This is a genomic window from Bradyrhizobium sp. CCGB12, assembly GCF_024199845.1.
Lineage (GTDB): Bacteria > Pseudomonadota > Alphaproteobacteria > Rhizobiales > Xanthobacteraceae > Bradyrhizobium.
In genome coordinates this window covers 4,651,185-5,107,438 of record NZ_JANADO010000001.1, presented here as the reverse complement: position 1 = coordinate 5,107,438, position 456,254 = coordinate 4,651,185, and the positions used below count along the sequence as shown (strand labels likewise).

Sequence of the window (456,254 nt, the reverse complement as noted above, 5' to 3'; positions counted from 1 at the left end):
CGTTCAAGTCGGCGCAAAGCCCGATCCAAGGCAGTGCTACGCTCACCGACGCGCAGGCGGCGGATCTGCTGGCCGGAAAGTGGTATGCGAACATCCACACGGCCGGGAACCCGGGCGGTGAGCTGCGTGGCCAGATGATGAAGTAAAGACCGGTTGGGCGTCTCACCGGTCATCTCGCTTGAGGGATGCCGCTCTCTTTAGGATGGCGGTCGGGGCAAGAACGCCAAGATCATCTGGGCGAGCATGACGCCCACGGTGCCTCCTGCCGCCTTCTGCAACACATCGAGGAAGCCCGGATCCCGATCGGGTATGAACGCCTGTATGAGCTCCAGCCCCATGGCGACCGCTATGACGAGAGAGCAAGCCAGAGCGAACCGTCCAGGCAGCAGGAAGGACAGAAGGAAGCCGAGCAGACCATAGGCACTGAAGCGCTCGATCACGACGATCCAATAGGCCTCGTGATGCCCCATGAGCGCGGGTCTTCCCGACAGCCTCGCCAGGGTGGCATAGACAATCAGTGCAAGACAGATGCTCGCGGCCGCAATGAGGTGGTTCTTGCGCATGGCGCCAACATACAAGGTTGATCGCCGGTCTGGTTCGAAAGCCGAAAACATCGTTAAAGGCCCCTGCCGCCATTAAAGGTCGGGCGGGCACAGGTTTGGTTTCAAGGTGGGACGTTTGGGCGGCTCGGCCCTGTAAGAAAGCTCGGACGTCTTCGCGCCAGTCAGGCCACCAAGGCCGTGCCGCTGGAGGCCGCCGCGCCTGGCGGTGCCACGCGGCGCGATTCAACGAGCTCATTGAACCTGGCGAGGGGCACGGGCGGCGCAACGAGATAACCTTGGCCTTCCTCGACGCCGGACGCGACCAGTGCGCGGAGCTGCTCTTCCGTCTCGATTCCTTCCGCGACCACGGTCATGTGGAGATCCCTCGCGAGCGCCACCAGCATTTCCACGATCGTCGTCGTCGACGCGTCCACGGTGATCGTGTCCACGAAGAACTTGTCGATCTTGATCATGTCGGCGCCGAGGCCCTTCAGTCGGGACAGTCCGCTATGGCCGACGCCGACGTCGTCGATGGCGACGCGGAAGCCATGGTCCCGCAGCTCGGCTACAACCGCCGCGGCGCGCGCGAGATCGTCGAGCTCGTCGCGCTCGGTTATCTCGACCACGATCTGGCGCGCGGAGACCCTTGCCGTCAGAACCTTGCGACGCAGCGTTTCAACGAAGCCCGCACTCAGGAGATGGTTGGGAACGACATTCAAGGACATCTTGAAATTCTTGTTCGCCTTCAGCAGGGGCTTCAGGTCGGCGAGCGCCGATCCCAGGAGATGCCAGGTCATCGCCTGGATGCGCCCACTGGATTCGGCGAGCGGAATGAAGTTCATCGGCGGGACCACAGAGCCGTCTCGGCGCAGCCAGCGCGCCAGAATCTCGCAGCCCTTGATCTGACCTGTCCTGAGGTCGAAGATTGGTTGGTAGTATGGCTTGAATTCGCCGGCCGCCAGCGCCCGATCGAGATCGGCGACAGGCCCCTCCATTCGACGGCTGCGTGCCAGCAGAATGCCAAAGATTGCGCCAAGTCCGAGGGCTACTGCGAGCGCGGGCCAATAAGCCTCGTTGTTCCAGCTTGAAAGGACTGCGTGCTCGAGTTGGATCGTGGCATGAAGCGGGAAGCGAGTGGAATTCCTGTCGAAACTGATCGGCTCCAGCAGGGACTTGTCGGCGTCGGTCTGGAATTCGCCGAGCTTCTCGCCTCTGCTCAAGGCGAGGATCACCTTGCTGTGCGCGCGCAGTTCGGCGGGCATGATGTCGAGCAGGCTGGCATTGATGCCGACAATGGCGACAAGGGCGGAGCTGCTGTTGATGTCCCTGAGCACGCCCAAGGCGTCGCCGCCGAACTGCTCCACGCGGAACAGCGAAAGCGCCTTGTCGCGCGACGGCAGCATGTCGCGGCGATCCACCCATCCCTTGTCGAATTCGAGCGTTTCGGAATAAGCTGAGCAGATCACCGAGCCATCCGGTTTGACGAGGCGGACGTCCTTGATCGCCGAGCGCTGGTAGACGTGGAGGCGGATCGCTTGCAACGCCCCGGGCTCGCAGCTGGCGAGATTGCGCCTCGCGAGCTCGTCCAGGCTGGCCGCGGCAAAATCGACCGCAAATTCAGAGCGGCGCAGAACGACCTCGATCAACTCGTTGAGCTGATGCGCCTGCTGATTGCGAATGACGGCCTTTGCGGCGAAATGGCCCGCCAGCCCGAACGCCATCGTGCTCGCAAGCACGAGCGCCGCAAACGAAAGGTTCGGTCGCTGTAGTCTCATCCGGTTCAGGCGAAATCAGGCGATGCTTGGAGCTTGATCCTAGCCGGCGGGCGCTAAGATTGGGTTTAACGGGCAGCCTGGCTCCGAGGCCTGATCCGAGCGGTTGCCGCGCCAATGGTCGCGCGACCCAGGCGAGCAGCATGATCAGGACGTTAAGCGTCCTTCTCCCGGCGTTGGCTGTGGGGAGCTCGGGGACGCCCGGCTCCGCAACCCGCCCCGGGATGGGTTCCCAGGATAAGACGCAGAACTGGGGTGAGGGGGCCGGAGGGACCGCTGCAGGCGGGAGCTTGATCGACGTTCACCGCCCCAGGCGATGACGGACGGAAAAGACCTCGGGATAAGGTTGGCCGGGCCTATCGTGGGGCGCGATGGGATGGCGGGTGGCCCACAGCCGAAGCACCACGAATGCGATGTTGATCGCCAGCCAAACCAATATTGCGGAAATGGCAAAGTGGACCATTGCCAGACCTCGCTGTGAAGTCCGAGTTAACGCCCAATCGCTGCTGAGGTTCCATTCTGCCAGGACGAAAGCTGCGGCTGCGTCGAAGGGGAGCGTTGCCGCGATGCGGACGAGGACGGCCTGCTGTCCTCGCTACTCGGTTTCCGAGGCTAGCCTTTCTTGCCCGTCTTCGACTTCAACGAAAGACCAAGCCGCAACGCCATGCGCTTGATCGCATCAGGCGAGCGCCCGAGCTGTTTCGCCGCCTCTTCCAGCGAAGCCGAAGACTTGGCCAGCTCCATGAGCCGACGGTCTTCCTTGAACGACCAGGGCTTGCGCGCCATAACCGAAATGATCCTCTCGTCGACACTAAGGACAAAGCCGCCAAGCGACCCATGTTCGCTCGACGGCTTTGCTTGGGTGGGGCCGGGCTTGGGGGAGCCCGGTGCGAAGATGGATAAGCGAAACGCGACAGTTCGCAACAAACAACGCAGGTTAAGCTAACCGCTCAACCTTACCGCGATGAAATAGCCGCATAGTGCTCCGTATAACCACGGAGCTTTCGTCAATGTCGTCTGCAATCGCCAGCAGCCGCGCTCGAGAATGCGTCGGCGAAGTCTTCATCACGCGAGGCGCGTCGACGTGCTCGATCATGGCGCGCTTGCGACTTGAGGCTGCTTGGCGGGGTGAACGCGGGTTAACATCCCCGGCAGGATTTGACTCTCGAGCAATGAGAGATTTCGTCGTTCCCTCGGCCCCTCGCTTCTCGCGCGACGACCAATCTTCAAGCACCACGTTGCACAAACTTCATCTTCGTCTGACAAAAGTTTCAGCGGTGGCTGTCTTGAAGTCGTGACAACGACAAGATGAAATAGCATGGGAGGAACGTTCCAAAAAAATCGGAACATTCCAGATGTTGGCAATTTTGGTTTTGGCGTCGATCTTCGTAGCGGGCTTTTGTTGCGGCTATGGCGTGCGGGCGTGGCGCTCGCGCAAGCGATCGGCACGATATCGTCTCTATGCCCCCTATACGCCCGCCGCGATGGGAGCTGGTCGAAGTCAGCCCCCATCGTCATGATCGACAATGCGTGGCGCACCAGCTGCCGAATGGTCGTGATGGCGAGGCCGGATAACCATATGCGGTTAGGTTAATCTGCCGCCGTCCTTGAGGCTTTCGGAGGGGCAGCCTAAAACGTATCAGTTCATTGCGACAGTTTAGCCGCCTCGATTTTTCCGGGGCTCGCGTAGGTAGGCGTGGATGGCGTATGTGATTGCGTTGCTGGGCGCGGCGACTTGCGGCCTCATTTTGAGTGTATTTGTTTGTGCCTATGATCGCCGGCTGAAAGATCTTCCGGGGCCTTGGATCATGAACGAGGGCCTCTCCAATGATTGATCAAAGGCACAACGCGCCCCGCAGGTATTTCGTCGACCCCCAAGGGTATCGCGTCCTGATCGGCCTTTCGCTCGAGGAAACGGCGGAGTTCGAGGCGCTCGATCCTTCATCGAAGCAGACGGTTCAAATCGTGGCTGAAATCCGCGAGGATGAAGGGGCCGCCGCCGCGGGCGAAGTTCGATGGCTCGAGCTCTATTCCAAGCACGAAGAAGCCTGGCGGGCGTGGATCGCACAAAGCCAGGCGGGGCGGACGCCACATTTAAGCTTTGTTAACTATGTCTGACCGATGGTTAGCCGCCTAAATCTCGAATGTGGGATGGCCCAAATGTTTCAGCTGTTCCTGAGAGCGCGCGCACACAATCTTCTCGGCTCCCGCCGCGAGGACAAAGGATTTAAAGCCCGCTCCGCCGAGCGTGATGCCGAGACCGACCGCGTTCGGATCGGTGCCGTGCTGGCGGCGATCGAAACGGCATTGCAGGAAGCGGAGAAGGAACAGGCCGGCCTCAACCGGCGTGTTGACGATGCCCTTGCACGTGCATCCGTCACCTTCGGAAATGGCACCGATGAATATCTCGAGCGGGAGCCGCTCGACAATTATCATCAGGATCTCTTTGCGGCCGACATCTCGAATGGCCAGCGGCGGCTGAAGGAATTGGCAAGCACGATTGCTCACCTGAAGTTCGTCAAGACCGCAATGCTCACGCGCTTTCCGGATTTCAAGCCGCCCCAGCTCAACAGCTAGTACCGGGGATTTGCTCCCACACCCCGCCGCCTTCCGGATACGTGACGACGCCGAGGCGACGAGCGGATTTCACGGCTCTGTCACGTGCAATGCCTCCGGCAGGCAAGGTCGACCGCGTGACACTTCGGCGCCGCTTTGCGGTTTGGCGCTTCGATCCTTTTTGCTATGGTTCCGGCAACCATCACGGATCGAAGGAGCGAAAGAGGTGCCGGTCAAGAATTTGCGGACGTTGGTTGGATTGGCAGGTGTTTTGACACTGGCCGCGCCGGCGACGGCTTCGGCCATCACGGCCGAAGTGGCGCGCGCATGCGATGCGGCGGTGGCCAAGGCCTTTCCGCCCAGACAAATCGGCAACCCTGCGGCTGGGAGCGCCAAGGGAACGAGCAAGGATCAGCGCGTGTACTATCAAAAGTGCGTCGCGAACAACGGCAAGGTCGACGACATGTCGTCGGACGCACCAAAGGACACCAAGCCGACCAAATAGAGGAAGGCTGCGGCCAAAGCGCGATGCGATGAATCGTCATCGCGCTTTAGCTCATTGCTTGAGCATGATTCCTTCGGAAATCCGCTGCACGCTATTCCGGATCATGCGCTAGCGTCGGGGCGGCGGACAGGGCGAATAGAACGCGCCATTCGCCGCATTGATGCGCTCGACGCATTGATTGGGATCGGTGACCGTTCCGGCCACCGTGAAGTCGTAGCCCATGCCCTTGACCACCACGATGTAACGGCCGGGAGCGAGCGTAAAGCCGTCTTGCTCTGGTTGAAGCAGTAGCATTCTCGACTGGTCGTCGATCGGACCTACCTTGTAGGGGTAGGACATGCTGCGAATGACCCAGGAATCGCCAGCGCTGACCATTGAGGCTTTCCCGGCGGCATCGACGCCCATCGACCGGGAGACTTTCGCCACCACCCGAACGTCGGTCCCGTTTGCATCAACGCCCCCGTCGGGCCTGAACACGATGAATTTGACGTCGCCGTCCGTCAATGTGGTTGCGCTCGGCGTGTTGATAGCTGCCGAGATCGCGACGCGCCGGTCCGGAATCTTTCCAGGCACCGACTTGAGCTCATGGAGCTGGCCTTCGCTCAAGGCGTAGACGCCGAAGGTTGTCGGCACGGGCATTGAGGGTTCTGCAGCTTGCGCCGGCTCGTTTGAGCTATCAGCGGTTCCGCCCAACGAGGGAGCGATCGACTGCGGTTCCGGGTTTGTGGGTGCGCGCTCTGGCGGCTGCGCCACCTGCGACAATGCGGTCGGTTGCGTCCTTACCCGTGTCCAATAGATAGCCGCGGCCCCGGCACCCGCAACGAGCAGGAGGATGGCGGCTAATCGAGCGAGAGAATTGAAGGCGCCGCGCCGTTTGGCTTGGTCGTGCGATGTTGTCGGTGCGGCAGCACGGCTAGGCGTCTCCGCAGCCGTCGGACCGGTCGATGACGCCAAAGCAGGCGACGTCGGAAAGGGCGGAGGAACAGGGATGTCGACCGGCGGAGAATTCGGCACGAGGATCGTGGCAGCCTTGGCCGGCGAGGATGTCTCGCTTCGCTCAAAGGACCGCTCGACCTCCCGAATGGCGCGTTCGAGGACTTGCTGGAGCTCTCGTGCTTCCCGCGCGTCGGCGTGGGTGAATTGTTCCAGGAGCTTGACGCGGGCCAACTCGTAAACGACGTCCCGCATCTGCCGGGGATCGTCGGAGATGTCGCGGATCCGCCCTGATAACAGGCGGACAAGTCCGGCCTTGATCTCTTGCGCCTTCAGGGCGTTGGCTGCAGTGTCGCCGGGATCGGTCATCAAGGCCGATCAACTAACCCGGATACAGCGGTTTCGCTAGGCTTTTTCACCCGGGATTCCTGGCTGCGGTGAATCGCTCTCATGGTTCCGGCCCGAAAAGGCCCCGCGCGATCGTCTCGAAGAGCTTGCTTTTGGGCAAAAACCTGTGACATTTCGCCGAGCTCCTCTTTCCGGTGTTTGACCATGCGCGGCGTTTTGACGGCAATCATGTTTCTGGCCTTCCTGGCTCAGTCCGCTTCTGCGCAGGGGGTTAAGGATCAGGCCAATACGACCAGCAACAGCATCATCACGACACCCACGAAGAAGGCGAAGACCACCGAAGCCGCGTCTCGGCCGACGGCCGTCCGAAATGTGACGGCGGGAAGCCTTCCTGCCGGAAGAGCAGCACAAGGCGTCTGGAGGGATGGCAAGCTGATTGCCGTGCCTCGATGAGCTTACGCAACGAACCGTGAAGGAACGGTGTTCGCCTCCCTGACGTTCTTGCTCGGGAGATATCGCATGAACCGATTAGTCTTGATCATACTCGCACTTGTCGCGCCGGCCGGCGCCTGGGCTCAGGGCGTCAATGATCCCTCGACGCCCAATCGCAATGTGATCATCGTCAACCCGTCGCAGCCGTCGCCCTCCACAGCGACGCGGAATATTCCAAGCCAGATCCAGCAGCCGCTCACCAGCGGCGGTCGTGCCCGGCCCTATTACGGGAACAGAACCCGGGGCAGCGGGTCGAGCCGTCGTTATTAGTCGCCCTGGCCGCCGCTTCTGTGGACGTTGTGAGACAAGCTATTGCGGGTTTACCTCGACCTCCAGGGTCGATGTCCCGGCCTCACGACCGTTCTTGCCCGAAATCAGCAGCGTGAACTTGTCGGGGCCACGCGCTTGATTGTCTGCCAAATAGCGGAAGCCGGACCCGACCACCTTTAATTGTCCCCGTGATGGTCCGCTCACGACTGACACGCTGAAGATCTGCATATACGACAAACGCAGTCCCTGGATGCAATCCGCCCCAGGCGCGATCGACATGGTCCACGTCACCGTATCTCCCGACAAGGCAAATGGCGTCCGCTCCTTGACGCAGGACGGGCTCGCGTGGGCCGCCGGGCCGGACATGGCGAAGACCGCGACGCAGATGACTGGCAGCAATATCGGTCTTGCACGCACCCTCGGCGGCTCCAGGAGCGGAAGCCGAAAGCTAGCAGCAATGAGCTCATGAGGTCTTAGACCATTTGACGCACGGGACGGGCTGGACCGCATCCCCGGAGCACAACGCCAGAGCCACCAAGCAATGCTACGAGCCACGTGCCGAATTCCTCACGAGCCAAAGCGGAAAGTTTGCCCGTGAATCGGCTTTCTTGCAATCGGCAAGGGTATAGACTGAAGAGCTGGAGATAAGGATATGGGCAATGGTCGTCCTTGTCGTTCTGCCTGGAGTCATCGGTGTGCGAACGGGTCGGCGTGACCATTATGGAAAGCGGTTTGGAGCGCCGTCTCGGGCGGTCATGATTGTTGCCGGCGCGCTCGGCCTTGGTCTTGTCCACCCTTCATTGTGCCTCGCCCAGACCGAACCGGAGCCCTCGCTCAACGACTATTTTCCGCCGAGCGAGCCGGAAATATCACGCGACGAATGGCGTCGGCGGATCGAGGACGCACGGCGACGGGCCAGGGAGGTCTCGCGTGAGCGGCGGGAGCATCCAGAGCTCTATAGGCCAATTCCGGAAGACCCGGACCTCGTCGCGACCGAACGTCTGCTTAACGACGAAAGCCTGCAGCGCGGCGACATCGTCGCGACAAAGAAAGGCATGTTCGTCTATCAGGGGCGACCCGATCAGCCGCGCCGCGATCAGGACTTTGTCCCGGTCAATCCGAAATCCGTGCGCTGAGACATTCGCGGCGGCCTCCGAAGCGACAGCGACGAAGCTCGCACGGGTTCAGTACCGTCGCAAAATCTCGTTGAATTTGGGATCGGTCACTTTCGTAGTCTCCAACAGCAGCGACTTGCCTTGCGGAGTTGCCTGCACATAGGCCGCGATCAGCAATGGCTCGTAACGAGAGCGATTGGCCAGCGCGGACCGGATGTCGGATTGCGCCAGGAGCTTGATCTCTTCATCGGTCGCAGCCGCGCTCGAGATCACGGTCCAGACGCGAGAGAAGGCGACATCGATCGGCACCGCCCCGGTCAAGTAAGACATTTTCACCGTCGGCGTTACCGCCTCACCGGCCTGAGCCTGCAGCGTGCCGAGCGTGAGCCAGAGTGCGGGCCTGATCGGCGATACCTTCAAGGCGGCCACGACGGCACTTTGAGCTGACTTGTTCTCGCTGGCCCTGCCACCCGCCTCAGCTGAAGGGCGGTGAAGAACGTCGGCAGCCATTGCTGCCGCGTAATTCGCAAGCAGGTCGCCATCCCATGAAAGGGATGCCAAACCACCCGCGGCCGCCAGCTTGGCCTTGTCGGGCGGAATCTCGCCCGAGAACAAGTCGCTCGCGCGAAAGCTCGGTCGTATGAGATCGCCATAGAAGGCCATGCCTGCGTGTAGCGCCAGCAGGATTGCGATGCAGATGCCGATGACGCGAAGCAGGATGATGCGGTTCATGGTGGGGATCGGCGAGGCGGTGAGGGCGAGCCAACGACGGGACAGAGGTTCGGCCAGTGCTCTAAATTGCGAGCAGACTATCGCCTTGGATCGTCAACAGCGTCAAGTTTCCGGTCGCGTATGCACCGGTATCGATGTTGATGCGGTTTGAACGAATATCGGGTGCGCTGACCGGCGTATGACCGTGAACGATATATTTGCCGAAGCGCTCCTCGGAGGCCAGGAATTCCTCGCGGATCCAAAGCAGGTCCTCATCCTTTTGGCGATCGAGCGCAATGCCCGGCTTGACGCCGGCGTGGACGAAAAAGAAGTCGCCGCAAGTGAAGGAGGAGGGCAATTGCTGGAGGAAGGCGAGGTGCTCGGGTGGAAGCGCGCGCGTCAATTCATCGATCAGTTCGACCTGCTGCTCTGCGGACGGGTTCATGGTCGGCTTGATGCCATAGGACACCAGCGTCAGCAGGCCGCCATAGTGGCGCCACTCCTGCAGGCGGGCGGGGTCCTTGAGAACCTCGAGCAGGAAGACCTCGTGGTTACCCTTGAGGCAGACCGTCTCGTGCGACTTCGAGCGCTCAATCAGGAGATCAAGAACGGCACGCGAGTCTGGGCCCCGGTCGACATAGTCGCCGAGAAAGACCTGAATGGCTCGCCCCGGGGACGAGCGGGCAAGATCGGCATCGATCACGGTTAACAATGATTGAAGCAGATCGGCGCGGCCATGGACGTCGCCGATCGCATAGACGCGAACGCCGTCGGGAAGCCGAGGCTTGGTCTTCTTTCGAAAGCGGCTGGAAAGGCCCATCAGGTCGGTCGAATCGCTTCTAGCGTCACGAGCAGAACGTCGTGATCGCTCTTAGCAGAACAAGTCACACGTCGGTATTCTTAATTGTTTCCGACCGATTAGCCCGCATTTTGATTAAAGGATCGCGCGACCTTTGAGCCGTATTTCAAGACGTCTCGCGTAGCGTTTCCCCAACAAGAACGGGGAGCGCGACATGCGCAAAGTTGTAAAGTTCCTGGCGGCCGTGGCCGCTGTCGTCGCTGTTGCCGGGGGGCAGCAGCGAGCGGAGGCTGCCTTCGTCGGCGCGCCCTTGGGGCTGCGCGGTGCCATCCAATACATCAAGTTCGACCAGCCGACGCTGGCGCCGATGGCATTCACGATCTTTTGCCTGAAGTACAAGGACGAGTGCAAGCCGCGGCCGCAGCAGATCGTGTTCAGAGGCGGTCGTCTGAAGCTCACCGCGGAGCGGTTGGCGCAGATGCAAGAGGTCAATCAGCAGGTCAACACTGCCATCCGTTCCGAAGCCAATCTGGAAGGGCTGCGCGGCGAGAAATGGCTGCTGCATCCCACGAGTGGCGACTGCAACGACTACGCTGTGACAAAACGCCACGATTTGATTGCCAAGGGTTTCCCGGCGCGCTCGGTGCTGCTCAGCGAGGTCGTGACCAGCTGGGGCGAGCATCATCTCGTGGTCGTTGTGCGCACCTTCTCAGGCGATCTCGTGCTGGACAATCTCTCCGGCCACATCCTGCCGTGGTCGAAGAAGCCCTATCGCTGGGTCCGTATCCAGTCGCCCAAGAACCCGAACTACTGGGCGTCGCTCGGCGATCGTGCGGTCTGAGAAACCGACTTCATCGTGAGGATTGGCTGACGCTCTGCGACAGTCCCAATCCCACGATCGCCGAAAGGCACAGGATTGCTGCCGGCCACAATAGTCCCGGGCCGGAGAAGCTCTGGACGAGTGCGAACAAGACACAGGCGGCGGCCGCCGCGGGGAAGAACGAGTCGCGTCCGCGCTGGAGCGCGCCGAAGAACAGGCGGACCAGGGCCAATAGGCTCACCGCCATCATGGCAACCAAACCGATCCATCCCATATCCGCAAAGATTGCCATTGCGGCCGAGGGCGCGGTCAACGTCGCGCCAGACTCGCTCTGATAAATCCTCGCGACGGCCGAAAAGGTCCCTGCGCCCGCGCCGAACCAGCGTGTGTCGGCCAACATGCGCTCGAGGGCTGCCTTCGTCTCACCTCCCGCGTCCGGGACGAGTCGCATGAGGATCGGTCCAGAGCTCTTCTCGAAGAGGAAGGTCAGGACGATGGTCGCGCCAATCAATGCAGCCAACGACAATGCGCCCGCTGCCAATGGTGAGAGATCGAGCCTGCGAATGACGAGGATCAGCAGGATCAGCACAACGCCAAAGGCCGCTGCGATCGCGCTGTTCGTTCCGGAAAACCCAAATATCGCTGCTGCGCTGACCAGAGCCCCGACAAGACCGCAAAGGCCGATCGCGATCGAGCGAAGAACCGAGTGACGCGTTTCGGCCCGTTCAGCAGCGAGCTGCATGATCGCCAAATTAAGCATGAGACCGAGGCCGGCCAAGGTCGTCGCGAGGTCAGAGGGCGCGGCTGCAGCAACTGCCGGCGACAGCCGATGCAAGTCCAAAATCAAGGCGGAGACCGCGGTTACTCCACTCAGCACGAAGAGGACCAATTCGGCGCGGCCGCGGTCGCGGACCACCAGGATGGTGACGCCGAGCAACGAGATTACCGCAAGCGCGAGCAGCAGCGCGCTCGCCGTCAAGCCGATATCGGCTGTGATGGGCCCGAGCGACAGGCCTCCAAGGACGTCGTGAGCGCTGGCCCAGATCGGATGCGCCCAGCTCAGCGGAAGCGGAGCGAGCTGCGCCGCGATACACAGCGGAATGGCGATCAGGATCCAGCGGCCCGAGGAGGTCGCGCGGACATAATGATCGTAGTCGGCCTTTCGCGTGCTCGAGGCGGCCGCCAGCAAGCTCAGCGCTGCGGCCATCGTCCCCAGCTGTGCACCGACCTTGGCGCCGGCGATTTCGAGAGCGGAAGCGGAGACGATGGAAACGATGAGGGCAAAATAAGCGAGGGACAAACGGCGCGCTCGAAGGGAATCCTGAAACGGTCAGGTCACCATACAAGCGGGCGGATGGTTTTCAAACAGAGGCCTGCTTCGGACCCGCGGTTCGACCTTGGGTCGTTCGTGCGCGGGCTCGTCGCCGCGTCGATCGGCGCGATCAGCGGGTGGCCTTGATCGGGCGAGGGAAGACACGGGCGGCTCGCGTGGCGGCAAGTCCAAAGCGCGCCGCTGACCCGAAGAGATAGCCACCCTGGAGGGCGATGGCCGCGAGCGCCACGCCTTTCAGGCTATCGAGCACCGTGAGATCGACCATCAAGCCGACCGGGATGGCGGCGAGCACCATGGCGAAGGTCAACGGCAGGAGCACCAGGACGCGAAAGCGTTGGCCCAGCACGGCACCTACGAGAAAGCTGAAAATTAAAAGCGCGGTCATTCGAAACACTCTCCGTGTTTCGGACCCTAGATTTCCCCCCTAAAAAGACCCTTAAGTTGTATGGCTAAATTTGGCCTATTGGCCACAATTTGCCTGCAACGCGTGATAGGCCTCCCGCAGCCCGGCCAACGCCACCACACCCTTGATCTCGCTGTCACCTTCCCTGACCACCACGGACAACGAAGGCGTCGTCTGCCACTTGCCGGCGGCAAAGGCGGAGACCTCGTCGGGCAGGAGCACTGCAGCCCCCGCGGCGGCCATGCTGGCATCGAAGGTCAATGTGCCGCCGCCGGTCGCGGTGATCGTGACCTTGGGGCGGCTGCGCGGCGGGAAGGGCCGGATCAGGGCCACCAGCACGTCGATCTTGCCCCTCGGTGCGCAGCGAACGATCAGGCCGGCAAAGTCCGGGTCCGACTGGGTCGTGTCCGCCGTCTTCATGATGGCGGCGAAGCTCTCGCCGTCCTTGGTCCCCTGGGTCCGGGTGAATTTCCAGATGGAGGAGGGGGTGGGGGCGGCCACCTCAACGATGGGCGCGGCCTGGCACGGGGATCGCGCGCTGCCGGCGCAGGGGGTGGCGGGGTCCAATGGGCGATCCGCGGCACCAAGGAGGGAACCTGCCAACAGCGTGATCAGAAGGAGGCCAGACACGGGGAGTCCTATCTTAACGGAACCCAGCCTTAGCAGACGGTGGTGAGGTCAAGAAGCCTTGCTCTCGCCATGCTGAGCCCTCGACTTGGGCGGTTTGCTCGTCAACCGGGCACACGAAATACAACAAACGGTCACAAAGGGTTAAACTAAGCTCCAAAGAGTGGCCCACACGCAACAGTGGCCAACCGATACACCGTTAACCACTCCGGAACCCTTGTCGCACCCGCCGCTCCGCCGTACCAATCGAAGGCTAATTGGGGTCTCCTGGGGCGCGATTCATGCATTCCTTTGCCAAGTCTTATTTATTCAAGCCAGCGTTTCTGGCAGCCGCTTTGGCGCTGGGGGCCTGTTCGACCAATCCCGGCTCGGGTCCGTTGACGGACGACGTTAACAACAAGATCCAGACTGAAAATGCGCCGGCCTATGAGCTAGTGCCACTCAATCCGGCCACGGTGAAGATCCTGCACACTCACGAGCCCAAGGGGCTTGCGGGCGCTTTCACCGACAAGCGGCCCCCGGCCAGCATCGTGTTCGGCATCGGCGACGTCGTCAGCGTCACCATCTTCGAAGCGGCGGCAGGCGGTCTGTTCATCCCGGCGGAAGCCGGCGTCCGTCCGGGCAACTTCGTGACCATCCCGGACCAAGCGGTCGATAATGATGGCTTCATCACGGTGCCCTATGCCGGCCAGATCAAGGCTGCGGGCCTGACGGCGGTTCAGATCCAGCGCTCGATTATCGACAAGATCGGCAACCGCGCCATCGAGCCGCAGGCGGTCGTTGCGATGTCCTCGCAGCGAACCCAGCTCATCAGCGTGCTCGGCGAAGTCAATTCGCCGGCGCGTTATCCGGCGAGCGCGGCGGGCGCAAAGGATAAGGTTCTCGACGCCATCACCCGCGCCGGCGGCATCAAGGGCCAGGGCTTCGAGACCTGGGTCATGCTCGAGCGCGGCGGACGGCGGGCGACCGTGCCATTCGAAAATCTCGTGATGGCGCCCGAAAACAACGTCTATGTTCGCCCCGACGACAGCATCTACGTCTACCGCGAGCAGCAGAAGTTCCTGGCGTTCGGCGCCAGCGGCCAGAGCGGCGAGTTCAACTTCGATGCCTGGCGCATCAACCTTGGCGAAGCGGTCGGCAAGTCCGGTGGTCTCCTGGATGGCCAGGCCGATCCGGCTGCCGTGTTTCTCTATCGCCGCGAGCCGCGCGAGGTCGCTGCCCAGCTCGGCATCGACGTGAGCAAGTACACCTCGGAGACGGTCCCGGTCATTTTCAACGTGAACTTCCGCGATCCCGGCGGCTTCTTCCTGGCCACCAAGGTCATGATGAAGAACGGCGACATCATCTACGTCTCGAACTCGCGCAACGTCGAAGTTGCCAAGTTCCTGTCCTACCTGCGTGTGATCATGGCGACCGGCAGCGATGCCGTGAACCTCTCCAACGACGCGCTGATCTTCCGCAACAACATCAAGCTGGCGCCGTAAGGCGGGGCCAGTCTGATCCACCACAATCGATGGCACCGGGGCTCGTCCCGGTGCCATTTTTGTTGAGCGATCCAAGCGGTGCTGCCGGCTCTTTGGATCAAGGTCCCACTGAGCAGGTCGCCGGTGATCGGTCATCCCACAGTGTCGCGAGGCCTCATGCGCTTTGGACTGCAAGCATTCTGGTGGTGTCTGGTCCTTGTCGTTGCTGGCCCTGGTCTGCTTGGGGAAGCGTCCGGCGCCGCTGGAGAGCCCGGCGTCCGGCACCGGATCGACGTGCTGGTCTCCGCCGAACCCGATGCGCCGATCTTTCAACGCTTGAAGGGGGCCAGGGGCGAGCTCTCCTTCACGGTTCACTTGTCAGCCAACTCCAGGGAGAGCCGGTTCTTCGGGATGCTGCACCCGTCCTTCCCGGACATCGTTGTCCCCGATGCCGCCAACAGGCCGCTCACCCAGCAGACCAAGCTGTGGGTGGAGGAGGTTTGTCACCAGCGGCGCGGATTGCCTAAGGTGACGGTGACGCAGCTCGGTGGGCATTTCGGCGAGGGGGAGGGGCGGATGGAGATCTTCGCCATCAACCGGCACATCGGCCTTCTGGTGCCGCCCGACGAATTAACCCCTGGAATAAAACTCGATCCGGGAAGCGATAGCTTTGGGGTATTCTATGCGTTCCGGGCGCAGACCCGGAGCAGCCGCCTCAACGTTGATCTGAAGATCTATTCGATCGATTGCTTCCTCAGCTAGAGCAGGGCTCGCCCCAAGACGACGATGCGCTTTTGGCCTCCCAACATAAGCTGGTCCAGGATTGGTTGGTCATGGAGCGTGCCCGCGACCTTCATCCTGTTCTTCGTGGCCGCCACTGCGCCATTTCCGTTCGGCTCGACCAATGATCTGTCGATCGCGTTCTGGTGCCTGTGTCTTGGGATTGCGGTGATCTTCGCGCCGACGCGCGATCTGCGCCGGCCGCATCTGTGGCTCCTGGCCGGCATCGGCCTGATCGTCGTGGGTTATGCGTTCGTGCTGCATGAGCAGCTCTCCGATCATCCCTGGGTCGCGCCATTCCAGCCGATCTGGAAGCAGGCGTCGGATCTCCTGGGCGTGCCGATCGCCCCGTCCGCCTCGATCGTGAAGAACGAGGCGTTCTTCGCGCTCGGTGCGCCGCTTGCCAACATTCTCGCGATCGTCCTCGGCATCACCGTCGGCGCCGATCGCGAGCGCGCGCGCCGCTTGCTGTGGGTGATCGCGAGCTCGGGGGCGCTGTACGCGCTGTACGGCGTGCTCTCGTTCCTGATCGAGCCCACCATGATCCTGTGGCGGGAGAAGAAGGCTTACCTTCCCAACGTGACCGGTACTTTCATCAACCGAAACACCGCTGCTGCCTATTTTGGTTCCTGCGTGGTCATCTGGATGATATTGATCGTCGAGCAAATTCGCCCCGACCTTCCAAAGCGCAGCTTCTTCTGGAGGGGATTGATTCAAGCGCTTGCTCGCGCGCTTCGAGAGCAACCAGGTCTTGCGATCGTGGCGGGGTTTTTATGCCTATTGGCGATGTTCATGACTGCGTCGAGAGCGGGCGTCATCCTCTCGCTCCTGACTTTGATTGTCGCGTTCACGCTCCAGGTGAGAAAGGATCTGCGGCCGAGGACAGGTCTGCTGATTTCGCTCGGCGCAGGATTGATCATCGTGCTCGGGTTGTTGCAGCTCCTGGGAGGTCAGGTTGGCAGTCGATTTGAGACGCAGAATCTTGTGGATGAGGGGCGGGTTGAAGCCTGGAAGTCCGCGGTCCGCATAATTGCCGAGAATCCGTGGTTTGGGACCGGCTTGGGGACGTTCGAGCGCGCCTTTCCCCCGTATCGCAGTTCAGTTATTTCGATCAGCGGCGTTTGGGATGCGGCGCACTCAACTCCGCTGGAGCTTGCATCCGAAGTCGGTCTGCCTCTTGCCCTTCTAATCGCGCTCGCTTGGGCTATCATGTTGATTTTCTTGACGAAAGGAGTGTTCGTACGTCGGCGCGACGTCATCATTCCGCTCGCGGCCCTGAGCACAGCCGCCCTCTCGTCGCTCCACTCGATGTTGGACTTCACGCTTCAAGTGCCGGGCTACACAATTCCATTCTTTGCTCTCTTTGGTGCTGGTCTGGCCCAGTCTTTCCGCTCCCGCGATGTTTCAGCCAAGGGTTGATGTGATCTGCGGCGAAGGCTGCAAGATGCGCGGGAAATTGGCGCCCGGTAGCGTATCGGGATTGACAAAAACGTCTAGTTTTGAAGCAGTTGCACTGTTTACGAACTTTTTAGAATATATGGACAGGCGTACTGTCATGCGTTACCTTCTGCGCTGCACGGCCATTTGCCCAGGCAGGGGGCAGCTTATATTTGGAGGTATGTTATGAGCCTTATTAAGGTTGCGGTTCGGATGGCTGCGGCCACGGCCCTCGTGGCGACGATCACGACGGCCGCCAGCGCCGCCGTCTACCCGCCGCAGCGCCAGCTGCCGGCCACTGTCATTTCCGAGTTCAAGGCCTCCCCCAACAGCCTGTTGCAGCAATATCCGACCGGCGGCCCGCAGCTGATCTCGCGCGTGCGCGACCTCGGCGCCTCCGATCCGACCACGCTCCCCGGCCTGATCGCGCTCCTGAAGGATCCCGCGACCACCAAGGACCAGATACGCGCGATCGTCGGCGGTCTCGCCCAGGTCGCCCGCATGGCCGCGACGTCCGACGCTCCCTTTGCCAATGAGATCCAGACCGCGATCGCCAACACCGGCAACGCCGACGTGATCGCCGCCTACCAGGCTGCAACCGGCGACGTCGCGATCGCCGCGACCGGCGGTGGCGGTGGCGGTAGCAGCGGTTCGGGTGGTCCGGTCAACGGAAACGGCAACACCGGCGGTGCCAACAACGGTGCGCCCTCCTTCGGTGGCCTTCACTATGCGACTTCAGTGTCCCCAAACGCCTCTGCTGGTGTGACGGGGACGTCCGTTGCGAGCAGCAGAGTGAGTTCGCGTTGAGCGGCTAACTAGGTGGGGCGAGTGGCTCCGACTATAAGCTCTTAGTAAGAGTCCGCGCCGCATCCTTGGGTGCGGCGCGCTTTATTTCGACAATATTTCCGCCTCTGGCGCGCGACGTCCTTGGGGATAAGACTTAGATGTTGCAGATAACGAAACGGCCGACGTCCGTGGACCCGGCGGGCGACGTGCCTGGATCGCCTGCATCGGACACAATTTCCAATTACCTCAGAATTATTCGTCGCCAGTTTCCCACCATGCTGGCCATTCTGGCAGCCTGCCTGATCGTCGGTGGGCTGTATCTATTCACTGCTGCCTCTCGATACACCGCGACAGCCTCGCTGGTCATCGACACGCGGAAGGTCCAGCTCTTCCAGCAACCCTCTTTGCTCGGTGACGTCACAGTCGATTCGTCAACCGTTGAAACTCAGGTCGAGATCCTGAAGTCGGAGAATATCAGTCTGGCAGTTATCAGGGACTTGCGCCTGATCGATGACCCCGAATTCGTCAATCCGGGCGGCGGCGTCATCGGAGCCGTTGTCGGCTTCATCGGGCAGCTGTTTGCGAATCAAGGCGGAGCTTCGGAGTTCGAGCAGACGCGCCGGGCTCTCGCGGTTTTCGATCGGTCCCGCACGATCAAGCGCATCGGTCTCACCTATGTGATGGAGATCAGCTTTACCTCCACCAATCCGGAGAAGGCGGCGCGTATCGCGAACGCCATCGCCGATGCCTATGTCGTCGACCAGCTCGAGGCGAAGTATCAAGCGACGCGTCGCGCCAGCGTGTGGCTCCAGGACCGCATCAAGGAGCTTCGCACGCAGGCCTCGGCGGCTCAAAAGGCCGTGGTCGATTTCAAGACCGCCAACAATATCGTGGACACGGGCGGCCGGCTGATGAACGAGCAGCAGCTCGCCGAGGTCAACAGCCAGCTGATCATGGCGCACGCGGCGACCGCCGAAGCAAAGGCACGGCTGGACCGCATGAACGACATGCTCAAGCAGGAAATTCCGGACGCCAACGTTGCCGACGCGCTGAAGAACGACACCATCGTGAAGCTGCGCGGGCAATATGTCGACATGGCTTCGAAGGAATCGATCTGGGCCGCCAAGTACGGCGCGGACCACCTCGCCGCGGTCAACCTTCGCCGGCAGATGGCTGAGATCAAGAAGAACATCCAGGATGAGCTGAGGCGCATCCAGGAGTCCTACAAGAGCGATTACGACATCGCCGTCACGCGCGAGGAGAGCATCAAGTCAAGCCTGAACAATGTGGTCTCCGAATCGCAGCTCACGAATCAGGCCCAGGTGCAGCTGCGCGAGCTGGAAAGCAATGCGCAGTCCTACCAAGCCATGTACGACAATTTCCTTCAGCGCTATATGGAGTCGGTCCAACAGCAGTCCTTCCCGATCACCGAAGCGCGCCTTATCAGCATGGCGTCCCGTCCGCTGATTCGAAGCTATCCCAAGTCGGTTATCGTTCTGGGGGCCGCGCTGTTTGCCGGCTTGGCGCTCGCTTTCGGTATCGCTTTTCTGCGTGAGTTCCTCGACCAGGTGTTCCGGACAACCGATCAGGTTGAGGAAGTCCTGCAAACGAATTGCCTTGCGATCCTACCGAAGATCGTTGCTGGAGAGAGCACCAAGCCGTCGTGGCTTGGCAAAACCGGAAGCGCCGAGATTGGAACCCGCAAATCGGATCCGCAGTCTGGCCTGTTGAAATACGTGCTCCACAATCCGATTTCCCGCTTCAGCGAAGCGATTCGAACAGTGAAGGTGGCGGTCGATCTCAATTCAGTCGTCCGTGAGAACAGGGTCATTGCCATGACCTCGACCTTGCCAAATGAGGGCAAGAGCACCGTGTCGACCAACTTCGCCCAATTGATTGCCCACTCCGGCGCGCGCGTCATCCTGCTCGACACCGATCTTCGAAATCCGTCTCTTTCCAGGGCGATGGCGCCGGCGGCCACCGCTGGACTTATTGACGTCGTGTCGGGCAAGAAGAAGCTCGAAGAGGCGCTCATCGTGGATGAAGCGACCGGCCTGGCGTTCCTTCCCGCTGGCTCGACCTCCAAGCTAGTCCACACCAACGACGTGCTCGCGTCACAATCGATGGCCGAGTTCGTGGCCTCGCTGCGCAAGGCTTACGACTACGTTGTCCTCGACCTGCCGCCAATGGCGCCGGTGGTGGACGTGCGCGTGACGGCCTCTATCGTCGATTCCTACGTTTTCGTCGTCGAGTGGGGGAAAACGAAGATGGACGTGGTGCGGCACAACCTGGCCAATGCGCCGGAGGTGCACGATCGGCTGCTCGGCGTCGTGCTCAACAAGGCCGATACCGCGCTACTGGCTCGGTACGAATCCTATCACGGGAAGTACTACTATCAGAAATACTACGCACGCTATGGCTACACCGACTAGCTTTACGGCTCGGACCTGCGCACGAGTTTGCCTGGCCGTACTCGGGGCGGGCGCGATCGTATGGTGCGCGACGGTCTATTCGGTGTTCTGGAATACTTCCATCGTCGAGCCGCTCGGCCGCCACGTCATCGACGGAGACCGGGTCAAGACGTCCGTTCTGGACCGGATCATCGAGCAGCGCCCGCGGCACCTGGAGGCATCTGTCGAGCGCGCATCCTATTGGCGCGCCATGGCGGCGATTGATCTGGGGCGGTTCGAGGGCGCGATCGATCGAGCCGATGCGCGGCTGGACGAGTTGATGGACCTCCTCGATGCCTCCACGAAGGAACTGCTGTCGGCCTCGCCCGCAGAACCCTACTTCTGGTTTGTCCGCTATTGGCTCCTCAATATGAGGGAGGGATTCTCGGAAAAGGCGGCGGCGGCCCTCGCGATGTCATATCGCGCCGGTCCGTATGAGGGTTGGATCTCGCTCTCGAGAAACCGCTTTGCTTTGGCGATCTTCAATCAATTACCCGAAGCGCTCCAGCGGGAGGTCGCTGCCGAATTCGCCGGCATGGTCCGGTCATGGATGATCGGCCCGGCCGCGACCAACATGGAAACGGTTGGCTGGTCGAACCGCGACGCGCTGATCCGACAATTGGACGCGGTCCCGATTGCTCAGAAGACGACACTGGTGACCACCCTCGAAAAGGATGGATTCGTGATAAAGGTGCCCGGTGTTGGAGAGCGCGATCCTCGCCCCTGGCGCTGACAGGTGAAAGCAATGAAACTGCCATTTGCGCTATGTATCTTCGTGACAGCCTTGTTCGCGGTCGAGGGCGCGTTGGCGCAGACGTCTACGCCGGGCCTTCAGAGCCGGCTGACCTTTCAGGACAATACGCAAGACCCCACCAAAAAGGTTCATAAGGACTACGGCGGCCAGCCGTGCCTTAGGTACGAAGGCGTGGCGCGCAGCCATACGCTTAACCCGGACCTCTACGACCACGTGGTCAGCACGCTGAACAAATGCCCGACCAGGATTAAGGTAAAGCTGTGCTATCCCGGCTCGGATAATTGCGTTGACGCCGACATTCCCGCATATGGACGGAAGGACCTCGTTCTCGGTGCGCAGCCGAAGATGAAGTTCTTCCGATACATTGCGACTGAGAAGTTCTAGGCGGAGCGAGGCGTGGCGCTGGCAAAATCGACCGGGCTGGTGACGCGACCGTTGTCTCATGTCACCAGGTTCCCATCAATAGCAAGACCGGACGTCGCCTCTTGGCCGTTCTTGCGGTTCTGGGCTTTTTATGCCCTAGTGACCTATGCGGACTACTTCAATCTGCTGGGGTATTCAACCGCAGGAATTGGTGCGATAGGCAAATATGCCTTTTTTCTTTTGCTTTTCTTTGCGTTTGCGATTGGGTGGCTAAGGAGTTCTCGATCGAGGCTCGGATCTAACGCTCCGACAATCTTCTTGTTCTTCACTATTGTTTCGCTGATTCCATTCCTGACGCAGCTGGTAGGCGAAGGCGATACAAATAGCTACGCGTCGGCCTTTGTGCCTAGTCTAATTTACAGTATGAGCCTTGCGTTTGATCCAAGTAAATACGGGCGAGACCTGCGGCAACTGAATAGTCGAGTTCAACAGTTGCTATTGGTCTTATGCATTCTGTACGATGGCGAGCTCATTCTTCGCAACTACAGCGGTCTGGCATATTTTGCGAATGTGGCCAACCAGACGAACCATCTTAAATCGATGGTGTTTGTGGCAGCGCTTGGGTTAGCCTACCTCTCGCACAGAAGCTTCTCTTATTTGCTCCTGTTGTTCTTCTTGACGGGGCTGTCCGAGTTTTTGCGTCCTTCCAGCAGTCTTCTACTTGCGACTGCTGCGTGCGCTCCGCTTTGTATGCTTATTCGGTCGAGAAGCATCAGGCCAGCAGCTTTGATCACTTATGGAATCATAGGTTTGGCTGCACTAGTGCCCTTTCTGCTCCACTATTTTCCGGAGGTCGCGCAGCTAGTCACGTCGCTTGAGGAAACGGCCAAATCCGATGCTCTGGGCGGGATATCGAATTCCACTGTCCGTTTGGCAATCATGGATTTGGCTTTCCAGCGCATTGAGTCCTCCTCTTGGCTCGTAGGTGAGCTGTTCTCAGGTGGAACGTCCGTCCAAGTGGCCAGTCTCCTATCGTTCTGGACGGCAAATTATGCTTCTGGTCTTGCTCAAATCCATTCTGATTACGTCTGCGTGCTGCTTGAAGGAGGTTTGATTGGATATGCAGCCTTTAATGTCGGTATTGCGTTGGCTGCAAAAAGATCTCTAGTATCTATCGGAGGTCTCGCCGGGAATGAGTTTGCGCTCGCCAGCAGCGGAGTCGTGTTCTGTCTTATCTTTGTTATATATTGTTCGGCAAATCCGATGTTGCAGGTTTATCAAGCTTCAGCCCTCATCTGGGGGTTGTTTCTGATATCGGATATCGCTTCACGAGTGATTGATCAGGACCGTGATCAGTCTAGGCGGCCTGTGAGCCGTGGAAACTCGAGCGACTGATGTCCACAACGGAAACTCCGCCCGGAGAGATCACGGGAATACAGTATCTGCGAGGCATTGCTGCATCTTTGGTAGTCCTCGATCATGCGGCGTCTATCATGGAGTTGCCTGAGTTTCTAGGACCGGGTCGATTTGCGGCCCACCTTCAATACGGTTGGATTGGCGTAGATATCTTTTTTGTCATTAGCGGTTTCATTATCGCGGTGACATCGCTCCAACGAGCGTCCTTAGAGAGTCGTTTGAGTGTTTATGTTTTTGCGCTGAAGCGATTTGTCAGGATAGTGCCCTTCCTGTGGTTTGCGGTTGGCCTATACGCGAGCGCGAGATTTCTTGGGCGCGGTGCTTTTGAGGCGGGGCCATATCTGAACGCAATGTTTCTCTGGCCATTTGGGGAAGTGCGCCCCAATGTCGTTTGGACGCTGCGTCACGAAGCGCTGTTTTATTTGGTTTTTGCATTGTCTTTCTTGATCGTTCGGTTGCCGGTTCTAATAGGACTTTGGTGCGTAGCTCCCATCTTCTGGCTCTTTGCACGTGAGTCGTTAGGGCCGCTTGGCGATGATTACAGGGTTCTTAATTTCTTGTTGAACCCGGTGAATGTTGAGTTTGGAATCGGCCTCCTCATTGGAGTTCTTTCGCTACAAAAGGGTAACTTGAATCCCTTGCAATCACTGCCCTTGCCTGCGCTTCTTTCTTTGATATTGGTCGAATTTACAGTGGCCGATTTGTTTGGTCTTAGCGCTGGGGGTGGGGCGGGAGCGCTGATTCTTGGGCCGCTATCCGGACTAGTTCTCATTGTTGCCCTTAACATGAAGCGTCCTACTAGTATTATTGAGCGTGCATTCGATCTTCTCGGATCGGCGTCCTATTCCATTTATCTGATGAGCAATATTGCGATTCTCGGGTTTTATTCGGTCGTGCTGCGGTATCTTTCATGGCTGCCGCCGCTACTGTCTCTACTTCTCGCGTTCGCGTTCGCGATCGCATTCGGATTGCTCGTTCACTTGTTTGTCGAGAGACGACTATTGCTATTCTTCGGCGCGATACTGAGGGTGCGTGGCAAAGCCCCGGCAGTCAAAGTAGAGATGGCTGAAAGCAAGTAGGGCAATGAGGTACTTCTTCGAAGCGCTCATTTGTTTCGTTTGCCTCTTGGTTGTCGGTGGCACCACATTTGCTGGTGGGCGCGTTCCCTCAGAATATTTTGGTATGACCCACATCAATACGTCGTCTGTCAACGTCGACAACACGGGATCGCTCGCCAAAGGGACTTTCATAAACTGGCCGTATATCCAGGCGAAGCCGCAATCATACTCCTGGTCAAATCTTGACGCGTGGGTTTCCACCGCCGAACGGCTCGGCTTCGACTTCTATTATAGCTTCAAAGCCGTTCCGGCGTGGGCGGCCCGAGATCAGAGTGCATGTGAGCCAAGCAGCTTGCCGGCGATCATGCGATGCGCCTCGATGCCACGGGATATCGCTTTGTTCGACGAGTTCGTGACCCGTCTGGTGACGCGATACAAGGGGCGCATCAAATTCTACGAGCTCTGGAACGAGCCGGAATACGATCTGAAGATTGCCGTGCAGGATATGGTCGAGCTGACCAATCGCGCCCATGACATCATCCGCCGGATCGATCCCGCTGCAAAGATCATCACCCCCTCACTCAACGGGCGCCATGCCGACTATGCCGACCGGTACTTCGCCGCCGGCGGCACTCGTGACGTGGATGTCGTGAGCCTGCATACCTACACGGGGACGCAGACCAACTATCCGGAGACGATTGATCCTGGCTATCGCGGGCCTGGTGCACTGGTCGCGCCGATCCTTCCGGTCCTGCGCAAATATGGACTGGACCAGAAGCCTCTCTGGAGCACGGAAGGTGCCTGGAGCGATCGCCCGAACAGCTTGCCAGACCCGCAGGATCAAGCGGCCTTCGTCGCCCGCGCCCTGTTGCTCCATTGGTCCTCAGGATTCTCGCGCTTCTACTGGTATGCATACGACCATTCCTCGATCGGGACCCTGCGCAATACCCCGGCCGGACGTGCCTATTCCGTGACCAAGCGTTGGATGCTCGGCGCCACGATGGTGCAGCCCTGTCGACGAGATTCTTCGGAGATATGGCGCTGTGAACTAAGGTCTGCCACCGGCACGCGCGTAGTCGCCGCGTGGTCGTTGAAGGACGGATTACGGCTGAATATTGGATCGGCGAAAACGATCAGCAATATCTTCGGTGGCGAAGTGGCAACCGTTGGTCGGGTGGTCGAGCTGAGCAAGGCCCCCGTTTTCTTGAAGTTTGACCAGTAAGGACGTTTACATCGTCTGCTGGACAGGCCGGTGCACCTGGGGCAAATAGTTTGTGCATCGCAGCGACAGCGTGGGTGAGCATGGCCGCGGGAGCCAAGAAATATCAGGGTCTGCTTGGAGGATTAAGACCTGGGGATGTCTCGACCGCCCAGGGCAGGGCCCATGAGCGTCAGCGGCGATTGCTGTTGACCGCCGCAGCCTCCATGGCGAGCAAGGTGATCTCTGTCGGCACCTCGCTGATCTCGATTCCGCTCACCTTCCACTATCTTGGGCCCGAGCGGTTCGGTATGTGGATGACGATCAACTCTTTCGTCGCTCTGCTGTCCTTTACCGATCTGGGAATGGGCAACGGAGTGCTCAGCCTTATCGCCCGCGCTCATGGCAAGGACAACAAGGCGGAAATCGTTGAATGCATTTCCAGCGCGCTTGTCGCGCTGATCGGCTTGTCGGCGGCTCTGGCCGTCCTTTTTGCGCTACTCTATCCGGCCTACGACTGGGCGCGGCTTTTTAACGTTCGCTCGCCCGTCGCTGCCGCCGAAGCCGGCCCATCGATTGTGGTGCTGATTTGCTGTTTGCTTGCTGCGGGGCCCGTGTCCGTTGTCCAGCGCGTACAGATGGGCTTGCAGCAAGGCTTCGCCGCCAGCGTTTGGCAGTGTATCGGCAGCTTCTTCTCGCTGCTTGGCGTCCTGCTGGTCGTCTATGGCCAGGGCGGCCTGCCCTGGCTGGTGGCCGCCTTCGCGGGCGCTCCCGTGATTGCCGGCATTCTGAACAACGTGGTGTTCTTCACCATCTCTGAGCCGGGGCTGCAACCGAACCGCTCGGCCGTGAGCAGCCGCTTCGCACGTGAGATCGTGAAGAAGGGGTTTTACTTCTTTCTCATCCAGCTGCTGATGGCACTGTCCTATTCGACGACCAATCTCGTGATTGCCCAAGTCTTGGGACCTGAAGCGGTTGCGGAATACGCCGTTCCCGACAAGCTCTTCGCGATCGTGTCAATGTCGGTCGCGATGGTGACTGCTCCGCTGTGGCCCGCTTACTCCGAAGCGGTCTCTCGCGGCGATCGCGAATGGGTTGCCGCCACTGTCCGGCGCGCGGCATCCGGAAGTATCTTCTTCTCTGCGGCAGGTTCGCTTTTGCTCGTTGTTCTCGGCCCGTGGATCATCCGACATTGGGTCGGGTCCGCAGCGGTGCCGACCGTCGCTCTGTTGGCAAGCTTTGCCCTTTGGAAGGTCGTGGAGGCCGGCGGAAACGTGCTCTCGAGCTTCCTGAACGGTTTGCACATCTTCCATATCCAGCTTTATGTCGCAATCCCCACAGCGATCGCCACGTTGCTTCTGAAGATCTACTTCGTGGGCGCGATCGGTCTCCCCGGAGCGCTGGCTGCTTCGATCATCAGCTATTGTCTGTTCACAGCAGTTCCCCTAACCGTGCTTGTGCACCGCATTCTCAGCCGCTGGGAAGTTGCCGCGTATTCAAAATGAACATGACCCGGCACCGATCGAAAGCACCGCGTTGGAGCTCAAAGCCGTTGGCACCGATCGGCCTCGGGCTGAGCAAACTGGGCTCGTTCAGTCACGCTCAACCGAAGGCGTCCGACGCACTTATTGCCGGCGCGCTTGATCTCGGCGTCAACCTCTTCGATACGGCCGACATCTACGGCCAAGGTCAAAGCGAGAAGCTTCTCGGGCTGGCTCTGCGTCATCGTCGCGAACAGGCGATCATCTGCACTAAGGTCGGATACAAGCTGTCGAAGCGACTGAAATGGGCTGCTAAGATCAAGCCGATCCTGCGCCCGGTCATCCGAGGCTTCATTGGTTCATCCAGCCGCGCGGGTTCGGCCCTGTCCGAGATCCGGCAGTCCGCGATCAGCCAGGAGTTCGGCAAGGCCTATCTTTCAGGCGCGGTAGACGGCTCGTTGAGGCGGCTTCAAACCGACTATGTCGATCTCTTGTTTCTGCACAGTCCGCCGCCAGGCGCGCCTCTCGACGAAGCTTGGGACACGCTGCTTCGTCTCAAGCAGGCCGGCAAGATCCTCGCCCTTGGCGTTTCGGCGCGGACTCTCGAGGATGCAATGCTGTTCGCAGTGTCGCCTCACCCGAATGTGCTGCAGGTACCCTGTACCCAGACGGGAGATCAATTTTCCGCGCTCTGCGCGTTGGCGACGCGGAATAACAAGGGGCTGATCGTACGCGAGTTGTTCACCGGGGTTCGGCCAGTGGATCCGCATTCTCGTTCGCAAGCCTTGAGGCAACCCTTTCAATATTCCAACGTGGACGCGGCGATCGTGGGGACTGGAAATTTGGACCACCTGCGCGAGAATGCAGCGGCTCTATCGGAATCGACAAATTGATTCTCGATGGTCGACAAATCTCGGCGGGTTCGGCGCGAGACTACGATGTATGCATCGTTGGTGCAGGCCCCGCTGGTATCACCGCCGCCAAAATATTGGGCGATGCCGGAGCAAAGGTCGCGCTGCTCGAAGCCGGTGGAGAGTGGTACTCGCGCAGCGAGCAGGAGGAACTGACCGGCGAGGTGTCGAACCCTCGGGCCGAACCTCCCCTGGACCGTCATCGGATCAGAAGATTTGGCGGCACGTCGACTGTCTGGGGCGGGCGTTGTGCGCCGTTCGACGAAGAGGACTTTGCAGGCAGGCCTCACGCAGGTCTGCCCTCTTGGCCGGTCAGCTTTTCGGTCATGAGGCGGCACTATGAGGTTGCGCATTCCTTTCTCGACCTGGGACGCTACGAGTACGACACCTCGATTGCGCTATCGCCTGGCAGTCGAGAGCTATTTCCCGGCATGCGCTGGCAGGATGTCGATGCAACCAATCTTTGGCGGTTCAGTCTGCCGACCGACTTCCGTCAGAAGTATCGCGCTGAAATCAGCCGCTCCGCCAACATTCACTTGTACTTGAACGCACCCTGTCTCGAACTGATCCCGGGCCCCGATCCAGGGGATATCCTTGCCGCAGAATTTCCATTGCCTCACGGGGATATGGCTCGGATTTCGGCGCGGACATTCGTGATTGCGGCGGGCGGTCTTGAAACGGCGCGACTCCTGCTTCTGTCCAGGTCCCGTCATCCGAACGGCGTCGGAAACGACTACGACCAGGTGGGTCGATATTACATGACCCACCTGTACGGGACGCTGGCCACGTTACAGTATCTTGGAGATCCGCGGCTCGTGCGACATGGCTTCGAAACGAGCGTCGACGGGGTCTACGTACGCCACATGCTGCGTGTTGGGAGGTCGGCGGAGACCAAGCACGGGCTGATGCACTTCAACGCTATCCTTGCGCCGCCGTCGTTTGAAGATCCCTCTCACAAGAGCGGTATCCTGTCAGCAATGTATTTCGCCAAGTGGGTTCTCGCTCGCCGAATTCCAATTGAGCTGATGGACAAAACGCACCAAGAGGTGGCGTTTGATGGATTCAAGCACCTCGGCAACGTTGTCGTTGACTCTCCGGCCACGTTGAAGTTCGCAATAGATTGGCTTCGTCGGCGCCTGTTGAGCACGCGGAAATTGCCTGGCGTCGCGCTCTACAGTTCGGTCGGAAAATATCAGCTCCTGTACAGTGCCGAGCAGAGCCCGAACCCCGAAAGCAGGGTAGTTCTGAGTACATTGCGGGACGTCTACGGCAAGCCGAAGCTTCGCTCCGAGTGGCGTTGTACTGAGAAGGACGTCGACACGATCGAACGTAGCCTTCAGATATTGTCCGATGACATCAGAAATTCGTCTTCAAACAAGTTGGCGTTTTCCCTCGATTGGAAAAGGTTGCGACAGCGCATAACAGAAAACGCTAGCGTCGGAAGTCACCAAATTGGAACAGCGCGAATGTCCGCGCACGAAAAATCGGGGGTTGTTGATCCATCTTGTAGGGTTCATGGGGTGTCGAACCTGTTCATCGCAAGTTCAGCGGTCTTTCCAACTTCGGGTAGCGTCAGCCCCACGCTATCTATCGTGGCGATAGCCTCGTACGTCGCGCAACAGGCGCTGGCGCAACTCAGGCTTTAAACATAGCGGGCGCGGCGTATACTCTTCCCACGGCAGCCGCCCATGAAGAATCCAGCGCCCGCTGGCGTGCTGCTTCCGATAATACGTCCAGGAGCTGGTGGTCCGAGGCGAGCCGGTTGATTGCTGCAGCAAGCTCGCTGATCACCTCCGAAGCGGATTTGGCCGACGTCGACACGACGATGCCAACTTCTGCATCGACGAGCGTAGCTGGGCCGCCCAGCTCCAAGCATATCACGGGCAGCCCATGGCCAAACGCCTCCAAAACAACATTGCCGCTGGAGTCGTGCATGCTCGGAAAGAGCATGACATCATGCGATGATAGCATCGCGAAGACTTCCTTTTGCGCTTTTGCACCAACTAGGCTGATAAACGTCTCAGCGCCAAGACTGGCGACGAGCCGCTCGCAGTGACTCCGCAGCTTGCCTTCGCCAACGATTACCAGTGTGACTTCCGTGCCTGCTGCTCGCGCCTGCGCCACTGCACGTATCGCCAAGAGTACGCCTTTCCAACCCAAAAGGCGGCCGACGAAGATCAGTCGGAGTGGCCCCGTTCGATCGCGGCCACCGATGGGGACCATCGCAGCGGTATCGACACCGATCTCAAGGGATACTTCGGAAGTCACACCGATTTGAGCCAGCCATCGTTGTGTGTCTCTGGTCTTTGAAATTACCCTCGCGCCACGCAGTGCCCAACGCAGCATTGGATTGAGGAGCCCGAACAAATTGATGAAGTAGCGGATCCCTTCCGAGATCTGAGCGCTCAATGGCAGGCTGCGGACGAGAGGTAGGGTGGCCATTTCGGCGCCGCCGATCGGGCCAACCAGCAGTGGAATGCCAAGCTTATGGAGATGTGTGGTCTGTCGCCAAGATCCGAAGGTGATGTGATGTGCGCAGTCGAACTGCTCAACCAAGTGCTGCCGGCGCGCGGACTTAAGAGCTGTACGTTGCCATATCGAATAATACAAATGCGTGCCGGCGATCTTCTTGAGCGGCATGAGCCAATCCGGAAGATCGTGATAAATGAAAGAGAGGTTCTGAGGTGCGGATAGCGTCAACGTTGCTTCAATGGCAGCCCGATTATTACGCCGTGTGAGCACGCAGACTTTGTGGCCCATCTTTGCCAGTTCGTTGGCCCAATGCCAACCAACACCTGGCTCCGAGCCTTTTTGGGGCTCGCACGCGTAGGCTGACAGAAGTATTTTGAGCTTTCCGCCCGTGCCTTCTTGCAATGCCATGAGAGTCTAAGCGGTGGTCCTTCGCCGCAGTTCCTGCAATCCGGAGCGAAGGACAAATAGTGGCGCCAATATCAAATAGCGACGCCATAGCCTCTTCGGCTCGGAGCAGAGCCGATGCAACCATTCCAGGCCGAAGTTCTGCATCCAGATGGGCGCGCGGCGCACATCTCCCGAAAAGAAATCGAATGCTGCGCCGACACCGAACAGAACGGCCCCATCGATTGCGCCGACGTGCTTTTTCATCCAATATTCCTGCTTGGGCGTGCTCAGGCCAACCCAGACTATTTTCGCTCCGGAGTCTCTGATTTTCTGCACGAAAGCGCGGTCCTCTTCGGCGGTCAGCGGGCGGAAGGGCGGGGTGACGTGACCGGCGATCTTCAGTCCGGGAAAGCGGACCGAAAGCTCTCGCGACATCCGTTCGGCAACGCCGGGCTTTCCGCCGTAGAAGAAATGGCTCGCTCCAATTTTCAGAGAGAGGTCGCATACGTTCAACACGAGATCCGCTCCGCAGACCCGCGAAACGGCATGGCCCCGCTGGCGCAGGATCCAGACCAGCGGCATTCCGTCAGGGGTTACCATCCCGGCGTCTTCGTGGATTCGAAGCAGCTCCTCGTTCCTGTGACTCAACATCACGCCATGAACGTCCCGCAGGCATACGAACCGGGATACGCCGTGCTCGATCCAGTGTTTGATCGTTTCCAGCGCATCGGCCATTGTCACGAGGCTGATTGGTACGTTCAGGATCCGGTCACGCGGCGGCGACCGTTCCAACGTCTGTGAAAAATCCGCTTTGTAAGTCACTTCGATGCCCCCTGCCCAAGTCATCGTTTCAGCGTTGGATCCGCAGCTGAGTTGCCGCAGATAGCTGTCGCTGGTAATTGAGATCATAGCAGCCGCTCAGGAGCCTCGCCGACACTCGCATAGCGTAGGCGAGCACTCTTTTCGGCGAAAGAAAACGCGGTCTGTCAGACTTCCAGTATCTCATGCGTATGCGCCTGTCTTCCTCGGTGCTGGCAGCCCTAAGCGCAACGTTCTTCTGCTCGGGATAATAGCGCATATATGACCAACTGCGCCGCACATGATGAAGCCTAGAAACCTGTGCGAACCGGGCCCACAAGTCGGCATCCATCGCGAGGTTAAATGACGGGTCGAGCCCGCCAACTCTCTGGTACAGCCGCCGCCGCCAATAAGCGGACATGCCTGGAATGTAATTGTACGTATACATCCAGACGAAGAAGTTGAAGCCGATCTCCCTGTGTTCTCTTAAGACGTTGCCCTCCTTGTCAATCCAGGTGGTGTCGCCATAGACGAAATCAGCAGTGGGCTTGTCCCGGAAGAACTGGTCGACTTCGGCAAGGCAGCCGGGCTTCATCAGATCATCGCTGTTGATCCAGCATTGGACGTCTCCAGTTGACTGTGCGAACCCCGCAACGAGAGCTGGGGTCTGGCCGCCGTCAGGCCCGCTCACCCAATAAGCGATGTGCCTCTCGTATTCCTTGATGATCGATACGGAATCATCGGTTGAGCCTCCGTCCATGACGATCAGCTCAAGATTCGGATAGTTCTGGCCAATAATGCTGTCGAGCGTCTTGCGAAGATAGCGTCCCTGATTGAACGAGGGAACGACGACCGAAATCTTCAGAGAGTTCACTTCATTGTCTCCAACAACTGATCGATCATACCGGCATAGCGTTCGACCACTCGGTCCTCCTTCCACTGCTCCCAGGAGCCGATGTACAATCCGCACACATCCAGCAGATAGGCGAGCAATTGCAGGTGCAGCGCCTCTCGTGCGATCTCCGCGAGGCCAAACTTGTTCATGAACTTGCTTGTTGCCTTGAGAACCTCGTTCGGACCTCTGAGAGACGCCCGCTGCAGCACTCTGGGCAACAGAATGTAATGAAAAACGTCGTGCGCCGGCGGGTAGTCTTGAGTGGCGTACTCCCAATCGAACACGCAGAGTTCGGTGTCTACCAGCTTGGTGTTCCAGGGCACAAAATCGCGGTGAGCAGGAACTGCTTCGAACGGCCGACGTAGTTCACGGCGCAGAGCGTCCGTTACCTTGCTGTAACGGTCGACCCATGTCCGCGGCAGTATTCTGGAGCAGCTTTCGAACGCCTGATCGATGTTGGTGCAGGCGCGGGTCTCGCACCAAGGCATGGTCCGCCGGCCCAGGTCGTGCAAACCCTTGAGGAACGCTGCATGCGGCAAGTCCGGTTGTCCCCGCGGCCTCTTGCCGGAAAGGGACGACTGGACCAAGATAAGCCCCCCGTCGAATTCGGAGAGCGCGACCAGGCGCGGTACACGCAGGTCTCTGCTGCCGGCGACCGCAAGTTTTTCTAACCAGTGGGCCTCGTTCTCCAGCAAACGTCGCGTGGTTTCGCGATCGGCAAGCTTGGCGAAGGCGATGCCGTGGTCGGAGCTGTCCAACAGCAACAACGTCTTCTTATTGTGCGGGCCGGGCGTGCCGAAAGAGACAGCGATGGCGCCAAACTCCAAGGAGTTCGATAAAGCAGAAGCCAATCCCGTATCGATACGAAGCGTCGGGCGATCGGTCCGGCCGATGGCGTGTCGAAGCGCAAACAGCGTTCGTTGCGATGGCGACAAAAACGAGCGCAATGAACTCTTCAGGGCGCCAGCTGACGAGGGAAGAACAAAACGAGGAGAACCGCTAGGATACCAAAAATGGGTAGCAGTTGCTGGCGGCGACGAGACAACCAAGCCCATCATGTGCTCAAAACAGAAGTGCCGGAAAAAAGGATAATTCAGAGTGAGGAATGGCTATACCACATCCTTAAATGATTGTAATAGCCCACCTTTTGAAGAGTTTGCCTTTATAAACAACGGAGCCCTGCGTGCGCATTCTCCAGGTGCATAATAGCTACCAGCGTCGGGGCGGCGAGGATACCGTGGTTGCGGCAGAGGCGGCCCTGCTAAGGCAAAACGGGCACCACGTTGAGCAACTCATCGTCTCGAATGATCAAATCATCGGATTTCGGCAGAAGCTTTCCGCCGCGCTTTCAGTTACCTACTCCACTAGCTCGCGAGACTGGCTCAAGGCGAAGGTCGGTTCCGCACGCCCAGAGATTGTGCATTTTCACAACCTTTTCCCGCTTCTCACACCTTCTGTTTACGATGCCTGCTGGGATGCGGGAGTTCCGGTTGTGCAGACGCTGCACAATTACCGCTTGGGCTGCATAAACGGGATGCTGGCACGCAACGGCGCCATTTGCGAGAAGTGCTGGATAGGATCCCCGCTTTGGGGCGTCCTTTATCGCTGTTATCGGAGTTCAGCCCTGGGCTCTGCTGCGGCCGCTCTTGCGTTGGCTCACCAGCATGCAAAGAAGACCTATCAGACCAAAGTCACTCGGTTTATTGCGCTGACCGAGTTTGCCAAGCGAAAGTTCGTTGATTTGGGGCTGCCCGAGCACCGCATCGTGGTAAAGCCCAATTTTGTCGCGGATTCTGAGGAGGATTTGCCCAAGGCCGAAGCGAGGCATGGCGCGCTGTTCGTTGGCAGGCTGAGCGAGGAGAAGGGTGTTTCGGAACTGGTCGAAGCTTGGCGCGAGATCGACTATCCGCTCACTATCGTCGGCGAAGGGCCATTGAAGTGCAACATGCAGGCAATATCGCCGCAGCACATTCGATACACCGGTTTTCTGTCATCGGACGAAGTCCGACGAATGATGAGGAAATCGGCCTTCTTGGTTTTTCCGTCGCGTTGGTATGAAGGTCTGCCGATGGTCATCGTAGAAGCATTTGCTTGCGGCCTTCCCGTGCTGGGTAGTGCACTTGGCGGAGTGGCCGAATTGCTCGCGACCGGTGAAGGAGGTTGGTTGGTCCGTCCGGGCTCAACCTCGGAGTTGCGGAGGCTCGTTCAGGACATCCTTGCCAGCCCCGATGATATGAACGGGAAGCGACTTTCCGCCCACCGGTTGTTTGAACGAGAGTTGTCTTCGACAGTCAACTATCATCAGCTTATCTCGATCTATGCCGATGCGAGAGCTGAGTTCGAGAATGCGAGGAACTAGAGTGCTGACCACACCGACGGTTGAGACCACGAGTGATCAATGCGAAACGACCGGACTATTAGAGAGGTTTTTTTCTGCGCTTAACACGTCGCCCTATCCGTATTGTGTGGTCGGCGACACGTCTGAGTTGCCGCGCATACCCGAGAACGACGTTGACCTCATCGTTCAAGATCATGACCTCCTTTCCGTGCGCAGATTCATCGTTGACTGCATGGGACATTTGGGGGGCGTTCTGGTGCAGTGCCTGCAGCATGAGCTGAATGCGTACTATCATGTGTTCTGGTTCAAGGGGCGACCCGCTGGCAGCCGCTTCGTGAAGATCGACGTTTGCAGCGATTACCGCAGGGCAAGACAGCTGATCCTGACGGCAACCTGGCTTTTGGAGGGGCGGCGACTCGCCTGCGGCTCAGGATCTAATCCTGTCTTCTACGTTCCTGCAGCCGATCGGCAATTCGTCTATTATCTTGCTAAGCGTATTCACAAACTAAGCGCGAGCGATAAGGTGCTTCAGCATCTCGCGGACCTGCAGGGAGGATATCGCGAAGAATGCGAAATGGCGCTCAAGCTGTTCTGGTCGAAGACGACGCGTTCGCAACTTCAGGCTGCGATCCAGGCTTTGGACGTGTCTCGCTTCGATCAAGTCATGCGGCAGGCGCGCGGCGAGCTCGTTGCCAAATTGTCCTCTCCCTCGCTTGCTGAGCGATTTGCGGAATGGAAGCGACGTTGGGACAGGGTATGGGCACCCACGGGGTTGGTGCTGTGCATATTGGGACCGGACGGAGCGGGAAAGTCGACGATTATCAATCTCTTGAGCAAGCGGTTGAAGGCCGTAGGACGGAACGTGAGGACGTACCATCTTTACCCGCCGCTGAGACTTGGTGCGCGGAAATCTGACGTGCAGGTCGTCGTCGATCCCCACGCCAAGCCTGCGCGAGGCGCGCTCGCCTCGACGCTCAAGCTCCTTTACATGGTGGCCCTATACAATATCGGGTGGTGTCGATCAGTCTGGTGGCCGCGCAGACGATCGACCCTTATTTTCTTTGACCGATACTACTACGATGTGTTGGCCGATCCCGCGAGGTATCGCAGTGCAGCTCCACGCTGGACGGTCCGGTTGCTTGGCAAATTCGTTCCTACGCCCGATCTGACAATTGTGCTCAACGTTGAGCCCGACACTGTTCGTGCTCGCAAAGTCGAGGTCTCATACGAAGAGAATGTCAGGCAGCAAAGGGCCTATATCGAGCTGGCGAGTGCTCTGCACAACTCGCATCTCGTTGATGCTGGTCGCGCACCCGGAGAGGTCGCCGACGAAATTGAGGCGCTGGCCACGGGCCGACTGGGACAGCGAGCCGGTAAACAATTCCGACGCTCGCTCGCTGCATCTAGCGTGTAGCCGAACGCCTGTCTCAGTATGCTCTTGGTTGCGCAACTGTAGTGACTGCAGTTCGCAGCAGGATCGCAAAATCGAGCCAGAGACCCCAGTTGTTGATGTACCAAAGATCATACTCCACGCGCTTCTGCATCAGCTCGAGCGTGCGGGTTTCTCCGCGATAACCATTAACCTGGGCCCAGCCGGTGATGCCGGGCTTGACGTGGTGGCGGAAGGCATAGTTGCCGATGATCTGCTCATATTCGGTGTTGTGGGCGGCCGCGTGCGGGCGGGGGCCGACCAGCGACATGTCGCCCTTGAGCACGTTGAGGAGCTGGGGCAGCTCGTCGATCGAGGTCTTGCGCAGCCATTTGCCGATCGGCGTGACGCGTGGGTCGTTCTGCTGCGCCTGCCGGATCGTCGGGCCGTCCTCGAGCACGCGCATGGTGCGGAACTTGAAGATCCTGAACGCGCGCCCGCCAAAGCCGTGGCGGGTCTGGCGGAAGAACACCGGGCCCTTCGAGCTCAGCTTGATCAGGATCGCGGTCACCAGCATGACCGGCGCGAACACCAGAAGCGCAAAGCTCGCGCCGACTAGGTCCAGCGCGCGCTTGAGCGCGCGTTCGCGAAGGGTGAGCGGGGCGCGGCGCAGCTCGGCGGTGAAGGTGTTGCCGGTGCCGGAAAGCGGATAGCGCAGGAAGCGCGCCGTGTTGGCGTCCGGCACCAGATGCACCGGGACGGGCAGGATCTTCAGCACGTCCAGAATGCTGTCGATCGCATGCTGCCGGCTCCAGTTGATCAGCAGGAAGACGTGCTCGATCCGGTGCTCGCGCGCATAGGCGATCAGCTCGTCGAAGCGCGGCGCCAGCGAGGAGAGCAGCAGCGGCGAGGCGAGCTCCTTGGCCGGGATCTCCATCACCCGCATCAGGCGGTAGCCGTGCTGGCCGAGGTCGTCGACCGCGTTGGAGGAGGTCGCAAGCCCGAACTCGGCGATCATGATCGCGCGGCCGTTGGCGAAGGCACCGGTGCGCAAGGCATGCGCGGTCCAGCGCGCCGCCGCGATCTTCCAGGCGAGGAGGACGGCGAGGCCGACCAGATAGAACGAGATCGTGGTGCCGCGGGAGAACTCCTCGCTGACCTTCATCGTGAAGGCGATCGCCAGCAGCGCGCTGAACAGGCCGGTCCACGTCGTCAGCGTCATCCGGAACGTGCGGGCGAGATTCGTGACGGTCTTCAGGTGGTAGCCCTGCTGCACGATGGTCAGAAGGGCGAAGTTGACGGCAACCAGCACGCTGGCCGCGAGATAGACGTTCGCCTTGCCGAGCATGCCGGCGGTGGCGACGTGATAGCCGACCGCGCAGCCGATCCCGCTGACCACGATCAGCGCCGCATCGCCCACGGCGATCAGCCTTTCCACAACCACAGGGCGCAACCAGCTCGGTACAAAGCCTTTAGCTGTTGCGGCGGCTGGCTCGACCACACGAACTTCCGCCGGGGAATCAGGGACGGGCACCGGTCGATTGGGAAGAATTGTCATCCTGCCAAACCCATTGACGCAAAATTCATTGCCCGAACAAGCCGTGCTATCGGTCAATATCGCTGTTAGAACAAGGCGAAGGAAAAATTAACCTTACCCCACAAGCTTGCATTGTAGCCGATCTCGCGTCGCCTGATATGTTAAATTTCACAACTTGTTAGGAAGTTCTCGTTGCCTCGAACCCAGTCCCGGCGGCGAACTCGGTCGCGAGGGAAGCGCTACCTCGCCATTGGCCTTGCTGCCGTGGCTCTGGTGGGGTCTGTGCTTCTCCTCCTTCGTCCCGGATCGACCCCCATACGAGCTCCGACAGTATCCTCGGCTCCCACGGTCAAGCTCCTTCTGGATGGCCCCCTTGGCGCGCGGTTTGCCGGCGAGCTCGCCGCGTCGAGACAGGGATACTTCTCCTCCCGCATCGAGGTGTCGGCCCAGCCTGCAGACCCTGACTTCGTCCAGACGATTGCACGCCAACATGCCATCGGCGTGACGAGCGGCCAGAAGTTCCTGCTGGCGAGCTGGCGCGGCGTGCCCGTGACCGCCTTTGCCGCGAGCTTCCTCGATACCTCGGTCGCGATCTTCACGCTCGAGACCTCGGGATTGCGGCGGCCGGCCGAGCTGGTCGGAAAGCGGATCGGGTATCGCAGGGGCAGTGAGGGCGACGTCGTTTTTGATGCCATTATGGCGCAGCTCGGGCTTCCCCGAAGCCAGATCACCAAGGTCCCGGACCGCGACAGTTTCGAAGCCTTGAGGGCAGGGGAGGTGGATGCGATCGTCGCCGCGATCGACCAGCAACCGGATCCTTCGAGCCCGGCCTTCGCCAAGGTGAACGTCATCAAACCGCAAGATTACGGCATCCATGTTCCTGGCCTAGTCTACTTCGCGAGCAATGACCTCGTCCATGAACAGCCATCCATGATTGCCGATGTTCTTCAGGGCGTCATTCGAGGGTGGCAATTTGCCTATGCGGATTATGCACGGAGCGTGCCCGTTCTTGCCGGCGCCGGCCCGGCCGGGCTGAATTCCGAGCGGCTTAAATTCGAGCTCCAGCAGCAGCGGCCGCTGGTGCTGCCGACGGGTGGTCGCATCGGCGACTATGACGAAAGCCGCTGGCGGACGCTTCGAGATATTCTCATCTTCGCCAAGCTCGGCGAGGAAGACGTGCCGCTGGCGCAGACAGTCAACTACCAGTTCCTTCGGGATGTGTATCGTCGTTCACCCGACCTCGCGGCCCCCGGCGCCTGGAGCGAGGAAAAATAGGACCAAGAAGCCACACTTGCGCGCCATATCGACCCAAAAGGCCTTCGGCCGCCCCGGCATCGGTTGCTTTTCTGCCGGTGGCCTTGGTAAAGTTCGGTTCACTATTTGGGCTAGTCGCGAAAGTGGCCTACGGATCCGTGACGTCGGTTGGCTGGGATCTGACGAGCGCCAGTCGAGGTCAAATCTGCGGGGCGAGGAGCTTTTTGGGATGTTTAAGACGTTGATGCGAGCGGGTCTTTTGGCTGCAGCCGTTTCCCTTTGCGCGGCGAGCGGAGCGAGCGCCGCGATGCAGATGCCGGCACCGGCGGCCCTGCTCACGGGTGAGAGCCAGGTGACGCCTGTTACGTTCTGGGCGCAGCCGTACCCATATCGCTATGTGCCGTGGCGCCGTTGCCCCCTGGTGCGGGTCGAGACGCCCTATGGCTGGTACATGGACCGCGTTTGCGCGCCGGTCGGTCCTGTCCTGCGTCGGGCATACTGAGGTCGGGCTAACCGAGCGGGCTGCCGTTTTTTCAAGGATCTTTCAAGGCAGCCGCACAGCTGATGCGGCTGCCTTGCTTGTTTTTGTTTCATTGTGTGCTGACCTTTTGTGCGCGCAGCGCAGGTTCACCATGAATATCTTTGTCGGGCCGGGATAGGCTACCGCATGGTGAAGATTGTGTTACCAGTTCGGCGGGGCTGCATCGGCAGCGGCATTGTGTAAGGCGGCGGTGGATGGATCTCCCGGCAGTGGTGATCCGGTCAAACGGACGCTGATAGAGGATACGATGACAGGGGCTTCAACCTACGATCTCACGGGCAAACGTGTCTTTGTCGCGGGCCACCGCGGCATGGTCGGATCAGCTGTCGTCCGCAGGCTTGCGTCAGAGAATTGCACCGTGCTGGTTGCCGATCGACGTGAGCTGGACCTCACAAAGGAAGAGCCCACGCTGAGATGGCTTGAGGCCAATCGTCCCGAGGTCGTGGTTCACGCCGCTGCGAAGGTCGGCGGTATCGCAGCCAACAACAATTTCCCGGTCGACTTTCTTTGCGACAATCTTGCGTTGGAATTGAACGTGATCCGCGCAAGTCACACGGTTGGCGTGCAGCGCCTGCTGTTTCTGGGCTCGTCCTGTATCTATCCCAAGCACGCCAGGCAGCCGATCGCCGAAAGCGAATTGCTGACGGGGCCGCTCGAGCCGACCAACGAGTGGTACGCGATCGCCAAGATTGCAGGCCTCAAGATGTGCCAGGCCTTTCGCCGGCAGTATGGCGATGATTTCATCTCGATAATGCCGACCAATCTCTACGGCCGTGGCGACAACTACCATCCGGATCATAGTCACGTCCCCGCAGCGTTGATCCGGCGCTTCCACGAAGCCAAGATCGTCAATGCGCCCAGCGTTTCCGTGTGGGGCACCGGCACACCGCTTCGCGAGTTTCTCAACGTCGAGGATTTTGCGGACGCCTGCGTTTTCTTGATGAAGAATTATTCGAACGATCTCCCGATCAATGTCGGCAGTGGCGATGAGTTCTCGATCGCGGACTTCGCGGCGACTGTGGCGGAGGTCGTGGGTTACGAAGGCGAGCTGGTCTTCGATACGTCCAAGCCTGATGGTACCCCGCGCAAGCTTCTGGATAGTTCACGGCTTCGGGCGCTCGGTTGGCGTGCAAATACGCCGCTACGGTCGGGGCTTGCCGCAGCGTATCAAGATTTTCAGAAGGGTTACGGTCGTCATCTAGAGGTCCGTGCAGCTACTTAAGTTTCCGAGCTTCATGACTGGGGGGCAACAATGTGCTTCGAGTTGACCTCAGAAATCCCGTGTTGAAGTGGGAGAGTTAGCTGGCCACTTTACTTGGTAGCAATTGTGAAGCGGTCGTCTGCATTGCCTTCAGAGCTTGATCTGGGCGACATCTCTGCCGCACCAGATCCCAGATTTGTTCGCCGTCACTCGTGGCGTGGGAAATATCTAAAGCCGTGCTGCTTAATTAGTTCATCTCGTTTCGCAGACTCTAGATCTTCCTTCATCATCTCGCGTACGAGGGTCTCGAAAGAAGTTTGCGGTTGCCAACCGAGCTTTTCTTTCGCCTTGGAAGGATCGCCAAGCAAGGTGGCTACCTCTGTTGGCCGGAAATAGCGTGGATCGACTGACACCACACATTTTCCGTTCGCAATATTGTAGCCCTTCTCGTCGACGCCGGAACCTTGCCACCGGATCTTCATGCCGACTTCGCTCGCCGCCACGTTAACGAAGTCCCGTACTGAATGTTGAATTCCGGTTGCGATAACGAAATCTTCCGGTTCTTCTTGTTGCAGCATCAGCCACTGCATCTCAACGTAGTCGCGCGCGTGTCCCCAATCGCGCAGCGCATCGAGATTGCCCAGATATAGCCGCTCCTGTAGGCCTAAGTGGATCCGTGCCAGAGCTCGCGTGATCTTTCGGGTTACGAAGGTTTCGCCGCGGACGGGAGATTCGTGGTTGAAGAGGATGCCGTTGCAAGCGTACATCCCGTAAGCCTCGCGGTAATTGACCGTAATCCAATAAGCGTAGAGCTTGGCGACGGCGTACGGCGAGCGCGGATAAAACGGAGTAGTCTCCTTTTGAGGGATCTCCTGAACGAGGCCGTAGAGTTCCGATGTCGATGCCTGGTAGAATCGAGTCGACTTTTCTAGTCCGACGATGCGCATTGCCTCAAGAATTCGAAGGGTGCCGAGGCCGTCGGAGTTCGCTGTATACTCGGGTTCCTCGAATGAAACCGCCACGTGACTTTGTGCGGCGAGATTATAGATTTCGTCGGGCTGCACCTGACCAACGATACGTATGAGGCTCGAAGAGTCGGTTAGATCGCCATAGTGTAGGCGAAAAAGTGGGTTGGGCTCGTGAGGATCGAGATATAGATGATCGATGCGGTCTGTGTTGAAAAGGGAGGTTCGTCGCTTGATCCCGTGGACCTCATACCCCTTAGCCAGAAGTAGTTCCGCCAAATATGCGCCGTCTTGACCAGTCACACCGGTTATTAATGCTCTTCTTTTCGTCATAAGGTTCGCCCAAAAGCTTCGATCCCTGTGTCTACCCGAAATTCAAATTCTTGCGAGTGCAAAATGGCCGGGCGCTCCTTTATTGGCGCCTAAGAGTTAATCAGCTGCGGGGTCTAGGAGCTTGTCCTAGCAAGTAACTGCAGAGGACGTGGGTCGCCACTACGTCGGGCTGCATTGTGCCAGCCGTTTCCTGGTGAGAAGCGCTTCCCGATAAGAGGCTAAGTCGTTAGGGAAGATGCGACGTCGCGAAAACGTCTTCAAACGAGGCTATCCCTTTGCGTAGGCGGACCGTTTTGCGAGGTTTGTATGGCGATTGTTTGGATCCTTGGAGGGGCAGCGCTCAGCGCTCCGCTTCTGCTAGTCTTTTTCAGCAATATCTACCTCGAATTGGCATCTAGGCATGCCCGAAAGCGGCGTCTGCGCGCAACATTGAAGGATCGGACATTGGGTCGCCAAGAGGAGGCCATTGTCCTCGAATCGCGTGAGGCCGAGGCATGTTCTTAACCATTTCTCTTCTGATCCTCTGGTTGGTATTCAATATCGCCTTCGTCGCACTTCGACTGCGCGTGATCGAACGCCGTGCGACGCCGCTAAGCGTCACTAAAGATCGTCATTGGCGCACAGACACCTACGCTTCGAAACTGGCGGTCGTGCCCCGAGGTGTTGGGTAACTAGGTGGGAGTGGCAAGCCGGCTCGACCTGCAGGGGACGGAACGACCGGCATCTCCAAGATGCCAAGTGTAGCGAGATCACAAGGTGAAGGCGCCGGTGGCATTCTAACACAATGGCGGTCCGCGCCTTATCGGCCATGCGGCGCTGATCCAATTCTTGAAATCGTGGGTTTATGAGTGTGAATTGCAAGGCTGGCTTGAAATGCGCGTCGCGATGGTCGGCACACGTGTCAGAGCCGGTCTTCGTCGCGACGTCAGTGGCATCGACAAGATGGGAAGATCGCTCGACAAGATCCCGATATGCCTATCCACCGTGCGACCAGTTGAACAGGTCAGACCGCAAAGTGCTCCCGCTGTCTGCGATCTGCATCTTTCGTTGGATCAAGCTTAGATGTGTTGTGGTTCGACCGATCAGCTTCTTCTCGCCTCAATCTGGCTTGCTGTCGTCTCTTTCGCATGCGCCTTGATGTCAGCTCGAGATACACGTTGCTGAAGACCACGAATAGAACGATTGATCCAAACAGTACACCTCCTAGGATCACGAGAATTGTCATGCTTCCTCCTGAAGTAATGCCGCTGAAATGCATTTAATGGTGAAATATTTAAATAATCAATTTAAATAATGCATTAATACTGAAGATGTTGTTCAAGTTTTGATTGTGACTAGAATACACTTCTCTTTTTGGTAGAAATTCTCCAACCAGGAGAGCGCGTGGCATGAACAAGCGGACTATTGCACGCCGTGGCCACCAACAAGGTGAGCTCATCCGGTTCGATCGGAAAAATGAGGGCCGGAGCGGCACCTGGGTTAGCGTCCCTGTCGCATTTACGGGAGGGGATGCGCATGTTGGTACGTCTGCAGGCTCTTGTGAATCCGCAGGACCCCTCACCGTTGCTAGGCATTCGCTCAGCTATGCGGAGGGCGCACGATCCAGCATGCGGATGTCCTGGATGTTGTGAACCGGGCGTGATGGTAAGGGCTTTGCTCTTTGCTCAGCTTGCCCAAATTCGCATCTTGCGAATAGAAGCTCGACGATCAACGCCTCATCTGCACGAGCTACTCCAGGCACTTTGATGCCTTGGGACCACGATGCGCAAGACGAGCCATATTTGGTCGTCGAAGATTCTGAACCTCCTTCAGCAACATTAGGCGTCGAAGCTGTGCTCCGTTCAGGAGTGATTCAAAAAGTATGAGGATCTCGCGCGCCTGAACGTACACCTCCATGCTGATAGCATGTTGATCGAAGCCGAACGATCGAAGTCGGGCTTCGATATCGAGCGCAGCAGAAGCGTCAAGTTGCCAATCCAGGGCGTTATTGAACGTGTAGACTTCGGCTATGTCCCGGAAGTCCGGGGCGATGCCCGCCACGTCGACGCGACGAAGCGTCATCTCGATGGCCTTTTGGCGGTAGGTGTTCAAGACTCTATGTCTTAACACCCGATAGCGTTGCATCTCCCAAGAGAGTTCGGCGATGTCGATGGCGAGCAGCCATTCGACCGCTGATTGAGGCTCGAGGTCGCTGAAGATTGCGCCCTGAAGCGCGTGATAGTGGTTGATGTTTTCTCCGGGCAGAAGCTGCGGAGGGGGACACAGTGCCTCGAACTGAGACGGCAAGACGCTCGCCGGCTGAGGTTGAGCTAGGCTGACAGGACCATTCATTGACCTGGCGCCTCCGATAGTGAGCGTGACGTCGGTCTAGCGGCGTTTGCTACGTTGGCCAGATGGATAGGGCTGGCGTCCCAAAGCTCCTTTGCGATCGGCAAGGGCGCAATTTGCAGATTGGTCCACCAGGCTCTTTCATTGCCGTGTCGGTGCAGGGACTGGTGATGGGATCGGCACAGGGGGACGGTGAATTCGTCGCTGACTTTGCGTCCCAAGGTCCGTGGTTGGGCGAACTTCAGGTGATGTGCATCGGCGGGAGTCTTCTGGCAGACCAGACAACCTTGGCTGCGGATAAAGGCGAGGTGATCCTTGCTGCGTCTTCGAGGCGCCTCTTTTGGGAAGGCGAGACCGACGTGCTCTTCGGGAGAAGCGTTGGCAGATGCGTGAACGTCGTTGATTATCTCCAGAGGATATTCGTCAGCTAGAGTCGGTTCGACCGCTGACACGGGCCGCTGGTCTGCTAAATAGATGTCGGGAAGGGCGGCTTCCTCGAACCTCTTCTGGTAAGCGGCCTCGAGAACACGGGCGTCCGCCGCTAGAAGAGTGTTCTTGAGGGGCAGGGTGATCTTGGCCCAGGCAAGCAGCCTGTCGCCCACCTGGAGAGTAAGCTCGCCCAACAGCCGGTCCAGAAGCTCGGCAGAGCGTTCGGGTGGCAGGACTGGTGGCCGCTTTAGGACGGCCTTAGGTGGCTTTTCCCTGGTTCCCGGCGCGGGTTGCGGATCAGGGGCCGCAGGAGGCTCGATCGCGACGTCGGGCGCGTCCAAATCGTCCTCACCGGCGATTCCGACCAGGGCAAAGAGCGCATACCGGCGCGCGTAGGTGAGCGCTGCTCCCATCCGGTGCGGTGCCTCAACGTCCTTGCTGGGGCAGACCGGAAGGTCCGATGAGATCCACTCTCCTGATGCGTGGGCAAGCAGAGTGGTGAGGTGGATTTGGCCAGTTGCCTGCTCGGTCCGAGTCGTCTGGATGGTGGCGATCTCCTGCTGACTGAGCGTCTTGCGGACGATGTCCAGGCCCGAGGCCAGCGAGGCGTAGCGGAAGGTTCGGTCATCCTCCCGGGGGAAGGGAGACCGGATGACGGCGGTCAGGGTCTTCTCCGGATTCGTCAGTTCGGCCTGGGCCCGGGCGAGGGCAGCTGCGATGGTTCCGATGCGCTCACTGGACTGATGCATGGGAATCCTCCACCGCTTGGGCTTCGAAGCTGATCGCCCCGGATTTGGACCGCTTGGCCTTGATCCCGTGCCCGGCGGCCTCCTTGGCATCCTCCGGCACGAGCTTCTTCAGGTCCGCCTTAGCGGTCTCATGCTCTCCGTGTGCGTCCCGAGTTCGCAAATAGGTGCCCGCCAGCTCTGCCCATTGGTTGGAAGTCGACATGTCGACGACCTTCACCGCCTCAAGCCTTGGCCGAGGCGTCTCAATGTTGAAGAGCATGGGCGGCTCGCCGCTCTGGACGCAGCGCCAAAACTTCTTTTCGGCTGTCAGAAGAAGATGTTGGTAGAGCGGGTCAGCGTACACTTTGATCTCGACCCACTTGCCGCCCCCTGTGATGATGGAGAGCACGGAATTACGGGTGGCTGTCACCCACATGTTGTGCTGCAATTGGGCCATGTGTTTCTCGGCCGCGGCTTCCTCGGTGAACGCCCATGGCAGCATGAACTTGGCCTCAAAGACTGCGCCGGTTTGTTCGACGATCCCGTCCAACGTTGCCGCCATCCATTTATGGACCGGGTGACGAACACGCTTTTGGATGTCCTTGATGGTTTGTCCTGAGGACTTTTGATACCAAGCGCGGTTCAGAACTTCGGTCACGGTGCCGAGCTGAACAATCAGGTTGTCGGAGAGCTCTTCCGGCTCGACCTCGCCACGCTTCTCTCGCCACAGCCGCGTGAGGGCACCCTGGTCATCTCCCATGATGATGCGGGCATCCGAGCCGCCAATGAAATGCCGCCGGTCATTCGGATTGAATCTGATGATCTGATGCTGTGGTTCGGCAACGCCGTCACTCTGTACGCTACGCACGGGTATCTCCTACTCCAAGAACAGCGGCGCTTGTCGCCGCACTGCCTGAAGCCCCGCATCCGCGAGGTGAGATACCGGTACCGCCATCGCGCCCGGCCGACTCAGTAACGCTCCAATCGCAGGGGAACGCCAGTCCTTTCTGCAGCAATCTTGTTGCTCATCGCCGCAAAATCTGCGCCGCGAGCGCCGGTCCGGCACCCCAATGCAAAGTAACAATCAAAGCCAAATCGTGGGGGACCGAAGGCGACGAGCTGCAGGACGGCCTCTCGGCTTTGCTACTCCCCGGTTCAACCCAGCGATGAGGCCGGCTTCCTCCGCCAGAGCCCTCAACGTTGGTCGGTTTGCGAGGCTCCTCGGCCGAGATCAAAGACACTCCGGTCCAGACCGTCTGCAGCGCGCTGGCCGAAGACTTGAACTGGCGTCCCGCCTGCGCTTCAATCAAATCGTTCGGAACTTCATTTGACCCTTTGATTATTTATTCTCCCGGGATTTTTCATGCGGGTCTATTTGATCGTTGGCAGCTGGCTTCTGCTGAACCTGCTCTTTGTGCTGATTGTGATTCCGCCGCGCAAGTCGTCGCCGACAACACCGGTGGTCTGGGCGATCAGCGTCATCAAGAGCCTTTTTAGAAGGCCGAAGAAATAGCAAATCCTCAGCCGGCCGAATCTTTGGCTGAAAGCGCCGGGTAGTTGCCCGACAGTTTTTATCGACCATCCGCTCAGCATCGAGACAGTGTAAGAACCAAAACTTGGATGGTTGCCTTCACCAACGATACGATACCTCGCAATGGAACAGTTGAACTTTTGGACGGATCGAGCGAAACCTGACTGGAGAAGCACGCATAAGCGAGCGCGGCGCATGACGTCAGAACGAAAGATCGAAGCGAACCGGCGGAACGCCAAGCAAAGCACGGGGCCGAAGACAGGCGACGGCAAGGCGAGGTCGAGCCGTAACGCCCGTCAACACGGGCTTTCCCGTCTTAAATTGGAGGACGATGTCAGCTCAAGCGCATCACTTGGCGCGATCACGGCAGGCTTCGCGTTGCAACTGAGCCCAGTCGACACCGATGATCTTGTCCGTGCCCAGTTGTGGCTGGCTCGCATCCGGCAGGCTCGCCACGACATGCTTGCTGCGTTGTCGGAATGCCCGAACCCGAAATTAGCGAAGCGTCTTGTCGGATTGGCGCGCTATGAGAGGCCGGCCCGGGCCGCCCAACGGCGTGTCCTGAAGCGCTGGCTGAAACAGGGATGACAAAAGCGACGGGCGGACCGCTCTATCCATTTAGAGAGCCTGCGATCCCTATGCCCTGCCCATCGCGCCAAGGGCGAGGATCTCAGTCCTGCTTAATCGCGCTCCATTCGAGCAGGGAGGGGGGCGGCATCGTGAAGCCGACCAGCTTCGTAGACAAGCTGCTCGATATCCATTGAGACTCGGACTGCTTCGGTCACACCACCTGCCTCCGCGCAGGCATGTGCCGCCTTGGCGACCTGTTCGGCCGCCTTCAGCTTGGCGTGGATTTCCGCAAGGCACGCTTTGATAGTTGGTTCGACGATTTCCGATTTCATTGGCGGTCGGACTCCGTTGAGAGACTTGAGCCGCCGCATGCACGCTCCGGTCGGCGCAGAAGTCCAGCTATTTCGAGCAATCATTGTGGGCCTATTGGAGCACATCGTGAACTGGGACGAAGTGAGGGTGCCGAGGCGCTAATCCGCGATCTCATTCGGCCTGCAACAATTGCAAGCCGATTGACAGCTCGAGATTTCGCCTTGCTCTCTGATTGAGACTCAGATTCTGTTACTCATTATGTGACCCATTTGCGCTTTGGAAAATTATCGTGAACGGCGAAGCCGGATGCATGATTTGTAGCCAAGCCCGAACGCTCAAGGCGCTCTTTCCGATTGCGCGCGACTACGAGCTGAAGCTTTACGAATGCGCCATTTGCGGAAACGATCTGTGGCTGGTTGCCCGCGCCTCCAAATCATCGGTAGCCCAAGTGCAGCGTGGGATGTCTCGCGACCTGCCGTCCAAGAAAATTGAGCGGGCGCCGAAGCGCTCTCCTGGGCCGGTTGCTCCAAATCTCAAAGGTCCGCCATCGTAAACCGACGGCCACTCAGCGCTCTCAGGCTGGAGCATATCTCCCTCGGCCTTTTCTCGCGTCCCCCCGCTTGCCCCATCAACCGCCGATCGGTCCAGAAAGCGTCTGCAGCCCCGCCTCAATGGCAGCGATGTCCTGCTCGATTTGGACGATAGATGATCGGCAATCGAAACCAGTTCTGGCCTTTAGATCAGCGGCCAACCGCCGGCGATGCATCCTGAGAGCTTCGAGCGACTGTTGGTCTTTCAGCCGAGTGAAGCCGTCAACAATCAACTCAATCGCACTCGACATAACGCTGCCCCATGATTAAAATTTCAAATTTCAATATGAGAAGAGTATGAGAAATTCGAATTCGCGCAAACCCAAAAAGATCCGGCTCAATGCAATGAACACAGAGCGCCTCTTGATTCACGCGAAGTATTCTGCCATTTTAAATATGCTATTCTAAATTCAATTTTTTTTAATCGGCGCCTTCGAGAGCTGTTTTCGAAATTGTATTCCACCTCGCCGGATAGAAGATGATCGACATAGAGATTGTCCGTTTCCAGACCCATCGGAAGAACATCGAGCGGTACATTCGACTGCTCCAAACATCGCTGACCGAGGTTGAGCGGCAGTACATTGAGAGGCGCTTGACCGAAGAACGATCGGCCATGGAGCGGCTACAGGTTCTATTGGTCGGGGAGGCTGATGCTGCCGATCAGGCACGTAACCCCCAGCCCAGTGTCAACCCGGCAACAACTGCCAACGGCGGTCAACCTGAGGTCCCTTCGCAATTGCCCGCTGACCGAGATGCGCAAGGATACGCTTGGCGAGCGAAAGAATCCGCGCAAGCACCCGCTCCAATGTGATGGCTGAGCGCCGGGGCCGTAAGGATCTGTGACACCGGACGTTGGTCTACTAATCCTTGGATGTACCTCGGAGCACAAATTGAACAGCTTTTCGGATTCGCTGACCTTGCTTGGGGTCAATCGCATCCAAGTGATAGATTCGGCATAGCAGGCCGTTGATACGCCTTACAATGTCTCTGTTGTTGGAATGCCGATTCCGGGCGCGCACCAGCTGACGGCGCACCTCGAACAGGTCCACGCGACGAAACGCTCTTGATTGTACCATGCGAGTTGGGCCCAGCGCGTGTCGGCTGAATCGTAATGTCAGCCGCAGACCAGCGTGACTCTTACGAGGTCGGCGTGATTATCGCGGGTCAACCGCTGCAGGCTTCAGGGTTGCAGCGCAGATCAAAAAAGCTCTTTTAATTAAATTTCTGTGGTGTTATTAGCATTTAATTATTTAAATTGCAAATTTACGGGTGGGGCGCTGGTTTGAATACCCCATTGAGCCAAAAGGATGTTGCCGGATCTGAGGTGGCTTGGGGGTCCTTTAGATTCCCTGAGCCTGCCAAAGCCCACGCACTCATCGTTCCCGACGCGCATCTCCTTTTCTCAGGGGAATATGCACGTTCGGGCCATGACCTCATCATTTCCGATCCTAACCATCGGATCACGATCCCCAATTACTTTCTAGGTGACAAGCGTTCGCCGCTCAGCTCGGCGGACGGCGCGCTGCTCGATGCGAGAGTTGTTGAAGCCCTCACCGGCTATCAAACCTTTGCGCAAGCCGGAGGAAATGCCGCCGCCGGAAAGGTGATTGGCCGTGTCGCGACTGTAACGGGAAGCGCCAGCATCGTTCGCAACGGCGTTACGATCGAGGCAAATAATGGAGACGTCGTTTATCAGAACGATGTCGTGCAGACTGGAAGTAGCTCCACCCTCGGTCTCGTTCTGATCGACGGCACCACGTTCAACCTCAGCGCCAATGCTCGCTTCATGTTGAACGAATTGGGATATGAGGGGCAGAGTAGCGCGAGCGGTACCTTAGTTAGTCTGACGAGTGGCACGAACCATTCGATGTTCACTCTCATCCAAGGTGCCGCCAGTTTCGTCGCTGGCCAGGTTGCCAAAACGGGTGACATGCAGGTCGCGACACCTACAGCCGTGATTGGAATTCGCGGTACTGCCGTCCTTCTCAGCGTCGATGCTGTGGATGGAAAAGTCTCGGTTTCCGTCGCTGATCAGCAAGATGGCCGCGTTCATTCCGTGCAGGTGTACAAATGCGATCCGACGAGTTTGCTTCAAGGTGTTTATGTCGCGGGAGAACCAATCGGGATAGTTACCAGCGACGGTCCATCGCTAACGATCACGCCGACCGCCAATTTCGAGGTGGTCACCCAAACTGTCAGCAAGACCCCAGGCCAGGTTGCGCAGGAATTCAACGTTTTTCAGCAGGTATTAACGACCTACGATATCGGGAAGCAGATCGCTCCAGACACTCCGGCCCCTAGCGACGGCAAGCGAGGAGATGTCGATACAAAGTCGCTGCAGAAGTTCGCTGGGAGTCCCCCACCATCACCCACTGAAGCTCCGACCACTGTTATCGCGGACGACATAAAAGGCCAAGCTGGTGCGGGATCGATCACTCCGGTTGCTGTGACTCTCGCCTCCATCACGGGAGGTTCTACGTCCGCATCAAAACCGCTCGTCCCCACTTTGGATACATCGCAAGCCGTTCTCGTGGCTTCGTTCGGCCCCGTCATTATCAGCAGTGCAGGCGGCCCAATCAACCAAGGAAATCAAACGATCAGCGGAACAGTTGATCCGTCCTTCGTTGGAAGCACAGTGACGCTGTATGACACCTATAACGGTGCCACCACGCAAATTGGAACGGTCACTGTTGGCTCAGGCGGCGTTTGGAGCATAGCGGTTACGTTGGCAGGAGACGGCGACCACAGCATCGTGGCTTTGGATCCTAGCGCCAACGTTACCACGAGCGTCCCCGTTGTTTTCAACCTCGACACGACGGCACCGACGGTCGAGATCACCAGCACGAGCGGGCCAGTCAGCCAGGCCAGTCAAACCATCACCGGTACGGTGGGCGTCGCCGATGCAGGCGCCACCGTCACCATCCTGGACGGCGCCACTGCTATTGGCACCGCCATCGTCCAGAGCAACGGGACCTGGAGCACCACGGTCACGCTCGTCAATGGCCCGAACTCGCTGACCGCTCGGGTGAGCGATGCGGCGGGTAACACAGCCACCAGCAGCGCGGTGGTCTACACGCTCAGCACCACCGGCCCGACCGTGACCGAGGCCCTGGTCGCCGACACCGGCACGTCGGCCACCGACCACGTCACCGCCAACCCGGCGCTGAGCGGCACCGGCCTCGCCAACACCCTGGTGCACTTCACCATCGACGGCAGCCCGATCGCGACGACGGTGACTACCGATGCGCAAGGCGCCTGGTCGTTCACACCGAGCGGGCTAGCCGACGGACCGCACACCATCGTGGCGAGCCAGACCGACACTTTCGGGAATACCGGGTCGGCGTCGCTGAGCTTCACACTCGACACGACGGCACCGACGATTGCGATCGCCAGCGCGGGCGGGCCGGTCAATCAGGCCAGCCAGACCATCACCGGCACGGTGGGCGTCACCGATGCAGGCGCCACCGTCACCATTCTTGATGGTGCCGCCACGATCGGCACCGCCATCGTGCAGGCCAACGGCAGCTGGAGCAGTACGGTCACGCTGAACCAGGGCAGCAACTCGCTGACCGCTCGGGTGAGCGATGCCGCCGGCAACACTGCGACCAGCGGCGCGGTGGTCTACACGCTCAGCACCACCGGCCCGACCGTGACTGAGGCCCTGGTTGCCGACACTGGCACCTCGGCTACCGACCACGTGACCGCTAATCCGGCGCTGAACGGCACCGGACTTGCGAACACCGCGGTCCATCTGACGATCGACGGTGTTCTCAGCACCACCACGACGACCACTGATGCGCAAGGCGCCTGGTCGTTCACGCCGAGCGGGCTGGTTGACGGATTGCATTCTGTCGTGGCGAGCCAGACCGATCCCTTTGGCAACACCGGCTCGGCCTCGCTGAGCTTCACCCTGGACACGACCGCACCGAACGTTGCCATCACGAGCGCAGGCGGTTCGACCAACCAGGCCAGCCAGACCATCACCGGCACGGTCGGAGCAGCCGATGTCGGCGCCACCGTCACCATCCTGGACGGCACCACCGCGATCGGCACCGCCATCGTCCAGGGCAACGGCAACTGGAGCACCACCGTCACGTTGAACCAGGGCAGCAACTCGCTGACTGCACGGGTGAGCGATGCCGCCGGCAACACCGCAGCCAGCAGCGCCGTAGTCTATACGCTCAGCACCGTCGGCCCGACCGTCACCGAGGCCCTGATCGCCGATACCGGCACGTCGGCAACCGACCACGTCACCGCTAATCCTGCCCTTAGTGGCACCGGCCTTGCCAACACCGCGGTGCACTTCACCATCAACGGCAACCCGATCGCGGCAACAGTGACCACCGATGCGCAAGGCGCCTGGTCGTTCACGCCGAGCGGGCTGGCCGACGGATTGCACACCATCGTGGCCAGCCAGACCGACACCTTCGGCAACACCGGTTCGGCCTCGCTGAGCTTCACCCTGGACACCGCCGCACCGACAGTTGCCATCACCAGCGCGGGCGGACCGGTCAACCAGGCCAGTCAAACCATCACCGGTACGGTGGGCGTCGCCGATGTCGGCGCCACCGTCACCATCCTGGACGGCACCACCGCGATCGGCACCGCCATCGTCCAGGGCAACGGGATCTGGAGCACCACCGTCACGCTCAACAACGGCCCGAACTCGCTGACCGCTCGGGTGAGCGATGCGGCCGGTAACACAGCCACCAGCAGCGCGGTGGTCTATACGCTCAGCACCACCGGCCCGACCGTGACCGAGACCCTGGTCGCCGACACCGGTACGTCGGCCACCGACCAGGTCACCGCCAACCCGGCGCTGAGCGGCACCGGCCTTGCCAACACCGTGGTGCAATTCATCATCGACGGCAGCCCGATCGCGACGACGGTGACTACCGATGCGCAAGGCGCCTGGTCGTTCACACCGAGCGGGCTGGCCGACGGACCGCACACCATCGTGGTGAGCCAGACCGATCCGTTCGGCAACACCGGCTCGGCATCGCTGAGCTTCACCCTGGACACCGCCGCACCGACAGTTGCCATCACCAGCGCGGGCGGGCCGGTCAACCAGGCCAGCCAGACCATCACCGGTACGGTCGGCGTCGCCGATGCCGGCGTCACCGTCACCATCCTGGACGGCGCCACCGCAATCGGCACCGCCATCGTCCAGGGCAACGGCAGCTGGAGCACCACCGTCACGTTGAACCAGGGCAGCAACTCGCTGACTGCACGGGTGAGCGATGCCGCCGGCAACACCGCAGCCAGCAGCGCGGTAGTCTATACGCTCAGCACCGTCGGCCCGACCGTCACAGAGGCCCTGGTCGCCGACACCGGCACTTCAATCACCGACCGCGTCACCGCAAACCCGGCGCTGAACGGCACCGGCCTTGCCAACACCGTGGTGAATTTGACAATCGATGGTGTCCTCAGCACCACCACGGTGACTGCCGATGCGCAAGGCGCCTGGTCGTTTGCACCGAGCGGGCTGACTGATGGACCGCACACCGTCGTAGCCAGCCAGACCGACACCTTCGGCAATACAGGGTCGGCCTCGCTGAGCTTCACGCTCGACACGACGGCACCGACGGTTGCGATCACCAGCGCCGGCGGGCAGGTCAACCAAGCCAGCCAGACCATCACCGGTACGGTCGGCGTCGCCGATGCCGGCGCCACCGTCACCATTCTGGACGGCGCCACCACGATCGGCACCGCCATCGTGCAGGCAAACGGCAGCTGGAGCGGCACGGTCACGCTCAACAACGGCAGCAACTCGCTGACCGCTCGGGTGAGCGATGCCGCCGGCAACACTGCGACCAGCGGCGCGGTGGTCTATGCGCTCAGCACCACCGGCCCGACCGTGACCGAGACCCTGGTCACCGATACCGGCACGTCGGCGACCGACCACGTCACTGCCAACCCGGCGCTGAGCGGCGCCGGCCTTGCCAACACCGTGGTGCGTTTCACCATCGATGGCAGCCCGATCGCGGCGACGACGACCACCGACGCACAAGGCGCCTGGTCGTTCACACCGAGCGGGCTGACTGATGGACCGCACACCGTCGTGGCAAGCCAGACCGACACCTTCGGCAACACCGGGTCGTCCTCGCTGAGCTTCATACTCGACACCACGGCGCCCACCGTTGCGATCACCAGCCCAGGCGGGCCGGTCAACCAGGCCAGCCAGACCATCACTGGCACGGTGGGTGTCGCCGACGCAGGCGCCACCGTCACCATCCTGGACGGCACCACCGCGATCGGCACCGCCATCGTCCAGGGCAACGGCGGCTGGAGCACCAGCGTCACGCTCAACAACGGGCCGAACTCCCTGACCGCACGGGTGAGCGATGCCGCCGGCAACACCACGACCAGCGCTGCGGTGGTCTACACGCTGAGCACCATCGGTCCGACCGTGACCGAGATCTTAGCCGCCGACACCGGCACGTCGGCAACCGACCACGTCACCGCCAACCCGGCGCTGAGCGGCATCGGCCTCGCCAACACCGTGGTGCACTTCACCATTGATGGCAGCCCGATCGCAGCAACGACGACCACCGATGCACAAGGCGCCTGGTCGTTTGCGCCGAATGGGTTGTCCGATGGACCGCACACCATCGTGGCCAGCCAGACCGACACCTTCGGCAACGCTGGGTCGGCATCGCTGAGCTTCACCCTGGACACGTCGGCGCCGACCGTCTCTATCACCAGCGCAGGCGGACCGGTTAACCAGGCCAGCCAGACCATCACCGGAGCGGTGGGCGTCGCCGATGCCGGCACCACCGTGACCATTCTTGATGGTGCCGCCACGATCGGCACCGCGATAGTGCAAGCCAACGGCAGCTGGAGCAGTACGGTCACGCTGAACCAGGGCAGCAACTCACTGACCGCTCGGGTGAGCGATGCCGCCGGCAACACTGCGACCAGCGGCGCGGTGGTCTACACGCTCAGCACCGTCGGCCCGACCGTGACCGAGGTCTTAGCCGCCGACACCGGCAGTTCAGTCACCGACCACGTCACCGCTAACCCGGGGCTGAACGGCACCGGCCTCGCCAACACCGTGGTGCACTTCACCATCGACGGCAGCCCGATCGCGGCGACGACGACCACCGATGCACAAGGGGCCTGGTCGTTCACACCGAGCGGGCTGACCGATGGACCGCACACCATCGTGGCGAGCCAGACCGATCCCTTCGGCAACACCGGCTCGGCCTCGCTGAGCTTCACCCTCGACACGACGTCACCGGCCGGCGGTGCACCGGACCTAACGGCGGGCTCGGACAGCGGCAGTTCGAGCACGGACAATATTACGTCGGCGACCTCACCCAGCTTCACGGTGTCGCTGAATCCGACCGATGCCATCGGCGATACGGTGCAGCTGTTGCTGGGCGGCTCGCCGCTGGCGCATCCGATCACGCATGTGATCACGGCCGCCGACGTGACGGCCGGTAATGTCAGCCTGACGGTGACTGCCGGCGATCTCGGCGCCGATGGCGCCAAACAGATCTCTGCGCAGTTCAGCGATGCCGCCGGCAACAGTTCGACGACTGCGTCACTGAGCTTCACCCTGGACGCGACCGCACCGAACGTTGCCATCACCAGCACAGGCGGGCCGGTCAACCAGGCCAGCCAGACCATCACCGGCACGGTGGGCATCGCCGATGCCGGCGCCACCGTCACCATTCTTGATGGTGCCACCGCGATCGGTACCGCGATCGTGCAAGCCAACGGTAGCTGGAGCAGTACGGTCACGCTGAACAACGGAGCGAACTCGCTCACGGCACGGGTGAGCGATGCGGCCGGCAACACCGCAACCAGCAGCGCGGTGGTCTACACGCTCAGCATCACCGGTCCGACCGTGACCGAGGTCCTGGTTGCCGATACCGGCACATCGGCAACCGACCACGTCACGGCCGACCCGGCGCTGAGCGGCACCGGCATCGCCAACACCCTGGTGCACTTTACCATCGACGGCAGCCCGATCGCGGCGACGGTGACCACCGATGCGCAAGGGGCCTGGTCGTTCACACCGAGCGGGCTGACTGATGGACCGCACACCATCGTCGCCAGCCAGACCGACACCTTCGGCAATACCGGGTCGGCTTCGCTGAGCTTCACGCTCGACACGACGGCACCGACGGTTGCGATCACCAGCTCAGGCGGACCGGTCAACCAGGCCAGCCAGGCCATCAGCGGCACGGTCGGCGTCGCCGATGCCGGCGCCACGGTCACCATCCTGGACGGCACCACTGCAATCGGCACCGCCATCGTCCAGGGCAATGGCAGCTGGAGCACCAACGTCACGCTCGCCAACGGCCCGAACTCGCTGACCGCTCGGGTGAGCGATGCCGCCGGTAACACCACGACCAGCAGCGCGGTGGTCTATACGCTCAGCACCGTCGGCCCGACCGTGACCGAGGTCTTAGCCGCCGACACCGGCAGTTCAGTCACCGACCACGTCACCGCTAACCCGGGGCTGAACGGCACCGGCCTCGCCAATACCGTGGTGCATTTCACCATCGACGGCAGCCCGATCGCGACGACGGTGACTACCGATGCGCAAGGGGCCTGGTCGTTCACACCGAGCGGGTTGTCCGATGGACCGCACACCATCGTCGCCAGCCAGACCGATCCCTTCGGCAACACCGGCTCGGCCTCGCTGAGCTTCACCCTCGACACGACGGCACCGGCCGGCGGTGCACCGGACCTGACGGCGGGCTCGGACAGCGGCAGTTCGAGCACGGACAATATTACGTCGGCGACCTCACCCAGCTTCACGGTGTCGCTGAATCCGACCGATGCCATCGGCGATACGGTGCAGCTGTTGCTGGGCGGCTCGCCGCTGGCGCATCCGGTCACGCATGTGATCACGGCCGCTGACGTAACAGCCGGCAGTGTCACCCTGACGGTGACTGGCGGCGATCTCGGGGCCGATGGCGCCAAACAGATCTCTGCGCAATTCAACGATGTTGCCGGCAACAGTTCGACGACCGCAGCGCTGAGCTTCACGCTGGACACCACGGCGCCGACCGTCGCCATCACCAGCGCCGGCGGGCCGGTCAACCAGGCCAGCCAGACCATCACGGGCACCGTCGGTGTCACCGATGCCGGCGCCACCGTCACTATCCTGGACGGCGCCACCGCAATCGGCACCGCGATCGTGCAGGGCAACGGGGCCTGGAGCAGCACGGTCACATTGAACCAGGGCGGCAACTCCCTGGCGGCACGGGTGAGCGATGCCGCCGGCAACACCACGACCAGCGGCGCGGTGGTCTATACGCTCAGCACCGTCGGCCCGACCGTGACCGAGGTATTAGCCGCCGACACCGGCACTTCAGTCACCGACCACGTCACCGCCAATCCTACGGTGAGCGGCACCGGCCTTGCCAACACCGTGGTGCATCTGACGATCGATGGCGTTCTCAGCACCTCGACGGTGACCACCGACGCGCAAGGGGCCTGGTCGTTTACGCCGAGCGGGTTGTCCGATGGACCGCACACCGTCGTCGCGAGCCAGACCGACACCTTCGGCAACACCGGGTCGGCGTCGCTGAGCTTCACCTTGGACACGACGGCGCCGAGCGGCGGCACGCCGGATCTGACGACCGGTTCGGACAGCGGGATCTCGGGCACGGATAACATCACCTCGGCGATCTCGCCGAGCTTCACGGTGGCGTTGAACCCGGCGGCCGCCATCGGCGATACAGTGCAGCTATTGTTGGGCGGCTCGCCGCTGGCGCATCCGGTCACGCATGTGATCACGGCAGCCGACGTGACGGCCGGGAGTGTCAGCGTGACGGTGGCTGCCGGCGATCTCGGCGCCGATGGCGCCAAACAGATCTCTGCGCAGTTCAGCGATGCCGCCGGCAACAGTTCGACGACTGCGTCACTGAGCTTCACCCTGGACACGACGGCGCCCACCGTTGCGATCACCAGCCCAGGCGGGCCGGTCAACCAGGCCAGCCAGACCATCACTGGCACGGTGGGTGTCGCCGACGCAGGCGCCACCGTCACCATCCTGGACGGCGCCACCACGATCGGCACCGCCATCGTGCAGGGCAACGGCAGCTGGAGCAGCACGGTCACGCTCAACAACGGAGCGAACTCGCTCACGGCACGGGTAAGCGATGCCGCCGGCAACACCACGACCAACAGCGCGGTGGTCTATTTTGTGGGTGTGCCCGGCGCCATTCTCGGCGACGCTGGCGACAACAGCCTGACCGGGACTGCCGGGAACGATGCATTCCAGGGCTTCGGCGGTAATGACACATTCAACGGTTTGTTGGGCGTTGATCGGGCGGTTTACGTCGACGCGACCGGGGCTATCACCGCCGATCTGACCGCAGGGACCGTAACGGGTCCAAGTGTCGGCACCGACACTTTGGTCGGCATCGAAGCTATCCAGGGCAGCAACTTTGCCGACCATTACTCGGCGGTCGGCTTCAGCGGCAATTCCGGAGTCCCTGGTACGCCGGTAGGCTTCAATAGTTTTGAAGGCATGGGCGGAGATGACATCATCGTTGGCACGGTCAATCCTTCTGGAGAGATTCTGACCCGCATTTCTTATGTCAGTGCGACAGCGGCAGTCGTCGTTGATTTCGCCGCGGGAACGACGAACGGCGATGCGTCAGTCGGCAATGACTCCTTCACCAATGTCAATATGGTCATTGGGTCGGCGTTTGGAGACACGCTGCGGGGCAGCGACAATCCGAACGGCACTTTCGAGCAATATGACGCTCGTGCCGGCAACGATCTGATCGATGGCCGCGGCGGCTATGATTTCGCCGTCTATAGCAACGATGTCACCACAACCACCGGTATAACCGTCAATTTTGCGGCCGGAACGGTCACTGGCGATGCGACGATCGGGGCCGATACGCTGCGTTCAGTCGAAGCCGTCCGCGGCACCAACTTCGCTGATACTTACAATGCCACTGGTTTTAGCGGCACCAGCATCAATGCCGGATCGAGCGGCACCTTCAACAATTTCGAAGGCATGGGCGGCAACGACAACATCCTCGGCAACGGCAACACCCGACTTCAATATACACAATCAACTGCCGGCGTGACGGTCGATCTTCTCGCGGGCACTGCGATCGGCGATGGCTCGGTGGGTAACGACACATTTGCCGGCGTCAACTCCGTCATGGGCTCGATCTTTGCCGACACGTTTTCGGGCAGCGGCGCCAACGAGAACTTCATGGGCCTTGCCGGCGATGATTTTATCGATGGAAAGGGCGGATTCGACACAGCGCAATATGCCAACCTCTCCTTCACGACAGGTGGGATCAGCGTTCATCTCGCCGCTGGAACGGTGACCGGCGATGCCTCGAGCGGCACCGACACCTTGCGTTCAATCGAAGGCATTCAAGGCACGAATTTTGCCGACACCTATGACGCGACTAATTTTGGCGTAACCGGCGCGATCGACCCCGCTACCGGCCTTCCCTATGCCAACAGCGGCAACAACGGCACCTTCAATCAATTCGAGGGGATGGGCGGTAACGACGTCATCACCGGCAACGGCAATACCCGTCTGACCTACGCCAATGCGACCGGTCCGGTGACGATCACATTCAGTCTCAATGGCTGGACCAGCAGCACCAGCGGCGCGTCGGGCACCGTGACCGGTGATGGATCCGTAGGAACCGACATCTTCTCAGGCGTCAGTTCGGTATCGGGCTCGTCATTTGCCGACACCATCACCGGCTCTAACAATCCTAACAACACATCGGAAGAATTTGCCGGCCGCGGCGGCAATGACTTCATCGACGGCAAAACTGGTTTCGACCGAGCTTTCTACAACAACGACGGTTCTGCGTCAGGTATTCAAGTCAATATGGCTTCGGGCGTGGTGACCGGCGACGCTTCGATCGGAGCAGACACCCTCCGATCAATTGAGGCGATCCGCGGGACCGCTTTCGCCGACACGTATGTCGCGACCAATTTCGGCGTCTCCGGGCCAAATCTCGGCGACTTCGGAACTCTCAACGAGTTTGAGGGAATGGCCGGCAATGACTCAATCACCGGCAATGGCAGTACCCGCATCGCATTCTACAATGCCCAGAATGGGGTGACCGTTGATCTCATCGCCGGCAACTCCCACGGGACGGTCGCTGGTGACCTCGCAGATGTCGGGACAGACACGTTCGCCGACGTGAACGCCGTCCGTGGCTCGACTTTCGGCGACGTCATTCTCGGCGACGCCAACGCCAATGCACTCGACGGCAGGGACGGCAACGACCGGATCGATGGCCGCGCCGGGGCCGATACCCTGACCGGCGGCAACGGCTCTGACACTTTCGTCTATGCCGATGGCGGCGGAGCAGACACCATCACTGACTTTGACCGTACCCAGGGCGACACCATCGACCTGACAGGGATGTCCGGCATCTTCACGCTCGCAGACGTCCAAGCGAAATCGACGGTGAGTGCCGGCAATACCATCATCAATTTCGGCGGCGGAAATACTCTGACGCTGATAGGTGTAACAAGTCTCCAGCAAAGCGACTTCGTCTTTCCTAACGGCACTAACGGGACCTCAGGCTCGGATGTGCTGCTCGGAACGAGTCAAGCGGATGCAATTTCCGGTCTTGCAGGAAATGATCGGCTTCAGGGGTTCGGCGGCAACGATCTGCTCGATGGCGGGGCCGATTTCGACCGCGCTGTCTACACCGATGCCACCGGTGGGATCTCCGTGAGCCTTACGGCAGGAACGGCATCCGGTCCGGGCGTGGGGACCGACACGCTAGTGGCTATCGAAGGCGCGGTTGGCAGCGATTTTGCGGACACATTCAATGCGTCCGGCTTCGTAGGGATCACCGGTACTCCTGGTACACCCATCGGATTCAACGAGTTCGAGGGCCGCGGCGGCAACGATACCATTTTAAGCGCCGTGAACGTTTTGGGCGCGGCCCTGACGCGGGTTTCCTATGTGAGCGCCACCGCCGGCGTGACCGTCGATATCGCCGCCGGAACCGCGGATGGAAATGGAACCGTCGGTCACGACACCTTTGTTGGCTCGGGGATTCTTGCAGTCTGGGGCTCTTCGCTCGCTGATACCCTTTTCGGAAGCAACAACGGATTCGCCACGCTCGAGGTATTTGCCGGGTTTGCTGATAACGACGTGATCGACGGCCGCGGCGGCTTCGACCGCGTCGACTACAATAACGATCCGGCCACCACGTCAGGGATCACGGTCAATCTCGCGGCTGGCACCCTGACAGGAGATTCCAGTGTTGGTACCGACACACTTGTGTCGATCGAAGCCGTCCGCGGCACCAATTTCGCCGATACCTACAACGCCTCCGGGTTTAGCAGCACCAGCACGAACTCTGGATCATTGGGCACCTTCAACGAGTTCACCGGCGAGGGCGGCAACGACATCATCACGGGCAACGGCAACACACGCATCGGATTCAACAATGCGACCGCGGGCGTTGTTGTGGACATAGCAACCGGCACTGCTGCCGGAAATTCCACGGTCGGAAGCGATACGTTCACAGGCGTCAATGCCGTCATGGGCACGATGTTCACTGATTCCTTGTCCGGTAGCGGCATCAACGAGACATTCACCGGGCTTGGCGGCAACGACACGATTGACGGTCGCGGCGGCTTTGACACTGCCAGCTACAACAACATCTACCTTTCGACCGGCGGTGTCACCATTGACATGGCGACTGGCACCGCCACCGGTGACTCCTCGATCGGCACGGACACGCTGCGTTCGATCGAAGCGATCCAGGGAACCGCCCTTGCCGATACCTATGTGGCCACGGGCTACGGCCTCGCAGGCGCTCTCAACGTCGGCAACAACGGCAGCTTCAATCAGTTCGAGGGGCTTGGTGGTGACGATGTCATCACCGGCAATGGCAACACGCGTCTGACCTACGCCAATGCGACCGGTCCGGTGACGATCATTTTCGGTCTCAACAGCTGGACCAGCACCACCAGCGGCGCGTCGGGCTCCGTAACCGGCGATGGCTCCGTCGGCACCGATACTTTCTCCGGCGTTGGCGCGGTGTCGGGGTCATCATTTGCCGACACCATCACCGGCTCCAACAATCCCAACGGTACAGCGGAGGATTTCGCCGGTCGCGGCGGCAATGACCTCATCGACGGTAAAGCTGGTTTCGACAGGGCCTTCTATAACAACGACGGTTCTACGTCAGGTATCCAAGTTGATATGGCTTCCGGCGTGGTGACCGGCGACGCTTCGATCGGAACAGACACTCTCCGATCAATCGAGGCGATCCGCGGCACAAACTTCGACGATATTCTCACCGCAACCAACTTTGGCACCTCAGGTGCAAATGCCGGCGATTTCGGCACCCTCAACGAGTTCGAGGGAATGGACGGCAATGATGCCATTACCGGCAATGGTAATACCCGCATTGCGTTCTACAATGCGCTGGATGGGGTGACGGTCGACCTCGCCGCCGGTAACTCCCACGGGACGGCCTCCGGGGATCTCGCAGGCACCGGAACAGATTCATTTGTCGGCGTGAATGCCGTCAGGGGCTCGGCTTTCACAGATTTCATTTTCGGCGACGCCGGCAGCAACACATTAGATGGGCAGGCAGGAAACGACGTGATCCAGGGACGAGGAGGCGCCGATACCTTGATAGGAGGAGCGGGAAGCGACCAATTCGTCTTCGCTGCGGTTTCCGATTCTACGATTGCAAACCACGATACAATCAGTGATTTCGTTCATGCTGCAGACACCATCGATACTACGGCGATCGCGGGAGTGACGAGCGTCCAGGGCTTGCTAAGCGGGAGTGCCCAAATCGATGCGCATAGTATCGGATGGATTCAGAGCGGCGCGAATACGATCGTCTACGTCAACAGTTCGACCGTAGCGCAGAATCAGGGGGCGGCGGATATGGAAATTGTTTTGAGCAATGTAACTGCGAATACACTGACCAGTCAGGACTTTCTCCTCCACATCTAACGGTGCAACATTCGTGAATACGCGTCGAAATTCGCTTGCCGCTCAAGGTTGAGCTTGTGTTCGTGTTGTCTCAATCCGGTTCTGGGAATTGAGATGCATCGCTCTTGCCGAGTTCTTTTTGCTGCTTTGTATGGGCGGCCAAGCCGGCAGATGCACAGGAATGCGCGGCCTTTTACGGCCGAATGCGATTGGCCTGCGCGGTAGCAAAGTATCCCGCGTTCGGCGCTCAAGTCGAGCGCTGAAGGATGAGGCGCGCGCAATAGGCTTATGGGTTGTCAGAGGTGATCCCGGGTTTTAATGGCTACGTGGCCGGTTGTGTACGCCGCCTTCCTGCGGTAGCTCGACTTCAGCGGAGTACAATCACGCGCCGCCATTGACGGGATATGGCGCAGCTTAGCGAGCTGTCAACGAGCCTGTGCGCTACCTCAGGGGCAACTCGGTGGTCTGAGGTCCGCTAAGGGCTACCGGGGGACGCTGGCGGAGCCAGCCGATCTGGTCGGTTCAGGGCGGGATCTGCCACGACTTTCGGTCAGAATCGTATGTGCAAAAAATAGATAGCAATTCTCTAAACATCTTTAAGAATCTATTTAATGTTTATCATAATACTCGACGCATATTTGAATTTTTTGAGGACAATGAGTCCGACATCATGAATTTCCCGCGCCCCGCGCCGCATGTCGCTGTCGTTCGGCTAAATGGACTCACAAATGTATTGTCGGAGTTGGACGGAGAGAACCTGCGCACCCGAGATGACATGCGTCGCGCTCTATGGATTCTCGATCTTGCCAATCAGTGCGTTCGGAACATTCTCCGCGATTTCGCAGATGATCCGAATATCCGTCAGCTTGCTCGCCACGCGGAAGACCTGGCCACTTCTGTAGAGGAAGCCCGTTACCTGGTTCAGCACCGGAGCGACAAATACCTAACGCTGCGCCGTTCCCGGCGATGACGCCGATCTGTTTGGAAGATGACCTGGTTGAAAGGGTCCGGGACATGAGGCTAGTCGCAACGCATCAGTATTCCTTTCTCGATGTCCAGACCTTGACTGAGTGTCAGGCGCGCGACACGCTATTTCGATACGACGAGAATTCATTTCTGTTGCACATGACTCTTGGTGAAGGGGAGGACGACCAGCTTCTCTGGTTGGATAGCCGTGCGGCACTGCTTTGGATAAATCAAAGCGCGAGGAATACGGATCATTTTAGGGGCTGAATTGGACCCTGGAGCCAATGGTAGAGACCCGGCGTGCACCACGCTTCCGAGTGGCAATGCCAGTGCAGATCGAGTATAGGCGCGATAAAATCCCTTGCATGATCCGCAATATCTCGACGTCGGGTGCAGCGCTGCAACTTCAGGAATCGACTGGCCGAATACCTGTCGCCTTCGCATTGATCATATTGGGCTCTGCTCTCAAATTGCCCTGTCGCGTGGTCTGGCGAGCCCCCTTCAGAATCGGCGTGACGTTCGTTTGAAGGTTGTCCGGACTTTGACGGCAGGTAATTTAGCACTCAATTGCCACTAAAGGTCGTGTCAATCGGCAAAGATTGGACGCCGAATGACAGCCTGTCTCCGTCTTTAGGAAACCGCGTCTCCTTTGGGTCCACAAGCCGCCGACGCCGAAGCGATGTCCGCTCTACCTCTATGAACCGACATTCCGATGAACAGAGACACCTTCGGCAAGGGGGCCACATCCGCACATGCATGGATTGATAGTTATGGCCACATAGCGGACGTTGGCGAAAAGTCCGGCGTGGCTGATGGCCCATGGAGCCGTCCAAAGCATCACTATCGGAGACATAGCAAACATTGGAAGATAAGGGGTTGCCTTGGTGGCGGCCTCAATTCGCGAAAAACCTGTGGTTATTTTTTGATCCTGCCGGCTGAGGTAGCTTGGTCCCTCATGTGCCGCTCGTATCGCGGCTGAATAGACCTTAACTTTTCCGACGCCGCCGTCGTCGCCGCCAATTTTGTTCGCAGTCGAAGGGCCTACTCCAAAGGAAAGCTCCTCAACATAGGATACGTGCTGTCTTAAGCTATCGTTCGAAAATAGCTCCGACCTTCTCCGGCGGGGGCCTTGCGAACGGCGATCGCCGGTTCTCAGCGTGTCGGACTTGGAGCCTAACCAGTGCTAAAGCGCTGAAGGCGTCCCGTATTTTCCCGGATGGACCGTTTTGGGTGCGACTCGATAGGCTCTAAAGCCGACCGAGGGAGGGTTCCATGCGCCTTGCTCAGGTATTTGCGCTAATCTGCTGCGTGATGATGGCCAATCCGATTGGGTCGCACGCGGCCGATCTCAAGAGCGATGTTGCCGCGGCTTACGAGGCATTCAACGCAGCCTTCAACAAGGGGGACGCTAAGGCCGTTGCTTCCGCGTACCTCCCGAGCGCCAAGATTCTGCCGCCGACCCACGCGGTCGTGTCTGGGCCCGCTGAAATCGAGAAGTTCTTCGCCGGTTTCTTTGCAAACGGTGTTACCAACCACACACTGGATATTATCGACGCTGGTGGGGATGATAAGATCGTTTATGCAACAGCGAACTGGAGTGCCAAGGGTAAGGGAGCGGACGGCGCGCCGCAGGCTCTCGGCGGCATTGCTACACACGTCTTCGAGCGCCAGGCTGATGGCTCGCTCAAGCTGAGGTTGCATACCTTTAACTGAAAGTTTCGCGTCGTAAGCAGCGGGGCGGCGCCCGGCACGCGGGTATTTGCGGGCAAGAGAGCTGGGGCGCCGGCGTGGAGCCGACTTGCCGCGCAGTTGAATCAGATTTGGCGGCCGCCTTGCAGGAGTTCCCCGATCGGAGCGCTCTGTCAGTGCCGCCCTCTCAGGCTCGCGACCGGCCAAATCTGAATTAGGTGTCGTATGGAGTGTTCGACCTGCAAAGCGGTCGTTCCGGACGGCTGTAAGTTCTGCATTGAGTGCGGTGCCTCTTTGCCCGTTGCATGTCCGTCTTGCAACCACTCGAATCCTCCACACGCGAAGTTCTGCGGAAAATGCGGCAACCAGCTGAAGGCCGGTATATCCATCGCATCGGTAGAGATACCCGCAACGCCGCCGCCGCAAGCAATCGTGCCGTTAACATCCTCGGCGGAGCGCCGGCAAGTCACAGTGATGTTCAGCGATCTTGTCGGCTCTACTATCCTCGCGACCCAGCTCGACCCTGAAGACCTCCATGACGTGATCAACGCGTATCATAGGTGTGTTGCAGAAGCAGTCAGCGGTTTGGGCGGCTATGTCGCGAAGTACATGGGCGATGGCGTCTTGATTTACTTTGGTTACCCGCAGGCGCACGAGGATGATGCGGAACGAGCCGTGCGGAGTGGCCTAGCCTTGGTCGAGGCGGTCGGCCAGCTCCAATCACCTCGCCGGCTTCAAGTGCGGATCGGCATCGCAACTGGACTCGTGGTCATCGGAGATCTGATCGGGGCCGGTGAGGTGCAAGAGCGCGGGATTGTTGGCGAAACGCCAAATCTGGCCGCTCGACTGCAAGCCTTGGCAGAGCCTGACGCTGTCGTGATTGGCCTTCAGACACGCCTGCTTCTCGGAAATTTGTTCGAATACCGCGACCTGGGAAAAGTGCAGGTCAAAGGATTTGCCCAACCTGTCCATGCATACCGAGTCGATGGATTGAGCGCCGTTGACAGTCGATTCGAGGCCCTTCACGCGACGGACCTTACGCCGCTCGTCGGTCGCGATGAGGAGATGGAACTACTGCTTCGTCGATGGGAGAGGGCGAAGGGCGGCAGCGGCCAAGTTGTGCTGATATCTGGCGAAGCAGGAATCGGCAAATCGCGCGTAGCAGCCGCGCTTCTCGGACGGATTGGCAAGGAACCACACACCCGATTGCGCTATTTTTGTTCGCCTCATCACACGGATAGCGCATTCTTTCCGCTCATCCATCAGCTCGAACGAGCCGCCGCATTCCAGCGTGACGATGACGCGCGGACACGAGCAGAAAAGCTCGATGCTCTGCTCTCGCGTGCAACGACTGCGGCAGAAGACAACCGACTCATTGCCGACTTGCTGTTGTTACCCGATATCGGAGGGTATCCGGAGCTCCGCCTTAGCCCACCACAGCGTAAGCAGAAGACGATTGACGCGCTTCTGCGACAGCTCAACGGTCTGTCTAAGCAGCAGCCTGTGTTGCAAATCTTCGAGGATATGCATTGGAGCGATCCGACGAGCCTCGAGGTGATGGATCGGACAGTTGAGCTTGTCCGCCGATTACCGGCGCTGCTGCTCATGACCTTCCGGCCCGAGTTCGACCCACCCTGGGTCGGCCAGCCGCACGTCACTATGATGGCATTGGGGCGGCTCGATCAGAACAATGTCTCTGCGCTGATCGAAACGATCGCGGGCAACAGGGAAATGCCGCCGGAAATAGTCAATGAAATTGCGGAACGCACGGATGGCGTGCCGCTCTTTGTCGAGGAGTTAACGAAGGCCGTGGTCGAAGCCGGCGTCCACGGACCCGAAGCGGCAAGTACACTGTCCACGACGCCCTCGCACACTATTCCCGCTACCCTGCACGCATCGCTCATGGCTCGCCTCGACCGGCTCGGCCCGGCAAAGGAGCTTGCCCAGATCGGTGCGACTATTGGGCGAGAGTTCTCCTATGAACTGCTGGCTGCGGTGTCGTCGCTAAAGGAGCCGGATTTGCGCGCCGGTGTAAGCCAACTCACCGCAACGGGGCTGGTCTTCAGCCGCGGTACGGCGCCCGAGGCATCCTACCTGTTCAAGCATGCACTCGTGCAAGATGCTGCTTATGGGACCATGTTGCGCCGAACGCGACAGCAATTTCACGCGCGGATCGCGAAGGTGCTCGAAGAGCGCTTTGCGGATCGGGTGGCTCGCGAACCGGAGGTGTTGGGACACCACTTTTCCGAAGCGGAGAAACCGAACCATGCCGCCGGCTATTGGCTCAAGGCGGGAAGACAAAGCGCCGAGCGCTCCGCCAATCTGGAGGCGATTAGGCATCTATCTCGCGCGCTCGAGTCGCTGAAAATGCTTCCGGAGAGTCCTGAGCGTGATCGGCAGGAGCTCAACGTACAGAGCACGATCGGCACGCCGCTGATCGCCGTCTACGGCTACGCGGCTCCGGAAACAGGTGTAGCCTTTAGCCGCGCACGCCTTTTAGGAGAACGACTCAGGGACGCGGGCGCCCTGTTCGCAACTCTCAGCGGTCAGTGGGCCTTTCACGGCGTGCGGGGCGATCACTACTTGATGCGGCAACTAGCCGACGAGGCACGACGCACATCCAAGCAAATGGCCGATGAAGCGCTTGAGCTGGTGAGTCACCGATTAGCCGGGCTGAACGCCATGCACTTCGGGGCGTTCGACGAGGCCCGATCCGCGTTCGAGACGATCCTCCGGATCTATGATTCGAGCCGGCATCGCCCGCCGCCAGTGCATTACATCCATGATCCGAAATTTTATGCGATCGCATATCTGCCCGTCATTTGCTGGATTCTAGGGTATCCGGAGCAGGCGCGAACGTGGCAAGGAAAAGCGTTCGAATACGCGTCCGACTTAAACCAGGCCACTCTCAACACCCACGTGAAGATTTATAGCGGAGCTGGACTTGACGAACTACTTTTCGACTCAGGCGCCGTGCGCGCTCATGCCGACGCGATTATCGAACTCGCCGATCAGCACAACCTGCGCTACTTCCGGTTCAGCGGACTGATCCTGAGGGGCTGGGCGATAGCTGAAGCAGGAGCCGGCGCGGAGGGTCTCGCGCTGATGCAACAGAATTCAAAGGAACGCCTGGCCATCGGTGTCAGTTGGTGGCAGAATCGATACCTGTGCATGCTGGCCGCGACCTCCCTGAAGCAGGGGCGCACCGAAGAAGGCTTGGCCGCACTCGCGGAAGCCAAGGATTTGGTAGCGCGTATCGACGAACACACTTGGGAGGCGGAGCTCAGGCGAATAGAGGGCGAGCTCCGGCGCATGCAGGGCGCCTCGCCGGCCGAGGTGGAGGGCCACTTCCAGGCGGCGCTTGCAATCGCCCGTGACCAGAATGCCAAGTCTTTCGAATTGCGGGCTGCCATCAGTCTCGCGCGATTGTGGCATGAAGAGGGACGCTTCACCGACACTCGTCGAAATCTTCTCGCAGGAATTTATAGCTGGTTCACTGAAGGGTTCGATACGCCCGATCTCAAGGAAGCCAAGGGACTGCTCACCGAATTGTCATGCGACCGCCCGTGCTAACCAGATGGGACGATCGCAATCAGCACTTAGATCGATGATCCGGAGATGCCCGCTGAGCTCGCCTCTAAGGTTGCGTCCAGAGCAAAGCGCAATTATTTATGACTACCGATTAGCTCCCGCAACTTCCATCGGTCCAAGGTAACGAATAAGATCTGTAAATCTGTGACGCCTAAGGAGTAGCGCTGTCCACTCTCTGCACCCAAGAGGGTAAGCACTTCGGTCGTCAATTCGAATGTCCGCTATTGGGCGCGTACTTAACGTACTTTTAGATGGCGAGGTCCGAGTTGGGTCAATCGCGTCGAGCCGCGTTCTCGGCCCGTCCGGTCTGGCTTCAACTGCTGACATCCCGCGTGTTCGCGATCTTCGTCTTAGGATCACAAGCAGACGTCCGCAGAAGCCTAGCTGTTGCGGTTGAGGCATCGCGAACCGGCGGATTCTATTCGACCCGATGAGGCGAAATTCCGAGTTTCGCCACGCCTCGCGCTCAGCGGAGCGCGAGATCTTGGGATTGCAACCGTCGCCAACGGAGGCATAGCGGCCGTGTCACCGAGCGGATTTGACGGCATTCCATTAAGATCGACATCCCAATAATACGATACGCAAACCTGCTCATCGGACGCCACCACAGTACAAGTGCTTGGGGGCCCCGGCTTGCACTGCATCCGGTTCTGATAGAAGGAAATGGGCACGCCTTCGCAGCGTACATGCCATCTCCAGCAAGACCTCTCAATCGAGCAGGTGTCGGGATGAAGCGGCGAATGCCGTCGCGAGCTCTAAAAGATTAAGTTCCTTGAGCGATCTGCGCATGGCTTCCTGAGTGGATGGTGCACGGACGACATCAAAGATTACAGATGCGACGCACAGCAGAGCAACCGCGCCGAACATATGAGACCCGCGAGGGCGCATCCTATTCTCACCGCCCATGCAAGCCACCTCTCGCCGCACACTCCACGCGCGGCGCACCTTATAGCACGTCTGCGGACCATCGGTGATCAACGTCCGCTGCGGGTCAAAAATCGGCGGCGAACGCTGCGACCGAACGGTTTCCGGTCTACGCGATCGGAGGGGCGCTCGGTCCGGCCGCTATTGCTTTCTTTCGCGCGCAAAGAGTCGGAGCAGCTTCAAGGGATCGGTCCCCAGCGCCTCTGCAATGGTGATGAACTCAACGACGTCGAGCCGGCGTTCGCCGCCCTCGTATTTGGCGACGAAGGATTGCGGCTTGCGGAGCTTCTTGGCGAGGGCCTGTTGGCGGATGCCGGCCTTATGTCGCGTCGCGACAAGAAGGGCGATAAGGCGGGCATATTCGGCGGATTTGAGGGACTTTTCCATTAGTCGCCGTGCGTATTGATTCGGCGACGGTCAAATTGATCCCGAAACGGGATTATCCCAAAACTGGATACTTGTCCGAAGCTGAGCTATCAGACCTTGCTAAAAGGCTCATGGCGGGCGAGGAGGCTGACTTGGTCGTTGTAGAATGTCGGGGTTGCGGCGAAGAAGTTGCCGATCGGGCTTCATATTGTCCGAATTGCGGTGTGCGACGGCCCGGGATCGCCAACCCGTTGGCAGACTTTGCTGAGGGGGCAAGGCAGCAACCGCACAGGCGGCTCGCAAGGCGCGGCGAAAACCAGGGGGCGATTCTCGGCGTTATCGGTTGCTGCTTTGGCCTTCTAGGCGTTTTCACCATTGGGTTTGTGTTTGTGCCCCTATCGACGTTGTTCGGGTTAATTGGTCTGTTAAGAGCGCTACGCTATCGAAGTTCTGGCGGTGCCTGCCTTTCGCTAATAGGACTGACGTTTTCTACTTTGGGTCTCTTTCTATCGCCAGTCCTGCTGGTGACGATTGGAGGTTTATTCGCTACTTCTCTGGCTGAGATCAGTCCGCCCAAGGACGTCTCACAATCGTCCGCACCTGGGGACGGTCACCGGTTGCCGAATCAGGAGCAGAAATTCTGTGAACTTACGACCGCCGCGTCGCTTGAATACTTCAGACTGGCAAGAGATGCTCGAAAAGCGCGAGATGATAAGAACAACATCATGGAAAGGAGGATTAAGGATGCGATGACAGAAGTAGCCCGTACGCGCAATGCGGATGCTGTGAAACTTCTGCAGGCCGAAGGCTTCTCTTTCGAAAAATGGGGCGTCTCGCTGCTGGAGGTGCAAACACCCGATGATAATCAAGTGTCTTTCTCGGTCCGGCCACTATGCTCCGACATCATCACGATTCATCTGCTAGCCCCCGCTCAGGTCTCGATCATCGAAACGCTCGCGGCGAGAGAGACGGGCGATGCGCTCGTTGTGTCGGGGACATTTATCGCCTCGCGAACGATGCCGGGCGAGCCACCGCGGCCGCCTGATGCCGATCATTTCGAGAAGAGTGTAACCGAACGCGGTTCAATGGAAGAGCCGGAATTCCGAGCTAAGCTGCGATAGTGCCGGTGTGTCTTGTGCGAACCGAGCCATGCCTTCCCAAGTGGATGGGCGCGTCAATATCCGCTGGAGTTTCCGAGGGCGACTGCGACGCCATAGCAAAAGGTATCGAGAAGGTCATCTTCATAGTCCTCTTTTGCGCCGACCCTAAACCGCTCTACTTGATCGAGGAGATGATTCCTTGATCTCTGCTTATATACGGCGGTCTTGCTGAATGCGGGCTCCGTGTACTTGACCTTACCTTGATATACGTAGCCTGAGATCGAAATCGCTCGCTCATCTTTGCCAAGGGCAGTGAGTTTGCTCTCGATGGCGTGTGCCGCCCAGCCCCGACGTAGTGCCTGCTGCAGTAAGATTGTCCCGGAGTTCTTGTCCTCAATAAAGGCCCCGATCGCGCCCGCTCTCGCTCGGCAGCTCTTGGCGAAAGCCTCGAGACGCTTGAACACATCCGGCAGCCAAGTTTCCAGCAGCGCTCCTTCGATTTGAGTGATATCCCAGTCCAGAATCGTGAGCGGAAACTTCGCCGTGGTGTTAAGAGCGAAGTAGGTGACCGCAGTTGCATCGTGTTCGGACCCCGTTTTTGAGGCGGTGTCAATCACTGCAAAGACACTGTCGCAGTGAGATGGAAGCGGAACGGGATGGCCGTTATCCAGGAGACGGTCTCGTGAAAAGAAAGCGACCCCGGACCAATCGACAAATTCGGCTAGATACTCCTGCTGATAAACCAGGGGATCGTTTTCAGTTTGAAGAGTCTCAATCAGCTGATCCCGACGAGCCTGCCAGGCGACCTGACTCTCCGCAGGGAGCACCACGGGGAGCATTGGATTATCCATCGTCGTTGCGCGAAACTCTGCGAAGCCATATCGGGGCTCGGTGCAGACGTTGTAAAAAAAGTTCTCCGGATCCCTGCCGGAGGAATTGGAGCAGACCAGCGCTTCTCCTTGATAGTCGTAGAGCGTTGGCTTTATGGCTTTCTCCCACAGCTCCATCACAGAACCGGCTACCGTGTTGCTTCCGTTCTTGGCGAAAGCGGCTTCATCAATCACAATGCGACGGTAACGACGTCCACGCCCCGCGATCCCGTTCTCCAACGTCCAGAAATCGAGTCGTCCTCCGGTGTTCATTCGGATGACACCGGCTGCCTTTGATCCCGTGTCGATAATGGGATGAAGTTCGTCGGAAAGCTCGTTGTAGACCTCTGACCAGGTGCGGTGTTGAGGTGCAAACCAAGCGCATTCCCAACCCTGAACCAAGCCTTGGCTGATCCATGTCTTGGCGAGAGCCGTCTTTCCAAAGCGCCGGCCACATCTTAACGCCTTGAACCGGCTGCCCTGCAAAGCCCAATAGGCCTTGGCTTGACCGTCGTGAAGACGTTGCAATTTTACTTCGAGGTGGTCGGAGGCGAAAGAGCGCGCCATGTCTATTCCGTATCATTTGGATCAATCGGGCGCAGCAAGGACGAACTCGTGGACGACTTCGTAACAGAGCGGCGCACGCGTGCCCGTTGCTCTGCGGCGAACTCGCTGGTCTTTTGTGCGCCTGTTTGCCCCTCGTAATCGGGAAGCCAATCCACCACGAAGATCTTGCGGCTCCTCAGCTCCCCATACCTTTCCGCATGCGTAAGGAGTGTCAGGAGCGCGGCTGCGCTGCGAACGTCGCCGGATAACGCCAAACGGACGTGGTTATGCGCACTCAGTTCTCTCCGGCTGACGGTCTTGGCTTTTCCGTTCTCGCGGTACGTGGCCGCAGCATCAAGGACGCCGCTGATGGCATCGGCGATGGAAAAGGGTTTGCGCTTGGGCCGTCCCTTGGGATTGCCGGAGACACCTTTCTTGAACTGAGAGCGTTTAGGTGGCCTGCGATAGCCGACCTTGTCCTCATTCATGGTTGATTGCTGCTCCATTCCATCTCTTCGTCGCGACAGTCCTGGTCAACGAAGACGAGCTCGAGCGAGGGTGTCGACATTCGATGAGCCAGCCGCTCGTATTTTAAACGGACCGCAAGCGCGGTATGATCTCCAGACAGCTCCTTCTGATAAAGTTTCAAGAGGATAATCTCGAGCGTCGTCATCGATGCGCGGCGGCCATCCAGCTCGATCGCGAGACGGTTGCCGAGTAAACCGTAGATGTAGCCGGTTATACTCATCGATGGCGCGCTAGCACCTCGTTGCCGGTGGCGCCGGTGGGAACGGGACGAGCCGTTTGGAACGTTGAGCTGTTCGGTTGAAGACGTCACTGCGCTGCTCCACACCGAGCGGCGCGACTTGCGTAAGTGTCACCGTTCCTATCACGGGCCTCACGGCCCGTGAGCTTCTGCCAGCGCTGGATAGCTACGTCGACATAGCGGGGGTCTATCTCGACGCCGGAGCAACGGCGTCGCGTTCGCTCCGCCGCCAGAATGGTTGTGCCGCTTCCCAGAAAGAGATCCAGCACAAGTTCGTCCGGCTTGGTACAGTCCAAAATTGCGTCTGCAACCAGGCGAACAGGTTTTACAGTTGGATGGAGATTAAGCAGCTTCTTTGCATTCTTCCTCGGAAATGAGTTCGCCCCGGCATAGTGCCATACATTGGTGCGATTGCGCCCGAAACGGCCGAGCTCAACGTTGTTCTGGTGCGCGGCGTCCCCATTCTTGAATACCGCGATCAACTCGTGCTGCGAGCGGTAAAATGAGCCAAGACCCGCGTTGCTCTTGGACCACACGCAGACATTGATAAGTTCGAGCTGTTTGGCCCGACCAGCTGCCAGCAGATCTTCGATATGGCGCCAATCCATGCAAATGTAGATGACGGCGCCGGGCTCGCTTCGCACGCGAATCGCGTCCAGCAATTTCAAGAGAAAGTCGCCATATTCTGCACGAGACATTTCGCCGGTGGCCATCGCGAATTCGCGATGCGTAATTTGGCCGTTGCCGCAAACCATTCCATCGATTTTGAGATTGTATGGCGGATCCGTGAAGACCGCCGCCGCACGCTGATCTCCGAGCAGGGCGTCATGGACGTCTTGATTGAAAGCGTCGCCGCAATAAAGGCGATGGCTTCCGAGTTGCCAAAGGTCGCCCTCTACCGTTACCGTTGGTCCCAGAGCCGGCCAATTCTCATCGGCTAGGTCGGTTGTGTCAGGCTGGTCGAGCGATTGAATTCGAATGTCGATCTCAGGAAGTTCGAATCCCGTAGTGGTGATGTCGAAGTCTTGCGCGATCTCCGAAAGCTCTTTTAATTGAACGGCGAGTAGGTGATCATCCCAGGACGAGCGATCGGATAGCTTGTTGTCAGCCAGCATGTAAGCCTTAGCTTGCGCTTCGGTGAGGTGCTCAAGCAATAAGACAGGAACGTCTGCAAGGCCGAGAAGGCGCGCCGCCTCATAGCGCCCGTGGCCAGCAAGAATTGTTTTGTTGCGATCAACGAGAAGCGGCGCATTGAACCCAAAAGCCTCGATGCTCTTGGCGATAGCGCGGATTTGCGCACGGCTATGCTTGCGCGCGTTCGTGGAGGATGGGCGGAGCGTATCAAGAGAGAGATAGTGAAGAGCTCTTGTTTCCCTGTCACGTTTCAGTGCGTCATATGATTGTGCCGCCACTTCCATAGTTCACTCCAGCTGTTTCGGTCGACCGAAACATTCTGCGCTGGCTGCAGCTCAACTGCTACTGAATGAAATCCTCTAGTTGTCCGAGGACTTTCATGCAGTGGCAAAGCGCGTCAAGCGACGCATCCCTTCAGTTCTGCTCGAATATCGTCGCGTGGTCGTTCCTTGGCCTCTACAAAGTAGGGACGCCACGCGCGATGGGGCTGATTGCCCCAGCTCTTAATTTCTCCACCGGAGCATTCCCACAGCTTAAGAGCGCACCTCCCCAGGTAAGCATTTGAGGGGGCGAAATATTCACCCCGAGTAAATACGGCCGAGACTTCATATATGATTGCCGCACACAAAACCTGAGCCGAAAGGACGTCCTCTGGTACGGCTTTGCTTGCTCCGTTTTTGATCTTACCACCGGCGTGAACTAAACGAGGGGACGACTTGGCTCGTTCGATCATGCCCTCAAGTTTGACCAGCGCGAGATCAAGCCCTCCAAAATGCTCAAAGAAATAGTTCGGCGGCACTACGAATGCCATTAGCTGGGGCTCGTTAAGCACGTCACGCGCCGCCTTGAGTTCTTTGCCGGCCTTTACCAATCGGTCCAGTACCTTCTTTCGTGTGAGGCGTCGCCCATCCTGGGCGATAGCGACGCGTACACACCGCGACCAGTAGACCAAAAATCTTCGAAGCCACCAAGGCGGCTCACCACCTGCGATAAGACGAGCAAGCTCGCTGAACCAATCCTCGTCGTCCCAGGGATCGGCCGGAAGCGTTCTCACAGTTAGCGTGACCCCCATAGACACCACTCCTTCACGATGACTTAAATGTGTCTCGTTATTTCACGATGCTGGATTTCAGAAGGGAAGTGGCGTCTCGGATCGAAGCTAGTTCCGGCAGACGTTGTCCCCGGCTATTTTGTGGGCGCTCGCGAAGTGCGTTTGACGTGAGCTGTTCGTTAGTGTCGTCGGACGAGCGTCGCTTATGTCGGCGGAGGCGCAGCGGCCGAATTCCGTGTTCGTTTACTGTGTTTGACGGTTTGTGAGACCAGCTCCGCGTGCCTGGAATGGCAAATCCCTGTTGTAGGTTCAGGACTTCCCTGTTTTGCCAATGCCGATGTCGCTGTTTTACATTCGCTATTCCCTGCTAGCCTTTCGCCCAATCACGGCTGCAAGGGATTGAACAGACAGGGATATTGAGTTTCGTGGGGCGTCGATGCTCTTATGCGCCGGCCACAAAAATTGCTCGAGGCGCAGTTACCCTTGATGCGGCGCAGTAGTGTCCCGCGGGCCTCATGTCCAATCCGGTTGACCTCGCGATCCAGGCGCCTCTGCTCGCCGACGATGTTGGCGCGGCTGTCGCGTTCGAGGCGAAACAAAAATCGCCGCCATCCGGTTGCCCGGTGTGGCGGCGATCGTTAGTCGGGCCGAGCGCTGCTCGGCCAAGCGTTCGAACTACCGAACGTACCAATATCCCCACCAGAGCTGGGACACAGGCCGTGCCTGCGCCTTCACCGCTGCAACTTCCTCGACCGCGCGAAGCTGGGGGCCATAGATCGCGGGCGGGTAAACGGGATCCCAGTAGACGTATCCACCTTGGACCGAGGCCGCTCGATGATGTGCCGGAGCAAGCGCAAGTTCGGCGGCCGGTGCCACGGATACGGTCAAGGTGAGGCCAAGGACGGACAGGGCAATGGATGGAATAAGGGCGCGGAAGTTCATTGGATTGAATCCCTCTGAAATGCGACGCGAAATAATGCGACGGCTCCCGGATGGTTGCAAGGGCATCGGTCGGCCAATTCGCCCCGAAAATCCCTTGTCGCGGGGCGCGTGCGGTGTGCCCGTCGCGCATCTGCCCGATCACTTGGATGCGTTCAGGCTGCGAGGCGTGGCTGTCTCATATGGAGTGGTCGTCAATAGAGTGTTCGGTGACCGTCGCCGATCGAGGCGGCATGCGACAGAGGCCGGCAGGCTTGGAGCGAGCGCTGCATGCAGGATCGGACGTTGAGCAATCTTTCGGCGCCGATGATTCACTGAGAACCATGATGTCGACACACTGCTCGCTCTTGATGGGAGCCGGACTATTCAGGGCGAATCCTATGACTTCTGCGTTTGTCTCCGCTTCCGTTTTCGGCGCTGGTCTCATCCTGGGATACGCGCTGCGCGCTTGGCGCGTTCAGCGAAGAGACGCGAATTCGTCCTACGGCACCTCGCGCCGGACTCCCCAACCCACCTCAACGTTCGGCCACGCCCGACGAGCCTTTTAGATATCGTCTAATTCGCTGTCGGCACCCAGCTTCACACTGAAACGACGGGACATGATGACATGAGTGAGCCCAAGAAGGACGCTCCACGACGCTACATCGTGGATGGCGCCGGACAGCGCGTGCTCGTTGGGCTGACGATCTCGGAAACCATCGAGTTCGAAGCGTTGGATAAGCCGGACACCCGCCCAGGCGCTGACTTGATCGGAGAGGCGGCGCGCGTCCGTCAGGCCATGCATGGCGAACGTTGGGTGGAACTCTACATCAAGCACGAGCGAGCCTGGAGCGACTGGATGGCGCAGACGCGCGCGCAGCCGGAGAAGGCGCCTCTGCTCAACTAGGGCATGATCCGGAAAAACGCGGACGTTCATTCCATCCTTGCGAGGCCGTCTCGCGCGTCGGTGGCAAGCGGTTGCGGCCCTGTCATACCGCGAGCATGCGGCTTCCCTGGATGCTCATCAGGGTGAGATTGCCGGTCGCATAGGCGCCGGTATCGATGTTGACGCGGTTCGCCAGGAATTCGGCGCTTCGGACCGGCGTATGGCCGTGCACGACGTATTTGCCGAACTGCACTTCGCTCTGCAGGAACTCTTCGCGAATCCAGAGCAGATCGCGCTCCGTCTGATCGGCCAATGGAACGCCCGGGCGAACGCCGGCGTGGACGAAGAAGAAGTCCCCGCACGTGAAGCTCAGCCGCAGATTGTCCAGGAATTCGAGATGTTCGGTCGGCATTGCGCGAATCAAATCGCGCAATATCGATGCCGGCTCGTCGCGCTTCAGGTCCGGCGGGGCGAGCCCGTAGGACATCAATGTCTGGGCCCCGCCGACGGCGAGCCAATCCGCGAAAATTGACGGGTCTTCGAACACCCTCACCAGAAATGCCTCGTGGTTGCCCTTGAGGAAAACCGCATTTCCCCGGCGACTCCGCTCGACCAGGATGTCGAGAGTGGCACGTGTATCCGGACCGCGATCGATGTAGTCGCCCATGAAGACCTCGATCGCATAGCGTGGGCGGCTGCGAGCCACGTCGACGTCGATCACCCGAAGCATGGGCTGGAGCAGATGCGCGCAGCCGTGAATATCCGAGATCGCATAGATGCGGACGCCTTCCGGCAAATGCGGCTTTTGTATCGGCGGTCGTGGTCGGGCGAGAGGTTTCATGGCGCACAATCGATCGGGTGGTCGAGAAAATTTCCCCAAGTCGCCGGCACCGGAGGGCTCCCCATCTGAAGTCGGTGGGGTCGCGTCATCGTTGTCCGGCGTGATCACGCCAAAAGAAGGGCGGTAGTTTTTGCCTACCTTGTTTTGCAACGGATCGCATTGATAGTACGAATTGCATCGCTGAAACGCAGAGCGCGGCAAAGATGCATGCCTCATGCAAATTGCAGCGATACATCCGCAGATAGAAATCCATTGAAGTTCCCGCAAATGATTCCTGCGCACTTCGCGAAAGCAAGAAGCGCCTCAAAGATGAGCGAAGACGCGCTCGCGCGATCACTGCGACATCGTGGTAGATGCGGAACTTGATTCAAAATAGGGCAGCGCGCCGCTGATATGTCAGCACTGTGACGAGATTTTCAGCGCGTTGAATGTCGATGCGTATTTCGACATGGCGCATCATCCGTGCATCGCAAAAGTTTTGCGTGCGGCGCCACAATGTCGCTGCGATCACTCAACACTTTCCGCGCGGGGAATTGACGAGTCTTCAGCATCACGATGAGCGTCAGACACTCTCTCGATAAGGCAGAGGTTCGAATGGCTGTTGCAACTTATGGTTCTGAGAATGCCCATGCGCTGTCATCCATGCGCGGTGGCGCCCTTCAGAGGCCATTTCAGATCGTCGTCATCGCTGCTGACTTTCTGCTGATCCTGTTGAGTTATGCCGCCGGGGCTTCACTGTATGGCGCGGCCGTCGCTTCGCCTGCCGACGGCGCGTCGGTGGGGGCCGGATTGTTCGTCGGCGTCGTATTCGTCGCGGTTGCTTATTTCCGGGACGTCTATGCCACGCACCGCTTGCTCAATCTCGTCTGGCAACTTCGAAAAGCAGTCTTCATCTGGCTGACGTCGCTGACGATCCTGGCCGTGGCGGCGTTCCTGCTGAAATCGACGGACAATCTGTCGCGCGGCACCGTCATCGTCTTCGCCGTGATCGGCGGACTTGGCCTGGTCAGCCTCCGCTTTGTCTGGCAGGCAGTGTTCGGCACCAGCTTTGCGAGAAGTCGGTTGGTCGATCGCAAGGTGATTCTGCTCAGCCTGAAGCCGCTCGATTTCACCTCGAGTCGCTTCAAGGATCTGCGCAGGAATGGCTTCGACGTCACGCGCCATTTCGTGCTCGGAGCCGATCGGGATGACGGGCATTGGGAGCGACAGATTCGAGATGTCATCCGTCAGTCGCGCTCGGCCGATGTCGACGAATATCTGCTTGCGATCGACTGGAACGAATTGCCGATGCTCCGAAAGCTGGGCCCCTACTTGCGCGCCGTCCCGCAGCCGATACGCCTCCTGCCGGACGACCCGCTCGCCGATCTGGTAGCCCGTCCGTTCCTGCCGGTCAGTGGAACCGTCGCGGTTGAAATCCAGCGACCACCGCTCAGTATTCTCGAGCGGTTGCAAAAGCGCTGCCTGGATGTCGGGATCGCCCTGTTCGCGCTGGTGCTCCTGACGCCGCTGCTGCTGACCGTCGCCGTTCTGATCAAGCTGGATTCACCGGGAACCGTCATTTTCCGGCAGTCCCGCCGCGGGTTCAACGGCAAGCCGTTCCAGATCTGGAAATTTCGCACGATGACCGTCTCCGAGAATGGTGAGACGGTTACGCAGGCGACCAAGAAGGATGCCCGGGTTACAAAGATTGGGCGTTTCCTCCGCATGACGAGCATCGATGAGTTGCCGCAGCTCTGGAACGTGTTGCGCGGAGACATGTCACTGGTCGGGCCGCGCCCGCACGCACTCGCCCACGACAATTACTATGACGAGCTCATCAGCAAGTACGTGTATCGCCATCACATGAAGCCGGGCCTGACCGGCTGGGCCCAAGTCAACGGGTTCAGAGGGGAAACGCCGACCATCGATCTGATGGAGAAGCGGGTCGAGTACGATGTCTGGTATGTCAGCAACTGGAGCATCTGGCTCGACCTGAAGATCATGGCGCGCACCGCCTCTGCCGTGATGTTCCAGGAAGCCTATTAACTGAGGGCCGCAAATCCTGGCCGCCGGCTGGATCCTCAAATCGTAGGGAAACGCGAGATTCAGGTTCCGTCGCGTGAGGATCTGCCGAAGAAGCGAACAATAGCATCGCGCAGGGCAAGGAGCGGCGGCACGAGCACGAAGAAGGCCCCCATCGCAACGGAGGCTATGACTTGACGGACCGAGAACGGTTCGTCCTGCTCGATTTCTCTTCTGCTGGGGTCGATGGGGGCGGGTGACAGCGTCGTCGCCATCGACTGCCGACGCGGCTTGCGAGGGGGAACCACGATCAACACGAACAGGATGTTGAGCAGGACCCAAATTGTCAAAATCGTAAGGATGATCAGCATCCAAGCCACCGAAAACGGACTGCCAATATGAGCCGAGGTTAGCCCCACGGAACCAAGAAGGAAAGGTGCCTAAAGATTTGGCATCTCGAGGCATCAAGGACCGGGTCTGTCGCCGCTTTGCGATGGGTGGCTTGGCAGCCGGCGCAGTTTCCTAGCCAATCAGTAGTTGTCGTCAATCCTTGCTTTTGGGCTAGAGCAATGGTCGCAACTTGTGGATTCCGGACGAATACGGAGATCGGAGCGGTCCGGGCGCGCCTGGAGCGATCGCCACCGGGCGGGGGGCTCTAGCCGTCCCCATGCGCACCGGCGCGCTTGATGGCCCCGACCCCGACAATGCCTCCAGGCACGAATAAGGCCCGCTGCCAAAGGCAGCGGGCCTGAGGTCGTTCCAGCTCGGCTAGCGCGTTGCGCCAGCGGCGCTCGGCCGCGGCCTAAGCGTGCTCGTGCTCGACGTAGTAGCTGTTGTGGTGCTTGCCCTTATAGGCCTCGATGCGCTTGAGCATCTTCGGGTTCGCGCGGTTGAGCACGGCGCCGATCAGCTTCTTCTGGAGGACTTCCGACCCCGAAACCGACTCCTGAAGAGCGGTTCGCGTGGTCTGTCCCCATTCGATCACGTAGACCATGGCGTCGATCAGGAAGCTGACGGCCTTCGAGTCCGCCACCGGCATCACCGGGGCAAGATCGATGACGATGTACTCGTAGTGCTCCTTCAGCACCTTGAGCAACTCGGCCATTGCCTTGGACCCAATGACGTCGGCCGAATTGACCATGCGCGAAGCCACGACGGAGGGCAGGAAATCCAGTCCCGTTTCCTTGCTTCGCTGCACATGATAGCCGAGGCTCGCCGGGTCGTTGAGAGCCTCCACCAGTCCGCTCTTGGCGTTGGGCGCGAGCTCCCGCGTCAGCGAGCGCGTGTGCAGATCGCCGTCGATCAGGACCGTGCGATGTCCGGTCAGGGCGATCAACTGCGCGAAGTTGGCGGCCACCGTCGTCTTGCCTTCCTTTGGAAGCGAGGAGACGATGCCGATCACCTTGATCTCGCGGGTCAGGCGCGCGACGTCGATCGATACCTTGATGTTGCGCAAGGTCTCGGCAAACCGCGAGAACGGATGATCGACGACGTAGCGGGACAGATCGGGTGGGCCTGTCTTCGCGGACGTCGAAAGCAACGCGCCGGTCTTCGTCGGCGGGCGAATGTCCGGCAGGACGCCGAGGCATTTCACGCCGAGCTCATCCTCGACCTCGCCCGGGGTCCGCAACACGTCGCTCAGCAATTCACGCGCGAATGCTGCGCCGAAGCCGAGGCAGAGGCCGCCCACCAGGCCGCCCACCAGAGCGAGGACCGTACGCGGGGAGCTCTTGCGGTCCGGCTTGGCGGCGGTGCTGATGAGGCGCGCCTCGCTGAGCGGAAAGCTCTGGTTCTGCGTCGCGCTCTGTAGCTTCTCGAGGAAGTTGTTGTAGAGATTGCGGTAGGTGTCGGCGGCGCTTTCGAGATCGCGCAGCTTGACCTCGGCCTGGCCCTTGTTGCCGGCCTGGGCGACGAGCTCCTTCACGTTCTTTTCGAGCGAGGCCTCCCGGCTCTTTGCGATCTCGTAGTCGCTGCGATAGGCGTCTGCGATCCGGCGCAGCTCGTCGGCGATGTTCTTGCGCAGCTCGTCCATCTTGTTGGCCAGGTTGACCGCCGCAAGGTGGGTCTTGCCGTAGCGCCTGGACCAGTCGGCATACTGCGCCTGGAGGTCGAGATATTGAGCGCGCAGACGGGTGATCACCGAGTTGTTAAGGGCGTCCGTCACAGTCGATTGCGCAACATCCTGATCGGAAATCGTATCGATCCGGTCAAGCCGGGCCTTGGCTTCGGCGGTCGCAGCCCGTGCCTGAACGAGCTGCGTGTTAAGGTCCGACAATTGCTGCTCGGACATCAAGCCGCGGCTGGTTCCGACGATGTTGTTCTCGGCCTTGAAGGTCTGGACGGCGCGATCGCTGGCCGATGCCTGCTCGCTCAGCTCGAGGCTGCGCTGCTGCAGCCATTCGGTGGCCCGCTTGGTGGACTGATATTTGGCCTCCAGGGCGCCGACGAGATAGGCGTTGGCGATGGCGTTGGCGATCTTGGCGGCCTTGTCGGGGCTCCGCGCGCGATAGTTGAGCGACAGAACATATGTTGTCAGGACACGTTCCGTCCTCAGGTTCTTCTGAACCTGCTCGACCACCGCATGTTCGATTTGTTCCTGAGATGCCGGTTCGCGGGAGCCGAACAGCGACGTCGCCTTGCCGATGATGATGGAGAGAAGGCCCGGATTGGAGCCATTGAACTCCGGGTCCTCCGTCAGCTTCAGGCGACGGACGACGGACAGAATCAGGTCGTCCGAGTTGATGACTTCGACTTGGCTGTCGACGTAGCCGGTATCGATGAGGGCGCTGTTGGCGTTGCTGTCCTTATCCAGAACCTGCGCCTGACGCGTATCCATCATGATGCGGGCATTTGCCGTATACATGGGTTGCGCCGTGATCAGGTAGACGAGCACCAGCGCCAGCGACGCGCCGGCGCATGCCGCGACGACCGGCCACTGGCGGCGCAGCACGTCGGCCACGCGCTCGAAGCTGAGGACCGCCCCGCCGAATTCGATGCCGAATCGGTGTCCCGACTGGAAATGTTCTCTAGGCTGATACATTTGCTAATTCGCTGCCTTTGACGGTCATGATCATTGCGGAATGGGAACGGGCTTGAATGGATTGGCCAACTTGGTCTTCCATTCGCCGTCGAGCAGGCCAGTGCCCCGGGGTGGTTGCGCCGCTCCCTTGTCCTGCGATTGTGCCTGGACGCCGGGATCGTCCTCTCCCGCGGCGGAATAACCGGCTTGCACGTTGAGATCGCCGATTCGCTGCACGAAATCCCTGATCTTGCGCGCAGCGTCCGGCTTCTTAGACGTGCATCGTCCTTCGGCAATGCGCAGCGCGGCGCCGATGGACGAGCGATCGGTCGAAGCCGAGGCCGAGATGAGCGTCTGGACGGACGGCAGCACCGACGGATTCGTCGCGATATAGGTCGCGAGCCGATACCGCAGCTTCTCCTTGTCATTGCGCAGTCGCTCCAGAAGCGAGGAGGGCGATTTCACGAAGGTGTCGAGTTCGAGTTGCGAGGCGCGGTCCGCAAATTCGACGCACTGAGCGCGGCAAGCATCGACGCTCGACACGATCAGCGCAGAACTTATCAAGAGAATCGGTAGCCAACGCGGCTGTGCATGACGACGTGTTAGTCCGCGGCCCATCCGTGTTCCTTGCTTCTGTTGCAATAGGAGAACACCCGAAACTTGGCAGGTAACTGTGTCAATTTTTGTGCGGCGCAAAAGTTAGTGCGGAACTGCCGACAACGGATGCGTCGTCTGCATTTCGCTCGGTTGCAAAAACATGAAATGCAATGCCTGCGAGATCGGCATGTCGCGCTCATGAATGTTGCAATCTGAAAACATAAGAGGCACTCGCATATCCGCGCGTCGCAAAAACCGACACAAGTCACGATGTGCCGCATTGTTCCGTTCGAGCGAGAGAATATTCCGTGCGACATCTGCACGCAGACAGATCAATCGTGCTGCGAAGACCACTATCGCAACAGCGCCGAATTTCGCGCACACTTTGCACGCAAATACTCGCAATCATCACATCCTGATCGACCTGCGCGCCGACGCACGCGCGCGCCAGATGAAAAGTGGCATGAACTTGGCGTTCGCATGTCCGAATGATCTGCAAGGGTTGAAATTATCGTCGATCGTCATGCGTCGAATGCGAGTCCGCGATCGCAGACATTGAACATGTGCGAGACCCTGATACACACTGCTGCGGTGCAATAGCCTGGGAATGTTGATGTGACGGAGTTGGTTCATCGTGAGAAGGCGCATGTCCTGCCGCTCGACAGCATCCGAGGGATCGCCGCGACCTCGGTGGTGATTCACCATCTCCTGCTGATGCCGACCTTCCTCGCGGCATTTCCGCATAACGCTTGGATCAACTGCTCCTTCTTCAGGAGTGCGTGGCTGCTGGTTGATCTGTTCTTTGTTCTCAGCGGGATCGTCATGTCGCTCAGCTATGTCGAGAGCGATTTTGGACGCTTCTCGCTGCGCGAGTTCATGGTGCGGCGTCTGGCGCGGGTCTACCCGCTGCATATCGTCATGCTGCTGGCAAATCTCGTGTTCCGCCTGCTGCGTATCGGTCTGGTCATGGCAGGCGTCGTGGTGGCCGCGCCCGCGGCCTTCGAGGTGAACAATGCCTATTCTTTCGGCCTCAACGTCCTGCTGCTGCATTCGATGGGGTTCATCGACTATCTCAGCTGGAACGCGCCGAGCTGGAGCATCAGCGTCGAGTTCTACACCTATCTGGTGTTTGGTCTGATCGTCCTGCTGGCCCAACGCATGCGTTCCCTGTTGTGGTTCTACGTCCTCTGCGGGGCGCTTGCGGTCGGAAGTCTGGTCTTCATCATCTTCGTGCTCGACAAGAGGAGCCTCGGGCTTCAGACCGATTTCGGCATTCTGCGCTGCTTCGTGAGCTTCTTTCTGGGCGTGCTGACGGTCAGGATCGTTGATCGCCTGCCGGCCAAGCCGGGCCCTGCTGTGCAGGGCGCGCTGCAATTCGTCGCGATGATCGCCAGCATCGCCCTCGTGTCCTTGGCGGAGACCAATCCTGCGGCAACTTTCCTCGCGCCGGTGACGTTCGCGATCTTCCTCGGCAGCTTGCTGGCCTTTCCGGACGCGCTGCTGGTGCCGCGGATGCTGGTGGCCAGGCCGCTGGTCTGGCTGGGGCGCCGCTCCTACTCCATCTATATGGTGCACGCGCTCGTGGTGCTGCTGGCCGAATATTTCGTGCGGGCGGTGGGGGCAGGGCGGATCGCTGCGCTGGATTCGATCTGGGCGGGCCTGCCGGCGACGCTGAACCTCGTCGTCTCACTGGCCGCCGTGCTGGTGGTTTCGCACTTCACCTATCTCTACATCGAAATTCCCGGCGGCAAGTTCATGCGAAATGCGCTCGGAAGCCGTCCGGATTTCGCGCCATCTGCCGCGCGATCGGCGCGGCTGACCAATTGAGCCTGATATGAGCATCCTCGCGCTGCATCGGCCGCGAATCACGCTGATCAGCCTCAATATCGAGGCGATCGCGCTCGGGGTCTACCTGATCCGCGACGCCTTTGGCGGCGTGATGCGCTACTACACCAGCATCTATCACGTGGATACGCTGTGGTATCTGCCCGATGGCGTCGCGCTTCTGTGTCTGGCCCAGTTCTTCGTGCATTGCATCCTGCGCAATCGCAGCACGCTGGCCCTGGTCGTGCTCGTGCAGATCATGTTGTCGCTCGTGCTCGGCTACTTCATGATGGGTACGATGAACGCGGCGATCTCGTCCTTCAAGATGATGCTGCCGGTATTCGTCGGATTCTGCTTTTGCGATTCGAGCCTCGGCTCGTATCGAAAGCTGCTGTCGGTCATCGCAGCGACCTTCTATCTCTCCATCATCGGCGTCTTCCTGACGAAATTCTACCTGATGCCTTGGGTGGGGTACAAATACGAGTCCTTCGGCGCCGTACGCGAGGCCGGCCGGCTGTGGTGGGCTTATGGCGGCGACGACCAGCGCCTCATGGGCTTTGCGGCCGACAACACCATGGCGGCCTTCTTCATCCTCGTGTCGTTCGCGATCACGTCCATTCGCATGAGCACGACGTGGTGCCTCTTGTTCGGTTCCATCGCGATCTATGCCATTAAACTGACCACCAGCAAGACGACCATGATCGTCCTCGTGCTCTACCTGATCTTGTTGGTGTTCGTGCGGATGCTGCCGGAGAAATCGCGCTTCCCCGCAATCCGAAGAATCGCACAGTGGTCCTTTGCTGCGATCTTTGTGCCGTTCTTCATGATCGTGGTCGCTTCCGGCACCGCGGCGGTGCCGCACTCGACCCTGTTCAGTATCGTCGATCGCATCAACAACAGCTGGCAGCTGCCCTTCGTCTATATGAGCCAGCTCATGCCGATTGGTCTCATCACCGGCTGCGGGGCCGGCTGCTTCAACTATCCGCAGAAGCTGTTCTCGCCGCTTGCGCACTTCTGGGTGCCCGTCGACAATTTCTACATCGGCACTTACCTGATGTTCGGACTCCCGTTCGCAGCGTTCATGGTGATGGTGTTCCGGGCGACGTTCGGCGCCACCGACGTCTACAAGCTCACGCTGATCTTCGTCGTCAATTTGTTCACGATTACGGTCCTGAACTACGGTCCGGCATCCGGCCTGCTGATCATCGCGTTGAGCTTCAGCGAGGTGTTCTCGCGGCGTGCGACCTCCGCACGGGCGGGCGACGCCGTGCCAATTGTCATGCGGCAGCCGGTGCCGTCATTGGAAGGCTTCCGCCCGGATATGCCGGCGGCGAGCGGAAGCAGGTGAGAACGAATGACGCATAAACGGCTCGCATTCATCGACACGCTGCGCGGCATTGCCGTGTTGTCGGTCCTGGTCCAGCATGTATTCGAGATCATCGTCGAAAAGCACCCGACGGGTGCCTATTATTGGCCCATTCATGACGTGTTCGGCTACTACATGAACTTCGGCCGGTTCGGCGTCGTGTTGTTCTTCTTCGTCAGCGGATTCGTCATTCCGTTCAGCTTTCCGGACAGCGCCACGCCCGTGCGCGATTTTGCGATCAGCCGCTTCTTTCGGCTCTATCCGGCCTACTGGACCTCGCTTCTGGTCGGGCTCGTGACGATGCAGTTGCTGGAGTCGAAGATCTATCCGCTGGGGCAGATCGCCGCGAACGTGACGATGCTGCAGACCTTCGTGAATGTCCCGAACCTCTGGGTGTTCTACTGGACGCTGGCGATCGAGCTGCTGTTCTATGTCGGATGCACCATTCTCTTTGCGATGGGGTTGCTGAACCGGCGCTTCACGGCGGTGACGATCGTCGTTGCCGCCGCGTTGATCGGAACCAGCGCTGCGCTCCTGGTCGAGAACAGGACCGTTTCCTCGGTGATGGAGGTCGGGCTGAACCTGTCGGCGATGTTCCTGGGCAAGATCATCCGCGACACCGTCATTGGCGGAAAGCTGCGATGGACCCATGTGGCCGTCTGCACGCTCATGTATGCGATCTTCGCCATCACCCTGTCCGACCGGCGGTTCGGAGGCGTCTATCACGAGAATTTCTTCCACAGCTATTCGATCGGATCGGCCTATGTCTGCGCGGCGCTGGTCTTCATCGCCTTTGCCGTGTTCGGCGAGAAGATGGCGTGGCGCCCAATGGCGTTCGTCGGCGTGATCAGCTATTCGGTCTACCTGATGTCGCCGTTCGTGATCGTCTTCATCCATCGCCTGGCCTGGGTCGGCGATGGGCCGCTGGCATGGTCGATCTTCCTCGTCATGATCCTGGCGTTGTCGATCTTCGTCAGCTGGATGACATTCACCTACGTCGAGAAACCCAGCATTGCCTTCGGGCATAGGTTCCGTTCGGCGCGAAGAAAGCCGATTGTTCTCGAGCCTGCCCTCAGCACCCAGGGTGCCGCAGAGTGATCAAGGCACCTCACCAGCCCGGCGTCGCCTATGATGGATCATTCGTTCCTTCGATCCAGGGCCTTCGCGGCATCGCGGCGCTGAGCGTGCTGATGGACCATTTCTACGACATGCCGAAGGCAGGCATGTACGACATCCCGAACCCCGGCTTCCTGCCGCCGCTCTGGCTCTGGCTGCAATCGGTGATCAATGTCGGCGGGCACGGTGTCGAGCTGTTCTTCATGATCAGCGGCTTTCTGATTCCCGCGAGTTTGATTCGGCACGGTTCGCTGCCGCGGTTCTTCTTCGACCGCGTCCTGCGCATCATGCCGGTGTTCGTCGTGCTGCATCTTGCGCTGTTCGCGATCGGGCCGATCGTGGCCTACAAGTTCTTCCGCGGCATCGATCTGACCAGCTATCTCTCGATCTTCGCCGCCAATCTGTTCTTCGTGCAAGACGCGCTCGGCTTGCCCATTGCCCAGCAGAATGCCTGGACGTTGACCTATGAGTGGGCGTTCTACATCTGGTTCGCATTGACGTTCTCGATGCTGCGTTTCGGGGGGAGGATGGTGGCCGCCCCCTTGATCCTGCTCGGCATCGCTTGCCTCCTGCACTGGCCGATCACCGCGTTCTTCTGCATCGGGATGCTGTTCAGTGCGACCGGTTTTCGCATCTCCATTCCCGGGCCCGTCGGTCTGTTCGCGGGCCTGGCTTGCGGAGCCGCTATGTATGCGAGCCTCGTGCTGTTTCACCCGTTCGTGGGGCTCCTTCCCGGATTTCTGCTGTTCGGCATGGCGCTTGCCCCGGAATCGGGCCTCGGGAAAGTTCTAAGTACGCCGGCGCTCCAATATGTCGGCAAGATCAGCTACAGCCTCTATCTCGTGCATCCCTTCGTGCTCTTTCCCTTGCAGATGATCGGCCTGAAGCTGGTCGCGCTCGGTGTTGACCGCTGGCTGCTGTGGGCCGCCTTCATCGTGCTCGGGCTGGTGATGTCGTTGGTCGCAAGTGCGATCAGCTATGAATTGATCGAGGTGAGGCTGAGGCGTCTGCTGGATGGCACGATCCGCGGCATGTTCTTCCGACCCCAGATCGAGCAATCGGTTTGAGAGACCGCCCGTCGCGGTCAGCTCACGGTACGACCGGCGAGCCTGTGATAGGACCCCAGCAGCTGCTCGGCGATGCGGTCCCAGTTCAGGATGCCGGCTGCCGTCTGCCGTGCGCCCTCGGTCAAGGTCGCGGCAAGAGGCTTCGAGGTCAGGACGCGTTCGAGCGCATCGGCCAACGCAGTCGCATCGCCAGGAGGAACCAGCAGCCCGTTGACGCCGTCAGTCACGACGTCGGGAATGCCACCGGTGGCGCTGGCAACGACCGGACGCGCATTCCCATAGGCTGATGCAAGGACGCCGCTCTGTGTTGCATCCTTATAGGGCAAGGCGACCACGGTCGCCGATTGAAACAGCCGCCCGGTATCCGCGGGCGAAATATAGGCGTTGATCGCCTTGACGGTCGGCATCGCCTCCATCCGCGCGCCGAGCCGCGTCATCTCGGGGCCGCGGCCGGCGACGATCGCTTCATGCGCCACTCCGCGCTGGACCAATATGTCGATCGCATCGATGAACACGTCCAGGCCCTTGTATGCCCACATCCGTCCAAAAAACAGGATCCGCGCAGACTCCGGCTCGGTGACCGCGCCTTTGGCTGGCGGAACCATAAGCACGCCGTGCATGCTGGAGACCGTCTCGCCCTTGAAATCAGGCGAGGCGCGGCGGAAATCGGCAATGCAGCTCTCGCCATGCGTGGTGACGACCGATGCGGCTGCGCGCATGCGTCCGCGCCAGGCATCTTCACGTGGCGAGGTGCCGGAGCCGCCTTCCGAATGCGGAATCGCATCGTGAACCGTCAGCGCGAGGGGGATGCCGAACGGACGAAGCAGCTGGATCAGCTTGGATGTGTAGATCTCTGGAACTTCGTGACAATGAATCACGTCCGGACGAAACGAAATTATGTCCATGAAGGAGGCGGGGATGCCGATCGCGCCGCCGCGGCGCAGGCTCAGGTCGCGAATTCGTGTTTCGAAGGGCGCGGCCACGGCGATATCGGCCAGTTCCCACTGCTGGTTCGCGTCCTTGGCGTTGAGCACGAGGCGGACGTCGCAATGATGCGCCAATCCCGCTGCGAGCCGATAGGAATATTCCGCAAAATGCGGTGCGTAGATGGCCACACGCAAGCGCCTGGAGTTACGGAAAGAACGCTCGGCGGGCGAATTCATCAAGGCATCCATTTTGCATCACTTCGCAAAGGTTGATTGGAGTGTAGTCCACGATTTGAACTCACTTCCACACTAAATCGGGATCGTGACGGCTCTCATCTGATTGCCATCACTCCGTCGTAATGTAGCGAGCAATGAGTTCTCCTCCGTGATCGGAGATGGTGACGTCGCGGCAGCATCGTGTGCCAAGTCGTCTAGTCTGCGATTGTGGTTGGATCTGTCGGAATTGGGTCGAATTGTTGATGAATGTCACGCAGGGCAAACAACATCAGGTCGTGGTTGCCTTGTTCTGGTCGCTTGCCCAGAACTGGGGCGGCCGGGCGCTGTCGTTCGTCCTGTTTCTGGTTCTGGCCCGGCTGCTCAATCCCGCGGATTTCGGTCTTGCTGCGCTCGTCGCCTTCATCCTGCTGCTGTTGAGCTCGATCGCCGAGTTCGGCTTCGGCGACGCGTTGATCCAGCGGCGCACGCTCGAGTCCGCCGATGTGACGCTGCCCTTCTTCTGCTCCTTTGCAGCTTCGACGGTTCTGGCGGTCCTGATTGCGTTCCTTGCAACGGATATCGAGCATTGGCTCGACGTGAAAGGGCTCGCACCGCTGTTGACGGCCGCCAGCCTCTCGCTTCCGATCGGCACCGCGACCCTGTTCCAGGAGGCGCTCTACAAGCGCCAGATGGATTTTCGCGTGCTCGCGGTCAGGACCATGGTGGCGACGGCCATCTCCGGCATCGTGGGAATCGCCTGCGCCTATGCCGGATTCGGCGCTCTCAGCCTCGTGATCCAGGTGGTCGTTCAGAGCGCGATCAGCGGCTTGTGGCTCTGGAGCCAGCCGCGGTGGCTGCCGATGCGCGGCTACGACACTGGAAGCTTTCGCGAGCTCTCCGGCTACAGCGTCCACGTCGTGCTGAACAGGCTGCTGGACTTCGCCATCGTTCGGACGATCGACATGATCATCCTGTCGCTCTATGGCGTCGCTGCCCTCGGCATCTACACGGTTGGTGCGCGGGTCTACATCATCCTGATGCAACTCCTCACCCAGGCGGTCATGGACGTCGCGTTGAGCGCGCTGTCCAAAATCGCTCACGAGCGCGACCGTATTGCCGGCGCCTATCTGCGCAGTGTCAGTCTCGGCGCGCTGGTCGGCTCCCCCATCTTTGTGCTGCTTGCTGCGATCGCACCGGAGTTTTCCCTGCTGCTGTTCGGCGCGAAGTGGAGCGGTAGCGAAGCGGTGATGAGGCCGCTGATGCTCATTGGCGCGATTCAGACGGTGCAATTCGTCAACAGCGCCTATTTCGGCGCGCTGGGGAAGCCGAACTACGTCTTTGCGCTGAACATCCTCAAATTCTGCGCCGCCGTGCCCGCGATGTTCCTGCTGCCTTCACGCGACATTGGTCAGCTGGCGACGATCTTCGCGTTCGCGCAGCTCGTGGTGACCCCCGTGACATTCGCGCTGGCGCTCCGGCTGCTGGGCCTGAGCTGGAGCCAGTTCCTGCGTCCGATCGCGGGCTGCCTGTGTGCCATCGTTCTGGCCTATGGCGCGGTCGTGCTGTGCCGCGAGGCGACCCCCGGCCTGAACCCCTATTTGCGGATGGGGCTGCTGTCGTCGTGTTTCGGCGCGACGTATCTGATGTGCATCCTGCTGTTTTGGCGGAAGCAGCTCTTCTCGCTGATCGATTTCGTCGTGAAGCGCGGTGCGACCGCCTGAGGAAGACGAGGAGAACGACGTGAAACAATTGATCCCGGTGCCCGTTCGCAGGCAACTCAGAGGCTGGCTCAACAGCGCTAAGAATACGCCCTTCGCGGTCGATCTTCTTGAGCTGCGCAGGTGGCAGATCGCCCGGAAGGACATCGGCGTCAACGCGGCGCCGCGCAACGATCCGCGCCGGCTCGTCCTGCTGCCGTCGGACCCCTGGAGCATTCATCAGTCGCGCGGCGACGAGGCGATGATCGAAGCCGCCGTCGGCGAGATGAAGCGGGTCTATCCCGATATGGAGATCTACATCGTCACCGCCACCGTTGCCGCGAGCGCGGATGTGCGCGCCATGGGTTTCAAGCCGCTCGAGATCTGGAGACAGCCGTTTTCCTACGAGAGGGTCGCACAGGAGCTCTCGATCATCCGACCGGATTTCGGGATGGTTCTGGGAGCCGACGTGCTCGATGGATACTATTCGCCGGTGGATGCGGCGCGCATGCTGCTGGTTGCCGACCTGATGGCGGCGTTCGGCGCCAAGGTCAGCGTGCTCGGCTTCAGTTTCAACTCCCGTCCCGCGAAGGCGTTGCGCGAAGTGTTCCGACTGCTCGATCCGGGCGTGGTCTTGAATCTACGCGATACGATATCCCTTCAGCGTTTCGACGATTTTGCCCGAAAGCGCGCGCGTCTCGTCGCCGACGCAGCGTTCATGCTGACGCCGCGCGTCGACACCGTGGCGGTGAAGCAGATCGCGTCCACGATCGCACGGCAGCGCGAACAGGGCCGCAAGGTCTTCGTCTTCAACATCCACCCGATGTTATTCAAGAAGCCGGAACCGGCCAAGCTGGAGCGGATGATAGAGCTTGCCGCGGGCGCCATGGAGCGCCTGTCGCGGCAGCACAATGCAAGCTGGTTGCTGCTGGCGCATGACTACCGCCCCGAAATTGCCGACGACAATTGCCTGCAGCCGCTGGCCGCTCGGCTTCAGCCCGCGCTCGGGGAGCACGTGCATCATGTCGATCAGGTTCTGTCGGCCGGCGAGATCAAGGCCGTTGTCGGTCTGGTCGACGGCGTGATCACCGGCCGCATGCATCTGGCAATTGCTGCGCTCGGGCAGGGAACGCCCGTTGCGGCGATCACCTACCAGGACAAGTTCCAGGGCCTGTTCGCGCACTTTGCGGTGAGCGAGCAGCTGTTGCTCTCGCCGGCCCAGTTCCTCGTCGGGGACAGCTTCGAGAAGTTTTTGCTGCACTTCCTCGGCGCCTATCAGGCTGCCGGCGAGCAGGTCCGTCAGATGCTGCCTGGCGTCATGGACTTGTCCCGCGCCAACGTCGCTCCCCTGCTGGACGAAGGCGCGATGCGGATGGTGCGGGAAGCCGACGGCAAGGTCGCCTGAGCGCTCTGACGCCCTTTGGACGGCGTCAATTGACCGCCCGCTCGGTGTTCTCGAAGCGTATGGACGTCTCGGCCGTCGCCGGCCGGGCCTTGCGCGAGGACACGAGCCCGGTGTCGGCCAGGCGATTGACGAGGCGTCGCGCGGGATTCTCGAAATAGGCGTAGGTGCGATCGGCGACGATCGTCAGCACCACGCAGCAGGCGAGGGCGAACAGGCCGAACTGATCCGGGCGCAGTCCGAGCCAGGTCCACAGCGGCTTGAACGCGGCAATGAGAACGGCATCGTGCAGCATGTAGATCGCGTATGAGGTGTTGCCGAGCCGTCCAAGGAGGCGGGCGCCGGGGAATTCGGTGAAGGCGCTTTCGCCGACAGCGGTGAGTAGGATGGCGCAGGAGAACAGCAGAATGGCGAGGTCCGGCTTGGCGAAGACGTTGAGGACGAGCACGGAGATGCCGAACATGGCGATGCCGACGAACACCACCCGCTTCTGCCGATAAGGCTGCGACATCCGGAACAGGATCGCGAGCAGGATGCCGTTCAGGAAGCTCGGCAATGCGCGGAGCATGCCGTAGTCGTAATTGGCCCCATACATCTGTGACCGTTCCTGCCAGATCGGCAGATGGCCGTGCGCCAGGATGAGATAGAGCCCCGCAACGACGGCGGCCAGCGCCAGGGGATGCAGCTTGCGCGCAAACAGCATCAGCAGCGGAAAGATCAGGTAGCAGAAGAATTCCGCGCTGATCGACCAGGACGGCGAGTTGAAGCTGAGGTGATTGGTGACGCCCCAGGCCTGGAGCAGCAGGAGGTTGTACAGGAAGTCCAGCGGGGTCGAGCGGGCCGTGCGCTCCAGGCCGACGCCGATCAGCACCACGAAGACGAGCAAGCTCAGCAGGTGCAGCGGATAGATCCGCGCGATGCGACGGATCATGAAGCGGGAATAGGCGCGGACGCCGCGCGCGTCTGATGGATAGGAATAGGAGATCACGAAGCCGGACAGGATGAAGAACATGTCCACGAACAGGCCGTAGGAACCGTTCCAGGCCGGCGAAATGCCCGTGTCGATCAGCTTCAGGTGGAAGATGAAGACCCCGAGCGCGGCGACGAAGCGGTAGAAGTCGAGAACGACAAAACGTCTTGCTTCACTGGCTTCCATCGGGCCTCGGAGTCCTTGCGCGGTTCGTCTCCCTTCTAGAGACGAATTGTGACGCAAGTTCGCAAGCGCGCTGGCCGATACGGCGCAATCGCGGCAGTGCGTCTGAATGCATGGGCCCCATCCAATTGCGGATGGCAGTCAGTTCCTGCTCATCGATGAGGCAGCCGCCCAACAAGCGAACGGGGCCGGGACCCTGCATGGTCCCGGCCCCGGCTATGCTGGCGCCCGTCTGAGTAGCAATTCGCTCAGACGAACAGGAAGTCGTGGCTCGTCAGGCTCGAGACATAGACGTTCTTCAGGAGGATCGTGTCGTTGGCCGAGAACGTGATGAGCGCGTTCGTGCCGGACTGCGTCATTTGCAGGTGACTGTAGTCCGTGGCCAGCAGCTTCGAGATCGCGATCGTGTCGTGGGTCGTGGAGTCGCCGGCCTGGAAGTTGAGGATCTGGTCGTGGCCATGATCGTAAGCCACGGTGGTCGAGCCCGGCGCCGCCGAGAACACGTCGTTGCCGGCCCCGCCGTCGATCGTCACACCGCTGGCGACCGCCGTGACGTTGTGCGTACCGTCGGCCTTGGTCTGATCGAAGAACTGCAGCGCATTGGCGGCATTGTAGTTCTCGTGCTGGGTGGTGCCAGCCTGTCCGTTGAAGTTGAACAGGAAGACGTCCTTCGAGCCGTCCGCGTTGTTGGCGGTCTCCTGGGTCTTGGTACCGGCGGCATTGTAGATGTCGGTCACCTTGCTGCCGTCGTTGTGGATGACCTGGCTGTAGTCAAGCGTGCCGTCGGCGTGGGTCCGGGTGAGCTCGACCAGCTTGCCCGAGGCATCGAGGTGTTGATGCTGGGTGGTGTAGGACTGACCGGTGACGTGATAGTTCCAGTTGTCCGACGTGCCATCGGCATTCTTGATATAGGCAGCGGTCTTGACGCCGCCAGTGTAGACGGTCGTGGAGTTGTAACCGTCGCTCTTGGTCGTCACCTCGCTGGTGATGACGCCCTTGGCATCGTACCAGTCGGAGGTCTTGGTGCCGTCGGCGCTCTGCTCCAGCGTAAAGGCCAGGCTGTTGTCCGCGTGAGTGCGAACGATATGGGTGAGGAAACCGGTCGAATCGTAGCTGTCGTGCTCGTTCGCATAGGTCTGGCCGACGATGTTGAACTGGAAGACGTCCTTCGAACCGTTGGCATGGTAGTCGGTTTCCGTCTTTTTGACGCCGTCCGCATCGTAGTTGGTCACCACGCTGCTGCCGTCGCTGTTGACGATTTGGGTATAGTCGAGCGTGCCGTCGGCGTGCGAGCGGATCACCTCGGTCGTCTTGCCGGTCGGATCGAGGTGCTGATACTGCGTGGTATAGCTCTGACCGGTGATGTTGTAGCTATAGTTGTCGTGGCTCATGTCAGAGTTGGTGATGTAGGTCGCGGTCTTCACGCCGTTGGTATAGACCGTCGTCGAGTTGTAGCCGCTCGGCTTCTCGAGCACCTCGCTGGTGAGAACGCCGCTGGCGTTGTACCATTCCGTGGCCTTGGTCCCGTCGCTGCTCTGCACCAGCTTGAACGCCATGCTGCCGTCGGCATGCTTGCGGATCAGCGTGGTGAGGAAGCCGGTCGCATCGTAGACGTCGTGCTCGACCGTATAGTTCTGGCCGGTGATGTTGAAGAGATAGACGTCCTTGCTGCCGTCGGCGTGGGAGTCGGTCACCTTCGTCCGCGTTCCCGCGGCATCGTAATTGGTGACGACGCTGCTGCCATCGGCGTTGATGACCTGGGTATAGTCGAGCGTGCCATCGGCATGCTTGCGGGTCACGTCCGTGACCTTGCCGGACGGGTCGACGTGCTGGATCAGCGTGGTGAAGCTCTTGCCGGTGATGCCATAGGCGTAATTGTCCTGGCTGCCGTCGGCATTCTTGACATAGGCGTTGGTCTTGACACCGTTGTTGTAGAGCGTCGTCGAAGTGAAGCCGTCCGCCTTCTGCACGACCTCGCTGGTGAGGCTGCCGGCGGCATTGTACCAATCGGTCGTCTTGGTGCCGTCGGTCGTCTGGACCAGCTTGAAGGCAGGACTGCCGTCGGCGTGCAGGCGCGTCAGGCTGGTGAGGAAGCCAGTTGCGTTGTAGACGTCGTGCTCGGTCGTGTAGTTCTGGCCCGTAATGTTGTAGGTCCAGACGTCCTTGCTGTGATCGGCATGATAGGCGGTCTCGACCAGCTTGACCCCCGTGGCACTGTACGTGGTGATCACGCTGCTGCCGTCGCTATTGTAGACCTGGGTCGAATCCAGCGAGCCGTCGGCATGGCTGCGGGTCACCGAGGTGACCTTTCCCGAGGCGTCGAGATGCTGAACTTGAGTCGTGAAGCTCTTGCCCTTGATGCCGTAGGTATAGTTGTCCTGCGAACCGTCTGCATTCTTGATGTAGGCGGCGGTTTTGACGCCGCTCGTATAGAGCGTGGTGGAGTAATAGCCGTCGGACTTCTGGACGACTTCGCTCAGCAGCGTTCCGGCCGTGTTGTAGGTGTCGGTGGTCCTGGTTGCGTCGGTGCCGACATGAACGAAGTTTGTCTTCACACCATTGGTGTAGCCGATCATGTCCTTGGAACCGTCGGTGTATGCGACGATGGTCGAGATCGGCTGCCCGCTCGCGTTCAGACCGGTGTCCGACTTCGACAGGAGATTTCCGCTGGAGTCGTAAGTCTTCGTGTTGGTCCAGGTCGCCGCCGCATTCGTCACCGAGAACGAGTATCCGCCCTGGATCTTGGAGAGGGCGCTGCCGTAGTGGGCGATCATGTAGTCCATCGTCGCCTTCGAAGCGACCGGCAGGACGTGCGAGTCGGTCAGCGTAATGGTCTGCAGCGCCGTCGAGTCGCTGAGGTCGGACAGCTGCGGCACGATGTCGGCGGCCGTGCCGCTGACGGTGGTCCGGGTGTCCGGCGGGGTCGGAGTGGTCGCAGGCGCGTCGATCTCGATGATCAGGGGGTGATCGCTGACCGGAATGGTGATCGTGCTGACGTCGGTGTAGCTGGCGATCGCCGTCGTTCCCGTCAGCGTGTCGTACACCTTCACCGAATGATGCACGCTGCCGAGGTTCACCGTGACGGTCTTGGTCGGATTGGAAATCTCGGTGTCGTTGGCGTCCTTCCAGAGCTTCGGCTCCGCCCACACGACGAGCTCGTAGGCACCGTTGCTCTTGCCGAGCACCATGCTGTTGCCCGAGGCCGGCATGTTGCTCAGGGTGTAGTTCAACGGATCAGTCGGCTGCTGGCCGCCCTTGCCGTCGTCGGCCAGAATGGTCGTCAGGTTGTGAATCGCCGTCGCGGCGAGTTTGGGCGTCCCGTCAGAGTTGAACAGTCCGAAATTGGCCTCAGGATTGGTATTGCTCGCGGACGAGTCGCGGTCGAACAGCTCGTAGAGATAAGTCGCGCTCACGCCGCCCTTGTAGGCATCAACCAGCGTGTTCAGGATCGACTTGGCCTGCACCGTCTCGTTGACGCCGAGATATTGGGTGTTGGCTTGCGTGGTATAGCCGGTCTCCGTGATGACGACAGGCTTTCCCGGTGCCGCGGCCGAGACGGCGCTCAGCGTTGCCGCAAGTGAGCTGCCGGGTGTCAGGCTGGTGCTGACATAGGCGTGGGCATTGGCGAAGTCGACGGAGCCCGACATGTCGCCGAGCTTGTTGTAGCCTTGGGGATCGTTGTAGGCCAGTGACAGATTGTAGACGGGGATGCTGGCGAGCGCGGCATTGCCATTGACGGCCTGATAGAGCGCACTCTGGAACTGGGCCGCGGCACTGAGGCTCGAACTGCCATTGTAGCTGAAGGGTTGGTGGTTGGCCTCGTTGAGCCCTTCGATGGCGCTGATGCTGCCCGGATGGCTCGCTGCGAACTTCTCGAGCGATACGATGTAGTTCTGCAGCCCGGTCGCGCCGGTCTGGGGCAGGGCCGACGATACCAGGAAGTCGAATTTGTAACCGGCTGCGGCCAGCCCCTCGACGACGGGTTGCGCTGCCGGGCTGGTCCCCATCGCGTCGCGGAGACGGGTGACGCCGAGATACTCGAGGTCATCGGCCATCAGCGCGAGATTATTGTAGCCGGTCCACCCGAATCCGGCGTGCGTGTTGACGCCGATGGAGTTGATGAAGCCGCTGGCGGACAGGATAGTTTGGTCGGACATTGCACACTCGATTTTTCAGCGCGAGCAAAATTGCTCGCAGGGATTGCGTTCAAGCTTCTCTGTCGAGTGTGAATTTCAGATAAAAATCGACGCTACAAATCGCGAGTGAAATGCGGTTCCTTGAGGAGGAACAGGTTTGCTCACGATGCAGTTATAATAGTGATGCGATGCCGGTGCACGATGGCGTGAGGAAGGCGCTTTCAAGATTTTCCACGGCCCGTCCTGCTGAATTGATGCGCATGTTGCACAAATCGCTCAATGCGCGCGCGCGAAACCGCAATGTCCGCGCGGCGGTGGACGCTCACACCGCAAAATCATCTGCTTCCTCTCAACGATCGATTTACGCATTGGCGCGCGATACGTTTGCAGATGCCTCCTTCGTGGGCGAGTGATCCGATACAATTTATCGTAAAGGTTGTGCGTGCAAATCAGATGGGCTGGCGGGTGCGACGAATTAGCCGCGGCGGGCCAACATCAGAAAGTCACCGCGCCATCCGATGATTGCCGTCGCGATCGCGGCGACCACGATCTTGCCGGCGAGCCATGCCGCGGGCTCGGTCGGCATTGCGCCAAGTGATCCGATCAGGATTGCGGCCACCAGCGCCTGCGTGACCAATGACCAGCGCGGGAACGCCTCGAACCGCAGGGTCGGCCCGAGCGCGACCAGGATGGTCGCGAGCGTGGCGAGCGACGCGCAGCCGACCGCCTGTCGCGGCGACAGGCCCGCCCAGACCGCGGCCAGCGCGACGACCGCGACGACCGCCAGCTGGCCGGCCGCGACGACCACGAGCCTGGTCGCGAGCTTCTCCAGGTGCGGAACCACCGCAATGGTCGCCTGTAAATGCGTGTGCAGGAAATAGAAGGCGGCCACCGCGGGCGCCGTCGCCAGGAAGCCATCGAGGCTCTCCTGCGGCACCAGAATACGGGCTGCATCCGGAATGAAACCGACCAGTCCGCCGAGCAGCACGAGCGTCGTGCAGATCATGAATTCGAACATCCGTCGCGCCGATTGAACCGACTTCATGACGGTTCCGTGTTCGAAGTCCTTGACCACGTCGGGATAGCTCACAGTGTGGATCGCTGCATTCAGGACCCAGAACGGACGTTGCAGCAGGTCGAGCGCAATCGAAAATCCGGCACCAGCCCCCGTCGCACCCAACCGGCCAATGACGATGACACGGAGCAGCACCGGCACAGACAAATGGATGACGGAGGCGCCCGCCGCGAGCATGCCGTAGCGGGCGAAAGTCTTCCAGTCGGCGAGCATCGTCTGCAACGAGGCGCGTTCCAGCGGCGTGCGATATGTGGCGAGGCCGGCGACGAGCCCCAGCGCGTGACCCGACGCAATACCGAGCAGCGCTGCTTCGGTCGTCCCTGAAATCGCGCCTCCCATAGCGGCGCCGGCCAAAAGCGCGGTGGCACGTAGCGCAAGTAGAGAGGACGCGACGCCGAGCCGGTCGGACAGGCGGACGGACAGGAAATACAGATCCGTCAAACCCTGAAGCACGGCTATGCCAAGGCCGAGCGCGATGATTCCTGCCGGGAGCGTGCTGGCCAGGGATGCGCAGCTCCCGACCACCACCAGCGCGCCGGCGCTCGACAGGCCTGCGGCAAAGAGCGACCACCTCAGCCGAGCCGCCTCGTTCCCCTCCGCTGCTGCCAGAAAACGCAGTCCGGCGAGTTGCAGCCACTCGAACATCAAGACGCAGAGCAGCTGGCTTGAGGCCAGCGCGAGGGAAAAGCTGGTGTAGTCGGCAGCGGGCAGCAAATGGCTGATCGCGAAGATCAGGACGATCGCCGCGGCGCTCTGATAGACGTAACCCGCCATCGCGAAGAGGCGTGTCATCTTGGAATGAGGCGCTCCTTGCCGACGGCGCGTCCCTGTGGCGCATCGGCCGTTGCTGCATGCACGCGCGACATCCGCCGCTGGCGCAGTTGTTCATACAGGTTCTTGTATGAAGACAGCACGTCGGCAAATATCCACTTGTTGGTATCCGCGATGAGGCGCCGGCTAATCTCGTCGATCTTGTGCGGATCCGCCGCGACTGCAAGCATGCTCTTGGCCAGGGATTGCGGATCGGCTTCGGTCAGCCAGCCGGTCACGCCGTGCTGGATGACCTCGGGCATGCCGCCGAAGCGCGTTCCGAGCAGCGGCCTGCCGGCCGCCTTGGCATCGGCGACGACGAGCGGACCAGGGTCGTGCCAGATCGACGGGGCGACCACCACGTCGACCTGCTTGTAGAAATCGTCCGGCGACACGAAGCCCATGAACTCGATTCGCGCATCCGGCGCGAGCGCCCTGAGGCGTTGCTGCTCCTCGTCGCTGACACGACCGGCGATCATCATCCGAATGCGATCACGGGGCAGCATGGCAAGTGCCCGCATCAGGTTGTCGATGCCCTTTTCCTCCGTGAGGCGGCCGATGAACCCGAACGTCACTTCCGTGGTGCAGACCGGACGGGGATAGGGCGCACGTGGCGGCTCGGTGGAGGCATTGCGGATCACGGTCCGGATCGGCGTCTCCGCGAACATGCCCATGTCGGTATGAATGGACAGGACGCGCTCGCTCACGCCGACCACGGCGCTGAGCCAATGCGTGGCGCGCTTGCGATGAAAGGTCAGGATGCCGCAGCTCGTGCAGGTGTGTTCGCAAGACCGTCCCTTGTCGAACCGCGAGCAGCGCGGACAGGTCAGATAATAGTCGTGAAGCGTATGGAGGACGGGCACGCCGAGCTGGGCGGCAACGCGCCAGATCGCGGTGGTGAGGCCCGACAGGTTGTTGGAGTGCAGTACGTCCGGCTTGAAGGCCCGGATGCGCTCCGCGATCAGGGGCGCCTGCATCTGCCAATCGTCGACGGCGTGCCAGATGCTGCGCACGGCGACGTTCTTCTGCTCGGTGAAGGGCAGATAGACGTTCTGCACGGGCGCGGAATGGACGTTGATGCCGTTGCAGCTTTCCGGTGCCTGCTCAGGCGAGGACGCGGCCCGGATCACTTCGACCTCGTCACCGCGCTGCATCAGGCCTTCGGCGAACCTCCGCGCGAAGATCTCTGCGCCGCCGACGATCTTTGGGGCCTGAGGCGTCGGATAAAGCGTGGACGTCAAAAGAACTTTCATCGCATCAACCTCTTGTCTGCAAAAAATCGCGTCTACCGCGCCGGCCTGATCTCCAGGGCGGGAACGGCACTGTCATTGGCTGCAATCAGCACCGGCGTGCTCGAGACGGGAATCCAGACCCCGGAGGCGGACTTTGCCGTCGGGTCGCACGGCATTGCAAAGCTTGTGCCTTGCTGATCGCCCTTGAGCCGGATCTCGTAACGTCGGTCCGGAGCCTCGGACCAGACCGCTATTCTGCCGCCGGCAGTCGTTGATGCATTGATCGACACGACACCGCTGGCGAGCTCTCGCCGCTCGGCACTCAGGCTGGAGCGAATGAAAGCCCAGGCGCCCTGAGCCGCACAGGCAACCGGCTTTGGCGAATTGTCGAAACGATAGAGTCCGAAATTGTCCTCCAGCTCCGATGGGTTCTTTCCACTGTCCTTGAGTTCGTAGAGCCACATTCCCTTGAGCCAGCGCGCGGTCGACGCCCACAGGATGAGCTGCGCCGTATTGTCGGCCTGGGCCTGTTCGCTGACGCCGCATTTGTTGGTGGCCGTGGTCCAGCCCGTCTCGGTGACGTAGATCGGAAAGTCGGGGTTTCCGCTCGCTTGGCCGACGAGGCGGTGAAACGCCGTCAGCCGGTCGATGATTTCGGCCGAGGTGCGTTTGCTCGGGCCCATGCAGAAATTGTAAAGATGGATCGAAGCGCCGTCCGCATATTGAAGGATGCCGGTCCGCAGCATCTTTTCCGTCCACGTCCAGCCCGGATCGTCGCCGAGCGCTCCGACCAGGAAAGGCGCATTCGGCGCAACGCGCTTGACCGCCGGTCGCGCGACGTGCGCGAGCGCCAGATAGTTTTCCGGCGAGAACGCGGCATCTTTCTTCGCCGCCAGATTCCATTCGTTCCAGAGCTCGAAGATCGGATGCTGCGGCAGGACCGATTGCGCGGCGGCCGCAGCATAATCGGCAAACCGTTGCCGCGCCTCATCGGTCGTCGGTGGCGAGGAATTCGGAACGAGATGATGGCCGAAGGCGAGGATCAGGAGAGGGCGCGCGACGCCGGATTTGACTTGTGCTTCGAGCCTGCCGAGCCTGGGCGTGAATCCCATCCGGCGTCCCCCCACCTCGAAATCGGACCAGGGGAAATCATCGCGGAAGGCGTTGAAGCCAAGTTGCTTGATCTGGGCGACGTTCTCCGTAGGCACGTATCCGCGTGCGCTCACCGGGCCGCCCAGTCCCTGATGCGTGCCGACCCCGAGCAGGAATCGGGCTTCGAGCGGTTGTGCCTGCTGCGCAGAGGCGGCGACCGGCAAGAGAATCGATGCGATGAGCCCCGCGAGGCGGAAGCTGCCGCGAACCAAGGTGCGTGGGAATGTCATTGGCTAGATCATGTTCGCGAGTGATGCATTCGCGGTGACACCAATTCCGGTCCGTGACATCGCCATCGCGATCTCCTGCATCTGCGAGGGCAAGCGTTTACGTTGAGCCGTCGAGCCATCAGAAATTCTTGGAGAGGTCCGACTCCAGCCCGGCCTTCGCCTCGACCGGCGCCCGGTCGTCCTGGAGCAGCTCGGCATAGACCTGCTGCAATTGCCCATGCGTCTTCTGAACGTCATAAAACTGCTTGAACCGGTCGTAGCCGCGCTGTCCCAGCACCTTGAGATCAAGATCGAGCGCTCGCCGGAAACCGTCGACGAGCGGCTGGACCGCGACGGGCTCGCAAAGCACGCCGGTCACGCCATCGACGACGATTTCGGGCAATGCTCCGCTGCGGAATGCCAGGATGGGCTTGGCCGCGCGCATCGCTTCCAGGGCGACGAGACCGAAGGCTTCCCATCGTGACGGGATGACGACGAGATCGGCCGCCTCGAGCTGGGTTTCGATGGTTGGGCGGTCGAGCCAGCCCAGCAGGGACACATTGGACGGGACGGTCGGGCCTTCGTACTTGTTGACGACGGAGGCGCCGACCAAGCGGATGTCCAAGACATCCTCGAGCGAGCGAGCCGCTTCGATCAGGAGATCGAAGCCCTTCTGACGGTCAAGGCGTCCGATGAACAGGACCTTGACCTTCGTGGACGTCCAATCTGCCGCGACGGGCTGCGGCGTGCGGCTCTTCGAGATGCCATTGTGGACGAGAGTGAGGCGCTCGGCGGGAATTCCGGCGCGCACCGCTTCGTTGAACTCGTCGCCGGAGATGCAGATGATTCGGTCCGACGTGCGCGCAAGGAGGTTTTCCGCCGCCTTCGTCACGAGATGGCTCAGCCGGCCGGTCTCGCGCGAAAACGCCCAGCCGTGTGGACAATAGACGACGCGCGGACCGTTCGAACGGGCCGCCAGCGCGGGGCGGAGCACGAGGCCTGCAAACGAGGAATGCAGATGCACCACGTCCGGCCGGAAAGCGTCCAGGGCCTGCATGCTTGCGCGCAGCATCTGGAAGAGCCCGGAGACGCTGCGGCCGGATCGTCCGAACGTCGTGATCTGATTGTCATCGATCGCGCCGAGGTCGCGACGATGGTCCGAAGGCACGACATAATGCACGTTCTCGGCGCCGAAGCTCGCCTGTTGCTGTGGGTGCAACTCGTTCAGGTAGCTCGCAATCCCGCCACGAATCGTCTCGGCGATGTGCAGCACTTTCATCGTTTGCCTTCCGTAGGGCCTCGTTGGAGAGCCGGACATCGTGGATCCTTAGTCTGATTTCGCGAGTGCGAAACACAGTTCCTCGAATACGTAGCGATAATGGGGCAGGGATGTGGTGATGTTGCGCCAAGTTTTTTTGTGCTTGCGATCGTCGCAAGAACGAAAAAAAAGTTTCATGGAACCATGCAACAGGCAGCGAGTTGCAAAACGTTTGTGCAATTACCATTGCGCGCGATAGGCGAGTTGCGGCGAATTTCAAGCAGCACTGGCGACCTCTGCCGGCCCTGCGAGATGATCGAGCAGAGCCTTCGCTGATTTCTTCCACGAGTAGAAGGCAACGCGATCCTGCTGCCTCCTGCGCTCCTGATCAGAGATGGCGCCGGCTGCCAGTCTTTCGAGCATGAGTTGCCTCAGCGCCTCGGCGTCGCTGGCGCGAAAATACGCAGCCGCATCACCGCACGTCTCCACCACGGCATCGGCCGTCGAGGCGATGACCGGACAACCGAAGATCATGGCTTCGAGCGGCGGCACACCAAAACCTTCGTAAAGCGATGGAAACACGAATGCCGATGCATGTGCGTAGAGAGCCGCGATCTCGCTGTCCGTCAGGCGCCCGGCCAGCAGCAGGCCGGCGGCGCCTTCGCCCGAATTGTCCTGAAATACCTTGCTGTTGTCGCCGCCGACGATGACCAGGGGAACGTCAGCCCGCTCGAGCAGCTGGATGGCACGAATCGCGACGGACAGATTCTTGTTTTTGGTCCTCGAGCCCACGTAGAGAAAGAATTTCCGCGCCTGAAGCCCGAGCCTGGCAATAATGTCGGGATCCGGTTTCGTCTTTGCGAAGTGTTCTGCGCTGTTGGGAAAGACCGGGATCTTCGTTGCCGATAGGTTCAGCACCTCGGCAAGTTCCTTGCGCGAAAAGGCCGATACGGTTGCGATGCTTGCGTGCCGGGCGAGCATCTGGCCCATCGTTCGGTGAACTGCCAGATAGCGCCAGTTGAAGAAATCGGGCCTGCGAAAGACCTGTGCGTCGTGGATCACGACAATGTGGTCGCGATGGAACACCGGGCCGGCATTGGCCAGACTGATCAAGCGGCCTCCCGCAGCGGCGCGCGCCAGTTCGATTTGATCCCAGGCATGCCCGCGCAACCGGCCGACGGTGCGAATCTTGATTCGCTCAAGCTGCAGGTCCTCGCTTGCATCCACGGGCGTCAGCAACTGCCAATCTGCGTTCCGCAGCGAGGCAGGAGTCTGCTCCGACGCCAGCTGCGCGTCGATCGCCTTGACGATTTCGGCGGCATAACGCTGAACGCCGGTGAGCTTTTGCGACAGAAAGCGGCCGTTGATGAAGAATTTCAATTGGCTACCACGATGGTTGATCGGAGTCCGGGCCGGGCTGCAGGAAACAGGTGGTGGACGAACCGCAAAGAGCAACCGTTAGGTACAGAAATATGACGCGGCTCTGCACGGTGCTGACGCTCTGCATGCATGGCTGGCGCCGCCTTGCTGGGTGCGAGGTCGCGGTGTAGATGTCGCGCATGAGCGATGACACCTGCGATGACACCTGCACCCTTCGAAGCGGACGGCTCCGCGCGACCGTCAAGGCGCAGGGCGCTGAGCTGTGCTCGCTCGAGGACGGGGGCGGCATCGAATTCGTCTGGCAGGCGGGGCCGGAATGGCCGCGCCACGCGCCGCTGCTGTTTCCGATCGTCGGGCGTCTTGCCAATGACGAATTACGGCACCGGGGCAAGACGTATCGGATGACCCAGCACGGCTTTGCGCGCGACAGTCGCTTTGCATGGGCAGAGCGCGGCGAGAGCCGCTGCACCTTGGTGCTCGAAGACAGAGAGGCGACGCGTGCGCTCTATCCGTTCGCGTTCCGGCTCACGGCCACCTATGCGATCGATGATTCCGGGCTCGACCTGACGCTGACGATCGCCAACACCGGCAAGGAGACATTGCCGGCTTCGCTCGGCGGCCATCCCGCCTTCAACTGGCCGCTCCAGCCCGAACTCGCGAAGGAGAGCTACGCGCTGACCTTTGCGAAGGCGGAGTCGTCTCCCATCCGCCGTCTTGATGGTGGACTGCTGCGCGCGGCCGCGGAGCCTGGTCCTGTCAAGGGCACGGTGCTTCCCTTGTCCGAAGCTCTGTTCGTCGATGATGCCGTCATCTTCGACCAGATCGAGAGCGGTTCGGTCCGCTATGCCGCGCAGCAAGGCGCATCGACCGGGCCTTGGCTGAAGATGTCCTGGCGCGGCTTTCGCGAACTCGGCGTCTGGTCAAAACCGTCGGGGGCGCCGTTCCTCTGTATCGAGCCCTGGCGCGGCTATGCCAGTCCCGCCGGCTTCGATGGCGAGTTCACCGACAAGCCGGGCCTGATGCATATCGCGCCGGACGCGCAGGAGCAGTTGTCGTTCCGGATCGAAGTCGGATCGTCTTGAGCTGATCGATGGGCTTCAGACCTCGATGCGCGTGAGGTCCTCGCCGAGCACGACCGGCCCCGCATAGTCCTGACGGACATCGTCGAGTAGCGCGTTCAGCATGGAATCGTCGGTGCGCGGACGGTGATGGGTCAATGCGAGCTTCTTGACTCCGGCCTTGGCCGCGACCTTGCCGACCGTATCGCCGCAGGCGATGGTGAATTTCGCAAGGCGGCGGAGGTGCTCGTTGTTGATCTCCGGCGTTGCGAGGAAGCAGCACTGAACGAGCAGGTCGGCTCCCTCAGCCAGTCGCTCGAGTCCGGGGCAGGGGACCGTGTCGCCGGAAATCGCAATGATCTTGCCCTCCGCCTCTAAGCGGTAGCCGAGGCACATCCAGCGCTGCAGGAAGGCCGGCGGCATGTCGAGGCCGTCGCCATGTGAGACGAGCTCGGCGCTGATCTTCCAGCGCCCGGTATTGAGAACGGGGCCCGGTACGACGTCCGTTGCGACGACCGGCTTCCAGCCGCCGAAGGTCGGCTCGCCCCGATCCCGCCAGGTGATGTCCTTGTCGTAGACCTGCGTGATCAGCGTATTGACCAGCCGTTCGGTATCTGGAGGTCCATAGATGCGCAGCTCGTCCTTGCGTCCATGCATCCATGAATTCAGCATCACATCGTAGAGGTCGCCGATGTGGTCGAAATGGTGATGGGTGAGAAAGACCGTCTTGATGGCGCCAAGCGGCACGCCGGCCTTGCTGAGCTGCACCATGACGCCGCGGCCGGCGTCGAACAGGATGTTCTCGTCGCCAAGCCTGATCAGCGTGGTCGTCGCCATCCGGCGCGGGTCCGGGCGTGGACCGCCGGTGCCGAGCAGTATGACCTCCATGACGCCACCTCCAGGTGCAGATCCCTGCGACGCACAGTAGATGCGAAGCTTCCGGCGGAGCAAGCCGCAGCGGGCTGTCGAGGTAGTATCGTATTTTCCGAATTATGGAGCTTGCTGGCGCGACGATGCGCGGGATGAGAATTGTGGGGCAATTCATACTTAATGTGTCAAGATCATGAGCAATATTGTTTGGGCATCGCAACACGCATAGTATCGCGGCAGGCAATTTCGGGGGCTCGAACAGGTCGTGAATGGGCGTTCACAAGACAGCGCGTTGCGCCACGATCTGAATTTTCAGGCCGGCTCGCAGGCACACAGGACATCGAATATCGTGGCTAATTCCGCTCGTCAGGAATCGCGTCCTATTGGCCGCGAGCGCCTGATCGTTGTCGAAGATGATCCGGTGACGCGGACGATGCTGGTCGGATATTTCAACGAGAACAATTTCGACGTGGTCGGCGCCGGCTCCTGCGCGGAATGCCGCCAGGCACTGCGCGCGCGTACTGATCTCGTCTTCCTCGACGTGCAGCTGCCTGACGGTGACGGCTTCGAGCTCGCCAAGGAGATCCAGGCGACCAGCAACGCCGGCATCATCTTCGTGACCCGTCGCGATACCGACGTCGATCGCATCCTCGGCCTCGAGATCGCCGGCGACCACTACGTCACCAAGCCGATCAATCTGCGTGACCTGCTCGCGCGTGCGCGCAGCGTGCTGCGACGGCGCTCGATCGACCGCAAGGCGGCGCGCAACCACAATTCGATCGCGTTCGGCGACTGGATCATCGACCTGACCCGGCGCGAGCTGCTCGGCAGTGACGGCAAGCCGGTGGCGTTGACCCGCGCCGAATTCGACCTGCTCGCCGCGCTGGTCGGCGCCGATGGCCGTCCGCTCAGCCGCGACTATCTGATCGAGGTGGTCAGCAACCGCCAGGCCGAGGTCGACATCCGCACGGTCGATGCGCTGGTGGCGCGGCTGCGCCGCAAGCTGGTCGGTAGCGGCACGCCCGTGATCGCGACCGTCACCGGTGTCGGCTACAAGCTCGCGCTCAGCGAGCGGCTCTAGAGCATGATCCGGAAAAGCGTGAAGCGGTTTTCCGACAAGATCATGCTCAAACAATAGCATCGCGCGCGACATCTCCGTCAGCGCGATGCGACGCGCTTCCATCTTGCTTCGATGCGCGCCTTGATCTGGCTGATGCGGGCCTCATGCGCGGCCCAATAGGCGCGGCTCGCGGCGGCGGTGCCTTGGCGATAGCGGGCATAGACGGCTTTGGGCGGCGTCGACGCCTTCGGGGCGCTCGCCGCTCTTGCCGGCGCCGCGGCAATTGCCGGAGGTGCCGGATCCGGAACGGCCGCGGTTTCTGCTCCCAGCGACGTCGAATTCATCGCGAGCAGACGATTACGCGCCCGGTTGCAATAGACTTGCGACCGCGGCGTCATCGTCTCCTCGCCATGACCCGCCCGATATTTCATCAGGGCGCGGCAGAGATCCCCGCTCGTGAGACGCCAGGCACGGCTGAGATAGAGCACCCCGTAGTGGATGTTGATATCAGGCTCCGCCAGTTGGGCATTGCTGCCGCGGAATCCCAGCATCGCCGCAGTCTCGGGCCGCACCTGCATCAGCCCGATTTCGCCGACGCTGCCGATCACGGCCGGGTTGTAGCCGCTTTCGACGAAGACGACCGCTTCGGCGATATCGGCAGGCAATCGGGTGTTTGCCGTTTCCCGTTCGATGATTTTCCGGATCGCGGCGCGGGAGGCCGGCGTTTCTCCGGCGCCGAGCTCGATCCTGCCGTCGGAGAGCGTCGTCGTGGGCGGCTCGTCCAGGCCGCCGTCCCCGGCGTGCGCGCAGATCGGGGCCGACAAGAGCACGGCGACCGCTGCGCGCCTCCACGTCGCGTTAAGATTGAAGCGTGTCCGATCCCGAGGCATGGCTTCCTGATAGAGCTTTGGAGTTAACAAACCGGCCTTGCGGCACGGCTAGCGCGCGCGGGCGCTCTGATCCGTCACGGGTCCTGGCGCGGGTCCCGCCAGCTGGTCGTCGACCGCATAGAGCGTGCAGCTGGACGACCATTTCATGCAGGCGGCGAGTGAATCGCGCCGGGCATCATCGGCGGTCACGCGTCCCGAGCGCCAACCGTAACCGCCGTTCGGCGACACCGCAAACGCCTTGTGCGGTATCATGCTGGCGAGATAGCGCGCGAACTCGGCGCGCACGGCCTCGTTGAGCTGGCGCGGCGGCGGCAGGGAATCGGGCGGGCCCAGGATGTCGCGGCCGACGAGGCCGCGCTCGCGCAGGAAGGCATCGACATAGGGCGTCCATTGCGGACGGCCCACGACCGAATAGAGGTAATGGCCGTCCTCGCCGTAAGGCTGCGCCGCGATGAATGTCGCGTTGCCGCCACTGCCGCGAAACCCATCGACGAAGCGGCGCGCGAGATCGGGACCGAAGTACGAATCGTTGCTCGCATAGACCCACAGCATCGGCACGCGCGAGGTCCTGCCGAACGTGGCGAAGGCCTGCACCAGCCCATCCGGATTGCAGACGTCGTCGTCGTCGCGCGAGCCGCGGCCGCCGGCAAAGCTGATCGCGGCGACGAGGCCGGGCGGCGCCTGCGCGGTGAGCGCGACGGTGGCGAGTCCGCCGGCGGAATGGCCGGCTGCGATCATGCCTGATGTCGTGACGTCGGTCCGGTGCGCCATCGCATCGATCGCGGCACGCAAATCGGCGACCGCGACGGCAGTCGCGGGCAGATAGGCGGCCTTCGCGCAGCCGCCGACGCTGTCGACGCGCCCGCCGGGCGAGCTGCCATAGCCGCGCCGCATCACGATTAGCGCGGCGAAGCCGCGCCGGGCATATTCGAGTGCGACGCCGTAATATTTGTGCGCCGACATCGTCGCGCGGTCGTCGAAGCTGCGCGGCGAGCCGTGGCTGAGCAGGGCGAGCGGATAGCGCTTCGCTCCCGCCGGGCGCACCAGGAACGCCTCCAGACCCTGCGGCCCGGCCTCCGCCATCGGGATGCGCAAGTCCTCGGTGTAGAACTCAGCGGCCATGGCATGGAACGGCGCGCTCGCCAGGGCAAGCCAGATGGTCAGCAGAGGCAGCAGCTTGCGCGGAGGCACCATGAGACGATTCGAGGGCCGGGACGCCTCGACCTTAGCATGATCCTGCAAAAGGCATGATCCGGCAAAAGCATCGCGGGGACGGCAGGCCTGTCTCCCGCCGGCTTCACTTCGGGACCGGCGCCCCGGAGCTGTCTGCCGTGTCGCCGCGGAGCTCGCGTTCGAACCGGCGCTTCACCTTGGCGAGGTCGTGATCCACGGCTGCGTTACGCAGCGTCGGGTTGAGTTCGATGTCGGTCTGCTCGACGTGTCCCGGGGACGAGAGAGTCAAGGAACTGGCGAGCAGCAGGGCCGTTGCGAAAATGGTCATGTCTCTATCCATGCGCCCAAATGCGGCCATTTGTTGCCGGCGTGGGTTGGCGGGTGCAAGCCCGATGCTATGGTGTAGCCGGACCTCATTTGACAACGACGAGGATAGTCCAGTGGCTGATGTTCATCCCGCGGCGGGCAAGCAGGCCTCGCCGGACACGCTCACCAATATTCCGCGGCTGGTGACGACCTATTTCGCCGGCAAGCCTGATGTGGCCGATCCCGGGCAGCGGGTGGCGTTCGGCACGTCGGGCCATCGCGGCACCTCGTTCAAGAACACCTTCAACGAAGGCCACATCCTCGCGACCACGCAAGCGATTTGTGATTACCGGCGAGAAAAGGGGCTGACCGGCCCGCTGTTCATCGGCATCGACACCCATGCGCTGGCCGAGCCCGCGCTGGTCAGCGCCGTCGAGGTGTTCGCGGCCAACGGCGTCGAGATCATGATCGACAAGGACGGCGGCTACACGCCGACGCCGGTGATCTCGCACGCCATCCTGACCCACAACAAGGGGCGTACCAGCGGCCTCGCCGACGGCGTCGTGATCACGCCCTCGCACAATCCCCCCGAAGACGGCGGTTACAAATACAATCCGCCGCATGGCGGCCCGGCCGACACCGACGCGACGTCCGTGATCGAGAAGCGCGCCAATGCTTATCTCGCCGACGCGCTCAAGGGCGTGAAGCGCATCGACTACGCCAGGGCGAAGAAATCCGCGAACGTCCACACCTATGACTTCATCACGCCCTACGTCGCCGATCTCGGCAATGTCGTCGACCTCGACCTCGTCAAATCCGCCGGCGTCAACATCGGCATCGATCCGCTCGGCGGCGCCGCGGTGCACTATTGGCATCCGATCATCGAGCGCTACGGCCTGAAGGCCACCGTGGTGAACGAGGCGATCGACCCGACCTTCCGCTTCATGACGGTCGATTGGGACGGCAAGATACGCATGGACTGCTCCTCGCCTTACGCGATGGCGAGCCTGATCGCGATGCGCGACCGCTTCGACGTCGCGTTTGCCAACGACACCGATGCCGATCGCCACGGCATCGTGACGCGCACCGGCGGCCTGATGAATCCGAACCACTATCTTGCGACCGCGATCTCTTACCTGTTCGCGCATCGTCCGAACTGGGGCAGGGACGCTGCGATCGGCAAGACCGTGGTGTCGAGCTCCATCATCGACCGTGTCGCAAAGAAGCTTGGCCGCAAGCTGGTCGAGACGCCGGTCGGCTTTAAATGGTTCGTCGACGGCCTCGTTGGCGGCTCCTTCGGCTTCGGCGGCGAGGAGAGCGCGGGCGCCTCGTTTCTGCGCCGCGACGGCACAGTGTGGACCACGGACAAGGACGGCGTCATCCTCGGCCTGCTCGCCGCCGAGATCATGGCGAAGACCGGCCGCGATCCTAGCCAGCTGTTCAATGACCTCACCGCCGAGCTCGGCGTGCCGCATTACGCACGCATCGATGTCGCCGCGACCGGGCCGCAGAAGAACATCTTGAAGTCCGTCACCCCCGAACAGCTCGGCCTGAAGGACCTCGCCGGCGATCCCGTCCGCGCCACGCTGAGCAAGGCGCCCGGCAACGGCCAGTCCTTCGGCGGCATCAAAGTCGAGACCGATTTCGGCTGGTTCGCTGCACGTCCGTCCGGAACGGAGGATGTGTACAAGATCTACGCGGAAAGCTTCCGCAGCACCGAGCACCTGAAGCGGATTCAGGAGGAAGCCAAGGCGGGGTTGGCGAGGGTGTTCGCGGCGTAAGACGTTCTGGAGCGCGGCTCCTCTTCTTACTCTCCCCTGGAGGGGGAGGGGTCGATGCGTATGCAGCGAAGCGAAATGCGCAGCGTAGTGGGGTGACAGTCCCTCGGCGATGAACAGTGCCCGTGTGGAGAGATCACCCCACCCCGTCGCTTCGCGCCGACCCTCCCCCTCCAGGGGAGGGTAAGTCGCATCCTCCGCCGTCCTCATCGGCCTTCGTGGGAACGATCCTCAGTTATATGTATACAGAATCTCCAACATAGGTAATTAGATACGTTAATTGTGCCTCTTGAACAATTCTAGATATCTATTTATGTATACACAACGCATACAATAACCCCAGGGAGATCGCCAGTGACAAAACCCTTCCCCATGAATGCCTGGTACGCCGCCGCCTGGGATGCCGAGGTGAAGCCGGCGCTGCTGCCGCGGACGATCTGCGGCAAGCACATCGTGATGTACCGCAAGGCCGATGGCTCGGTGGCTGCGCTGGAGGATGCCTGCTGGCACCGCCTGGTGCCGCTGTCCAAGGGCCGGCTCGAGGGCGACACCGTCGTCTGCGGCTATCACGGCCTGAAATACAACGCGCAGGGCCGCTGCACCTTCATGCCCTCGCAGGAGACCATCAATCCGTCCGCCTGCGTGCGCTCTTATCCCGTGGTCCAACGTCACCGCTACATCTGGCTCTGGATGGGCGATCCTGCGCTGGCCGATCCCGCGCTGGTGCCGGACATGCACTGGAATCACGATCCGGCCTGGGCCGGCGACGGCAAGACCATCCACGTCAAATGCGACTATCGCCTGGTGCTCGACAACCTCATGGATCTCACCCACGAGACCTTTGTGCACGGCTCCTCCATCGGCAATGACGCGGTCGCCGAGGCGCCGTTCGACGTCACCCATGGCGAGAAGACGGTGACTGTGACGCGCTGGATGCGCGGCATCGAGCCGCCGCCGTTCTGGGCCAAGCAGCTCGGCAAGTCCGGGCTTGTCGACCGCTGGCAGATCATCCGCTTCGAAGCGCCGTGCACCATCGCCATCGACGTCGGCGTCGCGCCAACCGGCACCGGCGCGCCGGAAGGCGACCGCTCGCAGGGCGTCAACGGCTTCGTGCTCAACACCATCACGCCCGAGACCGAGAAGACCTGTCATTATTTCTGGGCGTTCGTGCGCAACTATCAGCTTGGCGAGCAGTGCATCACCACCGAGATCCGCGAGGGCGTCTCCGGCATCTTCCACGAGGACGAACTGATCCTCGAAGCGCAGCAGCGCGCGATGGACGAGAACCCGGATCGCATCTTCTACAACCTCAACATCGATGCCGGCGCGATGTGGACGCGCAAGCTGATCGACCGCATGGTGGCGAAGGAAAGCCCGCCGCCGCACCTCCAGGCCGCGGAATAGCCGATATGGCCGAACGTGAGGTCGACCGTTCCGTCTCGCAGACCGTGAAGGCGCAGCTCGCGTTGCGCGACCAGATCCTGTCGGGCTCGTTGCGCCCGGGCGAGCGCATCTCAGAGCTCCAGGCGGTGGAGACCACGGGCGCCTCGCGCACGCCGGTGCGCATGGCGCTGGTGCGGCTGGAGGAGGAGGGGCTGCTGGAAGCGATCCCCTCCGGCGGCTTCATGGTGAAGGCGTTTTCAGAGCGCGACATCTCCGATTCCATCGAGCTGCGCGGCACGCTCGAAGGCCTGGCCGCGCGCTTCGCCGCCGAGCGCGGCGTCTCCGCGCGCGAGCTCGAGCCGCTGAAGGAATGCCTGGCCGCAATCGAAGAATTGCTGCGCCAGGTGCCGATTTCGGTCGATGCCTTCTCGTCCTATGTCACGCTGAACGCGCGCTTCCACGCGCTGCTGACGGAACTGTCGCGCAGTCCACCCTTGATCCGGCAGATCGACCGCGCTTCTGCGTTGCCGTTCGCCTCGCCCAGCGGCTTCGTGATGGCGCAGTCGGCGCTGCCCGAGGCGCAGCAGATCCTGATCATCGGGCAGGAGCACCATCGCGTCGTCATCGATGCGATCGAGAACCGCGAAGGCGCGCGCGCCGAAGCGATTATGCGCGAGCATGCGCGGCTCGCCGTGCGAAACCTTCGGCTCGCGCTGCGCAACCGGACCCATCTTGACCTCTTGCCGGCGCTCGCGCTGATCAAGACCGCAACCGATTGAGGGCAGTCACCATGCGCTTCATCGAAACCTGGATTCCGGCAACGCTCGTGTCGACGCGCGATCTCGCCCCCGGCATCCGCGAATTCCTGATCCGGCCGGATCATTTCGACGGCGCCGCCTATCCGGTCGGCAGCCACATCAATGTCAGCGTCACCATCGACGGTCTGCCGGAGACGCGATCCTATTCGCTGGTCGGCGAGGCCGCACCTCCCGGCTTCAAGATCGCGGTGCGCCGCACTGATGATTCCCGCGGCGGCTCGCGCTACATGTGGCAGCTCCAGCCGGGCGCGCGGCTCGACATCACCCAGCCCGCCTCGCTGCTCGCGGTGGATTGGGCGCGCGAGAATTATTGCCTGATCGCCGGCGGCATCGGCATCACGCCGATCCTCGGTGCCGCGCAGGCGCTGGCCCGCCGCGGGGCTGATGTCACGCTGCACTACGCCGTGCGCTCGCGCACTGAGGCCGCCTATCTCGACGATCTCGCCACGCTGCTCGGCGACCGCCTCGTCGTCCATGCGAGCGACGAAGGCAAGCGGCTCGATCTGGATGCGCTGTTCGCCTCGGTACCCGAGGGCGCGCTCGCGCTGTTCTGCGGCCCGATGCGCATGCTGGATGCCGCGCGCCACGCCTGGATCGGAGCCGGCCATTCGCTTCCCGACCTCCGCTACGAGACCTTCGGCTCCAGCGGCACGCTGCCGACCGAGACGTTTCGCGTGCGCCTGAAGGGCTCTGACGTCGAGCTCGAAATCCCGCGCGAGCGCTCGATGCTGGATGTGCTCAATGCCAGCGGCCACGACGTGATGTATGATTGCAAGCGCGGCGAATGCGGCCTGTGCGCCATCGACGTGGTCGCGGTCGACGGCGAGATCGACCATCGCGACGTCTTTTTCAGCGACCATCAGAAAAGAAGCAACCAGAAGATCTGCGCCTGCGTCTCCCGCGCGCGGGGCACCATCACGGTGGATACGCTGCTGCGCGCGGATGCGGTTTAGGTTGGACAGCCGCTATTGAACACGGTCGTCATGCCCGGGCTTGTCCCGGGCATCCACGTTCTTGGGTGCCGCTAAGGAAGAGCGTGGATGGCCGGGACAAGCCCGGCCATGACGACGTAGAAGCTTTCGTGCAGCCTACGCCGCGTAGATCGCCCGATACTTCTTCGTATCCAGCAGCGCCAACACACCGTCTGCCGCCACCGGACGGCTGATCAAATAGCCCTGCACTTCGTCGCAAGCGATCTGGCGCAGATATTCGAGCTGGTCGGCGGTCTCGACGCCTTCAGCGACGACGCCGATGCGCAGGTCGCGCGCAAGCGAGATCACCGACTTCACGATCGCGGCACAGTCCGGCTGCACCAGCATGTCGCGGATGAAGGACTGGTCGATCTTGATGCGGCTGAACGGCAGCTTGCGCAGATAGGTGAGCGAGGAGAACCCGGTCCCGAAATCGTCCAGCGCCACCGTGACGCCGAGCTCCAACAGCGCGTTCAGGATCGGGACGGCGGAACCGTATTTCGACAGCAGCATCGATTCCGTGATCTCGATCTCGAGCCGGCTGGGAGAGATCTTCGCATCGGCCAGCGCCTGCACGATGGTCTGGAGGATGGATGTGTTGTGAAACTGCGCCGCGGAGAAGTTCACGGCGACCCTGATCTCTTCCGGCCATTGCGCCACCGTCGCGCAGGCGCGGCGGATGACCCATTCGCCGATCTCGTGGATCAGCCCGGTCTCCTCCGCGATCGGGATGAATTCGCTCGGCGGCACCAGTCCGCGCGTGGGGTGCTGCCAGCGTAACAGGGCCTCGAAGCCGGTGATGCGGTTGTCGCCGAGACCGAGGAACGGTTGGAACACCAGGAACAGCTCGTCCCTTGCGATCGCACCCTCGAGGTCCGATTGCAGCGCCTTGCGGTCGCGCGACACCCTGTCGTCGGCTTCCTCGAAGAAGCAGACCGTGCCGGCTCCGGCCTTCTTGGCGCGATAGAGCGCCGTGTCGGCATTCTTCATGATATCGAGCGCGGTGGTGCCGTCGCGCGGCGCCAGCACGATGCCGACACTGGTCGCGCCGGCGATCTGGCGGCCCTCGATCTGGAAAGGGTCAGTGAAGGCCGCGACGAAGCGCTCGGCGATCTCGAGCGCATCTTCCGGCCGCGCCAAATTATTCATCACCAGTGCGAACTCGTCGCCGCCGATGCGCGCGACGTGCTCGGCCGCGCGCGTGCAGCGCTGCAGGCGGCTCGCGACCTGGACCAGGAATTCGTCGCCGGCGGGATGGCCGAACTGGTCGTTGACCTCCTTGAAGCGGTCGAGGTCGAGCAGCAACACCGCGAATTCCTCGCCTGACAGGGCCAGTCGTTTCAATGCGGCTTCGAGCGTCTCGTTGAAGGCGACGCGGTTGGGCAAATGGGTGAGGGGATCCTGGCGCACTGTGCGCTCCGCCTCGATCTGCCGCATCACGCGCCGCGCGAACGCGAACGAATTCACGAACACGCCGCGGATCAGCACGCTTCCGTAGACCACGACGAGGAAGGCGATCAGCAGGAAGGCGAGATCGCCGTTCCTGCCGAGGCAGACGGCGATGCCGAGGAAGATGGGCGCCGTGAAGGCGATGGCTGCGATCGGGATCGTGGCGAAGGCGAGCGCGCCGCCGGCCAGCATGCCCGAGCAGAGGCAGGTGATGACGAGCTGGCCGCCGGTCGAGGCATCGGCGAAGAAGGCGACCGGGACGATCCCCCAGGCCGCGCCAAGGATGAAGGCGTTGCGCACCAGCCGATGCATGGCGCGGCGCGAGACGAATTGCGGCTTGGTGATGCGGCGCGCGGCGTACGATTGCACGCCGAATCCGATCGCGGCGGCGGCGACGGCGACCGCCCAGATCAGGCCGGGCATCCTGTCCGGCGACTGCCACAGCGCGATGGCCAGCACGATGGCGTTGCAGGCATTGGCGAGCATGATGCCGACCGAATAGCCGAGCACCAGCGACATCTGTTCGGCGCGGATATGGCCGCCCACGGCTTCGTCGGTAGCAGGACCGCCAAAGGCCGACAGATCGCCGGCGAACAGCCGCGCGAAATAGCTGGTCGTTTGAGTCCGCATTCAAGAGCCTAGCAGCTTGAGCCGTTTGTCCGGCTCGACCTGGAGAATTCGCTGCAAACCTTTGAGGAACTATGAATTATCCCCGTTTGCCAGGCTCGCTATGCCACTTCTCCGTGTTCAAACGAGGGTATCGATAACAAATCGATACAAATGCGGCGCCCCGCGTTACGGCTGTAGCGGAAAGCTGGCGCCACTGGCTCTGATGTCATGCTCCGGCGATGACACCGGCATCCGGGAACCCCTGTTCGCCCAGAAACCGCGTCAGCGCATCCGTCTGCTGCGAATTCACGAAGGCGCCGATGTAACCGTCAGGACGCACCAGCACCCAGTCTCCTGGTGACAGGGTGTAGGCGGTACGGAAGTGCGCGCCTTCGTCGATGAGCTCTTCACCCAGGCCGATGCAGTGTATGTGCAGTCCAGCGCGCGCCGTCACGGCCTCCCGCTTCACCTCATAGCCAAGCAGGGTCCAATGGGGTCCCTTCAGCAGTTCGAACAATCGCGTCGCATGTCCGGCGGCACCGCGGAGCGGCGCATCCGGCGCACGGTCTCCCGCGAACGGGCCCTCCGAACGCTTCGGCTTTTCCAGTGCCAGCGACGACCCGGGATAGCCGATATCCAGTTGCTGCACCTCGCGGCCGCGCCTCATGTCGCCGCGCTTGGCGGCTTCCAGCAAATTCGTGGCAAGGCCGAGCATGCCTGCGGCAACGGGACGCCGCTCGCTTTCATAGGAGAGAAGCAGAGCTTCGGACGTGCCGCCGATCACCGCGGCGAGCTTCCAGCCGAGATTGTAGGCGTCCTGCACGCTGGTATTGAGCCCTTGCCCGCCTGTCGGCGGGTGAATGTGAGCCGCATCTCCGATCAGGAAGGCGCGGCCATCCCTGTAACGATCGGCGAGGCGCGCGTTCATCTGATAGGCCGACGCCCAATGCACGGCGTGAACGCGGATGTCGTCGCGCCCCGTGCGCTCCGCGATCATCGACGAAAGCCCTTCGGCCGTAAGATCGACCTCGCCCTCAAGCGAAATCGGAGCCTGCAGCTGAAACAGCTCCGTTCCGGCCAATGGACACAGCGCCATCTGGCGGTCCATCGCGCCGTCGTTGAAGCGGTGCCATGCGGTGCGGTCCAGCCCCGTCAGGACGACATCGGCCACCACGGCGCGCACGCCAAGGGTCTTGCCCTGAAAACCGATATTGAGCGTGTGACGCACGAAGCTGCGCCCGCCATCGGCCCCGACGAGATAACGCACCCGCATCGTCTCCATGCCGGCCTTGCCTGAAAGACGCGCGGTCACACCGTCCTGGTCCTGCTCCAGGCCGATCAGTTCGCAGCCATATTCGACCCGCTGTCCAAGTTCGAGCAGCCGCTCGCGCATCACGGCCTCGGTCTTAAATTGCGGAATCATCAGCGCCATATGGTAGGGCTCGGCGGGCGTCCGCTCGATGAGCGCCACGACGTCGGAGTCGCTGAAGCTGCCGTCGTCGCGGTATTCACGCTGTGGCGGGTAGTGACCGCCGGCCGCGACAATGCGGTCGAGAACGCCGAGATCCTCGAATATCTCCTGGGTTCGCGGCTGGATTCCCTTGCCGCGCGACCCGTGGAACGGGCGGTCCATTTTCTCGATCAGCCGAAAGGAGATGCCCCGCCGCGCGAGGTCGATGGCGAGCGTGAGGCCGGCCGCGCCTGCGCCGCAGATCAGGACATCCGCCGTGAATTGCTTTGTCATGGGATCCTCAATATGTGTAATATGCATATATTAAATGGAGGGCCGCCGGGGTGTCAAGAAGGGTGCAAAATACACATATTAAAAAACAGGTCCGTTCGCTTCACGAGGCGTTGATCGACATCATCAGCGTGATGAACCGCCGGCAGGGCGACGAGATGATGATCCGCGAAGCCGGGATATCGCTCGATCGCGCGCTGTTTCCGTTGCTGGTCGGTATCGAGCGGCGCGGCCCGATCGGCGTCGTCGATCTCGCCGATCGCATGGGGCGCGATTACACCACGGTCAGCCGACAGGTCGCGAAGCTGGAGACTCTGGGCTTGGTCAAGCGCCACGCCAGCGAAGCCGATCGCCGCGTCAGCGAGGCCACCATTACGCCCAGCGGCAAGGCGATGACGGACGCGGTCGACAGGGCGCGTGAGCGGATCGTCGGCGGGATGTTCGCATCCTGGCACGATCAGGAGATCGAGGATCTCGTGCGCCTGATGCGCAAGCTCGCCGACGCGATGATCGCGCCGGGCGAGCGAGCTTGAAATCGCTCACGAAGCGCGGCTCGTTACCGCTCCATCTGCTTCGGATCGTAATAGAACCGCTCCTCGATCAGCTTGTCGCCCCGCCAGGTCTGCCAGGCGATCTCGTCTAGTGTCCGTGTGGCCCCTTCAGCGTTGGTGAAGCTGAAGATCCAGCGGGTCGCTACGTGGTCGCCCTCGATCAGGCTCGGCCCGATGCGCACGGCCTTGACCTCCCTGGAGGCCGCCAGCACGGCGCGCTCCTTGGCGACGAGCTTGTCGCGGCCGACCGTCGGGGCGGTGTTGTTCTCGTAAGTGGCGGCGTCTGACGTGCAGAATTGCTCGATGGCGCCGATGAAATCTCCGGCTTCCAGCCGCTGGGCAAAGGCTTCAACGATCTCGCGGCTCGGCATGGCATACCTCTCGAATAAAACCGACTACTAGTCGGTAAATACCGACCGATGGTCGAAAAGTCAACTGGCCGCCTGTGCGCAATTGGACTAGACGTGAGACATGGCGAAGCAGGCGGAACGGCGCGCGGCGACGACGGAAGCGATCCTGACGACGGCGCGCCGCCTGTTCGGGACGCAAGGATTCACCGCCACCACCATGGACGAGATCGCGGAGGTTGCCGGCATCGCCAAAGGCGCGGTCTATCATCATTTCAAGACCAAGGAGGCGGTGTTCGAGGCCGTGTTCGATCTCGTCTCGCGCGACCTCGTCGTCGAGATCGATGGTGCGGCGCGCGCCGAGAAGGACGTGCTCGCCGCCATGGTCGCGGGCACCCAGCACTACTTCGCCGCGACAGCGAAGGGTCCGACCGGCCAGATCATCCTGCGTGACGGGCCGGCCGTGCTCGGCTGGGAACGCTGGCGCGAGATCGACGCCAAGCATTTCGGCGGCAAGCTGCCGCGCGCGATTGCGGCGGCGATGGAGGCCGGCCTGATCGCGCGTCAGCCGGTCGAGCCGCTGGCGCGGCTGTTGCTGGGCGCGGTCACGGAAGCCGCAGTCGCCTGCGCCGGACGCGCCGATATCGCAAGGGCGGGTGCGGAATATGCCCGTGCGTTCAGGTCGCTGGTCGAAGCGCTGCGCGTCGCGGCATGATCGTGCTAATTGACGTCAACGGAAACGCCAACACCAACAAGAAGAACAGTAGCGCATGAACGCAATGTCCTCCCTGACGCCGTCAGATCCCGAGTTCGACTACATCATCGTCGGTGCCGGCTCGGCCGGCTGCGTGCTCGCCAACAGGCTCTCCGCGAACGGCAAGCACAGCGTGCTGCTGCTCGAGGCTGGCCCGAAGGATTCCAACATCTGGATCCATGTGCCGCTCGGCTACGGAAAACTGTTCAAGGAGAAGACCGTCAACTGGATGTACCAGACTGAACCGGAGCCCGAGCTGAAAGGGCGGCAGGTGTTCCAGCCGCGCGGCAAGACGCTGGGCGGATCGAGCTCGATCAACGGTCTGCTCTATGTCCGTGGCCAGCACGAGGACTATGATCGCTGGCGCCAACTCGGCAATGCCGGCTGGGGCTATGACGACGTGCTGCCCTATTTCAAGAAGGCCGAGAACCAGACGCGCGGCGCCGATCAATATCACGGCACCGGCGGTCCGCTGCCGGTTTCCAACATGGTCGTGACCGATCCGCTGTCGAAAGCCTTCATCGACGCTGCCGTCGAGACCGGTCTGCCCTACAACCCTGATTTCAACGGCGCGACACAGGAAGGCGTCGGCCTGTTCCAGACCACGACGCGCAATGGCCGTCGCGCTTCGACGGCGGTGGCCTATCTCGGCCCTGCGAAGACACGCGGCAATCTCAAGATCGAGACCGAGGCGCTCGGTCAGCGCGTGCTGTTCGAGGGCCGCCGCGCCGTCGGTGTCGAATACCGGCAGGGCGCAAATGTACGCCGCGCGCGGGCGCGGAAGGAGGTCGTGCTGTCGAGCGGCGCCTACAATTCGCCGCAGCTCTTACAGCTCTCCGGTGTCGGCCCTGCCGATCTCCTCCGCAAGCATGGCATTGACGTCGTGCTCGACGCGCAGGGCGTCGGCCACGATCTCCAGGACCATATGCAGGTCCGCATCGTGATGCGCTGCTCGCAGAAAATCACGCTGAACGACACCGTCAATCATCCGCTTCGCCGCACCATGGCCGGCGCGCGTTATGCGCTGTTCCGCAAGGGCTGGCTGACGATCGCGGCGGGCACGGCGGGTGCGTTCTTCAAGACCAGCCCGCGGCTGGCTTCGCCCGACATCCAGGTGCACTTCCTGCCGTTCTCGACCGACAAGATGGGCGAAAAGCTGCACGATTTCTCCGGCTTCACGGCATCGGTGTGCCAGCTCCGGCCCGAGAGCCGCGGGACCTTGCGCATCAAAAGCGCCGACCCGACGGTGCCTCCGGAAATCCGCATCAACTACATGTCGACCGAGACCGACCGCACCACCAACGTCGAAGGCCTGAAGATCCTGCGCAAGATCCTGAATGCGCCGGCGCTGAAGCCGTTCGTGATCAACGAGTACGATCCCGGGGCGAAGGTATCCACGGATGCCGAGCTGCTGGAGTATTGCCGCGAGCGCGGCAGCACCATCTACCATCCGACCTCGACCTGTCGTATGGGCAATGACGCGCTCGCGGTGGTCGACCAGCGGCTGAAGGTGAAGGGACTCGAAGGTCTTCGGGTCGTCGACGGCTCGATCATGCCGGACCTCGTGTCCGGGAACACCAACGCGCCGATCATCATGATCGCCGAAAAGGCCTCCGACATGATATTGGAGGATGCGCGGTAAACACCGCGCGTCGAAAGGATTAGGACTTGGCTACGCGATTCAAGATCGGCACCCGCAAGAGCGCGATGGCGCTGGCACAGACGGAAGAGATTGCGCGCCGCCTGACCGCGGCCGTGCCCGATCTCGACGTCGAGATCGTCAAGTTCGACACCACGGGCGATCTCGACCAGACCAGCAAGCTCTTGCCCCATGGCGGCAAGGGCGGCGCCTTCGTCGCGCAGATCCGCGCCGCTGTACTCTCGGGCGAATTGCAGGCCGCGATGCACTCGCTGAAGGACATGCCGGGCAATGAGGATACGCCCGGCCTGGTCATCGGCGCCACACTGTCACGCGATCCTCCCAGCGATGCGCTGGTCCTTCGCGATGGCGTGACGCTGGCGGCGCTGCGCCAGTCCCGCGGCAAGGGTTTCAAGATTGGTACCAACGCCGTGCGCAGAGCCGCTTATGCGCGGCGCCTGTTTCCGGATGTGGAGGTCATCCACTTCCGCGGCGCGGCCGATACGCGCGTGCGAAAGCTCGACAATGGCGAGAAGCAGCGTCTGCCGGACGGCGGTGCGGTGGGACCGGCCGACGCGCTGATCATGGCGCGTTCGGGTCTCGACCGCGTCGGTCTTTCCAGCCGCATCGCCCACGAATTCACCGCGGCCGAGATGCTGCCCGCGGTAGGGCAGGGCATCGTCGCGGTCGAATGCGCCGCGCAGGACTGGCAGACGCGGCAGATCCTTGCATCGATCGACGATCCCGCCGCGCACGCCAGCGCTGATGCCGAGCGCGAGGTGCTATGGGTGCTCAACGGTCACTGCAATTCGCCGGTGGCGGGCTTTTCGACCATCGCTGGCGATCAGATATCGCTGACGGCGTCGGTGCTCGACCTCTCCGGCAACACCATCATCGAAGCCTCGCGCGCAGGCCCCGCCAATCGTCCGCGTGAGCTTGGCCGTGCCGTTGGGTTGGATCTGCTGGCGAAGGGGGCGTCGGAGATCATCGAGCGCAGCCGGCCGCGCTAGACCTTGCTGCGAGATCACAACCGGCCATTCTACGATTCTGCACCTGTTTTGCCCGACGTGTCAAACGCGCTCGGGCGGCGAGCCATGCCAGTCCAAATCTTTCAATGACTTGTCTACTGTGCATGGGGTTGTTTTCGCGTTTTTTGTTTTTCCGCGCCCCAGGCACGGAAATAGATCACCCCCGTACGCGCTTGACCATCTGCTCGACATGGGCGATCGGCGTTTCCGGCTGGATGCCGTGGCCGAGATTGAAGATGAAGCGCCCTTGCCCAAAATTCGCCAGCACGTTGTCGACCGCGCGGTCGAGCGCGGCGCCGCCCGTGATCAGCACCAGCGGATCGAGATTGCCCTGCACGGCGACCTTGCTCTGCACGCGCTCGCGGATGAAGGAGGGCTCCGCGGTCCAGTCGATGCTGACCGCGTTCACACCGGTCGCCTCGACATAGCCGGGCAGCTGCGCGCCGGCCCCGCGGGGAAAACCGATGATCTTCGCATCCGGCACAATGGCGCGCACGCCTTCGACGATGCGCCGTGTCGGCTCGACCGACCAGCGCGCGAATTCGGCCGGCGGCAGCACGCCGGCCCAGGTGTCGAAGATCTGCAAGGCATTGGCGCCGGCTGCGAGCTGTAGCAGGAGATACTGAATCGAATTCTCGACCAGCACGTCGATGATTTTCGAAAACGCCTCCGGATGCCGGTAGGCCATCATGCGGGCCGGTGCCTGGTCCGGCGTGCCCTGGCCTGCGACCATGTAGGTCGCCACCGTCCACGGCGCGCCGCAGAATCCGATCAGCGCGATTTTGGGATCGAGCGTGCCGCGCACGATCTTCAGCGCTTCGAACACAGGCTTGAGCTTACCGAAGTCGGCGCGCGGCGCCAGCGTCGCGACCTTCGCCGGATCATCCAGGGGATCCAACCGCGGACCCTCGCCAACCTCGAAGCGCACGGAGCGGTAGAGCGCGTAGGGGATCACCAGAATGTCCGAGAAGATGACCGCCGCATCGAAGCCGAATCTGCGGATCGGTTGCAGCGTCACCTCGGCGGCGAGCTCCGGGTTGAAGCAGAGATCGAGGAAGCCGCCCGCCTTGGCGCGCACCTCGCGATATTCCGGCAGGTAGCGGCCGGCCTGCCGCATCATCCAGATGGGCGGGTTGGCCTGACGCTGGCCGGAGAGCACGTCGATGAAAGGCTTTGTCGCAGACTGGGGCACGAGCTGTCCTGATGCAGATTTGAAGTTCCTGATACACCGTGAGCGGTCCGAGCGGAACAGGGGAACCAGCGCAAATGCGCCGCGTTGACCAGCCAATCGAGGAGGATTTTCATGGCTGAGACATTCAACCCTGCGCCGCACGACAAGCATGCCGACGATTTGCGCGAAGCGATCGCCGCCGATCGTCACGCCAAGCTCGATGCCGGTCTGGAAGACACGTTCCCGGCTTCCGATCCCGTCAGCGCCGCCCAGCCGACGCCCTCGAAGGCGGATGCGGACGCCGAGCATCCCTCGCTCTGGGACAAGGTTAAGGCCATCTTCAGCTAGCGGAAGGCCGGATTCCGATAGGGTCGCTAATGTTCTATTAGCGATGCGCTGATGCTTGCGTCCGTACGACTACGGAAAGCAGGCAAATTGCCGCGCATTGCTGCGGCAGTTTCAGAGTTCGATAACAGAAGCGGCAGAGTTTCCGAACGATCGGAGAATTCTGCCGCATGAGTGTTGCTGCCCAAAGAGCCGGATGGAGTCCTCTGCCGCTGCGCGCGGCGGCGTTCGTCGTGCTCACCTGCGCGACCATTCTTGGCGTCAGCGCCTGGCGTGAATGGGCAGCGCGCGACGCGGTGCTCAGAGGTGCCGAGACCGAGATGGCGAACGTTGCCCGTTCGCTGACACAGCATGCAGAGGACAGCCTCGATCTCCTGGATTCCGGCGTCGTCGGCGTCGTCAGCCGATTGGAGATGGACGGCGCGGGACCTACCACCATCGCCAAGCTCGGCAACGTTCTGGAGGCGCGCAAGAAGGCAGTTACCCGCATCCACGGCGTCGCCATCATCGACGACCATGGCAACTTGCTGACCTCGCCCGGCACGATCGGCTCGACCCTGAGTGACGACGGGTTCTTCCGCTATCACCAGCTCTCGCCGAAGCGCGGGGCCCATGTCGGGCGTCCCGTGAAGAGCCTCCTCGACGGTGAATGGATCGTCACCCTGTCGCGCCGCTTCAACAAGCAGGACGGCAGCTTCGGTGGCGTCGTGCTTGCGACCATCAGCGCCAATTATCTCTCGCATTTCTACGAGGAGTTCGAGCTCGGCCGGAACAGCTCCGTGACACTCGTGCATGGCGATGGCATGATCATCGCGCGCAACCCGAGCAATGACAAATTCGTCGGCCGCAGCGTTGCCGAGACGCCGCTGTTCCGCAATGCCAGCCTGCAGCGGCCGGGGGGGGCCTATCATTTCAGGTCGCCGCTGGACGGCGCCGAGCGCGTCAGCTTCTTCAAGCGCAGCAGCCGCTATCCGCTGGTCCTGCTCGCCACCGTCGACAAGGTCGAACTGCTGGCCCCCTGGCGCGCGGCCGCAGCCTCCCGCATGCTCTACGTGGTCGCGCTGGTGATACTGATCGCGATCATCGGTGCCGTGCTGGTGCGGCAGTTGCAGCGGGGCCAGCACATGGCCGCGGCCCTGATCGAGAAGGAGGCTCACTTCCGTCTGCTCGCGGAAGGCTCCAGCGACATGGTGACCCGCATCGGGCTCGACGAACGGCTGCGCTATGTTTCGCCCTCGTCGGTGCGCGTCGTCGGCTGGCGCGCCAATCAACTGATCGGCACGCCCGCGCTGGCCGGCATCAATCCGGAGGACCTGCCGCAGGTTCAGGCGATCGTCGATGCCATGAAGCGTGGCGAGAAGGAGGAGGCGCGCCTCGTCTATCGCAACTCGCACCAGGAGAACGGCGAGGTCTGGCTCGAATCGACCATGCGGGTGACGCGCAAGGACAATGGCCGCGTCGACGGCGTGGTGGCGATCTCGCGCGACATCACCGAACACAAGAGGCTGGAAACCAGGCTCGAGACGCTCGCGATCGAGGACAGCCTCACGGGCCTTGCCAACCGTCGCGGCTTCGACGAACGGCTGAAGGAGGAGTGGGCGCGCGCCTATCGCGACCGCTCCAGCCTCGCCTTGCTGATGATCGACGTCGACCATTTCAAGGCCTACAACGACGAATACGGCCATCCCGCCGGCGACGCCTGCCTCCGCCTCGTGGCGCAGGTCATCGCGGCCGAGACGCAGCGCCCCGGCGATCTGGCGGCGCGCTATGGCGGCGAGGAGTTCGCCATGCTGTTGCCGAACACCGATGCCGCAGGCTGTGCCAGGATCGGTGACCGGGTCCGACGCGCGATCCGCGAGGCGGGCCTCGTCCACACCACCAACCATGCGACCGGTTGTGTCACCGCCTCGCTCGGAGGCGCGGCCTGCCGGCCGGTGCTGGAGCGCACGGCGGGCGTGGTCTCGCTCGTCGAGGCGGCCGACCAGGCGCTCTACGCCGCCAAGGAAGCCGGGCGCAACCGGCTGATGATGTCGGGCGAGGTGGCCAGCCTGATGCCCAGGGCGTCGGGTCAGTAGCTCATCGTCTCAATAGTGCGGCGGGCGCTCGTTGGCAGCGCCCGGCGCATTTGCTTCCGCCTCCTGGAGCCGTTCGTTGAGCTGTGCGATCTGCCGCGTCAGCACGTCGATCTGCTTCCACTGCGCCGTGATGGTCTGATTCAGCGTCTCGATCGTGTCGTCCTGGTAGGTCAGGCGCGTCTCCAACGCGTCGATGCGCTCGCTCAGCGTCTTGATCTCATTCGTCACGGCCGAGCCCCAATTCTTTGTCGCGCAAGTCCCGTTCGCGCGAGCCAAGTTCTTGCAATCCATGGCCGAGCGCGACGCGCTCGTCGAACACGAAGCATTCGCCGCGCCAGCGGCTCTGCGTCTCCGGCACCTCTTCCAGATATCTCAGGATGCCGCCCTTGAGGTGATAGACCTCGGCAAAGCCGCGCGCGAGCAGGTGCGCGCTCGCCTTCTCGCAGCGGATGCCGCCGGTGCAGAACATCGCGATCCTGCGGTGCTTGGCCGGATCGAGCCGTTGTGCCGCAAAATCCTTGAACTGGCCGAAGCTCTTGATGCCGGGATCGACCGCGCCCTCGAACGTGCCCATCGCCACCTCGAAGGCGTTGCGGGTGTCGAGCAGCAGCGTATCGGGCGCCGCGATCAGCGCATTCCATTCGGCCGCGTCGACATAGGTGCCGACCTGCCTTGTCGGATCGGCGGCCGCATCGTCGAGCGTGACGATCTCCTTCTTCAGCCGCACCTTGAGCCGGCCGAACGGCATCGCCGCGGCGGTCGAGAGTTTGAGTTCGAGATTGTCGAGCCTGCCGCCGAACATGTTGCCGTGCGCGAGCTCGTGAACGAGGGCGTCGATCGCCTCCGGCGCGCCCGCGACCGTGCCGTTGATGCCCTCCTGGGCCAGCAGCACGCTGCCCTTCAACTCCAGGCCGGCGCAGAACGCGCGCAGCGGCTCGCGCAGCTCGCGATAATCCGGGAGCGCAGCAAATTGGTAGAAGGCGGCAACCTTGGTGATCGAATTCTCGTCAGACATGGCGGCTCGTTTAGCAGGCGGCCGGCGTCCGGAAAACCCGTCCTGGCCGAACGCCGCGATCGGTCCATACGTCCAGCGGATGGCAGCTATTTCGCTGGTATGCCAGCATTGCCCCGGGCGGCGGGAATGTGTCATGTAGGCCCGGTTTTTCCGAGATGGCGTGCCGTCCGCGGCCACGGCCCAAGAGGCCTAACGAGAGCAAGAATTCGCATGAGAAACTTCCATTTCCCCGGCAGGTCCACGGTCCACGCCACCAACGCGATGGTGGCGACCTCGCATCCGCAGGCCTCGCTGGCCGCGATCGAGGTGCTGCGCGAGGGTGGCACGGCAGTGGACGCGGCCGTTGCTGGCTCGGCCCTGCTCGGCGTGATCGAACCGCAATCGACCGGCATCGGCGGCGACTGTTTCGCGCTGATCCAGCCGCGGGGCGAGGGCAAGATCTTCGCCTATAACGGCTCCGGCCGCGCGCCGAAGGCGGCGAACGCCGACTGGTATCTCGAGCGCAAGATCAATTCCGTGCCGCTGACCTCGGCGCATGCGGTGTCGATCCCCGGCGTGGTCGACGCCTTCGCGACCGTGCTGCGCGATCACGGCAAGTTCGGTTTCGACCGGCTGCTCCAGCCCGCAATCAAGGCGGCCGAAGAGGGCTATGTCGTCGCGCCCCGCATCGCCTTCGACTGGAAGAACCAGTTCGAGAAGCTGAAGGGCGGCACCAACACCGTGCGTTACCTGTTGCCGGGCGGCAAGCCGCCGGTGGCCGGCGACGTCATTCGCCAGGCGGAGCTCGGCAAGACCCTGCGTGCCATCGCCAAGGACGGCCGCGATGCCTTCTACAAGGGCCCGATCGCGGAAGACATGGTCGAGACGCTCAGGGGAATCGGCGGCCTGCACACGCTCGACGATTTCGCCGCGCACACCACCGAGGTGACGACGCCGATCGGCACCAATTACAAGGGCTATGACGTCTGGCAGTGTCCGCCGAACGGTCCGGGCCTCACCATGCTGCTGATGCTCAACATCCTGTCGCGGTTCGACCTGACGAAATACGCGCCGCTCAGCATCGAGCGCTTCCATCTCGAGGCGGAAGCCGCGCGCCTCGCCTACATGCACCGCGAGCTGCATGTCGCCGATCCCGACCACATGCAGATCGAGGTCGCCAAGATCCTCGCCAAGGAATTCTGCGACGAGCACATCGCCAAGATCCGCATGGACGGCATGCTCGATCTCCCGAATGTCGCACCGCCGATGAACCCCTCGACCATCTACATCACGGTCGTGGACAAGGACCGCAACGTCTGCTCGTTCATCAACTCGATCGCGCACTCCTTCGGCTCCGCGATCGTCTCCAACAAGACCGGCATTCTGCTCCAGAATCGCGCCGGCGGCTTCCGCATCCAGCCCGGCCATCCCAACTGCATCGCCGGCGGCAAGCGGCCGCTGCACACGATCATGCCGAGCCTGCTCACCAGGGGCGGTCGTTCCGTGATGCCGTTCGCGGTGATGGGCGGCCAGTATCAGCCGGTCGGCCAGACCCACGTCGTGACCAACATCCTCGACTATGGCTGCGACGTGCAGGAGGCGATCGACATGCCGCGCGGCCTGCACTACGAGGGCCAGTATCAGCTCGAGGACAGTGTGCCCCCCGCGATCGTCGAAGGCCTGAAGAAGCTCGGCCACAAGACCACCAGCGTGGTCGGCCCGCTCGGCGGTGCCCAGGCGATCTGGATTGACTGGGAGAAGGGCACGCTCACGGGCGGTTCCGATCCGCGCAAGGACGGCTGCGCGCTGGGCTATTGATCACAAGCGCGCGGGGCGAAGTTCCTCGCATCAGGATCAGGAAGATTTGACAAAGGGTGACGCGGCAATTGCTGCGTCGCCCTTTCTCGTTCGGAACTGCGCTCATCGCTCCCAGTTAAGGGGCGATGAGCGGTGCAGGCGTGCGCTGCTGTTCTTGCCAGCGGCGGAGGCCGTCCATGTCCGACAAATCAAGTTCCAACGCATCCGGATTCGATCGGCGCGCCTTCATCGCCGGCGCCGCCGGGAGCGCGCTCGTCCCGATGACGGCGCGTGCCGCCACGCAGGATGCGAATGCGCCGGTCGCCCGGGATCCGGCGCTTCCCGTCGACGTCACGCTTCGCGTCAACGGCAAGGACAAGCGCCTGAGCATCGATGCGCGCACCACGCTGCTCGACGCGTTGCGCGAGCATCTGAAGCTCACCGGCAGCAAGAAGGGCTGCGATCACGGCCAATGCGGCGCCTGCACGGTGCTGATCGACGACCGGCGCGTGGTGTCGTGCCTGACCCTTGCGCTTGCCGCCGAAGGGCAGGAGGTCACGACGATCGAAGGCCTCGCCACCGACGACCGTCTGCATCCGATGCAGCAGGCCTTCATCGACAACGACGCGTTCCAGTGCGGCTATTGCACGCCCGGCCAGATCATGTCGGCCGTCGCCTGCGTCAAGGAGGGCCACGCAAACAACGAGGCCGACATCCGCGAATATATGAGCGGCAACATCTGCCGCTGTGCCGCCTATCCCAACATCGTCGCCGCGGTGAAGCAGGCCGCGCCCGAGATCATGAAAGGCTAGGCGCATGCGACCGTTTTCGTATCAGAGGGCAACAGACCCTGACATGGCCGTGCAGGCGCTCGGCGCCGCCGCGGCCGCGAACAATCCGCTGACCCAGGCCCCCGCGCAGCCGCTCGCGGGCGGCACCACGCTGCTCGATCTGATGAAGCTGGACGTGATGCGGCCGGCCGCGATCGTCGATATCAATCCGCTGGCGCAGGCCTGGTCGGCGATCGAGCCCAAGGGCGACAGCTTGCGGCTCGGTGCGCTCGCGAAGATGTCCGATGTGGCCGCGCATGACGAGATCGAGCGCAACTACCCGGTGATTGCCAATTCCCTGAAGCTCGCGGCGAGCGCCCAGCTGCGCAACATGGCAACGCTCGGCGGCAACGTGATGCAGCGAACGCGTTGCAGCTATTTCCGCGATGTTTCTTATGAGCATTGCAACAAGCGCAATCCAGGCTCCGGCTGCGCGGCCATGGACGGCGTCAACCGCATGCATGCTGTGCTCGGCGTCTCCGATCAATGCATCGCGACCTATCCCGGCGATTTCGCGCAGGCGTTGATTGCACTCGATGCCATGGTCGAGATCACGGGCAAGGCCGGCACGCGCAGCATGCCGTTCGCGCAGCTCCACAAGGCACCGGGCAGTACGCCCGACATCGAGACCACGCTTCAGCCCGGCGAGTTGATCTCGGCCTTTGCTATGCCCGGGCGCTGGCCGCGCTCGGTGTATCTCAAGGCGCGCGACCGGCAATCCTACGAGTTCGCGCTGTCCTCGGCTGCGGTCGCGCTCGACGTGCAGGACGGCACGATTCGTGACGCGCGCGTCGCGCTCGGGGGTGTCGCCACCGTACCCTGGCGAGCGCGCGAGGCGGAGGCGCTCTTGAAGGGACAGAAATTCGACGAGGCCCTGGCGCAGCGCGTCGCCGATGCCGCTTTCGCAGACGCCAGGGGGCGGCGGCACAACAGTTTCAAGATCGCGCTCGGCAAGCGCGTGGTGGCACGCGCGCTCCAGCAAGCCGTAACGATGGAGATCTGATCATGACCGCTGCTGCTCCCGAGCCGAAGGCGAACATGGGCAAGCCTGTGCCGCGTTATGACGCGGTCGTAAAGGTCACGGGACGCGCGACCTATGCGTCCGACATGCCGCTCGCCGACCCCGCCTATGCGTTCCTCGTCACCAGCGCGATTGCCAAGGGACGGATCGACAGCTTCGATCTCGATGATGCCAGGCGCGTCCGCGGCGTGATCGACATCGTCACCCACGAGAACGCGCCGAAGCTGAAGGAGTCGAAGCTGTTCAGCAATGGCGGCCATGCGGGCACGACGATCCAGCCGCTGAAGTCGGCCGATATCGCCCATGACGGCCAGATCATCGCGGTGGTCATTGCCGAAAGCTACGAGGCGGCGCGCGAGGCCGCCAACCGCGTCAAGGTCAGTTACACGGCCACCGCGCCCAGCGCGACCTTCGACTCGCCCGGGACGACCACGGCGGCCGCGAAGGGGCAGAATGCACAGTTCAAGGAAGACCCGAAGGTGGGTGATTTCGCGAAGGCGTTCGACGAGGCCGAGGTCAAGCTGACCGCCTCCTACGAAACGCCGACGCAGCATCACAATCCGATGGAGTTGTTCTCGACGAGCTGCGCCTGGATGGGCGACAACCTCGTCATCTACGAGCCAAGCCAGTTCGTCTACGGCCTGAAGAACGGCGTCGCCGAACAGCTCGGCATCGACGCCGACAAGGTGCGCGTGGTCAATCCCTATGTCGGCGGTGGCTTCGGCTCGCGCGGCTCGATGACACCGCGCACCGCCATCATCGCCGCTATCGCCAAGCGCCTGAACCGGCCGATCAAGCTGGTCCCGACCCGCGACCAGGGCTTTACCATCACCACCCATCGCGCCGAGACCCGCCACGAGATCAAGCTTGGTGCGCGCCGCGACGGCAAGCTGGTCGCGCTCAGGCACGAGGGCGCCGAGGTCTCTTCGCGCCCCGACGCCTATTGCGTCGGCGGCACCAAGACGACGACCCGGCTCTATGCCTGTCCGAATGTCGACAGCCTCGTCTCGATCGTGCGCGCCGACCGCAACACGCCAGGCTTCATGCGCTCGCCACCGGAGGTGCCGTATCTGTTCGCCCTGGAGAGCGCGATGGACGAGCTGGCGGTGAAACTGAACATGGATCCGGTCGAGCTTCGCCGCATCAACGACACCACCAACGAGCCGATCACCGGCAAGCCCTATACGTCGCGCTCGCTGATGGCCTGTTTCGACGAGGCCGCCAAGGCGTTCGGCTGGGCGCAGCGCTCGCCGCAACCAAAATCGATGTCGGACGGCGACTGGCTGATCGGCTATGGCTGTGCCTCAACCTGCTATCCGACGCAGATGGGGCCGGCCGCTGCGCGGGTGCGGCTCCAGCGCGACGGCCGTACCCGCGTCGAGATCGCCGGCCACGAGATCGGGACCGGCGCCTACACCGTCATCGCCCAGATCGCGTCAGAGCGGCTCGGCGTGCCGCTCGAGAAGGTCGCGGTCTTCATCGGCGACAGCGATCTGCCGCCGGCGCCCGTTGCCGGAGGCTCGAACTCCACGGCCAGCACCTGCTCCGCGGTGATGATGGTGTGCGACCAGATCCGGCAGCGCCTGTTCAGGGCGGTGATGCCGAGCCAGAGCCTGACGGACAAGGCCAAGGAGACCGTGGGCATCGGCCAGACACCGGCCACGCAGGCGGCGAAGGGCGACCGCCCGCTCGACCTGGAGAAGGCCTTCGACGCGCTCGGTGTCGGCGTCGTCGAGGAATATGGCGAGTGGAAGCCGGACGGCGCGCCGCTGGATTCCTTCCGCGCCATGCATAGCGGGCAGGTGCGGCTCGTGGGCGGTCACTCGATGAAAGACCAGATCGCCTATGCGTTCGGTGCGGAGTTCGTCGAGGTCCGCATCAACCGCTTCACGCACGAGATCCGCTGCCCCCGTCTGGTCGGCGCTTTCACCGGAGGCCGCATCATGAACCCGCGCACGGCGCGCAGCCAGCTGATGGGCGGACTCATCTGGGGCATGTCGTCGGCGCTGCTGGAGGCCACCGAGATCGACGAGCGCACCGCGCGCTACGTCAACGACAATCTTGCCGACTACCTGGTGCCCGTGAATGCGGACGTCTCCGGCGTCGAGGTCATTTTGCTCTCCGAGCAGGATGATCACATCAACCCCGCCGGCGTGAAAGGACTCGGCGAGCTCGGCAATGTCGGCACCAATGCGGCGATCTGCAATGCGATCCATCATGCGACGGGCCAGCGCATCCGCAAGCTTCCGGTCCGGCTGGAAAATATCGAGGTGTGAGGGGTGGAAACCTCATCCGCGTTGCGCTAGACACCTCCCGCCTCAAACGGAAGGTGCCTTATGCAGCGTTTCCAGCGCGCGCTCCTCGCCCTGATGTCGGCACTCGCGATCACCGTGATCGCCAGCGTGTCGCATTTCGTTTCCACCCCGGCCTCGGCCCAGACCGCAGGAAAGACCATGACCACAGCTTCAGGCTTGCAGATCATCGACGGCGTCGTCGGCACTGGCGCTTCGCCAAAGCCGGGCCAGATCTGCGTGATGCACTACACCGGCTGGCTCTACGAGAACGGCCAGAAGGGCAAGAAATTCGACTCATCGGTCGACCGCAACGAGCCGTTCGAATTCCCGATCGGCAAGGGCCGCGTCATCGCCGGCTGGGACGAGGGCGTCGCCTCGATGAAGGTCGGCGGCAAGCGCACGCTGATCATCCCGCCGCAGCTCGGCTACGGCGCCCGCGGTGCCGGCGGCGTGATCCCGCCGAACGCGACGCTGATGTTCGACGTGGAATTGCTCGCGGTGAAGTGAGCGAAGGTCCCCACGTCGTCATGGCCGGGGCAAGCCCGGCCATGACGGAGAAAATAGCGTGAAACAAAAAGACCGGCCTCTCGGCCGGTCTTTTCGCTTCTCAGCTCTAGGGGCGTCACTCTGTTGCGCGACGTGCCGCAGCCGCGGCGCGATCCATCGCGTCCTTCGCGGCGTCCTTGGCATCGCCCATGGCCTGCTGGCCCTTGCCCTTCACCTCCTGGACCGCGCCTTCGCCCTTCATGCGGTCGGAGCCGGTGGCTTCACCGATGCCCTGCTTGGCCTTGCCGATTGCCTCGTTGGCGGTGCCCTTGATCTTGTCGCTCGTGCTACCCATGAAACTCTCCTTTCAGATTGCTCGCAACGACAACATCTTACGGCTATGGGGGTTCCGAATTTGGTATGGCTAGCAGGCGCAGCTTTGGGTTAGTTTGCCGCGGACGGAACCAACAGAAAGCAAGTCCCATGACCGGCCATGATCATTCGCATTCCCACCATGACCACGATCACGACGATCGCTGGAAACATGACGGCGTGCGTGTCATTCCCGGCAACCAGCTCGACACCAATGTGCCGTCGACGGCCGGCATGGACCGCGCGGCCGCCATCAACTTCGCACGGGTCGGTGCGCAGAAATTGTGGGCAGGCACGGTCAGCATCAAGCCCGACGCCAAGACCGGTGCGCATCACCACGGTCATCTCGAAAGCGTCATTTATGTCGTGAAGGGCAAGGCGCGGATGCGCTGGGGCGAGAGACTGCAATTCACCGCAGAGGCGGGTCCCGGCGATTTCATCTTCGTCCCGCCCTACGTCCCGCATCAGGAGATCAACGCCAGCCCCGACGAGGTGCTGGAATGCGTGCTGGTGCGCAGCGACGGCGAGGCGGTGGCGATCAATCTCGACATCGAGCCGATCGAGAAGCCCGAGACCGTGCTGTGGATCGATCCGGTGCACCGCGATCCGAACGAGAAGAAGTAAGGCTGCCGAGGGGAGCGGGGTTCGGTGCGACAGAACCCCGCATGCGCGGCCTTAAAAAAATATCCGGAAGCTATGTCGGGTGGCCGTCGGCGCATCCGTCCTTGGGCAGAACCCCGCCAAGGAGCTTCCGATGCCCAAGATGATCTTCGTCAACCTGCCGGTGACCGACCTCAAGCGCGCCACCGCCTTCTATGAGGCGGTCGGCGCGGTCAAGAACCCGCAATTTTGCGACGACACCGCAAGCTGCATGGTCTTTTCCGAGACCATTTTCGCCATGCTGCTGACCCACGACAAGTTCCGCAAGTTCACGCCGAAGCCAATCGCGGATGCCAAGACCTCGAACCAGGTCCTGTTCTGCCTGTCCGCGGACAGCCGCAGCGAGGTCGACGATATCGTCGCCAGGGCTGAGGCTGCGGGTGGGGTGGCCGATCCCAGCCCGAAGGACGAATATAGCTTCATGTATGGCCGCAGCTTCGAGGATCCCGATGGCCATATGTGGGGTGTGAACTGGATGGATCTCGCGGCCGCGCCTCTGCAGCCCGGGATGGCGAACGCCTGATTGCAGCTCAGAACAGGAGCATTCGAATGTCCAAGGTCACGCCCTGCCTGTGGTTCAACGGCGATGCCGAAGAAGCCGCGAACTTCTACGTCTCCCTGCTGCCCAATTCCAAGATCGTGCACGTCCAGCGCAACGTCTCCGATGGCCCGTCCGGCAAGCAGGGCTCGGTGCTCGTCGTCGAGTTCACGCTCGGCGGGCAGCGCCTGGTCGCGCTCAACGGCGGCATGAAGATGGAATACACCCATGCGCTGTCGCTGATGATCGATTGCGATGACCAGGCCCAGGTCGACAGCGTCTGGAGCGCGTTCCTGGCGCATGGTGGCAAGGAAGAGCAGTGCGGCTGGCTCAGGGATCGCTGGGGCGTGGCCTGGCAGGTGGTGCCGAAGGCCATATTCGAATTCTTGTCGAGCCCGGACAAGGCGGCGGCTGCGCGCGCCATGCAGGCCATGATGAAGATGGTGAAGCTCGACGTCGACGTTCTGCGTCAGGCGTTCGAGGGCAAGTCGGCGGCGCCACGTACTAAGTGCCGTTGGGTGGGCAAAGGCGCGCGCGTAGCGCCGTGCCCACGATCCGCCCGCGATTAAGAGAAGTGGTGGGCACGCTTTCGCTTTGCCCACCCTACGAGACCGTGCCCGCCCGCTAATAATTGATCCGCAGTCCCACGCCGCCGTGGATGGTGTTGCCGACCGGCTGCGGACCCAGCGTGCCGTTGGCGAAGAGATCTACGATCCAGCCTTTTTGCACGCGGAAGCCGAGCCGGCCGCCATATTCGAACCAGCCCTGGTTGCCCATGGTCGGCACCACCACGCCGGTGCCGGTCACGGTCGCCACGATGCCGCTGTGACTGGCAAAGGACTGCACCCAGCCGCCGTTGATGTTGGTCTCGATGTTGCTGCCGTAGAGATGCGTCCACTGGCCGCCGATCTTGACCAGGCTGGTGCGGTCGGTACCGGTCGCAATCGTCGCGTCGAACGGATTGAAGGCGACTGCGCTGTCGGTGTAGCCCGACACGCGCTGCCAGAGCTGCCAGACCTCAACGGAGGCCGCGACCTCGTCGCGCGGCGATAGCCGGCTGATCCATCCGGCGCGGCCATAGACGGCGTAATTCGAGGCGTTGGTCGAGCTGGTCACGTTCACGGGGCCGAGGTTGGTGTCGTAGCTGCGCGTGTAGCGCGCCTTCTCCCACGGCGTCAGGATCGTGCCGACGTCGAAGAACGGGCGCGAGGAGCCCCAGTCGGTGAAATCGTAACGCAGCGCGAAGGCCCCGATCGGCGCGCTCGTGATCTTGTAGCCGCCCTCGTCGTAATGCGTGTAGGCGATGCCGGCGAGCAGCGACAGATTGTTGGTCAGCTCCTTGCGGCCGTGGATGCCGGCTGAGAACGAGCCGGCCGAGCCGAACGCGCTGATGCAGTCACCGCAATTGACCTGCTCGTTGACGCCAAGCAGCACCGTGCCAAGCACGCGGTTGGTGATCATTTGGTTGAAGCGCTGATTGGCGAGGCCGCCGATCGAATTGCCGCTGGAATCCGCGCCGGTCGGCGTCGGGCTCGGCGACGGAATTGGATTTGGCGTGGGCGAGGGAGAAGGCGACGGCGAGGGGCTCGGCGAGGGCGAGGGCGACTGAGCCGCGGCCGAACCGATGCCGAACGCGGCCGAGCAGAATGCAACGGCGACAACGAGCGCCGCCCGCATCGCGAACTGTCTTGCCCGGTTCGACATCGTCAACGCCCGCACAGCATGCCGTCGTCCTGGACGGCAGGCGTGATGGTCGGCGATGCCGCGGCATATTGGTTGACGGCGCAAAGCCCGGCACTCGCCGCGCAGTTGGCGGCAAACGTCCAGGGCGGCGTGTTGGTCTTGGTGATGCTGACCTTGCCACCGGTCGAGGTGATGATCGCGGTGTCGCCCGGCTGGGTGAGCTGCACGCATTGAGAGTTCGTCGTGCAGACGCTGGCCGCGCCGTCCTGGAGCACCACGACCGAGCGGCCGCGCTGCGAGAGGATGTCGAGCGTGGTGCCGCGCACACCGATGGTCGCGAGCGGGGTCGTGATCTTGTAGGCGCTCTTTGCGGAGTGCCCGGTGACGAAGCGGAATGCGCCGGTGGTCATGCGGATCGCGACATCGCGATAGCTGAGCTCGTCGTTGAAGACGGTGCGGTCGAGCTTCAGCGTCGCGCTGGGGCCCAGCGACAGATTGGTGCTGTCGGCCATGACGAAGCGCGCCGCGCTGTCGGCGCCGGTGCGCACGGTCTCGTCGCGCAGCATGCTGTCGCCGACATTGATCGGCGTGCTGGTCGCGGCTACGCGCACCACTTCGTTCTGGATCACCACGGCTTCGCCGACGCGTGTCTGCGCCTGCGCGCAAGGGCCTGCGCACAATGCGGCCGACAACAGAGAGGAGAAAAGCCAGAAACGCAAATTCATTTCGTAACCGATCGATATGTCCCTGATCGTACCGGATCGCGCGCACTTCCGATGTGGCGGAATTATCACAAGCGGCGCGGGACGTGCGTTATGCTTAGTGACAGCAGCGGCAGAATGCGTTCAATGAAAATCGCGATCTCTTTTTTGTCCGCGGTGACGCAGATTTGCCACGCAAAACATCCCCACAGCAGGCGCTCGAATTGTCCGCGGTCCCAAAAGTGTCGCGGAGCGCAGTGATTGCTGTCGCGATTTTCCTGGTTGCTCATCTCGCGCTGCTGATCGGTCTCGCAACGCCGGAGAAGTTCGTCTTCGACGAGGTGCATTATGTGCCGGCAGCACGGCAGATGCTGGCGCCTGTGATGTCGCAGCCGATGCTCAATCCGATGCATCCGCCGTTAGCGAAGGAGCTGATCGCGGCATCGATCGCAACCTTCGGCGACAACGCGTTTGGCTGGCGCTATCCCGCGACATTGTTCGGCGCACTCGCGGTCGTCGCGATCTATCTGTGCGGCCTTGCGCTGTTCTCCGCGCAAGGGCCCGCTATCGCCGCCGCGCTGATCGCCGGTTGCAACCAGATGCTCTACGTGCAGGCGCGCATCGCCATGCTCGACATCTTTGCGCTCGGCTTCGGCCTGCTCGCGACCGCCGCCTTCATGCATGGTTTTCGAAGAGAGCGGCCGCACGCGCTGTTCGCGCTCGCGGGCAGCCTGTTCGGTTGTGCGGCCGCCTGCAAATGGAGCGGCCTGTTTCCGCTCGGCGTCTGCATCGTCATTGTCGCGGTGATCCGCCTGATGCAGGGCTGGCACACGCTGTTTGCGGACGCCAGGCCGAGCGATTGGTATCGGCCCGATCTCTGGGCCGGCTTTCGCGTGCAGCATGCCGCGCTCTGCTTCGCCGTCTTGCCGGCGATGACGTATCTTGCCGCCTTCGTCCCGCTCTACGGATTGTCGCTGCCGGATCTGATCGAGGCGCAGCGGCGGATCTTCGCCGACAACACCACGACTGCGATCGCCGGCCACACGTATATGAGCGCATGGCCATCCTGGCCGTTGCTGGCACGTCCGGTCTGGTTCCTGTTCGACAAGACGGCGGAGGACAACATCGCCGCGATCGTCTTCCTCGGCAATCCGCTGGTGGCCTGGCCGGCGCTGCTCGCGCTCGCTGTCGTGCTGCGTGATTTCATCGTCGCGCGGCGCTGGGATGCATTCCTGATCGCGGCGTTCTATTTCGGCCCCTGGCTCGCCTGGGCGTTGCTGCCGCGTACGCTGGGTTTCCTCTACTATTACCTGCCGGCCGCGACCACAGCGTCGCTTGCACTGGTCTATGTGCTGCGCCTGGAGGGGCTGCCGCGTTGGCTGCTGTGGGCCTATGTCGGCGTCGCCGCAATCGGCTTTGCGATCATGCTGCCGATCTCCGCGGCCTTCATCGGCACTTCCATGCGAACCTTCGGCAAGCTGATGCTGTTCCAGAGCTGGATATGACAGCGCCGCCTGCCGGGGGCGGCAGGCGGCGTGCTTCGTGGAGCAAAGACCTGGAGATCACTTCGACGCGGTCTTGGTGTCCATGTTCACGACCTGGACGCGGCGGTTGATCGGGTCGGCGCCGTTGGCAGTATCCTTCAGCTTGGTCTCGCCGTAGCCGACGGTGACGAGATCGGTGCCGTTGAGACCGTAGTTCTGCACCAGGTACTTCTTGATGGTGTCGGCGCGCCGCTCGGAGAGCCCTTGATTGTACTCTTCGCCGCCTGTGGCGTCGGTGTGGCCGGCGACCACGAAGGTCGAGCCCTTCAGCGCCGGATCGGACAGGGCCTTGCCGAGGGCCTGCACCGATGCCACCGACGTCTTGGCGATGTCGGCCGAGTTGTAGTCGAACTGGATCTCCAGATCGATCTTCGGCTTGGTCGCCGCAAGCTCGGCGATCTGCTCGCGCTCGCCGATCGAGAGCGACCGGGTCGAGCGGTTGCGCACGGTGTTCAGGAAGGTCGATTCCTTGGCCTGCGCGGCGGTATCGGCCTGCGGCCCGACGGACAAGCCGCGGGTCACTGGCTTCGGCTTCAGTGCATCCAGGATCTGGCCCGCGGAGACGTTGCCGTCGCCGGCCAGGGCCAGGCCTGCCGTCATCGATAGCGCGGCGGAGAGAGTGATCGCCTTCAGTCCAAAGTACTTATTGAAATGGGTCATTGTCGTATCCTCGCTGTAACGCCTGATGGCGATTTGATGCTGCGAGCCTAGGGGAGGTTCAAATACCCCGATGTGATGCGGGTCACATTCCTTTCCTGTATCTCAGGGCCGGAGCCAATCGGCATCCGGGGCAGGTCGAGTTTAGTGGCAACGCCCTACCACCGGGAAGAAGCCTGCCTCATTCGGCACCGAGAGCAGAATGCTCATTTATCTCGTCTTCTCGGACGAGCTCCAATACTTGCTGGACTCGCGGCCCCGGCGGGTACAATCTTTCCGTTATTGCTCGTCACCAGCCGATATTGCCCGCTGCGTCAGCAGCCCGAAAAGTGTGGTCGCAGCGTCTCTCAGCTCGGTTCGAGCAACAGAAATCCCCGGGTGATCCAGATCACAGTGCGTTCTCGTGAACTGGATCAGATTGCTCTCATCGGATCGGCTCAGGCCGATGCGATGGCAGCGAAGAAGTTTGGATCAGGGGAGAATGATCATGCGCTTCTTGATCGCAGCAATTTCAATCGCAGCATTCATTGTCAGCGGCAACGCGGCCTTCGCGGACAAGCGCGTCGCCTTCGTGGTCGGCAATGCCGCCTACAAGAACGTCCCGCAGCTTCCCAACCCCGCGATCGATTCCAAGGCGATGGCCAGGGTGCTGCGCAATGTCGGCTTCGATGTCGTCGAGGGAGCCAACCTCACCCGCGACGCGATGACTGCAAAGCTTCTGGAGTTCGGCAAGAAGAGCGAGGGCGCCGATGTCGCGGTGTTCTTCTATGCCGGCCACGGGATTGCCGTGAACGGCGTCAACTATTTGTTGCCGGTCGATGCTGACCTGAAATCCGAGATGGACGTCAAGCTGGGCGCGGCGATCAATGTCGACCTCACGCTCGATCAGACCATGTCGGACGCGAAGGTGAAGCTCGTGTTCCTGGACGCCTGCCGTGACAATCCGTTCGCGGCAAAGATCCGCTCGGCCAAGGCCACCCGCTCGGTCAACGTCCAGACCGGTCTTGCCGAGATGAAGTCGGGGGAGGGCACGCTGATTGCCTTTGCCACGGGCCCCGGTCAGACCGCGCTCGATGGCGAGGCGGGCACCAACAGCCCGTTCACCCGTGCGCTCGTCGCCAACATTGCCCAGCCCGGGATCGAGATCCAGCAGGCGATGACCAAGGTCCGCGCCCAGGTCAGTGACGAGACCAGCAAGGGCCAATTGCCCTGGGGTCACACCAACCTTACGGGCAACGTCTATCTCAATCCGGTTGGCGTGCCGGCTGTGGCCACGACCGATACGGCACCGGTGTTGGCCGCGGGCAAGCAGGGCTCCGACGTCGAGCTCGAGTTCTGGCGTTCGATCAAGGACTCCAACAAGATCGAGGAGCTCAACGCCTATCTCACCAGCTATCCCAACGGCACGTTCAAATCGATCGCGCTCGCCCGCATCGCGGCGTTGCAGGATGGTCCATCCAACACCACCCGCAACCTGTCGGCCGGGATCGATCCCGCGACCTTTACGGAAGAAGCCAGCCAGGTGTCTGAAGACCAGATCGGCCTGGACAAGGGCCAGCGCCGCGACGTGCAGCGCCGCCTCACCGGGCTCGGCTTCGACGTCAAGGCAACGGGCAAGTTCGACGAGGAGACCCGTTCCGTGATGAGGCGGTGGCAGGCTGCGCGCGGCTATCCCGCTACCGGTTATCTCAACAAGCTCCAGCACAAGGCTCTGCTGTCGGAGATTGTCTCGACCAGCGCGGCCTCCTCCGAACAGGCAGACGACGGGCCGGCGCGTCGCCGTTCCCAAGGCGGCAGCGGCCGGCGCCATTATAGCGGTGGCGGTGGTGGTGGTCCGATGGGCGGCCCCGGTGGTTTGCTCGGCGGTATGATGGGCGGGTTGTTCGGCCGTCGCTGAGCGCAAGCAAGAAGGCGGCCCGGTTCGGGCCGCCAATCTGTTCCGGAAACCTGTGCACATCGATTATCGCAACGCCGTCGCGGCATGGCCCGCTGGCGAACAAGAAATCGGCCAGATGACCGCCTAGCAGACCTTTGATCGCCATTCGCGAGCGAGGGGAGCCGAGTTCCATCCAGTGCCGAGGCCAAGCGACTACCAGCGTGACTACCAGTATCGCAGCGGCCCGCCGGATCGGACAGTGTCCCTGAGTTCCATGTCCATCTATATCGGCGCGGCGATGATCGCGGTCGCGATCCTGCTGTCGACGCTGATTACGGGGCTGACCTCCCGCTATGTCGGCCTGGAAGGGCCGACCGAGGAGAACATGTGGCTCGTCGATCGTCTCACCGGCAGCGTCTATCGCTGCCAGTCGGAGGGGCGTGGCAGGGCGTCGTGTGAACCCGATATGGCGACCGGCAGCGTCGGGGAGCGCCCAAAAGCCGCACGCTAGCGCGCGCGAAATACTCTTCTCTGCGGAGCGCGATCCCGGAAAGATGGATCCCGCGTAGGCCGGCACGGCGCCGGTTTCGTTTTCCGGAGGAGAAAACTGGATGAAGACCCTGTTGCTCGCAGCAGCATTCGTTGCACTTGCTCTATCTCCCGCATCCGCCGCCAAGATGGCGTGCACCAGTGCGAACATGGCGAAGCTACTTACCGGACTAGGCGGCGAAGACACGCCGAGCAAGGTCGCTGCGAGGAAGTCGATGGCCTCGGCCAATTCGGAGATGAGCAAAGGCAACATGCCGGGCGCCTGCAAGCACTACATGAGCGCTGAGAAGGCGATGGCGATGAAGTAAGGGCTTCCCGCCGAACTGCACGTTCCGGCCGCGCTGTCAGCAGCTGGCAGCGCGGCTTTTTCGTGAGCCCGCCGCTTTGCCTCGGCGCGAATCCCGCTACATTGCTTCCGCAATGTCCGGCGCCCCGAAACCTCTCCCCCTCTCGACGACACAGGCACGGCAGATCTGGCTGCGCGCCCAGCGGCTGCACGAGCGCGCGCCGTTCGGCGATGGCGCGCAGGCCGTCGCGGACGCGGTCGCTCATCTCGGCTATGTGCAGATCGACACCATCAATGTGATCGAGCGCTGCCACCACCACATCCTGTTCAGCCGTATCCCGTCCTACCGGCGCGCCGACCTGCGCCATGCCCAGAGCGTCGACCGAAGCGTGTTCGAATACTGGACGCATGCACTTTCTTACGTGCCGGCGAACGACTTCCGCTTCTTCCTGCCGGCGATGCGCGAGCACCGGCGCGAAGGGCACAAATGGTTCGCCTCGGTGAAGTCGGCCGACACGCGTAAGGTCATGCGCCTGGTGCGCGCCGGGCCGCTGACGATCCGCGACATCGAGGACGACGTGCTCACGGAGAAGGAGCATCTGTGGCAGAGCCGAAAACCCTCGAAGCGGGCCCTGCAGCTCGCCTTCTATACCGGCGCCGTGACCATCAGCGCACGCCAGGGCATGCTCAAGACCTATGAGTTGATGACGCGCCATTTCGGCTGGGACACACTGCCGAAGCCCGCGACGGCGAAGGAGATCACGGCCTATCTGCTCGACCGCGCGCTGCGCTCGCAAGGTGTGGTGAGCCTGGATTCGATCTGCCATCTCGATGCGCCGCGCAAGAAGGCGGTCACCGGCCTGATCGCCTCGCGCGTCCGCCGCGGCGAGCTCGTGCCGATCGCGCTCGAGCGCGCCGGCAAGCAGGAGCATTGGGCATCGCCCGCGTTGCTGGAGGCGAACGGCGAGGTGCCGCCCGATCTCGTCCACATCCTCTCGCCGTTCGATCCCCTGATCATCCAGCGCAAGCGCACCAATCTCATCTTCGGCTACAACCATCTGTTCGAGGCCTATGTGCCGAAGGCCAAGCGCAAGCTCGGCTATTTCGCGCTGCCGGTCCTGGTCGGCGACGAGATCGTCGCCGCGCTCGACCTGAAGACGGATCGGCAGACGAAGAAGCTGTTGATGCAGAAATGGACCTGGGTCGGGCAGGGAAAGAAGACGGCAGGGCGCAAGGAGCTCAAGCGCGTGATCGAGGATGAGCTCGATCGCTTCGAGCGGTTTCAACTGGCGGAGTGAAGGCTGATCGCTCGACGGTCTCGTAGGGTGGGCAAAGCGAAGCGTGCCCACCATCGCCGCGCGTAAAGGGGAAATGGTGGGCACGGCGCTAGGGCGCCTTTGCCCACCCTACGAGACCACGCTTCTCGGCGAGCCGATCGATCCAAAGGCCAAACGCAATCCCCACCGCATAAGCCACTAGATTCCACAGCGAAAAAATCCGCCCCAGCAGCAGTGCGCCGGCCGTCGTCAGCCGGAATGCATCGAGCCATGGCGTATGCACCAGCCGGGAGAACTCTACGGCGAGCGCGATCGTCAGCGCGATCGCCGCGAGTTGGCTTCGGGTCAGCCGCGGCAGCAACACCCCGACCAGCAGAAACACCATGGTCGCCCACAGCAGCGAGCCGCCGTACTTCACAACGAAGGCGGGCAGGCCGAGTGGAAAGCCGTACCAGCGCAGGGAGAGCCCGCAGATGATCACCGCAAACGCGACGGCGGCGCGGATCAGCGATGTCCGTGGCCGCGCAATGGGTTTATCCGGCTGCGTCCCATGCATTACTCGCTCCATTGACTCTTTGCCCGCGATGCTCAAAACCGCCACCCAGCCCTAGAAAAGCAACAACCCGGGGGAAGCCATGAGCCAGACCACCACCTATGCCGGTGCCGCCGGCGGCGCCAACGCCAGCAAGAGCGAAATCGAGACCTCGACCATCCGCGCCATCTCCTGGCGCCTGATTCCGTTCCTGGTGCTGGCCTACTTCTTCTCCTATCTCGACCGCGTCAATCTCGGCTTCGCCGCGCTGACCATGAATGCCGAGCTGAAATTCACGCCGCTGATCTTCTCCTGGGGCGCCGGCATCTTCTTCATCGGCTACTTCATCTTCGAGGTGCCGAGCAACCTCGCGCTGGAAAAATTCGGCGCGAGCCGCTGGATCGCCCGCATCATGGTGACCTGGGGCATCATCTCGGCGCTGATGGCGCTCACGAGCGGCGTCACGAGCTTCTATGTGCTGCGGTTCCTGCTCGGCGTCGCCGAGGCCGGTTTCTTCCCCGGCATCATCCTCTATCTCACCTATTGGTATCCGGCCGAATATCGCGCCCGCTTCCTCGCGGCCTTCGCCATCGCCGTGCCGGTCTCGACCGTGATCGGCGCACCGATCTCAGGCCTGCTGCTCGGCCTCGATGGCATCATGGGGCTGAAGGGCTGGCAGTGGCTGTTCATCATCGAGGGCATTCCCTCCGTGCTGCTCGGCATCGTCACCTGGTTCTACCTCACCGACAAGCCGGAGAAGGCGGACTGGCTCTCGGCCGAGCAGAAGGCCTGGCTGAAGGGCAAGCTCGATTCCGAAATCGCGGCCAAGCAGGCGGTGAAGCATCTGTCGCTCGGCGAAGCGCTGTCCTCGCCGAAGGTGATCGCGCTCAGCCTGATCTATTTCGGTTTCGTCGGTGCGCTCTACGGCATGCAGTTCTGGCTGCCGCAGATCGTCAAGGCGTTCGGCCTCACCAACGCGCAGACCGGCTTCGTCACCGCGATCCCGTACCTGTTCGGCACCATCGCGATGATCCTGTGGGCGCGGCATTCGGATGCGACGCGCGAGCGCGTCATGCATGTCGGTGCGCCGCTGCTGCTCACCGCCGTCGCGCTCGCCATCTCCTCCTATCTCACCGACCCCACCATGACGATGGTGGTGCTGACGGTGGCCGCGATCGGCGTGTTCTGCTGCTTCGGCGTGTTCTGGACCCTGCCGACCGCCTGGCTCTCCGGCACGGCGGCCGCCGGCGCCATCGCCCTGATCAACTCGATCGGCAATCTCGCAGGCTTTGGCGGGCCTTACCTGATCGGCTGGGTCAAGGAAGCGACCGGCCAGACCTCGACCGGCCTGCTCGTGCTCGCCGTGCTGCCGCTGATCGCCGGCATTCTGGTCTTCGTCGGCCGCCACGACAGCAAGCACGAGTTCGCGGAGCAGGGGCGGTAGAGCCGCCCGACTCCGTAGCCTTGTAGGGTGGCGCGCCCTGTGCGCGCCGTGCCCACCATCTTTCCTTATTGTGACCTGTCTGGTGGGCACCCTTCCGCCTTCGCCCTCTGGGCTTCGGCGGACAAGTCGCTTTGCCCACCCTATGGCAACACCTTCCTGATAGCGGCCCTCCCAATCCTTACCACCTCTTAACGATCACGCATTCCTGATGACTGACGATTATTGACTTTTATCAGTGATTAGTCGACATTCCTCTCATTGCAGCCGCAGGAGTGTCCCTCGATGTTCGTCAGGTCGATTTTATCGAGCTATTCCAGGCTCTTGGCAGGAGCGTCACTGGCTCTGATGGCGGTTTCGCTGGCCGGGTGCAATGACACCGTCGCTGAGAAGGCCGAGCCGCCGCGGCCGGTTCTGGTCGCAACCGCCCATTACGACGCCGAGACGCCCGAGCGCAGCTTCGTCGGCACCGTCAGGCCGCGGATCGAGAGTGACCTCGGCTTCCGCGTCGCAGGCAAGGTCGCAAAGCGTCTGGTTGAAGTCGGCCAGACCGTCGAAATCGGCCAGCCGCTGGCGACCCTTGATGAGGTCGACCTGAAGCTCCAGGCCGAGCAGGCCATCGCCGAGCAGACCGCCGCGACCGGCGTGCTGGCCCAGGCCGCCGCGGCCGAGCAGCGCGCCAAGGATCTGAAGGCCAAGGGCTGGACCACGGATGCGCAGATGGATTCGAGCCGCGCCGCCGCCGATGAGGCCCGCGCGCGTCTCGACCGCGCCGTCCGCTCGGTCGAGCTGACCAAGAATTCCCTTTCCTACGCGACGCTCAACGCCGACGCCCGTGGCGTCGTCACCGCAACGCTGATCGAGCCCGGCCAGGTGGTCGCCGCGGGCCAGGCTTCGATCCGCGTCGCCCGCTTTGCCGAAAAGGAAGCGGTCGTCGCGATCCCTGAGACGCTGGTCGGACGCGCCAAGTCGGGCGCCGCCAGCGTCACTCTTTGGTCGGAGCCGGACAAGAAGTACGCGGCGAAGCTCCGCGAGATCGCGCCGGCCGCCGATCCGGCCACGCGTACCTATCTTGCGAAGTTCTCGCTGCCCGAAGCCGACGACAAGGTTGCGCTCGGCATGACTGCGACGCTGACGCTGTCGGATGCCGCGACCGAGCGTGTGGCACGGCTGCCGTTGTCGGCGCTGTTCAACGAAGGCGGCAAGCCGTCCTTCTACGTCGTCGACGACAACGGTGCGGTCACGCTGAAGCCGGTCGTGGTGAAGTCCTACGAGAGCAACGACGTCGTCATCACCAGTGGTGTCGAAGAGGGCGCCAAGATCGTCGCCCTCGGCGTGCAGAAGCTCGATCCGGGCCAGAGGGTGCGGATCGTGTCGTCACTGTCCTTTTAACTTCTGTCATTCCGGGGCGCCCCGAGGGGCGAACCCGGAATCTCGAGGTTCCGGGTCTGGTCCTTCGGACCATCCCGGAACGACGTGGGAAGTGAGTTACGTCGTTGCGAGGAGAGTTTCGGCCCAAGCGCAAATGCTGGGGCTGAAGCGGCGAAGCGATCCAGAACTTGCCCAGCCCCCTGGGTTGCTTCGCTGCCTCGCGATGACGGTTTGAAAAGAGTGGCTGTCGTTTTCAATTGGATCGTCTTTCGGAGAGTGCGATGAAGCGCTTCAACCTTTCGGCCTGGGCCGTCAGCCATCCGACGCTGGTTCTGTTCCTGATGATCATACTCGGTGTCGCCGGGTTCTTCTCCTATGAGAAGCTCGGCCGCGCCGAGGATCCGTTCTTCACGGTGAAGGTGGTCAACGTCTCCGTGATGTGGCCGGGCGCGACCGCGCAGGAAATGCAGACCCAGGTCGCCGATCCCATCGAGAAGAAGATCCAGGAGCTGCCCTATTTCGAGAAGGTGCAGACCTATTCGAAGCCTGGCTTCACCGCGCTTCAGGTCACCTTCCGCGACTCGACGCCGCCGAAGGACGTGCCCTATCTCTTCTACCTGCTGCGCAAGAAGCTGGTCGACGTGCAGGGCCAGCTGCCGTCCGGCATCCTCGGGCCCGTCGTCAACGACGAGTTCTCCGACGTAGACTCCATCCTCTACATGATGACCGGCGACGGCGCCGATTACGCCCAGCTCAAGAAGGTCTCCGAGGGCTTCCGCCAGCGCCTGCTGAAGGTGTCCGGCGTGACCAAGGTCGACGTCTACGGCAACCAGGATGAGCGCATCTTCGTCGAGTTCAGCCATGCCAAGCTCGCCACCCTCGGCATCACGCCGCAGGCGCTGTTCGATTCGCTCGCCAAGCAGAACAACGTGACGCCGGCCGGCACGGTCGAGACATCGTCGCAGCGCGTGCCGCTGCGCGTTACCGGCGCGCTCGACGGCGCCAAGGCCGTGGCCGAGACGCCGGTCGAGAGCAACGGACGCGTCTTCCGCCTCGGCGACATCGCCACCGTCACCCATGGCTATGTCGATCCGCCGAGCTTCATCGTTCGCCAGGAAGGCAAGCCCGCCATCGGCATCGGCGTCGTCACCGCCAAGGGCGCCAACATCCTCGATCTCGGCAAGGAGGTCGAGAAGGCGACGAGCGAATTCATGAAGGCGGTGCCGCAGGGCGTCGACGTCAAGCTCATCGCCGACCAACCCAAGGTGGTCGAGCACGCCGTGGGCGAGTTCGTGCATTCCTTCATGGAAGCGCTCGTCATCGTGCTGTTCGTCTCGTTCCTGGCGCTCGGCTGGCGCACCGGCATCGTGGTCGCGTTGTCGGTGCCGTTGGTGCTCGGCATCGTCTTCGTTGTCATGAACATGATGTCGCTCGACCTGCACCGCATCACGCTGGGGGCGCTGATCATCGCGCTCGGCCTGCTCGTCGACGATGCCATCATCGCGGTCGAGATGATGGTGGTGAAGATGGAGCAGGGCTGGGATCGCATGCGTGCGGCGTCCTTTGCCTGGGAATCAACTGCGTTTCCGATGCTCACGGGAACGCTGGTCACGGCCGCTGGCTTCCTCCCCATCGGCTTTGCCAATTCCGCGGTCGGCGAATATGCCGGCAGCATCTTCTGGATCGTGGCGATCGCGCTGGTCGCCTCCTGGTTCGTGGCGGTGATCTTCACGCCCTATATCGGCGTCAAGCTGCTGCCCGAGATGAAGGCGCACCACAACCACGATCCGCATGCAGTCTACGAGACCCGCATGTACCGGGGCCTGCGCGCCATCGTGCAGTGGTGCGTCAACCACCGCATCACGGTGGTGGTCGCGACCGTCGGCGTCTTCGTCGCCTCGATCGTCGGCTTCGGTCACGTCCAGCAGCAGTTCTTCCCGCTCTCGGAGCGGCCCGAGCTGTTCCTTCAGTTGCGCCTGCCCGAGGGGACCGCCTTCAACGTCACTGAAAAGGCGGTGAAGAAGGCCGAGACCCTGCTGAAGGACGACAAGGACATCGAGACCTATACGTCCTATGTCGGCCAGGGTTCGCCGCGCTTCTGGCTCGGCCTCAATCCGCAGCTTCCGAACGAGGCCTTTGCCGAAATCGTCATCGTCGCCAAGGGCGTTGAGGCGCGCGAGCGCGTCAAGGCCAAGATCGAGAACGCAGCCGCGGAAGGCATGCTGACCGAGGCCCGTGTGCGCGTCGACCGCTTCAATTTCGGCCCCCCCGTCGGCTTCCCCGTGCAGTTCCGCGTGATCGGCCCGGACGCCAACAAGGTGCGCGAGATCGCCTACCAGGTCCGCGACGTCATGCGGCAGAACAAGAGCGTCAAGGACGTCCAGCTCGACTGGAACGAGCAGTCGCCTTACCTCAAGCTGGTCGTCGACCAGGACCGTGCCCGCGCCATGGGTCTGACCCCGCAGGACGTCTCGCAGGCGCTGGCGATGCTGATCTCGGGCGCACAGGTCACGACCGTGCGCGACGGCATCGAGAAGGTCGGCGTGGTCGCCCGCGCGATCCCGTCCGAACGCCTCGACCTCGGCGGCGTCGGCGACCTCACCGTCACCTCGCGCAACGGCGTCGCCGTGCCGCTGCAGCAGATCGCCAAGATCGAATATGCCCATGAGGAGCCGATCATGTGGCGGCGCAACCGCGACATGGCGATCACCGTGCGCTCCGACGTCGTCGACGGCGTGCAGGCGCCTGACGTCACGGGCCAGATCACGCCGAAGCTGAAGGCGATCAAGGACAACCTCGAGCCGGCCTACCGGATCGAGCCGGGTGGCGCGTTCGAGGAATCCGCCAAGGGCAACGCCTCGATCTTCATCCTCTTCCCGGTGATGGTCATGGTGATGCTGACCCTGCTGATGATCCAGCTGCAGAGCTTCTCGCGCCTGATCCTGGTGTTCCTGACCGCGCCGCTCGGCATCGTCGGCGCCTCGCTCGGCCTCAACGTCGCCAACGCCCCGTTCGGTTTCGTGGCGCTGCTCGGCCTGATCGCGCTCGCCGGCATGATCATGCGCAACACCGTCATCCTGGTCGACCAGATCGAGACCGACGTCTCCCACGGACTGACCCGGCGCGAGGCGATCGTGGAGGCCACCGTCCGCCGCGCCCGTCCCGTGGTGCTGACGGCGCTGGCCGCCATCCTCGCCATGATCCCGCTATCGCGGTCGGCCTTCTGGGGCCCGATGGCGATCACCATCATGGGCGGCCTGTTTGTCGCGACCTTCCTGACGCTGCTGTACCTGCCGGGCCTCTATGCCCTCTGGTTCCGCAAGAGCCTGGATGAGGCGGGCACGCCCGAGCAGCCTGCCGCGCCGCAGCATGGGAGCGATGACCAGCACGCAATTCCGCTTGCCGAAGCGGCTGAATAGATGAGAAGACTGCTGACCAACGAGTCCTGACTGATGGCCCTTATTTCGGAACATATCGAAGTCGACACCCGGGATCGTATCCTCGAGGTGGCCGAGCGGCTGTTCCGCGTGATCGGCTACCAGAAGACCACGGTCGGGGACATCGCCAAGGAGCTCAGGATGAGCCCCGCCAACGTGTATCGCTTCTTCGAATCGAAGAAAGCGATCCATCAGGCGGTGGCGCGGGGCCTGATGGGCGAGGTGGAGCTCGAGGCGCAGCGGATCGTGGCCCGGCCCGGCCCGGTACTCCCACGCTTCCGCGAGCTCCTCACCACCATCCACCGCATGAATACCGAACGCTATGTCGGCGATAACAAGCTGCATGAGATGGTCGCGATCGCGATGGAGGAGGACTGGGACGTCTGCGTCGCCCATATGGAGTGCATTGCGGGCGTGATCGGCCAAATGATCGCGCAAGGGGTGGCCTCGGGCGAGTTCGAGGCGCCCGACCTGCAACTGGCCTCGCTGTGCGCCTGCACCGCGATGATACGCTTCTTCCATCCCCAGATGATCGCCCAGTGCGCCACCAAGCCGGGCCCGACCATCGACCAGATGATCGATTTCGTCATCGCGGGTCTGTCTCCGCGCCACTGACGGGCGGGGAGTTTCCTCCTATAATTAGGCCTTGTCGCCCCGCATTGATCGGCTGGTGGCGGCGCAGGACGGATCAACAAAACTCCGTCATTGCGAGCGCAGCGAAGCAATCCAGACCGTCTCCGCGAGGGATTCTGGATTGCTTCGCTGCGCTCGCAATGACGATCAGGGAAAACCAGCGTGACCGACAAAGACCTGTATTTCTACGAGCCCTCCAAGGGCCACGGCCTCAAGCACGATCCCTTCAACGCCATCATCGCGCCGCGGCCGATCGGCTGGATCTCCTCGCGCGATGCGAGGGGCCACGTCAACCTCGCGCCCTACAGCTTCTTCAACGCGTTCTGTTACGTGCCGCCGATCATCGGCTTCTCCTCCACCAACTGGAAGGACACGGTCGAGAACATCCAGCAGACCGGCGAGTTCGTCTGGAATCTCGCCACGATGGATCTGGCAAAGCACATGAACGCAACCGCGGCGCATGTCGCCCCCGAGGTCGACGAGTTCGAGGTCGCGGGCCTCACCGCCGCGCCCGGCAAGCTCGTCAACGTGCCGCGCGTGGCTGAGAGCCCGGTCGCCTTCGAGTGCAAGGTGTCCGATATCGTCCGCCTCAAGGGCGCCGACGGCAAGGAGGCCGACGCCTGGCTGACGCTGGGCGAGGTGGTCGCCGTCCATATCGACAAGGCCATGATCAAGGACGGCGTCTATCAGACCGCCGCCGCCCGCCCCATCGTCCGCGCCGGCCGCCGCGGCGACTATTTCGAGATCAAGCCGGAAAACATGTTCGAGATGGTGCGGCCGGATTAGGCCAACGCCTCTCTCTCCACACGTCATTCCGGGGCGCGCCGTCAGGCGCGAGCTATGATGCGCAATTGCGCATCTGAGAATCCATACTCCCGATCGTGGTTATGGATTCCGGGCTCGACGCTTGCGCCTCGCCCCGATGACGGCGCGGCATCCAGCCCTTTCTCCTCCCGGAACTGCCCGCATGCCCCGGCCGTTATGGTCCCCGGGGCGGTCGCCCGGTCGCGTCAATTCGCTTCGTTTTTGCTCGCGAAGTGTTCACCTCCGCCAGCCACTTTCCGCTAAAATACCCGACACCCGCGCCGATGCATGAGGTCAGCCATGAGCTTCCGCCGCGACAGAATTACAAAGCCGATCTTCTCCTGGGCGCGCGGCGTGCTGCCGGCGATGTCCGGCACCGAGCGCGAGGCGCTGGAGGCCGGTGACGTCTGGTGGGATGCCGATCTCTTCACCGGCAATCCTGATTGGTCGAAGCTGCTGAAGGTGCCGCAGGCGAGGCTGACCGACGAGGAGCAGGCCTTCCTCAGCGGCCCCGTCGACGAGCTCTGTGCCATGCTCGACGAGTGGAAGATCTTTTGGGAATGGCGCGACCTGCCGCCGGACGTCTGGCACTTCGTCAAGCGCGAGAAGTTCTTCGGCATGATCATTCCGAAGGAGTTTGGCGGCCTCGGCTTCTCGCCCTATGCGCATTCGGAAGTCGTGCGCAAGATCTCGACCCGTTCGATCGCGGCGGCGGTCACGGTGATGGTGCCGAACTCGCTCGGACCTGGCGAGCTCCTGATGCGCTTCGGCACGGAAGAGCAGCAGGCGCGCTGGCTGCCGCGGCTTGCCGACGGCCGCGACGTTCCCTGCTTCGGCCTCACCAGCCTCGAGGCCGGCTCCGACGCCGCCTCGATGGTCGACACCGGCATCATCTGCAGGGGCGAGTTCGAGGGCCGCGAGGTCGTGGGCCTCAGGCTCAACTGGCACAAGCGTTACATCACGCTCGGCCCCGTCGCGACGCTGCTCGGTCTCGCCTTCAAGGCCTATGATCCGGACCATCTCGTCGGCAGCGCGGAAGAGCTCGGCATCACCGTGGCGCTGATCCCGACCAATCTACCCGGCGTCGAGATCGGGCATCGCCACTTGCCATCGATGCAGGTGTTCCAGAACGGCCCGAACCGGGGCCGCGATGTCTTCATCCCGCTCGATTATGTCATCGGCGGCAAGGAGCGGCTGGGGCAGGGCTGGAAGATGCTGATGACGGCGCTCGCTGCGGGCCGCGGCATCTCGCTGCCGTCGCTCTCTGCCGCAGGCGCCGCCTATGCCGCGCGCACCACCGGCGCCTATGCCCGCATCCGCGAGCAGTTCGGCATCTCCATCTCCAAGTTTGAAGGCGTCGAGGAGCCGCTCGCGCGCATCGTCGCGACCGCCTATCAGTTAGATGCGGCGCGGCGGCTGACCTGTGCGGCGCTGAATGCCGGCGTCCATCCCGCCGTCATCTCCGGCATCATGAAGCTGCACGCGACCGAGCGGATGCGCGTTGCGATCGACGACGCCATGGACATCCATGGCGGCAAGGCCGTGATCGACGGTCCGCAAAACTATCTCGGCAATCTCCACCGCGCCGTGCCGGTCGGCATCACCGTCGAAGGCGCCAACATCCTCACGCGCAATCTCATCGTGTTCGGGCAGGGCGCGATCCGTGCCCATCCCTATCTGCTCGACGAGATGAACGCGCTCGCGGACACCGATCGCGAGCGCGGGCTCACCGCGTTCGACAAGGCATTCTGGAAGCACGTCGGCCATAGTTTCGAGACGCTGCTCCGTGCGTTCGGCCGGAGCTGGACGTTTGGCGCCTTCGCGCTGGCGCCTGATGCGGGCGATGCCACGCCGTTCTATCGCCAGCTCTCGCGCTACTCCGCGGCGTTTGCGCTCTGCGCCGACATGGCGCTGCTCACGCTCGGCGGTGCGCTCAAGCGCAAGGAGATGCTGTCGGCGCGCTTTGGCGACATCCTGTCCGAGCTCTATCTGCTCTCGGCTGCACTGAAGCGCTGGCAGGATGAGGGCCGGCAAAAGGAGGATTTTGCCGCGCTGGAATGGTGCATGGCGACGGGCTTCAAGACCATCGAGAACCGGCTTGCCGAAATCCTCGCCAATCTGCCCAATCGCTTTGTCGCGGTCTTCCTCAAGCTCGTGGTTCAGCCGTTCGGCGCCCGTGTGCTCGGCCCCTCCGACCGCGTCGTGCACCAATGCGCAAGCCTGGTGCTGGAGCCGTCCGCGGCGCGCGAGCGCCTCACACCTGACCTGGCCCATGTCGATGACGACGGCGGCTTCGCCCGCCTGGAGCGTGCGTTCAAGCTGGTTGCAGCCACCGACGCCATCGCCAAGCGCATGCGCGCGGCGCATGTCCGCGACTGGGAGGACGCGGTCACCAAGGGCGTGATCACGCAGGCCGAGGGCGAGCAACTTGCGGCGGCACACGAAGCTGTCACAAAAGTCATCGAGGTCGACGATTTCGCGCCGGACGCGCTGTCGCCGATTTACAAGAAAGCCGGCGACGTGCATCAGTTCTTCCAGGAACTCGGTGAGCAGAGGGCGGCGAGCTGATGGCACGACCGGTTTTCATCGTCGACGGCAGCAGGACGCCGTTCCTGAAGGCACGTTCGGGGCCGGGGCCGTTCACGCCGGTCGATCTCGCCGTGCAATGCGGCCGGCCGCTGCTGGCGCGCCAACCATTTTCGCCTGATGACTTCGACCAGGTCATTCTCGGCTGCGTCAACGTCATCGCCGACGAGATGAATCCGGCCCGCGTCGCCGCGCTTCGGCTCGGCATGGGCGAGGACATGGTCGCCTTCACCGTGCAGATCAATTGCGGCTCCGGCATGCAGTCGATCGACACCGCCTATCGCTACATCCGCGAAGGCCATGCCGACATGATCCTCGCCGGCGGCACCGAGGCGCTGAGCCACGCGCCGCTGGTCTGGCCCAATTCGGGTGTGCGCTGGTTCGCCGGCCTCGCCACCGCCAAGGGCGTGGCCGCGAAACTCGCCGCTGCCTTCAAACTGCGCCCACGCGATCTCAAGCCGATCATCGGTCTGGAACGCGGACTGACCGATCCCGTCACCGACCTGAACATGGGCCAGACCGCCGAGGTCGTCGGCCATCTCTTCGGCATTACGCGCGCGCAGTCGGATGCCTATGCCGCCGAGAGCCATCGTCGGCTCGCGCATGCGCAAGGTGCAGGGTTTCTCAAGGGCGAGGTCGAGACCGCGTTCACCCGCGACGGCAAATTTTTCGACCACGACGACGGCGTGCGTCCGGATTCGACAGCGGAGACGCTGGCAAAACTGAGGCCGGTGTTCGAGCGTCCCTGGGGCCAGGTGACCGCCGGCAATTCCTCGCAGATCACCGACGGTGCCTCCTGGGTGATCCTGGCCTCCGACGCCGCGGTCGCAAAGCATAAGCTGACCCCGAAGGCGGCCATCGTCGACAGCCACTGGGCCGCGCTCGATCCTGGCATCATGGGCCTCGGTCCCGTGATGTCGGCAACGCCGCTGCTCCAGCGCAACGACCTCACCATCCAGGACGTCGAGACCTGGGAGCTGAATGAGGCCTTTGCGACGCAAGTGCTCGGCTGCCTTGCAGCCTGGAACGACGACAAGTTCTGCCGCGGGATCCTCGGTCTCGACGGCGCGGCCGGTGAGATCGACCGTGAGAGGCTGAACGTCGACGGCGGCGCCATTTCGCTCGGCCATCCCGTCGGCACCTCCGGCAACCGCATCGTGCTGCATCTCGTCAATGCGATGAAGCGGCTTGGCACGCGGCGCGGCGTCGCCACCGAATGCATCGGCGGCGGGCTCGGTGGCGCCATGCTGATCGAGGCGGTGTGACCATGGATTCCAGGATCATGACCGCACTCGCTGATCGCGTGCTCACGCTCGGGCCCCCGCCCGTGCCCGACAGTCCCTACAAGCACTTCAAGCTGACGCGCGATGCCGATGGCGTCGCCTGGCTCTTGTTCGATCGCGCCGATTCCAGTGCCAACACGCTCTCTTCGGACGTGATGGAGGAGTTCGACGCCGTGCTCGCGGCGATCGAGACTGAGCGCCCGGCTGGGCTCGTGATCCGCTCGGCAAAGCCGTCCGGCTTTATTGCCGGCGCCGACGTCAACGAATTCCGTGGTGCCAGCGACCCTGAAATGGTGGAGACGCGGATCCGCGCCGCGCATGCTGTGGTCGATCATCTGGAAGCGCTAAAACTGCCGACGGTTGCCGTCATCCACGGCTTCTGCCTCGGCGGCGGGCTCGAGGTTGCGCTGGCCTGCCAGTCGCGCATCGCCATCGAGGGCGCGCGCTTCGGCTTCCCGGAGGTGATGCTTGGCCTGCATCCCGGCCTCGGCGGCACCGCGCGCTTCACCGCGCTGGTCAATCCGACCCAGTCGATGGCGCTGATGCTGACCGGCCGCACCATCGATGCACGCCGTGCCAAGTCGCTCGGGCTCGTCGACACCGTGACGCAGGAACGCCATGTTCGTAACGCGGTGAAGGATGCGCTGTTCGGGCGCCTGAAGCGGGCGCGGCCGGGCTTTCTCACTCGCGCTGCCAATTTCGGCCTCGTGCGCGGGCTACTCGCAAAACGCATGCGCGCGGAGGCGGCGAAGGCCGCATCGCGCGAGCATTATCCAGCGCCTTACGCGCTGATCGATCTCTGGGAGACACATGGCGGCAGCAAGGCTGCGATGCTGAAGGCCGAGCAGGCCTCGTTCGCCAAACTGATGGTGACGCCGACCGCGCAGAACCTGATCCGCGTCTTCTTCCTGCGTGAGCAGATGAAGAAGGCGGCCGGCGAGGGCAATGCCGTCAAGCATGTCCACGTCGTCGGCGCCGGCGCCATGGGCGGCGACATTGCCGCGTGGTGCGCGGGGCAGGGACTGCGCGTTTCGCTCGCAGACATGAAGGCCGAGCCGATCGCGGGCGCGGTGAAGCGTGCTGCCGATCTCTACGGCAAGATCATCCGCAAGCCGACCGATGTGCGTGACGCGCTCGATCGTCTCATCCCTGACATGGACGGGGAGGGCGTGCGCAACGCCGATCTCATCATCGAGGCCGTGCCGGAGAAGCTGGAGCTGAAGCAGAAGGTCTACGTCGGGCTCGAGCCGCGGATGAAGCCGGGCGCGATTCTCGCGACCAACACGTCGAGCATTCCGCTCCAGGATTTGCGAACGACGCTGGCGCGGCCGGAGCGTCTGGTCGGCCTGCACTTCTTCAATCCCGTATCGCGGCTGCAACTGGTCGAGGTCGTCAACCATGACGGCAACGACCCGCAGGTGCTGAAGGATGCGCTCGCCTTCGTCGGCGCGATTGACCGCCTGCCGCTCGCCGTGAAGAGCTCGCCCGGCTTCCTCGTCAACCGCGCGCTGACGCCGTACATGCTGGAAGCGATGGTGATGCTGGACGAGAAGAGCGAAAAGCGGCTGATCGACGCTGCGGCCGAGCAGTTCGGCATGCCGATGGGACCGATCGAGCTTGCAGATCAGGTCGGGCTCGACATCTGCCTCGACGTCGGCGACATGCTGCGCACCAAGTTCGGCGATCTCTTGCCGCCGACGCCGGCCTGGCTGCGTGAGAAGGTCGCCAAGGGCGAGCTCGGCCGCAAGACCGGCAAGGGCTTTTACGTCTGGAAGGACGGCAAGGCGGAGAAGGCGCCGCTCGCGGAAACCGGTCCGCGCGTCACCGACCAGATGATCGATCGCCTTGTGCTTCCGATGTCCAACGTCTGCGTCGCGGCGCTTCGCGAGGGCATCGTCGACGATGCCGACGCGGTCGACGGCGCCATGATTTTTGGCACCGGTTATGCACCGTTCCGCGGTGGTCCGCTGAACTATGCGCGTACGCGCGGCGTGGAGAATGTCGTATCCACCTTGCGCGCGCTGGCCGAACGATTCGGCGAGCGCTACGCGCCCGATGCGGGCTGGGACAGTTTCAAGTGAGAGCGCCATGAGCGAACACGCCACGACCGGGCCGAGCGGCGATCTCTGCATCCGCACGCTGGCGATGCCGGCCGACACCAATGCCAACGGCGACATCTTCGGCGGCTGGCTGCTCAGCCAGATGGACGTCGGCGGCGGTGTGTTCGCCTCGAAAATCGCGAAGTCGCGCACGGTGACGGTCGCGATCGAAGCAATGAACTTTCGCAAAGCGGTCTATGTCGGCGATCTCGTTTCGGTCTATGCCAATCTCGTCCGGGTCGGACGCACCTCGCTCACCGTGAATCTGGAAGCCTGGGCGCTGCGGCGCAGCGAGGAGCATCCGTTCCTCGTCACCGACGGTAACTTCACCTACGTCTCGATCGACGAGCACGGCCGCCCGCAGGTGGTTCGCGCAACCGACGCGACGATCGCGACGTAATCGCGCGCGACGCTCTGTCTCATTTCACGAAGACGTGCAGCGCCGCCAAACGCGGCGCGAGTGAGTCATCGCGTCGGACTTCGCCAAGAACCAGACAAGAACCAGTCATAAAACGGATGAGGTCCCAGCGTACTTAATTGCGTGTCGATTCGGGGTGGAAACGGCCTCAAATGCTCAGGAACCTTTGGGCACGCATGCCGTTATTTGCCCGCACTGAGGAATCCACGGACCATGCCGGACAGCTACATCATCGAAGTCAATTCGCAGACCGCAGGTATCGTCGTTCGTTCTTCCGGAGGCTACTGCTTCTTCGCTTCATCCCACCGCTTCAACCGCCTCGAGGGCCAGCTCTTCCGCAACGCCCGCGAAGCCGAGCGCGCCGCGCGCAAGCTGATTAACGGCGATGTGAAGGAGGCGGCGTAAGCGCCTTCCGCTAGCGAATTCTGACGCGCGAAGCGTGGTCGGAATTTTTTGCAGCCCTTGATGTTGCTGCCTTCTTCCTTCTCCCCTTGTGGGCGAAGGTGGCGCGAAGCGCCGGATGAGGGGGTCTACTTCCGCGCGCCCAAATGGAAATGAGTTCGGGGAGACATACACCCGTCTCGCCGCTGCGCGGCGAGCCACCCTCTCCCACAAGGGGAGAGGGTAAGAACACCATCACAATTTCGTCGCCGCCCGCGACAGCAGCTTCCACTCGTCGCCCTGCTTCTGCCAGTTCATCAGGATGTGAAGGTTGGTCGACACTTTTTTCCCATCGGCCGCCATCTCCTGTTCGCCCAGCCAGTGGAAGCGCACGATCGCGGCGGGGCCGACGACCTTGATGGTCGGGTCCTTGTATTCGATTGAGAGGAATTTCGACTTGCCATCGGTGGCATTGGCGACGAAGGTCGCCTTGTCCTCGACCTTGCCGCTGGAATGGCTGTAGCTGAGATCATCCCAGCACAGCGCACCGAGCGCCTTCGGGTCGGCCGCGATCTGGGCGAGACGGAACGCCTCGACCTTCTTCGCCACGGCCTCTTCGTCTGCCGAGGCAGCGAGCGCCGGTGCCGTGAGAGCGAGCGCGGAGACGGCGAGAGTCGAGAGAGCCAGATCGCGTCGATTGATCGTCATCGTTTCCTCCTTTTTGATCTTGCGACGAGTGTTGCAGCCGCGCGCGACTTTGTCGAGGGTCGCAATGTCGTCATGTGGATGCGTCATTGCGCGTTCGAGGCCGTATTGATACGTCTTTCGTATTGATGCGCCGCGGATTTGGGAAAGTAGAGAAATGATCGAGGCTATCGGCAGGGCACTGCTGTTCGACATCGACGGTACGCTCGCCAACACCGACTCGCTGCACCTCAAGGCCTTCAACCAGGTGCTGGGACCGCGTGGCCATGTGTTCGATCACGCACGCTTCTCGAAAGAGCTGCAAGGCTTCGCCAATGTGTCGATCGGCGAGCGCTTTCTGCCCGACGAAACGCTGGAGCGCCGCGCCGCGATCCTCGACGAGAAGGAAGCGGTCTTCCGCACGCTCGTTGCCGGGCAGATCGAGCCGCTGCCGGGGCTGCTAGCACTGCTCGACCGCGCGGATGCGGCCGGCGTTCCCATGGTCGCCGTGACCAACGCGCCGCGTCTCAACGCGGAGCTGTTGCTGTCGGGCCTCGGCATCACCGAGCGGTTCAAGGCCATCGTCATCGGTGACGAGCTGCCGCACGGCAAGCCGCATCCGCTGCCCTATCAGGAAGGGCTGCGCTTCGTCGGCGGCAGCGCTGCAGCCTCGGTCGCGTTCGAGGATTCACGTTCCGGCGTCCAGTCGGCCGCCGCCGCCGGCATTCCGACGATCGGAATCCGGACGAGCCTCAGCCATGCCGATCTTGTCGGTGCCGGCGCCGTTGCCTCTGCAAGCGCCTTCGACGATCCGGACCTGCTCGTGCGCCTCGCCGCCGCCATGGCATGGTGAGCCGCCCCATCCGTTAACCGTGATCGTCTCCCGCATTGACCGAACGCGCGAACCGCCGCACCATGCATCGCTCTGATTTGAGGTTTTCGCCGTGACCGGACTGACCCATCGCCAAGCCGAAATCCTCAACATCGCGCGCGCCTCCGGCCGCGTCATGGTCGAGGAACTCGCGCGCCGCTTCGAGGTCTCGGCGCAGACCATCCGGAAAGATCTCAACGATCTCTGCGAGCGGAGATCGCTGACGCGCATCCATGGCGGCGCCATCATCGCCTCCGGTGTGGAAAACCTCGCCTATGAAGCGCGGCGCTTCGTCGCCGCCGACGAGAAGAAGGCCATTGGCGCTGCGGCGGCCTCACTGATCCCGAACGGCTGCTCGCTGTTCATCAACATCGGCACCACGACGGAAGAGGTCGCGAGCGCGCTGACCTCGCACGAGGATCTGCTCGTCATCACCAACAATCTCAACGTCGCCATGCTGCTCTACCGCCATCCCCGCATCGAGGTGGTGGTTGCCGGCGGCACGGTGCGGCGTGCCGACGGCGCGGTGGTCGGCTCGACCGCGACGCAGCTGATTGGCCAGTTCAAGGTCGACTACGCCATCATCGGCGCCTCCGCGATCGACGAAGAGGGCGCCTTGCTCGACTTCGACTACCGCGAGGTGCAGGTGGCGCAGGCCATCATCGCCAATGCCCGCAGCGTCATGCTGGTCGCCGATTCCACAAAACTCCGCCGCAGCGCGCCGGTGCGCATCGCCCACATCACCCAGATCCAGACCTTCGTCACCGACCAGGAGCTGCCAGAGCGGCTCGCCACCATCTGCCACAGCAAGGGCATCGAGGTGGTGGAGGCGATGCCGAAGGGGGCGGACATCGATGATGCCCAAGCCGAAGCGCAGGACGCTGCGCCTGAAGCGACGCCGGTGGTGCGGCTGAGATAGCGGCTTAGGTGTCGTCCCACGGGTTGAGCAGCGGGACGCCTGTCGGCTCGAAGTCTGCCACGTTCCGCGTGATGATCGTCAAGCCGTGAACAAGTGCGGTTGCCGCAATGAGCGCGTCGCGTTCGGCCCGCGGGTTGGGGACGTGAAGTTGCGCACAACGCTGCGCCACGGCTGTATCGATGGCCAGGATTCGACCCTCAAAGCGAGTCAGAATCTGGTTGTCGATCCAACTGCGAAGAACGGCACCTTGCGCCGGGTCTTTGCGCTCGATCAGGCGCGCGCCAAGTTCAATTTCGAGTATCGAGATCGCGGATAGGAAGAAGTTTGCCGCGGGACTTGCATTGGCCCAGGCGACGACGTTGCGATGGGCCTTATCACGCCGCCTCAGTTCGGAAAGAACATTGGTGTCCAGCAGAAACATCAGTCGAGATCGGCAGGCTTGAAAATCCCACCGGCAACGCGCGGCGGATCGAAATCAAAGTCCGTGTCCGCCTGCGCCAAAGCTTCGGCCAGGCTCATATGCCCGCCGGTCAGACGCAAATAATCTTCAATCGTCAGCAGGACATGGGCCGGACGGCCGCGGTCCGTAATAAAGACGGGTCCCCGCGATGCCGCTTTTTTTGCGCCGCTGGTGTCGTGGTTGAATTCTCGGCTGGTGAGAGTGGTCACCATCATCTGCACCTCTCATTCGGTCGGGACGTTGCCCCATTAGGTAGAACTTATGTAGGCACGTTACTACATTCAACTACCGTTCGCCCTCAGTCCAAGCTGTTCGCCTGCCGATTTTTCGATCGTATTGCCCCCAAAAAAGTTCCGCTTTCACTTCCTTTCGCCTCTCTTTCATCTTGCTTTCGTTTTTTGGTGTGATCTAATCAAAAACGAAAGTAGCCGCTCGATGGAACGGGCGGTCGTCGGGGGATGCGTCTGTTGGAGCGTATTTTCGACCTCGCCATCATCGGAGGCGGTGTTAACGGCTGCGGCATCGCGCGCGACGCGGTGGGCCGCGGCAACACGGTTTTCCTGTGCGAAATGAACGATCTGGCGAGCGGCACGTCGTCCTGGTCGACCAAACTGGTGCATGGTGGCCTGCGCTATCTCGAATATTATGAGTTCCGCCTGGTCCGCGAGGCGCTGATCGAGCGCGAAATTCTCTGGGGCATCGCGCCCCATATCATCCGCCCCCTTCGTTTCGTTTTGCCGCATCACGCCGGCCTGCGACCCGCCTGGCTGCTGCGGCTGGGACTCTTTCTCTACGATCACATCGGTGGCCGCCATTTGTTGCCGGCAACGCGCTCCGTCGACCTCAGACGCGACGAGGTCGGCCGCCCGCTGATCTCGAACCGCTACGCCCGCGCGTTCGAATATTCCGACTGCTTCGTCGATGACGCCCGCCTCGTCGTGCTCAACGCGCGCGATGCCGCCGACAAGGGCGCCGAGATCCGCACGCGCACCCGCGCCACCGAGATTCGCCAGTCCGACGGCGTCTGGACCGTCGGCATGGTCAACACGCTGACCGGCGAGCGCTCGCAGGTCCAGGCGCGTGCGCTGGTCAATGCCGGCGGTCCCTGGGTCGAGGACGTGCTCGGCCGCGGCGCCGGCGTCAATGCCAAAGCCAAGGTGCGCCTGGTCCAGGGCTCGCACATCGTGGTCAAGAAGCTCTACGACCACGACCGCGCCTACATGTTCCAGAACGCCGACGGCCGCATCATCTTCGTGATCCCGTACCAGGAGGATTTCACGCTGATCGGCACCACCGATCGCGACTATGACGGCGACCCCGCCAAGGTGAAGGCGACGGCCGAGGAGATCCAGTATCTCTGCACCGCGGCGAGCGAATATCTGGCCAAGCCCGTGACTTCGGAGGACGTGGTCTGGACCTATTCCGGCGTGCGTCCGCTCTATGACGACGGCGCCAGCGAAGCCAAGGCGGCGACCCGCGACTACGTGTTCGAGCTCGACACGCCCGGCGGCGTGCCGCTGCTGTCAATCTATGGCGGCAAGATCACGACCTATCGCCGCCTGGCAGAGGAAGCATTGGAACGGCTCGCGCCCTACCTTCGCAGCGCGAAAGCGCGCGAGGGCTGGACCGGAAAATGGCCGCTGCCCGGCGGGGACATGAACGTCTCCGACATCGACGGGCTGATCGCCGAGCTCCAGCGCGGCTATCCTTTCCTCAGCCACGAGCATGCGCGGCGCCTTGCGCGCGCCTATGGTACAAGGGCGATCAAGCTGCTCGGCGATGCGAAATCGGCCGCCGATCTCGGCCAGTCCTTTGGTGCAACGCTGACCGAGCGCGAGGTTCGCTATCTCATGGCCAATGAATGGGCCGTCACCGCCGAGGACGTCGTCTGGCGCCGTTCCAAGCTCGGCCTGCGACTATCTGCCGACGAGGTCGCGGCACTTGACGACTGGATTAGGACCCACGCCGTGCAGCAAACTCCCCTGCTGGAAGCAGGAGGACGTTCATGACCGTGACACTCGATCACGTGACCCGAACCGTCGAGGGCGTCCCGCACATCCGCGACGTCTCGCTGACGCTCGAGAGCGGCACGCTCAACGTGCTGCTGGGGCCGACGCTATCGGGCAAGACCTCGATCATGCGGCTGCTCGCCGGGCTCGACAAGCCGACCACCGGCAAGGTGCTGGTCAACGGCAAGGACGTCACCGGCGCCGATGTGCGCCAACGTTCGGTCGCCATGGTCTATCAGCAGTTCATCAACTACCCCTCGCTCACGGTCTACGAGAACATCGCCTCGCCGCTGCGCGTGCAGGGCAAGCCGCGCGATGAGATCGAGGCGCGCGTGGCCGAGGCGGCAAAATTGCTGCGGCTCGAGCCGTTCCTGAAGCGCACGCCGCTCCAGCTCTCCGGCGGCCAGCAGCAGCGCACCGCCATCGCGCGCGCGCTGGTCAAGGGCGCCGATCTCGTGCTGCTCGATGAGCCGCTCGCCAACCTCGACTACAAGCTGCGCGAGGAGCTGCGCGCCGAACTGCCGCGCATCTTCGAGGCCTCCGGCGCGATCTTCGTCTATGCCACCACCGAGCCGACCGAGGCGCTGCTGCTCGGCGGCAACACCGTCTGCATGTGGGAAGGCGAGGCACTGCAGATGGGCGTGACCTCGAACGTCTATCGCCGGCCGCAGACCCTGCGCGTCGCCCAGGTCTTCTCTGATCCGCCGCTCAACCTGGTGGGCCTCGAGAAGGGGGGTGGCATGGTTCAATATGCCGGCGGCAGCGCCGCGCCGGCGTCCGGACTTTATGGGGGACTTCCCGACGGATTCTATCGCGTCGGTTTCCGCGCCCATCAGCTCGGGCTCGCCAATGGCGAGGCCGACCGCCATGCCTTCCATGCCACTGTCACGGTGACCGAGATCACCGGTTCGGAGAGTTTCGTGCATCTGACCCGCGACGGATTGAACTTGGTTGCGGTATTGCACGGCGTGCACGAGTTCGAGCCCGGCCAGACGCTCGATGCCGTGCTCGATCCGAACGATGTCTTCGTTTTTGACGCGGCCGACCGTTTGGTCGCTGCTCCCAAGACTTGAGGAGGTATGCGCCATGGCCCGCATTGACCTCGTCGATCTCGCGCACTCCTACGGCGGCAATAATGCCCCGCCGGAAAGCTTTGCACTCAAGCCTGTCACCATGACCTGGCGGCAGGGCGGCGCCTATGCGCTGCTCGGGCCGTCCGGCTGCGGCAAGACCACGCTGCTCAACGTCATCTCCGGCATCATCACGCCGTCACGGGGGAAAATCCTGTTCGACGGCAAGGACATCACACCGCTGTCAACCCAGAAGCGCAACATCGCCCAGGTGTTCCAGTTCCCGGTCATCTACGACACCATGACGGTGGGGCAGAACCTGGCGTTTCCGCTGAAGAACCGCAGCGTGCCGAAGGCGGATATCGACAAGCGCGTCGCCGAGATCGGCCGCCTGCTCGATCTCGAACCCTATCTGAACCGCAAGGCGACGCGGCTCACTGCCGACGCCAAGCAGAAGATCTCGCTCGGTCGCGGCCTGGTCCGCTCCGACGTCGCTGCCGTGCTGTTCGACGAGCCGCTGACGGTGATCGATCCCGAGCTGAAATGGCAGCTTCGCTCGAAACTGAAGGCCCTGCATCGCGAGCTCGACCTCACGATGATCTACGTCACTCACGACCAGACCGAGGCGCTGACCTTCGCCGACACCGTCGTCGTCATGCATGATGGCCGCGTGGTGCAGAGCGGCACGCCGGCCGAGCTGTTCGACAAGCCGGCGCACACCTTCGTCGGCTATTTCATCGGCTCGCCCGGCATGAACATCCTGCCGGCCGAGGTGAGGGGACGCGAGGCCAAGGTCGACGGCCATGTCATCGCGCTCAACCGCAGCTATGACAATCTGCCCGCAGGCGCGAAGATCGAGATCGGCGTGCGACCAGAATTCGTCGACGCCGTCGCGCCCGCGCCCGGCCTGCTCACTTCAAAAATCGAGCGCATCGACGATCTCGGCCGCATCCGCTTCGCGCGCGTCCGCGTCGGCGAGGCCAAGCTTGCGGCGCGCGCGCCAGCGGGCTTCACCAGCTCGGATGGTAACGCCGGGCTGAAATTCGATCCGTCCCATGTGCACGTCTATGCCGACAGCCTTCTGGTGGAGGGAGCCGCCTGATGGACAAAACCGTCAACCAAAAAGCCTGGTTCCTGGTACTGCCGGTGTTCCTGGTCGTCGCCTTTTCGGCGGTACTGCCGCTGATGACGGTGGTGAACTATTCGATGCAGGACACGTTCGGCAACAACCAGTTCTTCTGGAACGGTGTCGGCTGGTTCAAGGAGCTGCTGGATCCCTCGACCGATCTCGGCGGCCGCTTCCTCGCCTCGCTCGGCCGCAATCTGTTCTTCTCGTTCGTCATCCTTGCCATCGAGGTGCCGCTCGGCATCGTCGTCGCGCTGTCGATGCCGCGCCAGGGCTGGACCGTCGCGGCCTGCCTCGTGATCCTCGCGCTGCCGCTCTTGATTCCGTGGAACGTGGTCGGCACGATCTGGCAGATCTTCGGCCGGCCCGACATCGGTCTGATGGGGTACGTCCTTAACCACATTGGCCTCGACTATAATTACGTCTCCAACGACATCGACGCCTGGGTCACCGTCATCGTGATGGACGTCTGGCACTGGACCAGCCTCGTCGCGCTCCTGTGCTATGCCGGCCTGAAGTCGATCCCCGAGGCCTATTACCAGGCGGCGCAGATCGACGGCGCCTCGCGCTGGGCCGTGTTCAAGGCGATCCAGCTGCCCAAGATGAATCGCGTGCTGCTGATCGCCGTGCTGCTGCGCTTCATGGACAGCTTCATGATCTACACCGAGCCGTTCGTCGTCACCGGCGGCGGACCCGGCAACTCCACGACCTTCGTGTCGATCGAGCTCGTCAAGATCGCGCTCGGCCAGTTCGACCTCGGCAAGGCCGCCGCGCTGTCGCTGGTCTACAACCTCATCATCCTGATCGTCTGCTGGATCTTCTATACCGTCATGACCAATGCAGGCGCCGAGCGCAAAGTCCAGGCGGAGAACGAGCCGGCGGCGGAGCCCAAGGCTTCGGCTGCGCTCAAGCCCGTGCCCGCGCTCAAGCCAAAGGAAGGAGTGGCCTGATGCATTCGATCCCCGGCCGCCGCCTCATCATGGGGCTGTTCCTGATCTTCCTGCTGTTGCCAATCTACTGGCTCGTCAACATGAGCTTCAAGACCAACGCCGAGATCGTCTCGACGATGACGCTGTGGCCACACACTCCGACGCTCCAGCACTACAAGCGCATCTTCACCGACGAGAGCTGGTATTCCGGCTATATCAACTCGCTGGAATATGTCGTCCTCAACACCATCATCTCGATCTCGGTGGCGCTGCCGGCGGCCTACGCCTTCTCGCGTTACCGCTTCCTCGGCGACAAGCACCTGTTCTTCTGGCTGCTGTCGAACCGCATGGCGCCGGCGGCGGTCTATGCGCTGCCGTTCTTCAACCTCTATTCGGCGATCGGGCTGTTCGATACGCCCTGGGCCGTCGCACTCGCGCACTGCATCTTCAACGTTCCGCTCGCGGTGTGGATCCTCGAAGGCTTCGTCTCCGGCGTGCCGCGCGAGATCGACGAGACCGCCTTCCTCGACGGCTATTCCTTCCCGCGCTTCTTCATCAAGATCTTGGTGCCGCTGATCGCGAGCGGAATCGGCGTCGCCGCCTTCTTCTGCTTCATGTTCTCCTGGGTCGAGCTCCTGCTCGCGCGCACGCTGACCTCGGTGCAGGCCAAGCCCATCGCCGCGATCATGACGCGCACGGTGTCGGCCGCCGGCATGGACTGGGGTTTGCTGGCCGCGGCCGGTGTGCTCACCATCATTCCGGGCGCGCTCGTGATCTGGTTCGTCCGCAACTACATCGCGAGCGGTTTCGCGCTCGGCCGGGTCTGAGGAGGCTCTTATGGAATCCATTGCATGGATGGCCTGGACGCTGCCGACGGCGATCTTCTTCGCAGCGCTCGCCTGCACGCTTGCCGTGATGACGTGGCTCGCGGCGGTCTATCCCGAAGCGGAGCGCGTCGGCGTGCTCAGTATTCCGACCACGCGCGGCGACCGCCTGTTCATCTCGCTGATCGCGGCCGCCGTGATCCATCTGTTGTGGATTGCATTCGTCGGCACCGACGCGCTCGCCACGCTGCCGATCGGCGAGGAGGGCGTGGAAATCTCGCGCCTGTGGCTCGCAAGTGGAATTTCGCTGGTCATGGCCGTGCTCATTTTCCGCACGGTCTAGCTTGCGAAGGGACGGCCAGATCCGGGAGCAACCCGGGCCTGTATAAAGTTTGTCGCTGCAACGGAGGATCAACATGCGACAGTTTAGGAGAAGGAAAGGTCCATTGACCAAGAATAGCTTTCTGACCATGTCCAGCGTCGCCGCGATTGTCGCGGTGTCGTTCGCCGTCTCGGCGCCGGTGCGCGCCGCCGACGACGCCACGATCCAGAAGTGGATTGCGGAATTCCAGCCCTCGACCTTGTCGAAGGACGACCAGAAGAAGGAGCTGGAGTGGTTCGCCAAGGCCGCCGAGCCCTTCAAGGGCATGGAGATCAACGTCGTCTCCGAAACCATCACGACCCACGAATACGAGTCGCAGACGCTGGCCAAGGCGTTCTCCGAGCTCACCGGCATCAAGCTCAAGCACGACATCATCCAGGAAGGTGACGTCGTCGAGAAGCTGCAGACCCAGATGCAGTCGGGCAAGAACGTCTATGACGGCTGGATCAACGATTCCGACCTCATCGGCACCCACTTCCGCTACGGCCAGACCATCGCGCTGTCGGACTACATGACCGGCGAGGGCAAGGACGTCACCGACCCGATGCTCGACGTCAACGACTTCATCGGCAAGTCGTTCGGCACGGCGCCGGACGGCAAGCTCTATCAGCTGCCCGACCAGCAGTTCGCCAACCTCTACTGGTTCCGCTACGACTGGTTCACCAATCCCGACTACAAGGCCAAGTTCAAGGCCAAGTATGGCTACGAGCTCGGCGTGCCCGTGAACTGGTCGGCCTATGAGGACATCGCCGAGTTCTTCACCAACGACATCAAGGAGATCAACGGCGTCAAGGTCTACGGCCATATGGACTATGGCAAGAAGGACCCCTCGCTCGGCTGGCGTTTCACCGACGCCTGGCTGTCGATGGCCGGTAACGGCGACAAGGGCATTCCGAACGGTCTGCCGGTCGACGAATGGGGCATCCGCATGGAAGGCTGCCGTCCGGTCGGCTCGTCGGTCGAACGCGGTGGCGACACCAATGGTCCGGCTGCGGTCTACTCGATCACCAAGTACCTCGAGTGGATGAAGAAGTATGCTCCGCCGCAGGCTCAGGGCATGACCTTCTCCGAGTCCGGCCCCGTGCCGGCGCAGGGCAACATTGCCCAGCAGATGTTCTGGTACACCGCCTTCACCGCCGACATGGTGAAGCCTGGCATTGCCGTGATGAATGCGGACGGTACGCCGAAGTGGCGTATGGCTCCGTCGCCGCACGGCTCGTACTGGAAGGAAGGCATGAAGCTGGGCTACCAGGACGCGGGCTCGCTCACGCTCCTGAAGTCGACGCCGGCGGATCGCCGCAAGGCAGCCTGGCTCTATCTCCAGTTCATCGTCTCCAAGACGGTGTCGCTGAAGAAGAGCCATGTCGGTCTCACCTTCATCCGTGAATCCGACATCTGGGACAAGTCGTTCACCGAGCGTGCGCCGAAGCTCGGCGGCCTGATCGAGTTCTACCGCTCGCCCGCGCGCGTGCAGTGGACCCCGACCGGCAACAACGTGCCCGACTATCCGAAGCTCGCGCAGCTCTGGTGGCAGAACATCGGCGATGCGTCGTCCGGTACGAAGACGCCGCAGCAGGCGATGGATGCCCTCGCGGCCGCTCAGGACTCCGTCATGGAGCGCCTGGAGAAGTCCGGCGTGCAGGGTGCCTGCGGTCCGAAGCTGCACAAGAAGGAAACGGCCGAGTACTGGTACGCCAAGGCCCAGAAGGACGGCACGATTGCTCCGCAGCGCAAGCTCGCCAACGAGAAGCCGAAGGGCGAGACGGTCGACTACGACACCTTGATCAAGTCGTGGCCGGCGTCCCCGCCCAAGCGTGCGGAAGCGAAGTAAGAGACACGTAGCGTCATCAAATACGAGAGGCCGGGAGCGATCCCGGCCTTTTTCCTTTGGTGAGTTCGGCACGCTGTCTCCACACCGTCATTGCGAGCGCAGCGAAGCAATCCAGAGTCTTTCCACGGAGGCAGTCTGGATTGCTTCGCTGCGCTCGCAATGACGCGTGTGTGGCAAGCACCGTCGCACACACTCGCTGTCGTCGCCCAGTGGTGCGCGACCTACTCCGCCGGCTCGGCCGCGAGCGTCGGATAGTCCGTATATCCCTTCGCACCGCCGCCGTAGAACGTGGTCTTGTCCCAGTCGTTCAGTGCCGCGCCCTGCTTCAGCCGCTCGACGAGATCAGGGTTGGAGATGAACGGCTTGCCGAAGGCGATGAGGTCGGCCGCATTCGCGTCCAGCACCTTGTTGGCGAGATCGAAATCGTAGCCGTTGTTGGCGACGTAGGCGCCGGCGAAGCGCTCGCGCAAGGACGCATAGTCGAACGGCGCGATGTCGCGCGGACCGCCGGTGGCGCCCTCGACGACGTGGAGATAGACCAGCTTGAGCGCGCTGAGGCCATCCACGATATGATCGAACAAGGCTTGCGGATTGGAGTCGGAGAGGTCGTTGGCCGGCGTCACCGGCGAGATGCGGATGCCGGTGCGCTCTGCGCCGGCTTCAGCGGCAACCGCCTTGGAAACTTCCAGCATCAGCTTGGCGCGGTTCTCGATCGGGCCGCCATAGGCGTCGGTTCGCTTGTTGGCGCCGTCCCGGGCGAACTGATCGAGCAGATAGCCGTTGGCGCCGTGGATCTCGACGCCGTCGAAGCCGGCCTCGAGCGCATTCTTCGTCGCGCGCTTGAAGTCGTCGATGATCCCTGGAATTTCGGAGAGCTCGAGCGCGCGCGGCTCGGAGACGTCGGCGAATGTGCCGTTGACGAAGGTCTTGCCCTTGGCGCGGATCGCGCTCGGCGCGACCGGGGCGGCGCCTTTCGCCTGGAGGTCGACATGCGAGATGCGGCCGACATGCCAGAGCTGGATGAAGATCTTGCCGCCGCGCTCATGCACGCGGTCGGTGACCTTGCGCCAGCCGGCGACCTGGTCCCTGGAATAGATGCCGGGCGTGTCCTGGTAGCCTTGGCCTTGCTGCGAGACCTGGCTCGCTTCGGTGATCAGCAGCCCTGCGGACGCGCGCTGGCTGTAATAGTCGGCGGCGAGCTGACCAGGCACGAACGTGCCGGGCACAGCGCGGTTGCGCGTCAGCGGCGCCATCACGAAACGATTGGCCAGCGTGATCGGGCCGAGCTTGTAGGTCTCAAACAATTTGGTCGGACGGCTCATGGGGATGCTTCCAGGCAATGAGAGGTCACGAACACTTGTGCATCGCGACATCGGGCGCAAGGCCGGAGCCATACTCGAGGCGCAGGCGAGCTACGCGGCAAGGCCGCGTAGCATGATTCATGTGCAATTTCGACCACGGCAGCAGAATTTCGCTACGCGGCCGTGCGATCCGGCAAATCAGTTCGCGCCGAGGAAATCGCGCTTGCCGATCTCGACGCCGTTGTGGCGCAAAATGCCGTGAGCCGTCGTGGCATGGAAATAGAAGTTCGGCAGCGAGAACGCGCTCAGGAATTGCTGGCCCTTCATGGTGATGGATTTGTCGGGCCCGGCCGGGAAGGTGACGTCCTTGGTCTCGGCGCCCGCGAACTGCTCGGGCTTGAACGACTTCACGTAGTCGATCGTCTTTGCCAGCCGCTGCTTCAGCTCCGCGAAGGTCGTCTCGGTATCGGGGGTGGAGGGCACCTCGCTGTGCGTCAGCCGCGCACAGCCCTTGGCGGCGAAATCGCTGACGAGCTGGATCTGCTTCGACAGCGGCAGCATGTCCGGGAAGAGGCGCGAGCCGAGCAGGACGCTGGGGTCGATCTTTTTGGCCGCGCAATGCGCTTCGGCCTTGGTGAGCAGGCCGGTGAGGCTGTTCAGCATTTGCAAATAGGCGGGGACGGCCGCGTCGTAGAAGGACATGTGATGCTCGCTTTGATGGTGGGAAAGCTCAGGAGAAACCTGAGCCACTCACATGGGAGCGTCATGGAAAAATGCAATTGCGGAAAGCTGCTGGTGCAGTGCGAAAATTCTCCGCGGCGGTCATCGCCCGCGAAGCAGGGTTGCTACCGCACCGTCGCCTGTGGCTGCACCTGCGCCGTGCCGCCGCGCATGCGGGCGAGCAGCTCGGCGGTCGGCCAGGAATCGGCGGGCAGGCCGTACTTGATCTGCATCGCCTTCACCGCCGTGCGGCTCAATTGCCCCATCACGCCATCGACCTTGCCGACATTGAAGCCGGCGCGGACGAGGTGCTGCTGCAGCTCCTTCAGTTCGTTGAGCGGCAGTTGCACAACCGGCACGGCGGACTGCCGCATCGGCGCGGCGCCGGCGATGCGGCTGGCGAGATAGGCTGCGGTGGTCGAATAGATCAGCGAGTTGTTCCACTCGGTGTAAGCCGCGAAATTCGCATAGGCGAGGAACGCTGGCCCGGTGCGACCCATCGGCAACAGCAGCGAGGCGGGCAGGTCGTCGTTCGGCAGCGGCCGGCCATCGGGATAGGTGACGCCGAGTTGCGCGAATTTCGCGCGCGGCAGCTTGATCGTCAGGTCGGCCTGGTCCCACGGAAAGTTCGCGGGCGCGCGCACTTCCTGCAGCCATGGCTCGCCGCGCCGCCACTTCAGTCCGGTGGCGATGTAGTTCGCGGTGGAGCCGATCACGTCGGGCGCGCTGCGCAACAGGTTGCGATGGCCGTCGCCGTCATAGTCCACCGCATAGTTGAAATAATGCGTGGGCAAGAACTGCGTCTGCCCGAGCTCGCCGGCCCAGGAGCCGATCATCTCGGATGGTGAGAGATCGCCACGGTCGATGATCTTGAGCGCCGCGATGGTTTCCTTCTGAAACATCTCGGAGCGGCGGCAGTCATAGGCCAACGACACCAACGACGGCAGCGTATGCAGCTTGCCGAGCTCGGCGCCAAAGCTGCTCTCCAGTCCCCAGAACGCGGCGATGACCGCCGGCGGCACGCCATATTCCTTCTCGGCGCGGGCGAACGCCGCCGCATGCATCTTGATGCGCGCCTGGGCGTTCCTGGCCGCGCCCTCCGACGCCCGGTTGCGCGAGAATTCGGTGAACACCTGGCCGAACACGCGCTGGCCGCGGTCGCGGTTGACGATGCTCTGGTCGTAGGTGAGGTACGGCGCAGCCTCGGCGAGCGCGTGCTGCGACACGCCCTCGGCGACGGCCTGCTGCTTCACGTCGGCGAGGAAGCGATCGAAGCTCGCGCCGTTATGGCACGACGCGGCGCGCGGCGAGGGAATTGATGTCCTGGGGGCCGCGGGCTTGCCGGGCGGCGGAAGCATTTGGGCGGTGGCGGTGGCGGAGCAGGCGAGGAGCGCGACGGCCGCGATTAGAAATCGGGTCTGGACCATAGGGGTTCCGGCGGGGAATGAGCAGGCGTGGATTCGCCCGAAGTCTAGGTGAAGTGATCGCCTCAGGCCATCCCCACCCTGCGCTCGCCGCCGATCTGGCTGGAGGACGATCGGTTGCCCGCCTTGGTGCGTGGGGCATGCGTTCAGAAGGCAAGCGCTTGGCTCGGTTGGATCAAACCCGCCGAATCCGGGTTGACCTGTCGAAACCGCTATTGAAAGGCTCGTCCCCATGGCCGAGTTGGCTCCGGCCTCGTCGCAACGAACACCGGCCGTGCGAGCCGCGTCCTCGCCCATGCTCACAGCCGGCGGCATCGTCCTGGCCATCGGAGCCCTCTATCTCGGCCGGGAAATCTTCGTTCCTTTTGCTCTTGCTATCCTGCTGAGCTTCGTTCTCACGCCCTTGGTCAATTGGTTGAGACGTTCGAAGGTGCCCCGCATTGCAGCGGTACTGCTCGCCGTTTCCATTGCTTTTATCGTCGTCGCAGGGATCGCCTTGGTCGTCGGGCGCCAACTGGTCCAGCTCGCCAGCAACCTTCCCAATTATCAGACCACCATCACCGAGAAGATCCGCTCGTTGCAGAGCTCCGCGCCAGGCGGCGGGGTCGTCGACGCCGTCACCACGACGATGCAGGATCTCGGCAGGGAGATCTCGGGAGACGAGAAAAAGTCGGGGGTCGCGCCGTCCCGGCTTGGCGCCGGTGGTGAGAGTCGGGAGCCCGTTACCGTGCGGATGGAGCCGCCACAGCCGAGACCGCTGGAGGTCATTCGCGCTGTCATAGGGCCGTTGCTGGCGCCGCTTGCGACGTCCGGGCTGGTCGTCATCTTCGTGATTTTCGTGCTGCTCGAGCGCGAAGACCTGCGCGATCGATTCATTAAACTGGCGGGAGCCGGTGACCTTCAGAAGAGTACTCAGGCCATCAACGATGCTGCCTCGCGGGTCAGCCGTTATCTGCTGATGCAGCTCGTCGTTAATCTGACTTACGGGCTGCCGATCGGTGTTGCACTCTACTTTGTTGGCGTACCGAACGCGATTCTTTGGGGCCTGCTCGCAGCGGTACTCCGGTTCATTCCCTATCTCGGTCCCTTTCTGGCGGCGATATTTCCTGCTGCCCTGGCCATCGCCGTCGATCCGGGCTGGACGATGCTGTTCTGGGTCGTCGGTCTGTTCCTGACGGCTGAACTCGTCAGTAACAATGTCATCGAGCCTTGGCTCTACGGGTCCAGCACCGGGCTGTCATCCCTTGCGATCATCATCGCCGCGATCTTCTGGACGATGCTGTGGGGACCGGTCGGGCTATTTCTGGCGACACCTCTGACCGTCTGCCTGGTCGTCATTGGGCGCTACGTCCCACAGTTGGAGTTCTTGGGCATTCTTCTTGGCAGCGACCCCGTGCTCGCGCCGGAGGAGCAACTCTACCAGCGGCTATTGGCCGGCAATCTGGAGGAGGCGGTTGAGTTTGCCGAGAACTATGTCGACGAGTGTTCCTCGTGCGAGCTGTACGATAACGTCGGCATTCCAGCGTTGCGCTTGGCGGAGAACGATCGCCAGCGCAGCAGCGTCGATATCAACTACCGGCGTCTCGTCGCAGATACGGCGATCTCGGTTGTGCGGGAAGTTGACGACCATATCCGCGAGTCAGCGTCTGCAGTGGAAGAGGGAAATCGGACGGCGCAGCGACCATGCGTCCTCTGTCTCGCAGGACGCATGGAGCTCGATCATGCAGCGGCGGAGATGCTCGCGCAGGTGCTCGAGGAACGCAACATCGGCGCCAAGGTCTTGCCGCCGATCGTGGTCAGTCGGGGAGCATTGGAGCAACTTGATCTGCAGGGGGTTGACGTGGTGTGCCTGTCCTACTTTCACCCGCAGCCGCAGGTCTATGCCCGCTATGTCTTTCGTCGCCTGCGCCGTCGGGCGCCCCAGGTGAAGCTTGCCGTCTGCTGCTGGAATTTGATCGCCGGAACGGAACAGACGGGAGAGCTCAAGACTCAGATGGCTGCCGACGCGGCTTTCGCCTCCCTCCGGGCTTGCGTCGAGCAGGTTGAAGCATGGGTCGGTCGCGCGGCAGCTCTCGGCGATACGCCCCAGCTCACAGCCGACGCCGAACGTGCCCAGCTCGCCGCGCTGCGCGACCTCGGCTTGGACGCCGCGAAACGCCAGGATCTGGATGAGGCGTCCAGAAAGGTCGCACAGGCGTTCAACGTTCCGATAGCGCTGGTGACATGGGTCGATAACATGCAGCCAGCCGCCGCTGACAGCCGCGCCCAGGACGTTCAAGCAGGTCTGCAGGGCAATCATGAGGGCTCCCTCGACGCGCATGTGATCGCTGCAGACGATATGCTGGTTTCGGAGGATGTCACCGGGGACCCGCGCTTCGCCGATGATCCGCATGTGCTGGAGAGGGGCATTCGCTTCTACGCGGGCGTTCCGCTACGGACTTCATCCGGTCATGTTGTTGGTTGCCTTTGTGTCATCGATACTCAGCCGCGGGAGTTCACCGACCGAGATCGTGACCGCCTGAAGGAGATGGCGAACCAATTGATGGTCGATATCCAGAGCACCCAAGCGACTACAGGCGTCGATACGGATAGCTTGAGGGAGGCGCATCCCGCCCCCTAGGGAGAGGAAGCCGACATTGCCGCTATGAGCACGTGGCGCTAGCCGAACAGCCGCATCAGCAGCGCTTTGCCGACCGGGAGCGCCCTGACGCCCCGAAAAGCGCGAACATACTCGCCGGCATAGAACGCCCGGATCGCATGCACGCGCGTATCCATGCCTTCCTCGAAGCGCACGGCAAATCCGTCCGTGGTTCGTCGCACCACGATCGCTGCGATCGAGCGGCCATAGATCTGGCATTCGATCGTGCTGCCCGGCGCCGGTGGGTCGGGATCGATCAGGCGGGCGCCGGTGATCGAGATGTCGGCGAGACGCGCGAGATGCGACCTGCCGTCCCGGCGCAACAGCACCGGCTCATTGCGATTGAACCGCTCCGCCTTGCGTTTGCGCGGCTGCTCGATGCAGACGAAGCAGACCACGGCGAGGATGAACGCGTTATAGAGGCTCCACGCCAGCGCCAGTCCGCCATAGGCGATGTTCTCGCCGCGCAGGTTCAGGACGAAGGCATAGGCGATGGCTGCGAGCGTGATGACAAGCGCGCTGCCGTAAATCCGCAGCAGCGGCCATTCGACAAATCTCCGGTCGCGGTCGCCGCCTTTCGCGGTGACCTTGAACTTGTGTCCTTTCGGCCGCAACAGGCCGGCCGCCACCGCCTTGAGCACGGCAGGGGCGGCGATGAGCTGCGACACGTCCGTCATCATCGCGAGTGACCGGCCGCGCGACAGCCAGGCCATGCTGAGGCCGTGCCAGACATAGAACGGCAGAAAGAAGCGCAATAGCTCGGTGAGGTCGGCCTGCACCGCCTTGATACCGAACAGCAGGAACAGCCAGGGCACCGCGAGACCGGCCACCTTCGACGTGTAGACCGCAGACCAGCTCATGAAGGCATCGACCAGCGAGAGCCGGTCGATGAAGGACAGCTTCGAGTCCGGTGAGAACGGTCCGCTGCGCCCGCGTACGATCTGCATGAAACCGAGGCACCAGCGGGCGCGCTGGGTAATGTATTCCTTCAGCCCTTCCGGCGCGAGCCCGATCGTCAACCGCTCGTTGAGATAGATCGTGGTGAGGCCGTATTCCTTCAGGCGCAGCGTGACGAGGTAGTCTTCCGTCACGGAGTCGGTTGGAAACCCGCAGATCTGCACCAGCCCGGCATAACGGATGAGAGACGAGGTGCCGCAGCAGAAGGCGACGCCCCAGGCGTCCTTCGCCGGCATCAGGATGTCGAAGAAGAAGCGCTGCTCGTCCGGCCAGACGTCGGTCGCGGCGAGGTTGGTCTGGATCGGGTCGGGGTTGATGAAGTGCTGCGGCGTCTGCACCACGCCGACGGATGGGTCGTCCATGAGAGAGACGGTCCGCGCGAGAAAGTCGGGCCGCGGCACGAAGTCGGCGTCGAGAATGGCCACGAAGGCCGGCCGCTCCGGCAGCGCGCCGACATGCCTGAGCGCATGGTTGATGTTGCCGGCCTTGGCGTGGTGGTTGTCGGGCGGCGTGAGATATTGACAGCCGAGCTCGCCCGCGAGCCGCCGCAGCCAGGGTCGCCGGCCGTCGTCGAGCACCCAGACGCGGTAATTGCCGTACACCATGCCGGTGGCGCCGATGATCGTGCGTTCGAGGATCGATCGCTCCTCATTGTAGGTGCAGATGAAGACGTCGATCAGCGGCGCGCGCTGATCGGTGGCGCGGCCATCGATCCTTGCCGTGCCGGTGCGGTCGAGCGTCCGGCTCAGGAACAGCAGCGACAAGACGACTGCAACGAGTGAGGCCGCCTCCAGCAGCATGAAGGGATAACCAATCACGGCATCCGCAGTCAGATGCAGCGGCGGGAGCGTCGCCGTGACGCGCCAATAGAGATAGCGGAGCAGGAACACGAGCGACACGACGGCCAGGAACGCGCGCGCCATCGTGCTCTCGCGTCTGAGCAGCGGCACGATCGCCATGAAGATGCCGAGTGCGATCAGGCCGGGCGTCAGCGCCATCATCACGGCGCGGTCTCCTGCCGGGCAAACACGACGCGGCCGGTGCGTCCCACGGTGCAGGCGCGGGCCGCGGCATCGCGAGATGCGACGGTCACGCGATAGGGCTCCTTGCTTAGCGCATCCGGATTGATGGCGAGGTTTGCGGGCGCACCGGCGGCGCCGGTGAGGTTGACAACGGTGCCGGAGATCGGCTCGCCGCCGTCATTCGGCTCGAAGCTGGCGCGATCGCCAAGCTGCAAGCGGTTGTAGACGCTCTCGGTGACGTTGGCGGTGATGACGGCGCCGCTGCAATCGAGCACCTTGAGCAGGGGCTGGCCGGCCTGCACGTCTTCGCCAGGCGAGGTCATCATCTCCCAGACGCGGCCAGCGACAGGTGTCGTAATGTTGGCCTCGGAGAGATCGGCGAAGCGGACCTCCTCGATGATGATCTCGTTGGCGAGCCAGGCGATCTCGGTGTCGGTGCGGGCGAGATCGGCCTCGAGGTCGCCGGCACGCTGGCGCATCTCCTCCTCGCGCTGCACCGAGCTTGGCCGGTCGTTGTAGCTGTCGCCGAGGAAGGAGCCGTTCTGTGCCGCGGCAAGCTCCACCTTCGCCGCGTCCAGCCGCTTGCGCGCACCAAGCTCGGTCTGCTGTGACACGGAAAGCTCGCGTGTCAGCCGTGCCAGCTCGACGGTCGAGACATTGCCGGATTTCGCCAGCGAGGAGGCGCGTTCGACGGCGGCGCTGGCTTCGTCCCGCCGCGCTGCCGCCGCCTCGATCGAGGTCTGGATCTCGGCGATGCGGGCCTCGAGCTGGAGCACGCGCCCGTTGCGGAATTGCGCGGCCTGCCGCGCCAGGTCCCTTTGCGCAGCCTGGGCCGAGGCAAGTTTTGCGGCAAGGCTCGGCCGCTCGTTCTCCAGGCGCGATTTCTGCCGCCGGAGATCGTCGAGCCGGGTGCGATCGCCGCGCGAGTTGACGACGCGCAGGACGACGGTCCCGGCCTCGAGCTTGGCCTGGTCGGTGACGCGCTGGGCGGCCGCCACGCGGCCACCGATGGGTGTGCGCAGGGTGACGAGGCGGGAGTTCAGCACGGCTTCGACGCTCGAATTTTCCCAGATTGCGCGCAGCGGCAGCCAGCCGAATACGGCGATGATGGCGAGCCCGATGGCGATCTTGGCGCCGCGCCGCAGATGCGGCCAGCGGCGTCCGGATTCCGGCGCCGTCTGCCCATCGGGCCCGTGGTTGGGCTCGTCATTGGCGAACAGCTGTTCGTGCAACGCCTCCTGCAAGCCCTTCGCGTCAGTCTTGCTCTCAGGGGAGGGGGCGGATGCGGGATCGACGGAGGCGGCGCGCGAGCGGTCCATCATGACGGTCACCTTGCTGACAGGGATGCCAACGGAACCGGTCAATGCGCAGGAACCGTGCTGTGTGCCCTGTTGCGAGCATTAAGCCGAAGCTGCACTTTCCAGGTTGCTAAGCGCCCGCGCGCGTTTTTGCGCAAATCCCGGTCAAGGTTTAGCGGCGGGGGAAAGGTTGGTCGCGCTGGATGCGGCCGGGCGACGCACAAACCTTGCAGTGGCTGGCCGCAATCATACCTCGTGGAGGCCGGCCAGAGGTTCGCCCGCGGCCGCCCCAGGAGACGGCCATGAACTATTTTCGTACCGCAATGCTGCTCGCCGGCCTCACCGCCCTGTTCATGGGCGTGGGCTATCTGATCGGCGGTGCCTCCGGCGCCATGATCGCGCTCGTCATTGCCGCGGCGACAAATCTCTTCGCCTACTGGAACTCCGACCGTGCTGTGCTTTCGATGTACGGCGCCCATGAGGTCGACCGCCAAAGTGCGCCTGAGCTGGTCGGGCTCGTCGCGGAGCTGGCGGGCCGCGCAGGCCTGCCGATGCCGCGTGTGTTCGTGATGGACGAGGCGCAGCCCAACGCGTTCGCGACCGGCCGCAATCCCGAGAACGCCGCGGTCGCCGTCACCGTCGGCCTGATGAACCAGCTCAGCCGCGAGGAGCTCGCCGGCGTGATCGCGCACGAGCTTGCGCATATCAAAAATCACGACACGCTGCTGATGACCATCACCGCGACCATCGCGGGTGCGATCTCCATGCTCGCACAGTTTGGCATGTTCTTCGGCGGTCACCGCGACAACAATAACGGCCCGGGCATCGTCGGTTCGATCCTGATGATGATCCTCGCCCCGCTCGCCGCCATGCTGGTGCAGATGGCGATCAGCCGCACCCGCGAATATGCCGCGGACAATCTCGGTGCGCGCATCGCCGGGCAGCCGATGTGGCTGGCCTCCGCGCTGGTGAAAATAGAGGGCGCGGCGCATCAAGTGCCGAACTATGATGCGGAACGTAATCCCGCTACCGCGCACATGTTCATCATCAATCCGCTGTCGGGCCACGGCGTCGACAATCTCTTCGCCACCCATCCTTCGACCCAGAACCGCATCGCCGCGCTCCAGCAACTCGCGGCCGAGCTCGGCGCGCAGGCGGCGCCTTCGGTCGGCGCCAACGAGAACTATCCGCCTCGGGGCCCGTGGGGCCGCTCGTCGTCACGTGGTCGCGGTCCCTGGGGCTGATGCGGAACCGGCTGGAATTTGCGCCCGGCTTTGTGACTTGGCGCACACTGGATCGTCGGCGCCGGTGTTAACACCTCGGCGAGACCATTTCTTCGAAAGGGGATGCGTGGCCGGCCCGCCGCCGGCCACCGTCGAAGATGACCAGAGCTGTCGTACCATTGCTGATCGTCCTTTGCGTGCTCATTGGGCTGTCCACGCACATGGTCGTCAATTGCGGCGACGAGGACGATTCCGACATCTGCTCGGCCGTGATCGGCTTCTCGCCGTTGCGCGGCTCGCTGATCGCCTTCGCCTATGAGGGACGCGGACGGATCGCGCTGCGCCACGGCGACGTCAGGCGCGCGATCGCCGATTTCGACGAGGCCATCCATCTCAATCCCAACCGCGCCTCGCTCTATCGCGACCGCGCGCTGGCGCGCCGGCAGAACGGCGATCTGGAGCTCGCCATTGCGGATTACGACGAGGCGATCGCGCATGATCCGAGGCTCGCCGCGCCCTATCATCAGCGCGGTCTCGCGCTCGCCGCCATGGGCGATCTCGACCGCGCCATCCTGAGCTACAACACGGCGATCCGCCTCGATCCGTCGGATGCGCAGGTCCGCCTCGACCGTGGCCTTGCCTTCCTCGCCCGCGGCCAGGCCGACGACGCACGCACCGATCTGGAGGCCGCGCTGGCGCTGCCGCCCGGCAAGGACGGCCGCACGCACGAGGCTGCACGCGCCAAGCTCGCCGAGCTCTCCAGCGCCGAGCCGACGACCCGGATGGCGGCGCCGAGAAGGTGAAATATTCGAGGAGCGCTGCACTCTTTCCCTCTCCCCTTGTGGGAGAGGGTGGCTCGCCGCGAAGTGGCGAGACGGGTGAGGGGTTTCTATCCTCACGAGCTGTCTTGCGAGCGCAAAGAACCCCTCATCCGGCGCTTCGCGCCACCTTCTCCCACAAGGGGAGAAGGGAAAGCACCTCGCGCCTTACTTCGCCTTCTTGGCTTTCGCCTTCTTCGCTTTGGGCTTCTTTTCGGGCTTCTCTTCCTTCGCCTTCTTCTCCACCTTCACTGCGACCGGCGTGCTGGCGGCGAGGCGCATGGCACGGGCGTAGCTGTCGGCGACGTTGTCGGCGGACATCTGCAGGCGCTTGGCGGCAGCGGTGGCCTGCTCCAGAGTGGCCTTGGCCATCATCTTGAAGCGGTCGCCGGTCTCTTTGCCCTTGGCCTTGGCCGCAAGGCCGTTGAAGCGATCCCGCCGCTCCTTGGCGCGGGTCATCAGGCCCGTATGCAGCTGTCTGGCCAGTTGCCGGATCACGACATCCAGGTCGGCGTCCGCCATATTGTTCTATCCTCTTCGAAAACGGTATCGATGCGGGCGGGACTATGCAGATCGGGCCCCACCTTGGCAATTGCCGCCTGCACGTCATCCGCAGCTTCCGGCCTGCAAAACAAAAAAGCCGCGCGTTTCGCGCGGCTCTCTGATGTCGTCTGGCGCAGGCGACGCGGCGTCCGCCTTACTTCAGCGAGGCGACCGGACCGCTCGACGGCGCCGGGTCGGGGTCGAAGCCGAACACGCCGACCAGGTATTTGTAATAGTCCGGCATCTTCTCCTTGAGCGCCTCGCGCGACTTCGGATCGTGGAATTCGCTTTTCCCGGCCAGGAAGATGCTCGCGGTCACGGCAAAGAACTCCATGGGATTCTTCATCGCATAGGATTCCCTGGGCAACAGGTCCTTGGACTTCGCCAGGGCAAAGTAGGCGATCACGCCCTTGTTGGCGTAGCCGTCCGGCAACAGCCGCGCATGATAGGCGTGCAGCAGTTCGTGCAGCAGCACGGCCTCCTTCTCGTACCGCATCATGTCCGGCCGCAGCATGATCACGCCGAGGCCGGAATCGACCGCGAGGTCGATGGCATTGGGATTGGTCCAGCGCTGCTTGCTGGGATCCCAGACCGTCAGCGTCCGGGGCGCGCTGCGCTGGATGTCCGGCGTGACCCGGCCGTAGCACGCGGTCGCGGCGCCTTCGTCGAGGCAGGCCAGCTCGCTCGCGACGATCGGAACGGTGTGGAAGAAGCGCAGCACGCGCGGCGACAGGCCGACGCCTTCGACGACGTCGATCTGGCTCTTCAGATTGTTGGTGAGCTTGTCGACATCCTTGCGGTCGGAATTCTCCGACAGGTCGAACATGTAGCCGCGGTAGCTCTGGAAGCCCGGCGGCAGCGGCTGCGCGGCCTCGGTGGACGCATCGAGCGCCCCGGCAATGGTTGGATCGGCGAAAAGCGCGCCGACAATGGTTGCGGTCAGCAGCAACGCAATGCGCATGATGAACCCCCTGATCTCACGTCGCCCGGCAGGATAGGCCACCGTTGTTTGCGAAAAGTGAGTGAGGCGACACTAAGGCAGCGATGTTGAGGCGTGCTTAATCCTTGGTTGCAGATCGCGGAGGCGGATTAGTGCGGGGTTAACCAAGCGTGGATTGGCGGCGTGCTTCGGCGTAACATTCGCTTCGGGCGCCAGGCCCGAAAGTCCAGACAGCCGGTAGGAGGATGCCATGTATGCCGCCATCCGTCAGGCCAAGGCGAAAAGCGGAAGCGCGGAAGAGCTGGCGCGCCGCATCAAGGACGGCGCCGTTCCGATCATCAGCGACGTCGACGGTTTCCGCGCCTATTACGTCGTCTATGCCGGCGACGACACGGTGACCGCGATCTCGATCTTCGACAAGTTCGAGCAGGCGGAGGAGGCGAACCGGCGCGCGATCGCTTGGATCGAGAAGGATCTCAGCTCGCTACTCGCCGGACATGCAAGCGCCGCCGCGGGGCCGGTAATCGTGCATACGCTGGCGTAGGCCCTTCGTCATTGCGAGGAGCCCGCGACAAAATTGCGAAGCAATTTTGCGCTGGCGACGAAGCAATACAGACTGTTGCTGTGGAGACAGTCTGGATTGCTTCGCTTCGCTCGCAATGCCATGACGGAGAAGAGAGCGAGCCTCACAACTCCCTCGCATTCGAAAACGCGAAACTCGACACCCGCCGCGTCGTCTCGTCCAGGATCAGCGTGCGCGTGATCGGCGGCTCGGCGCGCTGGGCGCAGTTTTCGCGCTCGCAGAGGCGGCAGTTGACGCCGATCGGCGTGCCCTCGGTTTTCTCCAGGTCGATGCCGGCGGCGTAGGTCAGGCGCGCGGCGTGGCGGATCTCGCAGCCGAGGCCGATGGCGAAGCGCGGCTGCGGCAGCGGATGCGGCGCGACGGGACGGCGCACCATCTGCGCGATCGAGAAATAGCGCGTGCCGTCTGAGAGTTCGATCACCTGCTTGAGCAGGCGGTCGGGCGTGTCGAACGTCGAATGCACGTTCCACAGCGGGCAGGTGCCGCCGAATTTCGAGAACGGGAAGGTGCCGGAGGAAAAGCGCTTCGAGACGTTGCCGGCATTGTCGACGCGCAAGAGGAAGAACGGAATGCCGCGCGCGTTCGGCCGCTGCAGGGTGGTGAGGCGATGGCAGACCTGCTCGAAACCGGAATTGAAGCGCTGCGCCAGCACGTGGATATCGTAATTGAGCGCCTCGGCTGCGGCGAGGAAAGCCGGATAGGGCATCATCACGGCTGCCGCAAAGTAATTGCCGAGCGTGATGCGGAACAGCCGGCGCGGCGCGTCGTCGAGCGGACCGGCGCGGCCGATGATGGTCTCCAGGGCTTGCGCGCATTCACCGAGCCCGAGCTGGAAGGCGAGCTGGAACGCACGGCCGGGCGGGTCGACCAGCTCGGAGATCAGGAGCTGGCGGCGGTGGCGATCGAAGCGCCGCAGCGTCTCGCGCATCACGTCGACAGGCATGATCCGGGTCTGGATCGAATGCTTTTCGCGCAAGCGTGCCGCAAGCGCGGCGTAAAGTCCTTCGGCCGGCACGTTCAGCTCATCGCGAAGCGTCTCCGCGGCCTGCTCGAGCTCCGGAAAATAGTTGCGATTGGCCTCGATCAGCTCGCGCACGCGCTCGACCGGATTGGCTTCATAGCGCGTGCCGACGTCGCGGTCGGCCATTTGCGCGGCGGCCAGCGTCTCGCCCTGGCGCGCCTCGGTGTAGGCGGCGTAGAGCCGTTGCAGCGCATGGGTGACGCCGGGGCAGAGCTCGGCGAGGTCGCGCAGTTCCTGCTTGGGAACGTCGATCTGGCGGAACAGGGGATCGGAGAAGATCTCGTTGAGCTCGGCGAAGAAACGGTCCTCGTCGGCGGTTGCGAGGTCGCGCAGGTCGAGGTCGTAGGTCTCGGCCAGCCGCAGCAGGATCTGCGCCGTCACCGGGCGCTGGTTGCGCTCGATCAGGTTGACGTAGCTCGGCGAGATCGAGAGCCCCTCGGCGATCTGGGTCTGCGACAGCCCCAATTGCTGCCGGATCCGCCGGAAGCGCGGGCCGACGAACAGTTTTTTCCCGGATTCGGCGGGCATCAGCGGCGCTCCTCTTCGCCTCTCCCCGCGTGCGGGGAGAGGCCGACACGCGAAGCGTGGCGGGTGAGGGGGAACTTCCCCAGGGGAGGTGCAAGACGAACTCGCGGAGAGAGCCCCTCACCCCGACCCTCTCCCCGTAAGAACGGGGACAGGGAGAAAATAACGGACTTGGCGGGCATTTCAGCTCTCCTGGGGCATTAAAGGACAGTTTTGCTGACCCATATATTTTACAAAATTTACAAAATAACATCTGTTACATGTTCTGATGTTACATGACATCACCATTCAAATACAAGGCCTCTGTACGAACTTCTCTTTCTGACGTTTAGCTCATGACACGCATTTCGCAATGCACTGTCAAAAATGTCGATGACAGCGCCAGTTGCGTTGTCATCAGCGAAAGGATCGAGACATGAACTACCAGCCACGCGGCATCAGCACCCTCCAGGGCCCCGGTTCGTATCAGAGCGAGATCGAGGCGGCCCAGGCGCTCCTCGAGACCAAGCCGACCTGGAACGGGGTGTCGGCCGAGGCGGTCGCGCGCATGCGGCTGCAGAACCGCTTCAAGACCGGCCTCGACGTCGCCCGCTACACCGCGGCGCTGATGCGGGCCGACATGGCGGCCTATGACAACGATCCGACCAAGTACACCCAGTCGCTGGGTTGCTGGCACGGCTTCATCGCCCAGCAGAAGCTGATCTCGGTCAAGAAGCATTTCGGCGGCAAGACCGATCGCACCTATCTGTATCTCTCCGGCTGGATGATTGCGGCGCTGCGCTCCGAGTTCGGCCCGCTGCCCGACCAGTCGATGCACGAAAAGACTTCGGTGCCGGCGTTGATCGAAGAGCTCTACACGTTCCTGCGTCAGGCCGACTCGCGCGAGCTGAACGACATCTTCCGCACGCTCGACAAGGCGCGCAAGGAAGGCGACAAGGTCAGGGAGAAGGAGCTGATCGAGAAGATCGACAACTTCCAGACCCACGTCGTGCCTGTCATCGCCGACATCGATGCCGGCTTCGGCAATGCGGAGGCGACCTACCTACTCGCCAAGAAGATGATCGAGGCGGGCGCCTGCGCGCTCCAAATCGAGAACCAGGTCTCGGACGAGAAGCAGTGCGGCCATCAGGACGGCAAGGTCACCGTGCCGCACGAGGTGTTCATCGCGAAGATCCGTGCCTGCCGCCACGCCTTCCTCGAGCTCGGCGTCGAAGACGGCATCATCGTGACCCGCACCGACTCGCTCGGCGCCGGCCTGACGCAGCAGATCGCCGTCAGTCATAAGCCGGGCGACATCGGCGACCAGTACAACAGCTTCCTCGATTGTGAGGAAATCACCGCGGAGAACGCTCGCAACGGCGACGTCATCATCAACCGCAACGGCAAGATGATGCGTCCGAAGCGGCTGCCCTCGAACCTCTACCAGTTCCGTCCGGGCACGGGCGAAGACCGCTGCGTGCTCGACAGCATCACCTCGCTGCAGAACGGCGCGGACCTGCTGTGGATCGAGACCGAGAAGCCGCATATCGAGCAGATCGCCAAGATGGTCGACCGCATCCGCAAGGTCATCCCGAACGCCAAGCTCGCCTACAACAACTCGCCGTCGTTCAACTGGACCATCAACTTCCGTTGGCAGGTCTACGACGCAATGAAGGAAGCCGGCAAGGATGTCAGCAAGTACAACCGCGCCGAGCTGATGAAGCCGGAATACGACGATACGCCGCTGGCGATCGAAGCCGACGAGCGCATCCGGACGTTCCAGGCGGATTCGGCCAAGCGTGCCGGCATTTTCCACCACCTGATCACGCTGCCGACCTATCACACGGCCGCGCTGTCCACCGACAACCTCGCCAGGGAGTATTTCGGCGAGCAGGGCATGCTCGGCTACGTCAAGAACGTGCAGCGCCAGGAGATCCGTCAGGGCATCGCCTGCGCCAAGCACCAGAACATGGCCGGCTCCGACATCGGCGACGACCACAAGGAGTACTTCGCGGGTGAAGCGGCCCTGAAGGCGGGCGGCGCCCACAACACCATGAACCAGTTCGGCTAACACACGCGCTTCGAGAGGAGACTGACAATGACCAACAGCAATTTCTGGGTGATCGGCGGCGAGTTCGGTTCGATGAACTTCCACAAGCTCGTGGAAGGCTCGGCCCAGGTCAAAGGCCCCTTCAAGTCCCGCAAGGAAGCCGAGGACTGCTGGAAGGAAGTGTCGGAAGAGAGCCGCCACAAGGCCGGCGTCCGCTTCTCCATCGTCGAAGAGCCGTCGCGCGTCTCGGCCTGACGCACTGAACCAAGAAGACGTCCAAGGACGGATGGTCCCATCCAGGCCCTGCCTGGGTGGGATCGTCTGTTTTTGGCACAGGTGAAACGTCTGTGGGTGCCGTAAGTATCTGGAATTGTGGACCCTTTGCGGGCGCTGTGGTTGCTGATAGGTTAACCATGGTGTTTGAGCACGAGGCCGACAATGTCAGAGCCCGAAACCAGCGGGACCCATCCCACCCAGCCGCGCCCGGTGCGGCTGCGCGATGCGCTGTTGCGCGCCCGGATCGAGGCCGCCGACCGGACCGGCGTGGTCGTCGACCTCAGGGATGCCGAGGTGGCGCGGCTCGAGATCCTCAACGACGCGCTCGATCCCCTGTTCGCGCAGGTGCCTGATAAGATCGACCTGTTCGACCGCGGCATCAGCCAGGGCGATACGCCGAGACTCTGGATCGACGTCGTCGCCCACATCGTGATGGGGCGTGACAAGCGGATGTATCGCTTCGTCCAGGACACCCGCTTCGGCCGCATCGTGCTCGCCGAATCGCACGACACCGCCGTTATCGTCGAGGCCGTCACCGACTATGTCGCGCGCCGCATGATCGAGCGCGAGCACGCGATGGTGGTCCCGCCCGAACCGCAGGCCCCGGCCACCGAGCCGCCGCGCCGCTCGCGCGTCTGGCCGTTCGTGTTCGGATTCGTGCTCGGTGCTGCCGCCTTGTTCGGCGTCGCCGTGCTGGCGGCCTTGCGGAGCTGGTGAGGCTCCCTCCATCGTCATTGCGAGGAGCCCTTGCGACGAAGCAATCCAGACTGCCTCCGCGGAGAGATCCCTGGATTGCTTCGCTGCGCTCGCAATGACGGTGATCTAGATCAACCGTGCATGCTTGATCTGTCCGATCTGAAATCCAGCGCCCAGGCTCCGCACCGTCTGCTCGCAGCGCCAGCCGGCATTGTCCTTCTCGATCGTGAACAGATTATAGGCCGCCGCCGGGTAGCGCCCGTGCGCGAGCGCGGAGGCGGAGGGTACGCCGAGCGCGGGAATGTTGCCGTTGGGCCCTTCGAACCACATCGTCGAATGAATGTGGTCGTGCCCGTGCAGGATCAGCTCGACGCCGTGGCGCTTCAAGAGCGCCAGCAAGGCGGCCGCGTCCGTCATCCGCTTCTGGCGCGCGGCCGACTTCAGCGGATGATGCACCAGCAGCACGCGGAAAACATCCTCGGCCGCGAGGCGCTCGAGGACCGCTTCGAGAGATGCGAGCTGATCGCGCCCGAGCGTGCCCGTCGCCATCAGCGGCAGGGTCGGCACTGCCGTGGACAGGCTGATCAGCGCGAGCGGCCCGCGCCGGCGCACGGCGGGAAAGACCGCCGCACCGGGCGTGTCCGCGGCGATGTAGTGCAGAAACGTCTCGCCGAAGCGATGACGCGTCGCGCTGACATAGGCGTCATGATTGCCGGGGATCGCAGTGACGCGGTCGGGCGTGCCGACGCTTTTGAGCCAGGCCAGGGCCGGCGCGAACTCGGCTTCCAGCGCCAGGTTGACGAGATCGCCCGTCACCGCGATGTGGTCGGGCGCCTGGGCCTTCATGTCGGCGACCAGCGCATCGAGCACCTCGCGGCGCTGGTATTTATGCCGGTTGCGCGTCCAGTTGACGTAGCCGAGTGCGCGCTTGCCGGCGAGCTCGATCAGCCGCGGCTTCGGCAAGGGTGGCAGATGCGGATCGGACAGATGGGCGAGCGTGAAGGGTGCCATGGCCTGCGATTGCCTCGCTATTGCTCCGCTGTAATGGCAAGGTCACAGGGAAGGCGCAAGCCAGGCGTGAACGAGCCAAGCCTGAAACCCAAGCCTGAAATCCAAGTCTGAACAAGCAAGCCTGAAGCGGGGCGTCAAGGAAGCCTGATGGGAGAACGACTGGACCGTGTCCGACGGAAAGCAGAGCCGCTGCTGCGGCGAATCTTCCACGCCTATTTCCTGCTCGTCCGCGGCATGACGCTCGGCGTCCGCGCCGTGGTGCTGGATGCCGAGAACCGGGTGTTCCTGGTCAGGCACAGCTATGTCAGTGGCTGGTATCTGCCCGGCGGCGGCGTCGACTTCGGCGAGACCATGGAAGAGGCGCTGCGGCGCGAGCTCAAGGAGGAGGGCGACATCGATCTGATCGGAGAGGTCGTGCTGCACGGCATCTTCCTCAACAGCCATGTCTCCCGCCGCGACCACGTCGCGGTCTACGTAATCAGGCAGTTCAGCCAGGACCGCCTGCCCGCGCCCAACCGCGAGATCGTCGAATGCGGGTTCTTCGCGATCACGGCCCTACCCGAGGGGACCACGCCCGGCACGCGGTTGCGGATCGCGGAAGTAGCGGGCGGCCAGGCTCCGATTGCGACGTGGCGGTGAGGGCGGCCTGTGCTAGTAGTCACCGCGTCGGTGGTCGCGACGTATGGACGAGGGATGAAGATTGTCTGAATCGACGAGGTCATGGCCATTCCGGGTCGCCGTGCTGGTTCCCTGCTACAATGAGGAAGCCGCCGTCGCGACGGTCGTCGCCGATTTCCGCAAGGCACTGCCTGCGGCTGAAGTCTACGTGTACGACAACAACTCGACCGATCGTACCGCGGCGATCGCGCGCGAGGCCGGAGCGATCGTGCGCAGCGAACGTCGCCAGGGCAAAGGCCACGTCGTGCGCCGCATGTTCGCGGACGTCGAGGCCGACGTCTACGTGCTCGTCGATGGTGATGCAACCTATGACGCGCCGAGCGCGCCCCGCATGATCGACAAGCTGCTCGATGAGCATCTGGATATGGTTGTGGGGCTGCGTGTCGATCAATCGCAAGCGGCCTACCGACGCGGTCATCGCATGGGCAACCGTCTGTTTACCGGTTTCCTGGCGTCAACCTTCGGCCACGCCTTCAAGGACATGCTGTCCGGTTACCGCGTGTTCTCGCGCCGCTTCGTCAAATCCTTCCCCGTCTTGTCCGACGGTTTCGAGATCGAGACCGAATTTGCGGTCTATGCGCTGGAATTGTCGCTTCCGGCCGCCGAGATCGAGACGCCTTATTATGCACGCCCGGAAGGCTCCTTCTCCAAGCTCAACACATGGCAGGATGGTTTGCGCATCTTCAACACGATGCTGAAGCTCAACCGATCGGAGCGGCCGCTGCGCTTCTTTTCGGCGATCGGCATCGTCTTCGCGCTGCTGTCGATCGCGCTCGGATTGCCCGTCGTCATCACCTTCCTCGAAACCGGCCTCGTGCCGCGCCTGCCGACCGCCGTGCTCTCCATGGGTCTGATGATCATGGCGTTGCTTTCGGCGTCGTCGGGACTCGTGCTCGACACCGTAACGCGCGGCCGGCGGGAAATGAAGATGCTCGCCTATCTGTCTCAACCGCCGCTCGGGAGGAACTGAAATGGCCTCTGAGGCGGATGTAATCCGATGGACCACCGCCCTCCGAGGTGATATCCCGCCGACGCCGCCCGACGGTTTTTCCGATGCGAACCGATGCCTCCGCTTGAAAGCGCTGTAATGCGATGAACGATCTCTCAGTCACCATTCGGTCGGAAGCCGCCGGCGATGCGCAGGCGATCGAGCGGCTGCACGAACGCACCTTCGGACCCGGCCGCTTTGTGCTTAGCGCATATCGCCTCCGCGAGCACGTGGATCACGTGCTCGAACTGTCCTTTACCGCTCGCGTCGGTACGTTGCTGGTCGGATCCGTGCGGCAATTGCCGATCTGCATCGGCGACACGCCGGCGCTGCTGCTCGGGCCTCTGACGGTCGAGCCTCCGTTCCGCGGCCGCGGCGTCGGTCGGCTGCTGCTCGAGCGTGCGCTGAACGACGCGAAGGCGCAGGACCACCGCTTGGTGCTGCTGGTCGGCGACGAGCCCTATTACAGCCGCGTCGGCTTCAAGCCGGTGCCGAAGGGACGAGTCACGATGCCCGGCCCGGTGGATTACGCCCGGCTCCTCGTTGTCGAGCTCGTCGAGGGTGCGTTCGAAGGCGTATCGGGGCCGGTCGGTCCGGACTGGAGCAAGACGCGAACCTGACGCGCCATCGCTTCGAAGCTCACATGAGGTAGGGTAGTGCCGGTCGATCAACAATATTATCGAGAGGTGGCGTCCGGGAGCACCGCGGAAAAACTGCTCATCGCGGCGCGCGACCGTATATTCCAGGATTTCATCGCCCACATGCAGCCGTCCGCGTCGGACGAGATCCTGGACGTCGGAGTGTCCGACGTGATCAACGACGGCGCAAATGTGCTGGAGAGAAGCTACCCGCATCAGCACAAGATCACAGCTTGCGGGCTCGGCGAAGGAGTCGCGTTCAAGGCGGCTTTTCCGCTCTGCCGTTACGTGCAGATTGAGCCGAATACGCGGCTACCGTTCGACGACAACGCGTTCGATGTCGCGACGTCCAATGCCGTGCTCGAGCATGCCGGAAGCCACGAAAATCAGATGCTCCTGGTCAAGGAGCTTTGCCGCGTTGCGAGGCGGGTGTTCATCACGGTGCCCAACAGGTTCTTTCCGGTCGAGCACCACACGGCCATCCCGCTGGCGCACTATTTCGATGGCACGTTCAGGATCGCCTGCTCGATCGCGGGCAAGTCGGAATGGACCGATGAGCAGAACCTGATTTTGATGACGCGGAAACGGCTGCTGGAGTTCACCGCGTCGATCGCCAAGTCCGCGGCGGTGGGCTACACCGGCTTGTCGCTCGGCCCGTTATCATCCAATCTCTATCTTGCATTCCGCTAAAGCAGAGCCGGCGCTCCCGCGCGGCATGATCCCAATGACGAAAATCCGTACGATCAAAGCCGTCTTCGCCGTCCTGTTTCTCGCGGTGCTGGCCAGCCATTTCTGGACCATGTCGCGATGGAGCGAGGCGCGCGGCGTCTACGACGACATCTGCTACCTGCGGCAGGCGCATCTGTTCCAGAGGTTTGGGCTGGTGGGAGGCTTCGACACCGACCTCGCCCGCGACGACGACGGCTATCTGAAAGCAAAGCTGAAGGCGATCGACTACCCCAAATGGGACGATACGACTGATGCGCCCTGTCACAACCTGATGCCGGCCACAGGGAGGGTCGTCATTCAGTACCCGCCGGGTGTCGGCCTCGTGTTGGCGTTGTTTCCGCCAGGTCACCAGGTCGTACCCATGTACATGCTTGCGACCGTTATCGTGTTCGGCTTCGCGCTATTTGCCCTTTCTCTCGCGCGCAGCACGGCGTCGGTCCTGCTGGCCGGGACGTTCGGCTGTCTTGCAATCTACCTGATGGTCAATCCGATCAAGGCGAGCTATTCGATGGCCCCGACGGCCGTCGTGTGCGCGATTGCAGGATGTCTCACGGCGCGATGGCTGACGGGTCCGCAATCTCGACCGAGGATCGGGCTGTTGGCGGCCATCGGCTTCCTGCTCGGATTGACCGTCGATTTCCGCTTGGCCAATCTCTTCCTGGCGGCCGGCTATGGCATGTTTCTCCTGGTCGCGTTCCTGGCGGAACGCACGATGTCCCGGTTCTTGCAGGGGGCGGCTTTCGGCATCGCCTTGCTGGCCGGCGTGGTGCCGACCATCGTCTCTTACGCCGTCAATGCCGGCAGCCCGTTCGCGTCGACCTACGGCAACAACCCCGATGTCAGGCCGCTGGATTTTTCATTCGCAGTGATCCGGGAGTATCTCGCCGACCCGCTCCAGACGTTGTTGATCGTCGTCGGAATTGTAAGCTCGATCTGGCTGCTGCGGCAGGCGAATGATGCTCGCCGCGTCGCGCAGCTTGCGATCGCCAATCTGGCGATCAATCTCGCCTTCTTCGTCACCTATCCGATCGCGACGCCATACTACACCATCCCCATTTCTCTCCTGACGCTGTGGAGCCTGCTGTTTGCCGTCCTGTTCCAGGAAGCGACAGAGGATGCCCCCGAAGCGGCGGCCTGGGCCAAAGCGCGATGAATTCAGGTTAAGGCATGATCCGGAAAAGTGTGAAGCGGTTTTCCGAAAAGATCATGCTCAAACAATGACCTAAAGCGCGATGACGATTCATCCTGCTCTCATCGCGCTTTAGTGCATCGGCCGCGACAGGTTTCCCCGGATTGCGCTTCGAGACTGGGCAAGATTCTAACATCGAGTGAAGGTAGGATTCGGCATGACGAATCGTACCTTCAAAACCGGCGTCAGGCGGGATCAGCCGAGCCTTCTGCCGGCGCGGGTGGAAGATTATGTGGCCGGCGACAATCCGGTTCGGGTGATCGAGGCTTTTGTTGCAGCGCTTGACCTCGGGAAGCTTGGCTTCCGCCATGCCGGATCGAGCGGCGGGGCTGGACAGCCACCTTATGACCCGGCCGACCTGCTGAAGCTTTATCTTTATGGCTACCTGAACCGGATCCGGTCGTCGCGCAACCTGGAGCGCGAAGCCCGGCGCAATCTGGAACTGATCTGGCTGATGAAGCGCCTGGTGCCGGGCTATCGCACCATCGCCAAGTTCCGCCAGGAGAACTGGAAGACGCTCAAGGCGGTGAACCGGGAGTTTGTGCTGATGCTGCGCGAACTCGGTCTGATTGGCGGAGAGGTTGTGGCGATCGACGGTGCGTTTTTTGATGGCAACGCCAGCAAGGCGAGCATCAAAACGCAGCGCAAGCTCGCCAAGCGGCTGGCGGAGATCGAGCAGGATATTGAAGCCTATGGTGCCACGCTCGAGGCCAACGACAGCGCCGAGGTGGAACGTCCACCCGCGGGGCGGGATGGCGGAGGCGATGGCAGTCGCGGCGGAGACCTCGCACAAGAGGTGGCGGCGTTGATGGCCAAGCGCGCCAGCTTGCAGGCCGATCTGGCACGACTGGAGGAGAGCGGGCAGACGCAGCTGTCGCGAACCGATCCGGATGCCCGCCTGTTGTCGAAGAACGGCCAGGTGGTGGCAGGCTATAACGTTCAGATCGGCGTCGACGACAAGCACGCTCTGATCGCGGCGAGCGAGGTCGTCAACGACGGCAACGATAGCGGCCAGCTTTACGACATGGCCAAGGCCGCAAAGGACGAGCTTGGCGTCGAGACGCTGACGGTTCTCGCCGATACCGGCTACTACAACGGCCATACGCTCAAGGACTGCGAGGAGAACGGCATTGCCGCCTACGTTCCGCTGGCCAAGCGAACCACGCGGCTCGAAGCGCAGGATCGCATCAGCCATGAGGCGTTCGCCTACGACGCCGAAGCGGATGTCTATCGCTGTCCCGCCGGCAAGCAGCTGCGTCCCACGGACGGTCGCAAGACCAACGGCAACCGGATCGAGATCAGGTATGTCAGCCGCAAGTCAGATTGCGACGCCTGCCCGCTGCGCGCGCGCTGTGTCACCGTCAAGATCCCGACGCGCACCGTCCAGCGCTGGGAGCATGAAGCGGTGCTGGATCGGCATCGCGCGCGGATGCAGGGCGCCGAGGCCCAGATGCGCCGCCGCGCCGAACTCGCCGAACACCCCTTCGGCACCATCAAATGCCGGGCCGGCTACCGCCACTTCCTCGTCCGCGGCTTCGACAAAGTCTGTGGCGAATGGAGCCTGATGGCGCTTTGCTACAATTTCTCCCGAGTCCTCAGCATTCTCGGCCTCGACGCCTTCATGGCCTATCTGGCAAGCCGGCTTCCGCATTTGGCACTCTTGCTGCTCAACGCCATCACCGACATCACCGACATCATCACCCGGATACGGCCCGCTCCAGCGCCAATCCGAGCCCAAATCCGTCCAATTTTCCGATATGCCGCGTAAGCCGCGCCCAAACAAATACTTGCCCAGCCTCTTCGCTTCATCCGGGCTACAATTCTTGTCTGGAGGGAGGATCAACGATGCAGGTGCGGCCAGCTGATATCGGTGAGATCGATCATCTCGCGCAGCTGTGGCACGACGTCTGGCATGGTTCGCACGCCTCGCTAGCGCCGCCCGAGCTGGTCCGCCTCCGCACGCTCTCGAGCTTTCGCGATCGCCTCGCGGTCATGCTTCCCAATGTCTGCGTCGTCGGCGCGGCCGGCGCGCCGCTCGGCTTCTGCGCCATCAGGGGTGACGAATTGTACCAGCTCTTCGTGTCGTCACAAGCGCATGGGTTGGGGGTGGCCGCGGCGCTGATCGCCGATGCGGAGGCACGGCTCGCCGCGCGCGGAGTGAGCCTGGCCTGGCTGGCGTGTGCCGTGGGCAACAATCGCGCCGCACGGTTCTACGAGAAAAGCGGCTGGCGCAAGGCCGGCACCTTCGTGATGCTGTCGGAGACGTCGAACGGACCGTTCCCCGTCGACCAATGGCGCTTCGAGAAGCCGCTGACGCGTGCGACGTGAGGTCCGTAGCCCGGATGGAGCGTAGAGACTGGGCAAGATTCTAACATCGAGTGAAGGTAGGATTCGGCATGACGAATCGTACCTTCAAAACCGGCGTCGGGCGGGATCAGCCGAGCCTTCTGCCGGCGCGGGTGGAAGATTATGTGGCCGGCGACAATCCGGTTCGGGTGATCGAGGCTTTTGTTGCAGCGCTTGACCTCGGGAAGCTTGGCTTCCGCCATGCCGGATCGAGCGGCGGGGCTGGACAGCCACCTTATGACCCGGCCGACCTGCTGAAGCTTTATCTTTATGGCTACCTGAACCGGATCCGGTCGTCGCGCAACCTGGAGCGCGAAGCCCGGCGCAATCTGGAACTGATCTGGCTGATGAAGCGCCTGGTGCCGGGCTATCGCACCATCGCCAAGTTCCGCCAGGAGAACTGGAAGACGCTCAAGGCGGTGAACCGGGAGTTTGTGCTGATGCTGCGCGAACTCGGTCTGATTGGCGGAGAGGTTGTGGCGATCGACGGTGCGTTTTTTGATGGCAACGCCAGCAAGGCGAGCATCAAAACGCAGCGCAAGCTCGCCAAGCGGCTGGCGGAGATCGAGCAGGATATTGAAGCCTATGGTGCCACGCTCGAGGCCAACGACAGCGCCGAGGTGGAACGTCCACCCGCGGGGCGGGATGGCGGAGGCGATGGCAGTCGCGGCGGAGACCTCGCACAAGAGGTGGCGGCGTTGATGGCCAAGCGCGCCAGCTTGCAGGCCGATCTGGCACGACTGGAGGAGAGCGGGCAGACGCAGCTGTCGCGAACCGATCCGGATGCCCGCCTGTTGTCGAAGAACGGCCAGGTGGTGGCAGGCTATAACGTTCAGATCGGCGTCGACGACAAGCACGCTCTGATCGCGGCGAGCGAGGTCGTCAACGACGGCAACGATAGCGGCCAGCTTTACGACATGGCCAAGGCCGCAAAGGACGAGCTTGGCGTCGAGACGCTGACGGTTCTCGCCGATACCGGCTACTACAACGGCCATACGCTCAAGGACTGCGAGGAGAACGGCATTGCCGCCTACGTTCCGCTGGCCAAGCGAACCACGCGGCTCGAAGCGCAGGATCGCATCAGCCATGAGGCGTTCGCCTACGACGCCGAAGCGGATGTCTATCGCTGTCCCGCCGGCAAGCAGCTGCGTCCCACGGACGGTCGCAAGACCAACGGCAACCGGATCGAGATCAGGTATGTCAGCCGCAAGTCAGATTGCGACGCCTGCCCGCTGCGCGCGCGCTGTGTCACCGTCAAGATCCCGACGCGCACCGTCCAGCGCTGGGAGCATGAAGCGGTGCTGGATCGGCATCGCGCGCGGATGCAGGGCGCCGAGGCCCAGATGCGCCGCCGCGCCGAACTCGCCGAACACCCCTTCGGCACCATCAAATGCCGGGCCGGCTACCGCCACTTCCTCGTCCGCGGCTTCGACAAAGTCTGTGGCGAATGGAGCCTGATGGCGCTTTGCTACAATTTCTCCCGAGTCCTCAGCATTCTCGGCCTCGACGCCTTCATGGCCTATCTGGCAAGCCGGCTTCCGCATTTGGCACTCTTGCTGCTCAACGCCATCACCGACATCACCGACATCATCACCCGGATACGGCCCGCTCCAGCGCCAATCCGAGCCCAAATCCGTCCAATTTTCCGATATGCCGCGTAAGCCGCGCCCAAACAAATACTTGCCCAGCCTCGTAGCGTAATCCGGGAAGGTCTTTCCGTAGGGTGAGAACCCGGATTTCGCTCCGCTCCATCCGGGCTACGAAGCTGAGAGTTGGAAGCACCTGGACGGTGCCTCATACTCCGTCATTGCGAGCGCAGCGAAGCAATCCAGAATCTTTCCGCAGAGGCAGTCTGGATTGCTTCGCTGCGCTCGCAATGACTGTGTCGGGGTCCTGTGAGACCCCGACTGATGGTTCAGAACTTGAAGTTCGCGAATGCCCGCACGCCGATGCCGGGCATCAACACCTCGTCCTTGGTGTAGGACACCGAGTTGCGGATGTTCTCGTTGAGCAGGTTGTTGCCGACGATGCCGGCCATCATCTCGCGTGCACCGAACCAATTGCGGTCGAGCTTGGTCTTGTAGCTGACCTCGGCCTTCAACAGATTGTAGCCCGCCGTCGGCGTCTCCGCGATCACGGCAACGTTGTCCTGCGCGAAGGCGTGCAGCAGGTTGACGCGCATCAACCAGTTGTCGTCGCGCCAGAACAGGCCGCCGCCCATTCTGAGCGGCGGAATCCGCGGCACGTTGGTGCCGTCGGAGAAGGTGGCACGAACGAAGTCGAGCTGGTTCTCGATGCCCCAGATGCCGCCCTGGAAGGCGCCGACGTCGAGCTGCGACTGGAATTCGCCGCCGCGGAAGTTCGCATTGCGTTGCGAGTAGACGGCCTGGTTCAGCTCCGCGCCCGGCGTGCCGCAGGACGCAAAGTCGTCGTCGCACATCACGCCCGTGAGGCGGCGATAGATGAAATTGTCGAAGTGCGTGTAGTAGACGGTCGCCTCGAACCGGAACGGTCCCGTCGCCCTGCGCACGCCGAGCTCGACCGATTTCGCCGTCTCGATGGTGAGATTCGGATTGCCGATGTCGAACGTCGCCGTCGCGTCGTGGCCACCGCGTGAAAACAGCTCGGCCGCCTTCGGCGCGCGCTCGACATATTGCGCAGTGATGCTGCCGACCATGCCGCCCGGCAGGTCCTGCAACAGACCGATGCTGCCGCTCTTCGGCGTGAAGGACGGATTGCGCGCGATCGCGGCCTGCGGCGTGCCGTCGGGCAGGTAATCGGCGGGGAAGTCAGGCGTCGTGCCATGCAGCTCGACATGCTCGATGCGGCCGGCGATCTGCGCCCGCGTCGCCTCCGTGAACTTGAACTCGTTGAAGGCGTAAGCAGCAACGCGCGTGCTGTTGTTGGGGTCCCACAGGCCGTTGAACAGCGTGCCGGGATTGTCCGGGCTCGGCGCGGTCAGTTCCTGATGGCCGACCTGGAAGCCCAGCGCCGTCGTCACCTCGGCGAAGCGGGCGTTGAACGGCATCAGCTGCACCTCGGTGCGGATCTCCTGCTCCTTGTTGGTGAAGGTCTGGCGCACGCCGTCGCTGTTGGGATCGGCGGGATCGGCAAGACCGATCTCGTTGTGACGGTAGTCGGTCGCGCCGGCCCAGAAGCGGACCGCGTCGATCGCGGCGGCGTCGGGATGGTATTCGCCCTTGACGTTGATCTTGGTCTGGTGCGCGTCGATCCGCGTGTTGTGGTCGGCGCCGTCGATGCCGGGGATGTGGTAGAGCGAGTCGTTCTGCGTGATCGACGCGCCGATATAGCCGCCCTGGAAGAAGTAGGAGCCGCCGATCGAGGCGCCGTCCGAACGCGTCGCCGAGTTGGGCTGACGGCCGTTCACGGGGCGCGACTGGTCGTTCAGATAGGGATAGCTCGGAATGCTGTAGTCCGAGGTCGTGCGGCCATAGGCGTCGGCATGGAAGGCAAAATTGCCGCCGCTGGTGTCGAGCAGCACGCCGCTTTCGACGCCGCGATCGACCGAGCTGAAGGCGGTGCGGGTCTCGGCGGTGACGCAAGGCGATGTTTCCGCCGTCGCGAGCGGGGCCTTGGTCGGCAGGCCGTAGGTCTGGAACGACGGCGCGCAAGCAGGCATCGCGTCCGGAATCCGGCTGTTGGTGGCGCTGACGACGCCGCCGATCGAGGTCGAGCCGTAGCGCAGCGCGGCGGGCCCGCGCACCACCTCGACCTGATTGGTCGCGAGCGGATCGATCGGAACGAAATGGTCCTCACCGAGATCTGAGGCGCCGTTCGCATTGGTGCCGTTCTCGACGATGCCGACGCGGTTGACGTCGAGGCCGCGTATGATGGGCCGGCTGGAGGCGCCGGGCGCGAAGCTCGAGCCGGTGATGCCGGGTTTTGAGAACAGGAGGTCGCCGAGCTGACCGCCGCCCTCGCGGCGGATCTCCTCGTTCGGCACCACCGTGACCGTCGCGAACTGGTTGGTCACGATTGGCAGCACGCCCTGCTGAGGTGCGGCGGCGGGCGCCGCAGTCGCTGGCGCGGCGTCCGCCGCGCGCTCGCGATTGCGCGTGTTCGCGCCGCGCGCGACGCGGACGGGTTTGCGGGTAGGAACCACCGCTCGGCGCACGATCGGGCTCGGCGCCGTCACGGTGACGGCAGGGATCTCGGTCGACGATTTGTCCTGGGCGGGCGCTTGGGCGGGCTCTTGCGCGAACGCGGATGTAGCGGCGGCGCCGAGCAGGAGCAGGCTTGCTCCGCCGAGACGCTGCACGCGTCGCAATTGAAATGACATGGTCCTGATTCCAGTCAGGCCGTCCGCATGATGGTCTGTTGATCGGAGGCGGCCTGCCGTCGCAGCGCGACGGAATTCGACTTCAACGGTTCCCAGGCCGTCGCCGACATGCGGCGAGGCCGGGCGTGATCAAGCGTTGGAGGTCAGGACGCGGGAGGGGCGCGGGGCTGGAACGCCGTGCCGGCCGATTTCAGATGGATGAATTCGGCGTCTGTGGTGCGATAGAGCAGGTCGATCGCCTGCGGCAGCAGCAGCACCGGCGGCGTCGCGAACACGATCGTGCCCGCCATCGCGACGACGGCGCAGATCGCGCAATGGTCGTCGCCCGGATGCTCGCGGTCGGGGCTTGAGGGCGACTGCTTGCGGACCGCGGCGCGGTCGATCGCAGCAACGCCATTGGCACCGTCGGTCTGCTGCAGCGACGATTGGGCGAGGGGCGCGGCGTGCACGGCCCAGTGGGTATGGCCGAACGTCAGCGCGAACTGCACCAGCATCGCGAACAACGCGAGCCGGGCGCCGTGCCTGATATTCGACCGGAACCACTTCATCTGGAAACGCCACCCCCACATCGCGAGGCGCCAAATCCCCTGACGTCGCGATGTTATATTGTAACATCGCAGGAAGCGGGAACGAATGTCAACCGCGGGCGGAGGACGCGCGCAGGCAGCGGAACCAATGTGTCGTTGGGGCAACTAAAGCGCGTTGAGGCTAGATTTGCAGCAACGAAGGAGGTGCGCTCCCACTCCCGCTTGCGGGGAGGTTAGAACGACCTGCAGTCAAGCTTAAAGCCGCACATTTTACGAATTCACCGCCCTTCGCGCACCCACGTCGCGGCGAATGCACCGAGCAGCAGCAGCAGGCCGATCACGCCGGCGAAGATCGGCAGCACGCCGACGCCCTTCACGACGCTGGCATCACGCATCCGCACCCCCATCCAGTTATCGCCATGGAAGACGCTCGCTGAGCGCACCGGCAGGATGCGCGGCAGCTCGACGTCTGAGCCGTCGACCACGCGCACGGCGTTGCCGCCGGTCGCCTGGGTCAGCGGCCTCAAGGTGTCGACGGTAGAGGTAACCTCCGAAAACTCCTTCGGATTGGTCGGGCCGACATTGATCAGCGCCTTCAGCGTGCCGTCGGTCGCCTGCCACAGGCCAAGCTCGCTCGCCGGCAGGCTGGCGCGCCACTCGCCGGGATCGCCCGGGCTCAGCGTCAGGTCCTGCGACACGCCCGATGGCGAGGTCACGCTGACCGGCTGGACGCTGTCCGCCATGGTCTGTCGCACCACGACGAGATTCTTGCCCTGTACTTGGAGGCGCAGCGCTTCCTCATCGAGATCCGGCTGCTTCATCAGCCAGTGCGACATTCGGCGCAACAGGTCGAGATGCGGGCCGCCGCCCTCATAGCCGCGCGCCCATAGCCAGATGTGGTCGGACAGCAGCAGCGCGACGCGGCCCTCGCCAAAGCGCGACAGGAACAAGAGCGGCTTGCCGTCGACGCCGGTCATGACCGGCGGGTTGACGGCATTGCGGGTGTCGACGGTGCGGAAGAACCGGCTCCAGCGCGGCGGCTCGGATCCCGAGCCTTCCAGCCCGCGCGTGACCGGATGACGTTTGCCGATCTCGGACAGATGCGCATAGAACGGCTTTTCCGTCACGCCGATGGGTTCGGCCGGCAGCACCGAATCCAGCGGTGTGCGCCAGATGCTGGTGTTGGAGGCGTAGTCGGGACCGGCCGAGACCAGCACCGCGCCGCCGCCGCGGACATAGCGCGCGATGTTATCGAAATAGGCGATCGGCAGCACGCCCTGGCGGGCATAGCGGTCGAAGATGATCAGCTGGAATTCGTTGATCTTCTGCTGGAACAGCTCGCGGGTCGGAAACGCGATCAGCGACAATTCGTTGATCGGCGTGCCGTCCTGCTTCTCCGGCGGCCGCAGAATGGTGAAATGCACGAGATCGACGCTGGCGTCGGACTTGAGCAGATTGCGCCAGGTCCGCTCGCCCGAATGCGGCTCGCCCGAGACCAGCAGCACGCGCAGCTTGTCGCGCACGCCGTCGATGGCGACGACGGCGCGGTTGTTCACCGGCGTCAATTCGCGCTCGAGCGGCGAGGCCTCGATCTCGACGATGTTCGGCCCGGCATGCTTGATGTCGACGTCGACGCTGGCAGCCTGGCCGCTCGACAGCGTGCGCTCGTTGATGACCTCGCCGTCGCGGCGGACCGTGATCTTGGCACGCTCGCCGGAGACGCCCTGGTCGTCGAGGCGGTAGCTGATGGTCTGGGTCTGCCCGACGATGCCGAAACGCGGCGCCGCGGTGACCGCGATGCGGCGGTCGCGCTCGTCCTTCTGTCCGGTGACCAGCGCGTGCACCGGCGCCTGGAAGCCGAGCGCGGCGGCGTTTGCCGGAATGTCGTGGACGCGGCCGTCGGTGATCAGGAACGCGCCGGCGACGCGGTCGACCGGCACATCCGACAATGCCGAGGCGAGGGCGCCGAACAGTTTGGTGCCGTCGGTCTCGCCATCAGCCTGTCCGGCATCGACGACGCGGACTTCGAGGCCCTTGATCTTCTTCAGGCTGTCGACCAGCGCTTCCTGCGCTTGCGCAGCCTCGCGATTGCGGTTGCCGAAATTCTGGCTCGGGCTCTTGTCGACGACGACGGCCGCGACCGAGGTGAGGGGATCGCGATCCTCGCGGGTGAAGGAGGGGTTGGCGAGCGCCAGCAGGAACAGCGCCAGCGCGGCGACGCGCACGGCCGCGCCGCGCGCCCGCGCAAGCAGCAGCACCAGCGCGACGACGACGATCGCGGCGAGCGCGAGCCACAGCACGATCGAGGGAACAAGCGGCGTAAACGCGATGCCGTAATTCATGTCGATCCTATTGCCCCAGCCGTTCAATCAACGCCGGTGCGTGCACCTGGTCGGCCTTGTAGTTGCCGGTCAGCGTGTACATCACGATGTTGGCGCCGGCGCGGTAGGCGAATTCGCGCTGGCGGGTGTCGCCGCCGGTCACCGGCAGCATGGCCTGGCCGTCGGGCCGCACCGCCCAGGCGCCGGCAAGGTCGTTCGAGGTGATGATGATCGGCGAGACGCCGTCGCCGCCGCGCGCCGGCCGCTGTGCGGTGTCCTCGTCTTCGTCGCGCGGCAGGGTCTCGACCCAGGTCTGGCCGGTGACGAAGCGGCCGGGGAAGTCGCGCAAGAGGTAGAAGGTCTTGGTCAGCACGTGCTCGCGCGGCACCGGCTCCAGCTCGGGCACGTCGAGAGCGGACAGGATTTCGCGCAGCGTCTGCATGCCCGGGGTCTGCGCCGCGCCGTTCGCGCCGGGCGGTGCCTCGATCGCGTCGCGGGTGTCGAACAGCACGGTGCCGCCCTGCTTCATGTAGGCGTCGATCTTGTTGATGGCATCCTGCGGCGGCTTCGGCGCGCCGGGCACGATCGGCCAGTAGATCAGCGGGAAGAAGGCGAGCTCGTCGCGCGCGGGATCGACGCCGACGGGATCGCCGGCCTCGAGCGCCGTGCGCTGCGCCAGGAACAGCGTCAGCCCGTTCATGCCGGCCTTGACGATGGAATCGACGTCGGCATTGCCGGTCACGACATAGGCGAGGCGGGTCTGCGACACCGCTTTCATTGCGAACTCGTCCGCGGCGCTGTCCGCGCGCGCGGGCGCCGGCGACAGCGAGACGAGGCCTGCAAGCGCGAGCCCGAGCACGATCATAGCCGGCGCGGCGCGCCGGCGCAGCAGTGCGGCAATGCCGCCGCCGAGCAGCGCGACGATGATGGCGTCGATCAGGAACAGCGCGAGGGCCGTCGACAGCAGCCAGCCGCGCAAGTCCCGCGGCTCGGCATTGGTGTAGGTGGCGTGCCGGGCGCGCAGGCTCGCGGTGTTCAGGGCTGCGATACGGTCGGCGCTAGCAAGCGTGTTCACGGCGAGCGGTCCTTCGGCCGGACCATAGAAGCCCGGCGGATGATCGGGTGTGGCGCGGTCGCGATAATCCGCGGGCAGCGGCTTTGCGGTGGCCGGCGGCGGGCCGAAGGCGCCGAAGCCGTCGAGAATATGCAGCGGCGCCACCGTCTCGGTGGTCGCTTCGCTGGCGACCCCGGCGCCGGGCTTCGCCGTGTAGCCGGACATGTCGACCACCCGCCGCAGCATCTCGACGAAGGTGCCCGACATCGGCAGATCCGACCAGCGCATGTCGGCGCTGACGTGGAACAGGCTGACCACGCCCTTGCCGCGATGCTCGCCGGTCACCAGCGGCGTGCCGTCTTCCAGCGACGCCCAGCTCTTGGTGGCAAGCACCGCGTCGGGCTCGGCCAGCACCTGGCGGTTCACGGTGACGTCCTTGGGGACCGCAACGCCGGCAAACGGACCGTCGGCGGCGAAGTTGGCCAGATGCTGCGGCTTCTCCCAGGTCAGGCTGCCGCCGAGCGTGCGGCCGCCCTTGCGCAGCTTGACCGGCACGAGGTCGTCTTCGGCCTGCGCCAGCCGGGGCCCCGCGAACCGCACCAGCACGCCGCCCTGGTTGATCCAGGCATTGAGGCGCTCGCGCAGCTCAGGCGCGATGGTGCCGACATCGGCGAGGATGATCATCGGCAGCTTCTGGTCGAGGAACTGCGTGATGCCCTGCTGCGGCGAGCCCTTGTCGGCGAGCCGCACGTCGGCGAACGGCGCCAGCGCGCGGGTGAGGTAAAAGGTCGGCGCCAGCAACGGCTGCGCGGTTTCGCTGGTCGAGCCCGAGACGATGCCGATGGCGCGGCGGCGCCAGCGCTTGTCCAGCAGTTGCACCGCGCCGGCGGAGCGCTCGCCTGAGATTTCGAGCCGCGTGATGTCGTTGCGCAGCTCGACCGGCAGGTCGAACGAAGCGTCGGTCTCCGTGTCCTGCGGGCCGAAGGAATAACGGGCTTCGCCGATCGGTGAGGCCTTCTGGTCCAGCGCGCGCACGGTGCCGACGGCAATGCCGCTGTCGGTGCGCAGCACCTTCACCGTCATCCTGGCGGCGGCGTTCTCGGCCGCGACCAGCGCCAGCGGCGCGGAGGTGCCGCCTTCGAACACGGTCAGGCTGCGATCGCCGATGGTCTTGCCGAGGCCCGTCACGAATTCCTCGCCGCGCCCGGTGTCGACGCCGTCGGACAGCCAGGCGATCTCGCAGTCGCCGGTCGCTTTAAGGAAGCGGTCAATCGCGGTCAGGGTCTCGACGCGGTCGATCGAATAGGGCTTTGGCGCGAGCTGGCGCAGCGCGACGCGCGCCGCACCGGCCGGCATCAGGGTGATGTCGCGGTTCGGCTCCGACAGCGGCACCAGCGCGATGGCGCGGCGATCATTGTCGGCGTTGGCGATCAGCTCGTCGGCGGCCCTGAGCCTGACGTCCCAGTGCGACGCCGCGCTCCAGCCGTCGTCGAACATGATCATCAGCGGCGCCTTGCTGCCCGCGGCGCCCGTTTGCGGATTCCAGATCGGGCCGGCGGCGGCGAAGATGACCAGCGCCGCAGCAAGCAGGCGCAGGGCGGTCAGCCACCACGGCGTCCGCGAGGGCGTCTCTTCCCTTGGCGCGATGTCGAACAGCAGGCGGGTCGGCGGAAACTCGATGCGGCGCGGCCGCGGCGGCATCACGCGCAGCAGCCACCACAGCACCGGCAGGCTGACCATGCCAATCAGGAGCAGCGGTTCGGTGAAGGCGAGCGGCAGTCCCATCATGCGGCCGGCCCCGCCTTGATCGTCGTGATGCGGGCGCCCGACTTGCTCACCTGCATGCCGGCATGCAGGAACAACAGCAGTTCGGCGGCCGAACGGTCGGTCGCGTGCGTCGCGAACAGCCAGTCGAGCTTGGTGGTCTCGGCGCGGATCTGCTCGCGGTGCAGTGCGAGGCGTGCGGTGTAATCCTGCGCCCAGGTCTCGGCACGGCCGGCGGTGATCACGCCAAAGCCTTCCGGCTCGACGAACTCGACGCGGCCGGAATAGGGGAACGACTCCTCGGCGGGATCGACGATCTGCACCATCGTGCCATGCGCGCCCGAGCCGGAGAGCCCGGCGAGCGTCGTCTTGATCTCGGATATCGGCGACCAGAAATCCGACAGCACGATGATCTCGGCCAGCGCCGCAGGCACGAAGGACGGCGGCAGGCTCAGCCGGTCGGCATCGTCATGCAGCATCGCCTGCGCCATCTTGTCGATGACGCTGCGGCTCGCGGTCGGCGCCATCAGCCCGGGAATGCCGACGCGTTCACCGCCGGACACCAGCAGCTCGGCCAGGGCGAAGGCGACGATCAGCGTGCGTTCGAGCTTGGATTCGCGCGCGGTCTTCGAGGCGAACGCCATCGACGGCGAGCGGTCGGGCCAGATCCAGACCGTGTGCGAGGCTTCCCATTCGAGCTCGCGGACATAGAGATGGTCGTCACGGGCCGATCGGCGCCAGTCGACATTCTGCGCCGGCTCGCCGGAGACGAAGCGGCGATATTGCCAGAAATTTTCGCCGGAGCCGGCGCGGCGCCGGCCGTGCAGGCCGTGGATTACGTTGGCGGCGATACGGCGGGCCTCGAGCACCAGGCGCGGCAGCGAAGCGGCGAGCGTGCGGCTTTCGCCATCGGCACGTCGAATCGCGATGATCTCCTTCGCCGTGTGCCCGTTCTCTGCCGCCATCAACCGATCCGTGTCTTCAACTGCCGGATCACGTCCGGAATTGTGCGTCCCTCGGCGCGTGCCTGGAAGGTCAGCGCCATGCGGTGCTTCAGCACCGGCTCGGCGAGGTCGAGCACGTCGTCGATCGAGGGCGCGAGGCGCCCGTCGATCAGCGCACGCGCGCGCACGGCGAGCATCAGGGATTGGCTGGCGCGCGGGCCGGGGCCCCAGGCAATGAACTTGCCGGCTTCGCCGGCGTCCGGTCCCGGACGGGCCGAGCGCACCAGCGACAGGATGGCTTCGACGACGGAATCGCCCACCGGCAGGCGGCGGACCAGCCGTTGCGCGGTGATCAGCGCATCCGCGCTCATCGATCCCTTCGCCAACGTCTCCTCGGCTCCGGTGGTCTCGAACAGGATGCGGCGCTCGGCATCGCGATCGGGATAGTCGACGTCGATCTCCATCAGGAAGCGGTCGAGCTGCGCCTCGGGCAGCGGATAGGTGCCTTCCTGCTCCAGCGGGTTTTGCGTGGCAAGCACGTGGAAGGGCTTGGGCAGATCGTGGCGCGCACCCGCAACCGTGATGTGCTGCTCCTGCATGGCCTGGAGCAGCGCCGATTGCGTGCGCGGGCTGGCGCGATTGATCTCGTCGGCCATCAGGAGCTGCGCGAACACGGGACCGGAAATGAAGCGGAAGGCGCGCTTGCCCGCGGTGCTCTCATCTAACACCTCGGCGCCGAGAATGTCCGACGGCATCAGGTCGGGCGTGAACTGGATGCGCTTGGCGTCCAGACCGAGCGTGACGCCGAGCGTCTCGACCAGCTTGGTCTTGGCCAGACCCGGCACGCCGATCAGCAGCGCATGGCCGCCGGAGAGGATGGTGACGAGGGTGTTCTCGATCACGCGGTCCTGGCCGAAGATGACGGAGCCGATCGCCTCCTTCGCCGCACGAATCTCGCTCGACACCTGCTCGGCCGAACGGACGATTCCGTCCTCGAGTTTCTCGACACTCTCCGCCATTCGCTCGCTCCTTCAACCTGCCACGCGACTTGCCTGCGACGTCACGTCAAACACATCACCTCAGGTCATCACGTCAGATCATGGGCCCTATGCTAGACTTGCAGGAAGGCCATGTATTCGTTGAATTAACCTATCCCCACCTTATCGGCTTCGGGTTATGTACGGCATCACGAAGTGGCGACCTCCCACACCGGACTAATCCGGGATGGAACCGGGCGCCGACATACAACGTAGACCTGCACCAATCGTGCCAAACGACATTCGTGCCAAGTGACAAAGTCAGGGCAAACCATGGCGAACCAAGGGCAGAGTGCCGATCGCGGTCTTGAGGGGCTGACGGCCGCCGCCAAAAGTGCTGCCAACGCCGAAGGCGCCAAGAAGGGCCTGCCGCCGGTGCATCTGTGGAATCCGCCGTTTTGCGGAGATCTCGATATCCGAATCGCCTCCGATGGTACTTGGTTCTACATGGGGACACCAATCGGCCGTCACGCGCTGGTGCGGCTGTTCTCGACCATCCTCAAGCGCGAGGGCGACAAGCACTTCCTGGTCACGCCGGTGGAGAAGGTCGGCATTCGCGTCGATGACGCGCCGTTCATGGCGGTCGAGATGCTGAAGGCCGGCGAGGGCCGCGATCGCGTGCTGAGCTTCCGTACCAATGTCGACGATTGGGTCACCTGCGATGCCGCGCACCGGTTGCGCTTCGAGCCGGCGAAGGACGGCGGGCTGACGCCCTATCTGCATGTCCGCGCCGATCTCTGGGCTAAGGTCACCCGCGCGCTCTATTACGATCTGGTTGACATGGGCGAGCAGCGGATGGTCGATGGCCAGCCGATGTTCGGCGTCGAGTCGGCCGGCGAATTCTTCGCCATGGCCGATGCGGAGCAGGTGAGGGCCGCGCTTTGAACAAGCCTATCCTGAAGAACGATCCGGTCGCCATTGGCGCGGCGGATTTCTTTGCCCGCTCCAGGGCCAGGCTCGATTTCGACGTTCCGCCCGGCCTGTATGATCCGAACATCATTCCGACCTCGGGCGATCCCGGCACCGACAAGATGCTCGAGATCATCGCGCGCGAGCAGCCGGTGCGGCCGGCGGCGGTCCTGATCGCGGTGGTCGACCATCCCGAGCCGACCATCCTGTTGACGCAGCGCTCGGCACATCTCAACGACCACGCCGGCCAGATCGCCTTTCCCGGCGGCAAGATCGACGCGACCGATTCCTCGCCGCTCGATGCCGCGCTGCGTGAGGCCGAGGAGGAGGTCGGGCTGTCCAGAGACTTCGTCGAGCCGATCGGCTATCTCGACCTCTACGGCACCGCCTTCGGCTTCCGCATCCTGCCGACGGTCGCAAGGGTCAGGCCGGGCTTTTCGCTCACCATCAACCATTCCGAGGTTGATGACGCATTCGAAGTCCCGCTATCCTTCCTGATGAACCCGGTGAACCACCAGGTGCATAGCAAGGAATTCCGCGGCATGGAGCGCTCCTATTACGCGATGCCGTTCGCGGAGCGCTACATCTGGGGGGCGACGGCCGGTATGCTGCGCGTGCTTTATGAGCGGATCTATTCATCATGATCCGGCCGGTTCTGACCGAGATCGGAATTTTCCTCATCCCCTTTGTCGTCTATGCGCTGTTCCTGGCCGCCACCCGGTCCGGCCTGTTCGCGCGATCGTCCTGGCCGGTCACCGTCGTCGCGCGCCTCGCTTTGGTCGCGATGGTGCTGGTGATCGCGGGGATGGTCGGCATGGCGCATTACGGCGCCGGGCCGGACTCGACCTACGTTCCCGCGCATGTCGAGAACGGCAAATTCGTGCCGGGCTCGCAAAAATAAGGGCTGGACGATGAGCGCGGAGCCGTTACTCGCCGATGCGCCCTGGCTGACCGCAGGCGGGACCGCGCGCGTCCTGCAATTGCTGGACGCGGATGGCGAGGAGGCGCGGGTGGTCGGCGGCGCGGTGCGCAACGCGCTGCTCGGTCTCGTGCCCGGGGACATCGACATCGCGACCACCGCATTGCCGGACGAGGTGATGCGACGCGCCAAGGCCGCCGGCATCAAGAGCGTGCCGACCGGCATCGACCATGGCACCGTCACGCTCGTCATCGACGGGCATCCCTATGAGGTGACGACGCTGCGCGAGGACACCGAAACCTTCGGCCGCAAGGCCAAGGTCGCGTTCGGCCGCGACTGGGTGAAGGATGCCGAGCGGCGCGACTTCACCATGAACGGCCTGTCGGTCGATGCGGCAGGTGTCGTCCACGACCATGTCGGCGGGATCGCGGATGCGCGAGCACGCTGCGTGCGCTTCATCGGCGATCCCGACCAGCGCATCGCCGAGGATTATTTGCGCATCCTGCGCTTCTTCCGCATCCACGCTGCCTTCGGCGTCGGCGAGCCCGACCGCGACGGCTATCTCGCCTGCATCCGTGGACGCGCGGGCCTTGCCAGCCTCTCGGCCGAGCGGGTGCGCATGGAGATGCTCAAGCTGCTGATGGCCGGCGGCGCATCCGCAGCCGTGTTGGCTATGGCCGAGGGCGGATTGCTGCAGACGCTGATCGGCGGCGTCGCCTATACCGGGCCGCTGGCCGCGATGATCACGATCGAGCGCGAGCTTGGCCTTGCTGCCAGCAGCACGCGGCGCCTTGCCGCGCTGACGGTCGCGGTGACCGAAGATGCCAAGCGCCTCGCGGTGCGCATGAGGCTCTCCAATGCCGAGACCAAGGCGCTGGATTCGATGGGGCATCGCTGGTGGCGCTTGGCCACCAAGGACGAGGCCAATGCACGGCGGCTGCTCTACCGGCTTGGCGCGGAGCGCTATCACGATCGCGTGTTGCTGGCCTGGTCGCGGGCGAGTGGCGACATCGGATCGTTGCGCTGGCGTGCGCTCGCCGAGCTGCCGCAACGCTGGACTGCGCCGAAATTTCCGCTGAAGGCTGCCGATTTCATCGCGCGCGGATTGGCGGAAGGTCCCGCGCTCGGACATGTGTTGACGCTCGCCGAGGACGCTTGGCTTGCGGCGGATTTTCCACTAGAGGAAGCCGCGCTCGCTTCCATCGCCGATCAAGCAGCGGCACGCGTCAGCCGCGACGAGAGAACGTGACCATCGTTTCAGGCTTCGCCGACATCTCGATTTTTCAGCTCCTGCTGGTCGCGTTGATGGCGTTGTTTGCTTCGATCATCGGTGGTCTCGCCGGTTATGGCACCGGCGCCCTGATGCCGCTGGTGCTGGTGCCGCTGGTCGGCGCCGAGCCGGTGGTGCCGATCATCGCGATCTCCGCGATGTTCACGAATTGCAGCCGCGCGATCGCTTATCTGCGCTACGCCGACCGCCGCCGCGCGCTGATCGTGCTGGCCTGCGCGGCGCTGACGACCGTGCTCGGCGCCTACGGTTACACGCGCCTGACCAATGCGGGCGCAGCGCTCGTGATCGGCACCATGCTGATCGTGAGCGTGCCGCTGCGCCGCGTGCTCCGCCGCCGCGAGGTCAGGATCGGCGACACCGGCCTTGCCGCCGGCTCCGTCGGTTACGGCGTGCTGGTCGGCGGCACCTCCGGCTCCGGCGTGATCCTGCTGTCGCTGCTGATGGCCGCAGGCCTCGAGGGCGCCGCCGTGATCGCCACCGACGCGATGATCTCGCTCGGCACCGGCCTGATCAAGATCTCGGTGTTCGGCCTTGCCGGCGCCGTGACCGCGCAGGTGCTCGCCCTTGCGCTGCTGATCGGCGCGATCGCCATCCCCGGCGCGTTCCTCGCAAAAGCCTTCGTCGAGCGGATGCCGGTGCACATCCACACGGCGATCCTCGACGTTGCCGTGATCACGGGCGGGCTGGTGATGATCTCGGCTGCGATGAGGCAACTGATCGCTTAGATGACTCCGGCTCATCAGGCATTCGCGCGCGAACCGCGGAGTAAACCTCGTACCCAAGACGTCGGCGTCCGAGCGCAAACCGGAGGTCGCCCGGCTTCGCCGCCAATGGAGGCCTACGACCCAAAGGCGACATAATCGCTTGATCCAAAGCTTCCTATTGTGAAGTGCCTCAGGCCCCAGGAGCCGATGATGAGTCACACAAAGTTCGCGTTCGTAATCTGTTTCTTCATCTTCGGGCTGACAGCGGCGAACGCAGCGGGGGTCAAGAATTTCGACATTCCGGCGAGCGCGGCGGGACCGGCGATCAGGCTGCTGGTCTGGACGCCGTGCGTGGAGCCACCACAAGAAATGGATGCACGAGGTGCCATCTTTTTCGCCGTCCCGGGATGCGCGGTGACGGGCGAAAAGCTTCCCCTCATCGTGATATCGCATGGCAGGAGAGGATGGTTCGGCGGCCACCATGACACGGCGGCGGCGTTGGCCGATGCCGGCTTTGTGGTCGCCGCGCTCAATCATCCCGGTGACACCTGGCGCGACACCAGCCGTACCGACAGTCTTTCGGTGCTGGTCGAGCGCCCCGCGGACATAAAGCGGCTAATCGACTACATGCTCGATGGCTGGCCCGACGCGCCACGCATCGACACCCAGCGTATTGGCCTCTACGGCTTTTCGTTTGGCGGCTATGCGGGGCTCGCTGTTATCGGCGGCAATCCCGATTTGCGAAAAGGCCTGCCCAATTGCGCGACGTCGAGCCTGTTGGCTTGCAAGCAGCTCGAAAGCGGTGAGGCGCCCGCTCAGCCGGTCACGCCTGATCCGCGCGTCAGAGCCGCTGTCATCGTCGATCCATATCCCGCGTTTGTTTTTCCCGCGAAGAATCTGAAAACGATAGCGATTCCGGTGCAACTGTGGAGCTCCGATCCGGCACAAAATGCAGACGGTCTGTCCGGATGCTGCGCGGCTTGCTATTAAACAAGGTCTTCTGGCGCCGGAGTATCAATTCGTGGCAAACGCCAGACACTTCTCTTTCCTTGCTACCTGTACCCCGAAGGAGGTGCAGGCCAACCCCACAGCTTGCACGGACGCGCCGGGTTTTATCGTGGCGTTTTTCCGCAAGCACTTCGCTGAAAGCGCAAAGCAATAGCGATCGGCCGCGGCCCGATTGTTTCAAGCAGCGCTATGGGCTGAACAAGCTGTGGAGGAATTGCTCCTTTTCGCCAGGCGCATAACCCTGAGACGCGCCGAAATACGGTTCACGGTCGCCATAGGAGGGCGCGGAACGGTATTCGGTCGGCGGCCGAGGTGGCGCGTAGGCAAAGCTCGAACTGGAACCTGGTGCAAACGTGCCCTGATGGGAGCGAACAGCAGTGTGCCGGTGGGGGTGATGCACCGGCGCTGCGTTCGCAACGCTGGACAGGGGGATCAATAGGCTCAACGCCAAAATGAAACGCATCGCTTTTTCTCCAACTGTCCCCGGTCCGTCATTTAATGCCCGGCCGCAGGGTCCCAACAGATCTCGGCTTCACGACTGGTCACATCCCCGGGATCACGGACTCGCATGGGCGAGCTGTTGGGTCATTTGGCAGGATGCAACCTGGCAACATCGCAGGACGTCATGGTAGGTGAGCTTGTTTCGCTGGCGAGCCAAAAGGTGACAGCCGATGAAGTGTCTCCGGATCTACGCAACCCCGGACGGTGAATCTCACTTCGGTGAAGTGGACATCCCCATGACGGCAAAGGTGGCCGTCGCTCCCAATGCCAAGCCGTTTCAAGTGTCCAGGCGCTATCTCGCGTCAAGCGTTGAGTTTACTCAAATCCCTGCCGGTATGCGGCAGGTTGACTGGCATACCGTTCCGGCGCGGGTATTGACCGTCAGACTGACCGGCGCGGTCGAATACGAGACGAGCGACGGCGAGGTGCGGCACGTCTCTGCGGGCGAGTTCGTGTTGGTGGAGGACACGCACGGAAAGGGCCATCTGTCTCGTCACTCCCCGGACGAGCAAACCGTTCTTTGGATCAGGCTACCCGATGGCCTCGACTTGCCGGCCGCATAGTCCGCGGAGAGCGCCATCGCCCGCGGCGCTGAAAGTCTGCAAATGGCCAAAGAATCGACCCGAAGCGGAAATCACTAGCCAGCTATCCCGCTCAGGTGAAATGTCGTAGCAAGGATGCGCCACCCGTCGGGGAAGCGAATAAGGTTGTAGGACTGCCGCCATTGCCTTGTAACGCTTCCATCCGGTCGGAGGTTTTTCCACGTTACAGTCCCGAGAGCACTGCGTTCGCCGATAGGAACGGCCACTACATCGTGCAGAGTTCCACCTGCTGCCCCTTCGCGTCGGTAGGTATCGGCCACTCCTTGGAAAAACCGCGCAATCTCGTCACGTGACTGAAAGCAATGTATCGACCCGTCACCCCGCATGGTGATGCAGGGAGCGCAGTAGAGTTTTGCGATTTGGTCACCATCCCAGGTGGCGAACGTTTCCATGTATTTGTTGAAGAAGGCAGATATCTCGACCTCAAGCGCTTCCGACATGATTTGCCTCCAGAGCCGTGGGGCCGTGATGAGGCTTGGCCGGGGCAGAGTACGGCATCAAATCGTGACTTGGGGAAGTGCGACCTCGCGTCGCTGCGCTTTCAGATCAAGACCGTACTTCCGTTTCTGGCCCTTCTGCGAGATCCGACGATGTCCGCTATTGCGCTTCTATTGGCAGAGCAGCGGACATCGGAAGCGAAGGAGCGGAACGCTCCGATCTGACGAGGCGATGCCTACTCCTCGTCCTCGTCGTCTTCATCCTCGTCTTCGTCGTCCTCTTCTTCCTCGACGCGGGCGAGCGTGGCCAGCGGCAGCGTCTCGCGGAACAGGTCGCCTTCCATCCCCATCCAGAGGCAGAGCACCTCTTCTTCCTTGATCTCCGCGACCGTCAGCGGCTGGCCGCCGGATTTCAGCATCACGACATCGCCGGCTTTCAATTCCATGGATTGTCCTTTCGAGTTTGATCGATCCGGACGACGCTAGCAATTTGTCATGACACGCGGAAAACGGACGGGCGGAGGCGACGGATCGGCGAAAAGGCCGCGCGTTCCCATGCAAGGGAATGCTCAGGTGCTGGCGAGACCGTTTGCGAAAAGGGCGCCCACCTCGGACATCGCGACGATGCCATCATGCCCCTGTTTTGCCCGACGTGTCAAATAGATTTCGTAAAATCCGCAAGACCTTGAATTTGCAGCAGCGCCCTACTGTGCATGGGGTTGTTTTTCGATATTTTGTTTTGCGCCCTGGTTACACCTGCGGCACCAGCTCGGTCAGCGAGCGGATGATGCGGTCGGGCCTGACGGTCGAGCCTTCGGGCAGGCCGTCGCCATGGACGTCGATCCAGATCGAATAGATGCCGAGGCGCTGCGGCGTCACGACCTCCCATTCGAGGTTGTCGCCGATCATCCAGGTGTCCTTGGCGGTGACACCCAGCGCCTCCATTGCGTGCAGATAGGCGCGCTCCTCGGGCTTGCCGAAGCCGTGCTCGCCCTCGATCTGGATGTGATCGAAGCGGTGCGCGAGCTCGAAGCGCTCGACCTTGGCGCGCTGCATGTCGGCGGCGCCGTTGGTGACAAGCGCGAGCTTGATGCCGAGCGCCTTCAATTTGTCGATCGCCTCATGCGCGCCGGGAAAGACGAACATCTCCTCCTCGCGATAGGCGGTGAAGCGATCGGCGAGGCGAATGGCGAGATCGTCGGGCAGCGCGCGATGGCCGGCGGCCGCAAGCGCGGCGAAGCCGCCCTTGACCGTGAGGTGGCGGGCCTCGGCGAGCTTGAGCCGCCACGCCGCTTCCGCATTGGCCCAGAAGTTTCGCGCGAAGGCCAGCACCGCGGTTGCGACCTGCGGCGGCGGCAGCGGCGCCAGCTCCTCGGCGAATTCCGCCGTGATCGTGTTCCAGGCGATCTCGGGCCGGCCATAGGCCGACAGGATGGTGTCGTCCATGTCGATCAGCATGGCGCGGGGAAGCGGCCTCGAAGCGCTCATGGCCATTTCACCTCCGGTGGCAGCGACGACAGGATCGAGTCCACATTGCCGCCGGTCTTGAGCCCGAAGATGGTGCCGCGGTCGTAGAGCAGGTTGAACTCGACATAGCGGCCGCGCCGGATCAATTGCTCCTCGCGATCCGCAGCGGTCCAGGCGCTGGCGAAATTGCGCCTGACGATGTCGGGGTAGATCTTCAGAAAGGCGCGGCCGACGTCCTGGGTGAAAGAGAGGTCGGCGTCCCAGTCGCCGCTGTCGTGCCAGTCGTAGAAGATGCCGCCGATGCCGCGCGCCTCTTTGCGGTGCGGCAGGTAGAAATATTCATCGCACCACTTTTTGTACTTGTCGTAATCGGCAACGCCGTTCGGCTGCGCGCAGGCTTCCTTCATCGCGGCGTGAAAGGCGATGCTGTCGGCATCGTCCTGCGTGCGCCGGCGCTCGAGCACCGGCGTCAGGTCGGCGCCGCCGCCGAACCAGGCTTTGGTGGTGACGACGAAGCGCGTGTTCATGTGCACGGCGGGCACGTGCGGATTGCGCAGATGCGCGATCAGCGAGATGCCGGAGGCCCAGAACTTCGGGTCATCAGCGGCGCCGGGAATCTGCGCGCGAAACTCGGGCGCGAATTCGCCGTGCACCGTCGAGCAATGCACGCCGACCTTCTCGAACAGGCGGCCCGACATCATCGACATCACGCCGCCACCCCCGGCCGCGCCGCTGTGATCGGTCCGCTGCCAGGGCGTGCGCTTGAAGCGGCCGGCATCGCCCGGATAGAGGTTTTGCGGCGCGTCGTCCTCCAGCCGCTCGAAGCTTGCGCAGATGTCGTCGCGCAAACGTTCGAACCAGGCGCGGGCGCGGGCCTTGCGGTCTTCGATCATCGAAACGTCCATCTGCATTCCCGTCGCTCACCCTGTGAGGCTCGCAGGGCGGGCAAAGGCGCCCTTGCGCCGTGCCCACCAACTTTCATTGTCGTCTTGATTGGTGGGCACGCTGCGCTTTGCCCACCCTACGAATTTCATCCCTGCGGACCGTAATAGGTGCAGCTCTCGTTGCAACTGTCGCGGTGGATGCTGACGCGGGTCAGCTTGCCGATATGGGCCAGCCGCTCCCACACGAAGCGCGAGAGGTTTTCCAGCGTCGGTGTGCCCAGCGCCTCGATCTTGTTGAGGTATTTGTGGTCCAGCATCAAGCGCACGTCCTCGATGGCGCGCTGGACGAGGCCGAGGTCGACCACCATGCCGGTCTTGGGGTCGGGCGTGCCGCGCAGGGTCACCTCGGCGCGGAAGGAATGGCCGTGGATCTCTTCGCTCGCCGCCCCGAACGTCGTGCCCGACAATGAGTGCGCCGCCTCGAAGCGGAACGATTTCGTCAATTCCCACATCTGTTCGAAAACCAATCCTATCTGATGCCGAGCGATTTATGCGTCTGCACGCTGAGCCGCCATTGCGGATGGCGCAGGCAATAGTCGATCGCGCGCGCGGTGTTCTTGATTACCTCGGGTCCATCCATCGGCTGGAGCGAGAAGCGTTCGAAGGCGAGGTCTTCGAACGTTTCGGGCACGGCGAGTGTCTGCGGATAAACCAGCTTCAGCTCGTGGCCGCTCCGCTGCACCAGCTCGCTGCCGCCCTTGGGGCTGACGCAGATCCAGTCGAGCCCCTCCGGTGCGGCGATCGTGCCGTTGGTCTCGACCCCGATCTCGAAGCCGCGGGCGTGCAGCGCCTCGATCAGGGCGGTATCGACCTGGAGCAGCGGCTCGCCGCCGGTCAGCACCACGTAGCGGTTGGCGGTGGATGCCGTCCATTGCGCGGCGATGGTGTCGGCGAGTTCCGCAGCCGAGGCGTAGCGGCCGCCGAGCGTGCCGTCGGTCCCGACGAAATCCGTGTCGCAGAACTTGCAGGTCGCGCCCGCGCGGTCGGCCTCGCGGCCGCTCCAGAGGTTGCAGCCGGCAAAACGGCAGAACACGGACGCGCGCCCGGCATGGGCGCCTTCGCCTTGCAGGGTCAGGAAGATTTCCTTGACCGCGTAACTCAAGCCTCTCTCCTCAATCCTTTGGGCCTTCCGGGTTCCGGATCTGGCGCAGCGCCTCGCCGGCGGCCATCGCCGCGGTCATGGCCACATTGAGCGACCGCAGCCCCGGGGTGATCGGAATCACCAGCCGCGCATCGGCGGCCTCGAGCACCGCATCGGTGACGCCGGCGCTCTCGCGCCCGAATAGCAGGATGTCCGACGTCTGGTAACGGAAATCGCGGTAGTCGGTGGCACCTTTGGTGGTGAACAGCAACAGGCGGTAGCCATGTGCCGCGCGCCAGTCCTCGAATCTCGCCCAGGAGTCGTGCCTGATAAGGCTGACATGGTCGAGATAGTCCATTCCCGCCCGGCGGAACAAGCGGTCGGAGACGGGGAAGCCGGCGGGCTCGATGATATGGGCGGCCATGCCCAGACAGGCGCACAACCTGAGAATCGTGCCGGTGTTCTGAGCGATGTCGGGCTGGAAAAGCGCTATCTGCATGGGCGGCGGCGGGTTTGGTTGTGGGCGCAAAATGTCTCAATAAAACATCGCTCGCCCGGGAATTCGTGCATTGCACGCTCCCGCGCCGATAGCGGGCTTGCGCTCGCCCGGCAAGGGTGCCAATAGAACGATTCTGGACTGCTGTTTTCCCCATTTTGGGCGTGAGCAAGCAAAGTTCTGCCGCCGCGGGGGGCCGCGGGCGCCGGCAGCCTTTCCGGGGACCTCATGGGCGCCCCCCGGAGCGGTTCCACCGGTCGCATAAGAAGAAAGGGTTGGAATCGTGACGACAGCGTCTTCGGCGGACCATCCGACACGCCGTGATTTCTTATTCGTTGCAACGGGGGCAGCCGCCGCAGTAGGGGGCGCGGCCGCGCTCTGGCCCTTTATCTCTCAAATGAATCCGGACGCCTCGACCATCGCCGCCGGTGCGCCGATCGATGTCGATCTCAGCCCGATCGCCGAGGGCCAGGACATCAAGGTGTTCTGGCGCGGCAAGCCGATCTACATCAGCCACCGTACCAAGAAGCAGATCGACGAGGCGCGCGCCGTCAACGTGGCGAGCCTGCCCGATCCGCAGACGGACGAGGCCCGGGTCAAGGCCGGCCACGAGCAGTGGCTGGTGGTGATCGGCATCTGCACCCACCTCGGCTGCATCCCGATCGCTCATGAGGGCAATTACGACGGGTTCTTCTGTCCCTGCCATGGGTCGCAGTACGATTCGTCCGGCCGCATCCGCCAAGGGCCCGCGCCCGCGAACCTGCCGGTGCCGCCGTATCAGTTCGTTTCCGACACCAAAATCCAGATCGGCTGAGCTTCGGACCCCTGTCCGAAGCTTCGCGCCGTCTCGTCGTACTATTTCCTCAGGATCGCATCATGAGCGGACCATCCGACTACCAGCCGAGCAATCCGGCCCTGCAATGGATCGAGCGGCGTCTGCCGATCATTGGCCTCGTCCATTCCTCCTTCGTCGTCTATCCCACCCCGCGTAACCTCAACTATTGGTGGACCTTCGGCGCCATCCTCTCCTTCATGCTGGGGATGCAGATCCTGACCGGCGTGGTCCTGGCGATGCACTACACGCCGCATGCCGATCTCGCCTTCAAGTCGGTCGAGCTGATCGTCCGCGACGTGAACTACGGCTGGCTGCTGCGCAACATGCATGCCTGCGGCGCGTCGATGTTCTTCTTCGCAGTCTACGTCCACATGCTGCGCGGCCTCTATTACGGCTCCTACAAGGAGCCGCGCGAGGTGCTGTGGATCCTCGGCGTCATCATCTACCTCCTGATGATGGCGACGGGCTTCATGGGCTACGTGCTGCCATGGGGCCAGATGAGCTTCTGGGGCGCCACCGTCATCACCAACCTGTTCTCCGCCATTCCCTATTTCGGCGAGAGCATCGTGACGCTCTTGTGGGGCGGCTATTCGGTCGGCAACCCGACGCTGAACCGGTTCTTCTCGCTGCACTATCTGCTGCCGTTCCTGATCGCGGGCGTCGTCGTGCTCCACGTGTGGGCGCTGCACGTCGCCGGCCAGAACAATCCTGACGGCGTCGAGCCGAAGACGGAAAAGGACACGGTGCCGTTCACGCCGCATGCCACCATCAAGGACATGTTCGGCGTGTCCTGCTTCCTGCTGCTGTACGCCTGGTTCATCTTCTACATGCCGAACTATCTCGGCGACGCCGACAACTACATTCCGGCGAACCCGGGCGTGACGCCGCCGCACATCGTGCCGGAATGGTATTACCTGCCGTTCTACGCGATCCTGCGTTCGATCCCGAACAAGCTCGCGGGCGTCGTCGGGATGTTCGGTGCGATCATCATCCTGTGCTTCCTGCCGTGGCTGGACAGCGCCAGGACGAGGTCGTCGAAGTATCGTCCGCTGGCCAAGCAGTTCTTCTGGATCTTCGTCGCGGTCTGCATCCTGCTCGGCTATCTCGGCTCGCAGCCGCCGGAAGGCATCTACGTGATCGCCGGCCGCGTCCTGACGGTCTGCTACTTCGCCTACTTCCTGATCGTGCTGCCGCTGCTCTCGCGCATCGAGACGCCGCGACCGGTTCCGAACTCGATCTCGGATGCGGTGCTGGCCAAGACGGGAAGCAGATCGACGCCGATGGTGTCGACCGCGATCGTGCTGGCGCTCGCCGCTTCGCTGTTCGCGGGCTCGATCGACAGCGCGAAAGCGTCCGAAGGCAGCGACCAGCCGCCGGGCAACAAATGGTCGTTCTCGGGCCCTTTCGGTAAGTTCGACCGCGGCGCGCTCCAGCGCGGCCTGAAGGTCTACAAGGAGGTCTGCGCCAGCTGCCACGGCCTGTCCTACATCGCCTTCCGCAACCTCGCCGAGCCCGGCGGGCCCGGCTATTCGGTGGCGCAGGCGGCCGCGTTCGCGTCGGACTACAAGGTCAAGGACGGCCCGAACGATGCCGGTGACATGTTCGAGCGGCCGGGCCGGCCGGCGGACTACTTCCCCTCGCCATTCCCGAACGAGCAGGCAGCGCGTGCGGCGAACGGCGGTGCGGCGCCGCCAGACCTGTCCCTGATCACCAAGGCGCGCTCCTATAAGCGCGGCTTCCCCTGGTTCATCATCGACTTCTTCACCCAGTACCAGGAGCAGGGTCCGGATTACGTCTCGGCCGTGCTGCAGGGGTTCGAGGACAAGGCGCCGGAAGGCGTGACCATTCCGGAGGGCTCCTACTACAACAAGTACTTCCCGGGCCACGCCATCAAGATGCCGAAGCCGCTCAGCGATGGCCAGGTCACCTATGATGACGGCTCGCCGACCACGGTGGCGCAATACGCCAAGGACGTCACCACGTTCCTGATGTGGACCGCCGAGCCGCACATGGAAGCGCGCAAGCGCCTCGGCTTCCAGGTGTTCGTGTTCCTGATCATCTTCGCGGGCCTGATGTATTTCACCAAGAAGAAGGTCTGGGCCGCCTCGCACTGAGCGGCTCCAGCGAGACGAGAAATGAAGAAGCCCCCGCGAGGGGGCTTTTTTGTTGGCTCAACTCTCCGTCCTTCCGGGCTCGCGCTATGCGCGCCTGGGAATGACGGGAGTGTGGATTGCGCCGTGCGCTCACAACGGCCAAAATACCGCCAACCGCTCCCCAATCATCGGAGGACACCATGGGAACCGCCATCACCTTCAAGCGACCGGACGGCAAGGACGCCTCGGGCTATCTCGCCAATGCCGCGCGCGGCAACGCGCCGGGCGTGGTCGTGATCCAGGAATGGTGGGGATTGTCCGATCAGATCAAGGGCCTGTGCGACCGCTTCGCGCTCGCCGGCTTCGATGCGCTGGCGCCCGATCTCTACAAGGGCAAGGTGGTGCCGTATCACGACACCGATTCCGCCAACAAGGAGATGAACTCGCTCGACTTCATGGACGCCACCACGCAGACCGTGCGCGGTGCCACGCAATATTTGTCGCGCAATGGCGCCAAGGTCGGGCTAACGGGCTTCTGCCTCGGCGGCGCCGTGACGATCATCGGCGCGACGAAGATCCCGGAGCTTGCGGCCGGCGTCGTGTTCTACGGCATTCCGCCGGAGCAGGCGGCCAAGCCCGCCGACGTCAAGATCCCGCTCCAGGCTCATTTCGCCAACAAGGACGATTGGTGCACGCCGGAGCTGGTCAATGGTTTCGAAAAGGCGATGAAGGCTGCCGGCAAGTCGCTCGAGCTGTTCCGCTATGACGCCGAGCACGCCTTCGTCAACGAGCAACGCCAGGCCGTGCACGACCGCGAAGCCGCCGAGCTCGCCTGGGGCAGGGCGACGGAGTTTTTCAGGAAGCATCTGGGGTAAGTGCGGTCGCCCGTAGCCCGGATGGAGTGCAGCGTAATCCGGGGCTTTCTCATTGTGGGAGGACCCCCGGATTGCGCTGCACTCCATCCGGGCTACGGCACAGTGGCCGCCCTTGACGCCGCCCCCGCGCCATGGTGTTAGTTCCCCATGAGCATCGCCGTCCGCCCAGCCCGTCTTTGGTGGCGCACCTCCTAACGAGGTGGCCGGTGCGATTTTCCTTTCCCAAATCGTCTGAGGTCGCCAGCACAGCGCGGCGGCCTGATCGTTTGTCCTGTGTGGCGTTCCCTCGGCAAGTTTCGTAAGAGGACCCCATGAACAGGACCGTCTTTGCCCTCCCGGCCAGAAGCGACTATGTGACCCGCGCGGGTCTCGCGATCACGCGCGTCGCGGAGCAGTTTACCGGCGGCGCCAGCCGGCTCGACGATCTCATCAACCTGCTCGACCGCCGCCGCGGCGTGGTACTGTCCTCCGGCACGACCGTGCCCGGTCGCTACGAAAGCTTTGACCTCGGCTTCTCCGACCCGCCGCTCAAGCTCGAGACCACAGGCGTCAATTTCAAGCTGGAAGCGCTGAACGAGCGCGGGCAGGTGCTGATCGCCTTCCTCGGCGACGTCCTGCACGGACCCTGCGTGGTGATCTCCGAGAAGACGGCCACGCGCCTCGCCGGCCACATCATCCGCGGTGATGCCCCGATCGAGGAGGACCAGCGCACGCGGCGCGCCAGCGTGATGTCGCTGGTGCGCGACCTCGTCGCCGCCTTCTCCGCCAATGACGACGGGCTGCTCGGCCTGTTCGGCGCCTTCGCCTACGACCTCGTCTTCCAGATCGAGGACCTCGTGCAGAAGCGGCCGCGCGAGCAGGACCAGCGCGACATCGTGCTCTACGTCCCCGATCGCCTGTTGGCCTATGATCGCGCCACCGGCCGCGGCGTGGTGCTGACTTACGATTTCGCCTGGAAGGGCAAGTCCACCGAGGACCTGCCGCGCGAGACCGCCGAGAGCCCATACCTGAAGACGCCGCGCCAGGGTTTTGCCGATCACGCGCCCGGCGAATATCAGGCGACGGTCGAGACCGCACGCGCGGCCTTCGCCCGCGGCGATTTGTTCGAGGCCGTGCCCGGTCAGCTGTTCGCCGAGCCCTGCGATCGCTCGCCGGCCGAGGTCTTTCAGCGGCTCTGCGTCATCAATCCATCGCCGTATGGCGCGTTGATGAATCTCGGCGAAGGCGAGTTTCTCGTCTCGGCCTCGCCGGAGATGTTCGTGCGCTCGGACGGTCGTCGTGTCGAGACCTGCCCGATCTCGGGCACGATCGCGCGCGGCACCGATGCGATCGGTGATGCCGAGCAGATCCGCCAGCTCCTGAACTCGGAGAAGGACGAGTTCGAGCTCAACATGTGCACCGACGTCGATCGCAACGACAAGGCGCGCGTCTGCGTCCCCGGCACCATCAAGGTGCTGGCCCGACGGCAGATCGAGACCTACTCAAAACTCTTCCACACCGTCGATCACGTCGAGGGCATGCTGCGTCCCGGCTTCGACGCGCTCGACGCCTTCCTTACCCATGCCTGGGCCGTCACCGTGACCGGCGCGCCAAAGCTCTGGGCCATGCAGTTCGTCGAGGACCATGAGCGCTCGCCGCGGCGCTGGTACGCCGGCGCGATCGGCGCGGTCAATTTCGACGGCAGCATCAACACCGGTCTCACCATCCGCACCATCCGCATGAAGGACGGACTTGCCGAGGTGCGCGTCGGCGCGACCTGCCTGTTCGACTCAGACCCTGCCGCGGAAGACCGCGAATGCCAGGTCAAGGCCGCCGCGCTGTTCCAGGCGCTGCGCGGGGATCCGCCGAAGCCGCTGTCGACCTTCGCGCCGGATGCGACCGGCTCGGGCAAGCAGGTGCTGCTGATCGATCACGACGACAGTTTTGTCCACATGCTGGCCGACTACTTCCGCCAGGTCGGCGCCAGCGTCACCGTGGTCCGCTATGTGCATGCGCTCGACATGCTCAAGCAGAAGAGGTGGGATTTGCTCGTGCTGTCGCCCGGCCCCGGGCGCCCTGAGGATTTCGCAATCAAGAGAACCATCGATGCGGCGCTGGAAAAGAAGCTGCCGGTGTTCGGCGTCTGCCTGGGCGTGCAGGCGATCGGCGAATATTTCGGCGGGGAGCTCGGGCAGCTCACCCATCCCGCCCACGGCAGACCCTCGCGGGTCCAGGTGCGCGGCGGACGCCTGATGCGCAACCTGCCGAACGAGATCGTCATCGGCCGCTATCATTCGCTCTTCGTCGAGCGCGACAGCATGCCCGAGGTTTTGTCCGTCACCGCCAGCACCGAGGACGGCGTCGCCATGGCGCTCGAGCACAAGACCCTGCCGGTCGCCGGCGTGCAATTCCATCCGGAATCGCTGATGTCGCTCGGCAACGAGGTGGGTCTGAAGATTGTCGAGAATGCGTTCCGGCTGGATGCGCGCGTTGATTGAGAGGCACCAATGACCTTTGACCACGATCTGAAGGCGAGCGTCCGCACCATCCCGGACTATCCGAAGCCCGGGATCATGTTCCGCGACATCACGACCTTGCTCGCGGATGCGCGCGCGTTCCGCCGCGCGGTGGACGAACTCGTCAATCCCTGGGCCGGCAACAAGATCGACAAGGTCGCCGGCATGGAAGCGCGCGGCTTCATCATCGGCGGCGCGGTGGCGCATCAGCTCTCGGCCGGCTTCGTGCCGATCCGCAAGAAGGGCAAGCTGCCGCACACGACCGTGCGCATTGCCTATTCGCTGGAGTACGGCATCGACGAGATGGAGATGCATGTCGACGCGATCCAGCCCGGCGAGCGCGTGATCCTGGTCGACGATCTCATCGCCACCGGGGGCACCGCGGAGGGCGCAGTAAAGCTCTTGCGCCAGATCGGCGCCAACGTCGTCGCGGCCTGCTTCATCGTCGACCTGCCCGAGCTCGGTGGCGCCGCCAAGCTGCGCGCCATGGACGTGCCGGTGCGCACGCTGATGACGTTCGAGGGACACTGAGCAGCGGGACGAAGACTATCGCCCCGGTGGATTGCTGTCAGGACCGCTGCAGGATCAGGCTGAGCTCGAGCTCCCGGAACGCGATGTAATTCCGCCGGGTCCACTGGTGCAGCTCGGTCGAGGCGTCCTTCTCCTGGCGCAGATAGCCGGTGAAAGAGAAGTTCAGCCGGTCGACATAGGTCTTGAGGAAGCCGGGCAGCGCCGGCAGCCGGAACAGCCGGCCGGCGGCCATCGCGGGCGGCAGCTCGCCGCGCACGACATGTTCGTTGTCCACCGTGATCAGGTTCACCCGCGGGATCTGGCCGCGCAGCATCTCGTGCGCGCGGGCCGAGACGCGGTCGGTGTCGGCGACGAACAGGATCATCGGCGCCACATGCCGGCGGGCCGCCTCCTTCAAAAGGCCGATCTCCTCGGTCATCTTGAAGAACTCGTCGAAGGCGTGGAAGCCAAGGTCGATCACCTTGGCGAGCCCGTCGTCGACGATGACACGGTCCATCAGCTGCATCTTGCCGTAGGTGTCGATCACGTCGGCGGTCTCGGTGATCTTTGGCAAATAATCCAGCAGCGACGGTTCCTTCAAATTGACGTCGAACGCCGCGACGTTGCCGTTCTTGAGCAGCAGGAATTCGCTCAAGAGCCGCGCCAGCAGGGTCTTGCCGACCTGCGGGCGAGGCGAACAGATGATGTAGACGGGCGTTGCGGACATCGGCAGCTATATCGGTCGAACTTGGCGACCAATCCAGCCGTATCAGCCCGGGCTGTGCAACTATTTTTCGCTGTTGCGGGTCACGGGCTTCGAACCGACGATGTCGGTTAGCCGGATCCGGTCGAATTCGCTCCAGACGTTGGCCAGCCAGTGCCGGACATAGCCGCGCAGCACGAACGAATAGTTCGCGGCCTCGTCGCTGATGCCCTTGTTGGCGACGAATTTCAGGAACGGAACGGAGGAGACCTCGACCTGCTCATAGGCCATTTCGTTGAGCTTGGGGATGGTCAGCTCGGTTGCGTCCTTGATGCGGTGGAAATAGGAATTGTAGGTCGCCTGGTCCCACTGGAAGAACTGGGTGTCGTTGATGAAGTTCTTCACCAGGAAATATTTCGCCCCGGTCATGAAGCCCGCGGTCTCGGCGATCTCCTCCAGCGAGGCGATCGAGGGTCCCAGGATATGGAACACCGCGAAGGTGATCTGGCCGGCCTTGGCGGCGTCGAGGAAACCGATGTCGCGCAGCGAAGCCAGTGCCGGCGAGAGCAGGCCGGCGCGGACGTCGATCACGGTCACCGACGGGCTGACAGCGTTGAGCGTGTCGAAAATCTTCATCTGATCGGCCGTGGTCGTCATGTCGACGATCTCGGTGATGTCGGGGTGGAAGCGCTTCAGGGTTCCGCGCGGCGACTCCGTATCAAATGCGCGCGTCGGCACGTTGTTGGCTGAGAAATAATCGAGCAAGGTCCGCGAAACCGTGGTCTTGCCGACCCCGCCCTTGTCCGCGCCCACCACAACCACTGCCGGCTTTGCCATTGCTGTCCCCTAACGCGCGCCCCCGATCGCGAGGTCGCAATCGGCCGGGCCCCAAATCGACGTCCGAAGGATGTCCCAAGTCTGCTGTTGGGCGCGAACATGGCAGAAACAAGGGAGAATTCAATTCCTCGGCACGCGATTGGGGCAATTCCCGAGGTTTTTCCCAATGGCGAGGAAACAAGTTGCGCGAGACAGGCCATCACGCGTTCAATGACGGCCCCACGGACCCATGGAATCTCTCATTGGGTTGCCCGCCGGGTTGCTGCTTGCGGTTCCGGAGGAGTTGGGTGCGGGCGCGGGCGGCGGGCTGGCCGATCCGTCGGCGTCGTCCCACGGGCCATGGCGCAGCGGCGGCGGGGCGTCCTGACGGTCGGCTTGCGCTCCCGGTTCTTCCGCCTCTTCGGCGAGCGTCGGCAGGGGACCGGGATCGTGACCGCCGGCAAACTTGACCAGCGCGTCGATCCGGGACGGCACCGAGGGGTGGGTCGCGAACAGATCGGCAAAGCCCTCGCGGGGATTGTCGACGCAGAGCTCCATGACGGCCGAGGTCGCGCCCGGCAGCTCGCCGCGGCCCTCGATCTTACGCAGCGCCGAGATCATGGCGTCGGGGTCTTTCGTCAGCTCGACCGAGCCGGCGTCGGCGAGATATTCGCGCGACCGTGACAGCGCGAGCTTGACCACCTGCGACAGCAGCCAGGCCACCACGATCAGCACGACCGCGATGATGATGACGATGATCGCGCCGCCGCCGGAGCTCTTGCTGTCGCTGCTGGAAGAGGACGATCGCGACGAGGAGGAAGAGGAACCCGAGGACCACGAGCCGCCGGAGCTCGGGCTCCAGTTGAAACTCGTGAACAGGCGGAAGAACAATTCGCCGAAGAAGCCAACGACGCCGGCGATGATGACGGCAACCACCATGAGCTGCACGTCGCCATTCTTGATGTGGGTCAGCTCGTGGCCCAGCACCGCCTCGATCTCCTTGTCGTTCAGCGCATCGAGGAGGCCCGTGGTCACGGTGATGGAATATTGCCGCGGGTTGAGGCCGGTCGCGAACGCGTTCAGCGCCGGGCTCTCCATGATCTTCAGCTTCGGCATGGTGATGCCGCGCGAAATGCAGAGGTTTTCGAGCAGATTGTAGAGTCGCGGCTGCTCCTGGCGAGTGACGTTGTGGCCACCGGTCACGGCGTCGATCATCGACTGGTGGAAGAAATAGGCGATCGCGATCCAGGCGATCGCCAAAATGGTCGCGAAGGGCGCGGCTTTGAGCAGGTCGGCGAAGGCGCGGCTCAGATAATAGTCGACCGTCCCATTGCCGTTGATGACGACCTCGGCGACCAGCGCGCCGGCATAGACCAGCACATAGACCAGCGCGAACAGGCCGACGAGCAAAAGCATCGAACGAAACTTGTTCGAGGCGATGTGCGTGTAGAGACCATACGCAGCCATGGCGCGATGCCCTGCCGGCCTGTCGGCTCAGTTCAGAACTTCACCTGCGGCGTCGCCTCGACCTCGGTGCGGCTTGCGCCGAGATCGAAGAAATCCTTCCTGGTGAAGCCGAACATGCCGGCGAACAGCGCAGCGGGCATCTGCTGGATGCCGGTGTTGTATTCCTGGACCGCGTTGTTGAAGAAGCGGCGGCTCGCCGCGATCTTGTTCTCGAGGTCGGAGAGCTCGCTGGCGAGCTGCTGGAAATTGGCGTTGGCCTTGAGGTCGGGATAGGCCTCCGACAGCGCGATCAGCCGGCCGAGCGCGCCGGAGAGCTGGTTCTCGGCGGCGGACACCTGCGCCGGCCCCTGCGCCGACATCGCCGAATTGCGCGCCTTGATGACGTCGTCGAGCGTGCCGCGCTCATGCGAGGCGTAACCCTTCACCGTCTCGACCAGGTTCGGGATCAGATCGTGGCGCTGCTTGAGCTGCACGTCGATGTCGGCAAAGGCCTGGCCGACGCGTTGGCTCAGCGCCACCAGGCGGTTGTAGGCGCTGAAGGCGAACAGCACGAGGACGACGATGACGCCGAGAACGATCCAGCCGGTCGACATGGAGAACTCCTGAAGGGGGAAGAAGGCGGGCGCTAGGGTAGACCAAATTGGCGCAGGGCGAGAGCCCGGCGCAGAGGGGAGGCAAGACTTGGTCGGATCGGGAACCACCCGAGTTCAAGGGAAAAGCCGGCAGTGAGGTTAACTTTCGGACATGATCGCATCGCCCCAGCGCCAGCGCCGGGCGTCTGCATAAGCGGGCTTGTCGCGTCGCGGGACTTTCGTCAGCGCGACCCCAGCCCCCGCGCAGAGCTTTGCCGCGATCTCGGCCTTGCCGATATCCGGCGGCGCCAGTACGCGCGCGGCGCGGCTCTCCGGCGCTGTGCGGGTTAGGGCGACGTAGATAAAGCGCTCGTCCTCGAACGGCACGTCGGCACCCTTGATCTGCCGGTGGGCCTGCGAGCGCGGGAGGCGCTGGGAGAAATGGCACCAATCGGGCGCGGTGAGCGGGCAGGGCCTTTCGTGCGGGCAGGGCGCGGCGACGAAAGCGCCAGCCGCGATCAGCTGCTGCCGCAGCGCGAGGATGCGGGCATAGCCGGCGGGCGTGCCGGGCTCGATCACGACCAGCGCGTGGCGTGCCTTCGCCCACATCGCCTCCGCGAGCTTACGCTGGTCAGCCTCGCCGAGCTCGCCGATGACGTAGCTGGCGACGACGAGATCGGCTTGCGAAACCTCGGCGAGGTTGCCGCCGGCATCGCCCGGCAGATAGCGGCAGTCCGCGAGACGCGAGCTGTCGCGCGCCAGTTCGAGCGCAAGCCGGCTGAGCGTGGCGTTGGCATCGAGCAGAGTGAAATCCTGCAGCGACGGAAACGCCTCTGCGGCGGCCCAGCTTGCAGTGCCTGGACCAGCGCCGACGTCGAGCAGCGTTTCAGGCGCGAGATCAGGCGCGATCTCGGTCAAGGCATTCAGGCTCGCGGCAACGGCCGCGTAAGTCGCCGGCATCCGCGCCAGCGCATAGGCGAGTGCATCGGCGTCCGACTTGATCGTGCCGGAGCCGCCGCCGGCGCGATAGGTCGTCGAGATTTTCTGCGATCGTTGTGCGGCGTCGGTGCGCGAGAAGCCCTGGAGCTTGCCGTCCAGGGCTGCCTTGAGTTCAGCAGGAAGCGTGGGAGCTATCATCATCCACAGTCATGCCCCGCGAAGGCGGGGCATCCAGTACTCCGAGACATAAGAGGTCAGCCGAAAGGCTGCGGCGTACTGGATCATCCGCCTTCGCGGATGATGACGTCAATGCGTGTGGCGCAAGATTCCGGGTTCTCGCTTCGCGAGCCCCGGAATGACGCCAAAAATGTCACGCCACGTTCTGGTCGAGAATGTCCACCGCCTCGGCCAGGCTCACCGACACGAGCTGCGAGACGCCGCGCTCGGCCATGGTGACGCCGAACAGGCGGTTCATCCGCGCCATGGTGATCGGGTTGTGCGTGATGATGATGAAGCGCGTGTCGGTCGAGCCGGTCATCTCGTGCAGCAGGTTGCAGTACCGTTCGACGTTGTGGTCGTCGAGCGGTGCGTCGACTTCGTCCAGCACGCAGATCGGCGAAGGGTTGGTGAGGAACACCGCGAAGATCAGCGCCATCGCGGTCAGCGCCTGCTCGCCGCCCGAGAGCAGCGACAGCGTCTGCGGCTTCTTGCCCGGCGGTTTTGCGATGATCTCGAGACCGGCTTCGAGCGGGTCGTCGCTCTCGATCAGATGCAGCGCGGCCTCGCCGCCACCGAACAGCTCGACGAACAAGCGCTTGAAGTGGTCGTTGACGACTTCGAACGAGGTCAGCAGCCGCTCGCGCGCCTCCTTGTTGAGGCTCTGGATGCCCTGGCGTAGCCGCTTGATGGCCTCAACCAGGTCGTCGCGCTCGGTGACGAGGCCGTTGTGCTGGGTCTCGACCTCACGCAGCTCCTCCTCAGCGCGCAGGTTGACGGCACCGAGGCGTTCGCGATCGCGGCGCATCTTCTCGAGGTCTTCCTCGATGTCGTGCAGCGGCGGCAGCTCGGCGCCCGGCTCGATCTCGGCAAGGCCGGCGACGGCCTGCGGCTCGACCTCGAGCATGTCGCGGATCTCGCGCTCGATGTCTTCGAGCCGGCGCCGCGCGCCTTCCATGCGCTCCTCGGCGCGAGCAGTCGCCTCGCGGGAGCTGGAGAGCGCCTCCAGGGTCAGCTTTGCGACGCGGTCGGTCTCCGCCATCGCGGTCTCCGCGGTGGCGAGCGCGTCGGCGGCCATGCGGCGGTCGTTCTCGGCGTATTCGATCTCGGTGATCAGCGCGCTGCGCTTCTCGGCGAACACTTGCGGCGCGTTCTCGAGGTCGCTGCGCTCGATCGTGAGTTCGGCAATACGAGCCTGGATGGTTTCGATGTGGGAGGCCGCGCTCTCCTTGCGGTTCTGCCACTCGGTGCGTTCGGCGAGGATCGCCTGCACGCGGCGGTCAGCGAGCTCGGCTTCGCGCGCCAGGGCCTGCGCCTCGGCGCGGACCTGGGCGGCCATGCGGCGATGGCCTTCGATGTCGCTGCGGACCGCAGCGAGACGGGTCTCGGTGTCCTCGCTCGACGGCAGCTCGCTGATGCCGGCTTCGGCGTATTCGTAGGCGGCCTCGGCCTCGGCGCGGTCGGCGGCGAGGCGGCTGTGCGCTTCCGACAGCGTCGCCTTGCGCGCGGCGTGGCGGCTGATCTCGCGCTCGGCGGTGGCGTGGCGCTCGCGCGCGACGTTCAGCTCGCGCTGCGCAGCGCGCCAGGCTTCGCGAGAGGCGCCTTCGGTGCTGGCCGCCATCTGCAGTTCGGACTCGGCGTTCTCCAGCGCCTGACGCTTGATCTGCGCGTCGATACGGGCCTGCTCCAGCTCGTTCTCGATGTCGACGAGGCGGGCGCGCTCGGCAAGCCGCCGCGCGGCGCCGGTGGGCGCGTGGGCCGCGGCGACAAAACCATCCCAGCGCCAGACGTCGCCCTCGGGCGAGACCAGCCGCTGGCCGGTCTTGAGCTGCGAGACCAGCTCGGCGCCGCGCTCGCGCGGCACCACGCCGATCTGCGCCAGACGACGGGCCAGCTCGGCCGGTGCCTGAACATGATTGGCGAGCGGCACGACGCCCTCAGGCAGCTCCGGATCGCCGTCGGTGACGCCGGCATTGGTCCAGCGCATCGGCGCCGACGGATCGACCGGTGCGTCGAGATCGTCGCCGAGGGCGGCGCCGATGGCCTTCTCAAATCCCTTGTCGACGGTGATGCCGTCAATGATCGGCGGCCACAGATTCTTGGTCTCGCCGTTGACGATCTTGGAGATCGTGCGCGCCTCGGTATCGAGCCGCTGCACGCGCTTGTCGGCCTCGACCAGCGGCGAGCGCGAGGATTCCAGGGTCTGGCGGGCGGCGACGTGCGCGGCTTCGCTCGCCTGCGCCGCGGCTTCCGACGCCGCAAGTGTCTGCTCGGCGGTCTCGACCGTTGCGGTCAGCTCGTCGAGATCGCCGAAGCCGCCGGTCGCCTCAGTGAGCTTCTGTTCTTCTGCGGCGACGTTCGCGATCTCCTGGTCGAGCCGGGCGAGCTTGTCGCGGTGGGTGCGGACGTTGGCCTCGAGCTGGTTGCGCTTGGCGGTGAGGTCGGCGAGCGCGGTGGTGAGCTCGGCGAACTGTTGCTCGGTTTCGGTCAGCACCGCCTCGGCTTCGCCGACACGCTCGTCGACGCCGGAGCGCTTTTCGACGCGCGACTTGATCTCTTCCTTCAGCTCGGCGTCTTCGGTGTCGAGGCGCTGCAGCGCGACGTCGGCGTCCATGGTTTGTTGTTGAGCACGGGAAATGTCGCCTTCGAACTGGGCGAGGCGGCGCTCGAGCTCGGCGACGCGCTCCTTGGCGCGCTCTTCCTCGCGGTCGAGCAGCTCGCGGGCATTGGTGAGGCGCTGGAGCCCGGCGGCGGCGCGCGCTTCGGCATCGCGCAGCGCCGGCATTTCGGCGGCGCGGATCGCCTGGATGCGGGCGGCTTCGGCCTGGTGCTGGGTGCGCTCCGCCATTTCGCGGACGGCGAGATCATGGGTCTGGCCGGATTCGTTGACGTCGGCATGGGCGCCGATCCAGCGCAGATGGAACAGGGTGGCCTCAGCCTTGCGGACCTTGGCCGCGACCTCGCGATAGCGCACGGCCTGGCGGGCCTGCTTCTTCAGGCCTTCCATCTGGCCCGAGAGCTGGCCGATCACGTCCTCGACGCGGGTGAGGTTGGTTTCGGCCGCCTTCAGCCGCAGCTCGGCTTCGTGGCGGCGGGCATGCAGGCCGGCGACGCCGGCGGCGTCTTCGAGCACGCGGCGGCGCTGCTCGGGCTTGGCCTGGATGATCTCGCCGATCTTGCCCTGGTGGACGAGGGCCGGCGAACGCGCGCCAGTCGCGGCATCCGCGAACAGGATCTGCACGTCGCGGGCGCGCACGTCGCGGCCGTTGATGCGATAGACCGAGCCGGCTTCGCGCTCGATGCGGCGGGAGATTTCAAGCAACTGACTGTCGTTCATCGCCGCCGGCGCGGTGCGATCGGCATTGTCGATCGTCATCGTCACTTCGGCGTGGTTGCGCGCGGGACGGTTGCCGGAGCCGGCGAAGATCACCGCGTCCATGTCGGCGGCACGCAGCGACTTGTAGGAGGTCTCACCCATCGCCCAGCGCAGCGCCTCGACGAGGTTCGACTTGCCGCAGCCGTTGGGTCCGACCACGCCGGTCAGGCCGGGCTCGATGACGAAGTCCGTGGCCTCAACGAAGGACTTGAAGCCGTGAAGTCGCAGGCGGGTGATTTTCATAAGCACGCATCTCTGTTGGCAGGCGCGAATCCCCCTGCCGTGACAATACCATGGAAGGCAATGTCGCTGTCTGGGCGAGTCGCGCGGAGCGGCTCGTGCGGCGGACAATGGCCGCGGTGCGCTGCGAGGGCAACCGGCGAAAGCCGTTTTTCCCAAGGGATTTATGCCGGGAAAGATACGGCTCTGGATGCGCGAATCAGGAGTGTGGCGTTGCGAATCAGCTCTTGAGCAGCGGATTGATCTTCTTGGCGAACTCCTCGAACGAGGCTTCGCCCTTGATCTTCTCGCCGTTGATGAAGAAGGTCGGCGTCGAATCCACCTTCAACACGTCGCTGGCGTATTTCTGGTCGGCGGCGATCTTGTCGAGCAGCGCCTGATCCTTCAGGCACGCCTCGACCTGCTGCTGGGTGAGGCCGGCCTGCTTGCCGATCCGCGTCAGGGTCTCGGTGGTGTTCTTCACCACCCAGTCGTTCTGCTGGCGGAACAGCATGTCGGTGACGGCGAAATATTTCGACGCATCGTCCTTGGCGATGCAGCGCGACAGCATCGAGCCGGCGGCGGCCTTGATGTCGAGCGGGAACTCGCGGAAGATGTAACGCACCTTGCCGGTGTCGATATATTCCGACTTGATCTTGGGGAACACCTGCTCGTTGAACGCCGCGCAATGCGGGCAGGTCATCGAGGCATATTCGGTGATGGTGACGGCGGCGTCCTTCGGGCCGAGCGCCATGTCGGGCAGCGATACCGGCTTCGCCACATCGGCGGCAGACTGTGCCATCGCTTCGGAGATGAACCGAAGCGGCGAGAACCCGGCGACCGCGGCAAGCCCGGTCAGCGACAGCATCGTGGTGAAGGCGCGGCGGGTAATGATCAAGGTCGGCTCCCGAATTGGCAAGGTGTCGGCCCAGGGGTCTATCGAGTTCCCGCCCGGGCGGCCTGTCGCTAGCTTGAAACGTCGATTGAGGCAATGGCGAGCGGCCAGGTCAGGTCCAGATTAGCTGCTGAATAAGGCTCAATTTCGCTTGATGGCGGCCCCGAGCCGCGCCAGCGCCGTCTTGAGCTCTTCGTCTTCGATGTCGCCCAGGCTTTCCGCCACCTTGGCCACCGATTGGGCGTCCGGCGGGCCGGGGCGCTTGCGGGCCCGCGGCCGCGACAGGGGGGCCTGGCGGAAGGCCAGCTTGCCGACCGCGCTCCAGCCGAAGAAGCGGTTGACCCGCTCCAGGATCACGTCGGCGGAGTGCTGGATCTCCAGCGCCATCGGCCCCTCGACCCGCAGCACCAGCGTCGCCGGCTCCTGCGGCTGGCCCTCCACCGGCCGCGGCCATTGCATCTTGAGCGGCTCGGCATGGGCCGCGATCTCCGGCCCCGCGATCTGCGCCCACCGCGTCACCAGCTCGCGCGCCGCAAAGCCCTGCTTGGCATAGGCCTCCGCAAAGACGTCGTTGAGCAGGAGCGACAGCGGTTTTGCGCTGATGGGACCGGGCTTGAAGATCGGGCCTGATTTGGACATGGGTCGTCCGCTATGCTGCTGCACGAGGCCGGATGGCCTTGAGGTCTCGCTCGATCTCGCGCCGCCGTTGCATCAGATCGTAGTCCATCTGGAGCCCCAGGAAAAAGCCCTCCGGCAAACCAAAATAGCGGGCGAGGCGCAGGTCGGTATCGGCGGTGATATCGCGCTTGCCCAGAACGATCTCGTTGATCCGTCGCGGCGGGACGTGAACGGCCCGCGCCAGCGCGTTCTGGCTGAGCTCCATCGGCTCCAGGAACTCCTCGAGCAGGATCTCGCCGGGATGGGGGTTGCGCAGGAGCCCGTTCCTAGTCGTGGTAATCGACGATTTCGACATCTCTCGGTCCTCCGTCGTCCCAAACAAAACAGATGCGCCACTGATCGTTGATCCGGATCGAATGCTGGCCCTGGCGTTCGGCTTTCAGGGCTTCGAGCCGGTTGCCCGGCGGAACCCTGAGATCAGCCAACACCCGCGCCTGATTTAACAAACGCAGTTTTCGTAAGGCTGCATTCTGAATGTCGGGCGGCAGTTTTCGACTTCGCCGCCCGGATCAGATCAACTCTGTCTCGGAATTGGCGAAGCTCTGGATCATGTCTGTGTATAACGCAAGGCGTTATAGCGTGCAACGGTCCGGTCCCGCTGGCCACAGGCGAGATCCTCCTCTAGGAATGGCGCATGTCCTCCACGACTGCGCGCAAGAAGGAGCGGAGCCCGGCGGCAAGCACGTCGCTGGCTCGTCCGACATTGCTGCTCGCCTGGTACGACCGCCACCGCCGCCGGCTGCCCTGGCGCGCGGCGCCCGGCGAGACGTCGGATCCCTACCGCGTCTGGCTGTCGGAGATCATGCTCCAGCAGACCACGGTGAAGGCGGTCGGCCCGTACTTCGAAAAGTTCGTTGCGCGCTGGCCGGATGTCACGGCCCTTGGACGGGCCTCGCTCGATGACGTGCTGCGGATGTGGGCCGGGCTCGGCTACTATTCGCGCGCGCGAAACCTCTATGCCTGCGCGGTCGCGGTGACGCGCGAGCATGGCGGCGTGTTTCCCGACACCGAGGCAGGCCTGCGCGCATTGCCTGGCATCGGGCCGTACACCGCGGCGGCGATCGCAGCGATTGCGTTCGACCGCCGCACCATGCCGGTCGACGGCAATATCGAGCGAGTGGTGTCACGGCTCTTTGCAGTCGAGGAAGAACTCCCGCAGGCAAAGCCGCGGATACAGCAATTGGCGGCGACGCTGCTCGCCGACTCCCGCGCCGGCGATAGCGCGCAGGCGCTGATGGATCTCGGCGCCTCGATCTGCACGCCGAAGAAGCCAGCCTGTTCGCTGTGCCCGCTGAATGAGGATTGCACGGCGCGCGCGCACGGCACGCAGGAGAGTTTTCCGCGCAAGGCGCCGAAGAAGAGCGGGACATTGCGGCGGGGGGCCGCCTTCGTCGTCACGCGCGGCGATGAGCTGCTTGTCCGCTCAAGGCCGGAAAAGGGTCTGCTCGGCGGCATGACCGAAGTGCCGGGTTCGGACTGGCTTGCCGGCCATGACGACGCGGCGGCGAAGCAGCAGGCGCCGGAGCTGAAAGGGCTGTCGCGCTGGCAGCGCAAGGTGGGCGTCGTCACCCACGTCTTCACTCATTTCCCGCTGGAGCTGGTGGTCTACACGGCGAAAGCTGAGGCGCGCGCTCGCGCGCCCGAAGGCATGCGCTGGGTGCCGATCGCGACCCTTGCCGACGAAGCGTTGCCCAACGTCATGCGCAAGGTGATCGCGCACGGATTGGACTGAATCGTCAGGCGGCGCGCGCGGCGCGTTCGTCGGTCGCCGGCATCAGGAAAGTGCGGTTGCGTCCCGTCTTCTTGGCGACATAGAGCCCCTGATCGGCGCGCTCGATGACGTCCTGCACGTCGCGGTCGCTTTCGTCGAACAGCGCGAGCCCGACCGAGACCGTGATGGGGATGACGATGTCGCCGTGGCGCACCGTCGCGCTCTCGATCGAGGTCCTGATGCGATCGGCGAGCAGCACGGCGGTGTCCTGGTCGATCTCGCGCAGCAGCACCACGAACTCCTCGCCGCCGAAGCGCGCGGCCTTGTCGGTGGTCCGGATCGACTGGCTGACGATCTCGGCGACGCGCTTGATGGCGTCGTCGCCAGCAGCGTGGCCATGGGTGTCGTTGATCTTCTTGAAATGATCGATGTCGATCATCAGCGTCGCCATGTTGCGCTTGTAGCGCCGGCAGAACGCGACCGCATCGTCGGCGACGGCGAGGAAGGAGCGGCGGTTCATCAGACCAGTCATGAAGTCGGTGTCGGCGAGCTGGCGCAGCTTCAGCATGTCCTCCTGGAGCTGCATCGCGTTCTCGGTCGCGCGCAGCTCGGCATCCCGGGTGCGCTCTTCGGCGAGGCCGATGCGGCGGAGCAGCGAGCGCAACGTGCGTGAGAGCTGCACGACCTCGGCCGAGCCGCTCTGCCGCGCCAGCATGGTCGGGCCGTGGGCGCGCCCGATGCGGTCGGCTTCCCGCGTGATGGCGATGATCGGGCCAGCGATCCGGCGCGAGACCAGCACGGCCAGCGACAGCGCGATCAAGGCGGTGGCGGCGCCGATCGCCAGGATCAACTTGGCCGAGGAGATGGCGGCCGCGAGCGCCACACTCGCCGGCCGGCTTGCGGTGACGATCCAGTTCAGGCCCTGATAATCGCGATGACCCTTGCCGACATGGAAGGCGGTCAGCATCTGCTTTCCGCCCGTCGTCTCGCGGAAGGCACCGACACCGGACTTCAGGATGTCGGCGAGTTCGTCGCCGCCATAGCGGATCGTCTCTTTTTGCGGTCCGACCAGGACCATGCCGCCCTTGCTGAGGATTGACAGCGCAGCATCAGCGTTACCGTCATTGGCTTCGACGTCCTTGACGAGGTTGCTGGCCCAATTCCAGTCCAGATGGCCACCGAGCACGCCGAGCAGCTTGCCGGTGGCGTCGTGCACGGGAACGGCGATGTCGACGAAACGATAGGGTTCGTTGTTGGCGCGTTGCGTCAGCAGGGAGGACAGTAGCACGGCCTCGTGCACGTCGCCGACGGCGACCTGCTGGAGACCCTGCTTGAACCAGGGGCGCGCGGCCACGGACTTGCCTTGCAGCAGGCCGCCGGTCGCGGCAACGACGTTGCCGTTTACGTCCGCGAAACCAATCCACGCGAATTCAGAGAAAGAGCGCTGAAGATCCTCGAGCGAACTGCGTAGCGCCGCCGGATCACCCTGCCAAAGCCCCTGCATCGGTTGTAGCTCGGCGAACAGCTTCATCTCCTGCTGGCGCGTGGCCATGAAGCGATCAAGCCTGCCCGAGGCGGTTGATGCCGTGGCTGCCAGGCTGCTCTCGACGAGTGCTGCGGTGTGCCTGTAGCTGATGAGCGCGGCGCCGGCCGCCAGCGTGCCCACCAGCACGATGGACATCGCTGCCACGGCCGCAGCGATCTGCGTCCGTACCGTCAGATGGTCTTCGATCGCGTGCAGGCGGTTGGCTGCGTGCCGCAAGAGGGCTTTCATGGAAAGGCTCCGGTGTCACCGTCGCTCATGCCATGTCCTAGCTTCCAACCGTTTACCGGCGGATTGCCCAATTGGATCGTATTGAATCGGTCGTGAAGCCGCGTGGTTGAAGCAGCCTTAAATGTTGTGGGATCCGGTAGTTCCCTGGGGTGTTGCGCTGCGGCGTAGTGCCTGCTGACACCAGGCTGGCAGCAGCCCTACGCTATGAGCCACCGGCAACGGAGGTCTCGCATGGTCAAGACTGCGCTCGACAACTTTCGACGGCCGCCCTGCGCCGAGCTATTGGGCTGGCGCCTGCTCGATGCCCGCCCTGAGGAGGGGTGGATCAAGCTCGGCTTCGAAGGCAAGCCGGAGTTCTGCAACCCCGCAGGCTTCATCCAGGGCGGCATCCTCTCGGCCATGCTCGACGACACCATGGGCCCGGCAGTCCTCGTGATGAGCGAAGGCCGGCTCTACACCACCACCATCAGCATGACCGTGAACTTCCTCAGCCCGGCAAAGCCCGGTCCGATCATCGGCGAGGCCACGGTGACGCAGCTCGGCAAGACCATTGCGTTCGTCGAAGGCAAGCTGATGGCGGAGGATGGCACGGTACTGGCGACGGCAAGCGCGACCGAGCGGCTGCTGGAAGCGGCGAGGGTGGTGAACAAATAGTGTTGCGGCACTTTCTTCCTTCTCCCCTTGCGGGAGAAGGTGGCGCGAAGCGTCGGATGAGGGGTATGTCTCCGCGAATTCAGTTGTCAGAGGCGAGCAGGTGGAGAGATACCCCTCACCCAAGCGAGTTCGCGTCTGCCAGCGTCGCTGCCCTCTCCCGCAAGGGGCGAGGGCACATTCACGAGCATCTTCTTGGAGAGCTTAGGCCCTCGCGCGCGCGTCCTTGCTCACGATTGCCGGTTTGGCATTCAGCGCCTCGACCTGGAAACCCGCAACGCGCTTGTAGTTGGCGGCGATATCCTCGAGCTCTTGTTGCGACAGCACGTCGGTGACGACCTCAAAGCCGTCTGGCGCGCGCTCCTCGACCAGCTGCATCACCTGCTCGGGGCCGTTCTTGCGGTTGAGCAGGACGAGGTCGGTGGTCGCGGGCCTCCGCTCGGCCTCATAGGCGAGCAGCGCCGCCTGCGTCGGCCCATGCGCCAGGATTTCGCGGGTGATGGTGCGGGCATCGAGGATCGCCTGCGAGGCGCCGTTCGAGCCGATCGGATACATGGGATGTGCGGCGTCGCCCATCAGCGAGACCTTGCCGAAGGTCCATTGCGATACCGGATCCCGGTCGACCAGCGGATATTCATAGGCGTGCGGGCAGTTCTTGATCAGGCCCGGCACGTCGAGCCAGTCGAACTGCCAGCTCTCGAACCAGGGCAAGAACTCCTCGAGCCGCGCGGTGCGGTTATAGTCCTCACGCCGCCATTGATAGGTCGGGGGCATGTGGCGCTCGGCGACCCAGTTGATGAGGTGATTGCCCGCGGCGTCCGGCTCTTTCGAGATCGGGTAGCAGACGAATTTCAGGATCTCGTGGCCGGCCATGATCATGGTGCGGCCGGTGAGGAAGGCCTTCGCCGGCGTGACGCCACGCCAGAGGATGCGGCCGTTCCAGATCGGCGGGCCCTCGCTGGAATAAAGCTTTTCGCGCGCGGCGGAATGGATGCCGTCGGCGGCGATCAGGATCGCGCCGTCGTAGCTGCCTGCGGCCTTGCCGGTTGCCCTGTCGATGAAGTCGGCGCGCACGCCACCGGCGGTCTCGGTCCAGCCGGTCAGATGATGGCTGGTGAGGATGTTCTCGCGGCCGAGCCGCTCGACCGCAGTGTCGAGCAGGAGCTGCTGGAGCGTGCCGCGATGGATCGAGAACTGCGGCCATTTGTAGCCGGCCTCCAGCCCGCGCGGCTCGCTCCAGATCGGCTTGCCGTGCTTGGAGAAATAGGCGAGCTCGCGGGTGCGCACGCCGCTGGCGTCCAGCTTGTCCATCAGGCCAAGCTCGATCAGCTCGCGCACCGCATGCGGCAGCACGTTGATGCCGACGCCGAGCGGCTTCAATTCCGCGACGCTCTCGAACACTTTTGCGGGAACGCCAATTCCATGCAGGCTGAGCGCAAGCGTCAGCCCGCCGATGCCGCCACCGGCGATGAGTACCGTCATGACAAAACCCCTCCACTTGCGGGCGTCTTGGCACAGGCGGGCGGCGGTGGGCAACTGCGAAGAGGATATCGTGCTATGGACCTTGCGGCCGACAGCCGTTAATTTCCAGCTTTCCCATGAGGTCCGACATGCTCAAGCTCTACTACGCCACCGGCACCTGCGCGCTCGCCACCTACATCACCCTGGAGGAGGCCGGTGCCGACTACACGGCCGAGCGGCTGAGCTTCAAGGACAACCAGCAGAACAGCCCGGACTATCTCGCGATCAACCCGAAGGGCCGCGTGCCGGCGCTGGTGACCGATCGCGGCGTCCTCACCGAGACGCCGGCGATGCTGGCTTACATCGCGCAGACCTTCCCCAAGGTGAGGCTCGCGCCGCTCGACGATCCCTTCGACTTCGCCCAGGTGCAGTCGTTCAACTCCTACCTCTGCTCGACCGTGCACATCAATCATGCCCACAAGATGCGCGGCGCGCGCTGGGCGACGGCGGAGAGCTCGTTCGCCGACATGAAGGCGAAGGTCCCGCAGACCATGGGCGCCTGCTTCGCCCTGATCGAGCAGAAGATGTTCAAGGGGCCCTTCGTGATGGGCGATCAGTTCACGATCTGCGATTGCTATCTCTATACGCTCTCGACCTGGCTCGAGGGCGACAGCGTCGACATCAACGCGACGCCGAAGGTCGCCGACCATTTCAAGCGCATGTCGGACCGGCCCGCGGTGCGCAAGGTGATGGCTGCGCAGAAGGGCTAGGCGGCTCCGGCCACACTCCGCCGTCGTCCCGGCGAAGCCGGGACCCACGGCGTGATCTGTCGACTGCGTTCGGCAGGAGTACCGAACCGCGGATCTTCGCCAAACCTCCTTCTGGGGTTTATGGGCGCCAGCGTTTGCCCTAGGCCGCGCCTATGGTGCGATGCCCCACATTTACCAGGCCCTCTCCCGCGAGCCTCGCTTCACACGAAGTGCTGTCGCTCGACACGTGACTTCAATTTCCTGGAACAAGCTTGAGCCCGATCACGCCTGCCAAGATGACAACAATGCAGAGCACTTTGAGTGGCGCAGCGGATTCGCCGAGCAAGGTCATTCCCAAAATCGCGGTTCCCGCTGCCCCAATGCCCGTCCAAACTGCGTAGCCGGTTCCCACCGGTAGCGTACGGAGTGAGATAGAGAGCAAGAAAATGCTGGAAAGACCGGTAATGGCCGTAAACAGTCCGGGGATCAGACGCGTGAAACCTGCAGACCACTTCATGCCGAAGGCGAATCCGATTTCGAGAACCCCAGCCATGCTGAGAAACATCCATGCCATGGATACGATCCTTTCATTTTTGCTTGGCAGTGAAACTGAGGAGGTTTCGCAGAGCAGCGAGGCCAACGAATGTACCTCGCTAAGCGTCAAATACTCGCTTGTGGGCCATACGAAGCTCTGGACGGCCGCGAGCGCTCGCGGTTGATGTGTCTCGCGCGAAGCGCTCGCCGATGGATTGGTTCAAGCTGCGAGAGCAGGGGTAGCAGCGGCGGGGGGCGTACGGAACGAAATTCCCAGCCGATTGAAGGCGCCCATCAGGCCGATCGCATACGTGAGATCGGCAAGTTCCTTGTCGCCGAACTCGGCAGACGCAGCTTCATAGTCGATATCGGGGACGCCGGTTTCGGCGACGCGCGTGACGGTTTCCGCCCATGCCAGCGCGGCGCATTCGCGCTGACTGAATACGGCGCCCGCGTCGCGCCACACCGGCACGAGGACGAGCTTGTCGATCTCGATGCCCGACTTGAGCAGATCGCGGGAGTGCATATCGATGCAGTAGGCGCAGCCGTTTATCTGCGACACCCGCAGATACACCAGATTGATGAGGTCTTTTGAGAGGCTGGAGTTTTGAACATGGACATAGACGCCTCCGAAAGCCTTGTAGCCGACGGGTGAGATCTTAGCGTAGTCGATACGGTTGCTCATGATGAATCCTCGTTGCTGATTGAGGATTCGATCGTGCGGTATCTTGGCCTATTCCAGAAGATCCAAGATTTGCATCACTGACTAGGCCATGATTCCTGCTGACGCTGCGGTCACATCAGCTTCAGGATTTGCCGTCCGAAATTCTCGGCGGCGCGCTGCGAGCCGATATTGGTGAAACTGACCAGCAAGGCCGAGGCACCGCCACCTCCCGCCATCCAATCCGACAACGCTTCGGCATATAGGCCGTCTTCGCGCATGCGCGCGACAAGTCGGCTGTCCGATCGCCGGCTCTGCAGTCGCACGATCAAGTGCATTCCTCCCGGCTGCAGGTCGATCCGCGCCTGTTTCCCAAGCGCGCCTTCCAGGCCCGCGACCGTCGCCTGCCTGCGCTCGGCATAGAGTTTTCGCATCCGCTGGATATGGCGCGCGAAGTGCCCTTCCGTGATGAAGGCCGTGACAATGGCTTGCGTCAGCCGGGGACTGCCGCCCGCCAGCGCCTCGGTGATCTGCTCGACCCGCTCGACCTCGCTTTCCGGCACGACCAGATAGGCAAGCCGAAGGCTCGGAACCAGCACCTTGCTGAAGGTGCCCGAATAGAATACGCGACCATCGCGATCCAGACTCTTCAACGCCGGCAGCGGACGGCTGACATAGCGGTACTCGCCGTCGTAATCATCCTCGATGATCCAAGCATCATTTCGCGCAGCCCAGTCAAGCAGCGCCAGGCGTCGGGGAAGAGACAGCGACATCGATAGCGGAGACTGATGCGCGGGCGTTACCACCGCTGCGCGCGCCCGTGGCGCCAGCCTGACGCCATCCGAGACGACCATGCCCTCCCGATCGACGGGCACCGCGACGGCTTCAATCTTCATATGGCCAAGTATGTCCCGCGTCGGTGGGTATCCCGGGTTTTCAAGCCAAACGCGATCTCCCGCATTCAGCAATGAATGTGCGATCAGCTCGATGGTGTGACGATATCCCGAGGTCACGAATATCTGCGAAGGCGAGCAGTTGATCCCACGCGATACCCCGAGATAGGCGGCGATCTGGGCGCGCAGCGCCGGCAGGCCGCACACGGAGGGATGAACCATGTCGGACGGCTGCATGGCGCGTACGCAGCGCGCGCCGAGCCGCGCCCAGATCTTGCGCGGAAACGCGTCGAGCGCGGGTAGGCCCATTTGGAATGGCAAAATCGAATCCGGACGAAAGCTGGTCGTCGTAGTGCTGTTGCGGGCTCGCGGCGTTGGGATGGCGACCGGCGTTCGCGGTTTGAGGTCCGGCGCAACGATGGTGCCGGCTTGGCCGTGGGCCTCGATGTACCCCTCCGCGGCCAGCAATGAATAGGCGACGTCAATCGTGCCGCGTGCCAAACCCAACTCCTTGGTCAGCGCGCGTGCCGAGGGAATGCGATCGCCCGGATTCAGCAATCCGCTGGCGATGGCACTGCGAAACCGATCGTAAATCTGGCGATAAAACGGCTCAGGCGCCGCCGGATCCAGCGGCGAGATTTTGTCGGCTTTCAAGATCGTCATGAGGCTGGCCAACTCCGCGCACGGGTTGAAACCATCATAGTATGGCCCAGTCGCAATCTCCATTCATGGACCTTTAGTGCGGACCATCGGGCTCGTAAAACGTTTCGTACGGCGACCGGCCTCCAAGCGTCAGCGACGCGGCCGGATCCTTGATACGAGGCGATGATGAAAATCCTGCATATCACCTGTAGCCCACGCGGACAGGTTTCGGAGAGTTACAGGCTCTCTCAGAAGATTATCGGCCATTTGCGGAAGAGCGATCCGGCGGCCCTGTTGGTCAACCGTGTGATCGGGGGTGGTGCCATCCCGCATATCGATGAAAGCTACGCCAGCGCCCTTGGTGCCACACAGCAGTCGCCCGCAGAGACGTTCCCGGAAGGCTCAATGTCGCTGTCCGAGCAGCTCATTCAGGAGCTGGAGGATTCGGACATCGTGGTCATTGCGACACCTATGCACAACTTCACCGTTCCCTCCGCGCTGAAGGCGTGGATCGACCATGTCGTTCGGGTTCGCCGGACCTTCACCGTGACCACGGCCGGCAAGGTAGCGCGCCTCCGCGATCGTCCGGTCTTCGTCGCCGTGTCCTCGGGCGGCAGGTATTCCGACGAGCATCCTCGACAGCCCGATTTTCTGACGCCTTATTTGAAGGCCGTTCTGGGCACCATCGGACTGCAGAACTTGACGTTCTTCTCTGTTGAAGGGGCAGCCCCTGGCTCAAACGCAGCTGCTAGGGCCAGAACAAGGACGGATCGCGCGCTACAGGAGCACTTCTCTTCCTTTTCTCCTCTGTCACCGCGCACCGAGGTTCTCGTGTGATGCGCCAGTGTCTTCGGGAACGGGCGAAAGCCTTGCCGATGGCTGCCGAGCGTGTCGAAGATGACAGGGGGCAGTCGCGACGTAGAGGATGTCGCCGATTGTCGGTTTCTCTCACCTCTTGCGACATCACATAGCGTGGCGTGCGGTCCTGCGTTTGCCCTAGGGCGAGGCGCGGACCCATACCGCGTGATCTGTCGATTGCGTTCGGCAGGAGTACCGAACCGCGGATCTTCGCCAAACTTCCTGCTTGGGTTCTGCGTCCCGGCCTCCGTCGGGGCGACACCATTTGTTTTGAAGCGGTATCCTATCCGGCCTTCCGCTTCTCCAACTCTCGCCCCGTCTCCAGCATCAGCCGTCTCAGCCAGATCGAGCCGGGATCCATCTGCGCGCGTGTCGGGTGGAACATGAACTGCTCGTCGATCCCTGGGTCGAGCGGCGGCGCCACCGTGACGAGGCCGAGCTGTGTCGACAGCGCCGCGATCAGCCGACGCGGCACGAAGGCAACGAGGTCGGTGCGCGCGGCGACGTGCAGCGCTTCGAGATAGCCCGGCACCACCAGCGAGATATGTCGCTCGATGCCCTTGGTGCGAAGCCAGGTGTCGATCAGGTCCTCGGGCTGGCCGCGGATGATCACGCCGACATGGCGTGCGGCCAGGAACGTCTCGCGCCGCTTAAGCTTCGCCCCCACGGGATGGCCGCGCCGCACCGCCAGCGCGTCGGCATCGGTATAGAGCAGCTGACGGTGAAAGCCCTTGAAGGCGTTGCCGATCGAGATCACGAGGTCGATGGTGCGGGCGAATTCGGCATGGAAGATCGCCGGGCCCCGCCATGGCACCACGTCGATGCGCACGTTGGGCGCGGCCCGCGTCACCTTCGCCATCAACGGCGGCATCAGCAGTTCGACCGCGAGATCCGGCATCATCAGGCGAAATTGCCGCTCGCTGCGCGCCGCGTCGAAATCCTCCGGCACGAACAGGCCGCGCACCTGGTCGAGCGCCTGTGCCAGCGGCGCACGCAGGGCCATCGCCCGCGGGCTCAGCTCCATCCGCGCGCCGGTGCGCACCAGGAGCGGATCGCCGAAGATGTCGCGCAGCCGCTGGAGGGCGTGGCTGGTCGCCGGCTGCGACAGCCCGATCCGGAACGCGGCGCGGCTGACATTCGCTTCGCGCAGCAGGGCGTCGAGGGCCGTCAAGAGATTGAGGTCAAGCGAATTCAAATTCATGAGGTGAATAGATATCATATTCGCTATCGATTTGAAGAATTACGTGCGCCCGGCGATGATCTCCGCGATGTCACCACAAGGAGATGCCGCCATGAGCGCGAGTGCAAACAAGAATTTGCTGCAGGATATCTTTGCCGCGGCTGCCAACCCCGATCCCGCCGCGCGCGACCGCGCGCTGTTCACCGCGAGCCTTGCCGACGACGCCAAATGGGTCGTGACCGGTCAATATTCCTGGTCGCGCACCTTTTCCGGCAAGGAGGCGATCCTCAACGATTTGCACGGCTATGTCCGCACCCGCCTGCGCGACCGCACGCGCACGATCGCCCACCGCTTCATTGCCGATGGCGATATCGTCGTGGTGGAAGCCAAAGGCGACAACGTCACGCCCGCGGGCGTGCGTTACGATAACGACTATTGTCTCGTGTTTCGCCTGGAGGACGGCAAGATCAAGGAGATCCGGGAATATTGCGACTCGATCCTGACCGAGAAGGCGCTCGGTCCTTTTCCGCAAGCGCCGGTGAGGGCTGCGAGCTGAATGGATTGCGCCACCTCGCATCCGCCGGCCGATCCCGCCCGTTGGAGCCAGCGATGATGCGGGTCTGGCGGGCGCTGGTCGAGATGGCCCGTATCAGACGCGAGCGATCCCGGGCCCGGTATCAGCTTGCCGCCATGACCGAACGAGAGCTTCAGGACTGCGGAATGACGCGGTCAGAGATCGGTTACGAGTTGTCTAAACCACGCCGTCGGAGATAGACGGCCCGCCGACCGGGGCGCTGCTTCACCTTGCATTTTCACGATGCCGGCGGAACCTTTGAGTCCCGCCGGCGTTCGCTCGTCTCTGGGGCAATTGCGTCCCAGCTTGGCGCGCGTTTGGGAATTTCATGCTGGCTGAGGCTTCGGACGTTTCGACACAGGTGGGCCGCAGCTGTCCCGGACTCCGTGAACGACTGAGAGATGCGACCGCAGCCGCGCACCGGGAGCTCGATGCGCAGCTTTCATCGTTCGATCTCACCGTCATGGCAGGCTATCGCCGCTTTCTTCAAGCCAGCGCCGGCGCGCTTCTCCCGCTCGAAGCTGCGCTCGTGGAGGCAGGCGTCGCCAGGATGTTTCCGGATTGGCCAGAGCGGTCGCGCAGCGCCGCGATCGCGGCTGATCTCGCGCGGCTCGGCAGCGCCGCGCAACCTACCGTATCGGTGCCGCCACTGACGTCCAGCGGCATGCTCGGCACGATGTATGTGCTGGAGGGCTCCCGGCTCGGTGCCAAGTTCCTGCTGAAGGAGGTCGCGGACCTCGCCGACCCGCGCATCGCGGAGGCTACCAGCTATCTCGGCCATGGTGCGGGCAAGCGGCTCTGGCAAAGTTTCCTGTGGAAGCTTCAAAGCGAGGAGGCCTGCGACGAGAATCAGGTGATCGAGGCGGCGCACGCTGCCTTCGCCGCGTTCGAGCGGGCGGCGGACCGGGCATGAACGAAGCCGTCAATCTCACCAATTGCGATCGCGAGCCGATCCACATTCCCGGCAGCGTGCAACCGTTCGGCTTCCTGCTCGCGGTGCTGTCGGATTTCACGATCTGCATGGCCTCCGACAATGTCGGCAGCTTTCTCGGGGCTGACGTTGCCGACCTGCTCCAACGGCCGTTGTCGAGCGTGATCTCGGAGGCGGCCGTCGAGACGATCCGCGGCCGCGTCGATCATCTCGGCGGGCCTGATGCGACCGAACGTCTGTTTGGCGTCGAGCTCTGGGCGGGCAAGCCGCTGTACGATCTTTCGATCCATTTCTCCGGCGCTTACCTGGTCGTGGAGGCGGAGCCGAGCGTCAACGAGCCAGGCGTCAACTCCGGCGAGCTGGTTCGCCTGATGCTGGAACGAGTCCGCAAGACGCGCGGCATGACCGATCTTGCCCGCGAGGCGGCGCGCCAGCTCAAGGCGCTGACCGGCTTCGACCGGGTCATGGTCTATCAGTTTCACCCGGACGGATCGGGCGAGGTGATCGCCGAGACCGCGGAGTCGGGCCTCGAACCCTTCCTTGGCCTGCGCTATCCCGCTTCGGACATCCCGAGGCAGGCGCGCGCCCTCTACCAACGCAACTGGCTGCGCATCATCGCCGACGTCAATGCCGTGCCGGCGGCGCTGGTGTCCACGGCCACGCACAATGCCGGGCTGCTGGATCTCTCGATGAGCGTGCTGCGCTCGGTGTCGCCGATTCACGTCGAATATTTGCGCAACATGGGGGTTGCCGCCTCGATGTCGGTGTCGATCCTGCGCGATGGCAAGCTGTGGGGTCTGTTTGCCTGTCACAATTATTCGCCGCGCTATATCTCGTTCGACAAGCGTACGGCCTCCGAGCTGTTCGGGCAGATGTTTTCCTGGATCGTCGAGGGACGCGAGCGCGAGGGAGACGTCGCCTATGAGGCCCGCGCTCACCAGGTCCAGGAGCGACTGATCGAGATCGCGGCCTCGCACGAGCATAGCCGGCGCGCGATCGTCGATTTTCTGAGCGACTATCGCAGGATGATCGAGTGCGACGGCGTCGCGGTCTGGTCCGACAACAAGATCGCGCTCGACGGCGAGACGCCGACCGAGGACGAGGTGAAGGATCTCGTTGCCTTCATCAACCGGACCTCGCCGGGACGGATCTTCGCCAGCGCCGAAATTGCGAAGGTCTATGCCGCCGGCCAGTCCTTCCGCGACCGTGCAGCGGGATTTCTCGCCATTCCGATCTCGCGCACCCCGCGCGACTGCCTGCTCTTTTTCCGGCGCGAGGTCACGCGTTCGGTCAAATGGGCCGGCGATCCCAACAAGGTCTATGACGAAGGCCCGCACGGCCCGCGCCTGACGCCGCGCAAGAGCTTCGAGCTCTGGCAGGAGACGGTGGCGGGGCAGTCGAAGCCATGGTCGGCGGCCGACATCCGCATCGCCGAGAGCCTGCGCGTCACGCTGCTCGAGGTCATCCTGCAATTGTCCGATCTCGCCGCGCGCGAGCGTCGCGGGGCGCAGGAGCGGCAGGAGCTGATGATCGCCGAGCTCAATCACCGCGTCCGCAACATCCTGAGCCTCGTCCGCGCCCTGGTGGCACAGAGCAAGGACACCGCGACCAGCGTGGAGGAATTCACGGGCGTGCTCGGCGGCCGCATCCAGGCCTTGGCGCGCGCGCACGATCAGATCACCAACCTCAACTGGGCGCCGGTCGCGCTGCGGACGCTGGTCGAATCCGAGGCGGGCGCCTATCTCGGCGCGCGTGCCGGCCGCGTGAAGATGGGCGGGCCTGACGTGGCGCTCGATCCCAAGGCCTTTGCGACACTGGCGCTGGTCGTCCACGAGATGATGACCAACTCCGCCAAATATGGTGCGCTTGCCGATTCCACCGGCAACGTCGAGGTGGTCTGGCGCCTCGATCCCTCGTCGAGCCTCGTGATCGAATGGAAGGAAACCGGTGGTCCCCCAGTGCAGCCGCCCTCGCGGCGCGGCTTCGGCACCACGATCATCGAGCGATCGGTGCCGTTCGATCTGAAGGGCGATGCCGAAATCCGCTTCGACCTGTTGGGGGTGCAGGCGAGATTCATCATTCCCCCCAATTTCGTCCAGCTATTGCCGTCCATCGCGGGAGCCGCCATGCGCATCGAGGAGCAGCAATCCGCCCAGCCCAGGATTTCCGACACGGCCCTGATCGTCGAGGACAATCTGATCATCGCGATGGCCGCGGAGGTCATCCTGCTCGACCTCGGCGCTCGCCACGTCGATACCGCCGCGACCGTCGATCAGGCGTTGCGCTCGATCGAGCGCACCCGGCCGAGCTTTGCCCTGCTCGATCTCAACCTCGGCAGTGAAAGCAGCATCAAGGTGGCGCAGAAGCTGAAGCAGATCGGCGTGCCCTTCATCTTCGCAACCGGCTATGGCGAGCGCGCGCCGCTTCCGGAGGATCTGGCCTCGGCACCGGTGATCCAGAAGCCCTACACACTGGAAGTGGTCGAGAACGCGATCGGCAAATTGCAGTCGGCGATGGCCTGACGATCATTACTTCCGGCAGCGCGTGCAGTGCCTCTGCAGGCCGCCTGTCGGCTGCCCGCCAAAACCTTGCGCAACTGCCGATAAAATCAGCAGGCCTCGTGCGACGGCTGATTGGCGCGCGCGACAAATTTGAAGGTTCAATTAACGAGTGTCCCCCATTGTGCCGCGGTGCAGCGTGAGTCGCATCGACGCGGCGCGCGGCTGCGGGGGTGGCCGGTGACGATTGCCTGAATTGTCCGGCCGCTCGAAGTGAAATGCATCTGGGTGGACAGTGGGAATGCCGAAGTTTCGTTTGCGGATCAGGGGACGCCTGTACGCAGGCTTCATGGCCCTCGTGGCGGTCGGTCTGGTGATGGCGGTGGTTGCCGTCTGGAATTTGCGGGCGGTGCAGGATCAGGTCGCAAGACAGTCCGCGCTCTCGGACAGCACGGCGCGGGTGCTGGAGATATCGACCCACCTTCAGGCGATCCAGCGCGCCAATTTGCGTTACGTCTATGACGCCAACGAACCCGCGATGAGGGAGGCGCAAGAGCGCGAGACTGCAGCGACGCAGCTGTTGCAGGTCGGCGCGCAGGGCACGCTCTCGGAGGAGCGACGAGCGCTCTACAGCGGCCTCGTCGACGACATCGCCAAGATGCGACGCCTGCGTGACAATCTCGCGGATGCCGTCAACGAGGCGAGAACGGGCAAGGCGACGCTCATGCCGAGCGGGGAGGATCTGGCCGCCAAGATGGGCAAGCTGGTCGATGTGGCGCGCGCCGCCGTCGATGAAGACACCGCAGCCCTGGTCGCCGACCTCGAATCCAGGATCCTCCTCGTTCGGGTCGCAAACTGGCGTTTCCTCGCCCTGCGCGACGCGCAGGGGCCGGCGAATTTCAGGGCGAGCGTGGACAGGGCGGCACAACGGCTCACGGCGATCGAAAAGAGTCCATCGGCGGCGGATTTGCGCGCCACGCTTGCACCGGTGAAGACCGCGCTCGGTATCTACAAATCCGCGTTCGAGACGACATCGGCCGCGATGCTTCAGGCCGACGAGATCTACCACAAGAACCTCGCGCCGCTCATCGTCGACAGCATCGGCAGGCTCAAGGCCGCGGAAACGACGCTGAAGAAGGACTATCTGGAATCGCGCAACCATGCCGACGCCGTGATCGCCGGCACGACGACCGTTCAGGAAATCGCCGGCGGTCTTGCCGTCCTGTTCGGCGGCATCGTCGCCTTCCTGATCGCCCGCAGCATCGTCGGTCCGCTGATCTCGATGACGCGCGCGATGGGCCAGCTTGCCGGCGGCAACCTCGACGTGGAGAATCCCGGGCGCGGCAAGGCCGACGAGATCGGCGACATGGCCAAGGCGATCCAGGTGTTCAAGGACAACATGATCGACACCGAGCGCATGCGCGCCGAGCAGACCGAGCTCGAGGCGCGACAGGCCGAGAGCCGCAAGAAGGACATGGTCAGGCTTGCCGACCAGTTCGAGCAAGCCGTCGGCGAGATCGTCAACACCGTGTCGTCGGCATCGGGTGAGCTGGAAGCCTCCGCCGGCACCCTGACCACGACCGCCTCGCGCGCCCAGGACCTGTCGACGGAAGTGGCCTCCGCGTCGCAGGAAGCCACCGCCAACGTGCAGGCGGTCGCCTCCGCCACCGAGGAGCTGTCCTCTTCGGTGAGCGAGATCGCCCGCCAGGTGCAGGAATCCGCCCGCATCGCCGGCGAGGCCGTCGGCCAGGCGAGCAGGACCAATGACCGCGTCGGCGAGCTCTCCAAGGCGGCCGCCCGGATCGGCGACGTCGTCGAGCTGATCAGCACGATCGCCGGCCAGACCAACCTGCTGGCGCTGAACGCGACCATCGAGGCCGCGCGCGCGGGCGAAGCCGGCCGCGGCTTTGCCGTCGTCGCCTCCGAGGTCAAGGCGCTGGCCGAGCAGACCGCGAAGGCCACCGGCGACATCGGCCAGCAGATTGCGAGCATCCAGGCCGCCACCGAGCAGTCGGTCGGCGCCATCAGGGAGATCAGCGGCACCATCGAGCGGCTGTCGGAGATCTCCGCGACGGTCGCGGCCGCGGTGGAAGAGCAGGGCGCGGCCACGCGGGAAATCTCCCGCAATGTGCAGCAGGCCGCCGACGGGACCCAGCGCGTCTCGACCAATATTGGCGACGTGCAGCGCGGCGCCTCCGAGACCGGGTCGGCCTCCTCGCAGGTGCTCTCGGCGGCGCGCTCGCTGTCGGCCGACAGCAACCGCCTCAAGCTCGAGGTTGCCAAGTTCCTCGACACGGTCCACGCCGCCTGAGCTTCCAAAGCAAAGGGCCACGCGGATGCGCGTGGCCCTTGATAGCGGCGTGGCGCGATCAAGCCACTTTCGTCGTCATGTGCTTGAACATGTTGGCTCTCGCCTCGTCGTCCATCTCGGCCTTGAAGGTGAACTTGTCCTTCAACGCGCTGGCGCGCGCGGCTGCGGGCCGCGCCGAGATCTCGTCCACCAGCCGTTTCACGTTCGGGTATCGCGCGAAGGCATCGTCGCCGAGCTTGAACGGCACCATCCGCGCCCAGCCCCACAGCGCCATGTCGACGATCGAATAGCTGTCGCCGACCATGTAGCGGCGGCCTTCGAGGTGATCGTCGAGAATCTTGTAGTGGCGATCGGTCTCGTACTGGTAGCGGTTATGGGCGTAATCGTGGTTCTGGTCCTTCGGCGCAAAATGCTTGAAGTGCACCGCCTGACCCGAATAGGGCCCGACGCCGGTCGCGATGAACATCAGCCAGGACAGCGTCTCGCCGCGCGCGCCGGCGGAGGGCAGGAACTTGCCGGTCTTCTCGGCGAGATAGAGCAGGATGGCGTTGGAGTCGAACACGATGGTGCCATTGTCATCGATCGCCGGCACCTTGCCGTTCGGATTGATCTTGAGGAATTCCGGCGTGAACTGCTCGCCCTTGCGGGTGTCGATCTTCACGGGCTCGAAGGCCAGGCCAGCCTCTTCGAGATAAAGCGCGACCTTGGTCGGGTTCGGCGACCCGTTGAAATAGAATTTGAGCATCTAGCATCTCCCAGTGTCTGCGGCCGCGCGCGGACGCGGCGTCATCAGGTGGCCTTGTCTTGCCTGAACCTGTTGCGGGAGAGCAACCGGCGAGTTTGCCGGGCGGTATCTGCGCGGTGCGCAGATCAGCCGGCGTAACAAAGGCCGATCGCCGCCGCGATGATCATGGCGACGCCCACGGCCTCCAGCCGCAGTCCGAGCCTCGTGGCGAGATGCATGTCGGAGGCCCGCGCCTTGCGCTCCGATCCGCGCGCGTAGCCGTGCACGATGACGTCGTGATTGAAATTGTCGTGGGCCTCGTTGCTGCTGGCGAGCCCGACGCAGATCACGAGCACGCCGAACAAGGCGAGGCCGAAAAATCCCAGGAGCGCGATCAGGAACATCGGAAACATGCCGAGCAGGAAGATCGGCAGCAGCGGCACCAGCAGCAAGGTCTCGGACTGTCGTCGCATGGCTTGACCGGTCAGGACGGGGCTGATCGGGGGAATTTAGTCCCGGCTGGCGCGGCATTCAAGGCGCCGTAGGGTGGCAAAGCGAAGCGTGCCCACGATCTCTGCCTATCGGAAAAGGATAGGTGGGCACGGCGCGTTGCGCCTTTGCCCACCCTACGAGGCCAGTATGCTGGACTATTCCGCCGCCATGCCGGCGCGGATCTCGGCGCGGAGCTCGTCGATCAGCTTCAGGCCCTTCTTGGTCTCGATATGCCAGAAGGTCCAGCCGTTGCAGGCTTGCGCGCCTTGCGCCACGGCGCCGATGCGATGGATCGAGCCGACCTTGTCGCCCAGCATGATGGCGCCGTCGGCGCGCACGAGAGCACCGAGCTTCTTCTTGGCATCGAACAGCTTGGTGCCGGGCATGATCATGCCGCGCTCGATCAGTTCGGAGAACGCGACCCGCGGCGCTTCGCGCGCGGTCATGAACGGGGCGAGGCTTTCCTCCGGCAACGGCTCGACCGCGGCGATGCGCGCTTCCGCGGCCTTGGCATAGGTCTTGTCGCGCTCGAAGCCGATATAGGAGCGGCCGAGGCGCTTTGCGACCGCGCCGGTGGTGCCGGTGCCGTTGAAGGGATCGATCACGAGGTCGCCGGGCTTGGACGAGGACAGCAGCACGCGCGCGAGCAGGCCTTCAGGCTTCTGCGTCGGATGCACTTTCTTGCCGTCGGCGCCCTTGAGGCGCTCCTCGCCGGTGCAGAGCGGGATCAGCCAGTCGGAACGCGCCTGCACGTCCTCGTTCGCGGCTTTCAGCGCCTCGTAGTTGAACGTGTAGCCCTTGGCCTTTTCGTCGCGCGCGGCCCAGATCATGGTCTCGTGCGCGTTGGTGAAGCGGCGGCCACGGAAATTCGGCATCGGGTTGGACTTGCGCCAGACGATGTCGTTCAGGAGCCAGAAGCCGAGGTCCTGCATGATGGCGCCAACGCGGAAGATGTTGTGATAGGAGCCGATCACCCAGATCGTCGCCGACGGCTTCATCGCGCGGCGGGCGGCGAGCAGCCAGGCGCGGGTGAAATCGTCATAGGCGGAAAACGAATCGAACTTGTCCCAGTCGTCATTGACGGCATCGACATGGGATTCGTCGGGGCGCTTCAGATCGCCCTTGAGCTGGAGATTGTAGGGCGGGTCGGCGAACACGAGGTCGACCGAGCCAGCCTGAAGCTTCGACATCTCGGCGACGCAATCGCCGAGGATGATGCGATGCGAAGGGGACTCAAAATTTGTGCGGGGCGCCCTTGCAGACGCCCCGCGACGCGACTCTACCATGACTCAAGAACTCTGACTCAGGCGACGCTGTCGGCGACGCGGGACCAAACAACCGACTGACCGTTACATTGAAGCGGCAAAGTAAAAATCGACTTAACCCGCCGCTTTCGTGGGCAGCCCGTACATTGCGTTTCGCACGCGCGCCGTTGCACGCATTCGTCGTGTTTTGCAGTGTATTTCGCACTTCTACGCGTTGCGGGCGCAATCGAGGCTCCCGAAGAGCTTCAAATTTCTCTCGGAAAAAATTGCTCGACCCCCGGAAAAAATTGCTGGCATCGACATGCTGTCGCACTAGGCAATTTTTGCCGGCCGCGATATTGATAAAGGCAACGGAAATTTTACCTGTGTGGCGCGTTGAGCTTTTGCGTTCATGCGCACCGACGAAGCCGACGAACTTGAACCAGGGACCCCCAGGGGAAGGCCGCCATGCGTTACGATGACTTCCGCCGCAGCGACGACGTCGAGGATCGTCGCGACGAAGGTGGTGGCTTTGGCGGCGGCGGAGGAGGCGGGTTCGGGCTGCCCATGGGCGGTGGCGGGCTCGGCATCGGCACCATCATCATACTCGGCCTGGTCGGCTACGCCTTCGGCATCGACCCGCGGATCCTGATCGGCGGCGCCGAGATCCTCACCGGCGGCGGCCAGGCACCGAGCTACCAGACCGATCGCCAGTCGTCTTCGACCTCGGCCAAGCGCGGCGCGCCGACCGACGAGGTGGGCAGCATGATCGCCGGCATCCTCGGCGAGATCGACGATCGCTGGAGCGAGATCTTCCAGGCGAGCGGTCAGAACTATACCGGTCCGAAGGTCGTGCTGTTCCGCAACGCCACCAATGGCGGCCGCTGCGGCATGGCGCAGTCGGCGATGGGTCCGTTCTACTGTCCGCCGGACCGCACCATCTTCCTCGACACCGCCTTCTTCCGCGAGGTCGAGACGCGCTTCCGCGGCTGCTCCGGCAAGTCGGCGTGTAACTTCACCACCGCCTACATCATCGCGCATGAGGCTGGCCATCACATCCAGAACCTGCTCGGCATCATTCCGCGCGTGACGCGTCTGCAGCAGCAGGCCGGCTCCAAGGCCGAGGCCAATGCGCTCCAGGTGAAGGTGGAATTGCAGGCCGACTGCCTGTCCGGCGTCTGGGTCAATCGCGAGGCCAAGAAGCGTCCGAACTTCCTGGAGCCCGGCGACATCGATGCCGCGCTGACTACGGCAAGCGCAATCGGCGACGACACGCTGCAGCGCCAGGCCACGGGCCGCGTCGTGCCGGATTCGTTTACTCACGGCTCGGCGGCGCAACGCAAGCAGTGGTTCATGACCGGCTACCAGCAGGGCACGGTGCAGGCCTGCAACACGTTCGGCGGCGGGCAGTAGCGACGGTCTCGTGCCCCGGACGCGGCGCAGCGCTTCTTCAGCGGTGCGCTGCAGAGCCGGGGGCCCACAGCCTCGGTCTCTAGCAAATGGGTCCCGGCTCTGCGACGCACCGCTAACGCGCTGCATCGCGTCCGGGACACGAGAGGAAAGCGCAATGGCCTCCATCGACGAAACCAAACAATTCATCCCGCTCAACATCGCGGTGCTCACCGTATCAGATACGCGCGCGCTCGCCGACGACAAGTCCGGCCAAACGCTCGCCGACCGTCTCATCGAGGCCGGCCATCATCTCGCCGCGCGCGAGATCGTCACCGACGATGTCGAGGCGATCCGCACCGTGATCCGCCGCTGGATCGCGGATGCCGGCGTCGACGTGGTCATCACCACCGGTGGCACCGGCTTCACCGGGCGCGACGTTACGCCGGAGGCGGTCGAGCCGCTGTTCGAGAAGCGCATGGACGGCTTCTCGATCGCGTTCCACATGCTTAGCCACGCCAAGATCGGCGCATCGACGATCCAGAGCCGCGCCACCGCAGGCGTCACTGGTGCGACCTACATCTTCTGTCTGCCCGGTTCGCCCGGCGCCTGCCGCGACGGCTGGGACGGCATCCTCAGAGCCCAGCTCGACTACCGCACGCGTCCGTGCAATTTCGTCGAGATCATGCCGCGCCTCGACGAGCATCTGCGCCGGCCAAAGGCGCAGGGCGCGACGGTGTAGTTGCGCTGGTGCGGGAGGGTTTTCTTTCCTTCCCCCCTTGTGGGGGAAGGTGGCGCGAAGCGCCGGATGAGGGGTATCTTTCGGCACGGCGCGCTTGGAGGCATACCCCTCACCCAAGCGAGCTTGTGTCTGCCAGTGGGGATGCCCTCTCCCACAAGGGGCGAGGGCACATTCATGCGCATCTCACCCGCTGCGTGAGCGTTACAAATCCCGCTCCCAGGTCTCGCCGACCAGATCGGCGCCGAAGCTGTGGTGCTTCTCTTCCTTCACGAGCTTGAAGCCTGCACTTTGGTAGATGCTGCGCGCGGCCACCAGAATGCTCTGCGTCCACAGCGTCATCTTGCTGTAGCCCCTCTCGCGTGCGCCCTGGATGCACTGGTCGACCAGCGCGCGGCCGACGCCGAGCCCGCGTGCCTTCTTCTCCACCTGCAACAGGCGCAGCTTGGCGATTTGGTCCGTGGCCTTGACCAGAAAGATCGAGCCGACCGGTTCGCCGCCCACTTCCGCGATCCAGCAGTGCTCGCGCGCGGCGTCGTAGTTCCTGATGAACTGCGCACAGATCTCGGCGACCAGCGCCTCGTAGCTGATATCAAAGTTGTAGTCCGCGGCATAGGCGGCGCCCTGTCGCGAGATGACCCACCCCATGTCGCCGACGCGATGGCTGCGCAGCATGAAAGTCGCAGGCTGGCTTCGGCGTTGCTCCAGCACGGTCTCGATGGTCGCCATGGCCTGGGTCAGCCGCGTCGCATCGTTGACCGAAAGTCGAGCCAGCATCGCGGCGACCTCGTTTTGCGAGCTCAGGTTCAGCTTGGCGAAGGTCTGGCGGCCCTTGGCGGTGAGGCTGAGCTGGTATTGCCTGCGATCGGCGGGCAGTGGCCTTCGCGTGATCAGCCCCTTCTCGTCGAAGCTTTGCACGATACGGCTGAGATAGCCGGGGTCGAGACCAAGCTCGTTGCCGATCTCCTTGGCTGCGATGTCGTCGCGGTGCGCGAGCTCATAGAGCACCCGGGCCTCGCTGAGCGAAAACGGGGTTTTGCCAAGGTGCTGGTCGAGCACCCCAAGCTTGCGGGTATAGAAGCGGTTGAAGGCGCGGACTGATGAGATGTGGTCGTCGGCAGCTTCGAATGACATGGGGCACCTCGATATTTGCCATTGTCAATTAATTATTTGACTTTGGCAAGTATCCGCGGCGTCAGCCCGCCATCACGATCCGGCTGCGCAGCATGGTGCGGGAGGAACGGCCGAGCCGCCGGAGCAGCCGTGCCTCGGAGCGGCGAGCCTGCGGGGGGTAGCCGCCGATCCGATCGTAATGGTCACGCGCGATCAAAAGCCCCTGATCGCCGAGCGGGCCAACGAGCTTGCGTGCGACGGCGCGGAGGATGTCGCGCATTCCGGTATCGGAGTAGGGCGAGCGCGCATAGCGGAACACCGCGGCCCGGTCGCGGCCGCTGCTCGAGACGGCCTGGATGAACTGGGTGGTCTCCTCGATCCAGCCGGTTTCCAGCACCGCGCCGGCGGGAAGGAACATCAGCCACGGCGAACGGGCCTGGAGCGCGCCAGCGGCGAGGGCGGCACCTTGCGAAGATGTCTCGATGCCGATGAAACGGCAGCCCGCAACATCGGCGACGCGTTCGATCACGCCGTTGCCGGTGCCGTCGACCAGGAGCACTTCCCGGATGATGCCAGCGGCGGCGCCGGGAACGAGCGCGGCCAGCGTTGCGACTGCCGTCTGCTCCACGCCCTCGGTCGGAATGATGACGCTCAGCATGATTGAGACTTCAATGTCTGCACTTCGGGAGAAGTGTCGCTCTTCATGACGTTGTCATAAACACGTGGCGCCGCCGAGTGCAACTTTCCGGCGGCGCCTTGGCATGCGATGGTAAACCTCGCCGCAGCCAAATATGTCGCGCGCAGAATGGCAATACTGCCGAATGTTTCGGCACAAGCTCATCCGGACGGTATTAATCGGGCGGTCTGCGGGAAGCTGCGCGGCTCACGTGCAGTCTGCAATCGCGCAAGTAGAGAATGAGCCGCGACGAACCGGCGAACGGGAAACGCAGATGATTTGTGCCGACGGAGGCTGTGCATGAGTTCCGACCAGATCGCCGCCAGCGCGACAGCAGCAACGCCGAAGCAGGACGCCGCGCCGACCCTGCGGATCCGCGCGCTGATGCTGGGCGATCGCATCAATGCTTCCGGACTCGAACTCGGCGCGCTGGTGTCCTCGACCCCGGCCGCCTTCCGCGTTCATGCCGGTCTCGTCGTGGTCTTCCGCTATGGCGTCGTGGTGCTGATCGGTCTTCTGCCCTCGGAGGAGAAAGTGCTGATCGACAGCCTGAAGCCGCGGGTGATCGGCGAGCTCAGCCCCTATGAAGAGGAGACCGCGCAGGCGCAGCTCTGCAAGGACGAGAACGTCGAGGCGATCCAGCCGGGCGGGCCGATCTGCCTCGCCAAATTCTCCGACGACCGGCTGCTCCTGATCGCGGACGCGCTTGCCAAGAGCACGTCGCTGGCACGCGACGAGCGGCGCGTCGCCGCGGTCTTCGACGTGATCGAGCCCTTCGCGCGCAAGCTCGCCGAGCACGGCCGTACGCCGCCGCGGCGCAAGGGCATCCTGCAGCTGATCGGCAACGCGCTGCTGGTGCAGCAGCGCGTCGCCGGGCGCGTGGCCATCGCCGAGAAACCCGACGTGCTCTGGGAGAAGCCCGAGCTCGACCGGCTCTACGCCCGTATCGAGGACGAGTACGAGCTGAAGGAGCGCCTCGACACGCTCGAGCGCAAGCTCACCGCGGTGTCGGAGACCGCCAACGCCCTGACCGACATCATCGACACCCAGCGCTCGCTCCGTCTCGAAATCGCGGTGGTGGTTCTGATCTTGATCGAGGTCGCGATGGGATGTTTCCAGATATGGTCGGGGACGCATTAGGCGGGATGAGATTATCCGCGGACGAGATGCGCGTGACTGCGCCCTCGCCCCTTGCGGGAGAGGGCAGCGACGCTGGTGGACGCGGGCTCATTGGGGTGAGGGGTTGTTTCCGCATACTCGCATAGTGCGTTGTGACACGCGCTGTCGCCGCATTCTTCGTCATTGCGAGCGAAGCGAAGCAATCCAGAATCCCGCGGCAGAGCCAGTCTGGATTGCTTCGCTTTGCTCGCAATGACGGATTGGCTGACATCGCGCGTTAATCAAATTAGCTCTTCATCGTTCGCAGCACCCTTGCGCAGTGCCGCGCGATGGTCAGCTCCTCGTTCGTTGGGATGACGAACACATCGACGGTACTATCGCTTCCGCTGATGTGCTCGTGCGCCGCGTCATTCGCCCGTACATCAATGCGCACACCCAGCCAAGTGAGGCGCTCGCCGATCGCACGGCGGATCTCCTTTGCATGCTCGCCGATGCCGCCGGTGAAGACGAGGCAGTCCAGTCCACCCAGCGTGGTCGCCATCATCGCGATCTGCTGCGCGGCCCGGAGCACGAAGAGGTCGATCGCCTCGCGCGCCGCAGCCGAGCCGCTCGCGATCAGCGTCCGCATGTCCGCAGCGATGCCGGAGACGCCGAGCAGGCCTGACTCGTGATAGAGCAGGTGCTGGAGGTCCTCAACCGACATGTTCTCGTGCTGCTGCAGATAGAGCAGCACGCCGGGATCGATCGTGCCGCAGCGCGTGCCCATCACGAGGCCATCGAGCGGAGTCAGCGCCATCGTGGTGTCGATGCTGCGGCCATCTCGCAGTGCGCAGAGGCTCGCACCGTTGCCGAGGTGGGCGATGACGGTGCGCTTTGCGACGAGCTCAGGTGCGATTTGCGCGAGGCGCCCGGCGACATATTCGAAGGAGAGGCCGTGAAAGCCGTAGCGCCTGATGCCGCGCTCGTCATAGCGCCTCGGAATGGCGAAACGGCGTGCGGGCGGCGCGAGGTCGTGGTGGAAGGCGGTGTCGAAGCAGGCGACCTGCGTCAGGTCGGGCCGGATCGCCTGGATGGAGCGGATCGGCTCCAGGCAACGCGGCTGGTGCAGCGGCGCCAGCGGCGTCAACGCCTTCAGCCTGGCGTAGACTTCATCCGTTAGCGCGACCGGACCGGAATAGTCCGGCCCGCCGTGAACGATGCGGTGACCGACGGCGCGCAGGCGATGCTCGCCAAACCGCTCCTCGACGAAGGCGAGCACGTCGGCGAACAGATGACCGCTGTCCGTATCCGACGCGTCCCTCTCGAACAGATTCTCGCCCGCCGGGCTCGTCACCACGAGCCGGGGCGTCGCCTCATGCTCGTCGAGCAAGCCGTGGCAGAGCAGGGCGGGGCCGGATGCCGCCAGCTCGAACACGCCGAACTTGATGCTTGACGATCCGGAGTTCAGCACAAGGACAGTGTCCGACATGACTTCAGCCGCCGGCGCTGTTCGGCCAGACCCAGTCGCGGACCTCGGGCATGTCCTCGCCATGCTCGCGGACATAGCGGGCGTGTTCGATCAGCTTGTCGCGGAACTGCTGCTTCACCTGCGCGGCCCGGGCCGCGAGATCAGGCACGCGCTCGATCGCCTCGATCGCGAGATGGTAGCGGTCGAGCCCGTTGAGCACGACCATGTCGAACGGCGTCGTCGTGGTGCCTTCCTCGGCAAAGCCGCGCACATGCATGCCGGCATGATTGGTGCGGTTATAGGTCAGACGGTGGATCAGGTACGGATAGCCGTGATAGGCGAAGATCACCGGCTTGTCCGACGTGAACAGGCTGTCGAAGTCGCGGTCGGACAGTCCGTGCGGATGCTGTTCCCTGGGTTGCAGCGTCATGAGGTCGACGACGTTGACGACGCGGATTTTCAGGTCGGGCAGCGCCTTGCGGAGCAGATCGACGGCGGCCAGCGTCTCCAATGTCGGCACGTCGCCGGCGCAAGCCATCACCACGTCGGGCTCTTGTCCTGCGTCTTCGTTGCCGGCCCAGGTCCAGATGCCGATGCCGGCATCGCAATGCGTGGCCGCTTCCCGCATCGACAGCCATTGCGGCGACGGCTGCTTGCCGGCGACGATCACGTTGATGCGGTTGTAGGTGCGCAGGCAGTGATCGGCGATCCACAGCAGCGTGTTGGCGTCGGGCGGGAAATAGATGCGGACGATGTCGGCCTTCTTGTTGGCGACGAGGTCGACGAAGCCAGGATCCTGGTGGCTGAAGCCGTTATGGTCCTGGCGCCAGACATGCGAGGTCAGGAGATAGTTGAGCGAGGCGATCGGCCGGCGCCATGGCAGATCGCGTGTCACCTTCAGCCATTTGGCGTGCTGGTTGAACATGGAATCGACGATGTGGATGAAGGCCTCGTAGCACGAGAAGAAACCGTGCCGCCCTGTGAGCAGATAGCCTTCGAGCCAGCCCTGGCACAGATGCTCGCTCAGCACCTCCATCACCCGGCCGTCCTGCGCGAGGTGCACGTCGTAAGGTTCGGTTGGCTCCATCCAGACCCGTTCGGTGGCCTCGAACACCGCGTCTAGCCGGTTTGACGCGGTCTCGTCCGGACCCACGATGCGGAAGTTGCGCGCCTCGGCATTGAGGCGGATGACATCGCGCAGGAATTTGCCGAGCTGGCGCGTCGCTTCTCCCGTGACGGCGCCGGGCTGGGGCAACTCGATCGCAAAACTGCGGAAGTCCGGCAGCTTCAGCTCCTTCTTCAGGAGGCCGCCATTGGCATGCGGATTGGCGCCCATGCGGCGATGGCCGTCCGGCGCCAGCTCTTGAAGCTCGGGAATGAGTGCGCCATTGGCGTCGAACAGCTTTTCCGGCTCGTAGCTGCGCATCCAGTCTTCGAGCACTTTGAGGTGCGCCGGATTCTCGCGGCAGCTTGCAACCGGAACCTGATGTGCGCGCCAAAAGCCCTCGACTTTCTTGCCGTCGACCTCCTTCGGGCCGGTCCAGCCCTTGGGGCTGCGCAGCACGATCATCGGCCAGCGCGGTCGCTCGACGCTCTTCCGTCCATCGCGGGCGTGCTGCTGGATCGAGCGGATGCTGGCGAGCGCGACGTCGAGCGCATCCGCCATGGTCTGGTGCATTAATTTGGGATCGTCGCCCTCGACGAACAGCGGCTCGTGGCCGAGCCCGCGAAAGAGAGCCCGGATCTCTTCGTCCTGCATCCGTCCGAGCACGGTCGGGTTGGCGATCTTGTAGCCGTTGAGATGCAGGATCGGCAGCACCGCGCCGTCATGGGCGGGGTTGAGGAACTTGTTGGAGTGCCAGGACGCCGCGAGCGGGCCGGTCTCGGCCTCGCCGTCGCCGACGACGCAGGCGACGATCAAATCAGGGTTGTCGAAGGCGGCGCCATAGGCGTGCACCAGCGCGTAGCCGAGCTCGCCACCCTCGTGGATCGATCCCGGTGTTTCCGGCGCCGCGTGGCTTGGAATCCCGCCGGGGAAGGAGAACTGCCTGAACAGCTTGCGCAATCCGTCCGCATCGCGCGCGATGTCCGGATAGATCTCGCTGTAGCTGCCTTCCAGATAGGTGTTCGCAACCATGCCGGGGCCGCCATGGCCGGGGCCGCAGACGTAGATCACGCTGAGGTCCAGCGCACGGATGACGCGGTTGAGATGGGCATAGATGAAGTTCAGACCGGGCGTCGTGCCCCAATGGCCGAGCAGACGCGGCTTGATGTGCTCGGGCCGCAACGGCTCGCGCAGCAGCGGATTGTCGAGCAGGTAGATTTGCCCGACGGAGAGGTAGTTCGCGGCGCGCCAATAGCGATCGAGCAGATCGAGGTCGCTGCTCGCCGCCCGCGATTGTTGTTGATTTGTCATGTTGTTGCCGACCTTCACCTGTCGATCATTTTGGCGATCGTCACCAACTTTGTTCCGGCACGATCGATCCCTGTCCGGCATCAAACGAAATCGTCATGGCGGCGTGTTGCGTGAGGTCAAAGGCGCGCGCCCGAAATTTGGGCGGCTACTGTGCATGGGGTTGTTTTCACGTTTTTTGTTTGCGTTCTTGATTTGTTCCATGCGCGTGCTATCTTGGCCTCATGAGTCCAGCATCCTCACATGCTCTCAAGCACCCGCCGGTCACGGCGCCCTCCGAGCCGGCGGGTGCGGACTCTGATTTTCCCGAGCTTGGCGTCGCCATCGACCGCGCGCGCAGGCGAGGGCGGGGCGCGCAGTCCAATGCCAGCGGCCGCTATGAGGCCGAGGCGCGCGTCGCCTTCGACGATGGCTGGCAGAGCCTGGAGGAACTGCCGCCGTTCAAGACCACGGTCGGGATCGACACCTCGCGCAAGGTGATCACCCGCAACGAGTCCCCAGACATCGGCTTCGACCGCTCGATCAATCCCTATCGCGGCTGCGAGCACGGCTGCGTCTATTGCTTCGCGCGGCCGACGCACGCCTATCTCGGCCTGTCGCCGGGGCTCGACTTCGAGTCAAAACTGTTCGCCAAGCCCGAGGCGCCGGCGCTGCTCGAGAAGGAGCTCGCCGCGACCGGCTACGAGCCGCGAATGATCGCGATCGGCACCAACACCGATCCCTATCAGCCGATCGAGCGCGAGCGAAAGATCATGCGCGGCATTCTGGAGGTGCTGGAGCGCGCCGGCCATCCCCTCGGCATCGTCACCAAGTCGGCACTGGTGGTGCGCGACATCGACATTCTCGCGCGGATGGCCAAGCGCAATCTCGCCAAGGTCGCGATCTCGGTCACCTCGCTCGATCCGAAGCTGGCGCGCACCATGGAGCCGCGCGCCTCGACGCCGCCGAAGCGGCTGGAGGCGCTGAAGCAGCTCTCGGAGGCGGGCATTCCGACCACGGTGATGGTTGCGCCCGTGATTCCTGCGCTGAACGATTCCGAGATCGAGCGCATCCTCGATGCCGCCGCCCATGCCGGCGTCAAGGAAGCCTCCTATGTGCTGCTGCGACTGCCGCTGGAGGTGCGCGATCTCTTCCGCGAATGGCTGATGGCGAACTATCCGGATCGCTATCGTCACGTCTTCACGCTGATCCGCGACATGCGCGGCGGCCGCGACTACGATGCGAAATGGGGCGAGCGGATGAAGGGAACCGGCCCGATGGCCTGGACCATCGGCCGCCGCTTCGAGATCGCCTGCGAACGGCTCGGCCTCAACAAGCGGCGCTCCAAACTGACGACGGACCATTTTGCGAGGCCGAAGCGGAACGGCGATCAGCTCAGCCTGTTCTGATCGGGAAGTGGAAGAGGCCTAGCATGGTCAAGGAACTCACCGTCCCGGTGCCGCGGCTCACCGTCATTACGTTAGGTGTGAGCGACATCCGCGCCAGCATCGCCTTTTACGACGCGCTCGGTTTTTCGCGCCGGCTGAAGGCGACCGGCGAGGCCGTCGCCTTCTACGATACCGGTGGTCCGGTGATCGCCTTGTATCCGTGGGATCAGCTCGCGGCCGACGCGGCGTTGCCGGACAATCCGCGGCCGTCGGCCTTTCGCGGGATGACGCTCGCCTGGAACTGCCGGACGCACGAGGAGGTCGATGCGGTGCTGGCCTTCGCCCTCGGGAAGGGGGCCACCTTGCTGAAGGCGGCGCACGAAACCGATTATGGCGGCTATTCCGGCTATTTCACCGACCCCGACGGCCATCCCTGGGAGGTCGTGACCGCACCCGGCATCGATGTCGGCGAGGATCGGCGGGTACATCTGGGTAACTAAGCGGGTCCACTGAATAACGGGAATTGTTCGGGGTTCCCGGTTGCGCTGCCTAAGCCGCGTGCGCACGATCCCGCCCATGATTCGGGACAAGTCTGCCAAGAAGCCGGCCAAGAGTGCGCCGGAGAAGAGCGTGCCAGAGAAGGACGCCGCGAAAAAGGCTGCACCTGCCAAGGCGGCCAAAGCTCCGGCCGGCAAGAAAGGCATCATCGCCATCGCGGCGCCGAGCTTCCGCCGCGAGCGTGCGCTGATCAAGCGCGGCGTCTGGCCGGTCGCCGGTTGCGACGAGGCCGGCCGCGGACCGCTCGCCGGCCCCGTGGTGGCGGCAGCCGTGATTCTCGACCCCGACCGCATTCCCCGCGGCATCGACGATTCCAAGCGGCTGACGGCGGAGGAGCGCGAAAAGCTGTTCGACAAGATCTGCGCCACTGCGCAGGTCTCGGTCGCCGTCGCCTCGCCTTCCCGGATCGACCGCGACAACATCCTGCGCGCCTCGCTATGGGCGCTGAAGCGCGCGGTGGTGGCCCTGCCCGAACCGCCCAGACATGTCTTCGTTGACGGCCGCGACCGGCTCGACACGGAATGCGACTGCGAGGCCGTGATCGGCGGCGATGGCATCGTTCTGTCGATCGCCGCGGCCTCGATTGTCGCCAAGGTCACCCGCGACCGGCTGATGTGCGCGCTGGCGCAGGACTGCCCCGGCTACGGTTTCGAGCAGCACAAGGGCTACGCCGTCCCCGAACATCTCGATGCGCTCGACCGCCTCGGCCCCTCCATTCACCACCGCACCTTCTTCGCTCCCGTCGCCGCCGCCCGCGCCAAGCACATGCCCTGGACGGTCGAGCCGGTGCAGGACTTGTTTTCGGTGACCGAGGTCGAGGTGCAGGTGGACGCGAGCGTGGAGATCGATGCCTCCGCAAATCTCTAGGTGGTCCCTCTACAGCTTCCCATCCGTCATGGCCGGGCTTGACCCGGCCATCCGCGTCGTCTGCCCGCTCCGAACTACGTGGCTGCCCGGGACAAGCCCGGGCATGACGACCTGCGGCGGTTGCCACGACTCGCAGCGCCCTTTATCAAAACAGGTGTGAGCGAATAGGGCCGGCTGGACGGGTTGGCTGCATCTTTCGGACGTTGCATGCGGTTTACCTCACTGGTCATCGAGCTCATTCGCGCCCGACCGCGGCTGATCGTGTGGATCGCCGTGCTGCTGCAGGCCGCGATGTGGCTGTTCGTCGCGCTGGTGTTCTACCGCAGCCCGCCCGGCAGCCTTGCCACGTTGCTGGCCTTCGGCCGCGAATACCAGGTCGGCACCGATCTCGGCCCGCCTTTGCCGATCTGGCTGGCCGACATCGCCTATCGCGCCGCCGGCGGCCATATGCTGGGCGTCTATGTGCTCGCCCAGCTGTGTGAGATCGCGACCTTCATCGCGCTCTACCATCTCTCGCGCGCCGTGGTTGGTTCGCAGCAAGCGGTGCTCGCCGTGCTGCTGACCATGACGGTGCTGGCCTTCTCCTCGCCCGCGCTCGATTTCGGCCCCCTGGTGCTGGCGCGGCCGCTCTGGGCGCTGTTGCTGCTGCACTCCTGGCAGATCATCGGCCAACGCCGCGGCAATGCCTGGTTCGCCTGGTCGATCGAGGCCGGCCTCCTGTTGCTCACGACGCCGGCGGCGATCTTTCTCCTCCTGCTGCTGGTCGTGTTCGCGGTCGCGACCGCCGGCGGCCGCAGGACGCTGCGCGGGCTCGATCCGCTATTTGCGCTGATCGTCGTCGCCGTGCTGGCGCTGCCCTATGCGGTCTGGTTGATGCGTGCCGAGACGTTGACGATGCCGGCCTTGCCGCAGGTTTCGGAGCTCAACGCCCGCGCCCTGCACGCAGCCTGGCTGCTCGGTGGGCTCGTGCTCGGGGCGGCGGCGATCCCGGCACTGACCTTCCTCAACACCAGGCTGTTTGCCGGCAAAGGCGAAGAACCGCCGATCATTTATCGCCCGCGAGTCGAACCGCTGGCGCGCAATTTCGTCTATTTCTTCGCGCTCGCCCCTGCACTCGGCGCGGTGCTGGTCTCCGGCTCGCTGGGGCTCGAATCCGTCGTCGGCGGCGCCGGTGTCGTGCTGGTCATGTTGGGCCTTGCCGTGGTCGTTGCGGCCGGCGATCTCATCGCGATGCGTCGCGCGCGGATGCTGCGCATGGTATGGGCCGCTTCGGTCGTGGCGCCCGCCATTGGCGTCGTGCTCGCCGTCCTGCTCATGCCCTGGACCGGCACCGGCGAGATCGCGACCTCGATGCCGGCGCGTGCGATCTCGGATTTCTTCGACGAAAGCTTCGCCCGCCGCACCAACCATCGCCTGCGCGCGGTCGCCGGCGAGACCGAGCTTGCGAGCCTGATCACGCTACATTCGGGCCGGCCGCATCTCTTCATCGATGCCGACCCCGCGCGCACGCCGTGGATCAATCAGGTCAAGTTCAGCGAGACCGGCGGTGTCGTGGTCTGGCGCGCCTCCGACACCGCCGGCACCCCTCCGCCGGAGATCCTCAAGCGCTTCCCCGGCATCGTGCCGGAAGTGCCCCGCGCCTTCGAATGGCTGGTGACCGGCCGCCAGCAGCTGCTACGCATCGGCTGGGCCATTGTGCGGCCGAAGGGGAGCTGACGCTCGCTCTCTCCGTCGTCATTGCGAGGAGCTCTTGCGACGAAGCAATCCAGGATCTTTCCGCGGAGGCACTCTGGATTGCTTCGCTGCGCTCGCAATTGTGCAAGTTCACTAATTCGCTGATCGAATGGTTTAGGTCTGGGCCTCGGCAAATTCCTTCGGTGTCTTGCCGCCGAGGGCCTGATGGGGCCTGAAGTTATTGTAGTAGATCACGTACTCGAACAGCTCGTTGGCGAAGTGGTCCAGGTTATCGAAGGTTGCGCCTTCGATGACGTCGTCGTCCAGGTTTCGCCAGAAGCGTTCGACCTTGCCGTTGGTCTGCGGCCGGTAGGGTCTGGTGTAGCGATGCTTGATGCCGAGCTCGATCAGCATGGCCTCGAAGGGATGCTCTTCAGGCGTGTTGCGGGATGCGAACTCCGCGCCGTTGTCGGACAGGATCTCGGCAAACTGGATCCCATAGGTGACGTTGAGCGTGTTGATCATCTTCAAGGTCTTAAACATGACCGGCAGGGCCTTTTTTGAAGTCAGCACCTCGGCCCAGGCCAGGCGCGAGCAACTGTCGACCAGGCTGACGATAAAGGCGGGGCTTGAGGGGGGCGCCAGGAACATGTCGCGGGACAGCTGGTGCAGGTCGACATGGCCGAGCTCGCCGATCTTGTCCTTGATAATACGACGTTTCTCCTCGCGCATCGTCGGGGTGCGGCGGTTGAGCTGATTGCGTTTGAAGACCCGGTAGATGGTCGAGAGCGACGGTACCGTATCTCGCCGTTCGCGCAAGGCAGCGTGGACCTCGTACCGGTTCATGCCGCGCGTTCGGCAAGCAACGATCTCCGCCTCGATGCCTTGCGGCTCGCGGCGCTCGCGCCACTTCGGTCCGCGGCGTTGCGGCAACAGGTCAGCCTCCGCGCCGCTCCGCAGGTAGCGGTTGTAGTACTTCCGGAAGGTCTGCGAGCAGGTGCCGTGGTGCTTGTAGAAGTCTCCCACCCGGCGGAACGTCGCCGACCGCCCGGCCTTCACCTCCTCATACTCGGCGATCAGGAACCGCCACTTCTGAAGATAATTGCGCTCAATCGTCCGGTCGAAGCTGTTGTCGCGCATCGGATCCTCCACGCTGGGAACGGATTCGATCAGCGAATTAGTGAACTTGCACAGCAATGACGGGGAGGGAGCGTGCTGCCCTTACGCGCCCGCCAGCACCTTCGCGATCGCCCGCAGATCCTGCCAGGCTAGCCGCTTGTACGACGGCGAGCGCAGGAGATAAGCCGGGTGGAACGTCGGCAGCGCGCGGATGGTGCGCCCGCCCGTCTCGTACTCGAACCAGCGCCCGCGCGTGCGCATGATGCCTTCGCGCGTCGACAGCAGCGTCTGCGTTGAGGGATTGCCGAGCGTCACCAGCACATCCGGATTCACCAGCTCGATCTGGCGCTGGATGAAGGGCAGGCAGATCTGCGTCTCCTGCGGCGTCGGCGTGCGGTTGCCGGGCGGCCGCCAGGGAATGACGTTGGCGATGTAGGCGGTGGTACGGTTGAGGCCTATGGCTCCTATCATCAAATCGAGCAGCTTGCCGCTGCGCCCGACGAAGGGCAGCCCCTCGATGTCCTCGTCGCGGCCCGGCGCTTCGCCGACGAACATGATGCGCGCCTGTGGATTGCCGTCGGCGAACACCAGCCGCGTCGCGGTGTGTTTCAGCGCGCAGCCCTCGAAGCCTTGCATGAGTTCGCGCAGCGCCTCCAGCGTCGGCGCGGTGCGCGCTGCCTCACGCGCGGACGCGATCGCGACATCGGGTGCAGGTGCCGCCTCGCCGCGCATGACCGCCGGCGCGGCGACGGGCCGCGAAGCCTCGGCCGGCGGTGCCGCGCGCGGGGCCGGCGGCGGAGCATCCAATTCCGCCAGGCGGTCGATCGGTTCCTCCGCCAGCGCGCAATCGACCCCGGCCTCCAGATAGAAGGCGAGAAGCTCTCGGACGGTGGGTGCGGGCTCGGGGATCATTTGGAAAGTCTGACTATTAGTTCAGTTTAAGCCGCCTTGCATCCCAGCGAAATGCATTTCCGTGGTTGTCCTGCCCGGAAAAATCGGAAACAAGAGGGCGCAAACGACCTTAGAACGTCTCAAGGGCTGAGATCAGATGAGCACCGAAGAACTTCCTCCGCGCGAATCCATGGAATTCGACGTCGTCATCGTCGGCGCCGGCCCCTCGGGCCTCGCCGCGGCGATCCGGCTGAAGCAGCTCAACGCCGATCTCAATGTCGTCGTGGTGGAGAAGGGCTCCGAGGTCGGCGCCCACATCCTTTCCGGTGCGGTGATCGATCCGATCTCGCTCGACAAGCTGATGCCCGACTGGCGCGAGGATGCCGACTGTCCTCTGAAGACTGAGGTCAAGGACGACCACTTCTACTGGATGTTCGGCGACAACCGCATCAAGCTGCCGAACTTCGCGATGCCTTCGCTGATGGACAATCATCACTGCTACATCGGTTCGCTCGGCAATGTCTGCCGCTGGCTCGCGCCGAAGGCGGAAGCGCTCGGTGTCGAGATCTATCCGGGCTTTGCCGCGACTGAAGTGCTCTATGACGACAAGGGCGCGGTGCGGGGCATCGCAACCGGCGACATGGGCATCGCCAAGGACGGCACGCACAAGGATTCCTACACCCGCGGCATGGAGCTGCTCGGCAAGTACACGCTGTTCGCCGAGGGCGCGCGCGGCTCGTTGTCCAAGCAATTGATTGCGAAGTTCGCGCTCGACGCCAAGAGCGAGCCGCCGAAATTCGGCATCGGCCTGAAGGAAGTCTGGCAGATCGATCCGGCCAAACACAAGAAGGGCCTGATCCAGCACTCCTTCGGCTGGCCGCTCAACAATTCCACCGGCGGCGGCTCGTTCCTCTATCATTATGACGACAACCGCGTCGCGGTCGGCTTCGTCGTGCATCTCAACTACGACGATCCGTATCTGTCGCCGTTCGATGAATTCCAGCGCTTCAAGACCCATCCCTCGATCCGCGACGTGTTCGAAGGCGGCAAGCGTCTCGCCTATGGCGCGCGCGCCATCACCGAAGGCGGCTACCAATCGGTGCCGCGTTTGACCTTCCCGGGCGGTGCCCTGGTCGGTTGCGCCGCGGGCTTCGTCAACGTTCCTCGTATCAAGGGTGTTCACAACGCGATGGGCACCGGCATGCTCGCCGCCGAGCATGTCGTTGCCGCCCTCGCCGAAGGCCGCGCCAATGATGAGGTCGTCACCTACGAGAACGCCTGGCGCGATTCCGCTGTCGGCAAGGACCTCTTCAGGATCCGCAACGTCAAGCCGCTGTGGTCGAAGTTCGGCACTTTCCTGGGCGTTCCCCTTGGTGCGCTCGATATGTGGACCAATCAGCTGTTCGGTTTCTCGCTGTTCGGCACGCTGTCGCATGCCAAGCCCGATCGCGCCACGCTCGATCCGGCCAAGCAGCACGCTCCCAAGAACTACCCGAAGCCCGACGGCAAGATCTCGTTCGACAAGCTGTCCTCGGTGTTTCTGTCCAACACCAATCATGAGGAGGATCAGCCGGTCCATCTGAAGGTCACGGACATGAACCTCCAGAAGACTTCGGAGCACGACGTGTTCGCCGGTCCCTCGAACCGCTATTGTCCGGCCGGCGTCTATGAATGGGTCGAGGAGGGGACGAGTCCGCGCTTCCAGATCAATGCCCAGAATTGCGTCCACTGCAAAACCTGCGACGTGAAGGACCCCAACGGTAACATCACCTGGGTCCCCCCGGAGGGCGGCGGCGGCCCGAACTACGAGGCAATGTAAGCCGGGATCATCCAGCCAGGGTCTTGCGACCCGGCAATGTGACGCACGTTCGCGTGAGAACCGGACCGCAGAAGCGGTCCGCGGCCACGATAAGGCCATAGTACCGGCGTCTTGGGGCGCTGTTGGCGGATTCACTTGGCCGTTTTGGGGCGTGCGGCGGGGATCGCCGGGTGCGAATCCTTGCGGCGAAGCGCCAAAAGCGGCATTGTCGGCCTGACGGTTCCGGGTCCCGATGCCACCGGCCGCATTCGTATGCGATACGGCCTTCTGCTGCAAACCCAGGCACTACCAACTCAAGGCGAGCCCCGATGCTTTCAAATCGTTTCAACCGCTGGACTGCTGCCGCCATCGCCCTCATGGGCTCCGCGATCGTGGCGGTCCCCGGCGCGGTCCTGGCGCAGACGCCGGATCACCCGGAGAACACGGCGGCGCAGTTCCCGACCCGAAACGATCTGAAATCGCTCACCGGTGCCGGCAGCTATCTCGCCGCCCGCCACGCCAGCGTCGAGCGCGACGCAGCCTCGGCCGCCGCGTTCTACCGCTCGGCCCTGCGCACCGATCCGAAGAACAACGAACTGCTCGACCGTGCCTTCATCTCGTCGGTCGCCGACGGCGACATCGACGAGGCGGTCAAGCTCGCCGAGCGCATCCTCACCATCGACAAGACCAACCGCGTCGCGCGCCTCGTCGTCGGCGTGCATGATCTCAAGCTGAAGAAGTATGCGACGGCGCAAACCAACATCAACCAGTCGATCCGCGGTCCGATCACCGATCTCGTCGCCACGTTGCTGTCCGGCTGGGCCGCTTATGGTGCCGGCGATGCCAAGGGCGGTGTCGCGACCATCGACAAGCTCGCCGGTCCCGAATGGTATCCGCTGTTCAAGGACCTCCACGCCGGCATGATCCTCGAGCTCTCCGGCAAGGAGAAGGATGCCGGCACCCGCTTCGAGCGCGCCTACAAGCTCGACGATTCCATGCTGCGCGTCACCGAGGCCTATGCGCGCTGGCTGTCACGCAACAAGGACGCGGCCGCCGCGACCAATGTCTACCAGGCTTTCGACAAGAAGCTCGCGCGCCATCCGCTGATCGTGGAAGGCCTGCGCGACACCAAGGCCGGCAAGAAGCTGCCGCCGCTGGTCGATTCCGCACAGGCCGGCGCGGCCGAAGCGCTCTACGGCATCGGCGCTACGCTGACCCGCCGCGGCGGCGAGGATCTGGCGCTGGTCTATCTCCAGCTCTCGCTCTATTTGCAGCCGACCCATCCGCTGGCGCTGCTCTCGCTCGCCGATCTCTATGAATCGGTGAAGCGGCCGCAGATGGCGATCAAGGTCTATGAGCGCGTGCCGGCGACGTCGCCGCTGAAGCGCAATGCGCAGATCCAGCTCGCGATCGACCTCGATTCCGCCGACCGTACCGACGAGGCGATCAAGATCCTCAAGGGCGTCACCACCGACGATGCCAAGGATCTCGAAGCCATCATGGCGCTCGGCAATATCGAGCGCGGACGCAAGAAGTTCGGCGATTGCGGCGCGACCTATTCGCGCGGCATCGAGGTGCTGCCCGCCGGCAACGACAAGGCCAACAGCGTCTGGTACTATTATCGCGGCATCTGCGAGGAGCGCTCCAAGGAGTGGAGCAAGGCCGAAGCCGACATGAAGAAGGCGCTCGAGCTGCAGCCCGACCAGCCCCACGTCCTCAACTATCTCGGCTATTCCTGGATCGACCAGGGCGTGAATCTCGACGAAGGCATGAAGATGATCAAGCGCGCCGTCGAGCAGCGTCCCGACGACGGCTACATCGTCGACTCCCTCGGCTGGGCCTATTACCGTATCGGCAATTACGAGGAGGCGGTGAAGAACCTCGAGCGTGCGATCGATCTCAAGCCCGAGGATCCCACCATTAACGACCACCTCGGCGACGCCTATTGGCGCGTCGGCCGGACGCTGGAAGCAAAATTCCAGTGGTCGCATGCGCGCGATCTCAAGCCCGAGCCGGAAGAACTGCCGAAGATCGAGGCCAAGATCGCCAACGGGCTGCCCGACGATTCGAACTCTTCCGCGGCGCAGGCCGAGAAGAAGAAGGACGACGGCAAGGGCGGCTGAGCTGAGTGAAGTTGGGGGCGTGTCGCCGATGTCGGCGTTGATTGAAGAGGGGCGGGCGAAGGTCAATCTGAGCCTTCGCGTCGTCGGTCGTCGTGCCGACGGCTATCATGATCTCGAAAGCGTGGTCGCGTTTGCCGATTGCGCCGACCGGCTCACGCTGGAGCCGGGCGGCGAGCTCAAGCTCGCCACCACCGGTCCGCTGGCCGCGGCCTGCGGCGATACCGCCGACAATCTCGTGTTTAGGGCTGCCAAGCTCCTGGCCGAGGCCGTGCCGGGCCTGAAGCTGGGCGCCTTCGCGCTCGACAAGGTGCTCCCCGTCGCGGCCGGCATCGGCGGTGGCTCGGCGGATGCCGCGGCGGCGCTGCGGCTCCTGGCGCGTCTCAACGATTTGCCGCTCGATGATCCCCGCCTCCAGAAGGTCGCGCTTGCGACCGGCGCGGACGTGCCGGTGTGCCTCGCCTCGCGCGCCTGCGACATGACCGGCGTCGGCGAGCAGCTGTTGCCGCTCGCGCTGCCGAGCATGCCCTGCGTCATGGTCAATCCGCGCGTGCCGGTCGCGACCAAGGACGTGTTCCAGGCGCTGGGCCTGCGCCACGGCGAACTCCTGGTCGGCGTCACCGACGTTATCCGTGCCCCGGCCTGGCCGGAGGAGGGCGCCTCCATCACCGATTGGGTCGAGGTTCTCGAAACCGTGCCCAACGATCTCGAAGCGCCTGCGCTACGCATCGAGCCTGTGATCGGCGAGGTGCTGGAAGCCTTGCGCGATTCCGCCGGCGTCAAGCTCGCCCGCATGTCGGGCTCGGGTGCGACGTGCTTTGCCATCTATGGCGCGCCGGCCGAAGCCCATGCCGCCGCCGAAAAGATCCGGCGCGATCGCCCCGGCTGGTGGGTGCATGCGGGGACGTTGAGCTAGGACTTTCGCGAAGAAGGTGCCGTAGGGTGGGCAAAGGCGCAACAGCGCCGTGCCCACCATGCATCGGTGTCACGCGTTCGAAATGGTGGGCACGCTTCGCTTTGCCCGCCCTACGGCAGCGGGGCTAACCTGCGCCGTCCTCGGCCAAACCCAAAAACCGCCGGATCTCACCCAGCACCTCTTGCGGCTTGTCATGCTGCAGCCAGTGTCCGGCTCCGGCGATGGTCTCGATGCGCGCTTGTTGGAAATACCGCTCCAGGCCCGCAGCCCGGGCGCCGGCAAGAAAACTTTCGCCGGCATTGAGCAGCAGCGTCGGGCAGACGATGCGTGACCACAGCGCGACGTGATCGTCCGGCCAGAGCCGGTGCGGCGCGCTGGCGCGCTGATAGGGATCGAACTTCCAGCTATAGGTGCCGTCCTCGTTCCGCCGCGCGCCATGCGTGGCGAGATGCAGTGCGAGGTCGCGGGTGAGCCGCTTGTTGTGAAGCACCATCTGCGCCGCTGCGTCCTCGAGGGTCGAATAGCGGCGCGGGGTGCGGTCGTGCAGCTTGTCGAGCTGGGCCACCCACTTGCCGATGCGCTCATGCGCCGGCGGTTTTGGCGTATCCGGCAACATGGTCACGCCGTCGAGAACGACGAGCTTGGAGACGAGCTCGGGGAATGATCCTGAAAAGATCAGGCTCACCATGCCGCCCATCGAATGGCCGATAAGCGTGACCTGAGGCGCTGCGATGGTGCGGACGAGCTGGGCAAGATCGTACACATATTCCGTCAGCGCGTAACTGCCGCCGCGGGTCCAGTCGGAATCGCCGTGTCCGCGCAGGTCGGGTGCGATCACGTGGAAATGCGGCTGCAAGGATCGGGCAATGACGTCCCAGCTCCGGCAATGATCGCGCCCGCCGTGAACCAGGATGGCTAACGGCGCGTTCTCGTTGCCCCAATCGGCATAATGCAGCCGCAGGCCATGCGCTTCATAGAAGCGGCTTTGCGGAGTGAGCATCGTGGCGCTAGCCATTTGCCGGCCGCCGCGCCAGCGCAAGCGAAAGGCCGAGGCCGGCGATGAAGACGCCGGAGCCCTGCGTGAGACACCGCATCAGATGCGGCCGTCCGATCAGCTGCGCGCGCGTCGCGGAGGCTATCAGCACCACCACGACGTCGGCGAGCGTGTTCAGCGCGACCGAGATCGCGCCGAGCATGATGAACTGCAGCGTGGGGTTCGATCCCGCGGGATCGAGGAACTGCGGAATGAAGGCGAGGAAGAACGCCGCGGTCTTCGGGTTCAGCGCCTCGACCAGCACGCCGTCGCGGAACGCGCGCTTGTCGCCGACGGGCTCGCTCTCCAGCGACAGCACCCGGCCGGCGTTGCGGAACGTCTTGATGCCGAGCCAGACCAGATACAGCGCGCCGATGAATTTCACGGTAGCGAACAACTCGGCACTGGCCAGGATGATCGCGGAGATGCCGAGGCTGCCCGCGACCGCATGAACCAATCCACCCAGCGCCGTGCCCGCGGTCGACGCAAAGCCGCTGCCGCGTCCGTCCGACAAGGTCCGCGCCGCGACGTAGAAGATGCCGGGGCCTGGAACGGCGGCGATGAGGAAAGCGGCGGCCAGGAACAGCCAGAAATTCGTTTCAATCATCCTGTTTTCGTAGCGAAGCGCGGCACGATTGCAAGGCCTCTTGTTCATCCCATCCGGCGGAAGATCACGCTGGCATTCACCCCGCCGAAGCCGAACCCGTTGGAGATGGCATGCTGAATCGGCATCGGCCGCGCGGCCCCGGCGACGATGTCGATGCCGTCAGCGCCTGGATCAGGATTTTCGAGATTGAGCGTCGGCGGCGCGATCTGGTCGCGCAACGCAAGAACTGTGAAGATCGCTTCCAGGCCCCCGGCGGCGCCGAGCAGATGGCCGGTGGCTGATTTGGTTGCGCTGACGGCAATGCCGCGGTTGCGGCCGAACAGCGCGGCGATGGCGCCAAGCTCGCTCTCGTCGCCGGCTGGCGTCGAGGTCGCATGCGCGTTGAGGTGCTGCACATCTGCGGGCGCGAGGCTCGCCTGCCGGAGCGCGATCTCCATGGCGCGGCGGGCGCCGTCGCCGTCGGGAGGACCTGACGTCATGTGATAGGCATCCGCGGTCGTGCCGTAGCCGGTGATCTCCGCGATCGGCGTCGCGCCGCGCGCGAGCGCATGCTCGAGATCCTCGATCACAAGGATGCCGGCGCCTTCGCCCATGACAAAACCATCGCGGTCGCGATCGAATGGGCGCGAGGCGCGAGCGGGCGCGTCGTTGAAGCCGCTCGACAGCGCGCGAGCTGCTGCAAAGCCGCCGAGGCTGACGATATCGATGCAGGCCTCCGCGCCGCCGCAGATCGCGACATCGGTCTCGCCGACGTGGATCATCCGCGCGGCATCGCCGATCGCCTGGACGCCGGCGGCACACGCCGTCACCGGTGTGCCCAGCGCACCCTTGTAGCCGTACTTGATCGAGACGTGGCCGGCGGCAAGATTGGCGAGGAACGAGGGGATCGTGAATGGCGAGAGCCGGCGGGCACCGCGCTGCTCGGTGATGCGCACCGCCTCTGCCATCGCCGGAAAGCCGCCGACGCCGGAGGCGATGATCGTCGCGGTGCGCTCCAGCGCGGCCGTATCCTGTGGCGTCCATTTGGCCTGCGCGACCGCTTCTGCCGTGGCGAGCAGCGCGAACAGGATGAAGCGGTCCATCTTGCGCTGGTCTTTTGGCGCGGCCGCCTGTGCGGGATCGAAGCCGCCCGCGACGTCACCGGCCTTGTCAGGCACGAGCCCTGCAATCCGCGCCGGCAGCACCTGCGCCCATTCGGGCAGCGGCCGCAGTCCGCTTTGCCCGGCGAGCAGTCGGCGCCAGGACAATTCGACACCGCAGCCGAGCGGCGACACTGCGCCCATTCCCGTCACGACGATACGACGCATGTCAATCTCCAGCCGGCGCGACGGCCGGGTTCATCGCTTTGAGCGAAGCGAGCCGCGCGCGCATCCCGCGGCTGGCGCGCGGCCCGGGAATCGCGATCGTATTGGCGAGCGTGATCGGACGCATGTCGGCGGCGTCGACCACGACCGGATCGAACGGACGAGCGTCACTCCGGTTCGCCAGCAGGATGGATTCGCCCTTCGGAGCGAGATGCTTGTTGCCCCAGGCGAGCAGCGCGACGATGACGGGGAAGAAGTCCCGTGCCTTGTCCGTCAGCACATATTCGTAGCGCGGTGGGCGCTCATGATAGCGGCGGCGGCCGAACATGCCGCTCTTGGTGAGATGGGCAAGCCGCCGCGACAGGATGTTCGGCGCGATGCCGAGGCTTTGCTGGAACTCGTCGAACTTCGTCGCCCCCTGAAACGCATCGCGCAGGATCAAAATGCTCCACCATTCGCCGACCGTCTCCACGGCGCGGCCAACCGGGCATTCCAGGATGGAGGGGGATTTCGGTTGCATGGCGGGAAGTTAGAGAAGTAACTTGCAAAATGCAAGTGAGTGGGGTGAGCGGTGGATCCGGGCTCGGCGACAGGAGAGATTGCGAAGCTGTTGCTGCGGTTTGAAGTGTAAATTGTAGAACGATGGCCGTGCGTCATATTCCGTCATTGCGAGCGCAGCGAAGCAATCCAGGCTGTTTCCGCGGAGGGATTCTGGATTGCTTCGCTGCGCTCGCAATGACGATGTGGGAGCGTTGTGGCGCTATCTCACCAGTGTCGTCCCGGCGAACGCCGGGACCCATAACCACAGGGAGTGATTTGGGGCAGGCCGGTCGTTATCGGTACTCGCACCCGTGACCTATCGATAGATCACGCGGTATGGGTCCCGGCGTTCGCCGGGACGACGCCGGTGGTGTGGCGAGCACTTGCGCTGAAACGCGAAAGCCTTAATGCGACCGGGCCAGGCAGAACGCCACGACCTGCTCCAGCGCGCTCTTCATCGGCGAGGACGGGAACAGCGCCAGCGCGTCGACGGCCATGGCGCCGTAGTGCTGGGCGCGGCTCAGCGTGTCCTCGAGCGCGCGGTGCTTGTTCATCAACCCGATGGCGTGGTCGAGATCGGAATCGCCGATCTCGCCGCGCTCCAGCGCCCGGATCCAGAAGGCGCGCTCGGTGTCGTTGCCGCGGCGGAAGGCGAGCACGACGGGGAGGGTGATCTTGCCCTCGCGGAAATCGTCGCCGGTGTTCTTGCCGAGTTTTGCGCTCTTGCCGCCATAGTCGAGCACGTCGTCGACGAGCTGGAAGGCGATGCCGAGATTCATGCCGACCGAGCGGCAGGCGGTCTGCTCCGCCTTCGGCCGGTTGGCGATCACGGGGCCGACCTCGCAGGCCGCCGCGAACAGTTCGGCGGTCTTGCCGCGGATCACGGCGAGATATTCGTCCTCGGTGGTCGCGGTGTTCTTGGCGGCCGCAAGCTGCATCACCTCGCCCTCGGCGATGGTGGCGGCGGCCGCGGAGAGGATGTCGAGCGCGCGCAGCGAGCCAACCTCGACCATCATGCGGAAGGCCTGGCCGAGCAGGAAGTCGCCGACCAGCACGCTCGCCTCGTTGCCCCAGAGCATGCGTGCCGACAGCTTGCCGCGGCGCATCTCGCTCTCGTCGACGACGTCGTCATGGAGCAGGGTGGCGGTGTGCATGAATTCGACGGAGGCGGCGAGCTTGATGTGGCCGTCGCCGGTGTAGCCGGCGAGGTTGGCCATGGCGAGCGTCAGCATCGGCCGCAGGCGCTTGCCTCCGGAGGAGATCAGATGGTTGGCGACCTCCGGGATCATGGTCACGTCCGAACCGGTCCGCGACAGGATCGTGGCGTTGACGCGCTCCATGTCTCCGGCGACAAGGGCAACCAGCTCTTCGATCGACGCGCCGGGAGTTTCGAAAGGTACAATGACGGCCACGCCGGTCTCCAATATTTGCCCCGGAAGGGCTATTCTGATGGAAATACAATAGAAACTGGCAGCGGATGCGGCAAGTGCTGCGGAACCATTGACATTTGCCGCTTCCCCCTTTTCCAGGCAGGAGACCCGCGTTTTGCGTGAACTGGTTCGGACCAACGACATGGTGCTGGTGTCGGCGATCGGCGCGCTGCTCGACGGTGCCAACATCCATCATCTGGTGCTGGACCAGAACATGAGCATCATCGAGGGCTCACTCGGCATCTTGCCGCGGCGGATTCTGGTCCATGAGGATGACGCCGTCGAAGCCCGCCAGCTGCTCACTGAGGCCGGCCTCAGCCACGAACTGCGCGGCGATGATTGACGCGCCGGCAGACATCACCGAGGACGCCTTTCTCGGCGGGCAGCTGCGGCTGAAGCAGAAGCGGTCCGGCCATCGCGCTGGTCACGACGCCATCCTGCTCGCGGCGGCGACGGAAGCCAGGGCGGGCGATCGCGTGGTCGATCTCGGCGCCGGCATCGGCGCGGCAGGCCTCGCGCTCGCCCGGCGCGTGGCTGGCTTGAGGCTCGGCTTAGTCGAGATCGATCCGGATCTGGCGGAGCTCGCACGCGCCAATGCGGCGGCGAATGTGATTGCCGCCGAGACGATCGTGCTCGACGTCGCGGCCGATGCGCAGGCGTTTGCGGCAAATGGCCTCGTGCCTGACAGCGTCGACGTGGTGTTGATGAATCCGCCCTTCAACGATCCCGCTCGGCATCGCGGTTCGCCAGATCAGGCGCGCCACGCCGCCCATGTTGCGAGCGAGGAGACGCTGCATGCCTGGGTGCATGCAGCACGGCGCATCCTCCGATCGAACGGTGTGCTGACGCTGATATGGCGCGCAGATGGGATAGCGGACGTTCTGGCCGCGCTGTCACGCGGCTTCGGCAGCCTGTCGATCCTGCCGGTTCACGGTGAGGCGGGACGACCCGCGATTCGCGTACTGGTGCGCGCGGTGAAAGGCGGCCGGGCCCCGACGCGCGTGTTGCCCGGGCTCATGCTCAACGAGGAGGCAGGCGTGCCTAAAAAAAAGGTGAAGGAGATTCTGGAGGGGAGGGCGGTCTTGCCGCTGGCCGAGCCGTGACGACTTACTGCGGCAGCGATTCCGACTGCTGCTCTTGCGGAGTCGTCAGACGGATCGCCATGAACAGCGCACCGATCAGCAGCATAAGCAAATAGACTTTCATGGCGTTCTCCGCTGCCTCATTGCAGCCTTCTAACGGAAAATCTGCAAAACACGTTCCAGGCACTTCCAATGACAGTCGCGTGATAAGAAATGATTAAGCAGAGGTAACGGCATGGCCGAAAAATTGAACGATGGTGAGAGTTCCGGCCTGGCCGACAAGCTCATGCAATATCTGCCGGCGCGCTTCCGTCCCGGCACGGCGGTGGTGCCGGTGGTGCGGCTGTCCGGCGTCATCGGCGCGGTGACGCCGCTGCGCCCCGGCATGACACTCGCGGGCGTCGCGCGGGTGCTGGAGCGGGCGTTTTCATATCGGAACGCCAAGGCGGTGGCGCTGGTGATCAACTCGCCCGGCGGCTCGCCGGTGCAGTCGCGCCAGATATTCTTACGTATCAAGCAGCTTGCGGCGGAGAAAAAGCTGAAGGTTATGGTGTTCGTCGAGGACGTCGCGGCCTCCGGCGGCTACATGATCGCCTGCGCAGGCGACGAGATCATCTGCGATCCCTCCTCGATCCTCGGCTCGATCGGCGTGGTCGGCGGCAGTTTTGGTTTCCAGGAGGCGATCAGGCGGCTCGGCATCGAGCGGCGCCTGTACACCGCCGGCGCGCACAAGGCGATGCTCGACCCGTTCCTCCCGGAAAACCCCGATGACGTCGCCAAGTTGAAGACGATCCAGCGCGAGATCCACCAGATCTTCATCTCGCTGGTGAAGGAGAGCCGCGGCACGCGGCTGAAGGGCGACGACGACACGCTATTCACGGGAGAATACTGGGCCGGGGAAAGCGCGATCGCGCTGGGGCTGGCCGACGGCATCGGCGATCTCCGCTCAACTCTTCGTGCCCGCTACGGTGAGAAGGTTCTCACCCCCGTGATTGCGCAGCCGACCGGGCTGCTGTCCGGCTTTCTGGGACGGAAATCGCCCGGAGCTGGGCAGCTTTCGGCCCTGGAATCAGTGGCCGGCCTTCCGGATGAGCTGATCTCGGCGGTCGAGACGCGGGCGATTTGGGCGAAATTCGGGTTCTAGGCGGCACCCTCCCGCGCCATTTGGCCCGAGGCCTGCCGATTGCGGCGCAAGTCCATCTGCGCAACAATGCGCGTGGGGGCTGAGCACTAGACAAGGATCGACCGATGCCGCCGTTCGTCGCTTTCGCGGGCGTGTTGGGCGGGCTTGCCGTGGTCCGCTGGGCCTACAAGACCGCTGTCCGGATCAACCAGGAGCTGGAGGAGATGCGCTTGTCGCGCGTCGCCGAAGCCGCCCATATGGGGGACATCCAGACGCTGAAACGTGACCCCGTGACCGGAGCCTATCGCCCGGGTTAGTCGCCGCAGTCGTCATGCCCGGGCTTGTCCCGGGCATCCATGTTCTTTGTACCACGTGGCTAGACGTGGATGGCCGGGACAAGCCCGGCCATGACGGAGAACGGGCCTGCTTTTGCCCCCTTTGCCTTGATTCCCATCCCCGCCGTCGATACGGTCCCGCGCGATTCAAAACCCCCGCGAGAGCCTGATCTGACGATGGACGCCTCATTGCCCGCCCATATGCGCCCGGAACGCTCGTTCCAGGGCTTCATCCTCGCGCTCCAGCGGTTCTGGGCCGAGCAGGGCTGCGTGATTTTGCAGCCCTACGACATGGAGATGGGCGCGGGCACCTTCCATCCGGCCACCACCCTGCGCGCGCTCGGGCCAAAGCCCTGGAACGCCGCCTATGTGCAGCCCTCGCGTCGGCCCAAGGACGGCCGCTATGGCGAGAATCCGAACCGGATGCAGCACTATTACCAGTTCCAGGTGATCATGAAGCCGTCGCCGCCGAACCTTCAGGAGCTGTACCTGAAGTCGCTCGCCGCGATCGGCATCGATTCCGCCGTGCACGACATCCGCTTCGTCGAGGACGATTGGGAGAGCCCGACGCTGGGCGCCTGGGGCCTCGGCTGGGAGTGCTGGTGCGACGGCATGGAAGTGAGCCAGTTCACCTATTTTCAGCAGGTCGCGGGCTTCGAATGCGCGCCCGTCGCGGGCGAGCTCACCTATGGGCTCGAGCGCCTCGCGATGTATGTGCAGGGCGTCGACCGCGTCTACGACCTCAACTTCAACGGCCGCGAGGGCGATCAGAAGGTCACCTATGGTGACGTCTTCCTGCAAGCCGAGCAGGAATATTCGCGGCATAACTTCGAATATGCCGACACCGCGATGTTGTTCGAGCAGTTCAAGATGGCCGAAGCGGCCTGCCGGAAATATCTCGACGCAGGCTGGCGCGAAGGCGGTAACCAGAAGCAGCATCTGATGGCGCTGCCCGCCTATGACCAGTGCATCAAGGCGAGCCACGTCTTCAACCTGCTCGACGCCCGCGGCGTGATCTCCGTGACCGAGCGGCAGAGCTACATTCTTCGCGTGCGCGAGCTGGCAAAGGCCTGCGGCGAGGCCTGGATCCACACTGAAGCGGGCGGAGCGGCCTGATGCCCGATCTTTTGCTTGAACTGTTCTCGGAAGAAATCCCCGCGCGCATGCAGGCGAAGGCGGCCGACGATCTGCGCCGCATGGTCACCGACAAGCTCGTCGCCGAAGGGCTCGTCTACGAGGGCGCGAAAGCGTTCGCGACGCCGCGCCGCCTGGCGCTCACCGTGCACGGAATCCCTGCGCGCCAGCCTGATCTCAAGACCGAGCGCCGCGGCCCGAAAGTCGGCGCGCCCGATGCAGCCGTGCAGGGCTTCCTGAAGGCGACAGGTCTCAGCTCGCTCGATGAAGCCAAGATCCAGCGCGACCCGAAGGGCGACTTCTATATCGCGTTGATCGAGAAGCCCGGCCGCGATGCGATCGACGTGCTCGCGGAAATTCTGCCCGTCATCATCCGCACCTTCCCGTGGCCGAAATCGATGCGATGGGGTGCGCGCTCCGGCAAGCCCGGCTCGCTGAGCTGGGTGCGTCCGCTGCACGCGATCACCGCGACGTTCGGGCCCGAGACCGAAGAGCCCGATGTCGTGAAGTTCGAGGTCGACGGCATCGAGACCGGCCAGACCACCTACGGCCATCGCTTCATGGCGCCGGACGCAATCAGCGTGCGCCGGTTCGAGGACTATGAGGCGAAGCTGAAGGCCGCCAAGGTCATTCTCGATCCGCAGGCGCGCAAGGACATCATCTTCGCCGATGCCAAGGAATTGACCTTCGCACAAGGGTTCGAACTGGTCGAGGATCAGGTGCTGCTGGACGAAGTGTCCGGCCTCGTCGAATGGCCTGTCGTCATGATGGGATCGTTCGAGGAGGAATATCTCGCGATCCCCGAAGAGGTGATCCGCGCCACCATCCGCAACAACCAGAAATGTTTCGTCGTCAGGGATTCCAAGACAGGGAAGCTAACCAACAAGTTCGTCCTCACCGCCAATATCGAGGCGGCCGACGGCGGCAAGGTCATCGTATCAGGCAACGAGCGCGTGATCCGTCCGCGCCTGTCGGATGCGAAGTTCTTCTATGAGACGGACCTGAAGACCAAGCTCGAGGATCGTCTGCCGAAGTTCGAGCAGATCGTGTTCCACGAGAAGCTCGGCACCCAGGCATCGCGCATCAAGCGCATCGAGCGTCTCGCCGCCGAGATCGCGCCGCTGGTCGGCGCCGACGTCGCCAAGGCGACGCGCGCTGCGCATCTGGCGAAGGCGGATTTGCTCACCGAGGTCGTCGGTGAATTCCCCGAGGTGCAAGGCCTGATGGGCAGGTACTACGCGCTGGCCCAGGGCGAGGACGGTTCCGTCGCCGCAGCCTGCGAGGAGCACTACAAGCCGCAAGGGCCCACCGATCGCGTGCCGACCGATCCGATCAGCGTTGCGGTTGCGCTGGCGGACAAGATCGACACGCTCGTTGGTTTCTGGGCGATCGACGAGAAGCCGACGGGATCGAAGGACCCGTATGCGCTGCGTCGCGCGGCGCTGGGTGTGATCCGACTGATTGCCGACAACGCGTTGCGTCTGTCGCTCGTGAAGGTGGCGGCGTCCGCACTCGCCGGCTTGTCGGTCAAGCCTGCCGATGCCCAGAAGCTTCCGAGCGATCTGCTCGCCTTTTTCGCCGACCGCCTGAAAGTCCAGCTCCGCGAGCAGGGCGCGCGGCACGATCTCGTTGATGCCGTGTTTGCGCTCGGCGGCCAGGACGATCTGCTCATGATCGTTCGACGTGTCGAAGCGCTCGGAAAGTTCCTCGACAGCGACGACGGCAAGAACCTGCTCGCCGGCACCAAGCGCGCCAGCAACATCCTCTCGATCGAGGAGAAGAAGGACAAGCGCACATTCGAGGGCGCACCGGATACTGCGCTCTACAACCTCAACGAGGAAAAGGCGCTGGCGAAGGCGATCGGCGAGGTGAAGGCGGAAGCAAGCGCCGCCGTTGCCAAGGAGGACTTTGCGGCCGCGATGAGCGCGATGGCAAAGCTGCGTCCGCCGGTCGATGCGTTCTTCGACAAGGTTCGCGTCAACGACGACAATGCTAAGGTGCGCGAGAACCGCCTGAAGCTGCTGGGCGAGATCCGCAGCGCGACGCGTGCGGTGGCGGATTTCTCGAAGATCCAGGATTGAGGGCGCGGTCGCGCGGCAAATACCGCCGTCATTCCGGGGCGCGCCACTTGGCGCGAGCCCGGAATCCATTTTTCCTCATCACGCGCGGCGCGATGGATTCCGGGTTCGCGCTTCGCGCGCCTCGGAATGACGGGCCAAAAAAAGCCCCGCCCGGCGGGGGGAGAACCGGGCGGGGCCTGATGTCCGATTAACACTGCTCGCGCCAGCCTGATTGATTTGACGCGCCGGACATCTAGTCCATCAACACTAGTCCAGCACCTCGACGATACGGCGCGAGCGCGGCTCGACCAACACGGTCTCGCCGTTCACGACGGTGTAGCGATAGGTGGTGGCGCCGAAACGTTGCGGCACGTCATAATAGGTGACGCCGCTTTCGGGTAAGGTGGCGCCGACCACTACGCGATCCGGAATACGGAAGGCCGGCACACGTTGTTCGACGACATATTCGCGGAAGGCCGGCCGCTGGTCGGTCGCAATACTCGGGGCACTATCGACCACGGCGGGCGCGCGGCCGACGGTAACGCCGCTTTGCGCCTGCGCCGCAAGAGGCGAGCCGATCGCGGCCGCGAGCGCTGCAAGAGCAAGAATCCTGTTCCGCATGGACAACTCCTTCGACGTGATTATTCGGATGCGCCAGTGGCGCGATCGGGTTGCCAATGCATGCACCCTTCGCAATGTTCCGGGAAAAGCCCTGCCGCATCAGCGGCAATTTCGGGCAATTTTCGCGGAGCAGGGAACTTGCATTGGGCTTACGCGTCTCCACTCGCGGAACCGGCGCCGCTATGATCCGCCCGCGATTCGTCCACCTCCACAGAAAGAAGATTCATGCACATCACCGTCGCCCACATTTCGCCGATCCTGTCGTTGATTGCGGGCGTGCTCATCCTGATCATGCCGCGGCTCCTCAATCTGATCGTCGCGATCTTCCTCATCGTGAATGGCGCGATCGGGCTCGGGCTCCTGAAGTGGCTCCGCTTCTAGGCGTTCACTTTTCGGAACTGTCCGACTTGCGCGGGCCCGCCCAAAATGGTGTAAGGCCCGCGATTTCCCATTCCTCTCGCAGGTTGTGTGCAAGCTATGGCCAAAGCCGCCTCGAAGCCCAAGAAAATCCCGGCGAAAATGCCAGCGAAATCAAAGTCCTCTGCCGCGGCGAAAGCCGCGCCGCCAGCCCGCAAGGCGCTTGCCAAGAGTGCCTCCAAGAGTGCCTCGAAGCCGGCCGTCAAGCCCGCTGCAAAGTCCGCAGCCAAGCCGGCGGCAAAGGCTGTGTCCAAGGCGGCTCAGCCGAAGTTCGCCGCGAAGCCCGCACCGAAGAAGGCCGCGCCAGCAGCGGCCAAGGCCGGAAAATGGGTGTTCACATTCGGCGACGGCAAGGCCGAAGGCCGGACGGAGATGCGCGACCTGCTCGGCGGCAAGGGCGCCAACCTCGCCGAGATGGCCAATCTCGGTCTGCCCGTGCCTCCCGGCTTCACCATCCCGACCTCGGTCTGCACCTACTTCTACGCCCACGACAAGTCCTATCCGAAGGAATTGCAGTCGCAGGTTGAGAAGGCGCTGGACCATGTCGGCAAGTTGACCGGCAAGGTATTCGGCGACACCAAGAACCCGCTGCTCGTCTCCGTGCGCTCCGGCGCGCGCGCCTCGATGCCGGGTATGATGGACACGGTGCTCAATCTCGGCCTCAACGACGCGACCGTGGACGCGCTGGCCGAGCTGTCGGGCGACCGTCGCTTCGCCTATGACAGCTATCGCCGCTTCATCACCATGTATTCGGACGTGGTGCTCGGCTTCGAGCATCATCACTTCGAGGAGATCCTCGACACCTTCAAGGACAGCCAGGGCTACACGCTCGACACCGATCTGTCGGCCGAGGACTGGGTCGATCTGGTCGGCAAGTACAAGGACGCGGTCGCGCGCGAGACCGGCAAGGAATTCCCGCAGGATCCGCACGACCAGCTCTGGGGCGCGATCGGTGCTGTGTTTTCCTCCTGGATGAACGCGCGCGCGGTGACCTACCGCAAGCTGCACGACATTCCGGAATCATGGGGCACCGCGGTCAACGTGCAGGCCATGGTGTTCGGCAACATGGGCGACACGTCGGCGACGGGCGTTGCCTTCACCCGCAATCCCTCGACCGGCGAGAGCAAGCTCTACGGCGAGTTCCTGATCAACGCGCAAGGCGAGGACGTGGTGGCGGGCATCCGCACGCCGCAGGACATCACCGAGGAAGCGCGGAAAGAGTCGGGCTCCGACAAGGCGTCGATGGAATCGGCGATGCCGGACGCCTTCAAGGAGCTGACGCGGATCTACACGCTGCTCGAGAAGCACTACCGCGACATGCAGGACATGGAGTTCACGGTCGAGCAGGGCAAGCTCTGGATGCTCCAGACCCGCGGCGGCAAGCGCACCGCGAAGGCGGCGCTGCGCATCGCGGTCGAGCTCGCCAATGAAGGCCTGATCTCGAAGAAGGAAGCGGTGACGCGGATCGATCCGGCATCGCTCGACCAGCTGCTGCATCCGACCATCGATCCCAACGCCAAGCGCGACGTGATCGCGACCGGCCTGCCGGCCTCGCCAGGTGCCGCCTCCGGCGAGATCGTGTTCTCCTCGGACGAAGCGGCCAAGCTCCAGGCCGACGGACGCAGGGTCATCCTGGTCCGCATCGAGACCAGCCCGGAAGACATCCACGGCATGCACGCCGCCGAAGGCATCTTGACCACGCGCGGCGGCATGACCTCGCACGCGGCGGTGGTCGCGCGCGGCATGGGCAAGCCCTGCGTCTCCGGCTGCGGCACCATCCGCGTCGATTACGGCCGCGGCACCATGAGCATCGGCTCGCGCACCTTCAAGTCCGGCGACGTCATTACCATCGACGGCTCGCTCGGCCAGGTGCTCGCCGGCCGCATGCCGATGATCGAGCCGGAGCTGTCCGGCGAGTTCGGCACGCTGATGAATTGGGCTGATCAGGTCCGCAAGATCGGCGTCCGCGTCAACGGCGATACGCCGGAAGATGCGCGCACCGCGATCAAGTTCGGTGCGGAAGGCATCGGCCTGTGCCGCACCGAGCACATGTTCTTCGAGGAGACGCGCATCCGCACGGTGCGCGAGATGATCCTCGCCGAGGACGAGCAGGCGCGCCGCGCGGCGCTGGCAAAGCTGCTGCCGATGCAGCGGGCCGACTTCGTCGAGCTGTTCGAGATCATGAAGGGCCTGCCCGTCACGATCCGACTGCTTGATCCGCCGCTGCACGAGTTCCTGCCGCACACCCATGCCGAGGTCGAGGAAGTGGCGCGCGCCATGAACACCGACCCGCGGCGCCTGGCCGACCGCGCTCGCGAGCTTTCGGAGTTCAATCCGATGCTCGGCTTCCGCGGCTGCCGTATCGCGATCGCATATCCCGAGATCGCCGAGATGCAGGCCCGCGCGATCTTCGAGGCCGCGGTCGAGGCGCAGCGGCGCACCGGCAAGGCCGTCGGTCTCGAGGTGATGGTGCCGCTGATCGCGACCAAGGCTGAGCTCGACCTCGTCAAGGCCCGGATCGATGTCACCGCGCAGGCGGTGATGCGCGACACCAACACCAAGCTGGCCTATCAGGTCGGCACCATGATCGAGCTGCCGCGCGCCTGCCTGCTCGCGGCCGAGATCGCGCAGTCCGCCGAGTTCTTCTCGTTCGGCACCAACGACCTGACGCAGACCACCTACGGCATCAGCCGCGATGACGCGGCGAGCTTCCTCGGTCCGTACGTCGCCAAGGGCATCCTCTCGGTCGATCCCTTCATCGCGCTCGACCAGGAAGGCGTTGGTGAGCTCGTCAAGATCGGCGTCGCGCGTGGCCGCAAGACGCGGGCCTCGCTCAAGGTCGGCATCTGCGGCGAGCACGGCGGCGATCCCGCCTCCGTCGCGTTCTGTCACCAGATCGGTCTCGACTACGTCTCGTGCTCGCCCTACCGCGTGCCGATCGCCCGTCTCGCCGCTGCGCAAGCCGCACTCGGCAAGACGGCCGCGAGCCAGGCGTAAGACGAAGAGCAGATTGAGTTGAGAGAGGCGGGGCCAAAACCCCGCCTCTTTCATTTTAAGCGAGATCGCCTCCACACCGTCATTGCGAGCGCAGCGAAGCAATCCAGAATCTTACCGCGGAGGGATACTAGATTGCTTCGCTGCGCTCGCAATGACGAGTGTTGTCACACATGCTCGCCACACACTCACTGTCATCGCCCGGCTTGACCGGGCGACCCAGTACTCCGCGACAGCAGTGCTTGATTCGAGAAGTCGCGGCGTACTGGATGCCCCGATCAAGTCGGGGCATGACAGCGATGGACGTGGCGATGCTTTCCGCGACATCGGGAACGCGCGTCCCACAATGATACGCACCATCAAGAGTTCCTTCACCATTCGCGTTGACCGGTTGTTTACCGCTTCACGTCAGGCGCCATTGACCAATGCGCGACATCGTCCCGTGAAAACACCTGTGTTCGCTTGAGTGTGCCGTGCCCGCAACGCCGATTAACGCCCCGGCAACCTAAATTGGATACTTACGATAAAGATCGAATTGCACGGATGTACTGCCGTTCGATTTTTCTGGCGTAAGCGTAGCGTGAGCGTAACGATGTCAGTGTTGCGTACCCATCCGAAGGGCGCGCGGTTCGCGTCCTTCGGCATCGGTCTCTGCATCTTCGCATTGATGCCGAGAGAGACCGGCTATCAGGACATTGCCTCGCTGCTGGCGCGTCAACCCGGCGTCGCCGAGCGTTGGCAGAGGCAGGTTTTTTCCGCTGCGTCCTCCATACAGCTGGCCACCTACAGCTTTTCCCGCCCCATTGGCACGTCGGTTCCGCAGAGCGCGATGGTTCGCCTCGCGAGCATCGATGGCCGCGACGTTACCGGCGCGATCAGTCGCAATCCGGCGCTGCAGGCACCGCCGCGCTACCAGGCCGCCGATTTTCCCAAGGTCGATCGCTCGATGAAGGGTGATCGCCTCGCAATCGCTGCCCCGACGACGCCTTCCGATACGACCACGCCGGCCGCAGCACCCGCGCAGGAAGATCCCACGACCTCGAACAGTTCCGTATTCGGTGCCAAGACCGCCGCGTTGCCGCAGGCGATGTCGCCTGAGTCCGCAGCCGCGCTCGATCCCGAGCTTCAGGAGGCGCTCCGTGCGCCGCCGCTGCCGCAATATGCCAATGCGCCGCAGGCCAGCGAGGCCGCGCGCGCATTCGCGGTGCAGCCGCTGGAAGCGCTGAAGCGAGCTACTGCGCCGACGACGCCTGTGCGCGATCCCTTCAGCGTCAAGACCTCGAACCTGTTCTTCGGCAGCTCCTCGCTCGGCGGCTCTGTCGAGAGCATCGAGAGCTGGCAGCCGGGCGCCGAGCCGCTGATCGTGATGCCTGATCCCGACATGAAGGTGACGGCCTCGCTGTCGCCGCCGACGGCGGAGATCGCCAAGGACATCGAGAGCGGCGAGAGTGTCGCGCCGAAGGGCGAGGTCAACGCCGACAACCAGCGCGCCAGATCGCCGGCGGAGCGGCTCGCGCTCGACGACAAGTCGCGCGCCAAGTCAGAGAAATGTCTCGCCGAAGCCGTCTACTTCGAGTCCCGCGGCGAGGCCGTCCGTGGCCAGATGGCCGTCGCGCAAGTCGTGATGAACCGCGTGTTCTCCGGCAAATATCCCGACACCGTGTGCGGCGCGGTTTATCAGAACAAGCATCGTCATCTCGCCTGCCAGTTCACCTTTGCCTGCGACAACAATGCCGACGTCATCCGCGAGCCTGAGATGTGGGAGCGCGCCAAGAAGATCGCCAAGGCCATGCTCGACGGCCAGATCTGGCTCCCCGAGGTCGGCAAGTCCACGCACTACCACGCCTACTGGGTACGCCCGTCCTGGGTCGCCGAGATGAAGAAGATGTACAAGACCGGCGTGCACACCTTCTACCGCCCGCGCGCCTGGGGCGACGGCAGCGAGGAACCGAGCTGGGGCACGCCTGCGCAGACCGCCGCGCTCTCCGCCGAGCTCGCGCAGGAAGCCAAGAGCTCTGCAGAGATGGGCGCGACCGAGCGAAGGTAGTACGCGCCACGATGCAGGTCGGCTCCCTCGCCCCGCTTGCGGGGAGACGGTTGGGGTGAGGGGGACTCTCCACGGGGACGGTGAGAGTTTTCTTCGCGGAGAGTCCCCCTCACCCGGAATCCGCGCTGCGCGCGCATTCCGGCCTATCCCCGCAAGCGGGGAGAGGCGAAGAAATCACGCCTCTATATCCAGCGCACAGTCGAAATTCGGCGCCGAATGCGTCAGCGCACCGGCCGAGGCGTAATCGACCCCGGTCGCCGCAATCGCCGCGATCGACTCCAGCGTGACACCGCCGGATGCCTCCAGCTGGAGACGGCCTTCATTAAGCTTCACGGCCTCACGCAGTGTGGCGAGGTCCATGTTGTCGAGCAGCGCGGCGTCGGCCATTCCGGTGGCCAGCACCTCGCGCAGTTGCACGAGCGTATCCACCTCGATCTCGATCTTGACGAGATGGCCGGCATGGGCACGGGCGCGCTCCAGCACCGGACGAATGCCGCCGGCGACCGCGATGTGGTTGTCCTTGATCAGGATCGCATCGTCGAGTCCGAAGCGGTGATTGAAGCCGCCGCCGCAGCGCACGGCGTATTTCTCCAGCGCTCGCAAGCCCGGGGTCGTCTTCCGCGTGCAGCAGATGCGCATCCGTGTGCCTTCGGTCTGCGCGACGTAGTCGGCCGTGAGCGTTGCAACGCCCGACAGGCGGCCGACGAAATTCAGCGCGGTCCGCTCCGCCGTGAGAATAGCGCGCGCCGGGCCCGTGATGGTCAGCACATGCTGCCCGCGGGCAACCCGTGCCGCGTCGCGGACATGCGCTCGCACCTCGATGTCGGGTGACAGCTTTTGCAGCGTCGCCAGCGCCAGCGGCAATCCGGCGATCACGCCGGACTGGCGCGCGACCAGGATCGCCTGAGCCGTCGTTGCTTCCGGAATCGTTGCCAGCGAGGTGACGTCGCCGGCGCGCCCGAGGTCTTCGGCGAGCGCGCGTTGCACGGCCTCGTCGATCGCGAGCGGCGAGAGGAAGGCGTCGGGATAGAGCAGTGAGGTTGCGGTGATCATGAGAACTCCATCAGGCCATCAGGGGGTGCGCGGTGCGCGGCATTGAGCGATCGGTGAGGCTGTCGGCCACCTCGCGCATAGCGGCGAGCGTGGTCATCGTTCTCTGTGCCAGGGCAGGGACATCCGCCGGATGGTCCGAGCGGAAATGCGCGCCGCGGCTCTCGCGCCTGGTCCAGGCCGCGGCAGTCACGAGCAGTGCCGACGTCGCCATGTTGCGCAGCGCGATGCTCGCAGCCTCGCGCTCGAGTGCAGCGAAGCTGCGCACGGCCTCCGCAAGCCCAGCGCCGTCGCGGATTACGCCGACGCGCGCGCTCATCATCGCCCGCAACCTCTTCACGGCCGCAGCATCCGGCGCGCCGCCGCACGGCGTCACCCATGCATCGGCGAGTCGGGCAGGCGAGGGGATGGCGCAGCCGGCGATGTCGTCGGCAATGCGGGCGGCATAGACCACGGCCTCCAGCAGCGAATTGGAGGCGAGGCGGTTGGCGCCATGCGCGCCGGTGGAGGACACTTCGCCGCCAGCCCAGAGCCCGTCGATCGAGCTGCGGCCGCGCGCATCCACCGCAATGCCGCCCATGTGGTAGTGCGCGGCCGGCGCGATCGGGATGGCCTGCGTGGCGGGATCGATGCCGGCGGCGATGCAGCTTGCATGCACGGTCGGGAACTTGTCGGCGAAGCGCGCACCCAGCGCCTGCCGCGCATCGAGGAAGGCGCCGCGCCCGGCCGCGATCTCGGCGAACACGCCGCGGGCCACGATGTCGCGCGGCGCGAGTTCGGCGAGCGGATGGCGCGCCGTCATGAAACGCTCGCCACGGCCGTTGATCAGCGTCGCGCCTTCGCCGCGCAGCGCTTCGGTCGCGAGCGGCGCGGGATCACGCCCGACCATGACGGCGGTGGGGTGGAACTGTACGAATTCGGGATCGGCAATCACGGCACCGGCGCGTGCGGCGATCGCAAGGCCCGAGCCGCTGGCCTCGAGCGGATTGGTGGTGTCGGCATAGAGATGCCCGAGGCCGCCGGTTGCGAGCACGACCGCGCGCGAGGCGAGCAGGACGGGCCGTGCAGCCGCGTTGCCCGCCTCACGCAATTGAAGTCCGCTTACCGCGCCGTCCTCGGTCAACAATGCTTCGGCGGCGAGACCTTCGATGATGCGGGTCGACGGCGTCCGCCGGACGGCCTCGCTCAGGGCCGCGATGATCGCGGCGCCCGCCGCATCGCCGCGCACATGCACGATCCGCCGCGCGGAATGCGCCGCTTCGCGTCCGACCGCAAGGCTGCCTTCGAGATCGCGGTCGAACGGCACGCCATAGGCCAGCAGATCATGAATCCGCGGCGCGGCCTCGCGCGCGATTCCGAGCGCGACCGCTTCGTCGACGAGGCCGCCGCCCACGGCGACGGTATCGGCGGCGTGCGCTTCGGGGCTGTCACCTTCGGCCACCGCCGCCGCGATGCCGCCTTGCGCCCACGCCGATGATGCGCCCTGTCCGAGCGGCGCGACCGAGAGCAGCGTCACTGGGCGAGGCGCGAGCTTCAGCGCGCAGAACAATCCGGCAAGGCCGCCACCGACGATGATGACGTCGTCGGTGCTGCGGGTGAGGTTGTGGATGTTGTTTGTCATGATATTTCCTCTTGCTCCCCTGTCGTCCCTGCGAAAGCAGGGACCCATACTCCGCAGCGAAAGTTGTTGTGCGAGGCTGCGTGTTGCCTTTCTTCGCAATCACATCTTCCTGTGGTTATGGGTCCCGGATCTGCGCTTCGCTTGTCCGGGACGACATCGAATGTGTTTCTAGTTCTTCAGATTGATCATCCGCTCGACCGATTGGCGCGCGCGGCTCGCGAGCGCGGGATCGATCGTCACCTCCTCGCGGAGCGTCAGCAGGCTCTCCAGGATGTTGGCAAGCGTGATGCGTTTCATATGCGGGCAGAGATTGCAGGGGCGCAGCATCTCCACATCGGGCAGCTCGGCCCGCACGTTGTCGGCCATCGAGCATTCCGTGATCATCACGAGCCGCCGCGGCCGCTTGTTGCGCACCCAGCTGATCATGTGTGCCGTCGAGCCGGTGAAGTCGGCCTCCGCCAGCACGTCAGGCGGGCATTCGGGATGCGCGATGATCTGCACAGAGGGATCGGCATCGCGAAGGCTGCGCAACTCTTCGCCCGTGAAGCGCTCGTGCACCTCGCAGGCCCCCTTCCAGGCGATGATCTTCACGTCGGTCTTGGACGCCACGTAGGTGGCGAGATAACGGTCGGGCAGGAAGATGACGCTCGGCGCATTCAGGCTCTCGACCACCTGCACCGCGTTCGACGAGGTGCAGCAGATGTCGACCTCCGCCTTCACCTCCGCCGACGTGTTGACGTAGGCGACCACAGGCACGCCGGGAAATTTTTCGCGGAGCAGGCGCACATCCGTGCCGGTGATGCTGGCGGCGAGCGAGCAGCCGGCCCGCGAATCCGGGATCAGCACCGTCTTGTCGGGGTTGAGCAGCTTCGAGGTCTCCGCCATGAAGTGCACGCCGCACTGCACGATGATGTCGGCCTTCACCTTGGTGGCTTCGACCGCGAGCTGGAGCGAGTCGCCGCCGATGTCGGCGACGCAATGAAAGATCTCCGGCGCCTGATAGTTGTGCGCGAGGATGACGGCGTTCCGGGCGCGCTTCAGCTCGTTGATCGCCTTGATCGTCGGCGCCATCAGCGGCCACTCGATCGGCGGGATCACGTGCTTCACGCGTTCGTAGAGGGATGCGGTGGCGCGCTCGACCTCGGGCGTCCAGTCCAGTGTGGGCATCGGCAAAGCCGGCTCCGGCCGCGCGGGAGCGGCGCGAGGAAGGCTGCTGATGGTCTGGCCGCGCGGCCGGTTGGCAAAATCGTCGGGGCCGTAAATTCCAGTGATCGGCATCAAAGCCTCCCTCGCATGTCATTTATGCTCGATATGAGTATATATAGAGCCTGAGTAATCCGGCCGAGAGGCCGGAGCGGGACGCCTGCGAAGCTCTAATATGCTCAATATGAGTAGATCGAAGATAACACGCGCTGAAGACAACGGCTAGGGGATGCCGCACACATTCCCGTCAAGTCACGCGACGTGCGTAAGCCGAGGCCGAATTGAAACGCAATACTCCCGCGGCAGCCCTTCGTGGAACGCAAACGTTTTTGACTTGGGGTTTTCATGCAGATGCATTAAACGGCTCGATAGCGGCTGCCGATTTGCGGATCCGCCGACGTCAGATGAGGAACTCCATGTCGACACAAGCGGGCGAGCCCGGTCAGGCCTCACGTTCCGTCAGCTGGCGCACGCCGGCGGTCATGATCCTCTGCGGCTGTGCGATCGGCATGCTCGGTTTCGGTCCGCGCTCGGCGCTGGGCTTCTTCGTGCAGCCTATGAGCCATGAGTTCGCCTGGGGCCGCGACGTGTTCGGCCTTGCGATCGCCGTGCAGAACCTGCTGTGGGGCTTGGGCCAGCCGTTCGCGGGAGCGGTCGCCGATCGCTTCGGCCTGTTCCGCGTGATGTGTGTCGGCGCTCTGCTCTATGCCGGCGGTCTGCTCCTGATGCGCTACTCCTCGACGCCGCTGTCGCTCAACATCGGCGCAGGCGTCATGGTCGGCTTTGGCCTCGCCGGCTGCTCGTTCAACCTGGTGCTGTCGGCATTCAGCAAGCTCCTGCCGGCCGAGAAGCGCGGCCTTGCGCTCGGCGCCGGCACCGCGGCGGGCTCGTTCGGGCAGTTCCTGTTCGCGCCCATCGGCGTTGCGCTGATCGACAATTTCGGCTGGCAGCAGACGCTCTCCGTGTTCGGCTTCCTGATGCTGCTGATCATTCCGCTGTCGCTGGCACTCTCGACGCCGCCGGTCGCGGCGACGACCAACACCACGCCTGCCGATGAGCAGACGTTTACGAAGGCGCTCGCGGAAGCCTTCGGCCATCGCTCCTACGTGCTCTTGGTGCTCGGCTTCTTCACCTGCGGCTTCCAGCTCGCCTTCATCACCGTGCATCTGCCGGCCTTCCTGGTCGATCGCGGCATCTCGGCGCAAACCGGCGGCTGGGTGATCGCGGCGATCGGCCTGTTCAACATCGTGGGCTCGCTCAGCGTCGGCTACCTCCAGAACTCGCTGCCCAAGCGCTACATCCTCTCGACGATCTACTTCACCCGCGCGCTTGCGACGCTCGCCTTCATATCGTTCCCGATCACGCCGTTCTCGGCGATCGCGTTCGGCGCGGTCTCCGGCTTGACCTGGCTGTCGACGGTGCCGCCGACCTCGGCACTGGTGGCGCTGATGTTCGGCACGCGCTGGCTTGCGACGCTGTACGGCTTCGCCTTCGTCAGCCATCAGGTCGGCGGCTTCCTCGGCGTCTGGTTGGGGGGCATCGTGTTCGAGCGCTTCGGTTCCTACACGCCGATCTGGTGGCTCTCGATCCTGTTTGGTGTGCTCTCCGCGCTGATCAATCTTCCCATCGTGGAGAAACCGGTTCAGCGAGCGGTTGCGCAGCCTGCCTGATCGGCTAAACATCCCCGACAAACAAGTCAGGGAGTTCAGTCGTGGGCACATTCAAGGCAATCCGGATCGACAAGGCGGATAAAGGCACCACCGTCGCTCTCACGCAGTTCGACGAAGCCGAGCTGATGGACGGCGACGTCACCGTGCGCGTGGAATGGTCGACGCTGAACTACAAGGACGGCCTCGCGCTGTCAGGCAAGGCGCCGGTGGTGCGCCGCTTCCCGATGATCGCCGGCATCGATTTCGCGGGCACCGTCGAAGCGTCCTCGCATCCGCAGTGGAAGGCGGGCGACAAGGTGGTCTGCACCGGCTGGGGCATGGGCGAGACTCATCTCGGCGCCTATGCCGAGAAGGCGCGGGTGAAGGGCGACTGGCTGGTCGCGCTGCCGCAGGGCTTGTCGACGCGCGACGCCATGGCGATCGGCACCGCCGGCTTCACCGCGATGCTCTCCGTGCTGGCGCTGGAGAAGCACGGCATCTCGCCAAAGAGCGGCCCGGTCGTGGTGACGGGTGCCGCCGGCGGCGTCGGCTCGGTTGCAACCGCGGTGCTGTCGAAGCTCGGCTACCACGTCATCGCCTCGACCGGTCGCGCCTCGGAGGCCGACTACCTGAAGCACCTGGGTGCAGCCGAAGTTATCGACCGCAACGAATTGTCGGCGCCGGCAAAGCCTCTGGCCAAGGAGCGCTGGGCGGGTGGAGTCGATAGCGTCGGCTCCACCACGCTCGCGAATCTGCTGTCGATGACGAAGTATGGCGGAGCGATCGCGGCCTGCGGTCTGGCGGCCGGCATGGACCTGCCATCTTCTGTCGCACCGTTCATTTTGCGCGGGGTGTGCCTTCTCGGCATCGATTCGGTGATGTGCCCGATCGAGCCGCGGAAAGCTGCCTGGCTGCGCTTGGCCTCCGATCTGGACCGGACGAAACTAGCTGAAATCACTAAGGAAATTCCGCTTGCGGAGGTGCCGGACTGGGGCGCGAAAATCCTCGCAGGCGAGGTCCGCGGCCGCATCGTGGTAAAAATTGTCTAACGGCGTTCAGACTTTACCAACCAACCTGCTCCAATGTTGCCACGGTTAGTATGGTAAGCAGCGGGTAAAGAGAGATAAGGCATCGCCCGCTGCGGGGGTTGGTTCGGAGTAGAGCATGCTTGCGCGTATTGTGTTGGGGGCTGTCACGGCGGCAGTGACGTTTGCACCGGCCATGGCCGGAAGCATGAATGCTGACGAGGCGCGCCGCTTCGTCGCCGGCAAGGTATTCGCCTTCACCTGTTTCGACGGCACCCGTGGTGCGGGCCGCATCCTCGACGACCTCGGCGCTGCGGGCGCCGTGCAGTTCTCGGGGGCGGGCCCGGTGCGCCATCTTCGCCTGCCCGGCAACACGCTCCAGATCCGCGGCCAGAACGTCTGCGCCTCGATCAAGGGCATTCCGTTCGAGCCCTGTTTCAACCTGGAAAAGACTGACGATCGCAGCTTCCGCGGTTCGGTGTCAGGCATGGGCTTCGCCTATTGCGACTTCCACCATCAGGGTGGCAATCAGATGCTGATGGCGCGCGCCGTCGCGCGTCCACGCTCGCTGCGCACCTCGGAACGCACCGGTTCGGTCGTCGCACCCAACACCGAAGTCGCTGCACGGGTCGAGACGCCGCGTGTCGAGAGCGGTCGCCTCGAGCCGGTGAAGTCGGAAGCCAAATCGGAACCCGCGAAGATCGAGGCCCCGTTGGAGCTGCGCCGCTCGACTCAGTGAGTTGGCTGCACGGACAGTCCGCGCACTTTTTCGTTGAAGACCTCGATCGAGCACGAAGCTGCCGCGCCGTAGTCATACGGACGGCGGTTTTCATGCGTTGGTAGCTGTTCGCGGCCAGTTTGCGTACGGCCCGGGGGACGCGGCCCTACACAAGGGTTCAACGATGTCGCTCTACTTCTTCCGCATCAGTACCGGTCGCTATTCCGGCGCCGCCGATCAGCCGTACGAGTTCGAGGATCGCAGAGCGGCCTGGACCGAGTTGACCGAGGTCTGCGCCAATCTGCTCGGCGGTATCGCACGCGGCCTGAAGCCGAACGCAGCGTGGTCCATGGAGCTGCTCGACGAGAACAAGAGGCCGGTATTCCGCATCAGCCTCGTCGGTGAGACCGTGGCGCAGCAGGGCAAGGCTTCCATCGCTGCTTGTGATTAACTTGTTAAGCTCGCGCTCCGTGCTGAATTTCAAGGGCTTTTGCGCCGATCCAGTATTTCCACGGCGATCGTTGTTAACCTAATTGGAATGGCGAGCGCTCATTTTTCAGGCAAGGGCGATCAACGCCAAGGGCGGCCGACAATGATTCGGCTGCGCATTTCCTCAGGGAAACATGCCCATGTTGAGCCTCGTTCGGAATTTGCGGATTGGTACAAAACTGGCGATCGTTTCGGCATGCGGCGTCGGTCTCGTCGTCGCCATGATCGTGAGCCAGTTCACCGGGAACGGCAATGTGCGCCGGTCCAACCAGGCCGCCTTCGCGCAACAGGAGCTGGCACGGGACGCGATCGAAGCCAAACTTTGGGCGCGCGGCATGCAGCTTGCCGTGCGAGATGTCCGTCTCGCCAACAATCCGAGTGAACTGCAAAAAGCGCGCGAGGCTCTGGCCGAACGGTTGGCAGCGCTGAACGGCACCGTCGATGCCATGCTCAAGCTGACGCGCTCTTCGGAAAATCGCGCGCGTATCGACAAGCTCAAGGGCCTGTCTGGGGATTACGCGAAGGGCGCTCTACAGATTGCCTCTGTTCGCGGCGAGGCCATTGCCTTGGCGGCAACGGACCCCGCCCGCGCCGCCAAGATGTCCGAGGAAGGCGCGCGCGTGACCCGCGAGGTGACGCTGCCGATCGCTGCGCAGCTCGACACCCTGACGAGCGAGATTGCGGACTTCGCCAGGCACAGAAGCGAGGAGGAGATCAGCGCCGCGGGCCAGGAAATGGCCGCGAGCGAACGTCTCGGCATGGAGGTTGGCGCGTGTGCCGTGCTCATTCTCGTCGGTTCCTGGCTCATGTCGTTCCTGACCATCGCACGGCCGATCCGCGCCCTGACCGCAGCCATGGATAGGCTTGCCGGCGGCGATTTCTCCGTCGTGCTGCCCGGGCTCGGCCGCAAGGACGAGGTCGGTGGTGTCGCCGCAGCCGTCGAGAAGTTCAAGATCGTGTCGGAGCAGAAGGCGCGTGAGGAATCTGAGGCCAAGATCAGGCAGGACAAGTCGGCTGCCGAGCAGCGCAAGGCCGAAATGTACAAGCTGGCCGACAGCTTCGAAGCCGCGATCGGGGAAATCGTCGACACCGTGTCCTCGGCCGCGACCGAGCTGGAAGCTTCGGCCTCGACGCTCACGTCGGCCGCCGAGCGCGGGCAGGAGCTCACCACCATGGTTGCTGCTGCCTCCGAGGAGGCCTCCACCAATGTTCAGTCGGTGGCATCGGCGACCGAGGAGCTGTCGTCTTCGATCACCGAGATCAGCCGCCAGGTGCAGGAATCCGCGCGCGTGGCGAGCGAAGCGGTGAGCCAGGCCCGCACCACGACCGAGCGCGTCAGCAAGCTGTCGATGGCCGCGACCCGGATCGGCGATGTGGTCGACCTGATCAACACCATCGCCGGCCAGACCAATCTCCTGGCGCTCAACGCCACGATCGAGGCGGCGCGCGCCGGGGAGGCCGGCCGCGGTTTCGCCGTGGTCGCCTCCGAGGTCAAGGCGCTCGCCGAGCAGACCGCGAAGGCGACCGGCGAGATTGGCCAGCAGATCTCCGGCATTCAGGCGGCGACGCAGGAATCGGTCGGCGCGATCGGTGCCATCAGCGACACCATCGAGAAGCTGTCGGAGATCTCCTCGACTATCGCGGCCGCCGTGGAAGAGCAGGGCGCGGCGACGCAGGAAATCTCGCGCAACGTCCAGCAAGCGGCGGAAGGCACCCATCAAGTGTCCTCCAACATCACCGAGGTGCAGCGCGGGGCCAGCGAAACCGGTTCAGCGTCGTCCCAGGTTCTCTCGGCGGCGCAGTCGCTGTCCGGCGACAGCAACAGGCTCAAGCTCGAAGTCGGCAAGTTTCTCGGCACCGTGCGCGCCGCCTGACGTCAGCAGACGTGATGTGCAACCGCCGCGCGTGAAGGCGTGGCGGTTGCGCGCGTTCGTATGAGGGGCCGCGACGAATGCGCACAGGGTTAACTTTCCAGAAAAGCAACGCAGTCATGATGCCCGCGGAATTTTCCGGACGCTGAGTCGTCCTCCCCGTATTGCGTATCAAATCGTTGGAGCACATTCATGAGCGGCCTTTCCATTCGCCTCACCCACAAGGTCATGGCGATCGGACTGTTCGGACTGCTGGGTCTTGCCGCCTTCGGCGCGATCTACGAGATCGGCAGCCTCTCCCAGGATGCGTCCCGCGACGTCGCCAACCGCGCCCGTGCGCTCGCCGATCTCAACAAGCAGCTCTCGATCGAGATGCTGGAGGCCCGCCGCAACGAGAAGAATTTCCAGCAGCGGCGCAGCGAGAGCTACGCCAAGGCGCATGCCGAGCTGATCGGGCCGATCAACGGCGATTTCGACGAAGTCGAGCGGCTGATGGCGGCCGGTGGCATGAGCGCACTGTCCGAGAAGATGAAGCAGGTGCAGGACGGCTTCAAGCGTTACGCGTCGGACTTCGCCGCACTGGTGGCTGCCGAGACCAGGCTCGGGCTGAACGAGACGCTCGGCCTGTCCGGCTCGCTTCGCGCCGCCGTGCACGACATCGAGGCCAAGCTGAAGGAGATCGACGATCCCAGGACGACGACCTGGATGCTGATGATGCGCCGGCACGAGAAGGACTTCATGCTGCGGCGCGACCCAAAATACATTGCCGAGGTGAAGAAGGCCGCTGTTGAATTCTCCAAGGCGATAGAGGTCGTCGCAATTCCCACGCCGGTGATGAACGACATCACGGCCAAGCTTCAGAAATACCAGTCCGAGTTCGCGGCCTGGGCCGAAACCGCACAACAGAGTGCGGCTCTCGACGCCGCCATGATGAAGACCTTCCGCGAAATCGAGCCCTTGATGGTCGAGGTGCGGACCGCCGTCGATGCCGTGTACAAGCAGGCCGACGCCGCTGAAGCAGCGACCCGCGAGGCGGTGCGCTTGTGGATGGCCGTCGCCTTCGGCATCACCGTGGTCGTCCTCGCCGCGGTCGGCTTCTTGCTCGGGCGTTCGATCTCGAAGGCACTCGGTGCCATGGTGGGCGCGATGACGCGGCTGGCGCGCGGCGAGCTCTCGATCTCCGTTCCAGGCGTCGGGCGCAAGGACGAGATCGGCGAGATGGCCGGCGCGGTCGAGGTGTTCAGGACCAACATGGCGGAGGCCGAGCGGCTGCGCGCCGAGCAGGCGGAGACCGATGCACGCGGGCGCGAACAGCGCAAGGCGGACATGCGGCGGCTTGCCGATGCCTTCGAGGGTGCGGTCGGCGAGATCGTCGAGACCGTGTCGTCGGCGGCAACCGAGCTCGAGGCGTCCTCCAACACGCTGACGCAGGCCGCCGAGCGCGGCAACGGGCTCGCCACGGCCGTGGCCGTGGCTTCGGAGGAGGCGTCCGCCAACGTCCAGTCGGTGTCTTCAGCGAGCGAGGAGATGACCTCCTCGATTTCCGAGATCAGCCGTCAGGTGCAGGAATCGGCGCGGGTTGCCGACGTTGCCGTGGAACAGGCGCAACGTACCAATGCGCGTGTCGCCGAGCTGACGAAGGCGGCCGGCCGCATCGGCGACGTGGTCGATCTGATCAATACCATCGCGGCCCAGACCAACCTGCTGGCGCTGAACGCGACGATCGAGGCGGCGCGGGCAGGCGAGGCCGGCAAGGGCTTTGCCGTGGTGGCGACGGAAGTGAAGGCGCTTGCCGAGCAGACCGCAAAGGCGACCGGCGAGATCGGCCAGCACATCGGCGCGATCCAGGCTGCGACGGAAGACTCCGTCGGCGCGATCAGGGAGATCGGCGACACCATCGCGCGCATGTCGGAGATCTCGTCGACCATCGCCGCGGCGGTGGAGGAGCAGGGTGCGGCGACACAGGAGATCTCCCGCAACATCCAAAACGCCGCGCAGGGCACCTCGGAGGTCTCGGCGAACATCGGCGACGTTCAGCGCGGCGCCGGCGAGACCGGGGCTGCTTCGGCGCAGGTGCATTCGGCCGCGCAATCGCTGTCGCAGGAAAGCAACCGCCTCAAGAGCGAGGTGGCGCGCTTCCTGGAGTCGGTGCGGGCGGCCTGATGTCGTCAGCTGTCCTGTACAACCGCGCATCGCGGTGTGCTGGTGTGATGCTGCGCGATGTCTGCTGCGTTGCAACACATGTTGCGGAAGATGTAAGATCGGCGGCAGCGATTTCCGTAGTTCCACGTAGGTTCCTGTTAACGCCTGTTTGCGACTATTGGCGCAATCTTACCGGATAACAACCAGCCAGCATCGTTGGAATGACTTCCGCCCTGTCGTCGTCGTGACGATTGCGGCGCAGGTGAGTTGTGCGTCGCTAGGTATCATCGGGATTTGTTGTAATGTCGAACTTGTCGATCCGATTCAAGATTTTGACCGTGTTGTCGGTCCTCGTGCTCTCGCTCGCCGGCGTCGGCGTGATGGCAATCAGCACGATGCAGAACATCAATGCCCACACCGTCGAGATCGCACAGAGCTGGCTGCCGAGCGTGCGTGCGCTCGGCTCGCTTCGCGCCGACATCAACGAGCTGCGCGTTGCGCTACGCCTGCACCTGATGCAGGACACGACCGAGGGCAAGGAGGCCGCGGAGAAGCGCCTCGCCTCGCTGCGCGAGCGCATCGAGCAGACGCGCAAGGTCTACGAGCCCTTGATCACCTCGCCGGAGGAGCGCTCTCTCTACGAGCAGTGGAGCAAGGCGTGGGCCGAATATCTGAACGGCGTGCAGGACGTGATGGCGCTGTCGCGCAAGAACACGGGCCGCTTCCCGACTGACGCCAACGAGCTGCTGCAGACCAAGGTCGCGAAGATGGCGCAGGCGGCGGATCCGCTGCTCCTGAAGGATATCGAGCTGAACAACCGCGGCGCCGAGACGGAAACGAAGCAGGCGGCCGACAGCTACGCCACCATCTTCCGCGTGCTGGTCGGCGTCATCGTGGCCTCGGTCGTGATCGCGATCGGCGCCGCTTATTATCTCGTGCGTGACGTTTCTCGTGGTATTGCTTCAATCATCCGCCCGATGCAGTCGCTCGGCGAAGGCGACCTCTCGGCCGAGGTGCCGCATCGCGGCTCGAAGACCGAGATCGGCTCGATGGCCGATGCGCTCCAGATCTTCAAGGAGGCGCTGATCGCCAAGAAGGCCGCCGACGAGGCTGCCGCCGCCGATGCCGAGGCCAAGATCGAGCGCGGCCGCCGCGTCGATGTCATCACCCGCAAGTTCGAAGCCATGATCGGCGAAGTGGTCGGGACCGTGTCGTCGGCCTCGACCGAGCTGGAGGCATCGGCGACGACGCTGACCAATACGGCGCAGCGCGGCCAGGAGCTCGCGACCGTCGTCGCAGCTGCCTCCGAGGAAGCCTCCACCAACGTCCAGGCCGTGGCCTCCGCCTCGGAGGAGCTCTCCTCCTCCATCACCGAGATCAGCCGCCGCGTTCAGGATTCGGCGCGGATGGCCGCGGAAGCCGTCGAACAGGCGGCGCGGACCAACGAGCGCGTCAACGCGCTGTCGCAGGCGGCGTCCCGCATCGGCGACGTCGTCGAGCTCATCAACACCATCGCGGGCCAAACCAATCTGCTGGCGCTGAACGCGACCATCGAGGCGGCACGCGCCGGCGAAGCCGGCCGCGGCTTTGCGGTCGTTGCGTCCGAGGTCAAGGCGCTGGCCGAGCAGACTGCGAAAGCGACCGGTGAGATCGGGGCGCAGGTCTCGGGCATCCAGGCCGCTACGCAGGAATCGGTCACCGCGATCCAGGAGATCGGCGGCACCATCGAGCGGCTGTCCGAGGTATCCGCGGCCATCGCCGCCGCCGTCGAAGAACAGGGCGCGGCTACGCAGGAGATCTCACGCAACGTGCAGCAGGCCTCGGTCGGCACGCAGGAGGTCTCGGTGAACATCACCGACGTGCAGCGCGGCGCGATCGAGACCGGCTCGGCCTCGACGGAAGTGCTGTCGGCGGCGAAATCGCTGGCGACCGACAGCACCCGCCTGAAGGTCGAGGTCGCGCAGTTCCTGGAGTCGGTCCGCGCGGCCTGATCCTCAACTGCTCGTCTGTGGCGCCGGCGGCGGGATCTGCCGCCGGAACAGGATGCGCTGGTAGAGCCAGCCGATCGCCACCAGCACGACGCCGAGGCACATGAACGACAGCGCGCGGTAGACGCCTGTCAGCGTCGACATGTCGATGACGAAGGCTTTCAGGATCGTCAGCGCGATGACGGCGGCCGAGGCCAGCCGCGCCCGCTCCGAGTTGACGAGGATGCCGACGCCGAGCAGCACCACGCCGAAGGCGAGCCAGCCGATCGAATAGGTGTATTGCTCCGCGCCGGTCGTTGCGCCGCTGGAGAGGATCGGGCCGTGATAGAAGCGGCGGATCTCCAGCGTGACATAGGCGAGCGCGAACAACAGCGCGCCGCCGGCGATGGTGTTGGCATAGACCTTGCCGCGCGCTCCGACCACCGCATAGGACAGCAGCAGCATCAGAACCGCCGGCAGCGCATAGCCGAGCAGCAGCAGGTTGAACACCGCGCCGCCGACGTCGACGCGCCAGATCAGCGGGTTCTCCAGGATCAGGAGGCCGAACAGGCTGATGAGCCCGCCGATCACCGTGAGCGCGACCGCGCCGACATTGTGCACGATGCTGCGGCTGCGCAGCCGCAATCGTTCTAGTCCGATCGCCATTGCGAGCGTGATGCAGACCTGCAGCGCGAATTCGAGCAGCGAGGGCGGCGACGTCATGCCGCCGCCGGTCGCAAAATGGCGGATCTCCATGAAGGCGAGCAACGCGGTGAACAGGATGGCCGCAGCCTCGACCATACGCAGCGGCGCGTCGTCGGCACGACGGCGCAGGAAGATGCTCGCGCCCCAGAACGACAGCGCTGGCAGACCGTAACCCCACAACAGCCAATTGAAGATCGGCGTGGTGCCGACGGCATCGCCGACGATGCGCGGATCATAGGCGATGCGCGCGGTAACGATCGCCGCAAAGATGGCGGCGAGCCAGCGCAGGAACGGGATTGGCCGCTGCATCGAGATCCAGGCGGTGCCGAGCGACATCAGCGCGAGCGCGATGGTGAGCCAGCCCTTTTCCAGCGCGAAGGTCAGCGCCAGCGCGAGTGCGCCGAGCGTGCCGGTGGCGAACAAGGCAGTGGAGATCGCGACGCCCGGCCGGGTCTCGCGACGCGTGAGCTTTTCGGTCGCAGCACCGAAGGCGGCGGCGAGCAGCACGGCGAGGATCGCAAACGGGATCGAGCGGTCGAGATGGGCGATGCGCGCATAGAGCGCAACCAGGATCGCGATCGGCGTCGCGACCGCCGTCGCCGACCACACCACCGGGATGACAGTCGAGTTCGACCGGCCCTGCGCCAGGAAGCCGGCAATGCCGAAGCCGGCAGCGAAGATCGCGGCGGTCACCAGGTGCAGCGACACGGAGCTGTCGATTGCCGTTGGCCCGACACCGGATATCGGGCCGCCCGGCAGCACCAGCATGTCGGGATTGGCCCGCACTGCCCATTCGGCGAAGACGATGAAGACGGTCGCACTGGCTGCGCCCAGCGCCCCGGTCGCGGCCGGCGCACGCCAGGCGACGAACAGTGTTGCGGCGACCAGCAGCGTGAAGGCGATCAGCGCCAGATCGGCATGCGCGCTCGACAGCACGATCAGCATCGCGCCGAACAGATAGGCGCCAAGCGAGCTCGACGACACCGGCTCGATCTCGCCGTCTTCGATCGTCGGGCCGAACATGAAGCCGCAGACGACGAGCAGCGCGGCCAGCACGAAACCCGCGATCACATGGAAGGCGTGCGGGGCGACCAGAATCTCGTCAGTGTCGAGGCCGGGGAAGGTCCAGAGCACGGCGAAGACAATCGTGGTCACAGCGAGCCAGCGCCACAGCCGGATGCGGGCGAGGCCGAAGCTCGCGGCGGTGACGATCGCGAGATAGATATAGAGCGCCCAATAGTCCGGCTTGTCGCTGGAGACGAGGATCGGCGTCACGAACGCGCCCACGACGCCAAGGCCTGCGAGCGCCGGTCCGTGCAAGAGCGCAGCGGCCAGCGTGCCGAGCGCGACGAGGCCGAGCAGCACGAAGGCGGTGGCGGGCACGAGGAAGCCATAGAGTGCATAGGCCGCATAGATGGTCGCGAATGCCACCGCCGTTCCGGCGGCGGTGAGGATCGCAGGGATGTTGGCGATTGGCAGCGCCTGGATGGTCGAGATGCTCTCTTTGCGCCGTGTCCATTCGCCGGCGCCTAGTAGTGCCAGCGCGAACAGACCACCGAGGAATACGCGCACGCCGGGGCCGACGAGACCGGCCTCGATCGAATAGCGCACCATGAAGAAGCCGCCGAGCGCGAGTGCAAGCCCGCCGATCCACACCACCCAGCGCGTGCCGAGCCGCTCTTCGAAGCCGGGCGCGGGCGCAGGCAGCGGAGGCGGTGCGTCGGCCTCGGGGCTCGTTTCGAGTGGCGGCGGCGAAGCATCTTCGGTGACGAGCGGAGGCGGGGCCTCGGCTTCGGGCACGAGCGGCGGCGGCTCGGCGGCCGTCGTCGCGGGCGCCTCCGCCTGCACCGGCGCGGGCATCAGCGGCGGCGGCTGCACCTGTCGCTGCGCGAAAAGCATCTCTTCGAGCGAGCTCAGCCGGCGGCGCAGCTCGGCCGCCCGGCTTGAGGCCTTGATCGCGATGAGGAATGCGATGATCGCAATGATCAACGCAAAGACGTCAAACGGGCCGTCGAACATGAAGCCTCCAGGCAACCGGCGGGCAGGGGCCGGTCGCGCGAATCAGGGTCTAGCGCCGGGAGCGTACGCGCAAGCCCGGCGCGGGTCGCTCCTGGAGCACGTCGCGGCGGAAACGATAGAGCGCCGCCGGGCGTCCGCCGGTCTGTGTCGACATCACCCCGGTCGGTTCGACCAGGGCTTCCATTTCGACGAGGCGGCGGAAATTCTGTTTGTGCAGGTGCCGGCCGGAGATGGCCTCCACCGTGTGCTGCAATTCGGTGAGTGTGAACTCGGCGGGTAAAAGTTCAAACACCACAGGACGATACTTCAGTTTTGCGCGCAGCCGCGCGATGGCCGTGGCAAGGATACGGCGGTGGTCGAACCGCATCGAGGTCCCGAGCGCGGGAAGCGCCTTGCGCGCTAATGCCGCAGGGCGGCCGTCGCGCCGTGCCTCCTCGATCAGTCCGGCCTCGTACAGGAGCTCGTAGCGGTCGAGCACGCGCTCCTCGTCCCAGGGCGCACCGTCGAGACCGAAATAGAAGCGCACGCGATCCTTCCGCGGCAGCGCGCGGGTCGTCTCGGGCGTCTCCTCTTCGGCCCATTTCGTCAGCGCCGGGATGATGTCGCGGGCGATGATCCCCGGCGGCTGCTCGCGCCAGTCTTCCCAGGGGAAGAAGCGATACCAGGGCTCGAAGCTCGCGCCATCAGCGGCGAGCTCGCCGTCGACGGCGCGCGTCAGTGCGAGATAGCCGATCGACACCATATGCGCGCCGGTGTCGCCGGCCTCGGCATGGCGGCCACGATCGCCGAACGTGTAGAGCTGCTCGACATAGCCGAGCCGCAGGCCCGTCTGCTCCTCGACCCAGGCGCGCAGGCCGATCTCGAAGGTGCGGTGGGCGAGCGCATCGAACGGCCCGAACGGCAGGCCGGCCAGCGCGTCACCGCCGCGTGCGGTGAGGATCAGCGGCTCGTGGTCCTCGATCGCGACGATCGCGGCGGTGAGGCCAATCTCGATCGGCGTCAGGAGCTTGTCGCTCATGCGGTGATGATCGCCGGTGTCATTCGAGTTCGATCACGAAGGGGCGGCCCTCGACCATCATGGCACCCGGGCCCATCTCATCGAGCGCGCGCAGCATGCGACCGTTGCGTCCCAATGCACGATCGGCAAGGCTGACGATGCGACGGTTCGGTGAGGCGATCGGCGAGGCCGCGCGGATCTTCCTGGCGATTTCGATCTCGTCGCGGTTCGGATTGAGGGCGCAGACGGCGGCGAACGCGCTTGCGGTGGAGCGGCTGATGCCGGCGTAGCAATGGACCACCAGCGGCGCGCTGCGGTCCCAGCCGCGTACGAAGTTCAGCACCTGCTCGATATGCGTCTCCGACGGCGCGACGAAGCCGTCCACCTCCTCGGTGATGTCGTCCATCGACACCTTGAGATGATTGGCCGGCAGCACTGACACCGGCCGCGCCACCTGCTCGACATTGGCCATCACCGTCAGCACGTGGCTGGCGCGGGTGAGGCGGACAGTTTCGGGAAGCGCGGCGAGGGAACAGACATGGATCATGGCGGACCTTTTTGCCGCTGATTATAGCGGGCCTCTGTAGGGTGGGCAAAGCGAAGCGTGCCCACCACTTTCGTCGCAATTGGGAAAACTTGGTGGGCACGGCGCAAGAGCGCCTTTGCCCACCCTACGGGGCAACGAAGAAATGATGCTACGCGAACACCGCGCCAAACCGCTCCAGAAACTGCCTCTCGGCCCGCGCCGCGGTCCAGGGTGTGAGGTAGTCGCGCCTGATGTTGTCGGGCAGGCCAGGATCCTTGCCGAACAGGCGCCGCGCTTCGCTCTCGCTGAAACCGGCAAGCTCGGTCGCCTCCAGATAGGCCGCGCCGCGATCGGCGGCCTTGACGGCTTGCGTGATTTCGTCCGGCAGTACCGGCGGCAGCCCAAAGCGGACGTGGATGGCACCGAGCAGGCGCTTCTCGACCGCCTTGTAGTGGCCGTCGAGCACGGCCTTGAACGGCGAGATCATGTCGCCGATCACATATTCGGGCGCGTCGTGCAGCAGTGCGGCGAGCCGCATGCGCTGATCCACGCGCGGAATCTCGTGCCGCATCACCGTCTCGACCAGCAATGTGTGCTGCGCGACCGAGAAGATATGCGCGCCTGTCGTCTGGCCGTTCCAGCGCGCAACCCGCGCCAGCCCATGCGCGATGTCGGCGATCTCGACGTCGAGCGGGGAGGGATCGAGCAGGTCGAGCCGCCGGCCCGACAGCATGCGCTGCCAGGCGCGAGACTTCGCATCGGGCGCGGTCTTCTTCGCCGTCATTTGGCCTTGAGACGCGGCTTGCGCTGCGCCTTGCCGCAGGTCGCGTGACAATGGCAATCGACGAGATGGTCGTTGACCATGCCGGTCGCCTGCATGAAGGCGTAGACGATGGTCGGGCCGACGAACTTGAAGCCGCGCGAGGACAGCTCCTTGGAGACCTGCACCGACAGCGGCGTCGAGGCGGGCACGCTCGCAGTGGTCTTGAAATGGTTGATCTTGGGCCTTCCGTCGAGGAAATCCCACAGCAGCTTCGAGAAGCCCGGGCCCTTCTCCATGATCTCCAGATACGACTTCGCGCTCAGGATCGCGCCGTCGATCTTGGCCTTGTTGCGCACGATGCCGGCATCGTTCATCAGCGCGTGCACCTTCTTTTCGTTGTAGCGCGCGATTTTCTCCGGCTGGAAATCGTCGAAGGCTTTGCGGAAATTGTCGCGCTTGCGCAGGATCGTGATCCAGGAGAGGCCGGCCTGGAAGCCGTCGAGGATCAGCTTTTCATAGAGCGCGCGGTCGTCATACTCAGGCACGCCCCATTCGGTGTCGTGATAGGCGACATAGAGCGGATCTTCGCCGGGCCAGGGGCAGCGTGTCTTTCCGTCGGAATGCAGGCGAGGGGCGCGGCTCATGCGGTGGGCTGTTTTGCTGGAATGCGGACGACTTCGGGCTCGGCGAGCGTCAACGCGACGCCTCCGGCGCTGAGCGGCTGATTTGCATCGAGGGCGTCGGCGACGCGGTCGATGCGGACCAGCGCGATGCCCTTGCCATCAGCGGTCGAGCCGATGGTGCCGACCGGCTTGTCGCCGGCGACAATGGTGGCGCCGGGCTCGGGCGAGGGTCCCTCGAGCAGCACCTTCACGCTGCGGGTGCGCGCGGTGCCGCGATGCTGCATGCGCGAGACGACCTCCTGGCCGACATAGCAGCCCTTGTCGAAATCGATGCCGGCAAGCCGATCCATGTTGGTCTCATGCGGGAACGCATTGCTATACATGAAATCGAGCCCGCCGCGCGGCACGCCGAGCGCAATACGATGCGCCTCGTAGTCGGCCGCATCGACCAGCTCCGCGCCGATCAGGTCGGACAGCTTCTGCTTGAGATCTTCGGGGATCAGGATGCGATAGCCGAGGCCTTCATTGCGCGGGTCGGTGAAGGCGAGGTCTGGCTGGGCGCCAAGCTGGCCGTCCCAGGCTGCGAGTACGCCGAGGGCATCGGAGAGGTTCTCCACCGTGACCTTGGCACGCAGCTTGTAGAATTTCAGCTTGGTGGCGAGGCCCTCGGCCAGTGCTTTCGGGCAATCGATCAGGAACCCGCCGCCCTGGCCTGCGGGCACCTCCGTGATCAGGAAGTCGACGATGATCTTGCCCTGCGGCGTCAGCAGTGCGCCGAATCGCCCCAGGCCCGGCTTGAGCCTGTCGACGTCGGTGGTGATGAGGCCGTTGAGGAAGTTGCGCGCATCCTCGCCCGCGACCTTGACCACGCTCCGGTCGGGAAGAAACGCTGATTTCATGCGAAAATCTCTTGCGACATGTTGCTGCGGAACGTAAGCCCGCAAGGCAAAAACGACAAGACCTCGAGCCCTGCGCTTGGGGATGACAGAGGCCTTCAGCCATGACCCAGCGTTTCGATGTGATCCTCAAAGGCGGCACCGTGGTCAACCAGGACGGCGAGGGCCTGCGTGACATCGGGATTTCGGGTGGCCGCATCGCAGAGATAGGCGCGCTGTCGCAAGGCAGCGCCGCGGAGGTGATCGACTGCAAGGGCCTGCACATCCTCCCCGGCGTGATGGACACGCAGGTGCATTTCCGCGAGCCCGGACTGGAGCAGAAGGAAGACCTCGAGACTGGCTCACGCAGCGCCGTAATGGGCGGCGTCACCGCGGTGTTCGAGATGCCGAACACCTCTCCGCTCACGGTAACGGAGGCCACATTCACCGACAAGGTGAAGCGCGCCCATCACCGCATGCATTGCGATTTCGCCTTCTTCATCGGCGGCACCCGCGAGAACGTGCAGGATCTGCCGGTGCTCGAACGTGCGCCGGGCTGCGCCGGCGTCAAAGTGTTCATCGGCTCGTCCACCGGTGCGCTGCTGGTGGAGGACGACGAAAGCCTGCGCCGCATCTTCCAGGTGATCCGCCGACGCGCCGCGTTCCATGCCGAGGACGAGTATCGCCTCAACGACCGCAAGTCGCTGCGCATCGAGGGCGACGCGCGCTCGCACCCGGTCTGGCGCGACGAGACTGCCGCGCTGATGGCGACCCAGCGGCTGGTGAAGCTCGCGCACGAGACCGGCAAGCGCATCCACGTGCTGCACATCTCCACCAAGGAGGAGATCGAATTCTTACGCGATCACAAGGACGTCGCCTCCTGCGAAGCGACGCCGCATCATCTGACGCTGGTCGCGCCCGAATGCTACGAGCGGCTCGGCACGCTGGCGCAGATGAATCCGCCGGTGCGCGGGGCGGACCACCGCGCCGGCATCTGGCGCGGCATCGAGCAGGGCATCGTCGACGTGCTCGGCTCGGACCATGCGCCGCATACGCTGGAAGAGAAATCCAAGACCTATCCGGCCTCGCCCTCCGGGATGACCGGCGTGCAGACGCTGGTGCCTGTTATGCTCGATCACGTCAATTCCGGCCGTCTGTCGCTCGCCCGCTTCGTCGATCTCACCAGCGCCGGTCCCGCGCGCCTCTACAACATGGCGTGCAAGGGCCGTATCGCCGCGGGCTACGACGCCGACTTCACCATCGTCGACTTGAAGCGCCGCGAGACCATCACCAACAAATGGGTGGCATCCAAAGCCGGCTGGACGCCCTATGACGGCGTCCGCGTCACCGGCTGGCCCGTCGGTACCTTCATCCGCGGCCGCCGCGTGATGTGGCAGGGCGAGCTGGTGACGGTCTCGCAAGGCGAGCCGGTGCGGTTTCTGGAAACGCTGAAGGCGTAGGGCATGTGTGGGGACGCATAGTGCTTCCCCAGGCGTCGTTGCGAGCGCAGCGAAGCAATCCAGAATCCCTCCGCGGTGGCAGTCTGGATTGCTTCGCTGCGCTCGCAATGACGAAGGGAGAGGTCTAACTTCCTCTCGAACGGGAGAGCAGTCCGATGACCCAACCAAATCCCCTCATCACCACCGAGCAGCTCGCCGCCATGCTCGGCGATCCCAACCTGCGCCTCTACGACTGCACGACCTACAATGAGCCGGTGCCGCCGGGCAGCGACGTGCCCTATCGCGCGGTGCCCGGTGACAAGACGTTTGAGGCCGGCCACATCCCGGGCGCCGATTTCCTCGACCTGCAAGGCGAGTTCTCCGACACTTCAGCGCAACAGTTCTTCATGATGCCTGATGTCGCGCAATTGGAGGCTGCGTTCGGCCGGCACGGCCTCGATGCGTCCAGGACCATCGTGCTCTACAGCATCGGCTCGATGATGTGGTCGACGCGGTTCTGGTGGATGCTGCGCTCGCTCGGCGTCGATGCGCGTGTGCTCGACGGCGGCTTTGACAAGTGGAAGGGGGAGGGGCGGCCGGTCGAGACGGGCGCGCCGAAGGGATATCCGGCGACGACATTCAAGGCCACGCCGCGTACAGGCTTCTTCGTCGACAAGAACATCGTGAGGGCGCGGATCGGCGATCCCGCGACCGTCATCGTCAACGCGCTCGGTCCGCAGTTTCATCAGGGTCTCGAGCCGAGCCGCTACGGCCGGCCCGGCCGCGTTCCCGGCAGCGTCAACGTTCCCGCCGCGACGCTCACCAATGCCGACAAGACGCTGACGACGCTTGCGGATGCCTCGGCGAAATTCGCGGCCGAGGGCGTCACGCGGGATAAGAATGTTATCCTGTATTGCGGCGGCGGCATCTCGGCGACGATCGATCTGCTCCTGCTGACGGAACTCGGCTACGACAAGCTGACGCTGTACGACGCGTCGATGGGGGAGTGGGCGAGGGATCCGGCGCTGCCGATCGAGACAGACTAAGGGGACCCGCCAGGAGAGCGCAAGAAAGTCGGGAACCTTTCCCCTGGGCTCGCATCCAATGTCTGGACGAGTGGAAACAGGTGACCGCCATGCAACGGACCACAGCCGGTCTGGCCGCCGATGCCAGGACACCGGAAGCCGAGCTGATCGATCGTGCCCGGAGCCGCGACGAGGCGGCGTTGCGCGAGATCATGCAGGCCAACAACCGCAGGCTCTACCGCCTCGCGCGTGGCATCCTGCGCAGCGACAGCGAAGCGGAGGACGTGGTGCAGGAAACCTACGTCCGCGCCTTTACCCATCTCGATGGCTTCCGCGGCGAATCTGGATTGTCGACCTGGCTGTCACGCATTGCCATCAACGAGGCGCTTGGCCGGGCGCGAAGTGCCAAGCCTCAGGTCGAGTTCGACTCGGTGTCCGAAGCCGCGCTCGAGGCACAGATCATCAAGTTTCCCATTTCTCCCGCAGGCGATCCGGAAAGGACCATGGCCCAACGTGAAATCCAGCGCGTCGTCGAACGCGCCATCGACGAGCTGCCGGATGTCTTCCGTATGGTCTTCGTCGCGCGCGTCATGGAGGGCATGAACATCGAGGAGACCGCCGATCTGCTCGGCGTGAAGCCCGAGACCGTGAAGACGCGGCTGCATCGCGCCCGCACCATGCTGCGCGAGAATGTCGAGAAGGAGATCGGTCCGGTGATGATGGATGCGTTTCCGTTCGCCGGCTGGCGCTGCGAGCGCCTGACGGAAGCCGTGCTGAAGCGGCTCGGCATCAGCGGCTGAAATTTTCGGGAACGTTTACGCGAAGATCCCATCCAACGCCTGTGAAGCAACGCCGGCAAACCGACCGGCAGCACAGGAGTGTCAAACATGTTTACCCGATGGAGCGCGGCCATCGCCGCAGCAATTCTGTTGTCGAGCCCAGCGCTGCTTCGAGGCGCGAACGCCGCCGACAAGCCCACCGATCCGCAGATTGCCCACATCGCCTACACTGCGGGCGTGATCGACATCAACGCGGCCAAGCAGGCGCAGAAGAAGGCCAAGAACAAGGACGTGAAAGCATTTGCCGAGGACATGCTGCGCGACCACGAGGCCGTGAATAAGCAGGCGCTCGCGCTGGTCAAGAAGCTGAACGTCACGCCCGAAGACAACGACACCAGCAAGGCATTGTCGAAGCAGGCGAGCGACAAGCTGGCTGAGCTCGACAAGCTGGACGGTGCGGCCTTCGACAAGGCCTATGTCGCGAACGAGGTCGCCTACCACAAGGCGGTCAACGGCGCGCTGGAGACCCAGCTCATTCCGTCTGCCAGCAATGCCGAGCTGAAGAGCCTGTTGCAGACCGGCCTGAAAATATTCCAGGGCCACCAGCAGCACGCCGAGCACGTCGCGGCCGAGCTGAAATAGGGAGCGCAAATGAGACCAGGACGCCTCGCTGCGACCGCGCTCGCGGTCGTCTTCCTGTCGATGACCGTCCCGGCGCACGCCGCGACTATCGAGATCACGATGGAGAATCTCGTGATCTCGCCGGCGGAGGTAACGGCGAAGGTCGGTGACACCATCTCATGGATCAACAAGGACGTCTTCGCGCACACCGCTACGGCGAAGAACGGCGATTTCGACGTGACACTGCCGGAGAAGAAGTCGGCGACGTCAGTTCTGAAGAAGGCCGGAATGGTCGAGTATTACTGCCGCTATCATCCCAACATGAAAGCGATGCTCAAGGTCGAGCCGTGAAGAGGAGGGTGCGCGTTCCCGGCGCCATCGGGAACATGTCCCGATCATCGCGAGACTAATGCTCGTCTGCGTTCGATCGCTTCCGTGCGATAAAGGCGGCAGACTTCGCGAGGCCTTTCGCAAAGTCATTCATCCGTAGACTGGCCCCGCCCATGTGGCGGGGTCATTTTCGAGAAAGGGCTTACTACTGCCTTGCGAGGCTGATCGAGAATTCGCCGTTACGGATGCGGCCGGGAAAGCCCTCGACGAATTTCGCCACCGCGTCCTCGCCATAGGTGCCGACCAGTTCGGCAAAGGCCGCAAACAGGCTCGCTTGCGCCAGGCAATCGCCGTCGACGCCGTCATGGCGCGCTTCGGCCCAGGCCTCGTTGAGATAGCTCAGTGCGGCCTGTTTCTGCTCGTGATCGGGCAGCGGCGCGCGGGCGGGGGCGTAGGAAATCGGCTGGCTCATGAAACTCGGTCAGGGCTGGGGCGCGATCCACGGCGATGCGCTGCGCGAGAGGTGTAGCACGGGCGTTAACGACCGCTAGGCCACATCTTTAGGAACGGTTAACGGCTGTGAACAAATACGATGACAGCGAACTCAGTTCGCGTAACGCGCCGTCAGGTCACGCGAGATCTTCGAGCCTTCCTCGATATAGCGGCGGATCGCCACCGTCGCTGCCGGCGTGCAGCTCCGGTAGGTCTGCTGAAAGCCGTTATAGCCGCGGTTGAAGGCGGCGGTCATTCGGGTGCGGCGCTCGCCGGAGGGCGTTTCGGCATCGATCAGCGCCTGCATCTCATTGCGCCATTTGTTGCCCTCGTTGGACCCGCAGATGCCGCGCAGATAGTGCAGGCCGCCAAGGATCTCGGCCAGCCGCTGCAAATCGCCGTCAAAGGGCGCCGCCACGTCCTGGGCCCTCGTGGGCACCGAGGCGCAGGCGAGAATTAGGGCAAAAATGGCCAGAAATCGCGTGGACATCGGCGGGGTGTATGCCCCGTGGAGGCCGGAGAAGCAAGGCGAGCCGCGCGGGCGGTGCGCTCCCTCCCCGCTTGCGGGGGAGGGGTGGGGAGAGGGTGCTTCCGCGGGCGAGGACCCCCCCAGAGGAGAAAACCCTCACCCGCCGCGCTTTCGCGCGTCGACCTCTCCCGCAAGCGGGAGAGGTGCAGCGGAGTTCGCGGCTTCGGTTAGGACCCGATCAGGCGCGCGGCCGACTGGATGACCTCCTCCAGCCCCCCGGTCAGCTTGAGGTCGCCGAGGCCGGCAATGGCATCCGGGGCAATCCAACGGTAGTCGTCGAGCTCGTGGTTGAGAGCCGGCTCCTTGGCCACCCAGCGGGCCGCAAAGGACATGATCAGGTAATGACCGGCCCCGGCCGCGGCCGGCAGCACCTCGCGCCAGCCGGCAAGCCCGACGATGTCGATGGCGAGCCCGGTTTCCTCGTCGATCTCACGCAGCAGGGCCTGGTGCAGCGATTCGCCAAACTCGACCCGGCCTCCGGGCAGCGAATAGAACCCTTTTGCGGGCGAGCGGGCACGGCGGGTCAGAAGCACCTTGCCGTCGCGAAAAATCGCGGCACTGACCGCGATCTGGGGATGGGATGGCTGGACCGCCGAAACCACGGCTCAGTTCGCCATGATGGTGTCGACGTCGGCTTCCGCGCCGCCATTGATGATGCCGCCGCAGGCCGCAATCAACGGCTTGACCCACGCCGTGGCCTGCTCGGCGAGTCGGACGCGCGTCGTGTCCTTCTCGACCTCGCGCATGGCCGAGCCGACGGCTGATAGAATCGAGGTCATGGTGTCGGTGATATGGTCGAACTGGGCACGCACGTTGGGGTCGGCCTTCTCATAGGCCTCGATCGCCAGATCCCGGGCCTTGAAGTTCGACGCCGTGAAATGCTCGGCATAGGAGAGCGGCGACCAAGTCAAAAAGTCTTCCGCGCATTCGGGCATATCAGGGACCATTTCCAGCAGCATCACGGCTTCATTGAAATGGTTGAGATAGTCAGTGGCAAGCCCGGTCCGCGGATTGATGTTGGCCACGCGCAGCCGTTCGGCCCAGGCTTGCGCCTCGGGGCCCGTCTGTACATGCGTCCGCGCGGGTTGCGAGGCCATTGAGCTCATCGGCCGCAGTGTTAACGTTCGGGGTTAAAAGGACCTGAACGGACCCTATATAGACGCTCTAGCATGTGTGGACGCTTCGTCATAACTTCGGCCCCCGCGGCTTTGCGGCAACTGTTCGGCTATGTCGAGCAGCCGAATTTCCCGCCCCGGTACAATGTCGCCCCGACACAACCGATTCCGGTCGTATGGATCGAGAATGGCGCACGGCATTTCCGCCTGATGCGGTGGGGCCTGTTGCCGAGCTGGGTCAAGGACCCTCGCGGGTTTACGCTCCTGATCAACGCGCGTTCGGAGACGGTGCTGGAGAAGCCCGCCTTCAAGAAGGCGATTCGCCGCCGCCGCGGACTGATCCCGGCGGACGGCTATTACGAATGGAGGGCGGAGGGTGGCCGCAAGCAGCCGTTCTTCATCCATCGTGCCGACGGTGAGCCCCTTGGTTTCGCCGCGGTGTTCGAGACCTGGGTCGGGCCGAACGGCGAGGAGCTCGACACGGTCGCGATCGTCACGGTGGCGGCGGGCCAAGATCTCGCCGCGCTGCATGACCGCGTGCCCGTCACCATCACCCCGCGCGACTTCGAGCGCTGGCTCGATATTCGCGGCGACGAGGTCGATGCGATCCTGCCGCTGATGACCGCCCCGCGCATCGGCGAGTTCGTCTGGCACCCGGTCTCCACGCGCGTCAACCGCGTTGCCAATGATGACGAGCAGCTCTTGTTGCCGATCAGCGCCGAGGAGATGGAGGCGGAGGCAGAGGCGGCGAAGCCGAAGAGGGCGGTACGGAAGGTTGCTGCTGGCTCGGCGGATGACGGACAGGGCTCGTTGTTCTAGCTGTTGTCGGAATTCGACTGCGCCATTTGCTCCGCCGTCGTCCCGGCGCAGGCCGGGACCCATACCCCCAGGGAGCAGTGTGGCGCGAGATGGGGGTGGGCAATCTTCGCCAAATTGGATTCGGTGGCTATGGGTCCCGGCCTGCGCCGGGACGACACTGAATGTGTGGCGCCGCCTTTCACACAATCTCCCTTGCCCTCAACGCCGCAATCTCCGCCGCATCGAACCCCAGCTCGCCCAGCACCGTATCCGTATCCGCCCCAAGCTGCGGCGCCATGCGGTCCAGCTTGCCGCCGCCATGCGCGAGCTTGAACCCGCTGCCGGCAAAGCGCAGGCGGCCGTAGGGTGTGTCCAGTTCTTGAATGGCACCGCGCGCGGCAATCTGCGGATGGTCGATCACCTCCTCGACCTTCCAGATGCTGGCGCAGGGGGCGCCGGCGTCTTCGAGAATCGTCTCCCATTCGCGCGCGGGCTTGGCTGCCAGCGCCGCCTCGATGATGGCGCGGAGCGCCGGCTCGTTCTCGTTGCGGGAGAACCAGTCGGCGAAGCGCGGATCGGTCAGCGTGTCCTCGCGGCCGAGCGTCGACATCAGCGCGCGGTACTGCTTCTCATTGTTGACCGCGAGCAGGATGTGGCCGTCGCCGCATTTGAACAGGTTCGCCGTGGTCCTGCGGCTCACCGCCTGATTGCCCGACAGAAGCTGGCGGTGGCCGGCGACCGACCAATCCGCGATCTGGCCCGACAGAAACGCCATCGTCGCCTCCAGCATGGAGACGTCGATGAGCTGGCCCTTGCCGGTGCGGTCGCGCTGGTAGAGCGCGCTGGACACGCCGAAGGCAGCCGTTGCGCCCGACAGCACGTCGCAGACCGCAAAGCCTGCCCGCGTCGGTCCGGTCTCGGGGTGTCCGGTGATCGCCATGATGCCCGACAGCGCCTGCATCTTGCCATCATAGCCGGGCCGCAAGCGATCGGGACCGGTCTGGCCGAAGCCGGACACTGCGCAATAGATCAGCTTCGGATTGATCGCCGACAGCGCCTCGTAGCCGATGCCGAGCTTGTCCATCACGCCTGGTCGGAAATTCTCCATGACAACGTCGACCTGGGCCGCGAGCTTCTTCACGATCGCGATGGCTTCCGGCTTCTGCAAATCGAGCGTCAGGCTGCGCTTGTTGCCGTTGATGGCCTGGAACGCCGGCGCCAGCCCGCGCTCGGCCCATTCGCGTGAGAGCGGCGTACGCCGCATGTCCTCGCCCTCGCGCCGCTCGACCTTGATGACGTCGGCGCCCAGGAGCGCGAACTGGTAGCTCGCATAGGGGCCGGCCAGCACTTGCGTGAAGTCCAGGATCTTCACGCCCTCGAACGGTCGCGTCACGTGACTCTCCCTTCCTGGTTGTTGTTATGGAGGACGTCAGGCGGCGCGGTTGCCGCGCGCGATCTCCTTCTGCTTGTCGAATTCGGCGCGGCGGCGCGCCAGCTCTTCGGGAGAGAGCTGTGCGACATTGTTGTAGTCGAGCTTCCAGGAGGCGTCCTCGCTCCAGCGCAGCGGTGACTGCATCGTGGTCTGCGGGCCGCTCGCGGTCTCCAGCAGCTTGAGTGCCAGCTCGAGCGTCTGCGCCTGCGAGGTGACGTCGTGCGGTTTGCCGGCGGAATTGCCGAGCGGGAAGTCGGAGAACAGGAAGCGCGGCGCGGCGGCGTGCTCGATGATGTCCTTGGCGCAGCCCATGATCACGGTCGGAATGCCGTTCCGCTCCAGATGCCGCGCCACCAGCGCCGTGGTCTGATGGCAGACCGGGCAGTTCGGCACCAGCACGGCGGCATCGACCTTGTCGGCAAGGCAGCGCGCCAGGATCTCCGGCGCGTCGGTGTCGAGCGTGACGCGGTGGCTGCGGTTGGTCGGCGCGCCGAAGAAGCGCGGGGCGACTTCGCCGATCCGTCCTGCGGCGCTCGCCTTCAGTAGCTGCGGCAGCGGAAACCAGGTGCCGTTGTCGGTTGCTCTCGTGTGCTTGCGGTCGTAGCCGATGTGCGAGATGCGCAGGTCGTGCGTTTGCGACGTGTCGCCGTCATAGACCTGGTAGAATTTCGCGCTGCCATTATACGCCGCGCCTGGCCCCTGATCGCCCTTGGCCGGATCGAACGGCGCAGCCGTCGTGATGATGGTGACGCGCGATTGCGCCAGCTTCCTTTTCAGCGGCTGGAACGGTGCCTCGGTGTAATGCGCCCAGCGATACGGCGTGGTGTAGCCGATCGCCGCGTAATAGTCGCGGGTGCGCTGCATGTAGGGGACGGGAGAATCGTAGTCGGGTGCAAAGCCGAATTCATCGTCGCGCGGAGCGGACATGGGCGCGTCTCCTGGTTCTTGGTTGAGGCCAGACTAGAGATAGTTTTGGGGTTGCTCAACGGGGGGTAGGAGGGCGCAGGCCAGAATTGCAGATGCGGATGGTGCGGCGTCGGCGCTGCGTCGCGAACCGACGGTAGAAAGTCCGCCGACGACGAGCGTGATGCAGGATCGCTAGTTACGAGTATCGATCAGTTGCGTGCCTTGTTGGCCGGATATCCTGGTACGCCATCGCTCTTCAAAGGTGTCGGATTCTTCCAGTGCCAACGCTTGCGCATCCAAGGGATTACCGGGTTTGCCAGCTATGACAACGCCATCAGCTTTTCCGCGAGAACTGGGTTCGGAGGAGGCCTCTGTCGGCCACGCCAGCAATGACTTCGAGAGCATGGGCTTGCCCGCGTACCAGCACTTTCGTCCGTCGATGAGACGATAGGACCACCATTGCCCTTGCGGATTTGCCGGCATTGCGATGGCGCATTGCTGCTTAGCATGCACGCTTGTCATTTCGAATGATGAGAGCGCAGCAGTGCAAACGGCCAAAGCAAACGATTGAAGTGGCTTGCTCATGAGCAACTGCCTTGCTGCTGCAATCGACCTACAGCAACAATCAAGGCGGGGCATTCGAGAACTTCGACCAATTTTTCAAGGATGCACGCATTATCCTTGTGGCAGGGCTGAAGGTATTCTTCCAATATGAGTTGCGCTTCGCTAATCGCTTGCAGTGCCAATTGCTGATCAGTCATCGCTGCTTACTCATCATTGAGTTGCGCTACGTGAATAGCGGAGGCAGAAATCAAGTCAGCTTTGCGGAATATCCCCGCTCTTTTTTTCACTTTTTGTTTCAGATTTCGGCGTGTTGCGGTGGCACTGTACCGCGCGGCCTCGATCAAAACGCCGCCACGCTAGGGGACACCGGCCTCCACCTTCTCCCAGAACGAGAGAAGGAAAGAGGCAGCCCGCGGCTATCTGAAAATATGCAGCGCCGCGTATTGCAGCAGCATGATCGCCTTGGCGTCGATGATACGTCCGTCCGCGATCATCGCCAGTGCCTCGTCGATTGAGAGCTCCAGCACCTCGATGTCCTCGCCCTCGTGCTCGAGACCGCCGCCGTCGCTGACGCGCATCGAAGGCTCGTATTCGGCGACGAAGAAATACAGCTTCTCGGTGATGGCGCCTGGGCTCATGAACGCCTCGAACACCTTGTGGACGTGGTGCAGGCGATAGCCGGTTTCCTCTTCGGCTTCGGCGCGGATGCGGACCTCGGGGGCGGCATCATCAAGCACGCCGGCGGCGGCTTCGATCAGGAGATCGTCATAACCGCGGATATAGGCCGGCAGGCGGAACTGGCGTACCAGGATCACCGTGCGCCGTGCACGGTTGTAGGGCAGCACGGCAGCGGCGTTGTCGCGCTCGTAGGTTTCCCGCTTCTGCGTCTGCCACTCGCCGTTGGCGCGCCGGTATTCGAACGTGGTGTTCTTGACGGGAGTCCAGTTGTTGGAAAGCACGCGAACGTCCTTGATGCGGACGCGGTCGGAAATGGTCATGGCTCGATCTCAGTTGCTTGGAACAGTGGCGCGGCCGTCGAGCCACTTCTGGAACATCACCGAGGTCGATTCCTCGAAGCCCAGCGACTGGTAGAATGCATTGGCCTGCGCGTTCTCGCGCCGGACCAGGAGCTGGAGCTTGAGAATTCCCGCCGTGCGCAGCCAGTTCTCGGCCGCCGCCATCATGACGCGGCCGTAGCCGCGCTTGCGGCCATCGGGATCAACGGCGACGTAATAGACCCAGCCGCGATGGCCGTCATGGCCGACCATGACGGTCGCGACGATGGCGCCGTTGTCGCGGCCGAGCAGCACCGTCGAGTTGTCGCGTCGCCGCGCCAGCGCGATATCGGCATGCGGATCGTTCCAGGGCCGCGTCAGGCCGCAGCGCTGCCACAGCGCCACGACCGCCTCGACGTCGGCATCCCCGATGGCGTCGATCGCCAGCGGAGCAGGCGAGACCGGCGCGCTCACAGCACCTTCCCCGGATTCATGATGCCGTGCGGATCGAGCATCGCCTTGATCTGCCGCATCAGCTCGATCGCGGTCTTGTCCTTCACCTCCGGCAGCTCGTCGCGCTTGAGCACGCCGATGCCGTGCTCGGCCGAGATCGAGCCGCCCATGCGCAGCACGATCTCGAACACCACCGCGTTCACGTCATGCCAGCGCGCCAGATAATCGGCCGTGTCGGCGCCGACCGGCTGGCTGACATTGTAGTGCAGATTGCCGTCGCCGAGATGGCCGAACGGCACCGGCCGCGCGCCGGGGATCAGCTTCACCACGGCGGCGTCGGCCTCGGCAATGAATTCAGGCACGGCGGCGACCGGCACGGAGATGTCGTGCTTGATCGAGCCGCCCTCGGGCTTCTGGGCCGCCGACATCTCCTCGCGCAGCTTCCAGAAGCCGTTGCGCTGGGTCAGGTTGGCCGCGATCACGGCGTCGTCGACGATCTCCTCCTCCATGGCGCGGGTCAGGATCGTCTCCAGCGGCGTGCGGGCGTCCTCGCCGGGGGAGGACAATTCCATCAGCACGTACCAGGGATGCTTCTGGCTAAGCGGATCGCGCACGTCGATGCCGTGGCGGACCGAGAAATCGACCGCCATTTCCGACAGCAGCTCGAAGCTCGTCAGCGCATTGGCGGCTTCGCCCTGCGCGATCGTCAGCAGCTTCAGCGCCGCCGCCGGCGACTTCAGGCCGACATAGGCGGTCTCGATCGCCCGCGGCTTCGGGAACAGTTTCAGCGTTGCCGCCGTGATGATGCCGAGCGTTCCTTCCGCGCCGATGAAGAGATTGTGCAGATTGTAGCCGGTGTTGTCCTTCTTCAGCTTCGACAGCACGTTGAGCACGCGCCCGTCGGCGAGCACCACTTCCAGCCCCAGCGCCATCTCGCGCGCCACGCCATAGGCGAGTGCGGCGGTGCCGCCGGCATTGGTCGAGAGGTTGCCGCCGATGGTGCAGCTGCCTTCCGCGCCGAGCGACAGCGGAAACAGCCGGTCGACCTCGGAAGCCTTCGCTTGCGCGATCTGCAGCACCACGCCGGCCTCGCAGGTCATGGTGTTGGACGCCGTGTCGACCTCGCGGATCTTGTCGAGCCGGCGCAGCGACACCACCACCTCGCCATTGTGCGGCGTCTGCCCGCCGACCAGCCCGGTATTGCCGCCCTGCGGCACCAGCGCGATGTTGTGCGCGGAGGCGAGCTTGCAGATCTCCGAGACCTCCGCGGTCGAGCCCGGGCGCAGCACCAGCGGCGAGCGGCCGTGGAAGAGGTTGCGCTCCTCGGTGACATAGGCCTCGATGTCGGCGGCGTCGGTGATCGCGTGGCGCTCGCCGACGATCTTGCGGAATTGTTCGATCAGCTCGGGCGCGAGCGGCGGGATGGCGGATTTATTGATGTTCATGTCGTCTTCTTTCATTCCGCTTTCTAGCGCGCCACGGCCGCGCGGCGCAGCCTGTCGTTGATGGCTTCGCCCAAGCCTTCCTCGGGGATCGCCATCACCGCAATCGCCCGCGGGCCCTTCGCGTCAAGGCCGCGAAGATAGCCGAACAGATTGGCGGCGGCTTCATCGAGATCACCGGTGGGCGACAAATTCATGACGGCCGCGGCGGCTTCAACGCCGGGCAGGCGCGCCGGGCCAAACGCCAGCAGCGCTTCACCGGGCGCTACATCGCGCGCATCGAGCCGCACGCGCGCACGCGGTGCATAATGCGAGGCCAGCATGCCCGGCGCCAGCGGCTGGCTGTCGTCGCTCTCGGCCTCCGCGGGTGGCCGCGCCAGGGCTAAGCCGAGCACCGCCTCGATTCGTTCGCGCGCGAGCCCGCCGGGGCGGAGCAGCATTGAGGTTTCGAAGCAGCCGACAATGGTCGATTCGACGCCGACCTCGACCGGCCCGCCATCGACGATCAGGTCGATGCGCCCGGCAAGATCGCTCTCGACATGAGCCGCCAGCGTCGGCGAGACATGGCCCGAGATATTTGCGGACGGCGCCACCACCGCCCCGCCAAAGGCGCGCAGGATCGCCTGCGCCACCGGATGGGCGGGGATGCGGATCGCGACCGTGTCGAGGCCGGCGGTGGCAAGGTCAGCCACCGGGCAGTCGTCCGTCTTCGGCAGCACCAGCGTCAGCGGCCCGGGCCAGAATGCTTCCGCCAGCTCCAGGGCGCGCGCGTCGAATCGCGCGATCCGCCGTGCGGCGGAGAGGTCGGCGACATGGGCGATCAGCGGATTGAAGGCCGGCCGCCCCTTGGCGGCGTAGAGATGGGCGATCGCGGTGGCATTGGCGGCGTCCGCCCCGAGCCCGTAGACCGTCTCAGTCGGAAACGCGACCAGCCCGCCGGCCGCGAGCACCCGGCCCGCCGCGGCGTCAGCAGCCTCGCCGGCCGGTAAAATCAGCGTTTCAAGACCCGTTTTCACAGGGATAAAATTCCTCAACTCGGCCGCTTGCGGTGCGCCAAACCCGACGCTATAAGCCGCCTTCTTGTCGGAGTGTGGCTCAGCCCGGTAGAGCACTGCGTTCGGGACGCAGGGGTCGCAGGTTCGAATCCTGCCACTCCGACCATCATTTCAACGACTTATAATTGCCTGGCGCTACGTGCGCAACGAAATGCGCAATGAATTGGCTTCGGGATGGAGCGCGAGCGAGGTTCCGGATGCCGATTCGCACTGATGGCCCTGTCCTGACGGGAACGCGCCAGAATTTGATCGATGGGCTCCGCAACAAGCCGATGAACCCTGCAGCCGTGGCCGCCGCCGAGCAGCAGGCCGTCGGTTTCACTCGAAAGCTCGTCGACAAGTATTCTTCAGCTGTCGCCGCAGGCGAGGTCGGCGTTGACGGGTCCTCGGTCGCAAGTGATCAGCCGATTTTAGCCAATCGGCCTCCAACGATGCTGATGTACGGCCGCGTTCAAAGCGGCAAGACAGCCGCTATGGTTCTCACTTCGGCCTTGTGCTTTGACAACGGCTTTCGCGTCGTCGTGGTCCTGACATCTGATAATCTCATTCTTGTCGAACAGACTGCCAAGAGGTTCAGGGCGCTGAGCGGGCCACGGGTTTTTTCGACCCGAAGGGCGGCGGATCGCTACGCGTGGGAAGGCCTTGAGGCCGAACTCAGGGAGGCGGTCTCAGAAGAGGGCGTTGTCTTGGTTTCGGCGAAGAACGACGTCCATCTTGGTAAGATCATGACGTTTCTTCAGGACATCGACGCGCCTTCGCACCCGACGATCATCTTCGACGATGAGGCCGATGCTGCGACACCCGATACGACCGTCAAGGCTCGGGCAGAAGGCCGCCCCAACGCACCCGATCTGAAGAGTGCAATTCACCGGCGCGTGTTCGAAAATCCGAAGGTTGGGCAGGAAGGAGAATCGCTGCGAGAGATTTTCCCTCACAATCTATATGTTCAGGTGACGGCTACGCCTTACATCTTCTTTCTGCAGGACAACGACTCTCCGATCAGGCCTGACGAGACCATGTTGTTGGAGGCAGGTCAGGGGTATTGCGGCGGTGAGCAATTCTTTGAAAACTTTGATCCCACCGAGCAAGGTGAGCCTCCGCCGCCACTGGTGTTCGTTCCCCTGAACGAACTCCAGTCCATCGCTCGCCGCCCAATGCCTGCTGGCCTGGCTGCGTCGATCGATTTTTTCCTGGTGGCGTCGACGGCGAAGGCGATCGCGGCCGGCAGGTGGCCCGAAGAAGGGTTCAAGCATCTGTCGCATGCCAGTCCTAGCATTGGTCACCACGAGATGGTCGAGCGGCACATTCGGCGTTACGTGAGCGAGAAGCGTCAGCAACTCCGTCGGGACCGCGAAGCTGCCGTAGCATCGTTCGAACAAGCCTATGCAGAGCTCGGTCGAACGGTGCAGGACCGGCCGCCATTGGGGGAACTGATCGACCGTCTGCGGGGAGTCATAGAGCAGGACACAATTACCGTGTTCAATTCTGAATCCGAGCTACCTGCGGATCCCGGTCCGCGCATCAACTTCTTCATCGGTGGCAACATCCTGGGTCGCGGTCTCACTATCGACGACCTGTTGGTTACGTATTACGTGCGGGAGGCCAAAGTGTCCCAGATGGACACGGTTTGGCAGCATGCGCGCATGTATGGCTATCGAACCGATCTTATGCCTTATACTCGGGTTTTCGTGCCTCGGCGGGTGGCCGCGAATTTCCGCGGGATACACGATGCCGAAAACAGCCTTAGGGCGATGCTTGAGCGCGACCCGGAGGGCAGCAGACCCATCTTGCTAGTACCGAGAGGTACTCGAGCGACGAGACCGAACGCCGTCGACTCGAGTTACCTTCGCGTGATCGATGCAAATACTGAGCAGATTATACCGCGCCGACTTAATTTGGACGCGGAGCGTGCTCAGCCGATCCTGCAAAGGTTGCAACGACTTGGTGTTCCGATCGTCGGTGACGAGCGCGAGGGTAGGCTTACGCCGGTTCCTTTCGATGAGGTTGTTGCTCTCGTTAACGCGGTGCCACTTGTCGAGGACGAGCCGGGTCCGTGGAATCCCGACGCTGTGATCGAAATCCTGAATTCCTATCGTGATCGCGTTGGGGATTTTGGGTTCGTTTATGTGCGTAAGTTGAATGGAGATCCGAACCGCACGCGAGCAAGGCTATCGGGTAACGAGGTCGATATCATTCAGCGATCGAGCAATGAGTGTCCTGCACTGGTATTGCTCTATGTCGGTGATCCGGCTCGTCCCAACGGATGGTATCCGACGCTCGTCATGCCGCCCAATAGCCCGAGCTTCATTTATCAGCCGGAATGATGTCGAGCGTTTCGGCGGCCGTCTCAAAACGAATGAAGGCTGTCCGACGCAAGGGGACGGCGTGCGAGGCAGATTTTGAGGCGGAGCTGATCGCAGCTCAATTAACCTACACTCCGCAATACGCCGTGCACAAATGCACAGCGGACTTCTGCTTTCCAGACGTTAAGGTCGCCGTGTTTGTCGACGGGGATTTTTGGCACGGCCGAATTCTCGTGGAGCACGGAGGCCGCGCTCTTCGAAGGTCATTCAAGTCAGAGCGGCGGACATTTTGGATTGCGAAGATCACAAGAAATGTCGAGCGCGATCGGCGCCAGACGGCACTGTTGAGACGTCATGGCTGGAGCGTTCTGCGTTTTTGGGAAAAGGACGTGAAACGTGACTGCAAAGCAGCAGTCGCGAGCGTCGCAATACGGATCAAGCTGCGGCGCGCGCGTTTTTCGAAGCGGCCTTCAGATGCCCCTTTATCGCGCGAGCGATCACGCGGCCAAGACGAACCGGGACGGCGTTACCGATTTGCCGAGCGAGCACGAGTTGATTGATCGGTTGCTCGGCTGGAGCGAAAAGGAACTTTTTGGGAAACGATTGAAGCAGTGCTGCTTCTCTGATCGAGATGCCGCGATCCTGTAAGGGGTGTCCAAAACGACCATTCCCGATGCCCAGGCACTGTGTCGTGATGACTGGCGATGGCTCGTTCCAGCGCATGCGCCCATAGACACTCCGAAACGATTTGCCCTTTTGTTTCTTGTGACATTTGAGCTGAAGCTCTTCGTCCCAATCCTTCCAGCTGCCGCCCTCCCGCGTGGCTTGAATCCTTTTCAAATTGATCGGCGATAACCCGCGACCAAAATGAATGCGATCTGTCGAGCATGCTTCGCCCGCCTTGATTCTCGGTAGCTTCCCGATTGCTTCTCGGACCGTCACGGGCTTGGCGGCATGGGTCTCCTTGGGAATCTCGATGGCTCCGAAGCGCGATGCGAACACGACCAGCCGCGTCCGGCGCTGGGGCACCCCGTACCGTTCGGCTCGGAGTCTTGCATATGTCACGTGGTAGCCGAGCGCCTTCAGTTGATCGACGAACTGCTGGAAGATAGGGTGAGCGACGAGGCTCGGAACGTTCTCCATCGAGACAACGTCAGGTTTCGTCTCTTTGACCAGGCGAGCGAACTCAGTGAGCAATTGCCAGCGCGTGTCTTGCTTGGAGTTGTTCACTTTCTTCCGATAGCGCTTGGTATAGCTGGAGAACGGCTGGCAAGGAGCGCAGCCGATCAACACCCGAAAGCCATCCTTGGCGAGGAACTTCTTCAGCTTCGCGCCGGTGAGGGCCTTGACGTCAACATCGTTGAACGTGCCTCCGACATTGGCTTCGAACGCGAATTTGCATGAAGGGTCTGAATCAAAGCCGGCCACGACTTCAATGCCCTCCTGCTTGAAGCCGTAGCTCAGGCCGCCGATGCCGCAGAAAATGTCGACCGCTGTTATCTTCATGCCAGCGCGCTAACAAAAAAATCGTGCGCCGTCGACGGGGGTGGGGACGCCCGCGTCGATTTTTCTTCCAGTGCGACATTTATGCTGGTCGTTCGACGTCACCGCCGCCCCCCAAACGCCTCCGCCGCCTCTTCCTGGAAGTCCGGGTGATGGTGCCCGTAGCCGTTCTCTAACTGCTCCAGCGTCATCCCCAGCCAGCCGGCAGCCTGCCAGCGGTCGGTGCCCTGCTGCATCAGCCAGGTCGCAGCAGTGTGACGCAGCGAATGGCGGACGACGTCTTCACCTAGGCCGGCGTCCTCAAGGATGCCGTCCCACGCAGAGCGGATCTTGCCAGCGAGCGGCTTGCCATCATGCGTGCGGTTGATGACGAAGCGGATCTCCTCACCTGCTTTGAATATGCCAGCGGCGCGCAGCTCGGCGGAACGCTGTGCATCGATCTTGCACCAGCGCACCAGGTGCGGCCGCAGCCGGTTCGCGATCTTGGCCGGCGGCCGCCGCTTCTTAGTAGCCCGCTCCTCGGCGCCCCGGCCCTGATAGATCATCGCGCCCAGGTTCATCCATGGATGCGTCGTGGTCGCGAGCCATTGAGTGCGCCGGATCGTTTCCTCGCGCCGGGCCGAATACAGGCCGACCAGGATGAAGCGCGCGGCTGGCCGGCGCCGAGCAATGATCCAGCGCGGTCGACGCGCCAGGCGCCCGTTCTCGCGCTTCCACGTTCCCCTTTCTGCGTCCCAGATGTAACCCAACGCCGCGCCAAGCAACCGCGCGGCCTCGTTGCGCGTGAGCCAGCGCTGGCGGCCTTCGGTCTTTTCCGGCAGGACGATCTTGGGGACGAAGTTGAGAACGTGCTCGGCGTGATACGCGTTGATCGCGGCGCGCAAATCCTCGAGCCGCCGGCGCGCCGTCTGATCTGAGACGGTCGATGCTCTCGGAGCGATGCCCGCGCGCACGTTGTTTTCACTCGTCGTGCCGGTCGACCAGTCGACAAAATCGCGGCAGAGTTGCGCCTTGATATCGCCGACGACCTTGGTGCCGAAGAAAGCATTGAGATCGAGCAGCCGGATGACTAGTAGCTCGTGCTGGTCGACGCTGCGTTGATCGGTGCCCTTCGGCCGCTTCAGAATTTCGTAGAGGGTGAGAACGTCGCTTATCGCGAGAACACGAGGGTCGGTTGCCCCGACGGTGGTCGTGTGCTTCGTGCCGATGTAAGCCTCGAGCGCTTTCGCTGCGCCATCAGTGTCGCTTCGGCCGCAGCCTGTGCGGATTTGTTTGCCGCGATCGAGGATGACCCAGACGCCGTCGTCATCTCTGAACCAAAGGCGGGGTGGTTTGGCTTTGCGGCCCGGCATGTGGGTTTAACCAGCTTTCGGATGGCGCGAGGGGTGGTCAAATCCTTGCCCGCCACGCGTGCGATTTCAAGGATTCCGGCTGCCGCCGCGGTCCGCAATGAGGATAGGGTCAGCGGTCCGTCCGGGAAAAACAAGGCGGCGGCCTCGGTCAAGGTCAGGACCTCGTCGTCGCCCCATTCGGCGGGATTTGGGCGCGCACGGATCCGAACAAGCTTGTCCCTGGTCATTTGGGCGGCTCCGCGGGCCAGCGGCCGCCGCTGGGGCGGCTGAACCGCACACTGGCTCTGGTTGCTGCCATTGCCAGCGCCGCGCCTGGCGGCCGCGAGCGCTGCGACGAACTGTCCTCTGGGGCCATACAGCTTGAATGGGGCATGCCGCATGGATAGGCGCGATTCCGTCCGGACGCCGAACCAAAAGGGTCAAAAAGCCCCCTTTCGGGCGAACGCCAATTACCCCCAGCGGGGGACTTGGCAACTCGGCAAATCAGTGGGAATCTGTCCGCGGGCCTAGAAACCCGGACCGAGATATAGCCGCTTCATGCCTGGTCAGCATGCTTCCCGATTGGCGTCGGGAGGATTGCGGCTGAACGCTGCGGCGCATTGGCGTGCGCCCTCGACCTGGCCATTATGGCCGGGAGGGCCGCGCCATGTCCAGAGGGCAACCTTAAAAGCGCCGCCGCCTGTCTCTCGGCAGGTTTCTAGCTCCCGGCTGCCGGTCTGCCACCGGCAAGGCCCTAGAAAGCCATCGAGAGCCCACCAATGACACATCAGAAGAACGTATCGCGGGGCAATGATCTGGCCCCCGCACAAACCGTGTCGGGCGTAAGCGTAACGAGGAGAGTACCCGCAATCGGGCGCCGCCACCAAGAGGCGGCGCACTGTCGACCGCAAATACGATGCGGCGGCGAACAACATCACTATCGTCCCGACGCGGCCCGACATCGTGACGGTGACGATCGCTTCGCCTGCCGTCGTTACCAAGGCCGCGCACGGCCGGGCCGCCGGGGATCCGGTGAGCTTCGAGACGTCGGGCGTGTTGCCGTCAGGCCTTGCCGCCGACACGCAATATTACGTCAGGACCATTCCGACCGCCGACACCTTCACAGTATGCGCAACGCCGGGCGGCGTCGCGATCAACACGACCGGATCGCAATCCGGCGTTCACAAGATGGGCACCGACACCATCATGGGACAAGCCAAATTCGTCATCGAGTCCAACGGCGGCTCGATAGATCTCCTGCCGCTCGACGACGGCACTGGCTGGGTCTGATCGTTAAGTTCTGCAAGCAATGGATCAACCCCGATGAAATTCCGCAATGCGGCTTCGGACGAGTTTGGCAAAGCGGCAGCCCCGCCATCCCTGACGGACTGGACTCGCCTTGATCGGAAATCTTCGAGTGTCTAGGCTGCTCCGATACAACTGGAGGGCGCGCCTATGGACTGGAGACAGAAACTAAACATCGGCATTGCAGTTCTGCTGATCGCGAACGTCGGCATTTTGGTATTTGCCCTATGGCGCAATCGGTTCGACCCCGTAGTGACGGATCTGGTACTTCGCAATTTCCCAACCATCATCGGATTGCCATTCGCATTCATCGCATCCTTTATTGTGGTCGCGCTATTTCGACAAAGCGATGCTCCGATGGCATTCAAGGGGCTCGGACTGGAATTTCAGGGAGCATCCGGAGAAGTAATTCTTTGGCTCCTCTGCTTCGTAGCCATCGCCTCGATGATCAAATGGTTCTGGGTGACCCAGCCCTTGTCCTGAGGGGGTGGACAGTGACCGCCGCTTCTCAACACCATTGAGTTAGATCACAGGACGTCCGGCCGCGGCTGCATTCTCTGCTATCCATGGGCCGAGGCCAAGCCAGACAATCCCGAGGAGAGCCGGCGCGCCCCGCGCAAACAATGAGGCGAGGCCAGAATGACCTTCGGAGCATTATCGAGGACCATATTGCTGATCTTCGCGAGACGATTCCGGAAGCTCCGCCAGAACCCGAATTAGGGCGGTCCTGAAAGCAACGAGCCGGCATCCCTGAGGGAGTGGACGGTTGCGGCGCTGCGTGGCGCATGCTTAGATTGTCCCATTGAGGAGGGGCGGTCTTGATGAAATTTTCTGTGCTATTGGCGTGCGTAGGACTGGTGACCGGCGTGATATCCGGCAGCTACTGGATACGGGCCGCGCTCGTTCCTATCGACGAGCCCAACATCTCCCCGCCGATACCTCCGCCCGGAGTGCCAGCCCCTCCGCTAGGCTTGCCACCAATCAATCCAAACCAGAAGGCAATTTCGCTGGGCGGCTTGGGCCGATATGCTGGCGAGAGCGGCGACCTCAACTGGAAGGCTGCCGCATGGTCGATAGGCGCTGTGCTCGCCTCTTCAGCATCGAGCTTGCTCAGCGCAGCCGGGCTTTGATGACCCAAAGGGAGTAAAACCGACTTTCCTGGGGGAGCGCGCCGGCATAAACCGAGAACTGCTCTCAGCTGGCGTTCCAAAGGAAGACCAGTGCACCGTGGATCTTAGTCAGCAATACTCCTTCCGATATGCTGAGCCTCGCTCGTGACCTTTGCAGCTCCTACTGAGCCTTTTGGTATTCTTCGGTTGCAACTACAGTCCCCCGTACAAAAGCAGGAATCTCGCAAGCGCCCGTGTTTGCCCAGAACACCAAGCAAAATTCATCGGGCGTATCCGTCTTGGATTTCTGTGTACCGGTTCGGCCGTTTTGGATTTTGATTCTTGCCTTGCCGGTACCTGCAACCAGCTTACCCCCGTGTTGGGGCTTCACGCAGACCTCCTGGTAGCGAGCCTGGCAGCCGGGATTTCTACCGCCATCATATTGGCCTCCGGAGCCGACCTCCACTTCGGGCCCTTCAATCACAACCCTGGCGACGTCTGCCCCTGCAGCGGGAGTGACGAGTAGCACGCAAGCGACTATGAACGCGAACGACGCTTTCATTGCAGCCCTCCTTCAAAGTTCGCACACTAACGACATGCTATAGGCGAGTTCGGGCGAAAACAATTTCTCCGGTTGCAATTTGTCGAATTTCGAAGAAGATCTATCCCGTAAGCAAAAGCTGCAGCGAATAACGCTAGGCCTGCTCGCGGGGGGCTACGCGAATGATCGATGGCTCATCTGCCAGTCCGGAAAATAGTGCGCCGGTTCGTTCTGGCGTTGCTGACGCTTTTCCTCCCGGCGATGTCCCCGAGCTTCAATTGCCAACTAAGGAGGTGCTTGAACGCGAACATCTCTATCTTGAGAATGAAAAACTAAGGATCGAAACCACTACCCTTAGGAATGGTTTGAAACCAGAAAAGTGGTGGGCAAAACTAGTTAAGAACATTGTGACGCTTGGCGGAGCGGTAGCGGTTGCCGCCAGCATCTATGGTATTTGGGATTCTTACGACAAAACGATTGTTGATAGAGAGCGTACGCGTCAGGAACGGGAGCGCACCCGCACTGCTGAACAGCATACTCGCTTCGAGGATGCCATAAAGCGACTTGAATCAACCAACACGATCTCGAAGTTGGTGGGCGTCTCTGTACTTAGCGGCTATCTGGATGCTTCAAACAAGGAAGCCCACCGCCAGATATTGTTTACGCTTGCAGGTCTGATCGCAACTGAGAAAGACACTCAAACTCAGGCCGTCGTTGTCAATTTGCTCGCATCCATTCCTAAGGAGGGGGCAATATCTCGGCAAGATTGGCTATACTTTCAAGAAATGCTTGTTACTCAGAGCCGCGCGCTAATGGGTCGAAATAATGCGTTTTCACGACGGCAACAATTTTTCGACTCGTTCTTAAACGAAGAAGAAAGAATTGCTCGAACGATTGGTAAGCTGATCGCTCAAAACGCACGAAAGGGTGTGCTATCTGGCTACAAAGACTACCGAGGAATTTATTGTGTTGAATGTGACTTCAGTGGTGTCGTTTTCCCCAACGGTGCGGATTTTGCGAGTTCAGCGCTCGATAGATCGAACTTCAGTGGAGCAAAATTGGCGGCTGCGATCTTCGACAATGCAGGTCTCGCGGGAACACGATTTATCGAGACAGACTTGCGTAACGCTCTGTTTCGAAGCCTCGATCCAGATTCCGTGAACTTACCCGGCAGCGGTCGGTTGGTGTTTGGCTCAACGCGCTATCTTCGTGACTCTGCCAGTACCTTAGAAAAGAATGCCAATATTTATGTAGTCATGCCCAACTTTAGCTGCGCAAACCTGTCCGGCGCCTATTTCCACGGCCACGGTCTTTTTCCTGGGGTTATCCCTTTCCGCCGCACATACTCAAAAGCAAGCAGCGAAAAGCCCGCCTGGCATCAATCCTTTCCTGCCGACCAGACGGCGCTGGAGCAGTTTTCGGAGGCGGAGTTCTCGCCAGTAATCGTATCTCCACCGAAGCTGTTCAAAGCAAATCTGAAAGGAATTCATCTTGATCAATCGCGCTTTTTCAGTGTTTCGACTGTAAGCGAGTTTAGCTCGACCTTAATGAGCTCGGCCAGTTCCACTAGTTTTAACGAGGTGGCTCTCTATGAGGGTCGGATGAAGGAGACCGCATTTAAGATTGACGGGCGAGGCTCATCGAACAGTGCGGAAAAGCTGCCGCCGGATGAGCTGAAAACAATTGAGCTTGTTGATAGCTTTCAACGCGCGCTTCGAGCGAGCTTCTATATGGCGCAAACAGGCGAGGCCTCGCTTCCGCAAGACCTTTCGCTCTTCTTAAAAAACTCTCCTCCAACTGATGACGATTTTCGCACGACATTTCCTCATCCAATTAGTTCCGGCTCAGCGTTTGATATCGATTGTAAGCCAGAGAACGCCATCGGCGCTGCCGGGGGTGGCTCCAATCCGGTCTCACGGCGATAATCGCGGGCGCGCACGAGCCGGCCTTCCTTTAGATATTACCGTCGCAGCTCGGGGGAGAAGGCTTCTGGCCGTCACCGGCGACTTGCCGCAGTATCGAACTTGCTTTGTTCGGTTCCGCCGTGAGATCGAGCCAAGAACGCGCAACGAATTCGCAATGAAATGGCCCTAACGGGCGTGAACAAAACGTGGCGAAAATCCTGTCTCTATCTTAAAAATCAATAAGTTAGAGAAAATTCACTGCGTTCGGGACGCAGGGGTCGCAGGTTCGAATCCTGCCACTCCGACCATTCTTCCAAAAATCGACGTTTTCCAGAGGCTTGGCAGACCGGCCGCCGGCGCCTCGGGAGCGCCTTTTTGCAACGATTTTCGGGACGGGTCCACGGCCGATTTGGGTCGGCAGGGCGGCTTGTTCCGGCGGCATGGCTCGCGCCGACCGACGCGCCTTTCCGGTCACGCCGATGCGGTCGATCCTGTGCAGGCCGCGAGGTCGCGCAGCCGGCTCGCCCGTCCCTTGGCACTCTGTTTGCTCAGTGAGGACCAAAGACAGTCTCCAGCGGAGAGACTGTGTCTGGTTGAGGCAAACAATGAAACAAGTGTCCCGTTTCGGTTCTACCGGAGACTTTCGGCTTAGCGCGCTGATCGCGGATCTGTGGTGGCGTGTTCAGCTCATGAATTCCGACATCCTTGAAGAAGAGGCCAAGGCCGGCGTGTTCAACGTGAAGGACCCGTCCTATCCGTTGCTTGCGGCAACCCTTCGGGCGCGGCGCGAGAACCTCGTGTCGACGATCCATGCGCTCGAGGAACGCGCGAAATCGGCCCGCGCCGCTTGAGACTTGATCTTGCCCCATAATGGGTGCGCTCCCTCTCCCGCTTGCGGGAGAGGGCTGGGGAGAGGGTGTTTCCCCAATGGGACACTCCCGATGAGGAGAGAGCCCTCACCCGGCGCTTCGCGCCGACCTCTCCCGCAAGCGGGAGAGGTCCATCGAGCCCGGGGGGCCGGTGGTTCAACCTGATTCGATCTCGCTCTACCGCCGTGCCACCAGCACGCCGAGCAAAAACGCCACCATCAGCGAGGGCAGCGGCGCCTCGCGCACCATGCCGCGGACGATGTCCGGCCAGTGCTGATCCGGGACGAGTCCTGGAGACCTGACGTCGGCCAGCGGCGCCATGCCCCATTCCGACGCGAGGTCGGTGATCTCGCGCGTGGCCAGGCGCGAGCCGTCGCGGACGCGGAAGATGGTGGCGTCGGACCGGTCGCTCGGCGCCAGCGCCATCAGCGTCGCGATCGCGGTGCGCAACGTCATCTCGCCATAGCCTTGCAGCCTTACCGACTCCTCGGGGTCGGACGTCATGCGAAATCCTTCACATCATGAAATGGCACGCGATGGTCATTGTCCGTCGCGCACAGGACCAGCGTGGAAATCGCGCCGGTGACGCCGCGCGCAAGATGGGCTCGCGTCAGGTGCCTGGCCACGATTTTGTTCCACGCTCAGCATGGAAATGGTGCTGCGCGACGTTGGTTCCTTGCGGGGTGAGCGAATCAGCGAGGCCTGATTACTTCCGCAGCAACTCGCTCAGGGCCGCCGTCGCCTCGGCGCAGCGGATGTCGTCGATCTCGCGTGACAGGCTGAGCGCGCTCGACTTCAACTCTTCCACCTTTCTGCTCTCGGGATGCTGGCTTTCGAGTTGGCCGAGCCGCTTGTTCAGGTCGTCCAGTCTTGATTGGAGCTGCGAGACGCTGGCGGTCGTCCCATTCACTTTCCAAACGCGCTGTGCACGCATCGTAGTTCCCTTGGCTGTCTCACGGCGTTGTGAGAGCGGTTCGTGGCCGGATTGGGAGTTTCTTTTGTCCGGCTTCAGATCGCGAGGAACCGTTGCAGATTGGCAACTAATTCCGGCTTTCGGCCTGCAGCGGGGCCGACGATACATGATGATACCCGGCAGGTACGGAATTTGAGTATGCGCCAGCGCGTTGCGCTGTGCGGGCAGTGCTGCGCCCGATAGGCTCTGCTGGGACAGTTCGGCGACGAAGGAAAAACGTGTGGCAAGATTTGTGAATGTTGCGGCCGGCCAGCTTGGCCCGATCGCCAGAAGCGAGACGAGGACCGAGATCGTGGCGCGACTCAAGGCCTTGATGCGCCAGGCGCACGCGAGCGGCTGCGACCTGATCGTCTATCCCGAGCTTGCGCTGACCACGTTCTTTCCGCGCTGGTATTTTGAGGATCAGGCCGAAATCGACGAATTCTTCGAGCGCGAGATGCCGGGAGCGGAGACGCAAGGCCTGTTCGACCTCGCGCGCGAGCTCGGCATCGGGTTCTATCTCGGCTATGCCGAGCTGACGGTCGAAGCCGGGACTGTCAGGCGCTACAACACCTCCATCCTGGTCGACCGCAGCGGCGCGATCGTCCTGAAATATCGCAAGGTTCATTTGCCCGGCCATGCCGAGCACGAGCCGTGGCGCAAATTTCAGCATCTGGAAAAGCGCTATTTCGAGCCCGGAGCAGGTTTCGATGTGACCAGCGCCTTCGGCGGCGTGATGGGCATGGCGATCTGCAACGACCGCCGCTGGAGCGAGACCTACCGGGTGATGGGCCTCCAGGGCGTCGAGATGGTGATGATCGGCTACAACACGCCGGTGCACAATCCGCCCGCACCGGAGCACGACGATCTCTCGCTGTTTCACAACCATCTGGTGATGCAGGCCGGCGCCTATCAGAACGGCACCTTCGTGGTCGGCGTCGCCAAGGCCGGAATCGAGGAGGGTGTGGACCACATCGGCGGCAGCTGCATCATCGCGCCCTCTGGCGAAATCGTTGCGAGATGCACGACGAAGGGCGACGAGATCGCGCTCGCCCGCTGCGATCTCGATCTCTGCAATTCCTACAAGCGCACGACATTCAATTTCGACATTCACCGCCAGCCACGGGCCTATGGGATGATCGTCGAACGCAAGGGTGTGGCCACCATGGCGGACGGAACGTCGGTGCGGCCGAAGGTGTGAGGCGCTCTCTTTCTCCAGTAGCCCGGATGGAGCGCAGCGTAATCCGGGGGCGCTGTTGCGCGGGGGCACCGCTCCCGGATTACGCTTCCGCTCCATCCGGGCTACGGCGTGCCTGTGTCGACGTCTGTCAATCGCACCCTACAAAAATATTCCACTTTACCGAAATTCGGAAATGGCGTATGTGTCGCTTTATCCCGGCTCACCCTTGAGGGGCGGTCATTGTCGTGGTGATCGCGGAGCCGGGCTTGCGGTGGACGCGGCAGCGTCGGGCGCGAGAAGTTAAGGGCAGGGCGGATTGCTCTCCGTGAGCCCGAGGCTTCGCGTGGACGAACGGCGCTGTCAGGGTCGTCGCGCCAGTATTTCGATGGCAACGTGCACAACGCCGTCGGACCCTGTGGCGATAGGCGAGCCGTGCGTACGGCAAAACCGTGTGGTCCTGGCCGTCGTTGCTACGGTCAAACTCTTGCGGATGCGGCATGCGCGTCAACCGGCGCGGTGCCGGCGACTTCGGCGGGGGTGAGGGAGGCCAGAAGGAATTCGGCTCCCGGGAGAGCACGGCATAAGCCGTCCAACCATCGCGCAGGGAAGGCCGAGTGATTGGCTACACCTGTATGCTGCTGTGCGGTCTCCTCGCGCTACATTTTTCGCGCAGCGGATCGCGGGTGCAAGCTGGCACCCGGTCTTCCCTGCGCCCTCTTGGATATGAGGGTGGAGTGACCAGGAAAAGCTCGGGCGAATTGCGCCGCGAGGATGTGAAACTGTGTCTACGATTCAAAATGCAAGCCGAAAGAGTGGCGCTGTCGGCCCGTCCTCCGTCATTGCGAGCGTAGCGAAGCAATCCAGAGCCTTACCGCGGAGGGATGCTGGATTGCTTCGCTGCGCTCGCAATGACGAGTGGAAGCAGCGAGTGACAATCCATCACCGTCACCCTGAGGCGCTCGCCCCTTCGGCGAGCCTCGAAGGGCGGCGGCCCGACTGCATCTCGGCCGCTCATCCTTCGAGGCTCCTGATGAGGCGCTCAGCGCCCCATCACTCGCGCCTCAGGATGACGGGTTTGGCAGCCGTCCCTAGCAATCACAACCACGTGTCTTCATTCGGAAACGTCCATTCCCTATTATGCCGCAATGCAAAAAGCCGTCCGCCGACCGCAACCCGCCGTCCGCCCGCCCGGCCGTCCCCGGGAGTTCGACATGGACACCACGCTCGACAGGGCGGTACGCGTGTTTCGCGAGCGCGGTTATCATGCCACCTCAATCGGCGACCTCACCGTGGCGATGCGGCTGGCTACGGGAAGCATCTACAAGGCGTTTGCCGACAAGCATGCCGTGTTTCTCGCCGCCTTCGAGCGCTACACCACCCTGCGCCAGGAGCAGACGCGCAGCGCTGCGGCGCGGGGCGCAAACGGCCGCGAGCGTCTGCGCAACGTGCTGCTGTCCTATGTCGAGCACTCTCAGGGCAGCGAAGGGCGGCGCGGTTGCCTCGTCGTCGGCAGCGCGGTCGAGCTGTCCGCACTCGATCCGGTCGTCGGCGCCCGCGTCAATGCGCAACTCAAGGCCAACGAAAGCTTCATCGCCGGCCTCATTCGCGAGGGGCAGGCCGATGGCTCGATTCCCGGCCATGTCGCGGCCGACGACACCGCGCGGCTGATGATCTGCATCACGCAGGGCCTGCGCGTGGTCGGCAAGTCGCGCCTGCCGCTCGACGGGACCCGCCTCGTCGGCGTCGCGATGAAGCTGCTGGCCTGAATTTTTGTCATATTAGGGAATAGTCATTTCCTATCCACGGAGTCTCTACGAATGACGATGAATGCCACGATCGAGACCGCGCCCGGGCCGGACGCGGTGTCGCATCGCCTCACCTTCGTGCTTGCCGCGGCCTGTGGCATGGTCGCCGCCAACATCTATTATGCCCAGCCGCTGATCGCCCCGATCAGCGCAGCGCTCGGCCTCTCCGACGCAGCGGCAGGCTTGATCGTCACCATGACGCAGATCGGCTACGGCATCGGGCTCCTGCTGATCGTGCCGCTCGGCGATCTCGTCGAGAACCGCACGCTGATCTGCTCGGTCATCACGCTCGGCGCCGCGGCATTGCTTGCCGCTGCATTCGCGACCCATGCGCTGCCGTTCCTGATCGCCGCGCTGTTCATCGGGTTGGGCTCGGTCGCAGTACAGATCATCATTCCCTATGCCGCACATCTGGCGCCGGAGGCCATCCGCGGCCGCGTCGTCGGCAATGTCTCGACGGGCCTGATGCTCGGCATCATGCTGGCGCGCCCGGTGTCGAGCTTCGTCACCGCGGCGTTGTCGTGGCATGCGGTGTTCTTCTGCTCGGCCGCGCTGATGATCATGCTCGCAGCCGTGCTCTGGATGACGTTGCCGAAGCGCAAGCCCGTCGCGCGCATGCATTATGGCGAACTGCTGCTGTCGATGCCGGAGTTGGTGCGCACGACGCCGCTGCTGCGACGCCGCGCGCTCTACCAGGCAAGCCTGTTCGGCTGCTTCACGCTGTTCTGGACGGTGGCGCCGCTGCTGCTCGCGAGCGAGTTCGGCTTCACCCAGCGCGGCATCGCGCTGTTCGCGCTCGCCGGCGTTGCCGGGGTGTTCGCGGCCCCGATCGCGGGACGGCTCGCCGATCGCGGCCATAGCCGTATCGCGACGCTGGTCGCGATGCTGCTCGCGGCCGTCGGTTTCCTGATCACACATATCGGCGCGCCCGGATCGGTGCTGAACCTAGCCTGCCTGGTCGCGGCCGCGATCGCGATCGATATCGGCGTTCAAGGGAACGTGGTGCTCGGCTTCCGCGCCATCTTCGTGCTCGGGCACGAGCACCGCAGCCGCCTCAACGGGCTCTATATGGCGACGTTCTTCACCGCCGGCGCCGCCGGCTCCGCACTCGGCGCCTTCGCCTTCGCGCAAGGCGGGTGGACGCTGGCATCGGCCATTGGCCTTGCCCTGCCGGTCGCCGGCTTGATCCATGCGGCGACCGAGTAACCGTCGGCATCGCCGGAATTGCGCGATACGGCCCATTTACCAACCGCGCGAGGACGCAATTTCCGCCTCGCGATCCGGGCGCCGCTGTAGTACTTTGGTCGCAAGCGGACCTGGTTAACGGGCGGCAGGGGGAGGCTGATGAGACGTGCGGGGCTGTTTGGCGTACCGCGGGTACGGCCATGGTCGTGGCAGGCGTTTCTGCTCGGATTCGTCGTTGTCGCGATGTCGGCGGTGCTTCAGGGGATCTGTGTCGCGCTCGGCGCAAAACTCTATTTCGCGGCGTTCCTGCCCGGCCTCTTCGTGCTTGGGCTTGTCGCGGGCGTGCCGGCAGCGTCGTTCGCCGCGCTGTTCACCGTTCCGCTGGTGTGGTGGGCGTTCATGCCGCCCTTCTTCCAGTTCAATTCGCTGACCGGCGCAAACGCCGATTCCATCAACCTGTTCTGCCTTCTGGCCGTGCTGGTGATCGGCCTTGCCGATCTCTGTCGCGAGACGATGGCGATCGTCAGCCGCGGCGGGCTGAAGCGCTCGGACGAGAGTGCGGCAGCAAATCCGCAATAGATCGGCCGTGCACGACCATGCGCGTTGCGCGCGCGCAACAGTTCGGCAACCATCCGCGAGCTTGCCGCGCGCCGCTAACTTTTCGAAAAAGATTTGGCCGCAGTTTCTCCCCCGGGAATGACGAGGGAGTTTTCGGACATGAACGGCCAAATCACTGGTCACGCCATCTTGGAGAACGTGCGCCGCTACCGCGGCATTGCATCGCTCTATCGCCAGACCGCCGCATTCCGCCCGGGCCAGAGCTGGTCGCTGCTGGAGCAGGCGAGGGATTGGGAAGCGCGGGCGCTGTCGGAGCTGGAAGCCTATTTCGCGGCGCGCGTGGACTACTCGGCGCCGCTCGCTGCCTGATCGCTAACCATCGATCACGACACGATCGTCAGATCCGGCGCTGGTGCCACGAACTGCCCGCCCCAGCTACGAACCTCCGACAGCTGGGCGATGATCTCGTCCTTCAGATTCCAGGGCAGGATGAAGACGTAGTCGGGCCTGGCCGCCATCAGAGCGGCGGGATCGCGGATCGGGAGATGCGTTCCCGGAAGCAGCATGCCCTGCTTGTGCGGATTGCGGTCCACGGTGAACGGGATCAGCTCGCGCGTGACGTCGCAATAATTGAGCAGCGTGTTGCCCTTCGCGGGCGCGCCATAGGCCAGCACAGTCTTGCCCGCGCGCCGCGCCGCTTCGAGAAAGTCGCGGACCATCTCGCGCTTCGCCGTTACCTTACGCCGAAAATCACGATAGGTCGCAGGTTGGTCGATGCCCGCCACCGCCTCACGCCGGCGCAATCTCTCGAGCGCGGGCGAGGGGCTCCGAGGCGCAGCTTCGGTGCAGACGTGCAGACGCAGCGAGCCGCCATGCGTCGGCAATTCATCCACATCGAAGACGCGCAAGCCGTGTGCACGAAAAACCGTCTCGAGGGTCGCGAGCGAGAAGTACGACAGATGCTCGTGATAGATCGTATCGAACTGGATGCCTTCGATCAGATGCAGAAGATGCGGCAGCTCCAGCGTAACGCGCCCGCTGTCGGGCAAGAGAATGCGCAATCCCGCGACGAAATCGTTGATGTCGGCGACGTGCGGCAGCACGTTGTTGGCGACGATCAGGTCGGGCCTGTGACCTTCGGCCCGCAGTGCGGTCGCCACGTCGCGGCCGAAATAGCAGGTCCGGGTCGGGATGCCCTTGGCGATTGCGACCGCTGCGGGGCCGCTGGCCGGCTCGATACCCAGCGCGCCGATGCCGGCGCGCCGAAAAAATTGCAGGAGATATCCGTCATTGCTGGCGATCTCGATCACCTCGGATGTTGCTCCGAGCTTCGCACGCGCGATCATCTCCGCGGCATAGCGCTCCGAATGGCGCAGCCAGCTCTCGGAATAGGACGAGTAGTAGAGATACTGATCGAAGATGTTGGCCGCAGGCTCGAATTGCGGCAGCTGGACCAGCCCGCAGGCCCGGCAGACACGTGCATGCAGCGGATAAGTCGGCTCGGTGGCGTCTTCCCGCTCCTTGGGCACGAAGGAATTCGCCAAAGGCGACAGGCCGAGATCGACGAAGGTCTCGTCGAGCTCCTCCGCGCAGAAGCGGCATCGATGCCTGTCCATGAACGGATCGTCCCGTTGTACCATCGTGCCACGGCTGTTAGTGAATTCCCTCAAGCCCCGCAAATTCCGTTAACGTTGCGCATGATGCAACCGAAAAGGCATTTTGGTGAACGGACGTTCGCAATGGCGGCGTGCGCAGCATTGCCGCGCGGAGGTCCGAGATGAAGTTCACGCCATTGGCCCTGCCTGGCGCCATTGCAATCGAGATCGAGGCGGAGACCGACGCGCGCGGATTCTTCGCGCGGCTGTTCGACGCCGAGGCCTTCGCGGCACAGGGCCTGCCGACGCATTTCGCGCAACATAGCCTGTCCCGCAACGAGCGCGCCGGCACCCTGCGCGGCCTGCACTACCAGGCGGGCCGGCCGGAGGCCAAGCTGGTGCGTTGCGTTGCCGGCCGCGCCTTCGACGTGATCGTCGATCTGCGCCGGTCGCTGCCGACCTATGGGCAATGGTGTTCGGTCGAGCTCGCCGCCGATCGGCACAATGCCGTGTTCATTCCCGCCGGATGCGCGCATGGCTTCCAGACGCTCGTCGATCGGACCGAGCTGATGTATTTCATCGATGTGCCTTACGAGGCGCAGGGCGCGGCCGGCATTCGCTGGGATGATCCGTCGCTGGCAATCGCCTGGCCGCTCCCCGACCCAATCCTGTCCGCGCGCGATCGCGCGCTGCCTTACCTCGCATGAAGCGGGTGCTGGTCACGGGCGCGTCTGGATTCCTCGGCCGTGCGCTCGTGCCTGCACTGGCCGGTCGCGGCTTCGAGGTTCATGGCGTCGCGCGCTCGGCTCGGCCGGCAATCGCCGACGTGACGTGGCACGCAGCCGACCTCCTCACCGAAGCCGGCCGTGTGCAGGCGCTGTCCGCGTTGCGCCCGACGCATCTTGTTCATCTCGCCTGGGAAGCGCGGCCGGGCCGCTATCGTGAGGATCCCGTCAACCGGCTCTGGGCGCAGGCGAGCATCGAGCTCCTCGCGCGCGCCCGAGCTTGCGGGACCAGCCGGATCCTCGGGATCGGAAGCTGTCTCGAATACGGACCGCAGACCGGCTTGTGCGATGAGCGCACGAGCCAATGTCGCCCGACCACACTGTATGGACAGGCAAAGCTCAGCGCGGCCGAAGCCTACATCGCCGCCGGCGCTGCCTGGGGCCGTGTGTTCTTTCCGTTCGGCCCGCATGAGCCGGAGGCGCGTCTCATCCCTTCGCTGATCCGGCATCTTCGCGCAGGACAAAGCTTCGACTGTTCGCATGGCGGGCAGCTGCGCGACTTCGTCTATGTCGAGGACCTCGCGCAGATGATCGTCGCCGTGCTTGACAGCGATCTGACCGGCGCGGTCAATCTCGGCAGTGGCGAGCCGCGCAGCCTGCGCAGCGTGATCGAGCATGTCGCCGATCGCCTCGAGGCACGGCATCTGATCCGGTTCGGCGCCATCGCCGCAACCGGTGTCGACGCGGAGCCGATCATCGCCGCCGACGTCCGCCGCCTGCGCAGTGTGACTGTGGACGTGCCGGTGATCGGATTCGAGCAGGGTGCAGCGCGCGATCTTGCATGGTGGATCGATCGTATGTCGGGAAAGGCGTGACGTGTGGTCCCCTCGCAGCGAAACTGACGGCAATCAGGACCCCTGGCGACTACGGAGTTGCGTCGCGGCCCGCCTGTGCTAGCAACGCGTCCGTCCAGATCTCCTTCACGCCGGCCGGGGCAAGCGATGACCACCTTCAACCGCATCTTCACGACGGAGCGTCTGCTCCAGATCATCGTCATTCTGGCGGCGACGGTCGCGATGAAGCTGATGGCCTGAACGTCGGCCGGCTATCGCTCACCGAAGTCGGGCACGTCAGGCAGATAATTCGAGCCCTCGGACCCCAGAAAATCGAACATCGCCTGCGCCGGCGGCAGCAGCACCTTGTCGCTGCGGCGGATCACGTACCATTGCCGGACGATCGGCAGGCCGGCGACGTCGAGCACGATGAGCCGGCCCTCGGCAAGCTCGTGCGCCACGGTGTGGGCCGAGATGAAGGCGATGCCGAGCCCGGCGATCACGGCCTGCTTGATGGTCTCGTTGCTGCTCATCTCCATGCCGATGATCGGCTCGAGATCGGATTTCTGGAACATGCCTTCCATCAGCGTCCGCGTGCCCGAGCCGGGCTCGCGGGTGAGGAAGGTCTCGTGCACGAGATCGGTCAGGTTGAGGCCGGAATCCTTCTCCAGCCAGTGTCCCTTGCGCGCGACGATGATGTGCGGATTGCGTCCGAGCTGACGGACGTCGACCGTGACGTCGGCCGGTGGCCGACCCATCACGGCGAAATCGAGGTCGTAGCCGTGCATGGCCTCGCGGATCTCCTCGCGATTGCCGATGGTGAGCTTGATCTCGATCTTGGGATGCCGCTTGGAGAACGCCGCGATCGCATGCGGCACGAAATATTTTGCAGTCGAAACAGCCCCGAGATGCACCGTGCCACCGGTCCGTCCCGCAAGCAGGTCGAGCGCGCCCTGGCAGTCCATGATGGCGGCCTCGACGCGCTCGGCGAGCGCCAGCACCTCCTTGCCCGCCTCCGTCAGCAGCATGCCGTCGCCGGTCCGCTGTACCAGCGGCAGGCCGGCGAGATCCTGAAGCTGCCGGAGCTGCTGGGTCACGGCGGGCTGCGTCAGCCCGAGTTGGCCCGAGGCCGCCGTGACGCTGCCCTTGGCCGAAAGCGCCGCGAGAGAGCGAAGCTGCCGGATCGTCAGATGCCGGAGCTGGGCCGCTGCATGGCCAGGGCCATTATAAGAAAATTCTTTGGCGCTCATTATGAATAGAAATTTTCCTTATTAAGCCGGCCCTGTCAATCTCGTTGTGCTGGGACTGACCGCATCGACCTCCACGGGGAGGAAAATGGATGCGGCGCCAGCAAGGGGATGGACGCAGATGACCGGGCAACTCAGGCTGGACGACCACCTTCAGCGGTATTCGGAAACCGCACCCCATGCGCTCGCCGTGGCGGCCGCAGTCGATGCCATCGCGACGGCGGCGATCGAGATCGCCGATCTCATTGCCTCCGGTGATCTCGCCGACGCCTCGGGCCTGACGACGGGCCGCAACAGCGACGGCGATCTCCAGCGCAATCTTGACGTCCAGGCGGACGCGATCCTGCGCCGCTGCCTTGGCAGGCTGTCGATCGCGGCGCTGGCGTCGGAGGAGATGCGTGAGGCGCAGATCATCGACCGCGACGGCCGCATCTGCATCGCGATCGATCCGCTCGACGGCTCCTCCAACATCGACATCAACATGACCGTCGGCACGATTTTCTCGATCCTGCCGGCGCCGGACGATATTTCACTCGCCTTCCACCAGCGCGGCTCGGCGCAGCTTGCGGCGGGCTTTGTCACCTACGGCCCGCAGACCTCGCTGGTGCTGACGCTCGGCGAGGGTGTCGACATCTTCACGCTTGACCGTAAGGCGGGCTGCTTCCGCCTCGCGCGCAGCAGCGTGCAGATCTCCGAGGCCGGCGAGGAGTTCGCGATCAACGCATCCAATCGCCGGCACTGGGATCCGCCAGTGCGCGCCTTCATCGACGAATGCCTCGCCGGTGTCGAAGGGCCCGCCAACCACGATTTCAACATGCGCTGGATCGGCTCGCTGGTCGCGGAGGCCTATCGCATCCTCACCCGCGGCGGCGTGTTCCTCTATCCCTCGGACGCGCGTCCCGGCTATGGCGACGGCCGTCTGCGCCTGACCTACGAGGCGCACCCGATGGCTTACATCATCGAGCAGGCCGGCGGCTCGGCCTCGACCGGGCACGAGCGCATCCTCGAGCTGTCGGCGCAAAGCCTGCACCAGCGCGTGCCGCTGATCATGGGTTCGAGCAACGAGGTGCGGCGCGTCGAGGAATTACATTGCGATCCGCTGCTGGTCGCCAGCGTCTCCGCGCCACTGTTCGCGCGGCGCGGATTCTTCCGACTCTGAGCGAGGTGACGCATGTCCAGGAAGCACCCGATCATCTCCATCACCGGCTCCTCCGGCGCCGGCACCACCTCGGTCAAGAAGACCTTCGAGCAGATATTCTTCCGCGAGAAGGTTAACGCCGTCTACATCGAGGGCGACGCCTTCCATCGCTACGACCGCGCTGAGATGCGCGAGCAGATGGCCAGGGAGGCCGAGCGCGGCAATAAGCATTTCAGCCATTTCAGCCCCGAGACCAATTTGTTCGAGGAGCTGGAGCGCGCCTTTCGCGACTATGGCGAGACCGGCACGGCGGTGACGCGGCATTACGTCCACGACGCCGAGGAATCCGCGCTGCATGGTGCAGCGCCCGGCACCTTCACCGACTGGGAACGGCTGCCGGAGAACTCCGACTTGCTGTTCTACGAAGGGCTGCACGGCGCCGTGGTCACGGATAAGGTGAATGTCGCGCGCTATGCCGATCTCAAGATCGGCGTCGTGCCCGTCATCAATCTCGAATGGATCCAGAAGCTGCACCGCGACCGCAGCGCGCGCGGCTATTCGACCGAGGCCGTCACCGACACCATCCTGCGGCGGATGCCCGACTACATCCACTACATCTGCCCGCAGTTCACCGAGACCGACATCAACTTCCAGCGCGTGCCGACGGTGGATACCTCCAATCCCTTCATCGCGCGCTGGATCCCGACGCCGGACGAATCGATGGTCGTGATCCGCTTCAAGAATCCGCGCGGTATCGACTTCCCCTATCTGCTCTCGATGCTGCCGCACAGCTGGATGTCGCGTGCGAATTCGATCGTGTGTCCGGGCGCGAAGCTCGATCTCGCCATGCAGCTGATCCTGACGCCGCTGATCATGCAGCTGATCGAACGTAAGCGGAGCCTGAAATGATCCGCATTTCCAACAACGGGAGGACCTGATGAACATCTCGGTTCATGCCGAAGCCGACCTCTACGCAGTCGCGCACAACGATCTCGCCAACGCCGTCCGCTTCCTCGCGGTCGACGCCATCGAGACCTCGCAGTCCGGCCATCCCGGCCTGCCCATGGGCATGGCCGACGTTGCGACCGTACTGTTCTCGCGATTCCTGAAGTTCGACTCGGCGCATCCGAACTGGCCGGATCGCGACCGCTTCGTGCTCTCGGCCGGCCACGGCTCCATGCTGCTCTATGCGCTGCTGCATCTGACCGGTGGCGATGTCAGCCTCGAGGACATCAAGGCGTTCCGGCAGTGGGGCTCGAAGACGCCGGGTCATCCCGAATATGGCCATACGCCAGGTGTCGAGACCACGACCGGTCCGCTCGGGCAGGGGATTGCGACCGCCGTCGGCATGGCGCTTGCCGAGCGCATGGCCAATGCGCGGCATGGCGACGGCCTCGTCGATCACTTCACCTATGTGATCGCCGGCGACGGTTGCCTGATGGAAGGCATCAGCCAGGAGGCGATCTCGCTCGCGGGTCATCTCCAGCTCTCGCGCCTGATCGTCCTGTTCGACGACAACGGTATCTCCATCGACGGGCCGACGTCGCTGGCGACCTCCGATGACCAGCTCGCGCGCTTTGCGGCCTCCGGCTGGTCCGTGCGTCGCATCGACGGCCACGATCCCGAAGCCATTGCACAGGCGATTGCGGAAGAGCGTGAAACGACAAAACCGTCACTGATCGCCTGTCGCACCATCATCGGCTATGGCGCTCCGGACCGCCAGGGCACCGAGAAGGCGCATGGGGCTCCGCTCGGCACCGAGCAGACGACGGCGGCGCGCCGGACGCTGGGCTGGGACTATCAGCCCTTCGTGGTGCCGATGCCCATCGCGAAGGCGTGGCGGATGATCGGACAGCGTGGTCAAGTTGCACGTCTCGCCTGGCTCGATCGCTATGAATGCGCGACGCCGGAGCAGCGCGATCTGTTCATCGAGGGCAAGACCGTTGCCCTGCCGAACGCCTATGCCCAGGCCTCGGCGAAATTGCGCGAGCGCTTTGCCACCGAGCGCCCGAAGGTCGCAACGCGCCAGGCTTCGCAACAGGTGCTCGACGGCATCGCCGGGACGATTCCCGGCCTGGTCGGCGGCTCGGCCGACCTGACGCATTCGAACCTCACGCACGCCAAGGCGCAAGTCCCCGTCGCGCGCGGGGCGTTCGCCGGCGACTACATCCACTACGGCATTCGCGAGCACGGAATGGCCGCCGCGATGAATGGCCTCGCGCTGCATGGCGGCTTCATCCCCTATGGCGGCACCTTCCTCGCCTTCTCCGACTACAGCCGGCCGGCGATCCGCCTTGCGGCCCTGATGCGGCTGCGCGTCATCTACGTGATGACCCACGACTCCATCGGCCTCGGCGAGGACGGCCCGACGCACCAGCCGGTCGAGCATCTCGCCGCGCTGAGGGTGATTCCGAACCTTCTGGTGTTCCGCCCCGCCGATGCGGTGGAAACGCTGGAGGCCTGGGACTGCGCGCTCGAGGCCGAGGATCGTCCGTCCGTGCTGTGCCTGTCGCGTCAGGCGCTGCCGACCTTCCGCAGCGACGTGCGCGGCAGGAACCGCGTCGCACGTGGCGCCTATCTGATCGTCTCGCCCGATGGCGGACGTGATGTCACGCTGATGGCAACGGGCTCGGAAGTGTCGATCGCGCTGGAGGCCGCGCGTCTGCTCGCGACCGAGCACATCCGCGCGGCCGTGGTTTCGGCGCCATGCTTCGAACTGTTCGAGGAGCAGCCGGAGGACTACCGCGCCGCTGTTCTCGGTACCGCGCCGCGCGTCGGGATCGAGGCCGCCGTGCGGGGCGATTGGGCGCGCTGGATCGGGACTGACGGCGAATTCGTCGGCATGCGCGGCTTCGGCGCCTCGGCGCCGGCACCTGTGCTGTATCGCGAATTCGGCATCACGCCGCAAAGCATTGCGGAAGCGGCCAGGCGCTCGGTCGCACGTCGGAACGAGGGAAAATCAGCATGAGCCTGCGTGTCGCCATCAACGGATTTGGCCGGATCGGTCGCAACGTGCTGCGCGCGATCGCAGAGTCCCGCCGCAACGACGTCGAAGTGGTCGCGATCAATGATCTCGGTTCAGTCGAGACCAATGCGCATCTGCTGCGATTTGACTCGGTCCACGGCCGGTTTCCCGGAGAGGTCAAGGTCGACGGCGATACGATCGACGTCGGCGGCGGTCCAATCAAGGTCACGGCGATCCGGGATCCCGCGCAACTGCCGCACCGCGCGCTCGGCGTCGATATCGCATTGGAGTGCACCGGATTGTTCACCTCGCGCGAGAAGGCCGCTGCGCATCTCGAGGCCGGCGCGAAGCGCGTGCTGGTTTCGGCGCCGGCAAGCGAGGTCGACCTCACCGTCGTGTTCGGCGTCAACCATCTCAAGCTGACCGATGGCCACATCGTGGTTTCCAACGCCTCGTGCTCGACCAACTGCCTCGCACCGCTCGCGCAGGTCCTGGACGAGGCCGTCGGCATCGAGAAAGGTTTCATGACTACGATCCATTCCTACACCGGCGATCAGCCGACGCTCGATACCTTCCACAAGGATCTCTATCGCGCCCGCGCCGCGGCGCTGTCGATGATCCCCACCTCGACGGGCGCGGCCAAGGCCGTCGGGCTGGTGCTGCCGGAGCTGAAGGGCAGGCTCGACGGTGTCGCGATCCGCGTGCCGACGCCGAATGTCTCGGTGGTCGACTTCAAGTTCGTCGCCAGGCGCCCAACGAGCGCGAAGGAAATCAATGACGCGGTCCAGGCTGCCGCCGGTGGACGGCTGAAGGGCATCCTCGGAGCCACGGACGCGCCCAACGTGTCTACCGACTTCAACCACGATCCGCGGTCCAGCATCGTCCATCTCGACCAGACCAAGGTCATGGACGGAGATCTGGTGCGGGTGATGAGCTGGTACGACAACGAGTGGGGCTTTTCCAACCGCATGGCCGATACCGCCGTTGCGATGGGCCGGCTGATCTGAGCTGACGCAAGACGAGAAACGGAGAACCGCCTTGGCACGCATTACCCTTCGACAATTGCTGGATCACGCCGCGTCCCACGGCTACGCGGTGCCGGCCTTCAACATCAACAACATGGAGCAGGGCATCGCGATCATGCAGGCGGCGGCCGAGGTCGACGCGCCCGTCATTATCCAGGCCTCCCGCGGTGCGCGCAGCTACGCTGGCGATCTCATGCTCTCGCACATGATCGATGCGCTGGAGCGGACCTATCCCGACATCCCCCTCTGCATGCACCAGGACCACGGCAATGACGAGGCGACCTGCGCGTCCGCCATCGCCCATGGCTTCACGTCGGTGATGATGGACGGCTCGCTGAAAGCCGACGCCAAGACGGCGGCCGACTATGACTACAACGTCGCGATCACCCGCCGCGTCGTCGATCTCGCCCATTGGGTCGGCGCGTCCGTCGAAGGCGAGCTCGGCGTGCTCGGCTCGCTGGAACATGGCGGCGGCGAGCAGGAGGACGGTCACGGCGTCGAAGGCAAAGTCAGCCACGATCAGTTACTGACCGATCCCGACCAGGCGGTCGACTTCGTTCGCGCCACCAAGGTCGATGCGCTCGCGATCGCGATGGGCACCTCGCACGGCGCCTACAAGTTCAGCCGCAAGCCTGATGGCGACATCCTGGCGATGCGGGTTGTCGAGGAAATTCACCGCCGGCTGCCGAATACGCATCTCGTGATGCACGGCTCCTCGTCCGTGCCGCAGCCGCTGCAGGATATGTTCAACCAGTTCGGCGGTGAGATGCCGCAGACCTGGGGCGTGCCGGTGGAGGAGATCGTCCGCGGCATCCGAAGCGGCGTGCGCAAGGTCAACATCGACACCGATTGCCGTCTCGCGATGACCGCGGTGTTCCGCAAAGTCGCCGCGCAAACGCGTTCCGAGTTCGACCCGCGCAAGTTCCTCAAGCCCGCGATGGATGCGATGCGCGAGCTCTGCCGCGATCGTTTCGAGCAGTTCGGCACTGCGGGCCATGCAAGCAAGATCAAGGTGACTCCGATGAGCGAGATGGCGCGGCGGTACCGTGCCGGCGAATTGGATCCGCGCGTCGATGCCCGCGAGCCGGTCGCGGCCTAGTCAATCAGAGAGTGCAAAGAGAAGAGCAGGAGAGAGACATGAACGCACATGCAGGCACGGTCCGCGGCAAAGAGCGCTATCGCTCCGGCGTGATGGAATACAAGCGCATGGGCTATTGGGAGCCCGAATACACGCCAAAGGATACCGATGTCATCGCGCTGTTTCGCGTTACGCCGCAGGACGGCGTCGATCCGATCGAAGCGTCCGCCGCTGTCGCCGGCGAATCCTCGACCGCGACCTGGACCGTGGTGTGGACCGATCGGCTGACCGCCGCGGAGAAATATCGCGCAAAATGCTACCGCGTCGACCCGGTGCCGGGCACGCCGGGCTCATATTTCGCCTACATCGCCTATGATCTCGACCTGTTCGAGCCCGGGTCGATCGCCAACCTCTCGGCCTCGATCATCGGCAACGTGTTCGGCTTCAAGCCGCTCAAGGCGCTGCGTCTGGAGGACATGCGCTTCCCGGTCGCCTATGTGAAGACGTTCCAGGGACCGGCGACCGGCATCGTGGTCGAGCGCGAGCGGCTCGACAAGTTCGGCCGGCCGCTGCTCGGTGCGACGGTCAAGCCGAAGCTCGGTCTTTCGGGGCGCAACTACGGCCGCGTCGTCTACGAGGCGCTGAAGGGCGGGCTCGACTTCACCAAGGACGACGAGAACATCAACTCGCAGCCCTTCATGCACTGGCGCGACCGCTTCCTCTACTGCATGGAGGCGGTGAACCGCGCGCAGGCGGCCTCCGGTGAGGTGAAGGGCACCTACCTGAACGTCACCGCGGGGACGATGGAAGACATGTACGAGCGCGCGGAGTTCGCCAAGGAGCTCGGCTCGGTCATCGTCATGATCGACCTCGTGATCGGCTACACCGCGATCCAGTCGATGGCGAAGTGGGCGCGCCGCAACGACATGATCCTGCATCTGCATCGCGCGGGCCACTCGACCTATACGCGGCAGAAGAGCCACGGCGTGTCGTTCCGTGTCATCGCCAAATGGATGCGGCTCGCCGGTGTCGATCACATCCATGCCGGCACCGTGGTCGGCAAGCTCGAAGGCGATCCCAACACCACGCGCGGCTACTACGATGTCTGCCGCGAGGAGTTCAACCCGACCAGGCTCGAGCACGGCATTTTCTTCGACCAGTCCTGGGCGAGCCTGAACAAGATGATGCCGGTCGCTTCCGGCGGCATTCATGCCGGCCAGATGCACCAGCTGCTCGATCTCCTGGGTGAGGACGTCGTGCTGCAATTCGGCGGCGGCACCATCGGCCATCCCATGGGCATTGCAGCCGGCGCGATCGCCAACCGCGTGGCGCTGGAAGCCATGATCCTCGCCCGCAACGAGGGCCGCGACTATGTCCACGAGGGCCCAGAGATCCTGGCCAAGGCCGCTCAAACCTGCACGCCGCTGAAGTCGGCGCTCGAGGTCTGGAAGGACGTCACCTTCAACTATCAGTCCACCGACACGCCGGACTTCGTGCCGACGGCGCTGGAAACCGTCTGAGGAGATTTGACATGAAACTGACCCAGGGCTGCTTCTCGTTCCTGCCTGATCTCACCGACGACCAGATCTACAAGCAGGTGCAATACTGCCTCGCCAACGGCTGGGCGGTGAACATCGAGTTCACCGACGATCCGCATCCCCGCAGCACCTATTGGGAGATGTGGGGCCTGCCGATGTTCGATCTCCAGGATGCCGCCGGCGTGATGATGGAGCTCGCCGAGTGCCGTAGGGTGTACGGCGATCGCTACATCCGTATCAGCGGCTTCGATTCCAACCATGGCTGGGAGTCGGTGCGGATCTCGTTCATCGTCAACCGGCCGCCGCAGGAAGCTGAGTTCGAGCTGGTGCGGCAGGAGGTGGGGGGACGCGCGATCCGCTACACCACGGTGCGAAAGCCGGCCGCGCACGCCTCTCACTAACCGTTCTCCTCCGCGCGGAGCACTCCCTGCTCCGTTTCCTTGGCGGACCACTGCTTCGCCGCTCCCCCCGCGGCGAAGCTCTTTTCTTCGAGGGTAGTCATGCTGGATGTTCCGCACGCAACGACCGCCGATCCCAACGAGACCAGCTTCGATCTCCGCAAGGAGGCCGAAGCGGCCGGGATCACCGATACACTGCAGCAGCTCGAGCAGGAGCTGATCGGGCTCAAGCCGGTGAAGAACCGCGTGCGCCAGATTGCATCGCTGCTGCTGATCGAACGTATGCGCCAGCGTGCGGGACTGGCATCAGCGCCGCCGACGCTGCACATGTCGTTCACCGGCAATCCCGGCACCGGCAAGACGACTGTCGCGTTGCGCATGGCAAAAATCCTGCACGGCCTTGGCTTCGTGCGGCGCGGGCAGGTGATCTCGGTGACGCGCGACGATCTCGTCGGCCAGTATATCGGTCACACCGCGCCGAAGACCAAGGAGATATTGAAGAAGGCGATGGGCGGCGTGCTGTTCATCGACGAGGCCTATTATCTCCATCGCCCCGACAACGAGCGTGACTATGGCCAGGAGGCGATCGAGATCCTGCTCCAGGTGATGGAGAACCAGCGCGAGGACCTGGTCGTGATCCTCGCCGGCTATGGCGAGCGCATGACGAGCTTCTTCGCCTCCAATCCCGGCTTCCGCTCGCGTATCGCGCACCACATCGAATTTCCGGACTATGCCGAAGCCGAGCTGCTCGTCATCGCCGAGCTGATGCTGAAGGAGCGGGGCTATCGCTTCTCGGTGGCAGCGCGCGAGGCGTTCGAGAAGTACATTGCGCTGCGCCGGACCCAACCGTTCTTTTCCAATGCGCGCTCGATCCGCAACGCCGTCGACCGCATCCGCCTGCGGCAGGCCGATCGCCTGGTGTCCGATCTCGACCGCATGCTCGACATCGCCGATCTCGAAACCATCGATCCCATCGACGTCCTGGCAAGCCGCGTCTTCAGCGGCGGCGCCGACGCGCGGAGTGCAAAGCCATGATCAGAGAGATCATTATCGCTCCTTCGATCCTGGCTGCGGATTTCGCGCACCTCGGCGAGGAGGTTGCGGCGATCGATGCGGCCGGGGCCGACTGGATCCATTGCGACGTCATGGACGGGCATTTCGTGCCGAACATCAGTTTCGGTGCCGATGTCATCAAGGCAATCCGACCGATGACGAAGAAGGTCTTCGACGTGCATCTCATGATCGCGCCGGCCGACGCCTATCTCGAGACGTTTGCGAAAGCCGGCGCCGATGTCATAACTGTTCATGCCGAAGCTGGCCCGCATCTCGACCGCTCGCTCCAGGCGATCCGCGCGCTCGGCAAGAAGGCCGGTGTGAGCCTGTGTCCCGCGACGCCGGAGAGCGCCATCGAATATGTGCTCGATCGTCTCGACCTCGTGCTGGTGATGACGGTCAATCCCGGCTTTGGCGGCCAGTCCTTTCTCGACTCCCAGCTGGAGAAGATCGCTCGGATCAAGGCCATGATCGGCGGCCGGCCGATCCGGCTCGAGGTCGACGGCGGTGTCACGCGCGATAATGCTGCAGCCGTGGCTGCGGCGGGCGCCGACACGCTTGTGGCCGGTTCCGCCGTGTTTCGCGGCAAGAGCGCGGCCGAATACGCAGTCAATATTGCGGCCATTCGCACCGCCGCTGAGGCCGGCCGAGTTCCCAAGTTGCAGGACAGTTCTGCGCAGCGGATGCGCGTAAGCGACGGAGGCCGTATCCGATAGACTACGGGAGGCGTGAGCATCGGAAGAACGACGCGCCTGTCCCAAGGCGCGGCACTTTCTCCGGGGATCTACGGAGTTAGCGCGATAAAAGTTATCAAGCTTTTCAGGCCTGAGTAACCAACAGGTTTGACACGAAGATTCGGTTAACCCCCGCGCAATGCTGGGCGTCGCAGTTTGCGGTCGAGGAACGCGAGAGAGCGCGGGGATGCGGATCCAGCACATTGGCGGGCATGAGGCCCGCGCGCGGCGCGAGGCGATGCCATGAGCATGCATCGCTTGTTCGCCGAGCAGCTTCGCTGCGCCACCGATGCGGCCGGACAGGTCGACGTCGTGAGGCTGGGTGAACTCGTCAGCGCTGCCTATGAGACCAGCGATCGCGACCGCCAGCGGATGATCGAGGCACGCGCGCACACGCAGGATGAGGTCGAGCAAGATCTGCTGCGGACCCAGGAATTCCTCGATAGCATCGTCGAAAACATTCCGATTGCCGTCTTCGCGAAATGCGCGAAGAGTTCGCGCTACATCCTGCTCAACCGCGCCGGGGAAGACTATTACGGCATGCCGCGCGAACAGATGCTGGGCCGAACACCCGAAGAGATTTTCCCGGCCGACGTCGCCCGCGTGGTCTATGAGCAGGATCGACGCGTGGTTGCCAGCGGCATGCCGATGTTCCTCGAGGAGCATCTGCTCGAAGTGGGCGTCAAAGGCCGCGGCCGTGTCGTCAATTCACGCAAGATGCTGATCAAGGATACCGACGGGGAACCGCAATATCTGGTTGGCGTGATCGAGGACGTCACGGAGCGTATCACCACCCAGGAACGGATCAGCCACCTTGCGCATCATGACGTGCTGACCGATCTGCCGAACCGCAGTGCCTTCAACGTCGCGCTGGACGAGCGATTGGAGCGGGCGCAGGAGGCGTCGACCAGCTTTGCCGTGCTCAGCCTCGATCTCGACCGCTTCAAGGAAGTCAACGACGTGTTCGGTCACCCCGTCGGCGACATGCTGATGCGGGCGGCAGCCGATCGACTTGCCGCCGAAGCCGACGGCGCTTTCGTCGCCCGCATCGGCGGCGACGAGTTCATGATCCTGATGCCCGCCGATATCAGCCGCGAGGACGTGCTGGCGCTCGCTGAGCGGCTGGTCGAGACCATCGGCAGCGAGCTCGAGGTCGACGACTATCTCTCCCATGTGGGCCTCAGCGTCGGCATCGCGTTCTATCCGGATGACGGCGTGAATGCCGCCACGCTGCTTGCCAACGCCGATTCCGCGCTCTATCGCGCCAAACGGGAGGGCAGGGGCAGGGTCCGATGCTTCGAAACCGTGATGGACCAGGAGCTGCGCGACCGCAGGCTGTTGCAGCACGATCTGCGACGGGCGCTGGAGCAGCACGAGCTCCTGGTCTATTTCCAGCCGCAGGCGCGCATGGAGGGCGAAGTCATCGGCTTCGAGGCGCTGCTGCGCTGGAATCATCCGACGCGGGGCTTCGTGCCGCCGGACCAGTTCATTCCGCTCGCCGAGGAGAATGGATTGATCATCCAGATCGGCGAGTGGGTCTTGCGCGAAGCATGTCGCGAGGCGGCCTCATGGCCGAGGTCGTTGCAGGTCGCGGTCAATCTGTCTCCGGTCCAATTCCAGGCGGGCGATCTCGAACGGTCGATCCACCAGATCCTGCAGGAAACGGGGCTCGCGCCGACGCGGCTCGAGGTCGAGATCACCGAGGGCGTGCTGATCGGTGATTTCAACCGCGCACTCGATCTGCTGCGGCGGCTCAAGGCGCTCGGCATCCGCATCGCGATGGACGATTTCGGCACCGGCTATTCTTCGCTGTCCTATCTGCAGTCGTTTCCATTCGACAAGATCAAGATCGATCGCAGCTTCATCTCCAATCTCGAGGCGACGCCGCAATCGGGCGAGATCGTTCGTGCGGTCCTGAGTCTCGCGCACGCCTTGAATATCCCGGTCATCGCCGAAGGTGTGGAGACGGAAGCGCAGCGCGCCTTCCTGGCGCGCGAGGCCTGCGAGGAGATGCAGGGCTATCTGGTCGGCCAGCCCGATCTGATCGAGCGCTATCTCGACCTCGTCGGCGTGACCGTCGAGCGCCGCCTCTACGCCTAGCCTTGGCGGTGTCGCGGCGGAAATTCGGAGCGCGGGGCCGCGCCGATGGAACTTTGGCTGCCCCACGCATTTCCTAGAATTGGCTGAGGTTAGGGTGCGCGCAGCAAAACTTTTGCATGACCGCCATCGCCCTGACGCAAATCGAGGCAATATACTGTGTGAATGCGAGGGAGGGTCTCATGGAGAACGTACGTCGCTACCGCGCGCTGGCGTCCCTCTGTCGCCAGCAGGCCGCTTACCGGCCGCTCCAGAACTGGCAGCTCCTCGGCCAGGCCGAACATTTCGAATATCTCGCGGAAGTCGAGCTCAAGGCGCACTTTGACGCGTGCAATGCACAAGGCGACGAGGACGTCGCCGAAGCCGTGGCATGGAAGACGCCTGCCGCGGCGTGAGGGCGTAGAGATCCTGGATGATCAAAGCAGGCCGCGGCTTTCGGCGCTTTTGAGCTCGTCCATCAGCACCTTGTTCTCGTAACGCGCGAGCGAGAGAACACTTGCGAAGGACGGTGAGGCAGCACCCACCACGGCCCGCGCGCAGAGATCGCCGGCCGCGCAGGCTGACATCGTTCCATAACCGGACAGCGCAGCTGTCAGGAACACGCCCGGCGTCCTGGCCGGACCGATCAGCGGCCAGTTTTCCTTCGTCATTGGATAAAAGCCGCCGTAATGGATCCGGTCGCGTGGCAGGGCACCGAGATATTGCCTGAGTGCGGGCTGGAGGCGGCTGGCGGCGCGCAACACGATTTCCGGGAAGTACGGATTGAGTTCTGGCTCGCGGGTGGGTTCGGACGGTTCCGAATTGAACGCCCAGCCAAGCTTGATCCATTGGCCGTGATCCCCGCCGTCCGGGCGGCAGTGAATGCTGCCGGGCATAGGCGCCAGCAACCGGGCCAACTCGGGCGCAGCTGCCAGCGCCTCGCGTTCCTCGGGTGACCAGGCGAGCGTCTGGCCGTCGAGATCAATCGCAAACGGCATCTTGCGATCGACGGCGCGATCGCGATCGACGAAAGCGATCTTCTGCTGAAGGACATTGTGCATCGGCAGCTTCTCGCCATGCATCGCCGAGATATGCGAGGCAAATGGTCCCGCCGCATTGACGATGATATCGGCCTTGATGCCCTGGCGCTCGCCGTCGGCGACGACATCCACCAGAAACCGGTCCGTCCTGGCGATGCCGACCACGCGCGCCTGCTGAAACTGGGCGCCCAGCGGGCGCATCGTCTCGAGCATGTACTGGCCGAGCTGCTGACCGCTGATGTCGCCGGCCCGGCGGATGTGAAGCGCGGTCGCGATCTGGTTGTCGAAGGCCGGATAATAGCGCCGGATGAAATCGCGGCCGCGCAGCACATCGACACCGTCGGGCGCGGTCTGCCAGTCCGCGGACAGCGGCGGCGAATAGGTCTGGCTGGAGCCCTCGTGCTGGCGGATCAGTCTTGCGGACGAGGCGCCGTAGCCGGCATCCAATTGACGGAGAAGCTCGTCCGGCTTTTCATCGCGCGTCACGAGCAGATAGCCGCGCCGCGTCATGTGGATGCGGTTATCGGTACGGCGCGCGATGTCCTCCATCAGGTCCGTGCTGTGGTCGGTAAACGCCGCCATCGTCGGATGCGGCCACCAGTTGCGATAGTTCTCGCCGGACTGCGCCGACGTCAGCGCCATCGGTTGACCTTCATCCACGATCAGGAGGCGCGAGCGCTTGTGCTCGACGGCGAGGTAATAGGCTGTGGCAAGGCCCGCCATGCCCGCGCCGATCACCAGGATTTCGACGTCGTTCGTCTTCAAGAGTAGTCTCCTCAATCGGTGGCGTGATCGGTTTCCCGATCAGTCGGTCTCGTCCCGCGACGCATGACGTTGTGCCGATCGCAGCGTCTTCTGCGTCTGCACGACGTGCTCGCGCAACAGGCGCACGGCCTTCTCGACTTCGCCGTCGCGGCAATATTCGAGCAGTTGATAATGCTCGCGTTGCGGTCGATCCTTTCCGGTCGCCCGCGACACGAGGGTGCGCGTGAAGCGGCTCACGTGGCCGTAATTGGCCTCGATCATCGCAAGCAAGCGAGGGCGATTGCAGGGCGCGTAGAGCGCCTTGTGGAAACGCCAGTTGAACGCGCCCCATTTTTCCGGATCGGGCTCGTCGTCGTAGGAGCGCAGGATCATTTTTGCGTCGTCGTGATCGATGTCGCTCATCGCGGGGATGGCAAGGCGCAATGCGTGGCATTCGAGCGCAATGCGGATCTCAAGCAACTCCACGACTTCGTCGACGGAGAGATCGGAGACGACCGCTCCCCGGTTGGGCAGGAACGTCACGAAGCCTTCCGCCTCAAGCTGCCGCAATGCTTCCCTGACGGGGATGCGGCTGGTGCCGAATTTTTCGGCAAGCTCGTCTTGCCGGAGCTGAAGGCCGGGCGCCAGCTCGCCCGCGCTGATCGCACGCCGCAGCGCCTCGCGCACGGCGTCAGGTGCGGAGCCGTGACTGCCGCCACTCCGTTGTTTTGTCGCGGCTTCCGATTTCATCCGGCATCCCGTCGCAGTTGGCTGGCCAGATTGTATAAAATCACTTTGTAGATTATGCAATAGTGTGTATAAAATATCGAGTGATTGTATCCATTGCAGGAGTAGGGCCATGAAAGGGTCGTTGTTTTCGCTGATGGTTTTGGCTGCGGTCGTGGCGCCAGCGGAGGCTCAAACGCCGGGTGGGACGCTGGCCAAGATCAAGGAGGTCGGCGAGATTCGCCTCGGGCATCGCGATGTTTCGGTCCCGTTCTCCTATCTCGACGGCAACCAGAGGCCGGTTGGTTTCGCGATGGACCTCTGCGCGCGCATCGTCGACGCAGTGAAGGAGGAGCTGAAGCTCCCGGCGCTGCAGACCAAGCTGCAGCCGATCCAGCTCAGCACGCAGATTCCGCTGATCGAGAACGGGACCATCGACATCGTCTGTGGTCCCGCTACCAACACGCTGGAGCGTCAGAAGGTGGTGGCCTTCAGCAACACCATTTTCGTCTCGAGCATTCGCGCAGTGGTCCGGAAGGACGCGCCGATCAAGTCATTCGAGGACCTGAAGGACAAGGCAGTCGCGCTGACCACAGGCTCGACGTCGATTGCCCTACTGCTGGCACGCAGCCAGGAGAAGAAGTTTGAGGTGAAGCAGGTGCTGTCCCCACCACGCCGCATCGTTTCTCGCGCTCACGACCGGTCGCAGCGACGCCTTCGTCATGGACGACATCCTGCTCGCGGGGCTCATCGCGGGCAGTCCGACGCCGGACAACTGGCGGATCATCGACGATAGCCTGCGCACCGAGCCTTATGGGCTGATCATCCGCAAGGGCGATCCGGAGTTCAAGGCATTGGTCGACAAGACGCTGGTTACGATGATGAAGAGCGGCGAATTTGCGGAGCTCTATGCGAAATGGTTCACAAAACCCGTTCCGCCCAAGAACGTGAACCTGAACTTTCCGATGCCGGTGCCGCTCAAGGACGCGGTCGCCAATCCGAACGACAAGGGAGTTTGATCGCTCCGCCGATCATCTCGCTCAATGCGACATCAGCGTCGGAACCGTCATGGCGTCCAGCATGGAGCGGGTGACGCCGCCGAGAAAACGCTCCTGCAATCGGGAATGGCCGTAGCCGCCCATCACCAGAAGATCGAGGCGCTCATCGGCCGTCAGCGACAGGATGGTGGGCTGGATGTCGGCGCGTGCGGCCGACAGGCCGACTGCGCGGGTCGAGAGCCCGCGCCGGCCGAGATGTCTGGCCAGATTGGTCGCTGAGGCTTCGCCGCACGCGGAATCGGCTTCGTTGATCGTGATGATCACGATCTCCCTGGCGCGGGCCAGGAACGGGGCTGCGTCGCGCATCGCGCGGGCAGCGAGGCGGCTGCCGTCCCAGCAGATGCCGATCCGGTTCGCCTTGAATGCCCCGCTGAAGGTATAGGGCAGGAACAGCACCGGGCCGCCCGCCTGGAACAGGATTTCGCCGGGCACGTCGTTGTCGAACGAGCTTACGGCCGGATCGGGTTGGAGCACGATGCTGAGGTCGTGCAGCCGCGCCATCTCGCCGAGCGTTCCGGCTGCATCCACGGGGATCCCGCCGAGCGGGTGGCAGGTGTGGGAGATGCCCGCGTTCACCGCTTCGCTTCTGAATACGGCGAGTGCAGCCTCGGCCCGCTCCATTGCGCGCTCACGCTCCAGCTCGAACACGGCTGCCACGGCGGCGCCGCCCTCCATGACGTAGGCGGCACTGGTTGCGACATAGCCGACCGCGACCGCGTCGAGATGGGCGTTGAGGTGCGCCGCGAGCGAAACGGAGCCGTCGATTGCGGAGCGCATCGGCCGTTCGGTCGGAATGTGGACGAGAATATCTTTGTACATGGCGCCTCTCCGATGAACATCATCCGGTGGCGCAGTTTTTCACGGCATAGGAGACCCGCGTTGAGCTGAATCAATGTGCAGCGACGAGTTTTTCGCGGCGCCCGGTCCCCAATTCTTTGCCAAGATTTAATCGCGTGGACGGGACGCCGTAAGGTGGCAACGCCCATGTTGCGTGCAAGGCGACACCCTGCTCAAACATGGACATTTCGACATGAACGATCGCGTCAATTTCGACATCCCCACCTCCCGCAAGATATTGAGGCCGCGCCGGCTGGCGTTGCTCGGCACCGTGGCCGCGCTTGGCGTGGCCGTGCTGGCGACTGCTCCTGGTTCATCGCCATTCGGCCTGACCTCCTTCGTCTCGCCGGCCCATGCCGCCGAGACGGCCGGAACCCCGCCGGGCTTCGGCGATCTCGTGGCCAGGGTGAAACCCGCCGTCATCTCGGTGCGGGTCAAAATCGACCAGGACAACGACAAGAGCGCGATGCTGCAACAGAACCGGATGGATTCGGACGAGGGCTCGCCGTTCGACCAGTTTTCGCGGCAGTTCGGCTTCCGCTTCCCGGGTGGCATGAACGGCATGCCGCGTCAGCGCCATCAGATAATCACGGGCGAAGGCTCGGGCTTCTTCATCTCCGCCGACGGCTATGCCGTGACCAACAACCACGTCGTCGACCACGCCGAATCCGTGCAAGTCACCATGGACGACGGGACGACCTACACCGCGAAGGTGGTCGGCACCGATCCGAAGACCGATCTCGCGCTGATCAAGGTTGATGGCAAGAGGGATTTTCCCTTCGTCAAGTTCGCCGAGCAGAAGCCGCGGATCGGCGACTGGGTGGTCGCGGTCGGCAATCCTTTCGGCCTCGGCGGCACCGTGACTGCCGGCATCGTCTCGGCCAGCGGCCGCGATATCGGCAATGGTCCCTATGACGACTTCATCCAGATCGATGCGCCGATCAACAAGGGCAATTCCGGCGGTCCGGCTTTCGACATGAACGGCAATGTGATCGGCGTGAACACCGCGATCTTCTCGCCGTCCGGCGGCTCGGTCGGCATCGGCTTCGATATTCCGGCCTCGACGGCCAAGCTCGTCGTCGCGCAGTTGAAGGACAAGGGCGCGGTCACCCGCGGCTGGCTCGGTGTGCAGGTGCAGCCGGTGACCGCTGACATCGCCGACAGCCTTGGCCTGAAGGAGGCGCGCGGCGCGATCGTCGACAATCCGCAGGACGGTAGCCCGGCGGCGAAGGCCGGCATCGAGGCTGGCGACGTCATCACCGCAGTCAACGGCACCGCAATCAAGGATTCCCGCGATCTCGCCCGTACCATCGCCACGCTGGCGCCAGGCAGCTCGGTCAAGCTCGATGTCTTCCACAAGGGCACAAGCAAGACGGTGACGCTGGCGCTTGGCGAGTTGCCGAATGAGCGGCAGGCCAAGGCTGACGAGGGCAAGGCGCAGCCGAACGCCGGCACGCCGCGCCTGGGCCTCAGCCTGGCGCCGGCTGGCGACGTTCAGGGCGCGGGTCAGAAGGGCGTCGTCGTCACCGAAGTCGATCCGCAAGGGCCGGCGGCGCAGCGCGGCATCCAGACCGGCGACGTCATCCTCAATGTCGGCGGCAAGGCTGTCAGCAATATCGGCGAGGTCCGCTCGGAGCTGGCGCAGGCCAAATCGTCCGGCAAGCGCAGCGTGTTGTTGCAGGTCAAAAGCGCGGATGCGACCCGGTTCGTCGCGGTGCCACTCGCGTAAGGCGAACCTCGATTGGTGCGAATCCAAAAAGGCGGCCCTAGGGCCGCCTTTCCTGTTTGCCTTCGAGATTCCCACAGCTCGTCGATAACATTCTCGTTAACGGCAGCGTGGGTGACGCGGTTCGTCCGAAAAAGCCGTGTTCACCGATCACAGTTCCCAGCATTATGGGCTCTGCGGCAATGTAGCCGCGGAGTCGAGTTGCAAGCGTGGAACTTCGAACCCTCCCGCCGCTTTTTGAAAACTGGCCGGTGGTTCGCATTTGATCGGTGCCGACATGGATCGATTGAAGCTCTCGCTAGTGATTGCAGTATTCGTGGTGTCGTTCGTGCTGCCGACTGAAAGCGCGCTCGGGCGCGACGACGGCCGCTATGCGAACTCGCCCCTGAAACCCTGGTTCGATAGCCTGCGCAGCAACCTCGGTCCGTGCTGCTCGGATGCGGACGGTTTTGCCGTCGCCGATCCCGATTGGGAATCGCACAACGGGCATTACCGTGTCCGGCTGGACGGGCAGTGGGTCGAGGTGCCGGATGAAGCCGTCATCACCGAACCGAACCGCGCCGGCCGCACCATGGTGTGGCCAGTGAAGACTGCGTTCGGGATTTCGATCCGCTGCTTCATGCCGGGCAGCATGATCTGACCGAGGTCAGCGCGACCGTTTGGTGGATCTGCGCGTCGACGACTTCTTTGAAGTTTTCTTCTTTGAGGTCTTCTTGGACGTCTTCCGCTTCGACGCCTTCTTCGGGACCTTCTTGCCCTTCTTGCGGGCCTTCGACAGCCCGATCGCGATGGCCTGCTTACGGCTCTTCACGCGTCCGCCGCGACCGCCACGTCCGCTCTTCGCGGTACCCTTCTTGTAGCGCCGCATCTCGCTTTCGACATCGCTCCCGGAGCTGCGTGAGTAGCGGCGCTTCTTTGCCTTGCGTGCCATGCCTAATCTCCCTTGGCCGAGAGAGAACCGTTCGACACTGGCATGGTTCCGAAAGCAGGCGTGCGAGCTCGGGGCGGGTGAGGGCAGCCTAAAGCGCGATGAGATTAGGATGAATCATCATCGCGCTTTCGGTTATTGTTTGAGCATGATCTTTTTCGGAAAACCGCTGCACACTTTTCCGGATCATGCCCTAGAACGAATTCGCCAGCTCGATCTCCGCCTCCAGCACCCCGATGCGCCGCGCAGCCTCGGCGAAGGACAGATCCCGCGCATATTGCGCCGGCTGATACGCCTCTTCGCTCAGCCGCTTCAACCTCAATCCCTGCGCCCGGGTCATCTGCTCGCTAAGAAAAACCCTGGCGTCGTATTTTGCCTGAACCTGCATGTCGTTGCTCCCGTCCTGAAATCCTGACTTGACTATATGTTCTTATTTTGTTCTAACAAGCCATGGACAACAGAATTAATGAAATTCGACGCAAGATCAGCGCCTTGAGGCTGGAAATGGCCGACGTCGAGGCATCCGTGCGCGAGCTCGTCAACGGCGATTGCGACTGCACCGAACAGGCTCTGGCCCAGATCAATCTGCGCCGGAAAATCAACCTGCTGATCGACGAATGGAAGGCGGCCGGCGGCGGCGACGTCCTGCCTGACGTTCGCGACCGGATGCGTCTTTGTTCCTTGAAGAAAGTCGACCAGCCAGCGCGTGTCTTGGCACGCCGCTGAGAACGGAGGCCGCGGTGGAGGAAGAGCCGGAGAATTACCGGATCCTGAAATTGCGTGCCGAGATTCTCGAACTGGGCTCCGCCATCCGACAATTGCGGCGCGAAGGCCTCGACGATGCTGCGGCCCAACTCCTGATCGCACGCAAGCGGGCGCAGCTCGAGCATCTCGTCAAGACAAGTTTCTCGGGCGCGCCTTAACATCCTGACATCCGGCGCAGCCAAAGCGTACGCGCACCCGACTCCTGGCACCCGACTCCTGGGAGGGATCATCGAAATCGGATGCCGACAGGTGCGTGCCATGAGTAGCGCGGCGCCGCCACATGACTGTCAATGACGAAAGCCCCGCCGCGGCGGGGCTTTCTCGGTTGCGAATGCTCTTATTTCGAGCTGCTCGGCTTGCTCATGCTGCCGGCCTGGTCGGTACCTGGGCCGACATTGCCTTGGCTGGAGGGATTAGCAGCACCGCTGGATTTCGTGTTGGCGCCTGTGGTCTGCGACGATGATGTCGAGGATCCATGTTTTGCCTTGTGCGACTTCGCCTGCACGGCGAACGGCGCGGCGGCGAGGCCGGTTGCCAGCATGACGGTGAGAGCGAGCTTGGTCGTCTTCATGCGAGGGAACTCCCTGAGTTAAATTGACGCAGGCGGCCAACTGCGGTTCGTCGCAGGAGTTCGACTCCACGCGTCACGCACGCTTCAAGATTGCTTGTTCTCTTCCAGGATGAACACGAGGCCGGTCAGCGTCGTGCCGATCGCGAAGGTCGTCACCAAGGTGAGGGCGAAGACAATGACGGCCTGGCTTCCGCCGTGACTCAGCAGGTTGGCCACGGCCGGATTGAACAGAATGAGTACGAGGCTGAAAGCGAGGCCGAGGGCTGCGCCCATCATCGCGTGTGTCATCAGCTTGATGAGGCCGGTGGGAGAGATCAGGTCCGACGACTTCTTCGTGCGCATGGACGATGTCCCGATCTGGCATGCAAACGCGCGCGACATTCTCTGGTTCCATCTGGATGAAGGAATTGTCATCGCCTGCTTCATCCGACGTTCATGCCGGGCTTGCGAAGATGAGCGGCATCAACACGGGAACATTCGATATGGGCAAGGTAGTCTTTCTGTACCGCTCGCTGGCCTATCGCAACGCGGCCGCAGACATCCTGCGCAAGGCGCGCAAGCTGCCGCGCGGCGCGGAAAGAAGCGCGGCTCGGCGCTATGCGAAGGCACTACGCGATCTCGCCCGAACGGAAGCCTGGCTCGAAGGACGAGTCCCGCGCGAGCCACGGACGGAGCAGCGCATGACGAGCGCGGCCTCCGGCTAGCCGGACGCGCGCTGCAATTCGGTCGCGTCGGCGGCATCGAATTTGCCGGGTGCGGTCGTTGCCGCCGGCTTGCGTTTCAACGGCACCTCCAGACGGCACAACAGGCCCTCGGTGCGCCAATCGAATTGCGCCCGCCCGCCGAGCTGGGACTCGACGCTCGCTAGCAGGCTCCGCGTTCCGAAGCCGCGGGCTTTCGGCGTCCTGACGAGCGGGCCGCCGGATTCCTCCCAGGTCAGCGTGAGGAGCTCGTCCTCGACCTGCCACCCGATCATGAGCCGCCCGGATCGCGTCGAAAGCGCGCCATACTTGGCCGAGTTGGTGAAAAGCTCGTGCATAGCGAGCGCCAGCGTCTGGGCGGTCGCCGGCAGCAATTGAACCTCGGGGCCCGACAACCTGATCTGGCCACCCAGCGAATAGGGTGCAAGCTCCTCGTCGATCAGCTTGGAGAGCTCGGCGCCCTGCCAGCTCGACAGCGACAGGATGGTGTGCACGCGCGCGAGCGCATTGATGCGTCCCTCGACGGCATTGACATAGGCCTTGACCTCGTCGGCACGGGTGAGGCGCACGATCGACTGCGCCAGCGCTAGCGCATTCTTGGCGCGATGATCGACTTCCCGCGCGAGCAGGTTCTGCCGCTCCTCCGCGCGCTTGCGTTCGGTGATGTCCACCGTGACGCCGCTCACCCGCACCACGCGGCTGCTATGATCCACAGTTGCGGCCGCCGTGCCGACGCACCAGCGTATCTCGCCGTCGGGCCGCACAATGCGGAACTCCGTTTCATAGGCGCGCGTGCCGCTGTTGAACTCGGCGATCGCCTTGCGCAACTGATCGACGTCATCGGGATGCAACAGCGCCTGAACGTTGGCCGGGTTGACCTCGAAGATCTCCGGGCTGACCCCGAAGATGCGATATTGCCCCTCGTCCCACATCCAGTCGCCGGTGATCCAGTCCCAATCCCAAGAGCCCATCTTGCCGGCGGCGATCGCCATGCTGCGCCGCTGCTCGCTCTCGCGCAGCTTGGCGGTGGAGCTTTCCAGCTCGGCGGTGCGCGCGCGGACGCGGTCCTCGAGCTCCTGGTTCAGCCGCTCGAGCTCCCGGGTCTTGCGATAGAGTTCGGAGAACACCTTGATCTTGGCGCGCAGCACTTCCGGCACGACGGGCACCGGAACGTAGTCGACCGCGCCCATCTCGTAGCCGCGCAACCGGTCGATGTCGCTCACCTGAATGGCCGAGATGAAGATCATCGCGGTCTTCTGGAAGCGCGGATGCTCGCGGATCATCGCGGCGAGCTCGAAGCCGTCGAGCTCGGGCATGCAGACGTCGACCAGGATTACGGCGATCTCGGTCTTGAGCAGAACCTCCAGCGCCTCGCGTCCAGACGAGGCGATCACGAGGTTCTCGCCGAGATCCTTCAATATCACCTCATAAGCGAGCAGCTTGGCGGGCTGATCGTCGACGAGCAGGATGTTGACCTTTTCGTGGTCCATTCGCAAATCCAACTCAGCGGTGCAGCCACATGCGGATCGCAAGCAGCAATTGATCGGTGTTGACGGGCTTGGCGAGGTAGTCGGACGCGCCGGCTTCCAGGCATTTCTCTCTGTCGCCCTTCATCGCCTTGGCGGTCAGCGCGATGATCGGTAGCCGCGCGAAAGCCGGATTTTCGCGGATCACGCCCATGGTCTGATAGCCATCCATCTGCGGCATCATGATGTCCATCAGGACGATGGCGATCTCCGGATTGGATTCGACCAGCGCGACAGCCTCGCTGCCGGTCGTGGCCGTCAGCACCTTCATGCCGCGCCGTTCCAGCACGCTCGACAGCGCGAAGATGTTGCGGGCGTCGTCGTCGACGAGCAGGGCCGTCTTGCCGATCAGGTCCTCGTCGGAACTGTTCAGCTTCTCCAGCATGCGCTGCTTCTCGACTGGCAGTTCCGTGATGACGCGGTGCAGGAACAGCGCGGTTTCATCGAGCAGGCGCTCCGGCGATTCCACGCCCTTGACCACGATGCTGCGCGCCATGGTGTGGAGTTCCGCATCCTCCTCCGCCGAGAGCTCGCGGCCGGTGAACACCACGACCGGGACGTTCGACAGCGCCTCGTCGTTGCGGATCTGGTCGAGCACCTCGAAGCCGCTCATGTCGGGCAGCCGCAGGTCCAGCACCACGCAATCGCAAGGCTGCTCGCGCAGCGTCGATAGCGCGCTGGCGCCGGTATCGGTCGCCACGATCTCGATGTCGTCGTGGTGCAGTAGTTCGCGGATCGAGAGTCGTTCGGCCTCGTTGTCCTCGACGATCAGGAGCCGCTTGCGCCGCGGCCGCGCATATTCCTTGATCTGCGCCAGCGCGGCGGAGACGCCTTCCGTCGTCGTCGGCTTGTTGACGAAGGAGAAGGCGCCACGCGCCAATGCGTGCTGGCGGTCCTCGTCGAGCGTGATGATCTGCACGGGAATGTGGCGGGTCAGCGGATTATGCTTGAGCTGGCTCAGCACGGTCCAGCCCAGCATGTCCGGCAGGAACACGTCGAGGGAAACCGCTCTCGGCTGGTACTGCTTGGCCAGCTCGAGCGCCTCCGCGCCGCGGGCCGCGACCAGCACCTTGAATCCCTTGTCGCGCGCCAGGTCGACCAGCACGCGCGCGTAGTGTGGGTCGTCCTCGACGATCAAAAGGATGCTATCGCCGGGCTCGAGGTTGAGCCGGTCGTCCGGAAGCTGCTCGATGACGCGCTGCTGGTCGGGCGTGGCCGGCTGGAGCGCTGGCGGCTGGTTGTATTGCTGTGGCGCAGGCGCGGGACGCGGTGCGAGCGTCGGGCCGGAATATTTCAGCGGCAGGTACAGCGTGAACGACGAGCCCTTGCCCGGCGAGCTGCGCAGGTGGATTTCGCCGCCGAGCAGGCTTGCGAGCTCGCGGCTGATCGCAAGGCCGAGGCCGGTGCCGCCGTATTTGCGGCTGGTGCCGGCATCCGCCTGCTGGAATGCCTCGAAGATCAGCTTCTGCTTCTCCAGGGGAATGCCGATGCCGGTATCGGACACTTCGAGTGCGATCACGGCCGGCGCGGTATTCAGCACCGGGTGATCCGTCCCCCAGCCGCCGACCGCACCGGCGACCGTGAGGCGCACCTCGCCTTCGGCGGTGAACTTGAAGGCGTTGGAGAGCAGGTTCTTCAAGACTTGTTGCAGCCGCTTGGAGTCGGTGACGATGCTGCGCGGGAGGTTCGGATCGATGTCGATCTTGAACGACAGGTTGCGGTTGTCCGCCTCGTGCCGGAACGGCCGTCCGACGGTCTCGAGCAGGTTCGCGGTCAGGATTTCCTCGGCATCGACCGTCACCGTGCCGGACTCGATCTTGGACAGATCGAGGATGTCGCTGATGAGATTGAGCAGGTCGGTGCCGGCGCCGTGAATGGTGCGGGCGAATTCGACCTGCTTGGCCGAGAGGTTGCCGTCCGGGTTGTCGGTGAGCTGCTGTCCCAGGATCAGGATCGAGTTCAGCGGCGTGCGCAGCTCGTGGCTCATATTGGCGAGGAATTCGGACTTGTATTTCGAGGTCAGCGCGAGCTCGGTCGCCTTTTCCTCCAGCGCGCGGCGGGCCTGTTCGATCTCTTGGTTCTTGCGCTCCACCTCGACGTTGCGCTCGGCGAGCTGCTGCGCCTTCTGTTCGAGCTGGTCGTTGGTCTGCTGCAACTCGCGCTGCTGCGTCTGGAGCTCGCCGGCAAGTTGCTGCGACTGCTTGAGCAGGCCTTCGGTCTGCATCGTCGCTTCGATCGAATTGAGCACGATGCCGATGGAATCGGTGAGCTGCTCCAGGAACGTCATCTGCGAGGTCGTGAAGGAGACGAGCGAAGCAAGCTCGATCACGGCCTTGACCTGGCCCTCGAACAGCACCGGCAGCACCACGAGGTTCTTCGGCGCGACACGGAACAGCGCCGAGTTGATCGGCACAGCGTCGGACGGAATGTCGGAGACCACACGCGGCCGCTTGTCGAAGGCGCACTGGCCGATCAGGCCGTCGCCGAACTGAAGCACGCGCTGATACGGATAGATGCCGTCGCTGGCATAGGAAGCCAGCAGCAGGAGCTGCGGATTGTCCTCGTTCTCGACCTGGTAGATCACCCCGGTATGCGCGTTCACCAGCGGCGACAATTCGGTGAGCAGCAGCCGGCCGACGGTGGTGAGGTCGCGCTGGCCCTGGAGCATGTTGGTGAATTTGGCAAGATTGGTCTTCAGCCAGTCCTGCTCGGTGTTCACATCCGTCGTGAGACGGAGATTCGTGATCATCGTGTTGATGTTGTCTTTCAGCTCGGCGAGCTCGCCGCGGGCGTCGACTTGGATCGACCGCGTCAGATCGCCCTTGGTCACGGCGGTCGCCACTTCCGCGATCGCGCGCACCTGCGAGGTGAGGTTGGCCGCGAGCAGGTTGACGTTACCGGTGAGGTCCTTCCAGGTGCCGGCGGCGCGGGGCACGTCGGCCTGACCGCCGAGGCGGCCTTCGACGCCGACCTCGCGCGCCACCGACGTCACCTGGTCGGCGAAGGTTGCGAGCGTCTCGGTCATGTTGTTGATGGTGTCGGCGAGCGCCGCGACCTCGCCCTTCGACTTCACGGTCAGGTTCTGCTTGAGGTCGCCGTTGGCGACCGCGGTCACCACCTTGACGATGCCGCGGACCTGCTCGGTGAGGTTGGCCGCCATGAAGTTGACGGTGTCGGTGAGATCCTTCCAGGTGCCGGCGACGCCAGGCACCTGGGCCTGGCCGCCGAGCTCGCCTTCGGTGCCGACCTCGCGCGCCACGCGCGTGACTTCGCCGGCAAAGGCGTTGAGCTGGTCCACCATGGTGTTGATGGTGTTCTTCAGCTCGAGGATTTCGCCCTTCACGTCGACGGTGATCTTGCGCGAGAGGTCGCCGCGCGCGACGGCGGTGGTGACTTCGGCGATGTTGCGGACCTGCGTCGTGAGGTTCGCGGCGAGCAGGTTGACGTTGTCGGTGAGGTCCTTCCAGGTGCCGCCGACGCCGGGCACGACAGCCTGACCGCCGAGCCGTCCCTCGGTGCCGACCTCGCGCGCCACGCGCGTCACTTCGGCGGCGAAGGAGCGTAGCTGCTCGACCATGGTGTTGAGCGTGTCCTTCAGGAGAAGGATTTCGCCGCGCACGTCCACCGTGATCTTCTTCGACAGATCGCCGCCGGCGATCGCAGTCGCAACCTCCGCGATGTTGCGGACCTGGGCGGTCAGGTTGGAGGCCATGAAGTTGACGTTGTCGGTGAGGTCTTTCCAGGTGCCAGCAACGCCGGGCACCTCGGCCTGACCACCGAGCTTGCCTTCGGTGCCGACCTCGCGGGCGACGCGCGTGACTTCGCCGGCGAAGCCATTGAGCTGGTCCACCATGGTGTTGATGGTGTTCTTCAGCTCGAGGATTTCGCCCTTCACGTCGACGGTGATCTTGCGGGAGAGGTCGCCGCGCGCGACGGCGGTGGTCACCTCGGCGATGTTGCGGACCTGGGCCGTGAGGTTGCCCGCCATCGAGTTCACGCTGTCGGTGAGATCCTTCCAGGTGCCGGCGACGCCGGGCACGTTGGCTTGACCACCCAGGCGTCCTTCGGTGCCGACCTCGCGCGCGACGCGCGTCACCTCGCCCGCGAAGCGGTTGAGCTGGTCGACCATCGTGTTCAGGGTGTCCTTGAGCTGAAGGATCTCGCCGCGCACGTCCACGGTGATCTTGCGGGACAGGTCGCCGCCGGCGATCGCGGTGGCGACTTCGGCGATGTTGCGCACCTGGGCGGTCAGATTGCCCGCCATCGAGTTCACGGAGTCGGTCAAATCCTTCCAGGTGCCGGCGACGCCGGGCACGCCGGCCTGGCCGCCGAGCTTGCCGTCGGTGCCGACCTCGCGCGCGACGCGCGTGACTTCGCCGGCGAAGGCGTTGAGCTGGTCGACCATGGTGTTGAGCGTTTCCTTCAGCTGAAGGATCTCGCCCGACACGTTGACCGTGATCTTCTTGGACAAATCGCCCTTCGCCACCGCGGTCGCGACTTCGGCGATGTTGCGGACCTGGCCGGTCAAGTTCGATGCCATCGAGTTGACGCTGTCGGTGAGGTCCTTCCAGGTGCCGCCGACGCCGCGCACGACGGCCTGGCCGCCGAGCTTGCCTTCGGTGCCGACCTCGCGCGCGACGCGCGTGACTTCGCCGGCGAAGGCGTTGAGCTGGTCCACCATGGTATTGATGGTGTCCTTCAGCTCGAGGATCTCGCCGCGCACGTCCACGGTGATCTTCTTCGACAGGTCGCCGCCGGCGACCGCCGTCGTTACCTCCGCGATGTTGCGGACCTGAGCCGTCAGGTTCGAGGCCATCGAGTTGACGCTCTCGGTGAGGTCCTTCCAGGTGCCGGCGACGCCGAGCACGTTGGCCTGACCGCCGAGCCGCCCGTCGGTGCCGACCTCGCGCGCCACGCGTGTCACTTCGCCGGCGAAGGCGTTGAGCTGGTCGACCATGGTGTTGAGCGTTTCCTTCAGCTGAAGGATCTCGCCGGAGACGTTGACCGTGATCTTCTTCGAGAGGTCGCCGCTCGCGATCGCGGTGGCGACGTCGGCGATGTTACGGACCTGCGCGGTCAGGTTCGACGCCATGAAGTTGACGTTGTCGGTGAGGTCTTTCCAGGTGCCGGCCACACCGGGGACCTGGGCCTGGCCGCCGAGCTTGCCTTCCGTGCCGACCTCGCGCGCCACGCGCGTCACTTCCGAAGCGAAGGAGTTGAGCTGGTCCACCATGGTGTTGATGGTGTCCTTCAGCTCGAGGATCTCGCCGCGCACGTCCACGGTGATCTTGCGGGAGAGGTCGCCGCGCGCCACGGCGGTCGTCACGTTGGCGATGTTGCGGACCTGTGCGGTCAGGTTGCCGCACATCGCGTTGACGCTATCGGTGAGGTCCTTCCAGGTGCCGGCGACGCCGGGCACGATGGCCTGGCCGCCGAGCTTGCCGTCGGTGCCGACCTCGCGCGCCACGCGCGTCACTTCGGAGGCGAAGGAGCGCAGCTGGTCCACCATCGTGTTGATGGCTTCCTTGAGCTGGAGGATCTCGCCGCGAACGTCGACGGTGATCTTCTTCGACAAGTCGCCGTTGGCGACCGCGATCGTGACCTCGGCGATGTTGCGAACCTGGTTGGTCAGGTTGTTCGCCATCGAGTTGACGCTCTCGGTCAAGTCCTTCCAGACGCCGGTCACCTCCGGCACCTGAGCCTGGCCGCCCAGCTTGCCCTCGGTGCCGACCTCGCGCGCCACGCGCGTCACCTCGGAGGTGAACACGCCGAGCTGCTTGATCATGGTGTTGACGATGTTGGCCGACTGCAGGAATTCGCCGCGCAGTGGCCGTCCGTCGACGTCGAGCTTGACGGTCTGGAGCAGGTCGCCTTGCGCCACCGCCGCGACCGCGCGCGTCACCTCGCGGGTCGGCCACAACAAGTCGTCGATCAGCGTGTTGACGGAGCCTTCCATGTCGGCCCAGGAGCCGGAGGCGAGGCCGAACTTCACGCGCTGCCGGGTCTTGCCTTCGCGTCCCACCACCTGGCCGACCAGCTCGAGCTGCTGCGCCATGCGCTGGTTGGCCGCGATGATTTCATTAAAAGTGTCAGCGATTTTTCCGTCGATGCCGAGATGGTCGCCACCCATCCGCACCGAGAAGTCGCCGCTGCGCATTGCCTGCAAAGCGAGGAGCAATTCTGCCCGGGAATCGGGGTCCGACATATCGCTGCTTTTGGGCTTTGGGACGCGACGACCGGAGCGTGATGCAGATCCGGGATCGAGGTCGCTCATACTGATTCCCCGCGCAGGCGTCGGCCGTATCCTGGCGTGACGCGTTTGGTCAAAATAGAGCGTCAGCCTAATTCGAAATCAAGCGCCAAGGTGCGGCGCGAGAAGTTGGAACCTGCTTTGCTCAGCCCGGTGTCAACAACTTCGATCCCCCGGATTGGTTCCACACCGGTTCAAAAGAGATTCGGAGCTCCCCTCGGGCAGACTCCTTTCGGAACGGAGCAGCAGCCCTGCTGTTAGCCAGCACAGACAGGAGTGCGCAAATGAAAGCTGGATTGGCTGCGATCATCGCCATGTTGTTTGCCGGATCGGCCCTTGCACAGGGCGGCGAGCCCAGCGGCCGCGGGGCCGTGACCGGCGATCCCGCCGCAAGCTCGGCGACGCCCCGTGCGGATACCCCGACCACGGGGACGGCCAACCGATCGAACCCGAGCGGCAGTGGCACCTCGACCTCGGGCGGCAAGGATGACAACGGGGATGGAGGCCGGGACAGGATGCCCGAGAGCAACCGGACGGTGCGGCCGGAGAGCCAGCAACGTCCGAAGTAAAGGCGGCTACTTGTCCGCCATGGTGCGTTCGGCAGCCTTGACCTGCGCACGCAGCATCGGGAGCTGCTCGCGTGCGAACGCCGCAAGCGCAGCATTGTCGGGCGCCTTCAGATAGCGTTCGAGCAGATCGATCGCCGTGTCATATTCGGGAATCTGCGAGGCATAAAAGCTTCTGACGTAAGCCGGTCCATCCGAAGTGTCGGGTTCGACGAGGCCCGCGCTTACCGAATTCGTCTTGCTGGCGCGCGGCTCCGCACCGATCCTCTCTTGAATCTGTTTCAACGTCTTGTCGCGCTTGGCCGCTTCTTCGGCGCGCAGGGCGGCAAGGTTCTTGACCTCCGCGTTGCCCTTCAGGTCGGTACTCTCCAGCAGACCCTGCTGGAATCGACTGAAGGTATAGAGGCCGCTGATGACGTCGGTTGCGCTCGGCGCGCCGTGGCCAAGCTGTCGCTCGCCGGTGCTGTCGGCAAGCGCGGCGGTGCTGATGAATGCCAGGACTATGGCGACGAGAACTCGCATCGTTACCTAATGACGGATGACCTGCGAAGTTCCCCGAACGTTACGATCCGGTAAGGGGCATTGCGACCCGGGAGTTCCGCCCCCACGTCTTCCGCATGAAACAGTCTGACATCTTCAGAGATAACGCCGATAATTGTCTTCAGCTCGCCGAGCGGGCCGAAGGGAAACCCGCCTATAGGCGCTATTCGCGCATGGCGGACGCCTGGACGGCGCTTGCGACCGAACAGGATTGGCTCGACGGAGAGATCCCGCCGGTGAGGGTCCATATCTCCTTAAAGCAGGACAGCTAGACGCTCTCGCCGTCGTGACGCCGTGTGTGAGACCGCGCACGGAATGCAAGAGACAAATCCAGGATAATCCGTGAACAGTCGATCGCGTTGATTTTCGATTCCAGAAGGAGGTTGCAATGGCTCCACGTCTGGCTCTTCTTTCACTGATTCTCGCTTTTGGCGTCTCGGTCGCGTTCGCGACGGTGACGACGGTGCGGCAGGTGCATCTGGAAAATGCATCGGCTGCGATCCATGCGGCACATAGTTAGTGCCAGGCCCTCTCGCCCGGAACAATCGACGCGCCAGCGCGTAACCGCTTCGAACATCAAAGAGGCGGGAGCAGATCATGGCCCATTCCGACCACGGCATCGTCAAGGACAAGCGGGCAGAGGAGCAGCCGCGGGACAAAGAGCGTGCGCAGTCCGTTCACAAGACGGATCCCAAAGGCTCGCCCTCGCGCGAGGCGACACGCGATCCCAAGCTGAACGACGACAGTAAGACGCCAGGCTCCGGCGCGATGCCGGACGGTTCAAACGACGCGACGGGCTAGCGCGCCTACGAGGAACGAATCTCGGCGCGAAGAGTCGATGGGATGCTTCCGGCTGTCATGCCCCCGGTGCGCCGGAAGCAATCTCCAAGGACGGCCCCGGCACCCCCGTGCCGGGGCCGTTTGTTTGTGAGCCGCTCTATCGGTTACTTCTCGGCCTCGCCGTCGGGATCGCCCTGAGTATGTCCGTCTGGTCCGCGGCCGAATACGCCAAAACTGCTCGACTTCACGCCGGCTGCCGCATCGACGCCTGCTGCGGCTAGCCCGAATTTGAGGAGTTCGCGGACAGCTGCCGCGCGCGTCGGCATGCGGTGTCTAAACCGGAAATCATCAACGGCGGCCAACTCTTCCGGCGAAAGCATGACCTGGAGGCGCTCGGCGCGAAGGTCGTTCATGGTCAATCACGCAAATTGAGCAAGTTGAGTAGTTTACTCAATGTACGACATTGACCGGAGTTCCACAAGAGTCGGAAAAATCCCCAAGTGAGTAAAAATACCAAGCAAAATCAACAAGTTATTATTGAACTAGTCGCACGCTCCCGCATTTCCCTGTAAAGGGAGAGAGGCCGTGACGGATGAAGTCAGGTTACCCCGCAAGCTTTCCGAGGAGGCAGGTGCACCGAGGCCTGTGCGTCCGAGCCATCAGAAGGTCATCGAGGAAGTCGAGCGCTGGGTGAACAGCCCGGGCCTGCAACCACCGAGGACGGACGATGCGAAGACGCTCTGAGCCACACACATTTGAGCAACGCCTCGACGCCCAGAGGCAGCGGCTCGAGCACGAGATCGCGGGGCTTCCAGACGGGCAGCAACGCGATTCCGTTGTTGCGCGCCTCGACCAGCTTCAGACTGCCGCCGAGATGTACGATTTCCTGATGCTACGGCAAGAAGCTCCAGCCCCTCGCTGATCGCGCCCCGCGTTCGGCCTGCGCGCGGCCCGAGGTGATGCGAAGCTTCCGCCTCACCCACCATGCGGACACGGACACCAGGGCCCAGGCCAGGATGGCGGCGCCGAATGCCCCGATGATGCTTGCCGATACCACGACGTAGAAGGTCGCCGCGAATGCTGCGAGGCCGATACTTCCGAGACTGGCGCCCGCTGCGTCCAACGCTGCGGCCTGCTGCCCGCGTCTTCGTCCGCTGAGGCCGGCCTTTTCCTTCGTGCGGCGTTCATGGCTTTCGATCAGCGTCGCGCTGGCGCAGAAGATGGCGGGAAGCGCGAGAAAGAGCCCTCCGATCGCGACGCCGAAATGGCTGGCGATGAGGCCTGTCGCGACCGTCGCCAGGCCGCCAAGCACGAAGCGCACGGCGTATTCGTGCCAATGCGTCTGCTGGAGCGCGGATGATGACAGCTTGACTAGCATCAGGCAGCGCCTCCGAAGCCCGCGAGCAGGCCGAAGGCGACCGCAAGCCATACGATAAACGCAAGGATGGTAGCCGGCAGCGCCCCGAGACGAAATCTCATCAGGAGATGGCAGACGGCGACGCTGTAGCACGCGAGGGCGACCGCGCCGTAGATCATGGTCCAGCTCTCGGCCGCGGCATAGTGCGGGCCGTGCTGAGCGACCGCGATGCCAAGCGTAGCGAGAGCGACCGACGGCGCGGCACCGAGGAGCCCGCCAAAGCTCTTGGGCTTCAGCATGTCGCCGACGATCGCGAACAAGGAGACGATCAGGCCGCCAGCGACGAATCGCACGAGATACTCCGTCATCGCCGTACCCGCCGCTGCTGCCGCGACCTTGCCAGTGTGAACGGCCTGAAAAGTCGCTCGACGATGACGCCAAGGGTGAAGCCCGCCACCACGTCGCTGGCCCAATGCGCGAGCAGCGCCACGCGCGTCAACGATAACGTCACGGCAAGCGAGCGCGCCAAACGGCGCGAGGCCGGGGGCAGCAGGTCGGCGGCCGAGGCGAGGGCGCCCATGTGCACGGCGTGGCCTGAGGGAAACGCATCGCGGGGGCGCCCCGAATAGGGAATACCGTGCCGGTGGCCGCTCATCGTCAGCCGGTCCGGCCTCGTCTGATCGAACAGGGATTTCAGAACATGCGGCAGCACGGCCGTCGCCAGCGATACCATCAGGACGTGATCGGCGATGCGACGCCTCTGCGGTCGCCGCATCCGGGTGTAGAGCCATCCCGCCGCGGCGAGTGCGACGAGCACGTGCTCATCGGCACCCCAGGTCAAGGCCTGGGCGGCGTGCTCAAGGCCCGAGTTGGTGTTGTCTGCGATCTCGTTCGCGATCGCCGTATCGATCCGGGTGGGTTTGACGGTTACGAGTGCCATCGGTCTGCCGGCGACATTTCCTCCATGACAGTTTTGTAAAAGCTCGCAGACAGCGAAGGTTCCTGAGTTCTAGCCGCGGGGTATCAGCCCGCGGCGCCGCGACTATGGCTGTCCGGATCCTCCGGCGGAGCCATAAACCTGCCCGGTCGCGTAGCTGGCATCAGCTGCGGCAAGCTGCACGTAGATCGAAGCGAGCTCGACTGGCTGGCCGGGACGCCCGAGCGGCGTCATGCTGCCAAACTTTTCCAGCTTCTCCATCGTGGCGCCGCCGGAGACCTGGAGCGGCGTCCAGATCGGCCCGGGCGCGACTCCATTGACGCGGATGCCTTTGGAGGCGAGCTGCTTCGCCAGCGACTTCACATAGTTCATCGTCGCTGCCTTGGTCTGCGCGTAGTCGTAGAGATCGGGCGAGGGGTCGTAAGCCTGCTCCGAGGTCGTGCCGATGATGCAGGAGCCAGGCTTGAGATGCGGCAGTGCCGCCTTGATGATCCAGAACGGTGCGTAGACGTTCGTCTTCATGGTCGCGTCGAAGTCCTCCGACGAGACCTCGAGGATGGAGGCGCGCGCCTGCTGCCGCGCTGCGTTGTTGACGATGATGTCGAGGCCGCCGAGGCCTTGCGCGGCCCGCTCGACCAGCTGCTTGCAAAAGGCTTCGTCGTTGAGGTCGCCGGGGATCGCAAGTCCGGTGCGTCCTTCCTTTTTAATCAGTGCGATCACCTCCTGCGCATCGGTCTCTTCCGCCGGCAGATAGTTGATGGCGACATCGGCGCCTTCGCGCGCATAGGCGATCGCGGCGGCGCGGCCCATGCCGGAATCGCCCCCGGTGATCAACGCCTTGCGGCCAGCGAGCCGGCCGGAGCCCTTGTAGCTGGTCTCGCCGTGATCCGGCCGCGGCTCCATCTTGCCGGCAAGACCCGGCCATGGCTGCGACTGCTTCTTGAACGGAGGCTTCGGATAGCGGCTGACGGGATTGATCAGGTCGTGCTCGGCCATGGACGTATCTCCTTTCGCGGTTGAGGATGCCAGCGAAGCCGCCGCGCGCGTTGCGCTCGCGGCCCGGACGACGTGCCGGTGGATATCGAGGTCTTGTCTGGCTGTGCCAGTAGGATCTCCGCGAGCCTGCGATCTCAACGTGCGGAGAAAGGCATCGTTGCCAAGGCGAGGAGGACGCCGGCGAGGTCGGCGTCCCCGGTCTAGAAGACCTATTTGGACTGACCGACGCTCGGCGCCTTGCCGAGCTCCTTGGCCATGTCGAGATGGTGCTTCAGCGCCGGCAGCGTCTTGCCGGCCCAATCCTTCAGCGCCGCATTGTCGCCGCCCTTGGCGTAGCGGTCGAACAGGGAGACGGCGTCTTCATGAGCGCTGACCTGGTAGGAATTGTAGTCCGAGCTGAAGTCCTTGCCGGTCGCGCTCTTGAGCTTGTCGAGCTTGCTTTGGTGCGAGCTGTCGAGCGCCGTCGGCAGCGTTGCCTGGACCTTGCCATTGCCGACCAATCCCTTCAGCTCGCTGCTGGTCTTGGTGTGATCGGTGACCATCTGTTGCGCGAAGGATTTCTCCTGCGCGTTGCCCTTCTGCTCAGCGAGCTTGCTCGATTCGATCTCGAACATGTCGCTGATCGCCACCTCCTTGACGAAGTCGGCGGTGGTTGGCGCGACGCCGAGCGCCGAATTGACGCCGGTCTTCTCGCCCAGCGATTGGGCCAATGCGGGGCCTGCGAGAAGCACGCAAGCAATGGCGACGATGGTACGTTTCATGGTCCGGTCCCTCCAACTGGTCGCGCGGCCACTCGCCGCCACGTTGCGCCGATCAACACGTCGCAAAGACCGAGGTTCCTAACTACTAATCCGTGGGATTGCGTCCCGTGCGCGGATTGATGGGATCGGTCGGCTTGCGTCGAAGCCGCTCGGGCAGAAACGGCTCCGCCGATATGGCGGTCGCGTTGGCGCGCACGTCGGCGTGGCGCTGCGCCCGCTCATGCGGCGTTCGGTTGTCGTTGAACTGCCATCTCACGTCGACGCCGTCGACGGGGTCGTTGACGCCGTGCTGGATATCGCGGAAATCGCTCATGGTTCACCTCATTGCTTTCCGGGCAGGATCAATTCGAACACCTGCCGCGCTGCTCCCTTGATCATCCCGCTCTGCTTCGGATCGCCCTTCATCAAGGCGAGTGAAAATGGTGAGACATCAAGAACAGCGCGTTTCCGGCGATGTTCCTTTCGGGGCCGCGAGATGCCGCACCGCGCCATCGGGAACGATCGCCCCCGCGTGCAAGTTGGTCCCACATACTGGCTGAGTGGAGACGCGAGATGTTGAATCAAGGTGAGCTGGATCGCAGCGAGATGGGCCGGTTGATCGGCAGCGACAAGGTCGAGGGAACATCTGTCTACGGTGCCGATCGCAACCGCATAGGTTCGATCGAACGCGTGATGATCGACAAGATCAGCGGCAAGGTGTCGTACGCGGTGCTCGGCTTTGGCGGTTTTCTGGGTCTCGGCAACGACCATTATCCGCTGCCCTGGCAATCGCTGAAATATGACACTGAGCTTGGCGGCTATGTCACGGGCATCACCACCAAGGAGTTGGAAGGCGCGCCGAAATATGGCGATCGGAGCGATTGGAACTGGGGTGATGATGCCACGGTTCGCGGCATCAACTCCTATTATGGTGTTCCCTTCGCATAGGCCTTACGAAAAGGGAGATCCGATGAGCAAGGAACGGCCGACCGACGATCCCCGGGATCAGAACGACTGGGGCTCGCACAGGCAGACGGACAAGCCCTGGAAGGGCAATCCGGAGAAAGAGCAGGGATCGGACCAGGCCAAGCCCGATCTCGAAAATTGGCACGAGACCAAGACGCACTGAAGGTGCGCACTTTCCCGTAGACCATTGAAGCGCGGCGCGCGGTGCCGCGCTTCTTTTTTGAGCGCCGCGTTCACGAATGACCCGGTGCTTCGGCGAGTCGGAACCATGCTTCCACCCCGCGGTTGGCTCCCGGTGCGCGAGTTTCGCTCGAGCCGCTTGCTGTCGGTAGTTCCGAGAAAAGGTTTTCACCGTGGATGCTCAAACCCGGGAGCGTGGGCCGTCCGCGGAGCAGCCGCAGAGGGCGAAGGAAGCTCCGAGAACGAATCCCGATCAGGCCCGCGACGTCAAAGATCAGTCGGACAAGCCGGCGCCGTCGCTGCGCAACCGGCTTCGCGAGCATTGGCTGCTCGCGACCGTCGGCGCCATTGTGCTGATCGCCGCGCTCGTCGGCGGTCTGCTTTATTGGCTCGAGGTGCGTCACTATGAATCGACCGACGATGCGTTCGTCGCGGCGCGCAGCTATTCGGTCGCCTCGAAGGTCGGCGGCTATGTGACCGATATCCCGGTCACGGACAACCAGCACGTCAATGCCGGCGACCTTCTTGCTGAGATCGACGAGCGCGACTACCGGATCGCGGTCGACCAGGCCAACGCGCAGGTCGCGGTCTCCAAGGCGAACATCGACAACGTCGAGGCGCAGATCGTTTCGCAGGAAGAGCAGATCAAGCAGGCCCAGGCCCAGCTCGAGCAGGCGCAAGCGCAGCTTCAGTTCTCACGGGAAGAATTTGCGCGGGCGCAGGATCTGGTCGAGAAGGGCGCCGGCACCGTGCAGCGCCAGCAGCAGACCCGTTCCGATCTTCAGGCGCAGCAGGCCAACACGGAGCGCGCGAGGACCGCGGTCACGGCAGCCCAACTCGGCATCAAATCGCTGCAAGCACAGCTCGAAGGCGCCAAGGCGCAGCTCGAGCAATCGCAGGCGCAACTGGATCAGGCCAAGCTGAACCTGCAATATACCAGCATCGTTGCGGCGCAGTCCGGTCGTGTCGTCAAGCTCTCAGGTGCCAAGGGCACATTCGTCACGGCCGGTCAGAGCCTGATGATGTTCGTGCCCGACGAGGCTTGGATCGTCGCCAACTACAAGGAAACCCAGCTCAACGACATGCGTCCGGGCCAGCCGGTCGAGATCCGCATCGATGCCTATCCCGGCCGCAAGCTGACCGGCCACGTCGATTCCGTTCAGCCGGGCTCGGGCACCGCGTTCAGCCTGCTGCCGGCGGAGAATGCCACCGGCAACTACGTCAAGGTGGTGCAGCGTGTGCCGGTGAAGATCGTGGTCGACAGCTGGCCGCCGGATCTGCCGGTTGGTCCCGGCATGTCGGTCGTGCCCTGGACAAGGGTGCGATGACGGACGTCGCGCAAGGCGGCGCCTCCGCCGGGGGCTGGTCGCCGGAACGGTCAGCGGCGGGCGGGCACAATCCCTATCTGATCGCCTTCGTGGTTTCGATCGCCACCTTCATGGAGGTGCTCGACACCACCATCGCCAACGTCGCATTGCGCCACATCGCCGGCGGGCTCGCGGTCGGCATCGACGAGAGCACCTACGTCATCACCAGCTATCTCGTTGCCAACGCCATCGTGCTGTCGATCTCGGGTTGGTTGTCGACCGTGATCGGCCGCAAGCGCTTCTACATGATGTGCGTCGCGACCTTCACGGTCTCCTCGTTGTTATGCGGGTTCGCCTGGAATCTGGAGTCGCTCGTTCTGTTCCGCATCCTGCAAGGGCTCGGCGGCGGCGGCATGGCCACCAGCGAGCAGGCGATCTTGGCCGACTCCTTTCCGCCGGAGAAGCGCGGTCAGGCCTTTGCCGTCTACGGCGTGGCCGTCGTGGTCGCGCCCGTGATCGGCCCGACGCTTGGCGGCTGGATCACCGACACCTACAGCTGGCATTGGGTGTTTCTGATCAACGTTCCCATGGGATTGCTGTCGTTGGTCCTGGTGGGATCGCTGGTCAAGGAGCCGTCGGGCGCGGAAGAGGAGAGGGAGAAGCTGCTGCGCAAGGGCCTGCGCGTCGACTACATCGGTTTCGCGCTCGTTGCGATCGGGCTCGGCTCGCTAGAATACGTGCTCGACGAAGGCCAGCGCAATGACTGGTTCGGCTCGAACGTGATCGTGTTCTTCGCGGTGCTCGCGGCCGTCTCGCTGCTGGCGCTGATTCCGTGGGAGCTGACGCGGGAGGAGCCCATCGTCGACCTTCGCCTGCTTGGCCGGCGTCAGTTCGCGGCCTGCTTCCTGGTCATGCTCGGCACCGGCGCGGTGCTGATCTCGACGACGCAGATCTTGCCGCAACTGCTCCAGACCGAGCTGAATTACACGGCCACGCTGGCCGGCCTTGCGCTGTCGCCGGGCGGAGTCGCGACGTTGGTGCTGATGCCGGTGGTCGGCCGCCTCGTCAGCACGGTGCAGCCCAAATATCTCATCATGTGTGGGGCCGCCATCGTCGCCTTCTCGATGTGGCATCTCACCGGGCTGACCGGCGACATCACCTACGGCTACGCGGCGCTCTCGCGAATCTTCCTCGCGCTCGGTCTTCCCTTCCTGTTCCTGCCGGTGACGACCGCCTCCTATGACGGCATTCCCCCGGACAAGACCAACCAGGCCTCGGCGCTGATCAACGTCGCCCGCAATATCGGCGGCTCCATGGGCGTCGCGCTGGCGCAGACCATTCTGGCGCAGCGCCAGCAATTCCACCAGAGCCGCCTGGTCGAGCACGCCGCGCCGTCCGATCTCGGCTACCAGCAGACCATCGACGCGATGACGCGCTACTTCCAGGCGCAGGGTTCGAACGCAAGCGATGCCGCCGCGCAGGCGGTTGCCTGGGTCGGCAAAACCTTGCAGCAGCAGGTCGATCTCCTCGCCTATATCGACGTGTTCTGGACCCTCGCGATCGTCGCGGTGCTAATGATCCCCACGGCGGCGGTGCTCCGCCGGATCGACCTGAGCGCGCCGGCGCGGGGGCACTGAGGCATGACCGCCGCCGCTGTCATTGCGAGCGCAGCGAAGCAATCCAGGCTGCCTCTGCGGAAGGACTCTGAATTGCTTCGTCGCAGGGCTCCTCGCAATGACGGTTAGTGAGCTTCGCCTGCCTCTCTCACCCGACCGCCTCCTTCCGCCCCGGCCCCGCATGCACATGGACCTGCTTGGCATGCAGCGGCTCGCCGCATTCCGAGCACACCATCACGGGATCGAACAGCTTGCCGCAAGGCTTGTGCTCGTGCAGCAGGGGACGGCCGCGCTCGTCGCCCATGTGGGCGTCGCCCCAATGCACCATCGCCATGATGATCGGATAGAGGTCGAGGCCTTTCTGAGTGAGGATGTATTCGTAGCGCTTCGGCGCCTCGGAATAGGGGACGCGGCGCAGGATGCCGAAACGGACCAACTTCTTCAGTCGCTCCGACAGCAGGTGCCGCGTGATTTGGAGCGAGGACTGGAACGCCTCGAACCGTCGCACACGCAAGAAGCACTCGCGCAGGATCAGCAGCGTCCAGCGGTCTCCGATGACGGCGATGGTGCGGGAGAGCGAGCAGGGCTCTTCGTCCAGCGTATCCCACTTCATGATGCGGTCTCCGGCCTGAAGTCCAGTCAGTCAGAAAAAGGAACTGACTTGAATGATCAGCGCAATTTCCAGTGTAAGCTAGCATCCAGCCTGGAAGTTTGACAGTTCTATTTTAGAACTATAGCCTTCGTCTCAGCTATACGCTCACCGGAGGAGGCGACCTTGCCCAAGCGAAACGCGACTGCCGCCGTGATCGGGGCCGGCAATTTCATCGGCTCCGAGATCGCCAAGAAATTCGCCGCCGAAGGTTTCACGGTCTTCGCCGGCCGCCGCAACGGCGACAAGCTCGCGCCGCTGGTGAAAGATATCGAGGCTGCCGGCGGGGAAATCCACGCGCGTTCGCTCGATGCGCGAAAGGAAGAAGAGGTCATCGCCTTCTTCGACGATGCCGACAAGCACGCGCCGCTGGACGTCTGCATCTTCAATGTCGGTGCCAACGTCAATTTCCCGATCCTCGACACCACCGAGCGCGTGTTCCGCAAGGTGTGGGAGATGGCCTGCTATTCAGGTTTCCTGGCGGGGCGCGAAGCGGCGCGGCTGATGCTGCCGCGCGGCGGCGGCAACATCTTCTTCACCGGTGCAACTGCGTCCTTGCGCGGCGGCAGCGGCTTTGCGGCCTTTGCCAGCGCCAAGTTCGGCCTGCGCGCGGTGGCGCAAGCGATGGCGCGCGAGCTCGGGCCGAAGAACATCCACGTCGCTCATCTCATCATCGATTCCGGCGTCGACACCGAATGGGTGCGCCAGCGTCGGCTCGAAGCGCTTGGGCCGAATGCGCTCGACAATCCCGATCTCCTGATGCCGCCGTCCTCGGTCGCTGATGCCTATTGGCAGCTCTACCAGCAGCCCAAGAGCGCCTGGACCTTCGAGATGGAGATCCGTCCGTTCGGAGAGAAATGGTGACCGCGGCACGAGACTGCGGCTAGACTGAACCTGACATCAAGCAGAGCTTCGGGAGGAAACTGACGTGAAGACCGCGATCACCGAACTGTTCGGCATCGAGCATCCGATCATCCAGGGCGGAATGCATTTCGTCGGCTTTGCGGAGCTGGCTGCCGCCGTCTCCAATGCCGGTGGGCTCGGCATCATCACCGGTCTCACGCAGAAGACGCCCGAGCTGCTGGCCAAGGAGATCGCGCGCTGCCGCGACATGACCGACAAGCCGTTCGGTGTGAACCTCACCTTCCTGCCGACCTTCTCGGCGCCGCCTTATCCGGAGTACATCGCGGCCATCGTCGAAGGCGGCGTCAAGTCCGTGGAGACCGCGGGCCGCAGTCCCGAACAATACATGCCGGCGCTGAAGGCCGCCGGCATCAAGGTGATCCACAAATGCACCTCGGTCCGCCACTCCCTGAAGGCGGAACGGATCGGCTGCGACGCCGTCAGCGTCGACGGTTTTGAATGTGGCGGTCATCCCGGCGAGGACGACATTCCCAACATGATCCTGCTGCCGCGTGCGGCGGAGGAGTTGAAGATCCCGTTCGTCGCCTCCGGCGGCATGGCCGACGGGCGCAGCCTCGTCGCAGCGTTGTCGCTCGGCGCGGCCGGCATGAACATGGGCACGCGATTCATCGCCACCAAGGAAGCGCCGGTGCATCAGAACGTCAAGAACGCGCTGGTCGCCGCCACCGAGCTCGACACGCGCCTGATCATGCGGGCGCTGCGCAATACCGAGCGCGTCCTGAAGAACGCCAATGTCGACCGTCTGCTCGAGATCGAGCGCGAGAAGGGCGCCAAGCTCACGATCGACGACATTCACGACCAGGTCGCGGGTGTCTATCCCAGGATCATGCTGGACGGGCAGATGGACGCGGGCGCCTGGAGCTGCGGCATGGTCGCAGGCCTCATCCACGACATCCCCACCTGCAAGGAACTCGTCGATCGCATCGTGTCCGAGGCGGAACAAATCATCCGCGGCCGCCTGATGGGATTCCTGGATGGGACGGGGGCGACGCGAAAGGTCGCCTGACCTAGCCAAACTTCTTAACCACGGCGGCAATTGACCGCTGGAATTGCGCGTGACGCCTCCTAAATAGGGGTAAATTACCCTTTCATGATCGATTTCAGGAGGCGCGCGTGGTCCTGAAAAGTGTTCCCTTTGCAATTGCTTTTGCCCTCGTGCTCGCAGGGGCCGGCATCGCGCGCGCTGACGGCTACAAGCCCGACGAATATCTGGGTCTCGATCTCTCCAAGGCGCTGCTGTCGCCGAAGCGGCTCGGTCCGGAGACGCAGTTCGCGCCGGTCGCTCTGGAGGCACGTGGCGGCAACGAAGCGCAGGCGCACGCCAGGCCACTCGACGTGCCGAAGAAAGTTGCCGCTGAACGCGTGCACGTGCCGGAGCCGAAGGTCGCGCATACGAAGAGCAAGCAGCCGCGTGGCGCAGCGCGCACCAGGCTCTCACATCGCCACGGCAATCCGCTCGACGCACAGGCGATGGACACGCGCATTCAGACCTGGCCCTGCCGCTCCGGCGGCATCTGCAACTGGAAGCGCTAGCTCGTAGGCGTCATCCCCGCGTCGCAAAACCGTAGGCGCGGAGTCAAGAAACCGTAAGCTGGAGGTCAAGGAGCGCAGGCACCTTCCGTCACGATTCGACGAAGGTCTCCTGAATGGCAACGCTCGGCGCCGCGCGGGCATCGACCCGGCGGCAATTTCTGGTCCGCTCGACTTCCAGTCTCGTCGTCGCCTCGCTAGGCACGCTTGCAAAGCCCCATCTCAGCCGCGCCGCCGACCGGCCGCAGATCGCAGGCGGCATCCAGTCCGGCGATGTCTCGGGCGGCTCCGCGGTGATCTGGGCGCGCGCCGACCGGCCCGCGCGCATGCAGGTGGATTGCTCGACCGTCGAAAGCTTCAAGACCATTGTCGCATCGGCGTCGCTCGACGCTCTGCCGGATGCCGACTTCACCGCAAAGCTGCTCCTGAACGACCTGCCGCCCGGGCAGGACGTCTTCTACCGCGTGCGCTTCGACGACATTGCGACCGGCATCTCCGGCGAGAGCCGCATCGGTCATTTCCGCACCGCGCCGGCCGCGGGCCGGTCGATCTCGTTCCTGTGGTCCGGTGACGTCGCAGGGCAGGGCTGGGGTATCGACGTCTCGCGCGGCGGCTATCGCAGCTATCGTACCATGCTCGAGAACCGTCCGGATTTCTTCATCCACTCCGGCGACCATATCTACGCCGACTGCACGATTCCCGCCGAACAAAAGCTGCCGAACGGCGAGACATGGCGCAACCTCGTCACCGAGGAGAAATCCGAGGCCGCGCACACCCTGGCGCAGTTCCGCGGTAGCTACAAATACAACCACTTGGACGAACATTTCCGCGCCTTCCATGCCGAGGTGCCGATGTTCGCGCAATGGGACGATCACGAGGTCACCAACGATTGGTCGCCGACCGGGAGCTACGACGCCGCCGGTTACGAGGACGACGGCACACCGCTCCTGGTCGCGCGCGCCCGCCGCGCCTTCTTCGACTTCATGCCGATCCGCGAGATCGGCGCGCGGCGGGGCCGGATCTACCGCAAGATCGCTTACGGCCCGCTGCTGGACGTCTTCATGATCGACATGCGCAGCTATCGCGATGAGACCTGGAACAAGGGAAACGACCGTCGCGGCTGGATTCTCGGCGCGGAGCAACTCGCCTGGCTCAAGCGCGAGCTCGCCGCCTCGCGCGCGACCTGGAAGGTGATCGCGGCCGATTTGCCGATCGGACTGATCAGCTTGGACGCCGTTGCGCTCGGCAACGGTGCGCCCGACCGTCGCGAGCACGAGATCGCTGATCTCCTCGCCTCGATCAAGCGCGCCGGAATCCGCAACATCGTCTGGCTCACCGCCGACATGCACTACACTGCCGCGCACTACTACGATCCGAACAAGGCGCAATTCCAGGAGTTCGAGCCGTTCTGGGAGTTCGTCTCCGGCCCGCTGCATGCCGGCACCTGGAGCCCGGGCGAGCTCGATGACACGTTTGGCCCGGTTGCGATGTATCAGAACGGCTGTAGCGCTGCGCAGGGCGAGAATCTGGCGCCGTGCTTCGGCTTGCAGTTCTTTGGCCGTGTCGACATCGATGGCGCGACCGGCGTGATGAAGGTGACCCTGAAAGACGTCGACAACCGCGACCTCTGGTCGGTCGACATCCAGCCCCAGCAGCAGGCGCGACCGGCCGTGGTGGCGCAGCATTCGTGAAGGACAAGCACTCTTTTCGTCGTCATGGCCGGGCTTGACCCGGCCATCCACGTCTTCGAGGTACGAAGAACGTAGATGCCCGGGACAAGCCCGGGCATGACGGTGGGGAAGCATCCCGTATCTGAGCTCCTAACCCAAATCTTGATTGGCCGCCCCGAGCCTCCCGCGCTATAGTCACAGCTCCCGCCACTTCCTTTCCATCACCGAAGAATCTGTCGTCGCGGCTTCGCCGCGAGACTGGCGGGATGAATCTCGTCAGGAGCCTGTTTCCATGAACCATCTGAAAACACAGGGCATCAGCGTGCCCAAGCTTGGCCTCGGCACCTTCCGCATGCAGGGCGATGCCTGCCGCACCGCGGTCGAGAGCGCGCTCGCGCTCGGCTATCGCCACATCGACACCGCCGAGATGTACGCCAACGAGGAGCCGATCGGCTCGGCCATCGCCACTTCGCGTGTGCCGCGCACTGAGCTGCACGTCACCACAAAGGTCTGGCACGAGAACCTTGCCCCGGATGCGATCCGGCGTGCCTTCGATGTCAGCCTGAAGAAGCTCCGGCTCGACCATGTCGACCTCTATCTCGTGCACTGGCCGTCGACAGCCGCGAACTGGGGCGCGGTGTTCGAGACCCTGATGAAGCTCAAGGAGGAGGGACGCACGCGGGCGATCGGCGTTGCCAACTTCACCACGGCGTTGCTCAAGATCGCGGTCGAGGACATCAAGGCGCCGATCGCCTGCAACCAGGTCGAATATCACGCCATGCTCGATCAATCGAAGGTGCTGGCCTATCTCAAGGCCAAGTCGATCCCGCTCGTTGCCTATTGCCCGCTGGCGCAAGGACGTTTCGCGAGCGATCCGGTGCTGGCTGAAATCGGTGCCAGGCACGGCGCAACAGCAGCGCAGGTCGCGCTGAAATGGCTGCTCGACCAGGACGGCGTCGCTGCGATCCCGAAGGCGTCGCGTCGCGAAAGCCAACAGGCCAATCTCGACGCACTGAAGATCGCGCTGGACGATGCCGACCGCAAGAAGATCGCAGCGCTGGCCAAGGACAAGCGCTGTGTCAATCCGGGCTTTGCGCCGACCTGGGACTAGGTTGCGTTTTCCCTCTCCCCTTGTGGGAGATGGTGGCTCGCCGCATAGCGGCGAGACGGGTGAGGGGTCTTTCTCCGCGAGTCCGCCTCTTCTGAATTCCGGGAGACATACCCCTCATCCGGCGCTTCGCGCCACCTTCTCCCGCAGGGGGAGAAGGAAGAAAGAACAAAGAAATGGCCCCGTGAGGGGCCATTTCCGTATTGCGTCGCGCATTAGTCCCAGTGGTGGTGGCGGTGGCTCCGCTTGATCACGACGACCTTGTTGCCGCGATGATGCCCGCGATGCCAGCCGTGGTCATGATGCATGCGATATTCGGCGCGGGCGCCGTACGGGCCGTGATGATGACCGCGCTTGATCACCACCGTCTCCGCACTTGCCAGCGTCGGCGCCGCGATCACGATCGCACCGAGAGCGGCAACCACATAACCAAGCTTCTTCATGATGTCCTTCCTCCAATCGAATGCCAAACTAAACCGCGCATGCGGGCGAACGTTCCGGAGGAACTGGAAGAGAATTCTGAACAGGCGTTCAGGTGGTTAATCGCAGCGTTGTTGTGCGGGTGTTGGCGCGCCGGTCGCAATGTATTTGCCGTCCCGGATCGTGTATTCGCCGCGCTCACTGCGATTGTAGATCGCGCGGAGGCTGCCGTCCTTCTGCAAGAGGAGTCCGAATTCGCGGGTCTGATGCAGCGAGGGGAAGAACACCATCACATCGAGCAGGCCCTCGTCATTGATCATGGCGGAGACGACCTCGTTCTCGTCCCTAACGTCGCCGAAATTGCGCTGGTACATCACCCGGCCGTCCTTCCTGATCTCGTAAGTCAAGAGCGCGCCCTTGTCGCGGTCGGGCCGAGCCGCGCAGTCGACTGCCCAGGAGCCAAGTAGGCCCCATTGCTCGACCGTCGCAGCAAGCGTTTCGGCACGCGCCGTGGGCGCGAGTGCGACCCACAGCAGCATGGCCGCGTTCCAGCGGCTCAAACAACCCGTCATGTCCTGGCAAGCCCCCGCCTCGAAGATTTCCAAAGTGTAGCATTCCGCGCGCGGCCGTCCACGCCAGCCGCCGATCGCGCGCGAATTTGATCCGCGTCAATGAGGCCGGCCGCATCAGGGGTAGGATGCGCTTCCCGAAGGCGAACGTGGATAGACCGATGCTGAATCAAGTTGTGGATTTTGCGGGCGAAGTGCTCCCGGGGCGCTGCGCCGCGCCGCCTTATTCCGAGATCGCGTTTCTGGCTGAGCTCGGCGAGCGCTTAAGGTCCTCGCGCACGCGCTGCGATCTGTCGCGCCGCGAGCTGGCCCGCCGCTCCGGGATTTCCGAGCGCTACATCGCCCAGATCGAGGCCGGCAAAGGCAACGTCTCGATCGTCCTCCTGCTGCGGCTGGCCTCCGCGATCCACGGCAGCCAGCCCAAGGCGGCTTGAGGAGGCGGCCTCAAGCCAAGTCTAGGCCCGCTTCTCGACATTGGCGCTGCGGGCCGGCACGCCGAACTCCCGGCGGCAGACCTCGGCCAGCACGGCGATCCCCTCGCGGATCTGCTGATGCGTCGGGCTCGCAAAGCACAGTCTCAGCCGCGAGCTGGAACGGCTCTTGTCGGTCGACCATTCCGGCCCCGGGTTGATCGAGACGCCGGCGGCGAGCGCGGCCTGATAGAGCTTCAGCGTATCGACCTGGTCGGGCAGCTTCACCCAGAGGAAGATGCCGCCCTTGGGCGCCTCGAACTCGGCCGCCGTCCCGAACTGCTCGTTGAGGGCTTCCATCAGCGTATCGAGCTTCGTGCGCAGCACCTTTGTCAGGGCCGGCACGTGGGTCGAAAAATGCGGCTTGCAATAGGTGGCGAGCACCATCTGCTCCAGCGCGCCCGAGCCGGCATCCGTCTTCAGCGACAGCATGCGCGACATCACATCCCAGGGTGCGACGATGAAGCCGACGCGCAGCGCCGGCGCGATCGACTTGGAGAAGGAGCCGATATGGATGACGCCACCATTCGGGCTCATCGCGTAGATCGCCGGCGGCCGCTGTCCCGACCAGATGAGGTCGGCATAGCAATCGTCCTCGAAGATGGGTACGCCGTATTCGGATGACAGGCGCAGCAGCTCGGCGCGCCGGCTCTCCGGCATGATGCTGCCGGTCGGGTTCTGCACGGTCGGGATCGTGTAGATGTATTTGGGACGGATGCCACGGCCTTTGAGGTCAGCGAGCGTCGACGCCAGCACGTCCATGCGCATGCCATCCTTGTCGAGCGGGATGCCGACGACGTTGACCCCAAGCCGGGCGAGGCGGGTCAACGAGCCCTGATAGCTTTCCTGCTCGAAGATCACGGTGTCGCCGCGCGCGAGCAGCGTCGCGTTGACGAGGTCGAGCGCCTGGAGTGAGCCGGACACGATCAGGAGGTCGTCCACGGTGCAGGCGATGCCGGCGTCGCGCTTGAGTTTCGTCACCAGGAATTCACGCAGGGGCACGTAACCCTGCGGGCCGTGCGCCAGCCCGTAGGTGGCGAGCGAGCGGCCCTCGCGTTGTAGCGCGAGATTGGTCGCCTCGATCAGGCCTTCGAGCGGCACCTGTTCGGAATCATTGTTGCCACCGACGAAGCTGTATTTGGCAAGGCCCGTCCAGCGCGCAGAAGGGGCCGGCAGCCCTGCGGGAAACAGGGGCGCGAAATCGAAGCTGGACGTCATGGGGGTTTTCCTCGTTTCTGTTCTTGTTGAGCTGGCCGGCGTTGCGCCGGCCGGCCTTACTTATTGCCGGCCGTCCGGGTCGGACGCCCCTGGCTGATGAAAGCGTAATGCGCATTGGCGACGCCGCCAACCATCAAGGCCTCGACCACCGGCTCGGCGATCTCACCGGTTGCGGCCCAGTCGACGAGGAAATTGGCCCCGGTCCCACCGCGCACGTCGTCGGTCGGGATGAAGATCGAGACGGTCGCCAGTGGCTTCAGCGCCACCTGACCCTTCAGGTAGGTCTCGACCTGCTTGCCTGCGGTGTCGAAATAGGCGATGCGTTTGATCACCAGCGGCTGGGTCTCGGAGGCGTTGTGCACACTCAGCGTCACCGAGAAGTCGACACGCAGCTTACCCTGGCTCATCGCGACGCTGGAATAGGCGGGCACGTAGAACCCGCCGGAGACGGCGAGTTCCTGCTTCGGAAGCGCGGTGAGCGAATCGGCAAAGTTTTGTTCGATATTGACCTTGGATTGCGCGGCGGCGGGCACGACAAAGGCGAGGGGGCATAGCAGCATTGCTGCGAAGAGCCCTTTCCGCATGTGACGAATTGCTCGCTTGCCGCACCGCGACCCATCTCTAGGGTGCGGCAAAACGGACCAATTTGGCATGCACGAGCTCATTCGCGACATCACTCTCTGTATTCTGTTTGCCTGGATGCTGGGCCTGCTCGCCCATTTCTCCCGGCAACCCTTGATCCTGGCCTACCTTATCGCCGGCTTCTGCATAGGTCCATTCGGCGCCGGCTGGGTCCATTCGCAGGAATCGATCGGCGTCATTTCCGAGCTCGGCCTGATCTTCATGCTGTTCATGATCGGGCTGGAGATCGACCTGAAGAAGATCGTGCGAGCAGGGCGCGTGATCCTGTTCGCGGCGGGCGGCCAGCTGCTCGGGGGCTGCCTGCTCGGGGTCCTGTTCTTCGTCGGCCTCGGCCTGTCCCTCGGCGGCGGGCATTTCGATGCAATCTATCTCTGTGTCGCCTGCGCGTTGTCGAGCACCGTCATCATCGTCAAGGTGCTCTACGAGAAGCGCGAGCTCGACACGCTGCCGGGCCGCATCACCCTCGGCGTGCTGGTGCTCCAGGACATCTTCGCCATCCTGTTTCTGGCGGTGCAGCCGAGCCTTGCCAATCTGCAGGTCAGCGTCATCCTGCTCTCGGTCGGCCGCGTCGCGGTGCTGGTCACCGCCGCGCTGCTGGTCAGCCGCTATGTGCTGCCGCGCCTGTTCCATCAGATTGCCCGCCGCCCCGAGTTGATCCTGCTCGGCGCGCTGGCCTGGTGCTTCGCCGTCGCCGAGACCGCGGAGCGGCTGTCACTGTCGCGCGAGATGGGCGCACTGATCGCCGGCGTCTCGCTCTCGACCTTTCCTTACGCGCTCGACGTCACGGCTAAGGTCACCACGCTCCGCGACTTCTTCATCACGCTGTTCTTTGTCGCGCTCGGCATGACGATTCCCGTGCCCGGCCTCTCGGTGATCGGTCTTGCCTTGATGATCGCGGCGTTCACGGTTGTGAGCCGCCTCGTCACCACCTTTACCCCACTTTACCTGATGAAGCAGGGGCTGCGGGCGAGCCTGCTGCCGGCCCTCAACCTTGCCCAGATCTCCGAGTTCTCGCTGGTGGTGATCCAGACCGGCGTCGCCGACCACCACATCTCAGCGCAGACGGCGAACGCGGCCTCCTTCGCCTTCGTGGTGCTGGCGGTGCTCTCGACCTTCGTGATGACCCGCAGCGACGAGATCACCCGCTGGGCGATCGGTCCCCTGAAGCGGATCGGCCTCCGCGACCTCGATCACGGCAGCGGTCATGCCGAGGAGGCCCAGGAGGGCGGCCATGGCGAGGCCCGCCGCATCGTCATCCTCGGTTTTTTCCGGGCGGCGAGCGCGCTGCTGGCTGAGATCGAGCGGCAGGCACCGGTGCTGCTCGACCAGATCACCGTGGTCGACTTCAACCCCAATGTGTACAAGACCCTGCTTTCGCGCGGCCTGCATGTGATCTACGGCGACATCAGTAGCGCTGACACGCTGCTCCATGCCGGCGTCGGCAAGTCCGAGATGATCATCCTGAGCGTGCCGGATTCGCTGCTGAAGGGCGCCACCAACGAGAAGCTGGTCCGCCACGTCCGCGCGCTCAATCCCACCGCCCTGATCGTGGCGACGGCCGATCTCCTGGCCGATGTCGGCGAGCTCTACGAGGCCGGCGCCAGCTATGTCACCGTGACCCGGCTCAGCGATGCCCACGAGCTGGTCACGGTGATCGAAGCCGCGCAGGCCGGGCTTTTGGCCGACAAACGCGCCGAGCTCGATCAGCGGCTTGGCGAGCGGCGCGAAGTTTTGCCCTGACCGCCCCGGCCGCCTTCCTCTCCGGCGCTCCGCGCCTATATCCCTGGTATCTTCGGTGCAAGCCTGAACCTGGCAGGCTTGCCGTCCGGCATAAGTGGTTGCGCCGGGAAGACTAGCGCCCCGGCCCAAGTCCGGCTAAGCCTCCCGGCCATAACGGATAGAGATTGGGAAATGCCCGATAGCATTCAGGAAGTCTTGCAGGCCTTTGCCCGGGGTGAGCTCGTGGTCGTCACCGACGACGAGGACCGCGAGGGCGAGGGCGATTTGATCGTCGCCGCCTCGCTCTGCACCGCCGAGAAGATGGCGTTCATCATCCGCCACACCTCCGGCATCGTCTGCGCACCCGTGACCACCGAGGACGCGCGCCGCCTGCGGCTCGACCCGATGGTCGCCCATAATGATTCTGCGCACACCACTGCGTTCACGGTCTCGATCGATTACAAGCCCGACGGCGGCACCGGCATCTCCGCCGAGGAGCGCGCCTCATGCTGCCGCGCACTGTCCAATCCCAATGTAGGCGCCAACGATTTCGCCCGGCCCGGCCACATCTTCCCGCTGATCGCCAAGGACGGCGGCGTGCTGCTGCGCTCCGGCCATACCGAGGCCGCGGTTGATCTCTGCAAGCTCTCCGGCCTGCCGCCGGTTGGCGTCATCAGCGAGTTGATGAACGACGACGGCAGCGTGATGAAGGGGGAGCAGGTCGCCCGCTTCGCCGCCCAGCACAAGCTCAAGCACGTCACCATCGCGGACATGATCGCCTACCGTCAGGCGCGCGAAAAACTGATCGAGCGGGTTTCGACCTTCGTCACCGAAAGCCCGATCGGGCCCTTGCAGGGCTATGCTTACCGCTCGCCGTTCGATTCCATCGCCCACGTCGCTTTCGTCTACAACGGCGTCGGCGACGGCAAGAACGTGCTGACGCGCTTCCACAAGCCCAATATCGTCAAGGACACCTTTACCGGCCACAAGCGCATGGCGACGGTGCTCGAGCACTTCAAGAAATCCGGCCGTGGCGTGCTGGTTTACTTGCGCGACGGCGCAGCCGGTGTGCCCGTGGCGCCGCTGCCCGATGAGAGCTCGACGGAGGCCGACCGCAACCGCCAGTGGCGAGAGGTCGGCGTCGGCGCACAGATCCTGCGCGATCTCGGCGTCACCTCGATCCGGCATCTCACCTCCTCGGTGCACGACTACAAGGGTCTGTCGGGCTTCGGCATCGAGATCGTCGCCAACGAGCAGCTCGAAAGCTGACGACATCGTTTCTGGGGTCGCGCCGTTGCGCGACCCGGAATGACCGAAACCAGGATGCAATTGCACTTGTTGCCGCGGCGCTTTAATTTGTCGGGCAATTATTGACGGAACCAGACGCGAAAGGACGTTTCATGAGCGTGCGCCCTCAGGCCAAGGACAAGCCGGCTGCGGCTTCTTTCCAGTGGGACGATCCGTTCCTGCTCGACGAGCAGCTCACCGAAGACGAGCGCATGGTGCGCGACACCGCCCGCGCCTATGCCCAGGACAAGCTGCTTCCGCGTGTCTCCAAGGCCTATCTCGAAGAGACGACCGACCGCGAGATCTTCAACGAGATGGGTGAGCTCGGCCTGATCGGCATCACGCTGCCCGAGGAATATGGCTGTGCCAATGCGAGCTACGTCGCCTATGGCCTGGTCGCGCGCGAGATCGAGCGGGTCGATTCCGGCTATCGCTCGATGAACTCGGTGCAGTCCTCGCTGGTGATGTATCCGATCTACGCCTATGGCGACGAGAACCAGCGCAAGAAGTACCTGCCCAAGCTTGCCAGCGGCGAGTGGGTCGGCTGCTTCGGCCTGACCGAGCCGGACGCGGGCTCCGATCCGGCGGGCATGAAGACCCGCGCCGAGAAGGTGTCGGACGGCTATCGCCTGACCGGCAGCAAGATGTGGATCTCGAACGCGCCGATCGCCGACGTGTTCGTGGTCTGGGCCAAGTCGGCGGCGCACGACAACCAGATCCGCGGTTTCGTGCTGGAAAAGGGCATGAAGGGTCTCTCCGCGCCGAAGATCGGCGGCAAGCTCTCACTTCGCGCCTCCATCACCGGTGAGGTCGTGATGGACGGCGTCGTGGTTCCGGAAGACGCCCTGCTGCCTAACGTCTCCGGTCTCAAGGGTCCGTTCGGCTGCCTCAACCGCGCCCGCTACGGCATCTCCTGGGGTGCGCTAGGGGCCGCCGAGGACTGCATGCACCGCGCCCGCCAGTACACGCTCGACCGCAAGCAGTTCGGCAAGCCGCTGGCTGCGACCCAGCTGGTGCAGAAGAAGCTCGCCGACATGGAGACCGAGATCGCGCTGGGCCTGCAGGGCTCGCTTCGTGTCGGCCGCCTGATGGACGAAGGCAAATTCGCGCCCGAGATGATCTCGATCATGAAGCGCAACAATTGCGGCAAGGCGCTCGACATCGCCCGCATTGCCCGCGATATGCACGGCGGCAACGGCATCTCGATCGAGTACCACGTGATGCGCCACGTCCATAACCTCGAGACGGTCAACACCTACGAGGGCACCCACGACGTCCACGCTCTGATCCTGGGGCGCGCGATCACGGGCATTCAGGCGTTCTTCTAACCACGTCTTCCGTCATTCCGGGGCGTGCGAAGCGCGAACTCAGGTGCGCAATTGCGCACCTGAGAATCTCGGGCCGCATCGCTACTGTTCATCGAGACTCCGGGTCTGGCCCTCGCGGGCCATCCCGGAATGACGTCAAAGAACAAAGAAGAAGCCATGGCCGACAACGACGACGTGCCGTTCAACCGCAACTTTCCGCTTCAGCCTGGTGTCGTCGAGGAAGTCCGCCCCGGCGTGCGGCGGGTGCTCTGTAACAATCCGAGCCCGTTCACCTTCACCGGCACAGTCAGCTACATCGTCGGCCGAGGTAACGTCGCAATCATCGACCCCGGCCCGGACGACGCGGCGCATGCGGCGGCGCTGCTCGACGCCGTGCGCGGTGAGACGGTGAGCCATATCTTCGTCACCCACACCCACCGCGACCATTCGCCGAACACCGCGCGGATCAAGCAGGCGACCGGCGCGCCCGTTTATGCCGAGGGCCCGCACCGCGCCTCGCGACCGCGCTTCGAAAGCGAGAAGCACAATCCGGAATCCGGCGCCGACCGCGATTTCGCGCCCGATATCAGGATCGCGCATGGCGACGTCGTCGAAGGAGACGGTTGGCGGCTCGAGGCGGTGGCAACGCCCGGCCACACCGCGAACCATCTCGCGTTCGCCTGGTCCGAGCAGAAGTTCAGCTTCGTCGGCGATCACGTCATGGGCTGGTCGACATCGATCGTGGCGCCGCCCGACGGCTCGATGACCGACTATATGGACTCGCTCGACCGCCTCGCCGCGCGTGAGGAGGATCTCTATTTCTCCGGCCACGGCCCCGAGATCCCGGACGGCCCGCGTTTCGTGCGGTTCCTGATCCGTCACCGCAAGGCGCGTGAGGCTTCGATCCTGCATCGCCTCGCCAAGGGCGAGACCGACATCCCGACCATGGTGCGTGCGATCTATATCGGCATCGATCCCCGGCTCACGACGGCGGCCGGCTATTCCGTCCTGGCGCACTTGGAAGATCTCGTCGCGCGCGGCGTGGTCGCCACGGACGGCGATCCGGTGATCGGTGGGACATATCGGATGGCTTAGGGCGCGAATAGCGAATGGCGAGTAGCGAATGTGATCTTTCCATTCGCCATTCGCTACTCCCTATTCGCCAATCTCACTTCTTCACCGTCTTCGCCGGTGCCTTCGGTGGCGCGACCGGCGTCTTCTTCACCGGCTTCAGCGCATCGGCATCGGCGGCCGTGTTGAGATCTTCAATGAATTTCTTGACGCGGGCGGCGTTGCTGCCGAGGTCGCTCTCGAAATAGCGCGAGGAGGAGCGGATATCGACGCGGGAATCATCGCCATCGGGCACGACCCGTATCGAGACGTCCTCGCGGAAACCCATGATCGGCGTGCGCGCCACCGCCTCGATGCGGCCGACACGGCGCGGCGGCTGCGGCGCGCGCTCGTCGATGACCAGCCATTTGCGTTTGTTGACGAGCTGACGCGCGATGGCATAGGCGCGGTCGACCGGGATCTCCAGCTCGATCGGCTCGATGTCGGGATAGAACTGGCGCTGCTGCTCGGCCGAGTAGAGGCCGGCATAGACCGCGGTGTTGGTGCCATCGCCGGTGCGTACGGGCGCCAGCGCGTCGAAACGCGGCGGGTCGATCGGGTTGGTGGTGATGTCGTGGATCGCCGGAAGCTTGCGATATTGCAGGGCGAGATAGGCGGGATAGGCGAGGATCAGCGCATTGATCAGGAAAGCAAGCAGGATGCGCCCCATGCCGCGCGAGCCGTTCTGCCAGATCGCGGCAAAGCCGGCGAGCCCGAACAGGATCGAGAGGCCGGCGATCACGAGCCCGCCGAAGAAGGTCATCAGCGCCGGCTTCATCTCCAGGAAGTCGAAGCGGACGATGATGATCGAGACCACCACTGCCACCACCGCGAACACGGCCAGATTGCGCGCCCAGTTCGCGAGGCTGGACACGGGCTCCGACTGGTAGGGAGCGGAAAACCTGCGGGCCATCGGGTTAAGCTCTGCCGGGGTCTGGGAGACGGCGCCGGCCGATTTGGCGCGACGATGCGCCGTTGAGACCACGGCGCGACGGCAAATTCAAGGGTTCCGCCACCCATCTCGCCGTCATGGCCGGGCTTGACCCGGCCATCCACGTCTATCTTTGCCGCGGTCGATACGTGGATACCCGGGCCTTCGCCTCGCCGAAGCGGCTTCGGCCGCGCAGGCGGGTCAAGCCCCGGGCATGGCGCCCCGTGCCGAACTAAGCCGCCGCGTTCGGGAAGCGATAATCCTTGAATTGGTCGCGCAGCGCCGTCTTCAGGATCTTGCCTGTGGCCGTGTGCGGAATGCCGTCGACGAAGGCGACGTCGTCGGGCATCCACCATTTGGCGATCTTGCCGTCCATGAACTTCAGGATGTCCTCTCGCGTGGCCTGCTGGCCCTGCTTGAGCTGCACGATCAGCAGCGGCCGCTCGTCCCATTTTGGGTGGAACACGCCGATCACGGCGGCTTCCGCCACGGCGGGATGGCCGACTGCGAGGTTTTCGAGGTCGATCGAGGAGATCCACTCGCCGCCGGACTTGATCACGTCCTTGGAGCGGTCGGTGATCCGCATGTAGCCGGCCTCGTCGATGGTCGCGACGTCGCCGGTGTCGAAGAAGCCGTCCTCGTCGAGAATGTTGGCGTCGAGGCGGAAATAGGCCTGGGCGACCGCGGGGCCGGAGACCTTGAGGCGGCCGAAGGTCTTGCCGTCCCAGGGCAGCACCTTGCCGGCATCGTCGGTGATCTTCATCTCGACCGCGAAGGGCGCATAGCCCTGCATCTGCAGCACGTCGAGCTTGGCATCGCCGGTCGCGTTCTGGAACGGCGGCTTCAGCGCCGCGACGCTGCCGATCGGGCTCATCTCGGTCATGCCCCAGGCGTGGCGGACGTTCGAGCCCATGTCGAGGAAGGCCTTGATCATCGAGCGCGGCATGGCCGAGCCGCCGCAGATCACCATCTTCAGGTCCGGCAGCTTCAGATTGTTCGCGGCCATGTGCTGAAGCAGCATCAGCCATACCGTGGGCACGCCCGCGGTATGCGTCACCCTCTCGGTCGAGAGCAGCTCGTAAACCGAGGCGCCGTCGAGCTTGGCGCCGGGCATCACCAGCTTGGTGCCCTGCGAGGGCGCAGAGAAGGCGATGCCCCAGCTGTTGGCATGGAACAGCGGCACCACCGGCAGCATTGTCTCGGAGGCGCTGGTGCCGAGCGCGTCGACGTTGTTGGCCATCAGCGCGTGCAGCACGTTGGAGCGATGCGAATAGAGCACACCCTTCGGGTCGCCGGTCGTGCCGGACGTGTAGCACATCGCGGCTGCCGTGTTCTCGTCAAAGTCCTTCCATTTGAATTTGCCGTCGGCTTGCGCAATCCAGTCCTCGTAGGCCACCGCCTGCTTCAGCGTGGTCTGCGGCATGTGCGCCTTGTCGGTGAGCACGACGTAGCGTTCCACGCTCGGCAGCTTGTCGGCGATCTTCTCCAGGATCGGAACGAAGGTGATGTCGGTCACCACGATGCGGTCCTGCGCATGGTTGATGATCCAGGCGATCTGCTCGGGGAAAAGACGGGGATTGACGGTATGGCAGATGGCGCCGATCCCCATGATGCCGTACCACACCTCAAGATGGCGCCAGGTGTTCCAGGCAATCGTCGCGACACGGTCGCCGAGCTTGATGCCGTCGCGCTCCAGCATCTGCGAGACCTTGAGCGCGCGCTGGTGGATTTCGGCATAGTTGGTGCGATGGATCGGTCCCTCGACCGAGCGCGTGACCACCTCCTGCTTGCCATGAATCCTGGCGGCGTGTTCGATGATCCGGTGGCAGAGCAGGGGCCAATCTTGCATCAAACCGAGCATTCTGACGTTCCTCCGAGAAGTCGCTGGGCGCGTTATCGCTCTCAGCGTTGGGCCAAAGAATTGTCATGAGTTTTAGCGTGCCGGACTTTCGCCGCAAATGGTCTTGTCGCGGCTATATGTCCGCCGGCGCGGCAATGGTTACCGCCGCGCTCGGGCTGTCGGTCGTCCTCGCCGAGAGGGCGGAGGCGCGGAAATATCCTGCGCCGTTCGATATCTTCAATCTTGGTACACCAAGGCCGCGCGCGGCCGTTCATGCCGCCAAGAAGATTCCGCTACCAAAACCGCGCCCCGACGAGGCCCCCAAGGCATCATCGGACGAGGCCCGGCCGGAGGCAGACGGCAAACCATCTCCTGACAACAAGCCATCTCCTGACAAGCCGACCGCCGATAAGCCCGCCGAGGCCGCACCGCCGCCCGAGAAGCAGGTCTCGGCCTGCCGGCTTGCGCTGACCGAGGAGATCGCGATCGCGCCCTCAATTCCGGATATCCGCGGCCCCGGCGCCTGCGGCGGCGAGGATCTGGTGCGCTTGGAGGCCATCGTGCTGCCGGACAAGCGCAAGGTGGCGGTGAAGCCGGCGGCCATCCTCCGCTGCACCATGGCGTCGGCGATCGCCGACTGGGTGCGCAAGGACATGGTGCCGCTGGCGACAGGTCTCGGCTCGACCATCAGCGATCTCGACAATTTCGATAGCTTCGAGTGCCGTGGCCGTAACCGCGTCGTCGGCGCGATGCTGTCCGAGCACGGCAAGGCCAATGCGCTCGACGTCCGCGCCATCAAGCTCGCCAACGGGCAGTCGATCGGCTTCACCGACCGCACCATGTCGCGCGACGTGCGCGAGCGCGTGCTGCATTCGGTTTGCGCGCGTTTTTCCACCGTGCTCGGTCCGGGCTCGGACTGGTACCACGAGGACCACATCCATCTCGACCTGGCGCAGCGGCGCAACGACTACCGGATCTGCCAGTGGAACGTCTGGGATCCCCTGCCGCAGATCGCCCCGCTGCTGCCGGCCGAACGGCCCGAGGAGGCGCCACCGCGCGAAGTTGCGGCCAAGCCTGAGGCAAAGGATGGTTCTGACGACGCGGCGGCGGAGAAATCTCCTGCCCCCTCGGACAAGCGGGCGTCCGATGACAACAAGGCAAAGCCGCACAAGCCGGCAACAAAAAAGCGCCGGTGATACCGGCGCTTTTGCAAAGCCTCAGGCAGGGCCTCTTTAGTAAGAATTAGGGGAACCGCCGCCCTGCAGCGCGAGGCGCGAATTGTAGGGCGAGTCGCCATGCTTGGGCTCGAGCACCACGACGATGGTGCCGACCTTGACGCGGTTGTAGAGGTCAATCGCATCCTCGTTGGTCAGGCGGATGCAGCCCGACGAGATCGAGGCGCCGATATATTCCGGCTGGTTGGTGCCGTGGATGCGGAACAGCGTGTCCTTGCCGCCCGAATAAAGGTACATCGCGCGGGAGCCCATCGGATTATCAGGGCCGGGCGCGACGTAGGTCGGCACGCCCAGGCGCGAAATCTCGCCCGGCGTCGGATGCCAGGCCGGCCATTCGGTCATGCTGCCGACCTTGGCGATGCCCGACCAGGCCATGGCCTCTTCGCCGACGGTAATGCCGTACCGGATCGCCTTGCCGCCATCCATTACCCAGTAGAGATAGTGATTGTCGGAATCGACCACGATCGAGCCCGGCGATTCCTTGCGGTGATACTCGACGATGGCGCGGCGGAACGGCTCTGCAACCGGGGTGTTCTCGTACCGGACCTTCGCGAGGAGTTCCTTGTCCTTCGGCTTGAAGGCCTTGGTATCCGTCGCCTCGAAATGCGTGGCCTGCATGCAGCCCGACAGCATCAGGCCAGCGGCCAGAATTCCCAACTTAACTTTCAGCGACGACATGATTTGGTTCCAATCAAAACAATACCGTGCGGAAGGCCCGAGCTTACCGCCCAACTTCCTCGACTCCGTTAATCCCATTATGGTTGAAATCTGCCACAATTCCAGCACTGAAGGCCTTATCCCGCGCTGCAAGAGCCAAGCTGTGGCTTTTCTGCCGCAAATTCTTCAGCGCTGCGGGGATTTTGAGGCACCAAGAGCTCGAACTGTCGATTCCATGCCACAGTTGAGCCACAAATACCAACGCTCCATTAATCCGTCTGTCATCGTGAACTTGTCAGAATCGCGCTAAGGGCTGTCATTCTGTCGCAGGTTCTCTGGAGTTGTCATGTTTTCGGTATTTGTTCCCTCCGAGTCCTCCCTCAAGAAGGCCGTCATCGAGGATCTCACCGCGCTGCCGGAGAGCGCGGTCTGGATCGACCTCGTCAACCCCAGTGCGGCCGAGGACAAGGCGGTGGAGCGGCTCGCGGGCATCGCGATCCCGACCCGGGAAGACATGCAGGAGATCGAGATCTCCAGCCGTCTCTATATCGAGAACGGCGCACGCTACATGACCGCGACGCTGATGTGCCACTCCGATACCGACATGCCCAGGACCACGGCGGTGACCTTCATCCTCGGCGACCACCGCCTGGTGACCGTGCGCTACGACCTGCCAAAACCGTTCGCCCTGGTGGAGGCCAAGCTCGGCCGCTCCTGCACGCCGGCGATCACCGGCGAGATGGTGCTGATGGAACTCCTGGACGCGGTGATCGACCGTTGCGCCGACATTCTTGAGCGCTGCGGCGCCGAGATCGACCAGGTCTCGCACGATATCTTCGAGCCCGAGAGCGAGCGCCACGGCCACGCCAAGCAATATTCCCAGATCCTGATCTCGATCGGCCGCAAGGGCGACCTGACCTCGAAGGTTCGCGAGAGCCTGGTCTCGATCGGCCGCGTCGTCACCTTCCTCTCAGCGGTGGTCGAGGGCGTGAAATGGTCGAAGGACATGCGCGAGCAGCTCAAGACCATGCAGCGCGACGTGGCCTCGCTGACCGACCACGCCTCCTACCTCTCCAGCAAGATCACCTTCGTGCTCGACGCCATGCTCGGCGTCGTTAACCTCGAGCAGAACAACATCATCAAGCTGTTCTCGGTCATGGCTGTTGTCCTGATGCCACCGACGTTGATCGCCTCGATCTACGGCATGAACTTCAAGGTGATGCCGGAGCTCGAATGGGTCCACGGCTATCCGATGGCGCTGGTGATGATGCTGATTGCCGCGATCGTCCCGTACTGGATCTTCAAGTTCAAGAAGTGGCTGTGACCTCATGGCTCTCGGAAGATAGCTACCGAGACCTTACGCAAGTCGCAGAGACAAGGTCGATCGTGTCGCAGAATAGATCGGGATTGCGGCCGTGCCGTGATGTGTGCGTTGTGCCCCAATTCCTCCGGTAAAATTTGAGCGGTGGGCTGAACGTTTGCGCGAAACTTGTCTGCGATAAGCAGTGCGTAGCCGCGAGGAACAGCCATGGTTGAAAAACACATAACGTCGCCCCGCAACGTCATCGATCTGGCGAACTATCGCCAGGTCCTGGCGAGCGGCAAGGCGTCGTCGATGTCGGCACGCCTGTGCCGGCACTGTGGTGCTCCGCTGCTCGATGGCGAGAACGACGACGACTGCTCGACTGCATTCAATGCGGCCATTCCGCGGCCGCGCGATAGGTCGCGTCGGATTCGAGTCGATTGAGGAACGGAAGGAAGGGCGGGCGATCCAGGTCTTGCGGCGGCGTTGTCTGGATCGCCTTGCTTCCCGCCCTTCCGACAATCACTAGCGCTTGACGATCTCAGCCATCGAGACGATGGTTTCGGTGATGGCGCCGTCGTGGTGGAACGAGACGAGATGGTTCTCGACATCGCGTAGCGCCACCCCGACATTGTCGCCTAACGCTTCGGGCGACGATGACGAGTAGGTCAGCACACGTTGTGTCAGATCTTGCACGCTGACCGCGTGGCTGGTTTCGACCGCGACGAGCTCAGTGGGGGCAAAGGCGCTGCCGCGAAAGAACGTGGGCAAGTCGCGATGGGTGCGCGTGCCCCGGCCTGCCTCCTCCCAGAGCCGCGCCGGCGACCAGCGGCGGCGGATCTCGTTGTAGCCATCGAGCCATGCGTTGCTGCCGTCGGTCGCCGAGAACGAGGCGCAGATGGCAATCGCACCGTCGTGCGCGACCAGCCGGTCGAGCCGTGCCAGCGTCGGCTCGCGGTCCATCCAATGCAGCGCGCGGCCGATCGTCACGACATCGAAGTTGCCGATGTCGTGGGTAAGCGTTTCGCTCTTGCCTTCGATCAGCGTGAGCGCTTGGCCTGCGCTCGCAGCCGCGCGTCGCGCCGCATCGAGCATCGCAGGCTCCGGGTCGACGCCGACGATGCGGCCGACATAAGGCGCGAAGCCGAGCGCCAAGAGCCCGGGTCCGGTGCCGAGATCGATCAGGCTGCTATGTCTGGAGAGGCCGAGCTTGTGCGCGACGCTGCGAAAGAACTCGCTCGGATAGGGCGGTCGCAAATGCTCGTAGAATGACGCCGTGCTCGCGAACCGGCCCATGCTTCCGCCGTTCTAGCCTACACGTGCTGGCCGCCGTTGATGTGGATCTCGGCGCCGTTGACGTAGGAGCTGGTGTCCGTGCACAGCACGTAGATGATCTTGGCGACCTCGTCGGGGGTGCCGAGCCGGTGCATCGGGATCTGCTGGTCGACGATCTTCTCGGTGCCCGGCGACAGGATCGAGGTGTCGATCTCGCCCGGCGCGATCGCGTTGACGCGCACGCCGACGCGGCCGAAGTCGGAGGCCATCTCGCGCGTCAGCGAGGCGAGAGCGGCTTTGGAGGTCGCGTAGGCGGCGCCCGCGAAGGGATGCACGCGCGAGCCCGCGATCGAGGTGACGTTCACGACCGATCCCTTGGCCGCCTTCAATTCCTCGATCAGCCCGCGCGCGATCATGATCGGCGCGAAGAAGTTGACGTGGAAGACGTGCGTCCAGGTCTCGAGATCGGTGTCGACCGAGCCGAGCCGCCCGCCGCCCGGGCCCTTCGGCGAGATCGCGGCGTTGTTGACCAGCGCATGCAGCGTGCCGCCCTCGAGCCGGTTGCGAATCTCGGTGATCGCGCGCGCGGTATCCTCGGGATTGCCGAGGTCGACCTGGATGTGGTCCTCGGGTCCTGCGTCCCACGGGCAGTCCTCCGGGAAAGGATGCCGCGAGCATGTGATGACGCGCCAGCCCGCCGAAGAGAAGCGGATCACCGTGGCGTGGCCGATGCCGCGGCTGGCTCCTGTCAGGAGCAGCGTACGACGCGGCATGTTCGACGAATGCGGCATGGACATCTTTCAGGTCGGCCCGAAGCTGACGGCAGGGCTCAAGGATACATCCGCGTCTTGGACCACGGCCGGCCAGCCGCGTCACGGCGAAATTCGATGCGGTCGTGCAGGCGGAATGGGCGATCGTGCCAGAACTCGATGCGGACCGGCGTGATACGCCACCCGCTCCAGCCCGGCGGTCGCGGCACCTCGCCGATGACGTATTTGGCCGCGACTTTTGCAAGGGCCTGCTCGAAGGCGAAGCGGCTCTCCAGCGCCTCGGACTGCTTGCTCGCCCAGGCGCCGATCTGAGCCTGCTTGGGCCGGGTGGCGAAATAGGCATCGGCCTCCGCGTCGGTCACCGGCGTCACGTTGCCGCGGATGCGGACCTGACGGCGCAGCGACTTCCAGTGAAAAAGTAACGCTGCCTTAGGATTTGCGGCAAGTTCGCGGCCCTTCTGGCTCGCGATGTGGCTGTAGAAGACAAAACCCTCGGCATCGAAGCCCTTCATCAGCACCATGCGCACGTCCGGGAGCCCGTCCGGGTCGACGGTTGCGAGCGCCATCGCGTTCGGATCGTTCGGCTCGCTCTTGAGCGCCTCATTGAGCCAGGACTCGAACAACGCAAATGGCTCCTCGGCGGCGGTGAAATCACCGGATGTTAAGGGTGTCTGGTGTTTCATCGAGGTCGTGTCGGTCATGTCCGGAGTCCGAGTTGCGTCCCGCGGCCCAAAACGCGTTGTTGACCGCTACCGCCCTATATAGGGCATGGGGACGCGTTGGCCTATCGGCGATCCGGCCGTCCGGCTTCATCGTGACGATGATTCTGATCGGGTTTGGTGCCGGCGGCTGCAGCTTTTCCCGCAATGACAGCCGCGCCTATGCCAAGGCCGACGACAGCGACCTGACCGGCTCGATCGCGCGGCAGGCGAGGGACGCCCCGCCGACCGAGACCGATCTCGCCTTCGCCCGCAACGCCGCTTCCGACGTCCTCAGCAAGGGCGACAAGGATTCCAGCCAGCACTGGGAGAACCCGGAGACCGGCGCGCGCGGCTCGGTGACTCCGATCGCGCAGTCTTATGCCGCGGAGGACGGCCGCAAGTGCCGCGACTTCCTGGCGAGCTACGTCAACGGCAACACCGAAAGCTGGCTCCAGGGCGCAGGCTGCCAAAGCAGTCGTGGCCGTTGGGAGATTCATACGCTAAAGCCGTGGCGGAGCTGAGCATGATCCGGAAGAAGTGGGAACCGGTTCTCCGATAAGATCATGCTCGAACCGTAGAACGTCGGCTGGCCCGACTAGTTGCAAAAATGCCACTCGGACCCCACATGGATCGCAGGTGGGGCGGGGAGCCCTTTGATCAATTCGAATCCTTTGAAGGAGACGTGACGGATGCGCGACCCCTATGAGGTCTTGGGGGTGCCGCGGAGCGCCAACGCTGCCGCGATCAAGAGCGCCTATCGCAAGCTTGCCAAGAAGCACCATCCCGACAGCAACAAGGGTGACCCGAAGGCCGCCGAGCGCTTCGCCGAGATCAACTCGGCCAACGAGATTCTCGGCGATGAGGACAAGCGCAAGCAGTTCGACCGCGGCGAGATCGACGCCGACGGCAAGCCGCGCTTCCAGGGCTTTCCGGGTGGCGGCGGGCCCCGCGGGCGCGCGGGCCCGGGCGGGTTCGAGAACTATACGTTCCGCTCTGGCGGCGGCCCGGGCCAGGGCGGCGGCGCATTCGAGGATATCCTCAACAGCATGTTCGGGGGCGGCCGTGGCGGGCGGCCCGGCGCCGGCAGTGCCGGGAATTTCGAATTCGACACCGGCGGGATCGGGCTCGATCTCGACGTGAACGTCGCCATGTCCGTCTCACTGGAAGAGGCGGTCAAGGGTGGCGAGAAGCGCGTCCGGCTGCCCACGGGCAAGGAGCTCAACGTCAAGATTCCGGCCGGCGTCACCGAAGGCCAGCAGATCCGGCTGAGGGGGCAGGGCGAAAGTGCGCACGGTCATCCGCCCGGCGATCTCCTGATCACCATCAACATCGCGCCTCACCCCCATTTCAAGGTCGAGGGCGCCGACTTGCGAATCGACCTGCCGGTTACGCTCTACGAGGCGGTGCTCGGGGCTAAGGTCCGCGTGCCCACGCTCGGCAATGCCGTGGAGCTTTCGGTCCCGAAAAACACGTCCAGCGGCCGGACCTTCCGTCTCAAGGGCAAGGGACTGCCGAAAGCTGGCGGAACCGGGGATCTCTTCGTCGTCGTCAGGATTATGCTACCGGACGGGAACGATGCCGGGCTTGAGGCATTGATGGGAAAGTGGCGGGACCAACACCCCTACAATCCACGTAGCGGGCTCGGTTAGGCGCGAACGCAATGAAGGGGTTCTCCTAGAGGCCTTGAGCATCGTCCGCCAAGATGATGCTCGTCATATGCCCGAGGCGTGATAGCGCTTCTCGGCTCATATGCTCGGCGTGTCGGTTGTCCGGCGGGGCAGCCGATAAATAGGTGCGGCCTCGAGAGGGGGACCAGCGCGGTACCAAAAACCCCAATCGAGGCCGCCCGCGTCGATCGGCGGATCGAACGCTGCTCATTTTCTCGTGAACATCCGGTGCGATAATGAGACGCGTCGATGTCTTGATTCCAAATTTTCAATGACGGAATCGAGGCACCGCCTCTATGCGGTTGCTCAGGTGCCGTTCTTCTCTGCTTGGTCGTACACCGCTTGCGCCACCTTGGTCAGCCGGTCGCGGTCGGCACCGCCGCCGCTGACGACGTAGCCGACCCCGCGCTCGGCCCAGAACAATGCGCCGTCCTTGTCCGTTTTGGCGTAACGCATTTGCGTCGCACCATTCTCCGTCTTGGCGGCGTAGATCGTGTACCGCTCGCCGGAGGCGCCTTCATACATCAGGAACGACGCCGGACCGTTCGGCCCCGGCAACAGCCGGCCGCCGACGAGCTTCAGCCCACTCGCCTCCAGGTTCGGCGCGAACACGCTCCAGCCGCAGCGCCGGGTCAACCAGGCCTGAAGGTGGTCACGCTCGTTGCCGCCGACTTCGACGGGGTGGCGGACCTCGACGACGTAGAGGCGGTGGGCGTCGAGCGCGTCCGTCGTAAAACTCCGGAAGGCGGAGGGCGCGTTGGCGGCGCCATGCGCCACCCAGCCGGCCGTGCCGCCGGCGACGAAAGCAACCAGCACAGCCGCGGCGGCGCCATAGAACCATTGCCGGGGGCGACGCTCCAGCCGCTCGAGCTCCAGCCGTTTGGGCACCGGCTCCTGCGCGACGGAATCGTAGCGGGCGTGCAGCATCTCGGCCATGGCCCGCCAGGACTGCACGCGCTCGGCCTCGTCAGGATGGGCGGCAAGCCAAGCCTCGACGTCGACGCGACGTTCGGCCGGCAGCTCGTCGTCGACATAGGCATGCAGCTCGTCTTCGGTGATCGGAATGTTGCGGTCGTTCATATCGGTCGTCTCTGGCTTTGCGGCCCAAAATGTTCTTCGTGGCTCAACGTCGTTCGCTCTATCGGCAGCTGGGGCGACAACACGCGATGCATCAAACCTGCCATCATTTCACCCGCCTGAGCCTCGGGCGCTCGCCCTCCAGCGAGGCTTTAACGTGGGCACGGGCGCGCGCCAGGCGCGACATCACGGTGCCGATCGGCACGCCCTGGATGTCGGCGACCTCGCGATAGCTCATGCCCTCCAGCATCACCAGCAGCAGCACCGAACGCTGCTCCTCGACGAGGGTGGCCAGCGCCTTCTCGATGTCGCGGCCTTCGGCCTCGGTCCCGCTCGCATCCGGGTTGTTCTCCGTCAGCGGCATGAATTGCGGCCGCCTTGCTAGCGAGCGCCGCCGGTTCTTGTTGAGGTTGGTCAGGATGGTATAGAGCCAGCTCCTGACGTCGCCTCCGAGGAAGAGGCGCTCCGAACGCAGCGCGCGCACCAACGTATCCTGCACCAGATCGTCGGCCGCATCCGCATCGCGCGTGAGCGCGCGCGCATAACGGCGCAACGCCGGGATCATGGCTTCCACACTCTGGCGAAACGCGTTCATTGCGGTCTTGACGTCCCGGTATCAGGCGCGAACCCTCAACCATCATAACACCCGAATGAAACGGCTATTCCGGCGTTCGAAACAGCGTTAACGCCGCGTATTAGGACTGTACCGCAGGGGAGGGCTGGTGTACCTCCAGACCTCAACCCGCTCGATGGGACATTGAGAAAATGGCGCAGAATTCAGGTCTGATGCAGGGCAAACGGGGCGTGATCCTCGGCGTTGCCAACAACCGCTCGATCGCCTGGGGCATCGCCAAGGCATGCCACGCGGCCGGTGCCGAGCTCGCCTTCACCTATCAGGGCGATGCGTTGAAGAAGCGCGTCGAACCGCTCGCCGCGGAGATCGGCGGGCTCGTGCTCGGCCATTGCGACGTCACCGACGCTGCGACCATCGATGCCGCCTTTGCGGTGCTGAAGGAGAAGTGGGGCAAGATCGACTTCCTGGTGCACGCGATCGCCTATGGCGAGCAGCTCGACGGCCGCTACGTCGACACCACGCAGGAGAATTTCTCCAAGTCGATGCTGATCTCCTGCTATTCGTTCACCGCGGTGGCGCAGCGCGCCGAGAAGCTGATGACGGATGGCGGCTCGCTGATCACGCTCAGCTATTACGGCGCCGAGAAATGGATGCCGCATTACAACGTGATGGGCGTGGCCAAGGCGGCGCTGGAAGCCAGCGTGCGCTATCTCGCCGCCGATCTTGGCGAGAAGAACATCCGCGTCAACGCGATCTCGGCAGGTCCGATCAAGACGCTCGCAGCATCCGGCATCGGCGATTTCCGCTATATCCTGAAGTGGAACGAGTACAACGCGCCGATGCGGCGCAACGTCTCGACCGAAGACGTCGGCGGCAGCGCGCTGTATTTCCTCTCCGACCTGTCGCGCGGCGTCACCGGCGAGGTGCACCACGTCGATTCCGGCTATCACGTGCTCGGCATGAAGCGCCCGGACGCGCCGGACATCTCGTTCGGCGGGAAGGACTAGCCTTTAGCTGGAATGCCCGTGCCCACGATCTACTTCCTTCGCCACGGCGAGACCGAGTGGAACGCGCTCGGGCGGCTCCAGGGCGCCAAAGACATCCCGCTCAACGCACGCGGCCGCGGCCAGGCGGTGCATGCAGCTGACGTTCTGGCTGATCTGTTCAGGCGCGACGGCAAGGACAAGGCGGCGCTGCCCTACGTGTCGAGCCCGCTCGGGCGTGCGCGCCAGACCATGGAACTCGTTCGTGGCAGGCTCGCCGTCCCGTTTGCCGACTATTCGCTCGACGACCGCCTGCGGGAGATCGGCTACGGCACCTGGGAGGGGCTGACGCTGGCCGAGAGCGAGGCGTCCGATCCCGATGTCTATGCAATGCGCCTTGCCGACAAATGGACGGTCGCGCCCGCCGGCGGCGAGACCTATGCGGCCGTGCAGCTGCGTATGCTCGATTGGTACGAGTCGCTCCTGGTCGACACCGTCGCCGTCGCCCATGGCGGCACCTGCCGGGCCCTGATGGTGGCCCTGGGGATCGAGACCCCCGCCAGCGCCGCCGAGCTCTACATCCAGCAGGGCGCCGTCTACGTGTTCCGGGACGGGCGGCTAGCGAAGTTCAGCTAACGGCGGCGCCGCGTCGTCCCTCCGCCGTCATGCCCGGGCCTGTCCCGCCCGCGCGGCCGAAGCCGCTTCGGCGAGGCGAAGGCCCGGGCATCCACGCACTTTCTTCCTCTCGGCAGGCAAGAACGTGGATGGCCGGGACAAGCCCGGCCATGACGACCCTGGGAATATTTGACCCATATTTCAGGGCGAGTTAAGTCAGCGCTGACTTACAGGCCAGCGAGCAGCGATGTCCTTCAACACCTTCGGCCACATGTTCCGCGTCACCACCTTTGGCGAGAGTCACGGGGTGGCAATCGGCTGCGTGGTCGACGGCTGTCCGCCCATGATCCCGCTCACCGAGGCCGACATCCAGCAGGATCTCGATCGCCGCCGGCCGGGCCAGTCGCGCTTCACCACCCAGCGCCAGGAGCCGGACCAGGTGAAAATCCTGTCCGGCGTGATGGCACATCCGGAGACCGGCGTGCAGGTGACGACGGGCACCCCGATCGGGCTCCTGATCGAGAACACCGACCAGCGCTCGAAGGACTATTCCGAGATCAAGGACAAGTTTCGCCCCGGTCACGCCGACTTCACCTATGAGGCGAAGTACGGCCTGCGCGACTATCGCGGCGGCGGGCGCGCCTCGGCGCGCGAGACTGCGATGCGCGTTGCCGCCGGCGCGATCGCGCGAAAAGTGCTGCCCGACGTCAAGGTGCGTGGTGCGCTGGTGCAGATCGGCCCGCACAAGATCGACCGCGAGAAGTGGGACTGGGACGAGATCGCGAAGAACCCGTTCTTCTGTCCCGACAAGGACAAGGCCGCGTTCTTCGAGAGCTATCTCGACGGCATCCGCAAGAGTGGATCCTCGATCGGCGCTGTCATCGAGGTCGTCGCCGAAGGTGTGCCGGCCGGCCTCGGCGCGCCGATCTATGCCAAGCTCGATTCCGATCTCGCCGGTGCGATGATGACCATCAACGCGGTGAAGGGCGTCGAGATCGGCGCCGGCTTTGGCGCGGCTGAATTGACCGGCGAAGAGAATGCCGACGAGATGCGCACCGGCAATGACGGCACGCGCTTCCTGTCCAACCATGCCGGCGGCGTTCTCGGCGGCATCTCCACGGGGCAGCCGGTGGTGGTGCGTTTCGCAGTGAAGCCGACCTCGTCGATCCTGCAGCCGCGTCTCACCGTCGATCGCAAGGGCGCCGATACCGAGATCTTCACCAAGGGGCGTCACGACCCCTGTGTCGGCATCCGTGCCGTCCCCGTCGGCGAGGCGATGATGGCCTGTGTGCTGGCGGATCATTTCTTGCGCGATCGCGGGCAGGTCGGGCGTTGAGTTCTTCGCCTCTCCCCGACGGGAAGAGGTGAAGACGCCGAAGGCCGGCGTTCGTGTCGCGGTACCAGCCACCGCGCAGCTTGACGCGCCCACAACTTCGTCCGCAAATGCGGCCATGAACGGCTCCGAGCTTCAGCGCGTCTCCAACTGGCTGATCGACGGCGCCTGGTCGTCGGTAGAGCCGGCCGAGATGGTCGCCGATTTCTGCGAACGTCTGGTCGTAGGCGGCCTGCCGCTGTGGCGGTTCGGCATCTTCATCCGCACACTCCACCCCGAGATCTTCGGCCGCAACTTCATCTGGCGGCAGGGCGGGGAGGTCGAGATCGGCACCGTCGATTTCGATATCCTGGATACCCCCGAATTTGCCCAGAGCCCGCTTCGAATCGTATTCGAGCAGGGGGTCGAGGTGAGGGGACGCGTCGATGATCCCGACAGCAAGCGGTTTCCGATCATCAACGACATGCGCGCCGAAGGCGGGACCGACTATGTCGCGGTGCCGCTGCCGTTCCTCGACGGCTCGGTCCACGCGACGAGCTGGATGACACGGCAGCCCGGCGGCTTCAGCGACGACGACATCGCGGCGATCCGCGCCGTCATGGCGCCGCTCGCGCGCGTCAGCGAGATCATCAGCCTGCGCCGCACGGCCGAGATGCTGCTCGACACCTATGTCGGCAATCGCGCGGGCGCCCGCATCCTCGGCGGCCAGATCCGCCGCGGTCACAACGACACCATGCAGGCCGCGATCTGGCTCTCGGATCTGCGCGGCTTCACCGCGCTGTCTGACCGGCTGCCAGCCGAGACGGTGGTCGCAATTCTCAACCATTATTTCGACTGCCAGGTCACCGCGATCCGCGGCCACGGCGGCGAGGTGCTGAAATTCATGGGTGACGGCTTGCTCGCGGTATTTCCGATCGACGAATATGTCGGCGATGCCGCCCATGTCTGCACGCGCGTGCTGGAGGCGGCGCGTGAATCGCGCGCGAGCGTCGAGGCGCTCGCCTTTCCGGTAGGCGACATCATCGAGCGCTTCCGCTTTGGCGTGGCGCTGCACGTCGGCAACATCCTCTACGGCAATATCGGTGGCGGCAACCGGTTGGACTTCACCTGCATCGGCCCCGCCGTCAATCTCGCGGCAAGGCTGGAGAAGATCACGGGGCGGCTGGGGCGAACCGTCGTGGCGTCGGAAGGGTTCGCCAATGTCTGCCGCCACGATTGGCACGAGCTCGGCGAATTTCCGATCGCAGGATTTTCCAAGGCGCAGCGCGTGTACGGCCTGGCGGAAGAGACGCCGGTGGTGATGGATTAGGGCGTCTTTCCAGGAGCGATGTCTGCTCCATGAGGTGGAGCAGACCAGCCGGGTCCCGACACATTGCCGCAACAATGGAAAAGGTATATTGTTCGTCATTGCTCAGCCGGCTCGATAGTCCGGCCTTTCGTTCGATCCCTGCATTGCGTCGCGAAAAAGGGGAGCATAATCATGCCGATTACGACGCTAAAGGTTTTGGCTAGCCTCATCCAATTGCATGGGCCTGGTGCAACCATTCAGAGCGACCATCAGGGTATCGACGCATTGCTGAACGATCTGCGAGGACAGGGTGCGGGGCAGGGCGTCGTCTCCGACGATCCTGTGGCGACCCAGGCTGCTTTCAGACGAGCCGCTTTTGCTAAAGGCGCCAACGCAGGTGCCTTCCGCAGGGGGGCATACGCTCCGGGCGTGGGCGCGTTCCGCCGAGGCGGATTCGTTCGAGGGTACTAGATAAACTTTTTCCAGCTCGCCTCGGTGTCGGCATGTCGGCTGACGGTCCAGATTGTGTCGCCTTCCAGGATCAGCCGATCACGCAATTGCTGGTCAAGGTCGCGACGAGATGTAACATCGACTGCTCCTATTGTTACTGGTTTCGCGACGCGTCCGTTTACACCAAGCCGAAGCTAATGAGCCCTGACGTGCAGCATCGTCTGCTGCAGCGCATCGAGGAGCACGTCGTCAGGTTCTCGCTCGCCGATTTTCCCGTCATTCTGCACGGCGGCGAGCCGTTGCTGTGGGGCGTCGAGAATTTCCACCGCTTTGCCGAGGCCTGCGAGGCCATTTCATCGCGGACCGGATGCGGCATACCGATCGCGGTCACGACCAATGGTGTGTTGATCGATGATGAATGGCTGGCCTGCTTCGAGGCTCACAACATTTCGGTTGCGATCAGCGTGGACGGACCGGAGCATATTCACGACCTTCATCGCAGGACGTTTCAGGGGACGGGCACCCATGCTGCCGTGGAACGTGCCGTTCGCATGCTGGTGTCGCGCAACATTGGCGTCATTGCCCTGGCCGTCTGCAATCCCGCTTACGCGCCGCAGCAATACGCCGATTTTTTCGCCGCCTGTGGAATCTCCAACTACGACATTATGATTCCCGATGCGACGGTGGATGAGAGTCCGCCATCCATTGCCGCTTTCTACAAGGGGCTGTTCGACCTGTGGCTGGAGGCAAATCGCTCGACGCCGGCGACCGACATCCGCATCATCTCGGACATGATCACCGCCCTGCTTGGCAACAATTCACCGACCGAGGGCGTGGGCCACAAGCCTGTCGAGCTTTGCACCGTGATGACCGACGGCACCGTGGAGGCCCACGATGTGCTGCGGATCGCAGGCGACGGCTTCACCAACACCGGGTTCAACATCTTCGATCACGCGATCGATGAGGTCAGGAATGAGCCGCGCTGGAAAGCGGCGCGCGATGCCTCAATCAATCTTTGTGCGAAGTGTCGCCAATGCAAGTTCATGAACGCCTGCGGGGGAGGCTATCTTCCGCATCGTTTCTCCAAGAGAAACGGCTACGACAATCCGTCAGTCTATTGCGACGATCTCTATTCGATGTTTGAGAACATGCAGTCCGTACTGGAGAGCCATCTCTATGTCAGCAAGCCGGACGGTGTGCGCGTCAACTTGCGCGACACGTTGGCAGGCGCCTAGTGGACGTTGCTGCGTTGTCCGGCCCGCATCCGTTTTACGGTGTTTGCTGATGATCTATGGCAGTCGAGAGACGCTTGCGGCCTATTCCTCCGGCTCCGTCGTGAACAGCAGCGGATAGCCCTTGGCGCGGCCGGCGTCGGTGGCGCGCGTCGCCTTAGTTTCGGCGACGTCCTTGGTGAACACGGCAACGACGCAGACGCCCAGTTTGTGCGCGGTGATCATCACCTTGTAGGCCTGATCCTCCGTCATGCGGAATTCGGCCTTGAGGATCCTGGTGACGAATTCGCGCGGCGTGTAATCGTCGTTGATCAGGATGACCTTGTGCAGCTTGGGCCGCTCGACCTTGGTCTTCGTCCTGGTTTTCGGTTTGGTAACGGTATCGTTCATCGTTTCCTGAAACGCCCCGGCCCTGGTGAGCTCTAGCCGTCTCATCCTATGCAGGCGCCCGGGCTTCTCCAAGATGACCGGCGCGCTCGTCATCATGCCATTGCGGATGGGCAGGGATGCGCCGATCGCGCGTGTGCCACCTAGGGAAAGGCGCGAACAACCTGCAAGGCGGCGATCAGCGCGCCCACGGACAGCAGCATCGATGCAATCATGTAGACAGCCGACGCGAACGTCTGCCCCCGCTCGATCAGATACCAGGCATCCAGCGAGAACGTCGAGAACGTCGTGTATCCGCCACAAATCCCGACCGTCAAAAAGATCCGGCCGGCCTGCGGCAGGTTCCATCTCGTCGCGAACAGCGCGGTGAAGATGCCGATCAGAAATGATCCCGTCACGTTGATGATCAGGGTGCCCCAGGGAAAGTCGGTGCCGAACGCGCGGCCCGAACCGATTGCAACGAGATAGCGCACGACCGCGCCGAGCGCTCCGCCGGCGGCGACTGCCAGAATGTATTGGGTGTTCAACGCCTCATTCCCCGATTTGCGATCTAAATTATTGATCTCTTGCCGCCAGTCCGTTGCCGACCGCGAGTAGTCCGATGAGCGAGATCAGCGCAAAGCCGAGCCCCGCCAGGAACGTGCCTGCCGGACCGTAGGCATCCCACAACGCACCGGCGATCACGCTCGCGGCCAGCAGGGCAAGCCCCGTGAACAGGTTGAAATAGCCGAATGCGGTGCCGCGCAGGCTCGGCGGCGCGGCATCGGCGACCATGGCCGAGAGAAGGCCTTGCGTCAGTCCCATATGCAGCCCCCACAGCACGACGCCGAGCGCGAGGCCCGGAAGGCTCGGGAGCAAGGCCAGTGCGAGGTCGGCGCCGGCGAGAAAGACCAGGCCGAGCGCGAGCAGGCCGGTGCGGTTGATCCGGTCCGACAGCACGCCGGCCGGATAGGCTGACAGCGCATAAGCGACGTTCATCAGCACCAGCACCGCCGGCACCCACATCATGTTGAGCCCGATGTTCTGCGCGCGCAGGATCAGGAAGGCCTCGCTGAAGCGCGCCAGCGTGAAGACGACGCCGACCGCGACGACGCGCCAGTAGACCGCTCCGACTTGCCGCATCGCGGCAAGATTGAGCGGATTCTTCGCTGGCTCCCGGCTCGGGTCCGGCTCTGGCTCGTTCACGGCGAAGGCGATCAGTGCAAAGGACAGAAAGGCCGGCAGCACGGCGACCCAGAACACGATCGTGAAGTTGTCCGCCGTCCACCACATCAGGGCGATCGCTACGAGCGGTCCGACGAAGGCGCCGATGGTGTCGAGCGATTGCCGCAACCCGAAACTCGCGCCGCGCAGGCCGACCGGGGCGATATCGGCGATCAGCGCATCGCGCGGCGCGCCGCGAATGCCCTTTCCGACGCGGTCGATGAAGCGTGCCGCCACCAGCCATCCGACGCTTGGCGCGAGCGGAAACAGCGGTTTGGTGAGGGCGGCCAGCCCATAGCCGAGTGCGGCGAGCAGCTTGCGGCGGCCGAGCCAGTCCGACAGCGCACCGGAGAAGATCTTCGTGATCGAGGCGGTCGCCTCGGCAATGCCCTCGATGAAACCGACGGTGAGCGTGGAGGCGCCGAGCACGGTCACGAGATAGATCGGCAGCAGCGCATGGATCATCTCCGAGGAGATGTCCATCAGCATCGAGACGAAGCCGAGCACCCAGATTCCCCGGGGCAGTGTGGTTCGTGCAGCATTCGGTGTCGTCGTGGTCACGCCTTCGCGTTCTCCTTGGCCTTCGTCTTCAGGCAACAAAGTCTTCAGGCAACAAAAAACCCGCCATCGGCGGGTTTGTCCATGCTCCCGCCAAAGGCAGAGGCTCAAATGCCTCACCTCAAGCAGGAGTCATCAGCCCACTACGGTCACAGACCGCCGGGCGGTTGTCGGGGGACTCCATCCCCATCTGTGCGGCCAGCCTAGCATGGAAATTGTGCCGGACAAGTGGGCGAGGGCAGTGTCTCCACATCGCGCTGTCATTCCGGGGCTCGCGAAACGAGAACCCGGAAGCTCGAGATTCCGGGCTCGATGCTGCGCATCGCCCCGGAATGAGGGTGTGTGCGATCGCTCGCCTTCCGACGGCGCGAGCGCGGCAACACCGCGGCAGCTTTGCGCCAAGCGCGCGAATTCCTAACTCGAATGTGAACCGCAAGCGATCTTCGCACTTTGCGGCAAGGCGTTTGCATGTCACCATCGCGTCATACGACGGGAGACTGCGATGCGCATGCTGTTCTCGATCGGGGCTGTGCTGGTGGCCGGAGTGCTTGCCGGAGGGGATGTCGCAGGCATCGCCGCACCGGGACCCAGGTTTGAGCCGTCACCCAAGTCTGAGCCACACAAAAATCAGCCACAGCGGCTGGCCGCCGACAAGGACGCGCAGACAGTTGATGTCGAACTGATCCTGGCGGTCGACGTCTCCTACTCCATGGACATGGACGAGCTCGCGGTCCAGCGCGAAGGCTACGCGCAGGCGATCCAGTCGAAGGAATTCCTCCAGGCACTGAAGCTCGGTCCGAACGGCCGGATCGCGGTGACCTATTTCGAATGGGCCGCCTCCAGCGATCAGAAGATCATCATTCCCTGGCGGCTAGTCGACGGACCGGAGACGGCGGATGCGGTCGCCGCCGAGATCATGAAGACGCCGATCCGGCGTGCCTCGCGCACCTCGATATCAGGCGCGATCACGTTCGCGATGCCGCTGTTCGACGAAGATCCGTATCGGGGCCTGCGTCGCGTGATCGACATTTCCGGTGACGGCCCCAACAACAATGGCGGCCCGGTCACGGTGGCGCGCGACGCCGCGCTCGAGAAGGGCATCGTCATCAACGGTCTGCCGATCATGGTCAAGGAGCCGTCCTACTCGACCATGGATATCGACAATCTCGACTTCTACTACGAGGACTGCGTCATCGGCGGTCCCGGTTCTTTCGTCATCACGATCAAGGACCGCGACAAGTTCAAGGAAGCGATCCGCACCAAGCTGCTGATGGAGGTCGCTGGCCGCACGCCGGAGCGCCCCGTGATGCGGGTTTCGGACAAGGAGCCGCGCGTCAATTGCATGATCGGCGAGAAAATCTGGTCGGATCGCTGGGGCCGTTGACGGCACACCCGTGGGTTGGGACCTTTCGCCTCATCTCGGCCGGCCATTGAATTTAACCGCTCGTTAACCGGCACATGGCCCTAATCCGGTTGTTTCAGTTCGTTTCCGATCGCTGTTTTGACTTTGCTGTCGGGGCACGAACGAGAGCGGGTTTGCCGAACCCGTCCACCGAGCAATCAAATGGCCATCGTCACATCGAGCACCAGCCAGATTTCGCCCGCCAATGAGCGAGTCTTCCGCCAGAGCGCGCTGCTCGGTGAGTGGAAGGGCAATTGGGTGGGGAACAATCAGCCTGTCGGCTTCAAGGTCGTCAACATCCGCGGCGCCCGGGCGCAGGTGGAGTACACCCATAACGGGCATACCGAGCGGGGGTTTGCCGAGGTCAATGGCTCGCTGATCACCTTCGGCGGCGTCACGGTCGGCACCAAGGACGGCAAGAACATGGTGCTGCTGTTCTCGGCCGGCGGCGCTGGCAAGCAGACAGCGAATCTCGAGAAGCAGGATCCGCCGGCGTCCGATAGCCGTCTCATGGGAAGCTGGGGCGGCTATTCCAGCGACAACGGCAAGAGCGCGAGCTTCAAGGTGCTCTCGGTCAATGGCAAGGAAGCCGAGGTCAGCGTCACCACTGACGGCGTCACCCGCCAAGGCACCGGCATCGTCTACCAGAACGTCATCATGTTCGGGCAGGCGCAGATCTCGACCGATGACGGACAGAACGGCAGGGTCATCTACCAGGTCGGCACGAAATCCTTCATGGTGCCGGTGACGAAATATCCGCCGGCCGATTCGTCGTCTACTCTCGACAAAACCGCGTAAAGCCTGCTGCCTCACCATTTCGGCGGCCGCTTCTCCACGAACGCTCTCAAGCCCTCCTGCGCTTCATCCGACGTCGCGACATTGCAGAAATCGTCCACGGCGCTTGCGATGCTGCGCCGATAATCGAGATCGATCTGGCGCATGAAGGCGTCGCGGCCCATCCGCAGCACCGCCGCTGATTTTCCTGCGAACTGCGCCGCGAGCCTCGCGACCTCGGCCTCGAGCTCCGCATCGCCGACGACGCGGTTCACCACGCCGAGCTCGCGCGCCTCCGCGGCGCTGAAGACGCGGCCGGTGAACAGCAGCTCGAAGGCGCGGTGACGTCCGACGATGCGCGGCAGATGTGCATAGTGGATCGCCGGGATCACGCCGACGTCGATCTCGGGATAGCCGAACGTCGCGCTCTCGGCTGCCAGCACGACGTCGCAGGACACCGCCATGGTCATGCCGCCGCCGCGCGCGGCGCCAGCGACGGCGGCGATCGAGGGTTTTCCGAGCCCGTACTGGGCGTCGTAGAGGTCGATATAGAGCGCCTGCAGGAATTCGCGGATCTGGGCGCCGGACTTGCCGAGCAGGATGTCGAGATCGAGGCCAGCCGAAAAGCGTTTTGGAACCGCACTCGCCAGCACGACCACGCGCGCGTCCTGATCGTCCGCCGCCCGGCGGAAAGCTGCGACCACTGCGCGGATGACCTCGAGGCTCAGCGCGTTGACGGGCGGACGGCGCAGCGTGATGCGGGCGATGTTGCCTGCGCGCTCGTAAGTGACGGGACTGTCGGATGTCACCGGGTTCTCCGTGCTTCGGCCATGCGATGGCCCAGCTTATGTTGCGGCCCGGCAGGTACAAGACCTCGGGCGCGCATGCTAGGTTGCGTGCAGGAGATCGCTCGCGAGATGGAGGATTGATGACCAACGAACAGCCGATGATGGCCGGATCCGCCACCGTTTTTGTCGTCTCCGACATCACTGCCAGCCTCGCTTATTACCGCGACGTGCTCGGCTTCGAGGTCACGTTCGAATACGGCCAGCCTCCGTCTTATGCCTGCCTTTGCCGTGATGAGGTCGGCCTGCACTTGCTCGCGGCGGCCGCAACGAAACGGCTGCCCGGACAGGGCGGTCTTTGCGTCTTCGTCAGGGATGTCGACGGGATCTATGCCGAGGTGTCAGGACGCGGCGCCAGGCTCCTCAATCAACCGGAGGACCGCGACTACGGCATGCGCGACTTCGACGTCGTGGATGCCGACGGCAATCAGGTCACGTTCGGCATGGGGACGGGCGCCGCGGCCTGACATCGTTGGCCGCGACGTCCGCCGTTGGGTCAGATGCGTGCCTCCAGGATCAGATTGAACGGCGTCTCGGCGGCGCGGCGGAAGCGCGACAGGCCGCCTTCACTGGCGACCTTGCGCAGCCTGGCCTCGCCGGCCTGGGCGCCGAGGCCGAGGCCCACCTCCTGATCGAGCGAGGCCGGCGTGCAGATCATGGTCGACGCTGCGTAGTAGACGCGTCCGACCGGATTGAGATTGTCCTCGAGGCGGTCGTTCGCGAACGGTTCGACCAGCATGCAGGTGCCGTCCTTCGCCATGCTCTCGCGCACATGATTGATGGCGCCGACCGGATCGCCCATGTCGTGTAGGCAATCGAAGAAGCAGACGAGATCGTAGCCTTCGGCCGGATAAGACTTGGCCGAATGAACCGTGAAGCTGACACGGTCGCCCAGCTTTGCCTCGTTCGCCGCCTTTCGCGCCGCTTCGATTGAGCCCTCGTGATAGTCGAAGCCGTAGAAGCGCGAATTGGGGAAGGCTTCCGCCATCAACCGTGTCGAGACGCCGTGACCGCAGCCGACATCGGCGACCCTGGCGCCGCGCTTGAGCTTGTCCACGACGCCGTCGAGCGCGGGCAGCCATTCCTGCACAAGGTGATGCATGTAGCCGGTGCGGAAGAAGCGGGCCGTGCCGCAGAACAGGCACTCGCTGCGCCGGTTCCAGCCGACGCCTTTGCCGGACTTAAATGCCTCCGTAATCTTCGGCTCGTCGAGGAATGTCGAGGCGATGACGTTGCCGAACGCGCCGAGGAAGACCGGGCTGTCCTCGTCGGCGAGCGCCATCGCTTGCTCGGGCAGCATCGAGAATTTGCTCGAGGCCGAATCGTATTCGATGTAACCGGATGCGGCCTGGCTCGCGAGCCATTCGCGGACATAGCGCTCCTTCGTTCCAGTAGCGCTTGCGAGTTCGGAAGAGTTCATCGGTCCCTTGGCGGCGAGGGCGCGGTAGAGACCGAGCTTGTCGCCGAGCAGCACCAGCGATGAGTTCATCGCCGCGCCGAATTCGGTGACCATCTTGCCCATAAAGGCATTCAACCTGTCGGAATCGACATTCATGACAGCCTCCATTCAATGTCGAGCACTTCTCGAGGTCTGCGCACTCACAATACGAGCGCGCCTGCGTGCCCCTGCAAATGGGTCAGCCCGTCACAGGGGAGGTTCAACGCGTCAGGAAAAGGTGATCCCGGAACTGGATGGGGTGATCACCGGCGTTGCGTCACTGGCATTTGCACGGTCCCGGGCGTATAATTTGCGGAGCTTTTAACGGTCAGCCTGTATGCCCAACCTTGCTCGTTCCTGCGGTCTTGCAACTCTCCTCGCCGTGCTCTGCTTCGGCGGAGCGCCGGCGCATGCGCAAGTCGCGCCCCTGCAATATTGGATCCCGGGCGGGCCTTTCGGCCTCGGCGGCAGCGCCGCCGTCCAGAGCGCTGACAGCTACGGCAATTTTCCGAGCTTCAATGGCAGCGATGGTGGAGGCTACGATTTTCGGCCTGGCTTCTTTGTCGGAAGCCAACGCGGCAATCTCGGTTTGAGCGGCCTCAGCCAGGGCGCGCCCGCCGGCAATTTCAGCGCGCTCAATTATGATAGCACGCAGTTCGGCTACAACACCAAGTCCGCGGGCGGCATGCCCGTCACGTTCTTCGCCGGTTTCAATTCGGTGAGGTACGGTGACGGTATTGGTAGCTCGCTCGCTCCACTCACCTCGGGCGCAGCACCGGGTTACGGCGCGTTCGCGGGTGTCGAGTTCAAGCCGACCTCTAATCTCAGTCTCTCGTTCGGCGCCGGCGTCATCCAGCGGGATGCGAGTCGCATGGACAGCGATATCAGATCGAACATGCTGCCAGGCGAGTCGCCGGCGTTGACTGGCTTGCGTCGCTGAGAGATCGTCAAGCCGTCACGACAAGCCCGCCACCAGCGGGCGTTGCAGGTGCCGGGCCATCAGGTCGGCCGCTTCGGCGTAGCGTCGCGTCTCCAGAACGTCGAGCAGGCGCAAATGCTCACGCACGTGCCGCCGCATGCCGTCGCGGTCGGCGAAGCTGCGATAGGCGAACAGGCGCCTGATGGAGTTCACGCGCTTGAGCGCTTCGAGGAAGAAGGGGTTGCCCGCACCGCGGATGATCTCCTCGTGGAATTCGCAACCGGAGTGAAAGATCTCGCCGATCGTCATCTTCTCGAGCTCGCCTTCGAAAACGCGCTGTTGGCGCTCGCGCAAGCGTATGATCACCTCCTGCGGCAGCGCAAAGCCGGGCTGCGCGATCGCCGCCGGCTCGATCACCGCGCGAAACGCCATGGCCTTGGCCAGAGCTTCGGGACTCGAGACCGTCTCGGCGAAGCGCCAGCCATAGCCCGGCAGACGCGCGATCCAGCCCTCGGCGGCGATCCGGTCCAGCAGCCGCTGTAGCTCGGCCCGGCTGAGGCCATAGCGGCGCATGAGTTCTGCCTCGGTGACGTCGGCCGGCAGCCGGCTCGCGAGCACGTCGCCCGCGATGGTCGCATAGACTTGCTCGCTGCGCTTGACAGCCGCGAGTGCCGGCTGGGCGGCGCCGCTGGTGGGATTCTTTGCCAGCACGAAGCCGCGATGCGGCTCGCCGCGCGCCAGCCCCGCCGCTTCCAGTGCCTTCAGCCCGAGCCGGATCGGCGCGCGCGAAAGGTCCAGCGCGTCCGCAAGCCTTTGTTCGATCAAGCGGTCGCCGGCCTTCATGCCTTCGCGGCGGGCCAGCGCCATGATCAAGCCGGCGAGATGTTCGGCGCGCTCGGAACCGTTCTTGGGGCTGCGCTCTGGGGAGCTGTCGGATGCGATCATTGCAGTGCACGCAAGTTTTAGGGCTTGACAGACTGTCCCATGGATTGTTCTTTTATGCAACAATATACAATCGACCCAGGGAGAGCCCGATGGCGCGCACGCCCGATGTCCACATTTGCGAGGTGGCCCCTCGCGATGGTCTTCAGAACCTGGACGTCTTCGTTCCCACCGACGCCAAATGCGCGCTGATCGACGCGATCGCCGCGGCGGGCGTACGCGAGATCGATGCCGGATCGTTCGTCCCGCCAAAGGTCGTGCCGCAATTCGCCGACGTCGACGCCGTGATGGCGCATGCGCTCACACACAAATCTGCAACCATTGGCGCGCTGGTGCCGAACCCGAAGGGCGCCGAGCGCGCCATCGGCGCCGGCGTCAATGCCGTCTATTTCGTCATCTCGGCAAGCGAGACGCATAATCGCGCCAATGTGCGTCGCTCGGTCGAGGAGCAGCTCGACGGGTTTCGCGCAGTCCGCGCCGCGATCGATGCCCGCCCCGCGGATCAGCAGCCGCAACTGATGGGCGCGATCTCCACCTCCTTCGGCTGCTCGCTGGAAGGCGAGGTGAGCGAAGCAGCCGTGTGCCGGGTTGCGCGCGCTTTTGCCGAAGCCCGGGCCGACGAGATCGGGCTTGCCGACACCGTCGGTTATGCGACCCCAAGATCGGTCGGGCAGATCGTGACGGCCGTGCGGCGCGAGGTCGGCTCGCAAATGACGCTGCGGCTGCATCTGCACGATACGCTCGGTGCGGGCCTCGCCAATGCCGTCGCCGGCCTCGAAGCGGGCATTCGCCGTTTCGACGCCGCGGTGTCCGGCCTCGGTGGCTGTCCCTTTGCTCCCGGTGCGCGCGGCAACATCGTCACCGAGGATCTCGTGTTCATGCTGGAGCGCATGGGGCTCTCCACCGGCATCGACCTCGACCGCCTGATGCAAACGCGCGAGATTCTCGCCCGCCATATCCCGGCAAAACATCTGACGGGGCATCTGCACGAGGCCGGCGTTCCCAAGGTTCTGCGGAGCGCGGCATGACCATCGCTGCGCGTGAGACGGCATCGGAGCTTCGTCCGCTGGCAGGCCTTCGTGTGATCGAGTTCAGCCAGATGGTGATGGGGCCGAGCTGCGGCCTGATCCTCGCCGATCTCGGCGCCGACGTGATCAAGGTCGAGCCGCCCAAGGGCGACCGCACCCGCTATTTCAAAGGGCCCGCCGCAGGCTTCTTTGCGACCTACAGCCGCAACAAACGCAGCATCGCGCTGGATACGTCGACCCCGGAAGGCCAGAGCATCGCGCGCAAACTGATCGAGAACAGCGACGTTCTGATCGAGAATTTTCGACCGGGCCTGTTGAAGCGGATCGGCCTCGATTACGAGAGCGTCGCGGCCTTTGCACCACGCCTGATCTATTGCTCGCTCAAGGGCTATTTGCCCGGCCCTTACGAGAACCGTCTCGCGCTGGACGAGGTCGTGCAGATGATGGGTGGCCTTGCCTACATGACCGGCTTGCCCGACCGTCCCATGCGCGCCGGTGCCTCGGTCAACGACATCATGGGCGGCATGTTCGGCGTGATCGCGATCCAGGCTGCGCTCGCCGAGCGGCAGCGAACCGGCCGGGGTCGCTACATCCAGAGTGCGCTGTACGAGAACAACGTGTTCCTGATGGCGCAAGCCATGATGTGCGAGGTGGTCAGCGGCCAGCCCTCGATTCCGTATTCGATCAAGGACAGCCCGTGGCCGGTTTACGATCTCTTCGACACCAAAGACGGCTCGAAGCTGTTCGTCACCATCGTCGGTGAAGAGCAATGGGAAGCGTTCTGCCGTGCCTTCGATCGGGAGGTCTGGCTTACCGATCCCCGCTTTGCGACGAGCAACGACCGCGTCGATCACCGCAGCTGGCTGATCCCCGAGATCGCGAAGATCTTCAAGCAATGGGACAAGGCCGATCTCGCCGCGCGCCTCGAGCAGCTCGATCTGCCCTATGCGCCCGTCAACAAGCCCGGTGATCTCTTCGATGATCCGCACCTCAACCAGTCGGGCGGCCTGACCGACATCAGGCTGCCTGACGGCGGCGAGGCCAAGACGCCGCTGTTGCCGATTTCCATGGACGGAAGGCGCCTGCCCAACCGCTACGATCCTCCAGGGATCGGTGAGCACAGCGGCGAGATCCTGCGCGAGATCGGCATCTCCCCGAAGGACGTCGAAGCGCTGCGCCAGGCAGGAACGATCAAGGTCGCGCCGTCCTGACTGACCGGCGCAATCGAACAAACCAAGGGAGGAGGAGCACATGAGCATTACCAGGCGTCAGGCGCTGATCGCGGGCTCCGCATGGGCCGGCGCATCGCTGCTGCCGGGGCAGCTGCGCGCCGAGGCCAAGCAGGTCTCGCTCGCGTTCGGGCCGGTCTCGCCGGTCTATGCCATCGGCATGATCGCGGAGCTGAAGGGCTACTTCAAGGACGAAGGGCTCGATTCCAAGCTCGTCACCGGCAATGCCGGCACATTCGGTCGCCAGACGCTGGCGGCGGGGCAAGCGCTGTTCGCGCATGGCGACGCCAGCCATCCGCTCCAGCTCGGCGCGCGCGGCAAGCCGTGCAAGATCCTGCTCGCGACCGAGATGGTGTGCTCCTATGCCAGCATCATGGTCCGGCAGGACCTCTACGAGAGCGGCATCAATTCGGTCGAGAAGCTCGCGGACTACAAGCGTCCGGACGGCGCCAAGCCGATCGTCGCCGCGACCGCCATCGGCTCGGGCACCTGGGTGTTCGGCACCTACGTGTTCGAAGCGCGCGGGCTCGGCAGCAAGGTGAACTGGGTCGCGGGCGGCGGGACCAACACGATGTTCCCCTCGCTCCAGACCAAGCAGTTCGACGCCATCATGGCGCCGCCGAGCTGGATCGTCGAGGTCGAGAAGAAGGGTTTTGGCAGGACGATCTACGACACGTCAAAACCCGGCGTGTTCGAGAAGGATTTCGGCGGGACGCTGCCCGTTCTCGTGATCTATACGCTCCAGGACACGGTCGAGCAGGACAAGGCGATGGTGCAGGCCTATGTCAACGCGATCTACCGCGCCATGGCCTTCGTGAAGGCGACGCCGCTCGCCGAGGTGCAGGCGCTGGTCACGCCGAAATATTTCTCGGGCATCGACCCCGACGCCGTCAGTGCCGAGCTCGGCTTCGACAAGTCGACCTGGGCCTATGACGGTGTCATCGACAAGCCCTCGTTCGAACGCGGCGCCAAGCCGTGGTACCGCAAGGGAACCGACATTCCCGAGACCAGATACGAGGATGTCGTCGACATGAGCTTCCTCCAGGCGGCCAGGGCAAAATACAAATGATCGCCGCGCCAGGCCAGGGCCTCGCGCTCGCGCGAGGCGAGGATCAAACAGCGGCGGCGCGCACCCGCATTGCCGTGCAGGGTCTTGCCAAACGCTTCAACGCGTCCGGCCGCGAGTTCGTGGCGGTGGATGACGTGTCCTTCGAGGTCAAGCAGGGCGAATTCGTCGCGCTGCTCGGTCCATCCGGCTGCGGCAAGAGCACCATCCTCAACATGGTCGCCGGGCTGTTGCCGCGCTCGGGCGGACGCATCCTGATCGACGAGGACACGGTCGAGACCGGCAAGGTCAACCCCAGGGTCGGCTATGTCTTCCAGCGGGATACGCTGTTTCCCTGGCGGACCGTGGAGCAGAACATCGGCTATGGGCTGGAGATCGCGCGGCTGCCGAAGGCCGCGCGCGCAGGGCGCGTCGATGCGGCCATCGAGAAGGCCGGGCTCACAGGTTTTGCGCAGAGCTTTCCGCGCATGCTGTCCGGCGGCATGCGCCAGCGTGTCGCCTTGATGCGCACGCTGATCCTGGAGCCCGAAATCCTGCTGATGGACGAGCCGTTCGGCGCGCTCGACACCCATACCAAGCTCGAGATGCACAAGACGCTGCTGGAGATCTGGGAACGCGAGCGGCAGACGGTGCTGTTCGTGACGCACGATCTCGGCGAGGCCTTGACGCTGGCGAGCCGCATCATCCTGCTCTCGGCGCGGCCCGGACGTCTCAAGGAAGACTTCGACGTCGCCATCCCGCGTCCGCGCGATCCCGTGGGCGTGCGCGAAACCGCCGAGTTCGGCCGGCTCTATTCCCACATCTGGCATTCGCTCGGCGAAGAATTCCGCCGCACCAGGGCCGATTGACCATGTCCAACAGCCGCCCCGTCATCCTGTTCTGGCAACTGGCCATTCTCGCCGCAGTTCTCGTCATCTGGCAGTGGGGCTTCGAATGGAGCAAGGCGTTGCTGCCGAAGGCCTACGTGCCAAAGATCCTCGATCCCTATTTCGTCGCCAAGCCATCGCTGATCTGGCAGAGTTTTCTGCGGCTTGGCTGCTTCTCTGACGCTGCCGGCTTTGCCGCCTGCATCAAGGGCAACGACAATAATCTGTGGCTGGCGACGCTCGTCACGCTGAAGAACACCTGGTGGGGCTTTCTGTTTGGCTCGGCGAGCGGCATCGCGGCAGGCCTGATCCTCGGTCGTTCGGATTTCCTGGCCCGCGTGTTCGGACCCTATATCGTGGCGCTCAACTCGATACCGCGCATCGCGCTGGTGCCGCTCGTCATCCTGATCTTCGGTCTCGGCGATCTCTCCAAGATCGCCACGGCCTGGCTCGTCGTGTTCTTCGTGGTGTTCTTCAACACCTTTGAGGGAACGCGTGCAGTCGACCGCGACCAGATCGCCGCCGCCCGTCTTCTCGGCGCCAGCGAATTCACTGTGCTGCGCACGGTCGTGATCCCGTCCGCGCTGGCCTGGGTGTTCGCGTCGCTGCTGCCGGCCGTGTCTTTTGCATTGATCGGCGTCATCGTCGGTGAATTCATCGGCGCCGAGCGCGGGCTCGGCAAGCTCATCATCGAAGCCGAGGCGCGGGCCAATGCCAGCGAGATGATGGTCGCCATCTTCGTCATGATGTTCGTCGGCATCCTGCTGGCAATCGCGGTGCGTTCGTTGCAGTCCTATTTGCTGCGATGGCAGCCGCAATTCGAGCCGTCGGCTTAGAGCATGATACGACGTTACCGGCTGAACCGCGCCACCAGCTCCACATGCGGCGTGTGCCGGAACTGATCGACCGGCACGATGCTGTCGATCTTGTAGCCACCGTCGATCAGCAGGCGTGCGTCGCGGGCGAAGGTCGCGACGTTGCAGGACACCGCCACCACGACGGGCACCTTGCTCGCGGCGAGTTTCAACGCCTGGGCCTGCGCGCCCTGGCGCGGAGGATCGAATACGACAGCGTCGAAGTCGCGCAGCTCCGGCGGCACCAGCGGGCGGCGGAACAGATCGCGCGGCTCGGCCTTGATCGGCTTCAGGCCCGGTGTGCGCGCCGCCTTCGCAAGCGCCGCGATGGCGCCGGCATCGCTGTCAAAGGCGGCGATGCGCGCCTTCTCGGCCAGCCTCAACGCGAACGGGCCAACGCCGCAGAAGAGGTCTGCGATCTCCTTGGCCTTGCCGACGCGCTCGGCGACGAGCGCCGCAAGCGTCTCTTCGCCTGCGACGGTCGCCTGCAGGAACGAGCCCGGCGGCAGCGTCACCTCCGCGCGTCCCATCCTTACCGTCGGCGGCAAGCGTTGCAGCACCAGCTCGCCGTGCCGCGTCAATCGTGCCAGGCGGTGCTGCTCGGCGACGCGCGACAGCGCCGTGACCAGCGGCGTCGGCAGTGGGCCGGAGCCGCGCACGTCGACATCGAGGCCGCTGGCGGTCGCGGTGACCTGGATGTCGAGCGGCTTCGTCACCGGCATTTTCGTGGTCAGCTGTTCGGCGAGCGCCCAGGCGGCATCGAGCGCCCCCTCGAGTGCGGGATCGAGGATGGGGCAGCGATGAATCGGAATGACGTCGTGCGAGCTCGTCGCGGAAAAGCCGACCTTGAGGATGTCGTGCGTGCCGAAGCGGCCGTGCAGCGTGATGCGCCTGCGGCCGGCGCCGTGGGCATCGACCAGCGGTGCCACCTCGCAATCGACGCCGGCCTGCACCAACGTCTCGACCACGATGCCGCGCTTCCAGGCCTGATACGGCTCAGCCGCCCAGTGCTGGATCGCACAGCCGCCACAGACACCGAAATGCGGACAGAATGGCGCGATGCGCTCGGGGCTTGCGACGTCGACTGCGAGCAGCTTGCGGCGGTCGGGATGGTGGCCTGCGACCTGGTCGACCTCGACGGTCTCGCCTCGAAGCGCATAGGGCACGTAGATCGCTTCGCTCGCCGCGAGCGAGATACCGTCGCCGCGATGGCCGACATGGTCGATGGTCAGGCGCTCAACCACGGTGCGCGCCCAGGAAGAATTCGACATTGCCGTCGCCGCCCGTGATCGATGACGGAAACACCTCGATATCGGTGCAGCCGAGCGAGGCGGCGAACGCCGCGATGTCGTCGCAGACTTCCCGGTGCACAGCGGTGTCGCGGATGATGCCCTTCTTGTTGTGCTTTCGCTCCGCCTCGAATTGCGGCTTGATCAGTGCCAGCAGGCTCATGGGCGCCGCCGCCAGCGACAGCGCCACCGGCAGCACCGTCTTGAGCGAGATGAAGCTGACGTCGATGACAACGATGTCGGGCCGCGCCGGCAGACGTTTGCCTTCGTAGGACCGGATATCGGTCTCCTCCATCGACACGATCTTGGGATGGCCGCGCAACGAGGGATGCAGCTGGCTGGTGCCGACATCGATGGCGAATACAAGGCTCGCGCCGTTGGCCAGCAGCACTTCAGTGAAACCGCCGGTGGATGCGCCGACGTCGAGGCAGACATGGTCCTCGATCTCGATCGGGTAGTGCTCCAGCGCCCCCGCGAGCTTGACGCCGCCGCGGGAGACATAGGGATGCGCCGGTTCGGCCTGGATCACCGCATCCTCGGCGATCGTCTCCGATGGTTTTGAAACCGGCTTGTCGTCAGCCGTGACGAGGCCGGCCTCGATCGCGGCGCGCGCCCGCGCCCGGCTCTCGAACAGGCCGCGCTCGACCAGCAATACATCCGCGCGCTTGCGGGCAGGGGACATCACGCTCTCATGGACACGACTGACTGGGCACGACTGACGTGCTTATGTAACGATCAATCGCGCAGCCGCCATCCGGACGCAAGCCTCGAACGCGGCGAGATCGTGCCAGACGTCGATCGGCATCTGCGCCGGCGTCACCAGCGGGCAGCCGTGCAGCTCCAGCGCATGGATCATCATGAGGTTGTCGACGAGGCCGAAATCCTCGATTGTCAGTCCCTGTGCGTCGACCAGCCGTCCGTCCTCGGAGGCGACGTCCATGAAACGGCCGACGCGGTCGGCATAGACGGCGCCGTCGTTGGAATAGGCGAGGCAAAGTTTGCGCCGCCCGGCCATGTAGCCGAGCTCGTAGACGGTGCCGGGATCGGCGCCTGCGCCGCGAAACGGGGTGAGATTTGCGATGATGGCGTCGGCCGCATCCATCATCGCCTCGTTGCCACAGAAAATCCGGCGCGAGGCATCAGGCAAGGTGAGGTCGATCGCGTTGTCGAGGGGATAGAGGCCGGTGAGCCCGTGCGAAGCGCAGATCGCAACCTTCTGCCGGCCGATCTCGACCGCATCCGGCAGGAACACGTCGGGGCCTGCCAGATAGATTTTCATGGATGACCGTCGGAGAAATCAGGCGAGCTGCGAACCGCGGCGAAAACTGTGCTCCCTCTCCCGCTTGCGGGGGAGGGTTGGGGAGAGGGTGTCTCCACAGGCGAGAGCCCCCAAGAGGCGAAAGCCCTCACCCGCATCGCTTCGCGATCCGACCTCTCCCGCAAGCGGGAGAGGTGAAACCAGCTCAAGCCAGCTTGACCGTCTCGGCCTTGACGTCCTTGCCGAGCGCTTCGAACACCTTGGCGACGATGCCCTTGGCGTCGAGACCGGCGCGGCCGTACATCGCCGCCGGCGTGTCGTGGTCCTGGAACACGTCGGGCAGCACCATCGAGCGGAACTTGACCATGCCGGTGTCGAGCACGCCCTGGTCGGTCAGGTACTGGGCGACATGCGAGCCAAAGCCGCCGACCGCGCCTTCCTCGATCGTGATCAGGATCTCGTGGTCGCGGGCGAGCTTGAGCACCAGCTCGGTGTCGAGCGGCTTCATGAAGCGCGCATCGGCGATCGTGGTCGAGAGGCCATGGGCTGCGAGCTCGTCGGCCGCCTTCTCGCATTCGGCGAGGCGCGTGCCGAAGGAGAGCAGGGCGATCTTGCTGCCCTCTCGGATCATGCGGCCCTTGCCGATTTCGAGCGGAATGCCGACCTCGGGCATCTCGATGCCGCGGCCTTCGCCGCGCGGATAACGCAGCGAACTCGGACGGTCGTCGATCGCGACCTGAGTTGCGACCATGTGCACGAGATCGGCTTCGTCCGCCGCCGCCATGATCACCATGTTCGGCAGGCAGCCGAGATAGGCGTTGTCGAACGAGCCGGCATGGGTGGCGCCATCGGCGCCCACGAGGCCAGCACGGTCGATCGCGAAGCGTACGGGCAGGTTCTGGATCGCGACGTCATGCACGATCTGGTCGTAGCCGCGCTGGAGGAAGGTGGAGTAGATCGCGCAGAACGGCTTGTAGCCTTCGCTGGCAAGACCGGCAGCGAACGTCACCGCGTGCTGCTCGGCGATGCCGACGTCGAAGGTGCGGTCGGGGAACGCCTTGTTGAAGATGTCGACGCCGGTACCCGACGGCATGGCCGCGGTGATGGCGACGATCTTCTCGTCCTTCTGCGCTTCCTTGACGAGGCTCTGGCCGAACACGTTCTGGTAGGCCGGCGCGTTCGGCTTGGCCTTGGCCTGCGTGCCGGTCGCGACGTCGAACTTGACGACGGCATGGTACTTGTCGGCGGACGCTTCCGCCGGGCCGTAGCCCTTGCCCTTCTGCGTCACGACGTGGACCAGGATCGGGCCGGTCTCCATATCGCGGACGTTCTTCAGCACGGGCAGGAGATGGTCGAGGTTGTGACCGTCGATCGGGCCGACATAGTAGAAGCCGAGCTCTTCGAACAGCGTGCCGCCGTCCATCATGAAGCCGCGGGAGTATTCCTCGACGCGGTTGGCGCGGTTGGCGATGATCTTGGGCAGGCGCTTGTTGATCTGCTTGGCCGCATCGCGCAGCGTGCGATAGGTCTTGCCCGAATAGAGGCGCGACAGATAGGCGCTCATGGCGCCGACCGGAGGTGCGATCGACATGTCGTTGTCGTTGAGGATGACGATCAGGCGCGAATTCATCGCACCGGCGTTGTTCATGGCCTCGTAGGCCATGCCCGCCGACATCGCGCCGTCACCGATCACGGCGATAACGTTGTTCTTGCCGCCGGAGAGGTCGCGCGCGACCGCCATGCCGAGGCCGGCGGAAATCGAGGTCGAGGAATGCGCCGCGCCGAACGGATCGTAATCGCTCTCGCTGCGCTTGGTGAAGCCGGACAGGCCGCCGCCGGTGCGCAGCGTGCGGATGCGGTCGCGCCGGCCGGTGAGGATCTTGTGCGGATAGGCCTGGTGGCCGACGTCCCAGATCAGCCGGTCGCGCGGCGTGTCGAAGACGTAATGGATCGCGGTGGTGAGCTCGACCACGCCGAGGCCCGCGCCGAAGTGACCGCCGGTCACCGAGACGGCATCGATGGTCTCCTGCCGCAGCTCGTCGGCGACCTGGCGAACCTGCTCGATCTTGAGCTTGCGCAGATCTTCTGGCGTCCGGATGGTGTCGAGGAGCGGCGTTTTACTGTATGCGTTCACAGCGATTTCCAATTTGTCAGCGCCGGAAGGTCATTCCGGTCCGCGATGGGTTTGCACAATATCGGCGCAGCGCGAGTCCTCAAACCGGAGCCACCTGCTTGGGGCAAGGCCCCGTCTTCAAGCTTAGGTAAGCTTAAGTGCGCTCCGGTTCAGTCTCTGTGATCCCTGTCACTTAGATCGGCGTCGCCCGTCCCAACCAATTTCATCAGCAGTTTGAAGCACTTGTCGTCAGCAATCAGTGCCCACGCAAGGCTTACAAAAAGCCACACTCCGCGCAGCTTTACACCAAAGCTTGGGCCAAAGCCAACCCGCCGGGCCGATTGGGGGTATGCAGGTGCAACCGGTGGGCCAGAGTGGTTAACTGCGCCCCGCGACGAGGGGTTCCTGGCCGGCCCGGCCGTTTGGCGGGCTTTTTCGTCGGAATCAGAACTTTTTATCCTCCGACGGCCCGTTTCCAGAACTGGGATCCATCGTGTTCCCGAGATATGGAACCGTCATGTCGCACGGGACGGTGCCGTGCGATCAATGAAAAGGCAGCCGACTGTGACCTCCGTGCACTACGACGGGGATCAAGCGCGGTCAGACACGAGTGTGGAACCCTTGGCTTACTGAACGTCGAGCGGCGCGGTGCCGGTGGCTTGGCCGCTGGCATCGGTGGTGATCTTGTCGACACGGGCCTCGGCCTGACGCAGCAGGTCCTCGCAGCGGCGCTTCAGCGCCTCACCACGCTCGTAGATCGTCACGGATTCCTCGAGCGGCACCTTGCCGTCTTCGAGCCGCTTCACGATCGTTTCGAGTTCCTCGATCGCGCGCTCGAAAGTGAGCCTGGAGACGTCGATTTGGGTGTTTTCGGCCATATCCGTTTCCGATTGCCCGTTTCGCTTGCCTCGCAATGAAGGCGGGTTTTGCGGGCTTAATGTGGCGGGTGCGTCAGGCGCCCATCAGGGCGCCGACATGCGCCGTAACAGATTCTTTCAATCCCTGCAGGTCATAGCCGCCCTCGAGCACCGAAACAACGCGGCCTCCAGCGCTCTTCTCGGCGAGGTCCATCAGCTTGCGCGTCACCCAGGCATAGTCTTCCGCGCGCAAATTCAGCGAGGCCAGCGGATCGCGGTAATGCGCATCGAAGCCGGCGGAGATGATGAGCAGCTCGGGGCTGAATTTTTCGAGCTGCGGCAGGATCAGATTCTCGAACGCGCTGCGGAATTCAGGGCCGCCGTCTTCGGACGCGAGCGGCGCGTTGACGATGGTGTCGTGGTCGCCGCGCTCGCTCTTGGCGCCGGTGCCCGGAAACAGCGGCATCTGGTGCGTCGAACAGTACATCACGGTCGGATCCGACCAGAAGATGTCCTGCGTGCCGTTGCCGTGATGCACGTCAAAATCGACGATGGCCGCGCGCTTGATGCCGTATTTGCGCTGGGCGTGGCGCGCGGCGATCGCGACATTGTCGAAGAAGCAGAAGCCCATCGGCTTGCCGATCTCGGCGTGATGCCCGGGCGGGCGCACCGCGACGAAGGCGTTGCGATGCTCACCCGCCATCACCGCTTCGGTCGCCGCGACGGCGCCGCCGACGCCGCGCATCACCGCTTCCCAGGTGCCCGGCGACATCGAGGTGTCGCCGTCGATATAGACCTGGCCGCTGGTCGGCGCGATGTGGCGCAGCTCGGTGACGTAATGCTCGTTGTGGCACAGCGTGACGAGATCGAGATCGCCCTCCGGCGCCTGGTCGCGCACCAGAAACTGGAAACGCTCGTGCGACAACGCTTCCTCCACCGCGCGCAGGCGATCCGGCCTTTCAGGATGTCCCGGCGGCGTGACGTGGTCGAGGCAGGCCTTGTGGGAGAGAAGAAGCGTGCTCATCAGGTCGGCCTCACAGAAAACGGCTCTTGACTCGCTTGGCGCATCCGGCGCCAAAACGCAATGCAAAACCCAATCTAGGCGTTTGAACGGCAATGGCAAAGGGTCGTGCCGCGCCGGCCCGTTTTCTGATCAATTCACGCGCAGGATGCGGGTCGGTGGTAGTGGACCGATCGGCCCGTGCGCCCGGAAGAACGCGAACAGCGCGTCCGCGTCGTAGCCGCCATATTGTGGCGCCGTGCCCTGTTTGGCGACGGTAAAGCCGTCGCCGCCGACGGCGAGGTAGTCGTTGAGGGTGATGCGGTAGCCGCTCCCGGCTTCGATCGGCCTGCCGCTCAGCGTCATCTTCTCAGGGATCACGCGCTCGCCGAATGGCTTCGCCGCATCCCAGGCATAGCTGAATCCGTTCGACACCTGGAGGATCCGCGGCCGCTTCGGGTCCAACCATTGCTGTTCCAGCATGTCCTTGAGCTGGCTGCCCGTCAGCGTCATGGTGACGAGGCGATTGCGGAACGGCTGGCTGGCGAAGACATCGCCGAACGTGATCGCGCCGTTCTCCTTCGGAACAATATCGGTGCGGATGCCGCCGGGATTGGTGAGCGCGATGACGGCGGCGCCATCCTTGGCGTCGCGGGTTGCGAACAATTGCGCATCGGCGATGACATCGCCGAGCGCGCTTTCGCCGGCTTCGTTCGGCACGCGCGACAGCGTCTGCGTCACCGATCCGGCCGGCCGGTTGGCGATCGGCGCCGACAGCTTGTCATAGGCCTCGATCAGCGCGGTTTGCTCGGGGTCCTTCGCCAGCGAGGCATTGGCGACGATGACGTTCTCGCCCTTGGCACTCACGATGTCGTGCGTTGCCGGATCGAGCTTGAGATCGATGGCCGTGACCAGCGTGCCGTATTTGTCGCCGCTGGTGACGAGCCGTCCGTCGATATCGCAGACATAGGCGCGATGGGTATGTCCGCTGACGACGACGTCGACGGCACGATCGAATTTCTTGACGATGTCGACGATGGGCCCGGTAATGGCGGGGCATTCATTGTAATCGCCTGAGGGCTCTCCGCCCTGATGGATCAGCACCACGATCGCTTCGACGCCGCGCGCCTTCAACTGCGGTACCAGCGCGTTCACCGTCTCGGCTTCGTCGCGGAATTCGAGACCGGCAATGCCTGATGGCGACACGATGCCCGCGGTCTCTTTCAAGGTCAGGCCGATGAAGGCGACGGGGATGCCTTCGAACTCCCGGATCTCGTAGGGCGGCAGCACGCTCTTGCCCGTCGCGGTCTCGATGGTGGAGGCCGCGAGATAGTGGAATTTGGCGCCCGTGAAGGGATGCGGTCCCTGGCAGCCGTCGACCGGATGGCAGCCGCCGTTCTGCATTCTCAGCAGCTCGGTCTTGCCCTCGTCGAATTCGTGATTGCCGACCGAACTGATCGCGAGCCCCATCATCGAGAGCGACTCGATCGAAGGCTCGTCGTGGAACATTGCCGACAGGAACGGGCTCGCGCCGATCAGGTCGCCGGCGGCGACGAAGATCGTGTTCCTGTGTCCTTCGCGCAGCTGCTTGATCAGCGTCGCCATGTATTCGGCCCCGCCGGCCGCCACCATGACCTTCTTGGCCTTGTCCTCGGGATCTCCGATGCGGATGCCGCCCGGCGGCGGACGCAAATTGCCGTGAAAATCGTTGATCGCGAGGATGCGCAGATCGACCGGCGCGGCGGTCTGGGCCGAGGCGGGGAGGGTGGCGAGGGCGAGCGTGAAGGCGGTCAGGCGGAGGAGATGTCGCATGGAACCAGACTAGTCATTCCCGGCGAAGATTTCACGAAGGTTGTTGTCGTCATTCCGGGGCGACGCGCAGCGTCGAGCCCGGAATCCATTCATCCACCGGCTCTGCTGCTTGATGGATTCCGGGTTCGTGCTTCGCGCGCCCCGGAATGACGGCGTGGATGAGGCGCGCGCCAGCCCCCCTATCTCTTCTTCCTGTTCGCAAACGCATTGAACGCCGCCACCGCCTCTTCCGACTTCAGCCGCTCGCCGAACAGATGGCCTTCCTGGTCGATGCGGCGGGTGAGCTCTTCGGGCGGGGCGCGCAGGAGCTTGCGCGAGGTCGCGACCGCATCGGCCGGCAGCCGGCAGATTTCGCGCGCCACCTTGCGCGCCTCGACCTCGGTGTGTCCCGGCGAGACCACGGTGTTGACGAAGCCTGCGGCGTGCGCCTCGGCGGCGGTGAAGGTCCGCCCCATCACCAGCATCGCGAAGGCGCGCTGATAGCCCATCGTGTTCGGCATCAAGAGGCTGGCGGCGCCGACCGGAACGAGCCCGAGATGGATATAGGGTGCGGAGAAGGTCGCAGCGTTCGAGGCGAGCACGTAGTCGCAGTGGAACAGCATCACGGTGCCCATGCCGATCGAAGCGCCGTCCACGGCTGCGATGATCGGCTTGGCGTTGAGCGCGAGCGAATAGAGGAATTTCGTACCCTCCGACAGCGTCGCGGGGCGCGAGGTGTCGGCGCGCATGAAATCGTCGATGTCGTCGCCGGCGGTGAACACGCCGGAGCCGCCGGTGATGATCATGCAGCGGATGTCGGGGTTGTTCTGCGCGGTGTCGATCGCGTGGCCCATCTCCCGATACATGTCCTGCGTGATCGCGTTCTTCTTGCTCGGACGACGCAGGGTGATCACGCGCGTTCCACGCTCCTCGGTGACGACGATATTGCCATTCGGCATGAGAGCCCCCTGCGGTCGCCGCGACTCTTGCCGTTGGCGAGTCTCGCTGGCGTCAGCCTACATCATCTTGCAGGCGTGCCAATGCGCTGGCTCGAGCTTTTCGACTCCGATCTCGTGACGTGGCCGGTGCGAGGCCGGCCGAATCGCTCATCATGTGCCGTTGCGCGATTGCAACAATCGGCTACAATGTTTCATTTGAAAAACCGGTGGTTGTGGGGCACGATTGCGCCTGGTTCCTTTTCCTTTGACCGATTGCTCCATCGATGATTTCAGCAACGCGTGTTGACGAATCCTCGCTGCGCTATCGCGGCTGGCGCGTGGTGGTGGCCTGTTTCCTGATGGCCTTCTTCATGTTCGGCTTCGGCCTCTACGGCCAGGGCGTCTATCTCGCGGAGCTCCAGCGCGCCCATGGCTGGCCGGGCACGCTGGTCTCCGCGGCCAGCACCTTCTCGTTCCTCCTGACCTCGGTCCTCGTCATTTTCACCGACGATCTGCTCGCCCGCATCGGGCTGCGCGCGCTGATCCTGTGCGGCCTGTCGGCGCTCGGCGCCTCGACCATGCTGCTGGCGCTGATGCAGACGCCCTGGCAGCTCTATCTCGCCTATGCGCTGATGTCGGTCGGCTGGACCGGCATGGGCACCGTGGTGATTGCGACCGTACTGAACTCCTGGTTCGAGCAGCGCCGCGGTCTCGCGCTCAGCCTCGCCTTCAACGGCGCGACCTGCGGCGGCATCATCCTCATCCCGTTGCTGCTGTCGCTGACCGGCAGCATCGGCTTCCGTTCCGCGATGCTGGTGGTCACATTCGCGATGATGGTGCTGGTGCTGCCCGTGGTCGTGACGTTCATCGGCTGGCCCGCGGGGGCGTCGCACGCATCGGGCGGACGTCCCTCCGGTGACGGCGCGGCCGCGCCGCCTCACCCGCGCAAGGCGCTGCTCGCCAACGCGGCTTTCTGGACCATGGTGCTGCCGATCGCGATCGCGCTGCTGGCGCAGATGGGCTTCATCATTCATCAGGTGACATTTCTCGAACCGCTGATCGGCCGCTCGGCCGCAGGGCTCGCGGTCACCGTCATGGCGGCGATGGCGGTGGTCGGCCGCGTGTCGCTCGGCCTGTTCGTCGATAGACTGGATCCGCGGCTCGCTTGCGCGGCGTCGATGACGAGCCAGGCCGCCGCTCTCTTCGTGCTGCTCCAGAGCACGAGTCCGACCGTGCTGCTGGCCTGCTGCGCCGTCTACGGCTTCTCGATCGGCAACATGATCACGTTCCCGCCGCTGATCATCCAGCGCGAGATCGGCTCTGCCGCCTTCGCGGCCGCGATGGGCCTGGGCACCTCGATCAGCGGCATCGTCAGCGCCTTCGGCCCCGGCATCGTCGGCCTGGTGCGGAGCTTCACCGGCAATTACACGACGGCGTTCGCCCTGTGCGTCGTGCTCGATCTCGTCGCGGCGGGCGTCGTGCTTTGGCGGCCGGGCAAACGCCCGAAAGAGTCGCACAATCTATCACCGTCACCCTGAGGTGCCGGAGCGAAGCGGAGGCCTCGAAGGGCGACGGCCCGGCTGCATCGGGGCCGCTCATCCTTCGAGGCTCTCCATGGGACGCATTGCGCCCCATGGTTCGCACCTCAGGATGACGGGTTGCCTGCGTCGTCGCCTTATCCCAGCAACACCGCGTCCGCTGCCGCGACCGACTCCGCGCTCTCGGTCACCGTGCGCTCGAGCGAAGGCGCCTGCACCGTGATGTTCTCGGCGAAGAAGCGCGCGAGCGAGACGTAGCGTGCGGCATCCGCGGTGCCGTCGGCCTTGGCGGCGAGCGCCTCGGAGGCCAGCATGCAGCCGCCGAGCGTGGCGCCGAATTGCTGGAGATACGGCGTCGCGCCGGCGAGCGCCTCGTTCGGTGCGGAGGCAACGCGCTCCAACAGCCACTTGCTGGTGCGCGTCAATGCCTGCAGCGCCTCGCGCAGCTTCGTGCCCGTGGTGCCGAAGGCGGGATCGTTTGAGGCCTCGACTTGGCTGACGGTTGTCGAGAGCTCGTCGAGCAGCGCCCAGACCGAGGCACCGCCATTGGCCGCGAGCTTGCGCGTGACGAGGTCGATCGCCTGGATGCCGTTGGTGCCTTCGTAGATCGCCGTGATGCGGGCATCGCGATAATGCTGCGCAGCGCCGGTCTCCTCGATGAAGCCCATGCCGCCATGCACCTGCACGCCGAGATAAGCGACCTCGTTGCCGATGTCGGTGGAATAGCCCTTTGCGATCGGCGTCAGCAGCGCCGCGCGCGCGGCCGCCTCAGTGCGCACCTTCGCGTCCTTGGCGCGGGTGGAGACGTCGATCGCGACCGCGGTCGCATAGCAGATGGTGCGCGCGGCCGCAGTCTGCGCCCGCATCCGCATCAGCATGCGCTTGACGTCGGGATGGACGAAGATCGCATCCGAGCCGTCGCCCTTCTTGCCGACGGCGCGGCCCTGCTTGCGCTCCTGGGCGTAGGACAGCGCCTGCTGATAGGCGCGATCGGCGACGCCGACGCCCTCCAGGCCGACGCCGAGGCGGGCCTGGTTCATCATCGTGAACATGCAGCGCATGCCCTGGTTCTCTTCGCCGACCAGGAAGCCGATCGCGCCGCCATGATCGCCCATGGTCATGGTGCAGGTCGGAGAGGCATGCATGCCGAGCTTGTGCTCGACGCCGCTCGCATAGATGTCGTTGCGCTGTCCCAGCGAGCCGTCTTCATTGACCATGAACTTCGGCACGAGGAACAGCGAGATCCCCTTGGTGCCGACGGGCGCGTCGGGCAGGCGCGCCAGCACGAAATGCACGATGTTGTCGGTCATGTCGTGCTCGCCATAGGTGATGAAGATCTTCGTCCCCTTGATGCGGTAGGTGCCGTCGGCCTGCCGATCGGCGCGGGTGCGCAGCGCGCCGACGTCGGAGCCGGCCTGCGGCTCGGTGAGCTGCATCGTGCCGGTCCATTCACCGGAGATAAGCTTCTCGAGATAGATTTTCTTCAGCTCGTCGCTGCCATGCGCCTCCAGCGCCTCCATCGCGGACGCCGTCAGCAGCGGGCAGAGGCCGAAAGCGAGGTTGGCGGCGCTCCAGATCTCGGTGCAGGCGGCGTTGATCGCAAGCGGCAGGCCCTGGCCGCCAAAATCTTCGGGGCCCGAGACGGCGTTCCAGCCGCCCTCGGTCCAGCGCTTGTAGGCGTCGGGCCAGCCCGGCGCGGTCGTGACCTTGCCGTCGCTAAGCTTGATGCCGTGCTCGTCGCCGACCTGGTTGAGCGGCGCCAGCACGTCGGTTGCGAACTTCCCGGCTTCCTCCAGCACGGCCGCGGCAATGTCCGCGTCGAAATCGCCGTAATGGCCGGCCTCCACGGCGGCCTTCAGGCCCGCGCCATGGTTGAGCGACAGCAGCATGTCAGAGATCGGCGCGCGGTAGGCCATGGCTCACTCCCGTGGACAATATTGGCGCCGTATTCCCACGAAACGGGGGCGGTCTCAATGGCCGGAAGGCGGGGATGGCGCCGGCCCGGAGCGAAGCCACCGGGGTCCATAATAAAGTGAGGAGGGCGGTCGTTGGGCCCGTGCGGTATTTTGCCCCTCCAGGCGGTTGAAATGCCGCGCCGCTCCCTATAGACCGGCAGCACCTGAGGGGAATCCGCGGTAGCCCGATCTTCCGCGTCCCCTCGCAGTTGGGGCGTAGCCAAGCGGTAAGGCAGCGGATTTTGATTCCGCCATTCGGAGGTTCGATCCCTCCCGCCCCAGCCAGATTTTTCGCACAGCCTGTCCGCGCCGGAATACCATGGCGAAGCACTGATCGATCGCATTCGACCGAAAGTCGGGATGACAGCTGGTTCAAAGAGAGCGCGCGAGGGCAGCGGCCGCGTCAAGCTCGAGGAGGTTGCCCGCAAGGCCAATGTCTCGACCGCGACCGTATCGCGCGCATTCAACGAGCCGGAGAAGGTTTCCGAAGAGGTCAGGCAGCGGGTCAAGGACGCCGCGCGTGCCCTGAACTGGATTCCGAATGCGGCCGGACGGGCGCTCGCGTCGCGCAGGACGCACATCGCGGGCGCCATCATCCCGACGCTCGACAACGAAATCTTCGCGCACCAGATCAGCGGCATGCAGAGCGTCTTCAGCGAGCGCGGCTTCACGCTGTTCCTGGGATGCTCGAACTACGATCCGGACGAAGGCTTGAGACAGGCCGATGCGATGCTTGCGCGAGGCGTGGAGGCGCTTGCCGTCGTCGGCGAAAGCCATCCGCCCGAGCTTTTTGACGCGCTCAATTCTCGGGGCATCCCCTATGTCGTGACATACTCCTACAACAAGCTGTCACGGCATCCGTGCGTCGGCTTCGACAATCGCGCGGCCTTCCATCGCATGACGGAGCACCTGCTGTCTCTCGGCCATCGCCGGTTTGCCGCCATCTTTCAGCCAGACACCAACAACGACCGTGTCAGGGAAAGGCTTTGCGGCATCGGCGACGCGCTCGCGACCGATGGTCTGGAGATCTCGGCGCAGGACCTGTTGATGGGACCTTCGACGCTGGAATTCGGCGCGGAAAGTCTGGCGAAATTGATGACGCGAACAGTTGGTGCCCGGCCGACCGCGATCATTTGCGGCAATGACAATCTGGCGCTCGGGGCCTTGATGGCCGCGCGCGAATCCGGCCGGGAGGCGCCCCGGGATTTTTCCATCACCGGCTTCGATGACCTTGCGATCTCGTCGCGCTTCTCTCCCGCCCTCACGACGATGAAGGTCGACAACCAAGAGATCGGCGTCTTGGCGGCCAACGAGCTTCTCGCCGTCATCGCAGGCAAGCAGGGGCGGGCACAACCCCGGGAAGTCGTGCCTGTTCTGAAAATCCGCGAGAGTACCGGCAAGGCGAGAGCCCGCTGAAGCACCCGCGGCAATGCTCCTTCCCCTCGATGGCGCGCAAAATGCCCCCCGAGAGGTTGCTTGACAGTCGTTGTGTAAGCGCTTACATAACGCCGTCCGAAAAGCCATGAAAACAGTCGGCGGCTCTCGCCGGGACGGGACGAAAGAGGAAACGACGATGCGTGACAGCCTTTTGCGATGGATCAGAAACTGCGCGATGGCGGTTTCCCTGCTGGTGCCGGCGATGGCGACGGTGAGCCCGGCAGCGGCCGAGGAGAAGCTCGTCGTCTGGTGGAACAAGGGCTACTACAAGGCCGAGGAAGACGCGCTACTCGACGTCATCAAGAAGTTCGAAGCCAAGACCGGCGTCAAGGTCGAGCTGTCGCAATATGCGACGCAGGACATGATGCCGAAGCTGGTGGCGGCGCTCGATGCCGGCAGTCCGCCCGACGTCACCTATGCGGACACCTACCATTTCCAGGGCGCAGGCAAGTGGGCTTCGGAGGGCAAGCTGGTCGATCTGACCTCAGTCCTCGCGCCGATCAAGGGCGAGTTCGCTCCGCAGGCGCTCGAAACCGTCATGCTTTACAATGACAAGACCAAGGCGAAGGCCTACTACGCCTTCCCGCTGAAGCAGGCGACGCTGCATCTGCACTATTGGAAGGACATGCTCGAGGAGGGAGGCCTCAAGGAGGCCGACATCCCGAAGGACTGGAAGGGCTTCTGGTCGTTCTGGTGCGACAAGGCGCAGCCGGCGGTTCGCAAGGCATCCGGCAAGCGCATCTACGGCATCGGCCATCCCATGGGCGTCGACGCCACCGACAGCTTCATCTCGTTCCTGGTGTTCATGGATGCCTACAACGTCGTGCTCGTCGACGATAACGGCAAGCTGCTGGTCGACGATCCCAAGGTGAAGGCGGGTCTCGTCGCCGCCATGAAGGACTACGTCGAGATCGCCGCGAAGGGCTGCACGCCGCAATCGGCGACGAGCTGGAAGGATCCCGACAACAACGTCGCCTTCCACAACAAGACGACGATCATGACGCACAATTCGACGGTTTCGCTCCCGGGCAAGTGGCTGGACGATTCCACCAATGAAACGCTCACCGCCGAGCAGCGCGAGGAAGCGAAGAAGAACTATTACGAGCGCATCCGCACCATGGTCTGGCCCAACAAGCCCGATGGCACGCCGGTCCACACCCGCGGGTCCGTGGTGGTCGGTCTGATCTTCGAGCAGGCCAAGAACAAGGAGCGCGCCAAGGAGTTCGTCTCGTTCCTGCTGCGCGATGAAAACCTCCAGCCCTATATCGAAGGCGCGCTCGGCCGCTGGTTCCCGGTCAAGACCGCGGCCCAGAAGTCCGCCTTCTGGGACGGCGACATTCATCGTCGCGCGGTGCGCGACCAGTTCTTCGCCGGCGTCGGCGGCTACGAGATGAGCAAGAACTACAAGTTCACCACGCTCAACAACGAGAACGTCTGGATGAAGGCCGTGAACGCCATCGTCACCAACAAGGTGCCGGTCGAGAAGGCCGTCGACGACATGATCGTGCGCATCAAGGAGGTGGCCGGCAACTGACGGCCAGCCGGCACCGTTAGGCTCACGCGTCGCAAGACGCGTGAGCGGTCTGGCACGAGGTGCTTGCCCGCGCCTGCCGCGGAGCCTCCCTGGCCTGCCTCGCACACGGCGCGCAGAGAGGCATGCCCACCGCCGGCCAATTGTCCTGAGCGGAGCCTGGCGACTTGCGCATGTGCCTGTCCATGAGAGACTTGTCCTCATCACCGATTCAACGTCTTGGAGATGACTTGTGACCGCAACCATCAAAGGCATCATTCCTGTGATGCTGACGCCGTTCACCGAAGCGGACGCGATCGACTATGCGGGCCTCGAAAACCTCATCGAATGGTACATTGCCAACGGCGCCGATGCGCTGTTCGCCGTCGCCCAGTCGAGCGAGATGCAGTTTCTGAGCCTCGATGAGCGCATCGAGCTGGCGCGTTTCGTCGTGCGAAAGGCGGCCGGCAGGGTGCCCGTCATCGCGTCCGGCCATGTCAGTGAATCACGTGACGATCAATTGACCGAACTGACCTCGATCGCCAAGACGGGCGTGGACGGGCTGGTCCTAGTCACGAACCGGTTCGATCCGAAGGGGCAGGGCGGCACGGTCTTCATGGACAATCTGCGCCATCTGCTCGATGCGCTCCCTGCCGATCTTCCGCTCGGTCTTTACGAATGCCCGGCGCCCTTCCGCCGGCTCCTGTCCGACGATGAGCTGGCGTTCTGCGCCGAAAGCGGGCGCTTTGCCATTCTCAAGGACGTGTCGTGCGACCTCGAAACCGTGAAACGCCGCGTGGCGCTGACGAAAAATTCCGCCCTGTCCGTCGTCAACGCCAATGCGGCGATCGCCTTCGATGCCATGAGGGCCGGATCTGCCGGCTTCACCGGCGTGTTCACGAACTTCCATCCCGACCTCTACAAATGGCTGCTCGCTCACAGCGCGAAGCAGCCGGCGCTGGCGGACGAACTCTCCGTCTTCCTCGCGCTCGCCGCGATGGCCGAGCCGATGGGCTATCCCAAGCTGGCGAAGCTGTATCATCAGCGGCTCGGCACGTTCTCCTGCGTCCGCAGCCGCGCCGTCGATTTCGACATTCGCGAGCGGTTCTGGGCGCTCGATGCGCTGCTCGACAAGATCGTGCAGGGGCAGGCAAGCTTCCGCGCCAGGATCGCGGCCGCGCGCTGACGATGACGGCCGCGCTCGGCCCGGCCGGTTTGTCTGGGCTGTTCGCCGAATGGGCCGAGAGCCGGAGGCCGCTGCCTATCCCTCGTACTGATCCGGTCCCATCGCCCACGACGCTTCATCGTGCCCGAACGAGTAATTTCGGTTGTTGATCACCGGATTGCGATTGACCATCGGGCGCATGAACATCGGGTGGGTGGCGCTGCGCACCTCGTGCTCGACGGTGAAGAGGTGCTTGCCGCTATCGAGGTCGACGATGTCGCAGAACCGGTACTGGTATTGATTGTCCTCGCGCGAGATCAGCTCGCGCGCCAGGAGTTTTCGGTACGGGCCGGAGAAGTCGGTGATGTACATCTGCACGTGGTGGCCGTCATACTCGCCCTGGGGACGGTCGGTCTCGCGGAACAGCAGGTGCTGGTCGCGGCCCGTCTTCACCGCGGCAATCGTGCCGTCGCCGTTCCGCAAGCTCGCGGGCATGCCCATGACTTCGGGATAGAACGCGCAGATCCCTGCGGCCGAGCCCACCGGCACGTCGAATTCGACATAGGGAATGCCGAGCGCGATGCGCCCGAAGCGTGCCGCATCCGGCTCGTAACAGCGCAGGCGGTTGCCCCACGGGCAGGTCGCCTCGACATGGTCATTGTGCTCGGCGAATGCGAAGGCCGTGCCCTCGAGCTTCTTCGCGACCGACGCCAGCCGCTCCAGCAGCGCCCCGCGGCCCGCGATGACCAGCCCGATATGGCCGCGCAGCACCTGCGGCCGACCGCTCGGCAAATGAAACTGGCTCCGTCCGGCATTGATCCACATGTTGGTGTCGGACACCATCAGATAGGGATCGCGGGTGAGCCCGAGCCCCGCGACATAGAACAGGGTGGCGAGGCGCTGATCGGGGACCTGGATGTTGACGTGCTCGAAATGGATCGCGTTGCCGAGATCTTCTGCGGATCGGTCGAATTGTTGCGGCATGGATGTGCGCTCTGGCTAAAGGGACTAATGGACCCATACTAGAGCACAATTTCCGCCAGCCGAAACTGTTCGCCGATCACATCTTGAGGGAAGGGCAGGATGCCCTCTTGCCACCTTGCCGTGGCAACCAGTCCCTGTAAGCTGAGCAAAACATCAGGGAAGGGATCGATGGGAGGAGTTCTGGAGGGCGTGCGCGTCCTTGATTTCGGGCGCTATATCGCGGGCCCCTATTGCGCGACGTTGCTGGCCGAATTCGGCGCCGAGGTCATTCGCGTCGAGAAGCGCGACGGCAGCGAGGATCGCTTCGTGGCGCCGGTGGGAGAAAATGGCGAAGGCGCGCTGTTTCTTCAGGTCAATCGCAACAAGAAGTGCATCACGCTCGATCCGATGAAGCCGGAGGGGCAGAAGGTGATGCGCCGCCTGGTTGCCACTGCGGACGTGGTCGTCGCCAATCTGCCGCCGCAGACCCTGCGCGCGATGAAGCTCGATTACGAGTCCTTGAAGGCGATCAAGCCCGACATCATCCTGACGACGGCCACCGCGTTCGGCGGGCCGGGTCCCTGGTCCGACCGCGTCGGCTTCGACGGCGTCGGCCAGGTGATGTCGGGCTCGGTCTACATGACGGGCGCGGGCGATCCGCCGTATCGGGCCGCGGTGAACTGGGTCGATTTCGGCACGGCGCTGCACTGCGCGTTCGGAACGCTCGCCGCGCTGATCGAGCGCGACAAATCCGGGCGCGGGCAAGTCGTCGAGGGTGCGCTGCTCGCAACCGCCTTGTCCTTCACCAATGCCACGCTGATCGAGCAAGCCGTCATCAACGTTAATCGCGTGCCGACCGGCAATCTCGGCCAGACCGCCGCTCCCGCCGACATCTACCGCACCAAGGACGGCTGGGTGCTGTGCCAGGTCACCGGGCATCCGCTGTTCAAGCGCTGGGCGAGGCTGATGGGCGAGGAGGAGCTTTGGCTGAACGACCCGCGTTTCGCCGACGACATCAGCCGCGGCAACAACGGCCCTGTCATCAGCGAGCGGATGGCGCGCTGGTGTGCCGAACGCACCACGCAGGAGGCCGTCGACACGCTGGGACAAGCGATGATCCCGACCGGACCTGTCCTCAGCCCGCAACAGGCGCTGGATCATCCGCACATCCGCGCCGCCGGCTTCATGCAGGATGTCGACTATCCCGGCCTGCCGAAACACGCACCTGTGGCGCGCGCCGCCGTCCGCCTGTCGGAAACGCCGGGCGAAATCACCACGCGCCCGCCGACCCTCGGCGAGCACACTGATCTCGTTCTCGCCGAACTCGGCTACGACAAGACCGAGATCGCGGCGCTTCGGCAAGGCGGCATCATCTAGCGGACAGGCACCACCGCGCCGTCATTCTGCGCTGCGCTTCCAGGCGCCGGTGCCCAGCCTGCCCGTGATCATCGCCAGCGCGTCGTGGATCTCGTAGGCGCCGCCATCGCTGTAACCTGACAGGCCCCTGAGCGCATGCAGGGTCCAGCGGCCATTCGCGGCGGTCATCATTCCCTCGTGCGCACGCGCCGAGCGCGGGGGCTCGGCGCGGAATTTGTAGGTGCCGTCAGCCATGATCTGCCAGATCCAGCGCGACTGTCCGCGGCCGTTCGGCACCAGGATCTCCCAGGTGCCGACCAGCGCGGGATCGATCGTCGATGATTTCGGCGCAGGCGCAGGGGAGGTGGCGGCCGGAAGTGCGGGTGCAGGCTCGGCCCCGACGGCGCCGCCCGATGGTCGAGCGGCCAAATAGATCGCCTTGCGCGACAGCGAGCCGTAGACGAAGGGCTGCTGCTCGTTTCGGGTCGCCTCCATCACGTCGTCGCGGACGTTACGGAACATGAATGTGACCTCGACGCCAGGCGTCTCCATATTGCGCAGGAGCGCTGCTGCGAACGGGCTGTTGCGCGCGTCGCCGTCGAGCGCCGTGGTGCCGTCCCGCGCGGCATAAGCGACCAGAACATTGCCGACGGGTTCGATGCGGCCGAGCCCGCTATTTGGCGCCGCGCGCGTGGCGAGCGAGCGGTTCATCCTGGCGGCGAACGGATTGTTGCGGCAGGCGTCGAGGATGATGAGGCCGAGGCTCGTGGTGTTCGACACCTGTAACATCACGCTCTGGAGGCTGATGGCTTCATTTGCCGCATCCGTGTCCCGCTTCAGTTCTGCGTCGATCGGGATCAACCAGTTTTCGCCATTGATCTCCATGCCATGGCCCGCGAAATACGCGGCTGCCATGTCGGCGCCGGCGGCGTCACGCCCCAATGTGATCAGGCCGCGACGCATGTCCTCGAAGCTCGCGTTGGTGATCAGGGTGACCGTGAAGCCGAGCCGCTTCAGCGCCGCGGCGATATCACTGGCATCGTTGGGCGGATTGAGCAGTGTGGGCACGTTCCTGTAGGCGCCGTTGCCGATCACCAGCGCGACCCGCTTGCCTTCCGCCGCGGCGCCTGTCGGCAGGCCCGCAAGCGCGGTTGCAAGGGTCACTCCCGAAACAAACTCGCGTCGGTTCATCTGGATCTCGCCTGCTCGAGCGAGATACATCGTACAGCAACCGATCCGGGGTCGCCACGGGCTGCATTCCTCTCGCCCAGCCAGCAGCGCTGACCGACCGGCGATGACCGGGCCGCGAAGTCACAGCGAACTGCCGCCGCAGATGATCAGTTGCTGGCCGGTGATGGCGGCGGCCTGCGCCGAGAGTAAGAATGCGACGGCGTGAGCGACTTCGTCGGAGCGGATGTAGCGGCCGATCGGCGGTAGTTTTGGCGCGACATTGGCGCGCGAGGGATCGTTCAGCATTGGCGTCTCGGTCGCGGCGGGCGCAACCACGTTCACCGTGACGCCGCGCGGCGCAAGCTCCATGGCCCAGGACCGTGCCAGTGCAACCAGCGCCGCCTTCGTGGCGGCATATTGTCCGCGGCCGGGCGCGCCCGACGCGGTGCGGCTGCCGATGAAGACGATGCGTCCGCCCTGCGGCAGGCGCGGCGCCAGCGTGTTGGCGAGGCGCTCGGCGGCCTCGACATGCAGCCGCCACATCGCCGCGCCGTCGTCATGGTCAAGCGAGCCGAGCTGACCGACCCTCAGCAGGCCGGCGCCATGAACCAGCGCGGTCGGCGCGATGCCTGTCACGGCGTTCGCAATGGTATCGACCTCGCTCAGGTCAAGCGACAGGTGCTCGAAAGCCGGGTGGTCGAAGGCTCCGGGCCGCCGGCTGATGCCGGTGACGCGCCAGCCGTCGTGCAGCAGGCGCTCGACGATCGCCGCGCCGATCCCTGAACTGGCGCCGGTGACGAGCGCGTGAGGCTTCTCGCCCATCCTCCTTAGTCCCGCGCCGTGCGCGTCACCCACGGTTCGCTCACGCGCACGTACTTGATCGTGCGGCGGTGGAAGGTGAACGCGGTGTGGATCGCGCCGTCGGCGGTCTGCTTGACCGAAGGATAGGACAACTCGCGATTGGTCTGGTCGCGCGAATTGTTGGTCATGCAATAGCCGTCGCCGGTCTCGACGTTGCGCCTGGTCCAGCTCCGTCCGTCGTCGGCCGAAACGGCCAGTGTCATCGGCGCCCGCGGCGCGCCCCAGAACGCGGTGCGTCCGTCCGCCTTGCTGCCGTCGCCGGCGAGCACGGGCGGCAAATCGTCCTCGATCTCGTCATAGAGCGAGAGGCGGCGTCCGGTTGCGTCCCTGGCGCTGGAATCGTTGAAGACCAGTGCGAGATGTCCGTTGCCGAGCCGCGTGAGCTGGATCGAGGAATTGTTGTTGGGAAGCACGGTCGTTTCAGGTGTCGACCAGGTGCGGCCGTGATCTGAAGACCTGCTCTGGTAGATGTTGTCTGCCCAGCGGCTGCGGAACAGCGCGAGCAGCGAGCCGTCGTCGAGCCGGACGATGCTCATATGCACGCAGCCGCGGCTGCCGGGCACGTCGACATCGCGCCAGGTCGCGCCGGCATCCGACGAGAGCTTCACCGCGCTGGTGTCCTCGTCGCCGTTCCACTTGCGGCCCGGCGTGCTGTGACAATAGAACACCGGCAACAGCCAGTCGCCATTGTCGAGCACCACGATCGGCTGCCGGATGAAGGTGCCGCGGCCGCGATGCTCAGGAAACAGGGTCTCGATCGGGCCCCAGCTCTTGCCATTGTCGCGCGAGAGACGGCGGCGGATCAGCGCGGTGTCCTGGTTGCCCGCCAGTTGCGCCGTCCACATCAGCCACAGCGTGCCGTCGGGGGCGGGAAACAGCACCGGGTTCTGCTCGGAACGTCCCGCATCGTCAGACAGCTTCTCTGCCGGCGACCATTGCGTGGCGCCGCGGGGAAGGCGTGAGAAATAAACCGAGATGTCCGACATGCCCTCCTGCGTGCCGCCGAACCAGACGCAGGCGAGATCGCCATTGGCGAGCGGCATCAGGTTGGCGGCGTGATTCTGCACGCAGGGCGAGGGAATGAAGGCCTCGAACCGGTCGGAATCGCCGGCGGCCGGGCGAACGATGCCGTCGGCCGCGATCTCGATGTCGCTGATCGCGATCTCGGTCTCGATGATCATGTCGAGGTCCTTTCAACGAATCCGTTCGGTTGCACCGCCTGCGGCGTCGCGGTCGCGGCGCCGGCGCGGCCAAGCACGAGGCGCTCGATCGCCATCACGATCAGCGGTGTCGCCGCGGCCACATACATGTTGTCGATGCCGAAGGGGTTGCCGAGCATGTACCAGACCGTGGTCGAAAGCGCGGCGCCGATCAGGCCCGCGGTCGCGCCACGATTGCTCGCGAACAGCGGCAGATAGAATCCCATCATCGCTATGATGGTGATCGACAGGCGCAGCGCGCGCGTGAAGAACGACAGCTTTAGGATCTCCGGTACGAAGAAGACGAAGACCAGCGGCGCGATGCCGATCGCCACAGAGAACAGGCGCGTCATCTTCAATTCCCGCTCCGGCGTCGGCTTCCAGTAGGGGACGTAAAAGTCGCGCACCACGAGCGAGGCGATCGCGAGCGCGACGGTGCACACGCTGACGAAGATCGAGGCGACCAGCGAGGTCGTCACGAAGGCGGAGGCGAGCGGCGGCATCTTCTCCAGGAACACCGGCAGCGCGTAGAGGCTGTTCATGTCAGGATAGAGGTGTTTCGCGGCGACGCCGA

At 63.5% G+C, this 456,254-nt stretch carries 415 protein-coding genes, 2 tRNA genes, 3 pseudogenes and 1 riboswitch (2 of these 421 cut by a window edge); of the genes and pseudogenes, 232 read left to right on the top strand and 188 right to left on the bottom strand.

Translation table 11 applies throughout. The features are described 5' to 3' along the window. Positions 1 to 146: the 3' portion of a CHRD domain-containing protein gene (locus tag NLM27_RS23780; protein ID WP_254145644.1), read on the top strand. 301 nt of this gene lie to the left of the window's left edge; the window shows 146 of its 447 coding nt (coding positions 302–447); its start codon lies off the left edge, out of view; the stop codon is at positions 144 to 146. Between the two features lie 51 nt (positions 147 to 197). Here NLM27_RS23780 and NLM27_RS23775 read toward each other — a convergent pair whose 3' ends face one another. The 3 genes from NLM27_RS23775 to NLM27_RS23765 form a co-directional block, all read right to left on the bottom strand. Further along, a complete protein-coding gene (locus tag NLM27_RS23775) occupies positions 198 to 563 on the bottom strand; it encodes a VanZ family protein (RefSeq protein ID WP_254145643.1) in 366 nt (121 codons plus the stop codon). Positions 564 to 724: 161 nt separating this feature from the next. Next, the gene (locus NLM27_RS23770; RefSeq protein ID WP_254145642.1) at positions 725 to 2,317 is read right to left on the bottom strand and encodes an EAL domain-containing protein; all 1,593 of its coding nucleotides are present in this window, start codon (positions 2,315 to 2,317) and stop codon (positions 725 to 727) included. Between the two features lie 609 nt (positions 2,318 to 2,926). Beyond that, the gene (locus NLM27_RS23765) at positions 2,927 to 3,100 is read right to left on the bottom strand and encodes a hypothetical protein (protein ID WP_254145641.1); all 174 of its coding nucleotides are present in this window, start codon (positions 3,098 to 3,100) and stop codon (positions 2,927 to 2,929) included. A gap of 1,041 nt (positions 3,101 to 4,141) precedes the next feature. Between NLM27_RS23765 and NLM27_RS23760 the strand changes: the two genes are divergently transcribed. From NLM27_RS23760 to NLM27_RS23750, 3 genes are all read left to right on the top strand, one after another. Beyond that, on the top strand, positions 4,142 to 4,432 hold the full coding sequence (locus NLM27_RS23760) for a hypothetical protein (RefSeq protein WP_254145640.1): 291 nt from the start codon (positions 4,142 to 4,144) through the stop codon (positions 4,430 to 4,432). 42 nt (positions 4,433 to 4,474) lie between these two features. Continuing rightward, the gene (locus tag NLM27_RS23755) at positions 4,475 to 4,891 is read left to right on the top strand and encodes a hypothetical protein (RefSeq protein ID WP_254145639.1); all 417 of its coding nucleotides are present in this window, start codon (positions 4,475 to 4,477) and stop codon (positions 4,889 to 4,891) included. Between the two features lie 205 nt (positions 4,892 to 5,096). After that, positions 5,097 to 5,375, top strand: a complete 279-nt coding sequence (locus tag NLM27_RS23750) for a hypothetical protein (RefSeq protein WP_254145638.1) — start codon at positions 5,097 to 5,099, stop codon at positions 5,373 to 5,375. 108 nt (positions 5,376 to 5,483) lie between these two features. Here NLM27_RS23750 and NLM27_RS23745 read toward each other — a convergent pair whose 3' ends face one another. Beyond that, complete coding sequence (locus NLM27_RS23745) at positions 5,484 to 6,677, bottom strand: hypothetical protein (protein ID WP_254145637.1); 1,194 nt, start codon at positions 6,675 to 6,677, stop codon at positions 5,484 to 5,486. A 183-nt stretch (positions 6,678 to 6,860) separates the two neighbouring features. On the opposite strand from NLM27_RS23745, the gene NLM27_RS23740 reads away from it, so the two are divergent. Further along, positions 6,861 to 7,109 (top strand): hypothetical protein, encoded by a 249-nt coding sequence (locus tag NLM27_RS23740; protein ID WP_254145636.1) that lies wholly within the window; start codon positions 6,861 to 6,863, stop codon positions 7,107 to 7,109. A 66-nt stretch (positions 7,110 to 7,175) separates the two neighbouring features. Beyond that, positions 7,176 to 7,418 carry a hypothetical protein gene (locus tag NLM27_RS23735; protein ID WP_254145635.1) on the top strand — a complete coding sequence of 81 codons (243 nt, stop codon included), beginning with the start codon at positions 7,176 to 7,178 and terminating at the stop codon, positions 7,416 to 7,418. Positions 7,419 to 7,457: 39 nt separating this feature from the next. On the opposite strand, the gene NLM27_RS23730 is transcribed toward NLM27_RS23735, so the two are convergent. After that, a complete protein-coding gene (locus NLM27_RS23730) occupies positions 7,458 to 7,817 on the bottom strand; it encodes a hypothetical protein (protein WP_254145634.1) in 360 nt (119 codons plus the stop codon). A 356-nt stretch (positions 7,818 to 8,173) separates the two neighbouring features. Here NLM27_RS23730 and NLM27_RS23725 point away from each other — a divergent pair, with 356 nt between their 5' ends. After that, positions 8,174 to 8,554: a hypothetical protein gene (locus tag NLM27_RS23725; RefSeq protein ID WP_254145633.1), complete on the top strand. Its 381-nt coding sequence runs from the start codon at positions 8,174 to 8,176 to the stop codon at positions 8,552 to 8,554. Positions 8,555 to 8,602: 48 nt separating this feature from the next. Here the strand turns inward: NLM27_RS23725 and NLM27_RS23720 are convergent, their stop codons facing one another. Then, positions 8,603 to 9,265 carry a hypothetical protein gene (locus NLM27_RS23720; protein WP_254145632.1) on the bottom strand — a complete coding sequence of 221 codons (663 nt, stop codon included), beginning with the start codon at positions 9,263 to 9,265 and terminating at the stop codon, positions 8,603 to 8,605. Positions 9,266 to 9,326: 61 nt separating this feature from the next. Next, positions 9,327 to 10,064 (bottom strand): metallophosphoesterase family protein, encoded by a 738-nt coding sequence (locus tag NLM27_RS23715; protein ID WP_254145631.1) that lies wholly within the window; start codon positions 10,062 to 10,064, stop codon positions 9,327 to 9,329. Between the two features lie 193 nt (positions 10,065 to 10,257). Here NLM27_RS23715 and NLM27_RS23710 point away from each other — a divergent pair, with 193 nt between their 5' ends. Then, positions 10,258 to 10,884 carry a transglutaminase-like cysteine peptidase gene (locus tag NLM27_RS23710; protein ID WP_254145630.1) on the top strand — a complete coding sequence of 209 codons (627 nt, stop codon included), beginning with the start codon at positions 10,258 to 10,260 and terminating at the stop codon, positions 10,882 to 10,884. Between the two features lie 10 nt (positions 10,885 to 10,894). Here NLM27_RS23710 and NLM27_RS23705 read toward each other — a convergent pair whose 3' ends face one another. From NLM27_RS23705 to NLM27_RS23695, 3 genes are all read right to left on the bottom strand, one after another. Next, positions 10,895 to 12,163 carry a hypothetical protein gene (locus NLM27_RS23705; protein ID WP_254145629.1) on the bottom strand — a complete coding sequence of 423 codons (1,269 nt, stop codon included), beginning with the start codon at positions 12,161 to 12,163 and terminating at the stop codon, positions 10,895 to 10,897. 142 nt (positions 12,164 to 12,305) lie between these two features. Further along, entirely contained in the window at positions 12,306 to 12,581 is a 276-nt protein-coding gene (locus NLM27_RS23700) for a hypothetical protein (RefSeq protein ID WP_254145628.1), read from the bottom strand. A 75-nt stretch (positions 12,582 to 12,656) separates the two neighbouring features. After that, positions 12,657 to 13,166, bottom strand: a complete 510-nt coding sequence (locus tag NLM27_RS23695; protein WP_254145627.1) for a hypothetical protein — start codon at positions 13,164 to 13,166, stop codon at positions 12,657 to 12,659. 341 nt (positions 13,167 to 13,507) lie between these two features. Here NLM27_RS23695 and NLM27_RS23690 point away from each other — a divergent pair, with 341 nt between their 5' ends. From NLM27_RS23690 to NLM27_RS23630, 13 genes are all read left to right on the top strand, one after another. Then, the gene (locus tag NLM27_RS23690) at positions 13,508 to 14,710 is read left to right on the top strand and encodes a polysaccharide biosynthesis/export family protein (RefSeq protein ID WP_254145626.1); all 1,203 of its coding nucleotides are present in this window, start codon (positions 13,508 to 13,510) and stop codon (positions 14,708 to 14,710) included. A 156-nt stretch (positions 14,711 to 14,866) separates the two neighbouring features. Then, positions 14,867 to 15,451: a hypothetical protein gene (locus tag NLM27_RS23685; RefSeq protein ID WP_254145625.1), complete on the top strand. Its 585-nt coding sequence runs from the start codon at positions 14,867 to 14,869 to the stop codon at positions 15,449 to 15,451. A gap of 24 nt (positions 15,452 to 15,475) precedes the next feature. Further along, entirely contained in the window at positions 15,476 to 16,888 is a 1,413-nt protein-coding gene (locus NLM27_RS23680; protein ID WP_256570016.1) for an O-antigen ligase family protein, read from the top strand. A gap of 204 nt (positions 16,889 to 17,092) precedes the next feature. Further along, positions 17,093 to 17,713 carry a hypothetical protein gene (locus NLM27_RS23675; protein WP_254145623.1) on the top strand — a complete coding sequence of 207 codons (621 nt, stop codon included), beginning with the start codon at positions 17,093 to 17,095 and terminating at the stop codon, positions 17,711 to 17,713. A 137-nt stretch (positions 17,714 to 17,850) separates the two neighbouring features. Then, on the top strand, positions 17,851 to 20,124 hold the full coding sequence (locus NLM27_RS23670; protein WP_254145622.1) for a polysaccharide biosynthesis tyrosine autokinase: 2,274 nt from the start codon (positions 17,851 to 17,853) through the stop codon (positions 20,122 to 20,124). Between the two features lie 229 nt (positions 20,125 to 20,353). Then, entirely contained in the window at positions 20,354 to 20,875 is a 522-nt protein-coding gene (locus tag NLM27_RS23665; RefSeq protein ID WP_254145621.1) for a hypothetical protein, read from the top strand. Between the two features lie 12 nt (positions 20,876 to 20,887). Next, positions 20,888 to 21,280 carry a hypothetical protein gene (locus NLM27_RS23660; protein ID WP_254145620.1) on the top strand — a complete coding sequence of 131 codons (393 nt, stop codon included), beginning with the start codon at positions 20,888 to 20,890 and terminating at the stop codon, positions 21,278 to 21,280. 12 nt (positions 21,281 to 21,292) lie between these two features. Continuing rightward, the gene (locus NLM27_RS23655; protein ID WP_254145619.1) at positions 21,293 to 22,654 is read left to right on the top strand and encodes a hypothetical protein; all 1,362 of its coding nucleotides are present in this window, start codon (positions 21,293 to 21,295) and stop codon (positions 22,652 to 22,654) included. Then, positions 22,654 to 23,754 carry an acyltransferase gene (locus tag NLM27_RS23650; RefSeq protein WP_254145618.1) on the top strand — a complete coding sequence of 367 codons (1,101 nt, stop codon included), beginning with the start codon at positions 22,654 to 22,656 and terminating at the stop codon, positions 23,752 to 23,754. The genes NLM27_RS23655 and NLM27_RS23650 overlap by 1 nt, the downstream gene beginning before the upstream one ends. 103 nt (positions 23,755 to 23,857) lie before the next feature. Continuing rightward, the gene (locus NLM27_RS23645; RefSeq protein ID WP_254145617.1) at positions 23,858 to 24,955 is read left to right on the top strand and encodes a cellulase family glycosylhydrolase; all 1,098 of its coding nucleotides are present in this window, start codon (positions 23,858 to 23,860) and stop codon (positions 24,953 to 24,955) included. 185 nt (positions 24,956 to 25,140) lie between these two features. Continuing rightward, a complete protein-coding gene (locus NLM27_RS23640) occupies positions 25,141 to 26,436 on the top strand; it encodes an oligosaccharide flippase family protein (protein ID WP_254145616.1) in 1,296 nt (431 codons plus the stop codon). Positions 26,437 to 26,483: 47 nt separating this feature from the next. Further along, the gene (locus NLM27_RS23635; protein ID WP_254145615.1) at positions 26,484 to 27,305 is read left to right on the top strand and encodes an aldo/keto reductase; all 822 of its coding nucleotides are present in this window, start codon (positions 26,484 to 26,486) and stop codon (positions 27,303 to 27,305) included. Then, positions 27,302 to 28,969 carry a GMC oxidoreductase gene (locus NLM27_RS23630; protein WP_254145614.1) on the top strand — a complete coding sequence of 556 codons (1,668 nt, stop codon included), beginning with the start codon at positions 27,302 to 27,304 and terminating at the stop codon, positions 28,967 to 28,969. The genes NLM27_RS23635 and NLM27_RS23630 overlap by 4 nt, the downstream gene beginning before the upstream one ends. Here NLM27_RS23630 and NLM27_RS23625 read toward each other — a convergent pair. Genes NLM27_RS23625 through NLM27_RS23610 form a run of 4 tightly spaced genes read right to left on the bottom strand, consistent with a single transcriptional unit; the run spans position 28,959 to position 32,822 of the window. Beyond that, complete coding sequence (locus NLM27_RS23625; protein ID WP_254145613.1) at positions 28,959 to 30,203, bottom strand: glycosyltransferase family 4 protein; 1,245 nt, start codon at positions 30,201 to 30,203, stop codon at positions 28,959 to 28,961. The genes NLM27_RS23630 and NLM27_RS23625 overlap by 11 nt on opposite strands. A 6-nt stretch (positions 30,204 to 30,209) precedes the next feature. Beyond that, complete coding sequence (locus tag NLM27_RS23620; RefSeq protein WP_254145612.1) at positions 30,210 to 31,091, bottom strand: WecB/TagA/CpsF family glycosyltransferase; 882 nt, start codon at positions 31,089 to 31,091, stop codon at positions 30,210 to 30,212. After that, the gene (locus NLM27_RS23615; RefSeq protein WP_254145611.1) at positions 31,033 to 31,854 is read right to left on the bottom strand and encodes a glycosyltransferase family 2 protein; all 822 of its coding nucleotides are present in this window, start codon (positions 31,852 to 31,854) and stop codon (positions 31,033 to 31,035) included. The genes NLM27_RS23620 and NLM27_RS23615 overlap by 59 nt, the downstream gene beginning before the upstream one ends. After that, on the bottom strand, positions 31,851 to 32,822 hold the full coding sequence (locus NLM27_RS23610) for an aminoglycoside phosphotransferase family protein (RefSeq protein WP_254145610.1): 972 nt from the start codon (positions 32,820 to 32,822) through the stop codon (positions 31,851 to 31,853). Before NLM27_RS23610 ends, NLM27_RS23615 begins: the two co-directional genes overlap by 4 nt. Before the next feature lie 236 nt (positions 32,823 to 33,058). Between NLM27_RS23610 and NLM27_RS43800 the strand changes: the two genes are divergently transcribed. Continuing rightward, positions 33,059 to 34,234, top strand: a complete 1,176-nt coding sequence (locus NLM27_RS43800) for a glycosyltransferase (RefSeq protein WP_254145609.1) — start codon at positions 33,059 to 33,061, stop codon at positions 34,232 to 34,234. Position 34,235: 1 nt separating this feature from the next. Next, positions 34,236 to 35,627 carry a hypothetical protein gene (locus NLM27_RS23600; protein WP_254145608.1) on the top strand — a complete coding sequence of 464 codons (1,392 nt, stop codon included), beginning with the start codon at positions 34,236 to 34,238 and terminating at the stop codon, positions 35,625 to 35,627. A 13-nt stretch (positions 35,628 to 35,640) separates the two neighbouring features. On the opposite strand, the gene NLM27_RS23595 is transcribed toward NLM27_RS23600, so the two are convergent. Continuing rightward, positions 35,641 to 37,026: an undecaprenyl-phosphate glucose phosphotransferase gene (locus NLM27_RS23595; protein ID WP_254145607.1), complete on the bottom strand. Its 1,386-nt coding sequence runs from the start codon at positions 37,024 to 37,026 to the stop codon at positions 35,641 to 35,643. Positions 37,027 to 37,401: 375 nt separating this feature from the next. On the opposite strand from NLM27_RS23595, the gene NLM27_RS23590 reads away from it, so the two are divergent. The 3 genes from NLM27_RS23590 to NLM27_RS23580 all read left to right on the top strand — a co-directional run bounded on the left by NLM27_RS23590 (position 37,402) and on the right by NLM27_RS23580 (position 40,136). Further along, positions 37,402 to 38,394, top strand: a complete 993-nt coding sequence (locus NLM27_RS23590; RefSeq protein WP_254145606.1) for an ABC transporter substrate-binding protein — start codon at positions 37,402 to 37,404, stop codon at positions 38,392 to 38,394. A gap of 208 nt (positions 38,395 to 38,602) precedes the next feature. Then, complete coding sequence (locus tag NLM27_RS23585) at positions 38,603 to 38,875, top strand: hypothetical protein (protein ID WP_254145605.1); 273 nt, start codon at positions 38,603 to 38,605, stop codon at positions 38,873 to 38,875. Positions 38,876 to 39,161: 286 nt separating this feature from the next. Further along, the gene (locus tag NLM27_RS23580) at positions 39,162 to 40,136 is read left to right on the top strand and encodes a GDP-L-fucose synthase (RefSeq protein ID WP_254145604.1); all 975 of its coding nucleotides are present in this window, start codon (positions 39,162 to 39,164) and stop codon (positions 40,134 to 40,136) included. 185 nt (positions 40,137 to 40,321) lie between these two features. Here the strand turns inward: NLM27_RS23580 and gmd are convergent, their stop codons facing one another. From gmd to NLM27_RS23560, 4 genes are all read right to left on the bottom strand, one after another. Then, complete coding sequence (gene gmd / locus NLM27_RS23575; protein ID WP_254145603.1) at positions 40,322 to 41,413, bottom strand: GDP-mannose 4,6-dehydratase; 1,092 nt, start codon at positions 41,411 to 41,413, stop codon at positions 40,322 to 40,324. A gap of 1,728 nt (positions 41,414 to 43,141) precedes the next feature. Further along, positions 43,142 to 43,744 (bottom strand): hypothetical protein, encoded by a 603-nt coding sequence (locus NLM27_RS23570; protein WP_254145602.1) that lies wholly within the window; start codon positions 43,742 to 43,744, stop codon positions 43,142 to 43,144. After that, positions 43,741 to 44,919 (bottom strand): ERF family protein, encoded by a 1,179-nt coding sequence (locus NLM27_RS23565; protein WP_254145601.1) that lies wholly within the window; start codon positions 44,917 to 44,919, stop codon positions 43,741 to 43,743. The genes NLM27_RS23570 and NLM27_RS23565 overlap by 4 nt, the downstream gene beginning before the upstream one ends. Beyond that, positions 44,903 to 45,766, bottom strand: coding sequence for a YqaJ viral recombinase family protein (locus NLM27_RS23560; RefSeq protein ID WP_254145600.1), 864 nt, complete (start codon positions 45,764 to 45,766; stop codon positions 44,903 to 44,905). The genes NLM27_RS23565 and NLM27_RS23560 overlap by 17 nt, the downstream gene beginning before the upstream one ends. 495 nt (positions 45,767 to 46,261) lie before the next feature. Between NLM27_RS23560 and NLM27_RS23555 the strand changes: the two genes are divergently transcribed. Further along, positions 46,262 to 46,411, top strand: coding sequence for a hypothetical protein (locus NLM27_RS23555; protein WP_254145599.1), 150 nt, complete (start codon positions 46,262 to 46,264; stop codon positions 46,409 to 46,411). Positions 46,412 to 46,624: 213 nt separating this feature from the next. Next, positions 46,625 to 47,017, top strand: coding sequence for a hypothetical protein (locus NLM27_RS23550; protein WP_254145598.1), 393 nt, complete (start codon positions 46,625 to 46,627; stop codon positions 47,015 to 47,017). Between the two features lie 92 nt (positions 47,018 to 47,109). Here NLM27_RS23550 and NLM27_RS23545 read toward each other — a convergent pair whose 3' ends face one another. Further along, on the bottom strand, positions 47,110 to 47,331 hold the full coding sequence (locus tag NLM27_RS23545) for a hypothetical protein (RefSeq protein WP_254145597.1): 222 nt from the start codon (positions 47,329 to 47,331) through the stop codon (positions 47,110 to 47,112). 269 nt (positions 47,332 to 47,600) lie between these two features. Between NLM27_RS23545 and NLM27_RS23540 the strand changes: the two genes are divergently transcribed. Continuing rightward, the gene (locus NLM27_RS23540; RefSeq protein WP_254145596.1) at positions 47,601 to 47,864 is read left to right on the top strand and encodes a hypothetical protein; all 264 of its coding nucleotides are present in this window, start codon (positions 47,601 to 47,603) and stop codon (positions 47,862 to 47,864) included. A gap of 75 nt (positions 47,865 to 47,939) precedes the next feature. On the opposite strand, the gene NLM27_RS23535 is transcribed toward NLM27_RS23540, so the two are convergent. Next, the gene (locus NLM27_RS23535) at positions 47,940 to 48,152 is read right to left on the bottom strand and encodes a hypothetical protein (RefSeq protein ID WP_254145595.1); all 213 of its coding nucleotides are present in this window, start codon (positions 48,150 to 48,152) and stop codon (positions 47,940 to 47,942) included. A gap of 227 nt (positions 48,153 to 48,379) precedes the next feature. Here NLM27_RS23535 and NLM27_RS23530 point away from each other — a divergent pair, with 227 nt between their 5' ends. The 6 genes from NLM27_RS23530 (at position 48,380) to NLM27_RS23505 (ending at position 69,055) form a co-directional block, all read left to right on the top strand. Next, on the top strand, positions 48,380 to 48,712 hold the full coding sequence (locus NLM27_RS23530; RefSeq protein ID WP_254145594.1) for a hypothetical protein: 333 nt from the start codon (positions 48,380 to 48,382) through the stop codon (positions 48,710 to 48,712). A 483-nt stretch (positions 48,713 to 49,195) separates the two neighbouring features. Continuing rightward, positions 49,196 to 62,848, top strand: a complete 13,653-nt coding sequence (locus NLM27_RS23525; protein ID WP_254145593.1) for an Ig-like domain-containing protein — start codon at positions 49,196 to 49,198, stop codon at positions 62,846 to 62,848. 541 nt (positions 62,849 to 63,389) lie between these two features. Continuing rightward, positions 63,390 to 63,797 carry a globin domain-containing protein gene (locus NLM27_RS23520; protein ID WP_254145592.1) on the top strand — a complete coding sequence of 136 codons (408 nt, stop codon included), beginning with the start codon at positions 63,390 to 63,392 and terminating at the stop codon, positions 63,795 to 63,797. A 280-nt stretch (positions 63,798 to 64,077) separates the two neighbouring features. After that, a complete protein-coding gene (locus NLM27_RS23515; RefSeq protein ID WP_256570014.1) occupies positions 64,078 to 64,320 on the top strand; it encodes a PilZ domain-containing protein in 243 nt (80 codons plus the stop codon). A 745-nt stretch (positions 64,321 to 65,065) separates the two neighbouring features. Beyond that, entirely contained in the window at positions 65,066 to 65,506 is a 441-nt protein-coding gene (locus NLM27_RS23510; protein ID WP_254145590.1) for a nuclear transport factor 2 family protein, read from the top strand. A 201-nt stretch (positions 65,507 to 65,707) separates the two neighbouring features. Then, the gene (locus NLM27_RS23505; RefSeq protein WP_256570013.1) at positions 65,708 to 69,055 is read left to right on the top strand and encodes an adenylate/guanylate cyclase domain-containing protein; all 3,348 of its coding nucleotides are present in this window, start codon (positions 65,708 to 65,710) and stop codon (positions 69,053 to 69,055) included. A 1,083-nt stretch (positions 69,056 to 70,138) separates the two neighbouring features. On the opposite strand, the gene NLM27_RS23500 is transcribed toward NLM27_RS23505, so the two are convergent. Beyond that, positions 70,139 to 70,384 (bottom strand): helix-turn-helix domain-containing protein, encoded by a 246-nt coding sequence (locus tag NLM27_RS23500; RefSeq protein WP_254145588.1) that lies wholly within the window; start codon positions 70,382 to 70,384, stop codon positions 70,139 to 70,141. Positions 70,385 to 70,614: 230 nt separating this feature from the next. Between NLM27_RS23500 and NLM27_RS23495 the strand changes: the two genes are divergently transcribed. After that, positions 70,615 to 71,484, top strand: coding sequence for a hypothetical protein (locus NLM27_RS23495; protein WP_254145587.1), 870 nt, complete (start codon positions 70,615 to 70,617; stop codon positions 71,482 to 71,484). Positions 71,485 to 71,537: 53 nt separating this feature from the next. On the opposite strand, the gene NLM27_RS23490 is transcribed toward NLM27_RS23495, so the two are convergent. The 5 genes from NLM27_RS23490 to NLM27_RS23470 all read right to left on the bottom strand — a co-directional run bounded on the left by NLM27_RS23490 (position 71,538) and on the right by NLM27_RS23470 (position 75,850). Further along, positions 71,538 to 72,899, bottom strand: coding sequence for a hypothetical protein (locus NLM27_RS23490; RefSeq protein WP_254145586.1), 1,362 nt, complete (start codon positions 72,897 to 72,899; stop codon positions 71,538 to 71,540). Between the two features lie 2 nt (positions 72,900 to 72,901). Continuing rightward, complete coding sequence (locus NLM27_RS23485; protein ID WP_254145585.1) at positions 72,902 to 73,384, bottom strand: DUF5681 domain-containing protein; 483 nt, start codon at positions 73,382 to 73,384, stop codon at positions 72,902 to 72,904. Then, positions 73,363 to 73,716: a hypothetical protein gene (locus tag NLM27_RS23480; RefSeq protein ID WP_254145584.1), complete on the bottom strand. Its 354-nt coding sequence runs from the start codon at positions 73,714 to 73,716 to the stop codon at positions 73,363 to 73,365. Before NLM27_RS23480 ends, NLM27_RS23485 begins: the two co-directional genes overlap by 22 nt. Continuing rightward, positions 73,713 to 75,062 carry a site-specific DNA-methyltransferase gene (locus NLM27_RS23475; RefSeq protein ID WP_254145583.1) on the bottom strand — a complete coding sequence of 450 codons (1,350 nt, stop codon included), beginning with the start codon at positions 75,060 to 75,062 and terminating at the stop codon, positions 73,713 to 73,715. Before NLM27_RS23475 ends, NLM27_RS23480 begins: the two co-directional genes overlap by 4 nt. Positions 75,063 to 75,175: 113 nt before the next feature. After that, on the bottom strand, positions 75,176 to 75,850 hold the full coding sequence (locus NLM27_RS23470) for a hypothetical protein (RefSeq protein WP_254145582.1): 675 nt from the start codon (positions 75,848 to 75,850) through the stop codon (positions 75,176 to 75,178). 1,525 nt (positions 75,851 to 77,375) lie between these two features. On the opposite strand from NLM27_RS23470, the gene NLM27_RS23465 reads away from it, so the two are divergent. Further along, complete coding sequence (locus tag NLM27_RS23465; RefSeq protein WP_254145581.1) at positions 77,376 to 77,654, top strand: hypothetical protein; 279 nt, start codon at positions 77,376 to 77,378, stop codon at positions 77,652 to 77,654. 82 nt (positions 77,655 to 77,736) lie between these two features. Here NLM27_RS23465 and NLM27_RS23460 read toward each other — a convergent pair whose 3' ends face one another. After that, on the bottom strand, positions 77,737 to 78,474 hold the full coding sequence (locus NLM27_RS23460) for a metallophosphoesterase (protein WP_254148905.1): 738 nt from the start codon (positions 78,472 to 78,474) through the stop codon (positions 77,737 to 77,739). A gap of 594 nt (positions 78,475 to 79,068) precedes the next feature. Between NLM27_RS23460 and NLM27_RS23455 the strand changes: the two genes are divergently transcribed. Continuing rightward, on the top strand, positions 79,069 to 80,499 hold the full coding sequence (locus NLM27_RS23455) for an undecaprenyl-phosphate glucose phosphotransferase (protein WP_309144802.1): 1,431 nt from the start codon (positions 79,069 to 79,071) through the stop codon (positions 80,497 to 80,499). Between the two features lie 59 nt (positions 80,500 to 80,558). Here the strand turns inward: NLM27_RS23455 and NLM27_RS23450 are convergent, their stop codons facing one another. The 3 genes from NLM27_RS23450 to NLM27_RS23440 all read right to left on the bottom strand — a co-directional run bounded on the left by NLM27_RS23450 (position 80,559) and on the right by NLM27_RS23440 (position 84,058). Beyond that, positions 80,559 to 80,846 (bottom strand): hypothetical protein, encoded by a 288-nt coding sequence (locus tag NLM27_RS23450; protein ID WP_254145579.1) that lies wholly within the window; start codon positions 80,844 to 80,846, stop codon positions 80,559 to 80,561. Positions 80,847 to 81,277: 431 nt separating this feature from the next. After that, the gene (locus NLM27_RS23445) at positions 81,278 to 83,515 is read right to left on the bottom strand and encodes an AAA family ATPase (RefSeq protein ID WP_254145578.1); all 2,238 of its coding nucleotides are present in this window, start codon (positions 83,513 to 83,515) and stop codon (positions 81,278 to 81,280) included. Between the two features lie 30 nt (positions 83,516 to 83,545). Beyond that, positions 83,546 to 84,058 (bottom strand): hypothetical protein, encoded by a 513-nt coding sequence (locus NLM27_RS23440; protein WP_254145577.1) that lies wholly within the window; start codon positions 84,056 to 84,058, stop codon positions 83,546 to 83,548. A gap of 648 nt (positions 84,059 to 84,706) precedes the next feature. On the opposite strand from NLM27_RS23440, the gene NLM27_RS23435 reads away from it, so the two are divergent. The 4 genes from NLM27_RS23435 to NLM27_RS23420 are packed head-to-tail and all read left to right on the top strand — an operon-like array spanning position 84,707 to position 89,464. Further along, positions 84,707 to 85,918, top strand: a complete 1,212-nt coding sequence (locus NLM27_RS23435; protein WP_254145576.1) for an acyltransferase — start codon at positions 84,707 to 84,709, stop codon at positions 85,916 to 85,918. Between the two features lie 7 nt (positions 85,919 to 85,925). Further along, positions 85,926 to 87,263 (top strand): hypothetical protein, encoded by a 1,338-nt coding sequence (locus tag NLM27_RS23430; RefSeq protein WP_254145575.1) that lies wholly within the window; start codon positions 85,926 to 85,928, stop codon positions 87,261 to 87,263. Positions 87,264 to 87,269: 6 nt separating this feature from the next. Continuing rightward, positions 87,270 to 88,379 carry an acyltransferase gene (locus tag NLM27_RS23425; RefSeq protein WP_254145574.1) on the top strand — a complete coding sequence of 370 codons (1,110 nt, stop codon included), beginning with the start codon at positions 87,270 to 87,272 and terminating at the stop codon, positions 88,377 to 88,379. Beyond that, positions 88,376 to 89,464, top strand: coding sequence for an acyltransferase (locus NLM27_RS23420; RefSeq protein WP_254145573.1), 1,089 nt, complete (start codon positions 88,376 to 88,378; stop codon positions 89,462 to 89,464). Before NLM27_RS23425 ends, NLM27_RS23420 begins: the two co-directional genes overlap by 4 nt. 17 nt (positions 89,465 to 89,481) lie before the next feature. Here the strand turns inward: NLM27_RS23420 and NLM27_RS23415 are convergent, their stop codons facing one another. Next, entirely contained in the window at positions 89,482 to 90,579 is a 1,098-nt protein-coding gene (locus NLM27_RS23415; RefSeq protein ID WP_254145572.1) for a glycosyltransferase family 4 protein, read from the bottom strand. Positions 90,580 to 90,869: 290 nt separating this feature from the next. Between NLM27_RS23415 and NLM27_RS23410 the strand changes: the two genes are divergently transcribed. Both NLM27_RS23410 and NLM27_RS23405 read left to right on the top strand, forming a co-directional pair. Beyond that, on the top strand, positions 90,870 to 92,327 hold the full coding sequence (locus tag NLM27_RS23410) for a lipopolysaccharide biosynthesis protein (protein ID WP_254145571.1): 1,458 nt from the start codon (positions 90,870 to 90,872) through the stop codon (positions 92,325 to 92,327). 19 nt (positions 92,328 to 92,346) lie between these two features. Continuing rightward, positions 92,347 to 93,708 carry a polysaccharide pyruvyl transferase family protein gene (locus NLM27_RS23405; RefSeq protein ID WP_254145570.1) on the top strand — a complete coding sequence of 454 codons (1,362 nt, stop codon included), beginning with the start codon at positions 92,347 to 92,349 and terminating at the stop codon, positions 93,706 to 93,708. Between the two features lie 25 nt (positions 93,709 to 93,733). On the opposite strand, the gene NLM27_RS23400 is transcribed toward NLM27_RS23405, so the two are convergent. Together NLM27_RS23400 and NLM27_RS23395 are read right to left on the bottom strand one after the other, a co-directional pair. Beyond that, positions 93,734 to 94,861: an acyltransferase gene (locus NLM27_RS23400; RefSeq protein WP_254145569.1), complete on the bottom strand. Its 1,128-nt coding sequence runs from the start codon at positions 94,859 to 94,861 to the stop codon at positions 93,734 to 93,736. 245 nt (positions 94,862 to 95,106) lie between these two features. Continuing rightward, a complete protein-coding gene (locus NLM27_RS23395; protein WP_254145568.1) occupies positions 95,107 to 99,015 on the bottom strand; it encodes an RHS repeat protein in 3,909 nt (1,302 codons plus the stop codon). Positions 99,016 to 99,125: 110 nt separating this feature from the next. On the opposite strand from NLM27_RS23395, the gene NLM27_RS23390 reads away from it, so the two are divergent. After that, positions 99,126 to 99,407, top strand: a complete 282-nt coding sequence (locus tag NLM27_RS23390; protein ID WP_254145567.1) for a hypothetical protein — start codon at positions 99,126 to 99,128, stop codon at positions 99,405 to 99,407. Positions 99,408 to 99,469: 62 nt separating this feature from the next. Here NLM27_RS23390 and NLM27_RS23385 read toward each other — a convergent pair whose 3' ends face one another. From NLM27_RS23385 to NLM27_RS23365, 5 genes are all read right to left on the bottom strand, one after another. Further along, a complete protein-coding gene (locus NLM27_RS23385; RefSeq protein WP_254145566.1) occupies positions 99,470 to 100,861 on the bottom strand; it encodes a hypothetical protein in 1,392 nt (463 codons plus the stop codon). Continuing rightward, complete coding sequence (locus tag NLM27_RS23380) at positions 100,858 to 102,132, bottom strand: glycosyltransferase family 4 protein (RefSeq protein ID WP_254145565.1); 1,275 nt, start codon at positions 102,130 to 102,132, stop codon at positions 100,858 to 100,860. The genes NLM27_RS23385 and NLM27_RS23380 overlap by 4 nt, the downstream gene beginning before the upstream one ends. A 32-nt stretch (positions 102,133 to 102,164) precedes the next feature. Then, positions 102,165 to 103,493 carry a hypothetical protein gene (locus NLM27_RS23375; protein WP_254145564.1) on the bottom strand — a complete coding sequence of 443 codons (1,329 nt, stop codon included), beginning with the start codon at positions 103,491 to 103,493 and terminating at the stop codon, positions 102,165 to 102,167. Positions 103,494 to 103,611: 118 nt separating this feature from the next. After that, positions 103,612 to 104,751 carry a glycosyltransferase gene (locus NLM27_RS23370; protein ID WP_254145563.1) on the bottom strand — a complete coding sequence of 380 codons (1,140 nt, stop codon included), beginning with the start codon at positions 104,749 to 104,751 and terminating at the stop codon, positions 103,612 to 103,614. Positions 104,752 to 105,006: 255 nt separating this feature from the next. Beyond that, positions 105,007 to 106,110 (bottom strand): glycosyltransferase family 1 protein, encoded by a 1,104-nt coding sequence (locus NLM27_RS23365; RefSeq protein ID WP_254145562.1) that lies wholly within the window; start codon positions 106,108 to 106,110, stop codon positions 105,007 to 105,009. A 179-nt stretch (positions 106,111 to 106,289) separates the two neighbouring features. Between NLM27_RS23365 and NLM27_RS23360 the strand changes: the two genes are divergently transcribed. Next, positions 106,290 to 107,192: an aldose 1-epimerase family protein gene (locus NLM27_RS23360; RefSeq protein ID WP_254145561.1), complete on the top strand. Its 903-nt coding sequence runs from the start codon at positions 106,290 to 106,292 to the stop codon at positions 107,190 to 107,192. A 15-nt stretch (positions 107,193 to 107,207) separates the two neighbouring features. Here NLM27_RS23360 and NLM27_RS23355 read toward each other — a convergent pair whose 3' ends face one another. After that, positions 107,208 to 108,056, bottom strand: coding sequence for an MBL fold metallo-hydrolase (locus NLM27_RS23355; protein ID WP_254145560.1), 849 nt, complete (start codon positions 108,054 to 108,056; stop codon positions 107,208 to 107,210). A 247-nt stretch (positions 108,057 to 108,303) separates the two neighbouring features. Here NLM27_RS23355 and NLM27_RS23350 point away from each other — a divergent pair, with 247 nt between their 5' ends. Further along, positions 108,304 to 109,119 carry a response regulator gene (locus NLM27_RS23350; RefSeq protein ID WP_254145559.1) on the top strand — a complete coding sequence of 272 codons (816 nt, stop codon included), beginning with the start codon at positions 108,304 to 108,306 and terminating at the stop codon, positions 109,117 to 109,119. Between the two features lie 77 nt (positions 109,120 to 109,196). On the opposite strand, the gene NLM27_RS23345 is transcribed toward NLM27_RS23350, so the two are convergent. From NLM27_RS23345 to NLM27_RS23335, 3 genes are all read right to left on the bottom strand, one after another. After that, on the bottom strand, positions 109,197 to 109,928 hold the full coding sequence (locus tag NLM27_RS23345) for a transglycosylase SLT domain-containing protein (protein ID WP_375142263.1): 732 nt from the start codon (positions 109,926 to 109,928) through the stop codon (positions 109,197 to 109,199). 108 nt (positions 109,929 to 110,036) lie between these two features. Then, positions 110,037 to 111,182 carry a S9 family peptidase gene (locus NLM27_RS23340; protein WP_254145557.1) on the bottom strand — a complete coding sequence of 382 codons (1,146 nt, stop codon included), beginning with the start codon at positions 111,180 to 111,182 and terminating at the stop codon, positions 110,037 to 110,039. 103 nt (positions 111,183 to 111,285) lie between these two features. Then, entirely contained in the window at positions 111,286 to 111,489 is a 204-nt protein-coding gene (locus tag NLM27_RS23335; RefSeq protein ID WP_254145556.1) for a hypothetical protein, read from the bottom strand. Positions 111,490 to 111,601: 112 nt separating this feature from the next. Between NLM27_RS23335 and pgm the strand changes: the two genes are divergently transcribed. The 4 genes from pgm to NLM27_RS23315 all read left to right on the top strand — a co-directional run bounded on the left by pgm (position 111,602) and on the right by NLM27_RS23315 (position 116,399). Beyond that, on the top strand, positions 111,602 to 113,248 hold the full coding sequence (gene pgm, locus NLM27_RS23330) for a phosphoglucomutase (alpha-D-glucose-1,6-bisphosphate-dependent) (RefSeq protein WP_254145555.1): 1,647 nt from the start codon (positions 111,602 to 111,604) through the stop codon (positions 113,246 to 113,248). Positions 113,249 to 113,617: 369 nt separating this feature from the next. Then, positions 113,618 to 114,649 (top strand): aromatic ring-hydroxylating dioxygenase subunit alpha, encoded by a 1,032-nt coding sequence (locus NLM27_RS23325; RefSeq protein WP_256570310.1) that lies wholly within the window; start codon positions 113,618 to 113,620, stop codon positions 114,647 to 114,649. A 5-nt stretch (positions 114,650 to 114,654) separates the two neighbouring features. Further along, the gene (locus tag NLM27_RS23320; RefSeq protein ID WP_254145553.1) at positions 114,655 to 115,407 is read left to right on the top strand and encodes a GntR family transcriptional regulator; all 753 of its coding nucleotides are present in this window, start codon (positions 114,655 to 114,657) and stop codon (positions 115,405 to 115,407) included. An 11-nt stretch (positions 115,408 to 115,418) separates the two neighbouring features. Then, a complete protein-coding gene (locus tag NLM27_RS23315; RefSeq protein WP_254145552.1) occupies positions 115,419 to 116,399 on the top strand; it encodes a PDR/VanB family oxidoreductase in 981 nt (326 codons plus the stop codon). A 135-nt stretch (positions 116,400 to 116,534) separates the two neighbouring features. On the opposite strand, the gene NLM27_RS23310 is transcribed toward NLM27_RS23315, so the two are convergent. Continuing rightward, positions 116,535 to 118,496 carry a bifunctional diguanylate cyclase/phosphodiesterase gene (locus NLM27_RS23310; protein ID WP_254145551.1) on the bottom strand — a complete coding sequence of 654 codons (1,962 nt, stop codon included), beginning with the start codon at positions 118,494 to 118,496 and terminating at the stop codon, positions 116,535 to 116,537. 205 nt (positions 118,497 to 118,701) lie between these two features. Further along, entirely contained in the window at positions 118,702 to 120,219 is a 1,518-nt protein-coding gene (locus NLM27_RS23305) for an FAD-dependent oxidoreductase (protein WP_254145550.1), read from the bottom strand. 110 nt (positions 120,220 to 120,329) lie between these two features. Between NLM27_RS23305 and NLM27_RS23300 the strand changes: the two genes are divergently transcribed. Beyond that, complete coding sequence (locus NLM27_RS23300; protein ID WP_254145549.1) at positions 120,330 to 120,749, top strand: MarR family winged helix-turn-helix transcriptional regulator; 420 nt, start codon at positions 120,330 to 120,332, stop codon at positions 120,747 to 120,749. 23 nt (positions 120,750 to 120,772) lie between these two features. Here NLM27_RS23300 and NLM27_RS23295 read toward each other — a convergent pair whose 3' ends face one another. Beyond that, positions 120,773 to 121,138, bottom strand: a complete 366-nt coding sequence (locus tag NLM27_RS23295) for a nuclear transport factor 2 family protein (protein WP_254145548.1) — start codon at positions 121,136 to 121,138, stop codon at positions 120,773 to 120,775. A gap of 100 nt (positions 121,139 to 121,238) precedes the next feature. On the opposite strand from NLM27_RS23295, the gene NLM27_RS23290 reads away from it, so the two are divergent. Genes NLM27_RS23290 through hemC form a run of 3 tightly spaced genes read left to right on the top strand, consistent with a single transcriptional unit; the run spans position 121,239 to position 124,517 of the window. Continuing rightward, positions 121,239 to 121,829, top strand: coding sequence for a TetR/AcrR family transcriptional regulator (locus NLM27_RS23290; RefSeq protein WP_254145547.1), 591 nt, complete (start codon positions 121,239 to 121,241; stop codon positions 121,827 to 121,829). 55 nt (positions 121,830 to 121,884) lie between these two features. Next, positions 121,885 to 123,510, top strand: a complete 1,626-nt coding sequence (locus NLM27_RS23285) for a GMC family oxidoreductase (RefSeq protein ID WP_254145546.1) — start codon at positions 121,885 to 121,887, stop codon at positions 123,508 to 123,510. A gap of 26 nt (positions 123,511 to 123,536) precedes the next feature. Next, a complete protein-coding gene (gene hemC / locus NLM27_RS23280; protein ID WP_254145545.1) occupies positions 123,537 to 124,517 on the top strand; it encodes a hydroxymethylbilane synthase in 981 nt (326 codons plus the stop codon). A gap of 175 nt (positions 124,518 to 124,692) precedes the next feature. Here the strand turns inward: hemC and hemE are convergent, their stop codons facing one another. Further along, positions 124,693 to 125,727, bottom strand: a complete 1,035-nt coding sequence (hemE, locus tag NLM27_RS23275; RefSeq protein ID WP_254145544.1) for a uroporphyrinogen decarboxylase — start codon at positions 125,725 to 125,727, stop codon at positions 124,693 to 124,695. A gap of 111 nt (positions 125,728 to 125,838) precedes the next feature. Between hemE and NLM27_RS23270 the strand changes: the two genes are divergently transcribed. Then, positions 125,839 to 126,054: a hypothetical protein gene (locus tag NLM27_RS23270; RefSeq protein WP_254145543.1), complete on the top strand. Its 216-nt coding sequence runs from the start codon at positions 125,839 to 125,841 to the stop codon at positions 126,052 to 126,054. A gap of 167 nt (positions 126,055 to 126,221) precedes the next feature. Then, positions 126,222 to 128,126, top strand: a complete 1,905-nt coding sequence (locus tag NLM27_RS23265; protein ID WP_254145542.1) for a diguanylate cyclase — start codon at positions 126,222 to 126,224, stop codon at positions 128,124 to 128,126. Positions 128,127 to 128,135: 9 nt separating this feature from the next. On the opposite strand, the gene NLM27_RS23260 is transcribed toward NLM27_RS23265, so the two are convergent. Beyond that, on the bottom strand, positions 128,136 to 128,354 hold the full coding sequence (locus NLM27_RS23260; RefSeq protein ID WP_254145541.1) for a SlyX family protein: 219 nt from the start codon (positions 128,352 to 128,354) through the stop codon (positions 128,136 to 128,138). Then, a complete protein-coding gene (locus tag NLM27_RS23255; RefSeq protein WP_254145540.1) occupies positions 128,344 to 129,141 on the bottom strand; it encodes a rhodanese-related sulfurtransferase in 798 nt (265 codons plus the stop codon). The genes NLM27_RS23260 and NLM27_RS23255 overlap by 11 nt, the downstream gene beginning before the upstream one ends. A 210-nt stretch (positions 129,142 to 129,351) precedes the next feature. Here NLM27_RS23255 and ggt point away from each other — a divergent pair, with 210 nt between their 5' ends. From ggt to NLM27_RS23230, 5 genes are all read left to right on the top strand, one after another. Then, positions 129,352 to 130,938: a gamma-glutamyltransferase gene (gene ggt / locus NLM27_RS23250; protein ID WP_254145539.1), complete on the top strand. Its 1,587-nt coding sequence runs from the start codon at positions 129,352 to 129,354 to the stop codon at positions 130,936 to 130,938. 176 nt (positions 130,939 to 131,114) lie between these two features. Next, positions 131,115 to 131,729 carry a (2Fe-2S)-binding protein gene (locus NLM27_RS23245; RefSeq protein ID WP_254145538.1) on the top strand — a complete coding sequence of 205 codons (615 nt, stop codon included), beginning with the start codon at positions 131,115 to 131,117 and terminating at the stop codon, positions 131,727 to 131,729. A gap of 4 nt (positions 131,730 to 131,733) precedes the next feature. Continuing rightward, the gene (locus tag NLM27_RS23240; RefSeq protein ID WP_254145537.1) at positions 131,734 to 132,750 is read left to right on the top strand and encodes a xanthine dehydrogenase family protein subunit M; all 1,017 of its coding nucleotides are present in this window, start codon (positions 131,734 to 131,736) and stop codon (positions 132,748 to 132,750) included. Positions 132,751 to 132,752: 2 nt separating this feature from the next. Further along, positions 132,753 to 135,044: a xanthine dehydrogenase family protein molybdopterin-binding subunit gene (locus NLM27_RS23235; protein ID WP_254145536.1), complete on the top strand. Its 2,292-nt coding sequence runs from the start codon at positions 132,753 to 132,755 to the stop codon at positions 135,042 to 135,044. A 60-nt stretch (positions 135,045 to 135,104) separates the two neighbouring features. Further along, positions 135,105 to 135,569, top strand: coding sequence for an FKBP-type peptidyl-prolyl cis-trans isomerase (locus tag NLM27_RS23230; RefSeq protein WP_254145535.1), 465 nt, complete (start codon positions 135,105 to 135,107; stop codon positions 135,567 to 135,569). A gap of 115 nt (positions 135,570 to 135,684) precedes the next feature. Here NLM27_RS23230 and NLM27_RS23225 read toward each other — a convergent pair whose 3' ends face one another. Further along, positions 135,685 to 135,903, bottom strand: coding sequence for a CsbD family protein (locus tag NLM27_RS23225; protein WP_254145534.1), 219 nt, complete (start codon positions 135,901 to 135,903; stop codon positions 135,685 to 135,687). Between the two features lie 128 nt (positions 135,904 to 136,031). Between NLM27_RS23225 and NLM27_RS23220 the strand changes: the two genes are divergently transcribed. The 3 genes and pseudogenes from NLM27_RS23220 to NLM27_RS23210 all read left to right on the top strand — a co-directional run. Beyond that, the gene (locus tag NLM27_RS23220) at positions 136,032 to 136,544 is read left to right on the top strand and encodes a cupin domain-containing protein (protein WP_254145533.1); all 513 of its coding nucleotides are present in this window, start codon (positions 136,032 to 136,034) and stop codon (positions 136,542 to 136,544) included. Positions 136,545 to 136,674: 130 nt separating this feature from the next. Beyond that, entirely contained in the window at positions 136,675 to 137,103 is a 429-nt protein-coding gene (locus NLM27_RS23215) for a VOC family protein (protein ID WP_254145532.1), read from the top strand. A 26-nt stretch (positions 137,104 to 137,129) separates the two neighbouring features. Then, positions 137,130 to 137,615, top strand: a pseudogene (locus NLM27_RS23210) (VOC family protein); the annotation flags it as partial. Between the two features lie 127 nt (positions 137,616 to 137,742). On the opposite strand, the gene NLM27_RS23205 reads toward NLM27_RS23210, so the two are convergent. Both NLM27_RS23205 and NLM27_RS23200 read right to left on the bottom strand, forming a co-directional pair. Continuing rightward, on the bottom strand, positions 137,743 to 138,822 hold the full coding sequence (locus tag NLM27_RS23205; protein ID WP_254145530.1) for a hypothetical protein: 1,080 nt from the start codon (positions 138,820 to 138,822) through the stop codon (positions 137,743 to 137,745). Positions 138,823 to 138,824: 2 nt separating this feature from the next. After that, on the bottom strand, positions 138,825 to 139,526 hold the full coding sequence (locus NLM27_RS23200; RefSeq protein ID WP_256570008.1) for a FecR domain-containing protein: 702 nt from the start codon (positions 139,524 to 139,526) through the stop codon (positions 138,825 to 138,827). A gap of 200 nt (positions 139,527 to 139,726) precedes the next feature. Between NLM27_RS23200 and NLM27_RS23195 the strand changes: the two genes are divergently transcribed. Continuing rightward, positions 139,727 to 141,007 carry a phospholipid carrier-dependent glycosyltransferase gene (locus NLM27_RS23195; protein WP_254145528.1) on the top strand — a complete coding sequence of 427 codons (1,281 nt, stop codon included), beginning with the start codon at positions 139,727 to 139,729 and terminating at the stop codon, positions 141,005 to 141,007. Between the two features lie 57 nt (positions 141,008 to 141,064). On the opposite strand, the gene NLM27_RS23190 is transcribed toward NLM27_RS23195, so the two are convergent. After that, complete coding sequence (locus tag NLM27_RS23190) at positions 141,065 to 141,706, bottom strand: OmpA family protein (protein ID WP_254145527.1); 642 nt, start codon at positions 141,704 to 141,706, stop codon at positions 141,065 to 141,067. Between the two features lie 484 nt (positions 141,707 to 142,190). Between NLM27_RS23190 and NLM27_RS23185 the strand changes: the two genes are divergently transcribed. The 4 genes from NLM27_RS23185 (at position 142,191) to NLM27_RS23170 (ending at position 145,712) form a co-directional block, all read left to right on the top strand. Beyond that, positions 142,191 to 143,600: a caspase family protein gene (locus NLM27_RS23185; protein WP_254145526.1), complete on the top strand. Its 1,410-nt coding sequence runs from the start codon at positions 142,191 to 142,193 to the stop codon at positions 143,598 to 143,600. Positions 143,601 to 143,853: 253 nt separating this feature from the next. Then, the gene (locus tag NLM27_RS23180) at positions 143,854 to 144,090 is read left to right on the top strand and encodes a hypothetical protein (RefSeq protein ID WP_254145525.1); all 237 of its coding nucleotides are present in this window, start codon (positions 143,854 to 143,856) and stop codon (positions 144,088 to 144,090) included. Positions 144,091 to 144,190: 100 nt separating this feature from the next. Continuing rightward, positions 144,191 to 144,436 (top strand): hypothetical protein, encoded by a 246-nt coding sequence (locus NLM27_RS23175; protein ID WP_254145524.1) that lies wholly within the window; start codon positions 144,191 to 144,193, stop codon positions 144,434 to 144,436. Positions 144,437 to 144,548: 112 nt separating this feature from the next. Beyond that, a complete protein-coding gene (locus tag NLM27_RS23170; RefSeq protein WP_254145523.1) occupies positions 144,549 to 145,712 on the top strand; it encodes a winged helix-turn-helix domain-containing protein in 1,164 nt (387 codons plus the stop codon). Positions 145,713 to 145,800: 88 nt separating this feature from the next. On the opposite strand, the gene NLM27_RS23165 is transcribed toward NLM27_RS23170, so the two are convergent. Then, positions 145,801 to 146,247: a DUF2809 domain-containing protein gene (locus tag NLM27_RS23165; RefSeq protein WP_254145522.1), complete on the bottom strand. Its 447-nt coding sequence runs from the start codon at positions 146,245 to 146,247 to the stop codon at positions 145,801 to 145,803. 79 nt (positions 146,248 to 146,326) lie between these two features. On the opposite strand from NLM27_RS23165, the gene NLM27_RS23160 reads away from it, so the two are divergent. The 10 genes from NLM27_RS23160 (at position 146,327) to NLM27_RS23115 (ending at position 160,700) form a co-directional block, all read left to right on the top strand. Beyond that, positions 146,327 to 147,667 carry an MFS transporter gene (locus NLM27_RS23160; RefSeq protein ID WP_254145521.1) on the top strand — a complete coding sequence of 447 codons (1,341 nt, stop codon included), beginning with the start codon at positions 146,327 to 146,329 and terminating at the stop codon, positions 147,665 to 147,667. Between the two features lie 282 nt (positions 147,668 to 147,949). After that, entirely contained in the window at positions 147,950 to 149,056 is a 1,107-nt protein-coding gene (locus tag NLM27_RS23155) for an efflux RND transporter periplasmic adaptor subunit (protein ID WP_254145520.1), read from the top strand. Between the two features lie 260 nt (positions 149,057 to 149,316). Further along, positions 149,317 to 152,454 carry an efflux RND transporter permease subunit gene (locus NLM27_RS23150; protein ID WP_254145519.1) on the top strand — a complete coding sequence of 1,046 codons (3,138 nt, stop codon included), beginning with the start codon at positions 149,317 to 149,319 and terminating at the stop codon, positions 152,452 to 152,454. 33 nt (positions 152,455 to 152,487) lie between these two features. Further along, complete coding sequence (locus tag NLM27_RS23145; RefSeq protein ID WP_254145518.1) at positions 152,488 to 153,087, top strand: TetR/AcrR family transcriptional regulator; 600 nt, start codon at positions 152,488 to 152,490, stop codon at positions 153,085 to 153,087. 180 nt (positions 153,088 to 153,267) lie between these two features. Next, positions 153,268 to 153,891 (top strand): flavin reductase family protein, encoded by a 624-nt coding sequence (locus NLM27_RS23140; RefSeq protein WP_254145517.1) that lies wholly within the window; start codon positions 153,268 to 153,270, stop codon positions 153,889 to 153,891. A gap of 318 nt (positions 153,892 to 154,209) precedes the next feature. Next, entirely contained in the window at positions 154,210 to 156,477 is a 2,268-nt protein-coding gene (locus tag NLM27_RS23135; protein WP_254145516.1) for an acyl-CoA dehydrogenase, read from the top strand. Beyond that, positions 156,477 to 157,760: an acetyl-CoA C-acetyltransferase gene (locus NLM27_RS23130; RefSeq protein ID WP_254145515.1), complete on the top strand. Its 1,284-nt coding sequence runs from the start codon at positions 156,477 to 156,479 to the stop codon at positions 157,758 to 157,760. The genes NLM27_RS23135 and NLM27_RS23130 overlap by 1 nt, the downstream gene beginning before the upstream one ends. A gap of 2 nt (positions 157,761 to 157,762) precedes the next feature. Then, positions 157,763 to 159,859, top strand: a complete 2,097-nt coding sequence (locus NLM27_RS23125) for a 3-hydroxyacyl-CoA dehydrogenase NAD-binding domain-containing protein (protein ID WP_254145514.1) — start codon at positions 157,763 to 157,765, stop codon at positions 159,857 to 159,859. A 7-nt stretch (positions 159,860 to 159,866) separates the two neighbouring features. Next, positions 159,867 to 160,277, top strand: coding sequence for an acyl-CoA thioesterase (locus tag NLM27_RS23120; RefSeq protein WP_254145513.1), 411 nt, complete (start codon positions 159,867 to 159,869; stop codon positions 160,275 to 160,277). A 231-nt stretch (positions 160,278 to 160,508) separates the two neighbouring features. Beyond that, positions 160,509 to 160,700, top strand: a complete 192-nt coding sequence (locus tag NLM27_RS23115; protein ID WP_212287866.1) for a hypothetical protein — start codon at positions 160,509 to 160,511, stop codon at positions 160,698 to 160,700. A 231-nt stretch (positions 160,701 to 160,931) separates the two neighbouring features. On the opposite strand, the gene NLM27_RS23110 is transcribed toward NLM27_RS23115, so the two are convergent. Continuing rightward, positions 160,932 to 161,384 carry a nuclear transport factor 2 family protein gene (locus NLM27_RS23110; protein WP_254145512.1) on the bottom strand — a complete coding sequence of 151 codons (453 nt, stop codon included), beginning with the start codon at positions 161,382 to 161,384 and terminating at the stop codon, positions 160,932 to 160,934. Positions 161,385 to 161,538: 154 nt separating this feature from the next. Between NLM27_RS23110 and NLM27_RS23105 the strand changes: the two genes are divergently transcribed. Continuing rightward, positions 161,539 to 162,213 (top strand): HAD family phosphatase, encoded by a 675-nt coding sequence (locus tag NLM27_RS23105; protein ID WP_254145511.1) that lies wholly within the window; start codon positions 161,539 to 161,541, stop codon positions 162,211 to 162,213. Positions 162,214 to 162,304: 91 nt separating this feature from the next. Further along, on the top strand, positions 162,305 to 163,150 hold the full coding sequence (locus NLM27_RS23100) for a DeoR/GlpR family DNA-binding transcription regulator (protein WP_254145510.1): 846 nt from the start codon (positions 162,305 to 162,307) through the stop codon (positions 163,148 to 163,150). A 4-nt stretch (positions 163,151 to 163,154) separates the two neighbouring features. Here NLM27_RS23100 and NLM27_RS23095 read toward each other — a convergent pair whose 3' ends face one another. After that, the gene (locus NLM27_RS23095) at positions 163,155 to 163,571 is read right to left on the bottom strand and encodes a type II toxin-antitoxin system VapC family toxin (RefSeq protein ID WP_254145509.1); all 417 of its coding nucleotides are present in this window, start codon (positions 163,569 to 163,571) and stop codon (positions 163,155 to 163,157) included. Continuing rightward, a complete protein-coding gene (locus NLM27_RS23090; protein WP_254145508.1) occupies positions 163,571 to 163,825 on the bottom strand; it encodes a type II toxin-antitoxin system prevent-host-death family antitoxin in 255 nt (84 codons plus the stop codon). The genes NLM27_RS23095 and NLM27_RS23090 overlap by 1 nt, the downstream gene beginning before the upstream one ends. Positions 163,826 to 164,068: 243 nt before the next feature. Here NLM27_RS23090 and glpD point away from each other — a divergent pair, with 243 nt between their 5' ends. The 7 genes from glpD to NLM27_RS23055 all read left to right on the top strand — a co-directional run bounded on the left by glpD (position 164,069) and on the right by NLM27_RS23055 (position 171,781). Next, positions 164,069 to 165,619 (top strand): glycerol-3-phosphate dehydrogenase, encoded by a 1,551-nt coding sequence (gene glpD, locus NLM27_RS23085; RefSeq protein ID WP_254145507.1) that lies wholly within the window; start codon positions 164,069 to 164,071, stop codon positions 165,617 to 165,619. Continuing rightward, a complete protein-coding gene (locus tag NLM27_RS23080; protein ID WP_254145506.1) occupies positions 165,616 to 166,692 on the top strand; it encodes an ABC transporter ATP-binding protein in 1,077 nt (358 codons plus the stop codon). The genes glpD and NLM27_RS23080 overlap by 4 nt, the downstream gene beginning before the upstream one ends. A gap of 13 nt (positions 166,693 to 166,705) precedes the next feature. After that, on the top strand, positions 166,706 to 167,791 hold the full coding sequence (locus NLM27_RS23075) for an ABC transporter ATP-binding protein (protein WP_254145505.1): 1,086 nt from the start codon (positions 166,706 to 166,708) through the stop codon (positions 167,789 to 167,791). Continuing rightward, positions 167,791 to 168,765, top strand: coding sequence for a carbohydrate ABC transporter permease (locus NLM27_RS23070; protein ID WP_254145504.1), 975 nt, complete (start codon positions 167,791 to 167,793; stop codon positions 168,763 to 168,765). The genes NLM27_RS23075 and NLM27_RS23070 overlap by 1 nt, the downstream gene beginning before the upstream one ends. Continuing rightward, a complete protein-coding gene (locus NLM27_RS23065; RefSeq protein WP_254145503.1) occupies positions 168,765 to 169,571 on the top strand; it encodes a carbohydrate ABC transporter permease in 807 nt (268 codons plus the stop codon). The genes NLM27_RS23070 and NLM27_RS23065 overlap by 1 nt, the downstream gene beginning before the upstream one ends. Before the next feature lie 10 nt (positions 169,572 to 169,581). Further along, positions 169,582 to 169,911: a DUF2160 domain-containing protein gene (locus tag NLM27_RS23060; protein ID WP_254145502.1), complete on the top strand. Its 330-nt coding sequence runs from the start codon at positions 169,582 to 169,584 to the stop codon at positions 169,909 to 169,911. 127 nt (positions 169,912 to 170,038) lie between these two features. Further along, positions 170,039 to 171,781 carry an ABC transporter substrate-binding protein gene (locus NLM27_RS23055; RefSeq protein ID WP_254148904.1) on the top strand — a complete coding sequence of 581 codons (1,743 nt, stop codon included), beginning with the start codon at positions 170,039 to 170,041 and terminating at the stop codon, positions 171,779 to 171,781. A gap of 221 nt (positions 171,782 to 172,002) precedes the next feature. On the opposite strand, the gene NLM27_RS23050 is transcribed toward NLM27_RS23055, so the two are convergent. From NLM27_RS23050 to NLM27_RS23040, 3 genes are all read right to left on the bottom strand, one after another. Further along, a complete protein-coding gene (locus NLM27_RS23050) occupies positions 172,003 to 173,103 on the bottom strand; it encodes an alkene reductase (RefSeq protein WP_254145501.1) in 1,101 nt (366 codons plus the stop codon). Positions 173,104 to 173,280: 177 nt separating this feature from the next. Next, positions 173,281 to 173,784, bottom strand: coding sequence for a DUF1993 family protein (locus tag NLM27_RS23045; protein ID WP_254145500.1), 504 nt, complete (start codon positions 173,782 to 173,784; stop codon positions 173,281 to 173,283). Positions 173,785 to 173,927: 143 nt separating this feature from the next. Then, entirely contained in the window at positions 173,928 to 175,229 is a 1,302-nt protein-coding gene (locus tag NLM27_RS23040) for a lytic murein transglycosylase (RefSeq protein WP_254145499.1), read from the bottom strand. 229 nt (positions 175,230 to 175,458) lie between these two features. Here NLM27_RS23040 and NLM27_RS23035 point away from each other — a divergent pair, with 229 nt between their 5' ends. Beyond that, complete coding sequence (locus NLM27_RS23035) at positions 175,459 to 177,846, top strand: AI-2E family transporter (protein ID WP_254145498.1); 2,388 nt, start codon at positions 175,459 to 175,461, stop codon at positions 177,844 to 177,846. A 38-nt stretch (positions 177,847 to 177,884) separates the two neighbouring features. Here NLM27_RS23035 and NLM27_RS23030 read toward each other — a convergent pair whose 3' ends face one another. After that, positions 177,885 to 179,822: a glycosyltransferase gene (locus tag NLM27_RS23030; protein ID WP_254148903.1), complete on the bottom strand. Its 1,938-nt coding sequence runs from the start codon at positions 179,820 to 179,822 to the stop codon at positions 177,885 to 177,887. Next, positions 179,822 to 181,165, bottom strand: coding sequence for an HlyD family secretion protein (locus tag NLM27_RS23025; RefSeq protein WP_254145497.1), 1,344 nt, complete (start codon positions 181,163 to 181,165; stop codon positions 179,822 to 179,824). Before NLM27_RS23025 ends, NLM27_RS23030 begins: the two co-directional genes overlap by 1 nt. A 278-nt stretch (positions 181,166 to 181,443) precedes the next feature. On the opposite strand from NLM27_RS23025, the gene htpX reads away from it, so the two are divergent. Both htpX and NLM27_RS23015 read left to right on the top strand, forming a co-directional pair. Beyond that, on the top strand, positions 181,444 to 182,385 hold the full coding sequence (gene htpX, locus NLM27_RS23020; protein WP_254145496.1) for a zinc metalloprotease HtpX: 942 nt from the start codon (positions 181,444 to 181,446) through the stop codon (positions 182,383 to 182,385). Between the two features lie 137 nt (positions 182,386 to 182,522). Next, positions 182,523 to 183,167 carry a tetratricopeptide repeat protein gene (locus tag NLM27_RS23015; protein ID WP_254145495.1) on the top strand — a complete coding sequence of 215 codons (645 nt, stop codon included), beginning with the start codon at positions 182,523 to 182,525 and terminating at the stop codon, positions 183,165 to 183,167. Positions 183,168 to 183,350: 183 nt separating this feature from the next. Here NLM27_RS23015 and NLM27_RS23010 read toward each other — a convergent pair whose 3' ends face one another. Together NLM27_RS23010 and NLM27_RS23005 are read right to left on the bottom strand one after the other, a co-directional pair. After that, positions 183,351 to 183,704: a hypothetical protein gene (locus NLM27_RS23010; protein WP_254145494.1), complete on the bottom strand. Its 354-nt coding sequence runs from the start codon at positions 183,702 to 183,704 to the stop codon at positions 183,351 to 183,353. 175 nt (positions 183,705 to 183,879) lie between these two features. After that, complete coding sequence (locus NLM27_RS23005; protein ID WP_254145493.1) at positions 183,880 to 184,686, bottom strand: hypothetical protein; 807 nt, start codon at positions 184,684 to 184,686, stop codon at positions 183,880 to 183,882. A 229-nt stretch (positions 184,687 to 184,915) separates the two neighbouring features. Between NLM27_RS23005 and NLM27_RS23000 the strand changes: the two genes are divergently transcribed. Next, positions 184,916 to 185,209 carry an antibiotic biosynthesis monooxygenase gene (locus tag NLM27_RS23000; protein WP_254145492.1) on the top strand — a complete coding sequence of 98 codons (294 nt, stop codon included), beginning with the start codon at positions 184,916 to 184,918 and terminating at the stop codon, positions 185,207 to 185,209. Between the two features lie 142 nt (positions 185,210 to 185,351). On the opposite strand, the gene NLM27_RS22995 is transcribed toward NLM27_RS23000, so the two are convergent. Next, a complete protein-coding gene (locus NLM27_RS22995) occupies positions 185,352 to 186,797 on the bottom strand; it encodes a short-chain fatty acyl-CoA regulator family protein (RefSeq protein ID WP_254145491.1) in 1,446 nt (481 codons plus the stop codon). A gap of 412 nt (positions 186,798 to 187,209) precedes the next feature. Here NLM27_RS22995 and NLM27_RS22990 point away from each other — a divergent pair, with 412 nt between their 5' ends. From NLM27_RS22990 to NLM27_RS22980, 3 genes are all read left to right on the top strand, one after another. Further along, the gene (locus tag NLM27_RS22990; RefSeq protein WP_254145490.1) at positions 187,210 to 188,844 is read left to right on the top strand and encodes an isocitrate lyase; all 1,635 of its coding nucleotides are present in this window, start codon (positions 187,210 to 187,212) and stop codon (positions 188,842 to 188,844) included. Between the two features lie 27 nt (positions 188,845 to 188,871). Continuing rightward, positions 188,872 to 189,078 (top strand): hypothetical protein, encoded by a 207-nt coding sequence (locus tag NLM27_RS22985; protein WP_254145489.1) that lies wholly within the window; start codon positions 188,872 to 188,874, stop codon positions 189,076 to 189,078. 183 nt (positions 189,079 to 189,261) lie between these two features. Then, the gene (locus NLM27_RS22980; RefSeq protein WP_254145488.1) at positions 189,262 to 189,816 is read left to right on the top strand and encodes a hypothetical protein; all 555 of its coding nucleotides are present in this window, start codon (positions 189,262 to 189,264) and stop codon (positions 189,814 to 189,816) included. Positions 189,817 to 189,921: 105 nt separating this feature from the next. Here NLM27_RS22980 and NLM27_RS22975 read toward each other — a convergent pair whose 3' ends face one another. Next, the gene (locus NLM27_RS22975; RefSeq protein WP_254145487.1) at positions 189,922 to 190,806 is read right to left on the bottom strand and encodes a metallophosphoesterase; all 885 of its coding nucleotides are present in this window, start codon (positions 190,804 to 190,806) and stop codon (positions 189,922 to 189,924) included. 147 nt (positions 190,807 to 190,953) lie between these two features. On the opposite strand from NLM27_RS22975, the gene NLM27_RS22970 reads away from it, so the two are divergent. The 8 genes from NLM27_RS22970 to NLM27_RS22935 all read left to right on the top strand — a co-directional run bounded on the left by NLM27_RS22970 (position 190,954) and on the right by NLM27_RS22935 (position 199,035). Then, the gene (locus NLM27_RS22970) at positions 190,954 to 191,445 is read left to right on the top strand and encodes an NUDIX domain-containing protein (RefSeq protein WP_254145486.1); all 492 of its coding nucleotides are present in this window, start codon (positions 190,954 to 190,956) and stop codon (positions 191,443 to 191,445) included. A 61-nt stretch (positions 191,446 to 191,506) separates the two neighbouring features. Then, positions 191,507 to 192,454 carry a glycosyltransferase family 2 protein gene (locus tag NLM27_RS22965; protein ID WP_254145485.1) on the top strand — a complete coding sequence of 316 codons (948 nt, stop codon included), beginning with the start codon at positions 191,507 to 191,509 and terminating at the stop codon, positions 192,452 to 192,454. Between the two features lie 122 nt (positions 192,455 to 192,576). After that, positions 192,577 to 193,092 (top strand): GNAT family N-acetyltransferase, encoded by a 516-nt coding sequence (locus NLM27_RS22960; protein WP_254145484.1) that lies wholly within the window; start codon positions 192,577 to 192,579, stop codon positions 193,090 to 193,092. Positions 193,093 to 193,128: 36 nt separating this feature from the next. Then, a complete protein-coding gene (locus NLM27_RS22955; RefSeq protein ID WP_254145483.1) occupies positions 193,129 to 193,800 on the top strand; it encodes a methyltransferase domain-containing protein in 672 nt (223 codons plus the stop codon). A gap of 34 nt (positions 193,801 to 193,834) precedes the next feature. Then, a complete protein-coding gene (locus NLM27_RS22950) occupies positions 193,835 to 194,992 on the top strand; it encodes a hypothetical protein (RefSeq protein WP_254145482.1) in 1,158 nt (385 codons plus the stop codon). Positions 194,993 to 195,185: 193 nt separating this feature from the next. Further along, complete coding sequence (locus tag NLM27_RS22945) at positions 195,186 to 196,796, top strand: IS1182 family transposase (RefSeq protein ID WP_254142551.1); 1,611 nt, start codon at positions 195,186 to 195,188, stop codon at positions 196,794 to 196,796. A 77-nt stretch (positions 196,797 to 196,873) separates the two neighbouring features. After that, a complete protein-coding gene (locus NLM27_RS22940) occupies positions 196,874 to 197,356 on the top strand; it encodes a GNAT family N-acetyltransferase (protein WP_254145481.1) in 483 nt (160 codons plus the stop codon). 68 nt (positions 197,357 to 197,424) lie between these two features. Beyond that, positions 197,425 to 199,035: an IS1182 family transposase gene (locus NLM27_RS22935; RefSeq protein ID WP_254145480.1), complete on the top strand. Its 1,611-nt coding sequence runs from the start codon at positions 197,425 to 197,427 to the stop codon at positions 199,033 to 199,035. A gap of 254 nt (positions 199,036 to 199,289) precedes the next feature. Here the strand turns inward: NLM27_RS22935 and NLM27_RS22930 are convergent, their stop codons facing one another. From NLM27_RS22930 to NLM27_RS22905, 6 genes are all read right to left on the bottom strand, one after another. After that, positions 199,290 to 201,674: a TonB-dependent receptor gene (locus NLM27_RS22930; RefSeq protein ID WP_254145479.1), complete on the bottom strand. Its 2,385-nt coding sequence runs from the start codon at positions 201,672 to 201,674 to the stop codon at positions 199,290 to 199,292. A gap of 143 nt (positions 201,675 to 201,817) precedes the next feature. Then, positions 201,818 to 202,222, bottom strand: a complete 405-nt coding sequence (locus tag NLM27_RS22925) for a DUF2946 domain-containing protein (protein ID WP_254145478.1) — start codon at positions 202,220 to 202,222, stop codon at positions 201,818 to 201,820. A 257-nt stretch (positions 202,223 to 202,479) separates the two neighbouring features. Next, the gene (locus NLM27_RS22920; protein ID WP_254145477.1) at positions 202,480 to 204,543 is read right to left on the bottom strand and encodes a hypothetical protein; all 2,064 of its coding nucleotides are present in this window, start codon (positions 204,541 to 204,543) and stop codon (positions 202,480 to 202,482) included. Positions 204,544 to 204,550: 7 nt separating this feature from the next. After that, a complete protein-coding gene (locus NLM27_RS22915) occupies positions 204,551 to 207,364 on the bottom strand; it encodes a DUF4159 domain-containing protein (RefSeq protein ID WP_254145476.1) in 2,814 nt (937 codons plus the stop codon). After that, positions 207,361 to 208,305, bottom strand: coding sequence for a DUF58 domain-containing protein (locus tag NLM27_RS22910; RefSeq protein ID WP_254145475.1), 945 nt, complete (start codon positions 208,303 to 208,305; stop codon positions 207,361 to 207,363). Before NLM27_RS22910 ends, NLM27_RS22915 begins: the two co-directional genes overlap by 4 nt. After that, entirely contained in the window at positions 208,305 to 209,303 is a 999-nt protein-coding gene (locus tag NLM27_RS22905) for a MoxR family ATPase (RefSeq protein ID WP_254145474.1), read from the bottom strand. The genes NLM27_RS22910 and NLM27_RS22905 overlap by 1 nt, the downstream gene beginning before the upstream one ends. Positions 209,304 to 209,594: 291 nt before the next feature. Here NLM27_RS22905 and NLM27_RS22900 point away from each other — a divergent pair, with 291 nt between their 5' ends. From NLM27_RS22900 to NLM27_RS22870, 7 genes are all read left to right on the top strand, one after another. Next, positions 209,595 to 210,206, top strand: a complete 612-nt coding sequence (locus NLM27_RS22900; RefSeq protein WP_254145473.1) for a DUF1285 domain-containing protein — start codon at positions 209,595 to 209,597, stop codon at positions 210,204 to 210,206. Further along, complete coding sequence (locus tag NLM27_RS22895; RefSeq protein ID WP_254145472.1) at positions 210,203 to 210,874, top strand: CoA pyrophosphatase; 672 nt, start codon at positions 210,203 to 210,205, stop codon at positions 210,872 to 210,874. Before NLM27_RS22900 ends, NLM27_RS22895 begins: the two co-directional genes overlap by 4 nt. Continuing rightward, positions 210,871 to 211,131: a DUF6111 family protein gene (locus NLM27_RS22890; RefSeq protein ID WP_254145471.1), complete on the top strand. Its 261-nt coding sequence runs from the start codon at positions 210,871 to 210,873 to the stop codon at positions 211,129 to 211,131. The genes NLM27_RS22895 and NLM27_RS22890 overlap by 4 nt, the downstream gene beginning before the upstream one ends. A 10-nt stretch (positions 211,132 to 211,141) precedes the next feature. Then, positions 211,142 to 212,398 (top strand): CCA tRNA nucleotidyltransferase, encoded by a 1,257-nt coding sequence (locus NLM27_RS22885; RefSeq protein WP_254145470.1) that lies wholly within the window; start codon positions 211,142 to 211,144, stop codon positions 212,396 to 212,398. Beyond that, positions 212,395 to 213,165, top strand: coding sequence for a TSUP family transporter (locus NLM27_RS22880; protein ID WP_254145469.1), 771 nt, complete (start codon positions 212,395 to 212,397; stop codon positions 213,163 to 213,165). Before NLM27_RS22885 ends, NLM27_RS22880 begins: the two co-directional genes overlap by 4 nt. 189 nt (positions 213,166 to 213,354) lie before the next feature. Further along, positions 213,355 to 214,134 (top strand): prolyl oligopeptidase family serine peptidase, encoded by a 780-nt coding sequence (locus NLM27_RS22875; protein WP_254145468.1) that lies wholly within the window; start codon positions 213,355 to 213,357, stop codon positions 214,132 to 214,134. 689 nt (positions 214,135 to 214,823) lie between these two features. Continuing rightward, positions 214,824 to 215,216 carry a hypothetical protein gene (locus NLM27_RS22870; protein WP_254145467.1) on the top strand — a complete coding sequence of 131 codons (393 nt, stop codon included), beginning with the start codon at positions 214,824 to 214,826 and terminating at the stop codon, positions 215,214 to 215,216. A gap of 74 nt (positions 215,217 to 215,290) precedes the next feature. On the opposite strand, the gene NLM27_RS22865 is transcribed toward NLM27_RS22870, so the two are convergent. From NLM27_RS22865 to NLM27_RS22835, 7 genes are all read right to left on the bottom strand, one after another. Next, positions 215,291 to 215,695 carry a nuclear transport factor 2 family protein gene (locus tag NLM27_RS22865; RefSeq protein ID WP_254145466.1) on the bottom strand — a complete coding sequence of 135 codons (405 nt, stop codon included), beginning with the start codon at positions 215,693 to 215,695 and terminating at the stop codon, positions 215,291 to 215,293. A gap of 233 nt (positions 215,696 to 215,928) precedes the next feature. Next, a complete protein-coding gene (locus tag NLM27_RS22860) occupies positions 215,929 to 216,138 on the bottom strand; it encodes a YodC family protein (protein WP_254145465.1) in 210 nt (69 codons plus the stop codon). A 304-nt stretch (positions 216,139 to 216,442) separates the two neighbouring features. Further along, on the bottom strand, positions 216,443 to 217,186 hold the full coding sequence (locus NLM27_RS22855; RefSeq protein ID WP_254145464.1) for an HAD family hydrolase: 744 nt from the start codon (positions 217,184 to 217,186) through the stop codon (positions 216,443 to 216,445). Further along, positions 217,177 to 218,064 carry an oxygen-dependent coproporphyrinogen oxidase gene (gene hemF / locus NLM27_RS22850; RefSeq protein ID WP_254148902.1) on the bottom strand — a complete coding sequence of 296 codons (888 nt, stop codon included), beginning with the start codon at positions 218,062 to 218,064 and terminating at the stop codon, positions 217,177 to 217,179. Before hemF ends, NLM27_RS22855 begins: the two co-directional genes overlap by 10 nt. Before the next feature lie 125 nt (positions 218,065 to 218,189). After that, a complete protein-coding gene (locus tag NLM27_RS22845; RefSeq protein WP_254148901.1) occupies positions 218,190 to 218,555 on the bottom strand; it encodes a 6-carboxytetrahydropterin synthase in 366 nt (121 codons plus the stop codon). A 17-nt stretch (positions 218,556 to 218,572) separates the two neighbouring features. Continuing rightward, complete coding sequence (queE, locus tag NLM27_RS22840) at positions 218,573 to 219,205, bottom strand: 7-carboxy-7-deazaguanine synthase (RefSeq protein ID WP_254145463.1); 633 nt, start codon at positions 219,203 to 219,205, stop codon at positions 218,573 to 218,575. Between the two features lie 10 nt (positions 219,206 to 219,215). Beyond that, the gene (locus NLM27_RS22835) at positions 219,216 to 219,683 is read right to left on the bottom strand and encodes a tRNA (cytidine(34)-2'-O)-methyltransferase (protein WP_254145462.1); all 468 of its coding nucleotides are present in this window, start codon (positions 219,681 to 219,683) and stop codon (positions 219,216 to 219,218) included. 280 nt (positions 219,684 to 219,963) lie between these two features. Here NLM27_RS22835 and petA point away from each other — a divergent pair, with 280 nt between their 5' ends. From petA to NLM27_RS22810, 5 genes are all read left to right on the top strand, one after another. Next, entirely contained in the window at positions 219,964 to 220,494 is a 531-nt protein-coding gene (petA, locus tag NLM27_RS22830; RefSeq protein ID WP_254145461.1) for a ubiquinol-cytochrome c reductase iron-sulfur subunit, read from the top strand. 62 nt (positions 220,495 to 220,556) lie between these two features. Beyond that, complete coding sequence (fbcH, locus tag NLM27_RS22825; protein ID WP_254145460.1) at positions 220,557 to 222,629, top strand: cytochrome b/c1; 2,073 nt, start codon at positions 220,557 to 220,559, stop codon at positions 222,627 to 222,629. A gap of 179 nt (positions 222,630 to 222,808) precedes the next feature. Beyond that, positions 222,809 to 223,483: a dienelactone hydrolase family protein gene (locus NLM27_RS22820; RefSeq protein WP_254145459.1), complete on the top strand. Its 675-nt coding sequence runs from the start codon at positions 222,809 to 222,811 to the stop codon at positions 223,481 to 223,483. Between the two features lie 311 nt (positions 223,484 to 223,794). Beyond that, positions 223,795 to 225,960 carry an anthranilate synthase component I gene (locus NLM27_RS22815; RefSeq protein WP_254145458.1) on the top strand — a complete coding sequence of 722 codons (2,166 nt, stop codon included), beginning with the start codon at positions 223,795 to 223,797 and terminating at the stop codon, positions 225,958 to 225,960. A 9-nt stretch (positions 225,961 to 225,969) separates the two neighbouring features. Further along, positions 225,970 to 226,509: an adenine phosphoribosyltransferase gene (locus tag NLM27_RS22810; RefSeq protein WP_254145457.1), complete on the top strand. Its 540-nt coding sequence runs from the start codon at positions 225,970 to 225,972 to the stop codon at positions 226,507 to 226,509. A gap of 37 nt (positions 226,510 to 226,546) precedes the next feature. On the opposite strand, the gene NLM27_RS22805 is transcribed toward NLM27_RS22810, so the two are convergent. The 10 genes and pseudogenes from NLM27_RS22805 to NLM27_RS22760 form a co-directional block, all read right to left on the bottom strand. Further along, positions 226,547 to 227,215 carry a hypothetical protein gene (locus NLM27_RS22805; RefSeq protein WP_254145456.1) on the bottom strand — a complete coding sequence of 223 codons (669 nt, stop codon included), beginning with the start codon at positions 227,213 to 227,215 and terminating at the stop codon, positions 226,547 to 226,549. A 60-nt stretch (positions 227,216 to 227,275) separates the two neighbouring features. Further along, on the bottom strand, positions 227,276 to 228,028 hold the full coding sequence (locus tag NLM27_RS22800) for a hypothetical protein (RefSeq protein ID WP_027558136.1): 753 nt from the start codon (positions 228,026 to 228,028) through the stop codon (positions 227,276 to 227,278). A gap of 207 nt (positions 228,029 to 228,235) precedes the next feature. Continuing rightward, positions 228,236 to 229,474 carry a M48 family metallopeptidase gene (locus tag NLM27_RS22795; protein WP_254145455.1) on the bottom strand — a complete coding sequence of 413 codons (1,239 nt, stop codon included), beginning with the start codon at positions 229,472 to 229,474 and terminating at the stop codon, positions 228,236 to 228,238. A 32-nt stretch (positions 229,475 to 229,506) separates the two neighbouring features. Then, the gene (locus NLM27_RS22790; protein ID WP_254145454.1) at positions 229,507 to 230,067 is read right to left on the bottom strand and encodes a LemA family protein; all 561 of its coding nucleotides are present in this window, start codon (positions 230,065 to 230,067) and stop codon (positions 229,507 to 229,509) included. Positions 230,068 to 230,205: 138 nt separating this feature from the next. Then, positions 230,206 to 231,186, bottom strand: a complete 981-nt coding sequence (locus tag NLM27_RS22785) for a small ribosomal subunit Rsm22 family protein (protein WP_254145453.1) — start codon at positions 231,184 to 231,186, stop codon at positions 230,206 to 230,208. 169 nt (positions 231,187 to 231,355) lie between these two features. Then, a complete protein-coding gene (gene smc, locus NLM27_RS22780) occupies positions 231,356 to 234,820 on the bottom strand; it encodes a chromosome segregation protein SMC (RefSeq protein WP_254145452.1) in 3,465 nt (1,154 codons plus the stop codon). Positions 234,821 to 235,037: 217 nt separating this feature from the next. Then, on the bottom strand, positions 235,038 to 235,694 hold the full coding sequence (locus NLM27_RS22775; protein WP_254145451.1) for a DsbA family protein: 657 nt from the start codon (positions 235,692 to 235,694) through the stop codon (positions 235,038 to 235,040). Between the two features lie 138 nt (positions 235,695 to 235,832). Continuing rightward, positions 235,833 to 236,330, bottom strand: a complete 498-nt coding sequence (locus NLM27_RS22770; RefSeq protein ID WP_254145450.1) for a DUF721 domain-containing protein — start codon at positions 236,328 to 236,330, stop codon at positions 235,833 to 235,835. Between the two features lie 10 nt (positions 236,331 to 236,340). Next, entirely contained in the window at positions 236,341 to 236,664 is a 324-nt protein-coding gene (locus NLM27_RS22765; protein ID WP_254145449.1) for a HigA family addiction module antitoxin, read from the bottom strand. After that, positions 236,636 to 236,920: pseudogene (locus tag NLM27_RS22760) on the bottom strand (type II toxin-antitoxin system RelE/ParE family toxin). Before NLM27_RS22760 ends, NLM27_RS22765 begins: the two are co-directional and overlap by 29 nt. An 83-nt stretch (positions 236,921 to 237,003) precedes the next feature. Between NLM27_RS22760 and mutY the strand changes: the two are divergent. Beyond that, positions 237,004 to 238,101, top strand: coding sequence for an A/G-specific adenine glycosylase (gene mutY / locus NLM27_RS22755; protein WP_254145448.1), 1,098 nt, complete (start codon positions 237,004 to 237,006; stop codon positions 238,099 to 238,101). Positions 238,102 to 238,105: 4 nt separating this feature from the next. On the opposite strand, the gene NLM27_RS22750 is transcribed toward mutY, so the two are convergent. After that, positions 238,106 to 239,854 carry a sensor domain-containing diguanylate cyclase gene (locus tag NLM27_RS22750; RefSeq protein ID WP_254145447.1) on the bottom strand — a complete coding sequence of 583 codons (1,749 nt, stop codon included), beginning with the start codon at positions 239,852 to 239,854 and terminating at the stop codon, positions 238,106 to 238,108. Positions 239,855 to 240,085: 231 nt separating this feature from the next. Here NLM27_RS22750 and NLM27_RS22745 point away from each other — a divergent pair, with 231 nt between their 5' ends. Next, positions 240,086 to 240,508 carry a PaaI family thioesterase gene (locus tag NLM27_RS22745; RefSeq protein WP_254145446.1) on the top strand — a complete coding sequence of 141 codons (423 nt, stop codon included), beginning with the start codon at positions 240,086 to 240,088 and terminating at the stop codon, positions 240,506 to 240,508. A gap of 201 nt (positions 240,509 to 240,709) precedes the next feature. Here NLM27_RS22745 and NLM27_RS22740 read toward each other — a convergent pair whose 3' ends face one another. Continuing rightward, complete coding sequence (locus tag NLM27_RS22740) at positions 240,710 to 241,987, bottom strand: flavin-dependent oxidoreductase (protein ID WP_254145445.1); 1,278 nt, start codon at positions 241,985 to 241,987, stop codon at positions 240,710 to 240,712. 128 nt (positions 241,988 to 242,115) lie between these two features. Between NLM27_RS22740 and NLM27_RS22735 the strand changes: the two genes are divergently transcribed. Continuing rightward, complete coding sequence (locus NLM27_RS22735) at positions 242,116 to 242,736, top strand: glutathione S-transferase family protein (RefSeq protein ID WP_254145444.1); 621 nt, start codon at positions 242,116 to 242,118, stop codon at positions 242,734 to 242,736. Positions 242,737 to 242,968: 232 nt separating this feature from the next. Here NLM27_RS22735 and NLM27_RS22730 read toward each other — a convergent pair whose 3' ends face one another. From NLM27_RS22730 to NLM27_RS22720, 3 genes are all read right to left on the bottom strand, one after another. Further along, positions 242,969 to 243,289 (bottom strand): multidrug efflux SMR transporter, encoded by a 321-nt coding sequence (locus NLM27_RS22730; RefSeq protein ID WP_254145443.1) that lies wholly within the window; start codon positions 243,287 to 243,289, stop codon positions 242,969 to 242,971. 180 nt (positions 243,290 to 243,469) lie between these two features. Then, complete coding sequence (locus NLM27_RS22725; RefSeq protein WP_254145442.1) at positions 243,470 to 243,934, bottom strand: carboxymuconolactone decarboxylase family protein; 465 nt, start codon at positions 243,932 to 243,934, stop codon at positions 243,470 to 243,472. Positions 243,935 to 244,044: 110 nt separating this feature from the next. Next, positions 244,045 to 245,466, bottom strand: a complete 1,422-nt coding sequence (locus NLM27_RS22720; RefSeq protein ID WP_254145441.1) for a PLP-dependent aminotransferase family protein — start codon at positions 245,464 to 245,466, stop codon at positions 244,045 to 244,047. A 162-nt stretch (positions 245,467 to 245,628) separates the two neighbouring features. Between NLM27_RS22720 and NLM27_RS22715 the strand changes: the two genes are divergently transcribed. After that, positions 245,629 to 246,282: an FMN-dependent NADH-azoreductase gene (locus tag NLM27_RS22715; protein ID WP_254145440.1), complete on the top strand. Its 654-nt coding sequence runs from the start codon at positions 245,629 to 245,631 to the stop codon at positions 246,280 to 246,282. A 304-nt stretch (positions 246,283 to 246,586) separates the two neighbouring features. Here the strand turns inward: NLM27_RS22715 and NLM27_RS22710 are convergent, their stop codons facing one another. After that, positions 246,587 to 247,504, bottom strand: coding sequence for a LysR family transcriptional regulator (locus NLM27_RS22710; protein ID WP_254145439.1), 918 nt, complete (start codon positions 247,502 to 247,504; stop codon positions 246,587 to 246,589). A 91-nt stretch (positions 247,505 to 247,595) separates the two neighbouring features. On the opposite strand from NLM27_RS22710, the gene NLM27_RS22705 reads away from it, so the two are divergent. From NLM27_RS22705 to NLM27_RS22685, 5 genes are all read left to right on the top strand, one after another. Next, positions 247,596 to 248,039, top strand: a complete 444-nt coding sequence (locus tag NLM27_RS22705; RefSeq protein WP_254145438.1) for a nuclear transport factor 2 family protein — start codon at positions 247,596 to 247,598, stop codon at positions 248,037 to 248,039. Positions 248,040 to 248,092: 53 nt separating this feature from the next. Continuing rightward, the gene (locus tag NLM27_RS22700; RefSeq protein WP_309144755.1) at positions 248,093 to 248,257 is read left to right on the top strand and encodes a DUF1127 domain-containing protein; all 165 of its coding nucleotides are present in this window, start codon (positions 248,093 to 248,095) and stop codon (positions 248,255 to 248,257) included. Positions 248,258 to 248,385: 128 nt separating this feature from the next. Then, the gene (locus NLM27_RS22695) at positions 248,386 to 248,970 is read left to right on the top strand and encodes a biliverdin-producing heme oxygenase (protein WP_254145437.1); all 585 of its coding nucleotides are present in this window, start codon (positions 248,386 to 248,388) and stop codon (positions 248,968 to 248,970) included. Further along, positions 248,967 to 251,510, top strand: coding sequence for an HWE histidine kinase domain-containing protein (locus NLM27_RS22690; RefSeq protein ID WP_254145436.1), 2,544 nt, complete (start codon positions 248,967 to 248,969; stop codon positions 251,508 to 251,510). Before NLM27_RS22695 ends, NLM27_RS22690 begins: the two co-directional genes overlap by 4 nt. Before the next feature lie 277 nt (positions 251,511 to 251,787). Continuing rightward, the gene (locus tag NLM27_RS22685; RefSeq protein WP_254145435.1) at positions 251,788 to 253,797 is read left to right on the top strand and encodes a methyl-accepting chemotaxis protein; all 2,010 of its coding nucleotides are present in this window, start codon (positions 251,788 to 251,790) and stop codon (positions 253,795 to 253,797) included. A 58-nt stretch (positions 253,798 to 253,855) separates the two neighbouring features. Here NLM27_RS22685 and NLM27_RS22680 read toward each other — a convergent pair whose 3' ends face one another. The 3 genes from NLM27_RS22680 to NLM27_RS22670 all read right to left on the bottom strand — a co-directional run bounded on the left by NLM27_RS22680 (position 253,856) and on the right by NLM27_RS22670 (position 256,299). Continuing rightward, on the bottom strand, positions 253,856 to 254,542 hold the full coding sequence (locus NLM27_RS22680) for a glutathione S-transferase family protein (protein WP_254145434.1): 687 nt from the start codon (positions 254,540 to 254,542) through the stop codon (positions 253,856 to 253,858). Positions 254,543 to 254,667: 125 nt separating this feature from the next. Beyond that, positions 254,668 to 254,994: a hypothetical protein gene (locus NLM27_RS22675; RefSeq protein WP_254145433.1), complete on the bottom strand. Its 327-nt coding sequence runs from the start codon at positions 254,992 to 254,994 to the stop codon at positions 254,668 to 254,670. A gap of 174 nt (positions 254,995 to 255,168) precedes the next feature. Then, a complete protein-coding gene (locus NLM27_RS22670) occupies positions 255,169 to 256,299 on the bottom strand; it encodes a site-specific DNA-methyltransferase (protein ID WP_305887599.1) in 1,131 nt (376 codons plus the stop codon). 426 nt (positions 256,300 to 256,725) lie between these two features. On the opposite strand from NLM27_RS22670, the gene NLM27_RS22665 reads away from it, so the two are divergent. Together NLM27_RS22665 and moaB are read left to right on the top strand one after the other, a co-directional pair. Beyond that, positions 256,726 to 257,670 carry a neutral zinc metallopeptidase gene (locus tag NLM27_RS22665; protein WP_254145431.1) on the top strand — a complete coding sequence of 315 codons (945 nt, stop codon included), beginning with the start codon at positions 256,726 to 256,728 and terminating at the stop codon, positions 257,668 to 257,670. 154 nt (positions 257,671 to 257,824) lie between these two features. Continuing rightward, complete coding sequence (gene moaB / locus NLM27_RS22660) at positions 257,825 to 258,388, top strand: molybdenum cofactor biosynthesis protein B (RefSeq protein ID WP_254145430.1); 564 nt, start codon at positions 257,825 to 257,827, stop codon at positions 258,386 to 258,388. 201 nt (positions 258,389 to 258,589) lie between these two features. Here the strand turns inward: moaB and NLM27_RS22655 are convergent, their stop codons facing one another. Both NLM27_RS22655 and NLM27_RS22650 read right to left on the bottom strand, forming a co-directional pair. After that, the gene (locus tag NLM27_RS22655) at positions 258,590 to 259,519 is read right to left on the bottom strand and encodes a helix-turn-helix domain-containing GNAT family N-acetyltransferase (protein WP_254145429.1); all 930 of its coding nucleotides are present in this window, start codon (positions 259,517 to 259,519) and stop codon (positions 258,590 to 258,592) included. A gap of 61 nt (positions 259,520 to 259,580) precedes the next feature. Further along, entirely contained in the window at positions 259,581 to 260,156 is a 576-nt protein-coding gene (locus NLM27_RS22650; RefSeq protein WP_254145428.1) for a glycosyl transferase, read from the bottom strand. 318 nt (positions 260,157 to 260,474) lie between these two features. Between NLM27_RS22650 and NLM27_RS22645 the strand changes: the two genes are divergently transcribed. Beyond that, a complete protein-coding gene (locus NLM27_RS22645) occupies positions 260,475 to 261,314 on the top strand; it encodes an RMD1 family protein (protein ID WP_254145427.1) in 840 nt (279 codons plus the stop codon). A gap of 265 nt (positions 261,315 to 261,579) precedes the next feature. On the opposite strand, the gene NLM27_RS22640 is transcribed toward NLM27_RS22645, so the two are convergent. After that, positions 261,580 to 262,761, bottom strand: coding sequence for an acetate/propionate family kinase (locus NLM27_RS22640; protein WP_254145426.1), 1,182 nt, complete (start codon positions 262,759 to 262,761; stop codon positions 261,580 to 261,582). 4 nt (positions 262,762 to 262,765) lie between these two features. After that, positions 262,766 to 265,156 carry a phosphoketolase gene (locus NLM27_RS22635; RefSeq protein ID WP_254145425.1) on the bottom strand — a complete coding sequence of 797 codons (2,391 nt, stop codon included), beginning with the start codon at positions 265,154 to 265,156 and terminating at the stop codon, positions 262,766 to 262,768. Between the two features lie 221 nt (positions 265,157 to 265,377). On the opposite strand from NLM27_RS22635, the gene NLM27_RS22630 reads away from it, so the two are divergent. From NLM27_RS22630 to NLM27_RS22615, 4 genes are all read left to right on the top strand, one after another. Continuing rightward, the gene (locus NLM27_RS22630; RefSeq protein ID WP_254145424.1) at positions 265,378 to 266,541 is read left to right on the top strand and encodes a PA0069 family radical SAM protein; all 1,164 of its coding nucleotides are present in this window, start codon (positions 265,378 to 265,380) and stop codon (positions 266,539 to 266,541) included. A 23-nt stretch (positions 266,542 to 266,564) separates the two neighbouring features. Next, the gene (locus NLM27_RS22625) at positions 266,565 to 267,020 is read left to right on the top strand and encodes a VOC family protein (protein ID WP_254145423.1); all 456 of its coding nucleotides are present in this window, start codon (positions 266,565 to 266,567) and stop codon (positions 267,018 to 267,020) included. A 76-nt stretch (positions 267,021 to 267,096) separates the two neighbouring features. Further along, positions 267,097 to 267,945, top strand: coding sequence for a ribonuclease HII (locus NLM27_RS22620; RefSeq protein ID WP_254145422.1), 849 nt, complete (start codon positions 267,097 to 267,099; stop codon positions 267,943 to 267,945). A 207-nt stretch (positions 267,946 to 268,152) separates the two neighbouring features. Next, on the top strand, positions 268,153 to 269,661 hold the full coding sequence (locus NLM27_RS22615; protein WP_254145421.1) for a glycosyltransferase family 39 protein: 1,509 nt from the start codon (positions 268,153 to 268,155) through the stop codon (positions 269,659 to 269,661). A gap of 132 nt (positions 269,662 to 269,793) precedes the next feature. Here the strand turns inward: NLM27_RS22615 and NLM27_RS22610 are convergent, their stop codons facing one another. Both NLM27_RS22610 and NLM27_RS22605 read right to left on the bottom strand, forming a co-directional pair. After that, on the bottom strand, positions 269,794 to 270,759 hold the full coding sequence (locus NLM27_RS22610; protein WP_254144930.1) for an integrase core domain-containing protein: 966 nt from the start codon (positions 270,757 to 270,759) through the stop codon (positions 269,794 to 269,796). Between the two features lie 81 nt (positions 270,760 to 270,840). Then, positions 270,841 to 271,650, bottom strand: coding sequence for a uracil-DNA glycosylase family protein (locus NLM27_RS22605; protein WP_254145420.1), 810 nt, complete (start codon positions 271,648 to 271,650; stop codon positions 270,841 to 270,843). 136 nt (positions 271,651 to 271,786) lie between these two features. On the opposite strand from NLM27_RS22605, the gene NLM27_RS22600 reads away from it, so the two are divergent. The 3 genes from NLM27_RS22600 to NLM27_RS22590 all read left to right on the top strand — a co-directional run bounded on the left by NLM27_RS22600 (position 271,787) and on the right by NLM27_RS22590 (position 276,463). Beyond that, entirely contained in the window at positions 271,787 to 273,448 is a 1,662-nt protein-coding gene (locus NLM27_RS22600; protein ID WP_254145419.1) for an electron transfer flavoprotein-ubiquinone oxidoreductase, read from the top strand. A gap of 308 nt (positions 273,449 to 273,756) precedes the next feature. Continuing rightward, on the top strand, positions 273,757 to 275,550 hold the full coding sequence (locus tag NLM27_RS22595) for a tetratricopeptide repeat protein (protein WP_254145418.1): 1,794 nt from the start codon (positions 273,757 to 273,759) through the stop codon (positions 275,548 to 275,550). 28 nt (positions 275,551 to 275,578) lie between these two features. Beyond that, complete coding sequence (locus NLM27_RS22590; RefSeq protein ID WP_254145417.1) at positions 275,579 to 276,463, top strand: 4-(cytidine 5'-diphospho)-2-C-methyl-D-erythritol kinase; 885 nt, start codon at positions 275,579 to 275,581, stop codon at positions 276,461 to 276,463. A gap of 124 nt (positions 276,464 to 276,587) precedes the next feature. On the opposite strand, the gene NLM27_RS22585 is transcribed toward NLM27_RS22590, so the two are convergent. The 5 genes from NLM27_RS22585 to NLM27_RS22565 all read right to left on the bottom strand — a co-directional run bounded on the left by NLM27_RS22585 (position 276,588) and on the right by NLM27_RS22565 (position 281,359). Then, positions 276,588 to 277,478 (bottom strand): alpha/beta fold hydrolase, encoded by an 891-nt coding sequence (locus NLM27_RS22585; protein WP_254145416.1) that lies wholly within the window; start codon positions 277,476 to 277,478, stop codon positions 276,588 to 276,590. After that, the gene (locus NLM27_RS22580) at positions 277,471 to 278,103 is read right to left on the bottom strand and encodes a LysE family translocator (RefSeq protein ID WP_254145415.1); all 633 of its coding nucleotides are present in this window, start codon (positions 278,101 to 278,103) and stop codon (positions 277,471 to 277,473) included. Before NLM27_RS22580 ends, NLM27_RS22585 begins: the two co-directional genes overlap by 8 nt. 44 nt (positions 278,104 to 278,147) lie before the next feature. Beyond that, on the bottom strand, positions 278,148 to 279,410 hold the full coding sequence (fabF, locus tag NLM27_RS22575; RefSeq protein WP_254145414.1) for a beta-ketoacyl-ACP synthase II: 1,263 nt from the start codon (positions 279,408 to 279,410) through the stop codon (positions 278,148 to 278,150). A 1-nt stretch (position 279,411) separates the two neighbouring features. Then, positions 279,412 to 279,927 (bottom strand): helix-turn-helix domain-containing protein, encoded by a 516-nt coding sequence (locus NLM27_RS22570; protein WP_254145413.1) that lies wholly within the window; start codon positions 279,925 to 279,927, stop codon positions 279,412 to 279,414. 424 nt (positions 279,928 to 280,351) lie between these two features. After that, complete coding sequence (locus NLM27_RS22565; protein ID WP_130220833.1) at positions 280,352 to 281,359, bottom strand: polyprenyl synthetase family protein; 1,008 nt, start codon at positions 281,357 to 281,359, stop codon at positions 280,352 to 280,354. Positions 281,360 to 281,492: 133 nt separating this feature from the next. Between NLM27_RS22565 and NLM27_RS22560 the strand changes: the two genes are divergently transcribed. From NLM27_RS22560 to glyS, 6 genes are all read left to right on the top strand, one after another. Beyond that, positions 281,493 to 281,720: a DUF2007 domain-containing protein gene (locus tag NLM27_RS22560; protein ID WP_166817884.1), complete on the top strand. Its 228-nt coding sequence runs from the start codon at positions 281,493 to 281,495 to the stop codon at positions 281,718 to 281,720. After that, positions 281,713 to 282,480, top strand: coding sequence for a tRNA1(Val) (adenine(37)-N6)-methyltransferase (locus NLM27_RS22555; protein ID WP_254145412.1), 768 nt, complete (start codon positions 281,713 to 281,715; stop codon positions 282,478 to 282,480). The genes NLM27_RS22560 and NLM27_RS22555 overlap by 8 nt, the downstream gene beginning before the upstream one ends. Positions 282,481 to 282,694: 214 nt before the next feature. Beyond that, the gene (locus NLM27_RS22550) at positions 282,695 to 283,603 is read left to right on the top strand and encodes a S49 family peptidase (protein ID WP_254145411.1); all 909 of its coding nucleotides are present in this window, start codon (positions 282,695 to 282,697) and stop codon (positions 283,601 to 283,603) included. Positions 283,604 to 283,707: 104 nt separating this feature from the next. Further along, positions 283,708 to 283,899 carry a hypothetical protein gene (locus NLM27_RS22545; RefSeq protein ID WP_027558178.1) on the top strand — a complete coding sequence of 64 codons (192 nt, stop codon included), beginning with the start codon at positions 283,708 to 283,710 and terminating at the stop codon, positions 283,897 to 283,899. Positions 283,900 to 284,094: 195 nt separating this feature from the next. After that, on the top strand, positions 284,095 to 285,033 hold the full coding sequence (locus tag NLM27_RS22540; RefSeq protein WP_254145410.1) for a glycine--tRNA ligase subunit alpha: 939 nt from the start codon (positions 284,095 to 284,097) through the stop codon (positions 285,031 to 285,033). Next, complete coding sequence (gene glyS, locus NLM27_RS22535; protein ID WP_254145409.1) at positions 285,033 to 287,132, top strand: glycine--tRNA ligase subunit beta; 2,100 nt, start codon at positions 285,033 to 285,035, stop codon at positions 287,130 to 287,132. Before NLM27_RS22540 ends, glyS begins: the two co-directional genes overlap by 1 nt. A gap of 246 nt (positions 287,133 to 287,378) precedes the next feature. Here the strand turns inward: glyS and NLM27_RS22530 are convergent, their stop codons facing one another. Then, positions 287,379 to 287,732, bottom strand: a complete 354-nt coding sequence (locus NLM27_RS22530) for a DUF1236 domain-containing protein (RefSeq protein ID WP_254145408.1) — start codon at positions 287,730 to 287,732, stop codon at positions 287,379 to 287,381. A 225-nt stretch (positions 287,733 to 287,957) separates the two neighbouring features. Between NLM27_RS22530 and NLM27_RS22525 the strand changes: the two genes are divergently transcribed. The 3 genes from NLM27_RS22525 (at position 287,958) to NLM27_RS22515 (ending at position 293,190) form a co-directional block, all read left to right on the top strand. Next, positions 287,958 to 288,113: a DUF3096 domain-containing protein gene (locus NLM27_RS22525; RefSeq protein WP_008562090.1), complete on the top strand. Its 156-nt coding sequence runs from the start codon at positions 287,958 to 287,960 to the stop codon at positions 288,111 to 288,113. Positions 288,114 to 288,209: 96 nt separating this feature from the next. Next, positions 288,210 to 291,146 carry a pyruvate, phosphate dikinase gene (gene ppdK / locus NLM27_RS22520; protein ID WP_254145407.1) on the top strand — a complete coding sequence of 979 codons (2,937 nt, stop codon included), beginning with the start codon at positions 288,210 to 288,212 and terminating at the stop codon, positions 291,144 to 291,146. Between the two features lie 589 nt (positions 291,147 to 291,735). Then, entirely contained in the window at positions 291,736 to 293,190 is a 1,455-nt protein-coding gene (locus NLM27_RS22515; protein ID WP_254145406.1) for a cell wall hydrolase, read from the top strand. A gap of 174 nt (positions 293,191 to 293,364) precedes the next feature. Here NLM27_RS22515 and nadC read toward each other — a convergent pair whose 3' ends face one another. The 3 genes from nadC to nadA all read right to left on the bottom strand — a co-directional run bounded on the left by nadC (position 293,365) and on the right by nadA (position 297,139). After that, positions 293,365 to 294,243 (bottom strand): carboxylating nicotinate-nucleotide diphosphorylase, encoded by an 879-nt coding sequence (gene nadC / locus NLM27_RS22510; protein ID WP_254145405.1) that lies wholly within the window; start codon positions 294,241 to 294,243, stop codon positions 293,365 to 293,367. A 10-nt stretch (positions 294,244 to 294,253) separates the two neighbouring features. After that, entirely contained in the window at positions 294,254 to 295,861 is a 1,608-nt protein-coding gene (locus NLM27_RS22505; protein ID WP_254145404.1) for an L-aspartate oxidase, read from the bottom strand. A 168-nt stretch (positions 295,862 to 296,029) separates the two neighbouring features. Next, positions 296,030 to 297,139, bottom strand: coding sequence for a quinolinate synthase NadA (gene nadA, locus NLM27_RS22500; RefSeq protein ID WP_254145403.1), 1,110 nt, complete (start codon positions 297,137 to 297,139; stop codon positions 296,030 to 296,032). Between the two features lie 341 nt (positions 297,140 to 297,480). On the opposite strand from nadA, the gene NLM27_RS22495 reads away from it, so the two are divergent. From NLM27_RS22495 to NLM27_RS22465, 7 genes are all read left to right on the top strand, one after another. Further along, positions 297,481 to 298,734: an MFS transporter gene (locus NLM27_RS22495; protein ID WP_254145402.1), complete on the top strand. Its 1,254-nt coding sequence runs from the start codon at positions 297,481 to 297,483 to the stop codon at positions 298,732 to 298,734. Between the two features lie 41 nt (positions 298,735 to 298,775). Then, entirely contained in the window at positions 298,776 to 299,762 is a 987-nt protein-coding gene (locus tag NLM27_RS22490; RefSeq protein ID WP_254145401.1) for an MDR family oxidoreductase, read from the top strand. 115 nt (positions 299,763 to 299,877) lie between these two features. After that, on the top strand, positions 299,878 to 300,477 hold the full coding sequence (locus NLM27_RS22485) for a hypothetical protein (RefSeq protein ID WP_254145400.1): 600 nt from the start codon (positions 299,878 to 299,880) through the stop codon (positions 300,475 to 300,477). A gap of 163 nt (positions 300,478 to 300,640) precedes the next feature. Next, positions 300,641 to 300,907 (top strand): DUF6894 family protein, encoded by a 267-nt coding sequence (locus NLM27_RS22480; RefSeq protein ID WP_254145399.1) that lies wholly within the window; start codon positions 300,641 to 300,643, stop codon positions 300,905 to 300,907. A gap of 178 nt (positions 300,908 to 301,085) precedes the next feature. Then, entirely contained in the window at positions 301,086 to 302,819 is a 1,734-nt protein-coding gene (locus NLM27_RS22475; RefSeq protein WP_254145398.1) for a methyl-accepting chemotaxis protein, read from the top strand. Positions 302,820 to 303,008: 189 nt separating this feature from the next. Next, positions 303,009 to 304,979 carry a methyl-accepting chemotaxis protein gene (locus NLM27_RS22470; RefSeq protein WP_254145397.1) on the top strand — a complete coding sequence of 657 codons (1,971 nt, stop codon included), beginning with the start codon at positions 303,009 to 303,011 and terminating at the stop codon, positions 304,977 to 304,979. Between the two features lie 281 nt (positions 304,980 to 305,260). Beyond that, a complete protein-coding gene (locus tag NLM27_RS22465; RefSeq protein WP_254145396.1) occupies positions 305,261 to 306,949 on the top strand; it encodes a methyl-accepting chemotaxis protein in 1,689 nt (562 codons plus the stop codon). 3 nt (positions 306,950 to 306,952) lie between these two features. Here NLM27_RS22465 and NLM27_RS22460 read toward each other — a convergent pair whose 3' ends face one another. The 6 genes from NLM27_RS22460 to NLM27_RS22435 form a co-directional block, all read right to left on the bottom strand. Further along, complete coding sequence (locus tag NLM27_RS22460; protein ID WP_254145395.1) at positions 306,953 to 309,649, bottom strand: DUF2339 domain-containing protein; 2,697 nt, start codon at positions 309,647 to 309,649, stop codon at positions 306,953 to 306,955. A gap of 49 nt (positions 309,650 to 309,698) precedes the next feature. Next, positions 309,699 to 310,667, bottom strand: coding sequence for an NAD regulator (locus NLM27_RS22455; RefSeq protein WP_254145394.1), 969 nt, complete (start codon positions 310,665 to 310,667; stop codon positions 309,699 to 309,701). A 19-nt stretch (positions 310,668 to 310,686) separates the two neighbouring features. Continuing rightward, a complete protein-coding gene (locus NLM27_RS22450) occupies positions 310,687 to 311,193 on the bottom strand; it encodes a tyrosine phosphatase family protein (RefSeq protein WP_254145393.1) in 507 nt (168 codons plus the stop codon). Between the two features lie 148 nt (positions 311,194 to 311,341). Then, complete coding sequence (locus tag NLM27_RS22445; RefSeq protein ID WP_254145392.1) at positions 311,342 to 311,956, bottom strand: HD family hydrolase; 615 nt, start codon at positions 311,954 to 311,956, stop codon at positions 311,342 to 311,344. After that, positions 311,953 to 312,579 carry a DNA-3-methyladenine glycosylase I gene (locus NLM27_RS22440; protein ID WP_254145391.1) on the bottom strand — a complete coding sequence of 209 codons (627 nt, stop codon included), beginning with the start codon at positions 312,577 to 312,579 and terminating at the stop codon, positions 311,953 to 311,955. The genes NLM27_RS22445 and NLM27_RS22440 overlap by 4 nt, the downstream gene beginning before the upstream one ends. After that, positions 312,576 to 313,457 (bottom strand): folate-binding protein YgfZ, encoded by an 882-nt coding sequence (locus NLM27_RS22435; RefSeq protein ID WP_254145390.1) that lies wholly within the window; start codon positions 313,455 to 313,457, stop codon positions 312,576 to 312,578. Before NLM27_RS22435 ends, NLM27_RS22440 begins: the two co-directional genes overlap by 4 nt. A gap of 101 nt (positions 313,458 to 313,558) precedes the next feature. Here NLM27_RS22435 and NLM27_RS22430 point away from each other — a divergent pair, with 101 nt between their 5' ends. From NLM27_RS22430 to NLM27_RS22410, 5 genes are all read left to right on the top strand, one after another. After that, positions 313,559 to 314,893 carry a dihydroorotase gene (locus tag NLM27_RS22430; protein WP_254145389.1) on the top strand — a complete coding sequence of 445 codons (1,335 nt, stop codon included), beginning with the start codon at positions 313,559 to 313,561 and terminating at the stop codon, positions 314,891 to 314,893. 155 nt (positions 314,894 to 315,048) lie between these two features. Next, complete coding sequence (locus NLM27_RS22425) at positions 315,049 to 315,918, top strand: sulfurtransferase (RefSeq protein WP_254145388.1); 870 nt, start codon at positions 315,049 to 315,051, stop codon at positions 315,916 to 315,918. An 89-nt stretch (positions 315,919 to 316,007) separates the two neighbouring features. After that, the gene (locus NLM27_RS22420; protein WP_254145387.1) at positions 316,008 to 316,697 is read left to right on the top strand and encodes an RNA polymerase sigma factor; all 690 of its coding nucleotides are present in this window, start codon (positions 316,008 to 316,010) and stop codon (positions 316,695 to 316,697) included. 87 nt (positions 316,698 to 316,784) lie between these two features. Continuing rightward, a complete protein-coding gene (locus NLM27_RS22415) occupies positions 316,785 to 317,318 on the top strand; it encodes a DUF4142 domain-containing protein (protein WP_254145386.1) in 534 nt (177 codons plus the stop codon). Between the two features lie 9 nt (positions 317,319 to 317,327). After that, on the top strand, positions 317,328 to 317,648 hold the full coding sequence (locus NLM27_RS22410) for a cupredoxin domain-containing protein (protein ID WP_254145385.1): 321 nt from the start codon (positions 317,328 to 317,330) through the stop codon (positions 317,646 to 317,648). 184 nt (positions 317,649 to 317,832) lie between these two features. Here NLM27_RS22410 and NLM27_RS22405 read toward each other — a convergent pair whose 3' ends face one another. The 4 genes from NLM27_RS22405 to NLM27_RS22390 form a co-directional block, all read right to left on the bottom strand. After that, entirely contained in the window at positions 317,833 to 318,099 is a 267-nt protein-coding gene (locus NLM27_RS22405; RefSeq protein WP_254145384.1) for a hypothetical protein, read from the bottom strand. Between the two features lie 132 nt (positions 318,100 to 318,231). Next, the gene (locus NLM27_RS22400; protein ID WP_254145383.1) at positions 318,232 to 318,609 is read right to left on the bottom strand and encodes a TIGR02301 family protein; all 378 of its coding nucleotides are present in this window, start codon (positions 318,607 to 318,609) and stop codon (positions 318,232 to 318,234) included. A gap of 206 nt (positions 318,610 to 318,815) precedes the next feature. Continuing rightward, positions 318,816 to 319,250 carry an NUDIX hydrolase gene (locus NLM27_RS22395; protein WP_254145382.1) on the bottom strand — a complete coding sequence of 145 codons (435 nt, stop codon included), beginning with the start codon at positions 319,248 to 319,250 and terminating at the stop codon, positions 318,816 to 318,818. Positions 319,251 to 319,253: 3 nt separating this feature from the next. Next, complete coding sequence (locus NLM27_RS22390) at positions 319,254 to 319,754, bottom strand: hypothetical protein (protein WP_254145381.1); 501 nt, start codon at positions 319,752 to 319,754, stop codon at positions 319,254 to 319,256. Between the two features lie 63 nt (positions 319,755 to 319,817). Between NLM27_RS22390 and NLM27_RS22385 the strand changes: the two genes are divergently transcribed. Continuing rightward, positions 319,818 to 320,582, top strand: a complete 765-nt coding sequence (locus NLM27_RS22385; RefSeq protein ID WP_254145380.1) for an SOS response-associated peptidase — start codon at positions 319,818 to 319,820, stop codon at positions 320,580 to 320,582. A 178-nt stretch (positions 320,583 to 320,760) separates the two neighbouring features. Here the strand turns inward: NLM27_RS22385 and NLM27_RS22380 are convergent, their stop codons facing one another. From NLM27_RS22380 to NLM27_RS22345, 8 genes are all read right to left on the bottom strand, one after another. Beyond that, the gene (locus tag NLM27_RS22380; RefSeq protein WP_254145379.1) at positions 320,761 to 321,954 is read right to left on the bottom strand and encodes a CaiB/BaiF CoA-transferase family protein; all 1,194 of its coding nucleotides are present in this window, start codon (positions 321,952 to 321,954) and stop codon (positions 320,761 to 320,763) included. 36 nt (positions 321,955 to 321,990) lie between these two features. After that, complete coding sequence (locus tag NLM27_RS22375; RefSeq protein ID WP_254145378.1) at positions 321,991 to 322,920, bottom strand: glycine/sarcosine/betaine reductase selenoprotein B family protein; 930 nt, start codon at positions 322,918 to 322,920, stop codon at positions 321,991 to 321,993. 171 nt (positions 322,921 to 323,091) lie between these two features. Next, a complete protein-coding gene (locus NLM27_RS22370; protein WP_254145377.1) occupies positions 323,092 to 323,484 on the bottom strand; it encodes a hypothetical protein in 393 nt (130 codons plus the stop codon). Then, positions 323,481 to 323,660: a hypothetical protein gene (locus NLM27_RS22365; RefSeq protein ID WP_254145376.1), complete on the bottom strand. Its 180-nt coding sequence runs from the start codon at positions 323,658 to 323,660 to the stop codon at positions 323,481 to 323,483. Before NLM27_RS22365 ends, NLM27_RS22370 begins: the two co-directional genes overlap by 4 nt. A 219-nt stretch (positions 323,661 to 323,879) precedes the next feature. Then, entirely contained in the window at positions 323,880 to 324,461 is a 582-nt protein-coding gene (locus NLM27_RS22360; RefSeq protein ID WP_254145375.1) for an NUDIX domain-containing protein, read from the bottom strand. Positions 324,462 to 324,470: 9 nt separating this feature from the next. Further along, positions 324,471 to 324,932: a GNAT family acetyltransferase gene (locus NLM27_RS22355; RefSeq protein ID WP_254145374.1), complete on the bottom strand. Its 462-nt coding sequence runs from the start codon at positions 324,930 to 324,932 to the stop codon at positions 324,471 to 324,473. Beyond that, positions 324,929 to 326,356 (bottom strand): FAD-binding oxidoreductase, encoded by a 1,428-nt coding sequence (locus NLM27_RS22350; protein ID WP_254145373.1) that lies wholly within the window; start codon positions 326,354 to 326,356, stop codon positions 324,929 to 324,931. The genes NLM27_RS22355 and NLM27_RS22350 overlap by 4 nt, the downstream gene beginning before the upstream one ends. A 23-nt stretch (positions 326,357 to 326,379) precedes the next feature. Next, on the bottom strand, positions 326,380 to 327,369 hold the full coding sequence (locus tag NLM27_RS22345; RefSeq protein WP_254145372.1) for an L-threonylcarbamoyladenylate synthase: 990 nt from the start codon (positions 327,367 to 327,369) through the stop codon (positions 326,380 to 326,382). Between the two features lie 68 nt (positions 327,370 to 327,437). Here NLM27_RS22345 and NLM27_RS22340 point away from each other — a divergent pair. The 3 genes and pseudogenes from NLM27_RS22340 to NLM27_RS44010 form a co-directional block, all read left to right on the top strand. Next, positions 327,438 to 327,514, top strand: a tRNA-Pro gene (locus NLM27_RS22340). A 91-nt stretch (positions 327,515 to 327,605) separates the two neighbouring features. Further along, positions 327,606 to 329,732: a Z1 domain-containing protein gene (locus tag NLM27_RS22335; RefSeq protein ID WP_254145371.1), complete on the top strand. Its 2,127-nt coding sequence runs from the start codon at positions 327,606 to 327,608 to the stop codon at positions 329,730 to 329,732. Beyond that, a pseudogene (locus NLM27_RS44010) lies at positions 329,729 to 330,127 on the top strand (DUF559 domain-containing protein); the annotation flags it as partial. The gene NLM27_RS22335 and the pseudogene NLM27_RS44010, both read left to right, overlap by 4 nt. A 19-nt stretch (positions 330,128 to 330,146) precedes the next feature. Here NLM27_RS44010 and NLM27_RS22330 read toward each other — a convergent pair. Both NLM27_RS22330 and NLM27_RS22325 read right to left on the bottom strand, forming a co-directional pair. Then, a complete protein-coding gene (locus tag NLM27_RS22330; protein ID WP_254145370.1) occupies positions 330,147 to 331,217 on the bottom strand; it encodes a DNA cytosine methyltransferase in 1,071 nt (356 codons plus the stop codon). 98 nt (positions 331,218 to 331,315) lie between these two features. Further along, positions 331,316 to 332,566, bottom strand: a complete 1,251-nt coding sequence (locus NLM27_RS22325; RefSeq protein WP_254145369.1) for a hypothetical protein — start codon at positions 332,564 to 332,566, stop codon at positions 331,316 to 331,318. A gap of 942 nt (positions 332,567 to 333,508) precedes the next feature. Here NLM27_RS22325 and NLM27_RS22320 point away from each other — a divergent pair. Continuing rightward, a complete protein-coding gene (locus NLM27_RS22320) occupies positions 333,509 to 333,835 on the top strand; it encodes a hypothetical protein (RefSeq protein WP_254145368.1) in 327 nt (108 codons plus the stop codon). 165 nt (positions 333,836 to 334,000) lie between these two features. Then, positions 334,001 to 334,333, top strand: coding sequence for a hypothetical protein (locus NLM27_RS22315; protein WP_254145367.1), 333 nt, complete (start codon positions 334,001 to 334,003; stop codon positions 334,331 to 334,333). Positions 334,334 to 335,140: 807 nt separating this feature from the next. Here NLM27_RS22315 and NLM27_RS22310 read toward each other — a convergent pair. Further along, complete coding sequence (locus tag NLM27_RS22310) at positions 335,141 to 335,521, bottom strand: hypothetical protein (RefSeq protein WP_254145366.1); 381 nt, start codon at positions 335,519 to 335,521, stop codon at positions 335,141 to 335,143. Positions 335,522 to 335,682: 161 nt separating this feature from the next. Between NLM27_RS22310 and NLM27_RS22305 the strand changes: the two genes are divergently transcribed. Together NLM27_RS22305 and NLM27_RS22300 are read left to right on the top strand one after the other, a co-directional pair. Beyond that, on the top strand, positions 335,683 to 337,425 hold the full coding sequence (locus NLM27_RS22305) for a pentapeptide repeat-containing protein (RefSeq protein ID WP_254145365.1): 1,743 nt from the start codon (positions 335,683 to 335,685) through the stop codon (positions 337,423 to 337,425). 668 nt (positions 337,426 to 338,093) lie between these two features. Next, positions 338,094 to 338,255, top strand: coding sequence for a hypothetical protein (locus NLM27_RS22300; protein WP_254145364.1), 162 nt, complete (start codon positions 338,094 to 338,096; stop codon positions 338,253 to 338,255). Between the two features lie 195 nt (positions 338,256 to 338,450). Here NLM27_RS22300 and NLM27_RS22295 read toward each other — a convergent pair whose 3' ends face one another. Together NLM27_RS22295 and NLM27_RS43795 are read right to left on the bottom strand one after the other, a co-directional pair. Further along, entirely contained in the window at positions 338,451 to 338,777 is a 327-nt protein-coding gene (locus NLM27_RS22295) for a hypothetical protein (protein WP_254145363.1), read from the bottom strand. Between the two features lie 202 nt (positions 338,778 to 338,979). Continuing rightward, positions 338,980 to 339,552 carry a hypothetical protein gene (locus NLM27_RS43795; RefSeq protein WP_254149066.1) on the bottom strand — a complete coding sequence of 191 codons (573 nt, stop codon included), beginning with the start codon at positions 339,550 to 339,552 and terminating at the stop codon, positions 338,980 to 338,982. Between NLM27_RS43795 and NLM27_RS22285 the strand changes: the two genes are divergently transcribed. The 5 genes from NLM27_RS22285 to NLM27_RS22265 all read left to right on the top strand — a co-directional run bounded on the left by NLM27_RS22285 (position 339,467) and on the right by NLM27_RS22265 (position 344,322). After that, positions 339,467 to 340,426 (top strand): N-carbamoyl-D-amino-acid hydrolase, encoded by a 960-nt coding sequence (locus tag NLM27_RS22285; RefSeq protein ID WP_254145362.1) that lies wholly within the window; start codon positions 339,467 to 339,469, stop codon positions 340,424 to 340,426. The genes NLM27_RS43795 and NLM27_RS22285 overlap by 86 nt on opposite strands. A 1,190-nt stretch (positions 340,427 to 341,616) precedes the next feature. Further along, positions 341,617 to 342,171, top strand: coding sequence for a TetR/AcrR family transcriptional regulator (locus tag NLM27_RS22280; RefSeq protein WP_254145361.1), 555 nt, complete (start codon positions 341,617 to 341,619; stop codon positions 342,169 to 342,171). A gap of 51 nt (positions 342,172 to 342,222) precedes the next feature. Further along, positions 342,223 to 343,416 (top strand): MFS transporter, encoded by a 1,194-nt coding sequence (locus NLM27_RS22275; RefSeq protein WP_254145360.1) that lies wholly within the window; start codon positions 342,223 to 342,225, stop codon positions 343,414 to 343,416. A gap of 138 nt (positions 343,417 to 343,554) precedes the next feature. Beyond that, a complete protein-coding gene (locus NLM27_RS22270; protein WP_254145359.1) occupies positions 343,555 to 343,974 on the top strand; it encodes a DUF4118 domain-containing protein in 420 nt (139 codons plus the stop codon). A gap of 138 nt (positions 343,975 to 344,112) precedes the next feature. Then, positions 344,113 to 344,322 (top strand): hypothetical protein, encoded by a 210-nt coding sequence (locus NLM27_RS22265; protein ID WP_254145358.1) that lies wholly within the window; start codon positions 344,113 to 344,115, stop codon positions 344,320 to 344,322. Positions 344,323 to 344,336: 14 nt separating this feature from the next. Here the strand turns inward: NLM27_RS22265 and NLM27_RS22260 are convergent, their stop codons facing one another. After that, positions 344,337 to 345,569: a class I SAM-dependent methyltransferase gene (locus NLM27_RS22260; protein ID WP_254145357.1), complete on the bottom strand. Its 1,233-nt coding sequence runs from the start codon at positions 345,567 to 345,569 to the stop codon at positions 344,337 to 344,339. Between the two features lie 161 nt (positions 345,570 to 345,730). On the opposite strand from NLM27_RS22260, the gene rfbC reads away from it, so the two are divergent. Then, the gene (gene rfbC / locus NLM27_RS22255) at positions 345,731 to 346,255 is read left to right on the top strand and encodes a dTDP-4-dehydrorhamnose 3,5-epimerase (RefSeq protein WP_254145356.1); all 525 of its coding nucleotides are present in this window, start codon (positions 345,731 to 345,733) and stop codon (positions 346,253 to 346,255) included. Further along, entirely contained in the window at positions 346,252 to 347,148 is an 897-nt protein-coding gene (locus NLM27_RS22250) for an NAD(P)-dependent oxidoreductase (protein ID WP_254145355.1), read from the top strand. The genes rfbC and NLM27_RS22250 overlap by 4 nt, the downstream gene beginning before the upstream one ends. 230 nt (positions 347,149 to 347,378) lie before the next feature. On the opposite strand, the gene NLM27_RS22245 is transcribed toward NLM27_RS22250, so the two are convergent. Next, the gene (locus NLM27_RS22245; protein WP_254145354.1) at positions 347,379 to 348,356 is read right to left on the bottom strand and encodes a LysR family transcriptional regulator; all 978 of its coding nucleotides are present in this window, start codon (positions 348,354 to 348,356) and stop codon (positions 347,379 to 347,381) included. Positions 348,357 to 348,474: 118 nt separating this feature from the next. On the opposite strand from NLM27_RS22245, the gene NLM27_RS22240 reads away from it, so the two are divergent. The 11 genes from NLM27_RS22240 to NLM27_RS22190 all read left to right on the top strand — a co-directional run bounded on the left by NLM27_RS22240 (position 348,475) and on the right by NLM27_RS22190 (position 360,774). Further along, positions 348,475 to 349,512, top strand: coding sequence for a class 1 fructose-bisphosphatase (locus tag NLM27_RS22240; protein ID WP_254145353.1), 1,038 nt, complete (start codon positions 348,475 to 348,477; stop codon positions 349,510 to 349,512). A gap of 12 nt (positions 349,513 to 349,524) precedes the next feature. Beyond that, positions 349,525 to 350,400: a phosphoribulokinase gene (locus NLM27_RS22235; protein WP_254145352.1), complete on the top strand. Its 876-nt coding sequence runs from the start codon at positions 349,525 to 349,527 to the stop codon at positions 350,398 to 350,400. A 28-nt stretch (positions 350,401 to 350,428) separates the two neighbouring features. Next, entirely contained in the window at positions 350,429 to 352,459 is a 2,031-nt protein-coding gene (tkt, locus tag NLM27_RS22230; protein ID WP_254145351.1) for a transketolase, read from the top strand. Next, positions 352,456 to 353,463 (top strand): type I glyceraldehyde-3-phosphate dehydrogenase, encoded by a 1,008-nt coding sequence (gene gap, locus NLM27_RS22225; RefSeq protein WP_254145350.1) that lies wholly within the window; start codon positions 352,456 to 352,458, stop codon positions 353,461 to 353,463. The genes tkt and gap overlap by 4 nt, the downstream gene beginning before the upstream one ends. Positions 353,464 to 353,494: 31 nt before the next feature. Further along, positions 353,495 to 354,580 carry a class II fructose-bisphosphate aldolase gene (gene fba, locus NLM27_RS22220; RefSeq protein ID WP_254145349.1) on the top strand — a complete coding sequence of 362 codons (1,086 nt, stop codon included), beginning with the start codon at positions 353,495 to 353,497 and terminating at the stop codon, positions 354,578 to 354,580. A 38-nt stretch (positions 354,581 to 354,618) separates the two neighbouring features. Continuing rightward, positions 354,619 to 356,079: a form I ribulose bisphosphate carboxylase large subunit gene (locus NLM27_RS22215; RefSeq protein WP_254145348.1), complete on the top strand. Its 1,461-nt coding sequence runs from the start codon at positions 354,619 to 354,621 to the stop codon at positions 356,077 to 356,079. An 11-nt stretch (positions 356,080 to 356,090) separates the two neighbouring features. Next, positions 356,091 to 356,498, top strand: a complete 408-nt coding sequence (locus NLM27_RS22210) for a ribulose bisphosphate carboxylase small subunit (protein ID WP_254145347.1) — start codon at positions 356,091 to 356,093, stop codon at positions 356,496 to 356,498. Positions 356,499 to 356,597: 99 nt separating this feature from the next. After that, on the top strand, positions 356,598 to 357,530 hold the full coding sequence (gene cbbX / locus NLM27_RS22205) for a CbbX protein (RefSeq protein WP_254145346.1): 933 nt from the start codon (positions 356,598 to 356,600) through the stop codon (positions 357,528 to 357,530). Beyond that, positions 357,527 to 358,264: a ribulose-phosphate 3-epimerase gene (gene rpe, locus NLM27_RS22200; RefSeq protein WP_254145345.1), complete on the top strand. Its 738-nt coding sequence runs from the start codon at positions 357,527 to 357,529 to the stop codon at positions 358,262 to 358,264. The genes cbbX and rpe overlap by 4 nt, the downstream gene beginning before the upstream one ends. Positions 358,265 to 358,525: 261 nt before the next feature. Further along, a complete protein-coding gene (locus tag NLM27_RS22195; protein ID WP_254145344.1) occupies positions 358,526 to 360,382 on the top strand; it encodes a bifunctional diguanylate cyclase/phosphodiesterase in 1,857 nt (618 codons plus the stop codon). Positions 360,383 to 360,561: 179 nt separating this feature from the next. Beyond that, the gene (locus NLM27_RS22190) at positions 360,562 to 360,774 is read left to right on the top strand and encodes a hypothetical protein (RefSeq protein ID WP_254145343.1); all 213 of its coding nucleotides are present in this window, start codon (positions 360,562 to 360,564) and stop codon (positions 360,772 to 360,774) included. Positions 360,775 to 360,795: 21 nt separating this feature from the next. Here the strand turns inward: NLM27_RS22190 and NLM27_RS22185 are convergent, their stop codons facing one another. Further along, the gene (locus tag NLM27_RS22185) at positions 360,796 to 362,163 is read right to left on the bottom strand and encodes an FAD-binding oxidoreductase (protein ID WP_254145342.1); all 1,368 of its coding nucleotides are present in this window, start codon (positions 362,161 to 362,163) and stop codon (positions 360,796 to 360,798) included. 39 nt (positions 362,164 to 362,202) lie between these two features. Further along, positions 362,203 to 362,892, bottom strand: a complete 690-nt coding sequence (locus tag NLM27_RS22180; RefSeq protein ID WP_254145341.1) for a GntR family transcriptional regulator — start codon at positions 362,890 to 362,892, stop codon at positions 362,203 to 362,205. Positions 362,893 to 363,001: 109 nt separating this feature from the next. On the opposite strand from NLM27_RS22180, the gene NLM27_RS22175 reads away from it, so the two are divergent. Continuing rightward, a complete protein-coding gene (locus NLM27_RS22175; RefSeq protein WP_375142262.1) occupies positions 363,002 to 363,664 on the top strand; it encodes a transporter substrate-binding domain-containing protein in 663 nt (220 codons plus the stop codon). Next, positions 363,591 to 363,887 carry a transporter substrate-binding domain-containing protein gene (locus NLM27_RS44005; protein ID WP_375142261.1) on the top strand — a complete coding sequence of 99 codons (297 nt, stop codon included), beginning with the start codon at positions 363,591 to 363,593 and terminating at the stop codon, positions 363,885 to 363,887. The genes NLM27_RS22175 and NLM27_RS44005 overlap by 74 nt, the downstream gene beginning before the upstream one ends. Positions 363,888 to 363,908: 21 nt before the next feature. Here the strand turns inward: NLM27_RS44005 and NLM27_RS22170 are convergent, their stop codons facing one another. Continuing rightward, positions 363,909 to 364,745, bottom strand: coding sequence for a universal stress protein (locus NLM27_RS22170; protein ID WP_254145340.1), 837 nt, complete (start codon positions 364,743 to 364,745; stop codon positions 363,909 to 363,911). Between the two features lie 211 nt (positions 364,746 to 364,956). Here NLM27_RS22170 and NLM27_RS22165 point away from each other — a divergent pair, with 211 nt between their 5' ends. Together NLM27_RS22165 and NLM27_RS22160 are read left to right on the top strand one after the other, a co-directional pair. Further along, complete coding sequence (locus NLM27_RS22165) at positions 364,957 to 366,492, top strand: Do family serine endopeptidase (RefSeq protein ID WP_254145339.1); 1,536 nt, start codon at positions 364,957 to 364,959, stop codon at positions 366,490 to 366,492. Between the two features lie 274 nt (positions 366,493 to 366,766). After that, a complete protein-coding gene (locus NLM27_RS22160; protein ID WP_254145338.1) occupies positions 366,767 to 367,129 on the top strand; it encodes a hypothetical protein in 363 nt (120 codons plus the stop codon). Between the two features lie 6 nt (positions 367,130 to 367,135). On the opposite strand, the gene NLM27_RS22155 is transcribed toward NLM27_RS22160, so the two are convergent. Both NLM27_RS22155 and NLM27_RS22150 read right to left on the bottom strand, forming a co-directional pair. Beyond that, entirely contained in the window at positions 367,136 to 367,420 is a 285-nt protein-coding gene (locus tag NLM27_RS22155) for a DUF6496 domain-containing protein (protein WP_254145337.1), read from the bottom strand. Between the two features lie 190 nt (positions 367,421 to 367,610). Further along, positions 367,611 to 367,805: a DUF3072 domain-containing protein gene (locus tag NLM27_RS22150; protein ID WP_254145336.1), complete on the bottom strand. Its 195-nt coding sequence runs from the start codon at positions 367,803 to 367,805 to the stop codon at positions 367,611 to 367,613. Positions 367,806 to 367,921: 116 nt separating this feature from the next. Between NLM27_RS22150 and NLM27_RS22145 the strand changes: the two genes are divergently transcribed. Then, positions 367,922 to 368,143, top strand: coding sequence for a hypothetical protein (locus tag NLM27_RS22145; RefSeq protein ID WP_254145335.1), 222 nt, complete (start codon positions 367,922 to 367,924; stop codon positions 368,141 to 368,143). Positions 368,144 to 368,157: 14 nt separating this feature from the next. Then, complete coding sequence (locus NLM27_RS22140; RefSeq protein WP_254145334.1) at positions 368,158 to 368,340, top strand: hypothetical protein; 183 nt, start codon at positions 368,158 to 368,160, stop codon at positions 368,338 to 368,340. A gap of 179 nt (positions 368,341 to 368,519) precedes the next feature. On the opposite strand, the gene NLM27_RS22135 is transcribed toward NLM27_RS22140, so the two are convergent. Then, the gene (locus NLM27_RS22135; RefSeq protein ID WP_254145333.1) at positions 368,520 to 368,753 is read right to left on the bottom strand and encodes a hypothetical protein; all 234 of its coding nucleotides are present in this window, start codon (positions 368,751 to 368,753) and stop codon (positions 368,520 to 368,522) included. Positions 368,754 to 368,837: 84 nt separating this feature from the next. Beyond that, positions 368,838 to 369,095, bottom strand: coding sequence for a hypothetical protein (locus tag NLM27_RS22130; protein ID WP_254145332.1), 258 nt, complete (start codon positions 369,093 to 369,095; stop codon positions 368,838 to 368,840). 56 nt (positions 369,096 to 369,151) lie between these two features. On the opposite strand from NLM27_RS22130, the gene NLM27_RS22125 reads away from it, so the two are divergent. Further along, positions 369,152 to 369,457: a hypothetical protein gene (locus NLM27_RS22125; protein ID WP_254145331.1), complete on the top strand. Its 306-nt coding sequence runs from the start codon at positions 369,152 to 369,154 to the stop codon at positions 369,455 to 369,457. On the opposite strand, the gene NLM27_RS22120 is transcribed toward NLM27_RS22125, so the two are convergent. Both NLM27_RS22120 and NLM27_RS22115 read right to left on the bottom strand, forming a co-directional pair. Then, positions 369,454 to 370,944: an HWE histidine kinase domain-containing protein gene (locus NLM27_RS22120; RefSeq protein ID WP_254145330.1), complete on the bottom strand. Its 1,491-nt coding sequence runs from the start codon at positions 370,942 to 370,944 to the stop codon at positions 369,454 to 369,456. The two genes, NLM27_RS22125 and NLM27_RS22120, sit on opposite strands and share 4 nt — an antisense overlap. A gap of 13 nt (positions 370,945 to 370,957) precedes the next feature. Beyond that, positions 370,958 to 377,254 carry a HAMP domain-containing protein gene (locus NLM27_RS22115; protein WP_254145329.1) on the bottom strand — a complete coding sequence of 2,099 codons (6,297 nt, stop codon included), beginning with the start codon at positions 377,252 to 377,254 and terminating at the stop codon, positions 370,958 to 370,960. A gap of 260 nt (positions 377,255 to 377,514) precedes the next feature. Here NLM27_RS22115 and NLM27_RS22110 point away from each other — a divergent pair, with 260 nt between their 5' ends. Next, positions 377,515 to 377,799, top strand: coding sequence for a hypothetical protein (locus tag NLM27_RS22110; RefSeq protein ID WP_254145328.1), 285 nt, complete (start codon positions 377,515 to 377,517; stop codon positions 377,797 to 377,799). A gap of 6 nt (positions 377,800 to 377,805) precedes the next feature. On the opposite strand, the gene NLM27_RS22105 is transcribed toward NLM27_RS22110, so the two are convergent. Next, positions 377,806 to 378,318, bottom strand: a complete 513-nt coding sequence (locus NLM27_RS22105) for a DUF4142 domain-containing protein (protein WP_254145327.1) — start codon at positions 378,316 to 378,318, stop codon at positions 377,806 to 377,808. 95 nt (positions 378,319 to 378,413) lie between these two features. Between NLM27_RS22105 and NLM27_RS22100 the strand changes: the two genes are divergently transcribed. The 3 genes from NLM27_RS22100 to NLM27_RS22095 all read left to right on the top strand — a co-directional run bounded on the left by NLM27_RS22100 (position 378,414) and on the right by NLM27_RS22095 (position 379,137). After that, positions 378,414 to 378,608, top strand: a complete 195-nt coding sequence (locus NLM27_RS22100) for a hypothetical protein (RefSeq protein WP_254145326.1) — start codon at positions 378,414 to 378,416, stop codon at positions 378,606 to 378,608. Positions 378,609 to 378,724: 116 nt separating this feature from the next. Further along, positions 378,725 to 378,856, top strand: coding sequence for a hypothetical protein (locus NLM27_RS43605; protein ID WP_256570003.1), 132 nt, complete (start codon positions 378,725 to 378,727; stop codon positions 378,854 to 378,856). 77 nt (positions 378,857 to 378,933) lie between these two features. Then, a complete protein-coding gene (locus tag NLM27_RS22095; RefSeq protein ID WP_254145325.1) occupies positions 378,934 to 379,137 on the top strand; it encodes a hypothetical protein in 204 nt (67 codons plus the stop codon). A gap of 143 nt (positions 379,138 to 379,280) precedes the next feature. On the opposite strand, the gene NLM27_RS22090 is transcribed toward NLM27_RS22095, so the two are convergent. The 7 genes from NLM27_RS22090 to NLM27_RS22060 all read right to left on the bottom strand — a co-directional run bounded on the left by NLM27_RS22090 (position 379,281) and on the right by NLM27_RS22060 (position 383,480). After that, entirely contained in the window at positions 379,281 to 379,529 is a 249-nt protein-coding gene (locus tag NLM27_RS22090; protein WP_254145324.1) for a hypothetical protein, read from the bottom strand. A 479-nt stretch (positions 379,530 to 380,008) separates the two neighbouring features. After that, positions 380,009 to 380,494, bottom strand: coding sequence for a DUF3147 family protein (locus NLM27_RS22085; RefSeq protein ID WP_254145323.1), 486 nt, complete (start codon positions 380,492 to 380,494; stop codon positions 380,009 to 380,011). Then, positions 380,494 to 380,841 carry a DUF3147 family protein gene (locus NLM27_RS22080; RefSeq protein ID WP_254145322.1) on the bottom strand — a complete coding sequence of 116 codons (348 nt, stop codon included), beginning with the start codon at positions 380,839 to 380,841 and terminating at the stop codon, positions 380,494 to 380,496. The genes NLM27_RS22085 and NLM27_RS22080 overlap by 1 nt, the downstream gene beginning before the upstream one ends. Next, complete coding sequence (locus NLM27_RS22075; RefSeq protein WP_254145321.1) at positions 380,838 to 381,413, bottom strand: phosphatase PAP2 family protein; 576 nt, start codon at positions 381,411 to 381,413, stop codon at positions 380,838 to 380,840. The genes NLM27_RS22080 and NLM27_RS22075 overlap by 4 nt, the downstream gene beginning before the upstream one ends. A 102-nt stretch (positions 381,414 to 381,515) precedes the next feature. Continuing rightward, the gene (locus tag NLM27_RS22070) at positions 381,516 to 382,406 is read right to left on the bottom strand and encodes an SDR family oxidoreductase (protein ID WP_254145320.1); all 891 of its coding nucleotides are present in this window, start codon (positions 382,404 to 382,406) and stop codon (positions 381,516 to 381,518) included. Positions 382,407 to 382,615: 209 nt separating this feature from the next. After that, on the bottom strand, positions 382,616 to 383,167 hold the full coding sequence (locus NLM27_RS22065) for a DUF4142 domain-containing protein (RefSeq protein ID WP_254145319.1): 552 nt from the start codon (positions 383,165 to 383,167) through the stop codon (positions 382,616 to 382,618). A gap of 85 nt (positions 383,168 to 383,252) precedes the next feature. Continuing rightward, the gene (locus NLM27_RS22060; protein ID WP_254145318.1) at positions 383,253 to 383,480 is read right to left on the bottom strand and encodes a hypothetical protein; all 228 of its coding nucleotides are present in this window, start codon (positions 383,478 to 383,480) and stop codon (positions 383,253 to 383,255) included. Positions 383,481 to 383,719: 239 nt separating this feature from the next. Between NLM27_RS22060 and NLM27_RS22055 the strand changes: the two genes are divergently transcribed. The 4 genes from NLM27_RS22055 to NLM27_RS22040 all read left to right on the top strand — a co-directional run bounded on the left by NLM27_RS22055 (position 383,720) and on the right by NLM27_RS22040 (position 387,236). Next, a complete protein-coding gene (locus NLM27_RS22055) occupies positions 383,720 to 384,094 on the top strand; it encodes a PRC-barrel domain-containing protein (protein WP_235539791.1) in 375 nt (124 codons plus the stop codon). Positions 384,095 to 384,116: 22 nt separating this feature from the next. Next, the gene (locus tag NLM27_RS22050) at positions 384,117 to 384,275 is read left to right on the top strand and encodes a hypothetical protein (RefSeq protein WP_254145317.1); all 159 of its coding nucleotides are present in this window, start codon (positions 384,117 to 384,119) and stop codon (positions 384,273 to 384,275) included. 190 nt (positions 384,276 to 384,465) lie between these two features. Continuing rightward, complete coding sequence (locus NLM27_RS22045; protein ID WP_254145316.1) at positions 384,466 to 385,620, top strand: biotin/lipoyl-binding protein; 1,155 nt, start codon at positions 384,466 to 384,468, stop codon at positions 385,618 to 385,620. After that, positions 385,617 to 387,236: a DHA2 family efflux MFS transporter permease subunit gene (locus NLM27_RS22040; protein ID WP_254145315.1), complete on the top strand. Its 1,620-nt coding sequence runs from the start codon at positions 385,617 to 385,619 to the stop codon at positions 387,234 to 387,236. Before NLM27_RS22045 ends, NLM27_RS22040 begins: the two co-directional genes overlap by 4 nt. Before the next feature lie 127 nt (positions 387,237 to 387,363). Here NLM27_RS22040 and NLM27_RS22035 read toward each other — a convergent pair whose 3' ends face one another. Then, entirely contained in the window at positions 387,364 to 387,828 is a 465-nt protein-coding gene (locus tag NLM27_RS22035) for a helix-turn-helix domain-containing protein (protein WP_254145314.1), read from the bottom strand. Between the two features lie 162 nt (positions 387,829 to 387,990). Here NLM27_RS22035 and NLM27_RS22030 point away from each other — a divergent pair, with 162 nt between their 5' ends. The 5 genes from NLM27_RS22030 to NLM27_RS22010 all read left to right on the top strand — a co-directional run bounded on the left by NLM27_RS22030 (position 387,991) and on the right by NLM27_RS22010 (position 393,099). After that, entirely contained in the window at positions 387,991 to 388,728 is a 738-nt protein-coding gene (locus NLM27_RS22030) for an SDR family oxidoreductase (protein ID WP_254145313.1), read from the top strand. Between the two features lie 64 nt (positions 388,729 to 388,792). Beyond that, on the top strand, positions 388,793 to 389,794 hold the full coding sequence (locus NLM27_RS22025) for a nitronate monooxygenase family protein (protein ID WP_254145312.1): 1,002 nt from the start codon (positions 388,793 to 388,795) through the stop codon (positions 389,792 to 389,794). A gap of 107 nt (positions 389,795 to 389,901) precedes the next feature. After that, complete coding sequence (locus NLM27_RS22020; protein ID WP_254145311.1) at positions 389,902 to 390,321, top strand: hypothetical protein; 420 nt, start codon at positions 389,902 to 389,904, stop codon at positions 390,319 to 390,321. A 113-nt stretch (positions 390,322 to 390,434) separates the two neighbouring features. Beyond that, positions 390,435 to 392,009, top strand: coding sequence for an alkaline phosphatase (locus NLM27_RS22015; protein WP_254145310.1), 1,575 nt, complete (start codon positions 390,435 to 390,437; stop codon positions 392,007 to 392,009). Positions 392,010 to 392,280: 271 nt separating this feature from the next. Further along, positions 392,281 to 393,099: an aldo/keto reductase gene (locus NLM27_RS22010; RefSeq protein WP_254145309.1), complete on the top strand. Its 819-nt coding sequence runs from the start codon at positions 392,281 to 392,283 to the stop codon at positions 393,097 to 393,099. A 212-nt stretch (positions 393,100 to 393,311) separates the two neighbouring features. Here the strand turns inward: NLM27_RS22010 and NLM27_RS22005 are convergent, their stop codons facing one another. Next, on the bottom strand, positions 393,312 to 393,539 hold the full coding sequence (locus NLM27_RS22005; protein ID WP_254145308.1) for a hypothetical protein: 228 nt from the start codon (positions 393,537 to 393,539) through the stop codon (positions 393,312 to 393,314). Between the two features lie 96 nt (positions 393,540 to 393,635). Then, a complete protein-coding gene (locus tag NLM27_RS22000) occupies positions 393,636 to 394,088 on the bottom strand; it encodes a hypothetical protein (RefSeq protein WP_375142260.1) in 453 nt (150 codons plus the stop codon). A 158-nt stretch (positions 394,089 to 394,246) separates the two neighbouring features. Here NLM27_RS22000 and NLM27_RS21995 point away from each other — a divergent pair, with 158 nt between their 5' ends. Then, complete coding sequence (locus NLM27_RS21995) at positions 394,247 to 394,519, top strand: helix-turn-helix domain-containing protein (RefSeq protein WP_254145306.1); 273 nt, start codon at positions 394,247 to 394,249, stop codon at positions 394,517 to 394,519. Between the two features lie 21 nt (positions 394,520 to 394,540). Here the strand turns inward: NLM27_RS21995 and NLM27_RS21990 are convergent, their stop codons facing one another. After that, the gene (locus NLM27_RS21990) at positions 394,541 to 395,773 is read right to left on the bottom strand and encodes a PLP-dependent aminotransferase family protein (RefSeq protein WP_254145305.1); all 1,233 of its coding nucleotides are present in this window, start codon (positions 395,771 to 395,773) and stop codon (positions 394,541 to 394,543) included. Positions 395,774 to 395,829: 56 nt separating this feature from the next. Next, complete coding sequence (locus NLM27_RS21985; RefSeq protein ID WP_254145304.1) at positions 395,830 to 396,357, bottom strand: DUF3124 domain-containing protein; 528 nt, start codon at positions 396,355 to 396,357, stop codon at positions 395,830 to 395,832. Positions 396,358 to 396,424: 67 nt separating this feature from the next. Here NLM27_RS21985 and NLM27_RS21980 point away from each other — a divergent pair, with 67 nt between their 5' ends. The 4 genes from NLM27_RS21980 (at position 396,425) to NLM27_RS21965 (ending at position 401,823) form a co-directional block, all read left to right on the top strand. Next, positions 396,425 to 398,155: a cation:proton antiporter gene (locus tag NLM27_RS21980; protein WP_254145303.1), complete on the top strand. Its 1,731-nt coding sequence runs from the start codon at positions 396,425 to 396,427 to the stop codon at positions 398,153 to 398,155. Between the two features lie 171 nt (positions 398,156 to 398,326). Next, positions 398,327 to 399,403, top strand: coding sequence for a 3,4-dihydroxy-2-butanone-4-phosphate synthase (gene ribB / locus NLM27_RS21975; RefSeq protein ID WP_254145302.1), 1,077 nt, complete (start codon positions 398,327 to 398,329; stop codon positions 399,401 to 399,403). A gap of 131 nt (positions 399,404 to 399,534) precedes the next feature. Beyond that, complete coding sequence (locus NLM27_RS21970; protein WP_254145301.1) at positions 399,535 to 400,749, top strand: acyl-CoA dehydrogenase; 1,215 nt, start codon at positions 399,535 to 399,537, stop codon at positions 400,747 to 400,749. 156 nt (positions 400,750 to 400,905) lie between these two features. Next, positions 400,906 to 401,823, top strand: a complete 918-nt coding sequence (locus NLM27_RS21965; protein WP_254145300.1) for an MBL fold metallo-hydrolase — start codon at positions 400,906 to 400,908, stop codon at positions 401,821 to 401,823. A gap of 73 nt (positions 401,824 to 401,896) precedes the next feature. Here the strand turns inward: NLM27_RS21965 and NLM27_RS21960 are convergent, their stop codons facing one another. After that, positions 401,897 to 402,751: a DUF1499 domain-containing protein gene (locus NLM27_RS21960; RefSeq protein ID WP_254145299.1), complete on the bottom strand. Its 855-nt coding sequence runs from the start codon at positions 402,749 to 402,751 to the stop codon at positions 401,897 to 401,899. A gap of 250 nt (positions 402,752 to 403,001) precedes the next feature. Continuing rightward, the gene (locus NLM27_RS21955; RefSeq protein WP_254145298.1) at positions 403,002 to 404,630 is read right to left on the bottom strand and encodes a fatty-acid--CoA ligase; all 1,629 of its coding nucleotides are present in this window, start codon (positions 404,628 to 404,630) and stop codon (positions 403,002 to 403,004) included. A 65-nt stretch (positions 404,631 to 404,695) separates the two neighbouring features. On the opposite strand from NLM27_RS21955, the gene NLM27_RS21950 reads away from it, so the two are divergent. Next, positions 404,696 to 405,805, top strand: coding sequence for an extensin family protein (locus tag NLM27_RS21950; RefSeq protein ID WP_254145297.1), 1,110 nt, complete (start codon positions 404,696 to 404,698; stop codon positions 405,803 to 405,805). A gap of 36 nt (positions 405,806 to 405,841) precedes the next feature. Here NLM27_RS21950 and NLM27_RS21945 read toward each other — a convergent pair whose 3' ends face one another. Further along, positions 405,842 to 406,522, bottom strand: coding sequence for a L,D-transpeptidase (locus NLM27_RS21945; protein ID WP_254145296.1), 681 nt, complete (start codon positions 406,520 to 406,522; stop codon positions 405,842 to 405,844). A 325-nt stretch (positions 406,523 to 406,847) separates the two neighbouring features. Here NLM27_RS21945 and NLM27_RS21940 point away from each other — a divergent pair, with 325 nt between their 5' ends. Further along, a complete protein-coding gene (locus tag NLM27_RS21940) occupies positions 406,848 to 407,825 on the top strand; it encodes a magnesium transporter CorA family protein (protein WP_254145295.1) in 978 nt (325 codons plus the stop codon). Positions 407,826 to 408,029: 204 nt separating this feature from the next. Further along, on the top strand, positions 408,030 to 408,248 hold the full coding sequence (locus NLM27_RS21935; RefSeq protein ID WP_254145294.1) for a hypothetical protein: 219 nt from the start codon (positions 408,030 to 408,032) through the stop codon (positions 408,246 to 408,248). A gap of 81 nt (positions 408,249 to 408,329) precedes the next feature. On the opposite strand, the gene NLM27_RS21930 is transcribed toward NLM27_RS21935, so the two are convergent. From NLM27_RS21930 to pdxH, 3 genes are read right to left on the bottom strand one after another with little or no spacing between them, the layout of a single operon-like run. Beyond that, positions 408,330 to 409,100, bottom strand: a complete 771-nt coding sequence (locus tag NLM27_RS21930) for a class I SAM-dependent methyltransferase (protein WP_254145293.1) — start codon at positions 409,098 to 409,100, stop codon at positions 408,330 to 408,332. Positions 409,101 to 409,117: 17 nt separating this feature from the next. Beyond that, positions 409,118 to 409,870 (bottom strand): SDR family NAD(P)-dependent oxidoreductase, encoded by a 753-nt coding sequence (locus tag NLM27_RS21925; protein ID WP_254145292.1) that lies wholly within the window; start codon positions 409,868 to 409,870, stop codon positions 409,118 to 409,120. Between the two features lie 38 nt (positions 409,871 to 409,908). After that, entirely contained in the window at positions 409,909 to 410,550 is a 642-nt protein-coding gene (pdxH, locus tag NLM27_RS21920; RefSeq protein ID WP_254145291.1) for a pyridoxamine 5'-phosphate oxidase, read from the bottom strand. Between the two features lie 119 nt (positions 410,551 to 410,669). On the opposite strand from pdxH, the gene NLM27_RS21915 reads away from it, so the two are divergent. After that, entirely contained in the window at positions 410,670 to 411,071 is a 402-nt protein-coding gene (locus NLM27_RS21915) for an RT0821/Lpp0805 family surface protein (RefSeq protein WP_254148899.1), read from the top strand. A gap of 168 nt (positions 411,072 to 411,239) precedes the next feature. After that, positions 411,240 to 412,199 (top strand): DnaJ C-terminal domain-containing protein, encoded by a 960-nt coding sequence (locus NLM27_RS21910; protein WP_254145290.1) that lies wholly within the window; start codon positions 411,240 to 411,242, stop codon positions 412,197 to 412,199. Positions 412,200 to 412,523: 324 nt separating this feature from the next. On the opposite strand, the gene NLM27_RS21905 is transcribed toward NLM27_RS21910, so the two are convergent. Continuing rightward, a complete protein-coding gene (locus NLM27_RS21905) occupies positions 412,524 to 413,297 on the bottom strand; it encodes an anti-sigma factor (protein WP_254145289.1) in 774 nt (257 codons plus the stop codon). Positions 413,298 to 413,400: 103 nt separating this feature from the next. After that, positions 413,401 to 413,889 (bottom strand): sigma-70 family RNA polymerase sigma factor, encoded by a 489-nt coding sequence (locus NLM27_RS21900; RefSeq protein ID WP_254145288.1) that lies wholly within the window; start codon positions 413,887 to 413,889, stop codon positions 413,401 to 413,403. A 170-nt stretch (positions 413,890 to 414,059) separates the two neighbouring features. On the opposite strand from NLM27_RS21900, the gene fabI reads away from it, so the two are divergent. The 5 genes from fabI (at position 414,060) to NLM27_RS21875 (ending at position 419,772) form a co-directional block, all read left to right on the top strand. Continuing rightward, positions 414,060 to 414,875, top strand: a complete 816-nt coding sequence (gene fabI / locus NLM27_RS21895; RefSeq protein WP_254145287.1) for an enoyl-ACP reductase FabI — start codon at positions 414,060 to 414,062, stop codon at positions 414,873 to 414,875. Between the two features lie 12 nt (positions 414,876 to 414,887). Continuing rightward, a complete protein-coding gene (locus NLM27_RS21890) occupies positions 414,888 to 415,487 on the top strand; it encodes a histidine phosphatase family protein (RefSeq protein WP_254145286.1) in 600 nt (199 codons plus the stop codon). Between the two features lie 226 nt (positions 415,488 to 415,713). Next, positions 415,714 to 416,802: a chorismate synthase gene (gene aroC, locus NLM27_RS21885; protein WP_254145285.1), complete on the top strand. Its 1,089-nt coding sequence runs from the start codon at positions 415,714 to 415,716 to the stop codon at positions 416,800 to 416,802. A gap of 115 nt (positions 416,803 to 416,917) precedes the next feature. Beyond that, complete coding sequence (locus NLM27_RS21880; protein ID WP_254148898.1) at positions 416,918 to 418,108, top strand: adenylate/guanylate cyclase domain-containing protein; 1,191 nt, start codon at positions 416,918 to 416,920, stop codon at positions 418,106 to 418,108. 536 nt (positions 418,109 to 418,644) lie between these two features. Further along, positions 418,645 to 419,772, top strand: coding sequence for a radical SAM protein (locus NLM27_RS21875; protein ID WP_254145284.1), 1,128 nt, complete (start codon positions 418,645 to 418,647; stop codon positions 419,770 to 419,772). 81 nt (positions 419,773 to 419,853) lie between these two features. Here the strand turns inward: NLM27_RS21875 and clpS are convergent, their stop codons facing one another. From clpS to NLM27_RS21860, 3 genes are all read right to left on the bottom strand, one after another. Further along, positions 419,854 to 420,159, bottom strand: a complete 306-nt coding sequence (gene clpS, locus NLM27_RS21870; RefSeq protein WP_254145283.1) for an ATP-dependent Clp protease adapter ClpS — start codon at positions 420,157 to 420,159, stop codon at positions 419,854 to 419,856. A 140-nt stretch (positions 420,160 to 420,299) separates the two neighbouring features. Beyond that, on the bottom strand, positions 420,300 to 420,683 hold the full coding sequence (crcB, locus tag NLM27_RS21865) for a fluoride efflux transporter CrcB (protein WP_254145282.1): 384 nt from the start codon (positions 420,681 to 420,683) through the stop codon (positions 420,300 to 420,302). A gap of 28 nt (positions 420,684 to 420,711) precedes the next feature. Continuing rightward, positions 420,712 to 421,920: an MFS transporter gene (locus tag NLM27_RS21860; protein ID WP_254145281.1), complete on the bottom strand. Its 1,209-nt coding sequence runs from the start codon at positions 421,918 to 421,920 to the stop codon at positions 420,712 to 420,714. A 116-nt stretch (positions 421,921 to 422,036) separates the two neighbouring features. Then, positions 422,037 to 422,114, bottom strand: a riboswitch (Fluoride riboswitch). A 305-nt stretch (positions 422,115 to 422,419) separates the two neighbouring features. On the opposite strand from NLM27_RS21860, the gene NLM27_RS21855 reads away from it, so the two are divergent. Beyond that, positions 422,420 to 423,301 (top strand): DUF1194 domain-containing protein, encoded by an 882-nt coding sequence (locus NLM27_RS21855; protein ID WP_254145280.1) that lies wholly within the window; start codon positions 422,420 to 422,422, stop codon positions 423,299 to 423,301. Between the two features lie 180 nt (positions 423,302 to 423,481). Beyond that, positions 423,482 to 424,117 (top strand): hypothetical protein, encoded by a 636-nt coding sequence (locus NLM27_RS21850; protein ID WP_254145279.1) that lies wholly within the window; start codon positions 423,482 to 423,484, stop codon positions 424,115 to 424,117. 11 nt (positions 424,118 to 424,128) lie between these two features. Here the strand turns inward: NLM27_RS21850 and NLM27_RS21845 are convergent, their stop codons facing one another. Then, entirely contained in the window at positions 424,129 to 424,902 is a 774-nt protein-coding gene (locus NLM27_RS21845) for an enoyl-CoA hydratase/isomerase family protein (RefSeq protein ID WP_254145278.1), read from the bottom strand. 119 nt (positions 424,903 to 425,021) lie between these two features. Here NLM27_RS21845 and NLM27_RS21840 point away from each other — a divergent pair, with 119 nt between their 5' ends. Next, positions 425,022 to 425,405 carry a VOC family protein gene (locus NLM27_RS21840; protein WP_254145277.1) on the top strand — a complete coding sequence of 128 codons (384 nt, stop codon included), beginning with the start codon at positions 425,022 to 425,024 and terminating at the stop codon, positions 425,403 to 425,405. A 29-nt stretch (positions 425,406 to 425,434) separates the two neighbouring features. Here NLM27_RS21840 and NLM27_RS21835 read toward each other — a convergent pair whose 3' ends face one another. Further along, positions 425,435 to 426,493, bottom strand: a complete 1,059-nt coding sequence (locus NLM27_RS21835; protein WP_254145276.1) for a class I SAM-dependent methyltransferase — start codon at positions 426,491 to 426,493, stop codon at positions 425,435 to 425,437. 220 nt (positions 426,494 to 426,713) lie between these two features. Between NLM27_RS21835 and NLM27_RS21830 the strand changes: the two genes are divergently transcribed. After that, entirely contained in the window at positions 426,714 to 427,316 is a 603-nt protein-coding gene (locus NLM27_RS21830) for a hypothetical protein (RefSeq protein ID WP_254145275.1), read from the top strand. Positions 427,317 to 427,331: 15 nt separating this feature from the next. Here the strand turns inward: NLM27_RS21830 and NLM27_RS21825 are convergent, their stop codons facing one another. Then, positions 427,332 to 428,162 carry a GntR family transcriptional regulator gene (locus tag NLM27_RS21825; RefSeq protein ID WP_254145274.1) on the bottom strand — a complete coding sequence of 277 codons (831 nt, stop codon included), beginning with the start codon at positions 428,160 to 428,162 and terminating at the stop codon, positions 427,332 to 427,334. A gap of 167 nt (positions 428,163 to 428,329) precedes the next feature. On the opposite strand from NLM27_RS21825, the gene NLM27_RS21820 reads away from it, so the two are divergent. The 5 genes from NLM27_RS21820 to NLM27_RS21800 are packed head-to-tail and all read left to right on the top strand — an operon-like array spanning position 428,330 to position 433,262. Next, the gene (locus NLM27_RS21820) at positions 428,330 to 429,265 is read left to right on the top strand and encodes a hydroxymethylglutaryl-CoA lyase (RefSeq protein ID WP_254145273.1); all 936 of its coding nucleotides are present in this window, start codon (positions 428,330 to 428,332) and stop codon (positions 429,263 to 429,265) included. Next, positions 429,262 to 430,476 carry a CaiB/BaiF CoA-transferase family protein gene (locus NLM27_RS21815; RefSeq protein WP_254145272.1) on the top strand — a complete coding sequence of 405 codons (1,215 nt, stop codon included), beginning with the start codon at positions 429,262 to 429,264 and terminating at the stop codon, positions 430,474 to 430,476. Before NLM27_RS21820 ends, NLM27_RS21815 begins: the two co-directional genes overlap by 4 nt. 40 nt (positions 430,477 to 430,516) lie before the next feature. After that, the gene (locus NLM27_RS21810; RefSeq protein WP_254145271.1) at positions 430,517 to 431,563 is read left to right on the top strand and encodes an ABC transporter substrate-binding protein; all 1,047 of its coding nucleotides are present in this window, start codon (positions 430,517 to 430,519) and stop codon (positions 431,561 to 431,563) included. Next, positions 431,560 to 432,408 carry an ABC transporter ATP-binding protein gene (locus NLM27_RS21805; protein ID WP_254145270.1) on the top strand — a complete coding sequence of 283 codons (849 nt, stop codon included), beginning with the start codon at positions 431,560 to 431,562 and terminating at the stop codon, positions 432,406 to 432,408. Before NLM27_RS21810 ends, NLM27_RS21805 begins: the two co-directional genes overlap by 4 nt. A 2-nt stretch (positions 432,409 to 432,410) precedes the next feature. After that, entirely contained in the window at positions 432,411 to 433,262 is an 852-nt protein-coding gene (locus NLM27_RS21800) for an ABC transporter permease (RefSeq protein ID WP_254145269.1), read from the top strand. Positions 433,263 to 433,276: 14 nt separating this feature from the next. Here NLM27_RS21800 and NLM27_RS21795 read toward each other — a convergent pair whose 3' ends face one another. The 8 genes from NLM27_RS21795 to NLM27_RS21760 all read right to left on the bottom strand — a co-directional run bounded on the left by NLM27_RS21795 (position 433,277) and on the right by NLM27_RS21760 (position 442,547). After that, complete coding sequence (locus NLM27_RS21795; protein ID WP_254148897.1) at positions 433,277 to 434,524, bottom strand: methyltransferase; 1,248 nt, start codon at positions 434,522 to 434,524, stop codon at positions 433,277 to 433,279. Next, positions 434,517 to 435,251, bottom strand: coding sequence for a TlyA family RNA methyltransferase (locus NLM27_RS21790; protein WP_254145268.1), 735 nt, complete (start codon positions 435,249 to 435,251; stop codon positions 434,517 to 434,519). The genes NLM27_RS21795 and NLM27_RS21790 overlap by 8 nt, the downstream gene beginning before the upstream one ends. A 42-nt stretch (positions 435,252 to 435,293) precedes the next feature. Then, positions 435,294 to 435,848 carry a nucleoside 2-deoxyribosyltransferase gene (locus NLM27_RS21785; protein WP_254145267.1) on the bottom strand — a complete coding sequence of 185 codons (555 nt, stop codon included), beginning with the start codon at positions 435,846 to 435,848 and terminating at the stop codon, positions 435,294 to 435,296. A gap of 184 nt (positions 435,849 to 436,032) precedes the next feature. Continuing rightward, positions 436,033 to 437,961, bottom strand: a complete 1,929-nt coding sequence (gene dxs / locus NLM27_RS21780) for a 1-deoxy-D-xylulose-5-phosphate synthase (protein ID WP_254145266.1) — start codon at positions 437,959 to 437,961, stop codon at positions 436,033 to 436,035. Between the two features lie 605 nt (positions 437,962 to 438,566). Then, on the bottom strand, positions 438,567 to 438,818 hold the full coding sequence (locus NLM27_RS21775; protein WP_008551229.1) for an exodeoxyribonuclease VII small subunit: 252 nt from the start codon (positions 438,816 to 438,818) through the stop codon (positions 438,567 to 438,569). Between the two features lie 73 nt (positions 438,819 to 438,891). Then, positions 438,892 to 439,821, bottom strand: coding sequence for a histone deacetylase family protein (locus tag NLM27_RS21770; protein ID WP_254145265.1), 930 nt, complete (start codon positions 439,819 to 439,821; stop codon positions 438,892 to 438,894). Positions 439,822 to 439,950: 129 nt separating this feature from the next. Then, positions 439,951 to 441,609: a bifunctional UDP-sugar hydrolase/5'-nucleotidase gene (locus NLM27_RS21765; RefSeq protein WP_254145264.1), complete on the bottom strand. Its 1,659-nt coding sequence runs from the start codon at positions 441,607 to 441,609 to the stop codon at positions 439,951 to 439,953. Positions 441,610 to 441,788: 179 nt separating this feature from the next. Then, complete coding sequence (locus NLM27_RS21760) at positions 441,789 to 442,547, bottom strand: enoyl-CoA hydratase-related protein (protein ID WP_254145263.1); 759 nt, start codon at positions 442,545 to 442,547, stop codon at positions 441,789 to 441,791. A 263-nt stretch (positions 442,548 to 442,810) separates the two neighbouring features. Here NLM27_RS21760 and NLM27_RS21755 point away from each other — a divergent pair, with 263 nt between their 5' ends. Further along, positions 442,811 to 444,064 carry an MFS transporter gene (locus tag NLM27_RS21755; RefSeq protein WP_254145262.1) on the top strand — a complete coding sequence of 418 codons (1,254 nt, stop codon included), beginning with the start codon at positions 442,811 to 442,813 and terminating at the stop codon, positions 444,062 to 444,064. Positions 444,065 to 444,201: 137 nt separating this feature from the next. Here the strand turns inward: NLM27_RS21755 and NLM27_RS21750 are convergent, their stop codons facing one another. Beyond that, the gene (locus NLM27_RS21750; protein ID WP_254145261.1) at positions 444,202 to 445,980 is read right to left on the bottom strand and encodes an acyl-CoA dehydrogenase; all 1,779 of its coding nucleotides are present in this window, start codon (positions 445,978 to 445,980) and stop codon (positions 444,202 to 444,204) included. Between the two features lie 249 nt (positions 445,981 to 446,229). Between NLM27_RS21750 and NLM27_RS21745 the strand changes: the two genes are divergently transcribed. From NLM27_RS21745 to NLM27_RS21730, 4 genes are all read left to right on the top strand, one after another. Continuing rightward, positions 446,230 to 446,304 (top strand) — tRNA-Gln (locus NLM27_RS21745). Between the two features lie 75 nt (positions 446,305 to 446,379). Next, positions 446,380 to 447,435, top strand: a complete 1,056-nt coding sequence (locus tag NLM27_RS21740; RefSeq protein WP_254145260.1) for a LacI family DNA-binding transcriptional regulator — start codon at positions 446,380 to 446,382, stop codon at positions 447,433 to 447,435. A 157-nt stretch (positions 447,436 to 447,592) separates the two neighbouring features. Further along, positions 447,593 to 448,990: an ABC transporter substrate-binding protein gene (locus NLM27_RS21735; RefSeq protein ID WP_375142259.1), complete on the top strand. Its 1,398-nt coding sequence runs from the start codon at positions 447,593 to 447,595 to the stop codon at positions 448,988 to 448,990. A gap of 229 nt (positions 448,991 to 449,219) precedes the next feature. Continuing rightward, the gene (locus NLM27_RS21730) at positions 449,220 to 450,152 is read left to right on the top strand and encodes a dihydrodipicolinate synthase family protein (RefSeq protein WP_254145259.1); all 933 of its coding nucleotides are present in this window, start codon (positions 449,220 to 449,222) and stop codon (positions 450,150 to 450,152) included. Between the two features lie 75 nt (positions 450,153 to 450,227). Here the strand turns inward: NLM27_RS21730 and NLM27_RS21725 are convergent, their stop codons facing one another. Then, a complete protein-coding gene (locus tag NLM27_RS21725; protein ID WP_254145258.1) occupies positions 450,228 to 451,115 on the bottom strand; it encodes a VOC family protein in 888 nt (295 codons plus the stop codon). 168 nt (positions 451,116 to 451,283) lie between these two features. On the opposite strand from NLM27_RS21725, the gene NLM27_RS21720 reads away from it, so the two are divergent. Next, positions 451,284 to 452,471 (top strand): CaiB/BaiF CoA-transferase family protein, encoded by a 1,188-nt coding sequence (locus tag NLM27_RS21720; RefSeq protein ID WP_254145257.1) that lies wholly within the window; start codon positions 451,284 to 451,286, stop codon positions 452,469 to 452,471. 21 nt (positions 452,472 to 452,492) lie between these two features. Here the strand turns inward: NLM27_RS21720 and NLM27_RS21715 are convergent, their stop codons facing one another. The 4 genes from NLM27_RS21715 to NLM27_RS21700 form a co-directional block, all read right to left on the bottom strand. Next, complete coding sequence (locus tag NLM27_RS21715) at positions 452,493 to 453,641, bottom strand: caspase family protein (protein WP_254145256.1); 1,149 nt, start codon at positions 453,639 to 453,641, stop codon at positions 452,493 to 452,495. Between the two features lie 120 nt (positions 453,642 to 453,761). Continuing rightward, on the bottom strand, positions 453,762 to 454,442 hold the full coding sequence (locus NLM27_RS21710) for an SDR family NAD(P)-dependent oxidoreductase (protein WP_254145255.1): 681 nt from the start codon (positions 454,440 to 454,442) through the stop codon (positions 453,762 to 453,764). Between the two features lie 5 nt (positions 454,443 to 454,447). After that, on the bottom strand, positions 454,448 to 455,662 hold the full coding sequence (locus NLM27_RS21705) for an exo-alpha-sialidase (RefSeq protein ID WP_254145254.1): 1,215 nt from the start codon (positions 455,660 to 455,662) through the stop codon (positions 454,448 to 454,450). Further along, positions 455,659 to 456,254: the final stretch of a sodium:solute symporter family protein gene (locus NLM27_RS21700; RefSeq protein ID WP_254145253.1), read on the bottom strand. 841 nt of this gene lie beyond the right edge of the window; only the last 596 of its 1,437 coding nucleotides appear in the window; its start codon lies off the right edge, out of view; the stop codon is at positions 455,659 to 455,661. Before NLM27_RS21700 ends, NLM27_RS21705 begins: the two co-directional genes overlap by 4 nt.

Bases quoted from the DNA above. Each gene is read 5' to 3' on its own strand.
- NLM27_RS21840 (WP_254145277.1), top strand. From the start codon at position 425,022: ATGACCAACGAACAGCCGATGATGGCCGGATCCGCCACCGTTTTTGTC.
- NLM27_RS23055 (WP_254148904.1), top strand. From the start codon at position 170,039: ATGTCCAGCGTCGCCGCGATTGTCGCGGTGTCGTTCGCCGTCTCGGCG.
- rfbC (WP_254145356.1), top strand. From the start codon at position 345,731: ATGAAGTTCACGCCATTGGCCCTGCCTGGCGCCATTGCAATCGAGATC.
- NLM27_RS23150 (WP_254145519.1), top strand. From the start codon at position 149,317: ATGAAGCGCTTCAACCTTTCGGCCTGGGCCGTCAGCCATCCGACGCTG.
- pdxH (WP_254145291.1), bottom strand. From the start codon at position 410,550: ATGACCGACACGACCTCGATGAAACACCAGACACCCTTAACATCCGGT.
- NLM27_RS23710 (WP_254145630.1), top strand. From the start codon at position 10,258: ATGCGCAAAGTTGTAAAGTTCCTGGCGGCCGTGGCCGCTGTCGTCGCT.
- NLM27_RS21830 (WP_254145275.1), top strand. From the start codon at position 426,714: ATGCCCAACCTTGCTCGTTCCTGCGGTCTTGCAACTCTCCTCGCCGTG.
- NLM27_RS22170 (WP_254145340.1), bottom strand. From the start codon at position 364,745: ATGTACAAAGATATTCTCGTCCACATTCCGACCGAACGGCCGATGCGC.
- NLM27_RS22545 (WP_027558178.1), top strand. From the start codon at position 283,708: ATGCCGCCGTTCGTCGCTTTCGCGGGCGTGTTGGGCGGGCTTGCCGTG.
- NLM27_RS21770 (WP_254145265.1), bottom strand. From the start codon at position 439,821: ATGAGCACGCTTCTTCTCTCCCACAAGGCCTGCCTCGACCACGTCACG.
- NLM27_RS21805 (WP_254145270.1), top strand. From the start codon at position 431,560: ATGATCGCCGCGCCAGGCCAGGGCCTCGCGCTCGCGCGAGGCGAGGAT.
- NLM27_RS21715 (WP_254145256.1), bottom strand. From the start codon at position 453,641: ATGAACCGACGCGAGTTTGTTTCGGGAGTGACCCTTGCAACCGCGCTT.
- NLM27_RS22335 (WP_254145371.1), top strand. From the start codon at position 327,606: ATGCCGATTCGCACTGATGGCCCTGTCCTGACGGGAACGCGCCAGAAT.
- NLM27_RS22450 (WP_254145393.1), bottom strand. From the start codon at position 311,193: ATGATCCATGTCTGTTCCCTCGCCGCGCTTCCCGAAACTGTCCGCCTC.
- NLM27_RS22085 (WP_254145323.1), bottom strand. From the start codon at position 380,494: ATGCTAGTCAAGCTGTCATCATCCGCGCTCCAGCAGACGCATTGGCAC.
- NLM27_RS22610 (WP_254144930.1), bottom strand. From the start codon at position 270,759: ATGCGCGACAACAGCTTCGACCGGACGATTGAGCGCAATTATCTTCAG.
- NLM27_RS21915 (WP_254148899.1), top strand. From the start codon at position 410,670: ATGATTCTGATCGGGTTTGGTGCCGGCGGCTGCAGCTTTTCCCGCAAT.
- NLM27_RS23585 (WP_254145605.1), top strand. From the start codon at position 38,603: ATGTTTAAGACGTTGATGCGAGCGGGTCTTTTGGCTGCAGCCGTTTCC.
- NLM27_RS22370 (WP_254145377.1), bottom strand. From the start codon at position 323,484: ATGAGCAAGCCACTTCAATCGTTTGCTTTGGCCGTTTGCACTGCTGCG.
- NLM27_RS23285 (WP_254145546.1), top strand. From the start codon at position 121,885: ATGAACGCAATGTCCTCCCTGACGCCGTCAGATCCCGAGTTCGACTAC.
- NLM27_RS22485 (WP_254145400.1), top strand. From the start codon at position 299,878: ATGCTTGCGCGTATTGTGTTGGGGGCTGTCACGGCGGCAGTGACGTTT.
- NLM27_RS22935 (WP_254145480.1), top strand. From the start codon at position 197,425: ATGACGAATCGTACCTTCAAAACCGGCGTCGGGCGGGATCAGCCGAGC.
- NLM27_RS23040 (WP_254145499.1), bottom strand. From the start codon at position 175,229: ATGGTCCAGACCCGATTTCTAATCGCGGCCGTCGCGCTCCTCGCCTGC.
- NLM27_RS21970 (WP_254145301.1), top strand. From the start codon at position 399,535: ATGAGCGTGCGCCCTCAGGCCAAGGACAAGCCGGCTGCGGCTTCTTTC.
- NLM27_RS23425 (WP_254145574.1), top strand. From the start codon at position 87,270: ATGACGCATAAACGGCTCGCATTCATCGACACGCTGCGCGGCATTGCC.
- NLM27_RS22150 (WP_254145336.1), bottom strand. From the start codon at position 367,805: ATGCAGGTTCAGGCAAAATACGACGCCAGGGTTTTTCTTAGCGAGCAG.
- NLM27_RS23700 (WP_254145628.1), bottom strand. From the start codon at position 12,581: ATGACCGCGCTTTTAATTTTCAGCTTTCTCGTAGGTGCCGTGCTGGGC.
- NLM27_RS21890 (WP_254145286.1), top strand. From the start codon at position 414,888: ATGCCCGTGCCCACGATCTACTTCCTTCGCCACGGCGAGACCGAGTGG.
- NLM27_RS21815 (WP_254145272.1), top strand. From the start codon at position 429,262: ATGACCATCGCTGCGCGTGAGACGGCATCGGAGCTTCGTCCGCTGGCA.
- NLM27_RS22870 (WP_254145467.1), top strand. From the start codon at position 214,824: ATGAAGTGTCTCCGGATCTACGCAACCCCGGACGGTGAATCTCACTTC.
- NLM27_RS21740 (WP_254145260.1), top strand. From the start codon at position 446,380: ATGACAGCTGGTTCAAAGAGAGCGCGCGAGGGCAGCGGCCGCGTCAAG.
- NLM27_RS23035 (WP_254145498.1), top strand. From the start codon at position 175,459: ATGGCCGAGTTGGCTCCGGCCTCGTCGCAACGAACACCGGCCGTGCGA.
- NLM27_RS21835 (WP_254145276.1), bottom strand. From the start codon at position 426,493: ATGAATGTCGATTCCGACAGGTTGAATGCCTTTATGGGCAAGATGGTC.
- NLM27_RS21880 (WP_254148898.1), top strand. From the start codon at position 416,918: ATGAACGGCTCCGAGCTTCAGCGCGTCTCCAACTGGCTGATCGACGGC.
- NLM27_RS22160 (WP_254145338.1), top strand. From the start codon at position 366,767: ATGGATCGATTGAAGCTCTCGCTAGTGATTGCAGTATTCGTGGTGTCG.
- mutY (WP_254145448.1), top strand. From the start codon at position 237,004: ATGTCCTCCACGACTGCGCGCAAGAAGGAGCGGAGCCCGGCGGCAAGC.
- NLM27_RS22210 (WP_254145347.1), top strand. From the start codon at position 356,091: ATGAAACTGACCCAGGGCTGCTTCTCGTTCCTGCCTGATCTCACCGAC.
- NLM27_RS22305 (WP_254145365.1), top strand. From the start codon at position 335,683: ATGATCGATGGCTCATCTGCCAGTCCGGAAAATAGTGCGCCGGTTCGT.
- NLM27_RS22055 (WP_235539791.1), top strand. From the start codon at position 383,720: ATGTTGAATCAAGGTGAGCTGGATCGCAGCGAGATGGGCCGGTTGATC.
- NLM27_RS22615 (WP_254145421.1), top strand. From the start codon at position 268,153: ATGCGGTTTACCTCACTGGTCATCGAGCTCATTCGCGCCCGACCGCGG.
- NLM27_RS22625 (WP_254145423.1), top strand. From the start codon at position 266,565: ATGGTCAAGGAACTCACCGTCCCGGTGCCGCGGCTCACCGTCATTACG.
- nadC (WP_254145405.1), bottom strand. From the start codon at position 294,243: ATGATCACCGCAACCTCACTGCTCTATCCCGACGCCTTCCTCTCGCCG.
- NLM27_RS23500 (WP_254145588.1), bottom strand. From the start codon at position 70,384: ATGGAAAAGTCCCTCAAATCCGCCGAATATGCCCGCCTTATCGCCCTT.
- NLM27_RS22245 (WP_254145354.1), bottom strand. From the start codon at position 348,356: ATGAGCGCCAAAGAATTTTCTTATAATGGCCCTGGCCATGCAGCGGCC.
- NLM27_RS23255 (WP_254145540.1), bottom strand. From the start codon at position 129,141: ATGTCTGACGAGAATTCGATCACCAAGGTTGCCGCCTTCTACCAATTT.
- NLM27_RS22060 (WP_254145318.1), bottom strand. From the start codon at position 383,480: ATGAGCGATTTCCGCGATATCCAGCACGGCGTCAACGACCCCGTCGAC.
- NLM27_RS22555 (WP_254145412.1), top strand. From the start codon at position 281,713: ATGATTGACGCGCCGGCAGACATCACCGAGGACGCCTTTCTCGGCGGG.
- NLM27_RS22835 (WP_254145462.1), bottom strand. From the start codon at position 219,683: ATGCAGATAGCGCTTTTCCAGCCCGACATCGCTCAGAACACCGGCACG.
- NLM27_RS22475 (WP_254145398.1), top strand. From the start codon at position 301,086: ATGTTGAGCCTCGTTCGGAATTTGCGGATTGGTACAAAACTGGCGATC.
- NLM27_RS23325 (WP_256570310.1), top strand. From the start codon at position 113,618: ATGAATGCCTGGTACGCCGCCGCCTGGGATGCCGAGGTGAAGCCGGCG.
- NLM27_RS22270 (WP_254145359.1), top strand. From the start codon at position 343,555: ATGAGACGTGCGGGGCTGTTTGGCGTACCGCGGGTACGGCCATGGTCG.
- NLM27_RS22670 (WP_305887599.1), bottom strand. From the start codon at position 256,299: ATGGTAGAGTCGCGTCGCGGGGCGTCTGCAAGGGCGCCCCGCACAAAT.
- fbcH (WP_254145460.1), top strand. From the start codon at position 220,557: ATGAGCGGACCATCCGACTACCAGCCGAGCAATCCGGCCCTGCAATGG.
- NLM27_RS22975 (WP_254145487.1), bottom strand. From the start codon at position 190,806: ATGGCACCCTTCACGCTCGCCCATCTGTCCGATCCGCATCTGCCACCC.
- NLM27_RS22635 (WP_254145425.1), bottom strand. From the start codon at position 265,156: ATGACAAATCAACAACAATCGCGGGCGGCGAGCAGCGACCTCGATCTG.
- NLM27_RS22350 (WP_254145373.1), bottom strand. From the start codon at position 326,356: ATGAACATCAATAAATCCGCCATCCCGCCGCTCGCGCCCGAGCTGATC.
- NLM27_RS23570 (WP_254145602.1), bottom strand. From the start codon at position 43,744: ATGAATGGTCCTGTCAGCCTAGCTCAACCTCAGCCGGCGAGCGTCTTG.
- NLM27_RS22600 (WP_254145419.1), top strand. From the start codon at position 271,787: ATGAGCACCGAAGAACTTCCTCCGCGCGAATCCATGGAATTCGACGTC.
- NLM27_RS22710 (WP_254145439.1), bottom strand. From the start codon at position 247,504: ATGAATTTGAATTCGCTTGACCTCAATCTCTTGACGGCCCTCGACGCC.
- NLM27_RS22365 (WP_254145376.1), bottom strand. From the start codon at position 323,660: ATGACTGATCAGCAATTGGCACTGCAAGCGATTAGCGAAGCGCAACTC.
- NLM27_RS43605 (WP_256570003.1), top strand. From the start codon at position 378,725: ATGGCTCCACGTCTGGCTCTTCTTTCACTGATTCTCGCTTTTGGCGTC.
- NLM27_RS22360 (WP_254145375.1), bottom strand. From the start codon at position 324,461: ATGACCATTTCCGACCGCGTCCGCATCAAGGACGTTCGCGTGCTTTCC.
- NLM27_RS23460 (WP_254148905.1), bottom strand. From the start codon at position 78,474: ATGAAACCTCTCGCCCGACCACGACCGCCGATACAAAAGCCGCATTTG.
- NLM27_RS23370 (WP_254145563.1), bottom strand. From the start codon at position 104,751: ATGAAAGTGCTGCACATCGCCGAGACGATTCGTGGCGGGATTGCGAGC.
- NLM27_RS22810 (WP_254145457.1), top strand. From the start codon at position 225,970: ATGACCTTTGACCACGATCTGAAGGCGAGCGTCCGCACCATCCCGGAC.
- glpD (WP_254145507.1), top strand. From the start codon at position 164,069: ATGCGTCTGTTGGAGCGTATTTTCGACCTCGCCATCATCGGAGGCGGT.
- NLM27_RS23175 (WP_254145524.1), top strand. From the start codon at position 144,191: ATGAAGACCCTGTTGCTCGCAGCAGCATTCGTTGCACTTGCTCTATCT.
- fabF (WP_254145414.1), bottom strand. From the start codon at position 279,410: ATGCGTCGTATCGTCGTGACGGGAATGGGCGCAGTGTCGCCGCTCGGC.
- NLM27_RS23685 (WP_254145625.1), top strand. From the start codon at position 14,867: ATGCGCTTTGGACTGCAAGCATTCTGGTGGTGTCTGGTCCTTGTCGTT.
- NLM27_RS22790 (WP_254145454.1), bottom strand. From the start codon at position 230,067: ATGTCGACCGGCTGGATCGTTCTCGGCGTCATCGTCGTCCTCGTGCTG.
- NLM27_RS23515 (WP_256570014.1), top strand. From the start codon at position 64,078: ATGGTAGAGACCCGGCGTGCACCACGCTTCCGAGTGGCAATGCCAGTG.
- NLM27_RS22795 (WP_254145455.1), bottom strand. From the start codon at position 229,474: ATGGCTGCGTATGGTCTCTACACGCACATCGCCTCGAACAAGTTTCGT.
- NLM27_RS22375 (WP_254145378.1), bottom strand. From the start codon at position 322,920: ATGTCCGCTCCGCGCGACGATGAATTCGGCTTTGCACCCGACTACGAT.
- NLM27_RS22000 (WP_375142260.1), bottom strand. From the start codon at position 394,088: ATGACGGGTTGTTTGAGCCGCTGGAACGCGGCCATGCTGCTGTGGGTC.
- NLM27_RS23315 (WP_254145552.1), top strand. From the start codon at position 115,419: ATGCGCTTCATCGAAACCTGGATTCCGGCAACGCTCGTGTCGACGCGC.
- NLM27_RS23545 (WP_254145597.1), bottom strand. From the start codon at position 47,331: ATGAAATCGGAAATCGTCGAACCAACTATCAAAGCGTGCCTTGCGGAA.
- NLM27_RS23530 (WP_254145594.1), top strand. From the start codon at position 48,380: ATGATCGACATAGAGATTGTCCGTTTCCAGACCCATCGGAAGAACATC.
- aroC (WP_254145285.1), top strand. From the start codon at position 415,714: ATGTCCTTCAACACCTTCGGCCACATGTTCCGCGTCACCACCTTTGGC.
- NLM27_RS23170 (WP_254145523.1), top strand. From the start codon at position 144,549: ATGTCCGGCGCCCCGAAACCTCTCCCCCTCTCGACGACACAGGCACGG.
- NLM27_RS21930 (WP_254145293.1), bottom strand. From the start codon at position 409,100: ATGGGCCGGTTCGCGAGCACGGCGTCATTCTACGAGCATTTGCGACCG.
- NLM27_RS23445 (WP_254145578.1), bottom strand. From the start codon at position 83,515: ATGTATCAGCCTAGAGAACATTTCCAGTCGGGACACCGATTCGGCATC.
- NLM27_RS22080 (WP_254145322.1), bottom strand. From the start codon at position 380,841: ATGACGGAGTATCTCGTGCGATTCGTCGCTGGCGGCCTGATCGTCTCC.
- NLM27_RS22280 (WP_254145361.1), top strand. From the start codon at position 341,617: ATGGACACCACGCTCGACAGGGCGGTACGCGTGTTTCGCGAGCGCGGT.
- NLM27_RS23290 (WP_254145547.1), top strand. From the start codon at position 121,239: ATGGCGAAGCAGGCGGAACGGCGCGCGGCGACGACGGAAGCGATCCTG.
- NLM27_RS23025 (WP_254145497.1), bottom strand. From the start codon at position 181,165: ATGATGGACCGCTCGCGCGCCGCCTCCGTCGATCCCGCATCCGCCCCC.
- NLM27_RS21710 (WP_254145255.1), bottom strand. From the start codon at position 454,442: ATGGGCGAGAAGCCTCACGCGCTCGTCACCGGCGCCAGTTCAGGGATC.
- NLM27_RS23340 (WP_254145557.1), bottom strand. From the start codon at position 111,182: ATGGTGCCTCCGCGCAAGCTGCTGCCTCTGCTGACCATCTGGCTTGCC.
- NLM27_RS22040 (WP_254145315.1), top strand. From the start codon at position 385,617: ATGACGGACGTCGCGCAAGGCGGCGCCTCCGCCGGGGGCTGGTCGCCG.
- NLM27_RS23385 (WP_254145566.1), bottom strand. From the start codon at position 100,861: ATGACACGCCTCTTCGCGATGGCGGGTTACGTCTATCAGAGCGCCGCG.
- hemF (WP_254148902.1), bottom strand. From the start codon at position 218,064: ATGGACGTTTCGATGATCGAAGACCGCAAGGCCCGCGCCCGCGCCTGG.
- NLM27_RS22905 (WP_254145474.1), bottom strand. From the start codon at position 209,303: ATGGCGGAGAGTGTCGAGAAACTCGAGGACGGAATCGTCCGTTCGGCC.
- NLM27_RS22190 (WP_254145343.1), top strand. From the start codon at position 360,562: ATGGAGAACGTACGTCGCTACCGCGCGCTGGCGTCCCTCTGTCGCCAG.
- NLM27_RS22265 (WP_254145358.1), top strand. From the start codon at position 344,113: ATGAACGGCCAAATCACTGGTCACGCCATCTTGGAGAACGTGCGCCGC.
- NLM27_RS23775 (WP_254145643.1), bottom strand. From the start codon at position 563: ATGCGCAAGAACCACCTCATTGCGGCCGCGAGCATCTGTCTTGCACTG.
- NLM27_RS22470 (WP_254145397.1), top strand. From the start codon at position 303,009: ATGAGCGGCCTTTCCATTCGCCTCACCCACAAGGTCATGGCGATCGGA.
- NLM27_RS22970 (WP_254145486.1), top strand. From the start codon at position 190,954: ATGGGAGAACGACTGGACCGTGTCCGACGGAAAGCAGAGCCGCTGCTG.
- NLM27_RS21925 (WP_254145292.1), bottom strand. From the start codon at position 409,870: ATGCCGCATTCGTCGAACATGCCGCGTCGTACGCTGCTCCTGACAGGA.
- NLM27_RS22940 (WP_254145481.1), top strand. From the start codon at position 196,874: ATGCAGGTGCGGCCAGCTGATATCGGTGAGATCGATCATCTCGCGCAG.
- NLM27_RS22100 (WP_254145326.1), top strand. From the start codon at position 378,414: ATGAAACAGTCTGACATCTTCAGAGATAACGCCGATAATTGTCTTCAG.
- NLM27_RS21790 (WP_254145268.1), bottom strand. From the start codon at position 435,251: ATGTCCCCTGCCCGCAAGCGCGCGGATGTATTGCTGGTCGAGCGCGGC.
- NLM27_RS23185 (WP_254145526.1), top strand. From the start codon at position 142,191: ATGCGCTTCTTGATCGCAGCAATTTCAATCGCAGCATTCATTGTCAGC.
- NLM27_RS22690 (WP_254145436.1), top strand. From the start codon at position 248,967: ATGAACGAAGCCGTCAATCTCACCAATTGCGATCGCGAGCCGATCCAC.
- NLM27_RS22665 (WP_254145431.1), top strand. From the start codon at position 256,726: ATGCGTTACGATGACTTCCGCCGCAGCGACGACGTCGAGGATCGTCGC.
- NLM27_RS21725 (WP_254145258.1), bottom strand. From the start codon at position 451,115: ATGCCGCAACAATTCGACCGATCCGCAGAAGATCTCGGCAACGCGATC.
- NLM27_RS22945 (WP_254142551.1), top strand. From the start codon at position 195,186: ATGACGAATCGTACCTTCAAAACCGGCGTCAGGCGGGATCAGCCGAGC.
- NLM27_RS23380 (WP_254145565.1), bottom strand. From the start codon at position 102,132: ATGAAAGTTCTTTTGACGTCCACGCTTTATCCGACGCCTCAGGCCCCA.
- NLM27_RS23115 (WP_212287866.1), top strand. From the start codon at position 160,509: ATGCCGGACAGCTACATCATCGAAGTCAATTCGCAGACCGCAGGTATC.
- NLM27_RS23190 (WP_254145527.1), bottom strand. From the start codon at position 141,706: ATGACCCATTTCAATAAGTACTTTGGACTGAAGGCGATCACTCTCTCC.
- NLM27_RS21850 (WP_254145279.1), top strand. From the start codon at position 423,482: ATGGCCATCGTCACATCGAGCACCAGCCAGATTTCGCCCGCCAATGAG.
- NLM27_RS23755 (WP_254145639.1), top strand. From the start codon at position 4,475: ATGTTTCAGCTGTTCCTGAGAGCGCGCGCACACAATCTTCTCGGCTCC.
- NLM27_RS22445 (WP_254145392.1), bottom strand. From the start codon at position 311,956: ATGACGGCGAAGAAGACCGCGCCCGATGCGAAGTCTCGCGCCTGGCAG.
- NLM27_RS21750 (WP_254145261.1), bottom strand. From the start codon at position 445,980: ATGGCCTACCGCGCGCCGATCTCTGACATGCTGCTGTCGCTCAACCAT.
- NLM27_RS21965 (WP_254145300.1), top strand. From the start codon at position 400,906: ATGGCCGACAACGACGACGTGCCGTTCAACCGCAACTTTCCGCTTCAG.
- NLM27_RS22675 (WP_254145433.1), bottom strand. From the start codon at position 254,994: ATGCGACGACAGTCCGAGACCTTGCTGCTGGTGCCGCTGCTGCCGATC.
- NLM27_RS22480 (WP_254145399.1), top strand. From the start codon at position 300,641: ATGTCGCTCTACTTCTTCCGCATCAGTACCGGTCGCTATTCCGGCGCC.
- NLM27_RS22235 (WP_254145352.1), top strand. From the start codon at position 349,525: ATGTCCAGGAAGCACCCGATCATCTCCATCACCGGCTCCTCCGGCGCC.
- nadA (WP_254145403.1), bottom strand. From the start codon at position 297,139: ATGCCGATCACTGGAATTTACGGCCCCGACGATTTTGCCAACCGGCCG.
- NLM27_RS23680 (WP_256570016.1), top strand. From the start codon at position 15,476: ATGCGCTTTTGGCCTCCCAACATAAGCTGGTCCAGGATTGGTTGGTCA.
- NLM27_RS22135 (WP_254145333.1), bottom strand. From the start codon at position 368,753: ATGAAGACGACCAAGCTCGCTCTCACCGTCATGCTGGCAACCGGCCTC.
- cbbX (WP_254145346.1), top strand. From the start codon at position 356,598: ATGCTGGATGTTCCGCACGCAACGACCGCCGATCCCAACGAGACCAGC.
- NLM27_RS22050 (WP_254145317.1), top strand. From the start codon at position 384,117: ATGAGCAAGGAACGGCCGACCGACGATCCCCGGGATCAGAACGACTGG.
- NLM27_RS22215 (WP_254145348.1), top strand. From the start codon at position 354,619: ATGAACGCACATGCAGGCACGGTCCGCGGCAAAGAGCGCTATCGCTCC.
- NLM27_RS22745 (WP_254145446.1), top strand. From the start codon at position 240,086: ATGGTCAAGACTGCGCTCGACAACTTTCGACGGCCGCCCTGCGCCGAG.
- NLM27_RS23395 (WP_254145568.1), bottom strand. From the start codon at position 99,015: ATGTCCGACCAAACTATCCTGTCCGCCAGCGGCTTCATCAACTCCATC.
- NLM27_RS22495 (WP_254145402.1), top strand. From the start codon at position 297,481: ATGTCGACACAAGCGGGCGAGCCCGGTCAGGCCTCACGTTCCGTCAGC.
- NLM27_RS23265 (WP_254145542.1), top strand. From the start codon at position 126,222: ATGAGTGTTGCTGCCCAAAGAGCCGGATGGAGTCCTCTGCCGCTGCGC.
- NLM27_RS22750 (WP_254145447.1), bottom strand. From the start codon at position 239,854: ATGAAAGCCCTCTTGCGGCACGCAGCCAACCGCCTGCACGCGATCGAA.
- NLM27_RS23225 (WP_254145534.1), bottom strand. From the start codon at position 135,903: ATGGGTAGCACGAGCGACAAGATCAAGGGCACCGCCAACGAGGCAATC.
- NLM27_RS23715 (WP_254145631.1), bottom strand. From the start codon at position 10,064: ATGGGCCTTTCCAGCCGCTTTCGAAAGAAGACCAAGCCTCGGCTTCCC.
- NLM27_RS23235 (WP_254145536.1), top strand. From the start codon at position 132,753: ATGACCGCTGCTGCTCCCGAGCCGAAGGCGAACATGGGCAAGCCTGTG.
- NLM27_RS23125 (WP_254145514.1), top strand. From the start codon at position 157,763: ATGGATTCCAGGATCATGACCGCACTCGCTGATCGCGTGCTCACGCTC.
- NLM27_RS23230 (WP_254145535.1), top strand. From the start codon at position 135,105: ATGCAGCGTTTCCAGCGCGCGCTCCTCGCCCTGATGTCGGCACTCGCG.
- NLM27_RS21995 (WP_254145306.1), top strand. From the start codon at position 394,247: ATGCTGAATCAAGTTGTGGATTTTGCGGGCGAAGTGCTCCCGGGGCGC.
- NLM27_RS23060 (WP_254145502.1), top strand. From the start codon at position 169,582: ATGGAATCCATTGCATGGATGGCCTGGACGCTGCCGACGGCGATCTTC.
- NLM27_RS22435 (WP_254145390.1), bottom strand. From the start codon at position 313,457: ATGAAATCAGCGTTTCTTCCCGACCGGAGCGTGGTCAAGGTCGCGGGC.
- NLM27_RS23030 (WP_254148903.1), bottom strand. From the start codon at position 179,822: ATGATGGCGCTGACGCCCGGCCTGATCGCACTCGGCATCTTCATGGCG.
- NLM27_RS22110 (WP_254145328.1), top strand. From the start codon at position 377,515: ATGAAAGCTGGATTGGCTGCGATCATCGCCATGTTGTTTGCCGGATCG.
- NLM27_RS22125 (WP_254145331.1), top strand. From the start codon at position 369,152: ATGAAGGAATTGTCATCGCCTGCTTCATCCGACGTTCATGCCGGGCTT.
- NLM27_RS22505 (WP_254145404.1), bottom strand. From the start codon at position 295,861: ATGACAAACAACATCCACAACCTCACCCGCAGCACCGACGACGTCATC.
- NLM27_RS23080 (WP_254145506.1), top strand. From the start codon at position 165,616: ATGACCGTGACACTCGATCACGTGACCCGAACCGTCGAGGGCGTCCCG.
- NLM27_RS21950 (WP_254145297.1), top strand. From the start codon at position 404,696: ATGAGTTTTAGCGTGCCGGACTTTCGCCGCAAATGGTCTTGTCGCGGC.
- NLM27_RS23580 (WP_254145604.1), top strand. From the start codon at position 39,162: ATGACAGGGGCTTCAACCTACGATCTCACGGGCAAACGTGTCTTTGTC.
- fabI (WP_254145287.1), top strand. From the start codon at position 414,060: ATGGCGCAGAATTCAGGTCTGATGCAGGGCAAACGGGGCGTGATCCTC.
- NLM27_RS22310 (WP_254145366.1), bottom strand. From the start codon at position 335,521: ATGAAAGCGTCGTTCGCGTTCATAGTCGCTTGCGTGCTACTCGTCACT.
- NLM27_RS22455 (WP_254145394.1), bottom strand. From the start codon at position 310,667: ATGAGCGACAAGCTCCTGACGCCGATCGAGATTGGCCTCACCGCCGCG.
- NLM27_RS22985 (WP_254145489.1), top strand. From the start codon at position 188,872: ATGACCAACAGCAATTTCTGGGTGATCGGCGGCGAGTTCGGTTCGATG.
- NLM27_RS22630 (WP_254145424.1), top strand. From the start codon at position 265,378: ATGAGTCCAGCATCCTCACATGCTCTCAAGCACCCGCCGGTCACGGCG.
- NLM27_RS23065 (WP_254145503.1), top strand. From the start codon at position 168,765: ATGCATTCGATCCCCGGCCGCCGCCTCATCATGGGGCTGTTCCTGATC.
- NLM27_RS22770 (WP_254145450.1), bottom strand. From the start codon at position 236,330: ATGTCCAAATCAGGCCCGATCTTCAAGCCCGGTCCCATCAGCGCAAAA.
- NLM27_RS23665 (WP_254145621.1), top strand. From the start codon at position 20,354: ATGGCGGCGATTGATCTGGGGCGGTTCGAGGGCGCGATCGATCGAGCC.
- NLM27_RS22890 (WP_254145471.1), top strand. From the start codon at position 210,871: ATGATCCGGCCGGTTCTGACCGAGATCGGAATTTTCCTCATCCCCTTT.
- NLM27_RS22015 (WP_254145310.1), top strand. From the start codon at position 390,435: ATGGCAACGCTCGGCGCCGCGCGGGCATCGACCCGGCGGCAATTTCTG.
- NLM27_RS21900 (WP_254145288.1), bottom strand. From the start codon at position 413,889: ATGAACGCGTTTCGCCAGAGTGTGGAAGCCATGATCCCGGCGTTGCGC.
- NLM27_RS23745 (WP_254145637.1), bottom strand. From the start codon at position 6,677: ATGACCGATCCCGGCGACACTGCAGCCAACGCCCTGAAGGCGCAAGAG.
- NLM27_RS21905 (WP_254145289.1), bottom strand. From the start codon at position 413,297: ATGAACGACCGCAACATTCCGATCACCGAAGACGAGCTGCATGCCTAT.
- NLM27_RS21935 (WP_254145294.1), top strand. From the start codon at position 408,030: ATGGTTGAAAAACACATAACGTCGCCCCGCAACGTCATCGATCTGGCG.
- NLM27_RS23245 (WP_254145538.1), top strand. From the start codon at position 131,115: ATGTCCGACAAATCAAGTTCCAACGCATCCGGATTCGATCGGCGCGCC.
- NLM27_RS22820 (WP_254145459.1), top strand. From the start codon at position 222,809: ATGGGAACCGCCATCACCTTCAAGCGACCGGACGGCAAGGACGCCTCG.
- NLM27_RS22550 (WP_254145411.1), top strand. From the start codon at position 282,695: ATGGCCGAAAAATTGAACGATGGTGAGAGTTCCGGCCTGGCCGACAAG.
- NLM27_RS22990 (WP_254145490.1), top strand. From the start codon at position 187,210: ATGAACTACCAGCCACGCGGCATCAGCACCCTCCAGGGCCCCGGTTCG.
- NLM27_RS22105 (WP_254145327.1), bottom strand. From the start codon at position 378,318: ATGCGAGTTCTCGTCGCCATAGTCCTGGCATTCATCAGCACCGCCGCG.
- NLM27_RS21955 (WP_254145298.1), bottom strand. From the start codon at position 404,630: ATGCTCGGTTTGATGCAAGATTGGCCCCTGCTCTGCCACCGGATCATC.
- NLM27_RS23670 (WP_254145622.1), top strand. From the start codon at position 17,851: ATGTTGCAGATAACGAAACGGCCGACGTCCGTGGACCCGGCGGGCGAC.
- NLM27_RS21825 (WP_254145274.1), bottom strand. From the start codon at position 428,162: ATGGCGCTGGCCCGCCGCGAAGGCATGAAGGCCGGCGACCGCTTGATC.
- clpS (WP_254145283.1), bottom strand. From the start codon at position 420,159: ATGAACGATACCGTTACCAAACCGAAAACCAGGACGAAGACCAAGGTC.
- NLM27_RS23010 (WP_254145494.1), bottom strand. From the start codon at position 183,704: ATGGCGGACGCCGACCTGGATGTCGTGATCCGGCAACTGGCCAGACAG.
- NLM27_RS22275 (WP_254145360.1), top strand. From the start codon at position 342,223: ATGACGATGAATGCCACGATCGAGACCGCGCCCGGGCCGGACGCGGTG.
- NLM27_RS23355 (WP_254145560.1), bottom strand. From the start codon at position 108,056: ATGGAGGTCATACTGCTCGGCACCGGCGGTCCACGCCCGGACCCGCGC.
- NLM27_RS22090 (WP_254145324.1), bottom strand. From the start codon at position 379,529: ATGAACGACCTTCGCGCCGAGCGCCTCCAGGTCATGCTTTCGCCGGAA.
- NLM27_RS21940 (WP_254145295.1), top strand. From the start codon at position 406,848: ATGTTTTCGGTATTTGTTCCCTCCGAGTCCTCCCTCAAGAAGGCCGTC.
- NLM27_RS22570 (WP_254145413.1), bottom strand. From the start codon at position 279,927: ATGCAACCGAAATCCCCCTCCATCCTGGAATGCCCGGTTGGCCGCGCC.
- NLM27_RS21810 (WP_254145271.1), top strand. From the start codon at position 430,517: ATGAGCATTACCAGGCGTCAGGCGCTGATCGCGGGCTCCGCATGGGCC.
- NLM27_RS22390 (WP_254145381.1), bottom strand. From the start codon at position 319,754: ATGAGCTCAATGGCCTCGCAACCCGCGCGGACGCATGTACAGACGGGC.
- NLM27_RS22515 (WP_254145406.1), top strand. From the start codon at position 291,736: ATGTCAGTGTTGCGTACCCATCCGAAGGGCGCGCGGTTCGCGTCCTTC.
- NLM27_RS23720 (WP_254145632.1), bottom strand. From the start codon at position 9,265: ATGAACCGCATCATCCTGCTTCGCGTCATCGGCATCTGCATCGCAATC.
- NLM27_RS23180 (WP_254145525.1), top strand. From the start codon at position 143,854: ATGTCCATCTATATCGGCGCGGCGATGATCGCGGTCGCGATCCTGCTG.
- NLM27_RS21945 (WP_254145296.1), bottom strand. From the start codon at position 406,522: ATGTCGTCGCTGAAAGTTAAGTTGGGAATTCTGGCCGCTGGCCTGATG.
- NLM27_RS22250 (WP_254145355.1), top strand. From the start codon at position 346,252: ATGAAGCGGGTGCTGGTCACGGGCGCGTCTGGATTCCTCGGCCGTGCG.
- gap (WP_254145350.1), top strand. From the start codon at position 352,456: ATGAGCCTGCGTGTCGCCATCAACGGATTTGGCCGGATCGGTCGCAAC.
- NLM27_RS23555 (WP_254145599.1), top strand. From the start codon at position 46,262: ATGCGGGTCTATTTGATCGTTGGCAGCTGGCTTCTGCTGAACCTGCTC.
- NLM27_RS22070 (WP_254145320.1), bottom strand. From the start codon at position 382,406: ATGGCCGAGCACGACCTGATCAATCCCGTCAGCCGCTATCCGAAGCCT.
- NLM27_RS21960 (WP_254145299.1), bottom strand. From the start codon at position 402,751: ATGGCCCGCAGGTTTTCCGCTCCCTACCAGTCGGAGCCCGTGTCCAGC.
- NLM27_RS23490 (WP_254145586.1), bottom strand. From the start codon at position 72,899: ATGGCGCGCTCTTTCGCCTCCGACCACCTCGAAGTAAAATTGCAACGT.
- NLM27_RS23240 (WP_254145537.1), top strand. From the start codon at position 131,734: ATGCGACCGTTTTCGTATCAGAGGGCAACAGACCCTGACATGGCCGTG.
- NLM27_RS21765 (WP_254145264.1), bottom strand. From the start codon at position 441,609: ATGCGACATCTCCTCCGCCTGACCGCCTTCACGCTCGCCCTCGCCACC.
- gmd (WP_254145603.1), bottom strand. From the start codon at position 41,413: ATGACGAAAAGAAGAGCATTAATAACCGGTGTGACTGGTCAAGACGGC.
- ggt (WP_254145539.1), top strand. From the start codon at position 129,352: ATGAGAAACTTCCATTTCCCCGGCAGGTCCACGGTCCACGCCACCAAC.
- NLM27_RS23105 (WP_254145511.1), top strand. From the start codon at position 161,539: ATGATCGAGGCTATCGGCAGGGCACTGCTGTTCGACATCGACGGTACG.
- moaB (WP_254145430.1), top strand. From the start codon at position 257,825: ATGGCCTCCATCGACGAAACCAAACAATTCATCCCGCTCAACATCGCG.
- NLM27_RS23770 (WP_254145642.1), bottom strand. From the start codon at position 2,317: ATGAGACTACAGCGACCGAACCTTTCGTTTGCGGCGCTCGTGCTTGCG.
- NLM27_RS22860 (WP_254145465.1), bottom strand. From the start codon at position 216,138: ATGGAATTGAAAGCCGGCGATGTCGTGATGCTGAAATCCGGCGGCCAG.
- NLM27_RS22590 (WP_254145417.1), top strand. From the start codon at position 275,579: ATGTCGGCGTTGATTGAAGAGGGGCGGGCGAAGGTCAATCTGAGCCTT.
- NLM27_RS23645 (WP_254145617.1), top strand. From the start codon at position 23,858: ATGACCCACATCAATACGTCGTCTGTCAACGTCGACAACACGGGATCG.
- NLM27_RS23725 (WP_254145633.1), top strand. From the start codon at position 8,174: ATGATTGTTGCCGGCGCGCTCGGCCTTGGTCTTGTCCACCCTTCATTG.
- NLM27_RS22005 (WP_254145308.1), bottom strand. From the start codon at position 393,539: ATGAAGAAGCTTGGTTATGTGGTTGCCGCTCTCGGTGCGATCGTGATC.
- NLM27_RS22065 (WP_254145319.1), bottom strand. From the start codon at position 383,167: ATGAAACGTACCATCGTCGCCATTGCTTGCGTGCTTCTCGCAGGCCCC.
- NLM27_RS23505 (WP_256570013.1), top strand. From the start codon at position 65,708: ATGGAGTGTTCGACCTGCAAAGCGGTCGTTCCGGACGGCTGTAAGTTC.
- NLM27_RS22415 (WP_254145386.1), top strand. From the start codon at position 316,785: ATGTTTACCCGATGGAGCGCGGCCATCGCCGCAGCAATTCTGTTGTCG.
- NLM27_RS22885 (WP_254145470.1), top strand. From the start codon at position 211,142: ATGAGCGCGGAGCCGTTACTCGCCGATGCGCCCTGGCTGACCGCAGGC.
- NLM27_RS22725 (WP_254145442.1), bottom strand. From the start codon at position 243,934: ATGAGCAACCGTATCGACTACGCTAAGATCTCACCCGTCGGCTACAAG.
- NLM27_RS22315 (WP_254145367.1), top strand. From the start codon at position 334,001: ATGGACTGGAGACAGAAACTAAACATCGGCATTGCAGTTCTGCTGATC.
- NLM27_RS22980 (WP_254145488.1), top strand. From the start codon at position 189,262: ATGTCAGAGCCCGAAACCAGCGGGACCCATCCCACCCAGCCGCGCCCG.
- NLM27_RS22605 (WP_254145420.1), bottom strand. From the start codon at position 271,650: ATGATCCCCGAGCCCGCACCCACCGTCCGAGAGCTTCTCGCCTTCTAT.
- NLM27_RS22695 (WP_254145437.1), top strand. From the start codon at position 248,386: ATGCTGGCTGAGGCTTCGGACGTTTCGACACAGGTGGGCCGCAGCTGT.
- NLM27_RS21990 (WP_254145305.1), bottom strand. From the start codon at position 395,773: ATGACGTCCAGCTTCGATTTCGCGCCCCTGTTTCCCGCAGGGCTGCCG.
- NLM27_RS23765 (WP_254145641.1), bottom strand. From the start codon at position 3,100: ATGGCGCGCAAGCCCTGGTCGTTCAAGGAAGACCGTCGGCTCATGGAG.
- NLM27_RS22115 (WP_254145329.1), bottom strand. From the start codon at position 377,254: ATGAGCGACCTCGATCCCGGATCTGCATCACGCTCCGGTCGTCGCGTC.
- NLM27_RS21855 (WP_254145280.1), top strand. From the start codon at position 422,420: ATGCGCATGCTGTTCTCGATCGGGGCTGTGCTGGTGGCCGGAGTGCTT.
- NLM27_RS22130 (WP_254145332.1), bottom strand. From the start codon at position 369,095: ATGCGCACGAAGAAGTCGTCGGACCTGATCTCTCCCACCGGCCTCATC.
- NLM27_RS22730 (WP_254145443.1), bottom strand. From the start codon at position 243,289: ATGGCATGGATGTTTCTCAGCATGGCTGGGGTTCTCGAAATCGGATTC.
- NLM27_RS23070 (WP_254145504.1), top strand. From the start codon at position 167,791: ATGGACAAAACCGTCAACCAAAAAGCCTGGTTCCTGGTACTGCCGGTG.
- NLM27_RS23200 (WP_256570008.1), bottom strand. From the start codon at position 139,526: ATGAATTTGCGTTTCTGGCTTTTCTCCTCTCTGTTGTCGGCCGCATTG.
- NLM27_RS23650 (WP_254145618.1), top strand. From the start codon at position 22,654: ATGTCCACAACGGAAACTCCGCCCGGAGAGATCACGGGAATACAGTAT.
- NLM27_RS23625 (WP_254145613.1), bottom strand. From the start codon at position 30,203: ATGGCATTGCAAGAAGGCACGGGCGGAAAGCTCAAAATACTTCTGTCA.
- NLM27_RS22465 (WP_254145396.1), top strand. From the start codon at position 305,261: ATGTCGAACTTGTCGATCCGATTCAAGATTTTGACCGTGTTGTCGGTC.
- NLM27_RS23310 (WP_254145551.1), bottom strand. From the start codon at position 118,496: ATGCGGACTCAAACGACCAGCTATTTCGCGCGGCTGTTCGCCGGCGAT.
- NLM27_RS21705 (WP_254145254.1), bottom strand. From the start codon at position 455,662: ATGATCATCGAGACCGAGATCGCGATCAGCGACATCGAGATCGCGGCC.
- NLM27_RS22410 (WP_254145385.1), top strand. From the start codon at position 317,328: ATGAGACCAGGACGCCTCGCTGCGACCGCGCTCGCGGTCGTCTTCCTG.
- NLM27_RS22540 (WP_254145410.1), top strand. From the start codon at position 284,095: ATGGACGCCTCATTGCCCGCCCATATGCGCCCGGAACGCTCGTTCCAG.
- NLM27_RS22175 (WP_375142262.1), top strand. From the start codon at position 363,002: ATGAAAGGGTCGTTGTTTTCGCTGATGGTTTTGGCTGCGGTCGTGGCG.
- NLM27_RS23135 (WP_254145516.1), top strand. From the start codon at position 154,210: ATGAGCTTCCGCCGCGACAGAATTACAAAGCCGATCTTCTCCTGGGCG.
- NLM27_RS23535 (WP_254145595.1), bottom strand. From the start codon at position 48,152: ATGTCGAGTGCGATTGAGTTGATTGTTGACGGCTTCACTCGGCTGAAA.
- NLM27_RS23400 (WP_254145569.1), bottom strand. From the start codon at position 94,861: ATGGAAGCCAGTGAAGCAAGACGTTTTGTCGTTCTCGACTTCTACCGC.
- NLM27_RS22075 (WP_254145321.1), bottom strand. From the start codon at position 381,413: ATGGCACTCGTAACCGTCAAACCCACCCGGATCGATACGGCGATCGCG.
- NLM27_RS23295 (WP_254145548.1), bottom strand. From the start codon at position 121,138: ATGCCGAGCCGCGAGATCGTTGAAGCCTTTGCCCAGCGGCTGGAAGCC.
- NLM27_RS22715 (WP_254145440.1), top strand. From the start codon at position 245,629: ATGATGAAAATCCTGCATATCACCTGTAGCCCACGCGGACAGGTTTCG.
- NLM27_RS22805 (WP_254145456.1), bottom strand. From the start codon at position 227,215: ATGTCCGCAACGCCCGTCTACATCATCTGTTCGCCTCGCCCGCAGGTC.
- rpe (WP_254145345.1), top strand. From the start codon at position 357,527: ATGATCAGAGAGATCATTATCGCTCCTTCGATCCTGGCTGCGGATTTC.
- NLM27_RS22680 (WP_254145434.1), bottom strand. From the start codon at position 254,542: ATGCTCAAATTCTATTTCAACGGGTCGCCGAACCCGACCAAGGTCGCG.
- NLM27_RS22400 (WP_254145383.1), bottom strand. From the start codon at position 318,609: ATGTCCACGCGATTTCTGGCCATTTTTGCCCTAATTCTCGCCTGCGCC.
- NLM27_RS23465 (WP_254145581.1), top strand. From the start codon at position 77,376: ATGAGTGAGCCCAAGAAGGACGCTCCACGACGCTACATCGTGGATGGC.
- NLM27_RS23450 (WP_254145579.1), bottom strand. From the start codon at position 80,846: ATGCTGATCATCCTTACGATTTTGACAATTTGGGTCCTGCTCAACATC.
- NLM27_RS23550 (WP_254145598.1), top strand. From the start codon at position 46,625: ATGACGTCAGAACGAAAGATCGAAGCGAACCGGCGGAACGCCAAGCAA.
- NLM27_RS22915 (WP_254145476.1), bottom strand. From the start codon at position 207,364: ATGATGGGACTGCCGCTCGCCTTCACCGAACCGCTGCTCCTGATTGGC.
- NLM27_RS22260 (WP_254145357.1), bottom strand. From the start codon at position 345,569: ATGGACAGGCATCGATGCCGCTTCTGCGCGGAGGAGCTCGACGAGACC.
- NLM27_RS44005 (WP_375142261.1), top strand. From the start codon at position 363,591: ATGGACGACATCCTGCTCGCGGGGCTCATCGCGGGCAGTCCGACGCCG.
- NLM27_RS22800 (WP_027558136.1), bottom strand. From the start codon at position 228,028: ATGGCAAAGCCGGCAGTGGTTGTGGTGGGCGCGGACAAGGGCGGGGTC.
- NLM27_RS23205 (WP_254145530.1), bottom strand. From the start codon at position 138,822: ATGTCGAACCGGGCAAGACAGTTCGCGATGCGGGCGGCGCTCGTTGTC.
- NLM27_RS22585 (WP_254145416.1), bottom strand. From the start codon at position 277,478: ATGGCTAGCGCCACGATGCTCACTCCGCAAAGCCGCTTCTATGAAGCG.
- NLM27_RS22655 (WP_254145429.1), bottom strand. From the start codon at position 259,519: ATGTCATTCGAAGCTGCCGACGACCACATCTCATCAGTCCGCGCCTTC.
- NLM27_RS23360 (WP_254145561.1), top strand. From the start codon at position 106,290: ATGAGCGATGACACCTGCGATGACACCTGCACCCTTCGAAGCGGACGG.
- NLM27_RS23660 (WP_254145620.1), top strand. From the start codon at position 20,888: ATGAAACTGCCATTTGCGCTATGTATCTTCGTGACAGCCTTGTTCGCG.
- NLM27_RS22925 (WP_254145478.1), bottom strand. From the start codon at position 202,222: ATGAAGTGGTTCCGGTCGAATATCAGGCACGGCGCCCGGCTCGCGTTG.
- NLM27_RS23740 (WP_254145636.1), top strand. From the start codon at position 6,861: ATGCGCGGCGTTTTGACGGCAATCATGTTTCTGGCCTTCCTGGCTCAG.
- NLM27_RS22735 (WP_254145444.1), top strand. From the start codon at position 242,116: ATGCTCAAGCTCTACTACGCCACCGGCACCTGCGCGCTCGCCACCTAC.
- NLM27_RS23760 (WP_254145640.1), top strand. From the start codon at position 4,142: ATGATTGATCAAAGGCACAACGCGCCCCGCAGGTATTTCGTCGACCCC.
- NLM27_RS22740 (WP_254145445.1), bottom strand. From the start codon at position 241,987: ATGACGGTACTCATCGCCGGTGGCGGCATCGGCGGGCTGACGCTTGCG.
- NLM27_RS21800 (WP_254145269.1), top strand. From the start codon at position 432,411: ATGTCCAACAGCCGCCCCGTCATCCTGTTCTGGCAACTGGCCATTCTC.
- NLM27_RS21785 (WP_254145267.1), bottom strand. From the start codon at position 435,848: ATGAAAATCTATCTGGCAGGCCCCGACGTGTTCCTGCCGGATGCGGTC.
- NLM27_RS22595 (WP_254145418.1), top strand. From the start codon at position 273,757: ATGCTTTCAAATCGTTTCAACCGCTGGACTGCTGCCGCCATCGCCCTC.
- NLM27_RS23145 (WP_254145518.1), top strand. From the start codon at position 152,488: ATGGCCCTTATTTCGGAACATATCGAAGTCGACACCCGGGATCGTATC.
- NLM27_RS22720 (WP_254145441.1), bottom strand. From the start codon at position 245,466: ATGACGATCTTGAAAGCCGACAAAATCTCGCCGCTGGATCCGGCGGCG.
- NLM27_RS22460 (WP_254145395.1), bottom strand. From the start codon at position 309,649: ATGTTCGACGGCCCGTTTGACGTCTTTGCGTTGATCATTGCGATCATC.
- NLM27_RS23215 (WP_254145532.1), top strand. From the start codon at position 136,675: ATGCCCAAGATGATCTTCGTCAACCTGCCGGTGACCGACCTCAAGCGC.
- NLM27_RS22010 (WP_254145309.1), top strand. From the start codon at position 392,281: ATGAACCATCTGAAAACACAGGGCATCAGCGTGCCCAAGCTTGGCCTC.
- NLM27_RS22195 (WP_254145344.1), top strand. From the start codon at position 358,526: ATGAGCATGCATCGCTTGTTCGCCGAGCAGCTTCGCTGCGCCACCGAT.
- NLM27_RS23165 (WP_254145522.1), bottom strand. From the start codon at position 146,247: ATGCATGGGACGCAGCCGGATAAACCCATTGCGCGGCCACGGACATCG.
- NLM27_RS22300 (WP_254145364.1), top strand. From the start codon at position 338,094: ATGAATTCCGACATCCTTGAAGAAGAGGCCAAGGCCGGCGTGTTCAAC.
- NLM27_RS22295 (WP_254145363.1), bottom strand. From the start codon at position 338,777: ATGACGTCCGACCCCGAGGAGTCGGTAAGGCTGCAAGGCTATGGCGAG.
- NLM27_RS23735 (WP_254145635.1), top strand. From the start codon at position 7,176: ATGAACCGATTAGTCTTGATCATACTCGCACTTGTCGCGCCGGCCGGC.
- NLM27_RS21720 (WP_254145257.1), top strand. From the start codon at position 451,284: ATGGGAGGAGTTCTGGAGGGCGTGCGCGTCCTTGATTTCGGGCGCTAT.
- NLM27_RS22120 (WP_254145330.1), bottom strand. From the start codon at position 370,944: ATGGACCACGAAAAGGTCAACATCCTGCTCGTCGACGATCAGCCCGCC.
- NLM27_RS23470 (WP_254145582.1), bottom strand. From the start codon at position 75,850: ATGGGGGTCACGCTAACTGTGAGAACGCTTCCGGCCGATCCCTGGGAC.
- NLM27_RS22095 (WP_254145325.1), top strand. From the start codon at position 378,934: ATGGCCCATTCCGACCACGGCATCGTCAAGGACAAGCGGGCAGAGGAG.
- NLM27_RS23675 (WP_254145623.1), top strand. From the start codon at position 17,093: ATGAGCCTTATTAAGGTTGCGGTTCGGATGGCTGCGGCCACGGCCCTC.
- NLM27_RS23620 (WP_254145612.1), bottom strand. From the start codon at position 31,091: ATGATCTCAATTACCAGCGACAGCTATCTGCGGCAACTCAGCTGCGGA.
- NLM27_RS22865 (WP_254145466.1), bottom strand. From the start codon at position 215,695: ATGTCGGAAGCGCTTGAGGTCGAGATATCTGCCTTCTTCAACAAATAC.
- ribB (WP_254145302.1), top strand. From the start codon at position 398,327: ATGCCCGATAGCATTCAGGAAGTCTTGCAGGCCTTTGCCCGGGGTGAG.
- NLM27_RS22875 (WP_254145468.1), top strand. From the start codon at position 213,355: ATGAGTCACACAAAGTTCGCGTTCGTAATCTGTTTCTTCATCTTCGGG.
- NLM27_RS22785 (WP_254145453.1), bottom strand. From the start codon at position 231,186: ATGATGATAGCTCCCACGCTTCCTGCTGAACTCAAGGCAGCCCTGGAC.
- NLM27_RS22950 (WP_254145482.1), top strand. From the start codon at position 193,835: ATGACGAAAATCCGTACGATCAAAGCCGTCTTCGCCGTCCTGTTTCTC.
- NLM27_RS22815 (WP_254145458.1), top strand. From the start codon at position 223,795: ATGAACAGGACCGTCTTTGCCCTCCCGGCCAGAAGCGACTATGTGACC.
- NLM27_RS22155 (WP_254145337.1), bottom strand. From the start codon at position 367,420: ATGGCACGCAAGGCAAAGAAGCGCCGCTACTCACGCAGCTCCGGGAGC.
- NLM27_RS23485 (WP_254145585.1), bottom strand. From the start codon at position 73,384: ATGGAGCAGCAATCAACCATGAATGAGGACAAGGTCGGCTATCGCAGG.
- NLM27_RS23110 (WP_254145512.1), bottom strand. From the start codon at position 161,384: ATGACGATCAATCGACGCGATCTGGCTCTCTCGACTCTCGCCGTCTCC.
- NLM27_RS21985 (WP_254145304.1), bottom strand. From the start codon at position 396,357: ATGCGGAAAGGGCTCTTCGCAGCAATGCTGCTATGCCCCCTCGCCTTT.
- NLM27_RS21755 (WP_254145262.1), top strand. From the start codon at position 442,811: ATGATTTCAGCAACGCGTGTTGACGAATCCTCGCTGCGCTATCGCGGC.
- NLM27_RS23015 (WP_254145495.1), top strand. From the start codon at position 182,523: ATGACCAGAGCTGTCGTACCATTGCTGATCGTCCTTTGCGTGCTCATT.
- NLM27_RS22420 (WP_254145387.1), top strand. From the start codon at position 316,008: ATGCAACGGACCACAGCCGGTCTGGCCGCCGATGCCAGGACACCGGAA.
- NLM27_RS23375 (WP_254145564.1), bottom strand. From the start codon at position 103,493: ATGACATTCCCACGCACCTTGGTTCGCGGCAGCTTCCGCCTCGCGGGG.
- NLM27_RS23270 (WP_254145543.1), top strand. From the start codon at position 125,839: ATGGCTGAGACATTCAACCCTGCGCCGCACGACAAGCATGCCGACGAT.
- NLM27_RS21760 (WP_254145263.1), bottom strand. From the start codon at position 442,547: ATGCCGAATGGCAATATCGTCGTCACCGAGGAGCGTGGAACGCGCGTG.
- NLM27_RS23690 (WP_254145626.1), top strand. From the start codon at position 13,508: ATGCATTCCTTTGCCAAGTCTTATTTATTCAAGCCAGCGTTTCTGGCA.
- NLM27_RS22145 (WP_254145335.1), top strand. From the start codon at position 367,922: ATGGCCGACGTCGAGGCATCCGTGCGCGAGCTCGTCAACGGCGATTGC.
- NLM27_RS21820 (WP_254145273.1), top strand. From the start codon at position 428,330: ATGGCGCGCACGCCCGATGTCCACATTTGCGAGGTGGCCCCTCGCGAT.
- NLM27_RS22035 (WP_254145314.1), bottom strand. From the start codon at position 387,828: ATGAAGTGGGATACGCTGGACGAAGAGCCCTGCTCGCTCTCCCGCACC.
- NLM27_RS22165 (WP_254145339.1), top strand. From the start codon at position 364,957: ATGAACGATCGCGTCAATTTCGACATCCCCACCTCCCGCAAGATATTG.
- NLM27_RS22765 (WP_254145449.1), bottom strand. From the start codon at position 236,664: ATGTCGAAATCGTCGATTACCACGACTAGGAACGGGCTCCTGCGCAAC.
- NLM27_RS22180 (WP_254145341.1), bottom strand. From the start codon at position 362,892: ATGAAATCGGAAGCCGCGACAAAACAACGGAGTGGCGGCAGTCACGGC.
- NLM27_RS23220 (WP_254145533.1), top strand. From the start codon at position 136,032: ATGACCGGCCATGATCATTCGCATTCCCACCATGACCACGATCACGAC.
- NLM27_RS21910 (WP_254145290.1), top strand. From the start codon at position 411,240: ATGCGCGACCCCTATGAGGTCTTGGGGGTGCCGCGGAGCGCCAACGCT.
- NLM27_RS22405 (WP_254145384.1), bottom strand. From the start codon at position 318,099: ATGAGCCAGCCGATTTCCTACGCCCCCGCCCGCGCGCCGCTGCCCGAT.
- NLM27_RS22580 (WP_254145415.1), bottom strand. From the start codon at position 278,103: ATGATTGAAACGAATTTCTGGCTGTTCCTGGCCGCCGCTTTCCTCATC.
- NLM27_RS22240 (WP_254145353.1), top strand. From the start codon at position 348,475: ATGACCGGGCAACTCAGGCTGGACGACCACCTTCAGCGGTATTCGGAA.
- NLM27_RS22325 (WP_254145369.1), bottom strand. From the start codon at position 332,566: ATGCCGGGCCGCAAAGCCAAACCACCCCGCCTTTGGTTCAGAGATGAC.
- NLM27_RS22640 (WP_254145426.1), bottom strand. From the start codon at position 262,761: ATGTCGGACACTGTCCTTGTGCTGAACTCCGGATCGTCAAGCATCAAG.
- NLM27_RS23090 (WP_254145508.1), bottom strand. From the start codon at position 163,825: ATGATGGTGACCACTCTCACCAGCCGAGAATTCAACCACGACACCAGC.
- NLM27_RS21775 (WP_008551229.1), bottom strand. From the start codon at position 438,818: ATGGCCGAAAACACCCAAATCGACGTCTCCAGGCTCACTTTCGAGCGC.
- NLM27_RS22620 (WP_254145422.1), top strand. From the start codon at position 267,097: ATGATTCGGGACAAGTCTGCCAAGAAGCCGGCCAAGAGTGCGCCGGAG.
- glyS (WP_254145409.1), top strand. From the start codon at position 285,033: ATGCCCGATCTTTTGCTTGAACTGTTCTCGGAAGAAATCCCCGCGCGC.
- NLM27_RS21735 (WP_375142259.1), top strand. From the start codon at position 447,593: ATGCGTGACAGCCTTTTGCGATGGATCAGAAACTGCGCGATGGCGGTT.
- NLM27_RS22845 (WP_254148901.1), bottom strand. From the start codon at position 218,555: ATGTGGGAATTGACGAAATCGTTCCGCTTCGAGGCGGCGCACTCATTG.
- NLM27_RS22900 (WP_254145473.1), top strand. From the start codon at position 209,595: ATGGCGAACCAAGGGCAGAGTGCCGATCGCGGTCTTGAGGGGCTGACG.
- NLM27_RS22920 (WP_254145477.1), bottom strand. From the start codon at position 204,543: ATGAATTACGGCATCGCGTTTACGCCGCTTGTTCCCTCGATCGTGCTG.
- NLM27_RS23155 (WP_254145520.1), top strand. From the start codon at position 147,950: ATGTTCGTCAGGTCGATTTTATCGAGCTATTCCAGGCTCTTGGCAGGA.
- NLM27_RS23390 (WP_254145567.1), top strand. From the start codon at position 99,126: ATGCGGTTCCTTGAGGAGGAACAGGTTTGCTCACGATGCAGTTATAAT.
- NLM27_RS22855 (WP_254145464.1), bottom strand. From the start codon at position 217,186: ATGGCCATGAGCGCTTCGAGGCCGCTTCCCCGCGCCATGCTGATCGAC.
- NLM27_RS23430 (WP_254145575.1), top strand. From the start codon at position 85,926: ATGAGCATCCTCGCGCTGCATCGGCCGCGAATCACGCTGATCAGCCTC.
- NLM27_RS22910 (WP_254145475.1), bottom strand. From the start codon at position 208,305: ATGGCGGCAGAGAACGGGCACACGGCGAAGGAGATCATCGCGATTCGA.
- NLM27_RS22650 (WP_254145428.1), bottom strand. From the start codon at position 260,156: ATGCTGAGCGTCATCATTCCGACCGAGGGCGTGGAGCAGACGGCAGTC.
- NLM27_RS23160 (WP_254145521.1), top strand. From the start codon at position 146,327: ATGAGCCAGACCACCACCTATGCCGGTGCCGCCGGCGGCGCCAACGCC.
- NLM27_RS23475 (WP_254145583.1), bottom strand. From the start codon at position 75,062: ATGGAAGTGGCGGCACAATCATATGACGCACTGAAACGTGACAGGGAA.
- NLM27_RS22425 (WP_254145388.1), top strand. From the start codon at position 315,049: ATGACCCAACCAAATCCCCTCATCACCACCGAGCAGCTCGCCGCCATG.
- NLM27_RS22385 (WP_254145380.1), top strand. From the start codon at position 319,818: ATGTGTGGACGCTTCGTCATAACTTCGGCCCCCGCGGCTTTGCGGCAA.
- NLM27_RS23320 (WP_254145553.1), top strand. From the start codon at position 114,655: ATGGCCGAACGTGAGGTCGACCGTTCCGTCTCGCAGACCGTGAAGGCG.
- NLM27_RS23455 (WP_309144802.1), top strand. From the start codon at position 79,069: ATGGCTGTTGCAACTTATGGTTCTGAGAATGCCCATGCGCTGTCATCC.
- NLM27_RS22930 (WP_254145479.1), bottom strand. From the start codon at position 201,674: ATGTCATTTCAATTGCGACGCGTGCAGCGTCTCGGCGGAGCAAGCCTG.
- NLM27_RS22430 (WP_254145389.1), top strand. From the start codon at position 313,559: ATGACCCAGCGTTTCGATGTGATCCTCAAAGGCGGCACCGTGGTCAAC.
- NLM27_RS22995 (WP_254145491.1), bottom strand. From the start codon at position 186,797: ATGCCCGCCGAATCCGGGAAAAAACTGTTCGTCGGCCCGCGCTTCCGG.
- NLM27_RS23410 (WP_254145571.1), top strand. From the start codon at position 90,870: ATGAATGTCACGCAGGGCAAACAACATCAGGTCGTGGTTGCCTTGTTC.
- NLM27_RS22440 (WP_254145391.1), bottom strand. From the start codon at position 312,579: ATGAGCCGCGCCCCTCGCCTGCATTCCGACGGAAAGACACGCTGCCCC.
- NLM27_RS22705 (WP_254145438.1), top strand. From the start codon at position 247,596: ATGAGCGCGAGTGCAAACAAGAATTTGCTGCAGGATATCTTTGCCGCG.
- smc (WP_254145452.1), bottom strand. From the start codon at position 234,820: ATGAAAATCACCCGCCTGCGACTTCACGGCTTCAAGTCCTTCGTTGAG.
- NLM27_RS23565 (WP_254145601.1), bottom strand. From the start codon at position 44,919: ATGCATCAGTCCAGTGAGCGCATCGGAACCATCGCAGCTGCCCTCGCC.
- ppdK (WP_254145407.1), top strand. From the start codon at position 288,210: ATGGCCAAAGCCGCCTCGAAGCCCAAGAAAATCCCGGCGAAAATGCCA.
- NLM27_RS23045 (WP_254145500.1), bottom strand. From the start codon at position 173,784: ATGTCCTTCTACGACGCGGCCGTCCCCGCCTATTTGCAAATGCTGAAC.
- NLM27_RS23095 (WP_254145509.1), bottom strand. From the start codon at position 163,571: ATGTTTCTGCTGGACACCAATGTTCTTTCCGAACTGAGGCGGCGTGAT.
- htpX (WP_254145496.1), top strand. From the start codon at position 181,444: ATGAACTATTTTCGTACCGCAATGCTGCTCGCCGGCCTCACCGCCCTG.
- NLM27_RS21980 (WP_254145303.1), top strand. From the start codon at position 396,425: ATGCACGAGCTCATTCGCGACATCACTCTCTGTATTCTGTTTGCCTGG.
- tkt (WP_254145351.1), top strand. From the start codon at position 350,429: ATGAACATCTCGGTTCATGCCGAAGCCGACCTCTACGCAGTCGCGCAC.
- NLM27_RS22685 (WP_254145435.1), top strand. From the start codon at position 251,788: ATGCCGAAGTTTCGTTTGCGGATCAGGGGACGCCTGTACGCAGGCTTC.
- NLM27_RS23005 (WP_254145493.1), bottom strand. From the start codon at position 184,686: ATGCGCATTGCGTTGCTGCTGACCGCAACCATTGTCGGCGCGCTTTTC.
- NLM27_RS22530 (WP_254145408.1), bottom strand. From the start codon at position 287,732: ATGCGGAACAGGATTCTTGCTCTTGCAGCGCTCGCGGCCGCGATCGGC.
- NLM27_RS22700 (WP_309144755.1), top strand. From the start codon at position 248,093: ATGATGCGGGTCTGGCGGGCGCTGGTCGAGATGGCCCGTATCAGACGC.
- NLM27_RS23120 (WP_254145513.1), top strand. From the start codon at position 159,867: ATGAGCGAACACGCCACGACCGGGCCGAGCGGCGATCTCTGCATCCGC.
- NLM27_RS22960 (WP_254145484.1), top strand. From the start codon at position 192,577: ATGAACGATCTCTCAGTCACCATTCGGTCGGAAGCCGCCGGCGATGCG.
- NLM27_RS23075 (WP_254145505.1), top strand. From the start codon at position 166,706: ATGGCCCGCATTGACCTCGTCGATCTCGCGCACTCCTACGGCGGCAAT.
- NLM27_RS23510 (WP_254145590.1), top strand. From the start codon at position 65,066: ATGCGCCTTGCTCAGGTATTTGCGCTAATCTGCTGCGTGATGATGGCC.
- NLM27_RS23130 (WP_254145515.1), top strand. From the start codon at position 156,477: ATGGCACGACCGGTTTTCATCGTCGACGGCAGCAGGACGCCGTTCCTG.
- NLM27_RS23050 (WP_254145501.1), bottom strand. From the start codon at position 173,103: ATGAGCCGTCCGACCAAATTGTTTGAGACCTACAAGCTCGGCCCGATC.
- NLM27_RS22645 (WP_254145427.1), top strand. From the start codon at position 260,475: ATGAGTTCCGACCAGATCGCCGCCAGCGCGACAGCAGCAACGCCGAAG.
- NLM27_RS22525 (WP_008562090.1), top strand. From the start codon at position 287,958: ATGCACATCACCGTCGCCCACATTTCGCCGATCCTGTCGTTGATTGCG.
- NLM27_RS23000 (WP_254145492.1), top strand. From the start codon at position 184,916: ATGTATGCCGCCATCCGTCAGGCCAAGGCGAAAAGCGGAAGCGCGGAA.
- NLM27_RS23305 (WP_254145550.1), bottom strand. From the start codon at position 120,219: ATGACAAAGCAATTCACGGCGGATGTCCTGATCTGCGGCGCAGGCGCG.
- NLM27_RS23335 (WP_254145556.1), bottom strand. From the start codon at position 111,489: ATGACCATTTTCGCAACGGCCCTGCTGCTCGCCAGTTCCTTGACTCTC.
- NLM27_RS22330 (WP_254145370.1), bottom strand. From the start codon at position 331,217: ATGAAGATAACAGCGGTCGACATTTTCTGCGGCATCGGCGGCCTGAGC.